This window comes from Sulfitobacter albidus, from assembly GCF_018200035.1.
Taxonomy (GTDB): domain Bacteria; phylum Pseudomonadota; class Alphaproteobacteria; order Rhodobacterales; family Rhodobacteraceae; genus Sulfitobacter; species Sulfitobacter albidus.
This window is the reverse complement of the sequence record NZ_CP073581.1, coordinates 2382244-2832347: the sequence shown is the minus strand read 5'-3', so window position 1 is coordinate 2832347 and position 450104 is coordinate 2382244. Positions and strand designations below refer to the sequence as shown.

General features: G+C 64.0%; 432 protein-coding genes, 5 tRNA genes, 1 other RNA gene and 22 pseudogenes (2 of these 460 only partly in view). 280 read left to right on the top strand and 180 right to left on the bottom strand.

What is annotated here, in order from left to right; genetic code table 11:
* The 5 genes from KDD17_RS13920 to KDD17_RS13900 form a co-directional block, all read right to left on the bottom strand.
* On the bottom strand, positions 1–319 hold the beginning of the coding sequence (locus tag KDD17_RS13920) for an O-linked N-acetylglucosamine transferase family protein (RefSeq protein WP_212704209.1). Its footprint begins 602 nt before the window's first position; the window shows 319 of its 921 coding nt (coding positions 1–319); the start codon lies at positions 317–319; its stop codon lies off the left edge, out of view.
* Positions 229–5181 carry a glycosyltransferase 61 family protein gene (locus tag KDD17_RS13915; protein WP_212704208.1) on the bottom strand — a complete coding sequence of 1651 codons (4953 nt, stop codon included), beginning with the start codon at positions 5179–5181 and terminating at the stop codon, positions 229–231. The genes KDD17_RS13920 and KDD17_RS13915 overlap by 91 nt, the downstream gene beginning before the upstream one ends.
* A gap of 20 nt (positions 5182–5201) precedes the next feature.
* Positions 5202–6311 carry a DegT/DnrJ/EryC1/StrS family aminotransferase gene (locus tag KDD17_RS13910; RefSeq protein WP_212704207.1) on the bottom strand — a complete coding sequence of 370 codons (1110 nt, stop codon included), beginning with the start codon at positions 6309–6311 and terminating at the stop codon, positions 5202–5204.
* Complete coding sequence (locus KDD17_RS13905) at positions 6308–6826, bottom strand: sugar 3,4-ketoisomerase (RefSeq protein WP_212704206.1); 519 nt, start codon at positions 6824–6826, stop codon at positions 6308–6310. Before KDD17_RS13905 ends, KDD17_RS13910 begins: the two co-directional genes overlap by 4 nt.
* 81 nt (positions 6827–6907) lie before the next feature.
* Positions 6908–7678: a hypothetical protein gene (locus KDD17_RS13900; RefSeq protein WP_212704205.1), complete on the bottom strand. Its 771-nt coding sequence runs from the start codon at positions 7676–7678 to the stop codon at positions 6908–6910.
* 155 nt (positions 7679–7833) lie between these two features.
* Here KDD17_RS13900 and KDD17_RS13895 point away from each other — a divergent pair, with 155 nt between their 5' ends.
* Positions 7834–13749, top strand: a complete 5916-nt coding sequence (locus tag KDD17_RS13895) for a glycosyltransferase (protein ID WP_212704204.1) — start codon at positions 7834–7836, stop codon at positions 13747–13749.
* On the opposite strand, the gene KDD17_RS13890 is transcribed toward KDD17_RS13895, so the two are convergent.
* The 4 genes from KDD17_RS13890 to KDD17_RS13875 all read right to left on the bottom strand — a co-directional run bounded on the left by KDD17_RS13890 (position 13746) and on the right by KDD17_RS13875 (position 17897).
* Entirely contained in the window at positions 13746–15239 is a 1494-nt protein-coding gene (locus KDD17_RS13890) for a glycosyltransferase (protein WP_212704203.1), read from the bottom strand. The genes KDD17_RS13895 and KDD17_RS13890 overlap by 4 nt on opposite strands.
* Positions 15236–15955 (bottom strand): sulfotransferase, encoded by a 720-nt coding sequence (locus KDD17_RS13885; protein ID WP_212704202.1) that lies wholly within the window; start codon positions 15953–15955, stop codon positions 15236–15238. Before KDD17_RS13885 ends, KDD17_RS13890 begins: the two co-directional genes overlap by 4 nt.
* 112 nt (positions 15956–16067) lie before the next feature.
* Positions 16068–16727: an ABC transporter ATP-binding protein gene (locus KDD17_RS13880; RefSeq protein ID WP_212704201.1), complete on the bottom strand. Its 660-nt coding sequence runs from the start codon at positions 16725–16727 to the stop codon at positions 16068–16070.
* 12 nt (positions 16728–16739) lie between these two features.
* On the bottom strand, positions 16740–17897 hold the full coding sequence (locus tag KDD17_RS13875) for a KpsE/RkpR family capsule polysaccharide export protein (protein ID WP_254796799.1): 1158 nt from the start codon (positions 17895–17897) through the stop codon (positions 16740–16742).
* Positions 17898–18113: 216 nt separating this feature from the next.
* On the opposite strand from KDD17_RS13875, the gene KDD17_RS13870 reads away from it, so the two are divergent.
* Complete coding sequence (locus KDD17_RS13870) at positions 18114–18926, top strand: ABC transporter permease (protein ID WP_212704199.1); 813 nt, start codon at positions 18114–18116, stop codon at positions 18924–18926.
* 9 nt (positions 18927–18935) lie between these two features.
* Here KDD17_RS13870 and KDD17_RS13865 read toward each other — a convergent pair whose 3' ends face one another.
* Positions 18936–19937, bottom strand: a complete 1002-nt coding sequence (locus KDD17_RS13865; RefSeq protein ID WP_212704198.1) for a glycosyltransferase — start codon at positions 19935–19937, stop codon at positions 18936–18938.
* Between the two features lie 167 nt (positions 19938–20104).
* On the opposite strand from KDD17_RS13865, the gene rfbC reads away from it, so the two are divergent.
* From rfbC to KDD17_RS13835, 6 genes are all read left to right on the top strand, one after another.
* Positions 20105–20677: a dTDP-4-dehydrorhamnose 3,5-epimerase gene (rfbC, locus tag KDD17_RS13860; RefSeq protein WP_212704197.1), complete on the top strand. Its 573-nt coding sequence runs from the start codon at positions 20105–20107 to the stop codon at positions 20675–20677.
* Complete coding sequence (rfbB, locus tag KDD17_RS13855; RefSeq protein WP_212704196.1) at positions 20674–21720, top strand: dTDP-glucose 4,6-dehydratase; 1047 nt, start codon at positions 20674–20676, stop codon at positions 21718–21720. Before rfbC ends, rfbB begins: the two co-directional genes overlap by 4 nt.
* Before the next feature lie 319 nt (positions 21721–22039).
* Positions 22040–22882 carry a dTDP-4-dehydrorhamnose reductase gene (gene rfbD, locus KDD17_RS13850; protein ID WP_212704195.1) on the top strand — a complete coding sequence of 281 codons (843 nt, stop codon included), beginning with the start codon at positions 22040–22042 and terminating at the stop codon, positions 22880–22882.
* Entirely contained in the window at positions 22879–23766 is an 888-nt protein-coding gene (gene rfbA, locus KDD17_RS13845; protein ID WP_212704194.1) for a glucose-1-phosphate thymidylyltransferase RfbA, read from the top strand. The genes rfbD and rfbA overlap by 4 nt, the downstream gene beginning before the upstream one ends.
* Positions 23767–23797: 31 nt before the next feature.
* The gene (locus KDD17_RS13840) at positions 23798–24088 is read left to right on the top strand and encodes a putative quinol monooxygenase (protein ID WP_212704193.1); all 291 of its coding nucleotides are present in this window, start codon (positions 23798–23800) and stop codon (positions 24086–24088) included.
* Positions 24085–24882, top strand: a complete 798-nt coding sequence (locus KDD17_RS13835; RefSeq protein WP_212704192.1) for an N-acyl homoserine lactonase family protein — start codon at positions 24085–24087, stop codon at positions 24880–24882. Before KDD17_RS13840 ends, KDD17_RS13835 begins: the two co-directional genes overlap by 4 nt.
* Before the next feature lie 4 nt (positions 24883–24886).
* Here KDD17_RS13835 and KDD17_RS13830 read toward each other — a convergent pair whose 3' ends face one another.
* The gene (locus tag KDD17_RS13830; RefSeq protein ID WP_212704191.1) at positions 24887–25789 is read right to left on the bottom strand and encodes a GlxA family transcriptional regulator; all 903 of its coding nucleotides are present in this window, start codon (positions 25787–25789) and stop codon (positions 24887–24889) included.
* A 95-nt stretch (positions 25790–25884) separates the two neighbouring features.
* Between KDD17_RS13830 and KDD17_RS13825 the strand changes: the two genes are divergently transcribed.
* From KDD17_RS13825 to KDD17_RS13815, 3 genes and pseudogenes are all read left to right on the top strand, one after another.
* On the top strand, positions 25885–27045 hold the full coding sequence (locus KDD17_RS13825) for an acyl-CoA dehydrogenase family protein (protein WP_212704190.1): 1161 nt from the start codon (positions 25885–25887) through the stop codon (positions 27043–27045).
* Between the two features lie 5 nt (positions 27046–27050).
* Positions 27051–29062, top strand: a pseudogene (locus KDD17_RS13820) (acetate--CoA ligase family protein).
* A 3-nt stretch (positions 29063–29065) separates the two neighbouring features.
* On the top strand, positions 29066–29845 hold the full coding sequence (locus KDD17_RS13815) for a carnitinyl-CoA dehydratase (RefSeq protein WP_212704189.1): 780 nt from the start codon (positions 29066–29068) through the stop codon (positions 29843–29845).
* On the opposite strand, the gene KDD17_RS13810 is transcribed toward KDD17_RS13815, so the two are convergent.
* The 6 genes from KDD17_RS13810 to KDD17_RS13790 form a co-directional block, all read right to left on the bottom strand.
* Positions 29842–30615: a LamB/YcsF family protein gene (locus tag KDD17_RS13810; protein ID WP_212704188.1), complete on the bottom strand. Its 774-nt coding sequence runs from the start codon at positions 30613–30615 to the stop codon at positions 29842–29844. The two genes, KDD17_RS13815 and KDD17_RS13810, sit on opposite strands and share 4 nt — an antisense overlap.
* The gene (locus KDD17_RS13805; protein WP_212704187.1) at positions 30612–31640 is read right to left on the bottom strand and encodes a 5-oxoprolinase subunit C family protein; all 1029 of its coding nucleotides are present in this window, start codon (positions 31638–31640) and stop codon (positions 30612–30614) included. Before KDD17_RS13805 ends, KDD17_RS13810 begins: the two co-directional genes overlap by 4 nt.
* Positions 31637–32362: a 5-oxoprolinase subunit B family protein gene (locus KDD17_RS13800; RefSeq protein WP_212704186.1), complete on the bottom strand. Its 726-nt coding sequence runs from the start codon at positions 32360–32362 to the stop codon at positions 31637–31639. Before KDD17_RS13800 ends, KDD17_RS13805 begins: the two co-directional genes overlap by 4 nt.
* Complete coding sequence (locus tag KDD17_RS18890) at positions 32355–32912, bottom strand: hypothetical protein (protein WP_254796798.1); 558 nt, start codon at positions 32910–32912, stop codon at positions 32355–32357. Before KDD17_RS18890 ends, KDD17_RS13800 begins: the two co-directional genes overlap by 8 nt.
* Positions 32912–33292 carry a hypothetical protein gene (locus KDD17_RS18885; protein WP_254796797.1) on the bottom strand — a complete coding sequence of 127 codons (381 nt, stop codon included), beginning with the start codon at positions 33290–33292 and terminating at the stop codon, positions 32912–32914. The genes KDD17_RS18890 and KDD17_RS18885 overlap by 1 nt, the downstream gene beginning before the upstream one ends.
* Positions 33293–33355: 63 nt before the next feature.
* The gene (locus tag KDD17_RS13790; protein ID WP_212704185.1) at positions 33356–34957 is read right to left on the bottom strand and encodes a GMC family oxidoreductase; all 1602 of its coding nucleotides are present in this window, start codon (positions 34955–34957) and stop codon (positions 33356–33358) included.
* Between the two features lie 113 nt (positions 34958–35070).
* Here KDD17_RS13790 and KDD17_RS13785 point away from each other — a divergent pair, with 113 nt between their 5' ends.
* The 4 genes from KDD17_RS13785 (at position 35071) to KDD17_RS13770 (ending at position 39314) form a co-directional block, all read left to right on the top strand.
* Positions 35071–36303 carry a TRAP transporter substrate-binding protein gene (locus KDD17_RS13785; RefSeq protein WP_212704184.1) on the top strand — a complete coding sequence of 411 codons (1233 nt, stop codon included), beginning with the start codon at positions 35071–35073 and terminating at the stop codon, positions 36301–36303.
* A 120-nt stretch (positions 36304–36423) separates the two neighbouring features.
* Positions 36424–37089 (top strand): TRAP transporter small permease, encoded by a 666-nt coding sequence (locus KDD17_RS13780; RefSeq protein ID WP_254796796.1) that lies wholly within the window; start codon positions 36424–36426, stop codon positions 37087–37089.
* Positions 37086–38474, top strand: a complete 1389-nt coding sequence (locus KDD17_RS13775; RefSeq protein ID WP_212704182.1) for a TRAP transporter large permease — start codon at positions 37086–37088, stop codon at positions 38472–38474. Before KDD17_RS13780 ends, KDD17_RS13775 begins: the two co-directional genes overlap by 4 nt.
* Before the next feature lie 66 nt (positions 38475–38540).
* Positions 38541–39314 (top strand): IclR family transcriptional regulator, encoded by a 774-nt coding sequence (locus KDD17_RS13770; protein WP_212704181.1) that lies wholly within the window; start codon positions 38541–38543, stop codon positions 39312–39314.
* On the opposite strand, the gene KDD17_RS13765 is transcribed toward KDD17_RS13770, so the two are convergent.
* From KDD17_RS13765 to KDD17_RS19280, 5 genes and pseudogenes are all read right to left on the bottom strand, one after another.
* On the bottom strand, positions 39291–40514 hold the full coding sequence (locus KDD17_RS13765; RefSeq protein ID WP_212704180.1) for a winged helix-turn-helix domain-containing protein: 1224 nt from the start codon (positions 40512–40514) through the stop codon (positions 39291–39293). The two genes, KDD17_RS13770 and KDD17_RS13765, sit on opposite strands and share 24 nt — an antisense overlap.
* The gene (locus KDD17_RS13760; protein WP_212704179.1) at positions 40511–41545 is read right to left on the bottom strand and encodes a LacI family DNA-binding transcriptional regulator; all 1035 of its coding nucleotides are present in this window, start codon (positions 41543–41545) and stop codon (positions 40511–40513) included. Before KDD17_RS13760 ends, KDD17_RS13765 begins: the two co-directional genes overlap by 4 nt.
* 86 nt (positions 41546–41631) lie before the next feature.
* A complete protein-coding gene (locus KDD17_RS13755) occupies positions 41632–42066 on the bottom strand; it encodes a hypothetical protein (protein ID WP_212704178.1) in 435 nt (144 codons plus the stop codon).
* Positions 42067–42128: 62 nt separating this feature from the next.
* Positions 42129–43445: a YadA C-terminal domain-containing protein gene (locus tag KDD17_RS13750; RefSeq protein ID WP_212704177.1), complete on the bottom strand. Its 1317-nt coding sequence runs from the start codon at positions 43443–43445 to the stop codon at positions 42129–42131.
* 152 nt (positions 43446–43597) lie between these two features.
* Positions 43598–44146: pseudogene (locus KDD17_RS19280) on the bottom strand (hypothetical protein); the annotation flags it as partial.
* A 182-nt stretch (positions 44147–44328) separates the two neighbouring features.
* Between KDD17_RS19280 and KDD17_RS13740 the strand changes: the two are divergent.
* Both KDD17_RS13740 and KDD17_RS13735 read left to right on the top strand, forming a co-directional pair.
* Positions 44329–44405: transfer RNA gene (locus KDD17_RS13740), tRNA-Arg, on the top strand.
* Between the two features lie 547 nt (positions 44406–44952).
* Positions 44953–46110: pseudogene (locus KDD17_RS13735) on the top strand (IS3 family transposase).
* A gap of 283 nt (positions 46111–46393) precedes the next feature.
* Here the strand turns inward: KDD17_RS13735 and KDD17_RS13730 are convergent.
* The gene (locus KDD17_RS13730) at positions 46394–46774 is read right to left on the bottom strand and encodes a histidine triad nucleotide-binding protein (protein ID WP_212704175.1); all 381 of its coding nucleotides are present in this window, start codon (positions 46772–46774) and stop codon (positions 46394–46396) included.
* A gap of 9 nt (positions 46775–46783) precedes the next feature.
* Positions 46784–48361: a DUF5928 domain-containing protein gene (locus KDD17_RS13725; protein WP_212704174.1), complete on the bottom strand. Its 1578-nt coding sequence runs from the start codon at positions 48359–48361 to the stop codon at positions 46784–46786.
* Between the two features lie 141 nt (positions 48362–48502).
* On the opposite strand from KDD17_RS13725, the gene KDD17_RS13720 reads away from it, so the two are divergent.
* A complete protein-coding gene (locus KDD17_RS13720; RefSeq protein ID WP_212704173.1) occupies positions 48503–49321 on the top strand; it encodes a sulfotransferase family protein in 819 nt (272 codons plus the stop codon).
* Positions 49322–49330: 9 nt separating this feature from the next.
* On the opposite strand, the gene KDD17_RS13715 is transcribed toward KDD17_RS13720, so the two are convergent.
* Entirely contained in the window at positions 49331–50047 is a 717-nt protein-coding gene (locus tag KDD17_RS13715) for a hypothetical protein (protein WP_212704172.1), read from the bottom strand.
* 200 nt (positions 50048–50247) lie between these two features.
* Here KDD17_RS13715 and KDD17_RS13710 point away from each other — a divergent pair, with 200 nt between their 5' ends.
* Complete coding sequence (locus tag KDD17_RS13710) at positions 50248–50943, top strand: fumarylacetoacetate hydrolase family protein (protein WP_212704171.1); 696 nt, start codon at positions 50248–50250, stop codon at positions 50941–50943.
* A 7-nt stretch (positions 50944–50950) separates the two neighbouring features.
* Here the strand turns inward: KDD17_RS13710 and KDD17_RS13705 are convergent, their stop codons facing one another.
* The 7 genes from KDD17_RS13705 to KDD17_RS13675 all read right to left on the bottom strand — a co-directional run bounded on the left by KDD17_RS13705 (position 50951) and on the right by KDD17_RS13675 (position 58266).
* Positions 50951–51541, bottom strand: a complete 591-nt coding sequence (locus tag KDD17_RS13705) for a DUF805 domain-containing protein (protein ID WP_212704170.1) — start codon at positions 51539–51541, stop codon at positions 50951–50953.
* 76 nt (positions 51542–51617) lie between these two features.
* Positions 51618–52988 carry a tetratricopeptide repeat protein gene (locus KDD17_RS13700; RefSeq protein WP_212704169.1) on the bottom strand — a complete coding sequence of 457 codons (1371 nt, stop codon included), beginning with the start codon at positions 52986–52988 and terminating at the stop codon, positions 51618–51620.
* Between the two features lie 11 nt (positions 52989–52999).
* Entirely contained in the window at positions 53000–53782 is a 783-nt protein-coding gene (locus KDD17_RS13695) for an alpha/beta fold hydrolase (protein WP_212704168.1), read from the bottom strand.
* Positions 53769–54764 carry a P1 family peptidase gene (locus tag KDD17_RS13690; RefSeq protein WP_212704167.1) on the bottom strand — a complete coding sequence of 332 codons (996 nt, stop codon included), beginning with the start codon at positions 54762–54764 and terminating at the stop codon, positions 53769–53771. Before KDD17_RS13690 ends, KDD17_RS13695 begins: the two co-directional genes overlap by 14 nt.
* A 117-nt stretch (positions 54765–54881) precedes the next feature.
* Positions 54882–56510 carry an ABC transporter ATP-binding protein gene (locus tag KDD17_RS13685; RefSeq protein ID WP_212704166.1) on the bottom strand — a complete coding sequence of 543 codons (1629 nt, stop codon included), beginning with the start codon at positions 56508–56510 and terminating at the stop codon, positions 54882–54884.
* A complete protein-coding gene (locus KDD17_RS13680) occupies positions 56507–57322 on the bottom strand; it encodes an ABC transporter permease (protein WP_212704165.1) in 816 nt (271 codons plus the stop codon). Before KDD17_RS13680 ends, KDD17_RS13685 begins: the two co-directional genes overlap by 4 nt.
* On the bottom strand, positions 57319–58266 hold the full coding sequence (locus tag KDD17_RS13675; RefSeq protein WP_212704164.1) for an ABC transporter permease: 948 nt from the start codon (positions 58264–58266) through the stop codon (positions 57319–57321). Before KDD17_RS13675 ends, KDD17_RS13680 begins: the two co-directional genes overlap by 4 nt.
* Positions 58267–58720: 454 nt before the next feature.
* Between KDD17_RS13675 and KDD17_RS13670 the strand changes: the two genes are divergently transcribed.
* Together KDD17_RS13670 and KDD17_RS13665 are read left to right on the top strand one after the other, a co-directional pair.
* A complete protein-coding gene (locus KDD17_RS13670) occupies positions 58721–59158 on the top strand; it encodes an HdeA/HdeB family chaperone (protein WP_212704163.1) in 438 nt (145 codons plus the stop codon).
* Positions 59159–59248: 90 nt separating this feature from the next.
* Positions 59249–60376 carry an acetoin utilization protein AcuC gene (locus tag KDD17_RS13665; RefSeq protein ID WP_212704162.1) on the top strand — a complete coding sequence of 376 codons (1128 nt, stop codon included), beginning with the start codon at positions 59249–59251 and terminating at the stop codon, positions 60374–60376.
* Here KDD17_RS13665 and KDD17_RS13660 read toward each other — a convergent pair.
* Both KDD17_RS13660 and KDD17_RS13655 read right to left on the bottom strand, forming a co-directional pair.
* Positions 60340–60594 carry a DUF1294 domain-containing protein gene (locus KDD17_RS13660; protein WP_212704161.1) on the bottom strand — a complete coding sequence of 85 codons (255 nt, stop codon included), beginning with the start codon at positions 60592–60594 and terminating at the stop codon, positions 60340–60342. The two genes, KDD17_RS13665 and KDD17_RS13660, sit on opposite strands and share 37 nt — an antisense overlap.
* A 64-nt stretch (positions 60595–60658) precedes the next feature.
* Entirely contained in the window at positions 60659–62134 is a 1476-nt protein-coding gene (locus tag KDD17_RS13655) for an ABC transporter substrate-binding protein (protein ID WP_212704160.1), read from the bottom strand.
* A gap of 127 nt (positions 62135–62261) precedes the next feature.
* Here KDD17_RS13655 and KDD17_RS13650 point away from each other — a divergent pair.
* Positions 62262–63487, top strand: a pseudogene (locus tag KDD17_RS13650) (Hsp70 family protein).
* Here KDD17_RS13650 and KDD17_RS13645 read toward each other — a convergent pair.
* Positions 63484–64764, bottom strand: a complete 1281-nt coding sequence (locus KDD17_RS13645) for an acetylornithine deacetylase/succinyl-diaminopimelate desuccinylase family protein (RefSeq protein WP_212704159.1) — start codon at positions 64762–64764, stop codon at positions 63484–63486. The pseudogene KDD17_RS13650 and the gene KDD17_RS13645 sit on opposite strands and share 4 nt — an antisense overlap.
* A 138-nt stretch (positions 64765–64902) precedes the next feature.
* Here KDD17_RS13645 and KDD17_RS13640 point away from each other — a divergent pair, with 138 nt between their 5' ends.
* Positions 64903–65745 (top strand): formate/nitrite transporter family protein, encoded by an 843-nt coding sequence (locus KDD17_RS13640; RefSeq protein ID WP_212704158.1) that lies wholly within the window; start codon positions 64903–64905, stop codon positions 65743–65745.
* Positions 65742–66692 carry a YihY/virulence factor BrkB family protein gene (locus tag KDD17_RS13635; protein WP_348541461.1) on the top strand — a complete coding sequence of 317 codons (951 nt, stop codon included), beginning with the start codon at positions 65742–65744 and terminating at the stop codon, positions 66690–66692. Before KDD17_RS13640 ends, KDD17_RS13635 begins: the two co-directional genes overlap by 4 nt.
* A 3-nt stretch (positions 66693–66695) precedes the next feature.
* Here KDD17_RS13635 and KDD17_RS13630 read toward each other — a convergent pair whose 3' ends face one another.
* Complete coding sequence (locus KDD17_RS13630) at positions 66696–67424, bottom strand: Crp/Fnr family transcriptional regulator (protein WP_212704157.1); 729 nt, start codon at positions 67422–67424, stop codon at positions 66696–66698.
* Positions 67425–67491: 67 nt separating this feature from the next.
* Here KDD17_RS13630 and KDD17_RS13625 point away from each other — a divergent pair, with 67 nt between their 5' ends.
* A complete protein-coding gene (locus KDD17_RS13625) occupies positions 67492–67878 on the top strand; it encodes an ANTAR domain-containing protein (protein WP_212704156.1) in 387 nt (128 codons plus the stop codon).
* Here KDD17_RS13625 and KDD17_RS13620 read toward each other — a convergent pair.
* From KDD17_RS13620 to KDD17_RS13610, 3 genes are all read right to left on the bottom strand, one after another.
* On the bottom strand, positions 67811–68179 hold the full coding sequence (locus KDD17_RS13620; RefSeq protein WP_212704155.1) for a phage holin family protein: 369 nt from the start codon (positions 68177–68179) through the stop codon (positions 67811–67813). The genes KDD17_RS13625 and KDD17_RS13620 overlap by 68 nt on opposite strands.
* A 1-nt stretch (position 68180) precedes the next feature.
* Positions 68181–68531 (bottom strand): DUF883 family protein, encoded by a 351-nt coding sequence (locus tag KDD17_RS13615; protein ID WP_212704154.1) that lies wholly within the window; start codon positions 68529–68531, stop codon positions 68181–68183.
* A 90-nt stretch (positions 68532–68621) separates the two neighbouring features.
* Positions 68622–69431, bottom strand: a complete 810-nt coding sequence (locus tag KDD17_RS13610) for a response regulator (protein ID WP_212704153.1) — start codon at positions 69429–69431, stop codon at positions 68622–68624.
* A gap of 108 nt (positions 69432–69539) precedes the next feature.
* On the opposite strand from KDD17_RS13610, the gene KDD17_RS13605 reads away from it, so the two are divergent.
* Genes KDD17_RS13605 through KDD17_RS13595 form a run of 3 tightly spaced genes read left to right on the top strand, consistent with a single transcriptional unit; the run spans position 69540 to position 71976 of the window.
* Entirely contained in the window at positions 69540–69698 is a 159-nt protein-coding gene (locus tag KDD17_RS13605) for a NepR family anti-sigma factor (protein ID WP_212704152.1), read from the top strand.
* On the top strand, positions 69695–70252 hold the full coding sequence (locus tag KDD17_RS13600; RefSeq protein ID WP_212704151.1) for an RNA polymerase sigma factor: 558 nt from the start codon (positions 69695–69697) through the stop codon (positions 70250–70252). The genes KDD17_RS13605 and KDD17_RS13600 overlap by 4 nt, the downstream gene beginning before the upstream one ends.
* Positions 70253–70254: 2 nt before the next feature.
* On the top strand, positions 70255–71976 hold the full coding sequence (locus KDD17_RS13595) for a sensor histidine kinase (protein ID WP_212704150.1): 1722 nt from the start codon (positions 70255–70257) through the stop codon (positions 71974–71976).
* Positions 71977–72398: 422 nt separating this feature from the next.
* Here KDD17_RS13595 and KDD17_RS13590 read toward each other — a convergent pair whose 3' ends face one another.
* Positions 72399–72950, bottom strand: a complete 552-nt coding sequence (locus KDD17_RS13590; protein ID WP_212704149.1) for a cupin domain-containing protein — start codon at positions 72948–72950, stop codon at positions 72399–72401.
* A gap of 183 nt (positions 72951–73133) precedes the next feature.
* Between KDD17_RS13590 and gabT the strand changes: the two genes are divergently transcribed.
* Complete coding sequence (gene gabT, locus KDD17_RS13585; protein ID WP_212704148.1) at positions 73134–74519, top strand: 4-aminobutyrate--2-oxoglutarate transaminase; 1386 nt, start codon at positions 73134–73136, stop codon at positions 74517–74519.
* Positions 74520–74613: 94 nt separating this feature from the next.
* Entirely contained in the window at positions 74614–75441 is an 828-nt protein-coding gene (locus tag KDD17_RS13580) for a hypothetical protein (protein ID WP_212704147.1), read from the top strand.
* On the opposite strand, the gene KDD17_RS13575 is transcribed toward KDD17_RS13580, so the two are convergent.
* Positions 75435–77060 (bottom strand): FMN-binding glutamate synthase family protein, encoded by a 1626-nt coding sequence (locus KDD17_RS13575; RefSeq protein ID WP_212704146.1) that lies wholly within the window; start codon positions 77058–77060, stop codon positions 75435–75437. The genes KDD17_RS13580 and KDD17_RS13575 overlap by 7 nt on opposite strands.
* Positions 77061–77448: 388 nt before the next feature.
* Between KDD17_RS13575 and KDD17_RS13570 the strand changes: the two genes are divergently transcribed.
* The 15 genes and pseudogenes from KDD17_RS13570 (at position 77449) to KDD17_RS13500 (ending at position 96593) form a co-directional block, all read left to right on the top strand.
* Entirely contained in the window at positions 77449–78408 is a 960-nt protein-coding gene (locus KDD17_RS13570; RefSeq protein WP_212704145.1) for a TAXI family TRAP transporter solute-binding subunit, read from the top strand.
* 133 nt (positions 78409–78541) lie between these two features.
* Entirely contained in the window at positions 78542–81301 is a 2760-nt protein-coding gene (locus tag KDD17_RS13565) for a TRAP transporter permease (RefSeq protein WP_212704144.1), read from the top strand.
* A gap of 132 nt (positions 81302–81433) precedes the next feature.
* The gene (locus tag KDD17_RS13560) at positions 81434–82555 is read left to right on the top strand and encodes a carbon-nitrogen hydrolase family protein (RefSeq protein ID WP_212704143.1); all 1122 of its coding nucleotides are present in this window, start codon (positions 81434–81436) and stop codon (positions 82553–82555) included.
* A 70-nt stretch (positions 82556–82625) separates the two neighbouring features.
* Positions 82626–85357, top strand: a pseudogene (locus KDD17_RS13555) (aminotransferase class I/II-fold pyridoxal phosphate-dependent enzyme).
* A gap of 44 nt (positions 85358–85401) precedes the next feature.
* The gene (locus KDD17_RS13550) at positions 85402–86859 is read left to right on the top strand and encodes a biotin carboxylase (protein WP_212704142.1); all 1458 of its coding nucleotides are present in this window, start codon (positions 85402–85404) and stop codon (positions 86857–86859) included.
* A gap of 25 nt (positions 86860–86884) precedes the next feature.
* Positions 86885–87855, top strand: a pseudogene (locus KDD17_RS13545) (C45 family autoproteolytic acyltransferase/hydrolase).
* The gene (locus KDD17_RS13540) at positions 87852–88934 is read left to right on the top strand and encodes a CaiB/BaiF CoA transferase family protein (protein WP_212704141.1); all 1083 of its coding nucleotides are present in this window, start codon (positions 87852–87854) and stop codon (positions 88932–88934) included. Before KDD17_RS13545 ends, KDD17_RS13540 begins: the two are co-directional and overlap by 4 nt.
* 40 nt (positions 88935–88974) lie before the next feature.
* Positions 88975–89622 carry a paraquat-inducible protein A gene (locus tag KDD17_RS13535; protein ID WP_212704140.1) on the top strand — a complete coding sequence of 216 codons (648 nt, stop codon included), beginning with the start codon at positions 88975–88977 and terminating at the stop codon, positions 89620–89622.
* Positions 89580–90260, top strand: coding sequence for a paraquat-inducible protein A (locus KDD17_RS13530; protein WP_212704139.1), 681 nt, complete (start codon positions 89580–89582; stop codon positions 90258–90260). The genes KDD17_RS13535 and KDD17_RS13530 overlap by 43 nt, the downstream gene beginning before the upstream one ends.
* Positions 90253–92685 (top strand): MlaD family protein, encoded by a 2433-nt coding sequence (locus tag KDD17_RS13525; protein WP_212704138.1) that lies wholly within the window; start codon positions 90253–90255, stop codon positions 92683–92685. The genes KDD17_RS13530 and KDD17_RS13525 overlap by 8 nt, the downstream gene beginning before the upstream one ends.
* Position 92686: 1 nt before the next feature.
* Positions 92687–93244, top strand: coding sequence for a PqiC family protein (locus KDD17_RS13520; protein WP_212704137.1), 558 nt, complete (start codon positions 92687–92689; stop codon positions 93242–93244).
* A gap of 143 nt (positions 93245–93387) precedes the next feature.
* Positions 93388–93876: an SsrA-binding protein SmpB gene (smpB, locus tag KDD17_RS13515; protein WP_212704136.1), complete on the top strand. Its 489-nt coding sequence runs from the start codon at positions 93388–93390 to the stop codon at positions 93874–93876.
* Positions 93869–94486, top strand: coding sequence for a glutathione S-transferase family protein (locus tag KDD17_RS13510; RefSeq protein WP_212704135.1), 618 nt, complete (start codon positions 93869–93871; stop codon positions 94484–94486). The genes smpB and KDD17_RS13510 overlap by 8 nt, the downstream gene beginning before the upstream one ends.
* A gap of 68 nt (positions 94487–94554) precedes the next feature.
* The gene (gene sseA / locus KDD17_RS13505) at positions 94555–95409 is read left to right on the top strand and encodes a 3-mercaptopyruvate sulfurtransferase (RefSeq protein WP_212704134.1); all 855 of its coding nucleotides are present in this window, start codon (positions 94555–94557) and stop codon (positions 95407–95409) included.
* Positions 95409–96593 (top strand): amino acid aminotransferase, encoded by a 1185-nt coding sequence (locus tag KDD17_RS13500; protein ID WP_212706244.1) that lies wholly within the window; start codon positions 95409–95411, stop codon positions 96591–96593. The genes sseA and KDD17_RS13500 overlap by 1 nt, the downstream gene beginning before the upstream one ends.
* 114 nt (positions 96594–96707) lie before the next feature.
* On the opposite strand, the gene KDD17_RS13495 is transcribed toward KDD17_RS13500, so the two are convergent.
* Together KDD17_RS13495 and KDD17_RS13490 are read right to left on the bottom strand one after the other, a co-directional pair.
* Positions 96708–98021 (bottom strand): ammonium transporter, encoded by a 1314-nt coding sequence (locus KDD17_RS13495; RefSeq protein ID WP_431358129.1) that lies wholly within the window; start codon positions 98019–98021, stop codon positions 96708–96710.
* 16 nt (positions 98022–98037) lie between these two features.
* Positions 98038–98376, bottom strand: coding sequence for a P-II family nitrogen regulator (locus KDD17_RS13490; RefSeq protein WP_067288315.1), 339 nt, complete (start codon positions 98374–98376; stop codon positions 98038–98040).
* 258 nt (positions 98377–98634) lie between these two features.
* Here KDD17_RS13490 and KDD17_RS13485 point away from each other — a divergent pair, with 258 nt between their 5' ends.
* The 8 genes from KDD17_RS13485 to KDD17_RS13450 all read left to right on the top strand — a co-directional run bounded on the left by KDD17_RS13485 (position 98635) and on the right by KDD17_RS13450 (position 107789).
* The gene (locus tag KDD17_RS13485) at positions 98635–100875 is read left to right on the top strand and encodes a transglycosylase domain-containing protein (RefSeq protein WP_212704132.1); all 2241 of its coding nucleotides are present in this window, start codon (positions 98635–98637) and stop codon (positions 100873–100875) included.
* A 184-nt stretch (positions 100876–101059) separates the two neighbouring features.
* Positions 101060–102796 (top strand): type I secretion system permease/ATPase, encoded by a 1737-nt coding sequence (locus KDD17_RS13480; RefSeq protein ID WP_212704131.1) that lies wholly within the window; start codon positions 101060–101062, stop codon positions 102794–102796.
* The gene (locus KDD17_RS13475) at positions 102793–104097 is read left to right on the top strand and encodes an HlyD family type I secretion periplasmic adaptor subunit (RefSeq protein WP_212704130.1); all 1305 of its coding nucleotides are present in this window, start codon (positions 102793–102795) and stop codon (positions 104095–104097) included. The genes KDD17_RS13480 and KDD17_RS13475 overlap by 4 nt, the downstream gene beginning before the upstream one ends.
* Before the next feature lie 66 nt (positions 104098–104163).
* Positions 104164–104622, top strand: coding sequence for a RidA family protein (locus KDD17_RS13470; RefSeq protein WP_212704129.1), 459 nt, complete (start codon positions 104164–104166; stop codon positions 104620–104622).
* Positions 104619–105377 carry a glycerophosphodiester phosphodiesterase family protein gene (locus tag KDD17_RS13465; protein ID WP_212704128.1) on the top strand — a complete coding sequence of 253 codons (759 nt, stop codon included), beginning with the start codon at positions 104619–104621 and terminating at the stop codon, positions 105375–105377. The genes KDD17_RS13470 and KDD17_RS13465 overlap by 4 nt, the downstream gene beginning before the upstream one ends.
* Before the next feature lie 51 nt (positions 105378–105428).
* Positions 105429–106616, top strand: coding sequence for a GNAT family N-acetyltransferase (locus tag KDD17_RS13460; RefSeq protein ID WP_212704127.1), 1188 nt, complete (start codon positions 105429–105431; stop codon positions 106614–106616).
* Complete coding sequence (locus KDD17_RS13455; RefSeq protein ID WP_212704126.1) at positions 106613–106903, top strand: 4a-hydroxytetrahydrobiopterin dehydratase; 291 nt, start codon at positions 106613–106615, stop codon at positions 106901–106903. Before KDD17_RS13460 ends, KDD17_RS13455 begins: the two co-directional genes overlap by 4 nt.
* A gap of 10 nt (positions 106904–106913) precedes the next feature.
* Complete coding sequence (locus KDD17_RS13450; protein ID WP_212704125.1) at positions 106914–107789, top strand: mechanosensitive ion channel family protein; 876 nt, start codon at positions 106914–106916, stop codon at positions 107787–107789.
* A gap of 114 nt (positions 107790–107903) precedes the next feature.
* On the opposite strand, the gene KDD17_RS13445 is transcribed toward KDD17_RS13450, so the two are convergent.
* Positions 107904–108392: a peroxiredoxin gene (locus KDD17_RS13445; protein ID WP_212704124.1), complete on the bottom strand. Its 489-nt coding sequence runs from the start codon at positions 108390–108392 to the stop codon at positions 107904–107906.
* An 85-nt stretch (positions 108393–108477) separates the two neighbouring features.
* On the opposite strand from KDD17_RS13445, the pseudogene KDD17_RS13440 reads away from it, so the two are divergent.
* The 3 genes and pseudogenes from KDD17_RS13440 to KDD17_RS13430 all read left to right on the top strand — a co-directional run bounded on the left by KDD17_RS13440 (position 108478) and on the right by KDD17_RS13430 (position 110500).
* Positions 108478–109682 (top strand): annotated as a pseudogene (locus KDD17_RS13440) (NAD(P)/FAD-dependent oxidoreductase).
* The gene (gene rsmD, locus KDD17_RS13435) at positions 109679–110230 is read left to right on the top strand and encodes a 16S rRNA (guanine(966)-N(2))-methyltransferase RsmD (protein ID WP_212704123.1); all 552 of its coding nucleotides are present in this window, start codon (positions 109679–109681) and stop codon (positions 110228–110230) included. The pseudogene KDD17_RS13440 and the gene rsmD overlap by 4 nt, the downstream one beginning before the upstream one ends.
* Positions 110231–110305: 75 nt before the next feature.
* The gene (locus tag KDD17_RS13430; RefSeq protein ID WP_212704122.1) at positions 110306–110500 is read left to right on the top strand and encodes a hypothetical protein; all 195 of its coding nucleotides are present in this window, start codon (positions 110306–110308) and stop codon (positions 110498–110500) included.
* 10 nt (positions 110501–110510) lie between these two features.
* Here the strand turns inward: KDD17_RS13430 and map are convergent, their stop codons facing one another.
* Complete coding sequence (gene map / locus KDD17_RS13425; protein WP_212704121.1) at positions 110511–111320, bottom strand: type I methionyl aminopeptidase; 810 nt, start codon at positions 111318–111320, stop codon at positions 110511–110513.
* A 30-nt stretch (positions 111321–111350) separates the two neighbouring features.
* Entirely contained in the window at positions 111351–112064 is a 714-nt protein-coding gene (gene sfsA, locus KDD17_RS13420; RefSeq protein ID WP_212704120.1) for a DNA/RNA nuclease SfsA, read from the bottom strand.
* Between the two features lie 45 nt (positions 112065–112109).
* Between sfsA and KDD17_RS13415 the strand changes: the two genes are divergently transcribed.
* The 4 genes from KDD17_RS13415 to KDD17_RS13400 are packed head-to-tail and all read left to right on the top strand — an operon-like array spanning position 112110 to position 115007.
* Positions 112110–112829, top strand: coding sequence for a competence/damage-inducible protein A (locus KDD17_RS13415; RefSeq protein ID WP_212704119.1), 720 nt, complete (start codon positions 112110–112112; stop codon positions 112827–112829).
* Positions 112826–113524: a GNAT family N-acetyltransferase gene (locus KDD17_RS13410; RefSeq protein ID WP_212704118.1), complete on the top strand. Its 699-nt coding sequence runs from the start codon at positions 112826–112828 to the stop codon at positions 113522–113524. The genes KDD17_RS13415 and KDD17_RS13410 overlap by 4 nt, the downstream gene beginning before the upstream one ends.
* An 11-nt stretch (positions 113525–113535) precedes the next feature.
* Positions 113536–114105 carry a peroxidase-related enzyme gene (locus KDD17_RS13405; protein ID WP_212704117.1) on the top strand — a complete coding sequence of 190 codons (570 nt, stop codon included), beginning with the start codon at positions 113536–113538 and terminating at the stop codon, positions 114103–114105.
* On the top strand, positions 114102–115007 hold the full coding sequence (locus tag KDD17_RS13400) for an OmpA family protein (RefSeq protein ID WP_212704116.1): 906 nt from the start codon (positions 114102–114104) through the stop codon (positions 115005–115007). The genes KDD17_RS13405 and KDD17_RS13400 overlap by 4 nt, the downstream gene beginning before the upstream one ends.
* 74 nt (positions 115008–115081) lie before the next feature.
* On the opposite strand, the gene KDD17_RS13395 is transcribed toward KDD17_RS13400, so the two are convergent.
* Together KDD17_RS13395 and KDD17_RS13390 are read right to left on the bottom strand one after the other, a co-directional pair.
* Positions 115082–115990 (bottom strand): LysR family transcriptional regulator, encoded by a 909-nt coding sequence (locus tag KDD17_RS13395; protein WP_212704115.1) that lies wholly within the window; start codon positions 115988–115990, stop codon positions 115082–115084.
* Positions 115991–116272: 282 nt separating this feature from the next.
* Entirely contained in the window at positions 116273–118300 is a 2028-nt protein-coding gene (locus tag KDD17_RS13390) for an NADPH-dependent 2,4-dienoyl-CoA reductase (RefSeq protein WP_212704114.1), read from the bottom strand.
* A gap of 186 nt (positions 118301–118486) precedes the next feature.
* On the opposite strand from KDD17_RS13390, the gene KDD17_RS13385 reads away from it, so the two are divergent.
* On the top strand, positions 118487–118969 hold the full coding sequence (locus tag KDD17_RS13385) for an RNA pyrophosphohydrolase (RefSeq protein WP_212704113.1): 483 nt from the start codon (positions 118487–118489) through the stop codon (positions 118967–118969).
* Positions 118970–119036: 67 nt separating this feature from the next.
* Here the strand turns inward: KDD17_RS13385 and KDD17_RS13380 are convergent, their stop codons facing one another.
* The gene (locus KDD17_RS13380) at positions 119037–121268 is read right to left on the bottom strand and encodes a P-loop NTPase family protein (protein WP_212704112.1); all 2232 of its coding nucleotides are present in this window, start codon (positions 121266–121268) and stop codon (positions 119037–119039) included.
* On the opposite strand from KDD17_RS13380, the gene KDD17_RS13375 reads away from it, so the two are divergent.
* The 3 genes from KDD17_RS13375 to KDD17_RS13365 are packed head-to-tail and all read left to right on the top strand — an operon-like array spanning position 121229 to position 127439.
* Complete coding sequence (locus tag KDD17_RS13375; protein ID WP_212704111.1) at positions 121229–125161, top strand: SIR2 family protein; 3933 nt, start codon at positions 121229–121231, stop codon at positions 125159–125161. The genes KDD17_RS13380 and KDD17_RS13375 overlap by 40 nt on opposite strands.
* On the top strand, positions 125146–127218 hold the full coding sequence (locus tag KDD17_RS13370; protein ID WP_212704110.1) for a tetratricopeptide repeat protein: 2073 nt from the start codon (positions 125146–125148) through the stop codon (positions 127216–127218). Before KDD17_RS13375 ends, KDD17_RS13370 begins: the two co-directional genes overlap by 16 nt.
* A gap of 32 nt (positions 127219–127250) precedes the next feature.
* Complete coding sequence (locus KDD17_RS13365; protein ID WP_212704109.1) at positions 127251–127439, top strand: hypothetical protein; 189 nt, start codon at positions 127251–127253, stop codon at positions 127437–127439.
* 94 nt (positions 127440–127533) lie between these two features.
* Here the strand turns inward: KDD17_RS13365 and KDD17_RS19275 are convergent, their stop codons facing one another.
* The 3 genes and pseudogenes from KDD17_RS19275 to nth form a co-directional block, all read right to left on the bottom strand.
* Positions 127534–127779, bottom strand: coding sequence for a GNAT family N-acetyltransferase (locus tag KDD17_RS19275; RefSeq protein WP_431358158.1), 246 nt, complete (start codon positions 127777–127779; stop codon positions 127534–127536).
* A 340-nt stretch (positions 127780–128119) separates the two neighbouring features.
* Positions 128120–129108 (bottom strand): annotated as a pseudogene (locus KDD17_RS13355) (adenosine kinase).
* A complete protein-coding gene (nth, locus tag KDD17_RS13350; RefSeq protein ID WP_212704108.1) occupies positions 129105–129758 on the bottom strand; it encodes an endonuclease III in 654 nt (217 codons plus the stop codon). Before nth ends, KDD17_RS13355 begins: the two are co-directional and overlap by 4 nt.
* 62 nt (positions 129759–129820) lie before the next feature.
* On the opposite strand from nth, the gene KDD17_RS13345 reads away from it, so the two are divergent.
* From KDD17_RS13345 to KDD17_RS13335, 3 genes and pseudogenes are all read left to right on the top strand, one after another.
* The gene (locus tag KDD17_RS13345) at positions 129821–130687 is read left to right on the top strand and encodes a methylated-DNA--[protein]-cysteine S-methyltransferase (protein ID WP_212704107.1); all 867 of its coding nucleotides are present in this window, start codon (positions 129821–129823) and stop codon (positions 130685–130687) included.
* 130 nt (positions 130688–130817) lie between these two features.
* The gene (locus KDD17_RS13340) at positions 130818–131492 is read left to right on the top strand and encodes a YiaD family glycine zipper/OmpA-like lipoprotein (protein ID WP_212704106.1); all 675 of its coding nucleotides are present in this window, start codon (positions 130818–130820) and stop codon (positions 131490–131492) included.
* Between the two features lie 132 nt (positions 131493–131624).
* Positions 131625–132160 (top strand): annotated as a pseudogene (locus KDD17_RS13335) (NADPH-dependent FMN reductase).
* On the opposite strand, the gene KDD17_RS13330 reads toward KDD17_RS13335, so the two are convergent.
* A complete protein-coding gene (locus KDD17_RS13330) occupies positions 132138–132533 on the bottom strand; it encodes a VOC family protein (RefSeq protein ID WP_212704105.1) in 396 nt (131 codons plus the stop codon). The pseudogene KDD17_RS13335 and the gene KDD17_RS13330 overlap by 23 nt on opposite strands.
* Positions 132530–133555 (bottom strand): NAD(P)/FAD-dependent oxidoreductase, encoded by a 1026-nt coding sequence (locus KDD17_RS13325; protein WP_212704104.1) that lies wholly within the window; start codon positions 133553–133555, stop codon positions 132530–132532. Before KDD17_RS13325 ends, KDD17_RS13330 begins: the two co-directional genes overlap by 4 nt.
* Positions 133556–133613: 58 nt before the next feature.
* Here KDD17_RS13325 and mnmC2 point away from each other — a divergent pair, with 58 nt between their 5' ends.
* Both mnmC2 and KDD17_RS13315 read left to right on the top strand, forming a co-directional pair.
* Positions 133614–134273 carry a tRNA (5-methylaminomethyl-2-thiouridine)(34)-methyltransferase MnmC2 gene (mnmC2, locus tag KDD17_RS13320; protein ID WP_212704103.1) on the top strand — a complete coding sequence of 220 codons (660 nt, stop codon included), beginning with the start codon at positions 133614–133616 and terminating at the stop codon, positions 134271–134273.
* 35 nt (positions 134274–134308) lie between these two features.
* Entirely contained in the window at positions 134309–135139 is an 831-nt protein-coding gene (locus tag KDD17_RS13315) for a DMT family transporter (RefSeq protein ID WP_212706243.1), read from the top strand.
* Here the strand turns inward: KDD17_RS13315 and KDD17_RS13310 are convergent.
* On the bottom strand, positions 135113–137071 hold the full coding sequence (locus KDD17_RS13310; protein WP_212704102.1) for a lytic transglycosylase domain-containing protein: 1959 nt from the start codon (positions 137069–137071) through the stop codon (positions 135113–135115). The genes KDD17_RS13315 and KDD17_RS13310 overlap by 27 nt on opposite strands.
* 171 nt (positions 137072–137242) lie before the next feature.
* Between KDD17_RS13310 and dapA the strand changes: the two genes are divergently transcribed.
* Together dapA and KDD17_RS13300 are read left to right on the top strand one after the other, a co-directional pair.
* A complete protein-coding gene (dapA, locus tag KDD17_RS13305; RefSeq protein WP_212704101.1) occupies positions 137243–138115 on the top strand; it encodes a 4-hydroxy-tetrahydrodipicolinate synthase in 873 nt (290 codons plus the stop codon).
* Positions 138116–138279: 164 nt separating this feature from the next.
* On the top strand, positions 138280–139443 hold the full coding sequence (locus tag KDD17_RS13300; RefSeq protein ID WP_212704100.1) for a M20 aminoacylase family protein: 1164 nt from the start codon (positions 138280–138282) through the stop codon (positions 139441–139443).
* On the opposite strand, the gene KDD17_RS13295 is transcribed toward KDD17_RS13300, so the two are convergent.
* The 10 genes from KDD17_RS13295 to KDD17_RS13250 all read right to left on the bottom strand — a co-directional run bounded on the left by KDD17_RS13295 (position 139440) and on the right by KDD17_RS13250 (position 151425).
* Positions 139440–139910, bottom strand: a complete 471-nt coding sequence (locus tag KDD17_RS13295; RefSeq protein ID WP_212704099.1) for a GNAT family N-acetyltransferase — start codon at positions 139908–139910, stop codon at positions 139440–139442. The genes KDD17_RS13300 and KDD17_RS13295 overlap by 4 nt on opposite strands.
* A complete protein-coding gene (locus tag KDD17_RS13290; RefSeq protein ID WP_212704098.1) occupies positions 139907–140779 on the bottom strand; it encodes a dimethyl sulfoxide reductase anchor subunit family protein in 873 nt (290 codons plus the stop codon). The genes KDD17_RS13295 and KDD17_RS13290 overlap by 4 nt, the downstream gene beginning before the upstream one ends.
* Complete coding sequence (locus KDD17_RS13285) at positions 140779–141537, bottom strand: 4Fe-4S dicluster domain-containing protein (RefSeq protein WP_212704097.1); 759 nt, start codon at positions 141535–141537, stop codon at positions 140779–140781. Before KDD17_RS13285 ends, KDD17_RS13290 begins: the two co-directional genes overlap by 1 nt.
* A 73-nt stretch (positions 141538–141610) precedes the next feature.
* On the bottom strand, positions 141611–144436 hold the full coding sequence (locus KDD17_RS13280; RefSeq protein ID WP_212704096.1) for a molybdopterin oxidoreductase family protein: 2826 nt from the start codon (positions 144434–144436) through the stop codon (positions 141611–141613).
* The gene (gene pta, locus KDD17_RS13275) at positions 144433–145443 is read right to left on the bottom strand and encodes a phosphate acetyltransferase (protein WP_212704095.1); all 1011 of its coding nucleotides are present in this window, start codon (positions 145441–145443) and stop codon (positions 144433–144435) included. The genes KDD17_RS13280 and pta overlap by 4 nt, the downstream gene beginning before the upstream one ends.
* Positions 145444–145475: 32 nt before the next feature.
* On the bottom strand, positions 145476–147254 hold the full coding sequence (gene xsc, locus KDD17_RS13270; protein WP_212704094.1) for a sulfoacetaldehyde acetyltransferase: 1779 nt from the start codon (positions 147252–147254) through the stop codon (positions 145476–145478).
* An 84-nt stretch (positions 147255–147338) separates the two neighbouring features.
* Positions 147339–148823 (bottom strand): MocR-like pyridoxine biosynthesis transcription factor PdxR, encoded by a 1485-nt coding sequence (pdxR, locus tag KDD17_RS13265; protein WP_212704093.1) that lies wholly within the window; start codon positions 148821–148823, stop codon positions 147339–147341.
* Between the two features lie 273 nt (positions 148824–149096).
* The gene (locus KDD17_RS13260; RefSeq protein ID WP_212704092.1) at positions 149097–149354 is read right to left on the bottom strand and encodes a YMGG-like glycine zipper-containing protein; all 258 of its coding nucleotides are present in this window, start codon (positions 149352–149354) and stop codon (positions 149097–149099) included.
* Between the two features lie 54 nt (positions 149355–149408).
* The gene (locus KDD17_RS13255; RefSeq protein WP_212704091.1) at positions 149409–150029 is read right to left on the bottom strand and encodes a class I SAM-dependent methyltransferase; all 621 of its coding nucleotides are present in this window, start codon (positions 150027–150029) and stop codon (positions 149409–149411) included.
* Between the two features lie 4 nt (positions 150030–150033).
* On the bottom strand, positions 150034–151425 hold the full coding sequence (locus tag KDD17_RS13250; RefSeq protein WP_212704090.1) for an aminotransferase family protein: 1392 nt from the start codon (positions 151423–151425) through the stop codon (positions 150034–150036).
* Positions 151426–152095: 670 nt separating this feature from the next.
* On the opposite strand from KDD17_RS13250, the gene KDD17_RS13245 reads away from it, so the two are divergent.
* From KDD17_RS13245 to KDD17_RS13235, 3 genes are all read left to right on the top strand, one after another.
* On the top strand, positions 152096–153097 hold the full coding sequence (locus KDD17_RS13245; RefSeq protein WP_431358128.1) for a taurine ABC transporter substrate-binding protein: 1002 nt from the start codon (positions 152096–152098) through the stop codon (positions 153095–153097).
* A 116-nt stretch (positions 153098–153213) separates the two neighbouring features.
* Positions 153214–154023: a taurine ABC transporter ATP-binding protein gene (locus KDD17_RS13240; protein ID WP_212704089.1), complete on the top strand. Its 810-nt coding sequence runs from the start codon at positions 153214–153216 to the stop codon at positions 154021–154023.
* Complete coding sequence (locus tag KDD17_RS13235) at positions 154020–155291, top strand: ABC transporter permease subunit (RefSeq protein WP_212704088.1); 1272 nt, start codon at positions 154020–154022, stop codon at positions 155289–155291. The genes KDD17_RS13240 and KDD17_RS13235 overlap by 4 nt, the downstream gene beginning before the upstream one ends.
* A 349-nt stretch (positions 155292–155640) precedes the next feature.
* Here the strand turns inward: KDD17_RS13235 and KDD17_RS13230 are convergent, their stop codons facing one another.
* On the bottom strand, positions 155641–157749 hold the full coding sequence (locus KDD17_RS13230) for a DEAD/DEAH box helicase (protein WP_212704087.1): 2109 nt from the start codon (positions 157747–157749) through the stop codon (positions 155641–155643).
* Positions 157750–157912: 163 nt separating this feature from the next.
* On the opposite strand from KDD17_RS13230, the gene KDD17_RS13225 reads away from it, so the two are divergent.
* The 12 genes from KDD17_RS13225 (at position 157913) to KDD17_RS13170 (ending at position 175284) form a co-directional block, all read left to right on the top strand.
* Positions 157913–158632, top strand: a complete 720-nt coding sequence (locus KDD17_RS13225) for a hypothetical protein (protein WP_212704086.1) — start codon at positions 157913–157915, stop codon at positions 158630–158632.
* Between the two features lie 15 nt (positions 158633–158647).
* On the top strand, positions 158648–160267 hold the full coding sequence (locus tag KDD17_RS13220) for a Y-family DNA polymerase (protein ID WP_348541460.1): 1620 nt from the start codon (positions 158648–158650) through the stop codon (positions 160265–160267).
* 122 nt (positions 160268–160389) lie between these two features.
* Positions 160390–163704, top strand: a complete 3315-nt coding sequence (locus KDD17_RS13215; protein ID WP_212704085.1) for an error-prone DNA polymerase — start codon at positions 160390–160392, stop codon at positions 163702–163704.
* 40 nt (positions 163705–163744) lie between these two features.
* Entirely contained in the window at positions 163745–165217 is a 1473-nt protein-coding gene (locus tag KDD17_RS13210; protein WP_212704084.1) for a malonate--CoA ligase, read from the top strand.
* Positions 165214–166467 carry a glycerate kinase type-2 family protein gene (locus KDD17_RS13205; RefSeq protein WP_212704083.1) on the top strand — a complete coding sequence of 418 codons (1254 nt, stop codon included), beginning with the start codon at positions 165214–165216 and terminating at the stop codon, positions 166465–166467. The genes KDD17_RS13210 and KDD17_RS13205 overlap by 4 nt, the downstream gene beginning before the upstream one ends.
* Positions 166464–167342, top strand: a complete 879-nt coding sequence (locus tag KDD17_RS13200; RefSeq protein ID WP_212704082.1) for a LysR family transcriptional regulator — start codon at positions 166464–166466, stop codon at positions 167340–167342. Before KDD17_RS13205 ends, KDD17_RS13200 begins: the two co-directional genes overlap by 4 nt.
* 92 nt (positions 167343–167434) lie before the next feature.
* Positions 167435–168256 (top strand): putative hydro-lyase, encoded by an 822-nt coding sequence (locus KDD17_RS13195; RefSeq protein ID WP_212704081.1) that lies wholly within the window; start codon positions 167435–167437, stop codon positions 168254–168256.
* Between the two features lie 26 nt (positions 168257–168282).
* Positions 168283–169314, top strand: a complete 1032-nt coding sequence (locus tag KDD17_RS13190; protein WP_212704080.1) for a TRAP transporter substrate-binding protein — start codon at positions 168283–168285, stop codon at positions 169312–169314.
* A gap of 23 nt (positions 169315–169337) precedes the next feature.
* Positions 169338–169889 (top strand): TRAP transporter small permease subunit, encoded by a 552-nt coding sequence (locus tag KDD17_RS13185; RefSeq protein ID WP_431358127.1) that lies wholly within the window; start codon positions 169338–169340, stop codon positions 169887–169889.
* Positions 169886–171169: a TRAP transporter large permease gene (locus KDD17_RS13180; protein WP_212704079.1), complete on the top strand. Its 1284-nt coding sequence runs from the start codon at positions 169886–169888 to the stop codon at positions 171167–171169. Before KDD17_RS13185 ends, KDD17_RS13180 begins: the two co-directional genes overlap by 4 nt.
* Before the next feature lie 72 nt (positions 171170–171241).
* Positions 171242–174808, top strand: coding sequence for a hydantoinase B/oxoprolinase family protein (locus tag KDD17_RS13175; RefSeq protein WP_212704078.1), 3567 nt, complete (start codon positions 171242–171244; stop codon positions 174806–174808).
* 86 nt (positions 174809–174894) lie between these two features.
* A complete protein-coding gene (locus KDD17_RS13170; RefSeq protein ID WP_212704077.1) occupies positions 174895–175284 on the top strand; it encodes a VOC family protein in 390 nt (129 codons plus the stop codon).
* A gap of 354 nt (positions 175285–175638) precedes the next feature.
* On the opposite strand, the gene KDD17_RS13165 is transcribed toward KDD17_RS13170, so the two are convergent.
* Positions 175639–175714 (bottom strand) — tRNA-Ala (locus KDD17_RS13165).
* Positions 175715–175818: 104 nt separating this feature from the next.
* On the bottom strand, positions 175819–176151 hold the full coding sequence (locus KDD17_RS13160; protein WP_212704076.1) for a TIGR02300 family protein: 333 nt from the start codon (positions 176149–176151) through the stop codon (positions 175819–175821).
* Between the two features lie 98 nt (positions 176152–176249).
* Between KDD17_RS13160 and KDD17_RS13155 the strand changes: the two genes are divergently transcribed.
* Both KDD17_RS13155 and KDD17_RS13150 read left to right on the top strand, forming a co-directional pair.
* Positions 176250–176942: a M48 family metallopeptidase gene (locus tag KDD17_RS13155; RefSeq protein ID WP_212704075.1), complete on the top strand. Its 693-nt coding sequence runs from the start codon at positions 176250–176252 to the stop codon at positions 176940–176942.
* 45 nt (positions 176943–176987) lie between these two features.
* Positions 176988–177320 (top strand): annotated as a pseudogene (locus KDD17_RS13150) (DUF3140 domain-containing protein); the annotation flags it as partial.
* Here KDD17_RS13150 and KDD17_RS13145 read toward each other — a convergent pair.
* Positions 177284–177640: a DMT family transporter gene (locus tag KDD17_RS13145; RefSeq protein ID WP_212704074.1), complete on the bottom strand. Its 357-nt coding sequence runs from the start codon at positions 177638–177640 to the stop codon at positions 177284–177286. The pseudogene KDD17_RS13150 and the gene KDD17_RS13145 sit on opposite strands and share 37 nt — an antisense overlap.
* A gap of 88 nt (positions 177641–177728) precedes the next feature.
* Here KDD17_RS13145 and KDD17_RS13140 point away from each other — a divergent pair, with 88 nt between their 5' ends.
* From KDD17_RS13140 to KDD17_RS13130, 3 genes are all read left to right on the top strand, one after another.
* Positions 177729–178379 carry a GntR family transcriptional regulator gene (locus KDD17_RS13140; RefSeq protein WP_212704073.1) on the top strand — a complete coding sequence of 217 codons (651 nt, stop codon included), beginning with the start codon at positions 177729–177731 and terminating at the stop codon, positions 178377–178379.
* Between the two features lie 193 nt (positions 178380–178572).
* Complete coding sequence (locus KDD17_RS13135) at positions 178573–179019, top strand: GNAT family N-acetyltransferase (protein ID WP_212704072.1); 447 nt, start codon at positions 178573–178575, stop codon at positions 179017–179019.
* A gap of 49 nt (positions 179020–179068) precedes the next feature.
* Positions 179069–180262, top strand: coding sequence for an MFS transporter (locus KDD17_RS13130; RefSeq protein ID WP_212706240.1), 1194 nt, complete (start codon positions 179069–179071; stop codon positions 180260–180262).
* On the opposite strand, the gene KDD17_RS13125 is transcribed toward KDD17_RS13130, so the two are convergent.
* Positions 180259–181221, bottom strand: a complete 963-nt coding sequence (locus KDD17_RS13125; RefSeq protein WP_212704071.1) for an acetyl-CoA carboxylase carboxyltransferase subunit alpha — start codon at positions 181219–181221, stop codon at positions 180259–180261. The genes KDD17_RS13130 and KDD17_RS13125 overlap by 4 nt on opposite strands.
* Before the next feature lie 59 nt (positions 181222–181280).
* A complete protein-coding gene (locus KDD17_RS13120; RefSeq protein WP_212704070.1) occupies positions 181281–181874 on the bottom strand; it encodes a LysE family translocator in 594 nt (197 codons plus the stop codon).
* A 72-nt stretch (positions 181875–181946) separates the two neighbouring features.
* On the opposite strand from KDD17_RS13120, the gene KDD17_RS13115 reads away from it, so the two are divergent.
* Both KDD17_RS13115 and KDD17_RS19030 read left to right on the top strand, forming a co-directional pair.
* The gene (locus tag KDD17_RS13115; protein ID WP_212704069.1) at positions 181947–182399 is read left to right on the top strand and encodes an Lrp/AsnC family transcriptional regulator; all 453 of its coding nucleotides are present in this window, start codon (positions 181947–181949) and stop codon (positions 182397–182399) included.
* A gap of 264 nt (positions 182400–182663) precedes the next feature.
* Complete coding sequence (locus KDD17_RS19030; protein WP_284438379.1) at positions 182664–182795, top strand: hypothetical protein; 132 nt, start codon at positions 182664–182666, stop codon at positions 182793–182795.
* Between the two features lie 72 nt (positions 182796–182867).
* Here the strand turns inward: KDD17_RS19030 and KDD17_RS13110 are convergent, their stop codons facing one another.
* The gene (locus KDD17_RS13110) at positions 182868–183827 is read right to left on the bottom strand and encodes an HpcH/HpaI aldolase/citrate lyase family protein (protein WP_212704068.1); all 960 of its coding nucleotides are present in this window, start codon (positions 183825–183827) and stop codon (positions 182868–182870) included.
* A 242-nt stretch (positions 183828–184069) separates the two neighbouring features.
* On the opposite strand from KDD17_RS13110, the gene dgcN reads away from it, so the two are divergent.
* The 3 genes from dgcN to KDD17_RS13095 all read left to right on the top strand — a co-directional run bounded on the left by dgcN (position 184070) and on the right by KDD17_RS13095 (position 187301).
* Positions 184070–185071, top strand: coding sequence for an N-acetyltransferase DgcN (dgcN, locus tag KDD17_RS13105; RefSeq protein ID WP_212704067.1), 1002 nt, complete (start codon positions 184070–184072; stop codon positions 185069–185071).
* A gap of 92 nt (positions 185072–185163) precedes the next feature.
* Positions 185164–186129, top strand: coding sequence for an N-acetyl-D-Glu racemase DgcA (gene dgcA / locus KDD17_RS13100; RefSeq protein WP_212704066.1), 966 nt, complete (start codon positions 185164–185166; stop codon positions 186127–186129).
* Between the two features lie 314 nt (positions 186130–186443).
* Complete coding sequence (locus KDD17_RS13095; protein WP_212704065.1) at positions 186444–187301, top strand: D-amino-acid transaminase; 858 nt, start codon at positions 186444–186446, stop codon at positions 187299–187301.
* 84 nt (positions 187302–187385) lie between these two features.
* Here KDD17_RS13095 and KDD17_RS13090 read toward each other — a convergent pair whose 3' ends face one another.
* Positions 187386–188330, bottom strand: coding sequence for a calcium-binding protein (locus KDD17_RS13090; protein ID WP_212704064.1), 945 nt, complete (start codon positions 188328–188330; stop codon positions 187386–187388).
* A 118-nt stretch (positions 188331–188448) separates the two neighbouring features.
* Positions 188449–188766 carry a DUF1244 domain-containing protein gene (locus tag KDD17_RS13085; RefSeq protein WP_212704063.1) on the bottom strand — a complete coding sequence of 106 codons (318 nt, stop codon included), beginning with the start codon at positions 188764–188766 and terminating at the stop codon, positions 188449–188451.
* 193 nt (positions 188767–188959) lie between these two features.
* Here KDD17_RS13085 and pyk point away from each other — a divergent pair, with 193 nt between their 5' ends.
* Together pyk and KDD17_RS13075 are read left to right on the top strand one after the other, a co-directional pair.
* Positions 188960–190405, top strand: a complete 1446-nt coding sequence (gene pyk, locus KDD17_RS13080; RefSeq protein ID WP_212706239.1) for a pyruvate kinase — start codon at positions 188960–188962, stop codon at positions 190403–190405.
* Positions 190406–190435: 30 nt separating this feature from the next.
* A complete protein-coding gene (locus KDD17_RS13075) occupies positions 190436–190660 on the top strand; it encodes a hypothetical protein (protein WP_212704062.1) in 225 nt (74 codons plus the stop codon).
* On the opposite strand, the gene KDD17_RS13070 is transcribed toward KDD17_RS13075, so the two are convergent.
* Positions 190648–191304, bottom strand: coding sequence for a DUF2268 domain-containing putative Zn-dependent protease (locus tag KDD17_RS13070; RefSeq protein ID WP_212704061.1), 657 nt, complete (start codon positions 191302–191304; stop codon positions 190648–190650). The two genes, KDD17_RS13075 and KDD17_RS13070, sit on opposite strands and share 13 nt — an antisense overlap.
* A gap of 147 nt (positions 191305–191451) precedes the next feature.
* Between KDD17_RS13070 and rpmI the strand changes: the two genes are divergently transcribed.
* Positions 191452–191652 carry a 50S ribosomal protein L35 gene (gene rpmI / locus KDD17_RS13065; RefSeq protein WP_212704060.1) on the top strand — a complete coding sequence of 67 codons (201 nt, stop codon included), beginning with the start codon at positions 191452–191454 and terminating at the stop codon, positions 191650–191652.
* A gap of 15 nt (positions 191653–191667) precedes the next feature.
* A complete protein-coding gene (rplT, locus tag KDD17_RS13060) occupies positions 191668–192033 on the top strand; it encodes a 50S ribosomal protein L20 (protein WP_212704059.1) in 366 nt (121 codons plus the stop codon).
* Between the two features lie 60 nt (positions 192034–192093).
* Here the strand turns inward: rplT and KDD17_RS13055 are convergent, their stop codons facing one another.
* Entirely contained in the window at positions 192094–192495 is a 402-nt protein-coding gene (locus KDD17_RS13055) for a GFA family protein (RefSeq protein WP_212704058.1), read from the bottom strand.
* Positions 192496–192655: 160 nt separating this feature from the next.
* Between KDD17_RS13055 and pheS the strand changes: the two genes are divergently transcribed.
* Genes pheS through KDD17_RS13025 form a run of 6 tightly spaced genes read left to right on the top strand, consistent with a single transcriptional unit; the run spans position 192656 to position 198201 of the window.
* Positions 192656–193729 (top strand): phenylalanine--tRNA ligase subunit alpha, encoded by a 1074-nt coding sequence (pheS, locus tag KDD17_RS13050; RefSeq protein ID WP_212704057.1) that lies wholly within the window; start codon positions 192656–192658, stop codon positions 193727–193729.
* Positions 193730–193758: 29 nt separating this feature from the next.
* Positions 193759–194040, top strand: a complete 282-nt coding sequence (locus KDD17_RS13045; protein ID WP_212704056.1) for a YrhK family protein — start codon at positions 193759–193761, stop codon at positions 194038–194040.
* Between the two features lie 51 nt (positions 194041–194091).
* Positions 194092–194883 carry a CE1 family esterase gene (locus KDD17_RS13040; protein ID WP_212704055.1) on the top strand — a complete coding sequence of 264 codons (792 nt, stop codon included), beginning with the start codon at positions 194092–194094 and terminating at the stop codon, positions 194881–194883.
* Between the two features lie 54 nt (positions 194884–194937).
* Entirely contained in the window at positions 194938–197337 is a 2400-nt protein-coding gene (gene pheT, locus KDD17_RS13035) for a phenylalanine--tRNA ligase subunit beta (RefSeq protein WP_212704054.1), read from the top strand.
* A gap of 4 nt (positions 197338–197341) precedes the next feature.
* A complete protein-coding gene (locus KDD17_RS13030) occupies positions 197342–197782 on the top strand; it encodes a YtoQ family protein (protein ID WP_212704053.1) in 441 nt (146 codons plus the stop codon).
* Complete coding sequence (locus KDD17_RS13025; protein WP_212704052.1) at positions 197779–198201, top strand: hypothetical protein; 423 nt, start codon at positions 197779–197781, stop codon at positions 198199–198201. The genes KDD17_RS13030 and KDD17_RS13025 overlap by 4 nt, the downstream gene beginning before the upstream one ends.
* 151 nt (positions 198202–198352) lie before the next feature.
* Here the strand turns inward: KDD17_RS13025 and KDD17_RS13020 are convergent, their stop codons facing one another.
* Positions 198353–199054: a glutathione S-transferase family protein gene (locus KDD17_RS13020; protein ID WP_212704051.1), complete on the bottom strand. Its 702-nt coding sequence runs from the start codon at positions 199052–199054 to the stop codon at positions 198353–198355.
* Between the two features lie 146 nt (positions 199055–199200).
* Here KDD17_RS13020 and mscL point away from each other — a divergent pair, with 146 nt between their 5' ends.
* A complete protein-coding gene (mscL, locus tag KDD17_RS13015) occupies positions 199201–199632 on the top strand; it encodes a large conductance mechanosensitive channel protein MscL (RefSeq protein WP_212704050.1) in 432 nt (143 codons plus the stop codon).
* Positions 199633–199682: 50 nt separating this feature from the next.
* Here the strand turns inward: mscL and ald are convergent, their stop codons facing one another.
* Positions 199683–200798 carry an alanine dehydrogenase gene (gene ald / locus KDD17_RS13010; RefSeq protein ID WP_212704049.1) on the bottom strand — a complete coding sequence of 372 codons (1116 nt, stop codon included), beginning with the start codon at positions 200796–200798 and terminating at the stop codon, positions 199683–199685.
* A gap of 139 nt (positions 200799–200937) precedes the next feature.
* Here ald and KDD17_RS13005 point away from each other — a divergent pair, with 139 nt between their 5' ends.
* Both KDD17_RS13005 and KDD17_RS13000 read left to right on the top strand, forming a co-directional pair.
* Entirely contained in the window at positions 200938–201396 is a 459-nt protein-coding gene (locus KDD17_RS13005; RefSeq protein WP_212704048.1) for an Lrp/AsnC family transcriptional regulator, read from the top strand.
* Between the two features lie 174 nt (positions 201397–201570).
* A complete protein-coding gene (locus KDD17_RS13000) occupies positions 201571–202020 on the top strand; it encodes a hypothetical protein (RefSeq protein WP_212704047.1) in 450 nt (149 codons plus the stop codon).
* A 65-nt stretch (positions 202021–202085) separates the two neighbouring features.
* On the opposite strand, the gene rpsU is transcribed toward KDD17_RS13000, so the two are convergent.
* Positions 202086–202292: a 30S ribosomal protein S21 gene (rpsU, locus tag KDD17_RS12995; protein WP_007118112.1), complete on the bottom strand. Its 207-nt coding sequence runs from the start codon at positions 202290–202292 to the stop codon at positions 202086–202088.
* Positions 202293–202449: 157 nt separating this feature from the next.
* Between rpsU and KDD17_RS12990 the strand changes: the two genes are divergently transcribed.
* Complete coding sequence (locus KDD17_RS12990) at positions 202450–203091, top strand: COQ9 family protein (protein WP_212704046.1); 642 nt, start codon at positions 202450–202452, stop codon at positions 203089–203091.
* On the opposite strand, the gene KDD17_RS12985 is transcribed toward KDD17_RS12990, so the two are convergent.
* A complete protein-coding gene (locus tag KDD17_RS12985) occupies positions 203088–203441 on the bottom strand; it encodes a hypothetical protein (protein ID WP_212704045.1) in 354 nt (117 codons plus the stop codon). The two genes, KDD17_RS12990 and KDD17_RS12985, sit on opposite strands and share 4 nt — an antisense overlap.
* Positions 203442–203545: 104 nt before the next feature.
* On the opposite strand from KDD17_RS12985, the gene KDD17_RS12980 reads away from it, so the two are divergent.
* The 3 genes and pseudogenes from KDD17_RS12980 to KDD17_RS12970 all read left to right on the top strand — a co-directional run bounded on the left by KDD17_RS12980 (position 203546) and on the right by KDD17_RS12970 (position 205398).
* Complete coding sequence (locus KDD17_RS12980) at positions 203546–204262, top strand: energy-coupling factor ABC transporter ATP-binding protein (RefSeq protein ID WP_212704044.1); 717 nt, start codon at positions 203546–203548, stop codon at positions 204260–204262.
* Positions 204237–204836, top strand: coding sequence for an energy-coupling factor transporter transmembrane component T family protein (locus KDD17_RS12975; RefSeq protein WP_212704043.1), 600 nt, complete (start codon positions 204237–204239; stop codon positions 204834–204836). The genes KDD17_RS12980 and KDD17_RS12975 overlap by 26 nt, the downstream gene beginning before the upstream one ends.
* Positions 204837–204853: 17 nt before the next feature.
* A pseudogene (locus tag KDD17_RS12970) lies at positions 204854–205398 on the top strand (biotin transporter BioY).
* Here KDD17_RS12970 and KDD17_RS12965 read toward each other — a convergent pair.
* The 3 genes from KDD17_RS12965 to KDD17_RS19160 are packed head-to-tail and all read right to left on the bottom strand — an operon-like array spanning position 205387 to position 207580.
* Positions 205387–206466, bottom strand: coding sequence for a thiolase family protein (locus KDD17_RS12965; RefSeq protein ID WP_212704042.1), 1080 nt, complete (start codon positions 206464–206466; stop codon positions 205387–205389). The pseudogene KDD17_RS12970 and the gene KDD17_RS12965 overlap by 12 nt on opposite strands.
* Positions 206463–206807: a class I adenylate-forming enzyme family protein gene (locus KDD17_RS19165; protein WP_348541459.1), complete on the bottom strand. Its 345-nt coding sequence runs from the start codon at positions 206805–206807 to the stop codon at positions 206463–206465. The genes KDD17_RS12965 and KDD17_RS19165 overlap by 4 nt, the downstream gene beginning before the upstream one ends.
* A gap of 2 nt (positions 206808–206809) precedes the next feature.
* A complete protein-coding gene (locus KDD17_RS19160; RefSeq protein ID WP_348541458.1) occupies positions 206810–207580 on the bottom strand; it encodes an acyl-CoA synthetase family protein in 771 nt (256 codons plus the stop codon).
* Between the two features lie 106 nt (positions 207581–207686).
* Between KDD17_RS19160 and KDD17_RS12955 the strand changes: the two are divergent.
* Positions 207687–208672 (top strand): annotated as a pseudogene (locus KDD17_RS12955) (NAD(P)H-quinone oxidoreductase).
* A 26-nt stretch (positions 208673–208698) separates the two neighbouring features.
* Here KDD17_RS12955 and KDD17_RS12950 read toward each other — a convergent pair.
* On the bottom strand, positions 208699–209337 hold the full coding sequence (locus KDD17_RS12950) for a ribonuclease T2 family protein (protein WP_212704040.1): 639 nt from the start codon (positions 209335–209337) through the stop codon (positions 208699–208701).
* Between the two features lie 131 nt (positions 209338–209468).
* Between KDD17_RS12950 and KDD17_RS12945 the strand changes: the two genes are divergently transcribed.
* From KDD17_RS12945 to KDD17_RS12935, 3 genes are all read left to right on the top strand, one after another.
* Positions 209469–210233 (top strand): DUF1013 domain-containing protein, encoded by a 765-nt coding sequence (locus KDD17_RS12945; protein ID WP_212704039.1) that lies wholly within the window; start codon positions 209469–209471, stop codon positions 210231–210233.
* 12 nt (positions 210234–210245) lie between these two features.
* A complete protein-coding gene (locus KDD17_RS12940; protein WP_212704038.1) occupies positions 210246–211340 on the top strand; it encodes an endonuclease/exonuclease/phosphatase family protein in 1095 nt (364 codons plus the stop codon).
* Between the two features lie 244 nt (positions 211341–211584).
* Positions 211585–212763, top strand: a complete 1179-nt coding sequence (locus tag KDD17_RS12935; RefSeq protein ID WP_212704037.1) for a type III PLP-dependent enzyme — start codon at positions 211585–211587, stop codon at positions 212761–212763.
* Between the two features lie 129 nt (positions 212764–212892).
* Here the strand turns inward: KDD17_RS12935 and recR are convergent, their stop codons facing one another.
* The 5 genes from recR to KDD17_RS12910 form a co-directional block, all read right to left on the bottom strand.
* Positions 212893–213486, bottom strand: a complete 594-nt coding sequence (gene recR / locus KDD17_RS12930) for a recombination mediator RecR (protein ID WP_212704036.1) — start codon at positions 213484–213486, stop codon at positions 212893–212895.
* A 110-nt stretch (positions 213487–213596) separates the two neighbouring features.
* Positions 213597–213941: a YbaB/EbfC family nucleoid-associated protein gene (locus KDD17_RS12925; RefSeq protein ID WP_212704035.1), complete on the bottom strand. Its 345-nt coding sequence runs from the start codon at positions 213939–213941 to the stop codon at positions 213597–213599.
* Positions 213942–213952: 11 nt separating this feature from the next.
* On the bottom strand, positions 213953–214336 hold the full coding sequence (locus tag KDD17_RS12920; RefSeq protein ID WP_212704034.1) for a hypothetical protein: 384 nt from the start codon (positions 214334–214336) through the stop codon (positions 213953–213955).
* Positions 214312–216051 carry a DNA polymerase III subunit gamma/tau gene (locus KDD17_RS12915; protein WP_212704033.1) on the bottom strand — a complete coding sequence of 580 codons (1740 nt, stop codon included), beginning with the start codon at positions 216049–216051 and terminating at the stop codon, positions 214312–214314. Before KDD17_RS12915 ends, KDD17_RS12920 begins: the two co-directional genes overlap by 25 nt.
* A 58-nt stretch (positions 216052–216109) precedes the next feature.
* The gene (locus tag KDD17_RS12910; protein ID WP_212704032.1) at positions 216110–216472 is read right to left on the bottom strand and encodes a YidH family protein; all 363 of its coding nucleotides are present in this window, start codon (positions 216470–216472) and stop codon (positions 216110–216112) included.
* Between the two features lie 60 nt (positions 216473–216532).
* Here KDD17_RS12910 and ypfJ point away from each other — a divergent pair, with 60 nt between their 5' ends.
* Positions 216533–217381, top strand: coding sequence for a KPN_02809 family neutral zinc metallopeptidase (ypfJ, locus tag KDD17_RS12905; RefSeq protein ID WP_212704031.1), 849 nt, complete (start codon positions 216533–216535; stop codon positions 217379–217381).
* Positions 217382–217656: 275 nt separating this feature from the next.
* Here the strand turns inward: ypfJ and ffs are convergent.
* Both ffs and KDD17_RS12895 read right to left on the bottom strand, forming a co-directional pair.
* An RNA gene (gene ffs / locus KDD17_RS12900) (signal recognition particle sRNA small type) lies at positions 217657–217754 on the bottom strand.
* Between the two features lie 37 nt (positions 217755–217791).
* On the bottom strand, positions 217792–219612 hold the full coding sequence (locus tag KDD17_RS12895; protein WP_212704030.1) for a 5'-nucleotidase C-terminal domain-containing protein: 1821 nt from the start codon (positions 219610–219612) through the stop codon (positions 217792–217794).
* A gap of 84 nt (positions 219613–219696) precedes the next feature.
* On the opposite strand from KDD17_RS12895, the pseudogene nudC reads away from it, so the two are divergent.
* Positions 219697–220664, top strand: a pseudogene (gene nudC, locus KDD17_RS12890) (NAD(+) diphosphatase).
* Between the two features lie 97 nt (positions 220665–220761).
* Positions 220762–221229: an SRPBCC family protein gene (locus tag KDD17_RS12885; RefSeq protein WP_212704029.1), complete on the top strand. Its 468-nt coding sequence runs from the start codon at positions 220762–220764 to the stop codon at positions 221227–221229.
* Between the two features lie 90 nt (positions 221230–221319).
* Here the strand turns inward: KDD17_RS12885 and KDD17_RS12880 are convergent, their stop codons facing one another.
* Positions 221320–222174, bottom strand: coding sequence for a prephenate dehydratase (locus KDD17_RS12880; RefSeq protein ID WP_212704028.1), 855 nt, complete (start codon positions 222172–222174; stop codon positions 221320–221322).
* A gap of 131 nt (positions 222175–222305) precedes the next feature.
* Here KDD17_RS12880 and KDD17_RS12875 point away from each other — a divergent pair, with 131 nt between their 5' ends.
* From KDD17_RS12875 to KDD17_RS12855, 5 genes are all read left to right on the top strand, one after another.
* On the top strand, positions 222306–222809 hold the full coding sequence (locus KDD17_RS12875) for a c-type cytochrome (RefSeq protein ID WP_254796795.1): 504 nt from the start codon (positions 222306–222308) through the stop codon (positions 222807–222809).
* A 174-nt stretch (positions 222810–222983) separates the two neighbouring features.
* Positions 222984–224903, top strand: coding sequence for an extracellular solute-binding protein (locus tag KDD17_RS12870; RefSeq protein ID WP_212704027.1), 1920 nt, complete (start codon positions 222984–222986; stop codon positions 224901–224903).
* Positions 224904–224906: 3 nt separating this feature from the next.
* Positions 224907–226052 carry a microcin C ABC transporter permease YejB gene (locus tag KDD17_RS12865; RefSeq protein ID WP_212704026.1) on the top strand — a complete coding sequence of 382 codons (1146 nt, stop codon included), beginning with the start codon at positions 224907–224909 and terminating at the stop codon, positions 226050–226052.
* 65 nt (positions 226053–226117) lie between these two features.
* Positions 226118–227224, top strand: a complete 1107-nt coding sequence (locus KDD17_RS12860; protein WP_212706237.1) for an ABC transporter permease — start codon at positions 226118–226120, stop codon at positions 227222–227224.
* The gene (locus tag KDD17_RS12855; RefSeq protein ID WP_212704025.1) at positions 227221–228804 is read left to right on the top strand and encodes an ABC transporter ATP-binding protein; all 1584 of its coding nucleotides are present in this window, start codon (positions 227221–227223) and stop codon (positions 228802–228804) included. The genes KDD17_RS12860 and KDD17_RS12855 overlap by 4 nt, the downstream gene beginning before the upstream one ends.
* 6 nt (positions 228805–228810) lie before the next feature.
* Here the strand turns inward: KDD17_RS12855 and KDD17_RS12850 are convergent, their stop codons facing one another.
* Complete coding sequence (locus KDD17_RS12850; RefSeq protein ID WP_212704024.1) at positions 228811–228957, bottom strand: hypothetical protein; 147 nt, start codon at positions 228955–228957, stop codon at positions 228811–228813.
* 93 nt (positions 228958–229050) lie between these two features.
* Between KDD17_RS12850 and KDD17_RS12845 the strand changes: the two genes are divergently transcribed.
* Positions 229051–229923 carry a LysR family transcriptional regulator gene (locus KDD17_RS12845; protein WP_212704023.1) on the top strand — a complete coding sequence of 291 codons (873 nt, stop codon included), beginning with the start codon at positions 229051–229053 and terminating at the stop codon, positions 229921–229923.
* Here KDD17_RS12845 and KDD17_RS12840 read toward each other — a convergent pair.
* Both KDD17_RS12840 and KDD17_RS12835 read right to left on the bottom strand, forming a co-directional pair.
* Positions 229920–231427 (bottom strand): annotated as a pseudogene (locus tag KDD17_RS12840) (D-alanyl-D-alanine carboxypeptidase family protein). The gene KDD17_RS12845 and the pseudogene KDD17_RS12840 sit on opposite strands and share 4 nt — an antisense overlap.
* A 221-nt stretch (positions 231428–231648) precedes the next feature.
* The gene (locus KDD17_RS12835) at positions 231649–232350 is read right to left on the bottom strand and encodes an HAD family hydrolase (RefSeq protein WP_212704022.1); all 702 of its coding nucleotides are present in this window, start codon (positions 232348–232350) and stop codon (positions 231649–231651) included.
* Positions 232351–232438: 88 nt separating this feature from the next.
* Here KDD17_RS12835 and clpS point away from each other — a divergent pair, with 88 nt between their 5' ends.
* From clpS to KDD17_RS12790, 9 genes and pseudogenes are all read left to right on the top strand, one after another.
* The gene (gene clpS / locus KDD17_RS12830) at positions 232439–232777 is read left to right on the top strand and encodes an ATP-dependent Clp protease adapter ClpS (RefSeq protein WP_212704021.1); all 339 of its coding nucleotides are present in this window, start codon (positions 232439–232441) and stop codon (positions 232775–232777) included.
* 3 nt (positions 232778–232780) lie between these two features.
* On the top strand, positions 232781–233773 hold the full coding sequence (locus tag KDD17_RS12825) for a class I SAM-dependent methyltransferase (protein WP_212704020.1): 993 nt from the start codon (positions 232781–232783) through the stop codon (positions 233771–233773).
* 28 nt (positions 233774–233801) lie between these two features.
* Positions 233802–234602, top strand: coding sequence for an SDR family NAD(P)-dependent oxidoreductase (locus KDD17_RS12820; protein ID WP_212704019.1), 801 nt, complete (start codon positions 233802–233804; stop codon positions 234600–234602).
* A gap of 33 nt (positions 234603–234635) precedes the next feature.
* The gene (hemF, locus tag KDD17_RS12815) at positions 234636–235523 is read left to right on the top strand and encodes an oxygen-dependent coproporphyrinogen oxidase (RefSeq protein WP_212704018.1); all 888 of its coding nucleotides are present in this window, start codon (positions 234636–234638) and stop codon (positions 235521–235523) included.
* 84 nt (positions 235524–235607) lie between these two features.
* A tRNA-Met gene (locus tag KDD17_RS12810) sits at positions 235608–235684 on the top strand.
* Positions 235685–236067: 383 nt separating this feature from the next.
* Complete coding sequence (locus KDD17_RS12805) at positions 236068–237096, top strand: TRAP transporter substrate-binding protein (RefSeq protein WP_212704017.1); 1029 nt, start codon at positions 236068–236070, stop codon at positions 237094–237096.
* Between the two features lie 52 nt (positions 237097–237148).
* The gene (locus tag KDD17_RS12800) at positions 237149–237658 is read left to right on the top strand and encodes a TRAP transporter small permease (protein WP_212704016.1); all 510 of its coding nucleotides are present in this window, start codon (positions 237149–237151) and stop codon (positions 237656–237658) included.
* A 3-nt stretch (positions 237659–237661) separates the two neighbouring features.
* Positions 237662–238977 (top strand): annotated as a pseudogene (locus KDD17_RS12795) (TRAP transporter large permease).
* Between the two features lie 104 nt (positions 238978–239081).
* The gene (locus KDD17_RS12790) at positions 239082–239981 is read left to right on the top strand and encodes a helix-turn-helix transcriptional regulator (RefSeq protein ID WP_254796794.1); all 900 of its coding nucleotides are present in this window, start codon (positions 239082–239084) and stop codon (positions 239979–239981) included.
* 183 nt (positions 239982–240164) lie between these two features.
* Here KDD17_RS12790 and KDD17_RS12785 read toward each other — a convergent pair whose 3' ends face one another.
* From KDD17_RS12785 to KDD17_RS12770, 4 genes are all read right to left on the bottom strand, one after another.
* On the bottom strand, positions 240165–241847 hold the full coding sequence (locus KDD17_RS12785) for an ABC transporter substrate-binding protein (protein WP_212704014.1): 1683 nt from the start codon (positions 241845–241847) through the stop codon (positions 240165–240167).
* Positions 241848–242174: 327 nt separating this feature from the next.
* A complete protein-coding gene (locus tag KDD17_RS12780; RefSeq protein WP_212704013.1) occupies positions 242175–243389 on the bottom strand; it encodes an amidohydrolase family protein in 1215 nt (404 codons plus the stop codon).
* A complete protein-coding gene (locus KDD17_RS12775; protein ID WP_212704012.1) occupies positions 243376–244185 on the bottom strand; it encodes a division plane positioning ATPase MipZ in 810 nt (269 codons plus the stop codon). Before KDD17_RS12775 ends, KDD17_RS12780 begins: the two co-directional genes overlap by 14 nt.
* Positions 244186–244313: 128 nt before the next feature.
* Positions 244314–245363 (bottom strand): sodium-dependent bicarbonate transport family permease, encoded by a 1050-nt coding sequence (locus KDD17_RS12770; protein ID WP_212704011.1) that lies wholly within the window; start codon positions 245361–245363, stop codon positions 244314–244316.
* 113 nt (positions 245364–245476) lie between these two features.
* Here KDD17_RS12770 and KDD17_RS12765 point away from each other — a divergent pair, with 113 nt between their 5' ends.
* Positions 245477–246337, top strand: coding sequence for a LysR family transcriptional regulator (locus KDD17_RS12765; protein ID WP_212704010.1), 861 nt, complete (start codon positions 245477–245479; stop codon positions 246335–246337).
* Here the strand turns inward: KDD17_RS12765 and KDD17_RS12760 are convergent.
* From KDD17_RS12760 to KDD17_RS12675, 18 genes and pseudogenes are all read right to left on the bottom strand, one after another.
* Entirely contained in the window at positions 246312–246671 is a 360-nt protein-coding gene (locus tag KDD17_RS12760; RefSeq protein ID WP_212704009.1) for a nuclear transport factor 2 family protein, read from the bottom strand. The two genes, KDD17_RS12765 and KDD17_RS12760, sit on opposite strands and share 26 nt — an antisense overlap.
* Positions 246672–246729: 58 nt before the next feature.
* Positions 246730–246951: a 50S ribosomal protein L31 gene (gene rpmE, locus KDD17_RS12755; protein WP_212704008.1), complete on the bottom strand. Its 222-nt coding sequence runs from the start codon at positions 246949–246951 to the stop codon at positions 246730–246732.
* An 11-nt stretch (positions 246952–246962) separates the two neighbouring features.
* Positions 246963–247337, bottom strand: a complete 375-nt coding sequence (gene rplS / locus KDD17_RS12750) for a 50S ribosomal protein L19 (RefSeq protein ID WP_212704007.1) — start codon at positions 247335–247337, stop codon at positions 246963–246965.
* 223 nt (positions 247338–247560) lie between these two features.
* Entirely contained in the window at positions 247561–247722 is a 162-nt protein-coding gene (locus KDD17_RS12745) for a DUF1328 family protein (RefSeq protein WP_212704006.1), read from the bottom strand.
* Positions 247723–247770: 48 nt separating this feature from the next.
* Entirely contained in the window at positions 247771–248610 is an 840-nt protein-coding gene (locus tag KDD17_RS12740) for a GNAT family N-acetyltransferase (RefSeq protein ID WP_212704005.1), read from the bottom strand.
* A complete protein-coding gene (locus tag KDD17_RS12735; protein WP_212704004.1) occupies positions 248610–249350 on the bottom strand; it encodes a polysaccharide deacetylase family protein in 741 nt (246 codons plus the stop codon). Before KDD17_RS12735 ends, KDD17_RS12740 begins: the two co-directional genes overlap by 1 nt.
* The gene (gene trmD, locus KDD17_RS12730; RefSeq protein WP_212704003.1) at positions 249343–250134 is read right to left on the bottom strand and encodes a tRNA (guanosine(37)-N1)-methyltransferase TrmD; all 792 of its coding nucleotides are present in this window, start codon (positions 250132–250134) and stop codon (positions 249343–249345) included. The genes KDD17_RS12735 and trmD overlap by 8 nt, the downstream gene beginning before the upstream one ends.
* A complete protein-coding gene (locus KDD17_RS12725) occupies positions 250131–250913 on the bottom strand; it encodes a hypothetical protein (protein WP_212704002.1) in 783 nt (260 codons plus the stop codon). Before KDD17_RS12725 ends, trmD begins: the two co-directional genes overlap by 4 nt.
* Positions 250913–251701, bottom strand: a complete 789-nt coding sequence (locus tag KDD17_RS12720) for a hypothetical protein (protein WP_212704001.1) — start codon at positions 251699–251701, stop codon at positions 250913–250915. Before KDD17_RS12720 ends, KDD17_RS12725 begins: the two co-directional genes overlap by 1 nt.
* Positions 251698–252231 carry a ribosome maturation factor RimM gene (gene rimM / locus KDD17_RS12715; RefSeq protein ID WP_212704000.1) on the bottom strand — a complete coding sequence of 178 codons (534 nt, stop codon included), beginning with the start codon at positions 252229–252231 and terminating at the stop codon, positions 251698–251700. The genes KDD17_RS12720 and rimM overlap by 4 nt, the downstream gene beginning before the upstream one ends.
* Positions 252228–252371 (bottom strand): hypothetical protein, encoded by a 144-nt coding sequence (locus KDD17_RS12710; RefSeq protein ID WP_212703999.1) that lies wholly within the window; start codon positions 252369–252371, stop codon positions 252228–252230. The genes rimM and KDD17_RS12710 overlap by 4 nt, the downstream gene beginning before the upstream one ends.
* Entirely contained in the window at positions 252371–252955 is a 585-nt protein-coding gene (gene bluB, locus KDD17_RS12705; protein ID WP_212706236.1) for a 5,6-dimethylbenzimidazole synthase, read from the bottom strand. The genes KDD17_RS12710 and bluB overlap by 1 nt, the downstream gene beginning before the upstream one ends.
* Positions 252956–253010: 55 nt before the next feature.
* A complete protein-coding gene (gene rpsP / locus KDD17_RS12700) occupies positions 253011–253400 on the bottom strand; it encodes a 30S ribosomal protein S16 (protein ID WP_212703998.1) in 390 nt (129 codons plus the stop codon).
* Between the two features lie 13 nt (positions 253401–253413).
* Complete coding sequence (locus KDD17_RS12695) at positions 253414–253716, bottom strand: chorismate mutase (RefSeq protein ID WP_212703997.1); 303 nt, start codon at positions 253714–253716, stop codon at positions 253414–253416.
* 79 nt (positions 253717–253795) lie between these two features.
* A complete protein-coding gene (locus KDD17_RS12690) occupies positions 253796–254314 on the bottom strand; it encodes a GNAT family N-acetyltransferase (RefSeq protein ID WP_212703996.1) in 519 nt (172 codons plus the stop codon).
* Between the two features lie 261 nt (positions 254315–254575).
* Positions 254576–254908 (bottom strand): NIPSNAP family protein, encoded by a 333-nt coding sequence (locus KDD17_RS12685; protein ID WP_212703995.1) that lies wholly within the window; start codon positions 254906–254908, stop codon positions 254576–254578.
* Positions 254905–256406: pseudogene (gene ffh / locus KDD17_RS12680) on the bottom strand (signal recognition particle protein). Before ffh ends, KDD17_RS12685 begins: the two are co-directional and overlap by 4 nt.
* Before the next feature lie 217 nt (positions 256407–256623).
* Entirely contained in the window at positions 256624–257190 is a 567-nt protein-coding gene (locus KDD17_RS12675; RefSeq protein WP_212703994.1) for an FMN-dependent NADH-azoreductase, read from the bottom strand.
* 129 nt (positions 257191–257319) lie between these two features.
* Here KDD17_RS12675 and KDD17_RS12670 point away from each other — a divergent pair, with 129 nt between their 5' ends.
* Together KDD17_RS12670 and KDD17_RS12665 are read left to right on the top strand one after the other, a co-directional pair.
* Positions 257320–258198 carry a LysR family transcriptional regulator gene (locus KDD17_RS12670; protein WP_212703993.1) on the top strand — a complete coding sequence of 293 codons (879 nt, stop codon included), beginning with the start codon at positions 257320–257322 and terminating at the stop codon, positions 258196–258198.
* A gap of 26 nt (positions 258199–258224) precedes the next feature.
* Positions 258225–259112 (top strand): DMT family transporter, encoded by an 888-nt coding sequence (locus tag KDD17_RS12665; RefSeq protein ID WP_431358157.1) that lies wholly within the window; start codon positions 258225–258227, stop codon positions 259110–259112.
* Positions 259113–259351: 239 nt separating this feature from the next.
* Here the strand turns inward: KDD17_RS12665 and KDD17_RS12660 are convergent, their stop codons facing one another.
* The gene (locus KDD17_RS12660) at positions 259352–259687 is read right to left on the bottom strand and encodes an ArsR/SmtB family transcription factor (RefSeq protein WP_212703992.1); all 336 of its coding nucleotides are present in this window, start codon (positions 259685–259687) and stop codon (positions 259352–259354) included.
* A 327-nt stretch (positions 259688–260014) separates the two neighbouring features.
* Here KDD17_RS12660 and KDD17_RS12655 point away from each other — a divergent pair, with 327 nt between their 5' ends.
* The 7 genes from KDD17_RS12655 to KDD17_RS12625 all read left to right on the top strand — a co-directional run bounded on the left by KDD17_RS12655 (position 260015) and on the right by KDD17_RS12625 (position 264205).
* Positions 260015–260911: a LysR substrate-binding domain-containing protein gene (locus KDD17_RS12655; protein WP_212703991.1), complete on the top strand. Its 897-nt coding sequence runs from the start codon at positions 260015–260017 to the stop codon at positions 260909–260911.
* A gap of 159 nt (positions 260912–261070) precedes the next feature.
* On the top strand, positions 261071–261424 hold the full coding sequence (locus KDD17_RS12650) for an AtpZ/AtpI family protein (RefSeq protein ID WP_212703990.1): 354 nt from the start codon (positions 261071–261073) through the stop codon (positions 261422–261424).
* 1 nt (position 261425) lies between these two features.
* On the top strand, positions 261426–262175 hold the full coding sequence (locus KDD17_RS12645) for a F0F1 ATP synthase subunit A (RefSeq protein WP_212703989.1): 750 nt from the start codon (positions 261426–261428) through the stop codon (positions 262173–262175).
* 70 nt (positions 262176–262245) lie between these two features.
* Positions 262246–262470, top strand: a complete 225-nt coding sequence (locus KDD17_RS12640) for a F0F1 ATP synthase subunit C (protein WP_011567586.1) — start codon at positions 262246–262248, stop codon at positions 262468–262470.
* Between the two features lie 86 nt (positions 262471–262556).
* Complete coding sequence (locus tag KDD17_RS12635; RefSeq protein WP_212703988.1) at positions 262557–263105, top strand: F0F1 ATP synthase subunit B'; 549 nt, start codon at positions 262557–262559, stop codon at positions 263103–263105.
* Between the two features lie 4 nt (positions 263106–263109).
* On the top strand, positions 263110–263670 hold the full coding sequence (locus KDD17_RS12630) for a F0F1 ATP synthase subunit B (RefSeq protein WP_212703987.1): 561 nt from the start codon (positions 263110–263112) through the stop codon (positions 263668–263670).
* A 67-nt stretch (positions 263671–263737) separates the two neighbouring features.
* On the top strand, positions 263738–264205 hold the full coding sequence (locus KDD17_RS12625; protein ID WP_212703986.1) for a DUF2867 domain-containing protein: 468 nt from the start codon (positions 263738–263740) through the stop codon (positions 264203–264205).
* Here KDD17_RS12625 and KDD17_RS12620 read toward each other — a convergent pair.
* On the bottom strand, positions 264202–264960 hold the full coding sequence (locus tag KDD17_RS12620) for a FadR/GntR family transcriptional regulator (RefSeq protein WP_212703985.1): 759 nt from the start codon (positions 264958–264960) through the stop codon (positions 264202–264204). The two genes, KDD17_RS12625 and KDD17_RS12620, sit on opposite strands and share 4 nt — an antisense overlap.
* A gap of 104 nt (positions 264961–265064) precedes the next feature.
* On the opposite strand from KDD17_RS12620, the gene KDD17_RS12615 reads away from it, so the two are divergent.
* From KDD17_RS12615 to KDD17_RS12605, 3 genes are all read left to right on the top strand, one after another.
* The gene (locus KDD17_RS12615) at positions 265065–265466 is read left to right on the top strand and encodes a hypothetical protein (protein WP_254796793.1); all 402 of its coding nucleotides are present in this window, start codon (positions 265065–265067) and stop codon (positions 265464–265466) included.
* Between the two features lie 116 nt (positions 265467–265582).
* Entirely contained in the window at positions 265583–269038 is a 3456-nt protein-coding gene (locus tag KDD17_RS12610; RefSeq protein ID WP_212703984.1) for a chromosome segregation SMC family protein, read from the top strand.
* A gap of 41 nt (positions 269039–269079) precedes the next feature.
* Entirely contained in the window at positions 269080–269427 is a 348-nt protein-coding gene (locus KDD17_RS12605) for a hypothetical protein (protein WP_212703983.1), read from the top strand.
* Here KDD17_RS12605 and KDD17_RS12600 read toward each other — a convergent pair.
* The 3 genes and pseudogenes from KDD17_RS12600 to cobD form a co-directional block, all read right to left on the bottom strand.
* Positions 269424–270593, bottom strand: coding sequence for a lytic murein transglycosylase (locus KDD17_RS12600; protein WP_212703982.1), 1170 nt, complete (start codon positions 270591–270593; stop codon positions 269424–269426). The genes KDD17_RS12605 and KDD17_RS12600 overlap by 4 nt on opposite strands.
* A 9-nt stretch (positions 270594–270602) precedes the next feature.
* Positions 270603–271504: pseudogene (gene cbiB, locus KDD17_RS12595) on the bottom strand (adenosylcobinamide-phosphate synthase CbiB).
* Complete coding sequence (cobD, locus tag KDD17_RS12590) at positions 271501–272451, bottom strand: threonine-phosphate decarboxylase CobD (protein ID WP_212703981.1); 951 nt, start codon at positions 272449–272451, stop codon at positions 271501–271503. Before cobD ends, cbiB begins: the two are co-directional and overlap by 4 nt.
* A 186-nt stretch (positions 272452–272637) precedes the next feature.
* Between cobD and KDD17_RS12585 the strand changes: the two genes are divergently transcribed.
* On the top strand, positions 272638–273033 hold the full coding sequence (locus KDD17_RS12585) for a response regulator (protein WP_212703980.1): 396 nt from the start codon (positions 272638–272640) through the stop codon (positions 273031–273033).
* 121 nt (positions 273034–273154) lie between these two features.
* On the opposite strand, the gene KDD17_RS12580 is transcribed toward KDD17_RS12585, so the two are convergent.
* The gene (locus tag KDD17_RS12580) at positions 273155–274129 is read right to left on the bottom strand and encodes a glutathione S-transferase family protein (RefSeq protein ID WP_212703979.1); all 975 of its coding nucleotides are present in this window, start codon (positions 274127–274129) and stop codon (positions 273155–273157) included.
* A gap of 169 nt (positions 274130–274298) precedes the next feature.
* Between KDD17_RS12580 and KDD17_RS12575 the strand changes: the two genes are divergently transcribed.
* Positions 274299–274631 (top strand): hypothetical protein, encoded by a 333-nt coding sequence (locus KDD17_RS12575; protein WP_212703978.1) that lies wholly within the window; start codon positions 274299–274301, stop codon positions 274629–274631.
* Between the two features lie 2 nt (positions 274632–274633).
* Here the strand turns inward: KDD17_RS12575 and KDD17_RS12570 are convergent, their stop codons facing one another.
* Positions 274634–275803: a MalY/PatB family protein gene (locus KDD17_RS12570; RefSeq protein WP_212703977.1), complete on the bottom strand. Its 1170-nt coding sequence runs from the start codon at positions 275801–275803 to the stop codon at positions 274634–274636.
* A 100-nt stretch (positions 275804–275903) separates the two neighbouring features.
* Here KDD17_RS12570 and def (KDD17_RS12565) point away from each other — a divergent pair, with 100 nt between their 5' ends.
* From def (KDD17_RS12565) to KDD17_RS12545, 5 genes and pseudogenes are all read left to right on the top strand, one after another.
* Complete coding sequence (def, locus tag KDD17_RS12565) at positions 275904–276422, top strand: peptide deformylase (protein WP_212703976.1); 519 nt, start codon at positions 275904–275906, stop codon at positions 276420–276422.
* Positions 276419–276913, top strand: coding sequence for a peptide deformylase (gene def / locus KDD17_RS12560; RefSeq protein WP_212703975.1), 495 nt, complete (start codon positions 276419–276421; stop codon positions 276911–276913). The genes def (KDD17_RS12565) and def (KDD17_RS12560) overlap by 4 nt, the downstream gene beginning before the upstream one ends.
* On the top strand, positions 276910–277407 hold the full coding sequence (gene def, locus KDD17_RS12555) for a peptide deformylase (RefSeq protein WP_212703974.1): 498 nt from the start codon (positions 276910–276912) through the stop codon (positions 277405–277407). The genes def (KDD17_RS12560) and def (KDD17_RS12555) overlap by 4 nt, the downstream gene beginning before the upstream one ends.
* A pseudogene (gene fmt / locus KDD17_RS12550) lies at positions 277407–278317 on the top strand (methionyl-tRNA formyltransferase). The gene def (KDD17_RS12555) and the pseudogene fmt overlap by 1 nt, the downstream one beginning before the upstream one ends.
* A 3-nt stretch (positions 278318–278320) precedes the next feature.
* Positions 278321–278557, top strand: a complete 237-nt coding sequence (locus KDD17_RS12545) for a hypothetical protein (protein WP_212703973.1) — start codon at positions 278321–278323, stop codon at positions 278555–278557.
* Between the two features lie 76 nt (positions 278558–278633).
* Here the strand turns inward: KDD17_RS12545 and KDD17_RS12540 are convergent, their stop codons facing one another.
* From KDD17_RS12540 to KDD17_RS12515, 6 genes are read right to left on the bottom strand one after another with little or no spacing between them, the layout of a single operon-like run.
* Positions 278634–279257, bottom strand: coding sequence for a trimeric intracellular cation channel family protein (locus KDD17_RS12540; RefSeq protein WP_212703972.1), 624 nt, complete (start codon positions 279255–279257; stop codon positions 278634–278636).
* Positions 279254–279604, bottom strand: coding sequence for a hypothetical protein (locus KDD17_RS12535; RefSeq protein WP_212703971.1), 351 nt, complete (start codon positions 279602–279604; stop codon positions 279254–279256). The genes KDD17_RS12540 and KDD17_RS12535 overlap by 4 nt, the downstream gene beginning before the upstream one ends.
* Positions 279601–280053, bottom strand: coding sequence for a ribonuclease HI (gene rnhA, locus KDD17_RS12530; protein ID WP_212703970.1), 453 nt, complete (start codon positions 280051–280053; stop codon positions 279601–279603). The genes KDD17_RS12535 and rnhA overlap by 4 nt, the downstream gene beginning before the upstream one ends.
* The gene (locus KDD17_RS12525) at positions 280046–280633 is read right to left on the bottom strand and encodes a class I SAM-dependent methyltransferase (RefSeq protein ID WP_212703969.1); all 588 of its coding nucleotides are present in this window, start codon (positions 280631–280633) and stop codon (positions 280046–280048) included. Before KDD17_RS12525 ends, rnhA begins: the two co-directional genes overlap by 8 nt.
* Entirely contained in the window at positions 280630–281082 is a 453-nt protein-coding gene (locus KDD17_RS12520) for a DUF3429 domain-containing protein (RefSeq protein WP_212703968.1), read from the bottom strand. Before KDD17_RS12520 ends, KDD17_RS12525 begins: the two co-directional genes overlap by 4 nt.
* A gap of 34 nt (positions 281083–281116) precedes the next feature.
* Complete coding sequence (locus KDD17_RS12515; RefSeq protein ID WP_212703967.1) at positions 281117–281731, bottom strand: LysE family translocator; 615 nt, start codon at positions 281729–281731, stop codon at positions 281117–281119.
* A gap of 163 nt (positions 281732–281894) precedes the next feature.
* Here KDD17_RS12515 and KDD17_RS12510 point away from each other — a divergent pair, with 163 nt between their 5' ends.
* Positions 281895–282704, top strand: a complete 810-nt coding sequence (locus tag KDD17_RS12510) for a crotonase/enoyl-CoA hydratase family protein (RefSeq protein WP_431358126.1) — start codon at positions 281895–281897, stop codon at positions 282702–282704.
* 3 nt (positions 282705–282707) lie between these two features.
* Here the strand turns inward: KDD17_RS12510 and KDD17_RS12505 are convergent, their stop codons facing one another.
* The 5 genes from KDD17_RS12505 to KDD17_RS12485 form a co-directional block, all read right to left on the bottom strand.
* Entirely contained in the window at positions 282708–282857 is a 150-nt protein-coding gene (locus KDD17_RS12505; protein ID WP_212703966.1) for a YdeI/OmpD-associated family protein, read from the bottom strand.
* Complete coding sequence (locus KDD17_RS12500; RefSeq protein WP_212703965.1) at positions 282824–283153, bottom strand: DUF1905 domain-containing protein; 330 nt, start codon at positions 283151–283153, stop codon at positions 282824–282826. Before KDD17_RS12500 ends, KDD17_RS12505 begins: the two co-directional genes overlap by 34 nt.
* Positions 283150–284100 carry a 4-hydroxy-3-methylbut-2-enyl diphosphate reductase gene (ispH, locus tag KDD17_RS12495; protein ID WP_212703964.1) on the bottom strand — a complete coding sequence of 317 codons (951 nt, stop codon included), beginning with the start codon at positions 284098–284100 and terminating at the stop codon, positions 283150–283152. The genes KDD17_RS12500 and ispH overlap by 4 nt, the downstream gene beginning before the upstream one ends.
* 55 nt (positions 284101–284155) lie before the next feature.
* Entirely contained in the window at positions 284156–284938 is a 783-nt protein-coding gene (locus tag KDD17_RS12490) for a helix-turn-helix transcriptional regulator (RefSeq protein ID WP_212703963.1), read from the bottom strand.
* 171 nt (positions 284939–285109) lie between these two features.
* On the bottom strand, positions 285110–285667 hold the full coding sequence (locus KDD17_RS12485; RefSeq protein ID WP_212703962.1) for a LabA-like NYN domain-containing protein: 558 nt from the start codon (positions 285665–285667) through the stop codon (positions 285110–285112).
* 129 nt (positions 285668–285796) lie between these two features.
* Between KDD17_RS12485 and folK the strand changes: the two genes are divergently transcribed.
* From folK to recO, 13 genes are all read left to right on the top strand, one after another.
* A complete protein-coding gene (gene folK, locus KDD17_RS12480) occupies positions 285797–286405 on the top strand; it encodes a 2-amino-4-hydroxy-6-hydroxymethyldihydropteridine diphosphokinase (RefSeq protein ID WP_212703961.1) in 609 nt (202 codons plus the stop codon).
* Between the two features lie 73 nt (positions 286406–286478).
* Positions 286479–286832: a DNA-directed RNA polymerase subunit omega gene (rpoZ, locus tag KDD17_RS12475; RefSeq protein WP_212703960.1), complete on the top strand. Its 354-nt coding sequence runs from the start codon at positions 286479–286481 to the stop codon at positions 286830–286832.
* A gap of 46 nt (positions 286833–286878) precedes the next feature.
* Entirely contained in the window at positions 286879–289032 is a 2154-nt protein-coding gene (locus tag KDD17_RS12470; protein ID WP_212703959.1) for a RelA/SpoT family protein, read from the top strand.
* Positions 289029–289196: a hypothetical protein gene (locus KDD17_RS19270; protein ID WP_431358125.1), complete on the top strand. Its 168-nt coding sequence runs from the start codon at positions 289029–289031 to the stop codon at positions 289194–289196. The genes KDD17_RS12470 and KDD17_RS19270 overlap by 4 nt, the downstream gene beginning before the upstream one ends.
* Positions 289193–289717: a DUF2062 domain-containing protein gene (locus KDD17_RS12465; RefSeq protein WP_431358124.1), complete on the top strand. Its 525-nt coding sequence runs from the start codon at positions 289193–289195 to the stop codon at positions 289715–289717. The genes KDD17_RS19270 and KDD17_RS12465 overlap by 4 nt, the downstream gene beginning before the upstream one ends.
* Positions 289710–290465, top strand: a complete 756-nt coding sequence (locus KDD17_RS12460) for a pyridoxine 5'-phosphate synthase (RefSeq protein ID WP_212703958.1) — start codon at positions 289710–289712, stop codon at positions 290463–290465. Before KDD17_RS12465 ends, KDD17_RS12460 begins: the two co-directional genes overlap by 8 nt.
* Positions 290466–290534: 69 nt before the next feature.
* Positions 290535–291164 carry a LysE family translocator gene (locus KDD17_RS12455; RefSeq protein ID WP_212703957.1) on the top strand — a complete coding sequence of 210 codons (630 nt, stop codon included), beginning with the start codon at positions 290535–290537 and terminating at the stop codon, positions 291162–291164.
* Positions 291161–291565, top strand: a complete 405-nt coding sequence (gene acpS / locus KDD17_RS12450) for a holo-ACP synthase (RefSeq protein WP_212703956.1) — start codon at positions 291161–291163, stop codon at positions 291563–291565. Before KDD17_RS12455 ends, acpS begins: the two co-directional genes overlap by 4 nt.
* A 55-nt stretch (positions 291566–291620) precedes the next feature.
* Positions 291621–292457: a signal peptidase I gene (gene lepB, locus KDD17_RS12445; RefSeq protein WP_212703955.1), complete on the top strand. Its 837-nt coding sequence runs from the start codon at positions 291621–291623 to the stop codon at positions 292455–292457.
* Positions 292454–293140, top strand: a complete 687-nt coding sequence (gene rnc, locus KDD17_RS12440) for a ribonuclease III (protein WP_212703954.1) — start codon at positions 292454–292456, stop codon at positions 293138–293140. Before lepB ends, rnc begins: the two co-directional genes overlap by 4 nt.
* Positions 293137–294045, top strand: a complete 909-nt coding sequence (gene era / locus KDD17_RS12435) for a GTPase Era (protein ID WP_212703953.1) — start codon at positions 293137–293139, stop codon at positions 294043–294045. Before rnc ends, era begins: the two co-directional genes overlap by 4 nt.
* Positions 294046–294114: 69 nt before the next feature.
* Positions 294115–294432, top strand: coding sequence for a DUF1491 family protein (locus KDD17_RS12430; protein ID WP_212703952.1), 318 nt, complete (start codon positions 294115–294117; stop codon positions 294430–294432).
* Positions 294432–295157, top strand: a complete 726-nt coding sequence (gene recO / locus KDD17_RS12425) for a DNA repair protein RecO (protein ID WP_212706233.1) — start codon at positions 294432–294434, stop codon at positions 295155–295157. Before KDD17_RS12430 ends, recO begins: the two co-directional genes overlap by 1 nt.
* On the opposite strand, the gene KDD17_RS12420 is transcribed toward recO, so the two are convergent.
* From KDD17_RS12420 to KDD17_RS12410, 3 genes are all read right to left on the bottom strand, one after another.
* Positions 295141–295533, bottom strand: a complete 393-nt coding sequence (locus KDD17_RS12420; protein ID WP_212703951.1) for an META domain-containing protein — start codon at positions 295531–295533, stop codon at positions 295141–295143. The genes recO and KDD17_RS12420 overlap by 17 nt on opposite strands.
* Positions 295530–296051 (bottom strand): TetR/AcrR family transcriptional regulator, encoded by a 522-nt coding sequence (locus KDD17_RS12415; protein ID WP_212703950.1) that lies wholly within the window; start codon positions 296049–296051, stop codon positions 295530–295532. Before KDD17_RS12415 ends, KDD17_RS12420 begins: the two co-directional genes overlap by 4 nt.
* A 210-nt stretch (positions 296052–296261) precedes the next feature.
* Positions 296262–297944: an acyl-CoA dehydrogenase family protein gene (locus tag KDD17_RS12410; protein ID WP_212703949.1), complete on the bottom strand. Its 1683-nt coding sequence runs from the start codon at positions 297942–297944 to the stop codon at positions 296262–296264.
* Positions 297945–298088: 144 nt separating this feature from the next.
* Here KDD17_RS12410 and KDD17_RS12405 point away from each other — a divergent pair, with 144 nt between their 5' ends.
* Positions 298089–298856, top strand: a complete 768-nt coding sequence (locus tag KDD17_RS12405; protein WP_212703948.1) for a sulfite exporter TauE/SafE family protein — start codon at positions 298089–298091, stop codon at positions 298854–298856.
* Here KDD17_RS12405 and KDD17_RS12400 read toward each other — a convergent pair whose 3' ends face one another.
* Positions 298857–299210 (bottom strand): helix-turn-helix domain-containing protein, encoded by a 354-nt coding sequence (locus KDD17_RS12400; RefSeq protein ID WP_212703947.1) that lies wholly within the window; start codon positions 299208–299210, stop codon positions 298857–298859.
* 149 nt (positions 299211–299359) lie between these two features.
* Between KDD17_RS12400 and KDD17_RS12395 the strand changes: the two genes are divergently transcribed.
* Together KDD17_RS12395 and KDD17_RS12390 are read left to right on the top strand one after the other, a co-directional pair.
* Positions 299360–300268, top strand: a complete 909-nt coding sequence (locus KDD17_RS12395) for a LysR family transcriptional regulator (RefSeq protein ID WP_212703946.1) — start codon at positions 299360–299362, stop codon at positions 300266–300268.
* A 65-nt stretch (positions 300269–300333) separates the two neighbouring features.
* A complete protein-coding gene (locus KDD17_RS12390) occupies positions 300334–301050 on the top strand; it encodes a hypothetical protein (protein WP_212703945.1) in 717 nt (238 codons plus the stop codon).
* 82 nt (positions 301051–301132) lie between these two features.
* On the opposite strand, the gene KDD17_RS12385 is transcribed toward KDD17_RS12390, so the two are convergent.
* Positions 301133–302731 carry a phosphoenolpyruvate carboxykinase gene (locus KDD17_RS12385; RefSeq protein ID WP_212703944.1) on the bottom strand — a complete coding sequence of 533 codons (1599 nt, stop codon included), beginning with the start codon at positions 302729–302731 and terminating at the stop codon, positions 301133–301135.
* 346 nt (positions 302732–303077) lie between these two features.
* On the opposite strand from KDD17_RS12385, the gene KDD17_RS12380 reads away from it, so the two are divergent.
* Genes KDD17_RS12380 through KDD17_RS12345 form a run of 8 tightly spaced genes read left to right on the top strand, consistent with a single transcriptional unit; the run spans position 303078 to position 308764 of the window.
* On the top strand, positions 303078–303779 hold the full coding sequence (locus tag KDD17_RS12380; RefSeq protein WP_212703943.1) for a response regulator transcription factor: 702 nt from the start codon (positions 303078–303080) through the stop codon (positions 303777–303779).
* A 9-nt stretch (positions 303780–303788) separates the two neighbouring features.
* The gene (locus tag KDD17_RS12375; protein ID WP_212703942.1) at positions 303789–305510 is read left to right on the top strand and encodes a sensor histidine kinase; all 1722 of its coding nucleotides are present in this window, start codon (positions 303789–303791) and stop codon (positions 305508–305510) included.
* Between the two features lie 3 nt (positions 305511–305513).
* Positions 305514–305930, top strand: a complete 417-nt coding sequence (locus tag KDD17_RS12370; RefSeq protein WP_212703941.1) for an HPr kinase/phosphorylase — start codon at positions 305514–305516, stop codon at positions 305928–305930.
* Entirely contained in the window at positions 305927–306823 is an 897-nt protein-coding gene (gene rapZ / locus KDD17_RS12365) for an RNase adapter RapZ (RefSeq protein ID WP_212703940.1), read from the top strand. Before KDD17_RS12370 ends, rapZ begins: the two co-directional genes overlap by 4 nt.
* Complete coding sequence (locus tag KDD17_RS12360; RefSeq protein WP_212703939.1) at positions 306820–307212, top strand: PTS sugar transporter subunit IIA; 393 nt, start codon at positions 306820–306822, stop codon at positions 307210–307212. Before rapZ ends, KDD17_RS12360 begins: the two co-directional genes overlap by 4 nt.
* Positions 307213–307234: 22 nt before the next feature.
* Complete coding sequence (locus KDD17_RS12355; RefSeq protein WP_212703938.1) at positions 307235–307504, top strand: HPr family phosphocarrier protein; 270 nt, start codon at positions 307235–307237, stop codon at positions 307502–307504.
* Positions 307505–307558: 54 nt separating this feature from the next.
* Complete coding sequence (locus tag KDD17_RS12350) at positions 307559–308428, top strand: lysophospholipid acyltransferase family protein (protein ID WP_254796966.1); 870 nt, start codon at positions 307559–307561, stop codon at positions 308426–308428.
* Between the two features lie 3 nt (positions 308429–308431).
* Positions 308432–308764 (top strand): VOC family protein, encoded by a 333-nt coding sequence (locus KDD17_RS12345; protein WP_212703937.1) that lies wholly within the window; start codon positions 308432–308434, stop codon positions 308762–308764.
* On the opposite strand, the gene KDD17_RS12340 is transcribed toward KDD17_RS12345, so the two are convergent.
* Positions 308761–309636, bottom strand: coding sequence for a 3-hydroxybutyryl-CoA dehydrogenase (locus KDD17_RS12340; RefSeq protein WP_212703936.1), 876 nt, complete (start codon positions 309634–309636; stop codon positions 308761–308763). The genes KDD17_RS12345 and KDD17_RS12340 overlap by 4 nt on opposite strands.
* 154 nt (positions 309637–309790) lie before the next feature.
* Between KDD17_RS12340 and KDD17_RS12335 the strand changes: the two genes are divergently transcribed.
* Entirely contained in the window at positions 309791–310618 is an 828-nt protein-coding gene (locus tag KDD17_RS12335; protein ID WP_212703935.1) for a DUF6473 family protein, read from the top strand.
* Positions 310619–310675: 57 nt separating this feature from the next.
* Here KDD17_RS12335 and KDD17_RS12330 read toward each other — a convergent pair whose 3' ends face one another.
* From KDD17_RS12330 to KDD17_RS12305, 6 genes and pseudogenes are all read right to left on the bottom strand, one after another.
* Positions 310676–311605, bottom strand: a complete 930-nt coding sequence (locus tag KDD17_RS12330; protein WP_212703934.1) for an electron transfer flavoprotein subunit alpha/FixB family protein — start codon at positions 311603–311605, stop codon at positions 310676–310678.
* A complete protein-coding gene (locus KDD17_RS12325; RefSeq protein WP_212703933.1) occupies positions 311605–312363 on the bottom strand; it encodes an electron transfer flavoprotein subunit beta/FixA family protein in 759 nt (252 codons plus the stop codon). The genes KDD17_RS12330 and KDD17_RS12325 overlap by 1 nt, the downstream gene beginning before the upstream one ends.
* A gap of 190 nt (positions 312364–312553) precedes the next feature.
* Positions 312554–313126, bottom strand: coding sequence for a cob(I)yrinic acid a,c-diamide adenosyltransferase (locus tag KDD17_RS12320; RefSeq protein ID WP_212703932.1), 573 nt, complete (start codon positions 313124–313126; stop codon positions 312554–312556).
* Between the two features lie 3 nt (positions 313127–313129).
* Positions 313130–313324, bottom strand: coding sequence for a twin transmembrane helix small protein (locus KDD17_RS12315; protein WP_212703931.1), 195 nt, complete (start codon positions 313322–313324; stop codon positions 313130–313132).
* Positions 313325–313384: 60 nt separating this feature from the next.
* A pseudogene (locus KDD17_RS12310) lies at positions 313385–314211 on the bottom strand (SDR family NAD(P)-dependent oxidoreductase).
* Between the two features lie 70 nt (positions 314212–314281).
* Positions 314282–314875, bottom strand: coding sequence for an SH3 domain-containing protein (locus KDD17_RS12305; RefSeq protein ID WP_212703930.1), 594 nt, complete (start codon positions 314873–314875; stop codon positions 314282–314284).
* Positions 314876–315074: 199 nt separating this feature from the next.
* Between KDD17_RS12305 and parC the strand changes: the two genes are divergently transcribed.
* The 8 genes from parC (at position 315075) to KDD17_RS12265 (ending at position 324935) form a co-directional block, all read left to right on the top strand.
* Complete coding sequence (parC, locus tag KDD17_RS12300) at positions 315075–317378, top strand: DNA topoisomerase IV subunit A (protein ID WP_212703929.1); 2304 nt, start codon at positions 315075–315077, stop codon at positions 317376–317378.
* 67 nt (positions 317379–317445) lie between these two features.
* Positions 317446–318678, top strand: a complete 1233-nt coding sequence (locus KDD17_RS12295; RefSeq protein WP_431358156.1) for a DUF898 family protein — start codon at positions 317446–317448, stop codon at positions 318676–318678.
* Positions 318675–319811 (top strand): M48 family metallopeptidase, encoded by a 1137-nt coding sequence (locus KDD17_RS12290; protein WP_212703928.1) that lies wholly within the window; start codon positions 318675–318677, stop codon positions 319809–319811. The genes KDD17_RS12295 and KDD17_RS12290 overlap by 4 nt, the downstream gene beginning before the upstream one ends.
* A 71-nt stretch (positions 319812–319882) precedes the next feature.
* The gene (locus KDD17_RS12285; RefSeq protein ID WP_254796791.1) at positions 319883–320470 is read left to right on the top strand and encodes a hypothetical protein; all 588 of its coding nucleotides are present in this window, start codon (positions 319883–319885) and stop codon (positions 320468–320470) included.
* Between the two features lie 129 nt (positions 320471–320599).
* Positions 320600–321775 (top strand): elongation factor Tu, encoded by a 1176-nt coding sequence (tuf, locus tag KDD17_RS12280; RefSeq protein ID WP_212703905.1) that lies wholly within the window; start codon positions 320600–320602, stop codon positions 321773–321775.
* Positions 321776–322020: 245 nt separating this feature from the next.
* A complete protein-coding gene (locus KDD17_RS12275) occupies positions 322021–322668 on the top strand; it encodes a CatB-related O-acetyltransferase (RefSeq protein WP_212703927.1) in 648 nt (215 codons plus the stop codon).
* 190 nt (positions 322669–322858) lie between these two features.
* Positions 322859–323692, top strand: coding sequence for an HTD2 family dehydratase (locus tag KDD17_RS12270; RefSeq protein ID WP_212703926.1), 834 nt, complete (start codon positions 322859–322861; stop codon positions 323690–323692).
* A gap of 1 nt (position 323693) precedes the next feature.
* Positions 323694–324935, top strand: coding sequence for a CoA transferase (locus KDD17_RS12265; RefSeq protein WP_212703925.1), 1242 nt, complete (start codon positions 323694–323696; stop codon positions 324933–324935).
* 58 nt (positions 324936–324993) lie between these two features.
* On the opposite strand, the gene KDD17_RS12260 is transcribed toward KDD17_RS12265, so the two are convergent.
* Complete coding sequence (locus tag KDD17_RS12260) at positions 324994–325491, bottom strand: DUF892 family protein (RefSeq protein ID WP_212703924.1); 498 nt, start codon at positions 325489–325491, stop codon at positions 324994–324996.
* A gap of 134 nt (positions 325492–325625) precedes the next feature.
* Between KDD17_RS12260 and KDD17_RS12255 the strand changes: the two genes are divergently transcribed.
* From KDD17_RS12255 to KDD17_RS12185, 15 genes and pseudogenes are all read left to right on the top strand, one after another.
* A tRNA-Trp gene (locus tag KDD17_RS12255) sits at positions 325626–325701 on the top strand.
* Positions 325702–325903: 202 nt separating this feature from the next.
* On the top strand, positions 325904–326710 hold the full coding sequence (locus KDD17_RS12250) for a hypothetical protein (protein WP_212703923.1): 807 nt from the start codon (positions 325904–325906) through the stop codon (positions 326708–326710).
* A gap of 77 nt (positions 326711–326787) precedes the next feature.
* Complete coding sequence (gene secE, locus KDD17_RS12245) at positions 326788–326985, top strand: preprotein translocase subunit SecE (RefSeq protein WP_212703922.1); 198 nt, start codon at positions 326788–326790, stop codon at positions 326983–326985.
* 202 nt (positions 326986–327187) lie between these two features.
* Positions 327188–327721: a transcription termination/antitermination protein NusG gene (gene nusG, locus KDD17_RS12240; RefSeq protein ID WP_212703921.1), complete on the top strand. Its 534-nt coding sequence runs from the start codon at positions 327188–327190 to the stop codon at positions 327719–327721.
* 232 nt (positions 327722–327953) lie between these two features.
* Positions 327954–328586, top strand: a complete 633-nt coding sequence (locus KDD17_RS19025; RefSeq protein ID WP_212703920.1) for a CatB-related O-acetyltransferase — start codon at positions 327954–327956, stop codon at positions 328584–328586.
* A 158-nt stretch (positions 328587–328744) separates the two neighbouring features.
* On the top strand, positions 328745–329170 hold the full coding sequence (gene rplK, locus KDD17_RS12230) for a 50S ribosomal protein L11 (protein WP_212703919.1): 426 nt from the start codon (positions 328745–328747) through the stop codon (positions 329168–329170).
* A 1-nt stretch (position 329171) separates the two neighbouring features.
* On the top strand, positions 329172–329870 hold the full coding sequence (gene rplA / locus KDD17_RS12225) for a 50S ribosomal protein L1 (RefSeq protein ID WP_212703918.1): 699 nt from the start codon (positions 329172–329174) through the stop codon (positions 329868–329870).
* A 260-nt stretch (positions 329871–330130) separates the two neighbouring features.
* Positions 330131–330976, top strand: a complete 846-nt coding sequence (locus tag KDD17_RS12220; protein ID WP_212703917.1) for a LicD family protein — start codon at positions 330131–330133, stop codon at positions 330974–330976.
* Positions 330973–331404: an adenylyltransferase/cytidyltransferase family protein gene (locus KDD17_RS12215; protein ID WP_212703916.1), complete on the top strand. Its 432-nt coding sequence runs from the start codon at positions 330973–330975 to the stop codon at positions 331402–331404. Before KDD17_RS12220 ends, KDD17_RS12215 begins: the two co-directional genes overlap by 4 nt.
* A gap of 59 nt (positions 331405–331463) precedes the next feature.
* Positions 331464–332213 (top strand): DUF1194 domain-containing protein, encoded by a 750-nt coding sequence (locus KDD17_RS12210; protein WP_212703915.1) that lies wholly within the window; start codon positions 331464–331466, stop codon positions 332211–332213.
* A gap of 234 nt (positions 332214–332447) precedes the next feature.
* Positions 332448–332960: a 50S ribosomal protein L10 gene (gene rplJ / locus KDD17_RS12205; protein ID WP_212703914.1), complete on the top strand. Its 513-nt coding sequence runs from the start codon at positions 332448–332450 to the stop codon at positions 332958–332960.
* A gap of 71 nt (positions 332961–333031) precedes the next feature.
* Positions 333032–333403 carry a 50S ribosomal protein L7/L12 gene (rplL, locus tag KDD17_RS12200; RefSeq protein ID WP_212703913.1) on the top strand — a complete coding sequence of 124 codons (372 nt, stop codon included), beginning with the start codon at positions 333032–333034 and terminating at the stop codon, positions 333401–333403.
* 585 nt (positions 333404–333988) lie between these two features.
* A pseudogene (rpoB, locus tag KDD17_RS12195) lies at positions 333989–338127 on the top strand (DNA-directed RNA polymerase subunit beta).
* A gap of 106 nt (positions 338128–338233) precedes the next feature.
* The gene (rpoC, locus tag KDD17_RS12190) at positions 338234–342487 is read left to right on the top strand and encodes a DNA-directed RNA polymerase subunit beta' (protein WP_212703912.1); all 4254 of its coding nucleotides are present in this window, start codon (positions 338234–338236) and stop codon (positions 342485–342487) included.
* Between the two features lie 168 nt (positions 342488–342655).
* Positions 342656–343522, top strand: coding sequence for a DMT family transporter (locus KDD17_RS12185; RefSeq protein ID WP_212703911.1), 867 nt, complete (start codon positions 342656–342658; stop codon positions 343520–343522).
* Here the strand turns inward: KDD17_RS12185 and KDD17_RS12180 are convergent.
* Together KDD17_RS12180 and KDD17_RS12175 are read right to left on the bottom strand one after the other, a co-directional pair.
* Positions 343511–344266 (bottom strand): glycosyltransferase, encoded by a 756-nt coding sequence (locus tag KDD17_RS12180; protein WP_254796790.1) that lies wholly within the window; start codon positions 344264–344266, stop codon positions 343511–343513. The genes KDD17_RS12185 and KDD17_RS12180 overlap by 12 nt on opposite strands.
* A gap of 56 nt (positions 344267–344322) precedes the next feature.
* Complete coding sequence (locus tag KDD17_RS12175; RefSeq protein WP_212703909.1) at positions 344323–345129, bottom strand: putative rhamnosyl transferase; 807 nt, start codon at positions 345127–345129, stop codon at positions 344323–344325.
* 378 nt (positions 345130–345507) lie between these two features.
* Here KDD17_RS12175 and rpsL point away from each other — a divergent pair, with 378 nt between their 5' ends.
* The 4 genes from rpsL (at position 345508) to tuf (KDD17_RS12155) (ending at position 349895) form a co-directional block, all read left to right on the top strand.
* On the top strand, positions 345508–345879 hold the full coding sequence (rpsL, locus tag KDD17_RS12170; protein ID WP_212703908.1) for a 30S ribosomal protein S12: 372 nt from the start codon (positions 345508–345510) through the stop codon (positions 345877–345879).
* Positions 345880–345969: 90 nt separating this feature from the next.
* Complete coding sequence (rpsG, locus tag KDD17_RS12165; protein WP_212703907.1) at positions 345970–346440, top strand: 30S ribosomal protein S7; 471 nt, start codon at positions 345970–345972, stop codon at positions 346438–346440.
* A gap of 74 nt (positions 346441–346514) precedes the next feature.
* Positions 346515–348632, top strand: a complete 2118-nt coding sequence (fusA, locus tag KDD17_RS12160; protein ID WP_212703906.1) for an elongation factor G — start codon at positions 346515–346517, stop codon at positions 348630–348632.
* An 87-nt stretch (positions 348633–348719) separates the two neighbouring features.
* Positions 348720–349895, top strand: coding sequence for an elongation factor Tu (tuf, locus tag KDD17_RS12155; RefSeq protein ID WP_212703905.1), 1176 nt, complete (start codon positions 348720–348722; stop codon positions 349893–349895).
* Positions 349896–350281: 386 nt separating this feature from the next.
* Here the strand turns inward: tuf (KDD17_RS12155) and KDD17_RS12150 are convergent, their stop codons facing one another.
* Positions 350282–350878 (bottom strand): YceI family protein, encoded by a 597-nt coding sequence (locus KDD17_RS12150; RefSeq protein ID WP_212703904.1) that lies wholly within the window; start codon positions 350876–350878, stop codon positions 350282–350284.
* A gap of 167 nt (positions 350879–351045) precedes the next feature.
* Between KDD17_RS12150 and KDD17_RS12145 the strand changes: the two genes are divergently transcribed.
* The 14 genes and pseudogenes from KDD17_RS12145 to KDD17_RS12080 all read left to right on the top strand — a co-directional run bounded on the left by KDD17_RS12145 (position 351046) and on the right by KDD17_RS12080 (position 359260).
* The gene (locus tag KDD17_RS12145; protein ID WP_254796789.1) at positions 351046–351477 is read left to right on the top strand and encodes an RNA polymerase sigma factor; all 432 of its coding nucleotides are present in this window, start codon (positions 351046–351048) and stop codon (positions 351475–351477) included.
* A gap of 1 nt (position 351478) precedes the next feature.
* Positions 351479–352207 (top strand): anti-sigma factor family protein, encoded by a 729-nt coding sequence (locus tag KDD17_RS12140; RefSeq protein ID WP_212703903.1) that lies wholly within the window; start codon positions 351479–351481, stop codon positions 352205–352207.
* A gap of 177 nt (positions 352208–352384) precedes the next feature.
* The gene (rpsJ, locus tag KDD17_RS12135; RefSeq protein ID WP_212703902.1) at positions 352385–352702 is read left to right on the top strand and encodes a 30S ribosomal protein S10; all 318 of its coding nucleotides are present in this window, start codon (positions 352385–352387) and stop codon (positions 352700–352702) included.
* A 12-nt stretch (positions 352703–352714) separates the two neighbouring features.
* The gene (gene rplC / locus KDD17_RS12130; RefSeq protein ID WP_212703901.1) at positions 352715–353581 is read left to right on the top strand and encodes a 50S ribosomal protein L3; all 867 of its coding nucleotides are present in this window, start codon (positions 352715–352717) and stop codon (positions 353579–353581) included.
* Complete coding sequence (gene rplD / locus KDD17_RS12125) at positions 353578–354195, top strand: 50S ribosomal protein L4 (protein WP_212703900.1); 618 nt, start codon at positions 353578–353580, stop codon at positions 354193–354195. The genes rplC and rplD overlap by 4 nt, the downstream gene beginning before the upstream one ends.
* Positions 354192–354488, top strand: coding sequence for a 50S ribosomal protein L23 (locus KDD17_RS12120; protein ID WP_212703899.1), 297 nt, complete (start codon positions 354192–354194; stop codon positions 354486–354488). The genes rplD and KDD17_RS12120 overlap by 4 nt, the downstream gene beginning before the upstream one ends.
* 255 nt (positions 354489–354743) lie before the next feature.
* Positions 354744–354949: pseudogene (locus KDD17_RS12115) on the top strand (cold-shock protein).
* Between the two features lie 202 nt (positions 354950–355151).
* Positions 355152–355856 carry a hypothetical protein gene (locus KDD17_RS12110; protein ID WP_212703898.1) on the top strand — a complete coding sequence of 235 codons (705 nt, stop codon included), beginning with the start codon at positions 355152–355154 and terminating at the stop codon, positions 355854–355856.
* Positions 355857–356135: 279 nt separating this feature from the next.
* Positions 356136–356978 (top strand): 50S ribosomal protein L2, encoded by an 843-nt coding sequence (rplB, locus tag KDD17_RS12105; protein ID WP_212703897.1) that lies wholly within the window; start codon positions 356136–356138, stop codon positions 356976–356978.
* Between the two features lie 2 nt (positions 356979–356980).
* Positions 356981–357259, top strand: coding sequence for a 30S ribosomal protein S19 (gene rpsS / locus KDD17_RS12100; RefSeq protein ID WP_108838857.1), 279 nt, complete (start codon positions 356981–356983; stop codon positions 357257–357259).
* Positions 357256–357636 (top strand): 50S ribosomal protein L22, encoded by a 381-nt coding sequence (rplV, locus tag KDD17_RS12095; protein ID WP_212703896.1) that lies wholly within the window; start codon positions 357256–357258, stop codon positions 357634–357636. The genes rpsS and rplV overlap by 4 nt, the downstream gene beginning before the upstream one ends.
* Positions 357636–358343 (top strand): 30S ribosomal protein S3, encoded by a 708-nt coding sequence (rpsC, locus tag KDD17_RS12090; RefSeq protein WP_212703895.1) that lies wholly within the window; start codon positions 357636–357638, stop codon positions 358341–358343. The genes rplV and rpsC overlap by 1 nt, the downstream gene beginning before the upstream one ends.
* A gap of 11 nt (positions 358344–358354) precedes the next feature.
* On the top strand, positions 358355–358768 hold the full coding sequence (rplP, locus tag KDD17_RS12085) for a 50S ribosomal protein L16 (RefSeq protein WP_212703894.1): 414 nt from the start codon (positions 358355–358357) through the stop codon (positions 358766–358768).
* Positions 358769–359050: 282 nt separating this feature from the next.
* Positions 359051–359260: a hypothetical protein gene (locus KDD17_RS12080; protein ID WP_212703893.1), complete on the top strand. Its 210-nt coding sequence runs from the start codon at positions 359051–359053 to the stop codon at positions 359258–359260.
* On the opposite strand, the gene KDD17_RS12075 is transcribed toward KDD17_RS12080, so the two are convergent.
* Complete coding sequence (locus tag KDD17_RS12075; RefSeq protein ID WP_212703892.1) at positions 359257–359952, bottom strand: DUF2848 domain-containing protein; 696 nt, start codon at positions 359950–359952, stop codon at positions 359257–359259. The genes KDD17_RS12080 and KDD17_RS12075 overlap by 4 nt on opposite strands.
* A gap of 102 nt (positions 359953–360054) precedes the next feature.
* On the opposite strand from KDD17_RS12075, the gene KDD17_RS12070 reads away from it, so the two are divergent.
* Entirely contained in the window at positions 360055–360738 is a 684-nt protein-coding gene (locus KDD17_RS12070) for a vWA domain-containing protein (RefSeq protein ID WP_254796788.1), read from the top strand.
* On the opposite strand, the gene KDD17_RS12065 is transcribed toward KDD17_RS12070, so the two are convergent.
* A complete protein-coding gene (locus KDD17_RS12065; RefSeq protein ID WP_212703891.1) occupies positions 360735–361346 on the bottom strand; it encodes a TIGR02466 family protein in 612 nt (203 codons plus the stop codon). The two genes, KDD17_RS12070 and KDD17_RS12065, sit on opposite strands and share 4 nt — an antisense overlap.
* A 175-nt stretch (positions 361347–361521) precedes the next feature.
* Here KDD17_RS12065 and rpmC point away from each other — a divergent pair, with 175 nt between their 5' ends.
* From rpmC to KDD17_RS11990, 15 genes are all read left to right on the top strand, one after another.
* Entirely contained in the window at positions 361522–361731 is a 210-nt protein-coding gene (rpmC, locus tag KDD17_RS12060) for a 50S ribosomal protein L29 (RefSeq protein WP_212703890.1), read from the top strand.
* A 3-nt stretch (positions 361732–361734) separates the two neighbouring features.
* A complete protein-coding gene (gene rpsQ / locus KDD17_RS12055; protein WP_212703889.1) occupies positions 361735–361980 on the top strand; it encodes a 30S ribosomal protein S17 in 246 nt (81 codons plus the stop codon).
* Between the two features lie 66 nt (positions 361981–362046).
* Complete coding sequence (gene rplN / locus KDD17_RS12050; RefSeq protein WP_025045929.1) at positions 362047–362415, top strand: 50S ribosomal protein L14; 369 nt, start codon at positions 362047–362049, stop codon at positions 362413–362415.
* Positions 362416–362417: 2 nt separating this feature from the next.
* Positions 362418–362723, top strand: a complete 306-nt coding sequence (gene rplX, locus KDD17_RS12045) for a 50S ribosomal protein L24 (protein WP_212703888.1) — start codon at positions 362418–362420, stop codon at positions 362721–362723.
* A complete protein-coding gene (gene rplE, locus KDD17_RS12040; protein WP_212703887.1) occupies positions 362723–363286 on the top strand; it encodes a 50S ribosomal protein L5 in 564 nt (187 codons plus the stop codon). The genes rplX and rplE overlap by 1 nt, the downstream gene beginning before the upstream one ends.
* A gap of 17 nt (positions 363287–363303) precedes the next feature.
* Positions 363304–363609, top strand: a complete 306-nt coding sequence (rpsN, locus tag KDD17_RS12035) for a 30S ribosomal protein S14 (RefSeq protein WP_212703886.1) — start codon at positions 363304–363306, stop codon at positions 363607–363609.
* Between the two features lie 13 nt (positions 363610–363622).
* Positions 363623–364015 carry a 30S ribosomal protein S8 gene (rpsH, locus tag KDD17_RS12030; RefSeq protein ID WP_212703885.1) on the top strand — a complete coding sequence of 131 codons (393 nt, stop codon included), beginning with the start codon at positions 363623–363625 and terminating at the stop codon, positions 364013–364015.
* 10 nt (positions 364016–364025) lie between these two features.
* Entirely contained in the window at positions 364026–364559 is a 534-nt protein-coding gene (rplF, locus tag KDD17_RS12025; RefSeq protein WP_212703884.1) for a 50S ribosomal protein L6, read from the top strand.
* A complete protein-coding gene (gene rplR / locus KDD17_RS12020) occupies positions 364559–364918 on the top strand; it encodes a 50S ribosomal protein L18 (RefSeq protein WP_212703883.1) in 360 nt (119 codons plus the stop codon). Before rplF ends, rplR begins: the two co-directional genes overlap by 1 nt.
* A gap of 102 nt (positions 364919–365020) precedes the next feature.
* Positions 365021–365599 (top strand): 30S ribosomal protein S5, encoded by a 579-nt coding sequence (gene rpsE, locus KDD17_RS12015; RefSeq protein ID WP_212703882.1) that lies wholly within the window; start codon positions 365021–365023, stop codon positions 365597–365599.
* A 2-nt stretch (positions 365600–365601) separates the two neighbouring features.
* Positions 365602–365790 carry a 50S ribosomal protein L30 gene (gene rpmD, locus KDD17_RS12010; RefSeq protein WP_212703881.1) on the top strand — a complete coding sequence of 63 codons (189 nt, stop codon included), beginning with the start codon at positions 365602–365604 and terminating at the stop codon, positions 365788–365790.
* 228 nt (positions 365791–366018) lie between these two features.
* Positions 366019–367011, top strand: coding sequence for an acyltransferase family protein (locus KDD17_RS12005; RefSeq protein ID WP_212703880.1), 993 nt, complete (start codon positions 366019–366021; stop codon positions 367009–367011).
* A gap of 129 nt (positions 367012–367140) precedes the next feature.
* A complete protein-coding gene (gene rplO, locus KDD17_RS12000; protein WP_212703879.1) occupies positions 367141–367623 on the top strand; it encodes a 50S ribosomal protein L15 in 483 nt (160 codons plus the stop codon).
* A 116-nt stretch (positions 367624–367739) separates the two neighbouring features.
* Positions 367740–369113, top strand: a complete 1374-nt coding sequence (secY, locus tag KDD17_RS11995; protein ID WP_212703878.1) for a preprotein translocase subunit SecY — start codon at positions 367740–367742, stop codon at positions 369111–369113.
* Positions 369110–369691, top strand: a complete 582-nt coding sequence (locus KDD17_RS11990) for an adenylate kinase (protein ID WP_212703877.1) — start codon at positions 369110–369112, stop codon at positions 369689–369691. Before secY ends, KDD17_RS11990 begins: the two co-directional genes overlap by 4 nt.
* Before the next feature lie 87 nt (positions 369692–369778).
* On the opposite strand, the gene KDD17_RS11985 is transcribed toward KDD17_RS11990, so the two are convergent.
* Positions 369779–370453 (bottom strand): DUF2461 domain-containing protein, encoded by a 675-nt coding sequence (locus tag KDD17_RS11985; RefSeq protein WP_212703876.1) that lies wholly within the window; start codon positions 370451–370453, stop codon positions 369779–369781.
* A gap of 266 nt (positions 370454–370719) precedes the next feature.
* On the opposite strand from KDD17_RS11985, the pseudogene rpsM reads away from it, so the two are divergent.
* The 4 genes and pseudogenes from rpsM to rplQ all read left to right on the top strand — a co-directional run bounded on the left by rpsM (position 370720) and on the right by rplQ (position 373264).
* Positions 370720–371087, top strand: a pseudogene (rpsM, locus tag KDD17_RS11980) (30S ribosomal protein S13).
* A gap of 12 nt (positions 371088–371099) precedes the next feature.
* Positions 371100–371492, top strand: a complete 393-nt coding sequence (gene rpsK, locus KDD17_RS11975; protein ID WP_212703874.1) for a 30S ribosomal protein S11 — start codon at positions 371100–371102, stop codon at positions 371490–371492.
* Positions 371493–371605: 113 nt separating this feature from the next.
* Positions 371606–372622 (top strand): DNA-directed RNA polymerase subunit alpha, encoded by a 1017-nt coding sequence (locus tag KDD17_RS11970; RefSeq protein ID WP_212703873.1) that lies wholly within the window; start codon positions 371606–371608, stop codon positions 372620–372622.
* A 222-nt stretch (positions 372623–372844) separates the two neighbouring features.
* On the top strand, positions 372845–373264 hold the full coding sequence (gene rplQ / locus KDD17_RS11965; RefSeq protein WP_212703872.1) for a 50S ribosomal protein L17: 420 nt from the start codon (positions 372845–372847) through the stop codon (positions 373262–373264).
* Between the two features lie 71 nt (positions 373265–373335).
* Here the strand turns inward: rplQ and KDD17_RS11960 are convergent, their stop codons facing one another.
* Positions 373336–374646: a replication-associated recombination protein A gene (locus KDD17_RS11960; RefSeq protein ID WP_212703871.1), complete on the bottom strand. Its 1311-nt coding sequence runs from the start codon at positions 374644–374646 to the stop codon at positions 373336–373338.
* Positions 374647–374727: 81 nt separating this feature from the next.
* On the opposite strand from KDD17_RS11960, the gene crcB reads away from it, so the two are divergent.
* The 8 genes from crcB (at position 374728) to KDD17_RS11920 (ending at position 382199) form a co-directional block, all read left to right on the top strand.
* A complete protein-coding gene (crcB, locus tag KDD17_RS11955) occupies positions 374728–375108 on the top strand; it encodes a fluoride efflux transporter CrcB (protein WP_212703870.1) in 381 nt (126 codons plus the stop codon).
* Positions 375105–376151 carry an RluA family pseudouridine synthase gene (locus KDD17_RS11950; RefSeq protein ID WP_212703869.1) on the top strand — a complete coding sequence of 349 codons (1047 nt, stop codon included), beginning with the start codon at positions 375105–375107 and terminating at the stop codon, positions 376149–376151. The genes crcB and KDD17_RS11950 overlap by 4 nt, the downstream gene beginning before the upstream one ends.
* On the top strand, positions 376148–376828 hold the full coding sequence (locus KDD17_RS11945) for an HAD-IA family hydrolase (RefSeq protein ID WP_212703868.1): 681 nt from the start codon (positions 376148–376150) through the stop codon (positions 376826–376828). Before KDD17_RS11950 ends, KDD17_RS11945 begins: the two co-directional genes overlap by 4 nt.
* A gap of 4 nt (positions 376829–376832) precedes the next feature.
* Positions 376833–377549 carry an ATP12 family chaperone protein gene (locus tag KDD17_RS11940; protein ID WP_212703867.1) on the top strand — a complete coding sequence of 239 codons (717 nt, stop codon included), beginning with the start codon at positions 376833–376835 and terminating at the stop codon, positions 377547–377549.
* Between the two features lie 195 nt (positions 377550–377744).
* The gene (locus tag KDD17_RS11935; RefSeq protein WP_212703866.1) at positions 377745–378761 is read left to right on the top strand and encodes an amino acid ABC transporter substrate-binding protein; all 1017 of its coding nucleotides are present in this window, start codon (positions 377745–377747) and stop codon (positions 378759–378761) included.
* Between the two features lie 120 nt (positions 378762–378881).
* Positions 378882–380120, top strand: a complete 1239-nt coding sequence (locus KDD17_RS11930) for an amino acid ABC transporter permease (RefSeq protein ID WP_212703865.1) — start codon at positions 378882–378884, stop codon at positions 380118–380120.
* 1 nt (position 380121) lies between these two features.
* Positions 380122–381420: an amino acid ABC transporter permease gene (locus tag KDD17_RS11925; RefSeq protein WP_212703864.1), complete on the top strand. Its 1299-nt coding sequence runs from the start codon at positions 380122–380124 to the stop codon at positions 381418–381420.
* An 11-nt stretch (positions 381421–381431) separates the two neighbouring features.
* Positions 381432–382199 carry an amino acid ABC transporter ATP-binding protein gene (locus tag KDD17_RS11920; RefSeq protein ID WP_212703863.1) on the top strand — a complete coding sequence of 256 codons (768 nt, stop codon included), beginning with the start codon at positions 381432–381434 and terminating at the stop codon, positions 382197–382199.
* Positions 382200–382229: 30 nt separating this feature from the next.
* Here KDD17_RS11920 and KDD17_RS11915 read toward each other — a convergent pair whose 3' ends face one another.
* The 8 genes from KDD17_RS11915 to ttcA form a co-directional block, all read right to left on the bottom strand.
* Positions 382230–382727 carry a SixA phosphatase family protein gene (locus KDD17_RS11915; RefSeq protein ID WP_212703862.1) on the bottom strand — a complete coding sequence of 166 codons (498 nt, stop codon included), beginning with the start codon at positions 382725–382727 and terminating at the stop codon, positions 382230–382232.
* Entirely contained in the window at positions 382724–383353 is a 630-nt protein-coding gene (locus tag KDD17_RS11910) for a ferredoxin (RefSeq protein WP_212703861.1), read from the bottom strand. Before KDD17_RS11910 ends, KDD17_RS11915 begins: the two co-directional genes overlap by 4 nt.
* A complete protein-coding gene (argB, locus tag KDD17_RS11905) occupies positions 383350–384213 on the bottom strand; it encodes an acetylglutamate kinase (RefSeq protein ID WP_212703860.1) in 864 nt (287 codons plus the stop codon). The genes KDD17_RS11910 and argB overlap by 4 nt, the downstream gene beginning before the upstream one ends.
* Before the next feature lie 35 nt (positions 384214–384248).
* A complete protein-coding gene (yihA, locus tag KDD17_RS11900) occupies positions 384249–384899 on the bottom strand; it encodes a ribosome biogenesis GTP-binding protein YihA/YsxC (RefSeq protein ID WP_212703859.1) in 651 nt (216 codons plus the stop codon).
* Entirely contained in the window at positions 384899–385639 is a 741-nt protein-coding gene (locus KDD17_RS11895) for an MOSC domain-containing protein (protein ID WP_212703858.1), read from the bottom strand. Before KDD17_RS11895 ends, yihA begins: the two co-directional genes overlap by 1 nt.
* A complete protein-coding gene (gene yidC, locus KDD17_RS11890) occupies positions 385636–387468 on the bottom strand; it encodes a membrane protein insertase YidC (protein WP_212703857.1) in 1833 nt (610 codons plus the stop codon). The genes KDD17_RS11895 and yidC overlap by 4 nt, the downstream gene beginning before the upstream one ends.
* A 120-nt stretch (positions 387469–387588) precedes the next feature.
* A complete protein-coding gene (locus tag KDD17_RS11885; protein ID WP_254796787.1) occupies positions 387589–389124 on the bottom strand; it encodes a GGDEF domain-containing phosphodiesterase in 1536 nt (511 codons plus the stop codon).
* A 106-nt stretch (positions 389125–389230) separates the two neighbouring features.
* Positions 389231–390073 (bottom strand): tRNA 2-thiocytidine(32) synthetase TtcA, encoded by an 843-nt coding sequence (ttcA, locus tag KDD17_RS11880; protein WP_212703855.1) that lies wholly within the window; start codon positions 390071–390073, stop codon positions 389231–389233.
* A 75-nt stretch (positions 390074–390148) separates the two neighbouring features.
* Here ttcA and KDD17_RS11875 point away from each other — a divergent pair, with 75 nt between their 5' ends.
* Positions 390149–390682 carry a DUF3833 domain-containing protein gene (locus KDD17_RS11875; RefSeq protein WP_254796786.1) on the top strand — a complete coding sequence of 178 codons (534 nt, stop codon included), beginning with the start codon at positions 390149–390151 and terminating at the stop codon, positions 390680–390682.
* On the opposite strand, the gene KDD17_RS11870 is transcribed toward KDD17_RS11875, so the two are convergent.
* The 4 genes from KDD17_RS11870 to rpmH are packed head-to-tail and all read right to left on the bottom strand — an operon-like array spanning position 390679 to position 392172.
* Positions 390679–391377 (bottom strand): hypothetical protein, encoded by a 699-nt coding sequence (locus KDD17_RS11870; RefSeq protein ID WP_212703853.1) that lies wholly within the window; start codon positions 391375–391377, stop codon positions 390679–390681. The two genes, KDD17_RS11875 and KDD17_RS11870, sit on opposite strands and share 4 nt — an antisense overlap.
* Positions 391377–391610 carry a membrane protein insertion efficiency factor YidD gene (gene yidD, locus KDD17_RS11865; protein ID WP_212703852.1) on the bottom strand — a complete coding sequence of 78 codons (234 nt, stop codon included), beginning with the start codon at positions 391608–391610 and terminating at the stop codon, positions 391377–391379. The genes KDD17_RS11870 and yidD overlap by 1 nt, the downstream gene beginning before the upstream one ends.
* A complete protein-coding gene (gene rnpA / locus KDD17_RS11860) occupies positions 391607–392014 on the bottom strand; it encodes a ribonuclease P protein component (protein WP_431358155.1) in 408 nt (135 codons plus the stop codon). Before rnpA ends, yidD begins: the two co-directional genes overlap by 4 nt.
* A 23-nt stretch (positions 392015–392037) precedes the next feature.
* Positions 392038–392172 (bottom strand): 50S ribosomal protein L34, encoded by a 135-nt coding sequence (gene rpmH, locus KDD17_RS11855; RefSeq protein WP_005980833.1) that lies wholly within the window; start codon positions 392170–392172, stop codon positions 392038–392040.
* Between the two features lie 306 nt (positions 392173–392478).
* On the opposite strand from rpmH, the gene KDD17_RS11850 reads away from it, so the two are divergent.
* The 6 genes from KDD17_RS11850 to KDD17_RS11825 all read left to right on the top strand — a co-directional run bounded on the left by KDD17_RS11850 (position 392479) and on the right by KDD17_RS11825 (position 415324).
* Positions 392479–393216, top strand: coding sequence for a TVP38/TMEM64 family protein (locus tag KDD17_RS11850; protein ID WP_431358154.1), 738 nt, complete (start codon positions 392479–392481; stop codon positions 393214–393216).
* Complete coding sequence (locus KDD17_RS11845; protein WP_212703849.1) at positions 393213–394631, top strand: dihydrolipoyl dehydrogenase family protein; 1419 nt, start codon at positions 393213–393215, stop codon at positions 394629–394631. The genes KDD17_RS11850 and KDD17_RS11845 overlap by 4 nt, the downstream gene beginning before the upstream one ends.
* A 64-nt stretch (positions 394632–394695) precedes the next feature.
* Positions 394696–396081, top strand: coding sequence for a sensor histidine kinase (locus tag KDD17_RS11840; protein ID WP_212703848.1), 1386 nt, complete (start codon positions 394696–394698; stop codon positions 396079–396081).
* Positions 396082–396157: 76 nt separating this feature from the next.
* Positions 396158–396234: transfer RNA gene (locus KDD17_RS11835), tRNA-Arg, on the top strand.
* A 1019-nt stretch (positions 396235–397253) separates the two neighbouring features.
* A complete protein-coding gene (locus tag KDD17_RS11830; protein WP_212703847.1) occupies positions 397254–414416 on the top strand; it encodes a VCBS domain-containing protein in 17163 nt (5720 codons plus the stop codon).
* Between the two features lie 239 nt (positions 414417–414655).
* Positions 414656–415324, top strand: a complete 669-nt coding sequence (locus tag KDD17_RS11825; RefSeq protein WP_431358123.1) for an EcsC family protein — start codon at positions 414656–414658, stop codon at positions 415322–415324.
* Positions 415325–415349: 25 nt separating this feature from the next.
* Here the strand turns inward: KDD17_RS11825 and modC are convergent, their stop codons facing one another.
* The 3 genes from modC to modA are packed head-to-tail and all read right to left on the bottom strand — an operon-like array spanning position 415350 to position 417825.
* The gene (modC, locus tag KDD17_RS11820; protein WP_254796785.1) at positions 415350–416426 is read right to left on the bottom strand and encodes a molybdenum ABC transporter ATP-binding protein; all 1077 of its coding nucleotides are present in this window, start codon (positions 416424–416426) and stop codon (positions 415350–415352) included.
* A complete protein-coding gene (gene modB / locus KDD17_RS11815; RefSeq protein ID WP_212703846.1) occupies positions 416423–417115 on the bottom strand; it encodes a molybdate ABC transporter permease subunit in 693 nt (230 codons plus the stop codon). The genes modC and modB overlap by 4 nt, the downstream gene beginning before the upstream one ends.
* Positions 417112–417825 (bottom strand): molybdate ABC transporter substrate-binding protein, encoded by a 714-nt coding sequence (modA, locus tag KDD17_RS11810; RefSeq protein WP_212703845.1) that lies wholly within the window; start codon positions 417823–417825, stop codon positions 417112–417114. Before modA ends, modB begins: the two co-directional genes overlap by 4 nt.
* Positions 417826–417919: 94 nt before the next feature.
* Here modA and KDD17_RS11805 point away from each other — a divergent pair, with 94 nt between their 5' ends.
* The 5 genes from KDD17_RS11805 (at position 417920) to ptsP (ending at position 423514) form a co-directional block, all read left to right on the top strand.
* Positions 417920–418393 (top strand): NUDIX hydrolase, encoded by a 474-nt coding sequence (locus KDD17_RS11805; protein WP_212703844.1) that lies wholly within the window; start codon positions 417920–417922, stop codon positions 418391–418393.
* A gap of 51 nt (positions 418394–418444) precedes the next feature.
* Complete coding sequence (locus KDD17_RS11800) at positions 418445–418840, top strand: DUF1178 family protein (RefSeq protein ID WP_212703843.1); 396 nt, start codon at positions 418445–418447, stop codon at positions 418838–418840.
* 12 nt (positions 418841–418852) lie between these two features.
* Entirely contained in the window at positions 418853–419497 is a 645-nt protein-coding gene (locus KDD17_RS11795; RefSeq protein ID WP_212703842.1) for an SDR family NAD(P)-dependent oxidoreductase, read from the top strand.
* Between the two features lie 69 nt (positions 419498–419566).
* On the top strand, positions 419567–420805 hold the full coding sequence (locus tag KDD17_RS11790; RefSeq protein ID WP_212703841.1) for an aspartate kinase: 1239 nt from the start codon (positions 419567–419569) through the stop codon (positions 420803–420805).
* A 468-nt stretch (positions 420806–421273) separates the two neighbouring features.
* Positions 421274–423514: a phosphoenolpyruvate--protein phosphotransferase gene (ptsP, locus tag KDD17_RS11785; RefSeq protein ID WP_212703840.1), complete on the top strand. Its 2241-nt coding sequence runs from the start codon at positions 421274–421276 to the stop codon at positions 423512–423514.
* Here ptsP and KDD17_RS11780 read toward each other — a convergent pair.
* Positions 423511–424650: a M24 family metallopeptidase gene (locus KDD17_RS11780; RefSeq protein WP_212703839.1), complete on the bottom strand. Its 1140-nt coding sequence runs from the start codon at positions 424648–424650 to the stop codon at positions 423511–423513. The two genes, ptsP and KDD17_RS11780, sit on opposite strands and share 4 nt — an antisense overlap.
* Positions 424651–424747: 97 nt before the next feature.
* Positions 424748–425620, bottom strand: a complete 873-nt coding sequence (locus tag KDD17_RS11775; protein ID WP_212703838.1) for a LysR family transcriptional regulator — start codon at positions 425618–425620, stop codon at positions 424748–424750.
* Positions 425621–425725: 105 nt separating this feature from the next.
* Between KDD17_RS11775 and KDD17_RS11770 the strand changes: the two genes are divergently transcribed.
* Entirely contained in the window at positions 425726–426703 is a 978-nt protein-coding gene (locus KDD17_RS11770) for a GNAT family N-acetyltransferase (protein WP_212703837.1), read from the top strand.
* Here KDD17_RS11770 and KDD17_RS11765 read toward each other — a convergent pair.
* Positions 426700–428370, bottom strand: a complete 1671-nt coding sequence (locus tag KDD17_RS11765; RefSeq protein ID WP_212703836.1) for a thiamine pyrophosphate-dependent enzyme — start codon at positions 428368–428370, stop codon at positions 426700–426702. The two genes, KDD17_RS11770 and KDD17_RS11765, sit on opposite strands and share 4 nt — an antisense overlap.
* A gap of 290 nt (positions 428371–428660) precedes the next feature.
* Here KDD17_RS11765 and KDD17_RS11760 point away from each other — a divergent pair, with 290 nt between their 5' ends.
* The gene (locus tag KDD17_RS11760; RefSeq protein WP_212703835.1) at positions 428661–428873 is read left to right on the top strand and encodes a hypothetical protein; all 213 of its coding nucleotides are present in this window, start codon (positions 428661–428663) and stop codon (positions 428871–428873) included.
* Positions 428874–428915: 42 nt separating this feature from the next.
* A complete protein-coding gene (locus KDD17_RS11755; protein ID WP_212703834.1) occupies positions 428916–429836 on the top strand; it encodes a nucleoside hydrolase in 921 nt (306 codons plus the stop codon).
* Positions 429837–429868: 32 nt separating this feature from the next.
* Here the strand turns inward: KDD17_RS11755 and KDD17_RS11750 are convergent, their stop codons facing one another.
* The 3 genes from KDD17_RS11750 to KDD17_RS11740 all read right to left on the bottom strand — a co-directional run bounded on the left by KDD17_RS11750 (position 429869) and on the right by KDD17_RS11740 (position 432027).
* Positions 429869–430369, bottom strand: a complete 501-nt coding sequence (locus KDD17_RS11750) for a copper chaperone PCu(A)C (protein WP_212703833.1) — start codon at positions 430367–430369, stop codon at positions 429869–429871.
* Between the two features lie 61 nt (positions 430370–430430).
* Positions 430431–430763, bottom strand: a complete 333-nt coding sequence (locus KDD17_RS11745) for a DUF2946 family protein (protein ID WP_212703832.1) — start codon at positions 430761–430763, stop codon at positions 430431–430433.
* 205 nt (positions 430764–430968) lie between these two features.
* A complete protein-coding gene (locus KDD17_RS11740; RefSeq protein WP_212703831.1) occupies positions 430969–432027 on the bottom strand; it encodes a trypsin-like peptidase domain-containing protein in 1059 nt (352 codons plus the stop codon).
* Positions 432028–432186: 159 nt separating this feature from the next.
* Here KDD17_RS11740 and KDD17_RS11735 point away from each other — a divergent pair, with 159 nt between their 5' ends.
* From KDD17_RS11735 to KDD17_RS11710, 6 genes are all read left to right on the top strand, one after another.
* The gene (locus KDD17_RS11735; protein ID WP_212703830.1) at positions 432187–432858 is read left to right on the top strand and encodes a winged helix-turn-helix domain-containing protein; all 672 of its coding nucleotides are present in this window, start codon (positions 432187–432189) and stop codon (positions 432856–432858) included.
* Positions 432855–434189 (top strand): sensor histidine kinase, encoded by a 1335-nt coding sequence (locus KDD17_RS11730; protein WP_212703829.1) that lies wholly within the window; start codon positions 432855–432857, stop codon positions 434187–434189. Before KDD17_RS11735 ends, KDD17_RS11730 begins: the two co-directional genes overlap by 4 nt.
* Before the next feature lie 92 nt (positions 434190–434281).
* Positions 434282–435697: a cytochrome ubiquinol oxidase subunit I gene (locus KDD17_RS11725; RefSeq protein ID WP_212703828.1), complete on the top strand. Its 1416-nt coding sequence runs from the start codon at positions 434282–434284 to the stop codon at positions 435695–435697.
* Complete coding sequence (gene cydB / locus KDD17_RS11720) at positions 435697–436704, top strand: cytochrome d ubiquinol oxidase subunit II (protein ID WP_212703827.1); 1008 nt, start codon at positions 435697–435699, stop codon at positions 436702–436704. The genes KDD17_RS11725 and cydB overlap by 1 nt, the downstream gene beginning before the upstream one ends.
* Complete coding sequence (locus tag KDD17_RS11715; RefSeq protein WP_212703826.1) at positions 436704–436814, top strand: DUF2474 domain-containing protein; 111 nt, start codon at positions 436704–436706, stop codon at positions 436812–436814. The genes cydB and KDD17_RS11715 overlap by 1 nt, the downstream gene beginning before the upstream one ends.
* A gap of 60 nt (positions 436815–436874) precedes the next feature.
* Positions 436875–437840, top strand: a complete 966-nt coding sequence (locus tag KDD17_RS11710) for an NADPH:quinone oxidoreductase family protein (RefSeq protein ID WP_212703825.1) — start codon at positions 436875–436877, stop codon at positions 437838–437840.
* Here the strand turns inward: KDD17_RS11710 and KDD17_RS11705 are convergent.
* Positions 437837–438811: a DMT family transporter gene (locus tag KDD17_RS11705; protein WP_212703824.1), complete on the bottom strand. Its 975-nt coding sequence runs from the start codon at positions 438809–438811 to the stop codon at positions 437837–437839. The genes KDD17_RS11710 and KDD17_RS11705 overlap by 4 nt on opposite strands.
* Positions 438812–438905: 94 nt before the next feature.
* On the opposite strand from KDD17_RS11705, the gene KDD17_RS11700 reads away from it, so the two are divergent.
* From KDD17_RS11700 to KDD17_RS11660, 9 genes are all read left to right on the top strand, one after another.
* The gene (locus tag KDD17_RS11700; RefSeq protein ID WP_212703823.1) at positions 438906–439838 is read left to right on the top strand and encodes an ABC transporter ATP-binding protein; all 933 of its coding nucleotides are present in this window, start codon (positions 438906–438908) and stop codon (positions 439836–439838) included.
* A complete protein-coding gene (locus KDD17_RS11695; protein ID WP_212703822.1) occupies positions 439835–440596 on the top strand; it encodes an ABC transporter permease in 762 nt (253 codons plus the stop codon). Before KDD17_RS11700 ends, KDD17_RS11695 begins: the two co-directional genes overlap by 4 nt.
* A 51-nt stretch (positions 440597–440647) precedes the next feature.
* Complete coding sequence (locus KDD17_RS11690; protein ID WP_212703821.1) at positions 440648–441445, top strand: S49 family peptidase; 798 nt, start codon at positions 440648–440650, stop codon at positions 441443–441445.
* 165 nt (positions 441446–441610) lie between these two features.
* Positions 441611–442573, top strand: coding sequence for a calcium/sodium antiporter (locus KDD17_RS11685; protein WP_212703820.1), 963 nt, complete (start codon positions 441611–441613; stop codon positions 442571–442573).
* Positions 442574–443353: an SDR family oxidoreductase gene (locus KDD17_RS11680; RefSeq protein ID WP_212703819.1), complete on the top strand. Its 780-nt coding sequence runs from the start codon at positions 442574–442576 to the stop codon at positions 443351–443353. It begins immediately after the preceding gene.
* Between the two features lie 285 nt (positions 443354–443638).
* On the top strand, positions 443639–445504 hold the full coding sequence (gene uvrC, locus KDD17_RS11675) for an excinuclease ABC subunit UvrC (RefSeq protein WP_212703818.1): 1866 nt from the start codon (positions 443639–443641) through the stop codon (positions 445502–445504).
* A 42-nt stretch (positions 445505–445546) separates the two neighbouring features.
* Positions 445547–446206 carry a CDP-diacylglycerol--glycerol-3-phosphate 3-phosphatidyltransferase gene (pgsA, locus tag KDD17_RS11670; RefSeq protein WP_212703817.1) on the top strand — a complete coding sequence of 220 codons (660 nt, stop codon included), beginning with the start codon at positions 445547–445549 and terminating at the stop codon, positions 446204–446206.
* Between the two features lie 4 nt (positions 446207–446210).
* Positions 446211–446456 (top strand): molybdopterin converting factor subunit 1, encoded by a 246-nt coding sequence (gene moaD, locus KDD17_RS11665; protein WP_212703816.1) that lies wholly within the window; start codon positions 446211–446213, stop codon positions 446454–446456.
* Between the two features lies 1 nt (position 446457).
* Positions 446458–446916 carry a molybdenum cofactor biosynthesis protein MoaE gene (locus KDD17_RS11660; protein ID WP_212703815.1) on the top strand — a complete coding sequence of 153 codons (459 nt, stop codon included), beginning with the start codon at positions 446458–446460 and terminating at the stop codon, positions 446914–446916.
* A gap of 49 nt (positions 446917–446965) precedes the next feature.
* Here KDD17_RS11660 and KDD17_RS11655 read toward each other — a convergent pair whose 3' ends face one another.
* The 3 genes from KDD17_RS11655 to ubiA form a co-directional block, all read right to left on the bottom strand.
* Positions 446966–447292, bottom strand: coding sequence for a hypothetical protein (locus tag KDD17_RS11655; protein ID WP_212703814.1), 327 nt, complete (start codon positions 447290–447292; stop codon positions 446966–446968).
* Positions 447289–449184 carry an OmpA family protein gene (locus KDD17_RS11650; protein ID WP_212703813.1) on the bottom strand — a complete coding sequence of 632 codons (1896 nt, stop codon included), beginning with the start codon at positions 449182–449184 and terminating at the stop codon, positions 447289–447291. The genes KDD17_RS11655 and KDD17_RS11650 overlap by 4 nt, the downstream gene beginning before the upstream one ends.
* 61 nt (positions 449185–449245) lie before the next feature.
* A protein-coding gene (ubiA, locus tag KDD17_RS11645) for a 4-hydroxybenzoate octaprenyltransferase (protein WP_212703812.1) crosses the window boundary here: on the bottom strand, positions 449246–450104 show its 3' portion. The gene runs 116 nt beyond the window's last position; 859 of the gene's 975 nt are visible here — the last part of the coding sequence; its start codon lies beyond the right edge, outside the window; its stop codon occupies positions 449246–449248.

Here is a 450104-nt window from a genome sequence, read left to right as displayed (position 1 = left end):
CCCCGTTCATCAGGACGACGTCATCCTCGGCAAGCCCCAGCGTCGCTCGGTTGAATCCTGCCAGTTTCTTGGGCTTGAGCGAGTGCAGGAAATTAATGACCGGCCCCTCGACGCGCAGAAGCGTTTCGGGATGATGGGCGTCATTGACCTCGGCGTTGGGATCATCGCTGCGCCCGGTCACAAAATAGTCGAACGAGGGAAAGCCGGGCGAAATCGGCAAATGCGAATTCAGCGACATCTGGATCGGGGCAACCCGGTGGTAAAGCGCGCGTTCCAGATCGTGCAGACCAAAGGTTGTGGCATTCGCGTAGAGGAACACATCAAGATCGTCCGCGAGGATCTTTTCGCGGATGTCACGGGGGCCGCCTGACAGGGTGCGCCGATGGGAAATGACGGCGTCGAATTCCTTGTCGAACTCCGCGTCATCGGTGACAACCCGGTCCCGGAACGCCATCGAGTAGGCAAAGATTTCGTATCGCGCGGCATCGAATGCCCGAAAGAATGCGACGACTGCCTCGCTGTCGGGCCCTTTTGCAAAGGTGCGGCACAGCAGGCCAATACGGATACGCCCCTTTGACAAGTCCTTGGGGCGCGGCTGTGCACGGGGGCCGGGCCGCTCCGGTCCGCGATATGTTCCAGCAGATCATTGCGCGCTTCAAGCGTCGGGCGCAGGGGCGCGTCCACCAGCAGCAGCCAGCCCATGTCGACCCGTTGCGTGGCGGCCATGATCCGCGCGCGGATATCCGTCCCCACATCCTCCTCGCAGTGCCGCGCCAGCCACTTCAGCAAACGCTCCGTATAGGCGACATAGCCCGGATCTTCGCCCTTGCGGGACAGATAGGGTGGCGTGGCGAGCCATTTGAGATAGAGGTCTTGCTGTATCGCCTCCTCGAAGACATCGAGCTTGTCGACGAGCGGCAATTTCCACACCGGGATGTAAAGAATGGCTAAAGCCAACAGCTGATTGGGGCGCGGATCGACCCCGCTGCCGGTGGGGTCCGCCAGATCGGCAAAACGTGCCTGCGTCTGCGCGAGCACCTGCAATTCCTGTTCGCTGTAGTACTCAAGCGACACGTAGCCCGAACAGATGTTCCGATCGCAGTGCTGAAAGAACGCATGACCCAATAGCTTTTCCACGTCCGCTTCGGACATGTCGCGCAGGTGTTTTTCAAGCTCCCTGCGGTTGAACAGCATCGCGGCATCGAAGGTGGACGGCGTTTGTCGTGAATGAAGGTTCCACGCGCTCGTCAGCGTGTTCGCGTCCCAAAAGGCGTCGGCGAGCCCGTCCAGCAACGCGCGCGCGTCATCAAGGGCGCTGCCGGTCTCGGGCGCTGCCGCGGGGTGCGGGAAAAACGGTGTCACCAGCGAAACCGGAACGGTGAAGGCTTCTTCGACCGGGGCGGCGGGCGGCGGCGCCGTGCCGACGATCCGCCAGCCGACGACATTGACGACATCATGCCCCAGCATCGCGCCGAGGGTGCTCAATACATAAAGGTCGGTCCCCGGTGCATTCGAGAAGAGCGCAAACACGCGCGTCCCCTTTGGCGAAAAGAGCATGTTGGCGAAATGTGCCCCGCCCTGTCCGACAATGCCGCCACCGGCCTGCGAAAAGACGCTTACCTGATCGGAGAATGTCATCCGTTCGCAAGTCACGCTGTCGAAACCGCGCTCCTTAAGCGCAGCGGAGATCTCGGGCGCGTTGTGCATGTTGCGCATCAGCCCGTTACGCTCAAGGAAAAGCCGGCCGCCGCTCGCGGTATGGTCCTGGCTGCTGCCGGGACGGGACAGCCGTTCGATGATCGCCGGGTGAAAGCGGGCAGTACCGACCGGAGGCAGGTCTTGATTGAGTGCGTCGTGAATGACGTTGGGCATGCTGCCCACGTACAATCTGCCGACCCGTACCGCCGTGTGACGGGCGAACCGCAGGACCGGATTACGCGGCAGATAGAGGCGCAGCGCCTGATAGTGCTGTTCGGGCAGGCCTGCATCGGCAAGGATCGGCGTTCCCTCGGGCGCAATTTCAGCGGCCAGCAGAACCCTTGGCAGCACCTCTAGCAGGAAGTTGAAATAGTTCCCGCTGTAGGTGCCCGTGGCCAGGATGCCCGAAGGCACTGTGCCACCGCCGTCAAATCCACGCAGCAACACCTTGCCGCCGGAGACGGCTGCGACGGCGCCGTGCTTCTTGATCTGCATCGTTTGCGGATCGAACCCGTCCAGACCGTGATCGACCCAGACACCGCTGCGCGCGACGAATCCGTCGTTGCCGGGCATCAGGCTCGCATCGCGGTAGACTGCGGCAGTCGCCGCCGGGGCCGTGTACGTGCCGATCGGCGGGGCGATATGCGCCTGTGAGACGACAGAAGGCCGGTTCACCAGAACTTGTTCTGCGGGGTGGACTTCCTGCACCTCGCAGGCTTCGGCGTCGGTAATACAAAGGGTGCGTGTGCCCGACGTCAGGGTAGGATGCGCCGCAATCGTATCCGGGTGGATGGACGCCGAAAGCATGTCTGCCGCAGCACGGTCACTGCCGACCTCGAACAGGCCCACGGCCATTTTGCCCGCCAGATGAGCCTGCCCGCTCTCCAGGTGCGGGCTGGGCAGGAACTGCCCTGCTTTGTGGGACAGGTAGTCAAGCAACGAGGAGCTGCTGTCGGTCCCGCGAAGGTATCTGTGATAATAGCCGGCACTGTCGAATGCCGGATGCGGCATCCGCCCTTCGCTTTCCCCGTTCTGGATGAAATGCTCAAGCGGGCTGATGGTCAGCGCCTTCAGATCCGGGTTGTTGTAAAGATAGTACTGTGTGGAGAACAGCGGATGCGGGTCGAGATTATGGCTGACGCTGTTTTCCATGAAGTACTGGGTAAGACTGATTTTGAGCGTCTCGGCGTAGGGCGCCTGCCGCAACAGATGCGTGCGTTGCACCAACGGGTGAGTGTCCACCAACAGCCGGTTGAGGGCCAGATCATACAGGGCCGCGCGGGCAGAAACCAATGTGCCCGGGCGTTGCTTTTCGATATGGCGAACGTTGATCAGCGTGTGCGGATCACATTCGCCGAGATTCCCTTCGATCAAATGGGCCCATAGCAGGTTCGGCGCCGCCTTGGCATAGTGGTTGAGCCGGTCCTGCGCAAACCCTGAAGGCGAAAACAGAATGTTCGGGCGCGGCTCGCTCGCAGAGGGCACCGTCTGGGTCAGGTAGCCGGGGAAAGCTTTGGCAAAGCTGCCGTGGGTGCGTTCCAGAAATGTCGGATCAATAAGCGGATGCGGGCTGAGTCCAGAAACCGCGCCGACACGCAGGAAATTGGCGAGCGCGCTTTCTCCGGTTGGAAGATCGTCGGTCGCGCGCAGGTAGTGGTCCGGATCAAAGAACATATGCGGCGCGACCCGTGCATCCAGCTCGACGTACCGCCGCAGGACGCTGTCCTCAACAGGATCACCGGTCAGTGGCGACCAGAGTCCTGCGTTTTCAAGCTGCGCCCGGCAATAGGCAGGATCAAAAAGCGGATGCGGCTTGTACCCGCATGCCTCGCCGCGCATCACATAATGCGTCAGCGGGTTGTTCTCGGCCGCCGCACGAGCCGAAGGATCGAGCTGCTGAAGGTAATACTTTGCATCGAACAGTGGGTTGACGGGACGCAGACGACGCTCCCCGTGCGAGACGAAATGATCGACCGGGTTCAATCCCGCCTCTACAACGTCGGGATTTTTACGCTCGTAGTACGCACGATCCACAAAAGTCTCTGCGACGCGCCGGCGTGACATATCCAGCGCCGTACGGCGCGGTTCTTCGACGGCGCGGACCAGCGCGTTGAGGCGGCCCTGATACCGTTTCCATGAGTGACCACGGTTGAACCATTTGCGCGCCGAGGCCGACATTTCGCGCAGCCGCTTCCTGCCGCCCTTCTGCCAGAACCCGCGCAGTGATTCTTCCAGTTCCGGCACGTTCTCCCAGACCAGAACGTCGTCGGGTGCATGGGTCAAGCCAGCGATATACCGACCGACATCGTCGCCCGCACCGCCGTAGACGGCGATGGGCATCCCGGCATAGGCGGCCTCAACCACGGTGAGCCCACCACCGGAGGGAAAGGACGTCAGAAACAGGTCCACGTCGCGCTCCACCAGCGTCTGCGCAACCGACGTTACCTCGCCAACCAGTTCCAGCCGTTCGCGGTCATCTCCGGTCTGATCGATCACCTGATAGATCTCGTCGCGCATCGCGTCGCTGATCGCGCCGATATGCACGTGGCGGCCACGGGTGGTCAGCAGGATCCGCGCGAGCACCTTTGGCAGGCTCAACTCTCCCGTACCGTGAAATTTATGCATCCCGCCGCAGGTCGCGGTTGTCAGCATGCCGGTCTGCATGAAATCGTGGTCCTCGGCGGCGATCCGTTCAAGGATTTCCGCCGGGATCTTGGGCCGAACGAGATTTGGCGCGTAGACGAGCGGCAGCATGTGCACGGCCATTTGCGGGCGCAGCGCCGCGATCTGCTGTTTCTGCTCTGCGCGAATTGCCAGATGCGTGGCCTCGGGCAGATCAACGCCCACGCTTGCGACCGTATCGGCGTGGTGCACCACATAGGCGCGCGGGCCGAATTTGTCCTTCACGCCTGCAAGGGCCACCGCGGCGATCACATCCTCAGGGTGATGCAGCACGAAGAGACGCTGGGCGGCAAAGCACGCCAGTTTTTCGCGCAGCCATAACAGCCGGTCGAAATGATCCAGCGCCGGATCTGGATAGATCGGAAAGCCGCCGGCTTCGACAATGGCCTCCATGCCAAAGCCGCGGCTGTTCTCCAGCATGCCTGTAAAGAGCACGACATGACGCTCCTTGGGGCGGGCGGCGATGATCTGCTCGACCAGCTTGCGGTGCCCGCCGGCGTGGTAGATCTCCGTGACGAGGTAGAGATTCGTGGCCCGGTCAAACCCGATCGGATCCTCCGGCAGTGGATGATCTGGGTCGATCCCTTCTGCCATGCGGGCGCACAGCGGGTCGATATCTTCCAGAAATACGCCCGCTTCATGGGCCTTCAGCACGACCTGCGCTTTTGCAAGCGTCATCAGCCGTTCGAGCGCGTGCGGCCAGTCCGCCGCGGCAAGCGCGTGCTCGACCTCTTTGATCTGTGGCGCGATCTCCAGCGATTGCGGCGTATCGGGGTGCAGGATTTCGGGGACTGAATTCATGGCTTTTGTGCCTTTGCGGCTCAAGCGAGACTGCGGGTGGCGTCTTTCACGTGTCCCGCGATCTCATGGGCCTGTTCGACACTCAGATGCGGGCCGATGGGCAGGCTGAGACAGGTGCGGCAGATCTCTTCGGTGACCGGGAAAGACATATGCCCGAACTCTTCTTCGAACGCGCCGCTTTTGTGATTGGCGATGGGATAGTGCATCGCGCTTGCGACACCCCGCTCGGCAAGCGCCGATTGCAACGCCGCGCGGTCCTCGGTGCGCACCACGTAGAGATGCCAGGCCGAGTGGACCCCATCCGCGACAACCGGCAAGGTCAGTCCCGATGTGCCGGCCAGCGCGCTTTGGTAGACGTCGGCGATTTCGCTGCGTCGGGTGCTCCATTCGTCCATCTTGGCCAGCTTTACCGACAGCAGTGCGGCCTGCAACGGATCAAGGCGGGAATTATAGCCTACATGATCGTGCTGATATTTCACCTCAGAGCCATAGTTGCCGAGGATCCGAACGGATTTTGCGAGGGCGTCGTCGTCGGTCACGATCGCCCCGCCGTCGCCAAAGGCGCCAAGGTTCTTGCCGGGGTAAAAGCTGAAACCGGCCACATCGCCCAACTGCCCCGCGCGGCGGTTGCCGTCGCGTGCCCCGTGCGCCTGTGCCGCGTCCTCGATGATCTTGAGGTCGTGGGTCCGCGCCAGCGCGCGCAGCCCCTCGCAGGCCACGGGCTGTCCGTACAGATGCACAGGCATGATCGCGCGGGTCTGGGCAGTAATCGCGTCGGGCACCAGATCAAGGTCAATGTTCATCGTCGCGGGATCAGCGTCTACCGGGACAGGCGTTGCACCGACCTGCGCGACGGCGAGCCATGTCGCGATAAAGGTGTTGGCGGGCACGATCACCTCATCACCCGCGCCGATCCCGTAGGCGCGCATTGTCAGGACTAGCGCATCCAGACCATTGCCGACGCCGATGCAGTGCTTGGCGCCGCAATACTCCGCAAACTCCGCTTCGAACCGGGCCACCGCATCGCCACCGATATACATCCCGCTGTCCATCAGGCCGTGATAGGCGGCGTCCAGATCATCCTTGAGGGTGCGGTAGGTGAAACCGACGTCCAGAAATGAATACTTCATGGGGCGGCGTCCTTCTCTTCTTTGACCCAGGTGAGAAAATCTTCGTAGGAGTACAGGTAGTCCTCTTTCTCATAGGGGTGCGAGGCAAAGACACACAACACTGAATCGGGTTTGGTGAACCGAATACTGCGCCAAAGACCCGGCGGCACAAGAATACCCTGGCTGGGGTTTTCAAGCGTGAACTTGTGCTGGGCGACGCCATCGTTGAAGGTCACCTCGCAGCTGCCGTTCATACAAATCATGAACTGCTGCAGTTTCTTGTGCCCGTGCTCACCGCGCACGGCCCCGATCGGGACGTCAAAAAGGTAATAGACACGCTTGATCTCGAAAGGGAGGCCCGCGGCTTCTACAACCCCAAGCTGGCCGCGCGCGTCGGTAAAGCGTGCAACGTCGACGAGCTCTGGTATCTGGTTTTGGGACATAATTCGGTCCTCGTTCTGGAAATAAGTACTATCACAAAATGTCGTGCTGTTGGAAAATCTTGCTGTAGCGCTCTGAAGAGCAAGCGTGGCCACTAGTCGAACGTCTGCCTACCTGTTGTCAATGGGGGTAATCCTTACTCGCTTTTTCGAACATCTGGCCGGGTTGTTTCTGCTTCATGACGACACAAAAATCTTTGGCTTTTTTGCCTCCATGGCTTGCAGACGCGCTCGGTCCTTCGCGAACCCCGGAACGGCTGTTGCAATCCGGAACGAGTTCTGGCCACGCCGCAGCAACGCATCCTCCATCAGATTTTCGTAGTCGGGATGTGCCTGCGGATCGATGCCCAGAAACGCAAGCAGGCGTTCGATCAGGGCGCGTCCGCGTTCAGGGTCGGTGTAGACATCCTCGAAGTAGATGACAAAAGGGGCAGGGTCAGCCTGGGCTGTCATCGCAGCCAACTGGGCGCGACGGGTCTGGCACAACTCCATCTGGTAGCTTGCGTGCTTCATGTTGATCGGGTCCAGCGTCACCTCGCCCGCCTCGATTGCCGGGTATAGCTTTGCCGCGGCATCGCCCCCCCATGCGCCCGTAAGCTGCGCCAGTTCGAGCGACAGGAGCCGATCTGTTTCGGACCGCCGGTCCAGGACGATGTGACGGTAGCCAAGCTCAGTCGTGACCTGCATCAACGTGCTGTTGAAGGCGTGGTTCATCAGTTCATGGCAATGTTTGATCACCGGACGGTCGGCGAGCAGGTCCAGCAGCGTGCCGCGCAGCGCCGTCGTATCCCCTGTTTCTAAAAAGGCCGGATAGACATCGCCGAATTTGCGACCTTTGTTGAAGGGCTCGTGCTGCACGCGCGGATGCTCTGAAAGCAGGCTGAGGAGCGTGGCAAGAGTGGTGCCGCCGGTGCGCCGCATGGTCCAGATGACATAGGGATCGCTCACGAGACCTACCTTTTTTGATCTGCCGTTTCTCCGCCCCGCAGGTACCACCCCGCCCGCACGGGGGCAAGCCGTCGACACCCGCTCGGCGGCCCGCAAAAGGGATGGGTGCGCCATGCGCCCTTTACCTGCTGCGCAAGTTGCGAAACAACACCGGTATGACCCGCCCCTCACGCGATCAATCTCCGGCAACGACCGATGACACACCCGGGCTGGGGCAGCCGCTCATCAGTGTGATTGTTCCGATCTACAATGTCGCGGAGCATGTCGCAGCCTGCGTCCAGAGCCTGCGCGACCAGACGTGGCAAAGCTTTGAAGTCATCATGGTCGACGACGGATCGACCGACGGCAGCGGAGAGCTTGCGGCACGGGCCGCCGAAGATGATCCGCGCTTCCGGCTCATCCGGCAACAGAACCGGGGTTTGAGCGGTGCGCGCAATACGGGGCTGGAGGCGGTTGCGGGTGAATTCATCGCCTTTGTCGACAGCGATGACCGGGTAATGCCCGATTATCTGATGCGGCTGTGGCACGCGCTGCAAGAGGTCGGCGGCGATTGGGTCGCCTGTGCCGTTCAATCGAACTTTGCCGATGGGACGGGGCACGCGCATTCAGCGATTCACGGCGCAAGTGATCTGACACAGCACATAACCGCCCGGCGGTATGCCTTCGCGGAATGGTCGGATGTCATCAAACATTTCCCCTCCGCGTGGAACAAGCTTTACCGCCGCTCCCTGATCGACGGGCTGCGGTTCGACGAAGGTACATGGTTCGAGGATCACGGATTTTTCCACCGTGCCGCCGCGCGCACCGATCATATCGTTCACCTGCCCGAGGCGCTTTATATCCAGACGCGGGGGCGGGAGGGCCAGATCACGGGCGCCGATAGCGAACGGGTGTTCGAGCAATTCGATGTGCTGGCAGAGATGCAGCGGATCTTTGAGGCCGGACCGCACACAGGCGCGCGCGAGGCGCTTGCGCGTATTGCCAGCCGTCTGGTGTTCGAGCGGAGCACAATTCTGGCCGATCCTGACCGCCGGACCCGTTTCGCGGCTGCCGCGCGGGATTTTCTGGCCGCGCGCGGCCTTGACTATTCGCCCGAATGGGACCGCGATATCGGCCGCGCTTGGGCGCTGGAGATGGCGGGCATTCTGCCCTTGAGTGTTGTGCTGGAATGGGATGGCACCGATCTGGAGGGACTGTCGCGCAGTCTTGAGGCGCTGCGCGGTCAGACAAGCCCCGCCCACGAAGTGCTCTTGATCTGTCATGACGCCGCCGCGTCCCGCGCGCTTGCACAGGCGGACATCGCGATGGCGCCGCACTGGCGCGCCCTGACGGCGCCGCATCCCGGCATCGGTCGTGCGTTCAACCACGGCCTTGAAAAAGCGCGCGGTCGCTACGTGATTTTCCACCTTGCCGGGGATGCTGCGTTGCCATGGGCGCTGCATGACAGTGTCGAGGCGATGCTGCACGCGGACGGCGATTTTGGCATGGGGCAGATGCGTCTGCACGACGCCGCGACGGGCGAGGTCAGCGGCCATAACGGCATGCACGACATGAACCTATGGCCGCAAGATACGCTTGCGTATGGTGCCATCACCGTGACCCCGATGCAGGCACTTGGGATTGAGGCGCATTGCTCGGCAAAGGTCTTTCGGCGCGGATTTCTACAGGAAGTTGGCGCAGGCTTCACGCAGGGTGCGCGGGCTGACTGGGCGCTCAGTCTCATTGCGGCGCTGCGGGCGCGGCGCTCGGTCTACATCGCGCAGGCTCTCGTAACGGTCGAAATGCGCGCTGGTGGCTTCTTGCGCTGGCACGTGCCGCAAGGTGCCGCCGACTTGCGGCAATCTCATGCGGCGTTGCTGGCGACCGTATCGACCCATCTGCGCGACATAGCCCTGCCGCCCGGCTGGCAAAGACGCCTGTTTGCCCGTGCGCTGCGCGAGCAGGTCTACTTTGGTAAACCGTCGGGGCGGTTGGCGCGCCTTTCGATGGTCGCCGGCGCTGCGGCGCTGTCGGCGCGCCTGGGCTATGGTGCGCCACAGCCTGCGGGGTTGGATCCGCTGGTCGGACCACGCCTGTCGCGGCTGATGGACCCGGCTTCGGTTCTGCTACGCCGTCCGGTGCCCGTCGGTCCGCCGGAAGTGTTTGTCCCGGCGCGCGGGCGCACTGTTCCGTTGCCGCCGCCGGACCTGCATCCCTTTGCGCCGACTGCTGCGGGAATCGTGCAATTTCAGGCGATGCTGCACACGCAACCCTTCGCAAATATCCATTTTTACGCAAAGGACAGCCACAGGGTCCTGTTTCATCTGTCACTGCGGCGGGACGAGGGGCTTGTCGTGTGCAACGACCAGATCGAGGGGGGGCATTGGCGGACGGAGCGCCGCGCGCCACTCGGTGATACGGGATCTGCCGTGACCGTGACGCTGCATTTCACCCCGCCGCGCGTTCGGGCGAAAATCAATGATCGGACGGTATTCGACTTCGGCGCCCGAAGCGTGCGGGCCCGCGATGGCTTCGCCGACCTCGCGCGGATCGCGGGTTTTACCCTCGAAGGGCACGTTGTGGCGCATCATGTCATCCCGCAGATCCCGCCGGGCGGGTCGTTGATGCTCGACCCCCGCCTGATGCTGCGTGCGGGTGCTGACGTGGGCAGGGTCGCGGCGCAGCCCGGGCAGACCGACGTACCGATGCTTGACGCTCCGGGCGATACACGGGCCGCACCGCTTCCCGCGCCGATGTGGCGGGACGTGCCTCCCGGCGGCGCGCTGACGCTGACCCATGCGGGCGGCACCCTTGCCCTGACCCGCGAGCGGCTGGCCCAGCGGATCGAGGCGCTGTTGTGCACCCCGCTTGCGGTGACCGACAGTACCATGTGCCTGAGTGTGCTGGAGCACGTGCGCCACGCGGAAATCCATACCGTCCTGAGCTCACAGGCACAGCGCCATCTGGGACGTATCGCGCAATTCTATGGGGCGCTGCCGTTTCTCGCTACCCCTCCCGAAGCGAATCCCCCGCCGCCGCCTGCGCCCGATGATCCGGTCCGCACACAGGTCGATATCGCCGTCGCACGTCTTGCGCAAAGCCAGAGCGGTCCGGCCCACACGCGTCCCGATGCGCTGACGGTGGCCGCCATGATGCAGGTTTCGCCGCTCGCCGCGCAGCCGCTGTTTCTGGCGCTGACAGAGTATTTTTGCGCTCGGGAGCGGGATTTCGCGGGGTTGCACGCGCTGGCACGCGCGCGTGATCTCTTCCCGCTCGACATTCCGCCGGATCGCTGGAGCCTTTCGGCAGCACTTCCCTTTTTGGCGGCGGAGCACGACGAAGACACGCTGATCGCGACGTTGCAAAAGCTGGAACCGGCAGGCAACGACTGGCTGGTGACGCCCGCAATTGCCTGGGCGGTGCGGCATGTTCTGACGCGCCGCGACACGCGGCTTGAGACCGCCCGTGCCGTGCTGGATAGCTTTGCCACGCTGCTGCGCGCCCGTGCGTCCGACTATTGGGACCGTGCGCAATGCCGTGAACTGACCCGCACCGCCGCTGCGGTCATCCGCGATGGCGCGCATCTGCCCGAGCCGTTGCGGGCACAGGCGGCGGCGCTGTGCGTTGAGGTTTACGGGCTGTCGCGGGTGTTCTGGGAGGATTTGGCACCGGTGTCCGATCTGCCCGACGACATGTGGCGCGCGCGCGATGCCTTCACCTGCCTGCACGATGATGCCGCGGATCCTGGCGACCGTCTGTCAGCGCTTGGGCTGTTTGAACGCGCCGGAAACGCTGATGCCCCGCGACTTCGCCGCGAATTGTACCCCCTCGACACGGAGGCCCCGGAGGAGACGCAAAGTGAGCGCGAGGTGCTGCGCGCGCTTGCGCGACCCGGAAGCCCGCCCCCCACGCCAGCGCAGGCGACGCGTGTGCGCGCCGCGCTGCCACCGCTCTACCCGGAGACGCCGCAGGCGCCGGATCTGGCCCAGCAACAGACCGCAAGCCGCTGCGCGCAGGCATGGTTGCGCGGCGGATGTGAAGGGCACGACAGTCTGACGCAGGCGCTGGCACCCCTGACAGGCGCCGACGCCCATCATCTGGGGATGGGCATGGCGCTGGCGCTGATCGACGCCGCACCGGATGAGAGCGCCGCCCGCGCGCTGTGCGACTGGTTCCAGCGCGAGGCGCGCGCGTTGGACGGACGTGAGTGGCGCTGCAGCCCTGCCGTGGTGGCCCCGCTGCGCCGACTGCGCGACCGGACGGATCCACCCGCCTGGATTGCGGAATTGCTGGACGGTTTTTTGCAGATCCCCACGGGCGAGCTTCCGGCGAGTGCGGAGGTCGAAGGCGTGGCGCAGCCGTTCGATACCATCGTCACGGTGTTTTCCTGTGCGCGCTATCTCGACACCCGTATCCCGGCCCTGCGGGCCGGCTGGTTGACCACGCTGCGCGCGCTGGGCATTCCCTATGTGATCGTCGTGGGCGACGGGGACGGGACCCGCCGCGGCGATGTCGTACACCTCGACGCGCCTGACGATTACGAAGGGTTGCCGCAAAAGACACTCGCCACCCTCGCCTGGGTCACGCAAAACACCCGCTACGGGCGTATGCTCAAGATCGACGATGATTGCTTTCTCAATGCAGCGCTTTTCTTCGGCACGCTCAGCTACGCTAAATTCGACTACTACGGTCGCCGCTTGCACCGTTTGCATGGGCAGACGGATCGTATCTGGCATCAGGGAAAATCCGCGACCGCGCGCGGTCGACTGACGCTGGATAAATCGCCGGAGCCATCGGAATACGCCGACGGCGGGTCGGGCTATACGCTCAGCCGGACTGCCATGCAGGCGGCCCTTGATGCAGCGGCGACGCCGGAAGGTCGCGCGTTGATCGACGTGTCCTTCATGGAAGACAAGATGCTTGGCGATCTGCTGGCGATGCGCGGGATACATGTGGCGTCCGAAGACTACCGTGTGTCGATCCGGCGGCGCAGCTGGAGTGATGCGCTCCCCGTGGCGTCGTGGCTCAACAGCTTCCACGCCAGCGCGTCGGCGCCGCTGCAACTGGTGCATCTTGATACCCATCACGATCAGGCAAGTGCGCAGGCCCGCCTTGATACCCCCGCGCTGTTGCCGTCGAAGATCTGGCCGGGGTTTCAGGATGTGGCGCTGGGCCATAACAGCAACGCGTTGGAGTTGGTCAGCGATACCGCACGCGTCGTGGCCGCCCAGCGCGCGCCCGTCGCCGTCGTGGCCTGCATGCGCAACGAAATGTTCATGCTGCCGCAGTTCCTGGACCACTACCGCCGCCTCGGGGTTACGGCGTTCCTGATCGCGGACAACGGCTCTGACGACGGGACGCTTGAGTATCTGGCTGGACAGGCGGATGTGGCACTTTTCTCGGTCGATACCGACTACAGCGCGTCGCACTACGGCGTGGCGTGGCAACAGGCACTGCTGGGCGCCTACCGCGCTGGCAAATGGTCACTGGTGGCGGACGCGGATGAGCTGTTGGTCTGGCAGGCCCGGCAGACGCAGACCTTGCCCGATCTGTTGGCCCGGCCTGAATTCGCGGAGGCCGATGCCGTGCGGTGTTTCATGCTGGATATGTACCCCGAAGGATCGCTCTCTCGCGCCGATTTTGTTGGCGCCAGCCCGTTTGATCAGGCGGGATTTGCCGATCGGGTGCCTTTTGTACGGGCCACCGTCGGTCAGGGGCCCAACAGCAGTCAGCCCTGCTGGACCTCGGCGCTGCGGCACCGTCTGATCCCGGGTGCACGGCCCAATCTCTTTGTGGCGCAGAAACTTGCGCTGCTACGCTACCATCCTGGCATGCGCCTCTCGGCGGGGCTGCATTTTGTGGGCGACGTGCGGCTGGCGCGGCGCGAACTGATCCTCGCGCATTTCAAATACAACGCTGATTTCCGGCGCAAGGCGCAGGCGGAGGTGCAGCGCGGCCAGCATTTCAACGACGCCGAAGAGTACCGTAAATATCTTGCGATGGCATCCGAAGGCCGCGACGTGATCTTTGACAAGGATCTGTCGCTCCCCTGGGCCGACGTGCCCTTTGTCAAACGCAGGCTGGCGCCCTAGTCGCTGCGGTAAAGATCCAGCAATTGATCCACATGCGCGGGCATCGTGACCGGAGGCATGGCGCCGTGCCAATAGCTTGCCGTATCGACATCGCCCTGCAAAAGCCGCGCAATGGCGCGTTCGAAATCCGCCGGATCCCCTGCGGTGAATATCATTTGCGTATCGCCGCCAAGCTCCTGCGCGCCGCCCATATCCGAGGTCAGCAACGGGATGTGGCGCGCGTGCATCTCGATGGCGACCTGTGGCAGGTTGTCATGCCAAAGCACCGGCACCACGCCGACATCCACGGGCGCCAATATGGTGTCAAGGTCGTTGTGGGTGTAGCCGTCGTGATGGACGACCTCGGCCAGATGATCGCCCAGCCGCATAACGCGCGCGAGCGTGGCGCGGTCCACGGTGCGCGCTGCGATGACGATGCGCAGACGCGTGGCGATTTGCGGCGGCAACGCCTCAAGCGCGTCGAGCAGGAAATAGAACCCTTTATCCCGGCGCATGTAGCCCAGATAGCCCAGCGTCAAGGTCGGTTTGCCAAGGGCCGTGTCGTCGGGCTGCGTTTGTGCAAACATCTCGGCGGCTTGGGTGCCGATATAGCTCGTCGTGGTCAGCAGCGGCGCGATGCCGTAGTTTTCCGCCAGCACCCTCACGGCGTCCGAGACACACAGCACATGATCGCAATTTTCGTTGATCAGCGCGATCATCTCGCGGCGTCGCGCGGCAAAGCTCGCGGCACTGGCGCGCGCCTGCTCCGCTGACAGCACGGGCGGTTTGGCGACATCGCGCCGCTGACCGCCCAGCCAGCGCTTGGCGCGCAACAGGCGTCCGCCGCTCCAGATGATCGCGCGAAAGGCACCATCATAGGTCCGGGTGCCGGGTTCCAGTCCGGCGCAGCGCAGCCGGTACGACACGCCATTCGCAATCCGCATCACCCGCGCGTCATGCTGGTGGGTGAGGCAACCGACACAGCGCGCACCGCCCTCGAAATCCTCGCAGGTTTCGCGCTCTGCGTACCACAGGTTCACCTGCGGACAGATCGGGTAGTAGTTGTGCAGGGCAAAGACGATCTTGGTCTCGGGGTGCCGCTGCTTGACGCTCAGCACGTCGGCGGGCAGCCCTTCGAGGTTGTTGAAATGGATCACGTCGTAGGGGCCGGTGCGGGCGACAAAGTCGAAAAACACGTCCCGTGTAGCGGGATGCGAGACCTGCGCCGGATCGCCAAAGCTGAGATGGCTATGGGCGAGAACGCCGGAATTCACGATTTCGTACCGGCGGTCCCGGTCGGCGCGGGGGCCGTGGCGCACCGGCTCCCACCGGGGGGCGCGGGCGGGCACATCGTATGACAGCCCCGCCGAGACGAACGTCGCCTCGACGGACGCATCGCCCGCCAGTGCATTCATCACGTTGCGCTGGTACAGCGTAACCCCGCCGCCGCGCCCTTCGGCATCGAGATAGTCGACCCAATTGTAATAGAGGACCCGCAGCGGGCGGCTCACAGCTCGTCTTCCAGCCAATGGGCCAGCCCGGCCTGCGTGAAATAATAGCGGATCGGATTGGGATCCTCGAACCGATCGAGGATGGCATTGCTCGATTGCTTGACCAGCGGGCTTTTCAGCCGTTTCTGGCGGGCAACGCCAAGAAAATCGCACAATCCGTCCTCGAACCCGTCGCGGAACATCTCGCGGTATTCAAACCGGACCTTGGGATTGGGCAGCCCGTCGAGCCACATGGCAATGAGGTGATCGAACGTCGCGTATTCGTGCCAGCGATGGCTGATCTGGCGCGGGGTCGCCACGATCTTGCGGGTGACGTGGTCGTCGGCCTTGGTCTGCGCCCATTTCTTGTTGTTCGCGGCCTTGATCAGCGAAGACACCTGCGCCAGCTTGTTCTCCCGCCAGATATTGATGATCGCGATCTCAGGGTCGGAGGCTATCTCCTGAAGGATCTTGATGTTGTGGCCGATCATGTACTTGAAGCCGCCGCAGGCGACACCCTTGATCTCTGCCTGATCGAAAACCGCTTTCATATGCGCGACGGGGTCTCGGTCGCGGCCCATCACAGCGTCGTGGCTGTCGTCGGGCGGACCGTCAGAGATGACGGCGTAGGGGTTGAACTGCTCGCCCGTACAGATCACGTCGCGATGGGCGTTGAGCAGGGTCATCAGATAGGTCGATCCGCTGCGCGGCAGCCCGAGAATAACAAACCGTTTCATCTTACCTGTATCCCGCGCGTATCCTCGCGCCCTCGTGTACCAATACTGTCAGCAGCGGATTGCTTTATGAAAGCAATGCGGCCCGAGTTCAAGCACCCGAAAACGGGTGGCGCTAGCGGTCGTTGACGACCTCCATATGCGCCTCGATCGCCTCTTCAACGTCCTCGAAATAGGTCAGATGGCCTCTGTGCAGCAAAATGCCGGAATCGCAAAAACTGCGCACCTGTCCCATTTCATGCGTGACGAGGATGGCGCTCGATGTCTCCATCCGTTCCTTGAAGAGCGCTTGGCTCTTGCGGCGGAAGGCGGCATCACCGACGGCGGTGACCTCATCAACCAGATAGGTGTCAAACCGGATACCGAAGGAAGCCCCGAAGGTCAGCCGCGATTTCATCCCCGATGAATAGCTGCGCACGGGCATGTTGAAATGTTTGCCCAGTTCGGCAAAATCCTCGACAAAGGCGACCAGCTCATCGGTATCCACCCCGTAGATGCGCGCGATGAACCGCACGTTCTGGGCGCCGGTCAGATCGGGGTGAAACGATCCACCAAACCCCACCGGCCATGAGATCGACCCGTCCGAGACCACGCGCCCGCTATCGGCGCGCAGGGTGCCCGCGATCAGCTGCATCAGCGTCGATTTCCCCGCCCCGTTCAACCCCAGAAGGGCGAGCGATTTGCCGGTGGGCAATTCAGTGTTCAGCCGGTCGATGACCACCTTTTGCGTGCCCTGCACCCAATAGCTCTTGCTGAGGTTTTCAAAGCGGATCATCGCGCCGATGCCTTAGCTGCGGTCACGGATCGAGTAATAGACCAGTGCCATGATCGACCAGAACAGCATCAGGAAAAGCGCCGTCATGCCCGCGATCATCGCGGAACGGGGGTATTCGCTGGTCTGTGCCAGGGTGGGCTGGATGAAGGTGGCGAGATAGCGGCTTTGACGTTGCGCGTTCGCGCGCGCGAGATCGAGCGCCGCCAGTGCCGCGCGGTAGTTTTCCTCGGCGAATTCGCGATCAACCACCAGCCCTTCGTATTCCGCGATAAGGGCGGGGTAGTCATCGCCCGTGCCGCCCAGCTCCGTGCCAGAGCTCGACAATTGCTCGCGTTCCGAGGCGATGCGCTCGCGGATCACCTCGATCAGGCGCTGGGCTTGCCGCAAACGCGGGTCATTTTCGCTGATAGTGGTGCCCAGCAGGTCCAGTTCGATCAGCGCTTCGGCGAGTTGCTGTTGCAGGTTGTTCATCACGCCCATGCGGCCCTGGATGTCGGATTCAGGATCCACGATGCGGTTCGACGACCGGAACGTCGTCAGCCCCTCGCGCGCGGTCTTGAGCCGGGCCACCGCTTCTTCGAGATCGCTGCGGGCGTAGCGCATCGCATCATCGCGCGCCTGTTCGTTGAGCGCGTTGATCATGTCCTGGCTCAGGCGGAGCACTTCCTGTGCAACGGCCTGCGCCTTTTCGGGGGTAAAGGCGAGCACGCGCATCTCGATCAACCCGGAGCTTTGATCGTAGGACACCCGCACGATGCGGCTCCAATAGCTTTCAAGGTCCTCGATACTGGCGTCGGGGCTGAGCGCGAACACCGGATCCTCGGACCAATAGGCGCCGTAGTGGTCGCGCAGTCCGATATTGGTATCAATCTGCTGAATCAGAGCCTGGCTGAGGATGAATTCATACAGGATATCGCCGTCAGAAGACCCCGAAACCCCGGTAAGACTGGCGAGTCCGCCCAAGAGTGACGAGGCGCTGCCGCCTTCCTCCTGACGCACGGTGAACCCGGTGAGCGAGCTGTATTGATCTTTTGCCACCGCCAGAAGGTAGAACACGACCACCGTCAGCGGCACCAGCACGATCAGCACGAACGACAGGCCCAGCCCCAGATGACGCCGCCGGAACCGCGCTGCCCGGACCGGCGGGCGCTGGCGCGCGGGTTTCGGCATCGGCGCAGCTTTGGGCGCCGCGGCTGGTCCGGTCGCAGCGGGCTGCGCCGGGGCCTGTGATGCGGCAGGTTTTTCCTGCTGCTGGCCGACTTGCTCCGGTGCGGGACTGGCTTTAGGGGTTATGTCATTCATTCTTTATCCAGAAGGATGATTTGAACTTCACCCGCAGCTTTTACATACTGCATCTGGAATTGCCAGCATCGGAACACTTTAGCAATGTCCATTCCCCGCGCGCAGGAGACACAGATCGCCCACGGTTCCGACCGCAGTTTTGCCACGGCCCGTTCGGTGTCGGCGTTGATCCTGCGCGAAATGGCCACGCGCTACGGCCGCTCACCGGGGGGCTATGCATGGGCCGTGCTGGAGCCTTTGGGCGGGATCATCGTGCTGGGGTTCGGCATGTCACTGCTGATCCGCACGCCGTCGCTGGGCACCAGCTTTGTTCTGTTCTTTGCGACCGCGTTCTTGCTGTTTGCGATGTATCAGCAGCTCGCAGGTGACATCGGACGCTGCATCAATTTTTCGCGCGCTCTGCTGTTCTATCCGGCCGTGACATGGGTGGACGCGGTTGTCGCCCGTTTCGTGCTGGCGGTGCTTACGCATATCGTGGTGATGACGCTGCTGTTTACGGGGTTATTGATCTTTACCGACACCCGCGCCCAATTGGAACTGGGGGCGATCACAGAGGCCGTCATGCTGACCGCCTTTCTTGGGTTGGGGATCGGTACGCTCAATTGTGTGCTGTTTGGCCTCTTCAATGTCTGGATGCAGATTTGGAGCATCATCAACCGCCCGCTTTTCTTTATTTCGGGGACGTTCTTCATCTACGAGGATATGCCGACAACGCTTCAGGATATCCTATGGTGGAACCCGTTGCTGCATCTGACAGGGCTGATGCGGCGCGGGTTCTACAGCACGTATGAAGCCAGCTACGTCAGCATTCCCTACGTCTGTGTCGTCTCGGGGCTGTGCCTGTTTTTCGGAGTGGTGCTTCTGGGTCGCTTTCACCGGATCATTCTGAACCGGTAGGGCAGGGCGCTATTTCGGCTCGGCCCATTCGAGCACCTGCGCATGATCGACCTGCGTGCGCCGGATCAGCCCGTGCCAGATCGCGCGGCCCAAAAGCGCCAGATACTGTCCGCGCTCGCCCGAGTGAAAGCGCACCTTGAGCGTCCATTTTGCGACCATCAGCGGCAGCACCAACGCAAACCAAGGCCCCGAGGCCAGCCGGTAGACCAGCAGCAGGTTGCGGTAATGATAATAGGTCTTCCACAGCGGTTTGAACCGCTGATCCGCGTCGGTCATGGTGGTGAAATCATGCTCGAACCGGATGGCGGGATCGAAAAGGATCTGGCCACCTGCCTGCCGCATCGCCAGTGAATAAAGGACGTCATCGCCGTAGATAAACAACGAGCCGTCTGGATAGCCCACCGTTTCAATCGCCGCGCGCGACACGAACAGACCCACGAAAGAGCCGCTGTCGACCGCGCGGTAGGCGCGCGCGTCATAGTCGTGCTGGGTAAGGTGAAACCCGTCCCGCCCGCGCCCGCGCAGCATCCCCAGCAGCGTGCGGGTGACCATGCCACGGTGCCAGAACGGGTTGAGCGTCGGGCGATTCATGTCGCAGATCCCGCCCGCGGGGAAATAGACCGCCGCCGCCCAGGCCATCGCGCCCGTCCGGTCGCTTGCGTGAAACGCGGTGATGGCGCCGGGCGCCGGGCGCGCGTCATCATCCATCACGAGCATCCAGTCGGGGTCAAACCACTCCGCGCTCAGGCGCATACCGGTCTCAAAGCCGGCAGCCCCTCCGCCGTTTGTCGCGCGCCGGTGTACGACCAGCGGGCCGTCCGCCGCCTGCGCGGCGGTTTGCGCGTCCAGCCAGGCCGCCGTGCCATCGGTGGAGGCATTGTCGATCACGACCACACGCTGCAAACCTTCGGTGCGTGCTGCGTCCAACAGGCGCGCGACCGTGACCTTCAACTGGTCCAGCCGGTTGAAGGTCACCACGACGGCCACGACGCGCGATGGGGGGGAGGGCATGTCAGGCGCCACGGATGTGTCCTTTGCTTGGGGTGGGCAGTTTCTGCCCTGTGCCCATAATTCCGGGGCCAAGTCAAATCCGACACGGTGGTCGGCCCTGCACGGCTTGTATTTCCTCGACTTTCTGGCAAGAAGGGGCACGCAAGATTTTACAGGGTGCGGCGGGAATGCAGATCGAACACACAGCCTTGCAGGGTGTCGTCATCCTGACGCCGCAGCGACACGGCGATGACCGGGGCTTTTTCTCGGAAAGCTGGAACCGCGCGCGCATGGAAGCCGCAGGGCTGGATTTTGATTTTGTTCAGGATAATCACTCGGTCTCCGCCGCCGTGGGCACCGTGCGCGGCCTTCATTTTCAGCGCCCGCCCTCTGCGCAGGCAAAGCTGATCCGCTGCGGGCGCGGAGCGCTTCTGGACGTGGCTGTGGACATCCGGCGCGGCAGCCCGACGTTCGGCCAGTGGATCAGTGTCGAGCTGACGGCCCATAACGGCAAGCAACTGCTGATCCCCGAAGGATTCCTGCACGGTTTTGCCACCCGTGCCCCGGATACCGAGATCATTTACAAATGCACCGATTACTATGCCCCGGAGTGCGACGCTGGAGTGCGGTTTGACGATCCCGGCATCGGGATTGACTGGCAGTTGGACGGCATTGATCCGGTACTTTCCGACAAGGACCGCAAGGCGCCTTTTCTGTCCGAGATTGAGATACCGTTTATTTTCGAAGGAACCCCAACATGAAAATTCTGGTCACCGGCGGCGCAGGCTTTATCGGGTCGGCGGTGGTGCGTCTGGCGATTGCACGCGGTCACGAGATCGTGAACCTTGATGCGCTGACCTATGCCGCCTGTCTGGACAATGTGGCCGAGGTCGCGGACAGCCCGCTGTATGCGTTCGAGCAGGCGGATATCCGCGACCGTGCCGCGCTGGACCGGGTGCTGGACACCCACAAACCCGATGCGATCATGCATCTCGCGGCTGAAAGCCACGTGGATCGCTCTATCGACGGGCCGGGTGATTTCATCGAGACGAATATCACCGGCACCTACCAGCTGCTTGAGGCCGCGCGCGCCTACTGGACCGCGCAGGGCAAGCCCGACAGCTTCCGTTTCCATCATATTTCGACCGATGAGGTTTTCGGCTCGCTTGGTCCCACGGGGATGTTCACCGAAGAGACCCCCTATGATCCGCGCAGCCCCTATTCGGCCTCAAAGGCGGCAAGTGACCATCTGGTGCGCGCCTGGGCCGAGACATACGGCCTGCCGGTGGTGCTGACCAATTGTTCCAATAACTACGGCCCCTATCACTTCCCCGAAAAGCTGATCCCGGTGGTGATCCTGAACGCGCTGGCCGACAAGGCGCTGCCGATCTACGGCGACGGCTCCAACATCCGCGACTGGCTCTATGTCGAGGATCACGCCGATGCCTTGCTGTGCGTGCTGGAAAAGGGCGCGCTCAATCGCTCCTACAATATCGGCGGAGAGAATGAGCGCACCAACCTCGAGCTGGTCAAGACGATCTGCGCGATCCTCGACGAAAAGCGCCCGCGCGCCGAAGGAAGCTATGCGGATCTGATCACCTTTGTCACCGACCGGCCGGGTCACGATGCCCGCTATGCCATCGACGCCAACCGCATCATATCGGAACTGGGTTGGAAGCCATCCGTCACCGTGGAGGAAGGGCTTGCCCGCACCGTGCAATGGTATCTCGACAACGAGGACTGGTGGCGCGCGCTTCAGGCACGCGACGGGGTGGGGCAGCGATTGGGTGTCGACAAGAAATGAGCCTGCCCGCAGGTGTCTGGACGGTCCGGATGCGGAGCGGGAAAGCTGTACCTGAATTTTCGGGATTTGCTCTCGGGGGGCAGGCGCAAGATCTGGATTTGAATTTATGCGATTGCGATGTCGATGCGCCGGGCTACTGGCTGGCGGATGCTGTTACCGGGTCGCGGAAAAATTACGGCGGCCCGCGCGCCCGACAGCTTGACCCGGCGATTGCGGCCCTGATACCGCAGGGTGAAGGTCAGCCCGTGTTGATCGCAAATTCGCACCCTGCGTCGGGCCCTGACGGCCGCCCTACGCCGCAAAGGACAAGGCAGACGCAATGAAGGTTCTGATTTTCGGCAGCACCGGGCAGGTCGCAACCGAGCTCAAGCGTCATTCGGGCGTCACGTCGCTTGCCCGCAAAGATGCCGATTTGAGCGATCCGGCTGCCTGCGCCGCGGCGATTGCGGCGCACCCAAGCGATGTGGTCATCAATGCGGCCGCCTATACCGCCGTGGATAAAGCCGAGGAAGACGAGGCCCTCGCGCACATTGTCAACGCCGATGCGCCCGGCGCCATGGCGCGTGTCTGCGCTGCGGCAGGGCGGCCGTTTTTGCACGTTTCGACCGACTATGTCTTTGATGGCAGCGGTGAGACGCCGTGGCGCGTGGACGATCCCATTGCGCCGCTGGGCGCCTACGGCCGCACCAAGGCCGCGGGAGAGGACGCCGTGCGCGCGGCGGGTGGCACGCACGCCATTCTGCGCACGTCCTGGGTGTTCTCGCCCCACAGCGCCAACTTTGTGAAAACCATGCTGCGGCTTTCTGAGACGAGCGATGCGCTCAAAGTCGTGAGGGATCAAATGGGTGGGCCAACGCCTGCGGGGTCCATTGCGGATGCGTTGATGGTCATGGCCCGCGCGCTGCACGACGGGCAGACGGGCGGCACCTATCATTTCGCCGGCGCGCCGGTGACAAGCTGGGCGGGATTGGCCCGCGCGACTTTCGCGGCCGCCGGTCGTGATGTCGCTGTGACGGAAATTCCCACCAGCGCGTACCCGACACCGGCCCAACGGCCGTTGAATTCCCGGCTCGATTGTTCGACTCTCGAAGCTGAATTCGGCATTACCCCGCCCGATTGGGAAACCGATCTGGCTCAAATTGTAAGTGAGATATTGGCATGACATCCTCCCCCACAAAGGCGCGCAAAGGCATTATTCTGGCCGGCGGCTCCGGCACGCGACTGTACCCGATCACCATTGGTGTCTCGAAACAGCTGCTGCCGATCTACGATAAACCGATGGTTTACTACCCGCTGTCGGTTCTGATGCTTGCAGGGATTCGCGAGATCGCGGTCATCACCACACCGCAGGATCAGGACCAGTTCCAGCGTACGCTGGGCGACGGCAGCCAGTGGGGGCTTGAGCTGACGTATATCCCGCAGCCGTCGCCCGACGGGCTGGCACAGGCCTATATCCTTGCCGAAGAGTTCCTTGACGGGGCTCCCAGCGCAATGGTTCTGGGCGATAACATCTTTTTCGGTCACGGCCTGCCCGAGCAACTGGCCGAGGCCGACAGACTTGCGACCGGCGGCACCGTCTTTGGCTATCGCGTGCACGACCCCGAACGCTATGGCGTGGTGGATTTTGCCGAGGATGGCACCGTGCGCTCGATCATCGAAAAGCCCGAAGTGCCGCCCTCGAATTATGCGGTCACGGGGCTTTATTTCCTCGACGGGACAGCGCCTGCGCGCGCGCGTCAGGTCAAGCCGTCGGCGCGGGGCGAGCTGGAGATCACGACGCTGCTGGAAAGCTACCTGCACGACGGCAGCCTGACGGTGCAGCAGATGGGCCGCGGCTACGCCTGGCTCGATACCGGCACCCACGGCAGCCTTCTGGATGCGGGCAACTTTGTGCGCACGTTGTCGAGCCGTCAGGGGCTTCAGGTAGGGTGCCCCGAAGAAATCGCCTTCTCGAAAGGGTGGATCAGCCGGGATGATCTGGCTGCGCTGGCCAAGAAGTTCTCGAAAAACACCTACGGTGCCTATCTGGCCGGGCTGCTGAAGTAGACGCCGCACCATCCCGGAGGAAGGACTGCCCATGTTTGCCGTTGTTGTCAGCCTTGAGGTCAAGCCGGGCACGATGGCGACGTTTCTGCCTGCGATGACCGAAAACGCCCGGCTCTCGCTTGCGTGTGAGCCGGGATGCCACCGCTTTGACGTCTGCACCGACAGCGCGCGCCCGGATGAGGTGTTTCTCTACGAACTCTACACGGACCGCGCCGCCTTTGACGCCCATCTGGAAACCGCCCATTTCCGTGCGTTTGACGCCAAGAGCGGCGCGTGGATCGTGGCCAAGGACGTGCGCACCTTCGACGGGGTCAACGCATGAGCGATTGGGAAGTCTTTGCGATCAAATACGCCGACCGCAATGCCCGGATCCGCGCGGACAGCTTTGTACCGGCGGACAATCACGATGCCCCGCACCCGATGGATTACTTCATGTGGCTGTTGCGACGGGGCGACGAGGTCATTCTTGTCGATACCGGTTACGACGTGGCCGAGGGTACGGCGCGTAGCCGTCCCATTCGCCTTGATCCCGTCGCGGCACTGGCGCCCTTCGGGATCGCGCCGGGGGATGTGGCGCATGTAATCGTCACGCATCTGCACTATGACCACGCGGGTGGGCTGCACCTCTTTCCCAATGCGACGCTACACCTGCAAGCGGCCGAGATGGCCTATGCCACCGGCCCGTGCATGTGCCATGAGCCTCTGCGCATGCCGTACACGGCGGACCACATCTGCGAGGCGGTCAGACGGCTCTATGCCGGGAGCGTCGTGTTCTACGATGGCGAAGCACAGATCGCCGATGGCGTGACGGTGCATTGCGTGGGCGGGCATACCCGTGGGCTGCAATGCGTGCGGGTGCGCACGCAGGCGGGCTGGCTGGTGCTGGCCTCCGACGCATCGCATTTCTACGAAAACGTCCTGGCCCGCAAACCCTTCCCCATCGTGGTGGATCTTCAAAATATGCTCGATGGATTCGACACGTTGCGGCGTCTCGCGTCCTCGCCCCAATTGATTGTTCCCGGTCACGATCCGCTGGTACGCGATTATTTCCCCAGCGTTCTTGCCCCGCATATTCATCGGCTTGACGTTGGTCCCACCCGCGATGTGACCGCCTGAACGCTCAGCGTTTGCGAAAGGCGCTGGGCGTCCTGCCGAATTCAGCGCGAAACGCACGGGTCATCGCGCTGGCGCTCTCGTAGCCACTGCGGCCCGCGATTTCGACGATGGAATAATCGGTCTCTTCCGCCAGCCGCCGCACGAGGGCCAGCCGTTGCCGCCGGTACAACGCCTGCGGCGTCGTCTGCAACTCGGCCCGCACGCGCGCCTCGATCCGCCGCTGCGAACAGCCGATCCGCCGGGCAATTTCGCCTATGGGAAGCGGGGTTTCCAGATTGGCCTGCATGATCCGCAGTGCCCTTGCGACGGGGCTGTCGTCGGGCCGTTCGGGCCGCGCCTGGGGCGTGCTCATCAACAGATCGGCGACGTCTTCGGCCAACAGGGCGCCGTGGTCGCGCCGGATAAGCTCTGACGCAAGGTCAAAGGCCGCGAGCGCACCCGAACAGGTGATCCGCGTGCCGTCGATGACAAAGCGTGCGCGCACCGCGTCCACATGGGCAAAGCTTTCCTCGAACCGCGACAACTCATCCCAATGAACCGTCGCGCGGTGTCCGTCGAGCAGACCCGCGCGGGCCAGAAGCCAACTCCCCATGTCGAGCCCGGCGAGCATCCGATGCCGCCGCGCGGCGCGATTGAGCGCGTGTGCCGTGGCGCGGGTGTCGAGTTCGAGAAATCCGTAGGAGGGCATTACGATCAGCATATCCGCCCGTTGATCGTGCAGGGCTCCCTCCGGCGCGACCTGCAATCCGGCGGAACTGCGCACCGGCCCGCCCGCCAATGAGCAGAAGCGCCAGTCATACAGGCATCGCCCCGACAGCGTATTCGCCGCACGCAAGGGCTCGACCATGTTGGCGAGGCAGTGATTGGAAAACCCGTCGAACAGCAGAACTGTCAGCCGTTGGCACATCTTGGCGAATCCTGCATGTTTTGGCGTAAACTCTGCACGACACCTGAATGGGCTTTGCGCTTCGCTACGTCAACATCCACGTGAGGAGATCCGCGATGCAATTCGGTCTTTCGGAAGAGCAGGAGATGATCGTCTCCACCGTGCGCAGCTTTGTCGAAAATGAGATCTACCCGCACGAGGACACGGTGGAACGGTCCGGTGAGGTACCTGCAGAGCTGGGCGAGCAGATAAAGCAAAAGTGTATCGATCTGGGTTTCTACGCTTGCAACTTTCCCGAGGAGGTGGGCGGCGCGGGCCTGTCGCATCTGGATTTTACGCTGGTAGAGCGGGAGCTGGGGCGCGGCTCGATGGCGCTGACGCATTTCTTTGGCCGCCCGCAGAATATCCTGATGGCCTGCAACGCTGAGCAGCGCGAACGCTATCTGCTGCCCGCCGTGCGCGGAGAGCGGATGGACGCGCTGGCCATGACCGAACCCGACGCAGGATCGGACGTGCGCGGCATGAAATGCACCGCCACGCGCGACGGAGGCGATTGGGTGGTCAACGGCTCCAAACACTTCATCTCGGGCGCGGAGCACGCGGATTTCTTTATCGTCTTCATCGCCACCGGTGTGGATGAAACGCCGAAAGGGCCCAAGAAACGGATCACTACATTTCTGGTGGATCGCGGCACGCCGGGGTTCGAGGTGCGCGAAGGCTATCGGTCGGTCAGCCACCGCGGATACAAGAACTGCATCCTTGATTTCGACAATTGCCGGCTGCCCGATGCGCAGGTGCTGGGCGAGGTCGACGGCGGTTTTGCCGTGATGAACGAATGGCTCTACGCCACGCGCCTGACGGTTGCCGCGTTTTCCGTGGGCCGCGCACGGCGCTGTTTCGACTATGCCCTGAGCTACGCCGCCGAGCGCAAGCAATTCGGCCAGCAGATCGGCAAGTTTCAGGGGGTGAGTTTCCAGATCGCCGACATGATTACCGAGATCGACGCCGCCGATTGGCTGACCCTCGCCGCCGCATGGCGGCTGGATGAAGGGCTTCCCGCCAACCGCGAGATCGCCTCGGCCAAGGTCTATGCGTCGGAGACATTGGCCAAGGTGACCGACACCACGCTACAGATCTTTGGCGGGATGGGGCTGATGGATGACTTCCCGATCGAGCGTTTCTGGCGTGACGCGCGGGTGGAACGGATCTGGGATGGCACCAGTGAAATCCAGCGCCACATCATCAGCCGCGACCTGTTGCGCCCCTTGGGCGCGTAACCCCCATGTCGCGTGATCTAAGCCGCCTTTTACGCCCCCGGTCCATCGCCGTGATCGGCGGCGGCGCCTGGTGCGCGCAGGTGCTGCACCAATCGCGGCGCATGGGCTACGACGGGGCGCTGTGGCGGGTGCATCCAAGCGCCGAGGCCACCGATGGCGTATCCGTCTTTCGCAACGTGGATGATTTGCCCGCGCCGCCAGATGCCGTGTTCCTTGGCATCAACCGACACGCGACCGTCGAGACCGTGCGCGCGTTGGCCGCGAGGGGGGCGGGGGGCGCGGTTTGCTTTGCCTCCGGCTTTGCAGAGGCGCTGGCCGAGGATGCCACGGGTGACGATCTGCAGCGCGCGCTCGTCGCGGCGGCGGGCGGGATGCCGATCCTCGGGCCCAACTGCTACGGCTTCATCAACGCGTTGGACGGGGCGCTGTTGTGGCCTGACCAGCACGGCTGCACGCGGGTGGATCGTGGCGTGGCGATCCTGACGCAAAGCTCCAACATCGCGATTAACCTCACCATGCAGCAGCGCGCCTTGCCCATCGCCTATACCGTCACCTGCGGGAACATGGCGCAGACCGGTCAGGCCGAAATCGCCGCAGGGCTGCTGGATGATCCGCGCGTGACGGCGATTGGTCTGCATATCGAGGGCTTCAACGACTTGCGCGCCTGGGAGGCGCTGGCCGCCAAGGCGCACGCGCGCGGCGTGCCGCTGGTGGCACTCAAGGTTGGTGCGTCCGCGCAGGCGCAGGCGGCGACCGTCTCGCACACGGCGTCGATTGCAGGCAGCGACGCCGGGGCGGCGGCATTTCTTGCGCGGTTGGGCATTCCACGGCTCACGGACCTTCCGTCGTTTCTGGAAACGCTCAAACTGCTGCATTGTACCGGCCCTCTGCCCGGCACGAACATCGCTTCGATCAGCTGTTCCGGGGCGAGGCAAGCCTGATCGCGGATATGGCCGAAGGCACGCGCGTGACCTTTCCGCCTCTGCAGGCCGGGCAGCGTACGCGCCTGCGCGCGGCGCTTGGACCCATGGTCGCGTTGAGCAATCCGCTGGATTATCACACCTACATCTGGCGTGACACGGCGGCGATGACGCAGGCGTGGGCGGGCATGACCGGCGAGGGGATCGACATGACGTTGTCCATCGTCGATTACCCCACGACGGACCCGACCGATTGGATCTGCACGACCGAGGCCGCCCTTGCGGTGCGGGCGCAGACCGGCGCGTGTTTCGGCATCGTGGCGAGCCTGCCCGAACTGTTGCCACCAGACGTCGCAGGGACACTGATGGCGGGCGGCGTCGTGCCGCTGATGGGCCTGCGCGAGGCGCTTTGCGCCATTGAGGCTGCCGCAAGCGTGACGGCCCCCGCCGCCGCGCCATTGCTGTTGCCCGGAACAGCCGAGCCTACCCAGACAGTGACGGAAGGCGCGTCCAAGCACGCCCTGGCGGCGCATGGTCTGCGGGTTCCGCAAAGCCGCACGATGGCGGCCACCGACATCGCCGATTCAGTGCGTGAGATGACCGGCCCCTTCGCGGTCAAGGGCGTGGGCCTTGCCCATAAATCCGACACAGGCGCCGTTCGGTTGCATGTTGCCGGGGCTGATGTGGCGGCTGTCGCGGCTCAGATCGGGACAGAGCGGATCCTGATCGAAGAGATGGTGACCGGTGCCGTGGCCGAGCTTTTGATCGGGGTGGTGCGTGATCCGGCGCATGGTTTCGTGCTGACCCTGGGGGCCGGTGGCGTTTTGACGGAGATCCTGGCCGACAGTGCCTCACTCCTGATCCCGAGCGACGCGGTGGAAATTCGCGCCGCGCTGATGCAGCTGAAGATCGCGCCGCTGCTTCTCGGCTACCGGGGCCAGTCCGCCGCCGATCTTGACGCGGTGATTGCCGCGGTTCTGGCGGTGCAGGACTACGTCGTGCAACATGCCGAAACGGTCGTTGAAGCAGAAATCAATCCGCTCCTCTGCCTGCCCGACGAGGCTGTGGCAGTCGATGCGCTTATCAGAAAGGCCTGAGATATGGATCCCGTGAAAACCCGCCGCGAGGGCGCAATCCTTGAGGTCACTTTGGATCGGCCCAAAGCGAACGCCATCGATCTGGCAACCAGTCGCATCATGGGCGACGTCTTTGCCGGTTTTCGCGATGATCCCGACTTGCGCGTGGCGATTTTGACGGGCGGCGGGGATAAATTCTTTTGCCCCGGTTGGGATCTCAAGGCCGCCAATGACGGCGACGCGGTCGATGGCGATTACGGGTTGGGCGGCTTTGGCGGCCTGCAAGAGCTGCGCGGGCTGAACAAACCGGTGATTGCTGCGGTCAACGGAATCGCTTGTGGTGGCGGATTGGAGCTGGCGCTGTCGGCGGACATGATCCTCGCCGCCGATCACGCGACGTTTGCGCTGCCCGAAATCCGGTCGGGCACCGTGGCGGACGCGGCGAGCGTCAAGCTGCCCAAGCGCATCGCCTACCATGTCGCGATGGAGCTGTTGCTGACCGGGCGCTGGTTTGACGTGCACGAGGCCAAGGGCTGGGGCCTCATCAACGAGATCCTGCCAGCGGACCAGCTGATGAACCGGGCGTGGGAGCTTGCGCGCCTGCTCGCCTCCGGCCCGCCACTGGTCTATGCGGCGATCAAGGAAATCGTACGCGATGCCGAGGATGCCAAGTTTCAGGACGCGATGAACCGGATCACCCAGCGGCAGCTGGCCACGGTCGATACGCTTTATTCCAGCGAGGATCAGGCCGAGGGCGCACGTGCTTTTGCCGAAAAACGCGATCCGGTCTGGAAGGGGCGCTAGACCGACGTGCGCCCGGTGAACTGGGCCAGCGTGATGCCTGCTTCTTCCAGCGTTGCGCGCACGGAAGCGGCGATTTGCACGGCCGTGGGCGTATCACCGTGCAGGCAGATCGTGTCGATGGCGGTCGGAATATGCTTCCCGCTTTCGGTAATGATCGCACCGGCTTTGACCATTTCGACCATGCGGGCACCGGCGCGCCCGGGGTCGTGGATCACGGCGCCCTCCTTGCTGCGGTCCACCAGTGTGGCGTCGTCGTTATAGGCACGGTCGGCGAATATCTCACCGGCCCATTGGCAGCCAAGTTCCAGCACCGCCTCCTGCTGCGCGGTCGACGACAGGACCATCACGATCATTTCGGGCGCGACCGACAGCGCCGCCTCGTACAGATCGCGGGCCAGGACGGGATCCTCCGACGTCATGTTGCCAAGCGCCCCGTGCAATTTGAGATGCCGCACCTCAGCACCCAGACTGCGCGCCATGCCAACGCTGGCGGCCACCTGATAGCGGATCTGGTTTTGCAGCGTGGCACGCGGCACCGACATGCGGTTGCGGCCAAATCCCGCGATATCCATGAAACCGGGATGCGCGCCAATGCCCACGCCATTCTCCAGCGCGATCCGCATGGTCGAGGCCATCACATCCGCGTCTCCCGCGTGCCCGCCACAGGCGATATTGGCCGAGGTCACGGTTTTCAACAGGGCGGCATCGTCGCCCATTTTCCACGGGCCAAAGCTTTCGCCCATATCGGCGTTCAGGTCGACTTGGATCACGGTGCGGTCTCCTCGAATGGGTTGGCGGTGGCGCTGACGGCGCCTGAGATAAGCTGATAGCCGAGCAGATCGCGGATGTCGTGCGGATCGCGCAGCAGCGGGGTACAGAGCGCGCGCAGGGCTGTGCGGTCGCGTGCGGCGCGGGCCTCGATCTCGCGGGCCTCATCCAGCGGGATGAAGGTGATGCGCAAGGGCGCGCCCGATGCCGCCTGCGCCACGCGCGGCATATCGGCGGGGATCACGCAGCCGATGCGCGGGTACCCCCCCGTCGTCTGGCAATCGGCCATCAGCACAAAGGGCGCGCCATCGCCCGCCACCTGAATATCCCCCGGCACGATCACATCCGACAGGATATTGAGCCCGCCTTCGGCCTCGAACCCTTCGCCACAGGGATCGAGCCGTACGCCCATGCGGTTGGCGCGCGGGTCGCGTTTGAACTCGGTCGCTGTGAAACGCTTGAGCGTGGCCGCATCGAAGCGGTCGGTCTGCATCGAGGTGACGGCGCGCAGCGTGCCGCCTTCGAACCGCTGATCGAGCGGCAGGGTCAACCCGGTCTCTCGCCCCTTGTCCGGGCCGATGGGCAGCGTGTCACCCGATGCCAGTAGCGCACCGATCCCTGCACTGAGATGCGCGGCCCGGGCGCCGAGGATCTCTGGCGTGTCCAGCCCGCCGCCCACGTGCAGGTAGCCGTAGCTGCCGCGCGCGGCGACCCCGATGGCGAGCGTGGCACCGGCGGGGATGAGATGCGAGGCGTTCCACGCAAGCGTCTCCCCGTCGCAGGTGGTGGGCATCGGCGCCCCGGTGAGCGCCACGCGGGTGTCGGCATCAAAGCTGAACTGCCCGCCCATGCCGCCCATCTCAAGTGCGGCGAGCGTGTCGGACTGGCGCAGCAGCGCCGCCCCTTCGGCGAGCGCCAGACGGTCGATCGCGCCGCCGCAGGTCAGACCGCGCGCAAGGTATCCGGGCCGCCCCTGATCCTGCACGCTCAGCGCGGGACCGGCGGAGAGGATGGTGAGCGTGCTCATGCAATCGCCTCCCGCTCGGCGCCGCCGGCGGCGTCATCTGCCATGGCTGCGAATTGCGTCTCGGTGACGGAGGGAAAGACGATTTCATCGCCGGGCGACAGGGCGAAGGGGGTATCGCTTGCTGGGGTGAAATTGCGGAAATGCGTCTGGCCGACGTGGCGCCAGCCGGTCGGCGTGTCGTTGGTGAACACCACGAGCTGCCGGATCGCGACGACAAGAGCTCCGCGCGGCACGGATTTGCTGAGCGCGCGCTGGCGTGGGATGTTCCAATGCGCGGGCAGCTCGGCGATATAGGGCTGGCCGGGCGCGAACCCGATGGTGATGACGCGCAGCCGCGCCGACGACAACTCTGCCACGGCGGTATCCGCATCGACACCCGCCGCCTCCGCCGCCTCTTCCAGCTGGGGGCCGTGGTCCCCGCCGTAGAGCGTGGGCACGTGCCACAGCGTCCGGTTTTCGGGCAGGGGGGCGGCGTACCAGTCGCGGCTTGCCAGCAGCGTTTCCAGACGCTCCGTCATGGCATCGCCGCCCGCCAGCGCATCGACCCTCAGAAAAGTTGAGACCAATGAGGTAGACGTCTCGAACACCTCCGGCCAGTCGGCGGAATCCACCGCCGCCCGGAATGCGAGGGCGGCGCGGTTGGCGGGCTCCGACATGCTTTCCGCGAATTGTACCAGCAGGCCCGAAAGGCCCACGGGGCGGATGCGTGGAAAGTCAGTCATGGGCAAGCGCCTTTGCGTAGAGCCGGGGCAACAGGAACGGGGTGAGGTACATTGGCAGCTGCCAGCATGCGATGAAGACCAACAGAGGGGCAAGGGTCTGCGGTGGCAAAGCCACGAGGAAAAGCGCGATATTTCGGTTCCCGGCGCCAAGGGCGAGCGGACCCGCCAGCGCGCGCAGGGCGGAGCGGCGCAGGGCGAACAGGGTCAGCAGTTGCAATCCGTAGCTGAGCGCGAATGCCAACAGCGCCCAGAGCGCCAGCGATGCGGGATCCCCACGCAAGGCCGCGTTCATCGGCGCCATCAGTGCCACCACGATCGTTGCAAAGGCGAGCGTCGACACGCCGTCGAGCGCGCGCAGCTGCGCGCCATCCGGCGCCGGAAAGAGCCACGCGCGCAAGGTGAATCCCAGAGCCGTACTGCCCAGTATGGTAAAGAGGACCGCGCCCGCGCTTTGCAGTACTTCCGACGCGGGTCCGATCTGCGGAACGGCGGCAAGCACCGGCAGCACGGTCAGCGGGAAGGCGGCGGTGCCCAGAACGAGGATCTGCATCATCCGCCCCCGTCGAGGCCGAGCATCAGCGCAATATTCGCACTGCCGGAGATCGCGGGCGCGCTTGTCGCCAGGATCATCGCAAGCGCCGCCGGCGTATCCGCGATCCCGAAGACGCGAAAAACAAGCGCTGCCAACAGTGGCACGGCAAGCTGCAGCACTGCGACCGCGCCAAGGCCCCAGCGCAGATCCCGCAGCGCGCCGAGGGCCGCGCGATGTCCGATCCGCAAGGCGGTCAGCAGCAAAAGCACACCCACCATGACGGGCAGATAAGGGGCCATCGTCTGAGCGATTTGCGGTAGGGTCACGCCCGCGACCAACCCGACCATCAGGCACAGGCGCCCGTGCACGCTCAGCGTTGCGAGCGCGCGGGCGATCACGGGAAGATCTGAAGAGACATCATGTCGGCGACCCGACCAAATCAAGGCGTGCGGGGCAAGGGGTCAGACGGGATTATCTTCGAGCATAAGATCACTGGCCTTTTCCCCGATCATGATTGCGGGGGCGTTGGTATTGCCCGATACGATCTCGGGCATGATCGAGCAATCGGCCACCCGCAGCCCGGCCACGCCATGCACGCGCAGCCGCGCGTCCACCACTGCCTGCGGTCCATCGCCCATCTTGCAGGTGCCGGTCGGGTGGTAGATCGAGGCGGTATTGTTGCGTGCCCAATCCAGCGTCGCGTCATAGTCGTCGATATCAAGATCGGCGTGCGGGCGGTATTCCTCGCTGATCTTGCTGGTCAGCGGGGCGTGGCGCGCGATGCGGCGCGCGATGTTGACGCCCTCCACTATGGTGTCGCAATCGGTCTTGGTCGACAGATAGTTCGGAATGATCTTGGGATAGGCCCGCCCGTCGGATGAGCTGAGCCGGATCTCACCCCGGCTTTCGGGGCGCAGCTGGCACACCGACATCGTGAAGGCCGAGAATTTGTCGGCGCCCTTGCCGGGATTCTCCGCTGAGAGGGGCTGGACGTGAAACTGAACGTCAGGTGTTTCCAGATCGGGGCGGGTTTTCATGAAGCCGGTCGCAAGGCTGGCGGCCATCGTCATCGGCCCCGCCCGGAACATCAGGTATTTCAGGCCGATGCGCGCCTGCCCCATGAGGCTCGACACTTCATCGTTGAGCGTAGGTTCGTTGCATTTGTAGACCAGCCGCGCCTGCAGGTGGTCTTGCATGTTCTTGCCGACGCCGGGCAGATCGCGCAGCACCTCGATCCCGTGTTCGCGCAGATGCTCTGCCTCGCCTACGCCCGATAGCATCAACAGTTGCGGAGAGTTGATTGCCCCGCCAGACAGCACGATTTCGCGGGCGGCCGAGACGGTCTGCACCTGGCCCGCGCGATCGGTATATTGCACGCCGGTCGCCCGCCCGTCCTTGATCACGATCTTTTCGACCTGCGCGTGAGTGATGACCTTGAGGTTGTTGCGGGATTTGGCCGGATTGAGGTAGGCCACCGCCGACGAGCAGCGCCGTCCGTTTCGGGCGGTCAACTGGAAAAAACCGACGCCTTCCTGATCGGCACCGTTGTAATCCGGGTTGAACTTGTATCCCGCCGCCTGCGCCGCCGCGACCCAGGCATCGGTGATCGGCCGCTGGATTCGCATATTCGACACCGAAAGAGGACCTTGATCGCCGTGATGGGCATCCGCGCCGCGCTCGTTGTTCTCGGCGCGCTTGAACAACGGCAACACGTCGTCCCACGACCAGCCCTTGTTGCCCATCTGCGCCCAGCGATCATAATCCTGGGGCTGTCCACGCACGTAAAGCAGACCGTTGAGAGATGATGAGCCGCCCAGAACCTTGCCGCGCGGCCATTCGATAGAGCGGTTGTTCAGGCCGGGATCGGGTTCTGTCTTGTAGCACCAATCGACCGAAGGGTTATGAATTGTCTTGAAATACCCCACCGGAATATGGATCCATGGGTTCCAGTCCTTACCGCCGGCTTCCAGCAGGATGACCGTGTTTCGGGGATCGGCGCTTAACCTGTTGGCCAATACGCAGCCCGCCGAGCCGGCCCCAACCACGATAAAGTCTGCATTCATCCGTACGTCCTCCAACCGATGAAGAAATTTGTATACAGATCATGAAAACCTAGCTAGTCTTTTTTGAAACAATTAGTCTCAATAATGAGACCATTCAACCGGGAGGAAAATGAATGACAGTCCAGAACAACTTGAAGGGGATTTCGCGCCGCGATCTTTTCCGTGTCGCCGGCCGCTACGGCATGAGCTCCACGCTGATGGCCGCAGGCAGCTTTGGCGGGGCGATGAGCCTTGCAAATCTGGCGTCCGCCGCTGAATCCACCTACGAAAAGCGCTTTGCCAAGGAAGCCAAGCACACGCTGAAATTCGGTGCTGCCGGTTTCAACGCACGCAACCTGCTGATCGAGCGCGCCGGCGCGCTGGAATTCGCCCGCGATCTCGAATCGCGCACCGACGGCGAGATCCGCGTCGAATTCATCGGCGACAACCAGATCTGCGGCCAGGTCTCCTGCGTTGAGAAAGCCCAGCAGGGCATCATCGACATCTATGCCGCCTCCACCCAGAACTCTGCCGGTGGCGCGCCCTATCTGAACGTGCTGGACTATGCGTATATGTTCCGCAACCGTGCGGACCAGTACCACTTCCTGTACTCGCCCGCCTCGCAGGCGCTGCTGCGCGAGCCTTATGAGCGCCGCCACGGTCTGAAATTCCTCTTCAGCCACGCGGAACTGCGCGGTATCCAGCTGGGTCTGGCGTGGGAAGACAAGGAAACGGTCACAAGCGTCGAGCAGTTGTTCGGCACCAAGAACCGCGTCACCGGCACGCAGCTGGGCCGGATCGCGATGACCGCGCTGAACCTCAACCCGGTTCCGGTCGCGTGGGAAGAAACCCTCGACGGTCTCAAGCAAGGCCTGATCGACGGCGCCGAGACATGGGCATCCGCCGTGGCCTACGCCAACATGTCGCCGGTTGTGTCGCAGTCGGTGCACCTCAACTTCTTCTGCGGGACAGAGCACACCGCGATGAACGCTTCCGTGTTCGACGGTCTCGACGGCGAATTGCAGGATGCCGTGATGGAATCCTCCTACTGGGCGCAGACCCACGTGCAGGCCGCCAACGAGGCCGCGTTGGTCAAGACGGTCGGCATGTCCGATCCGCAGCTGCCCGGCACGATCTTTGCGCAAAACAACGTGCGCAACGCCTTCCTGTCGGATGCGGAAATCAAGAAGGCCGAGGAAATGTGCTCGCCCGAGTATCAGCCGCAGCTCTGGGAAGAGTGGCGCGAGCGGATCAACGGCTGGCAGGGTGGCGCGGACACCTACCAGGAGATCTACGACGAAGTGCGCACGATCCCCGCGGATACGCTGCCCGAAAACGTCGAGCCACGCCGCTGGTGGAAAGCCTAATCACCGGCTAACCTTTGCAGGCCGGCCCCCGAGACGGGGCCGGCCGCTTTTGTCTTTGAGACTGCGAAAAGCAGCGCAAGGCAGGCCAGAATTCATAGGGAGGGGTGACGGATGTCAATCATGGCAGACGCGGCCACCATCGTCACAGCGACGTTGAGTGGTGATATCAATTTCAAGGTGACGCAAGCGTACCGCTCGCCCGCTGCGTGGCTCGTATTCGGGCCGCTCACGGTGCTGGGGGCGATCCTCGTCACGTATATCTACAAGCTGTCCCCGTGGCTGGATAGAAACCTCGAAAAGACGATTGCGGTGACCGCCTACATCATCATCGCGGTCATCATCTTTGTCGGCGTGATCCAGCGATTTGTCTTTTCCAGCCAGGTGCCCTGGTCCACGACGATCCCGCCGCTGATCTTCATGATCATGAGCTGGTACGGCTGCAGCTATAACGTCAAGCTGCGCACGCACCTGAGCTTTTCCGAATTTCGCGCCAAGATGAGCCCGCAGCGGCAATATCTTATGCTGTGCATGGACAACGTGCTGTGGTTCATCTTCTGCATTATCTGCGTGACGACGATGTCGCGCATCACCGTCAATACCTACGACAACTTTGCCATCGTGCTGGGCACGGATGGCATCATGCGCTGGTGGTTCATCGTGACGATGCCGCTGTGCTTTATCATGATGGCCGGCCGGGTGCTGAGCAACGCGCTCATCGACCGCAGCCGCTTCCGCAACAATGAGACGCTGATCGAACAGGCCGTTATCGGGGGAGATGCAGGATGACCGACGGAACACTTGTCACGCTGATCTCTATCGGGGTCACAATTCTATTCATGCTGGGCACGCCGGTGCTGCTGGTGATTTTTTACTGGTCCGTGCTGTGCAGCCTCGTGATCGGCCTGCCGCTGGACAACACGGGCAATGAATTGCTCAATGTGTTCAAGGACGGCTTTGCCCTTCTGGCGATGCCGCTGTTTATCCTCACCGGCGATCTGATCAACAAATCCGGCATTGCCAAGCGCCTGTCGGATTTTGCCTACTCGTGCCTCGGATGGCTGCGCGGAGGTCTGGCTATGGCGGCACTGGGCGCTTGCGGCCTGTTCGCTGCGATTTCGGGGTCGAATTCCGCCACGACCGCGACAATCGGTTCGATGTTGCATCCCGAGATGACCAAGGGTGGATATGACGAACGCTTTGCCGCGGCTACGGCAGCGGCGGGCGGTACGGTTGGGATCATCATCCCGCCTTCGATCATCTTCATCGTTTACGGTTTCCTGATGAACCTGCCGATCTCGGATCTGTTCATCGCGGGGATCATCCCCGGCGCCCTGATGGTGCTGGGCATGATGGCGATGTGCTTTGTCGTGTCGCTGATGAACAAATGGGGCATCCTGATCCCGCTGTCGCCCTTCCGCGTGCTCAAGACCGCGTTCGGCGCCTGGTTGGGCTTCTTTGCCATCGGCTTGGTGCTTTGGGGCATCTACACCGGTAAGTTCTCGCCCACCGAAGCGGCGGGCGTGACCGTGGGCTTTGGCATCATTGTCGGCGTGCTGAGCTATCCGCTCAACAAGATGATGCGGGTGGATCCCGATACGCCGGTGGACGAAAAGCCGTTCTATTCCATGCTGACCGTCGAAGGGTTCCGCCTGCGCGACGTGCCCGAGGTTGTCAGCCGCTCGGCACAAATCGCGGGGATCCTGACACCGCTTATCGCCGTGTCGGTGGTGATGCAGCAGGTGTTGGGCGATCTTGGCGCGGATGAGGTTATCGGGGATCTGCTGCGGTCGATGGGCGGGTATTTCCCGGTGCTTTTGATGTCGATGGCGATCGTTTTTGTCTCAGGCATGATTCTGGAATCCCTGCCGGTGACGATCATCCTGGCGCCGATTCTGGCGCCGATTGCCGCATCCGTGGGCATCGACCCGATCCATTTCTCGGTCGTGTTCCTTGTGGGGGCCTCCATCGGATTTATCACGCCGCCTTACGGTTTGAACCTTTACGTTGCCTCCGGTGTGACGGGCGTGCCTTATTTCCGCCTGCTGCGCTACTCGACGATGTATCTGGTCAGCCTGATTTCGGTCTGGTTTCTGGTCGCCCTTGTCCCATCGCTGAGCAAGACGCTGTTGCCGGGCGGTTGGCTCTATGGTTTGCTGTCCGGGGCGGGCTAGATGGCGTCCGCATAAACGCGCGGCATTCCAATGGGATGCCGCCCGCAAACGGGGTGCTGAGGTAGAATGGCCGACGGTGACGGGTCCGATAAGTCGATCCCGACAAACTTACGATTGCTCTTGTTGCTCGAAGAGGTCGCGCGCGTTGGCGTGCCATTGACCCCGACGGCTGCGAATGAGGTTCTGGGGCTGCCGAAGCCAACCGTGCACCGGTTGTTTCACACGCTGGAACAGGAAGGATTCCTGCAACGCGACATCGACGGGCGTTCTTACGCGCCGGGGGCGCGCCTGCGCCGTTTTGCCGGATCGATCCTGTCGACGTCACGGGTGCGGACGCTGCGGCAGACGATCCTGCGCACATTGGCGTACGAGCTGGAAGAGACCTGTAACATCGCCATGCCAGAGCGCCACGCGATGATCTACCTTGACCGGGTCGAGACAAAATGGCCGCTTCGTATTCAGCTGCCCGTGGGCACAGAGGTGCCGTTTCACTGTACTGCCAGCGGAAAGATGTATCTCAGCTCGCTCAAGCCGGGAATGTTTGCCAAATACCTCGCTGCGGTGACGCTGGAGGAGAAAACCGACCACACGCTGACCGACCCAGACGCCCTGCGGGCCGAGGTCGAGAGCATTCGGTCGCGCGGCCATGCCACCGATAACGAGGAATTCATGGCGGGAATGGTGGCCGTTGCGGTGCCGATCCACGATGCGCAGGGACGGCTGATGTCGACCCTGTCGGTGCACGCCCCGACCCAGCGGGTCAGCCTGCCCGACCTCGAAATACACTTGCCGCGCCTCAAGCAGGCCGCGCGGGAGCTATCCGAACTGGTGTTGGGCTAGGCCGCGCCGCCAGCCTCCCTCGAACCGGATCTGACTCACGCCCGCCAATCGCTTGATCCGCTCAAGCTCGGCTTCCAGATCCTGCACGCGGCCCTTGCCCCAGCGCACGCCGGGCTCTTCCCACAGGGCGCGCACGGTCAGGGTGTCGGCGTCGCGCTGGGCCTTCATGTCAATCCGGCCGACCAGGCGCTCCCCCTGCAACAACGGAAAAACATAATAGCCGTAGACCCGTTTGGCCTGCGGCACAAAAACCTCGATCCGGTAGTCGAACCCAAACAGCCATTTTGCCCGTTTACGGTCGCGCAGCGCGGGATCGAAGGGGCTGAGGATCCTAAGGCGGCGGGGTGGGGCAGGGGCGTCCTGCGCGTCCAGATCAGCCGATGCGAACATCCGCCGCGCACTGCCGTCGGCCCCGATGACCTCAACTTCCGCGATCTCGCCGCGTTTGAGCGCGTCCGCGCACCATGCCTTTGCTTCCGCCGCGCGGGCGTGATCCCAGAACGCGGCAAGCTCGCCCGAGGTCGCGAACCCCAGCCGCGCAAGCGCCTCGCGGCAGCACCAATCGATTGTCCTGGCCGTGTCCGGTGGCGCATTGCCGGCCCATAGGGTGGCGGGCAGGGCGCGTTCGGTCAGGTCATAGCGTTTCTGGAAACCGACCCGCCCGACGACATGCAGTGCACCACTACGCCAGAGATATTCGAGCGCGGTCTTGGAAGGATGCCAATCCCACCAGCCGCCCGATCCGCGCGCTTCCCCCTTGCCAACATCGGAGGATCCGCAGGCCCCGTGGGTGCGGATGTGCTCCAGCACCGTCTGCATCTGATCCTCGAAACCGTCCCGGCGCCAGCTGCGCCACTGACGGCGCAGCCTTTCCGCGTCGCGGGCGCGGCGCAGATGCCACCAAGGATAGAACGCCTGCGGGATGACCGCCGCGTCATGGGTCCAATGCTCGAACAATGTGTCGCCGCGGGCATAGAGCTTTTGCAGATGAGCAGGACGATAGCGTGGGCGACGGGCAAAAAGGATCAGATCATGCGCGCGCGCAACGGTGTTGATGCTGTCAAGCTGTACGAACCCGAGCCGGGTGATGAGATCCAGCAGATCATCGCCCGCCCCGCTTCCCTGCGGCGCCTCGCCAAGCGCATGGCGATTCAGAAATACCCGCCGCGCGGTGGTATTGTCGATTTGCGGCAGGCTCATCCGTGTCTGCGGCGCAGCGTATCCCCAAGCGACAGTGTCGGCTTCATCGTGACGCTGCGCGGCATATCGGGATCAGGCTCTGACCCGGTGTCGTTGATGATGATCCGCGCGGCGGCTTCGCCGATCTCACGGCGGCAGGCGTCGGTGGTGGCCAATTGGCGCGGCAGGCCCGCCAACAGCTCAACCCCGTTGAAGCCCGCAATCCCGATCTGGCCGGGAATGTCGACGCCCTGATCAAGCAGATGCAGCAACCCGCCCGCGCCGATCATGTCGTTCGAGTAATAGAGGAAGTCCAGATCCGGTGAGCGTTCCAGCATCTCTTGCGTCATCTCGCGACCTTTCAGCAGGGCAGAGCCGCCGTGGTAGAAGATGCGGTCCTCGATCTCGATCCCTTCGCGGGCGAGCCCTTCGGTAAAGCCTTCGAACCGTTTGCGCGCACGGTGATCCAGCGGCATCTTTGTTCCCAGAAACCCGATCCGCTCGTAGCCTTCGCGCAGGATCGCGCGGGCCATATCGCGCCCGGCCTGGCGGTGCGAAATCCCCACCATCGCGTCAACGGGATTGCCGTCGGTATCCATGATCTCGACCACGGGAATGCCTGCATTTGTCAGCATCGCCTGCGTCGCCTCGGAATGCTCAAGCCCCGCGATGATGACGCCCGAGGGCCGCCACGAAAGCATCTCGTAGAGTACGGTTTCTTCCTTCTCCGGCAGGTAATCCGTCACACCAACGACCGGTTGCAACGGCGTGTCGTCAAAGGCTGCGTTGATCCCGGCAAGCACTTCGGGAAAGACCATGTTGCCAAGGCTTGGGATGATGACCGCGACCAGATTGACCCGCTGCGACGCTAGCGATCCCGCGATTTGATTGGGGACGTAGCCTAGTTCCTTGGCGGCGGCGAGCACCCGTGTACGTGTCGCCTCAGAGACGTCACCGCTTTTGCGCAGGACACGGCTGACGGTCATTTCAGAGACGCCGCACGCCTCTGAGACATCGCGCAAGGTGAGCGGGCGTTTTGGGGATTGGGTCACGTATTCTCCTGCTGCCGGTTGACCGTAACGCTATCCCAGGAGAGGTTTTGCGTGCAAGGGCCAACGGGCTCTGCCAGCGGCGCAAACTACTGACCCGTCGTCGTTTCGGGCAGCGCGTCGAATTTACCAACAGATATATCAAGCAGGACCCAGCGCGCTTTTTCGAGAATATAGACCAGATCAAAACTGATGTGCTCGGGGCGGCTTGGGAAATAGCCTGTCAGCCGCATCTGCGATCCGCCCGCAGCAACCTGTTGCTGGAGGATCGTGGGTTCCTCAACCAGCACGGGCAGCATGTCCAGCCCCGCTTCACGCACCGGGGCAAAGAGCCCGGCGAGCCGCGTAGGGTCATTTGCTTCGGCAAAATCCGCCGAGGCGTAATCGCGCAGGACGGTGTAGTTGCCCGTCCAGTTACCGTGGTTCACCGCCGTGAGCGTATCGCGGATCAACGCCACCGCAAAGCTGCGTTCGACATCCGCCGATTGCTGGGCCGCGAGGGGGACGGCGCCCAGAGTTGCCACACAAAGGGTGAGGGCCGCGAACAGTGTTCGCGCCCCCCGTTTTGCCCGCCGAGGGTCGATGCTTACCACGCGTAGGTCACGCCGATGCGGCCACCGACCTGCTCGCGGTTGAAGCCATAGGTGACCCCGGCGTCGAGCTGTGTGTTGGGGTTGATGCGGAAACCCATGGAAACGGCCATTGCCTCTGTGCCCTCAAAGCTTGCGATGCCACCCGAGATCGCAAACTGCTTGTCGGCGGGCACGTAGGGCGTGTCGAGCGCCATGGCCATAGCGATCCCTTCCTTGTTGTCCGCGATTGCCGAGCGGTTGCGTGCGATGGCGCCGCTGTTGGCGGTGACAGTCTCGCCCATCGACAGGACCGCGCCCAGATCGACGCTTGATGTGGCAAGGTTACCGCTGGCATCTGACGTCACGATCGCGACGGCACCGCTTTGTGCCGCGCGGCTTTCGGCGGAGGTGATGCCGGGGGCGGTGTAGGTATTGCTGGCGTTACCGAGGGTGAATTGATTATCCCGCGTGGCCTGCGCGCCGTCCCCGATCGCGACCGAATTGGTGCCCTGCGCGCTGGCAAGATTGCCGAATGACAAGGAACGCTCCCCGGAGGCAACGGCCCCTTCGCCCACAGCGGTCGCGCGCACGCCTGAGGCGGAGGCAAGGTGGCCAAAGGCCTGCGCCCGTTCCGCCGTTGCCATCGCGCGCCAACCCACGGCTGTTGCGCCGGGGCCGGTCGCCACGGATTCGCCACCGAGTGCCGAGGTCGACGGACCGGTTGCCGCAGCGCTGTCACCAAGCGCAATCGCGTCGATCCCGTTCGCGATGGCCTCATTGCCGATGGCTGTTGCGTTGTCGCTCTGCGCGTCGGCGTTTTCACCGACGGCAAGAGAGCGGATGCCCTGTGCGGTGGCCAGATGACCAAAGGCCTGCGCGCGTTCGGCTGTTGCCTGCGACTGCCAGCCGATGGCCGTCGTGCCCGGCCCGGTGGCGACGGTTTCACCCCCGATGGCGGTCGTGGAGGGGCCTGTCGCTACCGACGTATCCCCCAGCGCGATCGCGTCGATCCCGTTCGCGATGGCCTCATTGCCGATGGCTGTTGCGTTGTCGCTCTGCGCGTCGGCGTTCTCGCCCACGGCAAGAGAACGTACGCCCTGAGCGGTGGCCAGATGACCAAAGGCCTGCGCGCGTTCGGCTGTTGCCTGCGATTGCCAGCCGATGGCCGTTGTGCCCGGCCCGGTTGCGACGGTTTCACCCCCGATGGCTGTTGTGGAAGGGCCTGTCGCTACCGACGTATCCCCCAGCGCAATCGCGTCGATCCCGTTGGCGATGGCCTCATTGCCGATGGCTGTTGCGTTGTCGCTCTGCGCGTCGGCGTTCTCGCCCACGGCAAGAGAACGTACGCCCTGTGCGGTGGCCAGATGACCAAAGGCCTGCGCGCGTTCGGCTGTTGCCTGCGATTGCCAGCCGATGGCCGTTGTGCCCGGCCCGGTTGCGACGGTTTCACCCCGATGGCTGTTGTGGAAGGGCCTGTCGCTACCGACGTATCCCCCAGCGCAATCGCGTCGATCCCGTTGGCGATGGCCTCATTGCCGATGGCTGTTGCGTTGTCGCTCTGCGCATCGGCGTTTTCGCCGACGGCAAGAGAACGTACGCCCTGTGCGGTGGCCAAATGCCCCAACGCTTGCGCCCGCTCAGCCGTGGCTTCGGCACGCCAGCCGATGGCCGATGCGCCGGGGCCGTTCGCGATGGCCTGTCCGCCGACTGCCGTTGTCGAGGGGCCGGTTGCCGTGGTCGCTTGCCCATCCGCGCCGTCCCGATTGCCGCCGATGGCGATCGCGTCTCCGCCCGCAGCGGTGGCTGCATTGCCGATTGCAATCCCGTTCGTCGCAGCAGCGTCTGTGCTGGCTGCTCCGACCACAACGGATGCGTCGCCCGCGGCTGCGGAGCCTACGCCACACTCCGTAGACCCCGTGCCGCTGCCGACGTTACAAGGTGCAGTACCGTCCGCAAACGCGAAGGAGGCCGTGCTCAAAAGCAACGCGGCGGTCGCCGTAAGGGTGCGGGAATGACAGAAAGGGTAGGACATGGGCAAAGACTCCTGAAGAAAAACAAAACTGCGGCGAGAACACGCCTGCGCGAACGTACTCCACTCACGCGAAAGTGTATGAAAAAGTTTCACCAAAGAGTTGTCAGACGCAAAATACTTCCCGGGCCTTTGCCCAGAAGAGGAGTGGCATCGATGACTAAGCCACGCTAACAACGCGGGAAGGCCCCGTGGCTCAACTGGATAGAGCAGCCCCCTCCTAAGGGGCAGGTTGCAGGTTCGAATCCTGCCGGGGTCGCCAAAAAAGCCCGAAAAATATGTGCCAGAGAAACCGGAAGTGCGCGCAAAAGAAACCAATAGTGCGCGCAAGCTGATGTGTTCGCGGTTTGGCCGCTATGCTACGTCTACCGCAAGCTCTTGAGTTATGTAATTAAATTGGGAGCGCCTCGATGCCGTCGAGGTCGCCCCAAAGTCCTCGACCGCCTCTGATTTGACAGTTCTAGCCTCGTTCGATCTAGGTAAGTCACAGGTTCCGGAACCTTTCATATCAGTCAGCCCGCCGCCTTTTGGGAGGTCGAAGCGCGCGAAGGATTATTCCGCGCCATGAAAGGAGTCCGTCATATCTCGGTCGCGTTGTACGATCGCGTTTCACGATCTCAAGTTCTTCGACGATGTCCAATCGCTTCGAAGCGCCGAGGAGCGGTACCGGAAGTTCCTGAAGAGGACCCGCAAGGCTGGTCAGGAATGGGCTGTCGCCGAGGGGAGGATGACTGAGGGCGATTGCTGACCTGCTCCCCTGAAATGTCCGGCGTTTTTGGTTAGCCTGTTCTCCAAGAAGGAGACAGACGATGAAGAGAAGCCGTTTCAGTGAAGAACAGATAATCGGGATACTGAAGGAGCATCAGGCTGGTGCGACCGCTGCTGATCTGTGCCGCAAGCATGGTGTGAGCGATGCGACGTTTTACAAATGGCGATCCAAGTATGGCGGGATGGAAGTGTCTGACGCGAAGAAGCTGAAGGCGCTTGAGGCAGAGAATGCCAAGTTGAAGAAGCTGCTGGCTGAACAGATGATGGACGTGTCGACGCTCAAGGAAATGTTGGGAAAAAACTTTTGAAGCCCGGTTCACGCAGGAAAGCTGTGACCTGGGCCATGACAGAAAGGCGATACAATCAGAAGCGGGCCTGTGCCTTGGCCGGGATCGATCCGCGTGTCTATCGGCGTGTGTCAAAGCGACCCGCGGACATTGAGTTGCGTGGGCGGCTGAAGGAACTGTCGTCCGAGCGGCGACGTTTTGAATATCGCCGCTTGCACATCCTGCTCAAGCGGGAAGGCTGGCCCCCTCTCGGCAGATTTGCCTTGCAAATCGCCTGCCGGGCAATGGGTGAACTGGAAGAAGCTGTACCGGATTTACCGCGAAGAAGGGTTAACAGTCCGTAAACGGGGCGGTCGCAAGCGCGCAGTGGGCACCAGAACGCCCATGGCGATCCCTCAGGGGCCGAACCAGCGGTGGAGCCTGGACTTCGTGTCTGACAGCCTGTCCTGTGGTCGGCGCTTCCGCATCCTGAACGTGATTGATGACTTCAGCCGCGAATGTCTGGCTGCTGTGGTCGACACATCACTCTCAGGCGACCGTGTCGCGCGGGAGCTGGACCGGATTGCCGAGATGCGTGGCTATCCCTGCATGGTGGTCTCGGACAACGGCACCGAACTGACATCAAACGCCATCCTGAAATGGCAAGAGGATCGCAAGGTTGATTGGCACTACATCGCCCCTGGCAAGCCAATGCAAAACGGCTTTGTGGAGTCTTTCAACGGACGCATGAGGGATGAGTGCCTGAGCGAAAACCTGTTCGACAGCCTCAGACATGCGCGTCATCTGATCGAGGCATGGCGTATCGATTTTAATCATCACCGCCCACACACAAGCCTCGCTGGCCTGACGCCAGCAGAATATGCTAAGCGGTCAAGTGAAGACCAAAACCTGAACAGAGCTAACCTAAATTAGCGGACTCAATGGGGAGCAGGTCAATGCGGGCTGGGATCGGCAAGTGGCTGAGCAATTACAACGCAGAACGCCCCCACTCTACACACGGCATATTGGCCCCCGATGAAGCCTATGACAGCAAAACACAACCGATGTGAACGGCAGCCTAAATCAAACCCTGATCCATCTTAACGAGGCTGCAAAACTGGTCTGAAGTGTAGGATCACCTCTGCCTTGAATTTATTGAGGCGTTTGATGCTCTCATGAGAGGCGGTTGACGCCGAACAGCGTCAAAAATCGAATGTTATTTTGCGGGTTGTACCATGCGGCCCATCGGACGACCGCCCAGAATATGCACGTGCAGGTGAGGCACCTCCTGCACGCCATGGGCACCGGCGTTTGAGATCATGCGAAATCCCTCGCCTGCGCTGAGCGTGACGCCCTCCATCTCGCAGACCTTTGCGATGGCGCGGGTAAAATCGATGATTTCCGCGTCGCTCGCCTGCGCGGCAAAGTGATCGTAGCTCACGTAAGAGCCCTTGGGGATCACCAGTACATGCGTCGGCGCCTGTGGCTCGATATCGCGGAAGGCCAGCGTATGCTCTGTCTCCAGCACGGTCTGGTTGGGGATCTCACCGCGCAGGATCTTGGCAAAGATGTTCTGGTCGTCGTAGTCGTAGGCCATATCGGCTCCTCAGTCGGCGAATAGGTAATCTGTCTGCGCGATTTCGCGCGCTTTTTCGGGTGCGATGTTCAGGAATTGCGCCAGTACGTCCGCGTTGTCCTCGGGGAGGGCCTGTTCGCGCATGCGCCCGTGGTTCTCGAACTGGGCGTCGCGGATCGCGTCGCTTTCGAACACCATGTCGTTGCGGATCGTGGGCAGCAGACGTTGCAGGGTTTCCATGCTTGTCTGATCGCCCGCGAGGCCCACGCGCATGGCGTGTCCGATCAAGTATTCATCGGTAAAGCTGCACTCGATCTCAAGGATGCGGGTGGTCGAGCGGTCCGAGGCAAAATCGTTCAACAGATCAAGGTTCGCCGGGTCCATGCAAACGATCAGCTTGTCGGTCTCGAAATAGTCGAACAGCATCCGCATCAGCGCGCGGCGATGTCGGGTGCGCTTGCCCAGCGTTTTCTCGATCCCGCCGAGGGCCGGGAGGGGCGTGTCCTCCTCGTTGAAGACGTATTCGATGGCCGGTACGTTTGTGGTCTGGCGGATACGTTCCAGCACCCGCTTGGCCACGTGCCATTTCTTGCACACGACGATCAGCAGCTCGCGCTCGCGCCCCAGCGTGCTCTCGGTCTCCCAGAAGCGGGTAGAGAACCGTCGCCCGATCCGCCCGCGCCCCGTGAGGAAGTTGAACAGGCTGCGCCCTTCGTTGCTGATCTGGAACTGCACGCCCTTGGCGGCATAGAGCAGGCCAAGTCGCCGTTTGAGGTCCTGCGCATCGGCGCTGATCTTGCGGGCGAACAGATAGTCCTGGCTCAGCAACAGATCGTAGTGATCGTTGTAGAACGTCACGGGCATGCCGTAGTCGGTGAACATCAGGAAGGTCAGGTTGCGACTGCGGATCTGCTCTTCGGGGATGAGGTGGCGCACGAGAGTTTGAAAGAATGTCTCGTCCGGGATCCATGTCGTGCGGAAAAACCGCATCACATCGCGCCGGCGCTTGCAGAAATCCAGCACCCATTCGATGGTCTGACGGCGCAGGCACCACCATTGGCTGCCAATCATCACCTGAATGTCTGCCGGGATCTCGCGTTTCAGGCCCAGCCGCTTTTGCAGCTCGAACATCGCGTAAAAGCGTTTTTTCTGCGCACGTTCGTTGAACCAGTGGCGATAGATCAGGCGCTCTTCCTTCCAGCCGGTCTTGATCCAGTCGCTTTCGAAGTAATCAAAGCTCTCGATGAAATCGGCGTCGTTGTCGTCGAGGAAACGGTGCGCGTATTCGGCGGATTTGATCGACATGCAATCGCCCGACAGCATGTAGAAATGGGTGGCCCGCGGAAAGGCATCAACCGCAGCCTGAACGGCATAGAGCGTGGCCTCCACCAGTGACCATTCCCCCCAGCCGCATTTGATGCGCTTGGTGGCAAAGGTGACGTGCGGATTGTTCTTGAGCGCGTCGCGGATGCGGGTGAAATGCGCAAGGTCTGCGGAGGCGTCAAAGTGGATCGACATATAGTCGCCCACGGCTGTGAGCCGCTCCGCCTGTTTGATAATGGCGTCCGGGTCTTTGTGGCACAGGAGGATGTAGGCGATTTTTGCCATTCGTTAACCAGTGTCCAGTCAAATGCTCGATTGTTTACCTAGATAGTCGTGAACACAGATTGAATAAACAGCAATTATTTGCTTTTGTAACGGGAAACCGCCCCCAAGAGGCGGCAAATGGCAGAGCAGGAGTGACGATCAATGGGCTTTCCCGGCACCTGGATGACCGAGAGCGAGAGCGTCGTGTACCGCGTGGTGCCGAAATGTGCCTGCTCGACCATCGGTCAGATCATGTATTATTCCGACCACGGCACGTTCTTTGACGGCGATATCCACGACGCCAAGGGAGGGATGCATAAATGGGCGCTGGACGACAGTCAGGACGCGATCAGCCGCAACGTGCAGAACCACAGTTCTTATGCGTTCACCTGCGTGCGCAATCCCTATACCCGTATTTTGTCGAGCTTTTTTGACAAGATCTGCGGCATCCAGCGCAACGGCAAACGCTATCGCGGCAATCTGGTGCCGCTTTTGGTACAGAAATACGGGATCGAGGTCGGCGGGCCGGACGGCAAGGATGACTTTGACCAGATCGCCAGCTTTCGGCGTTTCTTGCTGTTTGCGCGCGATACCATCCGCTGGCGTCGCCCGATGGATCCCGACATCCACTGGTCGGCCATGTCAGGCCATGTCAGTACCTTCATTGTCAACGGCGGCACCTACGACAAGATTTTCTGGACCGAAGCCTTCAACGACGGCATGGGGCAGGTGCTTGACGCGATCGAGACGCCGAACAAGGTCGATCTGACGACGATCCCCCGCTTTAACGAAAGCGAGGGGCACGGGCCCAAGCGGGCGCATCCGGTCGAGGATTATTTTGACGACCTGTCGATGCATTTGGTCTATGAAATCTACAAACGCGATTTCAAGCTTTTCAAATACGACTTTGAAAACCCCGCCAACAAGATGCCCATCGGCGAGATTGATCTGGATGAAGTGCACGCCAAGCTTGGCGACTGATCTGCCGGGTTAAAAATGTCTGATCATGCTGCGGGATGAGGCGATGTCGTCGGCCAGACGGCCTGTGGCGTCGATGTGCCAATCCAGCCCGCTTTGACCGCGGCTCGCCGCTTCGCTCAGATTGGCGGAAGCACGGCGCGCGTCGGCCGCGCTGATCGTCAGGGCCTCGGCCAATGCGGCACGTTCGCTCAGAATCTGACGACGGATGCGGTCGTGACGGGACTGCGTGATTTCCCCCGCAGCAAAACGTAGTGCCGCGGTGGTCATCCGCTCTTCCTGCTGCGTGAGCAGGGCGGGCAGGCTTGTGGCAACCTCGGTATGGTGCGCGCGGGCGTGGCGGAGGTGGCGCACGACATCACTCGGCGCGATGAGCGCCATGCGGCGGTCCAGTTCCTGACGGCCTTTGATATTCCCGACAATCGCGCCGCCGATACCAGACACAAGCGCGCCGTTCACGCAGCTTTTGGCCGCGCCATGCGTCACGATACCCACGCCACAGCCGATTGCGGCACCGGTGGCCGCGCCTTTGAGGGTGGAGTGGCGCACAAGGCGATCCGCCGACTGGGAGAGCGCGCGGATCTGCCCGTCCATATCGCGTTCCGGTGTTGGGGCCGGGGAAAAGGCGCGGAAGCTGGTGTCGGCGCGGCCCACATCCGGCGTCTGCGGGGGTGTCTGTGTGCACGCCGTCAATACCAGCGCCGCCAGAACCAAAAGAAGTGATTTCATTGTTAGTGTCATTGCCTGCACCCTTGTTGTTGTCTGCTCAACAATCTTTGGTCTACAGCCCGATTGTGTCCAATTTTGGACAATCCGCGCATTTCCTGCGAACGAGGCCGGCGTGACATTTGTCGGCACCGCGCCGTCTGGACATCACCGGCGCCCGGGTCTCTAGTACCGTCAACACCCATCAGCCGGAGCCGCGCCCCATGTCCTACGTTTTGCCCCCGCCGCCACAAGCGAAACTCCCGGTTGCGGGCAGTGATGCGTTTTTTCCTGTCCGTCGGATTTTCTGCGTGGGCCGCAACTACGAGGCGCACGCGCGCGAGATGGGCAATGACCCCGACCGCGAACCACCGTTCTTTTTCACCAAGCCCGCCGATGCCGCCATCGCCACGCCTTGCACGCTCCCCTATCCGTCGCTGACCGAGGACCTGCACCACGAGATTGAGCTGGTGATCGCCATCGGCAAGGGTGGCGCCGATATCCCGGCCTCACGCGTACACGAGCATATCTGGGGCGCCTCCGTCGGCATTGATTTCACCCGTCGTGACCTTCAGGCAGCGGCCAAGGACGCGCGCCGCCCGTGGGATTGGTCAAAGGCCTTTGACAACTCGGCTCCAATTGCGCCCATCGTCCCGATGGCCGATGTGGCCAGCCTGAGCGACGCGCGCATCTGGCTCGCGGTGAACGGTGAGACCCGGCAGGACGCCAATATCGCGGATCTCATCTGGTCGGTGGACGAGCATATCGCGACCCTCAGCGAAGGAATGACCCTTGCGCCGGGGGATTTGATCATGACGGGCACGCCCGCGGGCGTCGCCGCCTGTCAGACTGGTGACGTATTGACAGGCGGTGTCGACGGCATCGCGACGCTTGAGGTGACGATCGGCCCGCGCGCCTGATCGCTCCCTAATGGGCGGGCTCATTGCCCCATTGGTTGGCGTGGTCCTGGCTGCGCTGGCAGTAGAAGATGATCAGCACGATCCACCCGAGGATCGGGATGAAATATAGCAATACCCACCAACCCGTGCGCCCGATATCGTGCAGCCGCCGGATTGCGACCGCGATGGACGGCAGTAGCGTCGCCAGCGAAAACAGCCCGTTGATCGGCCCTACATCGTAGAACCCGAGCGCGGCATCCAGCCCGCCCGTCAGACCACCCAGCAAGATCATCCAAACCATCCACCACCAGAATTGCGAGCGGGTAGAGCGGGTTCTGAAATCGACGTAGCGGGCGAACCCGTCCTTGAGCGCGCCCATGAAGCTGTTGGCATCCTCGCGCGCGGGATCCTGCATGTCGCTTACCGGGCGACGCGGGGGCTGGGGCGGCGTTCGGCTGACGCTGCGCGCCTGTGCCAGCGGTATCCAGTCCTCCATGCCTTCCTGCCAGACCAATGTGTCCGACCGGATCGTGCCATTGGCGATCAGATCCTCGAATTCATCCTGATCTATCGGGCCTTTCGAGGTGCCCTCGAATGCGAAATACCATTCCTGTGCCATCTGTCTGCCGTGTCCTCACATCAAAGCATCTTGCGACAGGTTAGCGGTGACAGGCGGGCGGGGCAAACCGGTTGATCTAGCCTGCGGCGGCCAGCGTTGCCTGCGCCCGCGCGCGGGCCTCGGCGGCAAGATCGGGCAGGCCGGTTTTGGTATAGACCTCCCCCAGCATCAGGTTCAGCGGAACGCCATCGGGGTCATAGGTGCGCCGCATCTCAAGCACCTGCTGCGCGGTAGAAGCGCGGCCGTCGCGCACGAGCGCGTCCAGATGGATCTGCTCGAACAGATCGCGCTGGGCGTGACTGCCCCCGATTTCGGCCATGCGGGGCAACGCGCGGGCCAGATCGGCGATGGCAACGGGCCAGTCGCCCCGCGCGTGGGCGTCGATTCCCGTGGCGGCGGGCAGGGCCACGTCGCGCCAGGCGATATGGTCGTGCTGGCTGTCGTCTTCTGCCCGGGAACGGATTGCAGCCATCAGCGTCTCCGCCTCCGCACGCCCGGTGCGCGATAGCGCGTAGAGATATTGCAGCGTCAGGAAAGGGTTGACCGTATCGGCGCCCCGCGCGGCGACGTGGTCGGCAACATCCGCCCAGCGCTCGCCCACGTCGATGCCCGCAAACTCCATCCGGGCGAGCAGGGACGCCGCGCCGACCTGATCCTGGCTGTAGTCTTTGGCAAGGCCCCAGACATGGGTATCAAAGGCCGCGCGTACCTCGTTTTCGCGCCCCAGGCTGATGTAGAACAGGGCAAGATGCCACCAATTGTGGCTGCGCATGAAACTGTTGAGCCCGGCCCATGTCGGGGCGACCTCTTCAAGAAAGACGGCGCCTTCGGCGATGCGCCCCTCGGTCAGCATCACATGGGCGATGGCGTGATGCGCCCAGGCTTCGTCGTGGCGCAGCGACATGGCGTGGCGGGCGGCGGTCTCGGCCCGGTCCAGCAGGTGACACTGCTCATATCCAAAGGCGATCATGCCGTGGGCATAGGGGATGTCTGCGGCCTCGGGCAGCGCCTTGAGTGCGGCGCGCAGCATACCCGGCGCGTCGCCGAGGTTGAACAGATGATATTGCGCCAGCTTCAGCGTTGCCATGTCGCGCGGATGGTCATCGGTGATTGCATCGCAGATTTTGAGGAGGCCGGGGACGTCCCCCCGCGTCCAGGCGTCCACGGCGGCGATGATCTGTTGCTCGCGGGGCGTGCTGCCCTGCGCAACGGTCCTGGCCCGCGCGATGTAGGGCGCGGCCTTTTGCGGCGCGACCGGGGCTTCGAGAAACATCCACAGCATTGCGGCATAGGCATTGGCGAGCGCGCAGTCCTGGTCTGCATCCGCGGCGGCTATGATGCCCGTCGCCTTCGGCTGGTAGCTGATGAACCCGTGGATAAAATCGTCAATCGCGCGGCGGGTGCTGTCCCGGGTGCAGGTGATGGGCAAACCGTAGAGATCTTGCATCGCGATGGCTCCTATTGATCGGTGAAACGGCGGATGTGCGCGGCCACCGCTTCGGGTGCATCCCAATGGATCGAATGCCCGGCATCGGGAACGATGTGGGTCGGCGTCGCGCCAAGGGCGTTGCGCGCCAGCGCCTCCGGCAGCAACAGATCGTCCGCCGCCAGCAGCGCCTGAACCGGCATCGGCACCCCGTCGAGCCCGTCCGGGCGGTAGCCGTCGAGGCTGGCGATCTGATGCGCCATGGCCGCGGCGGTCTGCGCATAGGGATAGGCCAGAGCGGTCGTTGCAGCCTGAGCCACCGCGCCCGGAATGTCGTAGAGCGCCGGAGCAAAGAGCCACGCAAAAAGCGTGTGCAGCCAAGTCTCGGGCGCCGCGTTCGATTGCCGGATGGCCAGCAGATTTCGAAAGAGCGCCACGTTGCGCTCCAGCCGCAGTGGCGCTGCGGCAGCGAGGGTGAGCGAGCCCACCGCAGAGGGATAGCGGTGCGCCATGCGCAGCCCGATCATGCCGCCCAGCGAATGGCCCACGACATGTGCGGGCCCGATGCTGAGGCTATCGACAAGCGCTGCGCAATCGGCGGCACAGTGATCGATGCTTGCCGGCGCGTTCCACGGGGCCGTACGACCGGTGCTGCGGTTGTCGGGGCGGATCACGGTGAAATGCGGCTCCAGCAGCGGGACAAGCGGCGCCCAGCTGGCGCTGTCGCTCAACATGCCGGCGATCAGCAGCAACGGCGGCCCGTCGCCGGACGCCTCAAAGTGAAGGGAGATGCTGTCGTGTTCAAAGCTCGGCATTGGCGTCTCTCCAGCAGGGCATGATGTCACCCGGTGCGGGCGTGGCGTGGTAGATGGCGCGTGCGATGGCGCGGGTCAGGCAAAGGGCGGCGGCGTGGCCCGTCAGCGTCACATCCGCGGGTGGGCCTGCGTCTGTCGTCAGCGCAAAGACAAGATCGCCGTCGTGTGGCGTGTGGGCAGGCACGCAGGCGCGCGCGATCCCGTCGTGGGCGGCGATGGCGACCCTGTGACATTCCGCCTTGGAAAGCGATGCATCGGTTGCGACGACCGCAATCGTGGTATTGCTGCGCGGGCTTAGCCGGGACATCTTGCGGCTCTCCAGGTTGCGTCCAAGGCCGCTGGCAGGGTCCGACCCGAGGCCGCCGAATTCGCCGTCGATCTCGAAGGGGGCGGCGTAGAAATGGCGATCACCGGGCGTGGTGACTGCGCCGACGGGGTTGGCGGCCACCAGCGCCGCGACGGTACTGCCGTCCGGCAGGCGCAGCGACGCGGTGCCAAGCCCGCCCTTGAGCATCGCGCTGAGCGCGCCGGTGCCTGCACCGACTGTCCCAATATCGAAACCCGTGCCAGCACCGTCGAGGGCCGCGCGCCCAAGGGCGCGGTAGGGGTTTGTCTCCCACGACTTCTCGCCACCATTGAGCAGATCAAAGAGGATTGCCCCCGGCACCAGCGGGATCACCGCCGGGCCTACGCGAAACCCCCGCCCCGCCGCGCGCAGCCCGTCGACCACACCCGAACAGGCGTCGAGCCCGTAGGCCGATCCCCCTGCGAGGACCAGCGCATCGACCGCCGCAACCGATTTATCCGGCGCCAGAAGATCCGTCTCCCGCGTGCCCGGTGCGCCTCCCATGACCGCGACAGAAGCGGTGAACGGACGCGCTGCCGTCACGACGGTCACGCCTGATTTCAGCGCGTTGTCCTGCGCGTTGCCGACAAGCAGGTCCTCGATATCGGTCAAGCTGTTGGTGGGTCCTGGATGCATTTGCTCTCGCCTGAAAAGGGCTGCGGTTAACCGGATGTCTGAACAGCGGGCGTTGGATATGAGGCTGTCGTGGTGATGAGGTATTTGGGAAAGGGTGCAGGGGGAAAGTGCGGTGCGTCAAGGGGGCGGCGGTGCCTGTGTTTGATCGGGTGGGGCGCGCCGGGCGAAGTCGGGCAATTCGGGTGCGGCTGCAAGCAGGGCCTTTGTGTAGGGGTGTTGCGGGGTGGTGAAGACGTCGTGGGTGCCGCCTTCTTCGACGATGCGGCCGGCCTTCATGACCAACGTGCGGTCGGTCACGCTGCGCACCACGCTGAGATCGTGGGAGATGAAGAGGTAGCTGAGATCGTATTGGCCGCAGAGATCGGCGATCAGATCGAGGATCTGGGCGCGGACCGAGACGTCGAGCGCGCTGACGGCCTCATCGAAGACGATCAGCTCGGGCCGGACGATGAGGGCGCGGGCGATGGCGATACGCTGGCGCTGACCGCCCGAAAATTCATGGATGTATTTGTCGGCATCTGCGGGGGTCAATCCGACGGCAGTGAGCGCCTCGTCGATGGCGCGCTCGCGCGCCTTGCCCGTGGGAGGCGTATCCAGCAGGTGGAAGGGTTCGGTGATCTGGCGGGCGACCCGGTGGCGGGGATTGAAGCTGCCGAAGGGATCCTGAAAGACCACCTGCATTTGGCGTCGCACGGCGAGGTTTGGTTTACTGCCGCTGAAAACCGGCTGCCCGCGAAGGGTGATGCTGCCCGCCTGGATCCGATCAAGGCCGAGCAGGGCGCGGGTCAGCGTCGACTTCCCGCAACCGCTTTCGCCCACCAGGCCGAGCCGTTCGCCACGCTTGAGAGTAAAGCTGACGCCGTCGACCGCGCGGAATCGCCCCGGTTTTCCAAAGAGTGTCTTGCGCGGCGTGGGATAGCTGCGCACGACATCGCGCACTTCCAGCAACGGATCCTCCCGTTGGGTATCGGGCAGGGTGACGGTGTGGGTCGATGCAGCAAGCAGCGCCTTGGTATAGGGATGCTGCACCTCGCGCAGCAGAGCTTCGGTCGGGCCTTGTTCGACGATTTCGCCCCGCTGCATGACGAGCGTGCGGTCGGCCATATCTGCCACAACGGCAAGATCGTGGGTGATCATCAGCAGCCCCATGCCGTCCTCGCGCGCGAGCGATTTCAGCAGATCGAGGATCTGTGCTTGCGTCGTCACGTCCAGCGCCGTTGTCGGTTCATCCGCGACCAGCAGATCGGGGCGCAGGGCGATGGCCATGGCGATCACGACCCGCTGGCGCTGCCCGCCCGAAAGCTCGTGAGCAAAGCGCGTCAGTGGGAAGCGATCGGCGGGAAGGCCGACACGGGCGAGTGTTTTGGCGGCGCGGGCGCGCGCTTCAGCGCGGGTGGCGCCGGTGTGGATACGGATTGTTTCGGCCACTTGATCCCCGATGGATTTTACCGGGTTAAGGGCGGTCATCGGCTCCTGAAAGACCATGCCGACCGTGTTTCCACGGATCGCGCAGAGGGCCGGTTCGCTGAGCGACGTCAGATCGGTCCCGTTCAGATGTAGGCTGCCGGTCATGCGCGTCCCCTGCGGCAACAGTTGCATGACGGCGAGGGCTGTGAGCGATTTACCGGATCCGCTTTCTCCGGTGATCGCGACGATCTCACCGGGGGCGACGGAAAAACTCACGCCCTTGAGGATCGGCGTTCTGTGAATAGACAAAGACAGGTCGCTGACCTCAAGCAGGCTCATACGCGCGCCCTTTGCAAACGCGGATCAAGCCGGTCGCGCAGCCCGTCACCCAGAAGGTTGAGCCCCAGTACCGTCAGGATGATCGCAAATCCCGGCATCAGCGCCATATGCGGGGCGAGGACCACCAATGTCTGCGCATCCGCCAGCATGCGCCCCCACGACGGGGTCGGGGGCTGTGCGCCGAGCCCGACATAGCTCAGCGCCGCTTCGGCGAGGATGCCGAGAGAGAACTGGATTGTCGCCTGCACGATCAGCAGATTGGCGACGTTTGGCAGGATATGCTCGACCGAGATGCGGGCATCCGATTTGCCGGCCACACGGGCGGCAAGGATGAATTCACGCTCCCACAGCGAGAGGGCCGCACCCCGTGTGATGCGGGCAAACACGGGAATGTTGAAAATGCCGATGGCGATGATTGCGTTGACAGCCCCGGCGCCAAAGACCGCCGTGATCAGGATTGCGATGACCAGCGAGGGGAAAGCAAAGACAAGATCGTTGCCACGCATGATGACCTCGTCAATGAGCATGCCACGCCGCGCTGCGGCCCAGAGCCCCAGCGGGATCCCCAGCGTCATTCCGATGCCCACCGCCACCAACGCCACCGCAATCGACGTACGCGCGCCGACCATGATGAGGCTGAGAATGTCGCGGCCAAAATGATCTGTGCCCAGCAGATGCGTGGCATTGGGCGGTTGCAGCTTTGCGGGGATGTTGAGCGCGGTGTGCGAAAAGGGCGTCCACGCAAAAGAGATCAGTGCCGCGGCGACAAAGATCAGCGTCAGCGCGCCACCGATGATGAGGTTACGGCTCACGCGCGGCTCCGCAGGCGGGGATCGACTGCCGCATAGGCCAGATCGACCGCAAAATTGACAAAGATCACCGCGAATACCAGCAGCATCGTCACGCTTTCCACAACGATCAGGTCGCGGGCCGAGATCGACTGAAAGATCAGCCGCCCGAGACCGGGAAGATAAAAGACCTGTTCGATAATGATGCCCCCGGCGAGCAGAAACGAAAACTGAAGCCCGATGATCGTCAGCACCGGGATGAGCGCGTTGCGCAGCCCGTGCCGCCATAGCGCCTGACGGGCCGACAGACCCTTGGCCCGTGCGGTGCGCATGAAATCCTCGCCCAGCACGTCGAGCAGTGAGGAGCGCATGACGCGCGCGAGGATCGCGGCCTGCGGCAGCGCAAGCGCAATGGCGGGCAGGGTGAGGGATTTGAGGCCCGGCAACAGCCCGTCTTCCCAGCCCGCGAACCCGCCTGCGGAAAACCAGCGCAGATTGATCGCAAACAGCAACACCAGCATCATGGCAAACCAGAAATTAGGGATCGCGACACCCAGTTGAGTGGCCGTCATCACGCCCACATCGCCCGCCCGCCCGCGCCGGGCCGCTGCATAGACGCCGGCTGGAAAGGCGATGAGCGTTGACAGCGTCAGTGCATAGAGCGCCAGTGGCAGCGACACCCACATGCGCTGCGCCACCATATCCGCTACCGGCGTGCGGTAAGTGTATGAGGTGCCGAAATCGCCGCGCAGCATGCCTGTCACCCACGCGACATAGCGGGCGAGTTTCGATCCATCCAAGCCTAGCTCGCGGCGTAGCGCGGCCAGTGTTTCAGGCTGCGCGTTGATCCCCAGCATGAAGGACGCCGGATCACCCGGCGCGATCTCGATCACCGAAAAGATGACGACCGAGGCGACAGCGAGGCTGATCACGAGCGACAGCAGGCGTTTGAGGGTATAGCGCAGCATGGCTGCGACGTTAGGCGCGGCAAAACCGAGGGTCCAGCGAATGATTGCGAAATATGAACTTCCCGCACAGGTCGTGCGTAGAAGGTGCAAGTGCTTGTGAAAGGAGTTGCCATGATCCGATCTTTATCCGTCTGTTTGAGTGTGCTTGTCGCCGGGCCGCTCGCTGCGCAAAGCATGTCAAACCTGACCTGTGCAGACTACCGTGCGCTGTCGCCAGAGGATCGGCGTGCAGTCGAGACACAGCTTTTGCAGGATTTTGGTGTATCGCCCTCAGCGGCCGACGCGCGTCTCGCGCTTCTGTCTCGTACCTGCAGCCGAAACCCGGCGGGCAGCCTGGTGGATGCGATGTCTGGCGACTCGGGTCCGGATTAATCGCACGGCGCGAAAATAATCCGGAACTAAACCTCCGCGCGAGCAGTTTGGATGTGGAACACTTAAAGAGTTAGGAAATACAATGAACACATTCATCAAAGCCGCCGCCGCCGCGACACTTCTGTCGGCCATCTCTGCCCCCGCGTTTGCGGCAGGTCATGCCGATCTGAATTCGATGACCTGCGCGCAGTTCAACGAAATGTCGGCTGAAGATCAGAACAAGATCGCCGTGATGGCCGTCGCAGAGCTGAACAACAACTCCGACGCGACAATCGCCGACAACAACGGTGAGGCCACTGCAACGGCTCCGCTGGAAGGTGAAGCCGCTGAAGAAAGCGAGACGGGTTCGACAACCACAATCGCGGACGATAACGGCACGGCCACAGCAACAACAACCGTGCCCGCGGGCGACGACATGACACGCTTTGCCGAGGAAATCGAAATCCTCAAGCTGGAGTGTGAGCGTAGCCTCGACGCGATGGTGCTCGAAGCGGCTGCCGGTGGTAACGGCACACGCTAAGCTGCAACCCTTCGGGACAGCACAGAACCGGAAAGCGGGCGCAGCAATGCGTCCGCTTTTCTTTTTGCGTCGCGGCAATATCTTAACAGGATGCACCGCCCGCGCTTCATCGGACACGAGATCTTTCGCGGATCAAGCTACGGCGACTGGCATCCGCTGAGGGTGCCGCGCGTATCAACAGTGATGGATCTGGCGCGGGCGCTGGATTGGTTGCCGCGACAGCAATTCATCACGTCCCCGCGCGCAAAGCCGCGCGCGTTGCACCAATGGCATACGCCTGCGTATGTTGCCGCCCTGCAGCGTATCGAAAATGCGCAGGAGGCAAGCAAGCAGGATCGCGACCGCTTTGCGATCGGCACACCCACAAACCCGGTCTTTGCAGAGATTTTTCGACGACCCGCCACCGCCGCAGGCGGCAGCATTCTGGCCGGAGAGCTCTTGGCCGGTGACGGCGTAATCTATAATCCCGCTGGCGGCACGCATCACGGCATGCCCGATCGCGCCAACGGGTTTTGCTATCTCAACGATCCTGTGCTTGCGATGTTGTCGCTGCGGTATCACGGTGTGCGCCGCATCGCCTACGTGGATATCGATGCGCATCACTGTGACGGTGTGGCAGTCGGATTTGCCGGGGACCCCGATTGCCTGATGATCTCGATCCACGAAGAGGGGCTTTGGCCCCGGACCGGCGCGATTGAGGACGACGGCGGCGGTAATGCGATCAATCTGCCGGTGCCCCGCGCGTTCAACGACGATGAGATGGCGCATGTGCGCGATGCGCTGATACTCCCGGCCGTGGCGGCTTTCAAACCCGAAGCGGTCGTCTTTCTTTGCGGTGCCGATGGGGTGGAGGATGATCCGCTTGCCCATCTGGGTCTCAGCAACAACGCGCATTGGGATGTCTTGCGCGGGCTTCTTGCACTGGGCATTCCGCGCTTTCTGGCGCTGGGCGGCGGGGGCTACAATCCCTGGACCGTAGGCCGGATGTGGGCAGGGGTTTGGGGGATCCTCAACGGTCGAGATATTCCAGACCATTTGCCGCCTGAAGCAGAGGATGTCCTGCGCGCGTTGAGGTTCGATAACAACCGGCGAGGGCGCAACCCGCCGGAAGCGTGGTTCACAACCCTGCGCGATGCCCCCCGGCACGGTGCCATCCGGGAGGACGTGCGCGCGCGCGTGCGCTATCTCAACACCAGAAGGGCGGCGACACCGGCCTGAGTGGCGGCGATGAGGCGCAGGCGATGGGCAAAGGGCTGTTTGTGGGTTTTGTGGCGCAGCATCCGTTGCGCAGCAATCGCGCCCGCGCCACCGCCAAGGGCGGCGAGCGCCAAAAGTCGCCGCTCGGGGATACGCCAGCGGCCCGCGTACGCCGCGCGTTTGTCACGGGCGTAGATCGCAAACACGGCGCAATTCCAGACATCGAATGCGGCAAACACCTAAGAAGTAACAGACATTCAACAAACGCCCACGCCCCGACACGCCGCCGGGGCGCGTTCGCGCTTATTTCCAGCTGACCGCGGTCAGGTCGTTGGCCTGCGTCGGCGCATCGACCCAGAGGCCCTGAACATCCGCCTTTGCAATCGTCGGCACCGCAAGCTGGAAGAGGTAGCCATTTACGTAGTCCTCCGCGATGATCTGCTGTGCCTGACCCAGCAGCGCGCTGCGCTCACCGGGATCAGTGGTGGCGTTCAGCGTTGTCATCAACTCCTGAAAGGCGGGATTGTCGTACTGGAAATAGTAATCGGGGTTGGCGTAGATCCCGATATCCATCGGCTCTGTATGGCTGACGATGGTCAGGCCAAAATTCTTGCCCTTGAACACCGATTCCAGCCACTGCGCCCATTCGACATTGGTGATCTGCGCGGTGATCCCGACCTCGGCCAGCTGCGCCGCGATGATCTCGCCGCCGCGCCGCGCGTAGGAGGGGGGTGGCAGAAACAGTGTCGTCTCGAACCCATCGGCAAAACCGGCCTCGGCCAGCAGGCTGCGCGCCAGATCGGGGTCATAGGCGGAATTGCCGGTCAGATCGACGTAATCGGGATTGTGGGGTGCGAAATGCGTGCCGATGGGCGTGCCGTAGCCAAACATCGCACCGTCGATGATTGCCTGACGGTCAATCGCATGGGCCAGCGCCTTGCGCACCTGCACGTTGTCGAACGGCGGCATCTTGTTGTTGGTCGACAGGATCGTCTCCCCCTCGGTCGAGCCTACGAGGACCTGAAACCGCGGATCGGCTTCGAACTGCGGTACGTTCTCGGGCGCGGGGAAACCGGCAAAGACGTCGACATCCTCGGCCATCACGGCAGAGAAGGCGGCGGTGGGGTCAGAGATGAATTTGAACGTGGCCGACGCCAGCTGCGCGGGCGTACCCCAGTAGTCGTCGTTGCGCGCAAGCTCGACGCTGTCGCCCTGTGTCCAGTTCACGAATTTGAACGCGCCGGTGCCGATGGGGGTCTGTTTGATCCCCTCGATGCTTTCGGGGGCGACGATCACGGCATCGCCCCACGCGAGGTTAAACAGCATCATGCCGTTGGGCTCGCTCAGCTTGATCTCGACCGTGGCGGGATCGATCACGTTGACCTCGGAAATCGCGGCATAGAGCGCCTTTTGCGCGTTGGCGCTATCCTCGGCACCGATCCGGTCGAGGGAGAATTTCACATCCTCCGCGTCCATCGTGGTGCCGTCGTGAAACGTCACGCCTTCCTGCAGCTTGAACGTATAGGTCAGCCCGTCATCCGAGATCTCCCAGCTTTGCGCGAGACCGGGGATGATCGCCCCGTCCGAGGCAAAGCGCGTGAGCCCCTCGAACACGTTGGAATAAAGCACGCTGTCGATGGCGCCGGCGGCGGCGCTGGTGGGATCAAGGTGTGGCGGCTCCAGCTGGATGGCGATCGTCAAATCGTCCTTGGCCGCAGCGGTGGTTGCCATGAGCGCGGCAGCACTGACGCCGAGCAGGAGGGTACGAAGGTGGGTCATTGGGGTGTCTCCCTGTCTGTTGTTGCAATCAGGTTAGGCGAGGGCGCGCGCGCTGGCTAGGTTAAACCTTGCGGCAGGCGGGTCGCTGGGATAGCCCGGCGGATCTTGACGCAAGGGGAGCGGGGCAATGGCGACACTCGGGGTGGATTTTGGAACCTCCAATTCAGCGGCGGCGGTCTGGCAGGACGGCGCCGTGCGCCGCATCGCGCTGGAGCCGGGCGGTGATACGCTGCCCACGGCGGTGTTCTTTGATTTCGACGCACGGGTGATGCGGATCGGCATCGCGGCGGGCGAAGCGCTGTTGGCCGGGGACGAGGGCCGCTACATGCGCGCGCTCAAGAGCCTTTTGGGGACCCCTTGATGCGCGAACGCCGCACGCTGCTGGGCGAGCGGCTTGATTTCATCGACATCGTGGGCCGGTTTTTAGCAAGGCTCAAGGCCGCGGCAGAGGCCGAGACGGGGCAGAGATTTGATGCGGTGCTGTCGGGCCGCCCGGTGCGGTTTCACCCCGACCCCGCCCGCGACGCCCGCGCCGAGGTCGATCTGCGCGAGGCTTACGCGCGCGCGGGGTTCACCTGCGTGAATTTCATGTATGAGCCCGAGGCCGCCGCACGCGGCAGTGCGGCCAAGCTGTCGCCCGGTGATCTGGGGCTTGTCGTGGATATCGGTGGGGGCACCTCGGATTTCACGCTTTTCCGGAAGGGTGAACGGGGGCTTGAGATCGTGCACAGCCATGGCATCCGCCTTGGCGGGACCGATTTTGACCGCGCGCTCAGCCTTGATCACGCGATGCCGCTGCTGGGCCGGGGCGGGCAGGTACGCCACGCCTTTGGCGATGACACCCACGCGGCGCCCGCCACGATATTCAATGATCTGGCCACATGGGCCAAGATCCCGTTTCTCTACGCCCCCGAACATATCCGCCTGGCCCGCGACCTGACCCAACACGCGGTTGAGCCCGTCGCCATGGGTCGCCTGCTGCAGGTGCTCGAAGAGCGTTTGGGCCACGATGTCGCCTTTGCCGTCGAGGCGGGCAAGATCACCGCGAATGAAGGTGGCGGCGGATTGGTCGATTTGGCGGTGATCGAACGGGATCTGGCCGTGCGTCTGGCGCCAACCGATCTGGCCATCACGCTGGGCGCATTGGTCGCGGACATTGGGACGGCGGCGGTGCAAACGATCGAGGACGCAGGTGTGGCGCCCGGCGCGGTCACTCACGCGGTGATGGTCGGCGGCTCCAGCCTGATGGGGGTGGTCGAGCAGACCATCGCCGCGCGCCTGCCGCAGGCGCAGATGCACCGTGATGCGGCACTTACCGCCATTGTGGACGGGCTTGCGGTTGCCGCCGCCTAGTCGCGCGGCAGCAGCAGCGTCTCCAGCGCCGCTCCCATCACACAGGCACTGTCGAGCATATCGTCCACGCCGATCCATTCGTCGGGCTTATGCGCCAGCTCCAGCACACCCGGCCCGTAGGCGATACAGTTCTTGAGCTTGCCGATCCGGTCGATGTGTTTCTGATCGTAGGTGCCGGGGGAGGCGACGTATTCCGGTGCCTTTCCCATCACATCGGTGATCGCGGCGGCGACGGTCTGCACCACCGGTGCATCGCGGTCCGTCATCGAGGGCAGCACTGAATTCAGCTCGGTAATCTCATAGTCAAAATCGGCACGGGTGTCGCGCAACCCTTCGAGCAGGGCCGTCACCTCGCCCCGCACCTGATCGAGCGGTTCTTCGACCAGAAAGCGCCGGTCGATGGTGATACGGCAGCTGTCGGGTACGCAATGGGCGGGCAGACCGTCGAAATCAGGAGCGTTCTCGGGTTGGCCGCCGTGGATTGCGTTGATGTTCATTGTGCTGCTGCGCGCGCCTTCGGGGACCACGGGCATGTCGGTAGTCCGCGCCGCCATGGCCGGGAACAGCTTGTTCTCGAACTCCTGTAGCACGGCGCCCATGTGGCGCACGGCGCAATCGCCCAGGAATGGCATGGAGCCATGGGCGATCTCGCCCTTTGTCTCGATCTCGGCCCACCAGCCGCCACGGTGGCCAAGGCAGATCCGATCCTTGTTCAGTGGTTCGGGAATGATGACGTGCTGCACGCGGGCAGGATCGAACCAACCCTTTTCGGCCAGATAGGCGACACCGCCATAGCCGCCTGATTCCTCATCCGCCGTGCCCGAAATCTCGACCGCGCCGCAGAAATCGGGGTGGGTGTCGATAAACGCCTCCGCCGCGATGATCGAGGCGGCCAGCCCGCCTTTCATGTCGCAGGCCCCGCGCCCGTAGATGCGCCCGTCCTTCAGCTCGGCGCCGAAGGGATCAAACGTCCAGCCGCGCCCGACCTCGACCACGTCGGTGTGGCTGTTGAAATGCACGCAGTCCCCGCCGTGCGCGCCCTCGCGGCGGGCAACGATGTTCCAGCGGGGATATTTTTCGCTGTCGCCGGGGGTGCCATGGGCGCGCACGAGGGTTGTCTCAAACCCATGGGCCGACAGGCGCCGATCAAGATATTCGCAAATTGCGCGGTAGTCCTGCCCGGGAGGGTTCAACGTGGGAATGCGGATCAGATCCTGCGTGAGGGCGATCAGATCATCGCGACGGGCGCGGATTGCGTCAGAGAGCACAGAGTTCATGCGGTAGACCTTTGTAATTCGGACCCATGAAACGCGTTGACAGGGCAGGGCGCAAGCGGCGACGCGTCCATGGCAGGCTGATTGCTTGAAATCTGCCGCACGGGCGCTTGTTTATAGGCGGAATACAGGAGAAAGATAATGCGCATTCCGACAGGGGCAAAGGCCCAGATGAGCGAAGAGGAAATGGAAGAGAAATCCGTCGAGGATGCGGCTTCGCTTTCCCCAAAGCTGATCTATGAAATTATCCGCCGCGAGGGCGAAGAAGAACTGGCGCGCACCAAACGCTCGCTGTTCTGGTCGGGGATTGCGGCCGGGATCCTCATCAGCCTGTCGGTATTGGGTGAAGCGGTCTTTCGCACGTATCTGCCCGACAGCCCGCACCGGTATCTGATCGAAAACCTTGGCTATAGCCTTGGCTTCCTTGCGGTGATCATGGGGCGGATGCAACTGTTTACCGAGAACACCATCACCACGGTGCTGCCGTTCATGCATCGCCGCAGCTGGTATGTGTTCGGCTGCATGATGCGGCTGTGGGGGATCGTGTTGTTCGCCAATGTCATCGGCGCCTTTGGCGCGGCGGCTCTTTTCACGCTGACGCCGGCGCTGCCCGCGGATCTTTTGCCCGCGATATTTGCGCTGTCGGAGCACGCGACCGGGATGGGCATGACGGACAGCTTCTGGCGCGGCGTGCCGGCGGGGATCATCGTGGCCCTGATCGTCTGGATGTTGCCGCAAGCGAGCGAAGCGGCGTTCTTCCTGATCCTGATTTTCACCTGGCTGATCGCGGCGGGGGATTTTACGCATATCGTTGCGGGATCCGTCGAAATGGCCGTGCTGATGCTTGACGGCAGTCTTGGGCTTTGGTCCGCGTTGACGGGGTTCTTTCTGCCGGTGTTGGCGGGTAACATCGTGGGTGGAACGCTGATATTCACCCTCGTGGCCTGGGGACAGGTCCGCGATGACATTGAGGAGAGCACGTGACAGCCACCGATGCCCCGGAAAAGACATGGAGCCTGCGCCTTTTGTGGCGCGGGCTTGTCGGTGGCTTTCGCCAGATTGGGGATACGAACCTCGCGCTGATCTCGGCGGGCGTTGGATTTTTCGGAATGCTGTCGCTTTTTCCGGCGATCGCTGCGCTGATCGCTGTCATGAGCCTGATCGCCGATCCGGCAGTTGTCATTGCCCAACTGGAAGAGATGCGGGGCCTGCTGCCCGACGATGTCTACAAGATTTTCAATGCGCAGATCGTGAGCCTTGTAACAACCAGCCCGGATCGCCTCGGGTGGGCCGGGGCGGTGTCGATCTTTCTGGCGCTTTGGTCGGCGCGCGCGGGGGTCGCTGCGATGATGACAGGCCTCAACGCCGTTTACGGAGAGCAGAACCGCGCGACCGCGTCACATTATCTGCGTGCGTTGTTGCTGACACTGGCATTGGTCGGCGTGGGTGTGGTCTCATTGATCACATTGGTCGTTGCACCGATTGTGCTGGCCTTCTTTCCGCTGGGCTGGGTCGGCACCGTGCTGGCGGAACTGCTGCGCTGGACAATTGCGGTAACGGTGTTGCTGGCCGGGGTCATCGTGCTTTACCGATTTGGCCCGAACCGCGGACAGCCCGAACATCGGGCGCTGCGACCCGGAGCCGTTTTCGCCGTCATCAGCTGGGCTGCGCTCTCGGTCGCGTTTTCCTACTACGTAGCGAATTTCGGCAACTACAATCAGGTGTATGGCTCGATCGGGGCGGTGATTGCCATGCTCGTCTGGCTCTGGATCAGCAGCTTTCTGATCCTCCTGGGTGCCGTTGTGAACATTCAGGTCGAAAAAGTGGTCTACGGCGTTATCGTCGCGGAGAGCGTATCACCGTTTGAGGAAGGTCCTACTGCAGAACCGGAGGACATCGTTGATGCCACCCCCGGCAGTCCGCTGCCCTGAACCTTACAGAAATGGGCGCGGCTGATAGGGTTTGAGCTCGGTCATGGCAACTTCGGCGAGATTTTCCAAGTCGTTGATTTGCAGGGTGCGATCCGACCATGAGGCGAGCTGGCGTTCTTTCAAACGGCCCAGTGTCTTGTTGGTGTGAACCAGCGACAGACCCAATGCATCGGCCACGTCGCGCTGCGTGTAGGGCAAATCCAATGTGTTGTTGCGCACCATACCGAGCGCCTCGCCACGCTGAAAGATCTTGACCATCGCCCAAGCAATCGCCTGAAGCGCGCTGCGCTGGCCCACCGTCGCCAATGTCTCTCCAAGGAAATGCTCTTCCATGGCGGCAAGCCACGTCAGATCGAAGGCGCGTTCGGGGTGGTTGCGAAAGAAGCTGAAGAATTCGGACCGATTGAAAACGCACAGCCGCATCTGCGTGCGCGCTTCTACCGAATGCCCCATTTCCCCCAGCAAACCCGCCTGAAGGCCGATGAAATCCCCGGGAAAGACAAAGTTAATGACCTGTTTCGCCCCGGTTTTGAGATGTCTTTCGCGGATACCCATCCCCGAAAGCACTGTAAACAATTGTGGCGCCATGGACCCTTGCATCAGGATCGGAGTGCCCGGGTCAACGGCCAACTCTCCAACCTTGAATTTCTGCATGTATTCAAGCTCTTCCTTCTTGAGAGTTTGAAATGCATCCTTCTGATTAAGGGGGCAGTACTTGCACAATGTCGTCATGAAAGAACAACGCCTCCGTATGTCGTAGTTTATAGATCGTTGTCTGGGCGCTTGTTACAGAGTGTCAATGAGCACTCAGACCCAAACCGCGACCTTCTTGATTTTCGAGGCAGATCCTGTTGTCCGCATGGACATTCAGGAAATGCTTTTGCGTAGCTATAAGGGGTGGACCGTCGTTATCGTGGGCGCCCTTGAAGACCTTTCGCAAGCGCTTGAGGCAACGCGGGGGCCGCGGATCATCATCGTCTCGACCGATCCTGACAGCTTTAGGCCGTTGGTGCCCATGGTTAAGCAGGCAGAGATTGCCGGTGCCGTACTGATCACGGAGCGCCCGACCGAGAATGCGACATTCCCGGAACTACCGCTGCGCGTTGTGAGCAAACCATTCAAGAGCGCTCAGTTGCTGGATGCCGTGCGCTCCGCGCTTGAGCACCTGCGTTCATCCCCGTCATGAATGCCCCAAGAAGCCCGTCGAAACTGGGCGGTGGGGGCGATGCGACAGGCGCGGGCTCCGTTGTGCCCTTGCCTCGCGTCAGCAGAATAGCCAGCACGATGCAGGCAATTCCGACGTAGACGGCACCGATGATGGCGGCAACCTGGAACAGCGGCATCAGCGTGGCAAGCACCAGCCACGCTGCAACGGTCAGAAATGCCAGACCGACCGTGAAGGTCAGTCCGGCGATCAGGCCGAGCGCAGCATTCCGCGCGGCGGATTTGGCTGACGCCGACGCTTTGTCCAGTGCCCGGTCAAACATCTCAGCGGCGCTGCGTCATCAACAGTCCGACGAGAAAGCCCGCGCCCGCAGCAAGGCCCAAGGCAGTCGCCGGCTGCGTACGGACGAAATCCTGCGCCTGACTTTGCGCGTCGGCAAATTTCTCAGCGCTGCTATCCCGCAAGTGCTCTGCGGTGGCGTAGGCCTGGTCACGCAGCTCTGCTGCCTTGGCTTGCGCGGCGTTCTGCGCTTGCGCGGTCTTTGCTGTTCCAAGCTCCCCCATCACGCGGGTAAGTTCGGACAGATCGGTTTTCACCCGTTCCAGCTGGGCGGAGAGGTCGTCGACAGTCACGTCACTGCCACGGCCGTTCTTAGCGGAAGTATTCGTCGCCATTGGTGCCTCGCACATGTTGTTTCGATTGCTGTCAAACGCATCGACCGACGTGGTTGTTCCACATCGGTCGCATTCAACCCTAAAGATTTCTCAGGCGTGCAGTGTCTCGGTCGAGGAAAAGAACATCGCCTGCGATACGGCAGAGATAACCTGATCTTCGGTGTAGGGTTTCGAGATCAGGAAGGCTGGTTCGGGCTTGTCGCCGGTCAACAGCCGCTCCGGGAAGGCGGTGATAAAGATCACGGGACGTACACCATGCGCGCCAAGGATGTCATTGACCGCATCAATGCCGGACGAGTTGTCCGCCAGTTGAATATCCGCAAGGATCAGATCAGGCAGATCGTCTCCGGCCAGTTGCACGGCCTCGTCGCGGGTGCGGGCAATACCGGTGATGCGGTGACCCATATCGGCGACGATGCTTTCGATATCCATCGCGATGATCGCTTCATCCTCGATGATCATGACCGAACCGCGAACGCCGTCCGCCATCTCACGCCGCGCGATATCGACAAGCTCTTCAGCCTCTTTCGCCTCGACCCCGATGATGGCGCCAATGTCGGAATAGCTGAACCCTTCGATGGTAAACAGCAACAGTGCCTCGCGGCTGTCATTCGTCAACTTCGCCAGATGCCGCTGCGCCTTGGCGCGGGCACCGTGCTCCGCTTCTTCGACGGGTGCGCCCGCACTGGCCCAGATCCCGTAAAGAACCCGGAACAGCCCGGTTTTCACGTCAACGCCGTCAAGAACCGAGCGATCCGTCAGAATGGCCTCAAGTGCCGCAGCCGCGAAGTTGTCGCCGCTTGCCTGACTGCCCGTCAGCGCCCGCGCGAAGCGGCGCAGGTAGGGCAGATGTGTCGCCAACTGATCGCTGATTGGGGTGGCGGTGGATTCGTCGTTCATGGCCTTAAGCCCTTTTTTCTAACTTTACCGGAACCAAACGTAGGATCGCTGCGTTCGGTTCCGAATGGTGGGCGATAAATCGTAACTTTTTTCTAGGCAGAATACCAAATGGTCGATCAGGACGAGAAAAAGCCGAGCGAGGGGATCATCGACGAGAACCTTCGCCGCGTGTACAATGAGACTGTCGAGGAGGGCATTCCCGACAGGTTCAAGGATCTGCTTGACCAATTGCGCGAGCAAGACAGCGGTAAGGGATCCGAGGGATGAGCGCCGGGGATCCGCGCGACGAACTCGTCGAACACCTGCCCGCAATGCGGGCGTTTGCAATATCATTGACCCGAAACGGCTCTGTCGCCGACGACATGGTGCAGGATACGCTGGTCAAAGCATGGACAAATATCGAAAAATTTGAAGTCGGCACAAACATGCGGGCGTGGTTGTTCACGATCCTGCGCAATACCTACTATTCGTCGCGTCGCAAAACCAACCGCGAAGTTGCGGATGTTGACGGGGTGTTCACCGATAATCTGGCGGAGAAACCGGCGCATGATGGTCACCTGCAAATGCAGGATTTCCGCAGGGCGCTGGCCAAGCTGAAGGACGAGCAACGAGAGGCATTGTTGCTGATCGGTGCATCCGGTTTCAGCTACGAAGAGGCGGCTGAGATGTGCGGCGTTGCTGTCGGCACGATCAAAAGCCGTACCAATCGCGCCCGTGCACAGCTGGCGGAACTGATGGGGCTCAGCGAGGATGAAGCGATGGAAATGACCGACGACGCGACCATGTCGGTGATCTCTGCCTCGAAAGTCTCCAGCTTCTAATCATGACCTCCGGCTTTTTGAGTACAAAGCTGTTTGGTGGCCTGGCGTTTCGGGTTTTGCTCTTCCTGTCGCTCGCGCTTTTGCCGATCGGCCTGATTGCCGTGATGCAAAATCGCGAAATCGCTGATCAAAGCCAGACAACCGCCGAGCTTTCGCTGATCGGCGCGACCGAACAGGCCGTGCAAGGCGAACGGGGTGCCATACAGGAGGCGATTGGCGCGGCGCAGGCGCTCGCAACCATCGTCGATCTGGTGCGCGCTGACGCGGAAGAGTGTTCGAAATTCCTGCGCAGCTACCAAAAGGACAATCCGCTGTACCGCACTGTCGGTCTTGTTGAGATGAACGGGATCATGCAGTGCTCTTCTCTTGAGGGCAGCTTTGACTTCTCCAGCTCCCCCGGCTTTGAAAGGGCCGTCGCCGAGGATGGGCTGACAGTGACCTTCTCCGAACGCGGGCCCGTCTCGAATGTGGCGGTCGTTCTGGTAAATGTCCCGGTCCGCAAGGACGGTGAGATCACCGGCTTTCTTACCATCTCGATCGACAAGCAGATGCTCAAGGAGATGGTGTCTTCGGAATTGGCGAACAAGCCACGGGCGATCGTCACCTATAATGCGAGCGGACAGGTTCTGATCACCCATCAGGAACCGGAGGTGTCGCAGGCGGAACTGCCCGCGAACTACAGCCTTGCGCAGCTTACGGGGACCGAGAGGCAGGTATTTGAAGGCAGTAACGTGCAGGGCGCCCCCCGCGTCTTTGCCGTCACACCTATCGTGCCGCAAAAAGTCTTTTCAATGACGGTCTGGGATACCGACACCCCGCTATTGCAGACGGACTTTACCGGCAGGCTCTCGGCGATCCTGCCTTTCGTGATGTGGGGCGCCAGTCTGGTGGTGGCGTTTTGGGCGCTGAACCGGCTCGCGATCCGGCACATCCGTGCGTTGGGCCGCCAGATGCGCCACTTTGCCCTTAACCGGACCCTGCCGCGCAAGACCATGGCCGAGAATGTGCCGCAGGAAATTCTGGCGATGGAGAACGCCTTTTTGTCGATGGCGGATTCCATCATGCGTGACGAGGCACGGCTTGAAGACAGCCTGCGCGAGAAGAACATTCTGCTCAAGGAGGTGCACCACCGGGTCAAGAATAACCTCCAGCTGATCTCGTCGATCATGAACATGCAGATCCGACAGGCCCCCACCGAGGCGAACCGCCTGGTTCTGCAGCGATTGCAGGACCGTATTCTGAGCCTCGCCACCGTGCACAAGAGCCTCTATCAGGGCGATGAAATGACCCGCGTTGACGGCAGCGTCCTGCTGAAGGAGATCGTGGCGCGCAACCTCGCGGTCGGCCTGTCACAGGGTTCGGGCGTCGAGGTGAGCGAGACTTACGATAGCGTGATGATCGGCCCCGACGACGCCGCGCCGCTCACCCTTTTGGTCTCCGAGGCAATGACGAACGCGCTCAAGCACGTCCCGCAGGGCGCCCCCGAAGGTGCGCGGATCAAAGTGTCGCTTGAGAAGGTCGAGGCCGAGCGCGCCGTGCTGAGTATCAGCAATACCTCGGGCGGAACCCCTCCCGATGGTGGCACCGGTCTGGGCTCGCGCCTTATCCAGGCTTTTGCCCGTCAGCTAAATGGTGAATTGGAGGTTGATGAGGGCGGAGAGGACTATACCCTCAGATTGTCCTTCCCGGTGCCCCTGGCCGATAAAGAGACCTACGACTACTGATTTTCTAAATTTTTTGCGAGAAAAACGCGAATTTTTGGGCATCCCCAAGCCGCTGAGACTCCAGAAAAATACCGGCAGGGTTGCAGGCAGTTTTGCAACATATCGCCTGTTTTCAAGCATTTCGCACGATATCCGGCATTTCGCGCGGGAACGAAGCGGCCTCCGGCGGTGTTCTATTCACGAACGCTCAGGAAAGGAGGGCACCATGACGAATGAAATGTTTATTGGCGGCCTCATGATCCTGACGCTGGTGGCAGGTCTGGTAATTGCGATGACATCAACACGGTCATCGGGATCATCGGAGCGAGACAGCAACAAGTGGTCCAGTAAGGACCGAGACGACCGTAGCCCGTCTTCCCGCTGACGTCACTGACATGAGGCACAGGCCCCCGCACCATTCATGGGCGGGGGCCTTTTTCGTGTCAGAATACCGGCGGTGTGAGCGCACTGACGATCCGGCAGACCTTGTCCGACAGATTGCGGAAACGGTGCGGCTGGCGACTGTCGAACAGATACCCGTCGCCGGTCTGCAAGATCTTTACCGCATCACCCACCGTCACCTCGATCTCACCCTCGGTGATGATTCCGGCCTCCTCGCCCTCGTGGGACAGAAGTTCGGGCCCAGTATCTGCGCCGGGCGGGTAGGTCTCGTGCAGCACCTGCAACAGATGCGCCCGGGCGTTGCCCAATTGCCGCAACGACACATCGCCCGGCCCGCCCGGGGCGACTTCGGTAAACTCCTCTGCGGTGTAGAACACCTTGGGGCTGTCATCCTCTTCGAGAGTGGCGAAAAATTCCGCCATCGAGATGGGAATCGCGTCTAGAAGGCTCTTGAGTGAGGCGACGGAGGGAGAGGTTTTATCGGTCTCGATCAAGGAGATCGTGCCATTCGTCAGCCCCGCGCGCGCCGCAAGTTCGCGCTGCGACAGGCCGCGCTCGGTTCGGATGTGTTTGAGCCTTTGGCCGATGTTCACCTGATGGATCCCCGGAGGTTTCTGCGCGGTCTGCAACGCCGCGTTGAGCGGCAGATCACCACCGGTCGGCCAAAATTACAAGCGTCGAAATAATCCCGATTGACAATTAATTTAAACAGGCAGAATGATTTTCTAAACGCGTCTGAAAGCCGCGTTTCCTTCCTTTAGAATCAGGAGACGGCCATGGCCAACACCGCCAAGCGTGCGCCCCGCAAAAGCGCAAAGAAAAAGCCCAAGATCGCTGTTGTGACACCGGTCGAACCAACGACATACACCAACGCCGATCTGGTCGCGCGCCGCGATGCGGCTGTGCCCCGCGGCGTGGCCTCTGCTGCGTCGGGTGTCTATGCCGCCTACGCCGAAAACGCCGAGCTGTGGGACGTCGAGGGCAACCGCTACATCGACTTTGTCGGCGGGATCGGCGTGCTGAACACGGGCCACCGTCACCCCTCGGTGATTGCTGCTGCCAAGGCGCAAGAGGATGCGTATACCCACACGTCCTTTCAGGTCGTCCCCTACGCGCCCTACATCGAGCTGGCCGAGCGGCTGAACGCGCTGGCCCCCGGTGACACGCCTAAAAAGACGCTGCTGGTGACCACCGGCGCCGAAGCGGTCGAGAACGCGGTCAAGATCGCGCGCGCTGCAACCGGTCGCCCCGGTGTGATCGCCTTTACCGGAGGCTATCATGGCCGCACGCTGCTGACGCTGGGCATGACCGGCAAGATCTCTCCCTACAAGAAAGACGTCGGGCCCTTCCCGTCGGACATCTTCCGTGCGCCCTTCCCATCGGTGCGCGACGGCATCACCGTCGAGGATGCGCTTACTGGGCTCAAAAATCTGTTCCTCACCGACGCGCAGCCCGAGCGGGTCGCCGCCATCATCATCGAGCCCGTTCTGGGCGAAGGTGGCTATATCCCCGTCCCGACCGAAATGCTGGTGGCCCTGCGCGAGATCTGTGACCAGCACGGCATCCTGCTGATTGCCGACGAAGTGCAGGCAGGCTTTGGCCGCACCGGCACGTGGTTCGCGATCGAGCATTCGGGCGTCGAGCCTGACCTGATCACCGTGGCGAAGTCCATGGCCGGTGGCTATCCGCTCGCGGGTGTGATCGGCCGCTCAGACGTGATGGACGCGATGGAGCCCGGCGGGCTTGGCGGCACCTACGGCGGCAACCCCGTTGCCTGCGCCGCAGCACTTGCAGCCATCGACGCGATTGCGCACGAAAACCTGTTGGGCCGTTCCACCGCGATGGGCGACAAGCTCAAGGCACGCTTTGCCGAGATCGGCGCGCGGGCGGCGCCCTACCGCATGTGGGACATTCGCGGTCTGGGGGCGATGGTTGCCGTGGAATTCGTCACCGATTTCGACAGCGCCACGCCCGACACGGCGCTGGTCAAACGCCTGATCGCCCACGCACAGGAGCGTGGTCTGCTGCTGCTGAGCTGTGGCATGCAGGGCAACGCCGTGCGGGTGATGGTGCCGCTGACGGCTTCCGACGAGATCCTCGACGAAGGGCTCGCGATCTTCGAAGAGGCGCTTGCCGCCGCCTACGCCGAGGGTGTGCTGTAACACGCCTCCGTCGAGACGAGATAAAGCGCACGCGGGGGTCCTTCGCGTGCGCTTTTTGCTTTTCGCAGGGCGGGCATTGCCGGATAGTGGCGCCATGAAATCCACGGTCCTTGCCCTGTGCTGCTGCGTCTCCCCGGCTTTGGCCGATGAGGCTGTTGTGGGTATTTTCGGCGCGGTGGACCGGCTGGATCCGCTGACGGTGGCCGGTGTGGTGGTCCTGCGTCCCGAAGGCGTGCCCGTCATCAGCGCGCTTGGCCCCGATCAAACGCTCGCGCCGGGCGATACCCTCGCCATCCGCGCACGCGTGACGCCGCAGGGCGTCACCGCGCTGCGCCTGCTGGAGGTGTACCCTATTGCGGGACCAATCTCGGCCAGTGCGGACGGGGAGGCGCGGGTCATGGGCACGCCGGTGCATTTGCCGTCAAACAGTGATTTCAAGGCCGGTGATTGGGTCGCTTTCAGCGGATTCTGGAGCGGAACGAAGGTCATCACCACCGCCACCCGCCGGATCGAAGGAGGCGGTATTGCGCAGCTCACCGGGACGCTCACGCTGGAGGATGCCGCGCCGCTGCCGCGCATCGGAGAAAGCGCGGCGTCGGGCGTCCAGATCCCGGAAGGCGATTTTGACGACCACGTCTGGACGCTCACCGGTACACCAACGGATACCGGGTTGCGGGCCTTTCTGACGGCGCGCGGGCTGTTCGGCGGGGACGTGGATCTTGAGGTTTGGGAAGGTTACGCCTCCGGCCCGGTCGCGTCAGAAACGTGGCGGGTCTTCGGCACGGGCGTCTACGGCTATGACCGCGAGCGGGACATGCCGCAGGCGGGTAGCGCGGTGCGGGTCTGTGCGGCCGCCGGTCGCGTGCTGCGCCGCGCGCCCGGAGAGGGGGCCGCGTGGGCCGCTCTGGGCTGCGATCAATAGGTTACCTCTGGCGGATCGAAGGTCTGTGGGCTTGCCCGGGCCCACCTCTCCTTGTAGCCGCGATGGTCGGCGGCAATGTCATCAAGCAAGAAGCCTTCGGGCAGATAGGCAAAGGCCCGGTTGCCCTGCACCATCGCCAGATCGGATTGCCGCTGCATCAGGTGGTGCGGCAGGAAATCACAGGGCGCGTCCAGACCGGCGGCCCCCGTCATCTCACCCAGGGCGTCCATGGTTTCGCGGTGAAACCGTGCCACGCGCTGCGATTTGCTTTCCGGGTCCAGCGCGCGGGCGCGCAGCGGATCCTGCGTCGCCACGCCCACAGGGCAGTGATTGGTGTGGCAGGCCTGCGCCTGAATGCACCCGATCGAAAACATGAATCCGCGCGCCGAATTGCACCAATCCGCGCCCAGCGCCAGCGCCCGCGCGATGTCAAAGGCCGATACGATCTTGCCCGCCGCGCCGACCTTGATGCGGTCGCGCAGGCCCGCGCCGCGCAGAGTGTTATGAACAAATGTCAGCCCCTCGACCATCGGCATGCCGACGTGGTTGGAAAACTCCAGCGGTGCGGCCCCGGTGCCGCCCTCCGCGCCGTCAACGACGATAAAATCGGGCACGATCCCCGTTTCGATCATGGCCTTGACCATGCACATGAATTCGCGCTGGTGACCGATGCACAGCTTGAACCCAACGGGCTTGCCGCCCGACAACTCGCGCAGCCTGGCCAGAAACTGCATCATTTCAATCGGAGTCGAGAATGCGGAATGCGCCGCCGGCGACACACAGTCCTGCCCCATTGGGATGCCGCGCGCCTCGGCAATCTCTTCGTTGATCTTTGAGGCGGGCAACAGGCCGCCGTGGCCCGGTTTGGCACCCTGCGACAGCTTGAGTTCGATCATCTTGATCTGGGGCAGCGCGGCTGTTTCGCGAAATTTCTCCGGGTCAAAGCTGCCATCGGCGGCCCGCGCGCCGAAATAGCCCGAGGCCACCTGATAGATCAGATCGCCGCCGCCTTCGCGGTGATAGCGGCTGACAGACCCTTCGCCGGTGTCATGGGCGAATTTACCCGCGGCTGCCCCCTTGTTCAACGCCAGGATCGCGTTGCCCGACAGGGAGCCAAAGCTCATCGCTGAGATATTGTAGATCGACGCGCTGTAGGGCTGGGTGCAGGCGTCGTTGCCGATGGTGATGCGGAAATCGGTATTGTCGATATGTTTGGGTTGCACCGAATGGGTGACCCAGCTGTAGCCCGCATCGTAGACCCGCATGCGGGTGCCGAAGGGTCGCGCATCCTCCTGACCCTTGGCACGCTGGTAGACAAGGCTGCGTGCATCGCGGCTGAACGGCTCCTCGTCCTGATCGTTCTCGATCAGATACTGGCGGATCTCGGGGCGGATGCCCTCAAACAGGAACCGCATGTGGCCCAGCACAGGGTAGTTTCGCAGGATCGAATGATGCTCCTGCCGGACGTCGTGCAGGCCCAGCAGCGACAGCGCCCCGAACGCGGCAAAGGGAATCCAGAACCACGCCGACCACACTGCCACAAGGATCAGGCTGAGCAGGCACAGCACGATCACCCCGATGAATGTGGTGTAGCGAGTGAGATTCGATAGCTCTGTCATGGCATCCCTCGACTGGTCTTTTTCGCACTTAGAAATCCTGTAGAGCGCATTCCTCCCCATCTTGGCAAGCGTATCGGTATGAGGCGCCATTTCCGCGATTCAACTCAAAGGCGTGCGTAAATCGCTGTAATATTGTGCAAAAGTCAAAGAAAATTGAGGTATCAACGAAATTCAGGCCTATCTGATAGATCGCTTGCCCATCATCTTAAAGGCGAATAGGCTCAACTCAGTTTTGACGCCGAAGCGCATCACCTTGCGCGTTTACGGTACCAAACGCGGGCCAGCATAGGCCAGACGCCGGCCAATCGGCGTGGGTCTGCCGAGGTTCCGCAGACAAAGGCGCACTCCGGTGAGCGGGGTGCAGCAATAACAATGGGAGAGATATCATATGAAGATGCTCAAAGGTTTGGCATTTGCCGGCGCATTGGTGGCGGGCACCGCAGCCACCGCGCAAGAAAAATTCATCACCATCGGCACGGGTGGTCAGACGGGCGTGTACTTCGTCGTCGGTCAGTCGATTGCACGTCTCGTGAACCGCGGCTCCGCCGAGCATGGCCTGAAGGTCACGGCGCCGTCGACAGGTGGCTCCATCGCGAACATCAACGCGATTAAGGCCGGCGATATGGACATGGGCGTGGCCCAGTCCGACTGGCAGTTCCACGCCTACAACGGCTCCTCGCAGTTCGAGGGGGACAAGTTCGACAAGCTGCGCGCGGTTTTCTCCGTGCACGGTGAGCCGTTCAATGTCATCGCACGCGCCGACTCCGGGATCACGTCGTTCGACGATCTCAAGGGCAAGCGCGTGAACATCGGCAACCCCGGTTCCGGTCAGCGCGCCACGATGGAAGTCGTGATGGACGCAAAGGGCTGGACACTGGATGACTTCGCCCTCGCTTCCGAGCTCAAGCCGGCCGAGCAGGCCGCCGCATTGGGTGACAACAAGGTTGATGCGATCATCTATACCGTGGGCCACCCCAACGGCTCGATTCAGGAAGCGGTCAGCACGATCGACGCGACGCTGATCCCCGTCGAGGGCGATGCGATCCAGGGTCTGATCGACGACAACCCCTACTATGCCGCGGCGACAATCCCCGGTGGCATGTACAAAGGTACTGACAGCGACGTGAACACCTTTGGTGTGAAGGCGACGTTCGTGACCTCCGCCGATGTGGACGATGAAGTCGTCTATCAGGTGGTCAAGGCAGTCTTCGACAACTTCGACCGCTTCAAGCGTCTGCACCCCGCGTTCGAGAACCTGACCGAAGATGAGATGATCTCCGGCGGTCTGTCCGCGCCTCTGCACGATGGTGCGGTCAAGTACTACAAAGAGCGTGGTTGGATGGAATAAGCCGACCGGCTTTCCGCAAAACGCCCGTGGGCGGCCCCGAATAGGTCGCCCACGGACCACGTGACCGCACAAAGCGGCACGTTCAGCAGCCTGCACCACAAAAAGCGGGCGCTGCGCAACGGGGGACATTGCGATGACGGACAACGAAAAGTATCAGCAGCAAGCTGCGCGGGTCGAGACGGAAGCCACGGGCGACCGCGGTGGTCTGAGCCAGAGCGAGCTTGATGAACTGGTCGCCTCCTCTGATACCGGTGGACGGTCCGTAGGAGGGTCCGTCGGGATCCTGCTCATGCTGACCGCGCTGGCGTGGTCCTTGTTCCAACTTTATATCGCGTCACCCTTCGGTCTTTTCAACGACACGCTGGCCCGCTCCATCCACCTTGGATTTGCGGTTTTCCTCGGCATCCTCGTCTTTCCCGCCGCCCGCACGAAATTCCAGACGGTGCTGGGCATTGTCGTCCCGCTTGCGCTTGCGGCGCTGTTCATGGTCGCGGCCAAAGAGGGCGTGGCCACGTGGTGGATCCCGCTGCCCGCGATCTTTGTCGCCGCAACCGTTGTTTTGGGTTCGCCCAAAACGTCGATCCCCGTGTGGGAGTGGCTTTTGGCCATCGCGGGCGCCGCTGCGGCGCTATATCTGTTCATGTTCTACCGCGACATCTCGGGCCGTGTGGGCGCGCCGATCACGCAGGATTTTGTCGTCGCCGTTATCGGCCTGATGATCCTGCTTGAGGCCACGCGCCGCGCGCTTGGCCCCGCGTTGATGATCGTGGCGAGCGTGTTCCTGCTCTATACCGTGCTTGGCCCGCAGATGCCGTCGATGATCGCGCATAAGGGCAATTCCCTGTCCGAGATCGTGAACCACCAGTGGATCACCACCGAAGGCGTCTTTGGCATCGCGCTGGGTGTCTCGACCTCGTTTGTGTTCCTGTTTGTGCTGTTCGGCTCGCTGCTCGACCGGGCCGGGGCGGGCAATTATTTCATTCAGGTGGCGTTCAGCCTTATGGGTCACATGAAAGGCGGGCCTGCGAAGGCTGCCGTTGTGTCCTCTGCCATGACAGGCCTGATCTCCGGCTCCTCGATCGCCAATGTGGTGACGACGGGCACCTTCACCATTCCGCTGATGAAAAAGGTGGGCTTCAGCTCGGAAAAGGCCGGCGCGGTCGAAGTCGCCTCCTCCGTCAACGGGCAGATCATGCCGCCGGTCATGGGCGCTGCGGCGTTCCTGATGGTGGAATACGTGGGCATCGCCTATTTCGACGTGGTCAAACACGCGTTCCTGCCGGCCGTCATCTCCTACATCGCGCTGGTCTACATCGTGCACCTCGAAGCGCTGAAAGCCGGGATGGAAGGCCTGCCCCGCCCGGTAGAGCCCAAACCCTGGGTCGCGTGGCTCATGAGCCTCGCATTCACCATCGCCGTTGTCTGCGGGCTCAGCTTTGCCGTCTACTACGGCATGGGCTGGATTCGCCCCGCCTTCCCCGAAACGGCGGGCTACATCATCTTCGCCTTCCTCACGCTGGTCTATGTGCTGCTGTTGCGCGTCGCGTCGAAAGAGGCACCGCTGAAGCTGGATGATCCCGATGCGCCGGTGACGAAACTGCCGATGCCGGGGCCAACGATCCGCTCGGGTCTCTACTACATCCTGCCGGTCGTAGTGCTGGTCTGGGCGCTGATGGTGGACCGCCTGTCGCCGGGCCTCTCGGCCTTCTGGGCAACCTGCTACATGGTGTTCATCCTGCTCACGCAGCGGCCGCTCATGGCGATGTTCCGCGGCGAAAGCCAGTTCGCCGCGGACGTCAAGAACGGCTTTCTGGATCTGATCGACGGTCTGGTGACCGGCGCGCGCAACATGATCGGTATCGGCATCGCCACCGCGACCGCCGGGATCATCGTGGGCGCCGTCAGCCAGACGGGCGTGGGCGCGGCCCTTGCCGATGTGGTCGAGGCGCTTTCGGGCGGCTATATCCTTGCCATGCTGGCGCTAACGGCGGTGCTGTCGCTGATCCTCGGGATGGGTCTGCCGACAACGGCAAACTACATCGTGGTCTCTGCGCTGCTGGCGCCGGTGATCGTGACGCTGGGCCAGCAGAACGGGCTCATTGTGCCGCTGATCGCTGTGCACCTGTTCGTGTTCTACTTCGGCATCATGGCGGACGTGACCCCGCCCGTGGGGCTGGCAAGCTTTGCCGCCGCCGCCGTGTCGGGGGGTGATCCGATCAAGACCGGCTTTGTCGCGTTCTTCTACAGCCTGCGCACCGCGGCGCTGCCGTTCCTCTTCATCTTCAACACCGAGCTGTTGTTGATCGATGTCACCTGGGCGCAGGGCATATTCGTCTTCATTGTCGCGACCATCGCGATGCTTTTGTTCGCGGCGGCCACGCAGGGTTGGTTCCTTGCCAAAAACCGCTTTTACGAGACGATTGCGCTGTTGCTCATCGCCTTTACGCTCTTCCGTCCGGGCTTCTGGATGGACATGGTCGCCCCGCCCTATACCGAAGCGGAGCCGACCGAGATCGCACAGGCCGCCGCCGATACGCCGGTGGGGGAATACCTGCGCGTGCGGGTGTCGGGGCAGGACAGCTTTGGTGATCCGATCGAATTCGTGGCGCTTGTCGATATGGTCGAAGGGGCGACGGGTGAAGAGAGGCTCGAGAATGCGGGCCTTGCCTTCCGTCAGGAGGGTGACCGGATGATCATCGACGACGTCGCCTTTGGCTCTCCTGCTGCGGACGCGGGGCTGGATTGGGATCAGGAAGTGCTGCGCGTGCTCAAGCCGCAACCGCAGCCCAGCAAATACCTGATGTTCATTCCCGCACTGCTGCTATTGGCGGGCGTCGTGATGTTGCAACGCGGGCGTAACGCGCGCGCGCCCCGCCGTGAGGCGGCAGCGTAAGATCGCCCGCGCAGCCATGGCATACTCCGTTACGGCAAAGCCTCGCTTGACCGGTTCCATCGCCCCGATAAAGGGCGTATGGGATGGATCAAACGGGCGCGGCCCGTCAACAAATCCACGGAGTGATGAGCAATGACCCCCTTCGCAATTGCGGGCGTACAGATGTACGTCAACGCACTGCAACCCAACGTCGATGGCATGATCCAGCGCCTCGATATCCTGATGGCCCGCTTTCCCTGGACGCAGATGGTGCTGTTCTCGGAACTGGCGCCGTTCGGTCCGCTCGACCGCTATTCGCTGCCTCCGCAAAATGAGGCGCTTGAGCAGTTTCAGGCCGCGGCGGCCAAGCATCGCGTGTGGCTGATCCCCGGCTCGATGTTCATCACCGACCCGGAAGACGGGCGGATCTACAACACCTCCGTCGTGATCAACCCCGAGGGGGAGATCATCCGCCGCTACGCCAAGATGTTTCCGTTCCGCCCCTACGAGAGCGGGATCGCGGCGGGCACTGATTTCTGCGTGTTCGACGTGCCGGAGGTTGGCCGTTTCGGCCTGTCGATCTGCTATGACATGTGGTTCCCCGAAACCACGCGCCAGCTGACGTCGCAGGGCGTCGAGGTGCTGTTGCACCCGGTGCTGACCGGCACGACCGACCGCGACGCGGAGCTTGCTATCGCGCGCGCCACGGCGGCGCAATTCCAGTGCTACGTCATTGACGTGAACGGGCTGGGTGCTGGCGGTGTGGGCAAATCCTGCGTCGTCGATCCGACCTCGATGGTGCTGCACCAATCGGCGGGGCAGGAGGACATGTTCCCGATCGAGGTCGACCTTGATCTGGTACGCCGTCAGCGCGAGACGGGCATGAAGGGGCTGGGCCAGGTGCTCAAGAGCTTCCGCGACCGCTCCACCGATTTCAGCGTCTACGACCGTGCCAGCGGCACCGATGCCTACCTCAACACGCTGGGTCCGCTTGCGATTCCGCAGCAGGGGACGACCGCCGGTCTGTCCACCGATACGCCCGCGATGCGGGTGCCGGTGACGCCCGATTTCCCCGGCCAGGACAGCCTGCCGGGCTTTCCCCACAAGGTGCCGCCTGCCTTCCCGGTAGAGCCGCTTCCAAACCCATCCGCGGGCACCGCAACGCCCCCGACCGAGCCGACACCAACAGGGGCACCCACAGCGGGCATGCCCAACCCACCCGTCAAACCCGGTGTTCTGACCGGCACGACGCCCAAAGAGACCTCCGGCGGCTGAACCGGCGCGTGCGGGCGGTTGCCCGCGCCAGCGCATCGGTCAGGCTGCCGCTTCATGCGGAGAACGACCGATGCACTCGATGAAAGACTACTCCTCTGCGATTCAATTGCGGTCTGACCGCTGGAGCGCGCTGCGCGAAGCCTGCAGCGCGCTCTTGCGCAGCCCCAGCGCCGGCGAGGCGGCGCAGCTGAAACAGGGCATAACCGATCTGTTTGACGCGCTCGCCATGATGGAGCCCTATTGGGCCTTCCCCGGCATGCACGCCTTCAACCAGATGCGGCGCCATTTCGATCTGGGCAAGCTGGACGATCTGAGCTTTGCCGTGAACCGTGTCACGCGGGCGCTGACGACGGGTGCCTATCGCCGCCGTTCGATCCCGCTGGAGCGGGATAGCGTCGACGACGAAGAGCACGACGACGAGGCCCACCACAGCCCCGAGATGCGCGCGCTGTCCAAGCCCTATTTCGAGGTGCTGATCGTCGACAGCGTAAACGAGCATCAGGAACGCTGGCTCAAACAAAACGTCACCTCGATGCGCCGCCCCGAAGATCCGTTCATCTATGAGGCTGTGGTTGTTCCGTCGATCGAGGACGCGTTGATCGCGGTGCTGTTCAACCACAACATTCAGGCAATCGTGGTGCGTCCGGGGCTGACGCTCGAATCCGAAATGGTCGAGGAAATCCTGACGCGCTATCTCGCCCGCGCGGGGGGACGCGAAGAGATCGACGCGATCAGCCCCGAAAACTACGGGCCAGAGCTGTGCCGCATGATCGCCAAGGTCCGGCCAGAGCTTGACGCCTATCTTGTGACGGAGCGCTCGGTCGAAGAGATCGCGGGCCTTGATCTTGGGATCTGCCGCCGGGTCTTCTACAATTCCGAAGATTTCATGGAGCTGCACCTGAACATCCTGCGGGGCGTTCAGGCGCGCAACAAATCGCCCTTCTTCACCGCCTTGGTCGAATACTCAAAACAGCCCACCGGCGTGTTCCACGCCATGCCCATCAGCCGCGGGAAATCCATCACCCGCAGCCACTGGATTCAGGACATGGGCGCGTTCTATGGCCCCAATATCTTCCTTGCCGAAACCTCCGCCACCTCCGGCGGCCTCGACAGCCTGCTGGAGCCGCATGGTCCCATCAAGGAAGCGCAGGAGCTGGCCGCGCGGGCCTTTGGGGCCAAGCAGACGTTCTTTGCCACCAATGGGACTTCGACCTGCAACAAGATCGTCGTGCAGGCGCTGATCAAACCCGGTGACATCGTGCTGGTCGACCGCGATTGCCACAAATCGCACCACTACGGCATGGTGCTGGCGGGCGCGCAGGTCAGCTATCTCGACAGCTATCCGCTGAGCAAATACTCGATGTACGGCGCCGTGCCCCTGCACGAGATGAAACACCGCCTGCTCGAGCTCAAGGAACAGGGCAAGCTGGACCGCGTGCGCATGTTGCTGCTGACCAATTGCACCTTTGACGGGTTGGTCTACAACGTCAAACGCGTGATGGAGGAATGTCTGGCGATCAAGCCCGATCTGATCTTCCTGTGGGACGAGGCGTGGTTCGCCTTTGGCCGGTTCAACCCGACCTACCGTCAGCGCACGGCAATGGATGCGGCCAACACCCTGCGCGCCAAATTCCGCAGCGACAAACACCGCGCCGCCTATGAGGCGCAACAGGCCGAGCTGGAAGGCGCGGATACGCAAAAACTGCTCAACACCCGCCTGATCCCGCCGCCCGAAGCGCGCGTGCGGGTCTATTCCACGCAATCCACGCACAAGACGCTGACCTCCCTGCGTCAGGGCAGCATGATCCACGTGCACGATCAGGACTTCCGCGGCGAGGTGGAGCAATCGTTCCACGAAGCCTACATGACCCACACCTCGACCTCGCCGAACTACCAGATCATCGCGTCGCTCGACGTGGGTCGCCGTCAGGTCGAGCTGGAAGGCTTTGAATTCGTGCAGCGCCAGATCGAGGCCGCGATGTCGATGCGACGCGCGATTTCCGATCACCCGCTGCTGGACAAGTATTTCAAGGTTCTGACCGCCGGCGATATGATCCCCGAAGAGCACCGCGAAAGCGGCGTCACCAGCTATTACGACACCGAACAGGGCTGGACCGATCTTTGGGATTGCTGGGAGCGGGACGAATTCGTGCTAGATGCAAGCCGCGTGACCCTTCAGGTCGGCGGCACGGGCTGGGACGGGGATACGTTCAAGAACAAGGTGTTGATGGATAAATACGGCATCCAGATCAACAAAACCTCGCGCAATACCGTCCTGTTCATGACCAACATCGGCACGACGCGCTCTTCGGTCGCCTACCTGATTGAGGTTCTGGTCGAGATCGCCAAATCCCTTGATGAGCTGAACGATGATGCGTCGGGCATGGAAAAGCTGGCGTTCGACCGTCGGGTCAAGAACCTGATGGAAGACTGCCCGCCGCTGCCTGATTTCAGCCGCTTCCACCGGGCGTTCCTGTCTTCGGGCAACAGCCGCGAGGGGATATCCGCAAGGCGTTCTTCCTCGCCTATGACGATGACAACTGCGACTATCTCGAACTGGACGGCTCGCTGAAAGAGGCGATGGAGCGTGGCGACGAGGTCGTGTCGGCGGGGTTCATCATCCCCTACCCACCCGGCTTTCCGATCCTGGTGCCCGGACAGGTCATCAGCAAGGAAATCCTCAGCTTCATGCGCGCGCTTGATGTGAGCGAGATCCATGGTTACCGGCCCGATCTGGGCCTGAGGGTATTTACCCAAGAGGCGCTGGAAGGGGCGAAACCCGCCCTGAAGGCCGCCGAATAACGGGCGTTGAAAAGCCCACGAATACTGACGAGGAGACCACCAATATGGCCACCGTTCTACGCAACATTTCCGAAATCCGCCGGTTCTTTCACCGCAACGAAGAGCCCGTGTATTTTGTATCGGCGACCAACTTCAACCTGCTCGGCATCGACGAATGGGTGAAGAACTTCAAATACATCTGCTACATCGACACCTATGGCGGCAAGCACCCCAATGTGTTCTGCCCGTCCGAGGCGCCGCACGCTGAGTTCCAGTCCATCGAGGACATCAACAACTACCTGTTGCAGCACAAGGAAGTCGTCGATTTCATCAAAAAGCGCGGTGGCAAGCCCAAGTTCGTGTTCCTGATGTTCGACGAAGAGACCGAGCGTCTGGCGAAAGAGCTGGGCGGCGAGGTCTGGTTCCCCAAGGCCAAGCTGCGCACGAGCATGGACAACAAGATCGAAACCGTGCGCATCGGCAACAAGGCCGGCGTGCCGTCTGTGCCCAACACGCTGGCCGAGGTGACCTCCTACGAGAACCTGCGCGAGACCTGCGAGAAGGCGGGCATCGGTCACGATCTGGTGCTGCAATCGGCCTTTGGCGACAGCGGGCACACCACGTTCTTCATCAAGAACGAGGCTGACTTCCGCCGCCACGAATCCGAGATCATCGGTGAGGGCGAGATCAAGATCATGAAGCGGATCAACTGCCGCGGTGCTGCGATCGAGGCTTGTGCCACCAAGGAAGGCACCATCGTCGGCCCGCTGATGACCGAGTTGGTGGGGTTCAAGGAACTCACGCCCTATCGCGGCGGCTGGTGCGGGAACGAGATCCTCTCCACGGCCTTCCCGCCGAAGGTACGCCAGCAGGCCCGCGATCTGACGTTCAAATTCGGGGAGCAACTGCGCAAGGAAGGCTACCGGGGCTATTTCGAGCTCGATTTCCTGATCGACAAGAAAACCGGCGATCTGTGGCTGGGCGAGCTGAACCCCCGCATCACGGGGGCGTCGTCAATGACCAACCACGCGGCGTTTGCCCACGCGGATGCGCCGTTGTTCCTGTTTCACTTGCTTGAATTCTCGAAAAAGAAATTCAACCTCGACGTGGATGAGCTCAACGCGCGCTGGGCCGATCCGGCCAATATCGACGGTTGGAGCCAGATGGTCATCAAGCACACGCAGGACAGCGTGGATATCTGTTCGGATTCGCCCGAAACCGGCATCTACAAGATGCGGGAGGACGGCACGGTCGTCTTCGACCGTTTCGACTATCACCGCCGCGCGGTGGAGAGCGAGAACGAGGCGTTCTTTTTGCGGATCCTGCAGCCGGGCGATTACCGCTATGAAGGGGCGGATATCGGCATCCTCGTGACGCGGGGCCGGTCGATGACCAAAAGCTTCATGCTCAACGAGCGCGCGAAAAAGTGGATCCACGGCATCCAGTCAAAGGTCTCCGGTCAGCCGCTGCCGGTCGCACAGGCCGCACCTGAACTGGCTGATCCGGCGTTCAAGATCCTCTAACCCAAGACCCTTGGAAAGGCGCCTCATGTACTGGCGTGCAATCTCAGAGGATACGCCCGGCCCGAAATGGGCCGGGCTTTTCCGCGAATACTGGCCCGATTACCGGGCCTGGTGGCTCAAGGAGGGGGAGACGTCCCGCCCCACCTACGCCACCTCTGCGCGCGCGCTCAAAACCCATATGCCGGAAATGGTGCCGCTCTACGATCAGCTGTGCGAACTGGCGGGGGGACCGACCACGCCGCGCGCTTTCTCAGCTTTTACACACCACCGCCGTATCTTGCGGGATGCAGTCAGGCAATCTGGGCCGGCAAGCAGCCGGTGATGGTGCGCAACTACGACTACGACCCGCGCGCATTCGACAGCCTCGTGCTGCGCACGCGCTGGCAGGGGCGGCGGGTGATGGGGACGTCCGACGGCCTGTGGGGGCTGGTCGACGGGGTCAACGACAAGGGGCTGTCGATCTCGCTGACGTTCGGCGGGCGGCGCGTCGTGGGTGAAGGGTTTGGCGTGCCGCTGATCCTGCGGTATGTCCTGCAAATCTGCGAAACGGCGGCCGAGGCGGCAGAGGTGCTGGCCCGTGTGCCAACCCACATGAGCTATAACGTGACGGTGTTGGACCGCAAACGCGACTACCTCACCGTGATGATGGCGCCCGACCGCGAGGCGGTCGTCACCCACGCGCCCGTGGCGACGAACCATCAGGCGGATGTCGAATGGATCAGCCACGCGCGGTTCACCGCCACCGTTGAGCGGGAGCGTTTCCTGCTGCAACGTCTGCGCCTGCACCGTGACCCTGAGGATAAGTTCATCAACGCCTTCCTGAAACCACCGCTTTATTCGACGGCGTTCAATCAGGGTTTCGGCACGCTCTATACCGCGATTTACCGTCCGCGAAAACGCGAGATGGAGCTGCGCTGGCCGGGCGTGACGTGGCCCTTGTCGCTGAAGGATTTTGAGGAGGGCGCGCGCGAGGTGACGCTGCCTGGTGCGGCATGAGCGGGCCGCTGTCGTCGCTGCGGGTTGTCGAATTCTCGGGGTTGGGCCCTGCGCCGCTGGCCGGGCAGTTGCTGGCGGATTTGGGCGCCGATGTCATCACGGTCGACCGCGCCGCAGCCCCCGCCGATCCGACGGATATCAACCGGCGCGGCAAACGCTCGGTGGTGCTCGATCTCAAGTCGGTGGAGGGGCTCGTCGCCGCGCGCGCGCTCATCGCTTCTGCCGATGTGCTGATCGAAGGGTTCCGCCCCGGCGTGATGGAGCGTCTGGGGCTTGGTCCCGAAAGCTGCGCCGACAGTCTGATCTACGCCCGGATGACCGGCTGGGGGCAGGAGGGGCCACTGAGCCACACCGCCGGGCACGACATCAACTACCTTGCGCTGACCGGCGCACTGCATGCCATGGGTGACGCTGACCGTGCACCCGTGCCGCCGCTGAACCTTGTCGCGGATTACGGCGGGGGCACGATGTTTTTGCTGCTGGGCATCCTGTCGGCAGTGATCGAACGCGGGGTTTCGGGGCGCGGGCAGGTGGTGGATGCGGCCATGGTCGACGGGGTGCCCGCAATGATGGGGCTGATCCACGCGATGCGCGCGCGTGGCACGTGGCGCGAGACGCGCGGTGCGAACTGGCTCGACGGCGGCGCGCCGTTCTACCGCTGCTACACCTGCAAATGCGGCGGCTACATCAGCGTTGGCGCACTGGAGCCGCAGTTCCACGCGCTGCTGCTGGAAAAGGCTGGGCTGCCGCCGGAGGAGGATCAGAACGATCCTGCCCAGTGGCCCGCCCGTCGCGACATCTACGCCCGCGCCTTTGCCGCGCGCAGCCGTGATGATTGGGCCGCGATCTTTGACGGGACCGACGCCTGCGTGGCGCCGGTACTTACCTTTGCGGAGGCGCCGGGGCACCCGCACATGGCGGCGCGGGGCACGTTTGCGCGCGTGGATGGTGTCCTGCAAGCCGCTCCGGCACCGCGATTCAGCCGCACGGCACCTGTTGCTCCGAGGGCACCGCGCGCAATCGGTGCGGATACGGATGAAATACTTTCTGCGTTAGGAATTGATAACGCAGAGAAATAAGCCGCTACACCTTGCTTGCGGAACCGCGTAGACTGCAGCCATGAGCCTTGCAGAACCCCCTTTTGAGAACGCCCCGCTGGACGAGTTGATCGTCTGCCCGGTCTGCGATGCGACCTATGTTCTGCAACGGCCCGCACACGGGGAACGGGCGGTCTGTACACGCTGCCATAAAGTGTTGATCGCTCCCCGTCGCAAGGCCGGCATGCAGATCATCGCGGTCTCCATCGCCGTGGTCATCCTGATTGTTGCCGCCGGCGTCTTTCCGTTTCTCTCGATCTCGGCGGCCGGCAAGAGCAACGCGGTGTCGATCCTCGATGCCGCGCTGACCTTCACCGAAGGGCCGATGCTGGTGCTGGCGCTGCTGACGGCGGGGTTTATCTTTTTTGTGCCGCTCTTGCGGATGTTGCTTACGCTTTACGTGCTGGTGCCGCTCGTGCGCGACCGACCGCCCGCGCGTCACGCGATCCCCGCGTTCCGCCTGTCCGAGGCGCTTCGCCCCTGGTCCATGGCCGAAATCTTTGCGCTGGGGTGCGCGGTGGCACTGGTCAAGGTCGCGGATCTGGCAACGGTAAATTTTGGCCCTGCTTTCTGGATGTTCGGTATCCTCGTGGTGCTGGTGATGGCGCAGGATGGTTTTATGTGTAAATGGTCGGTATGGAACGCGCTGGAAAATCCCAAGAAACGGTAACCGCGCGGCAGGCGGGTCTGGTGGCCTGCACCCGCTGCACCCGAGCGTGGCCGCTGGGCACCGAAAGCTGTGGCCGTTGCGGCGCCGTGTTGGTGTCGCGCGATACCAAAAGCCTGCAACGGGTCTGGGCATTCTGGATCGTCGGGCTGATGTGCTATATCCCCGCCAATACCTATTCGATGCTGCGCACCCGGCAGTTGTTCGATGTTCAGGAAAGTACGATCATCGGTGGCGCGGTCGAGCTGGCGGAGTACGGCTCGATCGGGGTGGCAGCGATCATCCTGATCGCGTCTGTGTTGATTCCGATCGGGAAATTCTGGGCCGTCGCCTTTCTGGCGCTCAGTGTGCAGCGCGGCAGCATCGCCGGGGGGCATCACCGCAAGCTGTGGCTTTACGAGGTGGTCGAATACATCGGGCGTTGGTCGATGATCGACATATTTGTTGTTGCCATCCTGTCGGCCCTCGTGCAACTCCAAGGCCTGGTGTCCATCACACCCGGGCCGGCCGCGTTTTTCTTTGCCCTCTCCGTTATATTCACCATGCTGTCTGCGCAGGCGTTTGATCCCAGGATGATCTGGGACACGCAATCGGAAGACCCGCAGCCCGAAGAAGATGAAAAGGCGCCCGCCAATGTCTGATACCCCGCCAAAGGTGGCCATCACACCGGCAAAAAAGGCCGGCGGTCGCGCGGTTTCCCTCATCTGGATCATTCCTGTCCTTGCGCTGGTTGTGGCGTTCTATATCGCCTGGCAATCCTACGCCTCGCGCGGGCCGGTGATCGTTGTGGCTTTTGACAGCGGCGCGGGCATCTCAGAGGGCGAGACCGAACTGCGCTACCGCGAGATCACTGTCGGCAAGGTGGAAAAGATCAGCTTCAGCGAAGGGTTGGGGCAGGTCGAGGCGCATATCCGCATCTCAAAGGACGTAGCGCCCTATATCGACGCCAGCTCGGTCTTCTGGATTGTTGAACCCGAGGTTTCCGCCCAAGGCGTGAGCGGCCTGTCGACCGTGCTGAGCGGTGTGTATATCGAAGGTTCCTGGGACACCGAAATCGGCGCGCCGGAAAGCCGGTTTTCAGGTGCAGACGAATCCCCGCTGATCCGCCCGGGGGAACAGGGGCTCCAGATCGCCTTTCGCACCACCTCGCAGGGTAACCTGACCGACAACGCACCGATCATGTTCCGTGGGATCGAAGTGGGCCAGCTGGGCCGCGCCCAGATCGCGCAAAGCGGCGCCTTTGCCATCGTCGAAGGCCTTATCTTTGAGGAGCACCGCAGCCTCGTGAACTCCTCGACCCGCTTCTGGGATACTTCGGGGTTCAGCGTCTCGATTGGACCCTCCGGCGCCGAGATCGATTTTTCCTCGCTCGCGACGCTGGTTGGCGGCGGGATCACCTTTGACACATTCGTGTCCGGGGGCGATCCGGTGCAGGACGGCGATGTATTCGAGGTCTATGTCGACCGTGAAACCGCCCGCAACAGCCTTTTCTCGGCTTCCGAGGTCGATCCGCTTCAGGTTTCGGTCCTGTTCGAAGAGAACGTGTCGGGCCTGACCGTTGGCGCCCCGGTCGAGCTGAGCGGGCTCAAGATTGGCGTCGTTGACAGCCTGTCGGGCGTCGTCAACCGGGATCAGTTCGGCGACAACCGCGTGCGGCTGAACGTAATCCTGTCGTTACAGCCAGCGCGCCTTGGGCTGCCGGGCGACGTGACTGCCGACGCGGCACTGTCGTTCCTGCAAGAGCGTGTGCGCAACGGTCTGCGGGCCCGCCTTGCCTCGGCCAGCCTGCTGACCGGCGGGTTGAAAGTTGAGCTGGTCAATGTGCCAGATGCGGGATCGGGTGAGATGATTGCCGACGGGCTGGATCTGCCGATCATGCCGACGACGCAAAGCAATACCTCAGAGACCGCCGCGACCGTCGAGGGCGTGTTTAACCGCATCAACGGTCTGCCGATCGAAGAGCTGCTCAATTCCGCCATCAACGTGATGAACTCGGCCGATGCGTTGATCTCGAACCGCGATCTGCAGGAAACGCCCGGCGATATCCGGGATCTGCTGACGAGCGTGACCGGGCTGGTGCAATCCGACGATGTGCGCAACATTCCCGTGTCGCTGAACGCCACGCTGACCCGGATCGAGGCGCTCGTGGGCGAGCTCGAAGAGCAGCAGATCGCGACCACCCTGCGCGATACGCTGCAATCGGCATCGGATGCGGCGGATGCGGTTATCACCTCGGTTGACGGTGTGCCGGAACTGGTCAGTGATCTTCAATCCGTCGCGGCCAAGGCCGATGCGCTTGACCTCGAAGGGCTGCTGGCAGAGGTGACCCGCCTGACGCAATCCGCCGAGGCACTGGTTGCAAGCGACGCCGTCGCGGCCCTGCCTGCCGACATCAGCCAACTGTTCACGGATCTGTCGGATCTGATCACCTCGCCGGATGTGCAGGCCGTACCCGCCACCCTCAATGCGACCCTGTCGCAGGCTGGCAATGCACTGACACAGCTCGAAGAGCAGCGTGTCTTCGAAAGCCTCAGCAACGCGCTCAACGGCGCGGCAGAAGCGGCGCAAAGCGTGACCTCCTCTGTCGAGGGTGTGCCGGAACTGGTCGCGCAGATCGAAGCGGTGGCCGCCAAGGCCGAGCAGCTTGAGCTTAACACCCTCTTTGACGAGCTGACGGCGCTGACGCGCTCGGCCGATGCGCTGGTCAGCAGCCCCGACACCGCCCAGCTGCCCGCCGCCCTTGCGGGCGCGCTGGATGAGCTGAACGCGACGCTCGCCGAGCTGCGCGCGGGCGGGGCGGTGGCGAACGTTAACCAGACCCTTGCCTCCGCGCGCTCCGCCGCCGACAGCATCGCGACCTCGGCGCAGGACGTGCCGCGCCTGATTACGCGCCTCAACGCGCTTCTGGTTCGTGCAGGTACCACCATCGAGGGCTACAACAGAGGCGATCAGGTGACCCGCGAGGTCGAAGCGACCCTGCGCGACATCCAACAGGCCGCCTCCGCGCTTGAAAAACTGGCGCGCACCATCGAACGCAATCCGAACTCTCTGCTGCTGGGACGCTGACATGACCTTTCTGAAACCACTCACTCTCTGCTTCGGGCTGGCGCTGCTGGCGGCCTGCGGTGCCTCTGACCGGATCGCGGTTCAATCGCCTCCGGTCGCGGAAAAGATCCGCATCGGTTTTGCCTCGGTCGAGGTCAAGGATGTGTCACTGCCAAGCTACGCCGCCGCCGACGAGATCGCGCAACAGGCGGCGGATGGCACGATCGTGTCGTCCGGCGTGCAATGGGGCGACGCGCCCGAGCGCGCAATCGGCCTTGAGATCAGCCGCAACCTTGCGCGGATGAGCGGCCGCCGCGTCGCGCCGGAGCCATGGCCGTTCGAGGAGGAAGCCTCCGCCGCCCTCGACGTGCGCTTTATCGAGCTGATCGCCGGGATGGACGGGATCTTCCGCGCGAACGGGCAGTATTTTGTCGGCGTCTTCAACGGGCGCGAACGCTCGGGTCTGTTTGATCTGACCGTGGCCTACGATCCCAAGGGCGGGCCCGCCGCCATTGCCCGCGCGCGCGGACAGATCGTACTTGACCTGACCGCCTTCATTGCGCGCAACGGCCTGCGATAGCGCCCGCCAGCAGCCGCGGGGATCGGAATTTTCGAAAATTCCGGTCCGATTTTTTCAAAAAATCGGCGCCGCGAGCGAAGGCGCACACGCCCGGATATGGCCCGTCCCTTGCGGGCGGGGCGTGCAGGCTCTATCTGCGTGACATGGCTCAGGTAAAATCATCCTCCAAATCGGACCCCAACTATAAGGTCATCGCCGAAAACCGCCGCGCGCGGTTCGACTACGCGATCGAGGAGGATATCGAGTGCGGCATCATGCTCGAAGGATCCGAGGTGAAATCGCTGCGCCAGGGCGGCGCCAACATCGCCGAAAGCTATGCTGCGGTCGAGGATGGTGAGCTGTGGCTCGTCAACGGCTACATCGCCCCCTACAAACAGGCGAAAACCTTTGGCCACGAAGAGCGACGGCGCCGTAAATTGCTGGTCTCGCGCAAGCAACTGGCGGATTTATGGAACGCGACCCAGCGCAAGGGCATGACCCTGGTCCCCATCGTGATGTATTTCAACCACCGGGGCATGGCCAAGATCAAACTGGGCATCGCCAAGGGCAAGAAAAACCACGACAAGCGTGAAACCGCGGCCAAGCGGGACTGGAACCGCCAGAAGGCGCGGCTTCTCAAGGATCATGGCTGAGCCACTTACGCTGCTGGGCTACGGCCCGTCCGTCTATACCCGCATCGCGCGCATGGCTTTGGCAGCGTCCGGGCAGGGCGCGCAATACGTCGAGGTCGATCCTTTCGCAGCCCCGCCTGATCCCCGGCTTGCAGCCGTCAGCCCCTTCGGGCGCGTTCCGGTTCTGGTGCAGGGGGATTTCATCCTGACGGAAACATCCGCGATCACCCGCCATCTGATGGGCCATGACGCGGGTAAGGACAGACAGGCCGCCGCCCGGCGCGAGCAGGTTATCGCCGTGCTCGATGCCTACGGCTACTGGCCGCTTGTGCGCCAGATCTTTGTGCACGGGTATTTTGCCACGCGCGAGGGCGCGCCGTCCGATCCGCAGGTCCTGGCTGCGGGTCTGCGGGCGGCGCAGCCGGTTCTGAACTGGTTGGACGGCATCGTCCGTGAACCTGGCGCGCTTACCGGTCCGCCCGCGCGGGCCGATCTGCATCTGCTCGCAATGCTCGACTATCTGACACGTGCGCCCGAAGGAGCGCAGCTGCTGGCGACATTTGCCGATCTCTCAACCTATTGGGCGATCCACCGGACCCACCCGTTGCTGCGCGCCACCGATCCGCTCTGACCCCGCCCCTTGCGTCAACCGGGCGGCGGGAGTAGGGCTACGACATCTTCTTTAGCGGAGGGACTGCCTTGACCGACGATCCAAAAACACTTGTCTCGACCGACTGGCTGGCAAAACATCTCAAGGATCCCGATCTGCGTATTCTCGACGCTTCGTGGTATCTGCCCGACGCGGGGCGCGATGCGCGCGCCGAATACGATGCCGCTCACATCCCCGGTGCCCGTTTCTTTGACATTGACGAGATTTCGGATGCCCGGTCGGATCTGCCGCATATGGCCCCCCCGATCGAGAAATTCATGTCCCGCATGCGCGCGATGGGCGTTGGCGACGGGCATCAGGTGGTAGTCTACGACGGGGCGGGGGTGCTTTCAGCGCCGCGCGTCTGGTGGCTGTTTCGCCTGATGGGGCAGGACAACGTCGCCGTGCTGGACGGTGGCCTGCCCAAATGGCTGGCCGAGGATCGTGCGACCGAAGATATGCCGCCCATCCCGCGCGACCGTCACATGACCGTGCGCTTTCAGAACCAGCTGGTGCGCGATGTCACGCAGGTGGCGCATGCGTCCAAGCTTGGCTCGCCGCAAATCGTCGACGCCCGCGCCGCCGCGCGCTTTCGCGGGGAGGCGCCCGAGCCGCGCGAGGGTCTGCGCGCAGGCCACATCCCCAAATCACGCAGCGTGCCCTACGACAGCCTGCTCAACGACGACGCCACGCTGAAATCCCCCGAGGAGACACGCGCGATTTTCGAGGCGGCGGGCGTTGATCTGGCCAAGCCGGTCATCACCTCCTGCGGGTCGGGAATCACGGCGGCCGTGCTCGCCCTCGCGCTTGAGCGGATGGGCCACCGCGACTGGGCGCTGTACGATGGATCCTGGGCCGAGTGGGGAATGTTCCCCACCGTGCCCGTCGCAACCGGAGACGCATGATGCTCGAAACCCTGCAACCGCAACCCGCCGATAAAATCCTCGCTCTGGTGCAAGCCTACCGCGAGGATCCGCGCGAGACCAAGATTGACCTTGGCGTCGGCGTCTACAAGGACGCGACCGGCCTCACGCCGGTGATGCGCGCCGTCAAAGCGGCCGAGCACAAGTTGTGGGAAGAGCAGGACACAAAGGTCTATACCGGCCTTGCGGGCGATCCCGCGTTCGCGGACGCGATGATTAATCTTGTGCTGGGCGACGCCGTGGCGCGCGACAGCGTTGCCGCCGCAGCCACCCCCGGCGGCACCGGGGCCGTGCGTCAGGCGTTCGAGCTGATCCAGATGGCGCGCCCCGACGCACGGATCTTTGTCTCTGACCCGACGTGGCCGAACCATCTGTCGATCCTGAAATACCTCGGGATGCAGGTCGTGCCCTACCGCTATTTCGACAATGACAGCCGCGGCGTCGATGCGCAGGGCATGCTCGATGATCTGGCGCAGGCGAAAGAGGGCGACGTGATCCTGCTGCACGGCTGCTGTCACAACCCGACGGGTGCCAACCTCAGCGCGCCGGAATGGGACGCGGTGATAGCACTTTTGCAAAAGACCGGTGCAACCCCGATGATCGACATCGCCTATCAGGGGTTCGGCGACGGGCTGGAGGCAGACGCCGCCGCCACGCGCAAGGTGGCGTTCAGCGTGCCGGAATGTCTGATCGCGGCGAGCTGTTCCAAGAACTTTGGCATCTACCGCGAACGCACCGGCCTGCTGATGGCCGTCAGCGCGGATCAGAGCGCGCGCGGGCTCAATCAGGGCACGCTTGCCTATCTCAACCGCCAGAACTTCAGCTTTCCGCCCGATCACGGTGCGCGGCTGGTGACGATGATCCTGACCGACCCCACCCTGCGCGCCGACTGGCAGGCAGAGCTTGAGGAGGTCCGCCAGACCATGCTCGGCCTGCGCACACAGCTCGCGACCGAGCTGCAACAGCGTGCGGGCTCGGACCGTTTCGGGTTTCTGGCACAGCACCGCGGTATGTTCTCGCGCCTTGGCACAACGCCAGAGATGGTTGAGAAACTGCGCGCCGATCACGCGGTCTATATGGTGGGCGACAGCCGGATGAACATCGCCGGGCTGAACGCGCAGACGGTGCCGATCCTTGCGCAGGCGATTGTCGAAGTCGGCATTTGACACGACGCTACCTGAGTGAAACGGAAAAAGCCCCGCCAAATTGGCGGGGCTTTCTTTTGTCTGCCAAGGTCTTCCCCGGCCCGTGGGGAGGAGGTCACGGGCCGGAAAAAATGATCAGCGGACGAAGTCAGGGTAGGCTTCCATGCCCAGCTCGCTGGTGTCGAGCCCGGTCACTTCGGCTTCTTCGCTCACCCGGATGCCCATGACGGCCTTGAGGATGAACCACAGGACGGCGGCGGCAACGAAGGTGAACACACCGTAGGCCACGATACCTGTCAGCTGGGTCACGAGGCTCGCGTCGGTATTGTAGAACACGACGGCAATGGTGCCCCAGATCCCGGCGAAGAGGTGCACGGGGATGGCGCCCACAACGTCGTCGATCTTCAGCTTGTCGAGGAACGGCACGGTAAAGACCACGATCGCACCACCGACGGCACCAATCCAAAGCGACCCGAACAGCGAGGGCGCCAGAGGCTCGGCCGTGATGGACACGAGGCCCGCCAGACAGCCGTTGAGGACCATCGTCAGGTCGACTTTCTTGTACAGCACCTGCGTCAGGATCAACGCACAGACAGCACCCGAAGCCGCAGCCATGTTCGTGTTGGCAAAGATGCGGCCCACGTCGGTGATGTCACCTACGGTACCGGCTGCCAGCTGCGAGCCACCGTTGAAGCCGAACCAACCCAGCCACAGGATGAACGTGCCCAATGTGGCCAGCGCAAGGTTGCTGCCGGGCATCGGGTTGACTTTGCCATCCTTGTATTTGCCCAGACGTGGCCCGAGGATCAGCGCGCCTGCCAGAGCAGCCCAGCCGCCGACGGAGTGCACGATGGTGGAGCCCGCAAAATCGCTGAAGCCCATCTCGGACAGCCAGCCGCCGCCCCACTGCCAGGAACCGGAAATCGGGTACAGGATACCTGTCAGCACGACCACGAATATCAGGAAGGGCCACAGCTTGATCCGCTCCGCCAGCGCGCCCGACACGATCGACGCAGTCGCCGCAACAAACATCAGCTGGAAGAAGAAGTCGGAAGCTACAGAGGCGTAATCAAGCGAGGCATCCGCCGCCGCGAGGCCCACGGGCTCCAGCACGGTTGGGACGAAGTTGAATGCAAAATAGCCGTTGAAATCGCCCGGATACATCAGGTTGAAGCCAACCAGCCAATACATGATCGACGCGATGGAAAAGAGCGCGATGTTCTTTGTCAGCTGCATCGTGACGTTCTTGGACCGCACGAGGCCCGCCTCAAGCATGGCAAAACCGGCTGCCATCCAGAAAACCAGAAAGCCGCCCACAAGGAACAGCAGCGTGGTCATGATATAGGGACCGATTTCATCGAAACCGGGGGCGGCGGCATCCTGCGCCAGCGCGAGGCCGGGCAGCAGTGCCAGACCGGCCGTCAAAGGAAGTAGGTGTTTGTTTTTCATCATTCCGTCCTTGCGTTTAGATGGCGTCTTCGCCGGTTTCGCCGGTGCGCACACGCACGGCCTGTTCGACGTCGAGCACAAAGATCTTGCCGTCACCGATTTTGCCCGTCTGGGCGGTTTTCGAGATCACTTCGACCATCTGGTCGGCAACACTGTCGGCCACGACCAGCTCAAGTTTGACCTTGGGCACAAAATTCACGACGTATTCGGCGCCGCGGTAGATCTCTGTGTGGCCCGACTGCGCGCCAAAGCCCTTGATTTCCGTTACCATCAAGCCGCGCACGCCCGCTTCGGTCAGCGCTTCGCGGACCTCTTCGAGCTTGAACGGTTTGATCGTCGCTATGATGAGTTTCACCTGTCAGTCCCCTTTCGTGAGTGCAGCCACTGCCTGCACGGTACGCCCAGAGCAAAAGGGAAGGAGGGCGCCGTTGGGAAGTTGGCCGGGGCGATTCACGGCGCCCAACACAGCTCGGTTGTCCAAAAAATAGGCGGAAAATTAGTTTTGCCTAAAATGCAGGCATAAATTAGAAGCTGCTGCGCGGATCAATCGCTAAACAATTCCGCCGCGACGCAGTATTGTCCGAAAAACATCAGCCCGAGCAGGCAAAGATCCATGAGTGATTCATCCAAGAGAAAGCGGCCACTGGTCGCCGAGAACCGCTATCGCGGGAAATCCGGCGCGGCCAAATCCACGGCCAAGCCGACAGCGTCCCGGCGCAAGAAGCCCGCCGCGAAAAAGCGCGCCGCGCGCAAGCCCCGGCGCGGCGGGATCATCGGTTTCTTTGCCGCCATCGTGCGGTGGATCCTTCGGCTGATCTGGGTGATTTTTTCGCGCACCGCGCTGGTCGGCATCGCCGTTCTGGCGCTGATCGTTGGCTATTTCTACACAACGCTGCCCCCGGTCGAAGAGTTGCTGGACGGGCGGGCCAGTGGATCGGTCACGATGATGGACCGCGAGGGCGAGGTTTTCGCTTGGCGCGGCGATCAATTCGGCGGGGCGGTGACGGCGCAGAATGTCTCGCCACACCTCAAGAACGCGGTCATCGCGACCGAGGACAAGCGGTTCTACCGCCACATAGGCCTCAGCCCGCGCGGCATCGCGTCGGCCATTCGCATCAACCTCAGCGAGGGGCGTGGGCCGCTGTCGGGCCACGGCGGCTCGACCATCACGCAGCAGACGGCCAAGCTGTTGTGCCTGGGGGAGCCGTTCGATCCATCCTCGGGCATGACAGAGGCCGAGTACGAGGCCGATTGCCGCCGCGGCTCGATCAAGCGCAAGGCGCGTGAGGCGGTCTATGCGCTGGCGATGGAGGCGAAGTACGACAAGGACGAGATCCTCTCGATCTACCTCAACCGCGCCTACATGGGCGGTGGCGCCTACGGGGCAGAGGCGGCGGCGCAGCGGTTTTTCGGCAAGAACGCGGCAACGCTGAACCCGGCGGAGGCCGCGATGATCGCGGGTCTGCTGACGGCGCCCTCGACGCTTTCGCCCACGTCAAACCTTGAGCGGTCGCGCAACCGCGCCGCCACCGTGATCCGCCTGATGAACGAGCAGGGCTATCTCAGCGCCGAAGAGGCCGCCGTCGCGCAGGCCAATCCGGCAGAGCTGTCGGATGCCGCACAGGCGCGGGCGGGCGGCTATTTCGCCGACTGGGTCATGTCGACGGGGCCGGAGTTCTTTACCCGCAACACGACCGAGGATGTCATCATCCGCACAACGCTGGATCAGCGTATGCAAAAGGCCGCCGAGGACGGGCTGAAATGGGTGTTCGACAACAAGGTGCGCCCCGGCTCCGAGGCGCAGGCCGCCATTGTGGTGATGAGCGCCGACGGCGCCGTGCGCGCCATGGTCGGCGGGCGCAAAACCAAAGTCTCCGGCGCGTTCAACCGCGCCACGCAGGCGCTGCGCCAGACCGGATCGGCGTTCAAACCGTTCATCTATGCCGCCGCGCTTGATCTGGGCTATTCCCCCAATGATCTGGTGACGGACGAGGCCTATTGCCTGAACATCCCCGGTTCGGGCCAATGGTGTCCCAAGAATTACACCAATCGTTTCATCGGCCAGACCACGATGACCAATTCGCTGGCGCAGTCGCTCAATATCCCGGCGGTGAAGATTTCCGAATCCGTGGGCCGCGAGACCGTCAGCACCGTGGCCGAACAGTTCGGGATCAAGAGCGATCTGGCCGCCGGTCCGGCGTTGGCACTCGGTGCGTCCGAAAGCACCCTGATCGAGATGACGGGTGCCTTTGCGGGCATCCTCAACGGCGGCTCTTCGGTGACGCCCTACGGTCTGATCGATCTCAGCCTGCGCGGCGATAACGAGCCATTGATGGGCACTGGCGGCGGGATCGGGGAACGGGTCATTCAGGAAGATGCCGCGCGGCAGTTGATCTATATGATGGAGAAAGTCGTCAGTGAGGGGACCGGACAGCGTGCGCAATTCGGGGGCCGTCAATTGGCGGGCAAGACCGGCACGACGAGCGCTGCCAAAGATGCGTGGTTCATCGGCTTTTCGGCCGACTACGTCGCCGGCGTCTGGATGGGCTACGACGACAACACCCCGCTCAAGGGCGTGACCGGCGGCGGATTGCCCGCCGAGATCTGGCGCGAGACGATGCAGCGGGTGCACGAGGGGGTACCGCCCAAACCCCTGCCATTGATGCCGCCTGCGCCCGCGCAGGTCATCTTTGAGGGCGACAGCATCGCAACCGCCCCCGAACCCGCCGCCCCGCCCCGCGCGGCGCAGGGCGGACAGGGTGGGCTGATCGATCAGGTCCTGCGGGACATCTTTGGGGGCGGTGGGGGCTCCGGCGGTGCGGCAGCGCCCGCGCCGAATGCGGGCGATCGGTAGCGCGCCCGCCGTAGTGTGGGCCGCACACCACCGAAAAAGACGAAATCGCCCGGGTCGCTGAAATGGCTTGTTAACCAAACATCGGCTTGGATAGCCTAGGCAGGATTTAAGACAGACCGGCATATTGGGCCGGAACAGGCGGTGCGGCCCTATTCCGGCTCGCCGCACCTCTGGAGGGGGAGCCATGCAATCAGAACTCGCCAAGCGCGGCCGGGAAGAGCTTTTGCAGGTGCGCAAGCGCAGCCGGTCGCTGTACTGGACTGTGGGGCTGTTTTCCGCCTTTGCCAATCTGTTGATGCTGACGGGCCCGATGTACATGCTTCAGGTCTATGACCGGGTGCTGGGATCGGGTAGTGAGGCGACGCTGGTGGCCCTGTCGCTTCTGGTGCTGTTTTTGTACGGGGTGATGGGCATCCTCGACTACACACGCGGGCGGATCATGGCCCGTGTGGGCGCCCGGTTTCAGGATGATCTGGATCGCCGGGTGTTTGATGCCGTGGTGCGCAAATCCGCCGTGGCCCCGGACGTCAAGACAAACGCGAGCCTCGCCGATCTGGAATCGGTGCAGCGGCTGATCACCTCTCCGGTGCTGATGGCGGCCTTCGATTTGCCGTGGACGCCAATCTTTTTCGCGGGGATTTTCCTCTTTCATCCGTGGCTCGGCTATCTGGGTCTGGCCGGGGCGGCGGTGCTGGTTCTGCTGGCGGTGGCAAATCAGCTCTTGTCCAAGGCGGCACAGGCGCGCGCCAGCATGGCCGGGCAGCAGGCGTCGGCCATGTCTGACCAGATCCGTACCGAGGCCGAGATGGTGCAGGCCATGGGCATGCGCAACGCCGCCTTTACCCGCTGGCAAAAGGCCCGCAGTCAGGCATTGGCCGATCACGTGACCGCCACTGACGTGGGCGGCACCTTTACCTCGATGACAAAGACGATCCGCCTGTTCCTGCAATCTGCGATGTTGGGTCTGGGCGCCTATCTGGTGCTACGCAATGAGATGTCACCGGGGGCGATGATCGCGGGGTCGATCCTGCTGGGCCGCGCGCTGGCACCTGTCGAGATGGGGCTGAACCAATGGCCCATCGCGCAGCGCGCGATGACCGCATGGGACAACCTCGCGCAGCTTTTGGGTGCTGTGCCACCTGAGCCACCGCATACGGAACTGCCCAAGCCCAAGGCCCGCCTTGTCGCAAAGAACCTGACCGTCGTACCGCCCGGCGAAAGCCAGGCCTCGCTGAAATCCATCAGTTTTGCGGTTGAGCCGGGTCAGGCCGTGGGTGTGATCGGCCCCTCTGGCGCGGGCAAGACGACGCTGGCGCGCACGCTCACCGGCGTGTGGCGCCCTGCGGGCGGGTCGGTGCGGCTCGACGGGGCGGCGCTTGAGCATTATGGGACCGAAACACTGGGCCGCCATATCGGCTATCTGCCGCAGCGCGTGGCGCTGTTTGACGGCACCATCGCGCAAAACATCGCGCGGCTGGCGGATGTGCCCGACGACGGCAAGGTCATCGCCGCCGCCAAGATGGCCGCCGCGCATGAGATGATCCTTGAGCTGCCCAACGGCTACGACACCATCGTGCAATCCGGGCAGGTCCGCCTGTCGGGTGGTCAGATGCAACGCATCGGGCTGGCGCGCGCCGTCTACGACGAACCGGTGATCCTTGTGCTGGATGAGCCGAACTCGAACCTCGACAACACCGGCAGTCAGGCGCTCAATCACGCGATCCGCGAGATGAAGGCGGCGGGGCGTTCGGTGCTGATCATGGCCCACCGTCCGGCGGCGATCCAGGAATGCGATACGCTGCTGGTGCTGGATGCGGGCATGCGCATGGCCTTTGGCCCGAAGGACGAAGTGCTCAAGGGCATGGTGTCGAACCACCGCGAAATCGCCAACGCACCGACCAACTCAGGAGGGGTGACATGAGCACCGACAAGAAATGGAGCGCCGGGCGTCCGGTGCTGATTGGCATGATCGGCCTGCTGGTTCTCTTCGGCGGCTTTGGCTACTGGTCGGTGACCAGCAACATCGCGGGCGCGGTGGTTGCCTCTGGCCGCATCGAGGTCGAAAGCAATCGTCAGATCATTCAGCACGATACCGGCGGCACCGTAGCCGAAATTCTGGTGAGCGAGGGTGACATGGTCGAAGCGGGCGCGCCCGTGATCCGGCTCGACCCGGCGCAGCCTGAATCCGAACTCGCCCTGATCGAGGGGCAGCTTTACGAACTGATGGCCCGCCGTGGACGGCTCGAGGCGCAGCGCGACGAGCGCGAGACGGTGACATTTGACGATGAACTGCTGCAGGCCGCCGCCGCCAACGAAGACCCACGCGAATTGATGGAAGGCCAGCGCAACCTCTTTGACGCGCGTCGTACGAGCATCGCGCGAGAAATCGAACAGCTGGGCAAACGTCGCAATCAGACCGAGGATCAGATCGTCGGGATCGAGGCGCAGGAACGCTCGCTCGCCACCCAGCTGGACCTCATCGAACAACAGCTGACCTCGCAGCAGACCCTGCTGGATCAGGGGCTGAGCCAAGCGGCCACCGTACTGGGCCTGCAACGCGAACAGGCCCGCCTGATCGGCGAGATCGGCGAATTGGCGGCGACCAAGGCGCGCGCCGAGGGCCAGATCACCGAGATCGAGATCGAAGTGCTCAAACTCGGCTCACGTGCCCGCGAAGAGGCGATTTCCGAGTTGCGCGAAATCCGCTACCGGGAGCTGTCGCTGGTCGAGCAGCGCCGCGCCCTGCGCGCGCAGATCGGGCGGCTTGAAATCCGGGCACCGGTCTCGGGCATCGTCTACGCCATGCAGGTCACGACCCCGCGGTCGGTCATCCGCGCGGCAGAGCCGGTGATGTACCTTGTCCCGCAGGACCGCCCCCTTGTGATCGCCGCGCGTGTGATGCCCACAAACGTGGATGAGATCACCGTCGGCCAGGAGGTCAACCTGCGCCTGTCCTCGCTTGACCAGCGCACGACGCCCGAACTGGTGGGCCGCGTGCTGTTGATCTCTGCCGATGCGCTGGACGACGAGGCCACGGGGCTCAGCTATTTCCGGGCCGAAATCACACTTGCCCCCGGCGAGATGGAGCGGCTGCCAGAGGGGACGCAACTGGTGCCCGGCATGCCCGTCGACGCCTTCATCAAGACCGGTGATCGCAGTCCGTTGGCCTATCTGGTCAAACCGATGGCGGATTACTTCGCGGGCGCTTGGCGCGAAAGTTGAGCGTCCCCCTTTCAACGGGCGTGGCCGGACGGTACCGTGTCGTAAATGCAAAGACAGGAGCACAAGATGAGCCACGCACAACGCCTTGAAGAAATGGGCATCACCCTGCCGGACGCTTCCGCGCCCGCCGCCAACTACGTGCCCTTCGTGCAGGTGGGCAGCACGCTCTACGTCTCTGGCCAGATCTCGCGCGATGACAGCGGACTGATTACCGGCGTTCTGGGCGATACAATGACCGTCGAAGAGGGGGCCGCGGCGGCCCGGACCTGCGCGCTGCAATTGCTGGCGCAGGTACGCATGGCCTGTGGCGGCGATCTGGATCAGCTCAAGCGGGTGGTCAAGCTGACGGGGTTCGTGAATTCGACCAAGGAGTTTGCCGATCAACCCAAGGTCATTAACGGCTGCTCCGACTTTCTTGTCGAAGCGCTGGGTGATGCGGGCGCCCATGCCCGCTCGGCGGTCTCCGCAGGCGCGCTGCCGCTGGGCGTCGCGGTGGAAATCGAAGGCATCTTTGAGCTGAAATGACCGTAACGCCGCTGCCCGACGGCTTTGCCGACCGCCCGTTCGCGCACCGTGCCCTGCACGATGTCACGGACGGGCGGCCGGAGAATTCGCGCGCCGCAATCCGCGCGGCGATTGCTGCGGGCTACGGCATCGAGATCGACGTGCAACTCAGCGGCGATGGCGCGGCGATGGTGTTTCACGACTACCATCTCGAGCGGCTCACCGACATGCAGGGCGCGGTCCAGCTGCACGATTCCGTGGCGCTGCGCGCCATTCCCCTGCGCGGCGGAACCGAAGGAATACCCGATCTGGCCGAGGTGCTGACCATTATCGCTGGGGCGGTGCCCCTGCTGATCGAGCTCAAGGATCAGGATGGCGGCATGGGCCCGCGCATCGGCAGGCTTGAGGCGGCGGTCGCCGCGGCGTTGGAGGGCTACGCGGGCGATGTGGCACTGATGTCGTTCAACCCACACTCTGTCGCGGAAATGCAGTCGTTGTGTCCCCATCTGCCGCGCGGTCTGACGACCTCGGCCTACCGCCCCGCCGACTGGCCGCTCAGTACCGCCACCTGTGACACGCTGCGCGAGATCCCGGATTACGACCGCACCGGATCGGTTTTCATCAGCCATGAGGTCGATGATCTGGACCGTCCCCGCGTCGCCGAGCTTAAGGCGCAGGGCGCGATGATCAGCTGCTGGACCGTGCGCAGCCCCGAACAGGACGCGCGCGCCCGCCGCATCGCCGATACCGTGACATTCGAGGGCTACGTCGCTTGATAAGCGCGTCATGCGGGCCAAATTCTGGTGCAGGAACAAAGGGGCCGCGCCATGAGCGAACGTGAAGTCGCCATCAGCATCATCGGATCACTGGAGGAGATCGACGCCGACGACTGGGACGCCTGCGCCTGCCCGGAGGCGACGGATGGCGCGCGCCCGAACGACCCCTTTACCACCTACCGATTCCTTAAAGCGCTGGAGGACAGTGGCAGCGTGGGCACTGGCACCGGCTGGCAACCGCAATACCTCGTGGCAAAGATCGCGGATGAGGTGATCGGCACCGCCCCGCTCTACGTCAAATCGCACAGCCAGGGCGAATACATCTTCGATCACAGCTGGGCGCATGCCTATGAGCGCGCGGGCGGGCGCTATTACCCCAAGCTTCAGATTGCCGTGCCGCACACGCCCGCGACCGGCCGCCGCTTTCTGGTGCGTCCGGGATTCGAGGAGACGGGATTCGCGGCACTGGTGCAGGGCGCGATCCAGCTGACGGAAAACAACGGCCTCAGCTCGCTCAACGCGACGTTCTGCACGGCAGAGGAGGCCACCCGCGCCGAGGCTTTCGGCATGATGACCCGCATGACGCAGCAGTTTCACTGGCGCAACGACGGCTACGCCGATTTCGACGCCTTCCTTGCCAGCCTCAGCTCGCGCAAGCGCAAGACGCTGCGCAAGGAGCGGCAAACCGCGAACGGGTTTGGCGGGACGATCCACACTTTCACAGGTGACGACCTGCAACCCGAGCATTGGGACGCCTTTTGGGAATTCTATCAGGACACCGGGGCGCGCAAATGGGGCACGCCCTATCTTACGCGCCGGTTCTTTGACATCGCCCAGGAGACCCTGCGCGACGAGATGGCGCTGGTCATGGCTGAACGGAACGGCCAATGGATTGCGGGAGCGCTGAACTTTATCGGGGCGGATGCGTTGTACGGGCGATACTGGGGGTGTCGCGAGCATCACTCCTGCCTGCATTTCGAGCTGTGCTACTACCGCGCCATCGACTTTGCCATTGCGCAAGGGCTTGGCACGGTCGAGGCGGGGGCACAGGGCGAACACAAGCTGGCGCGCGGCTATCTGCCGACGCCGACATGGTCGCTGCACTGGATGCGCGATCCGGGCTTTGGCCGGGCAGTGGGTGAGTATCTGGAGGCCGAACGCGCCGCCGTTGACGAGGAAATTGATGTGCTGACGGAATACGGCCCCTTCCGCAAGGCACAGGTAGAGGAACAGGAATGACCGAGAAACTGAGCAACGAAACCCGCGGGCCCCTTCTGGATCCGCTGTTGGAAAACGGCTGGGAACTGACAGACGGGCGCGACGCGATCACGAAAACCTTCAAGTTCGGCGATTTTGCCGAAGCCTTCAGCTGGATGACCCGCGCCGCAATCTGGGCCGAGAAATGGGATCACCATCCTGAATGGTTCAACGTCTACAACCGGGTCGAGGTGACCTTGACCACGCATGATGTGGATGGCCTAAGCACGCTGGACGCAAAACTCGCCCGTAAATTCGACGGGCTTTGAAGGAAGACTGATGGAACAAGTGCTCAATTTCGAAATCTGGCAGGGCAAGACTGTCGGAGACATCCTGACGCTGGAATTTCTGACCTCGCTGGTCGGATCGGTGCTGGCCGTGATCGGTATCCTGCTGGCCGGTTGGATCATTTCCAAATGGGTGCAAAACCGTATTCAGGCACTCAGCCGCAAGCACAAGCAGCTCGACGACATGCTGTTCGACTTCCTTGCCTCGATTGCGCGCTACGTCATCCTCGGCTTTACCTTTCTGTTCGTGCTCAACACCTTCGGGGTGCAGACGACCTCTGTCGTCGCATTGCTGGGTGCGGCGGGCCTGGCCATCGGTCTGGCGTTGCAGGGCACGCTGTCGAACATCGCGGCGGGCGTGATGCTGATCTTTTTCCGGCCCATCAAGACCGGCGATTTTGTCGAGATCAACGGCAAGATGGGCACGGTCAAGAACGTCAGCCTGAACTTCACCGAACTGGCCGATTTGTCGAATGTGCAGGTGATCATTCCCAATTCGGAAGTCTGGGGCAACACGATCACCAACTATTCCAGCAACGGGACGCGGCGCGTCGAGTGGGTTTTTGGTGTGGGCTACGGTGCAAATCTCAAGGACGCCGAAGAGGTTATTCGGGAGACGATCATGGCCGATCCGCGCGCGCACACGGATCCGGAGCCGTTCGTGCAGGTGACGAACCTCGGTGGAAGCTCGGTCGATTTCACGACGCGGGTGTGGTGCGATGCCGGGGATTACTTTGTCTTCAAGGCGGATATGACCCGCGCGGTCAAGGAAGCGCTGGACGCCCGCGGCGTCGACATCCCGTTCCCCACGCGCACCGTCATCGTTTCGCGGGACGAGGACGAGGAAGCCGCGGTCGCCTCCGCCTGAGCGGTGCGCGCCCTCGCCACGGGGATCGGAATTTTGCGAAAATTCCGGTCGGAAAATTCGAAATTTTCCGGACACGGTCGAGAGGGGGTCGCACCGCGGCCCCCTCCGCTTGTCTTACATGTTGTCGAGCAGGCCTTCACCACCGGACACTTCGCAAACGCCGGGGTTCTCCTCTTCCTGCAGCAGCGTCACTGTGCCGTCATCGACCAGCATCGCGTAGCGTTTTGACCGCGCGACCAGCCCTGCCGGAGCGGCATCGAAATCCATGCCGATCGCCTTGGTGAATTCCGAACTCGCGTCCCCCAGCATGGTGATCCCAGCCTCGGTGGCGCCGGTTGCCTCGCCCCAAGCCTTCATCACGAAGGGATCATTACAGGATACGCAGATTATCTCGTCCACGCCCTTGGCGTCAAACTGATCCTTGGTGCGGATAAAGCTGGGCACGTGCGCGGAGTGGCAGGTCGGCGTGAAGGCGCCCGGCACGGCAAAGATCACGACCTTGCGGCCCTTGACCTTATCGCTGATCTTGACCGGGGCGGGGCCATCGGCGCCCATCTCGACCAGTGTTGCATCGGGGAGCGTATCGCCTTGGGAAATCGGCATGGGATGACCTTCCGTGTCATTGTGTTTCAACTCACCCCGGATATAGGGTTTGCCCCAGCGAACGCCAGTGCGGGGGGAAGTTTCCATGCGTCATATCGTGGTAGTCGGGGCCGGACAGGCCGGATCGTCCTGTGTGGTCAAGCTGCGCAATCTGGGCTTTGACGGCAAGGTGACGCTGATCGGGGAGGAGGCCGAGCCACCCTACCAGCGCCCGCCACTGTCCAAGGCCTATCTGATGGGGGAGATGGCGCGCGAGCGGCTCTACCTGCGGCCGGAACGGTTCTACGACGAGAACGGGATCGAGCTGCGGCTGGGCAGCCGGGTGGACGCGATTGACGTGGCCGATCGCAAGATCGCCGTGGGCGGCGCGATGCTGGGCTACGACGATCTGGTGCTGGCGACGGGGTCGGTGCCGCACCGGTTGCCTGCGGCGATCGGCGGCGATCTGGACGGCGTTTTCACCGTGCGCAGCCTCGCGGATGTGGACGCGCAGGCGCCGCAATTTCAAGCCGGTGCGCGGGTGCTGATCGTGGGCGGCGGCTATATTGGGTTGGAGGCCGCGTCGGTGGCGGCCAAAATGGGATTGCAGGTCACGCTGGTCGAGATGGCGGAGCGGATTTTGCAGCGCGTCGCCTCTCCGCAAACCTCTGATTTCTTTCGTGAACTGCACCGAAGCCACGGCGTCGACCTGCGCGAAGGTGTGGGGCTGGAGCGTCTGACCGGCGAGGGCGCGGTAAGCGGCGCCACCCTCACTGATGGCACCACGCTGGACGTGGATTTTGTGATCGTGGGCGTGGGCGTGGCACCCGGTGCGGCCCTGGCCGAAGCGGCGGGGATCACTCTTGATAACGGGATCAAGGTGGACGCGCTGGGGCGCACCTCGGCGCCGGGGATCTGGGCGGCGGGGGATTGCACCTCGTTTCCCTATCGCGGCGGGCGCATCCGGTTGGAGAGTGTGCCCAACGCTATCGATCAGGCGGAGGTGGTGGCCGAGAACCTGATGGGCGCGGAAAAGGATTATATCGCGACGCCGTGGTTCTGGTCGGATCAATACGATGTGAAGCTTCAGATTGCGGGGTTGAACGCGGGCTATACTTCGGTTGTGACGCGCGACGGGGGGCGGCAAAATCGTTCTGGTATTACCGCGATAAGATGCTGCTGGCCGTGGATGCGGCCAATGATCCGCGCGGATACATGATCGGTAAGCGTTTGATTGAAAGCGGAAAATCCCCCGCGCCGGAGATGGTGGCGGATGCCGGATCGGATCTGAAGACGCTGTTGAAGGCGTGAGGATTATCGCGGGAAAACACCGGGGCGTGCCGCTCACGCCGCTGGGCAAGGGGGACGCGGGCGCGCATCTGCGCCCCACCTCGGACCGGGTCCGCGAGAGCCTGTTTTCCATGCTGACCTCGCGCGATGTCATCGACGGCGCGCGGGTGCTGGATCTCTTTGCGGGCACCGGCGCGCTGGGGCTTGAGGCGCTGTCGCGCGGGGCGGAGAGGGCCGTGTTCATCGAGAACGGGCGCGTGGGGCAGCGGTTGATCGCAAGCAATATCAGTAAGTTGCGCGAAGACACGGCGGCCCGCCTGATGCGCATGGATGCGACCCGGCTGGCGCCTTGCGGGGAGGTGCCGTTCGATCTGGTGTTCCTTGATCCGCCCTATGGCAAAGGGATGGGGCAGCTTGCGCTGGCGGGCGCCCTGGCCGGGAATTGGCTGGCCGAAGGCGCGCTGATCGTCTGGGAAGAGAGCGCCCGGATGGAGGCGCCCGAAGGGTTTGAGCGGCTCGATACCCGGCGGTTTGGCGACACCCATGTGACCCTGTTGGCGCGTGTCTGACGGCGTACACAGCGCGTACACAGGATGTGCACCGCGCGTGCATACAAATTGCGCGGGCTGTGTTAGGCTGCTGCCATGACCGATGCCACCGCTTCCCACATCCCGAAGGTTGCCCGCGCGGACACCCCATCGGTGCCGCTGCCCAAACCGGTGCCGTTCGGCGCGCCGGTGCTCATCACCGATTGCGTCACCCCGCTGGCGGGGGAGACGGTGCTGAGCCTGCTGATGAAACGGATGATGCGCGATGACGACGCGGGCGGCCCGCCCTAGTATCCTGACCCTAATACGTCGGGTGGAAGGTGCCGCCGGGCGAGAGGGTGAAAATCTCGTACCCCGTTTCGGTCACGCCGATGGAATGTTCGAACTGCGCGGAGAGTGATTTGTCGCGGGTCACGGCGGTCCAGTCATCGGCGAGTGTCTTTGTCTCCGCCCGGCCGAGGTTCACCATCGGTTCGATCGTGAAGAACATGCCGGGCTCAAGCACGGCCATGGTGCCGGGGCGGCCGTAGTGCAGCACGTTGGGCGGGGCGTGGAACACGCGGCCCAGACCGTGACCGCAGAAATCGGTGACGACCGACATGCGGTGCCCTTCGACAAAGCTTTGGATGGTGTGGCCGATATCGCCGAAGGTGTTGCCGGGTTTGACAACCTCGATCCCGCGCATCAGCGCCTCGTGGGTGACGTCGATCAGGCGCTCGGCCTTGCGGGGCAGTTTGCCCGCCACATACATGCGCGAGGTATCGCCAAACCAGCCGTCGACGATCACCGTCACGTCGATGTTGAGGATATCGCCATCCTTGAGCTTCTTGTCGCCCGGGATGCCGTGGCAGACCACGTGGTTGATCGAAATACAGCTGGCGTGCTGGTAGCCCTTGTAGCCGATGGTCGCGGATTTGGCGCCAGCGGCGGTGACCTTTTCTTCTATGATGCGGTCAAGCTCGGCGGTGGTCTGGCCGACGGTCACATGTTCGGCTATCTCGTCGAGGATCGTCGCGGCGAGCTTGCCCGCGGCATGCATGCCCGCAAAATCAGCGGGATCGTGAATGCGGATGCCGTCCTTGGTCGTGCGGCCTGTGTGCTGTTGGTTCACGCGGGGCTCCTGTCGTCGCTTGGGGAGGTTCTAGCGCGCCGGGGCGCCAAGGGCCAGAGGGGCGGCAACCGTGATGCCCTGAGGGGTTATGTGGGTGCCAAGGCAGAGCGTTTCCACCCCCGCCGCCGTGGCATCCGCGTGCGCGCGGGCGTAGGCGGGATCAATGTCGCGGGCCAGATTGACGCGGCCGCAGTCGGTGCGCTGCACCAGATAGAGCAGCACGGCGCGGTGGCCCTGTGCCGCGACCTCCGCCAGATCGGCCATGTGTTTGGCCCCGCGCGCGGTGACACTGTCGGGAAATTCGGCAAGGCCCGGCGTGCGCGAAAGCGTCACCGATTTCACCTCGATATAGGCGTCGGGCAGGCCGGGCCGGGTCAACAGGAAATCCACGCGGGAGTTGGCGCCGTATTTCACCTCGGCGCGCAGGGTCTCGTAGGCGGCGAGCGAGGCGATGGCGCGGGCGGTGAGCGCCTCGCGCACGATGGCATTGGCGCGCCCGGTGTCGACACCGGTGAAATGCCCGTTTTCGTGATCGACAAGGCGCCAGCCGTATTTGAGCTTTTTCTTCGGGTCGTCGTTGGGCTCCAGCCAGATCCTTGTGCCCTCGGCGGCCAGACCCATCATCGAGCCGGGATTTGCGCAATGGGCCGTGACCTCGCGCCCGTCGTCCAGCGTGCAATCGGCGAGGAAGCGTTTGTAGCGGCGGATCAGCCGGGCGGGGATAAGATCGGTTTGAAAGCGCATGGTGGGGGCTATACCCATCCACAGGCAGGCTCAAGGAGAGGCGAGATGACACACCCCACGGCGGCAATGCTGGTGATCGGCGACGAGATCCTGTCGGGACGCACCCGCGACGCGAATATGCACCATCTGGCGGGCGAGCTGACGGCGGTGGGGATTGCCCTGTCGGAGGTGCGGATCGTGGGCGATGAGGCGCCCGTGATCGTCGAGGCGGTGCGCGCGCTGGCCGCGCGCTACGACACGGTGTTCACCTCGGGCGGGATCGGGCCCACGCATGACGACATCACCGCCGATTGCATGGCGGAGGCGTTTGGGCAATCGATTGATGTGCGCGACGATGCGCGCGCGATCCTGCAGGAACACTACGACAAGGCGGGCACTGACCTGAACGCCGCGCGCCTGCGCATGGCGCGGATCCCCGCGCGAGCGGCGTTGATCGACAATCCGGTGTCGGCGGCGCCCGGTTTCACGATTGAAAACGTGCATGTGATGGCCGGGGTACCCTCGGTCTTCCGCGCCATGGTGGAAAGCGTGATCCCCACGCTGACGGGCGGCGCGCCGCTGATCTCGAAAACACTGACGGTGTTCCGGGGGGAGGGCGACATCGCCGGGCCGCTGGGCGCCTTGGCGCAGGCGCATCCCGAGCTGTCGATGGGCAGCTACCCGTTCCAGCGCGATGGGCGCTATGGGGCGAATATCGTGGTGCGCGGGGTGGTGGAGGCGCAGGTCGACATGGCGATCCGCGCGCTGGAGGCGGAGTTCGGATGACGCCCGATCTGGCGCGACTGATGGCGGTGGTGGAGGGCACGTGGCCCCCCGCGGCGCGCGAGGCGCAGGGGCCGTGGGTGTTGCGCGACGGGGACGGCGGCGGCAAGCGGGTATCGGCAACCTCGGCCACCGCGCCGGTGACGGACGCGGATATTGACGCGGCAGAGGCGCACGGGCGGCTTTTCCAGACGCAGCCGGGCGATGATCTGGACCGCGCGCTGGCGGCGCGGGGCTATACCGCGTTCGATGAGGTCGTGCTTTATGCCGCGCCGATTGATCTGCTGACGGATGTGCCGATCCCGCGGGTGACGTGTTTTACCATCTGGGAGCCGTTGGCGATCATGGCAGAGATCTGGGCCAAGGGCGGCATCGGCCCCGCGCGCCTGCGCGTGATGGGGCGCGCGGCGGTCAAGACGGGGATCCTTGCCCGGTGGAACGAAAAGCCTGCGGGCGTGGCGTTTGTGGGCGTGCACGACCGCGTGGCGATGGTGCATGCGGTCGAAGTGCTGGAGCACCAGCGGCGTCAGGGCGTGGCGGAATGGATCATGCGCGCGGCGGCGTTCTGGGGGCGGGACGCGGGCGCTGCGCATCTCAGCGTTCTGTGCGTGGCGCAAAACGCACCCGCAAACGCGCTGTATCAAAAGCTTGGGTTTGCGGAGGTCGGGCGATACCATTACCGTCAACCCCCTGAATAGAGGAGACGCCGATGGCCCCCAAGACACCGACCGCGCTGGATCTGCCGATGGTCGACCCGCTGCCCGCGCCCACGCAAAAATACTTCGATGTCTGCACGGACAAGCTGGGGATGATCCCCAATGTATTGCAGGCCTATGCGTTCGACATCGACAAGCTGAACGCGTTCACGGCGATGTACAACGATCTGATGCTGGGCGACTCGGCGCTGAGCAAGCTGGAGCGGGAAATGATCGCGGTTGTCGTCTCGGCGGTGAACCGGTGTTTCTACTGCCTCACGGCCCATGGCGCGGCGGTGCGCGCGCTGTCGGGCGATCCGATTTTGGGCGAGACGCTGGTGATGAACTACCGCGTGGCGGATCTGGACGACCGCACCCGCGCGATGCTGGATTTTGCCCACAAGCTGACCGAGGCGCCCGAGAGTATCCTTGAGGCCGACCGCGACGCGCTGCGGGCGGTGGGTTTCACCGACCGGGATATCTGGGACATCGCGAGCGTGGCGGGGTTTTTCAACATGACCAACCGGGTGGCGGCGGCGTCCGACATGCGGCCCAACGATGAATATCACGCGCAATCGCGATGATCCGCACACTGGTGCTGATGCTGGGGCTGGCGGCGGGGGCGCTGGGCGCGCAGGAGCTGCCGTTGCCCGCCAGCGCCCGCCCTACGGCGGAGCGGGTGTCAGAGCTGGCGCGCGTGGCGATTCCGGTGGATGTCTGGAATGGCACCACCGTGCCGCTGGTGCGTGTCGAGGGTGCGGTGCGCAGGCGCGCGTGGCGGGTGGCGCAGGGCGCGGGCAGCCCGCTGCAACTGGCAGCCCCGTTGCGCGCGGCGCTTGAGGCGCAGGGATTTACGACGGTGCTCGATTGTGCCGATGCGGCCTGCGGCGGCTATGATTTCCGCTTTGCGGTCGAGGTACTGCCCGCACCTGCCATGGCCATCGACCTGCGCGCCTTTCACGCGCTCAGCATGATCCGCGGGCCGCGCGACGCGCCCGAGGCGGCGGTCTTCGTGCTGGCGAGCCGTCGCGGTGGAGCGGCGTTCTTGCAGATCATCGAAGTGGGCACGGCGCAGGAGACCGTCGCGCAGCCTCTCGCCACCGTTCCGGAAGGTCCGCTGGCCGCGCGGCTGGACGCGCAGGGATTTGCGGTGCTGGACGATCTGGATTTCGACAGCGGCACGGCAACCTTGGGCGCGGGGCCGTTCGCCGCGCTGGAGGCGCTGGCCGGGGTGTTGCAGGCCACGCCCGCGCTGCGCGTTGCGCTTGTCGGGCATACCGATACCGTTGGCGGGCTGGAGACCAACATCGCCCTGTCGCGCGACCGCGCCCGCGCTGTGCGCGCCCGGCTGATCGAGGCCTACGGCATCGCGGCGGCGCGGCTGGACGCGGAGGGCATGGGATACCTTGCGCCCCTGACCACCAACGCCACGCCCGAGGGCCGTGAGGCCAATCGCCGGGTGGAGGTGGTGATTTTGCAGGACTGACACCGGCAAAGAAAAAACCCCGATCAGGCGCAAGGCGCTGACCGGGGGAGTTCACCGAGGGGAGATGGTGTGGGTTATGTCCAGTCGCTGGGGCCTTTTTCGGCAAAGGCGTGGACCAGAAAATCAATGAACGCGCGGACCTTGGGCTGGGTAAAGCGGCCCGGCGGGTAGACGGCGTAGATGCCTTGGGTTTCCATCGGCAGATCGGGGATCGCGTCCTCGATCAGGCCCTGCGCCATGGCATCGGCGTACAGAAAGCTGGGCAGATAGGCGATACCAAGCCCGGAGATCGCGGCGTTGAGCAGCGACTGCCCGTCGTTGACCGACAGCCAGCCCGCCGTGCGTACCTGGCGTTTCTCGCCCGAGGGCGCGGTCAGTTTCCACACGTTGCCGGACGATTGGTTCGAATAATGCAGCAGCTTGTGTTCGTTCAGATCGTCGATCTTTTCGGGGCGGCCGTATTTCTCGAAATAGGAGGGCGAGGCGATCATGCGTTTGGTCGTCTCGGTCAGTTTGCGGGCGCGCAGGGTGCTGTCCTCCAGCTCCCCGATGCGCACGGCCATGTCGAACCCTTCGGAGATCAGTTCAACGTAGCGGTTGTTGAGGACCATGTTGACGGTGATGTCCGGGAAATCGGCCAGAAACTCTGACAGGCAGGGCGACAGGTGATTGACCCCGAAATCCGTCGCCACCGAGATGCGCAGCAGCCCCGAGGGCGCCGATTGCATGGAAGTAACCAGCGCGTCGGCCTCCCCTGCGTCATTGAGAACACGGCGGGCGCGGTCGTAATAGGCCAGCCCGATTTCCGTGGGCGACACGCGACGCGTGGTGCGGTTGAGCAGGCGCGCGCCGAGCCGGGCCTCCAGCGAGGAGACGTGTTTACTGACGGCGGATTTGGAGATCCCCATCTTTTTCGCGGCGTCGGTAAACCCGCCTTGGTCCACCACGGTGGCGAACGCTTCCATCTCTGTCAGGCGGTCCATGTGCCGTCCCCTTCATTCCTGTTTCGAGGGTTAGCTATGACGGCGGATTGGGGCGCAATCTGGGCGCCTGTGGGACAGTAGCAAGGTAATTGGCGCATCGTTGAAGACGCGGAAACAGGGGAACGCTGTGTTTCCTGTTGTGTGGGGAGGGGCATGTGAGGTCTCTTCCGTTTGGTGGAAAAGACACGGGCGCGCGGCGGGCGGAGTTGCGCGTGGGCGGATCACATCCGCTGGAATGAATGTGACGGGCCGCGGGTGAATATTCCGCGGCCCGAAGGTGTTTCAGAGCGTGGCGGCCAGCCGGGTGCCCTGGTCGATGGCGCGTTTGGCGTCGAGTTCCGCCGCCACATCCGCGCCGCCGATGACGTGGCACGTCTTGCCCTTGGCCTCCAGCGCGTCGGCGAGGCTGCGATCACTGAGCTGCCCTGCACACAGCACGACCGTGTCTGCCGGGATCACCTGCGCATTCTCGCGGGCTTCGCCAAAGGAGATGTGCACGCCGTCGTCGTCGATCCGCTCGTAGTTGACGCCGGCGATCATCTTGACCTCTTTCATGGTCAGCGACGCGCGGTGGATCCAGCCGGTTGTCTTGCCCAGCCCCTTGCCGGGTTTTGAGGGCTTGCGCTGCATCATGGTGACCTGACGCGCGGGGGCGGGGGGCTGCGGCCCTTCGGGGGCAAGGCCCGCGCGATGCTCGGCCGTGTCGGCCACACCCCATTCGCGCATCCATGCGGGCAAATCGAGCGTGGTGGATGTGCCCGCATGCACCAGATGTTCGGACACGTCAAAGCCGATGCCGCCCGCACCGATCACGGCGACACGGTCGCCGGGTGTCACCGTGCCATCCAGCACGTCGATATAGCTGACGACGGACGGGTGATTCTGGCCGGGGATCTGCGGATCGCGCGGCACGACACCGGTGGCGACGATCACTTCGTCAAACCCGTCGAGATCGTTGGCGGAGACTTCGGTGTTCAATTTCACCTCGATGCCGTGGTGGGCGACCATTGTGCGATACCAGTCAACGAAGCCAAAGAATTCCTCCTTGCCCGCGACCTGTTTGGCGAGGTTGAGCTGGCCGCCGATCTCTGACGCGCGGTCGAATACGGTGACCTTGTGCCCGCGCTCGGCGGCGGTGATGGCCGACGACAGGCCCGCGGGGCCGGCACCCACCACGGCGATGCTCTTGGGCGTGTCGGCGGGGGCGACAATCAGCTCTGTCTCGTAGCAGGCGCGGGGGTTGACCAGACAGCTGGAGATCTTGCCGCCGAAGGTATGATCGAGGCAGGCCTGATTGCAGCCGATGCAGGGCGCGATCTGCGCGGACGTGCCCGCCGCCGCCTTGGCCACGAAATCGGGATCCGCCAGCATGGGACGGGCGAGCGAAACCATATCGGCGCAGCCGGTCGCCAGCACCTCCTCGGCCACGTCGGGGGTGTTGATACGGTTGGAGGTGATGAGCGGGATACCGACCTTGCCCATCAGTTTCTTGGTCACCCAGGCAAAGGCCGCGCGCGGCACGGAGGTCGCGATGGTGGGGATGCGCGCCTCGTGCCAGCCGATGCCGGTGTTGATGATCGTCGCACCCGCCCGTTCGATTTCCTGCGCCAGCTGCACGACCTCGTCGTAGGTGGAGCCATTGGGCACCAGATCGATCATCGACAGACGGTAGATCACGATGAAATCGGGCCCGACGGTTTCGCGCACGCGGCGCACGACCTCGATGGGCAGGCGCATGCGGTTCTCATAAGAGCCGCCCCAGCGGTCCTCGCGTTTGTTGGTATGGGTGACGAGGAACTGGTTGAGGAAATACCCCTCGCTGCCCATCACCTCGACCCCGTCGTAGCCCGCCTGTTGCGCGAGCCCGGCGCAGCGCGCGATGTCCGCGATCTGTTTCTCGATCCCGTCCTCGTCCAGCTCCGCTGGCGGGAAGGGGGAAATCGGGGATTTGATGGCGGAAGGCGCCACGCATTTCGGCCCGTAGGCGTAGCGGCCCGCGTGCAGGATCTGCATCGCGATCTTGCCACCATCACGGTGCACGGCGTCGGTGACGACGCGGTGGTTTTTCACGTCCTCGTCGCTGGCCATCATCGCGGCACCCGGCAGAACCGACCCTTCGAGGTTTGGGCCAATGCCGCCCGTGACCATCAGCGCCACGCCACCGCGCGCGCGCGCGGCGTAGAATTCGGCGACGCGGTCCCAATCCTTGGTCTCCTCCAGCCCGGTGTGCATGGAGCCCATGAGCACGCGGTTCTTCAGCGTGGTAAAGCCGAGATCGAGGGGTTCGAGCATGTGGGGATAGCTGGACATGGGGCGCGTCTCCTGTTGGCGGTTTTGCGGAGTTTGAGGCGCGGGCGGGGGGAAGTCACGCAAAACGCGGCGTCAGGGGGCGCGGGCGGGATTGAGGTATTTTTGAAAGGGTGCAGGGGAGGGCGTGCGCCCGGAGTGGCGGGGACGGTGTGCGGGTGGTATGGCAGAGCAAATGGAGGATATCTGATGACACCGGAAGAGATCGAGGCGCTGCCCTACCGGCCCTGTGTGGGCGTGATGGTGGCGAATGCGCAGGGCGCGGTTTTTGTGGGCCAGCGGCTGGACCGGAATTACGACGCCTGGCAGATGCCGCAGGGCGGGGTGGATCCGGGCGAGGATCCGCGCGCGGCGGCGCTGCGCGAGCTGGAGGAGGAGACGGGGATCACCCGCGACCTGGTCGAGGTGGTGGCGCAGACCGATGATTGGCTGCCCTACGAGCTGCCGCATGATCTGGTGCCGAAGCTGTGGAAGGGGCGGTTTCGGGGGCAGGAGCAGAAGTGGTTTTTGCTGCGGTTCAGGGGCACGGATGCGGATGTGAATATCGCCACTGCGGACCCGGAGTTTGCCGCGTGGAAGTGGATTGACGTGGACGCGATGCTGGAGGGGATCGTGCCGTTCAAGCGCGAGACCTATGAAGCGGTTGTGGCGCGGTTTCGGCCCTATTTGTGAGGGCGCGCGCGGGCGATTGTCGGTGCCGAGGTATTTTTGAAAGGGTGCAGGGGTGAATGGGCCCGGCTCAGCTCCAGATGTGAAGCTTTGATTGGTCCTGGGATGTGAGATCGGACAGGCCGGGGGAAAGGGTGCCCTTGTGGGCTGACATCATGCGGATCGTCGTCTCGATCGATCGGGCGCCGTGCAGGTATCTGTCCACCCCGGTCAGCAGATGGTCGAGCAGTTGTTGCTGAATGGTGAGCAGATCCTGCGCATCGACGCTCGACGGGAAGGCCTGTTGCAGCATGACCCGCAGAAGGATGGCGCGGCGCAGGATATAGGCGTGATCTGAGCCGCCTTTCTGGGCCGGGTTTGGGCCTTTGACGTCGATGTATCCCGACAGGCGTGACAGGAAATCGGGTTTCTTGATCTCCCGTGCGTGCGCGTCGAAGGTGCCGTTTACCCCGATATCGGCAAACTCCCCGTAGGTTTCGGCCGTCCCGCCGGCAAAGACGAAGAGCCCGCGGCCGGTGGGATGCACGGTATGCCCGTCGCGGAAGGTCCCGTCCTGCATGGGGGCGAGAAAGCTTTTCAGAAGGGTCAGTCTGTTCGAATCGAACTCATCGAAAAAGCACAGGGGTGTTCTGCCCCTGAGGGTTTCGTCCCGGATGAGGTGAAAGAAGGCGGGCAGGTCGGCTTCGCTCGCTTCGGAGAGGTTGAATTCAAGGATCGGGGTGGTTTTTTCGTCGACCAGCTGTTTCACCCCGAAGGATTTGCCCGATCCGGGGGGGCCGAAAACCGCGATTGAGATCGGTTTGGACCGGGACGGATCGTCGAGGTAGCCATCGAAGAGATGCCGCACGGCGCGCAGACCTTCGATTTCGTTGCGGCTGATCGTCGTCAGCTTGCCGAAGGTGGCGTGGGGGACCTCGTGCGCTTTCAGGGCGTTCTTTGCGCCCTTGCAAACGATATCGTGGGCGATCTGAAGCAGCGGGGAGGAGATGCCGTCGAGAAGGCTGCCAGCAGTGCTGCCGATCCGATCGCGGATGATGAACCCGTGCGCGTCGGGGGCGCCGAGGGGCGTCGCGGCCGGAGAATTGATGCGCCACGCCGGGGCACCGTCCACGCGATCTGCCGTCGCAAAGCCTGACTGAAACGTTATCGCGTTTCTGAGGGCCCAGCCCACTGCATGGTTCAGGGGTGTTTCGCGGGTCAGCTCCGCGATCAGGCGGCTGAAAAAGCTGTTGAAGGCGCCGACAAGGGTGCCGGGCAGTTGGCGGGCGATTTCGCCTTCGATCCGGGCCCCGTCGAAGATCAGGGAGATGTCGGGGATGTCGCTGCCCTCGGCGCGGTGCAGGACTGCCGCGCCTTCGTCCGCAAAAAAGATCACGAGCCGGTCGGAGCCCTGTACAAGATCGTGCAGGATGCCCGAGGGATCCGAGGCGGCGCGGTGCAGATCCTCGGCGATCGTGTCCCAAGACAGCCCGCGTGTGAGCTTGACACCGGACAGGCGCAGATCTTCGGCGTGCACCAGCAGGATGCCTTTGCGGTCCTGATCGCTGAAGGCGTTCCAGACCTGCCCGTTGGCGAGGGGCAGATGCATTTTGAGCACCCTTTGGTTGCTCGCGGCCAGCGCCATTTCGAGGGTCTTGGCGGAGGCAAAACCGGTATCGCGCAATTCATTGCCGGCATCGTTGATCGCGACCAGGGCGATATCGCTGACATCGGCATCGGTCAGCTTGAGCGTTCCGGTATCGCAATCGGTTTTTTCGTATCCGTTCAGCTTTTCGATCCTGAATTTGTAGTCGGAGAAATCATCCCGGGCGCGCTGACGCTTGAAAGCAAATTTATCGGGATGATCCTTGAGCGGCTCGCAAACGCCCAGAACCGCGTAGGCGGTGAGTTGCGGAGCGCCGTCTGTGGTGGGTTCAACCACATCCAGACCATGTTCGCGGAGCATGGATGCGGCCATCGCCACGCCGCCGGGTTGCGCGAAACGGCACCAACGGTCGCGATTTTCCCAATCGTGTTTGACCGGCATGACGCCATCCGCCGCAATTGCGTATCCGCCCTTTGGCAGCATTGGCAGGATGAATTCATCGGTTACCCGATCGCCCAGCAGAAGGATGCGTTTCATGTCGCGGCTCATAAAAAAGGTTGTTTTTGAATTAAAAGAATAGTCGTATTTCTTAACGAAGATATTTTTTTGCGCATATTTCAAGGAATAATTTTTTGTCGAACGAAACATCGCGTTACGCAAAGACGCGTAATGAACTGTTGGCCTGGCCCTACACGGTTCATCAAATTCAAGATACACTCGACGTCGAGTTGATCGAGGCGCGCGGTAAGCAGCTTTTGTTTCAGGCGATCAATTCGGAAAACCTCACCGCGTTTCTGGGATCCGGGGCCGCTGCTGCCTACGGGCGGCACAGTTGGACGAGTTGGCGCGAGACGCAGATCGGGGTGGTCAGAGACCATGCAGAGCATTTTCTGAAAGTGGCAAAGGCATCGCGTGACCTGATCGGGGAGCAGGCGCGTATTTGTGATCCGAAAATTGCGTATTGGAAGCCCGGCGATCCGGTCGACAAGTTTACATGTCCGCTGAAACGGCTGGCGGTTGCTGCGGGAATGCCGGATGTATTTGACCTTCCCGCTGGCGATGGCGCCCAGACGGCGGGGCTGGGCATGGCCGGCAAGCGGAATCTGCACCGCTGGTTCAAAAACCGAATGGAAGTTTTGACCTACGCCATCAATGAGGTGGAGGACCTGTTCAAAACGTTCAAACTGGGCAATTCAAAGGGGGATTTCCCCGGCGGAGAGAGCTTGCCGGTGCAATTCGAAATCGCGCAACAATTGCATGGGATGTTGCGCAGTCACGCGGGCCTTTATCTGCCGAGCGACCTGCATGACGCCGGTTTGGGATTTCGCAAGGCGAAGGAGATTTCAAAGGAGAGATGTGGCATCGGTCTGTGGGCCGATGAGCAGAGTTCGACCGCGCCCAATAGGATCATCGAAGCCTTCATACCTGCCAGAGATGCACCAAGCGTTGGGGCCGTGCCTGAATTCAATGGACTTGTGAGCCTTGTTGAAAAATTCAGATCCGCGCATGAGGCCTATCTCGACGTGGCGACGAAGCCGCAATCGCACGCCTCGTTCGAGGATCTGACCAAGCTGTTGCTGCTGGATGAGGCCGCGCTTGCCGAAAAGCAGGTGGATGATGCGCTGGGCTACGGAAAGAAAGAAGGCCGGGCCGACGAGAGCGCCGCGCCTGCGGACGCTGAGGCCTTCTGGGATCGTCGGAAGTCTGATTTCGAGGCGCGGCGGCGTAATCTGCGGCGGGATATTCTGGGGATCCGGCAGGATTCGGAGCTGTACCATTGCATGGTGCCCTACAAGGTTTCGAATGTCCGCAAGATCGTCGAATTGGCCCGCGACGCAGGCATTGCCGGATGGGATGACGCATTGAGCGCCATTGACAATCATTGCAGGCGGATCGGGGAGGACCAGGGCCGGATTTTTCTGACGCCTTCCATTCGGTTTCTGGTGGGGGTCCTTTTGCGGCTATTGCCGGATCCTTTCGGGAATTCCGAACTTCGCACGCTCCTGAAAGAGCAGGTCACGCCCGCTGATTTCACTTCGCGGGATTCGATACTGGCGCCGCATCTGGACCCGGTACGCAAATTGGCGCTGGATATGAATATCCGGCGCTTCCTGACGACCAATTACGATTTTGAGATCGAGCGGTTTTTCCAGGACATAGGGTATCATCGGGAGATCAGGACGAGCGACCGCGCGGCGCACCAATTGGACAACCGCCCGCCGCCGATGGCGCCGGATGATCCGCGCACCAGCGGTCTGGGTCGGGTGATGCGCGATATGACCTTCCGGCGCGAGGCGGCGTCGGATCTGTTCCGCTTTGCCGCCGGGGCAGATGGGGCCAATGTTTCGGTCTTTCACCTGCACGGGCGCGCGACGGCGGAGGACGGCGTTGTCGTGACCGAGCGCGACTACATGGATCTGTATCTGCGCGAGGATGCGGAGCGGGACCTGGTGGACGAGGGCATCCGGCTGGCGTTCTCGGCCAATCCGATCTTGTTTCTGGGGCTGGGCATGACCGAGGCGGATGTGCTGCGCCCGCTGCGGCAGTTCATGAGCAATCACGACAGGGCGATCCCGCACCGGTCGATCGTGTTGATGCCCGCCGAAAAGGGGGCGGACGACCGCGCAAAGACCTCAGCCGGGCTTTTCCTGCGCTATGGCACGCACACGGTGTTTTACGGCATGGCGGCGATATCGATGGACGGAGAGGAGAAACCGCGCACGGTGGACTGGATGCACCGAATGCTCAGCGTTGTCTCCGAGCTTTGGGAGATCAACAATGGCTCGCTTGAGAAAGCGCAGAAGGGGGTGTCCCCGATCAGCGGGAGGATCGCGAAGCCCCGGATCACAAAAGCCTGTGGAGATCTGAAGCAGGATCAGCTTTTCGATCCCACGACGCTGGTGCCCTATCATGTCGATCTGGTCATCGGGCAGGAAATTGCCGGGCGCGACCGGGTGTCGGTGAACACGAAAGACTATTTTGCGGTGACGTTCGAGCTGTTCGGTCAGGTGATGCGCCAGACGATGACCCAGCCGGTGACCACGTCCGGCCCCGAGTTGATCCGCGATTTGCAGGCCCGTCTGGCGCTGCTTGACGGGTTGCGCAGCGCGATCTTCACCTCGTGTTTCAATGCCGCGCTCGAAGGGCTGCGCAAGGAATGGGGATCGTGGTGGAAGCAATGGCAGCAAAGCCCGCCGCACAGGCTCGCCCGGTTTGAAGAGGTTCGACCGCCGTTGCGGGGGCGCCGCGACCTCACCCCTGGCTGCTATCTGCCGTTCCCCCGCCGCTTTGTGCGTCATTCGGTGCTGACGCCGATGTCGGACCGCCCGTGGCTCTCGCAGAGTGCGAATTTCCCGGACAAAACTTCTATAACGCGGGTTCCGACCCGGTATCACGCCTTTGACCAGTTCATCGAGGCGATCGCGGAGAGTTTCAAGACGGCGGGCACGTCCGGGCTGCTTGCCGGTTCGCCCGGTAAATACGGACCGCCGAAACCGAAATTCGCAAAGGGGCGGCGCCTGTATACGGTGGCGGCGGGGCGCGGGCTGGGCAAGGGCGCGTTCATGGCTGCGTTCACCTCCGATCTGGGGCTGGCGAACTATCTGCACGCGGCCTGGCCGGCTGGATTGACGCCGCAGCCGTTGTTTGTGAACGCCTGCTTTGTCAATCTGAGCTTCGGGACCGAGATCGCATCGGTCTATGACATGCTGCTCGACGTGTTTTTCCAGTCGACGATCACGCTGCGCGCGTCGGTCGCGCATGACAGCAAGACAAGCCGGGACCGTTTTGCGCGCTGCGCGTATGTTCTGTCGCGTGAAACGACGCCGACTTACGTCAATATCGTTCACGCCCGTGCCAACCTGTTCGATGCGCCCGCAGATGAGGTCCGAAAGGATCTGACCGCGGCGGCGGCAGCGCTTGCCGGGGAGGTGCGGGATCTGTCGCGCACATTTGCGCTGCGCCATATCATGGACGCGTTCCGCAAAGCTTCAGAAGCCTATACGCGCAAGACCGATATGCAGCCGCGGGGCTTGTTGGTGCTCCAGTCTGCCGAGCTCTTGTTCTACCGCGGGGGGCTGTCGAAAAACCGTGAGATCGACCAGATCATCCGCTATCTGATCACCAGCCCCAAGGGGGCGCATCTGCCGCTTGATCTCATCGTGGTGGGCAATGAAAACGTACTGGGAGAGCCCTGGCGCAGCGGTCCGCGCAAGCGGGCGATCAACAAGGTCAAGAAAGAGCTGTCCAAGGGGGATGCCCCCGCGACGCGCAGACATTGGGCGACACCACCCGCCAGGATCATCGGCGCGCGGGGCCAGCAGGAAGATCGCCCCGACGCCGCCCGCCATGAAGGCGAACAGGCCCGCGCGATCCAGAGCGGCATGGCGGATCTGACGGATATTCCGGCGACCGGCGGGCCTGCCTCGACCCATCAGATCCACTTTGCCCAGCCTATGCGCCCCGAGCGTTTCCTGATCGACAATTTCCCGACCCTCGCCCTCGCGCTTTTTGCCAATGAGGCGCAGGCGTTTTTTGAGAGCCACAACAGGGGGCCGGCGGTGCGCCCGATCTGCTGGATGCGCGGATTGAGAGCTTGCGGCAGGAAATGATTGCGGCGGATCATGCGTTTGAGGCGGCAAAGACAGAACAATGGTACGCGGATGAGCCCCCGCTGGCGGGCTACGACACCGCAAGCCAAATCTATGGTCACGCGATTGAGCGGGCGCTGGACGTATTTGTTGGGCACGTGCGCGACGAGATCAACGCGCTGGGCCCCGCAAGGCGTCAGAAATTGCGTGACGACGGCAGGTCGGCCGAGCTTGATGAGCTGGAGGGATGGCTCGTGCCGGGGCTGTCGTTTTCCGAGCGCCTTGAAAGACGGTACAAATCCACCCTTTCGGTCGCCACGCGGGAGTGGACCGCGATCCAGAACGCGCTGCGCGGCAACAGATTCGGATTTACCATTCTTCTGGCGGCGGCGGAGCAGAAGGTATTTGCCGCCCTGAGGCGCCGGGGCACCGCGGCCGATTATCTTGGCGCGCGGCACGCGGAGCGGTTGATCCGGGGGATTGGCCAGCAGGTTGCCAGCGCCAGCGCCGACCAGCGCGAACGCTACGTGCTGCGCGAGGTTCTGGACGAGGAGGCGGCCAATGCGGTGATTGGCGATCCGGACCGCGATCACCGCCTGCACATGCTGCTGATCAAGCATCTGGCCGTGATTGGCGCGCCGGTAAGCTGCAACGTGCTGGTGCGGGCGCCCGACATCCGCGACTACCTTGACCAGACGGTGCGCGATGGCGCGATCAGCCGCCGCCGTCATGTGGCGCGCGCGGCCTATGCCCTCGCCGAGCGTGGTCTGGTCTTCCGGCTCAGTCCGCATCCCCGGTTGATGACGATGAACCAACCGCCGGAAAGCCAGAGGTTGTGGCGGCGCGAGGCCGAATATCGCTATGCGGTGCACCGGTCCGTACAGGCGCTGGTGATCGGCAATCTGGGAAATGAACAGGCCGAACCCGGATCGGTCAATTCCTTTGCGCCGTCGCTGTATGCCTCGATGCCGTCAAACCTGCCGCGGTTTCGGGCCGATGGCTATGTATTCCTGAACCGGCTGGTGCAATCGCTTAGCCAATATCCCGATCAGCCGCACCGCCGCCGTGTCGCCAATCCGATCGCGATGAACGCCGATGATCCGACAACCCCCGTGCAGGCGCTGCGCGCGGCGTTATCGACGGTACGCACGACATTCTCGATCTCGGTTGTGTCGCGTCTGGAGCAGGAGATTTCGCCCTCGACCGACCTGCAGGAAGGGGCGGGATATTTCGAGACCTACAAGATCAACCTGCGGTGGCTGATCCGCAAGGCCTGGGAATTTCTGGAGGATGGTGAGAAGGGGGGCGAGCAGTTCGACCGGCCACCGGAGCGCAAGCTGGACCAGCTCAACGCGCTTTACCGCGACGAGATCGTGTGGCTCTACAACGAGACGGGGCTGACCTGCCTTGTGCAGGGGAATCTGAGCGACGCCGTCGCCCTGCTGCGGCAGGGCATCCACCTCAATCGCGGGATCGAGGGGCAGGTCGACGGGCAACCCCAGCACAACCGGATTTCGCTCAACCTCGCGATCTGCCAGATCGAGCGGGGGCGGATCGACGCCGCGCAGGGGCGGCTTGCGAACATCATCCACAGCGAAGCGACGAACCATTCAACCGAACGGGTGCACGCGCTGGCGCGGGTCTATAGGGGGCTGGTCAACCACCTGACCGGAGATCGCGAGTACGCCAACCGCGACTATGTCTATGCCGAGAGTTGCCTGCGCGCGCTGGAGGACCGGCGGGGCACGGCGATCGCGTTGTATCACCACGCCAACCTGCTGCGGGACATGAAAAAGCCCAAGGAAGGCGCGCGGGCGATGACCGAAGCGATGGGATTTGCGGAGGCGGGCGGCCACGAGGACGTGCGGCGGCGGTTGCAGTTGACCGACTGCTATCACCGGCTGTTCCCGGCGAATCCTGCGGATAACTTTCAGGACCTCGATGCGCTGCGCCGTCTGGGCAACATCGAGGAATACGCGCGCCGCTTTGGCTGCGCAAACCTGATGGCGGACGCGCTTTTGGTGCGCGCGCAGGTGCTGATCGGGCAGGGGAGACATCCTCGGCCGGCAAGCTGCTGACCAGTGCGGCGGGACTGGCAAAGCGCTATTCGATGAATTTGCGTCTGAACCGGGCGATGACCGAATATGCGCGTTGCCTCTACCACCGTGAGCGCACGGACGCGGCGATCACATTGGCCAAGTCGAGCCTCGCGATGGCTAAGCGCACAACCTACCGGCTGGAGATGGAGCGCATCCAGCGGTTGCTCGACAAGATCGAGGTGGGCACGCAGACGTCCTAGGATTTTGGGGATGTGCGGGCGTATCGCGGGCCGCAGTGAGTGCAGCGGGCCGGGGGGTTTAGGTATTTTTGAAAGGGTGCAGGGGGGAGGCGCGCTAGATCAACGGGATCTGCGGGGCGGATGTGTCGGGGTGCAGGCCGGTGATGCGGGGGTCGTCGGCGATTTCGACCTGGCGCCTGGTGGGGATGAAGCCGCTGCGGATGTAGAAGGCGACAGCCTGCGGGCTGTCGAGGGTGCAGGTGTGCACGTGAAAGCGGGCGATCGGGCGGGCGAAGGCGTGTGTGATGGCCGTGTTCATGAGAGCCCGGCCGGCGCCGGTGCCGATGAGGCTTTCTGTCAGGCCAAAATAGGCGAGTTCGCAAGCGCCGGCTTCGCGGTGGTCAAGCTCCAGCAGCGCTTCGTCCGTGCCGTTGCGGCTGAGGGTGTAGAAGCTGACATTTGGGTCGGTGAGGATCGCGGTGAGAGCCGCGTCGTCGAGGGCGAGGCGGCCGAACCAGAGCCAGTCGCGCCCGACGCGGGCAAAGATGTCGCGATACCAGTCCAGCGTCGGGGTGACGCGGCGCAGCGTGACGCCCTGCGGCAGGGGGCATCGCGCAGGGAGGGCGGGCTGCGCATTTCCAGATGGGTGACGACCATCGCGAGCTTGCCCGCGGGCACGTCGTGATACCCGTCGCCCAGCATCAGATCAGCCCATGGGCGCGGAACTCCGCCAGCATGTCCCGCTCGGGCCGGGGGCCCACGTGGGAGATGACTTCGGCGGCGCAGAGGTTGCCCATGCGCGCGCAGGTGTCGAGGCTGGCGCCCGTGGCCATGCCGTAAAGAAAGCCTGCCGCGAATTGATCGCCGGCCCCCGTGGCATCGACGGGGGTGATGCGGGTGACGGGGGCATCGGTACGTTCGAACCCCCGAATGGCCGTGACACCGTCGCCGCCGCGCGTGCAGACGACCGTGGCGCAGATGTCGGCGGTGCGCGACAGCGCCTCTTCGATATCCTTGGTTTCCCACAGGGCGGTCAGTTCGGCCTCGTTGCCGATGACGAAATCCAGATCGTGCTCGATCATGTGCAGGAAGTCGGCGCGGTGGCGTTCGACGCAGAAGGGATCGGAGATGGCGATGCCCGCTTTGCCGCCCCGGCCTTGGCGCTGCGGGCGGCCTCGCGAAAGGCGGTCTTGCCCGCGTCGCGGTCGAACAGATACCCTTCGAGGAACATCAGCTTGGCGCCGCCGGTGACCTCTGCCGGCACATCCGCCGAGCTGAGGCCGGTGGAGACACCGAGATACGTGTTCATCGACCGCTCCCCGTCGGGGGTGACAAAGATCATGCTGCGCGAGGTCGGCTCCTCCGCGTCCCTGACGGGCGCGTTGACGAAATCAATCCCGATGTCGGTCATGGCGGCGGCGTAGAAACGGCCCAGCCCGTCGTCCTTGACCCGTCCGATAAAGGCCGCCGAGAGGCCCAGCGCGCCCGCGCCCGCGATCGTATTGGCCGCAGCGCCGCCGGGTGTTTGCAGCCGGTCGTTCATCGCGCCGTAAAGCTGTTCGGCGCGGGGTTGATCGACCAGTTGCATGATGCCCTTGTCGATGCCCATGTTATCGAGAAAGGCGTCATCGGCGTGGGTGATGACGTCAACGACGGCGTTGCCGATGCCGACGATGTCGTAGTGTTTCATTCGGTCTTTTCCTTGAATTGGCACAGGTCATTGATCAGGCAGGTCTTGCACTGCGGTTTGCGCGCCTTGCAGTGATAGCGCCCGTGCAGGATCAGCCAGTGATGCGCGTGCAATTGGTAGTCGGCGGGAATGTTGTCTTCGATCGCGCGCTCGACCGCATCGACGGTGCGGCCGGGTGCGATGCCGGTGCGGTTGCCGACGCGAAAAATGTGGGTATCGACCGCCTGTGCGGGCTGCTGCCACCACATGTTGAGCACGACATTCGCGGTCTTGCGGCCCACGCCCGGCAGCGATTGCAGGGCGGCGCGAGAATTGGGCACCTCGCCGCCGTAGTCGTCGACGAGGATCTGGCTGAGCTTCATCACGTTCTTGGCCTTTTGGCGGAAGAGGCCGATCGTCTTGATATGGTCGGTCAGCCCGTCGAGGCCGAGGTCGAGCATTTTCTGCGGGGTGTCGGCGACCTTGAAAAGCGCGCGCGTGGCCTTGTTGACGCCGGCATCCGTCGCCTGTGCCGACAGCGCCACGGCGACGACGAGGGTGTAGACATTCACGTGTTCCAGCTCGCCCTTGGGCTCGGGCTCGGCCGCGTGAAAGCGCTGCATGATGGCGCGGATCGTGTGGTAATCGAGCTGTTTTGTGGGTTTTGTCATGGTCGAAGGGTATGCGCAGGTTTCGGGTCGCGTGCAAGGCGGCGGGCGCATATTCTGGGGGCATGAACGAGATTACCGCTCCCTCCGCTGCGTCTTCGGACGCCTATCATTTTGGCGTCATCCGCCGCGCGATTGATGCCATTGATGCGGCCGAGGCGCCGCTGAGCCTTGAGGCGCTGGCCGGCGAAATGGGGATGAGTGCGGCGCATTTCCAGCGGGTGTTCAGTGCCTGGGCCGGTGTCAGCCCAAAGCGGTTTCAGCAGTATCTGACGCTGGGCCACGCGAAGTCCCTGCTGGCCGAGCGGTTCACCACGCTGGAGGCGGCGCAGTCGGTCGGGCTTTCGGGCACGGGGCGGCTGCACGATCTGTTTCTGCGCTGGGAGGCGATGAGCCCCGGTGCGTTCGCGCAGGGGGGCGCGGGGCTTGAGATCTTCTGGGGGTGGTTCGACAGCCCCTTTGGCCCGGCGCTGGTGATGGGGACGCAGCGGGGCATCTGTGGTCTGTCCTTTGCCGCCGAGATGGGGGAGCAGGCCGCGATGGCGGGGTTGCGCGCCCGTTGGCCGCGCGCGACCTTTGCCGAGGATCCGGCGCGCCTGCGCGGCTGGGTGCTGACGGCGTTCGGGATGCGCGCGGCGCGGGACAAGGCGCCGCTGTATCTGATGGGCGCGCCGTTCCAGATCAAGGTGTGGGAAGCGCTGTTGCGGCTGCCGGAGGGCACGGTGACGACCTACGGTGAAATCGCGCGCAGCATCGGCGCACCGGGGGCCGCACGCGCCGTGGGCACGGCGGTGGGGCGCAATCCGGTGGGCTATCTGATCCCGTGCCACCGCGTCATCCGCGGGACGGGCGGTTTGGGCGGCTATCATTGGGGGCTGCCGGTGAAACGGGCCATGCTGGCGTTCGAGGGGGCACGGGCGGATGCACGCTGACGCGTTTGACGTGCGCGGGATGCCGCCGATTCCCCCTGTGGCGGCATTTTGTCCGGGGCGCGAAAGGGCTATATTGTCTGCGTGAAAGATGCTTCGCCCGAACGGAGCCCAAACAGCAAGGCAGTAAACTATGACATTTTCGAAATTCTCCCTCGCCGCCGCACTGGCGGGCGTTTTTGCGTTGGGTGCGTGTACTAATCCGAACGGCTCGATCCTCGCGCAGGATGGTGATCCGAACCAGAACGCCAAGAACGGTGCGCTGATCGGCGCGGCCTCGGGGGCCGTGATCGGCGCGCTGAGCCGGGGCGATGGCAACCGCGATCAGGGCGCGCTGAAGGGCGCGATCATCGGTGGCGCGCTGGGCGCGGGTGGCGGCGTGCTGCTGGACCGGCAGGAGGCCGAGCTGCGTCGCCAGCTCGACAGCCGTGTGGTCATTCAGAACACCGGCGACCGTCTGATCGTGACCCTGCCGCAGGACATCACCTTCGACAGCGGCTCCAGCGCGGTGAGCGCGGGTATTCAGGGCGATTTGCAGGCGCTGGCGCAAAACGTGCAGGTCTACCAGAATTCGACGCTGCAGATCATCGGCCACACCGACAGCGACGGGGATGCGGCGTTCAACCAGCAGCTGTCAGAGGATCGCGCGCGGGCGGTGGCGAATGTGCTGACGGGCAACGGCGTACCCGGTGCGCGGATCCAGACGTTCGGTCGGGGCGAGGCGCAGCCGGTTGCCTCCAACCTGACGCCTGAGGGCAAGCGCCAGAACCGTCGGGTCGAAATCGTGATCCTGCCGAACCCGGCCTGATCCCGTCCCGAAGGATGCAAGGGCCGCCGTGTGGGGACGCACGGCGGCCTTTTTCGTGCGCACCATGGCCTTGAGAATTCGCACCTCCGCCTCACTTTACGCGTAACGCAATTTATCCAAGGACCAAACGCCATGCACACACTTCTGGGCATCTCCGGCTCGCTTCGCAAGGGCAGCCACAATTCGCTTTTGTTGCGCGAGGCGGCGAGCCTGTACGATGGCGGGCAGCTGATCGAGGCGGATATCGACCTGCCGCTCTATAACGGGGATGACGAGCAGGAAAGCGGCGTGCCCGCCGCCGTGGACGCGCTGGCGCAGCAGATCGCGGACGCCGATGCGGTGCTGATTTCCACGCCTGAGTACAACAAGGGCCCGTCGGGCGCGTTGAAGAACGCGCTGGACTGGATCAGCCGGTCGAGTGTGAAGCCCTGGGGGGCAAGCCCGTGGCGGTGATGTCGGCGGCGGCGGGCCGTGCGGGCGGCGAGCGCGCGCAGATGATCCTGCGCGGGTTCATGGTGCCCTTCCGCCCGCGTATCCTGCAAGGGCCGGAAATCCATGTGGCCGCCAGCCACGAAGCCTTTGACGATCAGGGGCAATTGACCGGTGAGATCTACATCAAGGAGCTGACCGAGCTGATGAAATCGCTCAAGGCTGAAGTGGGGCGCTGATCTCGATCAAATTACCGTCCGGATCCCGGACGTAGAGTGAGATGAGAGGCCCGGTGGCCCCCGAACGGGGCACCGGGCCTTCTTCGATGCGTGTGCCGTGGGCGGCGAGGTGGCGCTGCCAGTCGGCCAGAGGGCGATCGGTGAGAAAGCATAGATCGGCGCTGCCTGCCGTGGGGTTTTGCGCTTTGGGTTCAAACTCCGCGCCGCTGACGTGCAGATTGATCTTGGACTCGCCAAAGCGCAGGGCGTGCCGGGTGCTGCCGTCGGCGACCGTGAAGGGCGCGTGGGTCATGCCCAGCGCTTGGGTATAGAACGCAATCGTGGCGTCGATGTCGGCGACGGTCAGCACCAGATGGTCAAGCGATGTGATCACAGGTTGTCCTCCAGGCGGAAGCCTTCGGGGATGGTGTCGCGCCCCTCAAGGATGAGATCGACCATGGTGGTCGCGACCTTGGGCGCCATGCCAAAGCCGATCTTGAACCCGCCGTTGGCGATGAAATGACCCGGGCGGAACGGATCGGGGCCAAGCATCGGCGCGCGGGTGCGGGCGCGGGGGCGGATGCCGGCCCAGCGGTCAATGATCTGTGCCTCGCGCAGGGCAGGCACGGCGGCGCGGGCGGTGGCGATGACGCCGTCCAGCTGCGCATCCGTTTCCAGATCGGTGAACTCCCGCTCTGAGGTGGAGCCGATGGCGACGGTGCCGTCGAGATGCGGGATGATGTGCACGGCGTTGGCGAACAGCTGCGGCAGGCCGCGGGCGTCATGTGCGAGCAGGGCGGCCTGCCCCTTGACGCCCGCGCCCATTGACCGGCTGTGTGCGGCGGCCAGACGGTGAAGCCCCGCGGCCCCGGTGGCATCGATCACGATGCCGCGTTCGGGACCATCGGGCGTGACGCGCACCCCCTTTGTCGCGAGGGCTGCGACCAGCGCGTCGCAGGCGCGGCGCGGGTGCAGATGGGCGCTGAGCGTGTCAAAGATGGTGTACCCGGTGGCAGAGACCGGTGCCCAGTCGGGCGTGTCCGATGTGACCTCCCACCGGGCGTGATCGCCCCACAGATCGCGCGCGGTCTGCGCCCTGCGCCGGGCAAGGACAAGCCCCGCATCATCGGCGATGGCTTGCAGCCGCCCCGTGCGGGCGTAGCCGGGATCGGCGCCGCCGGCCTCTGCCACGGCGGCCCAGAACCCTTCGGCCATCAGCAGACTGTCGAGTTGGAACGCCTTTTTCGGGTTCCAGTTTTCCGGCACATGGGGCGCCAGCGCGCCGACGATCCCGCCAGAGCTGCCCGCGCCCGGACCGTGCGGATCAATCAGCGTCACCTGCGCGCCGCGCAGGGTGGCCTCCCACGCGATGGAAAGGCCAAAGATGCCCGCGCCGCGGATGGTCAGATCGGTCATTGCGGCCCTTTCGGTTTGGGCGCAGATTGCGCGTGTGAAGCGGATACAGGATGCGGACGTGCACGACCAGAGCGCAGGATTGGAATGGCGGGACGGGGGCGTGCCGGTCTCGACCCGCTTTGACGATCCGTATTTCAGCCTTGAAAACGGCGTGGCCGAGACGCGGCACGTGTTTCTGGGGGGCAATGACCTGCCCGCGCGGTTCCGCGACGGGTTTCACGTGGCCGAATTGGGGTTCGGCACGGGGCTGAATTTTCTGGTGTGCCTCGCGGCGTTTCGCGCGGCAGACGTGTCGGGGCGGCTGCGGTTCACCAGTTTTGAGGCCTATCCGATGGCGATGCAGGATCTGCGCCGCGCGCTGTCGGTCTGGCCGGATCTGCCGGCGTCGGTGCTGACCGCGCTTGAGGCGTTTCCGGCGCGGCTGGAGGGCGATGATTTCACGCTGGAGGTAATCCACGGCGACGCGCGCACGGCGCTGCCCGCGTGGGAAGGGGTGGCGGATGCGTGGTTTTTGGATGGGTTTTCACCTGCGAAGAACCCGGAGCTGTGGGCGCCTGAGTTGATGGCGCAGGTGGCCGCGCATACCGCGCCCTGTGGCACGGCGGCGACCTACACGGCGGCAGGATTCGTGCGGCGGGGGCTGGAGGAGGCGGGATTTGCGGTGACCCGCAGCGCCGGCTTTGGTCGCAAGCGGCATATGACGCGGGCGGTGCTGTGAGCCAATCCAACAACGTCGCCCTTGGCATCGCGCTGATGATCGCCACAACGGCGGTATTCGCCGTGCAGGACGCGCTGAGCCGCCATTTGGCGGGCGAATACAACGTGCTGATGGTGGTGATGATCCGCTATTGGTTTTTTGCCGCCTTTGTCATCACCGTCGCCCGCCGCAAGGCCGGGGGCATCCGTGCGGCGGCGCGCACCACGCAGCCGCTGGTGCAGATCCTGCGCGGGCTGCTGTTGTCGCTTGAGATCTGCGTGATGGTCGCGGGGTTCACCCTGTTGGGGCTGGTCGAGAGCCACGCGGTGTTTGCCGTCACGCCGCTGATCGTGGCGGCGCTGAGCGGTCCGGTGCTGGGCGAGCGGGTAGGCTGGCGGCGCTGGGCGGCGATTGGCGTGGGGTTTGTGGGGATGCTGATCATCCTGCGGCCCGGAACGGGCGTGTTCGATGTGCGCGCGCTGATCCCGCTGCTGGCGGCGGGGATGTTCGCGCTTTACGGCTTGCTCACGCGGTTTGTGGCGCGGCGCGACACCACGGCGACCAGCTTTTTCTGGACGGGCACGGTGGGGGCGCTGACGACCACCGCGCTGGGCATGTGGTTCTGGGAGCCTATGAGCGGGCGCGACTGGATCTGGATGGGCGCGCTGTGCGTCGCGGGGGCAAGCGGGCACTGGCTGCTGATCCGCTGCTACGAGGTGGCGGAGGCGAGTGCGGTGCAGCCGTTCGCGTACCTGCAACTGGTGTTCGCCAGCACGCTGGGCATCGTGATCTTTGGCGAAACGGTCAGCCCCGCGCTGGCCATCGGCGCCACGGTGATCGTGGGCGCGGGGCTGTTCACGCTATGGCGCGAACGCTTGCAGGGTTGAGCCGATCAACTCTTCGTAGAAGGGGATCGGCAGTGGATCCTTACCCAGCCGAGCGCGGTAGATCGGCAGGCTTTCGGTGACGCGCATGACGTAGTTCTGGGTCTCGCGGAAGGGGATCATCTCGATCCAGTCGACGATGTAGATGTCGCCGCTGCGCGGATCGCCGTAATCGCGCATCCAGCGGATCGGGCGGCTTGGCCCCGCGTTATAGCCCGCCGACATCATCACCACATTGCCGTCGAACTGGCCCGCAAGCTCGCTCAGGTACTGCGAGCCGAGCCGCGCGTTATAGACCGGATCGGCGGTGAGCCTTTCGGTGCTGTGCTGGGGCGCTATCCCGAGTTTCGAGGCGACCTCCCGCGCGGTGGCGGGCATCAGCTGCATCAGCCCGCGCGCGCCGACGGAGGATTGCACGACCGGATCAAATTCGCTTTCGCGCCGCGCGATGGCGAGGTTCATCTCCGGCGCCATGGGCAGATCGGCCTCGGCCAGCGGGTGCAGCGCGTAGTAGGGGGCGGCGATCTCGAGCCCGCGCTGCGCGGCGCGCTTGCCGATCATCACGGCGATATGCGGCTGGTCCAAGTCGATGGCGGCTTGCCCCAGCAGCCTCAGGTCTTCTTCGACGAGTTGCTCGGCGAGGTGGGTCCAGAACCGCTCCGCCAGGTTCAGCTCGCCCGAGGCTTGCAGCAGCAGACCCGCCTCGAACAGGGGTGCGCGGGCGAGGGCGCTGTCGCGCCAGTCTTGTTCGGGTGGGGCGCCGCGGAGTTTTTCGGGGAAAGGGACGCCCGCACGCTCCGCCGCGAGCAACCCGTAGAACGACGTCTGGTAGTTGGCGCCGGCGCGGTAGGCCGCCATCGCGCCTTCCTCGTCGCCAGCGGCCTCCAGCGCGCGGCCTTGCCAATAGCCCGCGCGGCCCTGGCTGATGGGGGATTCAACGGCGTTGTCGTGGTTGAGGAAATGCTGGTGCGCGCGCATCGGATCGTCAAGAAAGCGCAGCGCGATATAGCCTGACAGCCATTCGAGATCGGCGTAGTCCGACCCTTCGGTCAGGAAGTGCTGCGAAGCCATGGCATAGGCGCGTTGCCTGTCGCCCGAGCGCATCTCGCCGCGCGCCAGGGCGCGGCGACGGTTGCCCCAGGCGGCGGGATCGCCCAGCGCCTCGACAGAGGTGGAGGCGGCGATGAGCAAATCCTTGGCATCGTTCACGCGGCCCTCGCGCACGCGCCATTCGAAACGCGCGTGGTTCAGCCCGCCGGTGTTCTTGATCGCGTCCGGCAGCGCCTCGAACTGCGAGGCGGCGTTACCGGTGCGGCGGTAGAGGGCGATGCGCACCTCGGCGGCCTGACGCGCGGGCGCGGAGGCGAGCGGGTACATCTGGCGCGCCTCGTCATATTCGCGCTGGAACACCATCGCGTCGAGCCGGGCGTCGTGATGCGGTTTGATCAGATCGGCGTGCGCGGCGACAAAGGCCGCCTGACTGTTGGCGTTCATCGGCATGGTCCGCCATGCGAGGACGACTGACGCCTGCGCCAGCCCTTCCTCCCCAGCGCGGGTCAGCGCGGCGGCGTGGGCCAGCACACCGCGCGGGGTCTGCGCGGGGCTGTCGGCAAAGAAATCAAGGATGGCAGCGTCGTCCTGCGCGATCACCACCGGCTCGGATCGGCGGCGCAGATAGTCCTCGCCCGGCCAATCGGGGCGTCGGGTGAGGAAATCGACCACCTCGGCGTAGCTGCCGCGCTGGGCGCGCAGTTTGTGCCACAGGATCACGTCGCGCGCGGCGGTGCCGTCGCGTTCGGCGATGCGCAGCGCGCCGTCGAAATCGCCCCCGCGCATGGCGTCCATCGCCCAGCCCAGCGGGCGGGGGCGCTCGGTTTGCGCGAACGTGGCAGAGACGCTCAGCATCAGCAGCAGGGCCGCCAGTAGACGTGTCATGACTTGCAATTCCTATCTCTCAGGCGGTAGAGCCATGCAGCATAGCCCGGAACGGGCGGGGTTCAATCGACCTTGCCTGTCGGGGTGCAAATATTCACGGGGCTTTGATCGGGGTGATCGGGGTCTTTCACCGGTGGCCTCGGCCTCCAGCACAATACAAGGAGCGTGCATATGTTCACAGGATCCCTTCCTGCTCTCGTCACGCCGTTTCAGGGCGGCGAGCTGGATATCGAGACGCTGAAAAAGCTGGTGGAGTGGCATATCGGTGAAGGATCGAACGGGTTTGTGCCGGTGGGCACGACGGGCGAATCCCCCACGTTGACCCACGCAGAGCACGACCGCGTGGTCGTCGAAGTGGTCAAGGCCGTGGCAGGCCGGGTGCCGGTGATCGCGGGTGCCGGCAGCAACAACACGCTGGAGGCGATCCGCCTCGCCCAGCACGCCGAGAAGGCGGGCGCGGACGGGATCCTCGTGGTCACGCCCTATTACAACAAGCCGACGCAGCGCGGGCTGATCGCGCATTTCACCGCCGTGCACGACAGCTGCGGCTTGCCGATCATCATCTACAATATCCCCGGTCGGTCGGTCGTCGACATGACGCCCGAGACGATGGGCGCGCTGGCCAAGCTGGAGCGGATCGTGGGCGTCAAGGATGCCACAGGTGATCTGGCGCGGGTCTGCGACCAGCGGATGCACTGCGGGCGCGATTTCATCCAGCTGTCTGGTGAGGATGCCACGGCGCACGGGTTCAACGCGCAGGGTGGCGTCGGCTGTATCTCGGTCACGGCGAATGTGGCGCCCAAGCTGTTGGCAGAGATGCAGGCGGCCTGCGCGGCGGGTGAGTACGCCACTGCGCTGAATATTCAGGATCTGTTGATGCCGCTGCACAAGGCGATTTTCACAGAGCCGGGGCTGGTCGGCGCAAAATACGCGATGAGCAAGCTCGATCTGTGCAGCGAGGAAGTGCGCCTGCCGCTGACGGGGCTGAGCGATGGCACCAAATCGCTGATCGACGCAGGCATGCGGCACGCGGGGCTGATCTAGGCCGCGCGCCCTGCTGCTGGCGGTGGCAGAATTTCGAGGAAATTCTGGGCCCAAAATTTCGCCGAAATTTTGCCCGCGCGCGTGATTGCTGGCGGTGTGCGTTGCAGGCCCGGGGCGCGCGCGGTTAGGGTAGGAAAACTGCCCTGATGCGAGAGCCACAGCCCATGAACATCCTGCCCACCATCGCCCAAAGCGACGCCGAGTTGCGCGCGATCTTCCGCGATCTGCACGCCCACCCCGAGATCGGGTTCACCGAGCACCGCACCGCCGGTGTCGTGGCCGAGCACCTGCGCGCCTACGGCGTCGACGAGGTGCACGAGGGGCTTGGTGGCACCGGTGTCGTCGCCCTGATCCACGGGCAGCGGCAGGGGAACCGCCGCGTGGGCCTGCGCGCGGATATGGACGCGCTGCCGATCCACGAGATCACCGGGCTGGATCATGCCTCGACCACCCCGGGCGTGATGCACGCCTGCGGCCACGACGGGCACACCACCATGTTGCTGGGCGCGGCCAAGCACCTTGCCGCCACGCGCGATTTCGACGGCACTGCCGTGCTGGTGTTCCAGCCCGCCGAGGAAGGGCTGGGCGGCGCGCGCCGCATGATCGCGGAAGGGTTGTTCGAGCAGTTCCCCTGCGACGAGATCTACGGGATGCACAACATGCCCAACGGCACGCCGGGTAAGGTCGGCATCTGCAAGGGTGTCGCCATGGCGGGGGCTGCCTTTTTCGACATCACGGTGACGGGCAAGGGTAGCCATGCCGCGCGTCCTAGTGACGGGCGCGATGCGCTGATCATCGCGGCCTCGCTGGCGAGTGAGCTTCAGACCATCCTCAGTCGCAATGTGCCGGCCCTCGATGCTTGCGTGCTGTCGGTGACGCAGATCCACGCGGGCGCTGCCTATAACGTGGTGCCGGAGGTGGCGACGCTGGCGGGCACGGTGCGCTATTTCAAGGACGAGATCTATGACCTTGCGACCAGCCGGATGCAGGCGATCTGCGACGGGTTTGCGCTGGCGCATGGGGTCGAGATCACGCTGGATCTGCGCAATGTCTTTGACGTGTTGATCAACGATGCGGCGCTGTCGGATGCCTATCTGGAGGCGGCCGCCGACATCGTCGGCCCCGACAACGTCTTTGACAAGGATCAGCCGGCTACCGGGTCCGAAGATTTCGCCGATATGCTCAAGGTCGTGCCCGGGGCCTATTGTGTGCTGGGCCACGCGGGCACCGTGCCGCTGCACAATCCGGCCTTCGTGATGGACGAGGAGATGCTGGGCGTCGGCGCCTCGGTCATGGCGCGGATCGTGGAGCGGCGGCTGGCGCTTTAGGGTAGTGGGCGGGTCATCTGCGGGAGCGTGCGGCCGGGGATCGAGCCTGAGGGCACGTCGCGCCGCCAGCGAAAGCCTAAGTCTTCGTAGAACGGTACAGCGGCGGGATCGGCATCGAGTATGAGGCTTGCAAAGCCCTGGCCCATCGCGGTCCGGTGCAGGCGGCGCCACAGAAGGCGCCCGATGCCCTGCCGCTTGTGATCGGGGTCGATGAAGAACGCGTGCACTTCGCCCACGGTGTCAGTGTGGGGCCGCAGCGCGGCACACCCCAGTGGCGTCCCGCCACGTTCGGCCAGCCAGTAGGTGCTGGCGATGAGGCGCGCGGGGGTCACGCGCAGCTCGTGCGCGCAGGCGGCCATGAAGGCGTCGTCGTAGCCGTTGGAGTGCTTGGAGCGGTAGATCAGATCGCTCAGCCCCGGCGCGTCGGGCGCGCGCGCGGGGCGGAGGATCAGATCGGGCAGGCTCACCGCTTGCCGTAGTAGAGGCCGACGACATGCTCGGCCTCGGCAAAGAAGAGCCAGCGCGCGCAGAGCACGCCTGCCAGATGTGCAAGCACGGCGGCAAAGCCCCAGATGTGATGGAACGGCAGTAGCATCAGCACAATCGGCACGCCGGCCATGAGCGCCAGCGCAATGAGGCGCAGCTTTTGCGCGTGTTTGCGGCCCACCACATGCACGAATTCGCGGAGCAGGTAGTTTGTGCCGGTATGGGGCGGCTCGAACGCGCGCACGGTGCCGATGGTGCCGAGGCCCGTGGCCGTCGCCATGTCGGTGCCGCTGTGCGCCAGCGCGTCGTCGCCGCGTTTCCACGTGATGACCTGAATGGCCGCCGCCGCGACCAGCAGCACCAGCGCGATCTGCACCTGACCGGCCAGAAGCGCGCCGCCCGCCAGACATAAAGACAGGAAATTCGCGGGCGTGAGCGGGGTGTTCCAGCGCGGCACGGTCTTGAGCTGGCCGTAGATCATTGAGGTGGTGAACACGGTGGCGAGCGAGAAAACGGCGCCAAGCACGCCGAGAAGGGCCCAACGCTGCGCAAAGAAGATCATGCCGATGGCGTAGAGCCCCATCAGCAGCAGGGCGGCCACGGCGCACCATGCCTCTCGCGACAGCCAGCTGGTTTTCCACTGGGTAAACGCCTTTAACGCGCGTTCGGGGTGGCCCAGGTGGAAGGTGGAGGAGATCAGACCGCCCACCGCCAGCGCAAAGGCGATGGCAAAGAAGATGAAGGCATTCAGCCCGGTCATCGCGGGCATGCCCAGGCCCAGCCAGAACAGCAGGCCGAACCCCAGACCGGAGAAGGACGAGAAGATGATGACGGAAGGTGCGGGATGCATCAGAGTTTCTCCAGCGTCTTGTCGAGCCAGCCGAGAAAGCCCTGCGGCTCTGACGCGACAGGCTCAAGGAAGGGGGCGAGGATGTCGATCTGTTCGTCTGACGCGCCCAGCTGGTCCTTGGGGCGGGGCGGCAGGTATTGGTTGACGGGTTTTGTGCCCTGTTCGGGCATCAGGTCGACGCCGCCCCGCTCGGCCACCAGCTGGCTGACGTCGGAATCGGGATCCCCCAGATCGCCGAAGTGCCGTGCGCCTGAGGGGCAGGTGCGCACGCAGGCGGGCTGGCGGTCTTCTTCGGGGAGGTTTTCGTTGTAGATGCGATCGACGCAGAGCGTGCATTTCTTCATCACGCCTTCGGCGGCGTCCATCTCGCGCGCGCCGTAGGGGCAGGCCCAGGCGCACAGGCCGCAGCCGATGCAATCACTTTCGTTGACCAGCACGATGCCGTCCTCGACCCGTTTGTAGCTGGCGCCGGTGGGGCAGACGGTGACGCAGGGCGCGTCCTCGCAGTGCAGGCAGGATTTGGGGAAGTGGATCAGCTGCGCCTCGCCCCCTTGCGGCTGAACCTCGTAGCTGTGCACGCGGTTGAGGAAGGTGCCCGAGGGGTTCGCGCCGTAGGGATCCTGATCCGACAGGGGCGCGCCGTAGTTCTCGGTGTTCCATCCCTTGCAGGAGATGACGCAGGCATGACAGCCGACGCAGGTATCCAGATCGATGACAAGGCCGAGCTTTTTATCGGTGTGGGTGGGCAGTTGGGTCATGTCGTGTCCTTTGCCGCCGGAGCCGGAATTTTCGAAAATTCCGGGCAAAATTTTTCGAAAAATTTTATCGCGCTCATTTGCCGACCTTCCATTTCAACTCTTCCGGGCCGGTGCCCACGGGCGAGGCGATGGGCGGCATCGCCGGCCGGCTTTGCGCATCACTGGGCGCGGCGACCTTTTTCAGCGCGACCTTGAGGTCGAACCACGCCGCCTGCCCGGTGATCGGGTCGGAATTGGCCCAGCGCAGCCCGTCGCCCTTGGGGGGCATCAGCTCGTGAATGAGGTGGTTGAGCAGAAAGCCCTTGGTCGCCTCCGGCGCGTCCGGCTCCAGCGCCCAGGCGCCCTTGCGTTTGCCGATGGCGTTCCACGTCCAGATTGTATTGTCGTTGAGCGCGGCCATCTCCATCACCGGCACCGTGATCGCGCCGTGGGGGGAGGTGATCTCGGCCCAGTCGCCGTCTTGCAGGTCATGCGCGCGCATCAGCTTGGTCGGCAGATACATCGGGTTGCGCCCGTGCAGTTGGCGCAGCCAGGCGTTCTGGCTGCCCCAGCTGTGATACATCGCCATCGGGCGCTGGGTGAGTGCGGTGATGGTGAAGCCCTCGTTGCCCTCCTGATCGGTCTCGTACCAGATCGGCAGGGGCGACATCTTTTCCTTGAGGCGCGCGCGCAAGTGCTCGGGGGGCTGCCGCTCCCCGTGGCCTTCGGCAGCGCGCTGGAATTTGCGCATCGGCTCCGAATAGAGGGTGAACAGATAGGGCTGCGGCGCATCGAACAGGCCCATCTTCACGGCCCACTCCTGATAGGCCATGTTCCACGGTTTGTAGTAGTTGGCCCCGTCGGGGATATGCTCAACAAAGAACCCACCGTTTTCGATGTAATTGTCGAGCTGGCTTTCGTTCACGCCGCCGCGCCCGGACTGCAGCCCGTTCTCGCCCATGCGCCAGCCGGCCAGCGGCCCGACACCGGGGCGGCGTTCGTGGTTGACGATGTAGTCGGCGTAATCGGCGTATTTCTGGCTTCCGTCCGCGTTGGTAAAGGCGGGCAGGCCCAGCCGGGCGCCCAGATCGCAAAGCGCGGATTGGAAGCCTTTGACGTTGCGGTCAGGCTCCACCACCGGCCAGCGGATCGCATCCGCCGCCGCGTCCGCCTCGCAGATCGGGCGGTCGAGCAGGGAGATACAGTCGTGCCGTTCCAGATAGGTCGTATCGGGCAGAATCAGATCGGCGTAGGCGACCATTTCGGAGCTGTAGGCATCCGAGTAGATGATGCGCGGGATCACGTATTCGCCGCTTTCATCGCGGTCGGTGAGCATCTGCTGCACGCCGGTCGTGTTCATCGACGAATTCCACGACATGTTGGCCATATACATGAACAGCGTGTCGATCTTGTAGGGATCGCCCGCGTAGGCGTTCGAGATCACCATATGCATCAGCCCGTGGGCGGACATGGGGTTTTCCCAGGTATAAGCCTTGTCGATACGGGCGGGCGTGCCGTCGTCCTTGAGTGCCAGATCCTCCGGCCCGTGCACAAAGCCCAGGTGCGGCCCGTCGAGCGGGGCGCCCGGCGTGACCTTGCAATGCGGTTTGGGGTGGGCCGTCGCGGGTTTGGGGTAGGGCGGTTTGAAGCGGAAGCCGCCGGGCACCTCGACGGTGCCAAGCAGGATTTGCAGCGTGTGCAGCGCGCGGCAGGTCTGGAACCCGTTGGCGTGGGCCGAAATGCCGCGCATGGCGTGGAAGGACACCGGGCGGCCGGTCATGGTCTGGTGCGTCTCGCCTCGGAAATCGGTCCATTCATGGGCCAGTTCGAACGCCTCGTCAAAGGCCACGCGCGCCAATTCGGCTGCGAGCGCACGGATGCGGGCGGCGGGCAAGCCAACTGTTTCGGCCACGGCCTCGGGCGCGTATTTGTCGTCGAGATACATCTCGACCATCTGGTGGAACACGGGCTTATGCGTCACGTCGGCGACGCGGTGCGTGGCGGTCAGATCGGGGCGCACGCCTTTCTTGTCAAAGGCGGTCGGCTTGCCGGTCGCGCGGTCGATGACCAGCTCTTTGCCGTCCTCGTCGCGCAGTTTCATCCCGAAATCGGGCGATTTTTCGTCGCCGTTCAGCAGCACGGCGGCGTCGGTATATTGCGCGAGGTAGTGGAAATCGATCTTCCCGGCCTTCATCAGGCAATGGATCATCGAGAGGATGAACAGACCGTCGGTGCCCGGCGTGATGCCCACCCAATCGTCGGCCACGGCGTTGTAGCCGGTGCGGATCGGGTTCACGCCGATCACGCGGGCGCCGCGTTTCTTGATCTTGCCGATGCCCATCTTGATCGGGTTGCTGTCGTGATCCTCGGCCACGCCGAACAGCATGAAAAGCTTGGTATGGTCCCAATCGGGCTGGCCGAATTCCCAGAACGCCCCGCCCATGGTGTAGATGCCCGCCGCCGCCATGTTGACCGAGCAGAACCCGCCGTGGGCTGCGTAGTTGGGCGTGCCAAAGCTTTGTGCCCACATCGAGGTGAACGACTGCGACTGGTCGCGCCCGGTGAAGAACGCGAGCTTTGAAGGGTCCGTTTCGCGGATGGGTCTGAGCCAGCCTTCGGCGATGCCGTAGGCCTCTTCCCAGGAGATTTCCTCGAATTTGCCCTCGCCGCGGTTGCCAACGCGTTTCATCGGGGCGCGCAGGCGCGAGGGCGCGTTGTGCTGCATGATCCCGGCAGAGCCCTTGGCACAGAGCACGCCCTGATTGACCGGGTGATCGCGGTTGCCCTCGATATAGGCGACCTTGCCTTCCTTCATGTGCACGTTGATGCCGCAGCGGCAGGCGCACATGTAGCAGGTCGTCTTGCGCACCTCGTCAGAGACCTTGGGGCTGAGATCCAGTGTCGGCTGTTTATGGGTCATGATGGCTCCTGAGGGGTGGCCTGAAGGGTGGTCACGGCGATGATGTTTGTCACATCCTGCGCGGTGCAGCCCCGTGACAAATCGTTCGCGGGGCGCGCGAGGCCCTGCAGCACGGGGCCGATGGCGTCGCAGCCGCCGATGCGCTGGGCGATCTTGTAGCCGATGTTGCCCGCGTCCAGGTTGGGAAAGATCAGCACGTTGGCGTGGCCTGCCACATCCGATCCCGGTGCCTTGGACGCGCCGACGTCGGGCACGAACGCCGCGTCGAATTGCAGCTCGCCGTCGGCGGGCAGGTGGGGATGATCGCGCTGCAGGATCGCCAGCGCATCGGTGACCTTGGTCACGCGCTCGTGCCGGGCCGATCCCTTGGTGGAAAAGCTGAGCATGCCGATTTTCGGCGCGTCGCCCAGTAGCTGCGCGCAGGAGGCGGCGGATTGCGCGGCGATGGCGGCGAGTTCGCCCGCATCGGGGTCGATGACAAGCCCACAATCGCCAAAGACCATGGCGCTGCGCCCCGAAGGATGCCCATCGGGCAGCGCCATGAGGAAAAAAGACGACACAAGGGCCGCATCGGGCGCCTTGCCGATCATCTGCAGGGCCGCGCGCACGGTGTCAGAGGTGGTGGCGACCGCGCCGCCGACGGTGCCATCGGCATCGCCGTTGCGCACCATGAGGGCCGCAAAATTCAGCGGATCGCGGGCGGCCCGCGCCGCGACATCCTCGCTCACGCCCTTATGCTTGCGCAGCTCGAAATACAGCGCGGCGTAAGCCTCGGTCAGCGGCGATGTTTCGGGATCCTGAATCGTCAGCGCCTTGGCGCCGGTGGCATCCGCGCGCGCCAGCTGTGCGTTGATTTCGGCGGCGGGACCGACAAGGGTGATCGGCCCCATTCCCGCGTCAAGGGCGGCCAGCGCACCGGCCACGACCCGGGGGTCGTGGCCTTCGCTCAGGACGATATGGGCAGGCCGGGCGGCGGCGCGGGTTTGTAGATCGCGCAGCACGCTCATGGCCTGATCCCTTTATGTGTGGCGGTCTGCACTCAGACCGTTTGTTCGCGCATGTCGGCGGGGTCGATCCCGGCCACGGCGACGGGTTTTTTCATCGCGTCGCGGCGGAAGGGCTCACCCAGTTCCTGGTTGATCATGGCCTCGATGAGCGTGGTCTTGCCGTGCTTCATCTGATCCTCGATCGCCTTGGCCAGTGCGGCGGTCAGCTCTTCCTGGGTGCGGGCAACCACACCTTCGAGGCCGCACGCCTTGGCGATGCCCGCGTAGGAGACTTCCTCGTCCAGCTCGGTGCCGACAAAGTTATCCTCGAACCACAGGGTCGAGTTCCGCTTTTCCGCGCCCCACTGGTAGTTGCGGAAAACGATTTGCGTGACCGCAGGCCATTCGCCGCGGCCGATGGCCGTCAGCTCATTCACCGCGATGCCGAACGCGCCGTCCCCGGCAAAGCCCACGACGGGCACGTCGGGTTGGCCGATCTTGGCGCCGACGATGGCGGGCAGGCCGTAGCCGCAGGGGCCGAACAGACCGGGCGCCAGATATTTGCGGCCCTCGTTGAACGCCGGATAGGCGTTACCGATGGCGCAGTTGTTGCCGATGTCGGAACTGATGATCGCCTCGACGGGCAGCGCCTGCTGGATCGCGCGCCACGCCATGCGGGGGCTCATCCAGTCAGGCTTGGCCGCGCGGGCACGTTCGTTCCAGGTGGTGCCGGGATCGTCCTGCTCCTCGTTCATCGAGGTCAGCTCCTGCGCCCATGCCGATTTTGTCTGTGCGATCATTGCCTTGCGCGCGTCGCGGTCGGTGTCGCCGGCCGTATCGGCAAGCTTTTCGGTCAGGGATTTGGCGACCTTCGCCGCGTCGCCCACGATGCCCACGGTCACTTTCTTGGTCAGGCCGATGCGGTCGGGGTTGATGTCGACCTGAATGATCTTGGCGTCCTGCGGCCAGTAGTCGATGCCGTACCCCGGCAGGGTCGAGAACGGGTTGAGACGGGTGCCAAGGCACAGCACAACATCCGCTTTCGAAATCAGCTCCATCCCGGCTTTCGAGCCGTTGTAGCCCAGCGGCCCGGCAAACAGGGGGTGGTTCCCGGGGAAGGCGTCATTGTGCTGGTAGCCCACGCAAACGGGTGCGTCGAGCTTTTCGGCCAGCACCTTGGAGGCCTCAATCCCGCCCTTGGCCAGCACCACACCGGCGCCGTTGAGGATGACGGGAAATTTGGCCGAGGACAGCAGTTCGGCGGCCTTGGCAATCGCTTCTTCGCCACCGTTGGGGCGCTCGAATTCCACGATCTCGGGGATCTCGATGTCGATCACCTGCGTCCAGAAATCACGCGGCACGTTGATCTGGGCGGGGGCAGAGGCGCGCTTGGCCTGGATGATCACGCGGTTCAGCGTCTCCGCGATGCGGGACGGGTCGCGGACCTCTTCCTGATAGGCGACACAGTCGGCGAACAGGTTCATCTGCTCCATCTCCTGGAAGCCGCCCTGACCGATCGTCTTGTTCGCGGCCTGTGGGGTAACCAAAAGCAAAGGGGTGTGATTCCAGTATGCGGTTTTCACGGCGGTGACGAAGTTGGTGATGCCGGGGCCGTTCTGCGCGATCATCATCGACATCTTGCCGGTCGCACGGGTGTAGCCATCGGCCATGAAGCCGCCGGAGCCTTCGTGCGCGCAGTCCCAGAAGGTGATCCCCGCCTTGGGGAAGATATCCGAGATCGGCATCATGGCCGAGCCGATAATACCAAAGGCATGCTGGATGCCGTGGCGCTGGAGCGTTTTTACAAAGGCTTCTTCGGTCGTCATTTTCATGGGGGGTTCCTTGTCAGATTACAGGGCGATTCTTGCGTTGCACGCAGGATACCGGGGTGGGCGGTTGAGTGTTAGGGCCAGTTTCTATGCCCGGATATGGCCAATGCCGGAGGTCTGCGCGATGCCGCGCGCAAGCTCTGCGAGCCCGTCGGCGATGCGGGTTGCGGGGATCGAGCTGTAGCCCAGCCGGTAGAAGTTGCGCGGTCTTTCCGCGCCGCCGAAGAACGATTGCCCCGGCTCGATCAGCACGCCGCGCTGACGCAGACGTGCGGCCAGCGCATGGGTGTCGATGTGATCGGGCGCGCGCATCCAGAAAGATGAACCACCGTGCGCCCCTTGGCCCGCCACTTGCAGCCCGTGGGCGCGGATGCCTTCCTCCATACGCGCGCGGCGGTCATGCAGCGCGTTGCCCATGCGGCGCACCAGCGCATCGTAATGGCCCAGCGACAGGAAATAGGCCGCCGTGCGCTGGGTGTGGCCCGGCGGGTGGCGCAGCACGCTGGCGCGCAGGGCGCGGGCCTCGCGGATAAACGGCTCGGACCCCACCAGATAGCCCAGGCGCAGACCGGGAAACAGCGATTTGGAAAAGCTCCCGACATAGATCACCCGCCCGTCGGTATCGAGCGATTTGAGCGCGGGCGATGGCGCGCGCAGGAACGATGTCTCGAACTCGTAATCGTCCTCGACGATCAGCGCGTCCATCTGGCGGGCACGTTCCAGAAGGGCGCGGCGGCGCGCCAGTGGCATGGTGGCGTTGGTCGGGCACTGGTGGCTGGGGGTGGTGAAGATGACGTCCGTATCGGGTGGAATCGCCTCGGGCGGGAGGCCGTCGGCGTCCACGCGCACGGGGTTCACATGGCAACGCGACTGGATCAGGATATCGCGCAGCGCGTGGTAGCAGGGATCCTCCAGCGCCGCGCGGCGGCGTTGCGTCAGCAGTACCTGCGCCGTCATCCACAGCGCATTCTGCGCGCCCATGGTGATCAGGATCTGTTCGGGCTTTGCGGTGATGCCGCGACGCGGCAGGGTGTGGCGGGCGATGAATTCGATGAGGTTCGGATCGTCCTGATCGTAGTAATCCGACGTCATGGATTCAAAGTCGCGCTGGCCCAGGGCCTGCAAGGCGCAGAGCCGCCAATTGGCGTGGTCAAACAGCGACTGATCGGCCTGGCCGTAGACAAAGGGATAGCGGTATTTTGACCAATCCTGCGGCTTGCTGGGCGTCACGCCACCGCTAAAGCGCTGGCCGAGCGCGCGTGCCCAATCCACGGCATCTTCCGCGTCGGGCGTGGGTGAAAAGCTCGGCGGCGTTGGCGCGTTTTCGGACACAAAATAGCCCGACCGCCCCTTGGACGTGAGGTAGTCGTTGGCCAACAATTCGGTGTAGGCAATCGTGACGGTGATGCGGCTGACGCCGAGATGCGTGGCGAGTTTGCGGGTCGAGGGCAGCTTTTCTCCGGGCTGGAAACGTCCCGACAGTATGCCCTGTGCAATCATCTGCTGGATCTGCGATTGCAGCGTGCCCTGTGCGTCGGGTTGCAGAAAGAATGTCTCGACCGGAAGCGCCATAACACCTTTCTAGACTGGCCTTATGTGGATTGCAAATTGGACCTATCGGAGAGTGATTTTGGCTTTCAATGTCATTATCATACGCTACCTGATCTGATAATGGAAGCGCTTATTGAGACTTAAGGTTTCACTCAGTATCGATTTCGAGATGGTTTGACGATGCACGGACCGTGCACAACCCGTGCACAGAAAGTATGCCAATACACGGGGCCCGCAGGCACAAAAAAAGGGCTCCCGCGTGGGAGCCCTTGGGGACGATGTATGGCTGCGCGATCAGGGGCAGGCAGCGGTATAGCGTTGGCCCGCGCTGTTTTGATAGACGCACTGCCCGTTGTTGGCGCGCCCGATGTAGTTGCCTGCGGCGGCACCTGCGGCGCCGCCGACCAGGGCGCCGACAACCTTGTCGTCGTCGCCCGAAACCGCGACACCGGTCGCAGCCCCCAGAGCGGCGCCTGTCAGCGCGGCCTGGTTCGGGGTGTCACAGGCGGCGAGTGCGGCCATCATGGGCAGGGCGATCAGAATCTTTTTCATGAGTTTGTCTCCAGTTATTCCACCGCATCAACAGTCGGTCCGCGCATTGGTTCCCTAAAATTCGCGGGCTGTGCGTAAAACCGCCCATCGCCAGCGTGCGCCGCTCGCCTGTTGCGCCCGTGCGGGCATCAGATCGGTTATGCGCAGGCCCGCGCCGATGGCTTGCCTGCGCAGGCGCATGGGGTCGACGCCGTAGCCCGGTCGGTCGGGTGCGGTGGGGCCGTCACGCAGCGAGATCCAGATCTGGCCACCGGGGCCAAGCAGCCCGCGCAGACGGCGCAGGGCGGGGGCGCGGTCGGCGGTGGGCAGGTGGTGCCAGACCGCGCTGATCAGCACCAGATCGAACGGCCCGCGCACCCCATGCAGATGTGGCAGCCGCGCGGGGGACCACGCCAGATGGGGGTGGGCGCAAAGCGCGGTCACCGGCTCTACCGCCGTGACTCTATGCCCGGTACGGGTAAGCCAAGCCGCATCGCGCCCGGTGCCCGCACCGATGTCGGCGATGCGCAGACGGCGCCGGCAAAGCGCGGCGCGCAGCGGCCAGAGCAGGGCGGCGCTGTCGAGGTGATCGAAACGGGGGATCAGGGTGGCGCGGGCGCGGGCGTAGGCGGCATCAAGCGCGCGGGCGCGGAATCCCCCCGCGCCCGGAGGGGGCGCGAGGGGTATGAGTGTCACGGTATCAGCCGAAAACGCGGCCAATCGCGCCGTCGACGGCGGCAACGATCTGGTCGATGTCGTCCTTTGTGGCGATCAGCGCGGGCGAGAAGCACAGCGTGTTGTTCTTTCCCGGCAGCGAGCGGTTGGTCGCACCGATCACGACGCCTTGCTGCATGCAGTCGGCCACCACGGCGCCGACCATCTTTTCCACCGCAGGCTCGCGGGTCGTGCGATCCGCAACCAGTTCGGCCCCGAGGAACAGACCCTTGCCGCGCACCTGACCGATGGCCGCGTGCTTGTCCTGAAGCGCGCTCAGCTGATCGAGCATGTAGGCGCCCATGGCATTGGTATTGTCGAGCAGGTTCTCGCGTTCGATGATCGCCATATTCTCGATCGCCGCCGCGGGCCCTGCCGTGCATCCGCCGAAGGTCGAGATGTCGCGGAAGTAGTTGAGCGGGTCGGAGGCGTCGTCCTTGAACATCTCGAACACCGCTTCGGTGGTGACGGTGCAGGAAATCGCGGCGTAGCCCGACGCCACCCCTTTGGCCATGGTCACGATATCGGGTTTGATGCCATAGTGCTGATAGCCGAACCAGGTGCCGGTGCGGCCCACGCCACAGACGACCTCGTCAATGTGCAGCAGAATGTTGTACTGGGTGCAGATCTCCTGCACGCGCTCCCAATAGCCGTCTGGGGGCGTGATGACGCCGCCGCCTGCGGTCACCGGCTCAAGGCACAGTGCGCCGACGGTATCGGGACCCTCTTCGAGGATGACCTTTTCGATCTGGTTGGCGGCCCACACGCCGTAGTTTTCATCCGGTGCGCCGTCCTGCTCATGCTTGCGGTACTCAAGGCAGTGCGGGACCATGACGAACCCGTCGGGGAAGGGGCCGTAATGGGCGTTGCGCTCTTCCTGGCCGCCGGCGGCCATCGTGGCGATGGTGCCGCCGTGGTAGTCGCGCTCGCGGTAGAGGATCTTGTATTTCTTGCCGCCATAGCGCTTTTGCGCGATCTGGCGGACCATCTTGAAGCCCTTTTCGTTGGCCTCGGAGCCGGAGGAGGCGAAATAGACGCGGCTCATCCCCGGCATTTTGGCGATCAGCTGCTCGGAGAAGATCGAGCCGGGGATCGAACCCGCAGTGCCGCCAAAGAAGTTCAGTTTGATCAGCTGGTCGCGCACGGCATTGGCGATTGATTCGCGGCCGTAGCCGACGTTGACGGTCCAGACACCGCCCGCAACGGCGTCGATATGCTCCTTGCCGTGCTGGTCCCAGACGCGCATGCCCTTGCCTTCGACAATGATGCGCGGATCCGTTGTTTCATAGGGTTTGTGCTGGCTCAGGTGATGCCAGACGTGGGCGCGGTCCGCCTCGACGATGCGGGAGATATCGTTTTCGTTGAATGTACCGTCCATTGGACTGACCTTTCAATTGCGCTGTGCGTGTGAATTCGGGGGGTCATATTTTGACCGATACCATAGCAGACAGGCAAACGTCGCCGAAAAATAGGGCCAGACGGTTTGATTGAATATATCCAGCCCCGGACGGGCGAAGGTTTGCCGAAATTTTGGGCTTGGCCCGGAAAAAATCTTTCGGACGTCGGCATCGGTGCGCGGGGTCCAAATCGCGAGCTTGCCGAGGGTGCTGCGCGAGGCAAACCTTATATACGTATAATTTCCAGATGCTTAGACAGAGTCCATCGCTGCATGAGACCCGGCCTCGGGATAGAGTCGATCGGTGATGGGCGTCATTGGACTTAAATCGACGGCGCAACTGGTCCTATGTGTTTCGTGTTTTCGGCGCAGAGTGACCGTGCGGGGCCATGGCACTGTTCCATGATCCCGCACACGCCACATCGGGTCACTCTAATGGCCTGATAATACATGATCTCTTGCCTAGGGTTTCAAAGAATCCGCAATGCTCAACCGGCGCGATATTGGGTCAGAATGTCTCAATTTCAGCCGAATCATTGTTGCAAGTGCACAGGGCATCCCGCACGATGCCGATCGTCGGTCGCCTCGGGCGGCCACAGACCTCCAGCATCGCCAAGGTGCGGGGGACAAAGTAACTGGGAGTTATATTACCATGATGAAGAAAACAGTAAGCGCATTCGTCGCCGGCGCCGTGATGTCGATGACGGGGGCCGCCGCATTCGCTGACGGTCACGAGGAAATCACCGTCGCCTACTTCCTGGAATGGCCGATGCCGTTTCAGTTCGCGAAAGTGAACGGCACCTATGAGGAAGCGCTGGGCAAGAAGATCAACTGGGTCAGCTTTGACAGCGGCGTGGCAATGTCCGCGGCAATGGCATCGGGTGACGTGCAGATCGCCGTGAGCCAGGGTGTGCCACCCTTCGTGGTTGCCGCGTCCGGTGGTCAGGATCTTCAGATCGTTGACGTCGCCGTGTCCTATTCCGAGAACGACAACTGCGTCGTCGCCTCCGCACTGGAGATCGACAAGGAAAGCGCGGGCGAGCTGGCGGGCAAGAAAGTCGCCGTGCCACTGGGCACCGCCGCGCACTATGGCTTCCTCAAGCAGATGGACCACTTTGGCGTGGACGTCGCGTCCCTGTCGGTCGTTGACATGGCGCCTGCCGAAGGCGCCGCGGCCCTGAGCCAGGGCGCGGTCGACATGGCCTGTGGTTGGGGTGGTGCGCTGCGCCGCATGAAGGAATCGGGCAACATCCTGCTGACCGGTGCCGAAAAGGAAGAGCTGGGCATTCTGGTGTTCGACGTGACATCCGCGCCTGCGTCCTACGTGGCCGAGAACGGTGACGAACTCGCCGCATTCCTCAAAGTGACGGCGGAAGCCAACGCGATGTGGAACTCCGGTGAGAACACCGAGGAAATGCTGCCCGTGATCGCCAAGGACGCCGGCATGGACGAGGACGCGACAGCCGAGACGCTGGCGGGTTTTGCCTTCCCATCGGTCGAAGAGCAGCTGAGCGAGAAGTGGCTGGGCGGCGGTAGCGCCACCTTCATGGGCGGTGTGGCGGACGTATTCGTCCAATCCGGTTCCATCGACAGCAAGCTCGACAGCTACGAGGGCACCGTGAACACCGGCCCACTGGCGTCGATCGCCAACTAAGCACGACACTGTCGGGGCCCGGTGCGTTCTGCGTGCCGGGCCTTGCACATAAAGGCCAACCGCGACCCGGCACACCGGGTCCACCGACTGCGGCCACGCGGTCAGAAAGCAGGGACATGTCCGGACTTTCCATTTCAAACCTTTCCATGCGTTTCGATCTGCCCGGCGGCGGGCATGTGCAGGCGCTTCAGGATGTGACGCTGGACCTCAAGGCCGGTGAATTGCTGAGTGTGCTGGGCCCGTCGGGCTGCGGCAAGACCACGCTTTTGAACATTGTTGCGGGCTTTCTGGCGCCCACGGACGGGGTGATGACCCTCAACGGGCACAAGATCAAAGGCCCCGACGCAGAGCGCGGCATGGTGTTCCAGCAAGGCGCCCTGTTCGAGTGGATGAGCGTGCGCGAGAACGTCGGCTTTGGCCCCTCGATGAAGGGGATGCCCAAGAACGACAAACGCGAGATCGTGGATCATCTGCTGAATGTCGTCGGCCTGCAGGATTTCAAGGAAAAGGCCGTCTATGAGCTGTCGGGCGGGATGCAGCAGCGTGTGGCGCTTGCCCGCTGTCTGGCCAACGACCCCGATGTGATCCTGATGGACGAGCCGTTGGGAGCACTTGACGCGCTGACGCGCGAGAAAATGCAGAGCCTCGTGCTCAAGCTGTGGAAAGAGACCGGCAAGACGATCATCCTGATCACCCACTCCGTCGAGGAGGCGTTGCTGCTCGGAGAGCGTCTGATCGTGATGGCGCCGCGTCCGGGGCGTATCCACAAGGAATACCGCCTGCCGTTTGCCGAGGCCGGCGTGAACGCGGACCTGCGCGAGGTCAAGAAACATCCCGAATTCGGGCCGCGACGTGAAGAGATCCTGTCGATGATCTGGGACATGGAAGAAGAGATTATGGGCCGCACAGAGGAGACAGGGGCATGACCGGTTTTGTCGTCCTTGCCGTTTATATCGGCATATTTGTGGGTTCTGCCTTTGTCGTCACCCGGCTGATCGGGGGCGGGATCCGCGACTATACCGCGCTCAAGACCGTGACATTCGGCGATGAGAGTGCCGTGCGCCCGAACCGGGCGGCGGGCATCATTTCGATCCTGACGCTGTTTCTGCTGTGGGGGATGTTCACCGGGTCCGCGTGGCTGCCCGGGTTCCTGCACGCGCCCGCACCCTACGCGGGGCAGACGTCGTTTGAATATACCGTCGAGGCCAACGGCCAGACGGATACCGCAGAGGTCACCGTTCTGGTGCACAACCGCGAGGAAAACCCCGATCCGATCGAGGTTGAACCCGGCGAGGGTATGGCCAAGAACGACAGCATCACGGTGGCCCAGTACCGCAGCCAGCTGGTGCAGTTCGACCGCAATGATGACGTGTCCAAGAGCGATGGCGCGACGGTCGTGGCGATCAACGGGACACGTGTCACGCCCGGCGACCGGGTCGAGATTCCGGGCGGGTCCGTGACGATCTCGGACAAGGGGACGCCGAATTTCGAGCCGGACAACGGATGGCAGATGGAGCCGCTCTATCTGCCCTCGCCCGAAGCGGTGGTGGAGCGGACCTTTACCGTGCTGGACGAAGGGTTCCGCGGCACGTCGCTGCTGGGCCATTTGGCCTGGTCGCTGTTCCGGGTTGTTGCGGGTTTCATCTGCGGGGCGATTGTCGGGATTCCGCTGGGCTATGCCATGGGGCTTTCCAACTGGTTCCGGGGCTGGTTCGACCCGATCGTGGAATTCATGCGGCCCGTGCCGCCCTTGGCGCTGATCCCGCTGGTGATCATCTGGGCGGGCATCGGGGAGACGGGAAAGATCATCCTGCTGTTCCTTGCGGCGCTCTGGATCATGGCGATTGCGGCGCGGTCGGGGGTGTCGGGGGTCAAGATCTCGAAGGTGCACGCGGCCTATTCGCTGGGGGCCAGCAAGTGGCAGATCATGCGCTACGTGATCATCCCCAACTCGCTGCCGGAGATCTTTACCGGCGCGCGGGTGGCGATGGGTGTGTGCTGGGGCACTGTTGTGGCGGCGGAGCTGGTCGCGGCGGAGAAAGGGGCGGGCATGATGATCATGGTCGCGTCGAAATTCCAGAACACCGACATCGTCATTCTGGGCATCATTCTTATCGGCATCATCGGTTTCGGCATCGACATGCTGATGCGCGCGGTCGAGCGATTCCTCGTACCGTGGAAGGGCAAAGGCTGATCCGCAGCTTCGCTGCGGCAAACTCTCCAGTGGAGAGTTTGAAGCCTTTGCGGGCGGAGCCCCGGGGGTCCTGTGAGAGATCGCGCGGCCCGAGCCCCGGGGGACGGGCCAGGGCTCGGGCAGACGGAGCTCCGGGGGGCTGGTAAGCATCCAGACGCTAGCAGAAAGGCCGGAGCTGACGCTCCGGCCTTTTGTGTTCTCAAGGCCCGCTGCGGGGATCGATTTTTTGAAAAAATCGGGCCGGAATTTTTGAAAAATTCCGATACGCCGTCGGTTGCCGTTGTAGGGGACGCCGACGGCGGGATTCAGGTATTTGTAAAAGGGTGCAGGGGCGGGAGGCGCGTGCAGATCAGCCTTTGCGTTTTGGCGGTTTGGTGCCGCCGGGTTTGCCGGATTTGCCCGGAGGGGTGAACCGTTTGGACGTATCAGCGGCGCGGTTTGGTTTGCGCGCGCTGGTCTCTGCCGGTTTGCCCTTGTCTTTCCACACCGGTTTGGCGCCGGATTTTGGTTTGCCCGCGCTGCGGGGTTTGGTGCTCTCGGGACGATCCCCGGATTTGGGGCCGTCTTTTTTCCAGACAGGTTTGGCGCCGGATTTTGTGCGGGGGCTGGGTTTTTCGCCGGTCTTCGGGCGCTCGGCGCTTTTGGGTTTTGAGGCGGCGGCCGGGGCGGGGCTGCGGTCGGTTTTGTGGGATTTTGGCGGGCGTTTGGGGTCGCGTTTGGCGTGCGCGGGGGCCGCGCGGGGCGCGTCGCGGTCGGGGCGCTGGGGGCGCTCGGGCCGCTCTTGTTTGGGCGCGCGCTCGGGGCGCGGTCCGTCATTCTTGCGGTGGGCGGGTTTTGGGCCGCGTGGTGCGTCGCGGTCACGCTCGGGGCGGGGGCCGAAATCGGGTTTGCCCGCCACGCGTTCCAGCGTCACGCCGTCTTCGGCCTGCATGTCGGCGCCCAAGGCTTTGGTCAGCCGGTCGACGGCGCCTTCGGCCACCTCGACGAAGGAGTGGCGCGGCATGGAGCGGATGGCGCCCAGATCGTCGCGGGTGAGATCGCCCTTGCGGCAGAGCATCGGCAGAAGCGTGCGCGGGCCCGCGCCGTCGTCGCGGCCCACCGAGACGCGAAACCACACCGAGGGGCCAAATTCGCGACGGTCGCGGACTTCGCGTTCGGGCTGGGCGCTTGCATCGGCCAGCTCTTCGGGGGCCGAGCCGCGCGCGCGGAAAAGCGCGACGAAAGCGCTAGCCAGCTGTTCGGCGGAGTAGCGGTTGGCGAGGGTGGCGACCATATCCACCGCATCGTCGGGTGTAGGGGTGTCCCAGGCGGGATCGTTGAGCAGGCGCTCTTCGTCGGCCTTGTTCACGTCCTCCACCGACGGGGCCGGGCCCCATTCGGCCTCAAGCTTGGCCCATTTGAGCAGGCGCTTGGCCTTGCCCGCGGCCTTGCCCGGCACGATCAGCGCCGAAACCCCCTTGCGTCCGGCGCGGCCCGTGCGGCCCGAGCGGTGCAGCAGCGTGTCGGAGTTGGTAGGCAGATCGGCGTGAATGACCAGTTCGAGGTTGGGCAGGTCGATGCCGCGCGCGGCCACATCGGTGGCCACGCAGACCCGCGCGCGCCCGTCGCGCAGCGCTTGCAGGGCGTTCGTGCGCTCAGATTGCGTCAGCTCCCCCGAGAGGGCGACGACCGAGAAGTTGCGGTTGGTCAGCCGCGTGGTCAGCCGTGCCACGGCGGCGCGGGTGTTGCAGAACACGATGGCGTTTTTCGCCTCGTAAAAGCGCAGCACGTTGAGGATCGCGTTTTCGGTGTCGCGCGGGTGCACGTTGAGCGCGCGGTAGGTGATGTCGGCGTGCTGCTTGGTCTCGGACAGGACCGACACGCGTTCGGCGTCGTTTTGGTATTTCTGCGCCAGCTTGGCGATCGCCGGGGGCACGGTGGCGGAAAACAGCAGGGTGCGGCGTTCGGCGGGGGTTTCGGTCAGGATGAATTCGAGATCTTCGGAAAAGCCCAGATCGAGCATTTCGTCGGCTTCATCCAAGACCACGGCGCGCACGTTCGACAGATCGATATTGCCACGTTTGATGTGGTCGCACAGGCGGCCCGGCGTGGCCACGACCACATGCGCGCCGCGATCCAGCGCGCGGCGTTCGGTGCGCGTGTCCATGCCGCCCACGCAGGTCGTCACCACCGCGCCCGCAGGCCCGTAGAGCCAGCCGAATTCGCGCGCCACCTGCATCGCCAGCTCGCGCGTGGGGGCGATCACCAGCGCGAGGGGTGCATCGGCAGGGCCGAATTTCGGCGCATCCAGCAGCGTGGGGGCGATGGCGAGGCCAAAGGCCACCGTCTTGCCCGATCCGGTCTGGGCGGAGACCAGCAAATCGCGGTCGGTGAGGTCGGGGTTGGTGACGGCTTCCTGCACGGGGGTCAGCGTGTCGTAGCCCTGTGCGGCAAGCGCGTCGGCAATCGTCTGGATCAAGGGATGTTCCTGGGAATCATGTAGGGGTTGGCCCGGCCCTAAAGGCTTTGGCGGCGATTGTATACGGATCATTTTGCCCGGCGGCGCCGGGGAAGGGGCAAAAGGGACTCGTCAGAATCGGGATTTACATGTAGAACAAAAGTAGAACAAAAAGGAGGAATGAATGAGAGACGATTCTTCTTTGACCCTGGATGGGGCCGGGTTGTCGCCTGGCCAGCTGGTGGATTTGCGCGCCAAACGGGCGGTCACGGCGGTGGACAGCCCCGCGGTGGATCAGCCGGTGCTGCGCGATGTCTTTGCCGCGCGACCCTTCGACGGCGCGGCGACGGGGTTTGTGCTGGCCTGTCTGCCACGCTCGAAACGGCCGGTGTTATGGGTGTCGGATCGCGCCTCGCGGCAGGAGAACGGGCGGCTCTACGGGGCGGCGGTGCCCGATGTGACCTTTCTGCGGGTCGAGGTGAGCCACCCGCGCGACGTGCTGTGGGCGATGGAAGAGGGCGCACGCTGTGCCGGGCTGTCGGCGGTGGTGGGCGAGGTGTACGGCGCGCCGCCGGTGCTGGATTTCACGGCGACCAAGCGGCTTGCCATGCGGGCGGAGGCGTCGGGCCTGCCGATCTGGCTGCTGCGCTCGGGGCAGGCCGAGGGGCTGTCGGCGGCGCGCGAGCGCTGGCGCGTGGGGTCGGCCCCCTCGCAGGTGCATCGCGACAATCCCGCAGCCCCCGGTGCGCCGTTGTGGGAGGCGGAGCTGTTTCGCGCGCGGGGACGTGCGCCGGGCATCTGGCTGGCGGCTCATGACCCGCGTGCGCGTGACGATGCGGACCGGTTGCGGTTCATGGCGCCCGATACGGCCACGCCCGTCGTGGCGGATGCGGTGGCGATGTGAGGCGCCCTATGGGGCATGAGCGAGGGTGCGCGCATCGTTTCGGCCTATTTCCCGGATCTGGCGATGGATCGCTGGCGGCGCCTGACCGCGGCGCAGCGCACCCTGCCGGGGGCGGAGGTGCCGGTGGTGCTGTCATGCGACGGCAGTCACGGCCCGGTGGTGCACGCGGTGAGTGCACCGGCGGCGGCGCGAGGGATTGCCCCGGGCGCGCGGGTGGTCGACGTGCAGGCGATCCACCCCGATCTGCACGTAGAGCGGGCCGACCCGCGCGGCGATGCGGCGATGCTGGAGCGTCTGGCACTCTGGGCGCGGCGCTGGTGCCCGTGGACGGTGGCGGAGGCCGACGGGATCCTGCTGGATGTGCGCGGGGCGGCGCATCTGTTCGGCGGCGAGCGGAAACTGCTGCGCGACATGGGCGCGCGGTTTGCCATGCAGGGGCTGCGCGCGCGGCTGGCCTGTGCGCCCACGCGCGGGGCGGCGCAGATGCTGGCGCGCTTTGGCCCCGGCGGGGCGATCTGTGGCGCGCAGGACTTGCAGGACATGCTGGCGCCGCTGCCTGTGGTGGCGCTGCGGCTGGAGGCGGTGACGGTCCGGCTGCTCGACCGGTTGGGGCTCAAAACGCTGGGCGCGCTGGAGGCGGTGCCGCGCGTGGGGCTGATGCGCCGGTTTGCGCGCGCCGATGCGGGGCAGAACCCGCTGGTGCTGCTGGACCGGGCCATGGGTCGCGCGGCGGACCCGTTGCAGGCGCCGGGAGAGGCGCGGATCTGGCTGGCGCGGGCGCGCAGCCCCGAGCCGGTGATCGACCCCGAGCCGTGGCTGACCGGGCTGGCGGAGGATCTCTGCGCGCAGCTGGCGGGCGCGGAGCAGGGCGCGCGGCGGTTGCGGCTGACGATCTACCGCGTGGACGGCGAATGGCGCGCGCGCGAGGTGGCGACGGCGGCGGCCACGCGCGACCCCGCGCATCTGGTGCGGCTGCTGGCGGGCAAGCTCGACGGGATCGATCCGGGCTTCGGCTTCGATCTGATGACGCTGGAGGCGGTGCGCGCGGAGCCCCTGTCGCTGCATCAGGACCGGTTGGACGGCGCGCGGGATGCGGGCGCGGATGTGGCGGCGTTGCTGGACCGGCTGGTGGCAAAGCTGGGCCCGGCAAAGGTGAGCTGGTCGGCCTGGGTGCACAGCCACAAGCCCGAGCGGGCGGAGGCGCGGGTGCCCGCCCTGAGCGGCGTGGCGGAGGCGCCGCCCGCGCGGCGGGCCACAGCGCGGCCCCTGCGCCTGTTCGAGCCGGCAGAGGAGATTGCCGTGCTCTACGCCGTGCCGGAAGGGCCGCCCGCGCGGTTTCGCTGGCGGCGGGTGCGCTACCGCGTGGTGCGGTTCGAGGGGCCAGAGCGGATCGCGCCCGAGTGGTGGCGCGACCGGCCCGAGACCCGGCTGCGTGATTACTACTGCGTCGAAGTCGAGGAGGGGCGGCGCTTTTGGATGTATCGCGAGGGCGTGCCGGACGACCGGCGTGGGGGGCACCGCAGTGGTTTCTGCACGGGGTGTTCGGCTGACGGGAGACATGCGGCTGCGCCGACATCCCCCCCGCCAGACCGCAGGGGTCCTCCACGGCGCGCGGGTTTTGCGTGGCGGCGTTGACAGGTATTTTTGAAAGGGTGCAGGGGGCGGGGGCGCTTTGTGCCGAGAGGATTTTTCGGGGCGCGGCATGTCCGGGGGACAGGGACGCACCCCTGTGACCCAAGCGCAGGGGCTGCCACCTTATGCCACAACAGGAAGGACACAAACGCCGGGAGGTTGATCCACCGGAGCCGTTTTGCCGGAACCCGCCCGCGGCGTATGTGGAGCTGGGGGTGGCTACGTGTTTTTCGTTTCTGCGCGCGTCGTCGGAGGCGATCGATCTGGCGGCGGTCGCCAATGGCTTGGGCTATGACCGGATTGGCGTGGCCGATCACAACACGCTGGCGGGTGTTGTGCGGATGCATACCGCGGCTGCGGCGGCCTGTGTCACGCCGTTGATCGGCGCGCGGCTGGAGCTGCTGTGCGGGGCCGAGTTTCTGGCCTATCCGCGGGATCGCGAGGGCTATGCGCGGCTGTCGACGCTCTTGTCGCGGGGCAAGATGGTGGATGCCGACGGCGGCTGGCAGGAGAAGGGGGAGACCCATCTGACGCTGGAGATGCTGGCCGAGCACGCGCGTGGGCTGGTGCTGATCGCGATGCCGCCGGAAAATCTGGATGTGTTCGAGGCGGGTCTGGGGCGGCTGAAGCGCGCCTTGCCGGGGATGCGGCATATCGGTGCGGCGTACCTCTATCGCGGGGACGATGTGGCGCGGATCAACCGGTTGGACCGGATCGCGCGGGCGCAGGGCATGGGAATTCTGGCGACGAATGACGTGCTGTATCACGACCCCAGTCGGCGGCCCTTGCAGGATGTGATGACCTGTATCCGTCATGGCACCACCATCGACGCGGCGGGCTATCTGCTGGAGCCCAATGCCGAGCGGTATCTGAAATCGCCCGAGGAGATGTGCCGCCTGTTCGCACCCTGGCCGCACGCGATCCGCGCCACGCGCGAGGTGGCCGACAGCATCGCCTTCTCGCTTGATGATCTGGCCTATGAGTACCCGCATGAGATCGTGCCCGAGGGGCGCACGGCCATGCAGGAGCTGGAGCGGCTGACCTGGGAGGGGGCGGCCTGGCGCTATCCGGGCGGCGTGGCCCCGGAGATCCGGGCGATCATCGAAAAGGAGTTCGACCTGATCCGCCGCAAGAAGATCGCGCGGTATTTCCTGACCATCCACGACATCGTGCGCTTTGCCCGCCACGAGGCGCAGCCGCCGATCCTGTGTCAGGGGCGCGGATCGGCCGCCAATTCGGTCGTGTGTTTCTGTCTTGGCGTGACCAGTGTGGACCCGGCCGAGCATGACGTGTTGTTCGAGCGGTTCCTGAGCGAGGAGCGTGACGAGCCGCCCGACATCGACGTGGATTTCGAGCACGAGCGGCGCGAGGAGGTGATCCAGTATATGTACGCCAAATACGGGCGTGCGCGCGCCGGGCTGTGCGCGACCGTGATCCACTACCGTCCGCGCAGCGCCATTCGTGAGGTGGGAAAGGCGATGGGGCTGAGCGAGGATGTGACGAGCAAGCTCGCCTCGACCGTCTGGGGCAGTTTCGAGGCGCAGATGGGTGATGAGCGGGTACGCGACGCGGGCATGGACCTGTCCGACCCGTACCTGCGCCGGGTCATCGCCGTGGCGCGCCAGATGATCGGGATGCCGCGCCATCTGGCCCAGCATGTGGGTGGTTTCATCCTGACGGAGCGTCCGCTGACCGAGATGGTGCCCATCGGCAATGGCGCCATGCCGGAGCGGTCTTTCATCGAGTGGGACAAGGATGACATCGACGCGCTGGGGATCTTCAAGGTGGATATTCTGGCGCTGGGGATGCTGACCTGCATCGCCAAGGGGTTCGATCTGATGCGCGCGCATTACGGGATCGACCACCAGCTGGCGAGCATCCCGCCCGACGATCCCGAGACCTATGACATGCTGTGCGCAGGCGACAGCCTGGGCGTGTTCCAGGTGGAAAGCCGCGCACAGATGGCGATGCTGCCAAAACTGCGCCCGCGCCGGTTCTACGATCTGGTGATCGAGGTGGCGATCGTGCGGCCCGGCCCTATTCAGGGCGACATGGTGCATCCCTATCTGCGCCGCCGTCAGGGGATCGAGGGGGTGAGCTATCCTGCGCCGGGGCCGGAGCATCCGCAGGATGAGCTTTTGAAGATCCTTGGCCGCACGCTGGGGGTGCCGATTTTTCAGGAACAGGCGATGAAGATCGCCATTGATGCCGCGCGGTTCAGCCCCAAGGAAGCCAATGAGCTGCGCAAGGCGATGGCGACGTTCCGCTCGCGCGGGACGATCGAGCTTTTGCAGCAAAAGATGGTCGGGCGGATGACCGACCGGGGCTATGACAAGGATTTTGCGCAGCGCTGTTTTGACCAGATCAAGGGGTTCGGGGAGTACGGATTTCCCGAGAGCCATGCCGCGAGCTTTGCCAAGCTGGTCTATGTGTCGAGCTGGATGAAGTGTCACTACCCGGCGGTCTTTGCCTGCGCGCTGCTCAACAGCCAGCCGATGGGGTTCTACGCGCCCGCGCAGATCGTGCGGGACGCGCGCGAGCATGAGGTGGAGGTGCGCGGCGTGGATGTGAATTACTCCGACTGGGATTGCACGCTGGAGCCTTGTGCGGGCGGCTTTGCCCTGCGGCTGGGGCTGCGGCAGATCGACGGGATGCGGCAGGACGCGGCCCTGCGGATCATGGCCGCGCGGGCGGAGCCGTTCGCCGATGTGGGCGATCTGAAGAAACGCGCGCGGCTGGATCGCGGGCAGATCGGTAAGCTGGCGGCGGCGGATGCGTTCCGGTCGGTGGGCATCGACCGGCGGCAGGCGCTGTGGCAGGCCGAGGGGCTGCGCGATGCGCCGGCCCTTGCGCTGTTTGATCACGCGGAGGCGGCGGCGGAGGGGGACGAGCCCGCCGTCGCCCTGCCCGCCATGCCGCAGGCGGAGCATGTGGTGGCTGATTACCAGACCCTGCGGTTGAGCCTGAAGGCGCATCCGATGAGCTTTTTCCGCAGTTCCTTGCGCAAGCAGGGCTACGGCAGCAGTCACGATCTGATCTACATGGCGCATGGGGCGCGGGTGAAACTGGCCGGGCTGGTGCTGGTGCGCCAGAAACCGGGCAGCGCCAAGGGGGTGTGTTTCATCACGCTGGAGGATGAGGCGGGTGTGGCCAATCTGGTGATCTGGCCCAAGCTGTTCGAGGCGTGGCGCGCCACGATCATGCAGGCGCGGCTGTTGGTGGTGCACGGGCGGGTGCAGACCGACGGGCGCGTGATCCATGTGGTGGCCGACCATCTGGAGGACCGGACCGAGCGGCTTGATACCCTTGCGCACGAGCGCTTGCCGGGCACGGACGCGCGCGGCGATCATCCCAATCATCCGATCCCGGGGCAGGTGGCCCCGGTGCGCGCGCATCCGCGCGACGTGCGGGTGATCCCGAAATCTCGTGATTTTCACTGAGGCGGGGCTGGGGTAGGGTACCTCTGAAGGAGGCCCCGCCATGAACAACCCGCTTTACGACACGATGTTTGCGCTCCATGCCGGACGGGATACGCCGTTCCTGCTGCTGCCCGAGGGCGGCACGATCACCCACGCGGCGTTTGTGGCGAGGGCCGCGCAGTTGGCGCACGCGCTGGTGGGGTTTGGCGTGCAAACGGGCGACCGGGTGGCGGTGCAGGTGGAAAAATGCCCCGACATGCTGGCGCTTTATGCGGCTTGCGCACAGATGGGCGCGATTTTCCTGCCGCTCAACACCGCCTACACGGGGGCGGAGCTGCGCTATTTTGTCGAGGACAGTGGGGCCGCGTTGCTGGTGGGCGATCCGGGCCGGGACGATTTGCCGGACATCACGCGGATCGAGACGTTGAGCGCGCGGGGCGGCACGCTGGCAGACGCGGCGGATGCGGCGCCCAAGGTGTTCGAGACCGTGGCACGGGACGCCGATGATCTGGCGGCCTTCCTTTATACCTCCGGCACGACGGGGCGTTCGAAAGGTGCGATGTTGAGCCAGCGGAACCTTATTTCCAATGCGCAGACGCTCACCGATCTGTGGCAGTTCACGGCCGACGATACACTGCTGCACGCGCTGCCGATTTTCCACACGCACGGGCTCTTTGTGGCGACAAACGTGATGCTGATCGCGGGCGGGCCGATGGTTTTTATGCCGCGGCTCGACGTGGATCAGCTGATCGACTGGATGCCGCGCGCCACCGCGCTGATGGGGGTGCCGACGTTCTACACGCGGCTGCTGGACGACGCGCGCCTTGACCGGGAGCGGGTGGCGAACATGCGGCTTTTCATCTCCGGCTCGGCGCCGTTGCTGGCCGAGACCCACCGCGCGTTCGAGGCGCGCACGGGCCACCGGATCCTCGAACGCTATGGCATGACGGAGACGAACATGAACACTTCCAACCCCTACGACGGCGACCGGCGTGCGGGCACCGTGGGGCTGCCCCTGCCGGATGTGGAACTGCGCGTGTGCGATGCGGCGGGCACCGAGCTTTCGCGCGGGGAGACCGGGACCGTCGAGGTGCGCGGCCCGAACGTCTTTCAGGGCTACTGGAACATGCCGGAAAAGACCGCCGAAGAGCTGCGGCAGAACGGTTTTTTCATCACCGGCGATCTGGGCGCGCAGGATGATGAGGGCTATGTCACCATCGTGGGGCGGGGCAAGGACCTGATCATCTCGGGCGGGTACAACATCTATCCCAAGGAGATCGAGACGGTACTGGACGCACAGCCCGGCGTGCTGGAATCGGCGGTGATCGGGGTGCCTGACGCCGATCTGGGCGAGGTGCCGCTGGCGGTGCTGGTGGCGTCGGGAGATCTGGATATGGCGGCGCTGCGCGGGGCGGTCGAGGGGGCGCTGGCCCGGTTCAAACAGCCGCGCCGTTATGTTGTGGTGGACGCGCTGCCGCGCAACACCATGGGCAAGGTGCAAAAGGTCGCGCTGCGCGCGGAGTACGGCGCATGAGCCGGGCGTTCCTGACCGCGCTGTTCGACGCCGCCGTCACCGCCGCCGACGCACGCGCGGCGCTGGCGCCCAACCTGCCCGAGCGCCCGCGCGGGCGCACCGTGGTGGTGGGCGCAGGCAAGGGGGCCGCACAGCTGGCCGCCGCGTTCGAGGATCTGTGGGAGGGGCCGGTGGAGGGGGTGGTCGTCACGCGCTACGGCTACGCCTGTGCGACACAGTCCATCCGCGTGATGGAGGCCGCGCATCCGGTGCCCGACGCCGCCGGGATGGCCGCCACGCAGGCGCTGTTCGAGGCGGTCGCTGACCTCACGCCCGATGATCTGGTGGTCGCACTTGTCTGCGGGGGCGGCTCGGCTTTGCTGCCCTGCCCGCCCGACGGGCTGACGCTGGAGGATGAGGTTGCGCTGAACGAGGCTTTGCTGGCTTCTGGCGCGCCGATTGGCGTGATGAACGCGATCCGCAAACACGCCAGCGGGATCAAGGGCGGGCGTCTGGCCGCTGCCGCGCACCCTGCGCGGGTGGTGAGCCTTGTGGTCTCGGACGTGCCGGGGGACGATCCGGCGCAGGTCGCCTCTGGCCCCACGGTGCCGGACGCGGTGTCGCTGGACGACGCGCGCGGCATGATCGCGGCGCGCGGGATTGACGTGCCAGAGCGTGTGCTGGCGCGGATGCAGGACGCACCCGCGCCCGAGGATCCGTGCTTTGCCCGCAACGAGGTGCGCGTGATCGCCTCGGCCCGCCTGTCGCTGGAAGCGGCGGCGGAGGCGGCTCAGGCGCGGGGCATCGTGGCGGTGATCCTGTCCGACGCGATCGAGGGGGAGGCGCAGGACATCGGCCAGATGCACGCCGCCATCGCCCGCGAGGTCGCCGCGCGGGGGCGTCCGTTCGCGGCGCCGGTGGTGATCCTGTCGGGGGGCGAGACGACCGTGACCCTGCGCCACAAGGACGGGCGCGGGGGGCGGAACACGGCGTTCCTTCTGGCCTTTGCGCTGGCGATCGAGGGGGTGGCGGGCATCAGCGCGCTGGCCGCCGATACCGACGGCATCGACGGCTCCGAGGATAACGCGGGCGCGTTCGCGGATGGCGATACGGCGGCAATGATCCGCGCGGGCGGGGTGGATCCGGCCACGGCACTGGCGCGAAACGATGCCTGGGGGGCGTTCGACGCGGGCGGGGCGCTGTTCGTGCCGGGCCCCACGGGCACCAACGTGAATGATTTTCGCGCGATCCTCATCGGCGATCTGCCGTGACCTTTGACCAGATCCGCACCTTCCTGTGGGTCGCGCGGCTGGGTGGATTTCGACGTGCCGCCGAGCGGCTGAACCTGTCGCAACCCGCCGTCTCGACCCGCATCGCCACGCTGGAGGACGAGCTGCGCGTGCCGCTGATCGAGCGCGGACCGGGGGATCTGGTGCTGACGCGGCACGGCACATTGCTGCTGACCTACGCCGAGCAGATGCTGTTCGTCGAGGAGGAGATCAAGCAGCGCGTTGCCAATCCGGCGGAGGCCGAAGGCCTGTTTCGTGTGGGCGCGTCGGAGACAATCGCGCAGGCCTGGCTGCCGGACTTCCTCAAGGCGTTTTCGCAGGCCTATCCGCGGGTGAATGTGGATCTGACGGTGGATATCTCGCTCAACCTGCGTGCGGCCCTGTTGGAGCGGCGGCTGGATCTGGTGTTTCTGATGGGGCCGGTGTCGGAGTTTTCGGTGCAGAACGTGGCGCTGCCGTCGTTCGATCTGCATTGGTATCGCTCTGCCGACAACCCGCAGACCGATCTGGGAGAGATCCCGGTGATCTCGTATTCCTCGCAGACCCGCCCCTACCGCGAGCTGATGTCGGAACTGACGCGCCGGGTGGGGCCGCAGCTGCGGGTGTTTGCCTCGGCTTCATTATCGGCGAGCCTGCGCATGATCGCGGCGGGGATCGCCGTGGGGCCCTATCCGCGTGCGTTGGCGGAGCCCTACCTTCAGGCCGGGCAGATCGTTGAATTCGATCCCGGATTCCGCCCCGCGCCGCTGGCATTCACGGCATCCTACCTGTCAGAGCCGCGCAGTTTTCTGGTGGAGAGCAGTGCGCAAGTGGCCGAGCAGACGGCGCTGAAGTGGGATCACTCGCACCCAAGGTGATAGTTTAGATTTATAGACACTGATTAGAAATGATAATTTGATTTGATTTGAGCGAATATGTGACGCTGGGGCGACTAAACGGGAGTGGTCGCATGTCTGTTCAACCTGCGCTTTATGCCGATCTGAAAAAGCAATCCGCGCGTGATGTGCGGGCGGCAATCCGTGCGGGCGCTTACGCGGGCCACACGGCAGGGCTGGCGCCGGGCAAGCTGCAATGCAATCTTGCGATCCTGCCGGAGCGCTATGCGCTCGACTTCCTGCGGTTTTGCCAGCGCAATCCCAAACCTTGCCCGGTAGTGGGGGTTTCTGACACCGGCGACGCGATGCTGCCAACACTGGGCGACGATATCGACATCCGCACCGATGTGCCGCGCTACCGCGTGTTTCGCGACGGCCAGCTTGCCGATGAGGTGACCGATATCAGCGATCTTTGGGCCGATGATCTGGTTACGGTCGCGCTGGGCTGTTCGTTCACCTTCGAGAACGCGCTGGTGCGCAGCGGCATTCCCGTGCGTCACCTGGAAGCCGGGCGCAATGTGCCGATGTACCGCTCAAACATCGCGCTGAACCCGGCGGGGCCGTTCGGGGGCGAGATGGTCATCACCATGCGCCCCGTCGCCGAGGACCGGGTGCGCGACGCCTACGCGATCAGCGCGAAATACCCGCAGGCGCATGGCGCGCCCATCGGGCAGGGCGATCCCGCCACTGTCGGCATCCGCGATCTGGACGCGCCCGAATGGGGTGAACCGGTCGAGGTGCGCGACGGTGAGGTGCCGCTTTACTGGGCGTGCGGGGTGACGCCGCAGAACGTGTTGCTGGCGGCCAAGCTGCCCTTTGTCATTACCCATTCGCCCGGCCACATGCTGATCGCAGATGTGGCCGAGGATGCCGAAACGACGATTTACAAACCATAAAACCCACCAACAAGGAGAAGACCCAAATGAAAAAGACACTTTCCCTGCTTGCCGCCACCACCGCGCTGGCCACCCCGCTGAGCGCCGAGACGCTGTCGGTTGTCGGCAGCTGGTCCGGCCTGCCGCTGCACATGCAGTATGAGGCTCCCTTCTGGAGCGAGACGCTGCCCGCCGCGTCCGACGGCAAGATCGAGGTGGAGCTGACGACGCACAACCAGATGAGCCTTGGGCTGGGCGATATTTACCCGCTGCTGGGGCAGGGCGTCTATGACGTGGCGATGACCGTGGCCGATTACGCCGTTGCCGACGCGCCCGAGCTGGAAGGCCTCGACGTGCCGCTGGTCGCGCTGACCGCGGATGAGGCGCGCGCGATGGTCGATGCGGCGCGGCCCATGGTCGATGACATCTACGCCGATCGTTTCAACGCCAAAGTGCTGGCGATTGCGCCCTACCCGCCGCAGGTCGTGTTCTGCAACGAAGAGGTGGCGACGCTGGCCGACCTTGAGGGTCTGAAAATCCGCGCCTCGGGCCGCATGACGGCCAAGCTGCTTGAGGCGCTGGGCGCGGAGGGCGTGAACGTGTCGTTCTCCGAAGTCCCCGGCGCGCTACAGAAAGGCGTTGTTGACTGCGCCGTGACCGGTGCCGGTTCGGGCTATTCGGCGGGCTGGTGGGAAGTCTCCACCCATCTGATGCCGATCCCGCTGGGCGGCTGGGACAGCGTCGTCACCGCGATGAACATGGACCGCTGGAACGGTCTGGACGCGGCCACGCAAGAGCTGATCGCGGGCCAGCTGAAATCCGAATTCGAGGACGCGGCATGGGCGAGCGCGCAGGACGCACTTGTCAATGATATCGCCTGCCTCACGGGCAATGGCGAGTGCACCGCCGGTGACGCGCGCGGCATGACATTGGTCGAGGTCAGCGATGAAGATTTCGCCAAGGCGCGCGAGATCCTCGTCAGCGACGTGTTGCCCGAATGGGCGGAGCGTGCGGGCGACGACTGGGCCGCGCGCTGGAACGACAGCGTGGGCAAGACCGTCGGCGTGACGATCGAATAAGCAACTGACCGGGGGATGAGCCGATGTTGGAGTTGAGAATAATCGAGGCCTTGCGCCGTCTGAACCGGGGCGTTGCCCTGCTGGTCGGCGCGGGGTTGCTGATCTGTGCGGCCTTTGTGCTGACGGATATTCTCATGCGCCGCTTTGGCACATCCCTCGGCGGGACCGAAGAAATCGCGGGCTATGCCATGGCTTTGGCAACCGCATGGGGCATGGCCTTTACCCTGTTGGAATTGGGCCATGTCCGCATTGATCTGCTGCGCAGCCGGGTACAGAGCTTTGGCCGCGCGTTGTTTGATGTCTTTTCGATGATTGTGATGTCGGGGGTGATCGTGACCATCGCGATCAAGGCATGGCCGGTGCTGGAACGCTCGATCAAGAATGGATCGACGGCCAACACCCCGCTTGAGACGCCGCTGGTCTGGGTGCACGCGCCGTGGTTCGCGGGCTGGGTGTGGTTTGCGCTCATGTCCTGCGTGGTGACGCTCTGTGCGCTGAGCCTTGTGGTCCGTGGCCGCTATGACGAGACCGAAACCGTGGCCGGCGCCTTTGCCGAGCAGGAGATGCTGCAATGATCGGCTATGTATCCGTGGCCCTTCTGGGGCTCCTTGCGCTGTCGATCCCGGTGGGGATCGTGTTGTTCCTGCTGGGATTCGGCATCGACATCTTCGGATCAAGCTTTCCGCTGACGCGGGGGCTGGGCAACATGGTTTGGTCGTCGTCGAATTCGGCCACGCTGATCGCCATCCCGTTCTTTGTGCTGTTGGGTGAAATCCTTGTACGCTCTGGCGTGGCCACCCGCACCTACGCCGCGCTTGACCGCTGGGTCAGCTGGCTGCCCGGCGGGCTGGTGCACGCCAATGTGGCGACGGCGACGATGTTTTCGGCCACTTCCGGGTCGTCCGTGGCGACGGCGGCGACCGTGGCGACGGTCGCCATGCCGCAGGCGGAAAAGCTGGGCTATGACCCCAAGCTGTTCTCTGGCGCGATCGCGGCGGGCGGCACGCTGGGCATCATGATCCCGCCATCGATCAATCTGATCGTCTACGGGTTCCTCACGCAATCCTCGATCCCGCAGCTGTTTCTGGCGGGGCTGATCCCCGGTCTGGCGCTGGCGCTGGCATTCATGGTCATCACGGTCATCATCTGCCTGATCCGGCCCGAGCTGGGCGGCACGCGGCGCACGTTCCCCCTCGCGCAGATGCTGCGCGCGCTGATTGATCTGGTGCCGATCCTGCTGCTGTTCGGGTTGATCGTCGGTGCGATCTATCAGGGCTGGGCCACCCCGACCGAAGCCGCCGCCGTGGGTGTCGCCGGTGCCTTCATCATCGCGCTGATGTTCGGGGGCGTGTCGTGGGACATGCTGACGCAAAGCCTGACCGGCACGGTCAAGGTCACCTCGATGATCATGCTGATCGTCATCGGCGCGTCGTTCCTGAACTTCACACTGGCCTCCGCCGGGCTGGGCCGCGAGCTGACGACGTTCATGGAAAGCCTCGGGCTGTCGCCCTTCGGTCTGATTCTCGTGGTGGTGCTGCTCTACATCGTGCTGGGCTTCTTTATTGAAACGCTGTCGCTGATGGTCGTCACGATCCCGATCATCGTGCCGATGGTCGTGGGCGCCGGCTATGACGTGGTGTGGTTCGGCATCCTGATGATCGTGCTGATCGAGATGGCGCTGATTACGCCGCCGGTGGGTCTGAACCTCTACGTGGTGCAGGGGGCGCGGAAATCAGGATCGCTCAACGAGGTGATGCTGGGCGCGCTGCCCTATTGCCTGACGATGCTGGCGATGGCCTTTGCCCTGATCGCATTTCCGTCCATCGCGCTGTGGCTGCCGAACGCGCTTCAGTAACGCGCTTAATCCAAGACATTTTTACATGAATGCGGGCCACGCTCTGGCCCGCAAACAGAGGAGAACTATGCAATGTGGCAATTCTGGGTCGACCGTGGCGGCACCTTTACCGACATCGTGGCGAAGACACCGCAGGGGGATCTGCGCACGCACAAGCTGCTGAGCGAGAACCCCGAGGTCTATCCCGACGCCGCCGTGCATGGCATCCGGCAATTGCTGGATCTGAGCGCCGAGGATCCCATCCCCGAGGGCGCGATTGCGGCGGTCAAGATGGGCACGACCGTGGCCACCAACGCGCTGCTGGAGCGCAAGGGCGCGCGCACGGTGCTGGTCATCACCAAGGGCATGCGCGATCTGCTGCGCATCGGCTACCAGAACCGCCCGCGTCTGTTCGATCTCAACATCCAGTTACCGGAGCTGCTGTACGGCGATGTGATCGAGGTGGACGCGCGGGTGAGCGCGGAGGGCGAGGTGCTGCAAGCGCCGGACCCGGAGGCCGTGGCAGAGGCGCTGGCGCAGGCGCACGCGGCGGGCTACGGCTCGGTCGCGGTGGCGCTGATGCACAGCTACCGCTACCCCGATCACGAACGGCTGGTGGGTAAGCTGGCGGCGGAGGCGGGGTTCGCGCAGATCTCGCTCAGCCACGAGGCCAGCCCGCTGATCAAGCTGGTGTCGCGCGGTGATACGGCGGTGGTCGATGCCTATCTCTCGCCGATCCTGCGGCGCTATGTGGATCAGGTGGCGGGCGCGCTGGGCACCGATGGCACGGCCACGCGGCTGATGTTCATGCGCTCCAGCGGCGGGCTGACGGATGCCACGCTGTTCGAGGGGCGCGATGCGATCCTGTCGGGGCCTGCGGGGGGTGTCGTGGGCATGGCGCGCACGGCGGCGGCGCATGGGTACGACCGCCTGATCGGGTTCGACATGGGCGGTACGTCCACCGATGTGTGCCACTACGCCGGCGAGTTCGAGCGGGATTTCGAGACCGAAGTCGCAGGCGTGCGGATGCGCGCGCCGATGATGTCGATCCACACGGTTGCGGCGGGGGGCGGATCGATCCTCAGCTACCGCGACGGGCGCATGCAGGTCGGCCCCGAGAGCGCGGGCGCCAACCCCGGCCCCTGCGCCTACCGGCGCGGCGGCCCGCTGACCGTGACCGATTGCAACGTGCTGTTGGGCAAGCTTCAGCCCGATCTCTTCCCGGCGGTCTTTGGCCCCGGTGCGGACGAACGGCTGGACCGCGCCGCCGTGGAGGCGAAATTTGCGCAGCTGGGCGCAGAGATCGACGCCGACCGCCCGGTGGAGGAGATCGCCGAAGGCTTCCTGCGCATCGCGGTCGAAAACATGGCCAACGCGATCAAGAAGATCAGCGTGCAGCGCGGATATGACGTGACAAAATACACGATGAACTGCTTTGGCGGGGCGGGCGGGCAGCACGCCTGTCTGGTGGCCGACGCGCTGGGGATGCGGCAGGTCTATATCCATCCATTCGCTGGCGTATTGTCCGCGTTCGGCATGGGGCTCGCCGACGTGCGGGCGCTGCGCGAGGCGCAGTTTGGCGGCGGGCTTGACCAGCTGGCCGAGGCCGAGCGGGCGCTCGATGCGCTGGCCGCCGACGCGCGCGCCGAGGTGGCGGGCCAAGGCATCGACGCCGCGCAGATCACGCTGGTGCGCGAGGCGCATATCCGCCCCGATGGCGCACAGCAGACGCTTGCCGTGCCCTTTGGTAGCGCGGCCGAGATGCAGGCCGCGTTTGAAGAGGCGCACCAGCAACGCTTCGGCTTTGTCCCCGAGGGTGCCGCGCTGATCCTCGATATGCTCACGGCGGAGGCGATTGGCGCCACCGGCGAGGCCGCCGATCTGCCCGACCCCGACGCGCCCGCAGGCCCCGAGCGCACAGCGCGCATGTACAGCGAGGGCGCCTGGCGCGACGTGCCGGTGATGGCGCGTGACACGCTGCGCCCCGGTCAGGCCCTGCACGGCCCCGCGATCCTGACGGAGCCCACCGGCACCAATATCGTCGAGGCAGGCTGGCACGCGGAATGCCTCAGCGGGGGTGATCTGATCCTGAAGCGCGCCGAGGCGGTCACCCGTGCCGAGGCCGTCGGCACCTCGGTCGATCCGGTCATGCTGGAGGTGTTCAACAACCTCTTCATGTCCATCGCCGATCAGATGGGCGCGACGCTGGCCAACACCGCCTATTCGGTCAACATCAAGGAACGCTATGATTTCTCCTGCGCGATCTTTGATGCGAACGGCGATCTGGTGGCCAACGCACCGCATGTGCCCGTGCATCTGGGATCCATGTCGGAAAGCGTGCGCACCGTGTTGCGCGAGAATGCCGGACGTATTGATCCCGGTGACGTGTTCATGATGAACAACCCCTTCAACGGCGGCACGCATCTGCCCGATGTGACCGTTATCACGCCGGTGTTCGAGGGCGGCGAGATCGTCTATACCGTCGCCTCGCGCGGGCACCACGCCGATATCGGCGGCAAGACCCCCGGCTCCGCCCCGCCCGACAGCCGGGTGATCGAGGATGAGGGCGTGGTCATCGACAACTTCACGCTGGTGAAGGCGGGCAAGCTGCGCGAGGAGGCGACGCGCGCGCTGCTTGCCTCGGGCAAATACCCGTGTCGCAACATTGATCAGAACATGGCCGATCTGTCGGCGCAGATCGCGGCCAACGCCACCGGCGCGGGCGAGCTGCACAAGATCACCCAGCAGTTCGGGCTGGAAACCGTGCATGCCTATATGTCCCACGTGCAGGACAACGCCGAGGAATCGGTGCGCCGGGTGCTGGATGTGCTGAAAGACGGGGCGTTTACCTATCCGCTCGACAATGGTGACGCGATCAAGGTGCGGATCACGGTGGACCGTGCCGCGCGCGAGGCGACGGTGGATTTCACCGGCACGGCGGATCAGAACCCGCTGAACTACAACGCGCCCTTGGCGATCTGCCGGGCGGTGGTGCTGTATGTGTTCCGCACGTTGGTGGGCAGTGACATCCCGATGAACGAGGGCTGTCTGAAACCGCTCAACCTGATCGTGCCCGAAGGGTCGATGATCAACCCGCGCGCGCCCGCCGCCGTGATCTCGGGCAACACCGAGGTCAGTCAGGCGATTGCCGATACGCTGTACGGCGCGCTGGGCGTGATCGCGGGCAGCCAGGGCACGATGAACAACTTTGTCTACGGTAACGACACGCATCAGAACTATGAAACCATCTGCGGCGGGACCGGCGCGGGCGATGGCTTTCACGGCACGGATGCGGTGCACAGCCACATGACCAACACCCGCATGACCGATCCGGAGGTGCTGGAGACGCGGTTTCCCGTGCGGGTCGATCAATTCTCGATCCGGCAAGGATCGGGCGGGGAAGGGCGCTGGCGCGGCGGTGAAGGGATCGAGCGGCATCTGCAATTTCTTGAGCCGATGACCGTGACGGTGCTGACCTCGCACCGGGTGGTGCCGCCGCACGGCGCTGCGGGCGGTGGTCCGGGCGGCGTGGGCGAGAACGCCGTGCGGCGCGCGGATGGCACGATCGAGCGCTTGCAGGGCAACGATCAGGCGGAACTGGCGGCGGGCGATGTATTCATCATGCGCACGCCGGGCGGCGGCGGCTACGGCCCCGCCTAGCGGCAGCCTGCGGAAAGTACATTCTGCTTTACCTCAAGTGGGGTTGAGGGCGCATTCTTTGGGCGAATCGCCAAAAGGATGCGCCCGTGGACCTCAATCAAATCACCCTCGACGTTGCCGATTTCGGGCAAAGCGTTGCGTTCTACCGACGTCTGGGATTTCGCCTGATCGTGTCAGAGCGGGATGTCTACGCGCGGTTTGAACTGCCGTCGGGGGCCACGACGTTTTCGGTGCATCGGGCGGTGGCGCCGCGCGTTGGTGGCGCCGTGCTATACCTCGAAGTCGATGATGTGGATGCGACCCACGCGCGGCTCACGGCTCAAGGGGTGGAATTTGAATCCTGCCCGGTGGATCGGAACTGGCGCTGGCGCGAGGCGCGGTTCTACGACCCGACGGGCCATGCGTGGTGCCTGTTTCACGCGGGCGCCGATCGACGCTTTCCGCCGTGGCGCTTGGCGGCTGACGGGACGGGATAGGGGTTTTGGCGACGTGCGGGATTGGATGTCAGCGGAGCAGTCGTTCTTCATTAGCTAGGACCGCGCGGAGGCTCGATCTGCGGGGCGTGCCCCCTCTCCTCACGTGAACGCGCGATTGCCGCTCCCAAGATCTTCACGGTGTGAACACACTTCCGGGCGACGGTCTTTTTCATTCCATGAAAAAGGCCTTGGTGGAGCATAGCGGGATCGAACCGCTGTCTCAGCGTAGCCGCGCAGCGGATGCGCGTCAGTCAGCGGCGGTGTGATTGGTTCGCGTGATTGCCCCTCTCGTGATCTTCACGGTGTGAAGACACTGTCGGAGCGACCGCCTTTTTCATTTCATGAAAAAAGCCTTGGTGGAGCATAGCGGGATCGAACCGCTGACCTCCTGCATGCCATGCAGGCGCTCTCCCAGCTGAGCTAATGCCCCATTTGGCCAAGGCCGAAACGGTGACCCGAAAGGGCCGGTGCGCCGTGTCCTAAGCGCAAGCCGGGGCGGGATCAAGCGAAAAACGCATCCCGCCCGCAAGCCATTTAGCTGTCGTCGTCATCCTTGGCGACATCGGCGATTTCTTCGAGGGGGACGGTATCCTCGTCGTCCTCGTCGTCGTCCAGCAGATCATCGTCCAGATCCACATCGACGTCGTCGTCATCAACCACATCGTCGGTATCCGCGACTGCTGTTTCCTTCTTGGCCTTGGCCGTGGCAGCATCCTCGGCGTCGGCGGCGATCATGCGGGATTTCGACTGATCGACCTCGACCACTTCGCCGGTGTAGGGGCTGACGATAGGATCCTTGTTCAGATCATAGAAACGCTTGCCCGTGGTGGGGCACAGGCGCTTGGTTCCCCATTCTTCGTTGGGCATGGAATTCCCCTTTGTCGGATTGGTGTTGCATCTAGATAATTCAGGGCAATTGCCATAAGCAGGGGATACTGTCCACCCCTCGCCCCGTCAGGCCCGCCATGTCCGCTCCCGCTTCTCACAGCCTTGGTGATCCGCCGATCCCGCTGACCCTGCGCCGCTCGTCGCGGGCGCGGCGCATCAGCCTGCGAATTTCGCAGTTGGACGGGCGGGTGACGCTGACGCTGCCCAGCCGTCTGCCGGAGGCGGAGGCGCTGGCCTTTGCCCGCGAAAAGGAGGGCTGGATCCGCCGGCATCTGGACGCGCGCGATGAGGATGTGATCGTCGCACCGGGGGCAGAGATCCCGCTGGGCGGTCGCATGATCCCGGTGGTCGCGGCATCGGGCAAGCGGGTGCGCATCACCGATGCGGCGATCGAGGTGCCCCCGCCCGGCGGCCCGCGCCTGATAGCGCATCTCAAGCAGGTGGCACGCGACCGGCTGGCGGGCGCCTGCGATGACTATGCCGCAGCGCTGGGGCGCTCCTATACCCGGTTGACGCTGCGCGATACGCGCTCGCGCTGGGGGTCGTGCACGGCGGACGGGGGGCTGATGTTTTCGTGGCGGCTGATCATGGCCCCGCCGGAGGTGCTGGATTACGTGGCCGCGCATGAGGTCGGGCATCTGGCGCAGATGAACCACTCCGCCGCATTCTGGGCGGGGGTGGAGGCGATCTATGGCGACTATCGCGCCCCGCGCAAATGGCTGCGCGACCACGGCAGCGGGCTGCACCGGTACAAATTCGACGCAACCTGAGCGCCGCCCGCCGCGTTGTCCCGCAGACAGCGCAAGGAGGGCACGATGTCATCATCGAAATCATACGAGCAGATCTGGGACGAGTGGCGCGATCTGGTCAACATGGCGCCGCAGGAGCTGGAGGATTGGCTGGAAACGGAGGAGTCCAGATCCGTCGGCGACACCGAGGACGGCGAATCGACCGGCCACAAATCCGGCCGCCGCATCGTGACGATCAAGCGCACCAACAAGGACGATATCAGCGACGATCAATGGGACCACATGGCCACCGTCGTGGGCTATATCAAGCGGCATCTTTCACAGGGTGGCCCGGATGAGGACGTCGAAACTTCGGCCTGGCGCTATTCGCTGATGAACTGGGGCCATGATCCGCTGAAGGACGACTGGGCGAGCTTGAGGCAGGCAATCCCGGCGGCGATCAGGGCAATACCCGCAAGGCGCAGGGGCGTCGCCGCCTCACCGAACATCGCGATGCCAAGCACTGCGGCGCCAAGCGCGCCGATGCCGACCCAGACCGCATAGGCCGTGCCCAGCGGCAGGGACTTCATGGCGAGCCCGAGGAGCCAGAAACTTAGGAAGGCGGCGACGCCGGTCAGAACGCTCGGCCCGATTTTCGTGAAGCCGTCGGAGGCTTTCATCGACGCGGCCCAGACGATTTCAAGAAGCCCCGCGAGGGCAAGAATGAGCCATGGGTTCATAGGGTTGCTCCGATCCGGGGCAGGGTGCGGCGCGGCGGGGTCGTCGTCAAGGGCTTGACCGGCGGCGCCTATGTGATCACAAAACAGAATGAGCTTTACCCCCCGCCCCGTCGACCCCGCGCCGCTGGCGCATGACCGTGTGTACCGGCAGTTACGATTGCAGATCATGCACGGGATGCTTGCGCCCGGTCAGGCGTTGACCCTGCGCGGGATCGGGAAGGATTTTGATGTGTCGATGACGCCCGCGCGCGAGGCGGTACGCCGCCTTGCCGCCGAGGGGGCGGTGACCATGTCGAACTCGGGCCGGATCAGCACGCCCGAGCTGACGGGCGAGCGGATCGAGGAGCTGGCGGCGCTGCGTGCGCTCATTGAGGTGGAGCTGGCGAGCCGTGCGCTGCCCCGCGCGCATCTGGCGCTGATCGAGCGGTTGACCAACATCAACGGAAAGGTCGGCGAGGCGGTCGCGCAGCGCGATGCGGTGGCCTATATCCGGCTTAATCTCGAATTCCACCGCACGCTGTATCTGCGGGCGCAGGCCCCCGCAATGCTGGCCATGGCTGAGACGGTCTGGCTGCAGATGGGGCCGACGATGCGCGCGCTTTACGGGCGGCTGAGGCGGACGGAGCCGCCGCAGTTTCACCGGCTGATCATCGCTGCGCTCAAGGCCGGGGATGAGCCGGGGTTGCGGCTTGCCGTGCGATCGGACGTGACGCAGGGGCTACGGATGCTGGCGCGCTGAGCGGCGGGGATTGACGGCGCGCGCGGACTGTCACACTCTGTGCACCATGCGTACACAGACCGTACATACGATGTGTTATTGCCGCCGCTGATCAGCGCGGTGGCTTTTCCTGTTCATTCTATTGCCTTCCCGCGCCGTCCCTCCGGACTGTGCGTGGTCCGTGGCGGGCGGTGCCCGTTCCCGGAGACCGACCATGACGACCGTCCGACCGATCCTCGATACCGACCTCGACCCGGTGCTAAAGATGATCCACGCGCTGGCCGCGCACCACGGCGACGCGGCTGTGATCACAAAAGACACGCTCGCCCGCGACGCGCTGGGCGCCGTCCCGTGGTTGCACGTGCTGGTGGCCGAAGGCGCGCGTGGATTGGTGGGCTATGCCGCGCTTTGCCCCTTGGCGCAGCTGCAATTCGGGGTGCGCGGGATGGACATGCATCATCTGTTCGTTGCCCCCGACATGCGGGGCCGGGGTTTGGGGCGCAGGCTGACGCAGGCGAGCGTGGCGCACGCCCGCGATCTGGGCTGTCGCTACCTCACTGTCGGCACCCATCCCGACAACCACGGGGCCGCAGCCGCCTACCGCGCCATGGGCTTTGCTGCGCGCCCGGCGCCCGGCCCCCGGTTCAGCCTGCGATGGTGAGTTGGAATTGCCGCTTGCCAAACGGGCGGCGCGGGTATCGGGTGGCGGGATGAAGATCACCGGCCCCTTTCTGTTCATCCTCGCCACGCTGGTCGTGGATGCGATTGGCGTGGGCATCGTCTTTCCCATCATCCCCGATCTGATGGACCGGGTGGGGGCCAGCAGCACGGCGCAGGGCGCGCTGTGGGGCGGGATCATGATGTCGGCCTATGCGGGGGCGATGTTCCTGTTTGGCCCGGTAATCGGCAGCCTGTCGGATACCTTTGGCCGCCGCCCGATCCTGATCGCGGCGCTGGTGACGCTGACCATCGACTACGTCATCATGGCCATGGCGCAGACCTATTGGGTGTTGCTGGTGGGCCGGGTCGTGGCGGGCATGGCCGGGGCCACCTATATCACCGCGACCGCCTATATCGCCGACATCGCCAAACCCGAAGAGCGCAGCGCCGCCTTTGGCATGATCGGGGCCGCATTCGGCATCGGTTTTGTCTTTGGCCCCGCGCTGGGCGGGCTGGCGTCGGGGATCCATATCACCGCGCCGTTCTGGATCGCCGCCGTGCTGTCGGGGCTGAATGTGGTGTTCGGGCTGCTGGTGTTGCCGGAATCGCTCAAGCCCGAGAACAGGCGCCCGTTCGGGCGGCGCGATCTGAACCCCTTTGGATCAATCCTGCGGGCGTTCGCGATACCGGGGCTGGCGATCCCACTGATCTGCATCTTTGTGCTGGAGGTCGCCAATATGGTCTATCCGACGCTTTGGGCGTTCTGGGGGCGGGAAGTATTCGGCTGGGACGGGGTGGCGATCGGGCTGACGCTGTCGGCCTACGGGATCATGATCGCGGGGGTGCAGGCCGGCGTGCTGCCGGTGCTCACGCGGCGGCTGGGCGATTACCGCACGTTGCTGATCGCATTGGGCGCGGGGGTGATCGGGCTGGTGGGGTTTGGCCTTGCCGGGGCGGTGTGGGTCGTGGCGGTGGTGCTGCCGATCGCCACGCTGGCGGATATGGCGCCGCCGCTGATGACGGCCTTTGCCGCCAACCGCGTGGGCGAGGATGTGCAGGGGCTGGTGCAGGGGGTCATCGCCTCGCTCGCGTCGGTGGCGGCAGTGCTGGCACCGCTGGCGCTGACCGGCGTGTTCGAGGCGTTCGTGGACGGCGAGGGGATCTATCTGCCCGGCGCGCCGTTTCTGGTGGGCGCCGTGCTGGTGCTGGCGATCGTGCCGCTGGTGTGGCGGTTGAAGCCCTAGGCCGCCAGCCCGCGATCCCCGAGGTCGAGGTATTTCTCGCGGCGGTCCCTGATGAGCGCCTTGGCGTCCTTGCCATTGAGCGAGGCGAGCATGTCTTCGATGGCGGCGGCGACGGCAGAGATGGCCGCCTGCCGGTCGCGGTGCGCGCCGCCGCGCGGTTCCGGAATGATGCGATCATTCACGCCGAGTTTCTTGAGATCCTGCGCGGTGAGGCGCAGCGCCTCGGCGGCCTCGCGCATCTTCTCGGCGTCTTTCCACAGGATCGAGGCGCAGCCCTCGGGGGAGATCACCGAATAGACCGAGTGTTCGAGCATCGCCACGCGGTTGGCGGTGGCAAAGGCCACGGCGCCGCCCGATCCGCCCTCGCCGATGATGACACTGACCAGCGGCACGCCGATTTGCAGGCATTTCTCGGTCGCGCGGGCGATGGCCTCGGACTGGCCACGCTCTTCGGCGCCCTTGCCGGGGTAGGCGCCGGGGGTGTCGACCAGCGTGATGACGGGCAGGCCAAAGCGGTCGGCCAGGTCCATCAGGCGCACGGCCTTGCGGTAGCCTTCGGGGCGGGCCATGCCAAAGTTCCGCTCGATCCGGGATTTGGTGTCATTGCCCTTCTCGTGGCCGATGACGACCACGGGGCGGTCGTTGAACCGTGCAAGCCCGCCCATCACCGCGTGATCGTCGGCAAAGTTCCGATCCCCCGCGAGCGGGGTGTACTCGGAGAACAGCGCCTCGATATAATCGCGGCAGTGGGGCCGGTCGGGGTGGCGCGCGACCTGGCATTTGCGCCAGGGCGTGAGGTTTTTGTAGAGGTCGGTCAGCATCTTGTCGGCCTTGGCGTCCAGCTGTGCCGCCTGTTCACTGACATCGGTGTCGGGGTCGCGTTTGGCCATGGCGCGCAGCTCTTCCGCCTTGCCCTCGATTTCGGCGAGGGGTTTTTCAAAGTCGAGATACTGGGTCATGCACGCCTCCGGAGTTTGGTCCTATATGGCGCGGGGCGCGGTGGTTTGCAACGCGCAGCTTACGCCGCGAGAACCGGGTAGAGCGAGGCTATGAGCAGGATCGCCATCGTCCAGTTGTAGGCCCGCAGGCGGCGCGGATTGGTGAGGATGCGTTGCAGCTGCTGGCCCGCGACGGTCCAGATCGAGACCGACGGCAGATTGACGGTGGCAAAGAGCAGCGCGCCCAGGATCAGCCATCCCGCCCCGCTGTCGCCGACGTAGGCGGTAATCGCGGTGAGTGCCATCGCCCAGGCCTTGGGGTTGACCCATTGGAAGGCGGCGGCTTGCAGGAAGGTCATAGGGCGCCCGGCCTCTGCCGTGCGGGTGACTGGGGCGGCGTTGGCGATCTTCCACGCGAGCCAGAGCATGTAGAGCACCGAGACGATTTTCAGCACATCGTAGATCACGGGCACGCGGTCGAAGAGCTGCACCAGCCCCAGCCCGACGCCGATCATCATCACGGCAAAGCCCACCGAGATCCCCGCCATATGCGGGATCGTGCGGGAGAAGCCGAAATTGGCGCCGGAGGCCATGAGCATCAGGTTGTTCGGCCCCGGCGTGGCGGAGCTGACAAAGGCGAAGACCGCGAGGGCGGTGAGAAGATCGAGTGTCATGGCGCAAGGATCGGTTGTTTTTGGCGGGGAGAGATTGCAAAATGTCGATCAGACAGGGAGATTTTGCAATCAATGGCAGATATTGACGAGAAATCCGAAGAGATATTGCGCGTGCTGGCCTCTGACGGGCGCATCAGCAATCTGGAGCTGGCGGAGCGTGTGGGGCTGTCGCCCTCGGCCTGCCTGCGCAGGGTGCAGGTGCTGGAGCGGTGCGGGGTGATCCGGGGCTACCGCGCGGTGCTGGACCGCGGTGCGATGGGGCGCGGTTTCGTGGCCTATATCGGCGTGGGTCTGCGCGATCATTCCAAGGCCAGCCAGGAAGCATTTGAGCGCGCGATCGCGCGGGCGCCGGAGGTGGTGGAGTGCCACAACATCACGGGCACGATCGAATACCTCCTGCGCGTCGAATGTGCGGATCTGCCCAGCTACAAGGTGTTTCATACCGACCGGTTGGGCGCGCTGCCGCAGGTGTCGGCAATTACGTCCTATGTGGTGATGGGATCGCCCAAGGATGCGCGCGGGTAGCGTCATCGCGGCGGCGGCGCATCTGGCGGGCGTCGGGATATAGGTATTTTTGAAAGGGTGCAGGGAGGAGGCGGTGTGCTCCCATTGGGCCTGGTGTGCGGGGATCGGGGGGCGATGCCGCGACAATCTTGGGAATGTGGCGGGATTGGGGCCGGTTCGAGCGGTGAAACAGTGTGTTTCGCGCGGATTTGTTGAAATCACGGTGAAACTTGTCGATGGTCCGGGCATCAAATGTGTCGGGAATTTGTCGAAAGGAAGGTTGCAATGGGTCTGGTGAACTACGCGCTTGCGGGGATGCTGGGGACCGTGACGGCGCTGGCCTTCTTTATCGCTGAAACCGATATGTCGACCGGCCCGCTACAGCCGGAACTGGATGGGGGCATCCAGGTGAGATGAGCGACCCCCTTTGGGGAGGGGTGTTGCCCTTGCGCGTGCGGCCCGTCGGTGATCCGGCGGGCCGCTTTGCATTTACTGGCTTGCGATCATTTCGGACTGGCGCACGATGACCTCGGCCTGTTTGATCGAGGCGATATCGACGAGACGGCCCTTGTAGACAGTGGCCCCTTCGCCGTTCTTCTTGGCCTCTTCCATGGCGGCGAGGATTTCGCGCGCCTCGGCAACGGCCTCGTCGGAGGGGGTGAAGACCTCGTTGCTGATGGCGATCTGTTTGGGGTGGATGGCCCATTTGCCGACCATGCCCAGCGTGGCGGAGCGGCGCGCCTGCGCGCGGCAGCCTTCGTCGTCGGAGAAATCGCCGAACGGCCCGTCGACCGGCAGGATGCCATGGGTGCGGCAGGCGGCGACGATGGCCGTCTGCGCCCAGTGCCATGGATCGGACCAGTGTTTCTGGCCTTCGTGCAGCATGTAGTAGTTTTCCTGCGTGCCGCCGATGCCCGTGGTCTGCATCCCCATGGAAGCCGCGAAATCGGCGGCGCCGAGGCTCATCGCCTCAAGACGGGGGGAGGCGGCGGCGATTTCCTCGACGTGGGCAATGCCCGCGGCGGATTCGATGATGACCTCGAGGGCGATGCGTTTGCTGCGGCCCTTGGCGGCCTCGACGGCCGTTACCAGCGCGTCGACGGCGTAGACGTCTGCGGCGCAGCCGACCTTGGGGATCATGATCTGGTCGAGCCGTTCGGAGGCTTGTTCCAGCAGATCGACCACGTCGCGGTACCAGTAGGGGGTGTCGAGGCTGTTGATGCGTACCGAAAGCGTCTTCTTGCCCCAGTCGACGGTATTGATCGCCTCGATCACATTGGCGCGGGCCATGTCCTTGTCGGTGGGGGCGACGCTGTCTTCGAGATCGAGGTTGATGACGTCGGCGGCGGAGGCGGCCATTTTGGCGAAGAGTTTGGTGTTGGAGCCCGGGCCGAAGAGTTGGCAGCGGTTGGGGCGGGCGGGCGGCGTGGGTTGCAGGCGGAAGCTCATGGTGGGATCCTTGGGGTCATTTTGTTTCGTTTAGCTGCGCGCAGCGATACTAAAATTGCGCTGGGGGCTGCAAGCGGCTTTTGCAGTTGCAGCATTTTTCCGGCGCGCAGAAAATGGGCGGGCGTAGGTCCAGTTTTCAGCAATTCGTGCGCCCAGATGGGGCCAGACGGGGGGCGACGATTGCTTTTGCTGCGCATTGGCGCAATCTGCCCGGAATTGACCCCAGTGCGGAGATTCGGACCATGATCCAGACACCTTACCTGCTTTTCCTCGGCGATGCGCCGGATCAATTGGCGGCCAAGGTCGCGCAGGGCATCAAGGACTGGCGCCCCGACAACGCGGTGGGTCAGCTGCGCATGGAAGGCTGCAAGGCCGACGTGGGGCTAGCCGACATGACGCTGGCGGAGGCGAAATCCAAGGGCGCCAAGACGCTGGTGATCGGTGTGGCGAACCGGGGCGGGGTCATTTCCAAGGCGTGGAAAGAGGTCCTGCTTGCCGCGCTGGAGATGGGGTATGACATCGCGTCGGGGCTGCATAACCTGTTGGAGGACGAGGCGGATCTGGTCGAGAAGGCCGAAGAGCGCGGCTGTGCGCTGCACGATGTGCGGATCCCCAGCGTCGCGTATCCGATCGCCAGCGGTGTCAAGCGCAGCGGCAAGCGGGTGCTTGCGGTGGGGACCGATTGCTCGGTCGGCAAGATGTACACGGCGCTGGCGCTGGATGAGGCGATGCGCAAGCGCGGGATGAAATCGACCTTTCGGGCGACGGGGCAGACGGGGATCCTGATCACCGGGGAAGGCGTGCCGCTGGACGCGGTTGTGGCCGATTTCATGGCGGGCGCGGTGGAGTATCTGACGCCCGACAATGACGCGGATCATTGGGATGTGATCGAGGGGCAGGGCTCGCTTTTCCACGTGAGCTATTCCGGGGTGACGATGGCGCTGGTGCACGGCGGGCAGCCGGACGCGCTGATCGTGTGTCATGAGCCGACGCGCCCGCATATGCGGGGGTTGCCCGATTACGCGGTGCCGGAGATGGCGGATATCCGCGACGTGGCGCTGACGCTGGCGCGGGTGGCGAACCCCGGCTGTCAGGTGGTGGGCATTGCGGTGAACACGCAGCATCTGAGCGATGCGGAGGCCACGGCCTATCTGAAGAAGGTCGAGGCGGAGATGGGGCTGCCCGCGGTGGATCCGTTCCGGCACGGGGCGGATCGCCTGGCGCAGGCGCTGGAGGCGCTTTGATCGCAGGCGTCTTGTGGTTTTGCCGCTGTCGGATTCAGGTATTTTTGAAAGGGTGCAGGAGCGGGGCTTTGTGTACTTTTGCGGGGTGAGCGATGCAGGTTGAGGTGACGCGGGATGTGTTCCGGCTGGCGCAGGTGTTCACGATCTCGCGCGGGTCGCGCACGCAGGCGGAAGTGTTGACCGTGCGTCTGCGCGACGGGGATGCCGCAGGGTGGGGTGAATGTGTGCCCTACGCGCGCTACGGCGAGACGTTGGACAGTGTGACCGCGCAGATCGAGGGACTGCCGGGGTCGTTCGATCGGGCGGGCCTGTATGATTTGTTGCCTGCCGGAGCGGCGCGGAACGCGGTGGATTGTGCGCTGTGGGATCTGGAAGCCAAGCGCGCGGGCAAGCGGGTGTGGGAATTGGCCGGATTGGCGCAGCCCGGGCCGGAAGTGACGGCCTATACGCTGTCGCTCGATACGCCGGAGGCGATGCGGGCGCAGGCGGCGGTGCATGCGGCGCGTCCGTTGTTGAAGATCAAGCTTGGCACGCCGGACGATATGCCCCGGCTAGAGGCCGTGCGGGCGGGGGCGCCCGATGCGGTGATCATCGTGGATGCCAATGAGGGATGGTCGGCGGAGGTCTACGCGGATCTGGCGCCGCATCTGGTGCGTCTGGGCGTGGCTCTGGTCGAGCAGCCCTTGCCCGCCGGGGAGGATGAGGCGCTGATCGGGATGGCGCGTCCGGTGCCGGTCTGCGCGGATGAGAGCTGTCACGACCGGGGGAGTTTGGCGTCGTTGCGGGGCAAGTACGATGTGGTGAACATCAAGCTCGACAAGACCGGGGGGCTGACGGAAGCTCTGGCGTTGCGTTCGGCGGCTTTGGCCGAGGGCTACGATGTGATGGTGGGGTGCATGGTCGGCTCATCGCTGGCGATGGCGCCCGCGACGTTGGTGGCGCAGGGGGCGAAGGTGGTGGATCTAGATGGCCCGTTGTTGCTCGCCGAGGATCGCGACCCGCCGTTGCTGTTTGACGGGGCCGGCGTGCACCCCCCCGAAGTGGGTCTTTGGGGGTGAACGGCGTCTCGGAAACCCTCCGGGGGAGAGTTTCAGCCGTTCACGGGCGGGAGCCCCGGCAGGCGTCTCGGAAACCCTCCGGGGGAGGGTTTCAGCCGTTCACGGCTGCTCTCGCGCTTTGCGGGGCAAAGCGCTGCCGCAGTGACGCGCGCGCCCGTTGGGCGGACGCTGAGCGGACCCTGAAGGGCAAGCGTTGGTGGGTTGGCCTGCGCTTGTCGGAGTCTTCAGGCGGGACACTGTGCCACTGGCCGGACCGGTGGTGGGCGAATAGACAAGGATAACGCCCCGACGGGGCTGCACTGACGGAGTTTGACATGCGCACTGTATACGTGAACGGCGAGTATATGCCCGAGACGGAAGCCACTGTTTCGATCTTTGATCGCGGCTTTTTGATGGCTGATGGTGTCTATGAGGTGACCAGTGTTCTGGGCGGCAAGCTGATCGATTTCGAGGGCCATGCGGTGCGCCTTGCGCGATCGCTTGCGGAGCTCGAGATTGCGCATCCGATCAGCAAGGAGGATCTGCTGGAGGTGCACCGCGAACTGGTGCGCGCCAATGAGATCGACGAGGGGTTGGTGTATCTGCAGATCACCCGCGGCTCTGACGGGGACCGTGATTTTGCATTCCCCGATCCCGACACGCCGCCGACGGTTGTCCTGTTCACACAAAACAAACCGGGGCTTGCCGATAGCCCCGCGGCCAAGCGCGGCGCGAAGGTGATCAGCATCGAGGATATCCGCTGGGGCCGTCGGGACATCAAGACCGTGCAGCTGCTGTATCCGTCGATGGGCAAGATGATGGCCAAGAAAGCAGGCTGTGACGACGCCTGGATGGTCGAGGATGGCTTTGTCACCGAAGGGACATCGAACAACGCCTATATCGTGAAGGGCAACCGGATCATCACGCGGCACCTGGGCAACGAGATCCTGCACGGGATCACCCGCGCGGCGGTGCTGCGCTTTGCCCGTGAGGCGCAGATGGAGGTCGAGGAGCGGTCGTTCACCATCGACGAGGCGAAGGCGGCGGATGAGGCGTTTACCACATCCGCCAGTGCGTTCGTGATGCCGGTCGTGGAGATCGACGGGGTGGCGCTGGGCGACGGCACGCCGGGGCGCGTGGCGTCGCGGCTGCGCGAGATCTACCTAGACGAAATGCGCCGCGCCGCCGTTTGATCTCTGCGGCCGCGGCTGCAAAATTTCGTAGAAATTTTGGGTGCAAAGTCTCGCCGAGACTTTGTTTGCACGCGGCCGCGGCGCTCACGCCAACTGGCTGTCGAGCGCGCCCAACTCGATCAGACTGGTCACGATAGCGGGCAGCGCGTCGCCGTCCAGACCTTCGAGGAAGGCCACGGCGCGCCCGTCGAAGGACACCCGGACACCGCCCTGTACCACATCGTAGGTCAGGGCGGCTCCGTCCGTGTCACCGTCGAGCTGAACGATCACCAGTGCGTCCTCTCCGGGCAAGAAGTCGGTGATGCGGACCTCGGCGAGGTCGGTCTGCGCCGTGTCGGTCACGAAAAAGACATCGCTGCCCGCGCCGCCGGTCAGCAGATCGCCCGCATCGCCCGCGAGCCGGTCGTCGCCAAAGCCGCCTGACACCGTATCGGTCGTGCCGACTTCGTCCGGGGTGTCGTAGCGGCCCACTTCGCTGAGTGCATCGAAGGCTACCAGCGTGTCGCGCCCCAGTTCGCCACGCAGATCGTTTGCGCCTTGCTGATCGACGATGAAATCGCGACCCGCGCCACCGCGCACGGTATCGTTGCCCGCGAATTCGGACAGATCGCTTTCGGCCAGGTAGGCGTCATCGCCCGCTTCCAGCAGCACGCGGTCGTCGCCTGCGCCGCCCGAGACCTCATCGTCGCCGTCGCCCGCGCGCAGCGTATCGTCGCCCGCGTCCCCGGCGATGGTGTCGTCGCCCGCGCGCCCGTCGATGTCGTCGCCGCCATCGCCGCCGCGGATGTCATTGCCTAGATCGTTGCCGATGATGCGGTCGGCGCCTTGCGTGCCTGTGATCGTCGTCGCGTCATCGTTTGCGATGAGCGCGGTCAGGGGATCGCGGGCCGGATTTTGTGAATCGTCGGGAGTATCTTCGGTGTCTTCGGCATCCGAAGTCAGGTCGTTCTGGTCCCCGTCAGCGCCGTCGAAGGCGCCGATCAGGAGGGCCACCGCCAGCAAGGCCGGCAGAAGCGCGAGTGAGAGCATGATGGAATCACCACAGCAAAAGGTTACGTCACTGCGCTCGCTCTACGCCTTTTGCAGAATCTGTCAAAGGATATATTCGGGCGGGATGGGGCGTTCATCGGAGCCCGCCTCCGGGCGCCTAGTCCTTGCCGACGTTTTCAGCGAATGCGGTCTTGAACGCTTCTTGCTGGGCGCCGGTGGCGTCGGTCTGGTGGGTGGATTTCCACGCGTCCATGGTCATCCCGTAGAACAGCTCGCGCGCCTCCTCTTTGCCCATTTCGATGCCGCGCTCGGCGGCGGCTTCCTGATACCAGCGGCTCAGGCAATTCCGGCAAAAACCGGTAAGGTTCATCATGTCGATGTTCTGCACGTCCGGGCGATCCTGCATGAGATGCTTTTGCAGGCGGCGGAAGGCGGCGGCCTGGAGTTCGATTTCGGTTTGCGTGGGGGTGGACATGGGGCGGGCTCCTTATGCGGGTCTGCCTCTTAGATGGGCGGGAGGTGCCGCTCGGTCAAGCGACACTTGGAACTGTTACACTTCGTCGGTAGTCAGGGGGAAAGCCGTGGCGCTTGGCGTCGGCTTGCGGTATGTTATCGCTATCATCGACGGAAACCCCGTCAAACACGCGGATGAGCAGGAGAGTGCAGAGATGAAACGGCAACGGAACGTAAAGATCGTGGCGACGCTGGGACCGGCTTCGGAGACGGTCGAGATGATCGAGAGCCTGCACCGGACCGGCGCGGATGTGTTCCGGCTCAACATGAGCCACGGCAGCCACGAAGAGATCGCGGCCAAACACGCCGCCATTCGCGATGTCGAGGCACGCACCGGGTCGACGATTGCCATTCTTGCGGATTTGCAGGGGCCAAAGCTGCGCGTGGGCGTGTTCGCCAATGGATCCGAGGAACTGGCGCCGGGGGCCGCGTTCCGGCTGGATCTGGACCGGGCGGAGGGGGATGCGACGCGCGTGTGCCTGCCACACCCAGAGATTTTTGCGGCGCTCAAGCCCGGCGCGCATCTGTTGGTCAACGACGGCAAGATCGAGCTGGTCGTGAAGGACTGCGCCGGGGATTTTGCGGAGTGTGAGGTCGTCACCGGGGGGACGATTTCCAACCGCAAGGGCGTGAACGTGCCCGATGTGGTGCTGCCGCTGGCAGCCCTCAGCGACAAGGACCGCGCCGATCTGGAGTTCGTCTGTGAACTGGGCGTGGATTGGCTGGCGCTGAGCTTTGTGCAGCGGCCCGAGGATGTGACGGAGGCCCGGGAACTGGCCAAGGGCCGGGCGGCGATCCTGTCGAAGATCGAGAAGCCTACGGCGCTGGAGCATTTTGACGATATCCTTGAGGTCAGCGATGGCATCATGGTGGCGCGCGGCGATCTTGGGGTCGAATTGCCGGTGTCCTCGGTGCCGCCTATCCAGAAGCGTCTGGTGCGCAAGTGTCGCAGCGTGGGCAAACCCGTGATCGTGGCCACGCAGATGCTGGAAAGCATGATCGAAAGCCCGATGCCCACGCGGGCCGAGGTGTCGGACGTGGCGACGGCGATTTACGAGGGCGCGGATGCGGTGATGCTGTCGGCGGAATCGGCGGCGGGCAGCTATCCGCTGGAGGCCGTGAGCACGATGGACAGTGTCGCGCGCGAGGTCGAGGTTGACCCGACCTATACGCAGATCATCGAATCCTCGCGCACGCCCGCACGGTCGAGCATTGCGGACGCCATCGTGTCGGCGGCGCGGGAAATTGCGGAGACGACGGACGTCAAGGCGATCTGCTGTTTCACGCAATCGGGCACCACGGCGCTGTTGATTGCGCGCGAACGCCCGCGGGTGCCGATCATCGCGCTGACGCCGCTGGAGGGCACTGCGCGCCGTCTGGCGCTGAGCTGGGGTGTGAATTGCGTGCAGACCGGTGCGCTGGATCGGTTCAAGAAAGCGGTGGTCAGTGCGGCGCGGGCCGCGCGGGAGGAAGGATTCGCCACTGAGGCGGATTTTGTCGTCGTCACCGCCGGGGTGCCCTTCAACGTGCCGGGCAGTACCAACATCCTGCGCGTCGCCCCCTGTGATGAACGTTTGATTTTCGCCTCCGATCCTGAGTAGACTCGGCTCACGCAAGCGAGAGGGCTGAATATGGATACGGATCTGGCGTTGGTTCTGGGGATCATTATCGCCGCGTTTTCTGTTCCGTCGATCCTGTCGGCAATCAGTGACAGACGCGCACCGCGCGCCTCGGCGATCACGATCCTGATTGCGGGCGGGCTGATCGTCTTTGCCATGCAAGGCAAGGCGGGCGGCTATAGCTTGCAGGAAATCCCGGATGTATTCGTCAACGTGATCGCGCGCTACATGCCCTGAACGGCCAGCACGTCGGCGGCGGGCGTGTGGATCAGCGCGTCCAGTGCCCGCGTCGGGTGCTGCGCCCACCAATCCGCCACCAGCGCAAACCCCAATCGGTAGCCCGCCCAATGCGGCAGATCGCCGGTGCCGAAGAACCACGCGGCGTGATCGTATCCCGGTGCGTTCAGTGTGGCTGCATCGGGCAGGAGGGCGGCACGCTCTTCCGGGGGGAAAGGCTGCTCCCACCTTTCGGGCGCGCTCTGCATCAGGTGGATCACGAAATGCCCGGCCAATCCTTCGCTGACCATGGCCTCGCCCAGCGTGCGGCCATAGCCCGGCCCGGTCATGCGCAGGCAATGGTTGACCTCGTGCAGCACCTGCCGGGAAAAGGCGCCCGTCTCGCAGCTGCGCAGCAGATCGGGGCTGGTGGGGTCACAGTTCATCGCCATCAGCTTGTCGAGGTAGGCCATGCCCGAAAGGCCCATCCCGTCGATCACCCAATCGGGGCTGCGCGCGGCGATCAGCATGTCGAGCCGGGGCGGGGGCATTTGCGCGGCAAGGCTCGCATGGGCGGCATCCACCGCCCGGCTGATCGCGGATTGCTGATCGGTGCTGAAGGGGCGCAGTGCCTCAAGCCAGTGCAGGGTCCAGTCGGTTTGCATGGGGGCAACGTGGCAAGCGGGCCACGCGCGGTCAAGATCGGGCTTGTACTGCGGCGGGGCATGGCCTATAGCCCGCTCTCATCCTGCACGGCCGGCCGGAAGTGGCATGCCGAGTCGTGCGTAAACCGTAGACGATAGGAGACGGAAATGCCCAAGATGAAGACGAAGTCGAGCGCCAAGAAGCGCTTCAAGATCTCGGCGACCGGGAAGGTCATCGGGGGTCAGGCCGGCAAGCGCCACGGCATGATCAAGCGGAGCAAGAAGTTCATCCGCGACGCACGCGGCACGACAGTTCTGTCGGAGCCGGATGCAAAGATCATCAAGGGCTTCATGCCCTACGACCGCTGATAAGGAGTTCCTGATATGTCCCGTACCAAAGGTGGAACAGTCGCCCACGCGCGCCACAAGAAGATCGTCAAGGCCGCAAAGGGCTATTACGGTCGTCGCAAGAATACCTTCAAGGTCGCCACGCAGGCGGTCGACAAGGCCAACCAATACGCCACACGTGACCGCAAGAACCGCAAGCGCAACTTCCGCGCGCTGTGGATCCAGCGGATCAACGCCGCCGTGCGCGCCCATGACGAAACGCTGACATACAGCCGTTTCATCAACGGTCTGACGCTGGCGGGCATTGAAGTGGATCGCAAGGTTCTGGCCGATCTCGCCGTGAACGAGCCCGAGGCATTTGCTGCCATCGTGCGTCAGGCGCAGGACAAGCTGGCCGCGTAAGCGCGCCTCTTGCCGAGACATCTGGCCGCTCCCTGTCCGGGGGGCGGCTTTTTTCGTGGGTCAGGGGCGTTTGTCGGCGACGGGCATGCCCTCGGCCAGCGCGTGAAAGGGCTGGCGGTCGCAGGCATAGATCGCCATCTGCGGCCCGTCGTAGACCGATGGGTCGTCAAGCGTGCCGACCTTGACCACAACGGCGCCGCGCTCCTTGATCCTTGTGTTCAGATGGGTACCGCAGGTGGGGCAGAAATCGCGGGTGCGCGGGTTCTCGATGTCGCTGCGGGTGAACTGGCTGGGCGTACCTTTTGTGATGGCATAGTCGGTCTCATTCACCAGCATGAAGAAATTCGGGCCCCCGCCCGAGATATACTGACATTCGCGGCACAGGCATTGCGCCTGCCACTGGATGTCGCCGGTGACTTCGTAGGTGCATGCGCCGCAGTAGCAGCGTCCGGTGATGGCCATGGGGTGTCCTTTTCGGTGGGGATCTGACATCTGCGACTGTAGCCGGAATTTTCCAAAAATTCCGACCGTTTTCTTTTAAAGAAAACGACACGCGCCGCGGCTGCCTTGCGTTTGGCGTCCGTTCTGCTAGCAGAAGTCGCATCGTATCAAGGGGCCCGTCATGGATGATCTGAAGCAAAAGTACCTGAGCCAAATTGCCGGTGCCGCCGATGAGGCCGCACTGGAAGACATCCGTCTGGCCGCCGTCGGCAAGAAGGGCGAGGTAGCGCTGAAGATGCGCGAGCTGGGCCGCATGACCCCCGAAGAGCGGCAGACCGCAGGCCCCGCGCTCAACGCGCTCAAGGACGAGATCAATTCGGCGCTGGCGGCGAAGAAGTCAGCACTGGCCGATGCGGCACTCGACGAGCGGTTGCGCGCGGAATGGCTCGACGTGACCCTGCCCGCGCGGGAGCGGCCCATGGGCAGCATCCATCCCGTCAGCCAGGTGACCGAAGAGCTGACGGCGATTTTCGCCGAGATGGGATTTTCGGTGGCCGAAGGGCCGCGCATCGACACGGATTGGTACAATTTCGACGCGCTCAACATCCCCGGCCACCACCCCGCGCGGGCCGAGATGGACACGTTCTACATGGCGCGCGCCGAGGGCGACAATCGCCCGCCCCACGTGCTGCGCACCCACACCTCCCCCGTGCAGATCCGCACGATGGAGGCGCAGGGCGCGCCGTTGCGCATCATCTGCCCCGGCGGTGTCTACCGCGCCGACTATGACCAGACGCACACGCCGATGTTCCATCAGGTCGAGGGGCTGTGTCTGGACCGCGATATTTCGATGGCGAACCTCAAGTGGACGCTGGAGGAATTCTTCTCTGCGTTCTTTGAGATCGACGGGATCAAGACACGCTTCCGCGCCTCGCACTTCCCCTTTACCGAGCCATCGGCGGAGGTGGATATCCAGTGCTCTTGGGTCGATGGGCAATTGCGCATCGGCGAGGGCGACGGCTGGATGGAGGTGCTGGGCAGCGGCATGGTGCACCCCAAGGTGCTGGCGGCCGGCGGGATCGATCCGGAGGTCTATCAGGGCTTTGCCTTTGGCATGGGGATCGACCGGATTGCGATGCTGAAATACGGCATCCCCGATCTGCGCGCGTTCTTTGACAGCGATCTGCGCTGGCTGCGGCACTACGGCTTTGCCTCGCTGGATCAGCCGAATTTGCACGGCGGGTTGAGCCGCTAAGCCACGGGGTGCGGAAGAAGGAAGCACAGATGACCCTCTTTCACCGCAGCCGCCGGCACGATTCAGACGCGCACCGCAAGCTCTACGCTCGGTTCGAGCTGGCCTATACGGTCGTCGATTTCACTGCCGCGCTGCTGTTCGTGGTGGGCTCGGTGATGTTTTTCTCCGAGGCGTGGCAGACCACGGGCACGTGGCTTTTCCTCATCGGGTCGCTCTGTTTTGCGGCCAAGCCGACGTTGCGGCTGTTGCGCGAGGTCCGGCTGTACCGGATGGGCGACGCGCAGGATCTGGCGGAGCGGTTTGAGGACTGACCGACGGTTTTGTGACGTGACAGGCGCGCGCGGCCGCGCGAAGGTGCGGGCATGAGAATTCTGTTTGTTCTGATTGCCCTGATCCTGCCCGCCATGGGCCCGTGGAAAGACGCCTGCGAGGGGCGGGACGCCTGTGTGTTGGGGGATCGTTCGTATCATGTGCGCGCGCCCGATGATTGGGACGGCGCCACGCCGATGCCGGTGCTGCTGCATTTTCATGGCTGGGGGCGGCAGGGGGATCTGATCGTCAATCACGACCGGATTTCGGGGCATACGCGCAATCGCGGTGTGTTGCTGCTGGCGCCCAACGGGCGGGGCAAGACGTGGGATTTCTGGGGGCCGGGCAGCGATGACAGCGCCTTTGCCGCCGCCGTGATCGCGGATGCGGCAAAGCGGTATCCGATTGATCCCGCACGCATCTATGTTTCGGGCTATTCCTACGGTGGCGCGATGGCGTGGCGGTTTGCCTGCGAAAGCCCGCTGCCCATCGCCGCCCTGCTGGCGATCAGCGGCACGATCCCGCAGGACAGCGGTTGTGCGACCCACCCGGCGGACGTGCGTCATGTGCACGGGCTGGGCGATCCGGTGTTGCGCTATCCATTTGGGCCGGGCGGGGACGAAACCCATGCGGTCAAGCTGTGGCGCGAGACGATGGGCTGCGACGCGGCCGAGCCGCGCCCGGCGTATAGCATTCGCGACTTCCTGACGATCTCGCGCAGCGTGTGGGACTGTGCGGAGGGGCGCGTCACGCTCGACACCCATCCGGGCGGGCATTTCATCCCCCATGGCTGGATCGGCTGGCAGCTGGATCAACTGGCCGGCCGGGCGCCGCGCTATCCTTGAACACGCGGGGCTTTGGGGGTAGGCAATCGCCACACCCACGCAAGGACGCCCGCGATGAAATTCACACTCTCCTGGCTCAAGGATCATCTTGAGACGACCGCCTCGCTCGACGAGATTACCTATGCGCTGACCGATCTTGGCCTTGAGGTCGAGGGGGTCGAGGATCGCGGCGCGCGGCTGGCCGAGTTTACGCTGGGCTATGTGGAAAGCGCCGAAAAGCACCCCGATGCGGACCGCTTGCGCGTCTGTCAGGTGCAGACCGACGAAGGCGTGCAGCAGATCATCTGCGGTGCGCCCAACGCGCGCGAGGGCATCACCGTGGTGGTCGCGAAGCCCGGCGTCTATGTGCCCGGTATCGACACGACCATCGGCGTGGGCAAGATCCGGGGGATCGAGAGTTTCGGCATGATGGCCTCCGAGCGGGAGCTGGAGCTGTCGGACGAGCATGATGGCATTATCGAGCTGCCCTCGGGCAAGGTCGGGGACAGTTTCGTGGACTGGCTGGCGGAGAACGATCCGGCCAAGGTCGATCCGGTGATCGAGATCGCGATCACGCCCAACCGCCCCGATGCGCTGGGCGTGCGCGGCATCGCGCGCGATCTGGCGGCACGGGGGCTGGGCAAGCTGAAAAAGCGTGAGTGCGATGCGGTGGAGGGGGCGTTCCCCTGTCCCGTCAGCGTGACGATCGACGACGATACGCTGGATCAGTGCCCGGTGTTCTACGGGCGGGTGATCCGGGGCGTCAAGAACGGGCCGAGCCCCGCGTGGCTTCAGGACCGGCTGCGCGCGATTGGCCTGCGGCCGATCAGCTTTCTGGTGGATGTGACCAACTTCTTCACCTTCGACCGCAACCGGCCGCTGCACGTGTTCGACGCGGACAAAATTGCCGGGAATGCCTTGCGGGTGCACCGCGCGGCGGGCGGTGAGACCCTCGTGGGGCTGGATGAGAAGGAATATACCTTCAGCGCGGGGATGGCGCTGATCTCGGACGCGAACGGGCCGGAGAGTATCGGTGGCGTGATGGGGGGGCTTGCCTCCGGCGTGACGGATGAGACGGTGAATGTCTTTGTCGAGGCCGCGTATTTTGATCCGGTGCGCACGGCGTACACGGGCCGCGCGCTCAAGATCAATTCGGACGCGCGCTATCGGTTCGAGCGGGGGATCGACCCCGCGTGGACACCCTACGGGATCGAGCACGCGACGCGGATGATTTTGGATCACGCGGGCGGCGAGGCCTCCGAGGTGGTGATCGCGGGGACGGTGCCGGATACATCGCGCGCCTACCGGCTGGATACCAAACGGGTCGTTTCCCTTGTCGGGATGGAGATTGCCGAGAGCGCGCAGCGGCAGACGCTGACCGCACTGGGCTTTCAGCTCGAGGGCGACATGGCGCAGGTGCCCAGCTGGCGCCCGGATGTGCAGGGAGAGGCCGATCTGGTGGAAGAGGTCGCGCGGGTGGCCTCGCTGACCAAGCTCAAGGGCGTGCCGTTGCCGCGGCTGGGCGACGGCGTACCGCGCCCGGTGCTGTCGGCGGCACAGCGGCGCGAGACCACGGCACGGCGCACGGCGGCGGCGCTGGGCTATCATGAATGCGTGACCTACAGCTTTATCGACCGCGCTGCGGCGGCGCTGTTCGGCGGGGGAACGGAGGCTGCGCAGCTGGAAAACCCGATCAGCGCGGATATGAGCCACATGCGCCCCGATCTGCTGCCCGGCCTGTTGCAGGCGGCGGCGCGCAATCAGGCGCGCGGCGCGGCGCATATCGCCCTGTTCGAGGTCGGCCCGGCGTTCAGCGGTGGTGAGCCCGGTGAGCAGCATACGCAGGTGACGGGCCTTTTGGTCGGGCGCACCGGACCCAAGGACGTGCTGGGGGCCGCGCGCGATGTGGATGTGTTCGACGTGAAGGCGGATGCCGAGGCGATCCTGAGCGCCATGGGCGCGCCCGCCAAGGTGCAGATCCTGCGCGGCGGGGACGCATGGTGGCACCCCGGTCGCCACGGCAAGATCTGCCTTGGCCCCAAGAAGGTGCTGGGCGTCTTTGGGGAGCTGCACCCGAAAGTGCTGCGCGACATGGGAGTGAAGGGGCCTGCGATGGCCTTCACCCTCTGGCCCGCCGAGGTGCCGCTGCCGCGCAAATCTGGGGCGACGCGCCCGGCGCTACGGCTGAGCGATCTGCAGGCGGTCGAGCGTGACTTTGCCTTTGTCGTGGATGCCGAGGTGGAGGCGCTGACGCTGGTGAATGCCGCCATGGGCGCCGATAAGGCGCTGATCGCGGATGTGCGGGTATTTGACGAATTCATCGGCGGCGCCTTGGGCGAGGGCAAGAAATCGCTGGCGCTGACGGTGCGGTTGCAGCCCATGGAGACAACGCTGAAGGACAAGGACATCGAAGCGGTGAGCGCCAAGGTCGTCGAGAAGGTGACCAAGGCCACCGGTGGCACGTTGAGGGGATAAAGTGATGAAAGTGTATCTGTCGGGAGAGATCCATACGGACTGGCGCGAGCGGATCGTGGCGGGGGCACAGGGGCTTGACGTGACGTTCAGCGCGCCGGTGACGGACCACGCGGCGAGCGACGATTGCGGTGTGGCGATCCTGGGCGCGGAGGACGACAAATTCTGGCACGACCGTAAGGGCGCGCAGATGAACGCGATCCGGACCCGCAAGGGCATCGCCGAGGCCGATGTGGTCGTCGTGCGCTTTGGCGATCAGTACAAGCAGTGGAATGCCGCGTTTGATGCGGGATATGCCGCCGCCCTGGGCAAGTCGCTGATTATCCTGCACGGACCCGATCACGCGCACGCGCTCAAGGAAGTGGATGCGGCGGCGTTGGCCGTGGCGCGCGAGCCCGAGCAGGTGGTGCAGATCCTGCGCTACGTGCTGGAGGGGACGCTGCCGTGAAGGCGCTGGTGGCCGGGCTTTTGGCCGCCACTATTCTGGCGGGACCGGCGCAAGCGCAGAGCGCTTCCAAGGCGGCGCGGTACCTGATGGCGCAGGAGATCAAGCAGGGCTGTGCGGGCGGAGGAAAGTTTACCGCCGCCGACGCGGTGGAGCGGGATCTGGACGGGGACGGGCGCAAGGATCTGCTGCTGTCGCATGACCAGCTGCGGTGCCGTGGTGAACAGCCCATCAGCAAGCGCTGCGGGATGCAGGTCTGCACGGTGAAAATCTTTTTGCGGCGGGGCGATCTGTTGCAGCCGGTTGCGGATTTTCTGGGCGGCGGCGTGACCGTTGGCCCGACGAATGTGCCGGTGATCTCGGGCTATGCGCATGGGGGTGACCCCTGGGCCATTCGCTGGAACGGGCGGGCGTTTCGGTAACGGGGACGACGTGCGCGGGCTACGCCCGCGACACCCCGCCCACCGTCCCACAGCGGCGCTGCTATTTTGGCTGGTGGTGCGCGGGGCGAGGGGCGCGCAGAGGTATTTTTGAAAGGGTGCAGGGAGGGGCCGCGTGCGGGGCCTCCTCCGGTCAGCTCCGGGGCGGGGTGACGAGGCCCTTTTGCACTGCCGGGCGATCCATGAAACGCGCGAGGTAGTCCACCAGATTGGTGTGATCGCTCCAGCCCAGTTCCTCTTTGGCGCCGTAGAAGTCGAGCGCGCGCAGCCAGGGCGCGATGGCGATATCGGCGATGGAGTAGTTTGCGCCGGTGATCCAGTCCTTGCCCGCCAGTTCCAGATTGAGCACGCCCATGAGGCGGCGGGCCTCGTCGAGATAGCGTTGCTGCGGGCGTTTATCTTCCCATTCGGATCCGGCGAATTTGTAGAAAAACCCCATCTGGCCGAACATCGGGCCGAGCCCGCCCATCTGGAACATCAGCCATTGGATCGTCTGTGCGCGCTCGGATGCCGTATTGCCCAGAAGCGTGCCGGATTTTTCCGCCAGATAAATCAGGATCGCGCCGCTTTCGAACAGGCCGATGGGCGCGCCGTCGGGGCCATCGGGATCGATGATGGCGGGGATCTTGTTGTTGGGGTTGAGCGAGAGGAATTCGGCGCTTTTGACGTCTGCATCCGAGAGGGTCACGGTGTGGGCCTCATAGGGCAGGCCCATTTCCTCGAGTGCGATGGAGACTTTCACCCCGTTTGGCGTGGGGAAGGAATAAAGCTGGATCACGTCTGGATTGGCGGCGGGCCATTTTTTGGTGATCGGGAAGGCGGATAGATCGGTCATTGGGCGCTCCTGCATTGCTTGCTGAAAGATAGGCGGTTTTCCCCCGTAAAACAGGGTCGGATTTGTGCGCGAATGTGTTAACAGATGTGCGCAGGCGGGGTGGGGACATATCCCTGTCGGTAGAAAATGACAGTAAGGGACAAGACATGATTAACGAATTCAAGGACTTCATCGCCAAGGGCAATGTGATGGACATGGCCGTCGGCATTATCATCGGGGCGGCGTTTACGGCGATCGTCACCTCGCTGGTGGGCGATCTGATCAATCCGATTATCGCGCTGTTTACCGGTGGCATCGATTTCTCGGGGTGGTTCTACGTTCTGGGGGACGGTGAATTCGCGTCCGTGGAAGCGGCGACGGAAGCCGGCGTGGCGGTGTTTGCCATCGGGAAATTCATCATGGCCGTGATCAATTTTCTGATCGTCGCCTTTGTGGTGTTCATGTTGGTGAAGATGGTCAACCGGGTGAAGGCGGCAGCGGAAAAGCCCGACGATGCGGCCCCGGAAGTGGAAACCGGCCCGAGCGAGTTGGATGTCCTGCTGGAGATCCGCGACCAGTTGGCGCGCCAGAACGGCTGATCCGCGGGTGGAATTGTGGAGAGGGGCGCCTGATGTGGCGCCCCTTTTTGTTACTTGATGGCAAGCGCGGGGGCGATGACGTCGATACCCAAGGCCTTGCCGACCGCGTAGTAGGTGAGCTGGCCCGCGTGCACGTTCAGCCCCGCGAGCAGGTGCGGATCGTCGGCGCAGGCCTGTTTCCAGCCCTTGTCGGCCAGCGCCAACATAAAGGGCATGGTCGCGTTGCCAAGCGCGATGGTCGACGTGCGCGCGACAGCGCCCGGCATGTTGGCCACGCAGTAGTGCATGATGCCGTCGACGTCATAGATTGGGTCCTCGTGGGTGGTGGCGCGCGATGTCTCGAAACAGCCGCCCTGATCGATGGCCACATCTACCAGTGCTGCGCCGGGCTTCAGGGTTGAGAGCTGTTCGCGTGAAATCAGCTTGGGCGCGGCGGCGCCGGGGATCAGCACGGCCCCCACGATCATGTCGGCCTGTGCGGCCAGTTCGGCGGTGTTCCCGGCGCTGGCAAAGCTGGTTTTGAACACGCCCGCGAAGGCATCGTCGAGGTAGCGCATGCGCGGCAGCGACCGGTCGAGCACGGTGACATCGGCGCCCATGCCGGCCGCCACGCGGGCGGCGTGGGTGCCCACGACGCCGCCGCCGATGACCACCACGCGGGCGGGGCCGACACCGGGCACGCCCCCCATGAGCACGCCGCGCCCGCCGTTGGCCTTTTGCAGGGTCCATGCACCGACCTGCGGCGCAAGACGGCCCGCGACCTCTGACATCGGCGCCAGCAGGGGCAGCCCGCCCGCTGCATCGGTCACGGTTTCATAGGCGATGGCGGTGCAGCCGCTGTCGAGCAGATCGCGGGTCTGCTCCGGATCGGGGGCGAGGTGCAGATAGGTGAACAGCAGCTGGCCCTCGCGCAGCATCTTGCGCTCACCGGGTTGGGGTTCCTTGACCTTCACGATCATGTCGGCGGTGGCGAAGATTTCCTCCGCCGAAGAGATGATCCGCGCGCCTGCGTCCGTGTAGGCGGCATCGTCAAAGCCGGCACCCGTGCCCGCGCCGGACTGGATCAGAACGGTATGGCCGTGGGCCACGGCCTCGCGTGCGGCGTTGGGCGTCAGGCCCACCCGAAATTCCTGTGGTTTGATTTCTGTAGGGCAACCGATCTTCATGTCATTCTCCGAAGCGGGGTGGTTTTCGCAACGCTAACCCGGCCAGCGCAGAATTTTCAGGCGGAAAGTGACGATAAAGATCGCCGCCATTGAAAGAATCTGCGATCAAGGCGCATAATCATGAAAGGAAATTGCGCAAATGTCCCTTGATGCGATTGATCGACGACTGTTGGGCGCCTTGCAACGCACGGGTCGTGTGTCCAACGCGGATCTGGCAGAAAGCGTGGGCCTGTCGCCCTCGGCCTGTCACCGGCGGGTGCAGCGGCTGGAGCAGGAAGGGTATATCCGGGGATACGTCGCGCTGCTGGATCCGCGCAAACTGGCCAAGCCGACGACCGTCTTTGTCGAGATCACGCTGCAGGGGCAGGCGGACGAGGTGCTGGAGGCCTTTGAGCGGGCGGTCGCGCGGATCCCGGATGTGCTGGAGTGTCATCTGATGGCGGGGCAGGCGGATTATCTGCTTAAGGTGGTCGCCGCAGGCACGGAAGATTTTGCGCGCATCCATCGGCGCCATCTGGCGCGCTTGCCCGGCGTCGGCCAGATGCAATCAAGCTTTGCGCTCAGAACGGTCTTTGAATCGACAGCGCTGCCCCTCTAGGGTGAATCCATGGCAAAAATTCTGCAATCCCGGGGCGCCGGTGTGGTCGGGGTGGGGTGATTTCGGGGCCATCCGGCCTGCGCCCTTGCGTGGCTTGGCAGGGTGGTTAGGTCTTTGATACGCGGCCCGTCTGCTTGGGCCTGCCCTGTAATGCTTGAAGATTGAGAGCCTGTTATGCCGAAGAAAGAAATGGCAGCCGACATTGCTGCCAACCTTATGACCCGAACCCGCGACGCGCTGATGGCGCGGGATTTTGATGCCTTTATCGCGTGTTTCCATCTGCCCGTGACGGTCGAAACCGTCGATGGCAGGCAGGAAGTACGCAACCGCGCCGAGGCTCGCACCGTGTTCGATGGGCTGGTCTCCGCATTCGATGCGCAAAACCTGACGTGGAGCGACCGGCGGCTGGCCCAAACGGATGTGATCAGCGACGCGCGGATTGAGTTCGTCTACCTCGCGCAGAATTTTCGCGGTCGCGACCCGGTGGGGGAGCGGTATCCGAATTTCTGCCAGACCCGCCGGATCGGAGAGGAGTGGCGCATCACCTATTCGATGCACGCCGTGCCGGTCGCTTTCAAACATCGCGATGCGCTGCTCGGCGCGGGCACGCCCCTTCCGGCATAAAAAAATCCCCCGCAGTGCGGATGCGCTGCGGGGGATAAATTCTGATACACGTGTGGGGGAGTGACTTACATCATCCCTTCGCGCTGTGCTTTCTTGCGTGCCAGTTTACGGGCACGGCGGATCGCTTCGGCTTTCTCGCGTGCTTTCTTTTCGGACGGTTTCTCGAAATGTTGCTTGAGCTTCATTTCACGAAACACACCCTCGCGCTGAAGTTTTTTCTTCAGGGCGCGCAGCGCTTGATCGACGTTGTTATCGCGAACACTAACCTGCATGTGGTTTTCACCACCTTTCTAAGTTGAGTTGCAAGGATTTGCAGGAAGTGGCCGTCTAGCAAAGATATGCTATGTTGTCCAGTATCCTGCAGCTTTCACGGAGAAAACGCATGACGGACGCCCCCGTTCCCCAAAAGACCGCCTGCTTGAGGCCGCGATGATGCATGTGCCCTTTGACGGGTGGACGCAGGTGACGTTCGATGCGGCGGTGGCTGATTCGGGTGTGGATGCGACCGTCGCCACCGCCGTCTGCCCGCGCGGGGCGGTCGATCTGGCGGTGCATTACCACCGCAAAGGCGATGCCGCGATGCTGGACCGGTTGGCCGACGCGGATTTGAGCGAGATGCGGTTTCGCGACCGCGTCGCCGCCGCCGTGCGCTTCCGGCTGGAGGCGGTCGACGACAAAGAGGCCGTGCGGCGCGGCACCACGCTGTTTGCGCTACCGATGTATGCGGCGGATGGGGCCAAGCTGATCTGGGGCACGGCGGACGCGATTTGGGACGCGCTGGGCGATACGGCGGACGACGTGAACTGGTACACCAAGCGCGCGACGCTGAGCGGGGTGTATTCGGCGACCGTGCTGTATTGGTTGGGCGATCAAAGTGAGGATCACGCGGAGACCTGGGCCTTTCTGGATCGGCGCATCGACGGGGTGATGCAGATCGAAAAGCTCAAGGCGCGGGTGAACGAGAACCCGGTGCTGGGCAAGCTGATGGCGGGGCCGAACTGGCTGGCCAAGCAGATCAAACCACCGCAGAAGATGACGCGCGGCGGGATGCCGGGCAGCTGGCGGACCTAGGCGCGCATCGCCAGCGTGGCGAGTGTTATGCTATGCACCACGACCACGACGAGGTTCGTAATCACTACTGGATTGTCGATCCCCACGGCAAAGGCGGTCGCCGTCTTGTAGAGGATCTGCATCGGGAAGAGAACGAGTCCGATCGTGAGCGCCATGCCGTAGTGCCCCATACCGGCAAGGATGAGTGCGACAACGCTGGTCAGCAGGATTGCCAGATAGACACACATCAGGATGCGCCGGGCGGGGGTGTCGGGGCCGAAGGCTTCTGCCGTGCCGGGCGCGTCGCGCCACAGCGCGGGGACCACGGCGATCAGGATCAGCACATTGAGGGCGTGGGAGACAATAACCATGCCCTCGAAATAGCCGCGCAGGGTGCTGCGTCCAGTTAGGCTTTGCCGCCGGGGCAGGGGGCTGGTATGCGCGGCCCATCCCGACGACGTGAGCCCGCCGCCCCGTGCCAGACCCTTTGATCGATCTTGATGCCGTGCGTGTGTCCCGCGAGGGGCGCGTGACGCTCGACGACGTGAGCCTGCGCAGCGACGCGCGGCGCATCGGCGTGCTGGGGCGTAACGGATCAGGCAAGACCACGCTGGCGCGGGTGATCGCCGGGCTGCAGGAGGTCGAGGACGGCCGCGTGCGCATCGCCGGTATCGATGTGGCCCGCGACAGGCGCGGCGCGCTGGGCGCCGTTGGCATCCTGTTTCAGAACCCCGACAGCCAGATCATTTTTCCCGCCGTGGGCGAAGAGCTGGCCTTTGGCCTGACGCAGCTGGGCGCGGGCGATGTGCCGAACCGGGTGGCGGAGATCCTTGCGCAATTTGGCCGCAGCGATTGGCACGATGCGGCGATCCACCGCCTGTCGCAGGGGCAAAAGCAGTTGGTGTGCCTGATGGCGGTGCTGGCGATGGCGCCACGGGTGATCGTGCTGGACGAACCCTTTGCCGGGCTCGACATCCCCACGGCGATGCACCTGCGCCGGGTGCTGGAGGGGATCGACGCCACGCTGGTGCAGATCACCCATGATCCGGCGAGCGTTGCTGATTACGAGGCGCTGATCTGGCTCGACGGGGGGCGGGTACAGGCGCAGGGCGGCGCCGAGGTGGCGCGCGCCTACGCGGAGCGGATGGCGCAGATCGGGGCGGGCGATGATCTCACTCACCTCTCCGGTTAGAACGCGGGCGCACGACTGGCCTGCGGGGGCCAAGCTGTTGGCGCTGTGTGTGGCGACGATTGCGTTGTTTGCGGTGAAGGACCCTTGGGTGCTGGCACTGGCGGCGGCGGGGGTGGCGGCGCTGTATGCTGTGCCGGGGCGTGTGTTTCTGCGCCACGGGGCCGCGCGGCTGCGCCCGCTGTGGCCGTTCGTGGCGCTGGTGCTGGCGTGGCACGGGCTGACCGGCGATCTGCCCGGCGGGCTGGCGATTGTGCTGCGCATGGGGGCGGCGGTGGCGCTGGCCAATCTGGTGACGATGACCACCTCGCTGACCGAGATGCGGGCGCTGCTGGCGCGCGGGCTGGCGCCGCTGGCGCGCCTTGGCGTCAACACGCGTGCGGTAGAGCTTGCGGTCGTGATGGTGATCCGCTTTACCCCCGTCATGGCGCAGCACGGAGCGACGTTGGCCGAAGGCTGGCGCGCGCGGTCGCGCCGCCGACCGGGCTGGCGGATCATCGTGCCGCTGATGGTGCGGGCGCTGGACGATGCCGATGATGTGGCCGAGGCGCTGCGCGCGCGCGGTGGCGCGGACTGAAGAAGATAGGACTGATCATGGAACGGACCCTCACACAGATTGCCCTTTTTGCGGCGCTGATCGCAGCGTTGGGGCTAATCCCGCAGCTGACGCTGGCCTTTGGCGTGCCGATCACGGCGCAGAGCCTTGGGGTGATGCTGTGCGGCACGGTTCTGGGCGCGCGGCGGGGGGGCTATGCGGCGCTGTTGTTCGTGGGGCTCGTGGCGGCGGGCCTGCCGTTGCTCGCAGGCGGGCGCGGGGGGCTGGGGCTGTTTACCTCGCCGACCGTCGGGTTCCTTGTGGGCTTTCCGGTGGCGGCGTTTGTCACCGGCTGGGTGACGGAGCGGCTGTCGGGCATGGCTGTCGGCTGGGCCGCGGGGATCGGTGCGGTCGTGGGGGGATCATCGTGCTGTATGCGCTGGGGATCACCGGGCTGTCGATCGTGCTGGAGCGGAGCTGGGTCGAGGCCGCGCTGCTGGTCACGGCGTTTTTGCCCGGCGACGCGATCAAGGCGGTCCTGGCGGGGGTGATTACCGCCGCGCTTTACCGCGCGCGACCGCTGAGCGTGCCGTCACGCGCGTAGGATCAGCGACGTCGCGATGCCGCCCGCCGCCGCGATGGTGGCAAGACCGGTCTGCCCCGGCGCCAGATCGTGAAACAGCCGCACGGCATTGATCGCCCCCGAGGCGCCGATGGGATGCCCGCGTGCGAGCGCCCCGCCGTGGCGGTTCACCCCTGCGGGATCAAGGCCCAGACCCTGCACGCAGGCGATGGCCTGCACGGCGTAGGCCTCCATCACCTCGGCGATGTCGATGTCGGTGATGCGCAGGGTGCAGGCGGTCAGGGCCGCGCGGGTGGCGGCGATGGGCGCAAGACCGGGCAGCATCGGCGTATCGCCCCTGCTCGCACCGCCAAGGATGCGGGGCGCTTGCGGGGCCAGATCTTCGGCCACGACCACGCAAAAGGCGGCGGCATCGGCGGCAACGGCGGTGTTGGCGGCGGTGATGCTGCCGGTCAGGACGGGGGCGCGCGCGGCGGTGCGCTGGCTGAGTGCGCGGGTGAAGGGATCGCGGTCGAGACCGGCCAGCGGCACGATCTCGGCGCGCGGCAGGGTCGCGGCGGTTGCGTGGCTGTGCACGGCCCAGGCGTCCTGTGCGGCGCGGTCGATCATTGCGTGCCGTGCGAGCGCCTCGGCGGCCTCGGTCATGTCGGGATCGCGGTCGGGCCAGGGGGTGAACGGGGGTTGGTCGTAGGGCACGGGCGGGCTGTCGTCGGCAAAAGTGCGCAACCGCTGGGGACGGCGGGAATAGCTTTCAACACCGCCCGCCACGACCACCCGCGCGTCGCCCGCCAGCACCATTTGCCGCGCCAGCAGGAGCGCGTCCAGCCCGCCCGCGCACTGCCTGTCGATGCTGAGCCCCGCGACACGCTCCGGCAGGCCCGCAGCCAAGGCCACCAGCCGCGCCGGATTGCCGCCACCGCCGAGCGCGTTGGACACGATCACCTCATCCACATCCCCCGGCGCGAGCCCCGCGTCGGCGAGGGCGGCCCGCAGCACCGGCGCGCCCAGCTGGTCGAGCGACAGCGCGGCAAAGGCACCGCCGCGCGGGGCCACCGCCGTGCGGCGGGCGGAGGCGAGGCGCGCGGTCATGGCGCCTCAAGCGCGGCGAGGTCGGGTTTGCCCGAGGGGCGCAGCGGGAAATCGGGGTGGAAGGTGACGGCGGCGCGCAGACCGAACGCGTGCGCGCAGGCATCCGCGAGCGTGGCGCCGAGGGTGGCATCGGGCGGACCGCTGACAACCACCGAGGCCCGTGCGCCGCGCAGCGGATCGGGACGGGCGATCACGGCAAGGTGGCGCGGGTGGGCCAGCGGCGCGAGCGTGTCGGTGACCGCATCGAGGAAGATGTTGCGATCGGCCACGGTAATCATCCGCCCCGCGCGGCCCTGCAGATAGAGGTTGCCGTCGGCGTCCTGCCAGCCGCGCTCGCCCAAAGTCAGCCAATCGCCGTCCCGGCGGGTGTGCGGGCTGCCCGCGCCGAGATAGCCGTTAAAGGCATAGGGGCTGCGGGTGGCGATGGTGCCATCGGTGAGGCGAATCTTGACCCCCGGATAGGGCTTGCCGACGGAGCCGTCGGGGGTGTCGGCGTCGGTGAGGGTGATAAAGCTGGTCTCTGCCGCGCCGTAGAACACGTGGATCGCGGCATTGGGAAAGAGCGTGCGGGCGGCGGCGCGGGTGGGGGCGTCAAGCGTGCCGCCCCGCACAACAGCAGGCGCAGGCGCGGGCAGGGCGGTGCGTCGCCCAGCAGGCGCAGCTGCGTGGGCGTGGCATAGAGCACGCTGGCCCGCGCCAGATCCGCATGGGCGCGCCCGCTGAGCGGCAGCAGCGCAGCACCAAGGTTCAGCGCCTCGACCGCCGCGTAAAGCGCCAGCGAGTGATCCAGCGTGCCGAGAATGGCGACGGTATCGGCAGGGCCAAGGTCAAAGATCTCGGCGTGCACGGCAAAACTGGCGGTCCAGCTGGCGTCGCGGCGCAGAATGACTTTGGGCGCGGCGGAGGTACCGCCGGTGAGGGTGGCGAACTGCCCGTCGGCCAGCGTCTCAAGGCCCGGCGGGGCGGTGGGGGCGACGCAAAACGGCGAGCGGGCCTCCAGCGCGCCCATCAACTGCGCCAGGGCGGCGGGCGTCGGCGTCGCCGGGATGTGGCGTGGACCGGGCCGGGGCGTGATGCCGGGCACGCGGGCCTGAGGATGCAGGGTGAAGCGCATGGCGACCGCTTTAACAGGTCGGGCAAAGCGGGGCCAGATCCGGGGTCTCGCGCATCGCCTTCCGCTGGCCTATGCTGGCGCAAACCGAATGCAAAGGACCGCCCCCATGACCCAGACGATGCGCGCCGTTGAAATTTCCGCCCCCGGTGGCCCCGATGTGCTGCAGGTGACCGAACGCCCGGTGCCGCAGCCCGCGCCGGGACAGGTGGTGATCAAGGTGGCCTATGCCGGCGTCAACCGCCCCGACGCGTTGCAGCGCGCGGGCGCCTACAACCCGCCCCCGGTGCGAGCGATCTGCCCGGACTGGAAGCGGCGGGCGAGGTGGTGGCAATTGGCGCGGGCGTGGCCGGGCTGGCGCTGGGCGATGAGGTCTGCGCGCTGCTGCCCGGCGGCGGCTACGCCGAATACGTGGCCACGCCCGCCGCCCACTGCCTTCCCGTCCCGGCGGGCATGGGTTTGAAAGAGGCGGCCTGCCTGCCGGAGACGTTCTTTACCGTGTGGTCAAACGTGTTCATGCGTGGGCGATTGCAGGCTGGGGAGCGGTTCCTCGTGCACGGAGGATCCAGCGGGATCGGCACGACGGCGATCCAGCTGGCGCACGCCTTTGGCGCACGGGTGTTCGCGACCGCAGGATCGGCAGAGAAATGCGCGGCCTGCACCAATCTGGGCGCGGCACGGGCGATCAACTACCGCGAGGAGGATTTTGTCGCGGTGATGAAAGAGGCGGGCGGCGCCGATCTGATTCTCGACATGGTTGGCGGCGACTATATTGCCCGCAACCTCAAGGCGCTGGATCTGGACGGGCGGCTGGTGCAGATCGCGTTTCTGGGCGGGCCAAAGGCCGAAATCAACTTTGCCCCGCTGATGACGCGGCGGCTGACGATCACCGGCTCGACCCTGCGCCCGCAGTCCGATCAGGCCAAAGCCGCCATTGCAACCGAGCTGCGCGAGGCGGTCTGGCCGCTGCTGGCCTCGGGACGGGTGGCGCCGGTGATGGACAGCGAATTCGCGCTGGCGGACGCCAAGGACGCGCACGCCCGCATGGAAAGCAGCGGGCACATCGGGAAGATCGTGCTGAACGTCGGCGGTTAGCGCGCGACGATGCGCCGGGCTGGACCCTACCGCATCGGCGTGAACAGCGCCCCGTCGAGCGTGCAGTCGCGGATCACATCGGCGCCGCAGGGCACGGGCTCAAGGTCGAGCGACAGGCAGATGCGGGCCTCCTGGATATAGCCCTGGCGGCAGGTGATCGTCACGCTGTCGGCGGTGAAATCGGGATTGGCCTCGAGGAACGCTTCCTCGACCACGCGGGCGGGCAGGCGCAGGGTTTCGTCGATCTGGCGAAAGATCGGTGGGCGGGTGACGCGGGCGTAGGCCGCGCGCGACAGGGCGTAGTAGTCGGCGGCCTCAAGATCGGTGCAGGTGCCGTGTTTCTTCCACTGATGCCACGCCAGCCCCGACGTTCCCATGATATCGCTCATCTGCGCGGTCATCCCGCGCGAAGGCGCGCGTTTGGCCGTCTGGCAGTACGACGGGTAGCCGCGGTGGAACTGCGGCCACAGCCCGTGCAGGATCCAGCCGTGATCCTCAGACGCGTCGCACTGCGGGGAATTGCGCGCATCCCCTTCCAGCGCGCACCAGTTTGCCGACCAGCTGAGTGCCATGACGAAATAGTCGAATTCGCCCGCGCGCTCGCCCTCGGCGTGGGCGGCGGGGGTGGCGAGGATCAGGGCAAAAAGGGCGGCAAGGCGGCGCATGAAGGGGTCTTTCCTTATCTCGGACGGCTCGTTATATACTGCACAAGTTCCCCCCAAATGGAAACGGTTCCGGCCCCCGGGACAGCCTGTTTCAGGCGACGGGGAAGCCTTGCCTAGAATGGAGAGATCACATGGCCAAACTGCTGCACCCCAAGGCCACCGCCGTCTGGCTGGTGGACAACACCACGCTGAGCTTCAAGCAGATCGCGGATTTCACCGACATGCACGAGCTGGAAATTCAGGGCATCGCCGACGGTGACGTGGCGATGGGTGTGAAGGGATTTGATCCGATTGCCAACAACCAGCTGGAGCAGGCGCAGATCGATGCCGCAGAGGCCGATCCGATGGTCAAGCTGAAGGTCAAGCCGAACAAGGCCGCCGAGGGCGAGGATACCCGGCGCGGGCCACGCTATACCCCGCTGAGCAAACGTCAGGACCGGCCCGCGTCGATCCTGTGGCTGGTGAAATTCCACCCCGAGCTGGCGGATGCGCAGATCAGCAAGCTGGTCGGCACGACCAAGCCGACGATTCAGGCGATCCGCGAGCGCACGCATTGGAACATCTCGAACATCCAGCCGATCGATCCCGTGGCCCTTGGCCTGTGCAAACAGTCTGAACTGGACGCCGCCGTGCAAAAGGCCGCCGCCAAGAAGGCCGCCGCAGGCGAGGTGATGACAGACGACGAGCGCCGCAAGCTGGTCAGCACCGAGCAAAGCCTCGGCATGGATCCCGAACCCAAGATCCCCAGCCAGATCGAAGGGCTGGAGACGTTCACACTGTCCGGTGAAGACAGCGATGACGAGGACGAGAAGAGCGACAGCGACTACGCCGACGCGGAGAGCTTTTTCAAGCAGCCCGCAGGCGGCGGGGACGACGACGACTCCTCCCGCGACTAAGCGCGCGGCGGCGTGATCGTGGAGTGGATCCTGCGCGGGCTGGCGGTGCTTACGGCAACCGTCAGCCTGCTGCCCTTGATCAAGGTGCCCCATGGCGCGATCCGCGGGCTTGCCTTCCCGCGCCAGCAGATTTTCTGGCTGTGTCTGTTCTTGCTTGTGGCGGCGCTCTGGGCGGGGGCGCCGGTGTGGGTGACTGCCGTCTTCGGCGGCTGCATGTGCCTTCAGTCAATCTATATCGCCAAGTTCACACCGCTTTGGCGCCGCCAGTCGGTGCGCGCGGACGACGCGCTGCAGGCCGACAACCGGCGCCACATCAGCGTGCTGACAGCCAATGTGAAGATGTCCAATCGCGATTACCCCCGGCTCATTCATCTGACGCAGAGGGTTTCGCCCGACCTGCTGATCGCGATCGAGACGGATCAGCCGTGGTGCGCGGCGCTGAGCGAGGCGCTGGCCGATGATTACCCCCACCGGATCGATCTGCCACAGGACAACGGCTATGGCATGCAGGTGTTTTCGCGTCTGACGCTGGGCGAGGTCGAGACGCGCTGCCTGCTGACCGACGGTGTGCCGTCGATTCGCTGCACGGTGACGCTGCGGTCGGGCGCGCTGGTCCGGCTCTACGTGCTGCACCCCGAGCCGCCGGTGGCCTTCCATGACACCAAGGGTCGCGACGGAGAGATCGCGCTGACGGGTATGCAGGTGGCGCAGGACCCGCTGCCTTGTATCGTCACGGGGGATTTGAACGATGTGGCCTGGTCGACGACGACGCGGCGGTTCCAGCGCCTGTCGGGTCTGGCCGATCCGCGTGTGGGGCGCGGATTCTACAACACGTTCAACGCGTTTCATTGGTGGGCGCGCTGGCCGCTGGATCATCTGTTTCACGATCCGCTGTTCCAGCTGCTGACCATGCAACGCCTGCCCAAGATCGGATCGGACCACTTTCCGCTGCTGTTCGCGCTGGCGCTGGGCCACGCGCCGCAGCGGGTCGATCAGCTGGAAGAAGCTTGCCCCGATGAGACAGCGGAAGCCGTCGAGATGATCCGCGAGGAGCGCGACCGTGACCGCCGGCCCATCGGGGACGACTGGGAAGAGAAAGCCGAGTGAGTGGCTGTGCTTTTTCGGACGCAGTTTTTGGCCGTGGCGGAAAAATCATCAAGCGGTGAATTTCCACAACTTGCGCGGTTTTGAAAAAGGCGTAAATCGCCGATCACAGACGCCAACGCACGCGCCTCTGGCCGGTCGGCCTTTCCCTGCTCGGAAGGCCCTACTGACCCCCGCGTTTATGCAGCGACGGTAACGTCTCTTGAAACGACTTTCTGGGCAACGACGCCCATTCTGCTCTTTGGAGATGACCATGAACGCACCCCTCACCGGCGCCCTCGGCGCTGCCCGTCCCGTTTTCGCCGATGCCGCGACTGCCTATATTGCGGCCAATGATTTCGACCGTCCCACGCTGGTCGTGGATCGTGCGCGGGTTGTGCAGAACTACGACGCGCTGGCGGCCGGTCTGGGGCGTGCGTTCATCCACTACGCGGTCAAGGCGAACCCCGAGCCGCAGATCATCCGGGCGCTGGTGCGGCGTGGTTCCGGCTTTGACTGCGCATCGCGCGGGGAGATTGAGCTGTGCCTGAGCCAGGGCGCGCCGGTGGCGAAGATCTCCTTCGGTAACACCATCAAACGCGGATCGGACATCGCGTTCGCCTACGGTGTGGGCGTGCGCCTGTTTGCCGCTGACAGCGTGGGCGAGCTGGACAAGATCGCGCGCCACGCGCCGGGTGCGCGGGTGTATCTGCGGGTGATCGTCGAGAATTCACTGGCCGACTGGCCGCTGTCGCGCAAATTCGGTTGCGCGCCCTCGTCGCTGCCGGATCTGCTGGATCACGCGGTTGCGGTGGGTCTGGTGCCCTACGGCCTGTCGTTCCACGTCGGCTCGCAAACCCGCGAGGCGGCGTTCTGGAACCCGGTGCTGGACGATGTGGCGGAGCTGTGGCACGCGGCGCGCGCGGCGGGACACGATCTGCAACTGCTCAACATCGGCGGCGGGTTTCCGGCGTTCTATGGCCAGCCCGTGCAGGCGCCCCGCGCCTATGCGGCGGCGGTGATGGCGGCGATTGCCGCGCGCTTCGGCGACGTGCCGCAGGTCATGGCGGAGCCCGGTCGCGGGCTGGTGGCCGATGCCGGTCACATCGTGGCGGAAGTGATGCTGGTGAGCCGCAAGGCCGAGGACGATCTGCACCGCTGGGTGTATCTGGATATCGGTCGCTTTTCGGGGCTGGCCGAGACCGAGGGCGAGGCGATCCGCTACCGCATCACCACGCCGCACGATGGTGGCCCCACCGGCCCTTGCGTGATGGCAGGCCCCAGCTGTGACAGCGCCGACATCCTGTACGAGCGGGTGCCTGTGCAGCTGCCGCTGGCGCTGCGCGACGGTGACCGGGTCTTGATCCGCAACTGCGGAGCCTATACGAGTGCGTATAGTTCCGTGGGGTTCAACGGGTTTCCACCGCTGGATGTGGTCGTCCTCTGAGAGGGACTTGCGTCGCGGTCGGAGGGGCCGTCCGTCTGGGAGGAACGGGCGGCCCATTTTGAGTCTCGCGGCTAGCATAGGGGACCGGAATTTTTGAAAATTCCGGTCCGATTTTTTCGAAAAAATCGGCTACAGCGTCTTGCGGGCGCGCATCGCCGCGCTGATCGTGCCATCGTCGAGGTAGTCAAGCTCGCCGCCGATGGGCACGCCCTGCGCCAGCGACGTCAGGCGCACGCGTCCCTCCAGCTGGTCGGCGATGTAATGCGCCGTGGTTTGCCCGTCGATAGTGGCATTGAGGGCGAGAATGACCTCGGTCACACCCTCGCTTTCGACCCGGTTCAGCAGCTTGGGGATGCGCAATTCCTGCGGGCCGATGGCGTCCAGCGCCGAAAGCGTGCCGCCGAGCACATGATAGCGCCCCTTGAACACGCCCGAGCGTTCCATCGCCCAGAGATCGGCCACATCCTCGACCACGCAAAGCTCCCCCGTGGCGCGTTTTTCGCTGTCGCAGATGTCGCAGATGTCGGCGGTGCCGACGTTGCCGCAATTCAGACATTCGCGCGCGGTCGCCGCGACCTGCTGCATGGTGTCGGCCAGCGGGCTGAGCAGCAGCGCGCGTTTGCGGATGAGATGCAGCACCGCGCGCCGGGCCGAGCGGGGGCCGAGGCCGGGCAGTTTCGCCATCAGCTCGATCAGCGCATCGATGTCGCGGGTGCTGCTCATTGGGGTGCCTTATGGGGCGCGGCGCGCGCGCCTGAATAGAGAGGGAATGCGAACGTGCATGCAAGCATGCACTGCCTCGCACGCGCCGTCTTTTGCTGTGCAAAAGACGGCTAGAACGGCAGTTTCATGCCTGCGGGCAGGCCCAGACCTTCGGTCAGCTTGCTCATTTCTTCCTGCGCGCGGTCGCTTGCCTTGCCCTGCGCGTCCTTGATCGCGGCGAGGATCAGATCCTCGACGACTTCCTTGTCGTCGCCGTTGAAGATCGAGGGGTCGATGTCGAGGCCCTTGAGCTCGCCCTTGGCGGTGCAGGTGGCTTTTACAAGGCCCGCGCCCGCTTCGCCCTCGACCATGATGTTGTGCATCTCTTCCTGCATCTCGGCCATTTTACCCTGCATTTCCTGGGCTTTCTTCATCATCCCGGCCATATCGCCGAGCCCGCCAAGTCCTTTGAACATACCAACTCTCCTCAGTCAGACGGGCGCGGTTTGCCGCCCGTGGTGTAAATAATCATCCCCGTACATATTGCAGCGACGAGGGCGATGAACAAGGTGGGGCTGCCGATACATCCCTCGGCGGCGGCCTGCGTGGGGCCCGCCATCGCGATGAACGAGGCCCAGAAGGACCACAGCACGGTGACGATCAGCGCGCCCCACTGGTGGCGCAACCGCAGCACCAGCGCCGAGGCCAGCAGCAGCACCAGCGAGGCGGGTGTGCCGGAGAGCGCGATCAGCTCGGTCCACGCGGTCGCTTCGGCGCCCGCTGTCCAGCCGGGGCGCATGTCGGCGCAGGATTGCGCCAGCGCGGGGCCGGGCAGCAGGGCGAGGATTACTCCTCTTCGAAGGGATCCCATTCGTCCTCCACCTCCGGCAGCGCGTCCTCGGTCGCCTGTTGCGCCAGCTCTTGCGCGGTGCGGATGCCGGTGATGCGCGCGCGCGGGAATTGCGCCATGACCGCCTGCATCAGCGGATGCGCCTCGGCTTCGGCCTTGAGCGCGGTGTCGCGGGCGTCCCGCACCGATGCGATGGTGGGCGCGCCGCCCTCGTTGACGACGGTGACGGCCCAGCGATTGCCGGTCCACAGTTGCAGCTTGGCGCCCAGCCGCTGCGCCAGATCGCGCGGGGCGTCGTCGGTGGGCACGAATTCGATACGTCCGGGCTGATAGGCGGCGAGTTGCAGGCCGCCTTCGATCTCGACCAACAGCTTTACGTCGCGGTTGGAGCGGATCAGCTCAAGCACATGCTCGAACGTGGCGTAATGGGCCAGTGCCGAGACCGCTTGCGGAGCGAGGGCCGTTGCGACCCCGCCACCGGAGGAAACCGGCGCCGCGCGGCCTGACGCCTGTGCAGGGGTTCCGCCGCCCGAAGGCGCGGGCGCCACGCCACCGCCAGCGCCGGGGCCTGACGGGGGCGTGTCTTGCAGCTTGCGCACCAGCTCGTCCGGGGTAGGCAGATCGGCCACATGGGTCAGGCGGATGATCGCCATTTCGGCGGCCATCATGGCGTTGGGGGCGGCGGCGACTTCATCGAGCGCCTTGAGCAGCATCTGCCACAGACGGCTGAGGACCCGCATCGCCAGCGCGTCGGCCATGGCGCGCCCGCGGTCGCGCTCCTCGGGTGAGACGGTGGGATCCTCGGCGGCGTCGGGCGTGATTTTCACCACCGACACCCAATGGGTGATCTCGGCCAGATCGCGCAGAACGGCCAGCGGATCGGCCCCTTCGGCATATTGTGCGCCCAGTTCCGTCAGCGCAGCCGCCGCATCGCCGCGCAGGATCATGTCGAGCAGATCGAGCACCCGCGCGCGGTCCGCCAGACCCAGCATCGCGCGCACCTGATCCGCCGTCGTCTCGCCCGCGCCGTGGCTGATCGCCTGATCCAGCAGGGAGGTCGCATCGCGCGCCGACCCTTCGGCGGCGCGGGTAATCAGCGCCAGCGCGTCATCGGCGATTTGCGCGCCTTCGGCCTCGGCAATGCGCCGCAGCAGGGCGATCATCACCTCCGGCTCGATCCGGCGCAGATCAAAGCGCTGGCAGCGCGACAGCACGGTGACGGGCACCTTGCGGATCTCGGTGGTGGCGAAGATGAATTTGACGTGGCTTGGCGGCTCTTCGAGCGTTTTGAGCAAGGCGTTGAAGGCGTTGTTGGACAACATGTGCACTTCGTCGATGATGTAGACCTTGTAGCGGGCCGAGGCCGCGCGGTAGTGCACGCTGTCGATGATCTCGCGGACGTCGCCTACGCCGGTGTTGGAGGCCGCGTCCATCTCGATCACGTCGACGTGGCGGCCCTGCATGATGGCCGTGCAATGCTCGCACACGCCGCAGGGTTCGGTTGTGGGGCCGCCGGTGCCGTCTGGCCCGATGCAATTCATGCCCTTGGCGATGATCCGCGCGGTCGTCGTCTTCCCCGTCCCGCGGATGCCGGTCATGATGAAGGCCTGCGCGATGCGGTCCGCCTCGAACGCGTTTTTCAGGGTGCGCACCATGGCATCCTGGCCGACCAGATCGACAAAGGTTTCGGGGCGATACTTGCGCGCAAGCACGCGGTAGGAGGTGGTTTCTGACATGGGGATCCTGAGATTCGGCGTATGCGTCAGGGTAGGCGCTGTGCCGGGGCGCGGCAACCTAGAGCATCCACAGAACACCCCCGACACAGACCGCACCAAGCCCCAGCAGAATGGCGATCAAGCGCATGCGCCCGCTGGGCTGGGCGTGCGCCTCGTTATCCTGCAGGCGCTTGAGCGTGCGCGCGGCAGACCGCTCCGCTGCCCAGAAAATGAACAGCGACAGTGTGATGAACAGGCTCGCCACCGCCTTGGGCAGCCACGTGGGCTCTGCCTCGGCAAACACGGCGTTGAGGCCCACGGCAAGCGCCGTCGCGGCCATGCCGGTGCGCATCCAGCCCGCAAACGTGCGCTCGTTGGCGAGGATCGTGCGATCCTCGGCCCAGTCGGTGCGGTCCTGCGCGAGCTTATTTTTCTGTGCCATTGAACCAAAGGTGGGCTTTGCGGTTAAACTGGCAAGGGCAATTCAGCGGAGTGGATGGTTATGCGGCTAAGAGGGATCCGGCGGAGCAGCAATGTCGAGCGGCGCGGGCGCGGGGGCGGCGGCGGCAGGCGCGTGGGTGGCAAGGGTGGTCTTGGCATCGTTGGCGTGCTTGCGGTCCTGGCGATTGGATATTTCACCGGCATCGACGTCTCGCCGCTGTTGCAGGGTGGCAGCGTGCAGACCGAACAGCGCAGCACCGCGCAGGTCGAGAACCCCGAAATGGCCGATTTCAGCGCCCGCGTGCTGGCCACGACCGAAGACGTCTGGGGCAAGATCTTTCCCGAGCAGGTGGGCCGCCCCTACACGCCGCCGACGCTCGTGATCTTTGACGGGGTGACGCGCAGCCCTTGCGGCAATGCCAACGGGGCGACCGGCCCTTTCTATTGCCCGGCGGATGGCAAGGCGTATCTGGATACCGAATTCTTTACCGCGCTGGACCGCCAGATGGGGGCGGGGGGCGATTTTGCCGCCGCCTACGTCATCGCGCATGAGGTCGCGCACCACGTGCAGAACGAATTGGGAATCCTTTCGCAGGTTTACGCCGCGCGGCAGTCCTCCAGCCAGGTGGAAGCGAACAGACTGACCGTACGGCTGGAACTGATGGCTGACTGCCTGTCAGGAATCTGGGCCGCGAATGTGCAGGGATTGATGGAGCGCGGCGATCTGGAAGAGGCGCTGAATGCGGCGCGCAAGATCGGGGACGACCATCTGCAACGGCAGGCCGGCCGCGTGCCGCAGCCGCATACTTTCACCCATGGCACATCGGAGCAGCGGGCAAGCTGGTTTCAGCGCGGCTTTGACAGCGGGCAGGTGCGGTCCTGCGACACGTTTGCGGCGGCACAGCTTTAGGGCTTGAGGAGCGCGCGCGGCGCGACTGGTCGGCGGGTGGTGCACCGCGGTAAGGGCAGGAAGGCGCTCCAGACGGGCTGTGCGTGCGTTTTGGGGCAGGCGGCGGGTGTGACTGACTTGCGATGCGAAGGGCAGGAGGTGTTTGCCCGTGCGTTTGGGGAAACAAGCGCAGGGCGAATCTTGAGGTGGATTTATTTGCAGGGGTTGACCCTTTCGGGAGCATCCTTTGGATGCCCCTGTCGGGTTACGCGCTTTTTGCTTCGCAAAAAGCGCTTAGGTGAGAGATTGATAACGACCCAAGCGGGACTCGTTGTGGCTGCTTCCTTCCGGACCTGACCAGGTTGGCGAGGCGCCTGCCCGCACCAACCTCTCGACGCCCGATATAGGCCAAGCGGTGCGCGCCTGCAAGGTTACAGGGTCAGGGAAAGTTCGAGGAAACCGTCGGCGTTTCGACCGTGCACCTGCGGCGCCAGATGGGCGATCTCGGTCAGATGGGCGGTGGCGTCTGGATCGGTATGCAGGACCACCCGCACCCCGGATCCTGTCGCAAAGGACCACGGCACCTCGGATGCGGGGAGCGGTTCGCGCAGTTCACGCACGATGGCCTGCTCAAGCCCGGGGCGCGGGGGGACGAGCATCCGCGCGGCCTCGATCGGGGCATAACCGCCCCCGCCCGCAAGTCGGAACTGGCTCGCAATCAGCACGAATTCATCGCTGTCCTGAATCGGGCCGCCCGGCCCCGTCAGATCGCGCACACGGCTGTAGGGCGGCGCGGTGATGTCAAATCGGCAGGAGACGCCGAAAACCGCATCGAACTGGAAGCCCGGCACCGCGGCGTTTATCAGCGGGCAGGGCGCGCCCTCCTGCCCGGCGGTGTTGAAGATCGCGCCCGCGTGTTCGAGCCGGGCCCGCAGATCGGCACCTGTAATCAGCCCCGCTCCGGTCTGGTTTGCAAAAGGGTCGAGCCCCATCACATGACGCCGCAACACTGGCCCGGCAGGGATGTTGAGGAAATTTGCAGGCCCGTCGCGTCCACCCGAGGCATGCGCCGCCACGGCGGTGAGCACGGGCAGATGGGCATGGGCGGTGGCGTCGATATGCTTTTGCAGCAGCCGCCGCTTGGCCCGCGCGACAAGCGCTTGCGTGCGGGCGGGGGCGGCGTGGGTGAAGAAGCTGTGCAGCGGCGTTTCCGTCCGGGCAACCTCGGTCCGCAGATAGCGTCGCAAACGCTGGTGCGCCGGGTTGGTGTCGGCCCCGATCGCCGCGGCGTCGGATGGGGCGGGCGGATGCGGGTGCAGCGCGCAGCTGTGGCCCTCGATCCGCCAGCGGCCGGTGCTGTCGCGCACAAGATCGAGATCGATCACGCCCAGATCGGATCCCGCGTGGCCGGGCATGACCGCAGGCACCCCTGCGATGAGGCCGCGCGCGCCGTCGATTTCGGGGTGCGAGCAATAGGTCTGCGACGGCAGGCGGTTGTGTACGTGCCCCAGCACCAGAGCATCCGCAATGCCCTGCCGAGCGAGCGCCAGCGCGCCGCTCTCCTGCCGGTCGGTGTGATCGCCGGGACCCACACCCATATGCGCCAGCAGCAAGATCAGATCGGCGCCCGCCGCACGCAGGGTTGCGGCCATGCCCCGCACCTGATCGGCCTTGCTTTCGACCATGCGGCGCGACCCCAGCACATGCGCGTGCCACTGCGCCGTCTGCCCGGGCAGCAGGGCCAGCACGCCCACGCGCAGCGTGCATCCCGATGTGCCGGGCAGGGGCGTGTCGATAAGGGTGTGGGGCACCAGTGGGGCCAGTCCGGGACCGGCAAGATTGCTGCACACCATCGGCATGTTCAGCGCGCCCGCGACCTTGCGCAGGTAGCTCAGACCAAAATCCAGATCGTGATTGCCCAGCCCCACGACGTCATATTCAAGCGCGTTCAGCGCCGCCACGATCCCGTGCTCTGCCGTGACCGGACGCCGCGCCAGATGCCGCGCGAGGGGCGTGCCCTGGAAGGTATCGCCATTGTCGACAAGCAGGCTTGCGCGTTTCTGCGCGGCCGCCTCGCCGCGTGCCGTGCGGATCACAGGAGCCAGTCCGGCGAGCCCGGTGCCTTGTGTCGGCCGATCCTTGATGTAGTCATGGGCGCGCAGATGCCCGTGCGTGTCGGTTGTCGCAAGAATGCGCAGGCCCGCCCGCAGGACCGGGTGGGTATCGTCGGTGAGGGGATCGGTCGGGCTCATGCCGGATAAATACCAGCATGGCGGGAATACAACAATCGCGATCGCGGGCTTGACGCGACGTATCAACGGGAGAGGCCGCAGCGCATGAAAGACGCAGAACGGGTGACATTCGGAGGCTCCGGGCTGGACCGGGCGGGTGAGATTCGCAGCGATGCCAATGCCTTGGCCGCTGCAGCTGCCGATACCCGCGCGCGGGCGGTCGTGTTTTGGCGCGGTAAGCCGCTGATCGCACCCGAGCGGCCCGCAGGCGTCGTGCGTCTGCCGCTGGATCACGCGGCCCTGGCGGGAGCGACAATGGCGCCGATCCTCCTGGGGCGCGAGGACGGCGCGCCGGTGTTTGCGGTGGATCTGTCGGGATGGACACCGCCCGATCTGGATGAGGGCAGCCTTGGCGGGTTTCTGGACCCCAGCGAGCAGCGGCACCCTGATTTGCCCGACTGGATGGTCTTTGCCGAGCTGCGCCGCGTGATGACCTGGCTCAGCCCGCGTGATGCGGAACTTGCGGCGTCGGGGAAGGCGATCCTTGCATGGCACGAAAGCCACGGCTTTTGCGCGCGCTGCGGGGCCGCCAGCGCTCCGTCGCAGGGCGGTTGGCAGCGGCGCTGCGACAGGTGCAACACATCACACTTTCCGCGCACCGATCCGGTTGTCATCATGCTGATCACGCACGGTAATTCGGTTCTGGTGGGCCGCTCACCGGGCTGGCCCGCGGGGATGTATTCCCTGCTGGCAGGCTTTGTCGAACCGGGCGAGACACTGGAGGCTGCCGTGCGCCGCGAAGTATTCGAGGAGGCGGGCGTGCGCGTGGGGGAGGTCGGCTATCTCGCGAGCCAACCGTGGCCCTTCCCGGCCTCGTTGATGATGGGCTGCTGGGGGCAGGCCGTGAGCGACGAGATCACGATCGACCCGGTAGAGATCGAGGACGCGCGCTGGATCAGCCGCGAAGAGATGATGGAGATCTCGCAGGGGCTGAACCCGGCGATAAAGCCCGCACGCAAGGGGCTATCGCCCATTTCCTGATTGAGCGTTGGCTGTCAGACACACTCGATTAACTTTTTCGTCGAATGATTTGTTGCGCGGGCGCGGGCGTGCCATAGTTTTGCTCACATGCCGGTCGATCGTGGCCGGAGTGTACCAGCCGAGGCTCCTATGAAATTTTCGACCAAGGAAGATATCGAAGCGCCGATCGACGCCGTCTTCGACATGCTGTGCGATTTCGAGATGTTCGAGCGTGCGGCCATGCGGCGGGGCGCGGAAGTGCAGCGTACCGACACGCGCACGCAGCCCGGTGTCGGCATGGGATGGCGCGCCGCATTTGCCCTGCGCGGAAAGCAGCGGGAGGTCGATATCGAGCTGGTCACCTTCGAGCGGCCAAGCGAGATGATCTATGAATGCCGCTCGCAGGGGTTGATGACCTTTATGACGCTTGAATTGGTGGCGCTGTCGCGCAATCGTACGCGCGTTCTGGTGGCGCTGGACATCAAGCCGCTGAACCTGTCGGCGCGTTTGCTGGTGCAATCGCTGAAACTGGCCAAGACCTCACTGACCAAGAAGTACAAGATGCGTGTGGCGGAGTTCGCCAAGACGCTGGAAGAGCGCCACGCCCGCGTCGCGTGAGCGCTCCGCGGCCGGGCGCAGAATTTCTCGCGAAATTCTGGACCCAAAAATTAGTCCTAATTTTTGCGGCGCACGCGGGTGCGACGGGCGCTAGCCATCAAGGCTGGCACGATCGGGGCTGGCAGGATAGACGCCGAGGATTTCGAGCATGTTCGTGAAATATTCCAGCTCTTCGAGCGCGCGGGCCACTTCCGGGTCGTCGGGGTGCCCGTCGATATCCGCGTAGAACTGCGTCGCCGTGAAGGAGCCTGCGACCATGTAGCTTTCGAGCTTGGTCATGTTCACGCCATTTGTCGCGAAACCGCCCATCGCCTTGTAAAGCGCGGCGGGGATGTTGCGCACCTCGAACACAAAGGTGGTCATCATCTTGTCCGCGCGCCGCGTGCGGTCAAGCTCGGGCGCCATCAGCAGGAAACGCGTGGTATTGTGGTCAAGATCCTCGATCCCGTCGGCCAGCACGTCCAGCCCGTGGATCCCTGCGGCGACAGAGCTCGCCAGCACGCCCTCATGCGCCGGTCCATCGGCGGCAAGTTCTTCGGCGGCGCCGGCGCTGTCGGCGGCTGGTTCCGACGTGATGCCATGCGCGTCGAGGAAACCGGTTGCCTGCGGCAGCAGGACCAGATGCGCGCGCACGTGTTTGACCTGATCCAGTGTCGTGCCGGGTCGCGCCATCAGCGCGATGCGCACCCGTACAAAGGCCTCACCGATGATGCGCAGCCCGCTTTGCGGCAAGAGGCGGTGAATGTCGGCGACGCGCCCGTAGGTCGAATTCTCGACCGGCAGCATCGCCAGATCGGCGGCACCGGCGCGCACGGCGTGCAGCACGTCCTCGAACGTGGTGCAGGGTACGGGCGTGGCGTCGGGGCGCGCGCTCAGGCACGCCTCGTGGCTATAGGCGCCCAGGGCCCCCTGAAACGCGATGCGGAGCGGCGCGGCGTCTGTCATCGTTCAATTCCTCGGTGAAAATCCGACCTGCGGTCGTTTGGTCGCGGTAACTACACCTTGCCTGCGGGGAGGGAAAGCAATAGATACCGCGCGAACGCATGAACAAAATTCTAAAGATGATGGGCTGATCCATGGACTCAATGTTGATTACCAAACTCGGTGCGGGTGTGATCGGGGCGTGGCTGGTTCTGCTGCTGGGCGGTTGGGCTGCCGAAGAGCTGTATCACGCAGAGCTGCACGGCGAGCCGTCCTATTCGATCGAAGTGGCCAGCGACGCGCCCGAAGAGGAGGTCGAAGAGGTCCCCTTTGAGGAGCTGATGGCCTCGGCGGATGCAGGCGCGGGTGAGCGGGTCTTCCGCAAATGCACCGCCTGCCACAAGATTGGCGAAGGCGAGAACGCGACCGGACCCTACATGCACGGTGTCGTTGGACGCGAAGTCGGCTCCGCCGATGGCTATAACTCCTATTCCGGTGCGCTGTCCGAACAGGCAGATGTCTGGGATGTTGCCGCACTTAACGGTTTCCTCGAAGCGCCCGCCGCCTGGGCGCCTGGCACGTCGATGGGTTTTGCCGGTATCAAGGATCCCGAGGAGCGGGCAAACCTGATCGCCTACCTCGACAGCCTCGACGACTGATCGCACCGCACGTGCGACACGATACTTAAGGCCGCCCGGATCCGGGTGGCCTTTTTGCTGTTTGGATGGGCCTCACCGGCAGATAACAGCTTTGCAACTTGTCACTTGGCGCCGCCTGTCGTTAGCCTACATGACGCACCAGCATGTGACGCCCACAGTCCGAGGAGCCTTTTGATGTTTGCCGCCCTGTCCCGATCCGGTTTGACCCTGCGCGCCCTGACCGGCGCCGCCCTGAGCGCGCTGGCCCTTGGCCTGCCCGCGCCCGCGTTTGCCGACGGGCACGCCAAGATGATCAAGAGCCACGGCTATTCCTTCTACGGCGATCTGACTTATCCGGCAGACTACCCGCATTTCGACTACGTGAATCCCGACGCGCCGAAGGGCGGCGAGATTTCGATCTCGGCGCTTGGCACGTTCGATTCGATGAACCCCTACAGCCGCAAGGGCCGGGGCGGCGCGCTGAGCACGATCATGTTTGAGAGCCTGCTGGGTGACGGGAACGGAGAAGCCTCGGCACCGGCGGATGTCTACGGCGAAAGCTATTGCCTGCTGTGCGAAAGTATCGAATACCCCGAGACGAAGGATTGGGTGATCTTCAACATGCGCCGGGACGCCAAATTCTCGACCGGGGATCCGGTGACGGCGCATGACATCGCATTTTCGCATAACCTTTTGCTGGACCAGGGGCTGCAATCCTACGCCGACGCGGTGCGCAAGCGGATCCCGCGGGTCGAGGTGATCGACGACTACACGATCAAGTTCTACTTTACCGAAGGCATCTCGCGGCGCTCTCTGATCGATCAGGTGGGGTTCGTGCCCGCGTGGTCGAAGAAATGGTACGAGGAAAGCGGTGCGCGGCTGGATGAAAGCCGACTTGAAACCTCGCCCGGCTCTGGCCCCTACATGATCGAGAAAGTCGATGTGAACCGTTCCATCGTCTACAAACGCAACCCCGACTACTGGGGGAAGGATCTGCCGATCAACGTGGGGCGGCACAACTTTGACCGGATCCGGGTGGAGTATTTCGGGGACGAAAACTCCGCCTTTGAGGCCTTCAAATCGGGCGCCTACACCTTCCGCTCCGAAGGGAATTCAAAACAGTGGGCGACCGCCTATGACTTTCCCAAGGTAACGGCGGGCCACGTCGTCAAGGAAGAGATCCCCGACGGCTCGCCCCCGTCGCCCACGGGCTTCGTGTTCAATCTTGGCCGCGAGACGATGCAGGATGTCCGCGTGCGCGAGGCGATCTCGCTGGCGTTCAATTTCGAGTGGACCAATGAATCCCTGCAATACGGGCTGTTCAAGCCGCGCGCGTCCTTCACGCAGGATACGCCGCTGATGGCGATGGGCACGCCCGAGGGGGCGGAGTTGGAGCTGCTGCAATCGCTTGGCGACGTGATCGACCCGGCGGTGCTGACCGAAGAGGTGCGCGTGCCGCATACCTCGGGCGCCGAGCGGTTGTTTGACCGGCGCAACGCGCGCCGTGCGATGCGGCTGCTGGACGAGGCCGGCTGGGCCGTGGGCGACGACGGGCGCCGCCGCAATGCCGAGGGAGAGCCGCTGCGGCTTACGTTCCTGCTGAACTCCTCCGGCTCTGCCACGCTGGCGGCGGTGGTGGAGAATTTCATGTCGAACGTCGACAACCTTGGCATCGAGGCGGTGCTGGAGAAGGTCGACGCCTCTCAATACACCCTGCGCGAGCGGGATCGCGACTATGACATGGTGTTCGACGCCTATGCGGCGTTTCTGGGCACCGGCACCGGGCTGATGCAGCGCTATGGCTCTGAGGCTGCGGCGTTTTCGCTGTTCAACCCGGCGGGGCTGGCCAGCCCCATGGTTGACGCGATTATCGAGGCATCGTTGCAGGCGCAAACCAGCGAGGAGGAGGCCGCCTCGCTCATGGCGCTGGACCGCGCGCTGCGCCATGAATTCATCATGATCCCCCTGTGGTACAATGACGTCTACTGGACCGCCTACTACAACCAATACGCCCACCCGGCAGAGCAGCCCGCCTACGCGCTGGGCTATCTCGATTTCTGGTGGTACGACGCGGAGAAAGCGGACGCATTGCGCGCGGCAGGCGCGCTGAGGTAACCCATGGGCGCCTATATTCTCAGACGGCTGTTGCTGATCATTCCGACGTTGTTCGGGATCATGCTGGTGAATTTCGCGCTGGTGCAATTCGTGCCCGGCGGCCCGGTAGAGCAGGCGATTGCCCGCATCCAGGGCGGCGGCGACGTGTTCGGCGGCTTTGCCGGATCGGGCAATGACGCGGGCAACGAGGCGACGGGTGCCACAGAGAATTACGTGGGCGCGCGCGGCCTGCCGCCCGAATTCATCGAAGAGCTGGAGCGTGAGTTCGGTTTCGACAAGCCGCCCGTTCAGCGGTTCTTCTCGATGATGGGCAACTACCTCATGTTCGATTTCGGGGAGAGTTACTTCCGCTCGATCTCGGTCATCGAGTTGATCAAGGAAAAGCTGCCGGTGTCGATCACGCTGGGGCTATGGTCGACGCTGATCGCCTATCTCATTTCGATCCCCCTGGGGATCAAGAAGGCCGTGCGCGACGGATCGCGTTTCGACACTTGGACCTCCGGCGCGATCATCGCGGCCTACGCGATCCCCGGTTTCCTGTTTGCGATCCTGCTGTTGGTGCTGTTCGTGCCCGCCAACTGCTTCCGTATTCCCGGCCTTGCCGACGTGTGGGAAAACGGCGCGGCCTTCAACCCGACGTGTTACGAGCTTTTCCCGCTGCGGGGCCTCACGTCCGACAATTTTGAGGAACTCAGCGCCTGGGGCAAGGTAAAGGACTACTTCTGGCATATCACGCTGCCGGTGCTGGCCTCGACCATCTCTGCCTTTGCCACGCTGACGCTGCTGACGAAAAACAGCTTTCTCGACGAGATCAAGAAACACTATGTCATGACCGCCCGCGCCAAGGGGCTGAGCGAGGGGCGCGTGCTCTACGGGCACGTGTTCCGCAACGCGATGCTGATCGTGATCGCGGGCTTCCCGGCGGTGTTCATCGGTGTGTTCTTCGGCTCCAGCCTGATTATCGAGACGATCTTTTCGCTCGACGGTCTGGGGCGTCTGGGGTTCGAGGCTGCGGTGGCGCGGGATTATCCGATCGTGTTCGGCACGCTGTTCATCTTTGGCCTGATCGGTCTGCTGGTCGGCATCATCTCTGATCTGATGTACGTGCTGGTCGATCCGCGCATCGACTTCGAGAAGAGGGAAGGCTGATGCACGCGCCCAATCCCACACCGGCACAAGAGGCACCCGCCCCCGTCCCGGCCAAGCCCCGGCGCATGGCACTCAGCCCGCTGAACCAGCGCCGCTGGCGCAATTTCAAGCGCAACCGCCGCGCGTTCTGGTCGCTGTGGATCTTTGCGGTGATCTTTACCCTGTCGCTGTTCGCGGAGTTTCTGGCCAACGACAAGCCGATCCTCGTGAACTTCCGCGGCGAATACTACATGCCGATTTTCAATTTCTACCCGGAGACGGCGTTCGGCGGCGATTTCCAGACCGAGGCCGCCTATCGCGACCCCGAGGTGAAATGCCTGATCGCGACCGGCGGGTCGGAGTTCTGTTTCGACGATCCCGAAGCCTATATCGAGGATGCGCAGGATGGGATGATCGAGGGCGAAGAAATCATGCAGGGCTGGTCGATCTGGCCGCCGATCCCCTACAGCTATGACACCGCCGTGGACCGCCCGGGTGCAGCGCCTCTCCCACCGGGCGACGGCAATCTGCTGGGCACGGATGGGACAAAGCGCGACGTGATGGCGCGGGTGATCCACGGCTTCCGCCTCAGCATCGTATTCACGCTACTGGTGACGGGGCTGAGTACGATCATCGGCATCGCCGCCGGGGCGGTGCAGGGGTTCTTTGGCGGCTGGCTCGACCTGATATTCCAGCGAATCATCGAGATCTGGACATCCACGCCCAGCCTCTACGTCATCATCATCATGTTCGCGATACTGGGGCGAAGTTTCTGGCTATTGGTGTTCCTGCTGGTGCTGTTCAGTTGGACTGCGCTGGTCGGTGTGGTGCGCGCGGAATTCCTGCGCGCGCGCAATCTGGAATACGTACGCGCCGCCCGCGCGCTGGGGGTCAGCAATACGACGATCATGTTCCGCCACATGCTGCCCAACGCCATGGTCGCCACGCTGACGATGCTGCCGTTCATCATCACCGGCACGATCAGCTCGCTCGCCGTGCTCGATTTTCTGGGCTTTGGCCTGCCGTCCTCGGCGCCCAGCCTTGGCGAGCTGACGTTGCAGGCGAAACAGAACCTGCAGGCGCCGTGGCTCGCCTTCACTGCGTTCTTTACCTTTGCGATCATGCTGTCGCTGCTGGTGTTCATTTTCGAAGGGATCCGTGATGCGTTCGATCCCAGAAAGACGTTTTCGTGAGTACCCCGCTTCTGGATGTCAAAGACCTGCGCGTGTCGTTCCGTCAGGATGGCAAGCTGTCTGCCGCCGTCAAAGGCATCTCGTTCCACGTCGAGCGGGGCGAGACCGTTGCACTGGTGGGCGAGAGCGGCTCGGGTAAATCTGTCTCGGCGCTCAGCACGGTGAGCCTGCTGGGGGAGACGGCGCAGGTCGAGGGGTCGGTCACCTATGACGGGCAACAGATGATCGGCGCGTCGGACGCGCTGCTGCGCAAGGTGCGCGGCAATGATATCTCGTTCATTTTCCAAGAGCCGATGACCTCGCTCAACCCGCTGCACACTATCGAAAAACAGCTCGCGGAATCGCTGGGGCTGCATCAGGGGCTGACGGGGGCTGCGGCGCGCGGCCGGATCATCGAACTGCTCGACAAGGTGGGGATCAATGACGCGGAAAGCCGGCTGTCCTCCTACCCTCACCAGCTGTCGGGCGGGCAACGGCAGCGGGTGATGATCGCCATGGCCTTGGCCAACAAACCCGACGTACTGATCGCGGATGAGCCGACGACGGCACTGGACGTGACCATCCAGGCGCAGATCCTCGATCTGCTGGCCGAGTTGAAGCGGAGCGAGGGCATGGGCCTGCTGTTCATCACCCATGATCTGGGCGTGGTGCGGCGCATCGCGGACCGCGTTTGCGTGATGCAGCATGGCGAGATCGTGGAGCAAGGGCCAACGGCGGCGATTTTCGACAGCCCGCAACATCCCTACACCCAAAAGCTGCTGGGCGCGGAGCCGTCGGGCAGCCCCGCGCCCGTGCCCGAGGGCGCGGAGGTGGTCGCCGAGGCGCAAAACCTCAAGATCTGGTTCCCGATCCAGCAAGGGCTGCTGCGCCGCACGGTGGGCCATGTGAAGGCCGTCAACGACGCCAGCTTCAGCGTCCGGGCGGGAGAGACCATCGGCATCGTGGGCGAAAGCGGTTCGGGCAAGACCACGCTCGCGCTGGCGGTGATGCGGCTGATCAAATCCGAAGGCGGGATCCATTTTGCCGGTCAGGACGTGCGCAAATGGTCCACGAAAGAGCTGCGGCGCCTGCGCAAGGACATGCAGATCGTGTTTCAGGATCCCTTCGGCAGCCTTAGCCCGCGCATGACCTGCATGCAGATCATCGCCGAAGGGCTCAGCATTCACAACGTCGACCCGGACCGCGACAAGCGCGAACTGGTGCACGATGTGATGATCGAGGTCGGGCTCGACCCCGCCACGATGGACCGCTACCCCCACGAATTCTCCGGCGGGCAGCGCCAGCGAATCGCGATTGCCCGCGCAATGGTGCTGCGTCCGCGCCTGCTGGTGCTCGACGAGCCGACGAGTGCGCTGGATATGACCGTACAGGTGCAGATCGTCGATCTGTTGCGGGCGCTTCAGGTGAAATACGGGCTGGCCTACCTGTTCATCAGCCACGATCTGCGGGTCGTGCGCGCGATGTCGCACAAGGTCATGGTGATGAAGCGCGGCGATGTGATCGAGGCGGGGGATGTCGATACGCTGTATGACACCCCCAGCACCGAATACACCCGGACGCTGCTGCAAGCCGCACAGTAGCGCAGCTTACAGTTTGTCCAGATCGACAGTCACCTGCGGGCGCAAGGAAAACCAGCGGCTGCGGGTGCCGACAAGCGGGCCGGGCAGCTCCTCGCGGCGGGGATGACGGGTGCGAGTGGCTGTCATAAAGCTTTGTGCGTAGATGTTGATCATGTCGTCTCTCCTTGGGTTGATGAGACAGTAGTTGATCATCGGCGCGCAAAATGCGACTCATGCATTCTTTGGTCATGTAAGCTGAGATGACATATGGATTGGCGCGCGCTTCCCCCCCTGTCGGCCCTGCGGGCCTTTGCCGCCTTTGCGCAGACGGGCAATGTGACGGCGGCAGGGGACGCATTGGGCGTCTCACACGCGGCGATCAGCCAGCAGTTGCGCACGCTTGAGACGCATCTTGACGCCGCTCTGCTGGACCGCTCAGGCCGCGCGCTGCGACTGACCGCGCGCGGTGAGCAATTGGCGCAAAGCCTGCGCGGCGGGTTTGCCCTGATGGCCGAGGGGGTCGCGCAGATCTCGGCGGCGCGGGACGACCGGCCTTTGCATATCTCGGTCACGCCGACGCTGGCGTCATCCTGGCTGATGCCGCGCCTGTCGCGATTTCGCGCGGCGCATCCAGAGGTGCGTTTGATGATCGATCCCAGCCCCGAGGTCGTCACGCTGAGCCCCGACGGGATCGACATGGCAATTCGCTACGGGCGCGGGGGGTGGCCCGGGGTCGATAGCGTGCTTTTGTGGCAAAGCCCGATGGTGGTGGTGGGCGCGCCGGATCTGGCGGCACAAGTGCCGCAGGGGGATCTGCCCGCGTTGGCGGGTCTGCCGTGGATCGAGGAATTCGGCCTGTCGGAAACATCGCGCTGGCGCTACCGCACGCTGGGCGACAAACAACCCGTCGCCACGTTGGAGGTGCCGGGCAATCTGCTGCTGGACGGCGCACGTGACGGGCAGGGGATCACTGCCACCGCGCGCCGCTTTGTCGAGCGGGACATCGCGGCGGGGCGTCTGGTGGTGCTGCACGAGGAAGCGCGCCATGAAAGCGGGTATCACATCGTGACCCGCCCCGGTGTGCTGCGCCCGCCGCTCAAGGCCTTCGTTGCGTGGCTGCGGCGCGAGGCGGCGGCTTAGCCCGGCCCGATCATGAAGCAGCTGACGTTGCGCGCCTTCAGGCGGCGGCAGGCCAGATCCGCCGTCTCGCGCGTCATGCCAAGGAAATTCGCGTCGAACCCCTGCGGTTTGCGGATGACCTTGCGCAGCGAGCCGTCGAGCGTGGCCATTTCCGCAAGCGCGGTTTTCAGCAGCACCTTTTCCGCGGCATAGCGGCTGCCGTAGCGGCCGACGTTCACGCCCCAGTGCCGCCCGCCAGACGTCGAAACGCGGGTCACGACCTCTTGCGGTGCGGCGCTAGCGGCGGGTTTCGGGGCCGCGCCGATCACCACCAACCCTTTTGGCCGCAGGGCGGGGCGCACGGATTTCGCAGCCCCGGCAAGGATCACGGCCCCCTCCGCGGGCGCCTCCGCGCGCGGCTCTGGCCGGGGGCGGGTGCTGTGGGCGCTTCGACCACTGACGCGACGGCGGCGTTGATGGCCGAGCTCAGCACGTCGCTTGTGGCATCGGGCTGCTCTGCCGTGGCGACCACGACGGTCGTGCCAGTGCCAGGGCGCAGATTGGGCCGGATCGAGCGGACCACAGCGCCGCTCAGGCGGATCGTCTTGCCTCGCGCGCCGGGGGCGGGCGTGACGCGGGACGCTTCAGGCGCGGCTTCGGCGATATAGGCGGGCGGTGTGGGTTTTTCCAGGCGGGTGCGTGAGGGTGCGCGGCGGAACCCCAGATCCATCAACTCGGCGACCTTCGCGTTGCGCGAGGTCGTGGATTTGCCGCCAAAGACGGTCACGATGATCCGCTCCTGCCCGCGCTCGGCGGAGGCGGTCAGATTGAAGCCGGCCGCACGGGTATAGCCCGTCTTGATCCCGTCTGCCCCTTTGTAGGCTTGCAGGAAGCGACGGTTGGTGTGGGCGACCTTGCGCACGCCCGCATCGGCGGTGATGCGCGAGAACAGGTTGTAGTACTGTGGGAAATCATACAGCAGATGACGCCCCATCACGGTCATGTCCCGCGCGGTGGACTGGTGGCCGCTTTCGGTCAGACCGTGGGCGTTTTTGAACGTCGTGCGCGTCATGCCCAGCTGTTTGGCGGTGCGGTTCATGCGCCGGGCGAATTTCGCCTCGGAGCCCGAGATAGCCTCGCCAATCGCGGTAGCCGCGTCATTGGCGGACTTCACGGCGGCGGCGCGGATGAGATAGCGCAGCGCGATGCGCTGACCGGGTTTCAGCCCCAGTTTGCTGGGTGGCTCGGAGGCTGCGTGTTTGGACACGCGCACTTGGGTGTCGAGAGAGATCTCCCCGTTTTGCACCGCCTGAAACGCGATGTAGAGCGTCATCATCTTGGTCAGGGAAGCCGGATGCAGCCGGGTGTCGGCGTTGCGCGCGTGCAGCACCTTGCCCGATCGCGCGTCGATCACATAGGCCGCGTAAGGGGCCGCGATCGCGCTCATCGGGACGAGCACCAAAAGCCAGAATGCTGCGAGAACGAATAGCCCGTAACGGGCCGGCTGCCTGCGCCGATCCTTCATGGAAACCTGCCTAATTTATCTGCCTCTGGCCCCCGATTTTTCGGGTGGCCTTATTGTTATGCAGATAAAATTAGCACGAAATTCCCCCTCTGAGAACCCATGTTTTCAATGGTTTCGCCGCAATTTCTGCGGCGCGGCAAGGCACATCTAGACATGGTTGATCGACCAAACACCAAACCCGCCATTGTGGCGGGAATGTGGCACGATCTGGGCGGTGCGCCTTAATTCTGGAGAGTCGCGATCAGCGCGGGCAATTCCGACAAATCCGCGATTTGTGCAAAACGTGGATGGACGGGCGGCGGGGCGTCCTCGATTGCCCATGTGATTTCATGCGGGCAAAAGACACCCCAGCCACCGGCCTCGATCATCGGCACCACATCCGAGGCCATCGCGTTGCCGACCATCAGCCCCTGATCCGCGCCCGTGCCGTGGCGTGCGAAGATCGCCGAATAAACCTCCGCGGTCTTGGCCGAGACGATTTCGACCCCGTCGAAGGCGTCGCGCAGGCCGGACTGGATCAGTTTACGCTCCTGATCCAGCAGATCGCCCTTGGTGATGACGATCACCTTGTAATCACGGGATAAAACCTCGACCGTCTCGCGCGCGTGGGGGAGCAGTTCGACCGCGTGGGAAAGCATGTCGCGACCGGCGTCGAGAATCTGGGTGATGACGTCTGCGTGCACCCGCCCATCGGTGACCTCAACGGCGGTTTCGATCATCGACAGGGTGAACCCCTTGATCCCGAATCCGTAGTGCGGCAGGTTGCGTCGCTCTGCGGCCAACAGACGCGCCATGAGGGTATCGGTGTCCGTATACTCCCCCAAAAGCTGCGCAAAATGCACCTGTGTCAGGGCAAAATAGCGCTCGTTGTGCCAAAGCGTGTCATCGGCGTCGAAGCCTACGGTGGTGACGGGAAGGGTCATTCGGGCGCGCGCCTCTTTTCAGATGGGGCAGAGACGTTATATAGACACCTCGACAGACAGCACAAAACCCATTTGAGCAGGAGCAGCAATGCACCTTGATCCGATCACCATGGCCGGCCCTGACGACGGTGACGACACCGAACTGCTGACCAAGGTCAAGCCAAAGACCAAGCGCCCGCCGCTCTACAAAGTGATGCTGCTCAACGATGATTTCACGCCGATGGAATTTGTGGTGCATGTGCTTGAGCGGTTCTTTGGTCTCAATCACGCGCAGGCGTTCGAGATCATGCTGACGGTGCACAAGAAGGGGTTGGCGGTTGTCGGTGTCTTCAGCCACGAGATCGCCGAGACGAAGGTGGCGCAGGTGATGGATTTTGCCCGCCGTCACCAGCACCCCCTGCAATGCACCATGGAAAAAGAAGAGTAACCAATGCTCGATAGACGCTTGCCGCTCGCGCTGGACGGCGGTGGGCTGGATGTGCCCGGTGAGGGTCGCATTGCGGTCTTTGGCCCGCCCGTGGATGCCGATCTGGACGGTCTCGACCCCGAGCGGATACAGATCATCGACGGCTTCCGCCCCCATGTAGATGCCTGGGCTGCGCGCGGATTTGATACCGTGCAGGTGGGCGAGGGGCCCTATGCCGCTGCGCTTGTCTGCCTGCCGCGCGCCAAGGCAGAGGCGCGCGCGCTGATCGCTGAGGCCTGCGCACAAAGCGCGGGACCGGTGGTGGTCGACGGACAAAAGACCGACGGTGTCGACAGTATTCTCAAGGCGATGAAGGACCGTGTGACAGTGCACGGCCCCATCACCAAGGCGCACGGAAAGCTGTTCTGGATCGACGCCCCCGCTGCCGACTGCTTTGACGATTGGGTGCAGGGCCCGGCGATGACCGAAGGTGGATTCTGGACCGCACCGGGGGTTTTCTCTGCCGACGCGGTCGATCTGGCCTCAGCCCTGCTGGTGGATGCGCTGCCCGACACGCTTGGCGCGCAGGTGGCCGATCTGGGCGCGGGCTGGGGGTTTTTGTCGGCGCATATCCTCACGCGCGAGGCGGTCGAGGCCGTGCATCTGGTCGAGGCTCAGCATATCGCGCTGGAATGCGCCAAGCGTAACGTCACCGATCCGCGCGCCACATTTCACTGGGCCGATGCCACCGATTGGACGCTGGCGCACAGGCTCGACACGGTGGTGATGAACCCCCCGTTTCATCAGGGGCGCGCCGCTGAGCCGCAGATCGGGCAGGCGTTTGTCGCCGCCGCCGCACGGCTGCTGGCGCCGCAGGGCCATCTTTGGATGGTGGCGAATCGCCATTTGCCGTATGAGGCGGAACTGGCCACGCTTTTTGCGCAGGTCGACGAGATTGGCGGTGACGCCCGTTTCAAACTGTTCCACGCATCGCGGCCCCTGCGCAAACGCCGCTGACCCCTTTCCCCAGACGCATAGGTTTCCCATGTCCTTTTCCATCGCCGGCAAAACGGCAATCGTGACCGGAGCCGCCAACGGCATTGGCCTGTCCATCGCGCGCGGCTTTGCCGACAAGGGCGCGAATGTGATGTGCGCCGACATCGACGAGGCGCGGCTAAAGGAAGAGTTGGGCGATCAGCGTGACGAGGGCAACATCCGCTTTTTCGCGGGGGATCTGCGCCAGCGGCTGACGATTGCCAATCTGGTGTCGGCCACCATCGACGCCTTCGATCAGGTCGATATTCTGGTGAACGCCTCGCGGCAGGTGATGGCCACCGATGCGATGGATGTCGAGGATACCTCGGTCGAGACGCTGTTGGACCAGAACCTGATGACCGCCCTGCGCCTGTCGCAGCAGGTCGCGCGGCGCATGATCAAGCAGGCCGACAATGAGGGCGAGGGGCAGATCGGCGCGATCATCAACCTCAGCTCGACCACGGCACACCATACCCAGCCAGAGCTGATGGCCTATTCCATCGCCGCCGCCGCGCAGGATCAGATGACGCGCTCTCTGGCGCTGGCGCTCGCGCCGCACCGCATCCGCGTGAACGCGGTGGCGTTCGGCTCGGTCATGTCCGCATCGCTCAAGGCGAGCGTGGCCGAGAACCGTGAGTGGCGCGACGACATTCGCGCCCACACTCCCCTTGGCCGCATCGCCGCCCCCGGGGAGCTGGTCGAGGCGGTGCAATTCCTCGCCGCCGAAAGCTCCAGCTTTATGACCGGAGAGATTATGGTGGTGGACGGCGGGCGCTCTTTGTTGGATGCTGTCAGCGCGCCCGCACACTGACGGGTGATCGCGTAGCCTGACAGAGACGACCCTATGACCGCTTTTGAGACCGAAAAGTCCCGCGCCGCCGCGTGGTTCCGCCAGCTGCGCGACGATATCGTCGCGGCTTTCGAGGCGCTGGAGGACAGCCACGACGCGGGTCCGCTGACCGACATGGCGCCAGGCCGGTTCGAGGTGACGGATACCAAACGCACCTCGGACGACGGATCGGACGCGGGCGGTGGCCTCATGAGCGTGATGCGCGGGGGCCGCGTGTTCGAAAAGGTGGGCGTGAATGTCTCACAGGTCTACGGCACGCTGGGCGAACGTGCGCAAAAAGCCATGGCCGCGCGGGGCGTGCCCGGCATGGCGGACGATCCGCGCTTCTGGGCGTCGGGCATCAGCCTTGTGGCGCATATGCAAAACCCCCATTGCCCCGCCGTGCACATGAACACCCGCATGTTCTGGACCCCCGGCGCGTGGTGGTTCGGCGGCGGCTCCGATCTGAACCCCTGTCTGGAGTACGACGAGGACACCGCGCATTTTCACGCCACGCAAAAGGCCCATCTCGACCCCCACGGGGAAGAGATCTATCCCAAGCTGAAGGCATGGGCGGACGAGTATTTCTACATCCCGCACCGCCACCGTGCGCGCGGTGTCGGCGGGATTTTCATGGATGACCGCAACACCGGCGATTGGGAGGCGGATTTTGCCCTGACCCAAGACATCGGTCGTGCTTTCCTGCCCGCCTACGTGCCACTGGTGGAAAAGCGCCGCGCCGATCCGTGGGGCGAGGCCGAAAAGGACGCGCAGCTGGTGCACCGCGGGCTGTATGCCGAATACAACCTTGTCTACGACCGCGGGACCAAATTCGGACTTGAGACCGGGCATGACGCGAATGCAGTGCTGATGAGCCTTCCCCCGCTGGCAAAGTGGATCTGAGCGGGAAAAACCGGGGCCAGCCGTCGCGAATGCGCCAAAAGGCGGTTGACCCCGGCGCAGACCTGCCCTAATGCACCGAGCGTTGGCGTTATAGCTCAGTTGGTTAGAGCGAACGACTCATAATCGTTAGGTCCCTGGTTCAAATCCAGGTAACGCCACCACATTTCCCTGTTGTTTCGCTCTAGTTATGTGAGCGCTTTTTGCGCGCAGCTGACTGACGCGCGTCTGCTTCGCAGCCACGCTGAGTCCCTGGTTCAAATCCAGGTAACGCCACCACATTTCCCTGTTGTTTCGCTCTAGTTATGTGAGCGCTTTTTGCGCGCAGCTGACTGACGCGCGTCTGTTTCGCAGCCACGCTGAGTCCCTGGTTCAAATCCAGGTAACGCCACCACACATCTCCCCCGCAAACCACCTTGTAAAGTGTGCGCATACCCGGCGCATGTCGGCTTGGCGGCCCCGTTTTGCCCCGTGACAACAGGTCCGTGTGGGCCTAACCTCGGGCCTGTTCGTCGGCGCGAAAGACGTCGCACTAAGGGAGAATACCATGAATTTCACACGTAAATCCGTGCTGGGCCTGATCGCCGCCACGCTGCTTGCACCGCTGCCTGCGGCCGCGCAGGACGTCACGCTGCGCTTGCACCAGTTCCTGCCCGATCAGGCAAATGTACCCAACCTGATCCTCTACCCCTGGGCCGACCGGGTCGAAGAATCCTCCGGCGGCGCGATCAAGATCGAACGCTACGGCGCCATGCAGCTGGGTGGCCGCCCGCCCGAGCTGATGGATCAGGCCATTGACGGCGTTGCCGATATCGTCTGGACCGTGGTCGGTTATACGCCGGGTCGCTACCCCTCGACCGAAGTGTTCGAATTGCCGTTCATGATGTCCGACGCGCGTGCGATGTCCTCGGCCTATTGGCAGATGTTCGAAAAGCACATGAAGGATACCGAGTTCAAGGACGTGAAAATCCTCGGCACATGGGTGCACGGCCCCGGCCTGATCCACGTCGACAAAGAGGTGCAGACCCCCGCCGACATGAACGGCCTCAAGATGCGCGGCGGCTCGCGGCTGGCGAATGCCTTGCTGGAAAAGGTCGGATCCTCCCCGGTGGGCATGCCCGTGCCGGCGATCCCCGAAGCGTTGAGCAAGGGCGTCATCAACGGCACCACGATCCCGTGGGAAGTGACCGGCGCGCTCAAGATCCCGGAGCTGGTGGATTATCACACCGAATTCGAAGGCAACGCGCTCTATACGCTGACGTTTGTTCTGGCGATGAACAAGGACCGCTACGACAGCCTTACGCCCGAGCAGCAAAAGGCGCTGGATGACAACTCCGGCCTCGACTTCTCGATCCTTGCGGGCGGCACCATGCAGGACGCCGATGCGCCCGCGCGTCAGGCCGCCGTTGATGCGGGCAACACCATCACCACCGTATCGGGCGATGCGGTCGAGGCGTGGCGCACCGCAGCCCAACCCGTCTATGACGAATGGCTCGCGGATATGGAAAGCAAGGGTATCGACGGTCAGGCCTTGATCGACGAGGCGAAATCGCTGATGGACGCCTACGAGAACTAAGCCCACAGTCCCGCGTCGCATGTCCGGCGCGGGACCTTTCAGAGGCCACGCCATGCACCGTTTCATTCGTTTTCTCGCGCACGCCAGCGCGCTTGTCGGCGGGGCGGTTCTGATCGTGCTTGTGGCGATGACGACCCTATCGATCCTTGGCCGCTCGACCGGGATCGGAGAGATCACCGGCAATTACGAAGTGCTGGAGGCCGGGGTCGCCTTTGCCATCTTTGCCTTCCTGCCGATCTGCCAATTCTACGGGGCGCATGCGACGGTCGATGTGTTCACGATGCAGCTGCCCGACCGCGCCACCCGCGTGATCGCGGCCTTTTGGGAGATCGTGCTGGCGGCGGTCATCATCCTTCTGATCTGGCGCCTCTACGGCGGGTTGGAGCGGGTCTATGGCAACGGGCAGACCACACTTTTCCTGCAATTCCCGGTTTGGTGGGGATACGCGGCGGCCTTTGTCGCGGGCGTCATCGCCTGCATCGTCGCGGTTTATTGCGCGGCCGCGCGCGTCATCGAGGCCGCGCAGGATCGCGCGATCCTGCCGTCCGAGCATGAGGTCTGAGCGATGAGCAATCTTGAGCTTGGGTTCTGGTCGTTCCCCGTGCTGCTGCTGATGATCTTCCTGCGCGCGCCGATCGGTCTGGCGATGATGCTGTGCGGATTTGGCGGCTGGTACATGGCGATGGGCGGCAATCCGACCCCGTTGCTGGCGAAGCTGAAGTCAGAGACCTACACGACCTTCTCCAGCTATTCGCTGTCGATCATCCCGCTGTTTTTGCTGATGGGCCAGTTCGCCACCCTCTCGGGGATGAGCCAGGCACTGTTCCGCGCCGCCGAAAGCTTCCTGGGTCACCGGCGCGGCGGGGTGGCGATGGCCGCCGTGGGCGCCTGTGCGGGGTTCGGGGCGATTTGCGGCTCGTCGCTGGCGACGGCGGCGACAATGTCGAAAGTCGCGCTGCCCGAGCTGAAACGCTACGGCTATTCGGGCGGGTTCTCGACCGCGACGCTGGCGGCGGGGGGCACGCTGGGCATCCTGATCCCGCCCTCGGTCATTCTGGTGATCTATGCCATCCTGACCGAGCAGAACATCGCAAAGCTGTTCCTTGCCGCCTTCATTCCCGGCATCCTCGCCGCTTTGGGATATGTGCTGACAATCTCGGTCTACGTGCGGCTGAACCCCGATGCGGCGGGCACGCGGCCGCCCGTTCCGATGGCAGAGCGGTTCGCTGCCCTCGGGCGCACCTGGCCCGTGGTCGTGATCTTTCTGGTCGTCGTCGGGGGATCTACGCCGGTTGGTTCACCCCGACCGAAGGCGCGGCAGTTGGTGCGGCGGGGACGGGGCTGGCCGCACTGTTGTCGGGCAGTCTGGGCTGGGCCAAGCTGCGCGAAAGCCTGATGGGCACCGCGCGGACCACGGCGATGATCTTTTTCATCGTTCTGGGGGCTGCGTTCTACAACGGGTTTCTGGCGCTGTCCGGCGTGCCACAATTCATGGCCGATTGGGTCGTCGGCCAGGGGCTCAGCCCGTGGCTCGTGCTGGTCATCATTCTTACGTTCTACCTGATCTTCGGCTGCCTCATGGACAGCCTGTCGATGATCCTGCTGACAGTGCCGATCTTCTTTCCCGTCATCTCGGCGATGGATTTTGGCATGTCGGCGGAGCATGTGGCGATCTGGTTTGGCATTCTGGTGCTGATCGTCGTGGAGGTAGGGCTGATCACTCCACCGGTCGGAATGAACCTGTTCATCATCAATTCGATGGACCGCGAAACGCCGATGACCCAGACCTACCGTGCGGTGCTGTACTTTATCGGCTCCGACATCCTGCGGGTAATTATTCTTGTGGCCTTTCCGTCCATTACCCTGTTCCTGCTGCGGTAAGCGCGCTGTATCCCACGCGGGCCGGGCTGCGACAAAACGCAACTTTTGCGGTACTTTGCGCGAAAAGCCTTTGGCGTTGGGCTTTGCTGGACTAGGTTATGGGTATGGATAATTCTGACGCCAAATCGCAGACAGACCTGACCAAGCAGGCGCTTATCGAGCGGCTGGCAAGGCGCGTGCGCGATGTGCGCCGCCAAAAGGGTCTGCCCCGCCGCGTCCTGTCGGAGCGCTCGGGCGTTTCACCGCGCTATCTGGCACAGCTCGAAGCGGGGGAGGGGAATATCTCCATCGCGCTTCTGGAGCGGGTGGCCCGCGCGCTGGACGTCGAGATCGAGACCCTTATCGCCAAACACGTGCCTGCCGAGCCGCAGGCGCAGCGGATCGCGCGGCTGTATCAACGGGCCGGCGCGGATGTGCAGGCGCAGGTGCAAAAGCTGTTGGGCGCGAACGCCCCCGCCGGGGTGAAGGCCGGGCGGATCTGCCTTCTGGGCCTGCGCGGCTCGGGCAAGACCACACTCGGCCGTATGGCGGCGGAGGCGCTGGATATCCCCTTTGTCGAACTCAATCGCCTGATCGAGGAGGAAACGGGGATCCCGCTGGCCGAGGTGCTGTCGCTTTACGGGCAGGAAGGCTACCGCCGCCTTGAGACCGAAGCGCTTGATCGTGTTGCACGGCGTACCGCGCCGATGGTGATCGCGGTCTCCGGCGGTTTCGTCGAGGAAGAGGCGCCGTTTGCCCGCCTTCTTGAACGGTTTCACACCGTCTGGCTGCGCACCACCCCGTCAGAGCATGTCGAGCGGGTGCGCAACCAGAGCGATCTGCGCCCCCTGCGGGACGAACCCGATGCAACGGCGCGCATCAAGATGCTGATGCAGACCCGCGCGCCGCTCTACGCCCGTGCGGAGGCAGAGCTGGACACGTCCAACCAGACACCGGAAGCGACGCTGAAAAAGCTGATTGGCCTGATCCGCGCGCGTGATTTCATGGGCGGCGGGCTGGACTGATCCCGTCTGGAACATCGCGCGGGCGACAGTCGGGGGCAGGCGCCACGTCAGCAGGACAATTCGTATCATCTGAACGGTGGCAAGCCCCGTAAGTAGTCCCTCGGTTTCCAGATCACGGGGCACCCGCCACAAAAAAGGGCCGCGCGTTGCGCGGCCCTTTCGTGTTTCACACCCGAAGCGGGATCAGGCGTCGCCTGTCCACGCCATCCGTGCGGGATGGTATTCAAAGCTGATGTGATGCTCCGCACCGGTCAGCCCCTCTTTGGTGTGGTTGTAGAGGGAGCGCCAGTAAGGCTGGATCGTCACACCTTCCTCGAGGATCATCGCTTCGCCCTTGGCCATCAGCTCGCGGCGCTTATCCACGTCGGCAGTTGCCAAGGCTTCGGCAAGAAGGGCGTCGAATTCCGCATTCGACCAGCCGAATTCGTTCCACGCTTCGCCGGAGCGATACGCCAGTGCCCAGATCTGGACGCCCAGCGGGCGGTGGTTCCAGTTGGTCGAGGAGAACGGGTATTTCGACCAGTCGTTCCAGAAGGTCGAACCGGGCAGGATCGTCCGTTTCACCTTGATGCCCGCGTCGCGCAGCTGGGCTGCCACGGCGTCGGTGGTGTCCTTGCGCCATGCGTCGTCGATCGACATCAGCTCATGCTCGAAATCAGCCATGCCGGCTTCTTCCATCAGCGCCTTGGCGCCCGCAGGATCGTGCGGGATGCGGGGCACATCGGCGTATTCGGGGTGCATCGGGCCAACGTGGTGGTTGTTGGCGACGATACCGCGCCCGGACATGCCAAGCTCCAGCAGCACTTCGTTGTCGACGGCCATGGCGATAGCCTTGCGCACGCGCGCGTCCTCATAGGGGCGCTTGCCGTCCACTTCGGCCAGCTGGTTGGGACGGATCACGATGGTCGCAGCCGTTGCGATCTCGTGCTCGACCCAGCCGTCGAGGCCGGACATGATGTCGATGAACTCACCTTCCATGGAGTAGAACGCGTCGACTTCCTCGGCCTCGGCTGCAGCGATCCAGGCGGCGGGGTCGGTGCCGTAGTCGATGTATTCCAGACGGTCGATGTACGGCCCGCCGTAGACCTCGGTGCCCCACCAGGTGTGCTCTTCGTTCTTCACGAGCACACCCTTCACGCCCACTTCGAGCGTTTCTGGCAGGTAGGGGCCGGTGCCCACAGGGTTGTCGACCATATTGTCGGCATCGAACGAGCTGTGCACGATTGCCGCCGGATAGTCTGCCATGCCCGCAATCAGCGTGATGTCGGAGACGGGCAGGTTCAGCTTGACCGTGTGGCTGTCGACGACTTCGATCGCGCCTTCAATGGCCTGTTCTGTGTCGGCATCGATCAGCGAGGCAAAACGGCCGGCCATCGAGTTACCTTCAAGCGACTTGTCGCACCAGCCGGTGATGTTGCGCGCCACGTCCTCGGCGGTGAAATCATCGCCGTTGTTCCACTTCACCCCCTTGCGGACGTTCAGCGTATAGACCGTCGCATCGTCATTCAGCTCCCAGCTTTCCAGCAGGGCGGGAGAGAAGGTGCCGTCATTTTCGTAGATCGCCAGATATTCCAGCCACCCGCGCGAGAAGTTCGCGATCTGCGACCAGTCATAGGTGCGTGGGTCTTTCAGTGCGCGCACTTCTTGCTGCATGCGCACTGTGCCGCCCATTTTCTTGTTGGCGTGGGCCGCGGCGTTGGCGGGGGCGGGCATGCCCATCATCGCATAGGCCGTGGCGGCGGTGGCGCCGAACGAGCTGGCGGTCGCCAGGAATTCGCGGCGGGAAACTGCGTCGGTCTTGGCCGATTTGGCGCTGTCGATAACAGCTTGCGGCAACGGTGTGCCGGTGCGTGTGGTGAACGTCATGTTCTTCCTCTCTGTTGTACGAACGAAGCCCCTGCGCGGGGCGTCGCTTACATGCCGGAATTTTCCGGTTGGTGACTGCGGGTTATGGCTCCCGCCTGTTAATGCGATTGCGTGGAAAGGTCTCCCCGCGCAGGCACTGCGCAAAGATCAAACGATAAGCACGCGTCCGTCAAGCTTAACGTATTGGGCCGGATGTTACAAATCACGGGGACGCGGGGGAGGGTTTCTCCCTGAGGTTGCGCGGCATGATGCGCCCCGCCAACGAGCGACACGGCAGGGGCGCAAAATGTCGGATGCAGGCAACTCCCGCCGGAGTTGCGGCGCGCGTCAGCTCCGCGATTCTTTTGCACCTGTCAGGCGCCACAGCCGCGCGCGTCCCGAGACAAGCGTGGCGCAGTCGGCCGCGTCGCTCAGCAGCAGCTCTGACAGGGGCAGCGTCTCGACATAGCCGGGATCAAGGCCCAGTGCTTCGCGCGCGTGGGTGGTGATCATCGGTAGCCAGCGGCCCATCGGGGGATCAAGATGCGCGGCAAGGGCAGCCAGATGCAGCGCCGCCATCGGATCGAATTGCCCCATCGGGCAGAAGGCATCGTTCACGTTGTCGGACCCGGTCAGCACCCGCACCCCCGCCGCGCGCAGCTCGCGCAGGCGCGTGAGGCCGCGCCGGTCCGGCGTGCCATCGCGACGGTCTTGCAGATAGAGGTTCGTGGTTGGCAGCGCACAGACCGCAATGCCCGCGCGCGCCAGCTTATCCGCGATGCGCGCGAAGGCATCTGCGTCGCGGTCCATCAGGCTACAGGCATGACCGCACAGCACCGGACCCGCAAACCCGCAGGCCAGCGCCGCATCCGCGACCATCTCTAGCCCGTTGACGTCCCCCAGCCCTTCGTCGACGTGGAAATCCAATGCGATGCCGTGGCGTTCGGCCACGCGGAACATCTGTGCGATGCCTTCCGCGCGGGCGGGCTGATCCATCAGAAAGGCACCGAGTGCGCCGCCCACCGCCGCCACCTTCCGCGCGATCGCATCGGCGGTGGCCGGGTCGCACATCCTTTCGATATTGGTCAGCGGTGCGAGGGTCAGAGTGATATCGTCTGCGTCCTGCGCCAGATCGCGCAGCACATGCCACGACAGGGGCGGCGCAGTCTGGTCCCCCCAATCCACATGGCTGCGCAGGGTGCCAACACCGGCCGCGCGCGCCTCGGTCAGCCCTTGGGTCGCGCGGGTGCGGATGTCGTGCTCGGTCCAGTGCTGCTTGTCGGCCAGTTGCGCCTCGATCGCGGTGGCCAGATCGCCCGCGACCGGACCCATGCGCGGCAGTGTGTGGCATTTGTCGAGGTGGCAATGCGGGTCTGTCAGACGTGGGATCACCAGCGGCGCGGGGCCGTCGGCGGCGGTCAGCCCCGCAATCCGCCCGCCCCGCAGCACGGGCGCGCCGCGCTGGCAGTCGCCGTCGCGCGTGCCGCCAAAGCTGTCAGGGGCGCGCAAAAGACTGCGGGGGACCGCGATGACCCCCGGCAGGTCGCGCTCAGAAATCGGCATCGACCCCGGGCAGATCGAGCGCCTTTATCAGATCGCGCAGCTCCTGCCGTGCGGCCACGTTCGAGATGTTGAGCTGTTTGACCCCGATATCCTTGAGGTCCAGCAGGGTCAGGCCGCGCGGGAACAGCTCGCGGAAAATCACCCGTTCGTTGAAGCCGGGCGCGATGCGAAAGCCGATCCGCTTGCTGAGGTTCTGGATCGCGCGCTCCATCTTTTCCTTGTTGACCATGCGCTGCGCGCCCATGCGGTTGCGCACCACAACCCAGTCGATGGGCGGCAACCCGGCCTGCGCGCGCAGCTGCCGCGCGTTCCACACCATTTCGGAATAGACAGAGGGGCCGGTGATCTTCTCCCCGCTGGCGTCCGTGTGGGCCAGCAGGTCAAAATCGATGAAACTGTCGTTGAGCGGGGTGATGAGCGTGTCGGCAAGGCTGTGCGCGACCTGGCTCAGCCGGGTGTGCGAGCCCGGGCAATCGATGAGGATGAAATCATTGGTCGGCTCCAGCGCTGCGACAGCTGCTGACAGGCGCTGGTCATAGATGTTTTCACCGGGGCCAAGGGTGCTGGCATCCACCTCGGGCAGGTCGTGGCAGCGTGGGCTCGGCAGATCCAATCCCGCCTCCCGCAGGAAGTTGATCCGGTTCTCGGTATAGCGGCCAAAGGTGCGCTGGCGCAGATCCAGATCCAGCGCGCTGACTGTGCGGCCCATGCGCGCCAGTGCGGTCGCCACATGCATCGAAACGGTGGATTTCCCCGCGCCGCCCTTTTCGTTGCCCACGACAATGATATGCGCCATGCCTGTCGTCCCTCATGCCTACCCGCTGTTCCGCAGGATCTTGTTTGGGGCACTATATGTGGGGTTTGCGCCGTTGGAAAGCGTCAAGGTGGGCGTCGCGGCAGGGAAACCGCGACGCTGGGCTGCCCTTAAAGACCGATGGTCCGTTCGACCAGCGCAATCCACAGCGGGATCGACAGGATCGCCACAGGTGTCCCAAGCCCGGTGGAGGCACCGACATAGGAGGCCGAGTTCGCCTCTGGCAGCGCCGCCCGCATCGTCGGTGGGCCCGAAATGTCGGAGCTGGACGCTGCCATCACCGCCAGCAGCACCACGCCACCGCCCGAAAAGCCCGTCAGCTGGTGGGCGATCAGCCCCGCACCAAAGCCGATCAGCCCGTGGATCAGCGGCGCCGTCAGCCCGTAGAGGACGTAGGCGTGGGCGACCTTGCGCAGCTCTGACAGCCGCGCCCAGGCTTCCATCCCCATCACCAGCATCAGGATCGACAGAAGGCCCCGGAAGAGGGGTTCGTAAAAGCTTTGGTAGACGCTTTCGGGTCTTCCCAGCACGCCGATGGCGATGCCAAGCAGCAGGGCCGAGATTGCCGGGCTGCGCAGCGTGTCCACAAGGATGTCGCGCGCCATGCCGCCCGCGCCGCTCATGCCACCAGAACCGCCGCCGCCCACGGTGACGGTGCCGCCGCTGGTCGTCGCACTGCGCGCCGCCGACAGCCGCGCCAGCAGGATCGCGGTGACCAGCGCCGCCACATCCATGAAGGGGTAAAGCGCGCCGATGAACCCTTCGTAGCTAATGTTTTCCGCGTCCAGCATGGCCATCGCCGCAGCAAGGGTCGAGGCGGAGACCGCGCCGAACACACCCGCCGTGGCCATCCCGTCCATCGGCGCCACGCCGCGCCAGCGCGCCAGCGTCGCTCCACCCAGCAGCACGATCGCCACGCCGGCGGCCGCCGCCAGCAGGGCGGGCACCACCAGCGTCGCCAGATCGGCAGAGCGGATCGCGATGCCCGCGCTCAGCCCCACCTTGAGCAGAAGCACCATGACCACGAACTTGTAGACCGGCTGCGGCACTTCCAATCGGCTGCCAAGGGCGGCCAGCATCATGCCGCCCAGCAAAAAGGCGAGCGTGGGTTTCTGCATCTGGCTCAGGATCGTCGTCGCGATGTCGGTAAAAAAGTCCATGGCGTGCTCCATCGGGTTCAGGTCATAGGGAGGGATATGGCGCAGGTATGGATGCAAGAAAAATATAACATTTCACTCGTTTCATTCTATTTAAGTGAACGAAGGGGGGCGTCATGCTGAATTTCCATCACCTCAGATACTTTCACGCGGTCGCCCACGAGGGGCATCTGACCCGCGCCGCGGAGCGGATGAACCTCTCGCAATCCGCGCTTTCCGCCCAGATCCGAGCGTTAGAGGATCGTCTGGGCCATGCGCTGTTTGACCGTGTCGGGCGGCGCTTGCAGCTGACAGAGGTGGGGCGGATCGTGCTGGATCATGCTGACCGGATTTTTGATACGGGCGCTGAATTGGAAGCGGTGCTGGCCCAAACCGGCGATGCGGTGCCGCCGTTGCGGGTGGGAGCGCTGTCGACGCTGTCGCGGAACTTCCAGCTGCAATTCCTGCGGCCCGCGCTGGGCCGCTGCGAGGTGATCCTGAAATCCGGCGGGGCGGGGATGCTGCTGGAGATGCTGGAGGCGCTGGGCCTCGACGTTGTGCTCTCCACCGCGCCGCCCGATGTGGCAACCGCCGGGCGCTTTACCACCCACGCCATCGCGGCACAGCCGGTGGGGCTGCACGGGGCGCCCGCGCGGCTGGCGCACGACAGCCTGCGCGACCTGCTGAGCACCGAGCCGTTGATCCTGCCGACCGGTGCGATCCGCATTGGCTTCGACAGCCTGCTCGCCCGGCTGGGCGTCACACCCACCATCGCGGCAGAGGTCGACGATATGGCCATGGTGCGCCTGCTGGCGCGCGAGGATGCGGGCGTGGCGCTCGCCCCCGACGTGGTGCTGGCCGATGAGATCGCAAGCGGACGCATCGCCACCGCACCCTTTGATCTGGACCTGACCGAACGGTTCTACGCTATCACCGTGCCGCGCGGTTTTCCCCACCCATTGCTCGCGGAGCTTACGACGCCGGCGTATCCTGACTGAAGATATTGACCCATCCCACGCCCGCCCGCTGCCAGAGGGAGCTGACGTACATCTCTTCAGGCGTACTGCGGCCCGCGCGCGTGAACGTCGCGCGGTAACTTATCAGGGCGTGATCGGGGCCGAGCGCGCGCACGGTCACATCCTCAAGCGTGTAGGCGGCGACCGTTGGCCCGGCTTTCAGCTGGTTCACGTGATCGGCTTTGCCCGCAAAGCCGTCGGGATAGACACCCAAAAAACTACCGTCCAGCGCCGCCGCATCGGCGGCGGCATCGCCCTGCACAAGCGCGTCCCAGACCGCGCGCTCGCGGGCGATGATATCGGCGCGCAGGGTCATAACGCAAAAAGGCGCGCCGTTGCGGGCGCGCCTTTCCAAATCGTCAGACCGTAAGGGATCAGAAGCCCAGACCGGCGTATTTGTTCTTGAACTTCGACACGCGGCCGCCGGTGTCCATCAAACGGCTGGAGCCGCCTGTCCACGCGGGGTGCACCGTGGGATCGATGTCGAGCGACAGCTGGTCGCCTTCCTTGCCCCATGTCGATTTCATTTCGAGGATCGTGCCATCGGTCATCTTGACGTTGATGGTGTGATATTCGGGATGTGTATCGGCTTTCATCAATCTGACCCTTACGCTTTGAGTGGCTTGTAGTTGGCGTTTTCGGTGATACGCGCGGATTTACCACGGCGCGACCGCAGATAGTAGAGCTTCGCACGACGCACACGGCCACGGCGGACCACGGTGATGCTGTCGATGTTGGTCGAGTGCAGGGGGAACACACGCTCCACGCCCTCGCCAAAGGAAATCTTGCGAACGGTGAAGGACCCGGCAATGCCCTTGCCGTTCTTGCGGCTGATGCAGACGCCTTCGTAGTTCTGCACACGGGTGCGTGTGCCTTCTGTCACGCGGAAGCCCACGCGAATGGTGTCACCGGCGCGGAAATCGGGGATCTCCTTGGCCAGCTCGGCGATTTGTTCCGCCTCAATCTGTGCGATCAGGTTCATGACCTGTCTCCTATGATGCTCGTGGTATGCCACGAAGGTTTGTGTTCGGTCCCAGAGCTTCGGCCCGTGCTGTCGGGCTGCACCGCAGTGGCCCGCCGAAGGTAGCATCCTCGTTTGCTTGATATCGCGGCATACGCCGCACGCCCGGAATCGCCATGCGGTCCAGACAGGGCAGCGTATAGGGGGGATGGCGGGGGCGATCAAGCCCCTTGGCGCAGGTCTGTCAGGCGATGGCAATCACGCCCAGCAGCACCAGCAGGAACAACACCAGCACGACGCCAATCAGCAATTTCGCACCCGCCAGCGCGACCCCCGAAATACGGCCAAAGCCGAGCAACGCCGCGACCGCGGCAACGACGAGCAGAATGAGGATGATTTCCAGCATGAATGTCTCCCTTTCCGCGCTAACGCCCGAACGGGATGCCGGGTTCCGTCAATAAAGCTTCATCCCCATCAGCACGACTTCGGAATACATATGGTCGATCTCGGCGGGGGCGAGGGTGGTGCCCTTGTAGAAACGCGGCACCGCGATGGGCTCTGCCACGGGGGGCTGCGCGCCGGGGGCGAGGCGGCTGTCGACGCTGAAAACCGCAGGCGTGTCGGGCAGGACCGTATCAGCGATGGCCTGCGCGTGACGGGCGAGCAGATCGGGCTGGCCGGCATAGACGACCTCATGCGTGACGTGATCGTCGCTCTTTTGCTTGACGCTCAGCACCAGCGTGCAGGGGCCGTCGGGCGTCTCGATCTGGAAGGGCGCAAGCCCCATATCCGCGTGATCGCGCAGCACCCGTGCGTCCACCGCGCCCAGCGTGCCGTCCGCCAACGGGTCGCGCGTGTGCGCAAGGCCGCTCCCCTCCCGGCGCCACACGAACCGCGTGTCATCGAGCACCCGAAACCCGATGCGGTCCACCAGCGGCAGCGCCGCCTTGGCGCTGGTGAGGTTGGTCGATGTCACCTCCGGGTCGGCCATTGCGTTGTGCATCAGCGTCTCCCCCAGCCCCAGCCCCCGGTGCGATTTCAGCACGTACCACGACGTGAGGTTGCGGTAGCGCTGCCAGCCCCGCGCGGTGTGGCGCAGGCTGTCGTTCATGCCCATGACGCCCACCAGCGCGCCGCCGTCGCGCGCCTGCACGGCGAATTCCCCGCCCTCCAGCCAGCGCGAGGCCAACAGCCGGGTCCAGCCGTCGCGGCCCCATTTTGCGCGCGGGAAGGCCGCGTGCATGAATTCCTCGATCTCGTGGCGTTGGTCGGGGGTGGCGAATGTGACGTCCATCAGTCCTCCAGATCCGGCAGGGCGTGCCACAGGCCGGGGGTCGCGGCAAAGAGCCGGTCGCTAAAATCCCACACCGCGTCCTCGGTCTGCAAATGATGCGTCACGTAGCCGATGGGCGCGCGCGGGTCGCCCGCGCGGCGGGTGCGCAGGTGATCCAGCAGCATCGCCAGCATCTTGCCCTCGCCGCGAAAGACGCGGTCGCATTTCCAGCGGATCGGATCAAGATGCGCGTCGATTTGGCCAAGCCCGGGCACCGGGCTGGCCTCCCCGCGTCCCTCGTAGTTCGACAGGTAGCGGTAGCCCCAGTCGGGCAGCCGTGCGCGGGTGGCATCACCGATGCGGTTCCACGGCGGGACCAACGCGGGCAGCAAGCGGTCAAACCCCGCAGCCGACAGGATCGCCCACCCCTCGGCCAGATCGGCGCGTTGCGCGTCCAGCGGCCGGGTTGCGCCGACTTCCGAGGCAGGCGCGCCCTTGGGTTCATGGTTCACGTGGCGCAGCCCGTGTTGCAGGACCAGCGCTTGCGGGCAGGCGTTGAGCCTGGGTGCCAGATCGGCGGCGAGCCCTTCGGGAATGACAGAGATATGGGCGGGCACGTGATGCGTCTGCGCGAGGCTCAACAGGCGCTCCAACGCGGGTGTCACGGTTTGCGCGTCGTCGTCGCGCCACCACAGGCGCGGCGCCAGCCCCGCGTCGCGCCACAGCGCCAGTTCAGCCGCCAGCGCACCCCAGTCAGCCATCCTCGCGCGCCGCCCACAGATCGGGGCGCCTGGTGCGGGTCAGCTTTTCCGACATCTCGCGCCGCCATTTGGCGATTTCGGCGTGATTGCCCGATTGCAGCACGGGCGGGATCGGGCGGCCCTGCCATTCGGCGGGTTTGGTGTATTGCGGATGCTCCAGCAGCCCGGCGGAATGGCTTTCCTCCACCGTGCTTTCGGCGTTGCCCAGCACGCCGGGGATCAGCCGCACGGTGGCGTCGATCATCGCCTGCGCCGCCAGCTCGCCGCCGGTCATGACAAAATCCCCCAGCGAGACTTCGGTGATGCCGTAGTGTTCGATCACGCGCTCGTCCACGCCCTCGAACCGGCCGCACAGCATCGTCACGCCGGAACACGTGGCCAGATCCCGCGCCATCGCCTGATCGAAACGCCGCCCACGCGGCGACATGTAGAGGATCGGCCAGCGGCCCCGCGCGCCGTGCATCACGGCTTCGATCGCGGGGCCCACCACATCGGCGCGCAGCACCATGCCCGCGCCGCCGCCTGCGGGCGTGTCATCGACGTTGCGGTGTTTGGTCAGCCCGTGCTGGCGCAGATCATGGGCGTGCAGCTGCCAACGCCCCTCCTGCAGGGCGCGGCCTGTGAGGCTTGCCCCCAGCACACCGGGGAACAGTTCCGGAAACAGGGTAATCACATGCGCCTGAAACGCGCCCGCGTAATCGGGCGTCGCCTGCAACAGCTCGCGCGGCTTGAGCGTCGGCGCCACACGGCGCGTCCCGTGGGAGCGGGCAGGGGCATCGCTCATCGCGCGTCCTCCAGTATGGCGCGCTTGGCCGCGCTGCGGGCCTCGGGCGCGCGGTGGGTGCGGTTGGCCTCCAGCAGGGCGGCGAGCGTGTCGTCGGACAGCCGGGCGTTCTGCACCGGCTGCGGGGTGAGTGTCGCGCGCAAAGCGTCCGGCAGATCGCAGTGATCCAGCACCGCATCGGCGGGGCCGAGCCTGCGCGCGGCGGCGTCCTCCAGCGCAAAGCTGTGCACCGGGGCGGGCACGCGGCTGGTTACATCGCGCACGACGCCCGCCAGATCGGGGGCGTGCGGGTAGCGGTCACAGAACTCCGCCAGCGACAGCGTCATCGACGAGGACGTCACATGCTCCGCCCAGGCAGAGCGTTGCCAGTCCGCCGGGTCGCGCAGGCCAAAGACCATGGCGAACGGCGTGGCCGGGAAGGCGTCACGCGCGCGTTCCCAAAACAGATACATCAGCACGGGGGCGGCGGCGTAGCTTGTCAGATCACCCCGTCCGGGCATATGGCCCGACAGCTCTTCGGCGCTCAGCAGCAGGGTGCGGCGCGGCATCCCCGGCAGACCCGCCAGCAGCGCGTCAAAGCGGCGGCGCACCTTGTCCAGCGCGTCCGGCGTGCCAACGGTCGAATAGCCCCGCGTGGCCGACATCAGCTCAGACATCTGGCCCTTGAGGCGGATCGCGCAGGCGGGCATCAGCGTCTTGCGGTTGGCACGCAGAGTGGCCTGCACCGAGGATGTCCCGGTCTTGTGAAACCCCGCGTGCAGCACGATCCGGCGCGGCATCAGCTCTCCCCCCGCATGAGCGCAAGGCGCGCGGCCTTGGCCTGCGCGTTACTCAGATCCGAGCGGTTGATCGCCAGCAGCTTCGCGCGGGTGTCTGCATCGGGGGCGGGCCGCAGACCTTCGGGGGCTGGGCGCAGTCGCGTGCGCACGGTGGGGGTGACGCGCATCAGGTCCAGCACCGCCTCTGCCAGCCCCAGCGGTCGGTCGGCAAAATCCTCCAGCGCAAAGACCTCCATGGGATGATCCGGGATCTCTGCGGCAATCGCTGCCAGCACCTTGGCGTGATCCGCGCTGGGCGCGTAGCGTTTGACATACTCCGCCTCGTCCCAGTCGAGCCGGGTGGCGCGCAGATGCTGCGCGTAGCAGCTGCGCAGCCACACAGGCCCCGCGCGCGTGGTAAAGACAAAGCGCAGATCGTCGCCCGGACAGGCCGCGCGAAAGGCAATCGCCAGCGCCCGCATCAGATCGGGAGCAGCGGCAGCGTAGGATTTGATCTTGTAACGGCCGGGCATATGGCCGCTGAGGTCTTCGGAGGTGATGAAGATCGTATCGGCGACCTCACTCTCCAACCGTTCGGCGAGGGCGGCGGCCTCGTATTTCACCAGCCCCAGATCCAACGCATCGCGGCTGCGGCTGTAGCCGCGCGCGGCCTCGCACAGCGCCTGCATACCGGGGCGCAGCACAAGCCGGATGTGGGGGCGCAGCGCCTGGCGGTTGGCGCGCAGGGTTTGCTGCAGGCTGGTGGTGCCCGTCTTGTGAAATCCGGCGTGGAAGATGATCCGCCTCATTCGGCCTCGGCATCCCGGCGGTCAGGCAGCAGCCCCTCGGGCGGATCGGCGACGATGCGCCCTGCGGTCAGATCCACGGTGGGCACGGCGGCCTTGGTAAACGGCAGGAACACCGTGGCCGAGCCGCCGACCAATTGCAGCTCCAGCAGATCGTCGGCACCGTGGTTCTGCACGGTTTTCACGCGGCCCAGCAGGGTGCCGCCGGTATCCGTCACCTCGAGCCCGATCAGATCGGCGTGGTAGAATTCATCGTCGGGCAACGAGGGCAGTTGATCGCGGCTGGCGTAGAGCTGTGTGCCGCGCAGAGCGTCGGCATCTTCCTTGGTGGTGATCTCGGCGATGCGCGCGGAAAAGCCGTTCTTGATCGGGCGGATCAGCGCGAGGGAGAACTGGCGGCTGCCGTCCTCGGTCGTCAGCGGTTTGTAGGTTTCCAGATCCTCTGGCACGGCGCAAAAGCTTTTCACCCGCAGCTCGCCGCGCACGCCGTAGGCGCCCGCGATGGCGCCGACGCAGATCCGCTCCGCGCTCATTGGCCTGCCCCGAAACAGACGGTGCCGGACCAGTCTCCGCCCGCGTTGCTGCATTCGGCACGCATCAGCATCAGGTTGCCCTGAAAGCCAAGATAGATGCCGATCACCAGCACAAAGAGGAATTTCAACAGGCGGAACATCAACGGTCCTCTACGTGCAGACGGGCGGCGCGTGCCTCCCAGCCCTTGGTTTCAAGCTCTGGTGTCAGGGATACATCCTTGGGCCAGCCAAGGCAAAGATAAGCGACCAGATGCCAGCCTTCGGGCACATCCAGATCGCGCGTCAACTGGTCGGGGTCGAGGATCGACACCCAGCCCAGCCCGAGCCCGTGGGTGCGCGCGTGCAGCCACATCAGGGTGATCGCCCCCACGACGGAATAGCGGCGCATCTCGGGCATGGTGGCCGCGCCAAGGCCCGCGCCCTTGTCGGTGGCATCGTCGCAAAAGATTGCCAGATGTTCGGGCGCGTCGTGCATGCCCGAGAGTTTCAGTTTGGCGTAGGTCGCAGCGCGCTCACCGGCGTAGCCTTGCAGGGCGCGGGCGTTGGCGGCCTCGAAATTCTCGATTGCTTTCAATCGCATCGCATCCGTACGCACGCGGATGACCCGCCACGGCTCTGACAGGCCGACGGAGGGGGCAAGAGAGAGGGTGGAGAGGCACTCGGTCACGAGCGCCTCGTCCACGGTATCGGTGCGAAACTGGCGCACGTCGCGGCGCCAGCGCATGAGGTCGGTCAGACCGGCGCGAAAATCCTGGCTGAACTCCACGCCGGAAAACCCTTTATTCCTCGGAGGTTGCTTCTTCGGCAGGGGCGTTGGCGGCTTCTTCGGCTGCGGCGGCTTTGGCTGCTTTTTCCTCGGCGCGATCCTGAGCTTTCTTGCCCGGTGTGCCCTTCTTGAGGTTGGCGCGCTCGGTCTTTTCACGCACGCCTGCGGCTTCGAGCATACGCGCGATCCGGTCGGTGGGCTGGGCGCCTTGGTCGAGCCAGTACTGCACGCGCTCCATGTCCATTTTCACACGCTCTTCGCTGTCTTTGGGCAGCAGGGGCGCGTATGTGCCGAGCTTTTCGATGTAGCGGCCGTCGCGGGGCATGCGGCTGTCGGCGGCGACGATGCGGTAGAAGGGGCGTTTCTTGGAGCCACCGCGGGCGAGGCGAATTTTCATAGCCATGGGTTTGGTATCCTTACGATTTCTGTTGATGTGTTTGGTGATGCTGAATGACTTCAGCGATGATGAAGTTCAGAAACTTCTTGGCAAACTCGGGATCGAGATCCGCTTGTTTTGCCAAATCTTCGAGCCGCGCGATCTGGGCCGCTTCGCGGGTAGGATCGGACGGGGGAAGGTCGTGCGTGGCCTTGAGTTTCCCCACGGCCTGGGTGTGTTTGAACCGCTCGCCCAGCGTGTAGACGAGGATCGCATCGAGGCGGTCGATGGAGGCGCGGTGCTCGGAGAGCACGTGTGCGGCGCGGGTGGTTGCGTCGGTCATCGGAGGCTCCTTTGCACGCAAACGGGGGTGGCACCGCGCGTACACCGCGCGTGCACAGGGTGTATGGCAAAGGGTGCGCTCATGCCGCCACCTGCGGGTGGCGGTAGACGTGGCAGGGCGCGCCCATGAGGGTGCCCGGGCGCTCGAACGTGGCGCCGAGGCGGGTGGCAAGTGCGATGGAGCGGGCGTTGTCCGGCGCGGGATAGCTTGCGACCCTGTCAAGGCGGAGGTGGCGGGCGGCATACGCCCGCGCGGCGGTGACGGCCTCGGAGGCGATGCCGCGGCCTTCGGCCTCTTCGGTGACATACCATGCGAGTTCGGGTTCGTCCCAGCCGGGGGCGAAGAGGATGCCGGTGGCGCCCAGAAACGCATCGCTGGCGCGTTCAGCGATATACCACATGCCAAAGCCGTGCAGGGCCCAGCTGCCAAAGATGGCCATCATGCCGCGGCTGGCGGCAAAGGCATCGCGTGGGCCGCCGACAAAACGGCTGCGCTCGGAGGCGAAGAACTCCGTGAGCGCGGGCAGATCGGCGAGCGCGGGGGCGCGCAGGATCAGGCGGTCGGTTTCGACCGTGGGGATATTGTGTGCGGCGGTCATGGTGTGACCTGCCGGACGCGCTGACGCGCGACGATATTCTTGGCGCGGGCTGGGCTGTGCTCGCAAAACGCGGGCCGGGTGGATGCGGTGGGGGGACCCCATTGGCTGAGAGGTGCTTGAGGGCGCGTTGCGTCCTCAAGGCAGCTGCCCGAGGGTGGGGGGCGATTCCGCCCCGCGTCAAGGACAGGCCGCGCGGGGCGCGGTCGCTTGCGCGATCCTTGACCCGCGGCAGAATCACCCGAAGAGAAGAGTGCGGGTCGGTCATAGGCCGAGGGCCTCCACGGAGACGCCTGCAAGCAGCGGTTTGGTGAAGGAGCGATCGTAGCGGCGGATGCATTTGGTCGCCCGCGCATGGGCGTAGGCGCGCTGGCAGTCGGGGTCCTCGTGCATGCGGGTGCGGTAGTCTTCGTAATCTGCCAGGGAGGCAAAGGAGAAGTGGCAATAGGCGATGTCGTTGGGCCCCTCGTGGGGCATGTGATAGCCGTGATGCGTCCCGCCGAGTTTCTCGACGAGGTGAATCCACGCTTTTGCGTAGATTTCGAACGCCGGAAGCTGGTCCGGGTCGATTTCGTATCGCACGGTGCAGCTGATCATTTCTTTTTCCCGAAGCCAGAGAGGCCACCGGGCAGGCCCATGCCGCCGGGCATGCCGCCCATGCCGGGCATCCGCCCGCCCATCTGTTTGGCCGCGGCCTCCAGCGCTTTGGGGTCCATGCCTTGCGCCATGGCCGCCGGGTCCATCCCGCCTTTGCCCATCATCGCCTTCATGGCCTGTTTCATCATGCCGCCTTTGCCCTTGCCGAGCTTTTTCATCATGTCGGACATCTGGCGCTGCATCTTCATCAGCTTGTTGAGGTCGGAGACCTCCATGCCGGCCCCTTTGGCGATGCGTTTCTTGCGGCTCGCTTGCAGGAGCGCGGGATTGGCGCGCTCTTTCTTGGTCATGGAGTTTATGAGGGCGATCTGTTGCTTGAGGATGCGGTCGTCGAGGCCAGCATCGTCCATCTGTTTGGCCATCTTGCCCATGCCGGGCATCATGCCCATCATGCCCTGCATGCCGCCCATCTTCATCATCTGTTCAAGCTGCATTTTGAGGTCGTTCATGTTGAACTGACCCTTGGCCATGCGCTTCATCATGCGTTCGGCCTGCTCGGCCTCGATGGTTTCCTGCGCGCGTTCCACGAGGGCCACGATGTCGCCCATGCCGAGGATGCGGCCGGCGATGCGCTCGGGCTCGAACGTCTCGAGCGCGTCCATCTTTTCGCCCAGGCCCACGAATTTGATGGGCTTGCCCGTGACCGCGCGCATCGAGAGCGCCGCACCGCCGCGCCCGTCGCCGTCCATCCGGGTGAGCACGACGCCGGTGATGCCGATGCGGTCGTTGAAGTTCTGCGCGGTCTGCACGGCGTCCTGACCGGTGAGCCCGTCGACCACCAGCAGCGTTTCGCGCGGGGTGGTGATGTCGCGCACGGCTTCGACCTGGGCCATCAGCTCTTCGTCGATCGAGAGCCGCCCGGCGGTGTCGAGCATGTAGACGTCGTAGCCGCCAAGGCTCGCCTGCGTTTTGGTGCGTTTGGCGATGGCGACGGGGTCTTCGCCCTTGACGATGGGCAGGGTGTCGACGCCGATCTGGAGCCCAAGGATCGCCAGCTGCTCCATCGCGGCGGGGCGGTTGACGTCGAGGGACGCCATGAGCACGCGCTTGCCCTCTTTTTCCTTGAGGCGTTTGGCGAGTTTGGCGGTGGTGGTGGTTTTACCGCCGCCCTGGAGGCCCACCATCAGGATCGGGGCGGGGGGCTGTCGATTTTCAGCGCGCCCGGCTCGCCCTCGCCCTTGAGGGTGTCGATGAGCGCGTCGTGCACGATCTTGACGACCTGCTGGCCCGGCGTGATGGATTTGGTGACGGCCTGACCTGTGGCCTGATCCTGCACGGCCTTGACGAAATCGCGCGCCACGGGCAGCGACACGTCCGCCTCGAGCAAGGCGACGCGCACTTCGCGCAGGGCGGTTTTCACGTCCTCCTCGGACAGGGCGCCCTGTTTGGTCAGACGGTCAAAGACACCGGAGAGGCGTTCGCTGAGATTCTCAAACATGGGCGGTAGGCCCTTTCGTTAACGGTTGCGGACCTTCCGAATGTAGGAAGCGCCGCGATCATGCGCAAATGCCCCATGCAGTTGCGCCCCCGTGGGCGTATGACGCTGACGGGGGGCGATCCGGGAACGGGGCCAGGACCGGAAGGCGGGCTTCCGGGGGTTTGCGGCCGAGATACGCGGGCGGCCGGGGGAGTCAAGCCGCCCGCGCGGGGCAGGGTCAGAGGGCTGCGATGCGTGCGCGCGCGTCTTCCATGGCGCGGTCGGCGTCGGCCATGAGGCGGTCGGCGGCGATACATGTCACATCGGTGATGCCGATGAAGGTCATGATCTGGCGCAGATAGGGGGTCGCGAAATCGAGCGGGCCTTCCGCCGGGGTGCCACCGGTGGCGACGATGATGACGGCGCGCTTGCCGTGCAGGAGCCCTTGTGGTCCTGCGTCGGTGTAGCGGAAGGTCTGGCCCGCGCGGCAGATCAGGTCGATCCAGTTCTTCAGCGCGGCGGTGACGCCAAAATTGTAGAGAGGCGTGGACAGGATCAGCGTGTCGTGCGCCTGCAGCTCCGCCACGAGGGCATCGGATTGGGCCAGCAGCGCGCGCGCGGCGGGATCGCGGTCGGTCTCGGGCGTGACATTGGCCGCGATCCATGCCGCGTCGATGGGGCGCAGGCCGTGGGTCACGTCACGGGTGGTGACGGGCCCGCCGATTTTTGCCGCCGCTTCGGCGCCCAGCAGGGTCGATGTCGAGACGCCGGGATTGGCGGAGGAGGTGATGTGCAGAATGCTCATGGGGAAAGTCCTTTGTGGGGGTTCGAGAAAGAGATGCCACCCTGCGGTGACGAACAAAACTGCCGGTATTGACTAGGCGCTGTGCGTGGATGAACATACTCTCATATCGGCGGGGAGACGGAGGCGCAGATGCAGAACTGGGATGAGATCCGGACGGCCTATCAGGTGGCGCGGGCGGGCACCGTCAGCGGCGCGGCGGAACAGCTGGGCGTGCACCACGCCACCGTGATCCGCCATATCGACGCGCTGGAGGGGCGGCTGGGCGTCAAGCTGTTTCAGCGCCACGCGCGCGGCTATACGGCGACAGAGGCGGGGGAGGATCTGCTGAGGGTCGCGCAGGTGACCGAGGATCAGTTCAACCAATTGCTGAGCCGGATGAAGGGGCGCGGCACCGAGGTGTCGGGCGAGTTGGTCGTCACCTCGCTGGTTGCCGTCGGGCCGCTGATCACGCCCGTTCTGGCCGCGTTTCAGGCGCGCTATCCGGATGTGTTGCTGCGCTATCTGACCGGTGACCGGCTGTACCGGCTGGAATACGGCGAGGCGCATGTGGCGATCCGTGCGGGATCCCCGCCCGATCAGCCCGACAATGTGGTGCAACCGCTCGCGACGGAGGAGATGGGGCTTTATGCCAGTCGCGGCTACGTCGACACCTACGGGCAGCCGCTGAACGACGCCGAGTTCGCCGCCCACCGGTTCGTGGGGGCGGATGACCCCGACAGCCGTGCGCCGTTCTATCGCTGGATGGCGGGGGCAATCCCGCGCGAGCGGGTGGTCTGGCGGGGCAACGACAACCGCTCGCTGGAGGCGGCGGTGCGCTGCGGGGTGGGCATCGGATTTCTGCCCGTTCGGGAGGCGACTCAAGAGGGCGATCTGATCGAGATCGCAGGCCCGCGCCCGGAATGGACATCGTCGCTGTGGCTGGTGACCCATGTCGACCTGCACCGCACCAGCAAGGTGCAGGCGCTTGTGCAGTTTTTCAAGGAGCAGGCAAGGGCGGGGGCGTTTTGAGCCGCGCCGCGCGCCCGTCGCGCGCGCTGAGCCCATCGGCGCAGGGTCACGCTGCGATGCTGTTGTTTTCGGCGCTGGTGGCGGGGTCGTTTTCGCTGGGCGGGCTGGTCGCCAATGAGATCGCGCCGCTGGCGCTGAACGTGGTGCGGTTCATCGTGGCGGGTGTGGCCGTGGGGGCGGTGGCCTGGGCCAGCGGCGGGATGCGCCGCGCGGCGCTGCGCGCGCCCTGGCGGTATCTGGTGCTGGGCGGGCTGTTCTCAGTCTATTTCGTGTTGATGTTCGAGGGGCTCAAGACCGCGCCGCCGGTCAGCTCGGCCGCTGTTTTCACGCTTGTGCCCGCGATGGCCGCGCTGGTGGCCTGGCCGCTGCTGGGGCAGGTCACCACGCCGCGCATGGCGCTGGCGCTGGTGATCGGCGGCGTTGGCGCGCTTTGGGTGATTTTTCGCGCCGATCTGGGCGCGCTGATGGCGTTCGAGATCGGGCGGGGGGAGGCGATTTTCCTGATCGGCTGTGCCGCGCACGCGATCTATACGCCGATGGTGCGCAAGCTGAACCGGGGCGAAAGCGCGGTGGTGTTTTCCTTCGGCACGCTGGTGGCGGGCGCGCTGTTGATGAGCCTTGTGGGCTGGCGCGCGATTGCGCAGACGGAGTGGGCCGCGCTGCGCCCGCTGGTCTGGGTCACGATATTCTATGTCTCGCTCTGCGCGAGTGCGATCACCTTTGTGCTGGTGCAATTCGCCACCATGCGCCTGCCGTCGGCCAAGGTGATGGCTTATACCTATCTGGTGCCGACGTGGGTGATCTGTTGGGAGGTTGCGCTGGGCAACCCGGCACCGCCTGCGCTGCTGGGCGTGGGGGTAGGTTTGACGGTGCTGGCGCTGGTGCTCTTGTTGCGCGAGGACGCGCCCAATTAAAATTCGACATATTCGCCGGAACGGAATCCCGCAATCGCGCGTTGAGTGCGACAATATGTCAAAAGGAGCCTTCCCATGCGGAGCATCATCTACCTCGTCGGCCTTGTGGTCGTGGTCATCGTCATTCTGCGCCTTCTTGGCATCGCGTAAGATACCCCATGCGGAATCTCATTTATCTGATCGGGCTTGTGGTGATCGTCGTCGCGATCGTGCGCATTTTTTTCTACGGCTGATCGCGGCTAGGGCGCGTCGTCGCGCGGAAACTCCGATTTCAAGAACCGTTCGAACGCGTCAAGATTGACGGGTTCGAACAACCCAAACCCCTGCATCCAGACGGAGGCGGCGCGCATGGCGTCGGGCTCCAGCTTGCACCATTTCACCCGGCCACGCTTTTCCTGCGTGATGAGCCCGGCGGCGGTGAGCACGCCAAGGTGTTTCGAGATCGCGGCAAGCGACATCTCGAAGGGTTCGGCCACATCGGTGACGGCCATGTCATCCTCCAGCAACATCGCAAGGATCGCCCGGCGGGTCGGATCGGCAAGCGCCGCAAAGGTGGTGTCGAGGGATTGGCTCATGCCCGCTACATAGGCGCTGGGCGGGCCGAGGGGAAGCGTTCAGAGATAGGGGTGGCGCGGTTGGGGCAGCGTCGGATCCGTCGGGTCCAGGTCGGCGTCGCGGCGCAAATGCGCGCTGAGGTTCAGGGTGTCCGGATGGCGGCGTGGCCGAAGCCTGCGCAGAATACGCACAATTTGACTGAGTTTAGGGGGCGGTATCCGGTGGGGCATGGCGGGCAGGCCTGTGATCTGAGATCTATAAAACATGGGTTTTTTATGCGCCATCGGGCTGTGCCGCACAAAAGCCTTTCCTTGACATGACTTGTGCATAAAATGCACAAATTGGGGATGCGCCGCTCCCTCCCACCGCTCAACGCCCTGCGCGCCTTTGAGGCTGCCGGGCGGCATCAATCGTTCAGCCGCGCGGCGGATGAGCTGGGGGTGAGCCATTCGTCCATCAGCCGCCACGTGCGCGGGCTGGAGGATCGGCTGGGCGTGCAATTGTTCCAGGAGGCGTCGCGCGGGGTGCGCCTGTCGCCCGACGGGGCGGCCTATCTGGCGCAGGTCAGCCCGGCGTTCGATCTGATTGGCGAGGCGACCGAGGGGCTGGCGGAGGCGCCCGCGGGTACGGTGAGCGTCAACAGCGAGCCGCTGTTCGCGACCAAATGGCTGGTGCCTAGGCTGGCGGGTTTCAGTGCTTTGCATCCCGGCATCGACGTGCGACTGGAGGCGTCGCGCCATCTGGCGGATGTGGCGCGCTACGAGGCGGATGTGGCGATCCGCTTCATTCCGCCCAATGCGTCCTATCCGGGGGCGGCGTTGCTGAGCGATGCGATGCTCTATCCTTTCGCCGCGCCCACGGTGGCACCGGGTCCGGTGGCGCCCGAAGCCTTGCTGGACCTGCCGCTGATGCGGGACCGCACGAATGGCACCTGGCGCGCGTGGTTTGCCCGGGCTGGCGTGCCGCTGCCGCAGGATTTTGCCGAGGAGGTCTGGCGCATGTCCTCGGCGCTGGCGGTGGAGGCGGCGATTGCCGGGCAGGGGGTGCTGCTGGTCTCAGAAGAGGTGGTATCGCATGAGGTGGCGCTGGGGCGGCTTGTGCGTCTGTCCGACGTGGGATTTCGCGAGGGCGGGTATCACATGCTGTTGGCCGAGGGGGCCGCGCGGCGGAAGCCGGTGCGGCTATTTCGCGATTGGCTTCGGGCGCGCACGGCGCGGTGGCGCCACGATCAACCGGATGGTTGAATGTGGATTTGGGCCCGATTGCGCGGGGTGCCGTGGGGCGTTCAGTGTGCGTCGCCCGAAATACCTATGTATTTCAGTGCTTTGATCTGCCGGGCTGCCGCGTTGACTCCGATGCCGCAGCGCAGTAGCTAAGGCCCGAACATCCGGGGGATCCCGCGCGTGGAAGATCAGGACCGCAAAGCACACTTGCAGCAGATCGAGGCGCGGATCGCGGCGGCCAAGGGGCTTCAGGCACCTAAACCGCGGGTGGATGAGCATTATTCACAGGCGCAACTGGCCTGGCGGATGGTGATTGAGTTGGTGGCCGGATTGGGCATCGGCTTTGGCATGGGGTACGGGCTGGACCTGTGGTTGGGGACGCTCCCGATTTTCCTGGTGCTGTTTACAATGCTGGGCCTTGCGGCGGGGGTAAAGACGATGCTCCGCTCCGCGCAGGAGATCCAGGACAAGAAGCTGGCAGAGCTGGCTGAAGAGACAACGCCCGACGCGGGCAGAGATGATAAGGGGCCCTGAGATGGCGACAGAATCCAAAGAAGGCGGTCTGGTGTTTCACCCGATGGACCAGTTCATCGTCTCGCCTCTGGGCGGCGATGGTCCCGTCGCGTGGTACACCTTCACGAACGCAGCACTTTGGACGGGCCTTGCCGTTCTGGCCGTGTTCGCGATCCTCGTACTGGGCACGTCCAAGCGCGCGGTTGTGCCGGGTCGAATGCAGTCGGTCGCCGAGCTGGCCTATGGTTTCATCTACAAGATGGTCGAGGATATTTGCGGCAAGGAGGGCGTCAAGTTCTTCCCCTACATCATGACGCTGTTCATGTTTATCGTCTGTGCCAACTTCCTTGGCCTGATCCCCACGGCGTTCACGCCGACGTCGCATTTTGCCGTGACGGTTGTGCTGGCCTTTGCGGTGTTCATCACCGTGACCGTGCTGGGCTTTGTCAAGAACGGCACCGCGTTCCTGAGCCTCTTCTGGGTCTCGTCGGCGCCGTTGGCGCTGCGCCCGGTGCTGGCCGTGATCGAGATCATCTCGTATTTCGTGCGCCCCGTGAGCCACTCCATTCGTCTGGCGGGCAACGTCATGGCGGGCCACGCGGTGATCAAGGTTTTTGCGGGCTTCGCGGCGCTGCTGGCGGTATCGCCCATCGCGATCCTCGGCATCACGGCGATGTACGGGCTGGAGGTGCTGGTGAGCTTTATCCAGGCCTACGTCTTTACCATCCTCACATGCGTGTACCTCAAGGACGCGCTGCACCCACACCACTAACGACGCGGGACATGGGCCTCGGCCCGTCCGCACCACTACACCTCAACTTCCAATCGTAAGGAGAATTCACATGGAAGGCGAACTCGCACACATCGGCGCAGGTCTGGCAGCAATCGGGTCCGGCGCAGCCGCGATCGGGGTTGGCAACGTGGCCGGCAACTACCTCGCAGGCGCTCTGCGCAACCCATCGGCTGCTGCGTCGCAGACAGCCACCCTGTTCATCGGCATCGCGTTCGCGGAAGCCCTGGGGATCTTCGCGTTCCTCGTGGCCCTTCTGCTGATGTTCGCCGTCTAAGAACACCGCAGACGATCCTTACGCATTGGGCGGTGCGGGACACCTGCATCGCCCATCGTACACACCCGTTTTGACAGGAGGCCGGAATGGCAACTGAAACAAGCGCCGCAGTCGCAGGAACATGCGTCGGCCCGGATGGCTCGGCCATCGGGATGCCGCAGTTGTGTTTTGACTGGTGGGGCAACCAGATCTTCTGGTTGGTGGTCGCCCTTGTTGCGATCTATTTCATCCTGTCGCGCATTGCATTGCCCCGGATCGCCGCCGTTCTGGCAGAGCGTCAGGGCACCATTTCGAATGACATTGCCGCCGCCGAGGATCTCAAGGCGAAGGCAGAGGCCGCCGAGGCCGCCTATGACAAGGCGCTGATCGACGCGCGGGCCGAGGCGCAGCGCATCATCGGCGAGGCCAAGGCAGAGATGCAGGCCGATCTGGACGCCGCCATCGCCAAGGCGGACGAAGAGATTGCCGCCAAATCCGCCCAATCCGAGAAAGCCATTGCGGAGATCCGCGAAGGCGCGCTGGAAAGCGTGAAGGAAGTGGCCAAGGATACGGCCAAGGAAATCGTCGCCGCCATGGGTGGCACGGCGGATGCCAAGACCGTCACCGCGGCGGTCAACGCCCGGATGAAAGGATAACGCCATGCGTCTGACACTCACATCCGTTCTGGCCCTGCTGGGCGCGACCCCTGCCTTTGCGGCGAAGGGTCCGTTTTTCTCCATGGCCAACACCGATTTCATCGTGCTGCTGGGTCTGCTCGTGTTCCTTGGCATCCTTGTGTATTTCAAGGTGCCGGGCCTCTTGGGCGGGATGCTGGACGCACGCGCCGAGGGCATCAAGTCCGAGATCGAGGAAGCCCGCAAGCTGCGCGAGGACGCGCAGGCGCTGCTGGCCTCTTACGAGCGCAAGCAGAAAGAAGTGCAGGAACAGGCCGACCGCATCGTCGCTGATGCGAAGTCCGAGGCGACAGCGGCGGGCGAGCAGGCGAAGCTGGATCTGCAAAAATCCGTTGAGCGCCGTCTGGCCAACGCGGGCGAACAGATCGCCAGTGCTGAGGCCGCCGCCGTCAAGGAAGTGCGCGATCAGGCGATTGCCATCGCCGTCATGGCCTCGCGCGATGTTATCGCCAAGCAGATGAGCGCGGCCGAGGCCAACAAGCTGATCGACGCGGGCATCGACGAAGTCGACGCCAAGCTGCACTGAACGTGGCTTACAGGAATTGCAGAGGCCCCGCCGGATCCGGTGGGGCCTTTTGCGTTGGGGGGATGGGATGAAGATCGAGACCGCGCAGGTAGAGATTATCGCCCCGCGCGATCAGCTGAACTTCCTGCACCAGCATACGGTCGAGATGGCGCGCCCCCTGACGCCGCTGGAGGCGTGGTTTGCCATGACCCGCGATCCGCTGCCGCTGTTGCAGACGGCGTTTCGCATTCGTGATGCGGTTTCGGCCCGGTTCGGGGTGGCGCGCATTGGCGGGCTTTCGGGGCGGGAGCCGGGATTTGTGCAGGCGGGCGACCGGCTGGATTTCTTTACCGTCGAGACGATCGACGACACGCGGCTGAGCCTCACCGCGCGGGACCGGCATCTGGACACGATGAGCTGTCTGACGGTGCGGGGCCGCACGCTGACGCTGACCTCGTCTGTAAAGGTGCATAATTGGTTTGGACGGCTGTACATGCTGCCCGTCGCGCCCGCGCATCGGGTGATCGTGCGGCGCATGATGGCGCGGCTGACCTAGCGTTCGCGCGCGTGGTCAAGGCGTTGGCGCGCGATGTCCTCGTGCCGGGCGGCGCGTTGTTGGTCGAGCAGGGCGCGTTCGACAAAGCTGAGATGCGCCTCGACCGCCGTGCGGGCGGCGGGGGCGTCGCGCGCCATCAGCGCGGCGTGGATCGCGCGGTGTTGTTCCAGCAGCGCCTCGCGGGTGGTCTGCTGGCTGAACATGACCTGACGGTTATAGAACACGCCCCCGCGCAGCAGATCGTACATCGACCGCATCATATGCAGCATGACAACATTATGGCTCGCCTCGACGATGGCCATGTGGAATTGCGCGTCGAGGCTCGCCTCTGACTCAGCGTCCTGCGGTTGGGTCATTTTGGTGAATATCGTGTCGATCACCGCCAGATCGGTGTCGGAGCCCAGCCGCGCGGCGCGCTCTGCCGCGAGCCCCTCCATGTCACGCCGGAACGACAGGTAGTCCATCGCGGCTTCGTCGTGGCGCGCAAACAGCGCCAGTAGCGCGGGCGAGAAGGCGGAGCCAAGCACATCGGCCACATAGACGCCCGCGCCCGGCTTGGCGCTGAGCAGCCCGGTGTCCTGCAACTGCGCAATCGCGTCGCGCAGCGAGGGGCGGGAGACGCCGAGGCGCTCGGACAGCTCCCGCTCGGACGGGAGGCGTTCGCCGGGGCGCAGGATGCCACGCAGAATCAACTCTTCGACCTGGCGGACCACGGCGGTGGAGAGTTTTTCCGGGGCAACGGGACGGAATGGCATGGGGCAGGCTCCTCCAATTGGTCAGATAATATGACCACCTGCGCAGGGCGGCAAGGGTGGGCGTGGTTAGCGTTTCGTTAACCATTTGCGCGCAGCGTGGCGGGATGAGGGTTTTGCTGATTTTCCTGTGTCTGGCCGCGTGCAATACGGCCGGGCCGCATTTCCGCGGGCTGCCCGCCACGCAGGTCACGGTTGAGGGATCAGTCTTTGACGTGCGGGTGCGCGACGAGCTGGCGGAGGCGATCCGCACCAATCCGCAGTACGCGCCGCGATTTGGCCCGATCAAGGGGCGCATGGCGGTGGCGATGGCGCAGGTCAGCGGGTGCGAGGTGCGCGAGGTGCGCGGCGATCAGGCGCAGGCGATCGGCATCCTGAAATGCGGGAAGGGCCCGGCAAAGCCGATCCCGCGCACGCCCGTCGATCTTGACTGTGTACCGGTGCGCGGCACCGGGGTGAAAGTGCTGGGCGGACTGCAAGTTGAGATTGAGTGTACCCCGGTTTTGTGAAGTGAACCGCAATATCTTGTGGATAACTGGCCGATTGCCGCCCTCCCTTGTGGGGAGAGGTTGACTCGGAGGGGGCAGGATCGGCAGGTTAGCGTCTCAATCGGAATCAGGACGCGATGCGCTTTTCCAAACTCAGGCTGACGGGCTTCAAAAGCTTTGTGGACCCCACCGATCTGATCATCGCCGATGGTCTGACGGGTGTTGTGGGGCCGAACGGCTGTGGGAAATCCAACCTGCTCGAAGCGCTGCGCTGGGTGATGGGTGAAAACCGCCCCACGGCGATGCGCGGCGGCGGGATGGAGGATGTGATCTTTGCCGGGGCGGCGACGCGGCCCGCCCGCAACTTTGCCGAGGTGGCGCTGAGCATCGACAATTCGGAGCGGCTTGCGCCCGCGGGGTTCAATGAGGCCGACACGCTGGAGATCACGCGGCGGATCACGCGGGACGTGGGCAGCGCCTATAAGGCGGCGGGCAAGGACGTGCGCGCGCGCGACGTGCAGATGCTGTTCGCCGATGCCTCGACCGGCGCGCATAGCCCCGCGCTGGTGCGGCAGGGACAGATCAGCGAGCTGATCAACGCGAAGCCTAAGAACCGGCGGCGCATCCTTGAAGAGGCGGCGGGGATTTCGGGGCTCTACGCGCGGCGGCATGAGGCGGAGCTGAAGCTGAACGGGGCGGAGGCGAACCTTGCCCGCGTGGATGATGTGATCGAGCAACTGGCCGCACAGCTGGCACAGCTTGCGCGGCAGGCACGGCAGGCGGCGCGGTATCGCGATATCGGCGACCAGCTGCGCAATACCGAAGGGCTGTTGCTGTACCGCCGCTGGCGCGAAGCGGATGACGCGCGGGCGGGCGCGGAGGCGGAGTTGCGCAGCCGGGTGACTGCCGCGGCGCAGGCGGAGGCGCTGGTGCGTGCCGCCGTGAAGGCCCGTGAGGTGGCGGAGGATGCGCTGCCCGCCCTGCGCGAGGAGGACGCGATTGCCGCCGCCGTGGTGCAGCGGCTGGTGGTGCAGCGCGATACGCTGAGCGATCAGGAGGCGCGCGCCCGCCAGTTGATCGAGACGCTCACGGGGCGCATCGCCCAGCTGACCCGCGATCTGGACCGCGAGGCCGGGCTGAACCGCGACGCGGGCGAGACGATCGAGCGGTTGGAGTGGGAGGCCCGCGAGCTTGCCAAGGCGGGCGAGGGGCACGATGGCGCGCTGGCGGGTGCTGCGGAGGCGGCGCGCGAGGCGGCGGCGGTGTTGCAGGCGCGCGAGGACGCGCTGAGCCAGCAGACCGAGGATGTGGCCCGGCTGGCCGCGCGCTATGGCTCTGCCGAACGGTTGCTGAGCGACAGCCGCAAGACGGAAAGCCGCGCGCAGTCAGAGGCGGAGCGCTCCCGCGAAGCGGTGGCGCAATCTGAGGCGGCGCTGGCCCGCGCAGGTGCGGAGTATGGGGCCGCGCAGGCGGCGGAGAGTACGGCCACGCAGGCGGCCGAGGCGGCAGATGCGGCCCTGATCGCGGCTGAGGAACAGCGCGCGCAGACCCAGACGCGCGAGGCGGGCGCACGGGCCGAACGCTCCGAAGCCGAAGGCGAGATGAACGCCCTGCGCGCCGAGACCACGGCGCTGGCGAAATTGCTTGAGCGGGATACGGCGGAGGGGGGGCAGATCCTCGACCGGTTGCAGGTGGAGCATGGTTTCGAAAAGGCGCTGGGGGCGGCGTTGGCCGATGATCTGCGCGCGCCGGAGGTCGAGGCCGATGGCCCGTCGGGCTGGTCGGCGCTGCCCGGTTATGACTCGCCGCAGCCGCTGCCTGCCGGGGTCACGCCGCTGACGCAGCATGTCTCCTGCCCGGATGTTCTGGCGCGGCGCATGGCGCAGATCGGGTTGGTGGAAGCGGACGATGGCCCGCGTTTGCAGGCCGCGTTGCAGCCCGGACAGCGGCTGGTCTCGCCCGAGGGGGATTTGTGGCGTTGGGACGGGTATCGGGCCTGGGCCGAGGATGCACCCTCGGCGGCGGCGCTGCGGTTGCAACAGCTCAACCGGTTGGAAACGCTGAAGCAATCGCTGGAGCAGGCGAGCCAGCGGGCCGAAGGCGCGCGCGCGGCGCATGAGACGCTGACGCGGGAGCTGGCGGCGCAGACCGAGGCCGACAAGCGCGCGCGCGAAGCCCGCCGCGACGCCGACCGCGCGGTGGCCGACGCGGGCCGCGCGCTGAGCCGGGCCGAGGCGGAGCGCAATCTGGCGGCAGGGCGGCTCGAATCGCTGGGCCTTGCCGTGAGCCGTCACGAGGAAGAGGCGATGGGCGCGCGCGCCCGCGTGCTGGAGGCGGAGCGCGCGCTGGCCGATCTGGGCGATCTGGAGGCCGCGCGCGCGGGCGTCGAGGACGTGCGCATGACCGTCGAGGCCGCGCGCATCACGATGATGTCGCGCCGATCCGCCCACGACGAGCTGCGCCGCGAGGGCGAGGCGCGCACCAAGCGCAGCCAGGAAGTCACCAAGGAATTGAGCGGCTGGCGGCACCGGCTGGAGACGGCGGAAAAGCGCAGCGCCGAGTTGGAAGAGCGCCGGGCGGCGTCAGAGGCGGAACTGGCAACGGCGTCGGCGGCACCGGAAGAGATCACCGCCAAGCGCGACGCGCTGGCCGAGGAGATCACCCGCGCGGAAAGCCGCCGGGCGGAGGCGGCGGACAGGCTGAGCACGGGCGAGGCCGCGCTGCGCGAGGCGACGGTGGCGGAGCGGGATGCGGAGCGGCTGGCCTCTGAGGCGCGCGAGGCGCGGGCACGCTCGGACGCGCGGGCCGAGGCCGCGCGCGAGACGGTCGCCGCCGCCGCCGAGCGCATCGCGGAGGAGATGCAGCAGACGCCGGAGCAATTACTGACGCAACTGGATGTGTCGCCCGACCGGATGCCGGGGGCGGAGGCGCTGGAGGCGGACGTGAACCGTCTGAAACGTCAGCGCGACGCGCTGGGCGCGGTGAACCTGCGGGCTGAGGAGGACGCCCGCGAGGTGCAGGAGGAGCATGATTTGCTCGTCTCGGAAAAGGCGGATCTGGAAAGTGCTATCAAGACGCTCCGCCACGGGATTGCCAGCCTCAACCGCGAGGGGCGCGAGCGGCTTCTGACGGCGTTCGAGCAGGTGAACAGCAATTTCTCGATGCTTTTCACGCATCTCTTTGGCGGGGGCGAGGCCAATCTGGTGATGGTGGAGAGTGACGATCCGCTGGAGGCGGGGCTTGAGATCATGTGCCAGCCGCCGGGCAAGAAGCTGAGCACGCTGAGCCTGTTGAGCGGGGGGGAGCAGACGCTGACGGCGATGGCGCTGATCTTTGCCGTGTTTCTGGCGAACCCGGCGCCGATCTGTGTGCTGGATGAGGTCGACGCGCCCCTGGACGATGCGAATGTGACGCGGTTCTGCGATCTGCTGGACGAGATGTGCCGCCAGACCGACACGCGATTCCTGATCATCACGCACCACGCGGTGACGATGGCGCGCATGGACCGGCTGTTTGGTGTGACGATGGCCGAGCAGGGGGTGAGCCAGCTTGTCTCCGTCGATCTGAAAAAGGCGGAAACGCTGGTCGCGTAAACGTGCGTGGTCGTGCGGGTGGGGAGCGGGTAGGCTGACCCATGCGCTTTGCCCTGATCCTCTGCCTGCTTCCGTCGATTGGTTTTGCCGATGGCTTTGCCACGCTTGCGGGCGACACACCGCTGAGCCGTGCGGAGGTCGTCGCGATGACGCGCGGCGGCGACGTGCTGTTCTACGAGGGCGGCCGGTCGCGCTATTCGGTGGGCGGCGCGTACAGCTATACCTACGCCAGCGGCGAATCGGCGTTCGGCACGTTTCAAGTGGGCGCGGATGGCACGGTTTGCATCGCCTACCGCAACGGGCGCGCGCGCTGCGACCGTTTCGTACGCAGTCACGGGCGGTTGGTGATGCTGACCGCGGACGGTCAGCGGTTCCCGATCAGGCCCTAAAGCGCGTTCAGAAGCGCGGGCGTGGGCCAGGCGTCGGCGGGCAGGCCAAGCCGTTCCTGTTCCGCGCGCACGGCGGCGCGGGTGCCGGCGCCGAGGATGCCGTCGATCTTGCCCACATCGTAGCCGCGCGCCTGAAGTTTGGATTGCAGCGCCTTCATCTGATCGCCGCTCAGCCCCGGTTCGGGGCTGCCCGCGTCATAGACCTGCGCGCCGCCCAGCCGGGTGGCGAAATAGGCGGCAGTCAGCACGTAGGTAAAGCTTTGGTTCCATTCGAAATAGACGTTGAAATTTGGATAGGTGAGGAAGGCAGGCCCGCCGCGCCCCTGCGGCACGATCAGCGAAGCGGGCAGATCCGCGATACGCCCGTCACGCGCGGTGACGCCAAGGGCGGCCCATTCGGCGCCCGGTTTCACGGTGTCCAGACCGCTGAGGCCCCAGTCGAACCCCTGCGGTACGGTGACTTCGTCGATCCACGGCTCATTCGCGCGCCAGCCCAGTTCCGACAGCATCTTGCCGCCCGATACCAGCGCGTCGGGGGCCGAGGTTTTCAGCGACACGCGCCCGTCGCCGTCGCCGTCGGTGCCGTTCTCAAGGATGTCGCGGGGCAGCATTTGTACCATGCCAATCTCCCCGGCCCAGGCGCCGGTGGTGGTGGCGGGATCGAATTCACCGCGCGCGAAAAGCTCTATCGCGGCGATGACCTGCGGGCGGAAGAGGTCGGGGCGACGGCAATCGTGGGCGAGGGTGACGAGGGCGTTGGCGGTGTTGAAATCCCCCTGGAACGAGCCGTAGTCCGTCTCGAACGCCCAGAAGGCCAGCAGCACGTTGCGGTCGACGCCGTAGTCGGCCTCGATCCGGTTGAACACGCTGTTGTAGCGCTGGGCGTTGCTGCGGCCGGCGGCGATACGGTCGTTTGAGATCAGGCGGCGGGAAAAGTCGATGAAGGGGCGCTGGAAGACGCCCTGCGCGCGGTCGGCGCGTAGCACGGCGGGATCCTGACGCACGGAGCGGAAAAAGCGATTGGCCGTCTCGGGGGCGATGCCTTCGGCGATCGCCTCGGCCTTGAGCCCGTCGATGAAGGTGCTGAAGCTTCCGCCGCAGGGAGTGTTGGCAAGGGCGGTGAGCGGAAGGGCGGCGAGGGCCGCGGCAAGGAAAACGGAACGCATGAAAAGACCTCAATCAATCAGTATTACAATGGCCGCAAAGGCCAGCAGAACACCCCAGGCGTGCCACAGCCGCCGGATAGCGGCGTCGATGTCGGGGGCGCCGATGTCGCGCGCGCCCTCGGGGTTCACAAAGGGGAACGTCTGCATCCGCCCATCATAGGCGCGCGGCCCGGCGAGGGCCACCGAGATTGCGCGCGCCATGGCGGCCTCGGGCCAGCCGGCGTTGGGGGAGCGGTGCATACCAGCGTCGGCGGCGATGGCGCGCCACTGTCCCAGAACGCCCCCGGCAGGGCGATCAGCACCGCCGTGAGCCGCGCGGGTATAAAGTTGAGCAGATCGTCGAGACGCGCGGCGGCTTTGCCAAAGGCGTCGTATTGCGGGGTGCGGTAGCCGATCATGCTGTCGGCGGTGTTGACGATCTTGTAGATGAGCAGACCGGGCAGGCCCGCCACGGCGAACCAGAAGGCAGGCGCGATCACGCCGTCCGAGAGGTTTTCGGCGGCGCTCTCAATGGCGGCGCGGGCCGTCGCGGGCGTGTCCATAGCGGCGGTATCGCGGCTGACGATCATCGCGACCGCGCGGCGTCCGTCGCCCAAGGATACGCGCAAACCATCTGCCACGGCCTGCACATGCTGCACCAGCGAGCGTTGGGCGAGCAGGATCGCGGCGATCACGATTTCCACGACGGGGCCGCCGAAGCTGAGACCGTGGCCGAGGATCCCCGCGCCAAGGACCAGCAGCACAAGCGCGGCGGCGCCTTTGGCGATGCGCTGTGATCCATGGTTGAGCGCGCGGTCGAGCGCGCCGACCGCGCGTCCCATCAGCACGGCAGGGTGCGGCAGGCGCTGCCAGAGCCAGCGCGGCTCTCCCAAGGCGGCGTCGAGCAGGAGGGCGGCGAGCAGGGCGGTCATGTCAGCGCGCGGGCCAGACGGCCCCAGCCGGAGGCGGGCGGCAGGCCAAGGCGGAGCCAGCGGGGATTGTAGGGGAACACGCGGCTCCAGATGTGATGCCGGGCGAGACGGTCCTGCCAGGCGGCGGCGTCGTGCACCTCGTAGAGGCGAAACAATGTCGTGCCGCCCAGCGATAGGGCGCCCGCGGTTTGCATCAGCGCGTCGAGGCGGGCGGCGTCGGCGTGCAGGCGGGCGCGGGTGCGCGCGGCCCAGTCGGGATCGTTGAGCGCTGCCGCACCGATGCGCAGCGCGGGGCCTGCCACGGGCCAGGGGCCGAGCCGCTCGCGCAGCTGTGCCACCAGCTCCGGATCCCCGATGACGAAGCCGAGCCGCAGACCGGCGAGGCCCCAGAACTTGCCAAAACTCTTGAGGATTAGCGTGCCGGGCTGCGCGCTGTGCGCGATCAGCGAAGCGTCAGGCCGGACGTCGCAAAAGCTTTCGTCGATGATGCGCAGCGGGGCGGTGAGATCGCTTGCTCCTGTCAGCTTCCCGTCTGGGTTGTTCGGATGCACGGCGACCTGTGCCTGTGCGCCGACGGTGGGCGTGTCGTGAATGTGCCAGCCCGCAGCGCGAAAGGCGGCGGCGTGTTCGTTGTAGGTCGGAGCCGGGATCGCGACGGTGCCGGGGGGACGCAGGTGGGGAATCATCGCGATCGGTGCAGAGGCGCCGGACGTGGCAAGCAGGTCCGCCGTCTGCGGTACGGCCCAGAAACGCCGTGCAGCCGCAGCAAGCGCGTCCTGCGCGCCCGTATCGGGCAGGGCGGCCCAATCCTGCGCGCTCAACTCTGGCAGATCGTAGGGTAGCGGATTGATTCCAGTTGATAAATCTATCCAGTCGGCACGATCGCCACCGTAGGTTTGCGCGGCGGCATCGATACCGCCACCGTGATCGCGATGCTGCGCGTGCATGATGACCTCCCGAAAGGTTGAACGCGCGAGGCGTCAAATGCGCTAAATTCAGCCGAAACCTCCCCTGTCACAAAGCGGAGTTTCGCGTATATGACTGAGCAAGTTAAGCAGTTACAAGAGTAGCGCTTTTGGTTAGTAATTTGTTAACCAAATCGGACCGACGCTCAGTCAGGTAAAGGAGTGCCGATGCAGTGTGCCAGCAATCAACCGCCACGTGTCTTGATCGTTGAAAGCGTGTCAGAATTGGCGGGCATCTGGGCGCGGCACCTTGAGCGTCAGGGGATGAGCGTGACGGTCTCGGGCACGCAGGACGAAGCGATTGCGCATCTTGCGGAGCAGACGATCGACATCATCATCCTTGATCTGGTGATCGACAAGGGTTCGGCGCTGGCGATTTCGGATTACGCCAATTACCGCCAACCCGAAGCGCGGGTGATCTTTGTCACCAACACCAGCTTTTTCTCGGATGGGTCGATCTTTGCCCATTCGGCGAACGCGCGCGCCTTTGTGCAAAGCGACACACCGCCCGAGGATTTGGCGGCCATGGTCGCGCATTACAGTGACGAGCGGCGCGCCAGTTAGCTGCACCGGCCCGACGACCCATTCGAAGAGCCTCAGACGGTGCCAGATGCGCCGATACCGGCGCCCCCCTCTCCGGCAGGGCAGCGTTCCAATTCGCGCACGCCCGCAGACGTTGACGAAGCTACCCGCGCCGGTGCGGTTCGAGCCAGTCAATCACCGGATTTATCGGAAGGATTCGGTGCGGATTGATGCTTTCGTGGCTGTAGTGGTAGTGGCGCACGATATGATCGAAATGCACCGTATTGGCCACACCGTCCCACTGGAACAGCTCGCGGGTATAGGCCCAGAGGTTGGGATAATCCACGATCCGGGCGCGGTTGCATTTGAAATGCTGGTGATAGACCAGATCAAAGCGCACGAGGGTGGTGAACAGCCGCCAATCCGCTTCGGTGATCCGGTCACCCATGAGGTAGCGGTTTGTGGCCAGCCGGTCCTCCAGCCAGTCGAGCGTGTCAAACAGCGGGTGCACGGCGGCGTCATAGGCCTCTTGCGTGGTCGCGAAACCGGATTTGTAGACGCCGTTGTTGAGCGTGTCGTAGATGCGGTCGTTGACCGGCGCGATATCGCCATGCAGATCCGCAGGGTAATAGTCATCGGTGTTGCCGGTCAGCCCGTCGAAGGCTGAATTGAACATGCGGATGATCTCGGAGGATTCGTTGGAAACGATGGTATCGCGGTCGCGGTCCCAGAGGATGGGCACGGTGACGCGGCCCGTAAAATCAGCCTGCGCGCGGGTGTAGAGGTCGCGCGCGAAGGGGAGGCCGAACTGCCGATCCCCGGTGGCGCCGTCAAAGCTGTCGTCAAAGCTCCACCCGTCGCCCAGCATGTCGGGATGCACCACGGAAACGTCGATCAAATCCTCAAGGCCCTTGAGCGTGCGGAAGATCAGCGCGCGGTGGGCCCATGGGCAGGCGTGGCTGACGTAGAGGTGATAGCGCCCCGCCTTGGCCGGAAAGCCCCCGTCGCCCGTGGGGCCCGCGCTGCCGTCGGGGGTGATCCAATTGCGAAACTGCGATTCCTGCCGTTTGAACGCACCGCCACTTTTCTTGGTGTCGTACCAGCTGTCGTGCCACTCGCCGTCGATCAACAGTCCCATATCTCTCTCCTTTTTCGCTGTGGATCAGATAGGCGTGGCCTGTCGCAGGGAAATCCCCGATCCCGGCGCATCTGCTCTGCGCAGATGCACAGCGGGGAATTTTTGACGAATCGGGTTGCCTTAACGAAAGATCGACACAACTTTGAGCAGAGTACTGGGAGGAGGTTTCATGGATATTTTTCTGCCGCAGGGATTCACGCCCGACAAGGCACGCCCAAGGGTGTCTGCCGCGAACCGTCACCGCCAGTTGCATGTGGATGCGGGCGGCATTCTGCTCGCCGTGCTGCGCAGCTGGTCACGCGGGTTTGTCACCGCATCCGAGGGCACGCCGGCGCTGACCGGGCTTGTCAGCGTATTCGATGGCTCGGAGCTTTTGTACAGCGGTGTGATTACCGGATCGCACGCGGTGGGCGACGAGCGGCACTATGCCGTGCGCCGCGCGGGACGACCCGATTTGGCCGCCCGCGAGGCGATGGATCCCGTCCAGCACGCCAGCCGCTAGGCTTACTGCAGGTCGCCGAACGCGTCTGCCAGACGGGCGCAGGCTTCCTCGACCCGCGCGCGCGGTGTGGCGATGTTGAACCGCAGGAAGCTTTCGCCGCCGGTGCCGAAGGTCGGTCCGTGGTTGGCGGCAATTCCCGCCTTCTGCTCGACCCGGTTGGTGAATTCCTCGCGGGTCATTCCGGTGCCGTCAAAATCTACCCAGGCGAGATAGGTCGCCTCGAGCGGCATGGATTTCAGGCCCGGGATCGCGTTGACCGCATCGTCGAACAGGCGCCGGTTGCCATCGAGATAGCCCACAAGATCGTCGACCCATGCCGCGCCCTCCGGCGAATAGGCAGCGGTCGCCATGAACAGACCAAAGCTGTTGGGCGACAGGCCAAGGGCGGCCATGCGCGCGCCGAATTTGGCGCGCAGGTCCGGATCGGCGATGATGACGTTGCCGGAATGGCTGCCCGCGATGTTGAACGTCTTGGTCGTGGCGGTCATCATCACCAGCCGGTCGGCAATACCGTCGATATTGGCCATGGGGATGTGGGTGTGGCCGGGCATCACCAGATCGTGGTGGATCTCGTCCGAGACAAGCACCAGATCGTGACGCCTGGCGAAATCGGCGACGGCTTGCAGCTCGTCGCGGGTCCAGACGGTGCCGCCGGGATTGTGCGGGGAGCAGAGCACGACCATCGTCTCAGAGCCGTCCATCTGCGCGTCATAGGCGTCGAAATCCATGGTGTAGCGGCCATCGGTCTGGTGCATCTCGCATTCGACCACGCGGCGCCCGGCGGCGTTAATCACCTTGGCAAAGGCGTGATAGACGGGGGTGAACAGCACCACACCGTCACCCGGCGCGGTGAAGGCATCGACGCACATGGCCGTGCCGTTCACGAGGCCATGGGTGGTAAAGATATGCGCGGGATCGAGATCCCAGCCGTGACGCTGCCGCATCCACCACTGGATCGCGGCGCGGTATTTGCTGTCGTCGCCAAAATAGCCATAGACGCCGTGATCGACCATGTCCTGCACGGCCTGTTGCACCACGGGGGCGGTTTTGAAATCCATGTCGGCCACCCACATGGAAATCCCGGTATCGGCGGGCACGCCATACAGGCTTTCCATCGCGTCCCATTTCACGCAGTGGGTGCCGCGGCGGTCGATCGGGGTGTCAAAACTCATGGGGGTACTCTCCTGTCCGGGTTTGGCGCGAGGGTAGCGTGCGGGGGGCTGGGCGCAAGCCCCGCTTGCGGGATCGGCGGGGGTGCCCTACATCAGCCGCATGAAACGCCCGATCCTTTATCACCCCGACCCGCGTCTGAAGAAATCCTGCCCGCCGGTGCAGGAGATCACGGATGATCTGCGCAGCCTTGCCGACGACATGCTGGCCACGATGTACGACGCCCCCGGTGTCGGGCTCGCCGCGCCGCAGGTGGGCGTGCTGCACCGTCTGGTCGTGCTTGACTGCGTCAAGGAAGAGGGCGAGGCGCCGCGCCCGCTGGTGATGTTCAACCCCGAGATCACAGCGTCGTCGGACGCGCTGAACACCTACGAGGAAGGCTGTCTGAGCCTGCCGGAGCAATTCGCGGACGTGACCCGCCCGGCGGAGGTTGAGGTGCGTTGGCTGGATGCCGACGGCAAGGAGCACCGCGAAGGGATGGACGGGCTGTGGGCGACCTGCGTGCAGCACGAGATCGACCATCTGGATGGCAAGCTGTTCATCGACCACCTCAAGCCGCTGCGCCGTCAGATGATCACCCGCAAGATGGTGAAGTTCAAACGTGAGCTGGCGCGCGGATGAGCGTGCTGGAGATCCGCCGCTGGCCTGACCCGGTGCTGCGGGAGACCTGCGTGCCGGTCGCGGCGGTCTCGCCCGAGATCGAGACGCTGGCGCGCGATATGCTCGAGACGATGTATGCCGCTCCCGGCCGCGGTCTGGCCGCGCCGCAGGTGGGCCACCTGCACCGGATGTTCGTGATGGATGTCGGCTGGAAAGAGGGCAAGCCCGATCCGCTGGTCTGCATCAACCCGATGCTGACGGAAGTAGGCGAGGAAAGCGCGGTGGGCCCCGAGGGCTGTTTGAGCATTCCGGGCGTGAGCGCCGATGTGCGCCGCGCCACCGAGGTGCAGATGGTGTGGACCGGCTTGAACGGCGCGCGCTATGTGCAGCGCTTTACCGGGTTTGCCGCCGTTTGCGCGCAGCATGAGCTGGATCACCTCGACGGGGTGGTGACGTTTGACCATCTGGATGCCGACACCCGCGCCGCGCTCGAAGCGGAGTTTGTGGCATGAGCGTGCGGCCCATCCTGCGCTGGCCGGACAAGCGGTTGCGCACGGCCTGCACGCCCATCGCCGAGGTGACGGACGAGATCCGCGCGATCTGGGACGATATGATCGATACGATGGATGCGATGCCCGGCGTGGGCCTTGGCGCGCCGCAGATCGGCGTGCTGCAGGCGCTGGCCGTGGTGGATACCTCTGAGGCGCGCAACAAGCGGATCCGGCTGGCGAACCCGGAGATCATTGATGCCTCGGCCATCCTGAACGCCCATGAGGAGGCAAGCCCGTGTCTGCCCGGCGTGTCGGCCACGGTGAAGCGGCCGCGCGGTGTGCGGGTGCGGTTCATGGAGGAGAGCGGCGAGACGGTGGAGCGCGACTTTGTCGGCCTTGACGCCACGAGCGTGCAGCACCAGATCGACCATCTGGCCGGGCGGATGTATTTTGACCGCTTGAGCAAGGTCAAACGCGACATGCTCTTGCGGCGCGCAAAAAAGGCGGGCGGCTGATGCGGGTGGTGTTCATGGGCACGCCGGAGTTCTCGGTGCCGGTGCTCGACGCGCTGGTCGAGGCCGGGCACGAGGTCGCGGCGGTCTATTCGCAGCCCCCCCGCCCGGCGGGGCGCGGCAAGCGGGACCGGCCCAGCCCGGTGCACGCGCGCGCCGAGGAGATGGGCATCGAGGTGCGCACGCCGGTGAGCCTGCGGGAGCCAGCGGTGCAGGCGGATCTGGCCGCGTTGGATGCAGAGATCGGGGTGGTCGTCGCCTACGGTCTGATCCTGCCGCAGGCCGTGCTGGACGCGCCCGCACGCGGCTGTCTGAACATCCACGCAAGCCTGTTGCCGCGCTGGCGCGGGGCGGCCCCGATCCACCGTGCGATCATGGCGGGTGATACGGAAACCGGGGTGTGCATCATGCAGATGGAGGCGGGGCTCGACACCGGCCCGGTCTTGTTGCGCCACACGGTCGAGATCGGCGCGGAGGAGACCACCGCCGCCCTGCACGACCGGCTGAGCGCGCTGGGCGCGCGGGCGATTGTCGCGGCGTTGGCCGATCTGGACGGGCTCACCCCGAGGCGCAGCCCGACGCGGGCGTCACCTACGCCGAAAAGATCGACAAGGCCGAGGCCCGCATTGACTGGACCCGCCCTGCGGTCGAGGTGGATCGCCTGATCCGCGGGCTGTCGCCCTTTCCCGGTGCGTGGTTCCAGCACGAGGGCACGCGCATCAAGGTGCTGGCCTCGCGGGTGGTTGCGGCGGCCGGCGGGCCGGGCGAGGTACTGGACGACGCGCTGACGATTGCCTGCGGTGACGGTGCCGTGCAGTTGATCCGCTTGCAAAGGGCGGGCAAGGGCGCGCAGGATGCGGCAGAGTTTCAGCGCGGCAAGGCAATTGCCGCGGGCACCGTATTGGAAGGTTGATCCATGCTTCCCACCATCATCGGCACGGTCGTGATCGCTGGCATCATCGGCTATGTCTCGGAAAAGACGGGATGGACCCATAACGGGATCCTTCAATCGATCATCATCTGCGTGGGCGGGGCGTTCTTGTTCTATTTCGTGCGGTTGATGTTCGGGTTTGGCTTTGGATCGGCGGGGATGAATGCGATCGTCTCGTCCATCGGGGCGCTGGTGATCGTGCCGTTTCACTGGCGGCGCTGAAAACGGACCGGGTGCCTGCGGCAGGTGTCGGATTTAGGTATTTTTGAAAGGGTGCAGGTTGGGGAGCGCCTTTGCGCTAGCGTTTTGCGCGCGGTGGGCGGCTTTTGTAGACGGGCAGATGCCAGCCGAAGGCGAGCGAGCCTGCGCGCAAGGCCCAGGTGACGGTCGCGCCGATCAGAAGCGGGGAGGGGAGGGCGAGCGTTGCGAGTGTGGCAGCCGTGGCAGCACCCGCGAAGGCGGCGGTGACGTAGAGCTCGCCCTGTTTGAGCACGAGAGGGACTTCGCCCACGACCACGTCGCGCATCAGCCCGCCCATGCAGCCGGTAATCATGCCCATCAGGATGATGATGGGGATGGAGTGACCAAGGCCGATGGCGACACCCGCCCCTGCGGCCACGGCGATGGCAAGCGCGATGCTGTCGAGCCAGACGAGGGTGCGCAGGCGGCTTTCGATCAGGTGGGCCGTCAGAAAGATCGTGAGCGCGGCGGCGCAGGCGGTGGCGATGTAGCCCGGGGCGGCGATCCAGAAGATCGGGTTGCGGTCGAGCAGCACGTCGCGGATCGTGCCGCCGCCCACCGCCGTTAGGCAGGCGATGAAGGCAAAGCCCACCAGATCAAGCTGCGCGCGGGAGGCCACCAGTGCACCGGTGATCGCAAAGACGAGGACCGAGGCGTAATCGAGCACGCAGAGCAGGGTCATAGCGTGGCGCGGATCCAGTCGAGGGCGGGGTGGTTGCCCGCGTCGCTCAAGGGGATCCAGCGGCCTGTCACCAAGGTGCCGTCGGGGGTGAGATGGCGCCAGGTTTCGCGCACGGGCGGTTTGATGCGGCACAGGATGAAGTGCCATTCGGCGCCTTTGGTGATGTCCGTCGAGGTGCCGAGCGGCAGGGCGCTGCGCGTCTCGAGCCCGAGGGCATCAAAGAGCAGATGAGCGGCGGCGGGGGCGGGGGGCTGCGTGGTTTCGGCAAAGAGCAGCGCGTCGGCCCTCGCGATCCGCAGCGGTGCGCCGTCGGGGTGCAGGGCGACGGGGCAGGTGACGGTGATCATTTCTTGAACGGCGCCATACCCGCGCGGGCCAGCGCATCGGCGCGCTCGTTCTCGGGGTGGCCTGCGTGGCCCTTGACCCATTCCCACGTCACGCGGTGGCGCGCGTTGGCGGCGTCGAGGCGCTGCCAGAGCTCGGCATTCTTGACGGGTTTTTTGGCTGCGTTTTTCCAGCCGTTTTTCTTCCAGCCGAAGATCCAGCCGGTGATCCCGTTTTTGACGTAGTTGCTGTCGGTGACGATGGTGATTTCGGTATCGCGGGCGAGCGCTTCGAGCGCCGAGATGGCGGCCATGAGCTCCATACGGTTGTTGGTGGTCGCCGCTTCGCCGCCCTTGAGTTCGCGTTCCTTGACGACTGTGTCGCCGTCGCGGGCGATCATCAGGGCGCCCCAGCCACCGGGGCCGGGGTTTCCGCTGCAGGCGCCGTCGGTGTATGCGTAGAGTTTAGCCATATGCCGCGAGGGTTATCCAATCGGCATAGGTGCCGTCCAGCCCTTTATCGCGCCCGGTGGTGGCGGCGGTCACGGTAAAGCCTGCGTCCGCGAGCAGGCCGCGCAGTTCCGCCTCGGTGACGTAGGTGTAGCGGCGGCCGATGGCGTCGCGCTGCGTGCCGGTGCCGGTCTTCATGCCGATGTGGAAGGCGCCGCCGGGGCGCAGGGCACGGTGCAGCGCGCTCAGGTGGCGGGGCAGGTCGGCGCGCGCCGCGTGCAGCAGGCTGAAGTTGGCCCAGATCCCGTCGTAGAGGTCTTCTCCGGCGATTTGGTCGAACGTCATCTGCCGCGCCGTCACACCCGGATGCCGGGCGGCGAGGGCGACCATTTCGGCCACGGCGTCGGTGGCGGCGGGGTGCAGACCCGCATCTGCCATGGCGGCGGCGGCGTGGCCCGGGCCGCAGCCGAGGTCGAGCACCTGCGCGCCCGGTTTCAGCCGCGCGATGAACGTGGCGAGATGCGGATCCTCGATCTGCGCGAATTTGGCGTAGTCGGCGGTGCGGGTGGCGTAGACGCGCAGGGTTTCGTCATCGTGGCTCATAGGAAGGCCGTCACCGCAAGGCAGGCGAGTACGATGACCGTCAGAAGGACCCGCAGCGACAGCCACCAGCGCGGGGCGAGGCCCCATTGCCAGAACGCAAAATCCAGCAGCAGCAGGCCGGCAAAGCCGATCATCAGGTTCAGGCTGGCGCTGGTCGGGCCGTCGCCCGTCATCAGGAACGCCCAGAGCGCGGGGATGACCGACAGGGCGTAGCCGGTGGCCGCGCGGGCGCCCTCGGCCTTGGTTGCGAACCCCCACAGCACGCCGGACATGAACGACAGGATCACCGCGCCGTAGAACAGCTGCACATAGGGGCCGATGAAGCGGGGGCCGAACCATGCAAGCCCCTGTTGCGCGAGGCTGTCGGAGAGCACGGTGGCGGCGCCCCAGACAAAGGGGATGAGGCCGGCGAGGCCAAGGATCAGCGGGGCGCGGGGGATGGGGTGCATGGGGCTCTCCGGTTAGGCGTGTTCGGGATGTAGCTCAGGCACGCTCCAGCGCCAACCGGCCCGCGAGTGCGGCGAAGATCGCCGCAAAGGAGCGCGAGAGCCACGCCATCGCCCGCTCGGACCCCAAAAGCCACCGGCGCGCGGCGGCGGCAAAGACGCCGTAGGCCACGAACACGCCGAACGTCATCGCCATGAACACCGCGCCCAGCAGGGCCATTTCCGCCGTGGCGGTGGCCGGATTGCCCGACAGGAAAGGCGGCAGCAGCGCGAGAAAGAAGATCGACAGTTTCGGGTTGAGGATGTTGATGAGCGCGCCGCGCCGGGCGATCACCCAACCGGGCTGGCGCGTCTGCGCCGCCGAAACGTTGAGCGCGCCGCCCGCGCGCAGGCTGCTCCATGCGAGATACAGCAGGTAGGCGACGCCGGCCCATTTTACGGCTGTGAACAGCAGTGCCGAGGTGTGCAGCACGGCGGCCAGCCCCAGCGTGGCGGCGGCGAGGTGCGGCACGATCCCGAAGGTGCAGCCAAGGGCGGCCCAGAGTGCGGCGCGCCTGCCGCGTCCGAGGCCAAGCGCCAGCGTGTAGATGACGCCGGTGCCCGGCGCGATGACGACGACAAGAGCGGTGAGCAGGAATTGAAGGGAGATCATGGGGCGGCCTTTCGGGATGCGGATGTGGGCAGGCTACGCCCCGGTGCCGTGCTTGTGAAGGCATGGCGGTAACGCTACGTCACGGGCGCGGGCGGCGATGGGGCTTGCTTTTCGCGGGCGCAGGGATGTCATTGGGGGGATATTCTTCCGAAAGGACATTGCCATGGCGCTGACCATTGATCCCGCCCGTTTCACCAACCTCAAGCTTGACGAGGACCCCAGCGGCGTCTGGACGGTGACGCTGAACCGTCCGGCCAAGCGCAACGCGCTGGACATCGACACCATCGAAGAGCTGATCGCGTTCTTCGCCGACGCCCCGCGGGCGGGGGTCAAGGCGGTGGTGCTGGCCGGCGCGGGGGATCACTTCTGCGCGGGGCTGGACCTGATCGAGCATCACGACGCCGACCGCAGCCCGGCGGATTTCATGCACGTCTGCCTGCGCTGGCACGAGGCGTTCAACAAGATGGAATACGGCGGCGTGCCGGTGATCGCCGCGCTCAAGGGCGCCGTGGTGGGCGGCGGGCTGGAGCTGGCAAGTGCGGCCCACGTGCGGGTGATGGATGCCACGACCTATTTCGCGCTGCCCGAGGGGCAGAGGGGGCTGTTTACCGGTGGCGGCGCCACGATCCGCGTGACCGATCTGGTGGGCAAGGCGCGGATGATCGATATGATGCTGACGGGCCGCGTCTATCAGGGGCAGGAGGCGGTCGATATCGGCATGGCACAGTACCGCGTGGAAGGGTCGAGCATGGATCTGGCGATGGAGCTGGCACGCAAGGCCGCCGCCAACCTGCCGCTGACGAATTTCGCCATCTGCTCGGCCGTGAGCCACATGCAGAACATGTCGGCGCTGGATGCGGCCTATGCCGAGGCGGTCGTCGCAGGCGTGGTCAACACCCAGCCCGATGCGCGCGCGCGCTTGGCGGCATTTGCGGATAAATCGGCGGCCCGTGTGCGGCCCAACGCGGAATAGCGGCTACAGCGCGCGCAGCAGGGCCGCGATGCGTTTGGCGCGGGTTTCGGGGCGGGCGGCGGCCTCGATCGGGGCGATGAGGCCGCGGCGTTTGCCGGGGGTGAGGGCGTTCCACGCGGTCAGACGTTCGGATTGGCGCAGGGCCAGCAGCACATCCTCGGGGTGTCGACGTGGTTCGGATCGGCGGCGCGAAGGCGGATGGTGATTTCGTCCCCCGGCGCGATGTCGGCGGCCTTCAGCAGCGCCTTGCCGGTGTAGAGAAACGCATCGTCAAGGACCGGCGCGCGTGTGACGGCAAGATTGACGGGATGATCGGCGATCTCCCCCTCCACCCGCTTGGGGTGGCCAAGCCGGGCGAGGATGGCCTCTGGCAGGCGCACCACGGTATAGGTGTTGCGCCCCCATTCCATCGGCTCGATCCGGCCGTCGAAGTCGACGGGTTCGCTCACGCGGGTTCGCGCAGGACGCGGGGCACCTTGAATTCGACATTCTCGACCGCCGTCTCGACCAATTCGGTCGTCACGTCATAGCGGGCGCGGAAGGCATCGATGACCTCGTTGATGAGCACTTCGGGCGCCGAGGCCCCGGCGGTGATGCCGACCGAGGTGATCCCGTCGAGCGCGCGCCAGTCGATGTCATCGGCGCGCTGGACCAGCTGGGCGTAGGCGCAGCCGGCGCGGGCGCCGACCTCGACCAGACGTTTGGAATTCGACGAGTTGGGCGCGCCGACCACCAGCATCGCGTCGCATTTGGGGGCCATCGCCTTGACCGCTTCCTGACGGTTGGTGGTGGCGTAGCAGATGTCTTCCTTGTGCGGGCCGACGATGGCCGGGAAGCGCGCCTGAAGGGCCGCGACGATATCGGCGGTATCGTCAACGCTGAGCGTGGTCTGCGTGACGTAGGCCAGCCGCGCGGGGTCGCGCACGTCGAGCGTGGCCACGTCATCCGGCGTCTCGACCAGCAGCACCTCGCCCTCGGGCAACTGGCCCATCGTGCCGACGGTTTCGGGATGGCCCGCGTGGCCGATCATCACCATTTGCAGGCCGTTGTCGGCGTGGCGCTGTGCTTCGATATGGACCTTGCTGACCAGCGGGCAGGTGGCATCGACATAGACCATGTTGCGCGCCTGCGCGGCGCTGGGCACGGATTTGGGCACGCCGTGGGCGGAAAAGATGACCGGGCGGTCGTCGGGACATTCCGACAGCTCTTCGACAAATACGGCGCCCTTGTCGCGCAGCCCGTCGACGACGAATTTGTTATGCACGATCTCGTGGCGCACGTAGACGGGCGCGCCCCATTTTTCCAGCGCCATCTCGACGATCTTGATCGCGCGGTCCACGCCCGCGCAGAACCCGCGCGGGGCGGCGAGATACAGGGTCAGGGGGGCATTGGACATGGGCGGGCTCCGGTCTGTGTCGTGCACCAGACATAAGGGGTGCGGGCGCGAAGGTCTACGGGCTGCGGCGGCCGGAGGGTGCGACACCGGGAAGCCCACCGGCCTCTTCCAGCAGCAGGGCTGCCGCCGCCGCCGCGCTGGTCACGCCCAGTTTGCGATAGCCCTGTTTGGCGTAATCCGACAGCGTGTGGATAGAGATGCCGCAGATCCTGGCGCTTTGGGCGCGGGTTTTGCCCTGGGCGAGCATCAGGATCACCTCGGTTTCGCGCGGGGTGAGCTGATCGAACGCCGCGGGCAGGGCGCGGGCCACCAGCGCGGGACGCTCGGTGCGGGCGGGCCGGTCCGCGCGGGGGATCAATTCTTCGAGGCGGCGGTGGACGATCATGCAAAACAGCCGCAGCTCTTCGGTGCGCGGCACGATGGTGCGCTGGAAATCGACAGCTGATTGTCCGTTGCCGATGATAAAGCCGCCAAATCGGTCGGCCCCCATCAGGCGCATCGGTATGGCGAGTGCGGCGTTGAACCCGAAGGTCGCGGCGCGTTCGATGAACGCACGTTCTTCGGGCGAGATATAGGGATGGCGGTCGACAAAGGCCGCGCCGGCGAGAATCACTTCGTAACTTTCGCAGCAGTAGCGCAGGAACGGATCCTCCCGCGGTGGACGCTCGTGATACAACTCCTTGACGGTGGTGCGCACGAAGAGGTCCGAGAAATCATTGCCGACGGTGATATAGACCATGTGGTCAATGCCCGCCGTCCCAAGACCCTCGCGCGCGGCCTGCCAGAGGCAGTCCGGATCGGTTTCATTCTCGATTTTCGCGGCGGTATCGAGGAGCACTGGCACTTTCCTGACATATCCCCCCGAACAGGGGGGACCAACGGGGTCCCGGTCAGGTTATGTTAAGGAGTGGGCAGCGTGCAACGCACGTCGCATATTCGCCTGTCGTTTTCATGACGCCAATGCTCCGGCTGCCTCACTTGGGGGGCCGGGGCATTTTTTTGCGCGCTGTCAGTCGTCGTCGCGGGCGGGCGCGGGATCGCGGGGCGGGCGGCCGATCACGTCGCGCAGATCGTCAAGGTCGATGAAATTGTCCGCCTGGCGGCGCAATTCGTCCGAGATCATCGGGGGCTGGCTGCGGATGGTCGAGACGACCGAGACGCGCACGCCCTGACGTTGCAATGATTCGACCAGCGGGCGGAAATCACCGTCGCCCGAAAAGATGACGATGTGATCGACGCGCGGCGCCAGTTCCATCGCGTCAACCGCCAGCTCGATATCCATGTTCCCCTTCACCTTCCGGCGCCCCATGCTGTCGGTGTATTCCTTGGCCGGTTTTGTCACCATGGAAAAACCGTTGTAGTGCAGCCAATCGACCAGGGGGCGAATGGGAGAATATTCGTCGTTTTCCAGAAGGGCGGTATAGTAAAAAGCGCGCAGCAGTTTGCCGCGCCGCATGAATTCCTGCCGCAACAGTTTGTAATCTATGTCGAAACCGAGAGCCTTGGCCGCTGCGTAGAGATTCGAGCCGTCAATAAAGAGCGCAAGCCGCTCGTCCTTATAAAACATGTAAATTCCTTTTTGGGCCAATCTTTCGGATGCGTCTGCCGCACCCTGCGCCAAAGATGTGTTTTGTAAAATTCAACTCGTATCACATCCACGGTACGCTACGCGGTGAACACATAGGGAAATTTGCAGATGTCGCAATATGCAACAACGGGGAAAAGCGGCGGAAAATCGCCCTCCGTCAGGTCAACAATACTCGTCGCGCTGGGATCCAACGCACCTTATGAAGATGCCAGCCCGCGCGCAATAATTCAATCAGCGATTGAAGTGCTGGCGGATTTGAGCGGTGCGGCGCCGCGGGTGAGCCGCTTTTTCGCGACACCGGCCTTTCCGCCGGGCAGCGGGCCTGCGTTCGTGAACGCGGCGCTGGCGGTCGAGGTCGGCTGGTCGCCGCAGGAGGCCCTCGCCCATCTGCACAGCATCGAAAGCACGCAGGGGCGGGTGCGTGCCGTGCGCTGGGGCCAGCGCACGCTGGATCTGGATCTGATCGCGTGCGGCGCCACGGTGCTGCCCGACGCGCGCACCCATGCGCAGTGGCGCGATCTGGATCCGCAGGCCCAGCGGTTGCGCGCCCCACAAGAGCTGATCCTGCCACACCCGCGCGTGCAGGACCGTGCCTTTGTTCTCGTGCCCTTGATGGACGTCGCGCCCGAGTGGGTCCACCCGCTGTTGGGGCGCAGCGTGCGCGAGATGTACGATGCCCTGCCGCCTGAGGCATTGGCAGAGGTGAAGCCCCTGTAATACCTGCTTGTAAATCTGCACGATCCGCCCTAGATAGCGCATTCTTACCCAAGCTTGAGATTGGAGCATCCCCATGGCCCGCGTGACCGTCGAAGACTGCGTTGATAAGGTACCCAACCGTTTCGAACTGGTGATGCTTGCTGCGCACCGCGCCCGCGAAATCTCGGCCGGGTCGCCCGCCACAGTGGACCGCGACAACGACAAGAACCCCGTCGTCTCGCTGCGCGAGATCGCGGAAGAGACACAATCGGCGCAGGATCTGCGCGAGCGTCTGATCGAATCGAACCAGACCCAGATCGAGGTCGACGAGCCCGAAGAGGACGCGATGGCGCTTTTGATGGGTGCCGAGCAGGACAAGCCCGAAGAGGATAGCATGTCCGAAGAGATGTTGCTGCGTCAGCTGATGGCGGCACAGGGTCAGGGATAAGCGCGGCGGGAACGCTCCCGCCCCCCAAGGTTGGTAAAGGCGGACGATGACGCAGACTGCCGACGACCTGCTGGCCCTCGTAAAAGGGTTCAACCCCAGAACAAACGAGCGGCTGATCCGGGCCGCCTATGCCTACGGTGATCTGATGCACACCGGGCAGACCCGTCATTCGGGCGAGCCCTATTTCACACATCCCGTGGCCGTGGCCGCCATTCTGGCGGAGCAGCAGCTGGATGACGCCACGCTCATCACCGCCCTGCTGCACGACACCATCGAGGACACGCCGGCCAGCTACGCGGAAGTTGCCGAGCTTTTCAGTGAAGAGGTGGCAGAGCTTGTCGATGGGGTGACCAAGCTTACCAATCTGCAGCTCAATTCGACCGAGACCAAGCAGGCGGAGAATTTCCGCAAGCTCTTCATGGCGATGAGCAAGGATCTGCGAGTTATCCTGGTCAAACTTGCCGACCGTCTGCACAACATGCGCACGATCAAGGCGATGCGCCCGGCCAAGCAGGTGCAAAAGGCCCGCGAGACCATGGACATCTTTGCCCCGCTGGCGGGCCGCATGGGGATGCAGTGGATGCGCGAAGAGCTGGAGGATCTGGCGTTTCAGGTGCTCAACCCCGAGGCGCGCAAATCCATCATCCGGCGGTTCATTACCCTGCAACGTGAAACCGGCGACGTGATCCAGCGCATCACCACCGATATGCGCGCCGAGATGGACCGCGCGGGCATCGAGGCGGATGTGTTCGGCCGCGCCAAGAAACCCTATTCGATCTGGCGCAAGATGGAGGAGAAAGAGCAATCCTTCTCCCGCCTGTCGGACATCTACGGCTTTCGCGTCATCACCGACAGCGAAGAGGATTGTTATCGCGCGCTGGGCGCCATTCACCAGCGCTGGCGCGCGGTGCCGGGGCGGTTCAAGGATTACATCAGCCAGCCCAAATCCAACGGCTACCGCTCGATCCACACAACGGTGTCGGGGCGCGACGGCAAGCGGGTCGAGGTACAGATCCGCACGCGTCCCATGCATGACGTGGCCGAGACGGGGGTGGCGGCGCATTGGTCCTATCGCGACGGGGTGCGGTCGAAAAACCCGTTTGCGGTGGATCCGGTGAAATGGATCAGCCAACTCACCGAACAGTTCGACGCCGAGGAGGATCACGAGAGCTTTCTCGAAGCGGTCAAGCTGGAGATGTATACCGACAAGGTGTTCTGCTTTACCCCCAAGGGGGAGGTCATCAAGCTGCCCAAGGGCGCGACACCGATTGATTTTGCCTACGCCATCCACACGCGAATCGGCGCGGCCTGTGTGGGGGCAAAGGTGGACGGCATTCGCGTGCCACTTTGGACGCGGGTCAAGAACGGCCAATCGGTCGAGATCATCACCGCCGAGGGGCAGACACCGCAGGCCACATGGCTTGATATCGCGACGACCGGCAAGGCCAAGACAGCGATCCGGCGGTCCTTGCGTGAGATGGACCGAGAACGCTTTGTCAAACTGGGGCGCGAGCTGGCGCGGTCTGCGTTCGAACAGGTCGGCAAGCGGGTCACCGACAAGGTGCTGGAAACCGCGGCGCGGCATCTGCGCCACAAGGACGCGGAGACCGTGCTGGAACTGCTTGGCAGTGCCGAGATCACCGGGCGCGAGGTGGTCGAGGCCGTCTATCCCAACCTCGAGGTGCCTCAGGGCGAGCAGATCGAGCGCAAGCGCGCCATTATCGGTCTTGAGCCGGGGCAATCGTTCGACCGCGCGCCCTGTTGTGAGCCGTTGCCCGGCGAGCGGATCATCGGCATCACCTTTCGCGGCAAGGGCGTGACGCTGCACGCCATCGATTGCGACCGGCTGAGCGCCTATGAGGACCAGCCCGAGCGCTGGCTGGATCTGCGCTGGCACGACGGCAGCCATCCGGCGGTCTACAGTGCCACGCTGGATGCGACCATCGGCAACGACCGCGGCGTTCTGGGCCGGATCTGCACCTTGATTGGGGAGGCGGGGGCCAATATCTCGGATCTGAATTTCACCGAACGAAAGCCAGATTTTTTCCGCGTTCTGATGCATATTGAATTTCGCGATGCTGCGCATCTGCATTCGCTGATGCTGACCCTGCAAGCCGAAGGAAACGTTGCCGCCTTGACCCGTTACCGCAATCCCAAAGCTGGCCTGCCGGACGCGCAAGCGGACGGGCCGCGCGCGTGATCTTCAAGCGGCGAGATCCCAAGCCGTGGCTGCGGTCGGTGGCGGAGTTCCTGTGGCCGCGCGGCGGCTGGACGCGGGCGTTTCACTACGTCAAACACCGCATGCGGCGCCTGCCGGACAGTCCCGAGCGGATCGCGCGGGGATCTGGGCCGGGGTGTTCGTGACGTTCTCACCGCTGTTCGGGCTACATTTCGTGGCGGCAATCGTGCTCGCCAAGCTGATGAAGGGCAACATGGTCGCAGCCCTCATGGCGACCTTTGTGGGCAATCCGCTGACGTTCGTGTTCATCGCGCTCGCCTCGCTGAAATCGGGGCACTGGATCCTTGGCACCGAGCTGCAACAGGGTGAGTTGCGCGCGCTCAGCCGCAAGTTCGGCGATGCGGGCAGCGATCTTTGGCACAACTTCGTTGCGGTTTTTACCGATGACAGGATGGATTGGTCCGGTCTTGCGATCTTTTCGCGCGACATCTTCTATCCCTACCTGATCGGCGGCATTTTGCCCGGTATCTTCTTTGCCACGCTCAGCTATTACCTGATGGTGCCGGTGCTGCGCGCCTATCAGCAGCGCCGCCGGGGCATGATCAAGGCGAAGTTCGAGGCGCTCAAGGCCAAGACGGCGGCCAAGGCGGAAGAGAAAAAGCGGCTCGCCGCCCGGAAGGACAAGGAAGGGAAGGCCAATGGCTGAAAAAGGCAAGCTGAGACTGGGTGTGAACATCGACCACGTGGCAACCGTGCGCAACGCGCGTGGTGGGGCGACCCCCGATCCGCTGCGCGCGGCGCGTATCGCGCAGGAGGCCGGGGCGGACGGCATCACCGCACATTTGCGAGAGGATCGTCGCCATATCTCGGACGCGGACATCGACGGGCTGATGGAGGTTCTGACGGTGCCGCTGAATTTCGAGATGGCGGCAACCGATGAGATGCAGAAGATCGCCCTGCGCCACAAGCCACACGCCGTGTGCATCGTGCCCGAAAAGCGCGAGGAGCGCACGACCGAGGGCGGGCTGGAGGTGGCACGCGAGGAAAACCGGCTGGCGCATTTCATCGCACCGCTGCGCGAGGCGGGCAGCCGTGTGTCGATCTTCATCGCGGCAGAGCAGCGCCAGATCGAGGCCGCGCACCGCATCGGCGCGGAGGTGATCGAGCTGCACACCGGCGCCTATTGCGACGCCCACGCGGAGGGCCGCATGGAGGACGCCGCAGAGGAGCTGCGCAAGCTCGGCGAGATGGCGACATTTGCCGACGCTCTGGGCCTTGAGGTCCACGCGGGCCACGGGCTGACCTACGACACGGTCCAGCCGGTCGCGGCGTTCCCGGAGGTGATGGAGCTCAACATCGGGCATTTCCTGATCGGGGAAGCGATTTTTCGCGGGCTGCAACCGGCCATCGCCGAGATGCGCGATCTGATGGATGCGGCGCGCGCGGATGCGTAACGAGCCGAATTTTACAAAAATTCGGACCGGAATTTTCGAAAATTCCGATGCCCGGTCGAGGGCGCGCGCGTGAGTGGCTATGAGCTTGCTCTGCTGTGGTTTGCGTGGGTTCTGGCGGGGGCGAGCCCCGGGCCGGCCACGTTGGGCATCGCGGGCACGTCGATGACACAGGGGCGGCGTGCGGGCGTGATCTTTGCCCTAGGTATCCTGTGCGGTGGGGCATTCTGGGGGATCGCCGCTGCGCTGGGGATGAGCGCGGTGATGGTCGCCAACGTCTGGGTGTTCGAGATCTTGCGCTATGCCGGGGCGGCCTATCTTTTGTATCTCGCCGTCAAATCGCTGCGATCTGCACTGCGGCGCCGCGCGCCCCTGGCGCCGCTATCGAAGGGTGCCGTCGCGGCGGGCCGCATCTTTGCCAAGGGTGCGCTGATCCACCTCACCAATCCCAAGGCGATCATCAGCTGGGGCGCCGTTTATGCGATTGCGCTGCCTGCGGGGTCAGCCCCCGCCGATCTGCTGTGGCTTTTCGGATTTCTGTACTCGGGCGGGATCGTCGTTTTTCTCGGCTATGCCGTGGCCTTTTCATCGGCCCGCGTCGTTGCTGCCTACACCCGTCTGCGGCGCTGGTTCGAGGGTGGCTTTGCGCTGCTGTTCGGGGCGGCGGGGATCAAGATCCTGACGGCGCGGATTGTCCCATGATTTTGGGCGTCGGCACGGATCTGGCCAATATCGAGCGCATCGCGGGCACGCTGGAGCGGTTCGGCGACCGGTTTCGCAACCGGGTGTTCACCGACATCGAACAGGCCAAGGCCGAGCGGCGGCGCGATGTGGCGGGCACCTACGCGAAACGCTGGGCAGCGAAGGAGGCGTGCTCCAAGGCGCTGGGCACCGGGCTGCGCATGGGCATCAGCTGGCGCGACATGGCGGTGAGCAACCTGCCCACCGGCCAACCGGTGATGGCCGTGACCGGCTGGGCCGCCGAGCGGTTGGCGCAGATGACGCCCGCGGGGCACGAGGCGATCATTCACGTGACATTGACAGATGATCACCCCTGGGCGCAGGCCTTTGTCGTGATTGAAGCGCGGCCGCTGGCGCCTTGACACCGCCCCGCCCCCTGCGCATGTAACCCCGAGCTAATCCAAGAGGACCGCCCAGATGGCAAAGACCGAAAAGAAGGGCAATGCGATTGTCGAAACCGTAAAAACGGTCGTCTACGCGTTGCTGATCGCCGGGGTGTTCCGAACGCTGTTTTTCCAGCCGTTCTGGATTCCCTCCGGGTCGATGAAGCAGACATTGCTGATCGGGGATTTCCTTTTCGTGAATAAGATGGCCTATGGCTATTCCTACGCCTCGTGTCCCAGCGTGATCCTGCCACGGTTTGGTATCAATCTGGACGCAAAAACACTGTGCGGCTGGGCCGATGGTGACAATACGCGCCTGTTCGGCGGGGAGCCCGAGCGCGGCGATGTCGTGGTGTTCCGCCATCCCGTCTCGGGGCGCGACTATATCAAGCGGCTCATCGGCCTGCCCGGCGACCGGGTGCAGATCACCAACGGTGTCATCACGCTGAACGGTGAGGTCGTCACCCAGACCCCCGACGGGCAATTCGACGAGCTGATGGAACTGCAGGGCCCGCAGGGCCTGCGCCCGCGCTGCGCCAATGGTGCGGTGGGGCAGGGCGGTACGTGCAGCAAGGAACGCGTGATCGAGACGTTGCCGAACGGGGTCAGCTATGCCGTGCTCAACATCGGGCCGCAGGCGTCGGACCGCACGGGCGTCTATACCGTGCCCGAGGGGCAGTATTTCTTCATGGGGGATAACCGCGACAACTCCGCCGACAGCCGTCTGGCGCAGACGGCGGGGGGCGTTGGGTTTGTGCCTTACGAAAATCTGATCGGGCGCGCGGACCGGATCATGTTCAGCTCGGCCGGGCGGTCGATGCTGTTCTTCTGGACGTGGCGCGGCGATCGTTTCTTCAAAGCGGTCAAGTGAAGCTGTCGGCGGAGCTTCGGGCGTTCGAGGGCCGACTGGGCCACCGGTTTGCCGCGCCGCATCTGCTGAGCGAAGCCGTGACCCACGCGTCTATGTCGACGCCCAACCGCGACGACAACCAGCGGCTGGAATTCCTGGGCGACCGGGTGCTGGGGCTGGTGATGGCCGAGGCGCTGCTGGACAAGGACCGCGCGGCAAGCGAGGGGCAGCTGGCGCCGCGCTTCAATGCGCTGGTGCGCAAGGAGACCTGCGCCGATGTGGCGCGGGAGATCGACATTGGTGCGGTGCTGCGGCTGGGGCGTTCGGAGATGTTGTCCGGCGGGCGGCGCAAGCAGGCGCTGCTGGGCGACGCGATGGAGGCGGTGATTGCCGCGGTCTATCTGGATGCGGGCTTTGACACGGCGCGCGAGATGATCCTGCGTCTATGGGGGGTGCGTATCGGATCGGTTGACGCGGACGCGCGCGACGCCAAGACGGCGTTGCAGGAATGGGCGCAGGCGCGCGGGCAGCAACCGCCCAGCTACGCGCTGGTCAAACGCAGCGGGCCGGATCACGCGCCGGTCTTCACGATTGCGGTCACGCTCGACAGCGGTGAGACGGCGCAGGCCAGCGGCAGCGCAAAGCGACAGGCGGAACAGGAAGCGGCCAAGGATCTCCTGGCCCGGATGGAGCAGGATACATGAGCACACGCGCGGGTTTTGTCGCCCTCATCGGAGAGCCCAACGCGGGCAAATCCACCCTGCTGAATCGCATGGTCGGCGCCAAGGTGTCGATCGTCACGCACAAGGTGCAGACCACCCGCGCGCGCATCCGGGGCGTGGCGATGGAGGGCGACAGCCAGATCGTGTTCGTCGACACGCCGGGCCTGTTCCAGCCGCGCCGCAGGCTCGACCGGGCGATGGTCGCGGCCGCCTGGGGCGGGGCGTCGGACGCGGATGTGATCGTTCTGCTGATCGAGGCGCATCGCGGGGTCACCGAAGGGGTCGAGCGCATCCTCGAAGGGCTGGCTGACGTGGGGCAGGGGCGCCGCGTGGCGCTGGCGATCAACAAGATCGACCGGGTCGAGGCGCCGCGCCTGCTGGCGTTGGTCCAGAAGATGAATGAACGGTTCACCTTTGCCGAGACCTTCATGATCTCCGCCGAGCGCGGCCACGGCTGCGATGATCTGCGCCGCTGGCTGGCGGCGGAGGTGCCCGAGGGCCCGTGGCTCTATCCCGAAGATCAGATCGCAGATCTGCCGATGCGCATGATAGCCGCAGAGATGACGCGCGAAAAGCTGACGCTGCGCCTGCATCAGGAGCTGCCCTACCAGATGACGGTAGAGACGGAGAACTGGGAGGAGCGCAAGGATGGCTCCGCCCGGATCGATCAGGTGATCTATGTCATGCGCGACGGGCACAAGGGCATCGTGCTGGGCCACAAGGGCGAGACGATCAAGGCGGTGAGCAAGGCCTCGCGCGAGGAGTTGACCGAATTTCTGGGGCGCAGGGTGCATCTGTTCTTGCAGGTGAAGGTGCGGCCCGGCTGGCTGGAAGAGAAAGAGCGCTATTCCGAGATGGGGTTGGAGTTTCGGGATGGGGATGGCTGAACCCTCTGGCGGGCGTACCAAGCCGAGAGGTTGGATAGGTATTTTTGAAAGGGTGCAGGGGGGCGCGGCGTGAGCCGTCTGACCGCGCGGTTCTGGGTGGATGCCTATCTGACGCGCTTGCGGCTCGCGGATATCCCCGCTTTTGTCGTGGCGCATGGGGATGACACGGCGGGGGCCGTTCTGGTGAAGCTCTCGACACTGGACGGGCGGGCGCGGCTGTTTCAGCGCGGGTTTGATCAGGGTGCCTGGGTTGTGTTGAGCGAGGGCGCGGAGCCGGAGGTGGATGCGGCAATCGCCCGGCAGCGTGGGTTTGATCCGGATCTGTGGGTCATCGAGGTCGAGGACCGCGCGGGGCGGCATTTGCTGGATGAGGACGGGCTTGCGTGATTGAGTGGCGCGATCAGGGGATCGTGCTGAGCGTGCGTCGGCACGGGGAGACGTCGGCCATTCTGGAGGTCTTTACGCCCGGGCACGGACGGCATGCGGGGATCGTCCGGGGAGGAACGTCGCGCAAGATTGCGCCTATCCTGCAGCCAGGTGCGCAGCTGGATCTGGCGTGGCGGGCGCGGTTGGAGGATCACATCGGGGCGTTCACCGTGGAGCCTGTGCGCAGCCGCGCGGCGCAGGCGATGGGGGACCGGCTGGCGCTGGCCGGGCTGAATGCGGTGACCGCGCTTGTGTCGTTTGCGTTGCCGGAGCGGGAGGCGCATGCGCCGCTTTACGCGCGCACCGAGGCGTTGCTGGATTTGCTGGGGCAGGGGGATCTGTGGCCGCTGGCCTACCTGCGTTGGGAGGTCGCACTGCTGGAAGAGCTGGGCTATGCGTTGGATCTGTCAGCCTGTGCTGTGACGGGGGCCGTCGACGGGCTGCGCTATGTCTCTCCCAAGTCGGGGCGCGCGGTGTCGGAGGCGGGCGCTGGGGAGTGGGCCGCCCGGCTGCTGCCCTTGCCAGATGTGCTGCGCGGGGTGGGCGATGCGCCTGATGCCGAGATCGCGCAGGCGTTTCGGACAACGGGCTATTTTCTGGAGGCGCATCTGGCCGCTGATCTGGGGGGCAAGACATTGCCCGAGGCGCGCGCGCGGTTTGTGGAGCGGTTCAGTCGCGGGCTTTGAAAAGCATGTTCAGCCCGTCGGTATTGGACAGGATTAGCGTGTCGTTTGCGATCTCAGAGAGGGTGGCGGCATCCAAGCCTTCGAAAAACGCGGCTTCTGACGCGAGATTGGGGCAGGCGCGTTTGGTGGCGGCGATCGGGCCTGCGTCAAACCACGGATAGGGTACGGTCATCGCACCCGAGTAGCTATTGCAGGGCGCGCTGCCTGCGATTTGCCCTTCCTCGGGAAAGGTGAGGGTCGCGGTTGCCGCGAAGGGCGCGCCATTTATTGCCTCCAGCACCCAGACGCGATCTGCACCGCCGTAGGCGCGCACGGTTTCATCCCCCTGACAGCCCCAAAGCGCCAGCAACAGGGCGGCGGCAGCGCCGGATTTCATGCAAGCGCCACAATCGTGTCGACAAGCGCGTCGAGGGCCGCGTGGGGGTCGCTGGTTGTGTGCAACTGCGGCAGGCCGATCAGGCTGGCAAGCAGCGCGTTGGCAAAGGCGGGATTGCGCAGGTCGAGCTGTTTGAGCAGATGGGCGAGATAGGTCAGCCGCTGCGCTTCAACCTCGCGCAGGGTCGCGGCGACGGCGGCGTCGCTGTGGGCCCAGACGCGCAACGCGGATTCGGTCGGATCGTCGAGGATGCTGCGCCCGAAGGCACGCAGGCGGGCATCGGGCGGTCCGTCGGCTTGCAGCATGTCCATCACCTCGGCCAGTGCTTTGGCGTGCCATTCGCGCAGGAGGGCGGCGTGAAAGGCCGGTACATCCTTGAAGTGCCAGTAGAATGACCCCTTTGTCGTGCCCAGGTGGCGCGCCAGGGGTTCGGCGGCAAGCGCCTTGGGCCCGGATTGCGCGAGCGCAAGAAATCCGGCGTCGATCCATTTTTCGGGAGAGAGACGTTGCGTTGCCATGGCTGTGAGGTAGCCACGGGCGGCATCGCTCACAAGGGGATTGCGTGCGTTTGGCGTATTTCAGCGCAGGGGAGACACAAAAAGGCGCCTGAAGGCGCCTTTTTGTGCGTTTAGCGCGAGATTACCCATGGATCCGGCGGGCGATGACCCGTTCGTGAATCTCGGTGTGCCGCCGGTCCGAAACGCTCCACTGGAGCGTTTCGCGCGGGGCTATCCAAGGATGCGGCGGGCGATGACTTGGGCCTGAATCTCGGCGGCACCCTCAAAGATGTTGAGGATGCGGGCGTCGCAGAGCACGCGGGAAATCTTGTATTCCAGCGCAAAGCCGTTGCCGCCGTGGATTTGCAGGCCGTTGTCGGCCGCCGCCCAGGCGACGCGGGCGCCCAGAAGTTTGGCCATCCCGGCCTCCACGTCACAGCGGCGACCCTGATCCTTCTCGAACGCCGAGAAATACGTCAGCTGGCGCGCCACCATGATCTCGACCGCCATCATTGCAAGTTTGGACGACACGCGCGGAAAGTTGATCAGCGCCTTGCCGAATTGCTTGCGGTCCTGCGCGTATTGCATCGAGATATCGAGCGCGGATTGTGCGACGCCCACGGCGCGCGCGGCGGTCTGGATACGCGCGCTCTCAAACGTCTCCATCAGCTGTTTGAAGCCTTTGCCCTCTTCCCCGCCGAGCAGGTTCTCCTCTTTGACTTCAAAGCCGTCAAAGCCCAGCTCGTATTCCTTCATGCCGCGGTAGCCAAGCACTTCGATCTCGCCGCCGGTCATGCCGGGGGTGGGGAAGGGATCTTCCTCGGTGCCGGGGGTTTTCTCGGCAAGGAACATCGACAGACCCTTGTAGTTGTCGGTGGCCGGATCGGTGCGCGCCAGCAGGGTCATGACCTGCGTGCGCGTGGCGTGGGTGATCCACGTCTTGTTTCCGGTGATCTTGTAGGTATCGCCGTCCTTGACCGCGCGGGTGCGCAAGCTGCCAAGATCGGAGCCGGTGTTCGGCTCTGTAAACACAGCCGTGGGCAGGGTTTCGGCGCTTGCCAGACGGGGCAGCCATTTCTGTTTTTGCTCTTCGGTGCCGCCGGCGATGATCAGTTCTGCCGCGATTTCGGATCGGGTGCCGAGCGAGCCGACACCGATGTAGCCGCGCGAGAGTTCTTCGGAGACGACGCACATGGACGCTTTGCTGAGGCCGAAACCGCCGTATTCTTCGGGGATGGTCAGGCCAAACACGCCCATTTCGGCCAGCTCCTCGATGACCTCCATGGGGATCAGTTCATCCTTGAGGTGCCAGTCGTGGGCAAAGGGTTCGACCTTTTCGACGGCGTAGCGGCGGAACTGGTCGCGGATCATCTCAAGCTCTTCGTCGAGGCCAGAGGCGCCGACGGTCGCGTTTGCCGCCTGTTCCTGCATCAGCGCGACAAGGCGGGTGCGGGCGGCTTGCGTGTTGCCTTGCTGCGTCAGCTTTTGGATCGCGGGTTCCATCAGGCCGCGCTGGTCTTCCTGGCTGAGGCCCAGATCCTGAAGGCGCACGATTTCGCCCTGGTTCATCTGGATGCCGCCATAGATCTGCCAGAGGTATTCGCCGAAGGCAATCTGGTGGATCAATGCTTCGGTCTCGCCGAATTTACCGTCGGCTTGAAGCGCTTCGGCCCAGTTTTGCATTTTGCGCAGCGATTGTTCGTAGGTGGCGAGCCACGCCAGCCCGTGGGCGGCGGTTTGATGCGCCTCGACAAGCCCGTTCGAGATGCGGCCATCTTCGGTGACCATCGCGCCGACGGTCTCTTTCGCGCGCGCGAGCAGCGCGGTGACGGGATCGACAGCGGCGCCGGTGAGCGCCAACAAGTCATCCAGCAGGACCGGTGCGTCGATATTCAGCTGTCCATCGTGTGCCATAGATTTGTATCCTTGTTCCGTTACCGCCCGCATAATCCCTTTGCAGGTGCAGCGCAACAAAGATACGTTTTGCTGCGGCAATTTGGACGAAAGTTTCGCGCTCGATTTTTCGTGCGGTCGCGTCTGCCCGTGGTACGTAGGGGCATGGAGAGTTTTTTCCCGCTATTTTCTCTAGCACAGCTCGGCTTTGCCGTCACGGTCGCCGTGGTCGCAGGGGTGGTGAAGGGGGTTGTCGGATTCGCCATGCCGCTTGTCTTGCTGTCGGGCCTGACGATCTTTGCCACGCCCGAGACCGCGTTGGCGGGGCTGATTCTGCCGACGCTGGTGACGAATGGCCAGCAGGCGCTGCGGCAGGGGCCGCGTGCGGCGCTGGCGTCGACAGCGCGGTTCTGGGTGTTTCTGCTGTGCGGCGGTGCGGCGTTGATCATCACGGCGCAGCTGGTGCGATCGATTCCCGCGACCACGATGATGGCGGTGATCGGCGTGCTGGTGACGCTGCTGACGGTGCTGCAACTGAGCGGCTGGCGCCCGCGACTCCCGCAGCGCTCGGTCCCGGTCGAGGCGACGGTGGGCACGGTGGCCGGTGCGATGGGCGGTGTGTCTGGGGTGTGGGGGCCACCGACGGTGCTGTATCTGACGGCAATCGGCACGGCGAAACACGACCAGATGCGGGTGCAGGGCGTGATCTATGGCCTGGGGGCGGTGGCGCTCTTGGGGGCGCATATCGCCTCGGGGGTTCTGCGCGCCGAGACGGTCTGGTTTTCCGCACTTTTGGTGCTGCCTGCCATGGCGGGATTGTGGTTGGGAGGGCAGGTGCTGGACCGGATCAATCAGGCGGTCTTTCGGCAGCTCACCCTTCTAGTGTTGCTGCTCGCCGGTCTCAACCTCGTCCGGCGCGGGTTTTTCGGCTGATCAGTTCTGCCGCGCGACGGTGATGCCAGAGACATCTTCGATGAAGGTTACGATTCGGCTCTTGATGCTGTCGTCCTTGATGGCGGCGAGGGCGCTGACGATCTGCATATTGGCATCGCGCGGCACTGAGGTTTCTTCCTGAAGCCCTTCGAAGAAATACGCCGGGCTGATGTCGAACATCTGCGCCAATTCGAAGAGGCGACTTGCCGCGATGCGATTCGATCCGATCTCGTACTTCTGGATCTGCTGGAACGACAGGCCAAGCCGGTTCGCTACATCGGTTTGCGACATCCGGCGCAGTGTCCGGATCTGTTTCAATTTCTGGCCGACGTGCGTGTCAACGGGATGAACCATCATAATAACCCTTGGTTGTGTCTGGCACGGTTGTCGGAAAATTCCGTTGACCGATCAATTGGATAGAAATTTTAATTTTTGGGAAAATTATTTACACGTAATGGGTGATATTTGTTGCATTAATGAGTGATTGATATAACAACCAATGCGTGAACCAGCAAAACGATATCCCCCTGCCGTCGGTCGACCGTGCCGCAACACCGGCCTTGCTGTACGAGATGATGCGGTCGTTCACCGTGTTGGCCCGCACGCTCAATCTGACGCAGGCCGTCGAGGCATTGGGCAGCACGCGGCAGACGGTCCGCCGCCATATCACGCAGCTTGAGACTGCGATGGGTGGCAAGCTTTTCGAGATTGAACACCGCCGCTACGGGCTGACCGAAGCGGGCACGCGCGCCCTGGCGCCGGCGCAGCGGCTGCTGGATCAGGGCGAGGTCTGGTATTCCGGCAACTTTGACGACGTTGGCGGCATGATGCGGTTCACCTACGACAGTGGCGCGGGCATGCAATATCTGCAGCAGGAAGTGCCGATGTCCGCCGTATGGTCCGGTCGATCCGATTTGCTGCGCACCGCCGTCAAGGCATGGACTCAGGCCGAAGGCATGCTGGAGGCGCCCGCGATGGATATCGTGCGCCCCTATGTGATGGGCTACCGTGAGATTTCGGACGGCTGGATTTGTGTCGAAGTGGGCGAGCGGTCGTTTTATTCGTCGTTCTTTGGATGGGCGCAGGCCCGCAGCAGCCTGGGGCGCAACCTCAATCAGTTTCCCGGCGGCGAGGCGATCGCGACGCTGGCGAACGCGCCGTTTCGGGAGATTACCGCGAATGCGGCGGTGCGGTTGGATCAGGTGATGACGCGCACGCGCTTTTCCCCTGAGGCTCCGCTGGAAACTGTGATTTTTGATCGTTTATTATTTGGGGTCAGGCTGCCGGACCAATCACCGGCAATCATATCGGTGGTGGACCGGCCCTGTGAGGTGAGGATCGAGGGCGTTCCCCAGAGCGCTCTCAAGGAGGTGCCAGACAAGGCCAGGGTGGATTTCGAAGTACCCGTATAAATTGTGGCAATTCTGTGGCTGTTTTCGTACTCTGTCCGAGTAACGGAAACAAAAGGCGATTCCAGATGACACTTTTGACCATGGAAACGGGCGACAGGTTTGTTGCCTCAAGTTCGGAAATCTTCAATCGCTACGGCATCCATCTCGAGATCGGCTATGATTTCGAAGAATATCGCAGCCTTCTGGCCGAGGCACGCCCCGATCATACCTTGGGCCTGCCCTTTGATCCGCGTCATCAGCCGATCACCACGGAAAACGCATTCTGGATCATCGGCCGGTCGATTGACCGGCGCATCGTGCACACGCAGGCGATGCGGCTGGTTGATCTGCAAGGGCTCAGCATGGGGGAGTATTTTTCCCGCAATTTCCGTGACTTCCCACCGTCCGTGCCCGGCTTGAATCTCGCGCATTCTCGCTGCCGGGTGGCACCCGCGCTGCGCCGGATCTACGGGACCTGCTGTTACGACGGGGAGTTCTGGATCGCGCCCGGTGAGGAATCCCTGCGCGGTCGCGGGGTCTCCTGCGTGCTGGGGCGCTATGGTTTCTACCAGGCGATGCAGCACTTTGACCCCGACATGATCATGGCGTTCATGGCCAATCCCGTTGCGATGAAGGGTCTGGCGGAGCGCACCGGCTGGATGCACACGATCCCCGGTGCCGTGCGCTGGGCCATCGACGGTATGCCCGAGCCAGTGGAGGGATTTATGGCCTACATGGAGCGTGACGATCTGCACTACGTGCTGGACCTGCCGCTCAAGGATCTGGTGGCTTTGGCGGCCTAGACCGTTAAAATTTTAACCTTTGCCCAAAAAAGTGGCCGCCGCCCGTGAGGGCAGCGGCCTTTTGCATGTGGTATTGTGTCGCTCAGCGAATAGCGGCGGCCTTCACGTCGTCGTCGATGAAGGGCATGTATTGCTCGAAATTCTCGGCGAACATGGTGACAAGCTTGCGCACCTGAGCATCGTATTCCTCGGCATCCGACCACGTGCGGCGCGGGTCGAGCAGGATATCGGCGACCCCTTCAACGGATACCGGCACATCAAAGCCGAAGTTCTCGTCGCGGCGGAACTTCCCCTTGAGCAGGGAGCCGTCCAGCGCCGCGGTCAGCAGCGCGCGGGTGGCACGGATCGGCATGCGCGAGCCGGTGCCGTAGGCGCCACCGGTCCAGCCGGTGTTGACCAGCCAGCAGGTCGCGCCATGCTCGGCGATCTTGTCGCGCAGCAGGTTGCCGTAGACCTCGGGCCTGCGCGGCATGAAGGGCGCGCCAAAACAGGTGGAGAACGTGGGCTCAGGCTCGGTCACGCCACGCTCTGTGCCCGCCACCTTGGAGGTGAAGCCCGACAGGAAATGATACATCGCCTGCGCCGGTGTCAGCTTGGCGATGGGGGGTAGGGTGCCGAAGGCATCGCAGGTCAGCATGATGATGTTCTTGGGGTGCCCGCCGGTCGCCTTGGCGCTGGCGTTCGAGATATAGTGCAGCGGATAGGCGCAGCGCATGTTGGCCGTCAGGCTGTCGTCGTCGAAATCCAGATCCTTCGTCTCGGGGTCGTAGATCATGTTTTCGATGACGGTGCCGAATTTCTCGGTCGTGGCGTAGATTTCGGGCTCCGCTTCGGGGCTCAGATTGATCGTCTTGGCATAGCAGCCGCCCTCGAAGTTGAAGGTGCCGTTGTTCGCCCAACCGTGCTCATCATCGCCGATCAGGATACGGCCCGGATCGGCCGAGAGCGTCGTCTTGCCCGTGCCCGACAGGCCAAAGAAGATCGCCGTGTCGACCGGATTGCCCGGCGCGTGGTTGGCCGAGCAGTGCATCGGCATGATGCCTTTTTCCGGCAGCATGTAGTTGAGCAGCGTAAAGATCGATTTCTTGTTCTCGCCCGCGTATTCGGTGCCGCCGATCAGGATCATCTTGCGCTCGAAATTCATCGCGATGACCGTGTCCGAGCGGCAGTCATGCTTGGCCGGGTCGGCCTTGAACGAGGGGCAGTTGATGACCGTGAAATCGGCGATGAAATCGTCGAGTTGGTCGCGCTCGGGGCGCCGCATCATGTGGCGGATGAACAGGCCATGCCACGCCAGTTCGGTCACGAAGCGTACGTTGATCGCGTGTTTGGGGTCCGCCCCGCCGACGAGGTCCTGCACGAAATACTCGCGGTCCTTCATGTGGGCAGTCATATCGGTGTAGAGCGCGTCAAAGCCTTGCGCGCTCATGGCGGCGTTGTTTTCCCACCAGATCGTGTCTTCGACATCCGCCGTGCGCACGACGTGCTTGTCCTTGGGGGAGCGGCCGGTGAATTTGCCGGTCGTGACCAGGAATGCGCCGCCCTTGCCCAGCGTCCCTTCGCCGCGCTTCAGGGCGGTTTCGATGATCGCGGGCTCTATCAGGTTGTAATGCACATCGCCGAGGCCCGTGATCCCCTGATCTTCCAGGCTGAATTTGGGATTTACCCGTCCGGTTTGCATGCAGTGTCTCCTGTAAGGTCCGCGTCGGATGCGTCGCGGTGTCGAGGCGGGCCAAAGCGGAACGCTCCGCGCGGCACGAATGCGCGCCTCATAGCATGACCATTTGGAAGATGAACACCCGGCTTGAGACTGTTTGCGCCACCAGCAGCAGCCTTTGGCGCGGGGGGCACAGCGCGCGGCACGCACGGCGCGCCATGTGAGGCAATTTAGCCATTCTGAAAGAAATTATGGCTGAAATGTGGCTACCGACCCGACCGATTCGCACTTTTATGTTGATTCGGGTCCGAAAGGAGTGATCAATGCCCAGAAAAACAACAAAACATTGAGCAGCACAAGGAAACAGGCAATGTCAAAAATTGCATTGGTCGACGACGACAGGAATATCCTGACGTCCGTCTCGATGACTCTTGAAGCCGAAGGTTTCGAGGTGGAAACCTATAACGATGGACAGGCAGCGCTGGACGCTTTCAACAAGCGTCTGCCCGACATGGCCGTTCTGGACATCAAGATGCCGCGCATGGACGGCATGGATCTGTTGCAGCGTCTGCGCCAGAAAACCGCGATGCCGGTGATCTTCCTGACGTCCAAGGACGACGAGATCGACGAGGTTCTGGGCCTGCGCATGGGCGCGGACGACTACGTCAAAAAACCTTTCTCCCAGCGTTTGCTGGTCGAACGCATCCGCGCGCTTCTGCGCCGTCAGGATGCCGTCGCCTCCGACGAGGTTGGCGAGACCGAAGAAACCAAGGTGATGGAGCGGGGCGATCTGCGCATGGATCCGCTGCGTCACGCGGTGTCGTGGAAGGGCAAGGATGTCTCGCTCACCGTGACGGAATTCCTGCTGTTGCAGGCGTTGGCCCAACGCCCCGGTTTCGTAAAATCCCGCGATCAGCTGATGGATGTGGCCTATGACGATCAGGTCTATGTCGACGACCGCACCATCGACAGCCACATCAAGCGCCTGCGCAAGAAGATGCGTTCCGCCGATGAGGAATTCTCCGCGATTGAGACGCTCTACGGCATCGGTTACAGATACAACGAAGAATAGACCGGTCCGATGGCACTGGCCGAAAGGAGTTTCGTGCGCGATCTGCCCCCCGCCAAAAGGGATGCCGATGTAGTTCTGGGCGACGATTGGGTCGCCCCGGACAATGCCGCACCGAATGAGATCCGGGCCCGCCGTGAGCGGCGCGGCCTGTTTTCCCTGCGCGCCTCTCCGCTCACGCGCAAGATCATCACGTTCAATCTGATCGCTTTGAATGTGCTGGTGGCGGGGATCCTCTATCTCAATTCCTCGCGCGACAGCCTCGCGGTGCAACGCGCCACATCGCTGGTGAGCGAAGCCGAGCTGATCGCCGATGTGATCGAGGCGCAACTGCCTCAGACGGGGCAGACCGATCTGGCCTCCGGTGCGGATGTGGATGTCGACCGCACTCTGGCCGGGCTTGATTTGCGGTCGGGCATTCAGGTGCTTGTCTACGATCCCGAGGGCGCCCTGATTACCAAATATGAGGCGCAGGTCGATCCGGCGGCGCTGGCGCGTCAGGCCGAAGAGGGCAACAAGACGATCCTGACCGACGGGTTGAGCTGGCTGTGGAATACAATCTCGGCTCCGTTCAGCTGGGCAGACGACGCGCCGCAAACCATTCAGGATCGCCTCAAGCCGGTAATCGCGGCGACATTCGCCAATGGTCCGCAGATCAAGGAAGAGCGGGACGATAACGGCGCAACGCTGATCGCCGTGGCCACCCCGATCGAGCAGGCAGGCACCGCCGTGGGCGCCATCGCCATCGCCTCCGCCAGTGGCGAGATCGACCGCCTTGTGCGCACCGAGCGTGAGCGCGTGTTGCAGATGTTCATTATCGCGACGCTCGTGTCCATCGGTCTGAGCCTTGTGCTCGCCTCGACCATCGCAAATCCGCTGGCCGATCTGGCCGCCGCCGCCGAGCTGGGCCGCGACAAGAACGCGCGCAAGATGAACCCCGGACGCATCCGCATCCCCGATCTGACCGGCCGCCCGGACGAGATTGGCCGCCTGTCCGGCGCGCTGCGGGGCATGATCTCGGCGCTCTACAACCGGATCGACGGGAACGAACAATTTGCCGCCGATGTGGCGCATGAAATCAAGAATCCGCTGGCCTCGCTCCGCTCTGCCGTGGGCACGCTGCGCATGGTCAAACGTGACGATCAGCGCGAAAAGCTGCTGGATGTGATCGACCATGACGTGCGTCGGCTGGACCGGCTGGTCAGCGACATCTCCAACGCCTCGCGCCTCGACAGTGAGCTGGTCAAGGAGGAGGAAGAACCGTTCGATCTGATGGTCATGCTGGGCAATCTGGGTCAGTATCTGGGCGAGGATGCCAAGGGCAAAGGCATTGATTTCATCGTCGATCTGCCGCGCAACCCGATCACCGTGCACGGGCTTGAGGCGCGGCTGGCGCAGGTGTTCGTGAACCTCATCACCAACGCGATTTCCTTTTGTGAGGACGGCGATGCGATCCGCGTCTGGGCGCGCAAGCGCGACAATCGCGTGTTGGTCGTGGTCGAGGATACCGGCCCCGGTATCCCCGATCAGGCGCTCTCGAAGATCTTCAAACGGTTCTACAGCCAGCGTCCCGAAGAGCATTTTGGCAATAACTCCGGCCTTGGCCTCGCGATCTCGAAACAGATCGTCGAGGCGCACGGCGGGGTAATCTGGGCCGAGAATATCCGCCCCACCGACGCCGATCCGATTTCAGAGCCGCTGGGCGCGCGGTTTGTCGTCGGCCTGCCGATCTAGGCTGTGACCCCGCACGCCACCTGTGTCGCCGTGGATGGGGCAGGGGTGTTGATCCTGGGTCCGTCGGGCAGTGGCAAATCCGCGCTGGCCCTTTCACTGATGGCGATGGGGGCAACCCTCGTGGCTGACGACCGCACGACGCTGAGCGCCAGTGAGGGCACACTCTGGGCCGAACCACCCGCAACCATCGCCGGGCTGATCGAGGCGCGCGGCGTGGGGCTTTTGCGGGTGCTGCATTTGCCGCGGGCACCACTGCACCTAGCGGTGGATCTGTCACAGACCGAAACCGACCGGCTGCCGCCGCAGCGCAGCGTGAAATTCATGGACATCACGCTGCCGTGTCTGCACAAGGTTGACGCACCCCATTTTGCGGCGGCCATTCATGCCTATCTAAGGGGCAGCAGAGCAGAGGAGCCATGAGCGAACACGCGGCAGGACAAAAGCGCATCGTCTTTGTGACCGGGCCGTCGGGCGCCGGGCGCTCCTCTGCGCTCAATGTGCTGGAGGATGCGGGATTCGAGGTGATCGACAACCTGCCGCTGCGCCTGCTGCCGACCTTGCTGCAAGAGGCGGATCAGGCGCGCCCGATGGCGCTGGGGATCGACGCGCGCAACCGCGATTTCTCGACCAATTCGGTGATTGACCTGCTGGGCCGTCTTGCCACCCGCGAAGGGGTCGTGGCGGAGCTGTTGTTCCTCGATTGTAGCACGGACGTGCTGCTGCGCCGGTTCTCCGAGACGCGGCGCCGTCATCCCATGGCCCCCGCCGACCGCCCCGCCGAAGGGATTGAGGCAGAGCAGGATCTGCTTGCCCCCCTGCGCGCGCGTGCCGATGTGCTGATCGACACCACGGACCTGAACGTGCACGAATTGCGCGCCGAGGTGGAGCAATGGTTCGCCCCGGGTGGCAAGCGGCACCTCGCGGTCACGGTGCAGTCGTTTTCCTACAAACGCGGCCTGCCGCGCTCGGTCGATATGGTCTACGACTGCCGCTTTCTGAAAAACCCCTATTGGGTGCCGTCGCTGCGCGCGCTGAACGGCACGGATGACGCTGTGGCAGCCCATGTCGCCAGCGATCCGCGCTACGCCGATTTTGCGCAACAGGTGCTGGATCTGAGCCTGCTGATCCTGCCCGCCTGTCGCGAAGAGGGTAAAAGCCATTTCTCAATCGCCTTTGGGTGTACCGGCGGGCAGCATCGCTCGGTCACACTGGCCGAAGCGCACGCTTTGCGCCTTGCGCAGGCGGGCTGGCAGGTGTCAATTAGACACCGTGAGATTGCTGCACGGCAGCGTGAGGGAGGGAGCACAGCGTGATCGGGATCGTGATCGTGGCCCATGGCGGATTGGCGCGGGAATATCTCGCGGCGATCGAGCATGTGGTGGGATCCCAGAACGGTGTGCGCGCGATCGAAATCCGCGCGGACCATGACCGCAGCGCCAAGGAACGTGAGATTTGCGAGGCCGCCGATGCCGTGGATACCGGCGCGGGCGTGGTTGTCGTGACCGACCTTTACGGCGGCTCCCCCTCCAACCTCAGCCTGCTGGCGTGCAAGCCTGCCGGGCGGCGCATCCTCTACGGAGCGAACCTGCCGATGTTGATCAAACTGGCGAAAAGCCGCCACAAGCCCCTTGCGGATGCGGTGCGCGCGGCGCTCGAGGCCGGCAAGAAATACATCGACGCGCAGAACGTCTCAGCCGAATAGACCCCCCGAAAAAGAGGCCGCCATGCCGCGTATCACGCTGGAAATCGTCAACGAAAAGGGGCTGCACGCCCGTGCCTCTGCCAAACTGGTTGAGGTCGTCGAGGGATTCGATGCCTCCGCCGAGGTCAGCAAGGACGGCGAGAGCGCATCGGGCGACAGTATCATGGGGCTTTTGATGTTGGCAGCGGCCAAGGGAAGCTTTATTGACATTGAGACGTCTGGTCCCGATGCCGAGGCCCTGGCGGATGCGCTCACCGCGTTGGTGGCCGACAAATTCGGGGAAGGCATGTGACCCGCGCACGGTAACGAGAACGAGGACGCTCAAGTGGTCGATAAGACGCAGCACATAAGTGCCCGCGAGGCGCGCGCCCCGGCGGACGAGACGATCTCATTTACAAAATACGACCGCCGCAGCCTTTCCTATGCCTCGACCTTTGAGGATCCGGTCAAGCAGCGGATCATTTCCGGGATCGAATGGGTTAGCGGAAAAGTCAGCGTGCTGCGCATGATCCGCAAATTCGAACGTCGGGGCGCGCCCAAGGGGCAGGCGTTCTGGCGGGCGGCGCTCGACACCATGGGCATTGAACTGCAAACCCCGCAGGCGCAATTGGATCTGATCCCCCGCGACGGGCCTGTCATTGTGGTCGCAAACCATCCGCACGGCATGGTCGACGGCATGATCTTTGCCGATCTGATCGGACGGGTGCGCCCGGACTACCGTATCCTCACGCGCTCGCTTCTGACGTCGATTGATGAGGTCGCGGGCAGCTACATGATCCCGGTGCCGTTTCCCCATGACCCCGACGCGCAGCGCAAAGGCGTCGAGATGCGGGCCAAGGCGATGGCCCATCTGAAGGAAGGCGGCGTCGTGGCGCTGTTCCCCTCCGGCGTGGTTGCCGCGTCCGAGACGTGGTGGGGCCCGGCGGTTGAGGCGGAATGGAACGTCTTTACCGCCAAGATGATCCGCCGTTCGGGGGCGACGGTCGTGCCGATCCGCTTTCCGGGGCAGAATTCACGCGCCTACCAGATCGCCAACAAACTCTCCCCGATGCTGCGCCAGGGCCTTTTGCTGCACGAGATCGTGCACAGCTGCAACAAGCCGCAGGCGCCCGTCGTGGGCGCGCCCATCGACCCGGCCGAGATTGACGCGCGCGCCGACGATCCGCGCGGTTTCATGGCGTGGCTGCGCGCGCATACGCTGGCGCTCAAGGGCTGATCATTGGCCGTTACGGCGATCCTGGCCAATCTGTCATGCACCGACATTGACGTGAGTGCCGCATGGTACGCCCATCTTTTTGGCCGCGAGGCGGATGCCAGCCCGATGGAGGGGCTGCGCGAATGGTATCTGGGGCCAGAGGCGGGATTTCAGCTTTTTGCCGGCGGTGCCGGTGTGGGAAGCGGCACGCTGACCCTGCGGGTCACGCTGCTGGATGCCGAACTGTTGCGGCTGGGAATTGCCAGCGCGGAAGAGATCGAGCAGGGCGCGCACACGCGGTTTCTGCGGCTCAAGGATCCTGACGGCAATCTGGTGGTGCTGGTCGAGAGCGCCTAGCGCGTCGGCACCGGCACATCGCCGCGGTAGTCGTAGAATCCGCGCTTGGACTTGCGGCCCAGCCACCCGGCCTCGACATATTTGGTGAGCAGGGGGCAGGGGCGGTATTTGGTGTCTGCCAGCCCGTCGTGCAGCACGTTCATGATCGCCAGACAGGTATCGAGGCCGATGAAATCCGCAAGCTCTAGCGGGCCCATCGGATGATTGGCGCCGAGCTTCATCGAGCTGTCGATGGATTCGACCGACCCGACCCCTTCATACAGCGTATACACCGCCTCGTTGATCATCGGCATCAGGATGCGGTTGACGATGAAGGCCGGGAAATCCTCCGCGCTGGCGGCGGTCTTGTTCAGGCGCGCGACCACCTCGCGGCAGGCGTTGAACGTCGGCTCATCCGTGGCGATCCCGCGAATAAGCTCGACCAGCTGCATCACCGGCACGGGGTTCATGAAATGGAACCCCATGAATTTCTCGGGCCGGTCCGTGCGGCTGGCCAGACGGGTGATCGAGATCGACGAGGTATTCGAGGTCAGGATCGTCTCTGGCTTGAGCGCGGGCAACAGGTCTTCGAATATCGCCTGTTTGACAGTTTCGCGCTCGGTCGCCGCCTCGATGATCAGATCAGAGCTGCCGAGATCGGTCAGCGTTGTCGTGGTCTTGATCCGGGCGAGGGCCGCTTCCATGTCGTCCTCGGCGATTTTGCCACGCCCGACCTGACGGGACATATTGGCGCGCATCGCCTCCATCGCGCGAGAAAGAGCATCGTCACTGATGTCATTGAGCATGACGTCATAGCCCGCAAGGGACATCACATGCGCGATCCCGTTACCCATCTGGCCCGCGCCCACGATCCCGACTGTCTGGATTTCCATGCTCTGCCCTTTCACGTTTGCGCCACCTTACGGCGCACCCGCAACGCGCCGCAAGGCCCCATGATTGTATCAAGCTTTCGCAAAACCCGCCGTTTAAGCGAATCGTAAGGGCCCCTCGGTGAGAGTGAGGATGGGTGAAAATGAGGTGGGTGTAATGACCTGTGATGTACTGGGGCCGCAGGCCCTTGACTATATGCCGTGCGCGTATGGCGCGTCGCGGCTGCGGTTCCGGGGGCCTGCGCGCCCGACGGATGGGCGGTTTACGGCGTTCATGGGCGGGGCGCTGACCTACGGCAGCTTTATCGAACGTCCCTTTCCGATGTGCGTGGAACACGGCAACGGGGTGGTGTCGGTCAATCTGGGTCAGCCGACGATGGGGGTTGATATGCTGCTGCGCGATCCAGCGATCCCTCAGCTGGCCGGGGCGGCGGCAGTGACCGTGATCGAGGTGCCCGGCGCCATCAATCTAAGCAACAACTACTACCGTGTGCATCCGCGTCGCAACGACCGCTTCGTGCAGGCCGCGCCGGTGCTGCGCAGGCTCTACCCGGACGTGGATTTTGCGCGGTTTCATTTCACGCAGCATCTGACGCAGTTCCTCAGGCGGCATGATCCGGAAAGGTTCGAATTGGTGGCAAAATCGCTGCAACGCGCGTGGCAGCGCCGGATGTCCACGCTGCTGGACGCCGTGGCGGGGCCTGCGGTCCTGCTCTGGCTGGGGGAGGGGGCGCCGCCCGCGCGTGGCGGGCTGAGCGGATCGGGGATGCCGCCACTGGTCAGCGCCGCCATGCTCGACGCGCTCACGCCTGCCTGCGCGGCGCAGGTGCAGATAACCTATGATGCGCCTGACGGGCAGACGGACGGAAAGCTGTTTGATGCGACGCAGGAAAGGGCGGCGGGGCGTCTGCCTGGGCCGCAGGTGCATGAGCACATCGCGCGCACCCTTGTTCCGGTGATTGACGATCTGATGATCCGCGCATGAAAAAAGCCCCACCCGACGTGTGTCGGATGGGGCCTGATATCCGCCGTCTTGAGGCGATCAGCCGAGCTTTTCTGTCAGCTCGGGCACGGCTTCGAACAGATCGGCAACGAGGCCGTAGTCGGCAACTTGAAAGATTGGCGCCTCTTCGTCCTTGTTGATCGCGACGATGATCTTGCTGTCTTTCATACCGGCAAGGTGCTGGATCGCACCGGAGATGCCGACAGCGACATAGAGATCGGGGGCGACGACCTTGCCGGTCTGGCCGACCTGCCAGTCGTTGGGCGCGTAGCCCGAATCGACCGCCGCGCGCGATGCACCGACGGCGGCGCCCAGCTTGTCCGCCAGTTTTTCGATCATGGCAAAGTCTTCTTCGGAGCCGACACCGCGACCGCCGGAGACAACGACACCAGCCGATGTGAGCTCGGGGCGATCGCTTTCGGCGACCTTGTCCTCGACCCAGCTCGACAGACCGGGATCGGCTGCCGCGCTCACCGTCTCGACCGAAGCGGAGCCGCCTTCACCCGCCGCGTCAAAGGAGGCGCCACGGAAGGTGACGACCTTTTTCGCGTCGGAGGATTTCACGGTCTGGATCGCGTTGCCCGCGTAGATCGGACGCTCGAATGTGCTGCCATCAACCACGCCGGAGGCGTCGGAGATGATCATCACGTCCAGCAGGGCTGCCACGCGGGGCATGACGTTCTTGGCATCGGTCGTCGCCGGGGCGACGATGTGCTCATAGTCATCCGCCAGCGACACGATCAGCGCCGCCGTGGATTCCGCCAGGCGGTGGCCAAGGCTTGCATCCTCGGCGACGAGCACTTTTGCCACGCCGTCGATCTTTGCGGCCGCGTCACCCGCTGCCGCGGCAGAGCCACCGGCGCACAGCACGGTCACTTCGCCCAGTTGCACGGCCGCTGTCACGGCCTTGGCGGTGGCGTCCATCGCCAGTTCGCCGTCGTTCACTTCTGCAAGGAGGAGTACAGCCATTACACGGCCCCCGCTTCTTTGAGTTTCGAGACAAGTTCATCGACCGAGCCAACCTTGATACCGGCGGCACGCGCGGCGGGTTCTTCGGTTTTCAGGATTTCGAGCCGGGGCGCGATTTCCACGCCGTAGTCGCTGGGTGTTTTTTCATCCAACGGCTTTTTCTTGGCCTTCATGATGTTGGGCAGCGAGGCATAGCGCGGCTCGTTCAGACGCAGATCGACTGTCACAACTGTGGGCATCGCCACTTCGATCGTCTGCAAACCGCCGTCCACTTCCCGTGTGACCTTGGCCTTGTCGCCCGCAATCTCGACTTCGGAGGCGAAGGTTGCCTGGCTCCAGCCCATGAGGGCGGCGAGCATCTGGCCGGTCGCGTTCATGTCATTGTCGATCGCCTGCTTGCCGCAGAGCACGAGGCCGGGCTGCTCTTCGTCCACGACGCCCTTGAGGATCTTGGCGACGGTCAGCGGCTCAATGTCCTGGTGCACGTCATCGGTGGCCACGATCAGGATCGCGCGGTCGGCACCCATGGCGAGGGCGGTGCGCAGGGTTTCCTGGCTTTGCTTGACGCCGATGGAGACGACGACGACCTCATCGGCCTGGCCCGCTTCCTTGAGGCGGATGGCCTGCTCGACGGAAATCTCGTCGAAGGGGTTCATCGACATTTTGACGTTGGCAAGATCGACGCCGGAACCGTCCGCTTTGACGCGAACCTTCACGTTGTAGTCGATCACGCGTTTGACAGGTACAAGCACCTTCATGAGCGGGTCTCTCCTTGGGTTGCGACGCGGCCCGTGCGGGCGCGTTCTCGTTAATCTAGCCCTGTTTAACGAAGCGGCGCGCCGCAAAATAGGGCAAAACCGCCATCTGCGACACTGCGCACGTCACGTAACGGTCGTTTCGGCGGGGTTTGCGCCCGCGATTGCATGCGCGCTGACCGCTTAAAAACCCCTAGCGGTTGGCGCCCGGAATCCACAGGACATCATCCTTGCCGCCGTTGTTGGCGACGCGGGCGGCGACAAAAAACCAGTCGCTGAGGCGGTTGAGGTAGGTGACCGCGGCCGCGTTCACGCTCTCGCGGGTGCCAAGGGCCGTTGCCAACCGCTCCGCGCGCCGTGCCACGGTACGGCAGACGTGCAGATGTGCGGCCAGTTCGGCCCCGCCCGGCAGGATGAAACTGCGCAGCGGCTCAAGATTGGCGTTCATCACGTCGATCTCGGCTTCCAGCCGGTCAACCTGCGCGTCCGCCATGCGCAGCGGCGGGTATTCAGCCTCGGCGTCTTTTTCCATGTCGGGGCGGCACAAATCGGCGCCCAGATCGAACAGATCATTCTGGATGCGTGACAGGGCCTCGTCGGTCTCTCCCTCCGCGTGCAGGCGCGCGACGCCGACAAAGCAGTTCAGTTCATCCGCCGTGCCATAGGCTTCGACCCGCGTGTCGTGCTTGGCGATTCGCTCCCCGTTGCCGAGTGCGGTATCGCCCTTGTCGCCGGTGCGGGTGTAAATCTTGTTGAGAACGACCATGATCTAGCTCCGCGTAAAGACGTAGATCGCGATCAGCACGACCGCGAGGAACTGCAAACCGATCCGCCAGCGCATCAACTTGTTGGAATTCTGGGCGTTGAATTTGCCGCCTTTGGCAAATCCGCCAAGCCCCATCATCAGTACCACGACAACCGCCAGCACGGCGATGACGATGAGAATGAAAAACGGATCTGACATGGGGTCTCCTTGGGGTTGGCTGGATGGGGATGTAGCGGGGCGCGCAGGCTCGGCAACCCCCTAGCGGCTCATCACGCGGTCCAGCGCGCGGGTGCTGAGCAACCGGCGCAGCGTGCCTGCGATATGCGTCGGGGTCGTGACATAGTAGCGCGCGCGCGGGCGGCGGCTCTCGACGGCGTGGATCAGCTTTTTGACGACCGCCTCGGGGGCAGTTCGAATTTGTCGGGGCCCGTATCGGCATAAAGCCGGGGGCCAAGCTCGGCCTCGTATTGCGCGGCGCGAGGAGAGTTTTCCCAATCGATCCAGCGCTCGAAATGCGCGATCGAATTATGCCGGATGCGCGAGGTGATCGGCCCGGGCTCGATCAGGATGGGGTGGACGCCCGTGCCGCGCATCTCAAGGCGCAGCGTGTCGGTCAGCCCTTCGAGCGCGAATTTCGTGGCGTTATAGGCCCCGCGCCATGGCAGCGCGACCAGACCCAGCACGGACGAGCATTGCACGATCCGACCCGATCCTTGCGCGCGCATCACCGGGATCACGGCATTGGTCAGCGTGTGCCAGCCAAAGAAATTCGCCTCGAAAATCTCGCGCAGCGCCTGCGTCGGCAGATCCTCCACCGCACCGGGGGTGCCATGGGCGCCGTTGTTGAACAGCGCGTCCAGCGTGCCGCCCGTTGCCTCCAGCACGTCCGCGAGCGCGGTGATGATGCTGTCGGCATCGGTGTAATCCAGTTGCGGGCTCTCAAACCCCTCGTCGCGCAGGCGCGCACAATCCAGTTCCTGTCGGCAGGCCGCAAACACCCGCCAGCCGCGCGCGCGCAGACCGTGCGCTGCCGCATAGCCGATGCCCGAAGAGCAGCCGGTGATCAATATGCTAGGTGTCGACATGAAAAAGGCCCCGCATTGTGCGAGGCCTCACTGGCGCGTTTTCGGGGCGTTTGCAATCGCTGCGCGCGAATCAGCCGGAGGTGAGCAGGAATTCGGCCATCCAGCCTTCGGTGCCACCGTTCACGGCTTCCATCAGGACCCAGCCGTTGCCGTTGTCCTCGAGCACACGCACCGCGTCGCCGCGCGTCAGCTTGCCAACAACGCCGTAATCCGTGCTGGGACCGCCGCGCACGTTCACGCGGTTGCCGGAGACCTCGCGAATGTCGCCGCGTGGCGCCTCGGGCGTGGTGGCGATCAGGCTCGGAAGGATGATCTGCGGCGACTCTTCAGTGGCATTTGCATCACCCTGATCAAGGGCAACCGGCGTGATCTGAACATCGTTATTTCCCGGCGTGGCCGTGATTTTTGAAGCGTCGGGGGCGGTAGCGGCTTCTGTCGCGTCCTGAAGGTTGGTCAGGTTGAGGGCGACACGGGTTACTTGCGGCTCAGGCGCAACCGCTGCGGTCCGGGTGATCCCGATCTTGGGGGCGGGGGCCGCCTCTGCCGTCGCGACAGGTGCTTGCGCCTCGATCCGTGCGCTTGCGGGCTCGAACTCGGAGCCGCCGCTCATCTCGTAGAAAGCGAATGCCAGAAAGGCAAAGGTCAAACCGATAAACGTTTTCATAATTGATCTCCCGCAGACATCTCAGAAACGGAACGCGCCGCTTCCCCCAAAAGTTCAATAAACCAGGAATTGATATTTTTTGAGGGGAAAAACCAAGAAAGTTGACTCGTCACTGAATCGCCACGCTTTCGCGTTCGCGGCGAGGCAGGAGCGCAAACACCCGCTTGTCGCCGCAAAGGCCCGGCGCTAGACAAGGGCCATGTCAGATATTTCCGATCCCGAGGACACCGGCGCCGCCCAGATGTCCGAACCGCTGCGCCGTGCGCTGGGTGATCGCTATCTGACGTATGCGCTCAGCACGATCATGCACCGCGCGCTGCCCGACGCGCGTGACGGGCTCAAACCCGTGCATCGCCGGATCCTCTATGCGATGAGCCGCTTGCGGCTGGGATCGACGGGCGGTTTCCTGAAATCGGCCAAGATCAGCGGCGACACGATGGGCGATTTCCACCCCCACGGGGACGCCGCGATTTACGATGCGATGGCGCGTCTGGCGCAGGATTTCAACGTGCGCTACCCGCTGGTCGACGGGCAGGGCAATTTCGGCAACATCGACGGGGATAACCCGGCCGCCAGCCGCTATACCGAAGCGCGCATGACCGCCGTGGCAGAGGCGCTGCTGGAAGGGCTGGGCGAGGATGTCGTGGATTTCCGCGACAACTACGACGGCCGCCTGACGGAGCCTGCCGTGCTGCCTGCGCAGTTTCCCAATCTGCTGGCCAATGGCGCGTCGGGCATTGCCGTGGGCATGGCCACCAACATCCCGCCGCACAACATTGCCGAGCTGTGCGATGCCTGTATCCACCTGATCCGCACGCCCGATTGCTACGACGATACGCTGCTGAAATACGTTCCCGGCCCGGATTTCCCCACAGGCGGCATCATTGTCGAGCCTGCGGACCAGATCGCGCAGGCCTACCGCACCGGCAAGGGGGGCTTTCGCCTGCGCTGCCGCTACGAGGTGGAGGATCTGGGCCGAGGCCAGTGGCAGGTCGTCGTCACCGAGATCCCCTATCAGGTCCAGAAATCCAAGCTGATCGAAAAGATCGCCGAGGTGATCCAGACCAAGAAGGCGCCGCTGCTGGCCGACGTGCGCGACGAAAGCGCCGAAGACATCCGCCTGATTCTTGAGCCACGCTCGAAAAACGTGGATCCGGAAGTGCTGATGGGCACGCTTTACCGCGTCACTGACCTTGAGGTGCGGTTTTCGCTGAACATGAACGTGCTGATCGACGGGGTCACGCCCAAGGTCTGCTCGATGAAGGAAGTGCTGCGCGCCTTCCTCGATCACCGCCGCGAGGTGTTGGAGCGCCGCTCACGGCACCGGCTGTCCAAGATCGACCACCGGCTTGAAGTGCTCGAAGGGTTCATCGTCGCCTTTCTGAACCTGGACCGGGTGATCGACATCATCCGCTACGACGAGGAGCCGAAGGCCGCGTTGATGCGCGAGGATTGGGGCCGCGACCACGTGCGCGCCATGGACGAAAAGGATTACGTCACCCCACCGCCCGGCGAGGGTGAGCTGTCGGAAGTGCAGGCCGAGGCGATCCTGAACATGCGTCTGCGCAGCCTGCGCCGCCTCGAAGAGCTGGAACTGTTGCGCGAGCAGTCCGAGCTGATGGAGGAACGCGCGGGGCTGGAGGATCTGCTCGAAAGCGTCGATCTGCAATGGCAGACGATCACCGAGCAGCTGCGGGCGACCAAAAAGCAATTCGGCAAGGACTACGAAGGCGGCGCGCGCCGCTCGACCTTTGCCGAGGCGGGCGAGGTCGAGGATGTGCCGCTAGAGGCGCTCATCGACCGGGAGCCGATCACCGTCGTGTGCTCCGAAATGGGGTGGATCCGCGCGATGAACGGCCATATCGATCTTGAACGCGAGCTGAAGTTCAAGGACGGCGACGGCCCGCGCTTTATCTTCCACGCGCAGACCACCGACCGGCTGCTGGTGTTCGGCAGCAACGGGCGGTTCTACACCATCGGCGCCACGGCCCTGCCCGGCGGGCGCGGCATGGGGGAGCCTGTCCGCCTGATGGTCGATCTGCCCAATGAGGCGCAGATCGTGGCGCTGTTCATCCACGACCCCGAGGGCAAGCTGATCGTCGCCTCCACCGCCGGGGACGGTTTTGTCGTGCCCGAGGCGGAGGTTGTCGCCCAGACCCGCTCGGGTAAACAAGTTCTCAACGTGCGCGGCGACACCCGCGCGCTGGTCTGCAAACCCGTGAGCGGCGACAGTGTCGCCACCGTGGGCGAAAATCGCAAGGTGCTGGTGTTCGGCCTTGATGAGCTGCCCGAGATGGGGCGTGGTAAGGGCGTGCGCCTGCAAAAATTCAAGGACGGCGGCCTGTCGGATCTGACGACCTTCAGCCGCGAAGAGGGGCTCAGCTGGAAAGACCCCGCCGGGCGCACCCGTACCGAGACGGCGCTGGCCGAATGGACCGGCAAACGTGCCAGTGCCGGCCGCATGGCGCCCCGAGGCTTCCCGCGTGACAACCGGTTCACCTGAGGCGGGCGCGCCGCCCCCGGTGCCTGCCGCCGGTTTAAGCGTCTATTTCACCGGCAACCGCTCGGCGCTGTTCTGGCTGGCGTTGAAAACCGGCTTTTGGTCGATCCTGACGCTGGGCTTTTACCGCTTTTGGATGAAAACCCGCCTGCGCCGCTGGTACTGGTCGGCGATCCGCCCCGGTGGTCATCCGCTGGAATACGTGGGCGATCCTTGGGAGAAGCTGTTGGGCTTTTTCATCGCCGTGGTGATCCTGACGTTCTACATCGGCATCGTGAACCTTGCGCTGATGTTCGTCAGCTTCTCGGTCTTTCAAAGCGCGTTCATCGGCTACGCGGGCAGCTTCATCGGCGTGGTGCCGCTGTGGTTCTATGCGCAATACCGCGCGCGGCGCTACGTGCTGGGGCGCACCCGCTGGCGCAGCGTGCGTTTCGGGCTGGAGCCGGGGGCCTGGGGCTATGCCTGGCGTGCGCTGGTGCATTGGGTGCTGACGCTCTGCACGCTGGGCGTCCTGTGGCCGCGCATGACGTTCTGGCTGGAGAAATACAAGACCGACCGCACGTTCTTCGGCTCCGCCCATTTGCGGCAGGAGGGGCGCTGGCAAATGCTGATCCCCGCCACATGGCCCTTTGTCGCCGCCCTACTGGCGACGGGTCTGTGGGCGCTGTGGGTGATCTATTTCGCGCCGGTCTATCCGGGCGGTGACGCCTCGCTCGATACCCTGCTGGAGCAGTTTGATCCGCTGACCGCCGATCCCGCGTTTTTTGTCGCACTCAACGCGCCGGGGCGGCTGTTTCTGGCGCTGCCGCTGCTGGCGGCGCTGATCTATGGCGCGGTGCACTACCGCTTTGTCAGCAAGCGCATCCTCGCCAATCACAAGTCGGCGCTGGGCGTGCGCCTGCGCTCGACCCTCAAGGGGCTGCGGGTATCGATGATCTATACGCTGGGCACGACGCTGGCCTATCTGAGCCTTGTCTTCGGGCTGATCCTTGTGGTGTTTCTGGGGCTTGGCCTGATCGGCTTTGACACATTCCTTGAATCACAGGTGAACGGCGCCGACCCGTTGGCGGCCCTGCCGCGCTGGCTCTCGATTGCCGTGGTGGCGGTCCTGTATCTGGGGGTATTCCTGTTGTGGAACGTGCTGCACCACACCTTTGTCACCTACCCGCTGATGCGCCACATGGCCGTCACGCTCAGCCTTGAGAATGTCGCGGGTCTGGCGGGCGTGAGTCAGGTCGCGCGCGATGAATTCGCCGAGGCCGAAGGCTTTGCCGAAGCGTTGGATCTGGGGGCCGCGATATGACCGATCTGCCCTCCCGTCCGCCCCCCGCGGCCTACCGCTTTGATTCGCGCTCCAGCGCCTATTTCGACGGTGATGTGCCGCTGCCCCGCGACGTGGCGCTGCGCGTGGATCAGGCGGCAGGCACGCTCGAGATCGCCTTTCCCGGCGGTGAGGGGGATACGGTTCTGTGGCCGCTGCGCGACATCCGTCGCCTCGACGATATCGCGGGCAACGACAGCATGGTGCTGCGCTGGACGAACGATCCGATGGCGCGCCTGCATTTGCGCAACCCGGATGTGGCGCGCGCCATGCCGCATCTGACCCGCCGTGCGCCGCCAAAGGGGCGCCTGCGGCTCGCGGCCTGGGCCGGGGCGGCGGTGCTGGCGGTGGCGCTGCAAATCGGCGTGCTGATCCCGCTGCTTGCCGACCGGCTTGCGGTGTTCGTACCCCCCGCGGGCGAACGCGCGCTGGGCGAGGCGACATTCGCGCAAATCCGCCAGGCGCTTGCGGGCACCGGCCTGCCGCCGCTGGCGACCTGCGACTATGATCCCGGTCTTGCCGCGCTCGACAAGATGGTGCGCGCGCTGGGCGCGGACCCGGATGCCGAAGACGGGCCGACGGTCTTTGTGCTCGATCACGAGATGGTCAATGCCTTTGCCCTGCCGGGGGGATTCGTCGTGTTCTTCGACGGGCTGATCGACGCCGCCGAAAGCCCCAATGAGGTCGCCGCCGTGATGGCGCATGAGTTGGGCCATGTGGTCAACCGCGACCCCACCCGCCACGCGCTGCGCTCGGCGGGTTCTATCGGGATCCTTGGCCTGATGTTCGGGGATTTTGCCGGGGGCGCGGTGGTCTTGTTCCTCACCGAACAGCTGATATCGGCCCGCTACGCGCAGGACGCCGAGACGGGCGCCGATACCTACGCCTACGGCGCGTTGGAAGAGGCCGGGATCTCTCCGGCCGCCCTTGGCGACATGTTCGCGCGGCTGCGCGATGAATACGGCGACACCGAAGGGGTGGTGTCGCATTTTGTGAGCCACCCCACGCTGGGCAGTCGCATCGACGCCGCCCGTGCCGCCGCCGACCCCGACGCGTCCTACGGCGACATCCTGACCGATGCGGAATGGGCCAACCTCAAGGCCGTGTGCGACTAGACCGCGCCGCATTGCGCCGGGCGCGGCCCTGCGCTATCCCAAGGCGGTCGAGTGCTGAGGGGGCCGCCCAGATGATCCGTCTATCCGCTGTTTTGCTGCTTTGCGCCGTTCTCGCCGCCTGTAACGGCGCGCGCGATCTGGCAGGCCCCGCCGTGCCGCTGGGCGATTTCAAGCTGGGCCATAACATCGTCGTGACCCCCAAAACGCAGAAAGTGCCGCTGAGCCGGGAGCTCGACAAGGAAGTGATGCAGACAATGCTACAAGAGGCCGTGGCCGAGCGGTTCGCCCGCTACGAGGGCACGGGGCTCTACCACTTTGGCATCTCGATCGAGAGCTATTTCCTCGCCCCGCCGGGCGTGCCCGTGGTTGCCGCGCCCAAATCCGCGATGATCATCCGCCTCAGTGTCTGGGACGATGCGCGCAACGAAAAGCTTACGCCGAAGGCGCATCAGATCACGGTGCTGGAATCGCTCGATCAGGGGCCGCTGGTTGGCTCGGGCTATACCAAATCCGCTGAAGAGCAGTTCAAGAACCTCAGCCAGAACGCGGTCAAACAGATCGAGAACTACCTTGTTGCGCGCAACAAGGAAGAGCGCTGGTTTGATCGTGGCTTCCCGGCGGCAGAGGCCCCGGCGGAAGCTGAGGCCACCGAAGGCTAGGGCCGCGCCGCGCAAATCGCCGCCCCACGCGCAAGACCCGCTTGATTTTGCCTCCCAGACCAAATATGCCGCGCGCCATACGGAATTCGGGGCCAGTTGGGGCCCCCTGCAATTTGGAAGGGCGCCACCATGGCAAAGGAAAAGTTTGAACGTAACAAGCCGCACGTGAACATCGGAACGATTGGTCACGTGGATCACGGCAAGACGACGCTGACGGCGGCGATCACGAAGTACTTCGGCGACTTCAAGGCGTACGACCAGATTGACGGCGCGCCCGAGGAGAAAGCGCGCGGGATCACGATTTCGACGGCGCACGTCGAGTATGAGACCGACACGCGCCACTACGCGCACGTCGACTGCCCCGGCCACGCGGACTACGTCAAGAACATGATCACCGGTGCGGCGCAGATGGACGGCGCGATCCTGGTGGTGAACGCGGCCGACGGCCCGATGCCCCAGACGCGTGAGCACATCCTGCTGGGTCGCCAGGTTGGCATCCCCTACATGGTTGTTTTCATGAACAAAGTCGACCAGGTCGACGATGAGGAGCTGCTCGAGCTCGTCGAAATGGAAATCCGTGAGCTGCTGTCCTCCTACGAGTACCCCGGCGACGACATCCCGATCATCCCCGGCTCCGCGCTGGCGGCGATGAACGGCGACAACCCCGAGATCGGCGAAGAGGCGATCCGCAAGCTGATGGCGGCCGTGGACGAGTACATCCCGACGCCCGAGCGCGCGGTGGACATGCCGTTCCTGATGCCGGTCGAGGACGTGTTCTCGATCTCCGGCCGCGGGACCGTTGTGACGGGTCGCGTCGAGCGTGGCGTGATCAACGTGGGCGACGAGATCGAAATCGTCGGCATCCGCGACACCAAGAAGACGACCTGCACGGGCGTGGAAATGTTCCGCAAGCTGCTGGACCGCGGTGAAGCGGGCGACAACATCGGCGCGCTGCTGCGCGGCATCGACCGTGAAGGCGTCGAGCGTGGCCAGGTTCTGTGCAAGCCGGCTTCCGTGAAGCCCCACACCAAGTTCGAAGCCGAAGCCTACATCCTCACCAAAGAGGAAGGCGGCCGTCACACGCCGTTCTTCGCGAACTACCGCCCGCAGTTCTACTTCCGCACGACGGACGTGACCGGCACGGTTCAGCTGCCCGAGGGCACCGAGATGGTGATGCCGGGCGACAACCTGAAGTTCGACGTCGAGCTGATCGCGCCGATCGCGATGGAGCAGGGCCTGCGCTTCGCCATCCGTGAAGGTGGCCGGACAGTGGGTGCGGGGGTCGTCTCGAAGATTACAGAGTAAGCGTAGCGGCCCATAGGGCCGGTGCGCGAACCCGACAGTGCAAAGGCCGCCTCAATGAGGCGGCCTTTGTCACGAGAGGGCAACCGCGCAAACACATCGCATGGCCGCCTCCCATCCCCCCGCGCCGCCAAATCTTCACAGAAGATTTGCGCCCAAAGTTTGCAGGCAAACTTTGAGGCCCCGTTTGCTTCCGCGCGTGCCTTGCGTCAAAAACGACAGCAGCCATCTATACCGGAGCCGCCCCGATGCACGCACAGACCCTCTCAGATGCCGCGCTGCGCCCCGGGACAGTTTTTCTCGCGGATGTCATCGACCATCCGCGCGTCACCGTGGGGCGCTGCAGCTACGCCAGCGCGCACCAGCCGCCCGGCGATTGGGCCGCGCATCTTGCACCCTATCTGTATGATTTCAGTCCCGAGCAGCTCATCTTGGGGCAGTTCTGCCAGATCGCGGACGGGGTGCAGTTCATCACTGCGTCGGCGAACCACCGCTTTGACGGCATCTCCAGTTTTCCCTTCGCGATCTTCGACGATGCACCGATGGAGAACCGCCCCTCGCTGCCTGCCGCCGGTCAGGATACCACCGTGGGGCATGATGTCTGGATCGGGCAGGGGGCGCGGATCCTGCCGGGGACACGCATTGGAAACGGCGTGATCGTCGGGGCCGGAGCGGTCGTCGCCGGTGATATCCCCGACTATGCCATCGTCGCGGGAAACCCGGCCCGGATCCTGCGCATGCGGTTCACGTCTGAGGAGATCGCGACGCTGAACCGCATCGCCTGGTGGGACTGGCCGATCGAGATGATCCTCGCGCATGAAGCGCTCATCTGCGGCGGCGATGTTGCCGGGCTCGCCTCTGTTGCGCGTACCCCGCCGGGAAGCGCCCAAAAATAAGTCATCTCGTTGCTGCATCGCAGCGTTCCCCCTGCGATGCGCAAAAGCGTGAGCAAATTCAACGTATGATTGACGCTGCACGCGCGGCAAGACGCGCCATTGTATACCGCTGTCTACCGTTAACGCATTAAAAACGCTTGATTTTTTGTATATTCCCCCACCATCTGACTGGATAAGGGGAGGACGTCACATGGATCAGATCAACCTGTCAGCATGGATCGACCGTCGTGAAATCACGACCGGCGGCGTGGATTTCGCCACGGCGCAGACGGCGCGCGCCACACTTGGCGGGGGTCCGCTGCGCGAGGGGGACCGCCTGCCTGCGCTGTGGCATTGGTGCGCCTTCAGGCCGACGGCTGAGATGGCTGATCTGGGGCCGGACGGGCACCCGCGGCCCGGGGATTTCCTGCCGCCCGTGCGTCTGAACCGACGGATGTGGGCCGGCGGTGCCCTGGAGTTTTTGCGCCCTCTGCACGTGGGCGAGCGGCTCACCCGTGAAACCCGCATTGCCGGTGTGTCGGAGAAATCCGGCGCGGCGGGCGACATGGTTTTTGTGACGCTCGAGCATGAGATCGCGGGCGAGGCAGGGCTGGCCATCCGCGAACGTCAGGATATCGTCTATCTCCAGATCCCGGAGCGGTTTCGCGCCCCCAAACCAACTGCGCCCTTTGACGCAGACGCGACCGAGCCTGTGATGATCAGCCCCCCGCTGCTTTTCCGCTACTCTGCGATCACCTTTAATGCACACCGGATCCACTACGATCTGCCCTACACGCAAGAGGTCGAACACTATCCCGACCTGGTGGTGCACGGACCGCTTCAGGCGACGTTGCTGATGGATCTGGCAACCCGCCACCGCGGCCGCGCGCCGTCGATGTTCTCGTTTCGGGGTCTGCACCCGGTCTTTGCCTCCGACACGGTTGCGCTGGCGCTGCAAAAGGCATCCGACGCGGAATGGTCGCTGAGCACGGTCGCCAACGACACACATCAGGGCATGCACGCCCGCGCAATCTGGGAGATTTGAGATGACACATATTCTGAAAGGCATGCGGGTCGTCGAAGGATCGGCCTTTGTGGCGGTCCCGCTTGCGGGGATGACGCTGGCGCAGATGGGGGCGGATGTGATCCGCTTTGACCGGATCGAAGGCGGCCTTGATGCAGGGCGCTGGCCGCTGGCACCCTCGGGGCAAAGCCTGTTCTGGGCCGGGCTCAACAAGGGTAAACGCTCGGTCGCTGTGGATATGAAATCTGACGAGGGGCGCGAATTGGTGACGCGGATCGTCACCGCACCGGGCGAGGACGCGGGGCTGTTCCTGACCAATCTGCGGGTGCGCGGCTGGATGGATTACGACACGCTGCGCACCTTCCGTGAGGATCTGATCACTGTCACCCTGACCGGTGACCGCCACGGGCGCCCGCAGGTTGATTACACCGTGAACCCGGCGCTTGGCGTGCCGGACATCACCGGCCCCGAGGGCCATGCGGACCCTGTCGCGAATGCGATACCCGCATGGGATTTGATCGCGGGCAACCTTTGCGTCACCTCGCTGCTGGCAGCCGAACGGCACCGCCTGCGCCATGGCAAGGGGCAGGAGGTCGAGCTGGCGCTCAAGGATGTCGCGGCGGCGGCCATGGGCCATCTGGGTATGATCGGCGATGCGGTTCTGGGCGACGCGGCGCGCGGCAAATCGGGCAACGCGCTCTACGGTGCGTACGGTCAGGATTTTCTCTGCGCCGATGGCGAGCGGGTGATGGTGATCGGTCTGACCGGGCGGCAGTGGACGGGGTTGGTCAAAGTGACCGAAACGGCAGACGCCATGGCCCATCTGGAAAGCCGCACGGGTGCCAGCCTGCGCGACGAGGGCACCCGTTGGCGGCTGCGCCATGAGATCACCGAGATCCTCAAGCCGTGGTTCGCCCTGCGCGCGATCACCGAAATCGCGCCGCTGTTCGACAAGATGGGGTTGACGTGGTCGCGGTTTCGCACCCTCAAACGGGCCGTCGCCGAAGATGCGGACCTGTCTCCCGCAAACCCGATGTTCCGCGAGATTGATCAGCCCGGTGCGGGTCGCTTCCCGGTGCCGGGCGCGCCGATGACCTTTTCGAGCGGCCCGCGCAAGGCGCCGCAACCCGCGCCCGCGCTTGGCGCGCATACCGAAGAGGTGCTTGGGGATGTGGTCGGCATGACCGACACCGAAATCGCGCAGCTTTTTGACAAGGGCATCGTGCAATCACCGGATTTTGTCCGACCGCGCACCGCCGCCTGAGCGCCGCACACAAAAAAAGCCCCCGCGCGATGGCGGGGGCTTTTTTCAAGCGTAAAGCTTAAGCGGCTTTCTTGTTGATGCCGCCCTTGGTCGCAATCTCGGTCATGCGGCGATCTCCGTCGTAGGTTTCGTCCAGCAGGCCCTGAAGCACCGCTGCGTCGCCATCCAGATCCAGCCGGTTGGCAAAGGCAGCCGCGCTGCCGTACCCTGCCAGCGCATAGTGCACCATGCGCTGATACTGCGTGATGATGACCGCATCGCGCAGCTCCGCATCGGCAAATTCGGGGTCAAGCGCGTGGGCATGCGCTTCGGTCACCAAACCTTGCATGCCTTTGCATTTCTCGCCCTCCGGGTCGATGTCATGCTCGGCACAGAGCGATTTCAGCTTGTCCATCCCGTCACTAATGCCATTGGCACCGGCGATCAGCGCCTCGCTGAGGTGCTTGTCCTCGGCGGCGCGGCCCAGGGCGGTCGTTGCCTCCAGCGACTGTTTGCACGCGCTGTAGAGGTCTTGAAGTTGGTCATGGTAGACGTCGTGAAGTGTATCGAAAGCCATTGTGAAATTCCTTTCGGTTATGCGTTTCCGTTATCGACACAACGGCGCGCGGTCGCCTTCGGTTCCGTCCCGCACGAAAAGAGGCGGGCGGGTCTTGATCCCGCGCGCGAATGGCTCTAGTCACATCCCGGCGTAGGGGTTTAGCTCAGTTGGTAGAGCATCGGTCTCCAAAACCGAGGGTCGTGGGTTCGAGTCCCTCAGCCCCTGCCAGTCACCGGACTGGCGCACGCCACATTCCTCACATTTGCGAAACGACGGTATTTGTCGCTTCAGGGTGAACAATCCTGACGTGCTGATCCGACTGTGTCGCGCTGCGAAAAAGCGGCGCATTCTTGCCGCGTTTCGTCCATGGCCGCGCCGCATTTCCATCGCACCAGAAAATCTGATTTTCAGCGAAATGGACGCCCCACCCATGACCCAAGCCAAAGCCGCTTCGCCGCACGACACCGAGATCGACGCGATCGAACTCGATTCCGATGCCCTCGCCGCGATCCGCACGATGATCGACAATCAGCCAACCATGGAGGAGGCCCGCGCACCACAGGCCGCGACCGCCCCCGCCTCTGCGCCAGCTCCCGCCGGCATCGCGCCGCAAAAACCCACGCGCAAGTTCCGCAAAGCGCAGGTTCTGCCACGTCTGACGGCCCCGGCGCAGGAGGATATGCTCCCGCCCGAGCCGGATGCCGCACCCGTACGCACCAAGCGGCGGTTTTCCCTGCCGCGCCTGTCTTTGCCAAGTCGCAAGCCCGCCGCCCTTTCCGCCGCGCCGCAGGCGGGGCCGCCCCCGGCCGCGACAAAGTCCGTGCAATCCGACGCCGCTCAAAGCCGTCTGCTGTCCTATCGCCCCACACCGCGCCACATCGCCCTTGCGGCGCTGGTATTGCTGGTCGTGATGCGCCCCTGGCTTGTGGTCGGGATCGTCTTCCTGACGCTGTTTGTCATGACCGGCGTGTTTCTGATCATGGGCTTTGACGGTTTCTGGCAGGGAATCTCGAAACTGCTGCGCTGGTACGGTCGGCACCGTCCCGCACGGGCGGCGGTCCTGCACGCGCGTCTCGATGCCTTTGCCGTGCGCTGGGACGGCTTTCTCGACCGCTTTCCAGAGGGCACAGTCGACGGCCTCTACCTTCCCGATCTGGGCGAGCTCGCCGCAGCAGAGGCCCGCCACGACGAGGCCATGGCGCGGCGGCTGTCGGGCCTGCGCGAGGATGCCGCCTGAGGGCCGCATACAGCAGCCTTGAAACGCGCGCGCCCAGCGGATAGATGCTGATGAACGCAAGCGACGGGATATTGCACATGGCCACCACAAACCCCCTTCAGTTCATCCAGCAGGTCCGTGCGGAGGTTGCCAAGGTCGTATGGCCCACGCGGCGCGAGGTCATGCTGACGACGGTGATGGTATTCATCCTTGCGGCGCTGACGGCGGTGTTCTTTGCGCTGGTCGACATCGTGATCCGCGGCGGCCTGCAATACGTGCTCAACACCTTCGGCTGATCCTTCGGGCGCGGGCGTTTTTCCCCGGCAAAGACTTGATTCCCCCGGACGTGTGGGCTACCCCGCAGCGCAACGAGGGCAGGGCGTGCGGCGAATCGAGTTGCGCGCCGATTTTTTGTCTCTGGCGGGTGGCGCGACGGGTTCCGCGCCGAAACAGATTTCGCGGGCGGGCCCCGCACAGATAAAAGGGCGGTGAGTTCAGATGGCAAAACGGTGGTATTCGGTCAGCGTCCTGTCGAACTTCGAGAAAAAGATCGCAGAGCAGATCCGCACATCCGTGGCCGAGCACGCGCTTGAGGATCAGATCGACGAGGTCTTGGTCCCTACCGAAGAGGTGATCGAGGTCCGTCGCGGCAAGAAAGTCACGACCGAGCGACGCTTTATGCCGGGCTACGTGCTGGTGCATATGGAAATGTCCGATCAGGGCTATCACCTGATCAACTCGATCAACCGCGTCACCGGGTTTCTTGGCCCGCAGGGCCGTCCGATGCCCATGCGCGACGCTGAGGTCGAGGCGATCCTGGGCCGCGTTCAGGAGGGCGAGGAAGCCCCCCGCACGCTCATCCACTTCGAAATCGGCGAAAAAGTCAAAGTGGCCGATGGCCCGTTCGAGGATTTCGACGGAACGGTCGAGGGCGTGGACGACGACAACCAGAAGCTCAAGGTCATGGTGTCGATCTTTGGCCGCGAAACCCCGGTCGAACTCGACTTCACCCAGGTGAACAAACAGGGGTGAAACACGGTCCGGGCCATCGGCCCGGCAAACGCTCTGGCCTGTCACAAAAGAACTGAGGAAGGCGCCCCTTGCTGAAAGGCGGCGCCTTTTCTTATCCGCCCGCCGCCTGCGCAGATCCATGCCCCTCACCGTTTCCGATCATCAAACAATCGCCTTAATATCGGCTGAATGATTTTGCACCATTCTCGTACGGGGACGCGTTCAGGCGCCCCGCGATAGTGCGAGACCAGTGATGAAAAGTTACATCCCCAAGCGAGCGACCGTGGAGCCATGCGCCCGGATCGAAGCACCCGTACGCTTTTTCGGCGCCGTCCGCGTGCGCGAGGCGTGCCGGATCGGGCAGTTCACCATGGTCAATGACCGCACAACGCTGTTTCCGCAGACCGCCGTGGGCCGCTACTGCTCCATCGGAAAGGGCTGCGAGATCGGGGCGCCGATGCATCCTGTCGGCTGGCTCACGAGCAACCCCGCGTTCTTTGCGGTAGAACAGCATTTCCCCGAACAAAGCGACCTTTTCCCGCAAACCGCGTTTGAGCAATACGCCCCCACCACCATCGGGTCCGACGTCTGGATCGGGTCGCTGGCAATCATCAACGCGGGTGTCAGCATCGGCCACGGCGCGATTGTGGGCGGCGGATCGGTGGTGACAAAAGACGTGCCACCCTACGCGATCGTCGGCGGATCGCCCGCCCGCCTCATCCGCTACCGCTTTGACGAGGAGACGGTGCAGCGATTGCTGGCCACGCAGTGGTGGAAGTTGCCGCCGGAAGAGCTTGCAACGCTCGACGTGACACATGTGCACGAGGCGCTTGAGACGCTTGAAGCGCGCTATGATGCGCCCGCGCCGGTGCGTCTGCGCGCCTGACACCTCTTGCAAAACGCGCACGGGCTCGGTATCCAGCCCCAATCGTCTCTCGGGGCGATTCACATCGTGGGAGGCGAGGGGGCCGCGGCGCCCGGACCGGACCACGCAACACATATCCCGAAGGGTCGCGACCCGAGGGTGTTGAAAGGAGAAGGCCAATGGCCAAGAAACTCGTCGGTACGATGAAGTTGCAGATCAAGGCGGGGCAGGCAAACCCCTCCCCCCCGGTCGGCCCAGCACTGGGTCAGCGCGGCATCAACATCATGGAATTCTGCAAGGCGTTCAACGCCAAGACGGCCGATATGGAGCCAGGCGCCCCATGCCCGACCGTCATCAGCTATTATCAGGACAAGTCCTTCCAGATGGACATCAAGACGCCGCCGGCGTCCTACTACCTGAAAAAAGCCGCCAAGGTGAACTCGGGTGCGAAAACGCCCAGCCGTGAAACCGTCGGCACCGTGACAACCAAGCAGCTGCGCGAAATCGCCGAGGCGAAAGCCGCCGATCTGAGCGCGAATGACGTGGAAGCGGCAATGAAGATTATCCTTGGCTCGGCCAAGTCCATGGGCATCGAGGTGAAGTAAGATGGCAAAACTCGGAAAACGCACCCGCGCCGCACGCGAAGCCTTTGGCGCACAGGAAAACCTGTCCGTTGAAGAAGCTGTCGCGCTGATCAAGGCCAACGCCACCGCGAAATTCGACGAGACCGTCGAAATTGCGATGAACCTCGGGATCGACCCGCGCCACGCCGACCAGATGGTCCGCGGCGTCGTCGGTCTGCCCAACGGCACCGGCAAGGACGTGCGCGTCGCCGTCTTCGCCCGTGGCCCCAAGGCCGAGGAAGCACAAGCCGCAGGGGCCGACATCGTCGGCGCCGAAGACCTGATGGAAACCGTGCAGTCCGGCAAGATCGACTTTGACCGCTGCATCGCCACCCCCGACATGATGCCCATCGTGGGCCGTCTGGGTAAGGTGCTGGGCCCGCGCAACCTGATGCCGAACCCCAAGGTCGGCACCGTGACCATGGACGTCGAGGCCGCCGTGAAGGCAGCCAAGGGCGGTGAGGTCCAGTTCAAGGCGGAAAAAGGCGGTGTCGTGCACGCAGGCGTCGGCAAAGCGTCGTTTGACGAGGCCAAGCTGGTCGAAAACATCCGCGCTTTCGTCGGCGCGGTGGCCAAGGCCAAGCCAACGGGCGCCAAAGGCTCCTACATGCAGAAAATCGCGCTGAGCTCCACCATGGGCCCCGGCGTGACAGTGGCCATCGACAACGCCGTCACTGAGTAAATACACAGCACAAACTGTGTCCTGCGGGCATCCCTTCGGGGGTGCCCGCTTGCGTTTTGGCCTTCAATCTTCCGCAAATTGCGAAAAAAATTGCGGGAATAGGCCAATTGTGTAATCCTCAGGCCCAATAAACGCCGCAAAGGCGCATAAGATACATAGCAGTTCAGGCAGGACTTTTGATGAATACCATGACGGATGATAGGCCGTCCGCGGATCTTTCGACCGCGGAGCACAGGCGTAGTGTGGAAGAAATCCGGCGCTTGGCGATTGGCGCTCTGGAAGCCAACGACGCGACGTTCGACGCCATTCACTACCAGAACAAATTGCGCGCCCTGGGACACCGCCGCAAGCGCGCGCTGTTCTACGAGGCGATGATCGCGCTTTGCGTGCTGCGACGGACGCAACCCTCCAAGACCGTGCGCCGCCTCGCCAACCTGCGCGAGATCCGCGAAACGCGCGGGGAGATGGCGCAATTCGAAAGCTTTACGACGCTGATCGAAGATCATCTGGCGCCGCTTCAACTGACCAATCACGGCTACCGCCGCCATACCCTTGCCGATCTGGATCACGGGCCGATCTGGGAGCGCGTGCACGCCCATATCTCCGTGCTCGCAGACCTCGGATACGAGGTCTTTCTCAACTCCGGCACCTTGCTGGGGGTGACCCGCGACAAGCGGCTGATCGACCACGACGATGACGTCGATTTTGCGCTGATCCTGCGCGCCCGCTCGCCAAAAGGGGCCGCGCGCGAATGGCGGGACCTGCGCGAGAAGTTGCGCATCGCGGGGATCTTTGACGAAGAGAACTACAAGGGCGCGTCGATCTACAAGCTGACGCCGGTCGAGGGCATCCAGATCGATCTGTTCCCGGCGTGGTTCGAGAACGGGCGCGCTTTCATCTACCCGCACAGTTTCGGCGATCTGGCGCGCGAGGACGTGCTGCCGCTGCAACCCTGCGCCGTCACCGGACAACCCATTCCCGCAAATCCCGAAAAGATGCTTGTCGGCAACTACGGCGAGAACTGGCAAACACCCGATCCGCTGTTCAAGTTTCCATGGCGCCGCGCGCATCAGCAATTCGCCGATTTTCTGGAGGAGTTCGAATGAGCCGTCCCCGTACCGTCATCACCTACGGCACCTATGATCTGTTCCACGTCGGCCACGTGCGCCTGTTCGAGAGGCTCGCCGCCCTTGGCGACCGCCTGATCGTGGCCTGCTCCACCGATGAATTCAATGCGGGCAAGGGCAAGGTCACGGCCGTCCCCTTCGCCGACCGCGTCGAGATGCTGCGCAGCTGCCGTTTCGTGGATGAGGTTATTGCCGAGGAAAACTGGGCGCAAAAGCGCACCGATATCGTCGCCCATGACGTCGATCTGTTTGCCATGGGGGATGATTGGGCGGGCAAATTCGACGACCTGCGCGATTTGTGCGACGTGATCTACCTGCCGCGTACGCAGAATATCTCGACCACGGAACTCAAGGCGCTGATCCAGCAGATGCGCGGGCCAGAACCGCGGCTCAAATCCGTGTCCTGAGGGGGAGGGCGGGCCGCGAAACTCTTGCCAGACGGGGCAAAATCGTCAAACCTCGCGGGATGGTCCTCAGACTGATCCTTTTTTTGATGCTCGCCACACCGCTGGGCGCGCAATCTCCGCGTGAGGCAGGGCTTGAGCTGGTGCTGCTCGCCGATGGCTCCGGCTCCATCGACGCCGAAGAGCTGGCGTTTCAACGGCAGGGCTACGCGGCGGCGATCACCGACCCTTCGGTGCTGTCGGCCATCGGCAATTCGATCTACGGCAATGTGGCGATCACCTATGTGGAATGGGCCAGCAATACCGCCGTTGTGGTGCCGTGGACATTGGTCAGCGACGCCGCCAGCGCGCAGGCCTTTGCCGACGCGCTCGCCGGGCCGCCCCGGCAGGTCTATGGCGGCAATGCCATCGGTGGCGCCTTGCTGGCCGCGCTTGACCTGATCCAGGGCAACGACATTCGCGCCCCGCGCGCGGTCATTGATTTCTCCGGGGACAGTATCGGCAATTCCTCCGGCCCCTCGATTTCCTCGGCGCGCACGCAGGTTCTGGCCGCAGGGGTGACGATCAACGCGCTGCCGATCCTGCGTCCCGAGGACGGGCGCCGCGCGGGTGCGAACCTTGAACAGGAATACGCAGAACGGATCATCGGCGGCCCCGGTGCCTTCATGGTCACGGCCGAAGGGCGCGACAGCTTTGCCGCGACGGTCCGGCGCAAGCTGGTGCTTGAGATTTCCGGCCTCACCCCCGAGACGGAAACCGCGTCCCTCGGACGTGCGGCAAACCCTCTTTCCTTTGGCGCGCAAACGCCCTAGACACCGTGCGTGTACCGAAAGCCGATTCGTCGGCACTCGGTGCGTTTCGTCCGAGACGGCCGGTGAGGGGGCAACCTTTCATAATTCCAGCCTGAGACGGGAAGGTAGAATTCTGATGTTGAGCCTTCGGGCTCTCCGCAGGCCACTCACCCCACCCGTAAGGACCCGAAATGTCGGGGACACCCCCGGCAAAACTGAGCCGGAGGGGCAACCCTCCCTTACTGGAGTGAAACTGTGGATAGAGCACAAAAAGAACAGCTGGTCGAAGAGCTCGGCCAGATCTTTGAAAGCTCTGGCGTCGTTGTGGTTAGCCACTACGTCGGTCTGACAGTTGCTGAAATGCAGGACCTTCGCGCGCGTGCCCGTGCCGCAGGCGGGGCCGTGCGTGTTGCCAAGAACAGGCTCGCCAAGATCGCCCTTGAGGGAAAGCCATGCGCAAGCATCGCCGACCTTCTGACGGGCATGACCGTTCTGACCTATTCCGAGGATCCCGTGGCAGCTGCCAAGGTTGCTCAGGAATTCTCCAAGGATAACCCAAAGCTGGTGATCCTTGGTGGTGCAATGGGTGAGAACGCGTTGGACACCGCTGGTGTCGAAGCCGTATCCAAGATGCCTTCGCGCGAGGAGCTTATTGCTACCATCGCCGGCATGCTGGGTGCCCCCGCTTCGAACATCGCCGGTGCCATTGGCGCGCCCGCAAGCAATATCGCATCCATCCTGTCCACGATCGAGGACAAGGCTGCGTAAGCAATCGTCAAACCGATGTGGTGCCGATGCACTGCGCTGGAAAACACACATCTTAACGGAAAGAGCTTAAAATGGCTGATCTGAAAAAACTGGCAGAAGAGATCGTTGGTCTGACCCTGCTTGAAGCACAAGAACTGAAAACCATCCTCAAGGACGAGTACGGCATCGAGCCCGCCGCAGGCGGCGCAGTGATGATGGCCGGCCCCGCAGACGCAGGTGCTGCCGAAGAAGAGAAGACAGAATTCGACGTCGTTCTCAAGAACGCAGGCGCTTCCAAGATCAACGTGATCAAGGAAGTCCGCGGCATCACAGGCCTGGGCCTGAAAGAAGCCAAAGACCTGGTCGAAGCCGGTGGCAAGATCAAAGAAGGCGTCGACAAAGCCGAAGCCGAAGACATCAAAGGCAAGCTGGAAGCAGCTGGCGCGGAAGTCGAACTGGCCTAAGCTGGTTGGAGGTGGGGTAACTCACCTTTTGAAATTGAGAGCGGCGGTCCTGAGAGGGGCCGCCGTTTTTCTATGCTTGTGTCGCGCATTGCTGACCGCGTGGCGTTGACAAAAGGCATAGCATACCCGGAACAAGGCCATTGAGACCGCCGGGTGACCGCCCGCCCTGCATCACCCCTTGACGTGTCGCCCGCTTTTGGGAGACACTCGGTCGCAGCATTGGCAAACCCCCGACAGCTTCTGTCCGGGTGTGCCCCCCTTGCGTTCCTCCTGTTCACCGCCTATTTAGCTTTTTCACACGGGTTCGATTGATTCGAAGCCGTTTTTCCGTCGTACAGCCAGGAGCCTTCCACCCACGTCTGACAATCTCCAGTCACACGCGGCGAAAAAGGCATGTTGTACGATTTCTGACTTGGTAAGCCCCTTGGATTACAGGGGTTTTCCAAGGCAGAACAGGGGATCGAGTGCCGCGCTTTGGGTCGTGTGGCGAGAATGGATCCCCGATATTGCCGTCTCGTATGGCCGCCCGCGCAGTCGCCCAACTGCGTCGTGGGGCCGGTGAGAATTTGAAAGGTGTCCAGACACATGGCGCAAAGTTTCCTCGGTCAGAAACGTCTCCGCAAGTATTACGGCAAAATCCGTGAAGTCCTCGACATGCCGAACCTCATCGAGGTTCAGAAATCTTCCTACGATCTCTTCCTGAACTCCGGCGATGCAGAGACGCCCACGGATGGCGATGGCATCCAGGGCGTGTTCCAGTCGGTCTTCCCGATCAAGGATTTCAACGAGACCTCCGTGCTCGAATACGTCAAATACGAGCTGGAAAAGCCCAAGTACGACGTTGAGGAATGCCAGCAGCGCGACATGACGTATTCCGCGCCGCTCAAGGTGACGCTGCGCCTGATCGTGTTCGATGTCGATGAAGACACCGGCGCCAAATCCGTCAAGGATATCAAGGAACAAGACGTGTTCATGGGCGACATGCCCCTGATGACGCCGAACGGCACGTTCATCGTGAACGGCACCGAGCGGGTGATCGTCTCCCAGATGCACCGCTCCCCCGGTGTGTTCTTTGACCACGACAAGGGCAAGACGCACAGCTCGGGCAAGCTGCTGTTCGCCTGCCGGATCATTCCCTACCGCGGCTCCTGGCTCGATTTCGAATTCGACGCCAAGGACATCGTGTTCGCGCGCATCGACCGTCGTCGCAAACTGCCGGTGACCACCCTGCTGTACTCTCTGGGCCTCGACCAGGAAGACATCATGGATGCCTATTACGACACCGTGACCTACAAGCTGGAAAAGAACAAAGGCTGGATCGCCCCGTTCTTCCCCGAGCGTGTGCGCGGCACCCGCCCCACCTACGACATCGTAGACGCCGCCTCCGGCGAGGTGCTGTTCGAGGCCGGTAAAAAAGTCACCCCGCGTGCGGTCAAGAAACTGATCGACGAAGGGGCGGTGACCGAGCTGCTGCTGCCCTACGATCACATTCAGGGCAAATTCGTCGCCAAGGACATCATCAACGAAGAAACCGGCGCGATCTACGTCGAGGCTGGCGATGAACTGACGCTTGAGTACGACAAGGGCGGCGATCTGATCGGCGGCACCGCGAAAGAGCTGATCGACGCGGGCATCACCGAGATCCCGCTGCTCGACATCGACAACATCAACGTCGGCCCCTACATGCGCAATACCATGGCGGCGGACAAGAACATGAACCGCGACACCGCGCTCATGGATATCTACCGCGTGATGCGTCCGGGCGAGCCGCCCACCGTGGAGGCCGCCTCCGCGCTGTTCGACACACTGTTCTTTGACGGCGAGCGTTACGATCTCTCGGCCGTTGGCCGCGTGAAGATGAACATGCGTCTTGCCCTCGACAAGGAAGACACGCAGCGCACGCTCGACCGCGAAGACATCGTGAAATGCGTCAAGGCGCTCGTGGACCTGCGCGACGGGCGCGGCGACATCGACGACATCGACCACCTCGGCAACCGCCGCGTGCGGTCCGTCGGTGAGCTGATGGAAAACCAGTACCGCGTGGGCCTGCTGCGCATGGAGCGCGCGATCAAGGAGCGTATGTCATCGGTCGAGATCGACACGGTCATGCCGCAGGATCTGATCAACGCGAAACCTGCCGCGGCTGCGGTGCGTGAATTCTTCGGCTCCTCGCAGCTGAGCCAATTCATGGACCAGACGAACCCGCTGTCCGAGGTCACGCACAAGCGTCGCCTCTCCGCGCTTGGGCCAGGGGGCCTGACACGCGAGCGTGCGGGTTTCGAGGTGCGCGACGTGCACCCCACCCACTACGGCCGCATGTGCCCGATTGAAACGCCCGAAGGCCCGAACATCGGTCTGATCAACAGCCTCGCGACCTTTGCCCGCGTGAACAAATACGGATTCATCGAAACGCCTTACCGCGTCGTGAAAGACGCCAAGGTGACGGATGAAGTGCACTATATGTCCGCGACCGAGGAAATGCGTCACACCGTGGCGCAGGCCAACGCGTCGCTGGATGCAGACGGCAAGTTCACGCAGGAAATGGTCAACACCCGCCAGTCGGGTGACTATACCCTCGCACCCATCGAAAACGTCGATCTGATCGACGTCTCGCCCAAGCAGTTGGTCTCCGTCGCCGCCTCGCTGATCCCGTTCCTTGAGAACGACGACGCGAACCGCGCCCTGATGGGATCGAACATGCAACGTCAGGCGGTTCCGCTTCTGCAGGCCGAGGCGCCGCTGGTCGGCACCGGCATCGAGGAAGTCGTGGCACGCGATTCCGGCGCGGCCTACATGGCCAAACGCGCCGGCGTGATCGACCAGGTGGACGCCACCCGGATCGTGATCCGCGCCACCGAAGATCTTGAGCTGGGCGATGCGGGCGTCGACATCTACCGCATGCGCAAATTCCAGCGCTCCAACCAGAACACCTGCATCAACCAGCGTCCGCTGGTGCGTGTGGGCGAACGGGTGAGCAAAGGTCAGGTCATCGCCGATGGTCCGTCGACCGACATGGGGGAACTGGCGCTCGGCAAGAACGTCGTCGTCGCCTTCATGCCGTGGAATGGCTACAACTACGAAGACTCCATCCTGATCTCCGAGCGTGTCAGCCGTGACGACGTCTTTACCTCGATCCACATTGAGGAATTCGAAGTCGCCGCCCGTGACACCAAACTGGGGCCGGAAGAGATCACCCGCGACATCCCCAACGTCGGCGAGGAAGCGCTGCGCAACCTCGACGAGGCGGGCATCGTCTACATCGGTGCGGACGTTGAGCCGGGCGACATTCTCGTGGGCAAGATCACCCCAAAGGGCGAAAGCCCGATGACGCCGGAAGAGAAGCTCCTGCGCGCCATCTTTGGTGAGAAAGCGTCCGACGTGCGCGACACCTCGCTGCGCGTGAAGCCCGGTGATTTCGGCACGGTCGTCGAAGTGCGCGTGTTCAACCGCCACGGCGTGGAGAAAGACGAGCGTGCCCTGCAGATCGAGCGCGAAGAGGTCGAACGTCTGGCACGTGACCGCGACGACGAAATGGCAATTCTGGACCGCAACATCTACGCCCGTCTGCGCGAGATGATTCTGGGCAAGACCGCCGTCAAAGGCCCCAAAGGTGTGAAGGCAAACAGCCCCATCACCGAAGAGCTGCTGGACGACCAGCTGACCCGCGGCCAGTGGTGGCAGCTCGCCCTCGAGGACGAGGATGACGCCAAGATCGTCGAGGCGCTCAACGAGCAATACGAGATCCAGAAGCGCGCGCTCGACGCCCGTTTCGACGACAAGGTCGAAAAGGTCCGTCGCGGCGATGATCTGCCCCGGGCGTGATGAAAATGGTCAAAGTGTTCGTGGCGGTGAAGCGCAAGCTGCAACCGGGCGACAAAATGGCCGGGCGTCACGGCAACAAGGGTGTGATTTCCAAGGTTGTGCCGATGGAGGACATGCCGTTCCTCGCCGATGGCACGCCGGTCGATTTCTGCCTCAACCCGCTGGGCGTGCCGTCGCGCATGAACGTCGGTCAGATCCTCGAGACGCACATGGGCTGGGCCGCACGCGGTCTGGGTCTCAACATCGACGAGGCCCTGCAGGACTACCGCCGCTCCGGCGATCTGACGCCCGTGCGCGAAGCGATGAAGCTGGCCTACGGGGACGACGTCTATGCCGAAGGTATCGAAGGCATGGACGAAGAGCATCTGATCGAGGCGGCGGGCAACGTCACCCGCGGTGTGCCCATCGCCACGCCCGTCTTTGACGGCGCGAAAGAGGCGGATGTGAACGATGCACTGGTGCGCGCGGGCTTCAGCTCGTCGGGTCAGTCGGTGCTGTTCGATGGTCGCACGGGCGAGCAATTCGCGCGCCCCGTGACCGTCGGCATCAAGTACCTGCTGAAACTGCACCACCTTGTCGACGACAAGATCCACGCACGCTCAACCGGGCCCTACAGCCTCGTCACCCAGCAACCGCTGGGCGGTAAGGCGCAGTTCGGGGGTCAGCGCTTCGGGGAAATGGAGGTCTGGGCTCTTGAAGCCTACGGCGCTGCCTACACCTTGCAGGAAATGCTGACGGTGAAATCGGACGACGTGGCGGGCCGGACCAAGGTCTATGAAAGCATCGTCAAGGGCGAGGACAACTTCGAGGCCGGTATCCCGGAATCGTTCAACGTGCTGGTCAAGGAGGTCCGCGGTCTGGGCCTCAACATGGAACTCCTGGATGCGGAGGAGGAAGAGTAAGCGCCGCGTCAAAGTTTGCCAGCAAACTTTGTGCCCAAACTTTCGCAAGAAAGTTTGGGTCGCGCTCAAACCCTCCCCCGCACCCTCTGACACTTGAGGAAAAAGAATGAACCAGGAACTGACAAACAACCCGTTTAACCCGCTGACACCGCAAAAGGTTTTCGACGAGATCAAGGTCTCGCTCGCCTCGCCAGAGCGCATCCTTAGCTGGTCCTTCGGCGAGATCAAAAAGCCCGAGACCATCAACTACCGCACGTTCAAGCCAGAGCGTGACGGCCTGTTCTGCGCGCGGATCTTCGGGCCCATCAAGGACTACGAATGCCTCTGCGGCAAATACAAGCGCATGAAATATCGTGGCGTTGTCTGCGAGAAATGCGGCGTCGAAGTCACGCTGCAAAAGGTCCGTCGTGAGCGCATGGGCCATATCGAGCTGGCCTCACCCGTCGCGCACATCTGGTTCCTGAAATCCCTGCCATCCCGCATCGGCCTCATGCTCGACATGACCCTGCGCGATCTGGAGCGGGTGCTCTATTTCGAGAACTACGTCGTGATCGAACCGGGCCTGACCGACCTCACCTACGGTCAGATGATGACCGAAGAGGAGTACATGGACGCGCAGGACGCCTTTGGCATGGACGCCTTCACCGCCAACATCGGCGCCGAAGCCATCCGCGAGATGCTGAGCCAGATCGACCTCGAAGCCGAGGCCGACCAGCTGCGCGAAGAGCTCAAGGAAGCCACTGGTGAGCTGAAGCCCAAGAAGATCATCAAGCGCCTCAAGGTCGTGGAATCCTTCCTGGAATCCGGCAACCGACCGGAGTGGATGGTCATGACCGTGATCCCCGTGATCCCGCCGGAACTGCGCCCGCTGGTGCCGCTCGACGGGGGCCGCTTCGCGACATCCGATCTCAACGATCTCTACCGCCGCGTCATCAACCGCAACAACCGCCTCAAGCGCCTGATCGAGCTGCGCGCGCCCGACATCATCGTGCGCAACGAAAAGCGGATGTTGCAGGAATCCGTCGACGCGCTGTTCGACAACGGCCGCCGTGGCCGCGTGATCACCGGTGCCAACAAGCGCCCGCTGAAATCGCTGTCTGACATGCTCAAGGGCAAGCAGGGCCGTTTCCGTCAGAACCTTCTGGGTAAACGCGTCGACTTCTCCGGCCGTTCGGTCATCGTGACCGGCCCCGAGCTGAAGCTGCACCAGTGCGGCCTGCCCAAGAAGATGGCGCTCGAGCTGTTCAAACCGTTCATCTATTCGCGCCTTGAAGCAAAGGGCCTCAGCTCCACCGTCAAGCAAGCCAAAAAGCTGGTTGAAAAAGAGCGTCCCGAGGTCTGGGATATCCTGGATGAGGTCATCCGCGAACACCCCGTCATGCTCAACCGTGCGCCCACGCTGCACCGTCTTGGCATTCAGGCGTTCGAGCCCGTTCTGATCGAAGGGAAAGCGATCCAGCTGCACCCGCTCGTCTGCTCGGCGTTCAACGCCGACTTCGACGGTGACCAGATGGCCGTGCACGTGCCGCTTTCGCTCGAAGCGCAACTCGAAGCGCGCGTTCTGATGATGTCCACGAACAACGTGCTGTCGCCCGCCAACGGCGCGCCGATCATCGTGCCCTCGCAGGATATGATCCTCGGCCTCTACTACACCACGCTTGAGCGTGAGGGCATGAAGGGCGAAGGCAAGATCTTTGGCACCGTCGACGAGGTGCAGCACGCGCTCGACGCGGGCGAAGTGCACCTGCACACCAAGATCAAGGCCCGGATCAAGCAGATCGACAACGAAGGCAACGAAGTGCTCGTGCGCTTCGACACGACCCCCGGTCGCGTCCGCCTCGGTGCGATGCTGCCGCTGAACGCCAAGGCGCCGTTCGATCTGGTCAACCGTCTGCTGCGCAAGAAGGAAGTGCAGCAGGTCATCGACACCGTCTACCGCTACTGCGGTCAGAAGGAATCGGTCATCTTCTGCGATCAGATCATGACCATGGGTTTCCGCGAAGCCTTCCGCGCCGGGATTTCCTTCGGCAAGGACGACATGCTGATCCCCGACACCAAATGGCCGCTGGTCGAAGAGACCCGCGAGCAGGTGAAGGATTTTGAACAGCAGTACATGGACGGCCTGATCACCCAGGGTGAAAAGTACAACAAGGTCGTCGATGCCTGGTCGAAGTGTAACGACAAGGTGACCGAGGCCATGATGGGCTCGATCTCTGCCGAGAAGCGGGATGAGAACGGCGCCGAGATGGAGCCGAATTCGGTCTACATGATGGCCCACTCCGGTGCGCGTGGCTCTGTCACGCAGATGAAACAGCTGGGCGGGATGCGCGGCCTGATGGCCAAGCCGAACGGCGACATCATCGAGACGCCGATCATCTCGAACTTCAAGGAAGGTCTGACCGTTCTTGAATACTTCAACTCAACCCACGGCGCCCGCAAGGGTCTGTCGGATACGGCTCTGAAAACGGCGAACTCGGGCTACCTGACCCGCCGTCTGGTGGACGTCGCACAGGACTGCATCGTGCGCATGCACGATTGCGGCACCGAAACCGCGATCACCGCAACCGCCGCTGTCAACGACGGTGAGGTTGTCGCCTCGCTCTCCGAGCGTCTGCTGGGCCGTGTCGTGGCCGAGGACATCCTGCGTCCCGGCACCGACGAGGTGCTTGCCGCCCACGGCACACTGATCGACGAACGCCTGTCGGATCTGATCGACGAGGCGGGCGTGCAATCCGCGCGCATCCGCAGCCCGCTGACCTGCGACGCCGAAGAAGGCGTGTGCGCACAGTGCTACGGTCGCGACCTCGCGCGCGGTACGCTGGTCAACCAAGGTGAGGCCGTCGGCATCATCGCGGCCCAGTCCATCGGTGAGCCGGGCACACAGCTGACCATGCGGACCTTCCACATCGGCGGGGTTGCCCAGGGTGGCCAGCAGTCGTTCCAGGAAGCTGGCCAGGCGGGCAAGATCACGTTCGAGAACACCTCGACGCTGGAGAACTCCGCGGGCGAGACAATGGTCATGGGCCGCAACATGAAGATGTTCATCATGGATGAGCACGGCGAAGAACGCGCCAACTTCAAGGTCGGCTACGGCACCAAACTGCACGTCAAGGAAGGCCAGCAGGTCTCCCGCGGCGACAAGCTGTTCGAATGGGATCCCTACACCCTGCCGATCATCGCCGAAGCGGCCGGTACGGCCAAACACGTCGATCTTGTCTCAGGCCTCGCCGTCAGGGACGAGACCGACGATGCGACCGGCATGACCCAGAAGATCGTGATCGACTGGCGCGCGGCGCCCAAGGGCAACGAGCTCAAGCCAGAGATCATCCTGCTGGACAAGGACGGCGAGCCTGTGCGCAACGATGCGGGCAACCCGATCACCTATCCGATGTCCGTGGACGCGGTCCTGTCCGTCGAGGATCAGGCCGAGGTGCAGGCCGGCGACATCATCGCGCGCATCCCGCGCGAAGGCGCCAAAACCAAGGACATTACCGGTGGTCTGCCCCGTGTGGCCGAACTCTTTGAGGCACGCCGCCCCAAGGATCACGCCATCATCGCGGAAATCGACGGCTACGTGCGCTACGGCAAGGACTACAAGAACAAGCGCCGCATCGCGATCGAATCCGCGGAGGATCCGGAGCACAAGGTCGAATACATGGTGCCCAAGGGGAAACACATCCCCGTGGCCGAAGGCGACTTCGTGCAGAAGGGTGACTACATCATGGACGGCAACCCCGCGCCGCACGACATCCTCGCCATCATGGGCGTCGAGGCGCTGGCCGATTACATGATCGCCGAGGTGCAGGATGTGTACCGACTGCAGGGTGTGAAGATCAACGACAAGCACATCGAAGTCATCGTGCGCCAGATGCTGCAAAAGTGGGAAATCCAGGAGAGCGGCGATACGACGCTTCTCAAGGGGGAACACGTGGACAAGCAGGAATTCGACACGGCCAACGAAAAGGCGCTGTCGAAGGGCGGCCGCCCGGCCAAGGGCGAACCGATCCTGCTGGGCATCACCAAGGCGTCACTGCAAACCCGCAGCTTCATCTCGGCCGCATCCTTCCAGGAAACGACCCGCGTGCTGACCGAAGCCTCCGTGCAGGGCAAGCGTGACAAGCTGGTCGGCCTCAAGGAAAACGTCATCGTGGGCCGTTTGATCCCCGCGGGCACCGGCGGGGCGACCCAGCAGATGCGCCGCGTGGCGTCGGACCGCGACAACGTGGTCATCGAAGCGCGCCGGATCGAGGCCGAAAAGGCCGCGGCGCTGGCCGCCCCGGTCGAACAGCCGAGCGACGATATCGTCGGGGGCGACGTGTTCGATCAGGCACCGATCATCGACGAAGACAGCCGCGATTGATCCCGCGACCGGCGAAAAAATCCAAACCCCCGCGTTCACACGCGGGGGTTTTTTTCGTGTTGCGCCCCCAGACTTTCCCCGAAAGTCTGACACCAAACTTTCGTCCGAAAGTTTGTGCCCAAGAATTTTCTCAAATTCTTGCCCCCGCGTGAGGCTGAAGGAGCTTTCATGTCCGCGAATGTCAAAGGCGCGTTGCTGATGATGGGCTCGATGGTGGCCTTCGTCATCAACGACAGTTTCCTGCGTCTGACCGAAGGGTCGATCCCGCTTTTCCAGCTGATCTTCGTGCGCGGGCTCGCCGCCACGGCCCTGATCTTTGCGCTGGCCACCTGGATGGGTGCCCTGCGCACACGGCTCTCACCGATGGACCGCACGCTCGTCGGCCTGCGCGCGCTGGCCGAAATCACGACCTCGTACTTCTTTCTCAACGCGCTGTTCAACATGCCGCTGGGCAACCTCAACGCGATTATGCAGGTGGTGCCGCTAACGGTGACATTGGGCACCGCGCTCGTCTACCGCGAGGCGGTGGGCTGGCGGCGGATGCTGGCGATTGTCGTGGGGCTTTGCGGTGTGCTGCTGATCATCCGGCCGGGTGCGGAGGGGTTCAACCAATGGTCTCTCTACGCGCTGGCTGCCGTGCTGGGCGTCACCGCGCGCGATCTGATCACCCGCAGGCTTTCGCCCGCCGCACCGGGGCTTTCGGTGACGCTGGGCACCTCGTTCGCGGTCACCGCGGCCGCTGGACTCGCCTCACTGACAGAGGCTTGGGCCCCTATCGGCGCGCAGAACGCGGGTTTCATAGCGGGCTCCGCGGTGTTCATCTTTGCGGGCTATTTCCTTAGCATTCAGGTCATGCGCGTGGGCGAGGTCGGCTTTGTCGCGCCGTTTCGCTATACCGGTCTGGTGGTGGCGATGATCGTGGGCTTTGCCGTCTTTGACGAGATCCCGACGCTGCTGACGCTCTTGGGGGCGGTCATCGTCATCGCCACGGGGCTCTTTACCTTCTACCGCGAGCGGCAGCTGTCACGGGCGTGAGAACACCGCGCGCACGGTCGCATCGTCCACCCCAAACCGCGCGCGGATATGCGCCGCCTGATCCGCGTCCATGGGTTGGTAATCAAACACGTTCTTCTTGCCCTTGAGCCGGCTGTCGTTGAAATCATTATGCCCGCGCAGCATCATGTCGCTGTGCGTAAAGGTGACGGTGGGCATCTCCTGCCACAGGTTCTGATGGCCTTGTCCCATGATGGTGATGTCGCTGCCCGGCTGCACCACGATCCCCAGCGCAATCGCCGAGTAGGCGTAGGTATAGGGCCAAAGCTTCATCCCCTCGGCGCCCGCCGTATAGACATAGCCGCGGTTGAAATCCACGGCCACCGCCGGGTGGCGCGTGCGGATGGGGGCGATGTCATGCGCCGTCTGGCGGAACGCCGCGACAAAATCCAGCGCCATCGCATCGTCGTCGTCGAGCCGGAACTGCAGATGCGCCGCGTCCGTCTCGCCGCGCCAGTCCAGCAGCGCCTTGCGCATGATGCGCCGGTGCGGGCGCGGCGGATACTGGCGGATCTCGCATTGCGGGATGCCCGCCGTCAGCGCACGCAGCCGCGCGAGATAGGGTTCCGGCAGGCTGTTGCCCGTCACGATCAGAAAGGTGAAATCGGGATCGGTCTGTCCGGCGACCGAGGGCAGCGTGACCGCCTCGAACAGGCGCAGCCGCTCCTCCATCCGCGCCGGATCATACAGATACGCCTTTTGCGCCTCCATATCATCAAAGCCCACGCTGAATCCCCCGCGCCCGGCGTAGGAGAACCGACAGATCCCGACACAGCGCATCGCTAGGCCCGCCCGAACACGCGCGCGACCGTCTCAAGATCCACGGCAAAGCGGTCGCGAAAGATCTCGGCGTGCTCGAATCCGATGGGATCAAGGTCGATCTTGCGGGGGGTCTTCTGGCGGCTGTCGTTCCAGCCGTTGTGCCCGCGGATGAACATGCGCGGATCGTCGAAACTGATCGACGGCATGAAGCGGTTGATCTTGTTGTGGGCGAAATTCATGATCGTGAGCTTGCAGCCCCCGCGCACCCACATCCCCAGACCGGCCACGTCAAAGGGGCGGAAGGTTTCGGCCATCTGGATGCCGTGGGGCCCGTATTCGGCGATGTAGCCCTTGTTCCAGTCGAACGCGACGGCCTTGTGCTGACGGATCAGCGCATCGCTGTCGCGCGCGGCGCGGCGCAACCGCGCGATGTAGTCGATGGCCACCGCGTCGTCGTCATCGCTGCGAAACTGGATGCAGGGCGCGTCCGGGTCGCGGCGCGCGCGGTTGAGGATCTCTTTCATCACCTCGCGTTGCGGGCGCGGCGGCTCTGCGTGGATGCGCGCCTGCGGCAGATCGGCGATCAGATCGTGCAGCCGGTCCAGATGCCGCCGGGGCAGCTGGTCGCCCACCACGATGATCAGCTCGAAATCGGGGTCTGTCTGGGCGCGCAGACAGGGCAGGGCCACGGCCTCGAACAGGCGAAACCGTTCTTCGAGGCGGTCATCCCCGTAGAGGTAGGCAATGCGCTGATCGATCGTGTCGTGATCGACCTGAAAGCCCCCGATGGCCGGGTAGGAAAACCGGCACAGCCCGATGATCTGCATGTCTGCCCCCTTGCCGTGATGCGCCTGCGACGGCTAGCACCGCAATGCGACGACTATGCGGCGGCGCGGTGGTTTTTGGCAAGCGGGGCAGGGCGGTTGACACTCAGCCGGGCGGCGCGTATACGCCCGCCATATGCCGGATGGGGGTCGCCCCGGTCGGTGCACATCATACCGCAGTGGTCACGATCCAGGCCGCCTTTCCAGGCCCGATCCTCTGAAGCCGCGCCGCCTCGCTTACCCCGGAACGGAAGCGTCGCGGCCAATTTGCTTTGGACCATCTGCCCCAGACGACGCCACCGCGGACGCGTGGGGCACCGATATTCACCGCAGGGGCGCGCCCCTCGCATCCATGACGAGCAACACGGGGATTAAACCGGAATGCCAACGATTCAGCAGCTGATCCGCAAACCGCGCCAGCCAAAACGCAAAACTTCGAAATCCATGCACCTGCAGCAGTGCCCACAGAAACGTGGCGTCTGCACACGGGTCTATACAACCACACCGAAAAAGCCGAACTCGGCGATGCGTAAGGTCGCCAAGGTCCGTCTGACCAATGGCTTCGAAGTCATCTCCTACATTCCCGGCGAATCGCACAACCTTCAGGAACACTCCGTCGTCCTGATCCGCGGCGGCCGTGTGAAAGACCTTCCCGGTGTGCGCTACCACATCCTGCGCGGCGTGCTTGATACGCAAGGCGTCAAGGACCGCAAGCAGCGCCGTTCGAAATACGGTGCCAAGCGTCCGAAGTAAGATCGCCTTGGACGGGGCCCGGCCCCGTCTGCCACCATTACAATCGGGCAGGGCTTTGCCCCGTGCCCCCCGCCAAGAGGAAGACAACAGATGTCACGCCGCCACGCCGCTGAAAAACGCGAAGTTCTGCCAGACGCCAAATACGGCGATCTGATCCTGACAAAATTCATGAACAACCTGATGATCGACGGCAAGAAATCTGTCGCCGAAACCATCGTCTACAACGCGATGGACCGGGTCGAGAGCAAGATCAAACGCGCCCCCATCGAGGTGTTCCACGAAGCGCTCGACAACATCCAGCCCGCCGTCGAGGTCCGCTCGCGCCGTGTGGGTGGTGCGACCTATCAGGTTCCCGTCGAAGTGCGCCCCGAGCGCCGTCAGGCCCTCGCGATCCGCTGGCTGATCAAAGCCGCCCGCGCGCGCAACGAAAACACCATGGAAGAGCGCCTCGCAGGTGAGCTTCTGGACGCTGTGCAGTCCCGCGGTTCGGCCGTGAAAAAGCGCGAAGATACCCACAAGATGGCCGACGCCAACAAGGCGTTCAGCCACTACCGCTGGTAACACCGATACGATCAGGGCCGCGAGCCGCGCGGCCCTTGACCTTTTTTTAGCATTCTCTTGAGGAAGCACTGAAAATGGCACGCGACTATCCGCTAGACCGCTACCGCAACTTCGGCATCATGGCCCACATCGATGCCGGCAAAACCACATGCTCCGAACGCATCCTGTACTACACGGGCAAATCCCACAACATCGGTGAGGTGCACGATGGTGCGGCCACCATGGACTGGATGGAGCAGGAGCAGGAACGCGGCATCACCATCACCTCCGCTGCGACGACCACCTTCTGGGAGCGCACCGAGAACGGCACAGAGCCCGACAGCCCCAAGCATCGCCTGAACATCATCGACACCCCCGGCCACGTTGACTTCACCATCGAAGTCGAGCGTTCGCTCGCGGTTCTCGACGGTGCCGTCTGCGTGCTGGACGCCAACGCCGGTGTCGAGCCCCAGACAGAAACCGTCTGGCGCCAGGCCGACCGCTACAAAGTGCCGCGCATGGTGTTCGTCAACAAGATGGACAAGATCGGCGCCGACTTCTTCAACTGCGTGCGCATGATCGAAGACCGCACCGGCGCGGTTGCCGTGCCCGTCGGTATCCCGATCGGTGCCGAGACCGAGCTGGAAGGTCTGATCGACCTCGTCACCATGGAAGAGTGGCTGTGGCAGGGTGAAGATCTGGGCGCGTCCTGGGTCAAAGCCCCCATCCGCGATAGCCTCAAGGACATGGCCGACGAATGGCGCGCCAAGATGATCGAGAATGCCGTCGAGCAGGACGATGACGCCATGGAAGCCTACCTCGAAGGCGAGGAGCCCGACGTCCCAACCCTGCGCAAACTGCTGCGCAAGGGCACGCTGGCGATGGCATTCGTGCCCGTGCTCGGTGGTTCTGCCTTCAAGAACAAGGGCGTGCAGCCGCTGCTCAACGCCGTGGTTGACTACCTGCCCAGCCCGCTGGACGTGGTCGACTACATGGGCTTCAAACCCGGCGATGAGGACGAAGTCCGCAACATCCCGCGCCGCGCCGACGACGACATGGCGTTCTCGGGCCTCGCGTTCAAAATCATGAACGACCCCTTCGTGGGCTCGCTGACCTTCACCCGCGTCTACTCGGGCAAGCTCAACAAGGGTGATACCCTGTTGAACTCGACCAAGGGCAAGAAAGAGCGCGTTGGCCGCATGATGATGATGCACTCCAACGACCGTGAGGAAATCACCGAAGCCTTCGCGGGCGACATCATCGCGCTGGCGGGTCTGAAAGACACCACCACCGGTGACACGCTGTGCTCCGAAAAAGAGCCGGTCGTGCTGGAGACGATGACCTTCCCCGATCCGGTCATCGAGATCGCCGTCGAGCCAAAGACAAAGGCCGACCAGGAAAAGATGTCCGCAGGTCTGCAGCGTCTCGCAGCCGAGGATCCTTCTTTCCGCGTCGAGACTGATCTCGAATCCGGTCAGACCATCATGAAGGGCATGGGCGAACTTCACCTCGACATTCTGGTGGATCGCCTCAAGCGTGAATTCAAGGTCGAGGCGAACATCGGTGCCCCCCAGGTGGCCTACCGCGAGACCATCGGTCACGAGGTCGAGCATACCTACACCCACAAGAAACAGTCGGGTGGTTCGGGTCAGTTCGGTGAAGTCAAACTGCTCATCTCCCCCACGGAGCCGGGCGAAGGCTACTCTTTCGAGTCCAAGATCGTCGGTGGCGCGGTGCCAAAGGAATACATTCCGGGCGTCGAAAAGGGCATCAACTCGGTCATGGACAGCGGTCCGCTCGCGGGCTTCCCCGTGATCGACTTCAAGGTGCAGCTGCTGGACGGCAAGTTCCACGATGTGGACAGCTCGGTCCTCGCGTTCGAGATCGCGGCACGCATGTGCATGCGTGAAGGGATGCGCAAGGCCGGCGCGAAACTGCTCGAGCCGATCATGAAGGTCGAGGTGATCACACCCGAAGAATATACCGGCGGCATCATCGGTGACCTGACGTCGCGTCGCGGCCAAGTGCAGGGTCAGGACACCCGCGGCAACGCGATTGCGATCGACGCTTTCGTGCCGCTGGCCAACATGTTCGGCTACATCAACACGCTGCGCTCGATGTCTTCGGGTCGTGCGAACTTCACCATGCAGTTCGACCACTACGAAGCCGTGCCAAGCAACATCTCCGACGAGATCCAGGCGAAATTCGCCTGATCCCCGGTGCGCCCGCAAGGGCGCACCGACCCCACGTAGGGTGCGCCTCACCGGGCCACCTCCCGCACACATAAAGGAGCCAACACCATGGCAAAGGAAAAGTTTGAACGTAACAAGCCGCACGTGAACATCGGAACGATTGGTCACGTGGATCACGGCAAGACGACGCTGACGGCGGCGATCACGAAGTACTTCGGCGACTTCAAGGCGTACGACCAGATTGACGGCGCGCCCGAGGAGAAAGCGCGCGGGATCACGATTTCGACGGCGCACGTTGAGTATGAGACCGACACGCGCCACTACGCGCATGTCGACTGCCCCGGCCACGCGGACTACGTCAAGAACATGATCACCGGTGCGGCGCAGATGGACGGCGCGATCCTGGTGGTGAACGCGGCCGACGGCCCGATGCCCCAGACGCGTGAGCACATCCTGCTGGGCCGCCAGGTTGGCATCCCCTACATGGTTGTTTTCATGAACAAAGTCGACCAGGTCGACGATGAGGAGCTGCTCGAGCTCGTCGAGATGGAAATCCGTGAGCTGCTGTCCTCCTACGAGTACCCCGGCGACGACATCCCGATCATCCCCGGCTCCGCGCTGGCGGCGATGAACGGTGACAACCCCGAGATCGGCGAAGAGGCGATCCGCAAGCTGATGGCGGCCGTGGACGAGTACATCCCGACGCCCGAGCGCGCGGTGGACATGCCGTTCCTGATGCCGGTCGAGGACGTGTTCTCGATCTCCGGTCGCGGGACCGTTGTGACGGGTCGTGTCGAGCGGGGCGTGATCAACGTGGGCGACGAGATCGAGATCGTCGGCATCCGCGACACCAAGAAGACGACCTGCACGGGCGTTGAAATGTTCCGCAAGCTGCTGGACCGCGGTGAAGCGGGCGACAACATCGGCGCGCTGCTGCGCGGCATCGACCGTGAAGGCGTCGAGCGCGGCCAGGTTCTGTGCAAGCCGGCTTCCGTGAAGCCCCACACCAAGTTCGAAGCCGAAGCCTACATCCTCACCAAAGAGGAAGGCGGCCGTCACACGCCGTTCTTCGCGAACTACCGCCCGCAGTTCTACTTCCGCACGACGGACGTGACCGGCACGGTTCAGCTGCCCGAGGGCACCGAGATGGTGATGCCGGGTGACAACCTGAAGTTCGACGTCGAGCTGATCGCGCCGATCGCAATGGAGCAGGGCCTGCGCTTCGCCATCCGTGAAGGTGGCCGGACAGTGGGTGCGGGCGTTGTTTCAAAAATTACTGAATAATTTTTGAACAACGCACGCCGTGGGCGTCACCTGCGTGGCAGTGACGGCGACTTTGCCTTTGGCAAAGTCTGCCGCGTGTACCTCACCTGCGGCAGTGCCTTCCTGAAAAGAAGGTCACGAGAGCAGAGAGGTGCACCCGGTAGCCGTCCTGGGACCACCGTTGCCGCGGGCCTCATCCGGGGTCACGAGAACGCAGAGACGCAGCACCCGGTGCTGATAAAACGCAAAGGCCGCCTCGACGAGGCGGCCTTTGTCACGAGAGGGCACCCGCGCAAACACACCGCATGGCCGCCTCCCATCCCCCACGCGCCGCCAAATCTTCGCAGAAGATTTGCGCCCAAAGTTTGCCGGCAAACTTTGAGGTCGCCCGCGGGAACGGTCCGCGATCAATCGGCGTCGAACACCAGTCGCAGGGTCACCGGGCTCACCCGTGTGATGCTGTCGAGGCTTGCAAGCTCCTGCAGCTTGTCGATGCCTGCGTCGATCTGAGCGTCTTCCGTGCTCAGCATCACCATGCCATTGGTGCTGACCAGTACCCGGTCCTCGCTCAGCCGCATGACGAACAGGTTCGCGTCCAACTCGTTCTCGACCCCCAGCAGGGCAAGGGTGCCGTATGTCTCAAGGGTGGTGGCCTCGCCGACGGCCAGCCCGTTCACTTCGCTCATGTCGATCTCGGCCGTGATCGTGGCTTCGGGTGCGTTGCGGAACACGAACTCCGCCATACGCGCGTTGCGGATGTCGATCAGCGTCTCGACCGATCCGAGGTTCAGTGTCACAGTGGCCATCCCTTCGGCGGAAACGGCGCCGGAGATCTTGGTGAAGGTGTGGGATTCACCGGTGTAGTCGTTCTTGATCGAGCCGAACGAGACGTTCGAGAGCGTCGGCTCCAGCGTCCAGCCCTGTGCGTGCCCGTCGGCAAGTACCGACGTGGCGGCACAGAGGGACAGAACCGCAAGACCGGCGAGGGGATTGAATTTGCGCATGGGGGTTTCCTTTCGTAAGGGTAGGGGACACCGCTTCATTTCGTCGCGGTCATAGGGAAAACACCGGGAGGAACGGGATTATTCGCTGGCTGTCCAAAAATACTGCACAGCGGGAAGTAGAGGCCGGGCTTGGCCCGCTTTATCCGCGCCTTTGGCGGTTCTGCCTTGTGTTGACCCGCAACCGCGCCGATGCCGCCGATCTGGCCCAGACCACCTGCGAACGGGCGCTGCGCGCCGCGGACAGCTATACGCCGGGCACGGCGCTGGATCGGTGGATCATGACGATCGCCCGGCGGACCTGGCTCAACGACATCCGCGCGGGCAAGGTGCGCCGCGGCGCGGGCCTTGTCGCCGTGGAGGACATCGCGCTTGCCGACGAAAAACCTCACGCGGATGTGAATATTTTTGCGGCTCAGGTGTTGAACATGGTAGAGGCCTTGCCCGAAGGCCAGCGCGAGGTCATCTATCTGGTCTCGGTCGAAGGATACAGCTACCGCGAAACGGCGGATCTGCTGGACATCCCGATCGGCACCGTGATGAGCCGCCTTTCCACCGCGCGCGCCAAACTGGCCGCGCAACTCACCGACGAAGGACAGTGACATGACCGACTCAGACCGCGCCTTCACCGACGAAGAACTTGGCGCCTACATCGACGGGGAGGCAGATGCAGATCTGCGCGCCGCGATCGAGGCCGCCCGCCTGTCCGATCCCGCGCTCGATGCGCGGCTCGCCCAACTCGAGGGCGTCGGCAACGCGCTGCGCGGCGCGTATGATTTCGACGCGCTCGACCCGCCCGCCTATATCGCCGCGACGCAGGCGCCCACCGCCCTGCCGCTGCGCCGCCTCGCGGTGCCCGTCGGGCTGGCGGCGGCATTCGTGCTGGGCATGTTCGTGTCGCCACAGCCCGTGACCAAACCCGGCTGGATCGATCAGGTCGCCTCCTACCAGGCGCTTTACGTGACCCAGACGCTGGCGCAGACCCCGGCGGACAACACGCAATCCATCGCGACACTGGCGGGCGCCACGCAAAGCCTCGGCGTCGATCTTTCCCCGGCGACCACGCTTGCCGAGCTTGACTTCAAGCGGGCGCAAATGCTCGGGATCGGGGAAAGCCCGCTTGTTCAGATGGCCTATCTTGACGATGCGGGCGTGCCGTTTGCGTTTTGCATCACGCGGGTCGATGGCGCTGATCGCGGTGTCGCGACCTCGACCTCCCACGCGCTGGCGACGGCCAGCTGGGTGCGCGACGGCATCGGCTACGTGATCGTAGGCGGCGACGATGAGGCCCGCGCGCAGCAACTCGCCGAGAGCCTGCAAACCCTGCTGTGATTTTCGCGCGGGGCGGGGCAAATCCGCCTTGCCCCCGCGCGCCCCACCGCCTATAGCAGCCCCAGACGAGTCGGGGCGCATCAGGCGCCCCGTTCCCGTTACATTCAGACGCGATGAGGGGGCGGGATGAGCCTGTTTCCTCCAATCCGTTGACACCCCAATCTCAAGGGGAATGACATGGCTGCAAGCCAGAACATCCGCATCCGCCTGAAGGCGTTTGATTACCGGGTGCTTGATGCCTCCACCCAGGAAATCGTCAACACCGCCAAACGCACCGGCGCCTCCGTTCGCGGGCCCATCCCGCTGCCCAACAAGATCGAGCGTTTCACCGTTCTGCGTGGTCCCCACGTTGACAAGAAATCCCGCGACCAGTGGGAAATCCGTACGCACAAACGTATGCTCGACATCGTTGATCCGACACCGCAAACCGTGGACGCGCTGATGAAGCTCGACCTGGCCGCCGGTGTGGACGTCGAAATCAAACTGCAATCGTAAGGGGGCTCAGACATGTTGCGCTCAGGCGTTATTGCGAAAAAAGTCGGCATGACCCGACTGTTCATGGAAGATGGTCGTCAGATCCCTGTGACCGTTCTTCAACTCGATAAACTTCAGGTCGTCGATCAACGCACGATGGACCGGGACGGCTATACCGCCGTTCAGCTGGGTGCCGGGTCGGCCAAGGCCAAGCGGACCAGCCAGGCGATGCGCGGCCACTTTGCCGCCGCCAAGGTTGAGCCAAAGCGGAAAGTCGCGGAATTCCGCGTCGATGCCGACAACCTCATCCCCGTGGGCGAGGAAATCATCGCCGACCATTACTTTGCCGGTCAGTTCGTCGACGTGGCGGGCACCTCCATCGGTAAGGGTTTTGCGGGTGCTATGAAGCGTCACAACTTCGGCGGTCTGCGCGCCTCGCACGGTGTGTCGATCTCCCACCGTTCGCACGGCTCCACCGGCCAGTGTCAGGATCCCGGCAAGGTTTTCAAAGGCAAGAAGATGGCCGGCCACATGGGCGCTGCCCGCGTGACCACGCAGAACCTTCAGGTGGTGAAAACCGACGCCTCCCGCGGCCTCATCATGGTCAAAGGCGCCGTTCCCGGCTCCAAAGGGGGCTGGGTCACGGTCAAGGACGCGGTGAAAAAGCCGTTCCCCGAAGAAGCGATCCTGCCCGCCGCGCTGAAATCCGCCGCTGAGGAAGCCGCCAAAGCCGCCGAAGAGGCCGCCGCAGCCGCCGCCGCAGAGGCCGAAGCCGAAGCCAAGCGCCTTGCCGAAGAGCAGGCAGCGCAGGAAGCCGAAGCGCTGAAAGAAGCCGAAGCCGAGATCGAAGCCGATAAGGCCGAAGAAGGCGACGCAGACAAGAAAGAAGGTGACGCATGAAACTCGATGTCATCAAACTCGACGGCGGCAAGGCCGGGTCGGTTGATCTGGACGAGGCCCTGTTCGGTCTCGAGCCACGCGCCGACATCCTGCACCGCGTCGTGCGCTGGCAGCGTAACAACGCCCAGCAAGGCACGCACAAGGTCAAGACGCGCTCCGAAGTCAGCTACTCGACCAAGAAGATCTATCGCCAGAAGGGCACCGGCGGCGCACGCCACGGCGCACGCTCTGCTCCGATCTTCCGCAAGGGTGGTATCTACAAAGGCCCCACGCCCCGCAGCCACGGCCACGAGCTGACCAAGAAATTCCGCAAACTTGGCCTGCGCCACGCGCTCTCCGCCAAGATGAAGGAAGGTCGCGTGGTCATCCTCGACGAGGCCGCAGGCGCGTCCAAAACCGCCGCCCTGGCCAAGCAGATCAAGGATCTGGGCTGGAAGCGGGCACTGGTCATCGACGGTGCGTCGGTGAACGAAGACTTCGCCCAGGCCGCCCGCAACATCGAAGGTCTGGATATCCTGCCGTCGATGGGCGCAAACGTATATGACATCCTCAAGCGTGACACGCTCGTGATCACCAAGGCAGGTGTCGAAGCACTGGAGGCCCGTTTGAAATGAGCGCGAAACCAGAACACTACGACGTGATCCGCAAGCCGATCATCACCGAAAAAGCGACAATGGCGTCCGAGAACAACGCCGTCGTTTTCGAAGTGTCGATGGACAGCAACAAACCCCAGATCAAAGAGGCCGTCGAAGCGCTGTTTGGTGTGAAGGTGAAGGGCGTCAACACGACCATCACCAAGGGTAAGGTCAAGCGTTTCCGGGGCCAGCTCGGCACCCGCCGCGACGTGAAAAAGGCCTATGTGACCCTCGAAGAGGGTAATACCATCGACGTCAGCACCGGCCTCTAAGCGCCGCGTGTCCCTGACAGCAAAGGCCCCACGCGACCCGCGGGGGCCTTTTGCGTTCCCCCGTCCGGGGATTCCCGCCGATCCGGCCTGCGTCACCGAATCCACTTGCTAAAGTTGTGCCGATGCCTCATTGCAGGGGTGCGACGTTACAAATCCATCGAATTTCTGCTCCCGATACGGCTCAGTTTTGCGATCTTTCACTGACGAGCCACCGCTGCCGCATCCTGCGGGCAGCATCAATCAGGAGTAAAGACTATGGCCACAGGCACAGTCAAATGGTTCAACGCAACTAAAGGCTTCGGCTTTATCGCCCCGATGGCGGCAGCAAAGACGTGTTCGTGCACATCTCCGCCGTCGAGCGCGCGGGCCTCACAGGTCTGGCAGACGATCAGAAGGTGACCTTCGACATCGAAGCCGGCCGCGACGGCCGCGAATCCGCGACGAACCTCGCGCTGGCGTAAGCTGGTCGACTTTTGTCAGGTTTTTGGAAGGCTCCCTTTGAATGCAGGGGGCCTTTCGCTTATTCAGTAGCGTTATGTTGCGGTCAGCATTGCTAGCCAGATTTCAAAATCGCAGCCACCATTTCTTTTTCCTATCGAACGTTTCGAAATCATGCAAAAGTTCTCTCAACGACAATAGATATGAAATCGTAGGATTTGAGATATGCCATTATTTGCGCTCGCAATTCCAGTAATCCACTCATCTGGTGCTTGGATTGCTTATGCAGGTTCTGGCTATCTCGCAGGAACACTTTCTAGCACTTGGATTGGCGCTTTTATCCTTGGCAACTCGGGATTTCTTGCGAGTGTCGGGCTGGTATCCGCGGGCGGAGTGGCGGCCGCCACTGGGGCACTCTCAGCAGTGGGAGCGACAACGGCAGCCGCCGCAGGTGTCGTTCTGACGAAGGTAGGGCTTGGTGGCCTAGCTTCTTGGCTTGGAATTGCTCCAGTGATGACGTTTTTAGGCGTAACACCAGTTGGCTGGGCTATCGGAGGCACAGTGGCCGTAGGCGCAACCATTGCAACTGTATTTACCAAAAGAAATATGCGCCGAATAAATGAGGAGCGCGAAAAAGGCGATCTCCCACCAACGACCATGAGAAAAATTCTCAAGGAAGTAAAAGACTACGAAGAAGCCGCTATGGTGAGCATTCTTGAGAGAATTTCAGTTGAGGATGATTCCGTGTTCGTCGAAGAGAACCGTAAGTTTGCTTCGATCAACGGCGTCAGTTACGAGATCAAACGTCTTAAATATCGAATCCTAAAAGATGGCAGAGAAGTGATAGTTTCGCGTTCTTTGTTTGGAAAATGCACTATAATTTATGTCGTTCACGGCGGCGGAGCGGAACCGAATCTGTCCACGGCATAACATTGTTCTATTTAGGACGGCTTTTGTTCATTCCCCAAAAAACCGAAGAAAGTTCGACTTGCTAATTGCCAAGGCCCCCACACCCTTGACCCCACCCCCATCCCCCTAACAGACCCCATCGGCACCGGCCCCGGATTCGTCCGGGGCTTTGCCTTTGTTTGTATGCACACGCGGTGCATACCCGGTGCACGCCTCGTGTACCTCGATACTCGGGCACCTTCGGGGGCCTATAACCACGCCGCCTTCGGGGGGCGCACAAGCAAACGGAAGACAGACAACATGGCACTCAAGTCGTATAAGCCGACGACGCCGGGCCAGCGTGGGCTGGTACTGATCGACCGTTCGGAGCTTTGGAAAGGCCGTCCGGTCAAATCCCTCACAGAGGGTTTGACCAAGAACGGTGGCCGGAACAATACCGGGCGGATCACGATGCGTCGCAAGGGTGGGGGCGCCAAGCGCCTTTACCGGATCGTCGATTTCAAGCGCAACAAGATGGACGTCCCCGCGGCGATCATGCGCATCGAATATGACCCCAACCGCACAGCCTTTATCGCGCTGGTGAAATACACCGACGGCGAGCAGGCGTATATCCTCGCCCCGCAGCGGATCGCCGTCGGCGACACCGTCGTGGCGTCCCAGAAGGCCGATATCAAACCCGGCAACGCGATGCCTTTCTCGGGCATGCCCATCGGGACAATCGTACACAACATCGAGCTCAAGCCCGGCAAGGGTGGCCAGATCGCACGCGCCGCGGGCACCTACGCCCAGTTCGTCGGCCGTGACGGTGGCTACGCCCAGATCCGTCTGAGCTCGGGCGAGCTGCGTCTGGTGCGTCAGGAATGCATGGCCACCGTCGGTGCCGTGTCCAACCCCGACAACTCGAACCAGAACTTTGGTAAGGCCGGCCGCATGCGCCACAAGGGCATCCGCCCGAGTGTGCGTGGTGTCGTTATGAACCCCATCGACCACCCGCACGGTGGTGGTGAGGGCCGTACCTCCGGGGGTCGTCACCCCGTCACGCCTTGGGGCAAGCCGACCAAAGGCGCCAAGACACGTAACAAGAAAAAAGCGTCCAGCCAGCTGATCATCCGCTCGCGGCACGCCAAGAAGAAGGGGCGTTAAGAATGTCTCGTTCAGTATGGAAAGGTCCTTTTGTCGACAGCTATGTCCTCAAGAAGGCCGAAGCAGCGCGTGAGAGTGGCCGCAACGAAGTGATCAAGATCTGGTCGCGCCGTTCCACCATCCTGCCGCAGTTTGTGGGTCTGACGTTCGGCGTCTACAACGGCCACAAGCATATCCCGGTCAACGTCTCGGAAGAGATGATTGGCCAGAAATTCGGTGAATACTCACCGACGCGGACCTACTACGGTCACGCGGCCGACAAGAAGGCGAAACGCAAATGAGCAAGGATAAGAATCCCCGCCGCGTCGCCGACAATGAGGCACGCGCCAAGCTGCGGATGCTGAAAACCAGCCCGCAAAAACTGAACCTCGTCGCCGCGATGATCCGTGGCAAGAAGGTGGACAAGGCCCTCACGGACCTGACCTTCTCGAAAAAGCGGATCGCTGTGGACGTGAAGAAATGCCTTCAGTCCGCGATTGCGAACGGCGAAAACAACCACAACCTCGACGTGGATGAGCTGATCGTGGCCGAGGCCTATGTCGGCAAGAACATGACGCTCAAGCGGGGCCGCCCCCGTGCGCGTGGCCGTTTTGGCAAGATCATGAAGCCATTCGCCGAAATCACCATCGTCGTGCGCCAGGTTGAGGAGCAAGCATAATGGGTAACAAAGTAAACCCGATCGGCATGCGTCTGCAGGTCAACCGCACCTGGGACAGCCGCTGGTACGCCGATACCAAGGACTACGGCAACCTTCTGCTCGAAGACATCGCGATCCGTGAGTTCATCAAGGAAGAGTGCAAGCAGGCCGGCATCAGCCGTGTGATCATCGAGCGTCCGCACAAGAAGTGCCGCGTCACGATCCACACAGCGCGTCCCGGCGTGATCATCGGCAAGAAAGGCGCGGACATCGAAGGTCTGCGCAAGAAGCTGGCACAATTCACCGACTCAGAGCTGCACCTCAACATCGTTGAAGTGCGCAAGCCCGAGCTCGATGCCGCCCTCGTGGGCGAATCCATCGCGCAGCAGCTTGAGCGTCGCGTGTCCTTCCGCCGCGCGATGAAACGGGCGGTGCAGAATGCCATGCGTATGGGTGCCCAGGGCATCCGTGTGAACCTTGCCGGCCGTCTGGGCGGTGCTGAAATCGCGCGTACCGAATGGTACCGTGAGGGCCGCGTGCCCCTGCACACCCTGCGCGCCGACATCGATTACGCGCACGTCGAAGCGATGACCGCCTATGGCATCATCGGGATCAAGACCTGGATCTTCAAAGGCGAGATCATGGAACACGATCCCGCCGCGCGCGACCGCAAGGCTCAGGAAATGCAAGACGGCCCGGCACCTCGCGGTGCAGGCGGTCGGCGTTAAGGAGTAGATAGATGCTACAGCCAAAACGTACGAAGTTCCGCAAGCAGTTCAAAGGCTCGATCAAGGGCATGGCAAAGGGCGGGTCCGACCTGAACTTTGGCACCTACGGCCTGAAGGCACTGCAGCCGGAGCGTGTGACAGCACGCCAGATCGAAGCCGCACGCCGTGCCATGACGCGCCACATGAAGCGTCAGGGCCGCGTCTGGATCCGCATCTTCCCCGATGTGCCCGTGACCTCCAAACCCGTCGAAGTGCGTATGGGTAAGGGTAAAGGCTCCGTGGACTTCTGGGCGGCCAAGGTGAAGCCCGGCCGTGTGATGTTCGAAATCGACGGCGTCGGCGAAGACGTCGCGCGTGAGGCCCTGCGCCTCGCCGCGATGAAACTGCCGATCAAAACCCGCGTCGTCGTCCGCGAGGATTGGTGACGGACGAAAACGCGTAAGCGTTTTCTGTCCAGCCAGTGGCAGGGTATTCTGAAAGAATACCCGTTCCGGCCCCGCTAGAAATGATGAGCCCCCGCTGTGATGAACGGCGGGGGCTTTCCCATTCATAACTCCCCAAATGCCTTTGGCCCCGCCAAAGGCAGCGCCCGAACCGCCCCCACGGGGCGGGCGCGGTGCTTTCTAGCCACGCGAAACGCCGAAACGCTGGCCAAGCCGCCGTGCAGCCCCTACCGTCCTCCTCAGCATTCCGCGAAAGGAGCTGCGATGAAACACGTCCCCAAGCCCAATACCGACGCAGACCTCATTCAAGCGTTTCTCGACAAGGGCGGCGCTGTGAAAAAGGGCAAAACAAAGCCGATGCCGCAGGATCTGGGGCTGAGCAACAACCAGTGGGGCAACAAGCTGACCCGCGAGGAGAAAGCCGCCGTCAAAGCGCAGGAAGACGCCCGCGCCGCGCAAAAGCCCAAGCGCTAGCCGACGTTGTCGAGAACCTCGATGGTGTAGGCGGCGTCGAGCCGGGCACCGCTGCGCGGATCCTCCAGCGAGAACGCAAACCGCGATCCGGGGCGCACGCCGCCGATGGCGGGCAGGGTGCCGCCCATCATCACGTCGCCGGGGCCGAAGGGCGTGCCGGTCTGCGCCTCCAACGCGGCCATCAGATCTTCCGCCGACAGCATCTTGGCCAGCGTGCCTTGTTGATACAGCACCTCCGCCCCGTCGATCACCGCGTGGCTTTCCACCCGCAGATCGTCCCAGACGGCGCGCAAATCCGCGTAGCGCCACAGCTGGCGGCCAACCGGCTTGTCGCACATCTGCTTTGACACGGTGATGTTGTAGGCTTCCACATCGCGGTCGGTGTGGTCCGATCCGACGCCGACCCAGATCTCGCCCTCGATGTTGAACAGCACGTATTCCACCTCCCCCGACGATCCGGGGCCGGGGGTTTGCAGCGTATCCACCTGCACCAGCCGCGTGACCGAATTGCGGTAGAACACCGGCGTGCTGTCGGGCCGCTTGATCCCCAGCGCCTCCAGCTCGTCCATGTGGTGCTCCATCGCGGCGCGGTCGCGCCCCGTCCAACCCGCCACGATAAAGCGCTGCGGTACAAAGGAAACGGGCGTCACCCGATCGCCCTCCACCAGCTCAAGTTCCAGGTAATGTGCCATCGCGCCCTCCGTTTCGCGCAGGCTAACGGGCGCGCGGCAAATTGACCAGCCAAGCCCATGGTCGCGCTCGACAGGGCAGGGGGCGCGTGGCAGGCTAGCGGGATGCGCCTCACACCCCTTGTCCTCGCGGCCACCCTCGCCACGCCCGGCCTTGCCAGCCAGACCTGCACCGATGACGCGATGATCGTGTTTGACGGATCGGGGTCGATGTCGGAGATGGGGTTCAACGATCTGGATGAGCCGCGGATCTTCGAGGCGCGCGAGGCCCTGCGCACAGCCCTTCCGCAGATCGCGCAGAGCCGCAAGCTGGGGTTGGTGACCTACGGGCCCGGCGGCGACGATCTGTGCACCGGGATCACCCTGCATTTTCCGCCCCGCGCGGATGCGGCGGGCGCGATCATCGCCACCACCGATGCGCTGACGCCCGAGGGCAGCACCGCGCTGACGGCCGCCGTCGCGCTCGCGGCACAGGCGCTCGCGCACGAGACGCGCCCGGCGACCATTGTGCTGGTCACCGACGGGAAGGAAACCTGCGGCGGCACGCCCTGCCAGCTCGCCGCTGAGCTGGAGGCGACAGGCATCGACACCACCGTGCATGTGATCGGCTTCAAGGTGCGGGGCGATTACTTCTCGTGGCAAAGCCAGGGCGCGGCGGAGTACCGCGAGGCAGACGCCCCCGCCCGCTGCCTGGCCGACACGACCGGCGGGAAATACGTGCGCGCCGAAACCCTCGATGAGCTGATCGGCGCGCTGCGCGTCACGCTGGGCTGCACGATCCTGTTCTAGCCCCAGCTATAGTTGAATGAGACCGAGATCCGGTCGTCCTCTGACTGGTTCATCGGCACCTCGTGGCGCAGGAAACTCTCCCACAGCAGCACGTCGCCGACGGCGGGGGCGGCGTAGACAAAGGGGCGCAGCGTCTCGTCCGCGTCCTTGCGGCGGGCGGGGGCGGCCATCATCATCGGCAGGCGCGGATCCTCGAATTTGATCGCACTCGCGCCGTCTGGCATGGCCACATAGGTGGTGCCGGAGATGACGGAATGGGGGTGGATGTGGCCCGAATGGCTGCCGCCCTCGGGCAGGATGTTGATCCAGATGTCCTCCAGCTTCAGCTCCCGCCCGTCCAGATCCAGGGCCAGTTCTTCGGCAAAGGCAGCGACATGGGCATCCAGCGCGCGGATCACATCGGCAAAGATCGGAAACCGCCAGCCCAGATCGGTCAGCGACGCGTAGGAAGTATAGCCCGGATAGCCGTTTTCCTCGCACCATGCCTGCCCGGCCTCGTCATCCTCTGCGATGGCATAGCACGACGCCTCAAGCTCGGATTGGTCAACCGTATCGCCCAACGCGGCGTGGTAGAGACGGGTGACGAAAAGGGATTTCAGCGTTGCCATGACGGGCCTTTCTGCTAGCCGGGATGCCCCCCAGCCATAGGCGCAATCGCCGGTGCGGGAAAGAGGGGTTGCGCCAGTGCGGGATCCCTCCTATACGGCGCACTTCACCCACTCCACCGGGAATCGGGGTCACGCGCAAGCGGCCCCCCGGTGATGTTGAAAAAGGAATATCGGCATGAGTGCCAATGAACTGCGTGACAAGACGCCAGACCAGCTGCGCGATCAGCTCGTCACCCTCAAGAAAGAAGCGTTCAACCTGCGTTTCCAGCAAGCCACCGGCCAGCTGGAAAACCCCGCGCGCCTGCGTGCGGTCAAACGCGACGTTGCCCGCGTCAAAACCATTCTGAACGAAAAAGCGGCCGGCGCCGCCAATGCGGAGGCCTGATCCATGCCCAAGCGTATCCTTCAAGGAACCGTGACATCGGACGCCAACGCCCAGACGGTGACTGTTTCGGTCGAACGCCGCTTCACGCACCCCGTTCTGAAAAAGACCATCCGTAAGTCCAAGAAGTACCGGGCCCACGATGAGAACAACACCTACAAGGTAGGTGACACGGTCCGCATCATCGAATGCGCGCCAAAGTCCAAGACGAAACGTTGGGAAGTCTACGCAGGCGCGAAAGCCGAAGCGTAAACGATCCGTTAATCGAAACCCTGGGGATCAGGCACGCATCGCCCCCCAAAGGTCGGGAGAAACCAAATGATCCAGATGCAGACCAACCTGGATGTTGCTGACAACAGCGGCGCGCGCCGTGTTCAGTGCATCAAGGTCCTGGGTGGTTCCAAGCGTAAATACGCATCCGTCGGCGACATCATTGTCGTCTCGGTCAAGGAAGCCATCCCCCGCGGTCGTGTGAAAAAAGGTGACGTCCGCAAGGCCGTCGTCGTTCGCACCGCCAAGGAAGTTCGCCGCGACGATGGCACCGCCATCCGCTTTGACCGCAACGCAGCCGTTATTCTCAACAATAACAACGAGCCCGTCGGCACCCGTATCTTTGGGCCCGTCGTGCGCGAACTGCGCGGCAAGAACTTCATGAAAATCATCTCGCTCGCTCCGGAGGTGCTGTAATCATGGCTGCCAAGCTGAAGAAAGGTGACACGGTCATCGTGCTTGCCGGTAAGGACAAGGGCAAAGAGGGCACGATTTCCTCGGTTGATCCCAAGTCGAACAAGGCCGTGGTCGATGGCATCAACATCGCCATCCGCGCCACCCGCCAGACCCAGACATCGCAGGGCGGCCGTCTGCCCAAGGCGATGCCGATCGATCTGAGCAATCTCGCGATCAAGGATGCCAACGGCAAGCCTTCGCGCGTTGGTTTCAAGATGGACGGCGACAAGAAAGTGCGCTTTGCCAAGACAACAGGGGACGTGATCTGATGCTCGACGATGCAACCTACATCCCCCGCCTGCGTGCCGATTACAACGACCGCATCCGCGCCGCTCTGAAAGAAGAGTTCGGCTATAAGAACGACATGCAGATCCCGCGTCTGGACAAGATCGTTCTGAACATCGGCTGCGGTGCCGAAGCCGTGCGTGACAGCAAGAAAGCCAAATCCGCTCAGGAAGACCTGACCGCGATTGCGGGCCAGAAGGCGCTGACCACCAAGGCCAAGAAATCCATCGCCGGTTTCCGTGTACGCGAAGACATGCCGCTGGGCGCGAAAGTGACCCTGCGCGGTGCGCGTATGTACGAATTCCTCGACCGTCTGATCACGATCGCAATGCCCCGTATCCGCGACTTCCGCGGCATTCCGGGCAAATCTTTCGACGGCCGTGGCAACTATGCCATGGGCATGAAAGAGCACATCGTGTTCCCCGAAATCGACTTTGATAAAGTCGACGAAACCTGGGGCATGGACATCGTGATCGCCACCACGGCGAAAACCGACGCTGAAGCCAAGGCGCTGTTGAAAGCTTTCAACATGCCCTTCAACAGCTGATCGGGAAGGATAGAGATATGGCTAAGAAATCCATGATCGCACGCGAAAAGAAGCGTGAAGCACTGGTCAAGAAATACGCCGAAAAGCGTGCCGCGTTGAAAGAGATCATCAACGACGAAAGCAAGCCGATGGAAGAGCGTTTCCGCGCCTCCCTGAAGCTGGCAAAGCTGCCCCGCAACTCTTCGGCTGTGCGCCTGCACAACCGGTGCCAGCTGACGGGTCGTCCGCACGCCTACTACCGTAAACTCAAAATCTCGCGCATCGCGCTGCGGGATCTCGGCTCCATGGGCCAGATCCCCGGCCTGGTGAAGTCGAGCTGGTAAGGGAGCGCATCAGATGAACGATCCTATCGCAGATATGCTGACCCGTATGCGCAACAGCCAGTTGCGCGGCAAGTCGACTGTCATCACCCCCGCCTCCAAGCTGCGCGAGCGTGTGCTCGAAGTGCTGGCGGACGAAGGGTATATCCGTGGGTTTGAGAAAACCACCGGTGCCGACGGCCACCCCGCTATCGAGATCAGCCTGAAGTACTACGAAGGCGAGCCCGTCATTCGCGAGCTCAAGCGCGTGTCGAAACCAGGTCGCCGCGTCTACATGGGCGCACAGGATGTCCCACAGGTCCGTCAGGGCCTCGGGGTGTCGATTGTCTCCACCTCAAAAGGTGTGATGTCGGACGCAAGCGCGCGCAGCCACAACGTCGGCGGCGAAGTGCTCTGCACCGTATTCTAAGGAGGGGCTGATGTCTCGTATTGGTAAAAAACCGGTCGATCTGCCCGACGGCGTCACGGCGTCCGTTTCCGGTCAGACGATCGAAGTCAAAGGCCCCAAGGGCACGCGCAGCTTTCACGCCACCGACGACGTGGATCTGAAAGTCGAAGACGGTTCCGTCTCGGTCGTGCCCCGTGGCAAATCCAAGCGCGCGCGCCAGCAGTGGGGCATGTCCCGCACGATGGTCGCCAACCTTGTCACCGGTGTTACCACCGGCTTCAAGAAAGAGCTTGAGATCCAGGGTGTTGGTTACCGTGCCCAGATGCAGGGCAACACGCTGAAACTGAACCTCGGCCTGTCGCACGACGTCGATTACACCGCGCCCGAGGGCGTGACCGTGACGGCGCCCAAGCAGACCGAAATCATTGTGGAAGGCACCGACGAACAGCTCGTTGGTCAGGTTGCCGCGAACATCCGCGCCTGGCGCAAGCCCGAGCCCTACAAGGGCAAGGGCATCCGCTACAAGGGTGAGTTCATCTTCCGCAAAGAAGGGAAGAAGAAGTAATGGCAAACACAAAACGTCAGCTGTTCATCAAACGCCGCCTGCGCGTTCGGAACAAACTGCGCCGCACCAACGCGGGCCGCATGCGCCTGTCGGTGCACCGCTCCAACAAGAACATCAGCGTTCAGCTGATCGACGACGTGAACGGCAAGACCGTCGCGGCCGCCTCGACCCTCGAAAAGGATCTGGGCGTCGTCGGCAAGAACAACATCGAAGCGGCTACGAAAGTGGGCGCCGCGATTGCCGAGCGTGCCAAGAAGGCCGGGGTCGAGACCGCGTATTTCGACCGTGGTGGCTTCCTCTTTCACGGGAAGGTTAAGGCGCTTGCTGATGCCGCCCGCGAAGGTGGTCTGAAAATCTAAACCCGCAGGGGGCCGTTCGCGGCCCCCTCGATGGTCAGGGGGCATCCGCCCACCGGGACCGACATGAACCGGGCGCCAGCCCACCATGAACAGGAGGCCAAGATGGCCAGAGATGACAACCGGGGCGGTCGCCGCAATCAGCGCGACGAAGCTCCAGAATTCGCGGACCGTCTGGTCGCGATCAACCGCGTATCAAAGACCGTCAAGGGTGGTAAGCGCTTTGGTTTCGCCGCCCTCGTGGTGGTCGGTGACCAGAAGGGCCGCGTCGGTTTCGGCAAAGGCAAGGCCAAAGAGGTGCCCGAGGCGATCCGCAAGGCGACCGAGCAGGCCAAACGTCAGATGATCCGCGTGCAGCTGCGCGAAGGCCGCACGCTGCACCACGACATGGCCGGGCGCCACGGTGCCGGCAAGGTCGTGATGCGCACCGCGCCGGAAGGGACCGGGATCATCGCCGGTGGTCCAATGCGTGCCGTGTTCGAAATGCTCGGCGTCAAGGACGTCGTGGCCAAATCGATCGGCTCCCAGAACCCCTACAACATGATCCGCGCGACCCTCGACGGTCTGCGCAAGGAACAGTCGCCCCGCTCCGTCGCCCAGCGTCGCGGCAAGAAGGTGGCCGACATTCTGCCAAAACGCGATGACGCCGCTGAATCGTCCTCGCAAGTGGCTGAGGAGGCATAAGCATGGCCAAGACACTCGTGATCAAGCAGGTGGGCTCGCCCATCCGCCGCCCCGCCAAACAGCGTGCAACGCTGGTCGGTCTGGGCCTCAACAAGATGCACCGCGTGCGCGAGCTGGAAGACACCCCAGCCGTGCGTGGCATGATCAACAAGGTCAGCCACATGGTGGAAATCATCGAAGAAAAAGGCTGACACCCGCCAAGGGTTTCGATTTTTTCGAAAAAATCGGCCGGAATTTTCGAAAATTCCGCGCCTGTCAGACGCCCTGCGCCCAGCCGCGGGGCGTTTTGCGTTTTAGCGGGGAAGCGCGCTGCGGAAATCTCATTGCCGCGTTGCCCAATTTTCAGCTAATTCTGCTGCTAATGCGGACAGATGACCGATCTTTCCACCCCTTTTGTATCCAGTGCAAAGACGCCTTTGATGACCGATGCCAACGCCCGTCTGCACGCGCTCGACAGTGCCAAAGGGATCGGGATCATTCTGGTTGTGTTCGGCCATGCCTGGCGCGGGGCCTTCGGGGCCGGGCTGATCCCCGAGACCGGTCTGTTCGCGGCGGTGGATACGGCGATCTATGCGTTTCACATGCCGCTGTTTTTCTTCCTGTCCGGTCTGCTGTTCCTCGACACGCTGGAAAAATACCGCGCGGACACGCTGCTGAAAAGCCGCGTCAGCCGCCTGCTGTGGCCGATGGCCCTGTGGACGTGGCTGTTTTTCGGGATGAAGCTGGTCGGTGGTGCTGCGGTAAATGCGCCGGTCGACCTTGCGGACGTGCCGCTGATTCCATTGCCGCCCTATGAGCATCTGTGGTTCCTGTGGGCGCTGTTTCTGTGTCAAAGTCTGGTGATCCTCCTTTATGCCGCCTGGCCGCGGGCCCCGTCGCGCGGGGTTGCGGAATACTGCGCCCTTGGCCTCGCCATCGCACTGACAGTCGGGCAGGCATTTATCGGTACGCCCTCGCTGATCTGGGGGCCGATGATCGCGCATCTGCCGTTCTTCCTGTTGGGCATCGGGCTGGGAACCGGCCGCATCAACCGCCCCTCGGCGCTCTTGATGATCCTCGCAGCGGCGGCATTTGGCTTTCAGCTCCTTGCCGTCGTGCAAAGCGGGGTGGACCGGGCCTCGATCCCCACATCGGCGGCGCTTTTGATTTTCTTCTGGATCGTCTGGCTTGGCGTGGATCGGGACGGCGATGCGCGGGTGTTGAAACTCCTGCGGTCTCTCGGTGCTGCGACGATGGTGATCTACCTCACCCATACGATCTTTTCCGCCGCGCTGCGCATCGCGCTGGTCAAGCTGGGGATCGACGCGCTGCCGGTCCTCCTTCTCGCCACGACCGCGATCGGCCTTGCGGCGCCCTTCGCCGTTCTGGGGGCCGCGCGCAAACTTCGCCTCGTAAAGGTACTTGGGTTCTGAGGGCCTCTTGCCTCAGCCCGCGTCACCCCCTATACGCGCGCAGTGAGCGCAAAACGCTCATGAGAATCGTAACGCCGTGTGTGCCCGCTCCCGTCGCTGGGGGGCAGCTCCGGCAAGAGGAGAAGCGACATGAAACTGAATGAACTTTCCGACAACCCAGGTGCCGCCAAGAAACGCACGCGCGTCGCGCGTGGTCCCGGCTCCGGCAAGGGTAAGATGGGTGGCCGTGGTATCAAGGGTCAGAAATCCCGCTCCGGTGTGGCCATCAAAGGCTACGAAGGCGGCCAGATGCCGCTCTACCAGCGTCTGCCCAAGCGTGGCTTCAACAAGCCCAACCGCCGCGAATTCGCCGTTATCAACCTTGGCCTGATCCAAAAATTCATCGACGACGGCAAGATCGACGCAAAAGCCGCCATCGACGAGGATGCGCTGATCGCCTCCGGTCTGGTGCGTCGCAAGCGTGACGGCATCCGCGTTCTCGCGAAGGGCGATGTGACGGCCAAGATGAACATCACCGTCACAGGCGCCTCCAAATCCGCGATCGAAGCGGTCGAGAAAGCCGGCGGCAGCCTCACCGTTGCGGCGCCAAAGGCGGAAGCATCCGCCGAATAAGCCCTTCGGACTTGTGAGCCGGGCGCGACCCGCTTAGATAGTCGAGGTAAGTTTTCCCAAACGCCGCCCCGCCGGAAAACGGTGCGGGCGGCGTTTTAGTCATAAGGACACCTCTCATGGTTTCAGCCGTCGAGAATATGGCCGCCAATTCAAGCTGGTCCGCCTTTGGCAAGGCGACCGACCTGCGCCACCGCATCCTGTTCACGCTGGGCCTGCTGATCGTCTACCGTCTGGGGACATTCATCCCCGTGCCGGGCATCGACGGCGGCGCGCTGCGTGACTTCATGGAGCAAGCGGGCCAGGGCATCGGCGGCATGGTGTCGATGTTCACCGGCGGTGCGCTGGGGCGCATGGGGATCTTTGCGCTGGGAATCATGCCGTATATCTCGGCCTCGATCATCGTGCAGCTTCTGACCTCGATGGTGCCCAGCCTCGAGCAGCTCAAGAAAGAGGGCGAGCAGGGGCGCAAGAAGATCAACCAATACACCCGCTGGGGCACGGTTGCGCTGGCCACGGTGCAGTCCTACGGCCTCGCCGTTTCGCTTGAGGCGGGCGATATCGCCGCCGATCCGGGCATGTTCTTCCGCCTGTCGTGCATGATCACGCTGGTGGGCGGCACGATGTTCCTGATGTGGCTGGGCGAACAGATCACCGCGCGCGGCATCGGCAACGGCATCTCGCTCATCATCTTTGTGGGCATCATCGCCGAGGTTCCCGCCGCCATCGCGCAGTTCTTCGCCTCCGGTCGGTCGGGTGCTATCAGCCCCGCCGTCATCGTCGGCGTGCTGGTTATGGTGGTTGCCACCATCATGTTCGTGGTGTTCATGGAGCGCGCGCTGCGCAAGATCCACATTCAATACCCGCGCCGTCAGGTCGGCATGAAGGTCTACGACGGCGGCTCCTCGCACCTGCCGGTCAAGGTCAACCCATCGGGCGTGATCCCCGCGATCTTTGCCTCCTCGCTGCTGCTGCTGCCGGTGACGATCAGCACCTTCTCGGGCAACTCCACGAACCCGGTGATGAGCTGGCTTCTGGCCAACTTCGGCCCCGGTCAGCCGCTCTATCTGCTGTTCTTCGTCGTGATGATCGTGTTCTTTGCGTATTTCTACACGTTCAACGTGGCGTTCAAACCCGATGACGTGGCCGACAATCTCAAGAACCAGAACGGCTTTGTCCCCGGTATCCGCCCCGGTAAACGCACGGCGGAATACCTGGAATACGTGGTCAACCGCGTGCTGGTGCTGGGGTCTGCCTATCTCGCGGCGGTCTGTATCCTGCCGGAAATCCTGCGCGGCCAGTTCGCCATTCCGTTCTACTTCGGCGGGACATCCGTGCTGATTGTCGTCTCGGTCACGATGGATACGATCCAGCAGGTGCAATCCCATCTGCTTGCCCACCAATACGAAGGTCTGCTTGAGAAATCACAGCTGCGCGGTAAGGGTGGCGGCAAAGGTAAGCCACGCAAGAAACGGAGCCCGGTGCGTCGATGAACATTATTCTTCTTGGACCGCCCGGCGCGGGCAAAGGCACACAGGCACGGCATCTGGTCGAGGGGCGCGGCATGGTCCAGCTCTCAACCGGTGACATGCTGCGCGAAGCGAAAGACAGCGGCACCGAAATGGGCCAGATCGTCGCCGACGTCATGGCCCGCGGCGCGCTTGTCACCGATGAGATCGTGATCGGCCTGATCCGCGAAAAGCTGACCAACAAGTCCGAGCACGGCGGCTTCATCTTCGACGGCTTCCCCCGCACGCTGGCGCAGGCAGACGCGCTCGAAGAGCTGATGACTGAAACGGGGCAGAAGATCGACTACGTCATCGAGTTGCAGGTCAACGACGAAGTGCTTGTCGATCGGATCGTGGGCCGCGCGGAAGAGGCCCGCAAGGCGGGCCAACCGGTGCGCGCCGACGATAATCCCGAAAGCCTTAAGGTGCGGCTGCTGGCCTATTACAAACAGACCTCGCCGCTGATCGGCTATTACTACGCCAAGGGCATGCTGGGCGGTGTGGACGGTCTCGCTGACATCGAGGACGTCAGCGCGCAGATTGCAAAGACACTCGACAGCTGAACGGCGCCCGACGTCTGCACCGGGTATCGGAATTTTTCGAAAATTCCGGTCCGAATTTTTCCAAAAAATTCGGCTCCGACCGAGAGGTCAGTCCCCATACGTGAGGGCCGCGCGGATCCAGGCGTTCAGCGGGCCCATGGCTTCGGCCAGATGCACCAACTCTTCGACGATGTCCCCGCTGATCCAGACGTCCTGCGGCTGCGGTTTGCTCACCGTATAGCCCTTGAGCTTCAGCAGATCGGCGAGCGGGTGATCCTCGTGCTGCTTCATCCCGCGCGGCATCGTCTTGAGGCTGTTGTCGCGCGACAGCGGATAGCCCTTGTCCTGCAGTGCCTCGACCAAATCGCCAAAGGTGCCCGCATCCGCGATCATCCGGTCCCGCACCTTGTTCAGCTCCGCGGTCGCCAGCTGGTAGAACCCGGCCGCCATCATCCCGCCCGCGGGGTCGATCTGCGCATAGACCACGCCGCCCATCTCGGCCTTGGTCCCGTCAGGCGTCAACAGCCCCGACACCGTCGGCTTGTAGGGGGTCTTGTCCTTGGAAAAACGCACGTCGCGGTGCTGGCGAAACATCGTCTTTTCGCCCCCGATCAACGGGTATCGGCTCCCCGCCAGCAGGGCGGTCGTGACTTCCAGCATCCCCGCAAAGGGCACCCGTGCCGCACGCTTGATCTCCGCCTTGTTTGCCTCGTACCAGTCGCGGTTATTATTCTCGGCAAGCGCACCCAGAACCGCAAAGCTCTGCTTGGTAAATCCGGTCATGGCACCCCCTTGCGATCCCCGTTTCCACCCCCGATATATAGGGCGCGGGTCCGCGGGGAAAACCGCGCGCAGAGGGCGGGTTGACGCCCCGCGCAAAACCCCATACTCACCCGAAATCTCGTATGAGAATCGACCGTGCGAGGCGGGGGAACCCGTCCGCAAGAGTACCTGATCAGCGATAGCCCGCAGGCAATCCGTGCCTCGGGCTGTATGTTGTGAAAAAAGGGTCTGGCACTACGGACCCGCAACGCAAAGGAAGAAGCCAGATGGCACGTATTGCCGGGGTCAACATCCCCACCGCCAAACGCGTTCCGATCGCCCTGACCTATGTCACCGGCATCGGCAACACCTCCGCCAAGAATATCTGCGAGGCCGTGGGCATCGACCCCACCCGCCGCGTGAATGAGCTCAGCGACGCCGAAGTCCTGAAAATCCGTGAGCATATCGACGAGAACTATACCGTCGAAGGTGACCTGCGTCGTGACACGCAGATGAACATCAAGCGCCTGATGGATCTGGGCTGCTACCGGGGCCTTCGCCACCGCCGCAACCTGCCCGTTCGCGGTCAGCGCACACACACCAACGCTCGCACCCGCAAAGGCCCGCAAAGGCCATTGCCGGTAAGAAGAAATAAGGAGACGCATCAATGGCACGCGATACACGCCGCTCGACCAAGCGTAAGGTCTCCAAGAACATCGCGGCTGGGGTGGCTCACGTCAATTCCAGCTTCAACAACACCAAGATCCTGATCTCCGATGTGCAGGGCAACGCGATCAGCTGGTCGTCCGCCGGTACAATGGGTTTCAAAGGGTCGCGGAAATCCACGCCCTACGCCGCCCAGATGGCTGCCGAGGACGCGGGCAAGAAAGCACAAGAGCACGGCGTGAAAACGCTTGAAGTCGAAGTGCAGGGCCCCGGTTCGGGCCGTGAAAGCGCCCTGCGCGCGCTGGCCGCCGCCGGTTTCAACATCACCTCGATCCGTGATGTGACGCCCATGGCACACAACGGCTGCCGCCCGCCAAAGCGCCGCCGCGTCTAAGCGATACAACCTTACTGGGGTCCGTGCACACGCGCGGACCCCGCACGCCTTTTGAAACCTCGGGAGTCCCATGTCGATAGGACATGCAGCATGGGACAGGAATGGAGGGACGCATGATCCATAAGAATTGGGCAGAGCTGATCAAGCCCCAGCAACTGGACGTAAAACCCGGCAACGACCCGGCCCGTCAGGCCACCGTCGTCGCCGAACCGCTCGAGCGCGGCTTTGGTCTGACCATGGGCAACGCCCTGCGCCGCGTGCTGATGAGCTCGCTTCAGGGTGCGGCCATCACATCGGTGCAGATCGACAACGTGCTGCACGAATTCTCTTCCGTGGCCGGCGTGCGCGAGGATGTGACCGACATCATCCTCAACCTCAAAGGCGTCAGCATCCGCATGGAAGTCGAAGGGCCCAAGCGCCTGTCGATTTCGGCCAAAGGTCCGGGCGTTGTCACCGCTGGCGACATCTCCGAATCCGCGGGCATCGAGATCCTGAACCGCGACCACGTGATCTGCCACCTCGACGATGGGGCGGACATCTACATGGAGCTGATGGTCAACACCGGCAAAGGGTACGTCTCGGCCGACAAGAACAAGCCAGAAGACGCGCCCATCGGCCTCATCCCGATCGACGCGATCTACTCGCCGGTCAAGAAAGTCAGCTACGACGTACAGCCGACCCGCGAGGGGCAGGTGCTGGACTATGACAAACTGACGATGAAGATCGAAACAGATGGCTCGATCACGCCGGATGACGCCGTGGCTTTCGCCGCACGCATCCTGCAGGACCAGCTGAGCATCTTTGTGAACTTCGACGAGCCCGAATCCGCGTCCCGTCAGGACGACGACGACGGTCTGGAGTTCAATCCGCTGCTGCTCAAGAAAGTCGACGAGCTGGAGCTGTCGGTACGTTCCGCCAACTGCCTCAAGAACGACAACATCGTCTACATCGGGGATCTGATCCAGAAAACCGAAGCGGAGATGCTGCGCACGCCGAACTTCGGCCGCAAATCCTTGAACGAGATCAAGGAAGTGCTGTCGGGCATGGGTCTGCACCTTGGCATGGATGTCGAGGATTGGCCGCCGGACAACATCGAAGATCTGGCCAAGAAGTTCGAAGACAACTTCTAAGCCATGCGCATCGCCCGGTGTACGGGCGGTGCACACCCTGTGCACAAGATGTGACACAGGGAAATCGGGTCAACCGACCCTTTCTTCGCCCGCCCTAGGGCGGACAACTACCGGGTTACGCGAATCCCTGCGGGAGACGCTGACCCCAAGGAGAGCTGCCGCTACGCACGTCAGCCAGACAAAGTAAAACAGCCCGTAGAGGGCACATCTAGGAGAACAGAAATGCGTCACGCACGTGGATACCGCCGCCTCAACCGCACACATGAGCACCGCAAGGCGCTCTTTGCGAACATGGCCGGCTCGCTCATCGAACATGAGCAGATCAAGACAACCCTGCCCAAGGCAAAAGAACTGCGCCCGATCATCGAAAAGATGATCACGCTGGCAAAACGCGGCGACATTCACGCTCGTCGTCAGGCCCGCGCGCGCCTGAAGGAAGACCAGTACGTCGCCAAACTTTTCGACATCCTCGGGCCCCGCTACAAGGACCGTCAGGGTGGCTACGTGCGCGTGCTCAAGGCGGGCTTCCGCTACGGTGACATGGCGCCCATGGCGATCATCGAATTCGTCGACCGCGACCGCGATGCGAAGGGTGCAGGCGACAAGGCGCGTCTGGCCGCAGAAGAGGCCGCAGAAGAGTAAACCTCTCTCAGCGTTCAAGAATTTCGAAAGGCCTCACCAAGCGGTGGGGCCTTTTTCACGTGCGGCGCGGCTCAGCTTTGGCGTTTTGCCCGCAGCTTGGCAAAGTAGTCCACCCGCTTGCGCATATCCCGCTCGAACCCGCGTTCGGGCGGGTCATAGAACGCCTCGCGTTCCATATCGTCGGGGAAATAATGCTGCCCCGAAAACCCGTCCTCGGCATCGTGATCGTAGGCATAACCGTCGCCGTATCCCTCGTCTTTCATCAGCGCCGTGGGCGCGTTGAGGATATGTTTGGGCGGCGGGGCGGAGCCTGTTTTCTTGGCCAGCCGCATCGCCGCCTTATAGGCGACGTAGCCCGCATTGGATTTCGGCGCGAGGGCGAGATAGATCACCGCCTGACCCAGTGCCAGCTCGCCCTCGGGCGAGCCGAGCCGTTCGTAGGTGGCCCAGGCATCCAGACATTGCCGCATCGCGCCGGGATCGGCGAGGCCGATATCCTCGACCGCCATCCGGGTTATGCGGCGGGCCAGAAACCGCGGATCCTCCCCCGCGCTCAGCATCCGGGCAAGCCAGTACATCGCCGCATCCGGGTCCGACCCGCGCACGGATTTATGCAGCGCTGATATGAGGTTATAGTGCCCATCGCCGGATTTATCGTAGGTCGCCGCGCGCCGTTGCAGACGCGCGCCAAGGGTCGCGGCATCCATCGGTTCCGCGATCTTCATCGCCGCTATCTGCTCAATCAGATTGAGCAGCGCGCGCCCGTCGCCATCCGCCATCTCGATCAGCGCCGCCCGCGCGTCGTCCTTGAGCGGCAGCGCGCGCGCCAGCATGGCCTCGGCCCGCGCGATCAGCTCGGCCAGCGCGCGCGCGTCCAGCCGCCGCAGCACCAGCACCTGCGCGCGCGACAGCAGGGCAGAATTCAGCTCGAACGAGGGGTTTTCGGTGGTGGCGCCGACCAGCACGATGGTGCCGTCCTCCATATGCGGCAGGAAACCGTCCTGCTGCGCCTTGTTGAAACGGTGGATTTCATCGACGAAAAGCAATGTGCCCTGACCGTTCCGCGCGCGGGTCTTGGCGGCGTCGAATACCTTGCGCAACTCGGCCACGCCCGAGAAAATCGCGCTGATCTGCACGAAAGTCCGGTCTGACGCATCCGCCAGCAGCCGCGCGATCGTCGTCTTGCCCACTCCCGGCGGCCCCCAGAAGATCAAAGAGGGCAGGGCGCCCGCATCCAGCATCAGGCCCAGCGGCGCGTCAGCGCCCAGCACGTGTTCCTGCCCAATCACCTCGTCCAGCGCGGCGGGGCGCAGGCGGTCGGCAAGGGGGCGGTCGCGGGCCGCGGGCTCGGGGGAGGGCGTATCGCCAAAAAGGTCGCTCATCCCTTTGCTTTACCGCAGTTACGCGGCGTTGAAAATGCGCGCTCGCTTGACATTTTGCGCCCCAGCCGTGATGGGAGGCGCATGTTTTCCACGGCTGCCCTTGTCGCGTTGGGCGGTGCCATCGGCGCCGCGGCCCGCTTTTTCCTGGGCGTGGGCGTGCTGCGCCTGACAGGCGCCGGTGGCTTTCCGCTGGGGGTGCTGACGGTCAATGTGATCGGCTCGTTTCTGATGGGGGTCTTTGTGGTCGCCGCCGCGCATCGCGGGCTGACGCATCTGAGCCCCTTTGTGATGACGGGGCTTTTGGGCGGGTTCACGACATTCTCGGCCTTCTCGCTCGAGACGGTGACACTTTTCGAGCGGGGCCAGATCGGGGCGGCGGCGGCCTATGTGGCGCTTAGCGTGGGGCTGAGCATTTTTGGATTGGTGGCGGGCCTGTGGCTCGCCAGAGGAGTATTTGCATGAGCCGGGTTCAGACCATCACGGTGGCGGCGGGCGACGGGGATCAGCGGCTGGATCGCTGGTTCAAACGCCAGTTCCCGCATATCCCGCAGGGCCGCATCGACAAGATGTGCCGCAAGGGTGAGATCCGCGTCGACGGGGGCCGCGTCAAGGGCGCCACCCGTGTCGAAGAGGGGCAGGAGATCCGCATCCCGCCGCTCCCCGACAGTGCCGCGCCCAAGCCCACCAGCAAGGGCATCAGCGAGGCGGATGCCAAGATGATCCGGGGCTGCGTGATCTACCGCGACGACGACGTGATCGCGCTCAACAAACCGCCCGGCCTGGCGGTGCAGGGTGGCTCCGGTATGGGTGAGCGGCATGTGGATGCGCTGAGCGAGGCGCTGATGTTCGATTATGACGAGCGCCCGCGTCTGGTGCACCGCATCGACAAGGATACCTCGGGCGTGTTGCTGCTGGCGCGCACCCGCGCGGCGGCCAAGACGCTGACCGCGAATTTCCGGCACCGCGAGACGCGCAAGATCTACTGGGCCGCGGTCGCGGGCGTGCCGCATCCGCGCGATGGCACGATCAAATTCGGGCTGGTCAAGGCCGGCGGTCACGGTGCGCGCGGGGAGGGCGAAAAGATGGTCGCCGTGCACCCCCGCGACATCGACGACACACCGGGCGCCAAGCGGGCGACGACCGACTACGCGACGCTGGAGGTCGCGGGCAGCCGCACTGCGTGGATGGCGCTGATCCCGGTGACGGGGCGCACCCACCAGCTGCGCGCGCATATGGCCGAGATCGGGCATCCCATTGTCGGGGATGGGAAATACGGCGGCTCAAGCCAGGAAAACCTTGGCGACGGTTGGGGCGCGCAATTGGGGGGCGAGATCAGCAAAAAGCTGCACCTGCACGCCCGCTCGCTCAAGATCGAGCATCCGGTGACACGCGCGATCCTGAACCTCACCGCGCCCTTGCCCGATCACATGGCCCGCACGTGGGACACCTTCCAATGGCAGCCCTCCGACGTGCCCGCCGATCCGTTCGAGGAAGAATGGGGATGAGCGACGCGCCCCTGCGGTTGGTGATCTTTGATGTCGACGGCACGCTGGTCGACAGTCAGGCCGACATCATCGGCGCGATGACGCTTGCCTTTGCGGCCGAGGATCTGGCGATGCCGGACCGCGCGACCGTACTGGCGCAGGTGGGGCTGTCGCTGCACGTGATGATGCCCCGGCTGGTGCCACAGGCAGATGCGGCGACGCACGGGCGGCTCGTCGAGGGGTACAAGGCCGCCTATATGCAGCTGCGCGCCACGCGCGGGGCGGCGGAGTCCTCCCCGATGTATCCCGGTGCGCTTCAGACCTTGCAGCGGCTGCACGCACAGCCCGAGGTGCTGCTGGGCGTGGCGACGGGCAAATCCCGCCGGGGCCTCGATAAACTGATCGAGGGGCACGCGCTGGAGGGGCTGTTCGTGACCCAGCAGGTGGCCGATACGCACCCCTCCAAACCGCACCCCGCCATGCTGGAGGCCGCGCTGAGCGAGACCGGCGTGGAGGCGGTCCATGCCGTCATGGTCGGTGACACAAGCTATGACATGGAAATGGCGGCAAGCGCGGGGATCACCGGGATCGCGGTAAGCTGGGGCTACCATGACCGCACGCAGCTGGGCGCCGCCACCCATCTGATCGAGGATTTTGCGGCCCTGCCGCCGCTGCTGGAAGATATCTGGAAGGAATGACGACATGAGCGACTGGAAAGCCAAACGCTTCTGGACCTCCTCCGCCGTGCTGCCCCGCGACGGCGGCTTTGGCATCGAACTGGACGGGCGGGCGGTGAAAACCCCGGCCAAGCGGGCGCTGCTGGTGCCGACAAGGAAGATGGCCGAGGCGATTGCCGCCGAGTGGGACGCGCAGGAAGATATCATCAATCCCAACACGATGCCGGTGACAAAAACGGCGAATTCAGCGATCGACAAGGTGGCGACGCAGCACGACGAAGTGGCCGATCTGCTCGCGGCCTACGGTGACAGCGATCTTCTGTGCTACCGTGCCGACAGCCCCGAGGGGCTGGTCGCGCGGCAGGCGGCGCAGTGGGATCCGATGCTCGATTGGGCGGCGGACACGCTTGGGGCACGGCTGCACCCCCGTGTCGGCATCATGCACGTCCCGCAGGACCCCGACACGCTCGCCAGACTGCGCGCACGCACCCATGCGTTGGACGACTTTGAACTTGCGGCGTTTCATGACCTCGTGAGCCTGTCCGGCTCGCTTGTGCTGGGATTTGCCGCAGCACTTGACGCGCGGGATGCGGACGCGCTCTGGACGCTGTCGCGTCTGGACGAGATCTGGCAGGAAGAACAATGGGGTGAGGACGAAGAGGCGACCGAGATGGCCGCCGTCAAACGCGACGCCTTTTTGCACGCAAAACGCATGTTTGATCTGGCGCGCGCGCGCCAGTGACCATTCCGTGTGCTTTACCCAGGGTCAAACCGTCCCGAGTGCCGGTTTTTCGGGCAGCGGCCCTTGACCTCTTTGCGGGAATCCGCCCAAGGTAAGCGCCACTATGCGGGGTGACCCGCACGGTATCGCCGCCGGTGCGCAAAGCATCGGCTACCCTCCACCTCAAACATGGTGGAAAATCAGGAAGAGGTAACAATGAAAAAATCATATATTCTTGGCGCACTGACCGTCGCAGGTCTGTCCGCCAGTGCAGCAGCAGCTGCCACGCTTGACGACGTTAAAGCGCGCGGCACACTGAACTGCGGCGTGACCACCGGTCTGGTCGGTTTTGCCGCGCCTGACGCAAACGGTGAATGGAAAGGCTTCGACGTCGCAGTCTGCCGCGCGGTCGCCGCTGCGGTTCTGGGCGACCCGAACGCCGTTGAATTCGTGCCCACAACCGGCAAGACACGCTTTACCGCGCTGGCGTCCGGCGAAATCGACATGCTGGCCCGTAACACCACATGGACATTCTCGCGCGACAACGATCTGAAGTTCGAATTTACCGGCGTGAACTACTACGACGGTCAGGGCTTCATGGTTCCCAAAGAGCTGGGCGTGTCCTCGGCCAAGGATCTGGATGGTGCGACCGTCTGCATCCAGACCGGCACAACGACCGAGCTGAACCTCGCGGACTTCTTCCGCGCCAACAACATCAGCTATGAGCCCGTCCCGATCGAGACAAACGCCGAAGCGCAGCAGCAGTACCTTGCCGGTGCCTGCGACGTCTACACGACGGATGCCTCCGGTCTGGCCGCGACACGCGCGACCTTCGAGAACCCCGGCGATCACACGCTGCTGCCCGAAATCGTATCCAAAGAGCCGCTGGGCCCACTGGTCCGTCACGGTGACAACGAGTGGGGCGACATCGTGCGCTGGACACTCAACGCGCTGATCACAGCCGAAGAGCTGGGCGTGTCCTCCGTCAACGTCGGCGAGATGGCCACCAACACCAACAACCCCGAAGTCGCCCGCCTGCTGGGCACCGAAGGCGATCTGGGTGCAATGCTGGGTCTGGACGCGGATTGGGCCAAGCGCGCAATCGAAACCCAAGGCAACTACGGCGAAATCTTTGCCCAGAACATCGGCGAAGAAACCCCAATCGGTCTGGCGCGTGGTCTGAACGCGCAGTGGACCGACGGCGGCCTGCTCTACAGCCCACCGTTCCGCTAAGAACTCTGCCGGAGGGCGCGGATCGTTCCGCGCCCTTCGCGCATCTGACGATCAGACAATCGACCCGGCACCAGACGCGAAAACGCGCATTTCAAGGGCCGGGCACACGGGGAACATTTCATGTCGACAACAACGGACCCTCAACAGGGCGCGTTCCGGCTGTCCATGCTGTTGAACGATACGCGCTACCGGTCGGCGACCTTGCAGGTCATTGCCGCGATCGTACTCGCGTTGACGCTGTTTTACCTTTATTCCAACCTCGCTGCGAACCTGCGCCAGGCAGGTCTGAACATTGCGTTCGACTTTCTGGGCGCCCCGGCGGGGTATGACATCAACCAGACGCTCATCGACTACAACAGCCAGTCCACGAACTTTCGCGCGGCGATCGTCGGGATCCTGAACACGCTGCTGGTCGCCTTCCTTGCCTGTATCACCGCGACCGTTTTTGGCGTGATCGCGGGGGTGCTGCGCCTGTCGAACAACTGGCTCGTGCGCAAGCTTATGGCCTTCTACGTCGAGATTTTTCGCAACATTCCGGTCCTGATCTGGATCATCATCATCTTTACCATCATGATCGCCGTGATGCCGGGCCCGAGGGCCTTCCGTGGCGATGATCCCGACGCACGCATGATCCTCGACCTCTTTGCTTTCACCAATCGCGGGGTCTACGTCCCCGGTCCGTTCTTTACGCGCGGTATTGGCGGTGCGGACGGCAGCTGGGTCAACTGGGCGCTGGTGATTGCCACCCTGATTGGCTCGTTCTTTGCCACACGCGCCGTCACCGCACGCGCCAATGCCACGCAAGCGGCCACGGGAATCCGGCCCAACACGCTTTGGATAAACCTCGCGCTGTGGTTCGTGCCGGTGATCGTGGTGCTTTTCATCCTTGGCCTGTCGTGGGACATCCCTGCGCTCAAGGGCTTCAACTTTGCCGGTGGGCTCAAGATCGGTGGCCCGCTGATTGCACTGTGGTTCGCGCTGTCGATCTACACCGGCGCCTTTATCGCCGAGAACGTGCGCGCGGGCATCCTCGCTGTGTCCAAGGGCCAGACAGAGGCCGCGTCGGCGCTGGGCCTGCGCCCCGGCCGGGTGATGAACCTGGTGGTGCTGCCGCAAGCGATGCGAGTCATCATCCCGCCGCTGATCTCGCAGTATCTCAACATAACCAAGAACTCGTCGCTGGCGATTGCCGTGGGATACGCGGATATCACCGCGACACTGGGCGGGATCACCCTGAACCAGACGGGCCGCGCGATTGAATGCGTGCTGCTGCTGATGGCCTTCTACCTGATCATCTCGCTGCTGATCTCGGCCTTCATGAACGTCTACAACAACGCCGTTAAGCTGAAGGAGCGCTGAGATGAGCGATACACACGCACAATCCGTCGCCTTCGTCCGCAAGACATCCATCCCTCCCGCGCCCGCCCCTTCAAACGCGGCAGGGCCGGTAAAATGGATGCGCGAGAACCTGTTTGCCACAGTACCGAACGCGATCCTGACCATCGTGTCGATCTACGTGATCTACCTGATCCTCGCGGCCACGCTGCCGTGGATCCTGAACGGCGTCTGGACCACGTCGAGCCTCGCTGAATGCCGCGAGGTGTTGCAGGGAACAACGGGCGCCTGTTTCTCGGTTCTGACGGAACGCTGGAACCAGCTTCTTTTTGGCTTCACCTATCCATCGGATCAATACTGGCGCGTACTGGTCGCCTTTGTACTGATGCTGGTGGCGCTGGCACCGGTCCTGTTCTTTGATTTGCCGCGCAAGCTGCTGATCATCACCGGGCTGTTTCCCTTTGCCGCCTATTGGTTGATCTGGGGCGGCACGATCTTTGTACCGATCGTGGCCCTGCTTGGCGTGTTGGTCGGCTATCTTGTCTACGCCCGGTTTGTCGCGCAGAACTTTGCGCTGGGATTTTTCGGCGGGATCGCGGCGGCGCTGGTGTTTTGGTATCTCGCCGGGTTCGTGCTGCCGTACATCACGCCCGAGGATCCGTTCCTGTTGGCGATCCCCTCGCGGGATCTGGGCGGCTACATGCTCAACATGATGCTGGGGCTGACCTGTGTATCGCTGTCGCTGCCCATCGGGATTGCGCTGGCGTTGGGGCGGCAAAGCTCGATGCCGCTGATCAAATGGATCTGCATCATCTTCATCGAATTCATCCGTGGCGTGCCGCTGATCACGCTGCTGTTCGTAGCGAACGTGATGCTGGCCTATTTCTTCCCGCCCGGCTCCGGCGTGGATCTGTTCCTGCGGGTGGTGATCATGATCACCATGTTCTCTTCGGCCTATATCGCCGAGGTGATCCGCGGCGGGCTGGCCGCGCTGCCAAAGGGGCAGTACGAGGCCGCCGACAGCCTTGGCCTTGATTACCCGCAGGCGATGCGGCTGATCATCCTGCCGCAGGCGTTGAAGATCTCAATTCCCGGTATCGTCAACATCGCCGTGGGGCTCTTCAAGGATACCACGCTGGTCTCGGTCATCTCGATGTTCGACATCCTCGGCATGATCCGGGGTCCGATCCTCGCCTCAACCGAATGGAACGGCGTCTACTGGGAGCTTTTGGGCTTTGCCTGCGTCGTCTTCTTTGTCGTTTGCTACGGCATCTCACAATATTCGCAGTGGCTTGAACGCCGCCTTGCGACAGATCACAGATAGGAGGCCGCGCAATGGCTGAAACCGCACAAATGAAAGTCTCCGACGAAGTCGCGATCGACATCACTAAGATGAACAAATGGTACGGCGCGTTCCACGTGCTGCGCGACATTGATCTGACCGTCTACCGGGGCGAACGCATCGTGATCTGTGGGCCGTCGGGCTCGGGTAAATCGACGCTGATCCGCTGCATCAACGCGCTCGAAGAGCATCAGCAAGGCTCGATCACCGTGGATGGCACGCTGCTGTCGTCGGATCTGAAAAACATCGACAAGATCCGATCCGAAGTCGGCATGTGCTTTCAGCACTTCAACCTCTTCCCGCATCTGTCGATCCTTGAGAACCTGACGCTGGCGCCGATCTGGGTGCGCAAGACGCCCAAGAAGGAAGCCGAAGAGGTGGCGATGCACTACCTCGAAAAGGTCAAGATCCCCGATCAGGCCAACAAATACCCCGGCCAGCTCTCAGGCGGCCAGCAGCAGCGTGTGGCGATTGCGCGCTCACTGTGCATGAAGCCGCGCATCATGCTGTTCGATGAGCCGACGTCGGCGCTTGACCCCGAGATGATCAAGGAAGTGCTCGACACGATGATCGAGCTGGCCGAGGAAGGCATGACCATGCTCTGCGTCACCCACGAGATGGGCTTTGCCCGTCAGGTCGCCAACCGTGTGATTTTCATGGATGAGGGCCAGATCGTCGAGCAGAATGAGCCCGAGGCGTTCTTCAACAACCCGCAGAGCCCGCGCACGCAGTTGTTCCTCAGCCAGATCCTGGGTCACTGAATTGGCAAGGGCGGAGGGAAACCTCCGCCCTTAGTCCGTCAGCTCGCGTGGCACGATGAACTGTTGTGGCGTGCCGGTGCCGGGCGTCAGCACCGCCCATTCTGTGATATCAAAGCGCGCCACCAGCGTGGCACAGGTCGGAAAGCGATGAAAATCGGGATGTTGCGGGGCCGTTTCCAGCAGCGTCTCGGCAAAAGCGGCGCTGCCGGGATTGTGGCCCAGCATCAGCACGCTGTCGCCTTCGGCTGCCTGAAGCATCGCGAGCATAACCATCGGTTCCGCGAGGTAGAGATCGCGGGTCACGGTGATCTGCGGCTTGCCGGGCAGGGAAAGCCGCTCCAGCGTCTCCTGCGTGCGCGTTGCCGCCGAACACAGAACCGCATCCGGGGTAAAGCCCCCTTCGCGAAGCCATGCGCCAACCGCCGCCGCACTTTTGCGGCCCCGCGCGTTCAGCGGTCTTGCGATGTCGCTACCCGACCCGGCGGACCAGTCGGATTTTGCGTGCCGCATCAGGATCAGCTGTTTCACGACATCTCTCCGATGAAATAGCGCATGTGATGCGCGGATTGGGCCTGCGGCCTGTCAAACGATTGCGAAATGGGGCAGGCGCGGCGCACGAGGCAGCCATTGAGGCATTCGGCCCCTTCTGGCGTCGCCAGATGCGCCTTGCAGCGCGGAACGTCGTAGAAATGATCGGGCGAGAGCGCGCCGACGGGGCAGGCGGTTTCACACGGTCTGGCGCAGGGATCGCAGGGTGAGGGGGACGCGGGCGGGGCGAGCGGCAGTTCCCGATCCCAGATCAACGCGCCGCGGTAGGAAATCATCAGCCCCGCGCGGGTGTGTACGAGCATGCCGGTGGGGCTTGAGAACGCCTCACGCGTGGCCTTGGCCCATGAGATGTATGGCGCAAAGGGCGGGCCACCGAAGGGAAATTCGTGGCCATCTGCCCCGGCACCGCGCGCGAGTTCCGGAATTACGCGCGTGGACCAGCGGTCGATGGGGTCTGGCCCGCCATCCAGCGCCTCTGCGCTGTCTGAAAAGGCCTCCCAAAACCCTGTATCTGCGCCGATCAGCGCAATCGTGCGCCCATTCTCGTGCAGCGCGCCCATGGGCATCAACCCATGCGGCGCACACAGGGGGGCAAGGTCGATCATGCCGACCGGATGATGGAACCGGCTCCGTGTTCGGTAAACAGCTCCAGCAGGCAGGCGTGCGGCGCGCGACCATCGAGGATGACGCTGGCGCGCACCCCGGCCTCCAGCGCATCAAGCGCGGTCTGCGTCTTGGGGATCATCCCGCCCGCGATCACGCCCTCGGCGGTCATCTGCTGGATTTGCGCCGCCGTCAGATCGGTCAGTAGCGCGCCGCCGGCGTCCTTGACCCCCGACACATCCGTGAGCAGCAGCAGCCTGTCGGCCTTGAGCGCGGACGCAATCGCCCCTGCCGCCGTATCGCCGTTGATGTTGTAGGTCTCGCCACCGCGCCCCATGCCGAGGGGCGCGATCACAGGGATCAGCTCCTTATCCGCAAGATCGAGCAGCAGGCGGGGGTTCACCGTTGTGGGCTTGCCCACCAGACCCAGCGCCGGATCCTCGGCCTCGCACATGATCAGGCCGCTGTCCTTGCCCGAGACACCAACGGCGCGCCCGCCCTGGGCGGTGATCGCCTGCACGATGCGCGCGTTTACCAGCCCCGACAGCACCATTTCGACCACTTCCATGGTCGCGGCATCCGTCACGCGTTTGCCGTTCACAAAATCCGATTTGATATCCAGCCGGTCGAGCATCTTGTTGATCATCGGCCCGCCGCCGTGCACGATCACCGGGTTAACGCCCACCTGCCGCATCAGCACCACGTCGCTGGCGAATTCGGCCATCGCCTCGTCGCTGCCCATGGCGTGACCGCCCAGCTTGATCACCACCGTCGCGTCGTTGTAGCGCTGCATGAAGGGGAGCGCCTGCGCAAGCGTGGTCGCCGTGGATGCCCAATCGCGGTTCATGTCCTGATGTCTCATTGTCTGTTTCCCGAAGCTCGCGCGATCATAGGCGCTTATTCGAGGGTGGCAATGATGGCGCGCAGCGTGGGGATGCCCCACCCTTTTTCCGAGGAGGTCACGATCAGCTCGGGGTAGGCGGCGGGGTGTTTGCTGAGCGCGCCGCGGATCTGGTCGAGGATCTTCTCGCGGTCCTTTTCCTTGACCTTGTCGGCCTTGGTCACGACCACCTGAAATGTCACCGCCGCGCTGTCGAGCAGGCTGAGGATCTCGTCGTCGACCTTTTTCACGCCGTGGCGCGCGTCGATCAGAACAAAGGCGCGGCGCAGGGTCTGGCGACCTTGCAGGAATTGCTTGAGCAGGCGCTGCCATTTTTCGACCACGGGCAGCGGCGCGTTGGCGTAGCCATAGCCGGGCAGGTCCACGAGATACAGATCGTCGCCGGCGGTGAAATAGTTGATCTCCTGGGTGCGGCCGGGCGTGTTGGACGCGCGTGCCAGACCCTTGCGACCCGTCAGCGCGTTGATCAGCGAGGATTTCCCGACGTTCGACCGCCCGGCAAAGCACACTTCGAGCCGGTCAGCATCGGGCAGGCCCGACATGGCGACAACGCCTTTGACAAACTCGGTCTCGCCCGCGAACAACAGGCGGCCCTGTTCGGCGGTCTGCGCGTCGGGTTCATCGGCAACGGGGAAGGGTAGGTGCATCAGATCAGCTCCAATCGGTCGCCAAGGACGATATCACCGCCTTCGACCACGGTGGCGTAGATGCCGAAATCCTGATGGTCGAGCATTCGCAAGGCCGCAAGCGTATCGACGTCGCGCGCGCCGGTCTGCGTGTTGACCGTGGTTGCCTTGCAGCGCGTGATCCGTTCTTCGATCCGCAGGCGCGCGGTACCCAGCCGGGCGTCACGACCGATCCAATCGAATTCTTCCCACGCGGCGGGCCCCTCGATCCAGATGTTGCCGCGCCAGCGTTCGGGCTGAAGGGGCGCCATGGCGAGGGATTCCACCGCCGCGTGCGAGGCCGTGTTGCAGATCGAGATCGAGGCGAAAGGCGTATCGGTATAGCCGCGCCCCTCCAACCGCATGACGCGGTCAGGTCGCCCGCGCTGCGGATCGCACAGGGGCCTCACCCAGTCGAGCAGGGCCGCGCTGTCCCGTTCGGGGTGCAGGGTGATGTCCGGCAGATCGGGGTGTCGCAGGGTGATCTCTTCCGATGCCGGGTCAAGTGTGGCGTCGATTGCCATCAGGCCGGCCGTCCTGGCGCCGCGATTGAAATTGGCGCAGGGCGCCCATTCCCCCGATTGCGCCTTTGCGGAGTCGTGTGCCACGGCCCAGAGCCTGTCGAAGGGCATCGCCTGCCCCTTGATCAGCGTCACGCGGTCCAGCGCCTCGCGCCCGTGCGCCTTGATCGGGTGGCGCCAGAGGGCGGTGACATGGCTCACTTTTTGGCTTCCGCCTTTTCCCCGGTCTTCTTGCGTTTGAAGCTGCTGGTGATGTTGCCCAACAGGTCCGGTTTATAGCCTTGGCTGCGCATGATCAGGTACTGCTGCGTGAAGGTGATCGTGTTGTTGGCGATCCAGTAGACGACCAGCCCGCTGGCAAAGCTGCCGAGCATGAACATGAACACCCAGGGCATCCAGGCAAAGATCATCTGCTGCGTCGGATCGGTGGGCGCCGGGTTCAGCTTTTGCTGCAGCCACATCGAAATGCCCAGCAACAGCGGCAGGATCCCGATAAAGATCAGCGCCATGATCGTGCCCGGTTCTGGCGAGGCGAAGGGCAGCAGCCCGTAGAGGTTGAAGATCGACGTTGGGTCGGGCGCGCTGAGGTCCTGGAAGGGGCCAAAGAACGGCGCGTGGCGCAGCTCAATCGTGACAAAGATCACCTTGTAGAGCGAGAAGAAGATCGGGATCTGCAGCAGGATCGGCAAACAGCCCGCGGCGGGATTCACCTTTTCCTTCTTGTAGAGCTCCATCATGCCTTGTTGCATCTTCTGGCGATCGTCGCCGGCCTGCTCCTTGAGCTTCTCCATCTTGGGCTGAAGCTCTTTCATCTTGGCCATCGAGACGTAGGATTTATAGGCCAGCGGGAACAAAAGCGCCTTGATGAACAGCGTCAGCGCGATGATCGCTATCCCCATGTTGCCGATCAGGATGTTGAACTGGTGCAGCAGCCAGAAAATCGGTTTGGTCAGGAAGGCGAACCACCCCCAGTCAATCGCGTCGATGAAGTTATAAACGCCCTGATCTTCGTACTGACGCAGCACTTCCCATTCCTTTGCCCCGGCAAAGAACTGCGTCTGCGCCGTGATCGTCTCGCCTGCGGCGACGGTCTGCACGGGCATGACGGCTTCGGTCTGGTAGATATCGCGCCGCTCGTCGTATTTGGCGACGGATTTGAAGGGCGATCCTTGCGTGGGGATCAGAACGCTCATCCAATAGTGGTCGGTAAATCCGATCCAGCCATTTTCGGTGATGTTGTTCTCTTCGGTGCGGGCGCCGGCGCGTTGGTTGAACGCAAATTCCGGCATATCATCCCAATTGGTCTCCGAATACTCGCCGTCGGCCATGGCCACGACGCCCTCGTGCAGGATGAAGAAATTCTTGAGATCCGTTGGTTCGCCGTGGCGGGCCAGAATGCTGTAGGGCGCGATGGAGGCCGCGGCCTCGCCGGTATTCTTGACCGTCTGGATGATCGTGAACATATACGCATCATCAACCGAGATTTCCTTGCTGAACAGCAAGCCCGCCCCGTTGTCCCACGACAGGGTGATCGGGCTGTCGACGCCAAGGGTTTCGCCGCTGCTCAGGGTCCATTCGGTGTTGGGCCCGGGGACCGCGTCGGCGGCCACGCCGGACGCGGCGGCCCAGCCGTGCAGCGCGTATTGTGCGTCGGGCTGCCCAACGGGCGCGAGCACCTCGACGATTGGCGCGTCGTCCTCAAGGCTTTCGCGGTAGTCTTTCAGGAACAATTCGTCGATCCGTCCGCCCAGCAATGAGATCGAACCGGTCAGCAGATCGGTTTCAATGGCGACACGGGGCGCGGTTTCGATGGCTGCGGGGGCCGCGTCGGCGGCTTGCGTTGTGGCGGGCGTGCCCGCGGGCGGGGTGGCTGTGGGCGGGGCGAGCGTGTCGCCCTGCGGCGTCAACTCGGTGCTTGTCGCATCCAGCGGCGTGTCGGGTTCGGGGGGAGGGAACAGCACGAACCACACGAGAATGACCACAAAGCTGAGCGCCGTTGCGATGATGAGATTCTTGTTTTGATCGTCCATTGCGCGCCGTCACCTGCTGACTGAAACATGTCCGCCGGGTACACAACCTAGACACGGAAAGGTCAAGCGGATTCGGGCCGCTGGGAACCTGCGGCACCTGTGAAATAGCCGGTTTCGCGCCTATTTCTGCTGGCGTTGCACGATCTGCGGCACGTCGTGCAGCTTCGCCGTATGCTGCGCGATCCAGGCGGCGGTCTGGTCAAAAGGCATCGGGCGGGCGATGCCGAAACCCTGCACATGGTGGCAGCCAAGCTGGGCGAGCAGCGCGTGCTCACCTGCGGTCTCCACCCCTTCGGCGAGGGTTTCGAGATCCAGCCGCTCGGCCATTGTCAGCATCGCGCCGATGAGACGTTGCTGTTCGGGGTCACGATCTGCCCGGCTGACAAAGCTGCGGTCGATCTTGAGGCGCCGGATTTTGAAGCGTCGCACTGCAAGGAAAGACGCATTGCCGGTGCCAAAGTCATCCAGATCGATGCCGCATCCCATCTCTTCGAGCTTTTTTATGTTGCGCGCGACCATATCGTCAGGCGCGCTCGCCACGACTGTTTCCAGCACCTCGACGGTAAGCCTTTCCGGTGTGAGCTCGAACCGGTCGAGATCCCACTCGATCTTTTCGAGAAGTTGCGGATTGCCAAGGTCGCTGCCCGAAAAGTTCACCCCGACGCTTGGCACATCGAGGCCTGATCTATCCCATGATTTCAGCGATTTGAGGCTGTGATGCATCATGACTTCGGCAAGGCGGTCCAGCAGATTGTTCTCCTCCAGTAACGGAAGGAACTCCGCCGGGCTCAGCACGCCGCGGGTCGGATGTACCCAGCGCGCCAGCGCTTCAAAGCCGGAGATGCGGCCGGTTTCCGTCGAGAGCTGTGGCTGGAACCAGGGCAGGATTTCCCCATTGCCAAGCGCGGCCTCCACCTCGTCCTTCAGTTCGGTTTTCGGGCTGGCCTGCCGCGTCCGTTGACCGGTAAAGGCGCGCATGGCCGAGCCGCCACGCTCGCGCGCCTGCTGCAGCGCGTCCTGGGTGGCGTTCAGCCAGGCGGTGCCGTCCGTGCCGGGCGCACGGCTCGCCTGACACAGACCGACGCTTGCACCGGGATAGATCACGGTTCCGTCGACGGCAATCGCATCCTCCGCCGCAGCCTGAAGGCGCACGGCCATCTGGATACACATCTCAAGCGAATGCTGTGCCAGCGGGGCGGCGCAGATCGCAAAGGTTCCCTTGTCCAGCCGTCCGACAAGGTCACCGGCGCGCACCGCGCCGATCAGGCGGTCCGACACCCGGTCGATCACGTGATCGCAGGCCGCGGCACCATGCTGGCTGATCAGGTCCTGCAGCTGATCAATCTCGATCAGATAGAGACATCCGGATTGACCGGACTCCGTGATCTGCTTGCGCCGCTCTGCGACGCCGTCCTCGAATTGTGCGCGGCCCAGCGGAACCTGTATCGCGCCTCGCCGCGCGCCATCCTTCCGGCCGGTAGCGGTGAGCAGATAGAATACCGGCAGCAGCGCCGCCACGACGAGCAACGCGCCCTCGCCCCCGAACCAGAAGGCCGCAAGCGACAATGCCGGCACAAAGGCAAGCGCCGGCGGACCTGTCAGAACCTCGAAAATGCGTTTGCGCAACGCGCGCGGCTTGTAACCCGTGAAATTCACAGCGCCCCTCCAGACCGGGGCATCCCCACGTGCGCCGGTCATGCTACTCTACGGGGAACATCCGTCCCAGAGGTTAACAGTTCACGAATTTTGGGGCGTATTTTACCTAATTTTTAGGATCCAGCGAAAGTCCGGCAAAATCAAAGAGGTCTGGGTCCAGCAAATGCGAGGGCCGGGCGTTCGTCAAAGCCTTGAACATTACCTGGCGCCGTCCGGGACTGTTGGCTTCCCACCCGTCCAGAATTGCCTTGACCTGCTGGCGTTGCAGCCCGTCCTGGCTGCCGCACAGATCGCACGGGATGATGGGATATTTCATCGCGGTGGCGAATCTTTCGCAATCGGCCTCTGCGACATGGGCGAGCGGGCGGTACACGAACAAATCGCCTTCTTCGTTGACCAGCTTGGGCGGCATCGTCGCCAACCGTCCTCCGTGAAAGAGATTCATGAAGAATGTCTCGAGGATGTCATCGCGGTGATGGCCGAGCACGACAGCCGAACATCCCTCCTCGCGCGCGATCCGGTACAGATTGCCGCGCCGCAGTCGCGAGCACAGCGCGCAAAAGGTGCGCCCGGCGGGTATTTTGTCCATCACGATGGAATAGGTGTCCTGATATTCGATCCGGTGCGGCACGCCCATACGCTCCAGAAATTCCGGCAGCACGGTTGCCGGAAACCCCGGCTGGCCCTGATCGAGATTGCAGGCCAGCAGATCGACGGGCAGCAACCCGCGCCATTGCAACTCGTGCAGAACGGCGAGCAGGGTATAGCTGTCCTTGCCGCCCGACAGGCACACCAGCCAACGCGGTTTGGGTCCGCCATCGGGCACCATGCCGTATTGCTCGATCGCCTCGCGGGTCTGGCGCACGAGGCGCTTGCGCAGCTTTTTGAATTCAGTCGTCTGGGGGGCGCCCTTAAACAGGGCGTGGATCTCATCGGGCTGGTCGAGCATGTCGGATCTCCGGGCAACGGTTGATTTTCCCTAGCGCAGCTTAGCTTTGGGGGGAAGCCTTTGGGAGTGATGAGTATGCGGGTCTGGTTGGGTGTGGCGATACTGGCGTTGGCGGGGTGCGTAGGCAAACCCGCGCTCGACGACGCCAAGCTGTCGGAACGGGATTTCGATCTGGAGCGGTATTTTGACGGCCACATCGCCGCCAAGGGGCAGTTTCAGGATGTGTTCGGCACTGTGCGTCGCCGGTTTGATGTGGATATTCAGGGCCGCTGGGACGGGGAGACGCTGACGCTCATCGAGGATTTCGCCTACGCCGATGGCTCCACCGAGCAGCGGATCTGGCGGCTGAAAAAGACCGGACCGATCACCGCGGATCAGGCGTGGGAAGGCACCGCAGCCGGTGTGATCGGCACCGCCCGCGGGCAGGAGCGGGGCGATACCTTCAACTGGACCTACCGCATCGACCTTCCGGTGCCAGACGGCACGCTGCGCGTCGATTTCAACGACTGGATGTGGGATCTGGGCGGCGGCACCGTGCTGAATCGTGCCTACATGAAGAAATACGGCGTCGATATCGGTGAGGTCATCATCACCTTCGAAAAGCCCTAGTCGAGGGGGATCGGTATTTCGCTCAGGATCTCTCCGGTATCCGGGGCGATGATAAGGGCGGTGTAGCTCCCCCGCTCTTTCACGATTGCGCGCATTTCGGTGGGCGTCGCGTCCAGCGCGGTGATCGCGCTGAGGCCGCCACGGACGCGCACAGGCGCGGTCCAGTCGCGCGTAGTGATGTAGAGCGCCTGCGTGTCAGACGCCGACAGGCGACCGTCGCCGGAGCTGTCGGTTTCAACCACGCTCAACACGATCCCGAGGGGTCGGTTGCGGCTGTCCGGGGCATAGATCTGCCGCGTATCGAGGATCAGCCGGGCGCCAGCGCCAAAGAGGGCGCGGCTTTGCCCGGTTTGCGTATCCAGGATGCGGTAATCGACGGTATTGCCACTGCTGCCTTTCGAGATGCCGCGGTGCGCAAGGGTCTGCGAGACGATGATCGGCACCGCGATGTGGCGCTGGCCGGTGGGGCCAAAGGGGGCACCGATGCGGCGCGTCTCCGGCGGTGTCTCGGCCACGGTCTCGCCGGCGGGCAGTGCCGGATCAACGGCCAGAGTGTTCGTCACATTGCGCGGAAAGAAGGCGCGGCGCAGATCCCGCAGCACCTCGTCCGCAAGCAACGCGAGGATCAGCGTGACCCCTGCGGCGATGGCCAAGCCATTAAAGCGCCAGAGCCATTTGAAAAACCCACGTTCCATCAGCGCTCCTTGCGTTCGGGGACGGGATCGTATCCGTCCGCGCCCCAGGGATGGCACCGCCCGATGCGCCGCGCGGCAAGCAGGCTGCCACGCAGAGCGCCGTGTTTCGCCAGCGCTTCCATCGCGTAGGCAGAACAGGTGGGCTGGTAGCGACAGTGAAATCCGACCCAGGGGCTGAAGATAAGCCGGTAGGCGCGGATCGGGAGGGCCAGAAGATGGGCCAGCGGGCTCACCCCTTGCGCCCGTGCAGCGTGTCGAGCGCCCGGTCGAGATCGGCAAGCATCTGGTGCATGGGGCGCGCCGCCGTTTCGTCGCGCCGCCCGATAAAGATGTAATCGTGGCCGGGCAGGGCGCGCAGGGGCAGCCGCATCCGCGCGATCTCGCGCAAGCGCCGCTTGGCCCGGTTGCGGGCGACGGCGTTGCCGACTTTTTTGGAGCATGTAAACCCGACGCGGGCCGGGCCCTCCGGCGCCGTGGGAGACATTTGCAGCACGAATGCGGGTGTCGACACGCGCGGGGCGCGGTTGGCGCGCTGAAAATCGCGCCGCTGCGTCACAGTCGGCAGCGGACACGCGGAAACCGCCGCAGGCGCTGCGCTCTCCGATCTGTCGGGGGCGGGCGTCTGCGGCGGTTTCAGCATGTCGGGACAATCGGCGGCGCTTAAGCGCTCAGCGATTTCCGGCCACGGGCGCGGCGCGCGTTCAGGATCTTGCGACCTGCTTTTGTCGCCATACGGGCACGAAAGCCGTGGCGGCGCTTGCGAACAAGGTTCGAGGGTTGGTAGGTGCGTTTCATCGCTCCGTCTCCGTCAATGCTGGGTCGGGGCCGCGGATTCGCGGGCCTTTGGGTCAATTCAGACCTGCCCTCTAAAGAGGATATGGGGGCAAGTCAAACCCCCGCCCGGCCAATTTGACCCATTCCTGCAATAAAATCCGCGCGGCAGGGCTGGGTTATGTTTCAATCCGTGACATATTCAGCCGAAAGGCGGCGATGGCGCACACTTCCGATCAAGCGCCCGTGAGGCGCCTGTCGCCGCAGGGCCAAAGGCGTCATCTAGGGGTTAACACACCGCACCCTGAAGGAGCGCCGGAAATGACGGATATGACAGAAGCCAACGAGCAACCCAAAAGCGCCGTGGCCCGCTATGGCCCGATTGCCCTGATCGCCACCGTGGCGCTGGTGGGAGCGTTTTTCCTGCGCGACTACCTCAGCTTTGATGCGCTGCGCGACAACCGTGAGGCGCTGATCGCGTTTCGCGACAGCAATTATGCGCTGACCGTGCTGGCCTTCATCGCGGCCTACGTGGTGATCGTGGCGTTCTCCCTGCCGGGGGCGGCGATTGCGACCCTGACGGGCGGGTTTCTGTTCGGCACGGCACTGGGCGCCACGTTTAACGTGATCGGGGCGACCATCGGCGCGGTTCTGATCTTTCAGGCCGCGCGCATGGGGCTGGGCAAACAGCTCAAGGAGCGGATGGATGCCTCCGAAGGGATGGTGTCGAAGATCAAGAAGGGCATCGACGAGAACCAATGGTCGATGCTGTTCTTTATCCGGCTGGTACCGGCGGTGCCGTTCTTTGTCGCCAACCTGATCCCGGCGTTTCTGGGTGTGCCCCTGTGGAAATTCGCCGTCTCGACGTTTCTGGGCATCATCCCCGGCAGCCTTGTCTATACATCGGTCGGCGCGGGCCTGGGCGAAGTTTTCGCCCGTGGCGAGACGCCAAACCTTGGCATTATCTTTGAGCCGCATATCCTGCTGCCCATCCTCGGGCTCTGCGCGCTGTCGCTGCTGCCCGTGATCATCAAGGCCGTGACCGGCAAGAAGGATTTGTTGAAATGAAGCGGATCAAGACGGATATCCTGATCATCGGCGCAGGCTCGGGCGGATTGTCCGTAGCGGCTGGGGCTGCACAGATGGGCGCGGATGTGACCCTGCTGGAAGGTCACAAGATGGGGGGCGATTGCCTGAACTACGGCTGTGTGCCCTCCAAGGCGCTGATCGCAAGCGGGAAGGCGGCTTACGGCCAGCGCCACGCACAGGCCTACGGGGTCGAGAATGTTGCGGGCGCCGTGGATTACGCTGCCGCCAAGGATCACGTGGCCGACGTGATCGCCACCATCGCGCCGGTGGACAGCCAGGAACGGTTCGAGGGCTTTGGCGTGCGGGTCATCCGTGAATACGGCCACTTCATCAGCCACGACGAGGTGCAGGCAGGCGATACGGTCATCAAGGCGCGGCGCATCGTGATCGCGACGGGCTCGTCACCGCTGGTGCCGCCGATCCCCGGCCTCGATAGCGTGCCCTATGAGACAAACGAGACGTTGTTCGATCTGCGCGAGCGGCCCGAGCATCTGCTGATCATTGGCGGTGGTCCCATCGGGATGGAAATGGCGCAGGCCCACATCCGGCTGGGCAGCAAGGTCACTGTGATCGAGGGCGATAAGGCGCTGGGCAAGGACGATCCGGAACTGGCGAAGGTGGTGCTCGATTCCCTGCGCGACGAGGGCGTCGAGATCGCCGAAGACGCGCTGGCTGCGGAAATCCGGGGCAAGGCCGGTGCCATCGAGGTAGAGGCGAAGGACGGGCGCGTCTTCAAGGGGTCGCATCTGCTGATGGCGGTGGGGCGCAAGGCGAATGTGGACAAGCTGGATCTGGCGGCCGGTGGCGTGAAGCCCTCCAGGAATGGAATCATGGTTGACGACAGTCTGCGCACCTCCAATCGCAAGGTCTATGCCATCGGGGATGTTGCGGGCGGTCTGCAGTTTACCCATGTTGCGGGGTATCATGCGGGCGTCATCATCCGGTCCATGCTCTTTGGCCTGCCGTCCAAGGCAAAGACCGCGCATATTCCCTGGGCGACCTACACCGATCCCGAGCTGGCGCAGGTTGGGCTGACGGAGGCGCAGGCGCGCAAGAAACACGGATCCGCGCTGGAAGTGGTGCGGTTCGACTACGCCCACAACGATCGCGCGATCGCGGAGCGCAAGACCAAGGGGTTCATCAAGGTTATGGTGGTCAAAGGACGCCCGGTCGGGGTGTCCATCGTCGGCTATCAGGCGGGCGAGTTGATCAACCTGTGGGCGCTGGCGCTGGCCAACAACATGAAGATGAGCCAGATCGCCGCCATGGTCGCGCCCTACCCAACCATCGGTGAGGTCAACAAACGCGCGGCCGGTGCCTATTTCAGCCCGCGCCTGTTCGAGAGCGCGATGGTCAAGCGGGTGGTTGGTTTCGTACAACGGTTCGTGCCGTGAGGCCGGGGAGACGCGCGCCTGCGGCGACGCCCCTCCCGCCCTCCCGCAGGGGATCTGGCGCCGCATGATCAATTCACTTTCGGGCCGGCTGCTGATCCTGACGACGATCTTTGTGATGATCGCCGAGATCATGATCTTTGTGCCTTCCATCGCGCGCTTCCGCGAAGACTATATGCTCAACCGGCTGGAGCGCGCGCAGATCGCGTCGCTGGCGCTGCTGGCCGATGACATGCTCGACGATGCGCTGGAGGCAGAGCTGCTGCGCAACGCAGAGGTTTTCAACGTAGTGCTGCGCCGCGATGAGGTGCGGCAGCTGGTGCTGGCCTCGCCCATGCCGCAGGTGATCTCGGGCACCGTCGATTTGCGGGAAAACGATGCGTTGACGCTGATCGGGGATGCCATCCGGCGTATGGCGCGGTCGGAGAATGAAGTCATCCGGGTGATCGGCGCACCGGTGCGCGATGCGGGCCTGCTGATCGAGGTCACGATGGAGACGGAGCCAATGCGCCGTGCCATGATCGACTACGGTCTGCGCATTCTGGTGCTGTCCGCGGTCATTTCCGTGGTCACGGCGGTCCTGCTTTTTGTCGCCATGCGCTTTCTGCTCGTGGTGCCGATCAAGCGGCTGGTGCGGCATATGCAGCGCTACGCCGCCGCCCCCGAGGACGCGCGCCGCAAGATCGTTCCATCGGCCGGCATCACCGAGGTGCGCGAAGCGGAGGAGGCGCTGAAATCGCTGCAGACCGAGCTGACCGGTGCGCTGCGCCAGAAGGAACGCCTGGCCCAGCTCGGCGGCGCCGTCAGCAAGATCAGCCACGATTTGCGCAACATCCTCACCTCCGCGCAACTCTTTACCGACCGGATCGAGATGTCCGAAGACCCTGTCGTTGCGCGTATGGCGCCGAAGCTTGTCGGCTCGATAACCCGTGCGGTGCATCTGTGCGAATCCACCCTGGCCTTTGGCAAGGCGGAAGAGCCTACACCGACGCTGACGGTATTCCCGCTGGCGGACATCGTCGAGGAGGTGATGGAAGGCGAACGTCTGGCCGTCGGCACCTCCGAGGTCGCGCTGATCAACGAGGTGCCTGCCGGGCTGAAACTGCGCGCCGATCCCGAGCAGATGCACCGCGTTCTGGGCAATCTTTTGCGCAACGCCCGTCAGGCGCTGGTTGCAGCGGGCGAGGGGGGGACGATCACGGTCACCGCGCGTGAGAGCGAGCGGAACTGGCAGATCACCATGCGGGATACCGGACCGGGCATTCCCGGCAAGGCACAGGAAGTGCTTTTCGCGCCATTCCAGGGGTCCTTGCGCAAGGGGGGGTCCGGTCTGGGTCTCGCGATTTCGGCAGAGCTGATCAAGGGGCATGGCGGCACGATCCGGCTGGTCTCTACCGGCGCCGCCGGGACCGAGTTCGAAATCACCCTTCCCAAAGGGGACGGCATGCTGTGAAAATTTGCGCTCAGCGCGGATTTCCCGGCAAGAAGGGCTTGCAAGTCGCAGGCAGCACGCATAATCACACCCACGTGGACCGATAGCTCAGCTGGATAGAGTACCTGACTACGAATCAGGGGGTCGGGGGTTCGAATCCTCCTCGGTCCGCCACCTTCATACAAATCGTAAAGTATCGGGGCGCTCTCGCCCATTCTAAGCCTGCACTGTTGGCGTTGATCGCTGAACCTGCGGGGGCGATGTCAGGGTTCCGCCGGGCCCGCCGATTGCCGCGGATCGATCAGCGAGTCTCATCTGAGTTGCCTGCGCTTTTTGGGCGGGCGCTCGGAAGCAGAAAACAGGTTGCGGGGTTCATCTTTTCCCGGCTGTTTGAATTCGTGTTATTCACAGTGTTCGAATTGGCGCATATCCGCCTAATTTCAAAAAGCGCGAATGCGTCATTTTGCAAAACTTAATCGCCCAATAACCATGGTCTTTTGGTGATTCCGCGCCTCATATATTTTTTGAATGATGTAACTACCCATGGTAGCAGCAATGGAAAATGAACGCCCTGAAGACCCGGGAATGCTCGAGACGAGCACCGCGAAGACTGCTTAAAGATTAATCACGAAATTTTTCTGAGAATGGTTGCCCCACTTGTGAAGAAGCGCGCTTCGGGTGGCTGAAATCGACTGCGCAACGGGCGTAAAGCCGCGTGCGTATGTCATAGATTTATTCAGTATGCTTGAATTTACGCGAAAATTTGCCGTTGGGTGCCGATGTTCCCTTTCGGCGAAGTCGCGCGATTTGGGCCGGCCGCAAGCAAATCCAATCGTATACACGCAATCCGAGAAGTGACTAATTTGTAGGCGTTCTGGCGGTAACGATTTGTTAACTTTTTCTTGACGGCTCAAGGACGTTGCCGCACGGTCACCGCAACGGCGGCTTTTCACGGTCGGTTTTTTTATCCGATTGGCTGTCTAGTGTTTTATCAGTTCGCATCCCTTTTGCCGCTAAGTTGAGGTAAGGAGCAGATCCTTTTTCGGCAATTTTGCCGATTAATCGCCGGATAGACGTGCGGAACAATCCGAATTACCGGATGCGCGGCTTTCAACGGTCCTCAGAAATCATCCTTCGCAACGCGCATCAGCCATGGTGCGTGATCCCTGAGTTTTGTCCTGAAAGATCTCCCCATGCCCACAGTGTTTTCTACGCCCGTCACCGAAGTCGCCCTCGCAACGGCTCCTTTTGTCGTCACATTCACCTTCGCGCAGGACATGAACCAGACGATCCTCCCGACGGTGTCGTCGCCCAATGGCGCAACATTTTTCGACTTTTCGGGCGGCATGTGGATTTCGGCGACGGAGTTTCAAATCACGGTTGCCGTCGACGGCACGACGGGCACGCAGACGGACGTTGATCTGCGGATCGAAGGGGCCGTCACAGCCGACGTGGGCATGACCCCCGGGACGACGCTCGCGGCAGAGGACTTCACTGCGTTCACGCTGGTCGATCTGGACGCGCCCACGGCCGCACCGACGGTGGCGCTGGACGACGATACCGGCGTGGACGGAGATGGTATCACAAGCGACGCGACCCTGAGCATCACGCCGGGCGATGCCTCGAATACCTTTGAATATTCTCTCGACAACGGAGCGACGTGGAGCGCGACCTACGCGCCCGCTCAAGGGTCCAACATGCTTCTGGTGCGCGAGGTTGACAGTGTGGGCAACACGGGCCCGGCAAGTGCGCCGTTGGCTTTCACCCTCGATACCGAAGGCGATGAAGGTGATGATCTGACGGTTTCTTTCACCGGGGCGGGCGACGACACGACCTTTAACGCGAATGAGCCGATCCAGGTGCAATTTGCGGGGATCGATACCGGATCCAGCGGCACAATCACCGTCACGTCGGGCGAATCACTCGTGACAATCCTGGTCGACGATACGTCGTCATCGCCGATCACGCTCGACACTGCGCAGATGTCTGATCTGCTTGATGGAACATTGAGCGTTGCGATTTCGGTGACGGATGTGGCGGGCAATGAGGGCACGGCCATGTCCAATGGGTTTGACCTGGAACGCACGCCGCCGATGGTCAGCGGCGCGACCTTCACGGGCGAAGCGACCGATGGCACGATCAACGCGGACGATACGACCGTGACGCTTGAGGTGACCTTCAACGAGGCGATGGACGACACCGTCGATCCGACCATCACGCTCAACGGTGACGCGGCGGGCAACCTGACCGAGGTCGCGATGACGCGCGTCTGGTCCGAGGGCAATACCAAGCTCAGCGTCAGCTACACCGTCACCGGCACGACCGCCGACATCGCCGCGGTCACCATCGACGTGAGCGGTGCGCGGGACGCGGCGGGCAACACGCTTGTCGCCGCGATGGGCGTCACGACGATGACCGCGCTCGACACGCAGGCGCCTGCGGATGAGACCAACACCCTCACCCTGGCCGAGATCACCGACCAGAATGCCGCGCCAACGGGGATGGCAACACCGCTCGACACCCTGTCGGGCGCAGATGGCACGACCTATGTCTTTGGCGGGATGGGGGGCGTGTACGACGCGCTTGATATCGTGGCGTCCGGTGGTGGTTTTGATATTGTTATCAAGGATATGGAAGCGGCGCGCGCCTATTTTGATTTCGAGGCGCGTGGCGGGGAGACCGATGCCGCCGGTACGGTCACAACGGCGCCAACCCCGATCGAGATTGTTGTCACCGGGACCGATAACGCGGGCAACGCCACGACCTCGACCATTACGGTGAACCTCACCGATCTCAACGACGCGCCCGTGCTGGGGGCGGGCACGACAAGCGTCATCGTGACCGAGCGGGCAGACACGAATGACACAGCCGAGAACGCCGTCGAATTCGGCGATGGCGGCACATTCGTCGTCACGGATGACGAGCTTAACGACACCCACACAATCACCGTCACCAACGTCAGCAGCACGAATCCGGGCGGATTCCTGGGCGTGATGACCGCAGGTTTCGATGCGCCGATCACCGGCGACGGCACCGGCATCGTGGGCTGGAACTTCAACGTGGGCGCGCCATTGCCTGCTGGTATCTCCGCCGCGCAGATGCTGACGATCGACGCGTTGGCCGCCGATGAAACCATCGTGCAGACCTATACCATCACGATCCGCGACAACGCGGGCGGGGAGACGGTGCAACCGATCACCGTCACCATTCAGGGTACCAACGACCGGCCCATCGTCTCGGGCGGGCCGGCGAGCGCCCCTGTGACCGAACCTGCGGACATCGAAGTCTTTCAGGGGATCAGCGCAAACGGCTCCCTGACGGTGGCCGATACGGATGCGACCGACACGGTCACTGTTTCGGTAAATTCCGTTGAGGTGGACACGGAAAACAGCGCCTTCTCCGGCACCGCGCCCGATGCCATGGCCTTGCTTGCCATGATGCAGGTCGCCGCCGGTGGCAGCGAAAGCTTTGCAAGCGTCACGCCAGCGCTTGCGGCAGACGGGGCGGGCAGCACGTTTGACTGGGCGTTCACAGCCGGGGATGCCACATCGCAGCCGTTCGATTTCCTGCGCGCGGGCGACACGCTTGTGCTCACCTATACGCTGCGGGCCGACGACGGCTCTGGCACGGCAACGGCCACAGCGGATGAAACGGTGACGATCACCATCACCGGCACCAACGATGTGCCCGAGATCGTGGCCGCCACCACCAACGTGACCACGGTCGTCGAAGCGGGCGGGACGCTCAACGGCACGGCCGGCACGAACGAGGTCAGCGGCAATCTGTCAGCGGGCGACAACTGGACCGACGCGGACGCCACCGAGGCGGCAGCGCTGTCCGTTCGCACGGCCTTCATCGACGGGGGCATCGCCAGCACGCTCGTGTTTGATGCAATGACGGGTGAGGCCGCGGTGAACGGTATCTACGGCACGCTCTACATCGCGACCGATGGCGCCTATCGCTACGTGCTGGACGACGCGCGCGCAGCGACGCAGGCGCTTGATGCGGCAGACAGCGGCATCGAGGAGGTGTTCAACTACACCATCGGCAACAATGATAATGGCAGCAGCAACTCGGCCCGCTCTACGCTGACGATCACCATCGACGGCGCCAACGACGCCCCCGTCATCAGCTTTGTCGAGACCAACAACGCAGGCGCCCCGGTCGAGGCCGGTGTTGACGCCAACAACGACGCCTTCGCCGGGACCGCCGTGGTATCCGGCACCCTCATCGTCACCGATGTCGATGCGGACGATACGGCCTTCACCCTCACCGTCGATGTGCCGATGGGCGCAACGCTAAACCCTGATGGCAGTGTTACGACCGATTTCGGCACATTCTCTGTCACCAATGCCGGGGTTTGGGAATTCACGCTCAATAACACCTCCACGGCGGTGAACAGCCTCGCTCAGGGCGAGACCAGCGTACAGACCTTTACCGTGCGCGCCGCCGATACTGCCGGTGCGGACGATACGCAGGTGGTGACGCTGACGATCACGGGCACCAACGACGCGCCCGTCATCGCCGTGGATACAGGGGTCGCCGTTGATAACGACGTCACCGAGGCGGGCGCGACTGTCATCGGGGATACCGTGGCGTCGGGTGCCTTTATCGCGCCCGACATCGACGATGCCGTGCCGACACAGACCTGGTCGATCGTGACAGTGAACGAAGGGGTAAGCACGCTCGCCTCCGCCGATCCTGTCAACAATGCCCTGGTGACCGGCACCTATGGCACGCTGAGCCTGAACGATACCGGCGGCTGGACCTACACGCTCAACGACGCGGACCCCGACACGCAGGCGCTGGCCGCCGATGCGACTGTAACGGATGTCTTTACCGTGCGGGTGACGGATGCCTTTGGCGGTTTTTCCGAACTGCCCGTGACCGTGACCGTAACCGGCAGCAACGACGCCCCGGTCATCACCGTTGAAACGGATGCCGAGGATTCCCAGGCGGAATCCGTCCTAGAAACCGATGCGGCCAACCTCACCACCTCCGGCACGCTGACCATCGCGGACGTGGACATGAACGACACCGTCACGGTGAGTGTCGCCTCCGTCGCGGCCTCGGGGACGCTCAACGGCATCGCCCCCGATGCCGCCGTTTTTGAGGATATGCTCGAAATCACCGCCGGTGAGACGCTCGAAACAGGCACGGGCAACGCCAGTGCCTCCGCCACCTGGACCTTTGACAGCAACGCGGAAACCTTCGATTACCTTGCAAAAGGCGAAAGCGCGACGCTGGTCTACACGGTCGAGGCGACCGATGGCGATCAGACCGTTTCCGTGCCCGTCACCATCACCGTGAACGGCACCAACGACCGCCCCGAAATCACGCAGGGCGTGGGCGACACCTTCCTGGGCGACGTGACAGAAACCACGGACGCGGTGGCCGGCGTGCTGACCACCTCCGATACGCTCAACATCACGGATGTTGATGTGTCCGATACCCATACGGTGACGGCGACGCGCACCTTTATCATCTGGACAGACACCAACGGAGCGAACAACGGCGGTACCGCCTCCGCCGTCACAACGCCGCTGCCCGCCGGGCTTGAGGCGCTGCTTGACGTCGACGCGGCCTTCACGGTCAGCATCAACGAAAGCGATGCAACCCAGATCGACTGGTCCTTCACGCTTGACGATACTGCCGCTGATTTCCTCGGCGCGGGCGAGACGCTGACAGTGGTCTACGATCTTACGGTCGACGACCAGAACCTCATCACCGAGGCAGGCGATGACGAGCTGTCGGTCTCCGCTCCACGGCAGGTCACGATCACGATCATCGGCACGAACGACACCCCGACAATCACCGCCGATGCGGTCACCGTCTTTGACGAAGGCGACTCGCTCGTCCTGAACGAAACCCGGACCGTCGTCACCGACGAAGTCACCGGCGATCCGGTCGAAACACCCGCCGCCACCGCCACGATCAATCTGCTGGGCACCGGCACGGATACCGCAAATAAAACCGCCTATGTCACCAATGTGACCGAGCTCGACCTCAACGATACCCGTGCCATCGTTGGCACGACGACGCTGCTCGTCTCTGGCGAACCGTTCGGCCCCAGCACAGTGGGCGGGACCATCCCGACAGGTTTCACCGCTGCCGACGTGCGGGCCGCGTTCGACCTGACAACCGACACCGAGGTAGTGACCTTCGACCGCAACGCGCCCGTCTTTGACGCGCTCGATACGGGCGAAACGCTCGACGTGGTGATCTCCTACCGGGTCGAGACGACGTCGCCCGACGGCAGCACCGAATTTGTCGATCTCACGACCACCGTGCGGATCACCGGTGCGAATGACGCACCCTATATCCTCGACGGCGCAGACAGCGCGCGCACAATCGTTGAATTCACGGACGCCGATATTGCGACCGAAAACCAGCCGCGCCCAACCGAGACCGGCACAATCACCTTCAACGACATCGAGCCTGGCGATATCGGAAATCTGTCGGTCAATATCACAACCATCGCGGGCAGTGGTCCCGATGCGGCGGCCCTTGCGGATTACGTCGGTACCTTTGCGGCCGGCTTCCTCGCGCCCACAGGCACGGAGCCCGCAGAGGCGGGAACAGTTTTCTACGAATTCGATGTGGATGACGCGGAGCTCGACTATCTCGCGATCGACGAAGTGTTCACCCAATCCTACGAGGTTGCAATCTCGGACGGCACGACAACGACCGCCCGTAACATCGTCCTGACGTTCCAGGGGACGAACGACGCGCCGACCATCACGGCGGCAGAGCCCGAGGATGCCGAAGCCGGCCTGACCGAGAACGCGGCGGCGCCGCTGGTGGCGTCTGGCACGCTGACGCTGGCGGATGTGGACGTGAGCGACGTGGTGAGCCTGTCGGTGAGCGACGCGAACGCGGTCAGCTCGGATGCGGGCGCGGTGGATGTGTCTGGCATGCTGAGCGTCGCGGTGGACGACGGTCTGGACGGCACGCAGGTCTCTGACACGGTGACCTGGACCTTCGATGCGGGCACGCAGGCGTTCGACTTCCTGACGGCGGGCGAGGATCTCGCGCTGGTCTACACCATCACCGCCACCGACGATAACGGGGCCACGGCCACGCAGGACGTGACCATCACGATCACCGGCATCAACGACACGGCCGTGATCACCGAGGCGAGCGCGGGCTCGGCCAGCGGTGCGGTCACCGAGGAGAGCGCCCTGACGACGAGCGGCGATCTGGATGTCACGGATGCGGACGACGGGGAATCCGTCTTTACGCCGGTGACGGCGCAGGCGGCGATGTACGGCAGCTTCACGATGGATGCGACGGGGGCGTGGAGCTACGCGCTCGACAACGACAACGGCGCGGTTCAGGCGCTGGGCGTGGACGACACGCTGACCGACACGATCATGGTGCAATCGACCGATGGCTCGGCGATGCAGGCGCTGACGGTGACGATCAACGGCACGAATGACACGCCGACCATCGGCGCGGTGGCGCAGACGGACAGCGTCGCGGCCGGCCTGACCGAGAACGCGGCGGCGCCGCTGGTGGTGTCTGGCACGCTGACGCTGGCGGATGTGGATGTGAGCGACGTGGTGAGCCTGTCGGTGAGCGACACGAATGCGGTCAGCTCGGATGCGGGCGCGGTGGATGTGTCCGGCATGCTGAGCGTCGCGGTGGACGACGGTCTGGACGGCACGCAGGTCTCTGACACGGTGACCTGGACCTTCGATGCGGGCACGCAGGCGTTCGACTTCCTGACGGCGGGCGAGGATCTCGCGCTGGTCTACACCATCACCGCCACCGACGATAACGGGGCCACGGCCACCCAGGACGTGACCATCACGATCACCGGCATCAACGATGTCGCCGTGATCACCGAGGCGAGCGCGGGCTCGGCCAGCGGTGCGGTCACCGAGGAGAGCGCCCTGACGACGAGCGGCGATCTGGACGTCACGGATGCGGACGACGGGGAATCCGTCTTTACGCCGGTGACGGCGCAGGCGGCGATGTACGGCAGCTTCACGATGGATGCGACGGGGGCGTGGAGCTACGCGCTCGACAACGCCAACGGCGCCGTTCAGGCGCTGGGCGTGGACGACACGCTGACCGACACGATCATGGTGCAATCGACCGATGGCTCGGCGATGCAGGCGCTGACGGTGACGATCAACGGCACGAATGACACGCCGACCATCGGCGCGGTGGCGCAGACGGACAGCGTCGCGGCCGGCCTGACCGAGAACGCGGCGGCGCCGCTGGTGGCGTCTGGCACGCTGACGCTGGCGGATGTGGATGTGAGCGACGTGGTGAGCCTGTCGGTGAGCGACACGAACGCGGTCAGCTCGGATGCGGGCGCGGTGGATGTGTCAGGCATGCTGAGCGTCGCGGCGGGCGACGGTCTGGACGGCACGCAGGTCTCCGACACGGTGACGTGGACGTTTGATGCGGGCGCGCAGGCGTTCGACTTCCTGACGGCGGGCGAGGCTCTTGCGCTGGTCTACACCATCACCGCCACCGACGATAACGGGGCCACGGCCACGCAGGACGTGACCATCACCATCACCGGCATCAACGACACGGCCGTGATCACCGAGGCGAGCGCGGGCTCGGCCAGCGGTGCGGTCACCGAGGAGAGCGCCCTGACGACGAGCGGCGATCTGGACGTCACGGATGCGGACGACGGGGAATCCGTCTTTACGCCGGTGACGGCGCAGGCGGCGATGTACGGCAGCTTCACGATGGATGCGACGGGGGCGTGGAGCTACGCGCTCGACAACGCCAACGGCGCCGTTCAGGCGCTGGGCGTGGACGACACGCTGACCGACACGATCATGGTGCAATCGACCGATGGCTCGGCGATGCAGGCGCTGACGGTGACGATCAACGGCACGAATGACACGCCGACCATCGGCGCGGTGGCGCAGACGGACAGCGTCGCGGCCGGCCTGACCGAGAACGCGGCGGCGCCGCTGGTGGCGTCTGGCACGCTGACGCTGGCGGATGTGGATGTGAGCGACGTGGTGAGCCTGTCGGTGAGCGACACGAACGCGGTCAGCTCGGATGCGGGCGCGGTGGATGTGTCAGGCATGCTGAGCGTCGCGGCGGGCGACGGTCTGGACGGCACGCAGGTCTCCGACACGGTGACGTGGACGTTTGATGCGGGCGCGCAGGCGTTCGACTTCCTGACGGCGGGCGAGGCTCTTGCGCTGGTCTACACCATCACCGCCACCGACGATAACGGGGCCACGGCCACGCAGGACGTGACCATCACCATCACCGGCATCAACGACACGGCCGTGATCACCGAGGCGAGCGCGGGCTCGGCCAGCGGTGAGGTCACCGAGGAGAGCGCCCTGACGACGAGCGGCGATCTGGACGTCACGGATGCGGACGACGGGGAATCCGTCTTTACGCCGGTGACGGCGCAGGCGGCGATGTACGGCAGCTTCACGATGGATGCGACGGGGGCGTGGAGCTACGCGCTCGACAACGACAACGGCGCGGTTCAGGCGCTGGGCGTGGACGACACGCTGACCGACACGATCATGGTGCAATCGACCGATGGCTCGGCGATGCAGGCGCTGACGGTGACGATCAACGGCACGAATGACACGCCGACCATCGGCGCGGTGGCGCAGACGGACAGCGTCGCGGCCGGCCTGACCGAGAACGCGGCGGCGCCGTTGGTGGCGTCGGGCACGCTGACGCTGGCGGATGTGGATGTGAGCGACGTGGTGAGCCTGTCGGTGAGCGACACGAATGCGGTCAGCTCGGATGCGGGCGCGGTGGATGTGTCCGGCATGCTGAGCGTCGCGGCGGGCGACGGTCTGGACGGCACGCAGGTCTCCGACACAGTGACGTGGACGTTTGATGCGGGCGCGCAGGCGTTCGACTTCCTGACGGCGGGCGAGGCTCTTGCGCTGGTCTACACCATCACCGCCACCGACGATAACGGGGCCACGGCCACCCAGGACGTGACCATCACGATCACCGGCACGAATGACACCCCGGTCCTTGCGGATGTGAGAAGCGCGCCCGCGATCCTCGACACAGCGGCCGACGACACCTTCGATCCGGTTCTGGGCACGCTTGTCGGGACCGATGCGGACGATGGTGCCGTGCTGAGCTACCGTCTGGATGACGAGAGCGCGGTGGACGACGGGACAGGCACCACGACACTGGCGGGGAAATACGGCACGCTCGCGCTGAGCGCCGATGGCACCTACACCTATACGGTCGATCCGATGGCGTTGCAGGCCCTGCTGCCCACCGACACCCCTGACGAGACGTTCGAGGTGACGGTTGCCGATACGCTCGGGGCGTCCTCGACGGGGACCCTGACCATCGACATTACCCCCGCAAACGACACGCCCGAGCTTGCCGACGTCGTCGCAGGCACCGTTACCGATACGGAAGAGGCCGACAGCTTTGCGTCGGTGGCGGGCACGTTGGCGGCAACCGACCGGGACGCGGGCGATGAGGCTGCGCTTGTCTATACTGTCTCCGGCATGGAGGCGGGTGAGAGCGGGACGCAGCAGACGTTCTACTTTGACCGCGCGGCGACCGATCCGATGCTGGCAGTGCTGGCCGATCCCGAGGAAACGGATGGGCTGATCGCGTTGGGGACACTGCTGGTTGAAAGCGATGGCACCTATACCTTTACCCCCGATGATGCGGGCATCGATGCGCTGAAGGCGGGGGAAAATCCTGTCATCGCAGCGATGGTGCGCGCGACCGATCCGCAAGAGGCCTTTGTCGAGGCGACGCTCACGATCAACGTGACGGGTGCCAACGACAAGCCGGTGATCATCGGCACTGTCCCGGCCGCGACCGATGGCGTCGTATTCGAAGAGGCCAAGGAACTGGCAGAGGGCGATACCGGGACGAATGTGACGGCAAGCGGGTCGATCTCCTTTACCGATCCGGACAGCACGACCATTCCTTCGTTCGGTTTCGTGGCGCAGGAATCGGGCTATGCGGGTACGATTTCCTTTACGCCTTCGGGCGGTACGGTGGCTGCGGGCACCGTCGGCTGGAGCTTTGTCATCCCCGATGCCGAGCTGAACACCCTTTCAGAGGGCGAGGCGCTCGACACCAGCCCACAGGTCTACGACATCGCGATCAACGATGGCGAGGGCGGTATCACGACCCAGCGTGTCGAGATTTCGATTGTGGGGACAAATGACACGCCCGTCATCTCGGGCGCCTTGGCGGGCGGCGCGCTGGCGGACAGCGGCAGCGTCACCGAGGCGGCACCCGACGGTGTTGTGATGGCCTCGGGGACATTGTCGGTCGCGGATGTCGATCTGTCCGATACCGTGACGATGAGCGTGACAAGCGCGACCGTCTCCGAAAGCGGGACTTTCGCCGAAGCGCTGCCGCTCACGACCGCGGAATTGCGCGCGATGATGCAATTCGCGACCGAGGGCGGATTGAGCGATACGCTCACCCTGTCGGCGGATGACGCGGGGTCCGATTTCACGTGGCAGTTCACAAGTGGCGCAATGGGCGACGCTGCGTTCAACTTCCTTGCGGCGGGAGAGACGCTGGTCGTCGATTATGTGCTGACCGCGCAGGATGCATTCATGGGGGTGAGCCGCGCGAGCGACACACAGACCGTGACCATCACCATCACTGGCAGCAACGACGTGCCGACAGCCGAAGCGATTTCCGCGACGGTCGCGGAGGATATTGATGCGGCCAGCACGATAGCCACGGCGTCTGCCGACGATCTGGATCTCAGCGATACCTTCACATTCGAGATCACCGGCGGCAATGACGCGGATCTTTTCGAGATCGACGCGGCGGGTGTCATCACCCTGCGCGACGGTGTCGATGGCGCGCCTGATGCGGCGCTCGATGCGGAAACCACGCAAAGCCATACGCTTTCCGTGACCATCTCGGACGGGAACGGCGGCACTGTCGTGCAGACCGTGTCGGTAACCGTGACGGATGTGGACGACAACCCGACACTTGCGCCCGTCGATGTGGCGGCGGACCTGCTGGGCACGCCGATTGCCAACGCGGTGGACGAAAACGCCCTTGGTGGTACGCAAGTCGGCGTGACGGCCTTCTCGACAGACGCGGACGTGACCGCCGATCCGATCAGCTATGCGATCACCGGCGGGGATGGTGCGGCCTTCTTCGATATCGACAGCGAAACCGGCGTGGTGACCGTCAAGGACGACGCGGATCTGAACCGCGAAGTGGCGGCCAGCTACGACATCGAAGTCACCGCGATGGATGCCTTCGGCACGCCAAGCGCGGCCTCGACCTTCACCATCGTGCTCAACGACCTCGATGAATTCGACGTGACGGCGGATGGCGATGGCAACGTTGCCCTGAACCAGGTGGCTGAAAATGCCGCCGCCGGTGCCCTTGTGGGTGTGACGGCCACGGCGTCGGACGATGACGCGACCAATAGCGGCATCACCTTCACGCTGGACGATGACGCGGGCGGGCTGTTCGAAATCGACGCGATGACGGGTGTTGTCACTTTGTCGACCGCCGATGGCGCGCCCCGTCCCGATTTCGAGGCGGCGACCAGCCATTCGATCACCGTTCTGGCAACCAGTGAAGACGGATCGACCGCGACCGAGGATTTCATCATCGAGGTTCTCGATGTGGACGATACGGCGCCGCAGATCCTGACGCTTGCCGCCCTGACTGCGGCCGAGAACGACACGGATGTGGTATCGCTCCGGGCCTCCGACGCGGATACGGATTCTTCCGACATTACCTTCACCATTGTGGGCGGCGACGATGCGGCGCTCTTCACGGTGGGGGCGGAGAATACGCTTCAGTTTGTCGAGGCACCGGATTTTGAGGATCCGCAGTCGGTCGCCGGTGGCAATGACTACGCCGTGACGGTGCAGGCCGCCGATCCGGCGGGCAACCTTACGACGCAGTCGCTGACGGTAACGGTCACGGATGTGAACGAGGCGCCTACAGCCGTCGTGCTCAGCAATCAGATCACCAGTGTTGACGAGAACTCCGTCAGCGGGCCGGACGGCCTGAAGGTGGCCGACATCGCAGTTGTCGACGATGCGCTTGGCCTGAACGCGCTGTCGCTCAGCGGGGCGGACGCGTCTCTTTTCGAGATCGCGATTGCCGAGACCGGCGGATTTGAGCTGCGGTTTGTCGGGATCGCGGGCGATTTCGAAATGCCCGACGACGCCGATGCCAACGGGACGTTCGAGGTCACCGTGGACGTGGACGACGCCGATGTCGGTGCGACTCCCGATGCCTCGGCCCTCTTCACGCTCACCCTTGCGGACGTGAACGAAGCGCCGGTCATCGACGAAGCCGCCTCCGATACGGCTCCCTTCACCGACGAAGATAACGCGGTCACCGGCAGCATTGTCGCCGATGACGTCGATGCGGATGCGGTGCTGAGCTACACCATCCTGACGGGGCCGACCGATGGAATGGTATCGATCGACGCGCTGGGTGCGTACACCTACACGCCGGGAACCGACTTCTTTGGCACTGACACCTTCACCGTTCAGGTTTCGGACGGAGTCCTGACCGACACGGTCGAGGTGGAGGTCTCGGTCGCGCCGGTCAACGACGCGCCGGTAAATGGGCTGCCCGAAGGCTATGCGGCGACGGAAGACACGGCACTTGTGCTGTCGGGGCTTTCGGTGACGGATGTCGACGCCGGCGACAGCGCGATCAGCGTGACGCTCACCGTTACGAGCGGCACGCTTGCGGCGACTGGCACGGCATCGGTTGCGGTGACGCAGACCATGTCAAACAGCCTGACGCTGGCGGGGACCGTGGCCGCGCTCAACACCTTCCTTGCGGAGACAGCGCCAAGCTTCACTCCGGCGCTGAACGCAACGGACGATGTCACACTGACAATCCTGTCGGACGATATTTCCGCGCAGGATACCGACACTGTGATCATCACCGTAGCAGCGCAGGACGATGCTCCGGTCGCGGCGAGCGCGGTCGTCATTGGCACCGAGGATGTGAGCGCCGTCTTTGACGTGGCCGGGCTCATCACCGAGGTTGACGGCGACGACGTGATCGTTACCGCCAGCGTCGATGAGGCCCTCGGCACCGTCATGGTGGACGGCACCCAGATCACCTTCACGCCGGCAGAGAATGTGAACGGCAATGTGGAAATTTCCTACACGGTGACCGACGATACCGGCGCCATGCTGGCCGCAAGCGCCACGGTCACTGTCAACCTTGATCCGGTTGACGATGCACCGGTCGCCGCTGACACCACGGCAATGACCGACGAGGACGTGACGACAACCATCGACGTGAGCGATCTGATCACCGAAGTTGACGGTGATCCATTCACCATCACCGCGGAGGTTCCCGAAACACAGGGCACGGTTACGGTCGACGGGACGGTAATCACCTTTGACCCGGCGGCGGACTTCAACGGCGACGCGACCATCACCTATACGGTGACAGACGCAAACGGGGTGATGATGCCCTTGTCCGACGACGGGCAGATCGTCGTCTCAGTAGCCCCGGTCAACGACGCGTCCGAACTGGCGGTCGATGCGCAGATGCGCAGCACCCATGTGGAAGCCGTGGACGACGCGTCCCCCGTGCCGACACTTGTTGCGGCGGATGTGGCGCTGCTGGATGTGGATGGGCTCGACTACGCGACAGGCGTGTTCACCGCTTCGGTCACGGATGGCGACGGCAGCGATCTGCTTGACCTCGATACGGGCGGCGGATTGTCGGTCAGCGGCGGAGACATTTCGCTGGGCGGGGTCGTCATCGGCAGCATCAGCGGGCAGGGCACCGCGACACTGGCCGTGACCTTCACCGCCGCGGCAAACGTGCCGGAAGTGGCGACAGTCATCAACGCGCTGACCTACGCCACCACCGACGACACGCCGGCGGTGTCCCGCGACATCACGCTGGATCTCAGCGATGGTGACGGTCTGTCGGCGATGCAACAGACGGTCTTCGTGGACATCACTGCGTCCAATGACAGCCCGACACCGGTTGACGATGCTTTTGCGATTTCCGAAGGAGCGTTCTCCTCGACGATCAACCTGATCACCCGCACGCCGGGCGATACCGATCCGGATATGGACACGCTTTCCGTCTCTCGGGTCTCGGACATCATCGACACCGATGTGGAAGCCGCTGAAACCTCCGAAGTCTCCCTTGGATCGGCGGGCACGATCACCACGGACTTCGGAGCCGAGGTCACGCTGCAGTCCAACGGTCAGCTGTTCTATAACCTGACCTCCGCCACGGGCCGGTTCAACGAGCTGGCACTGGGAGAGCAGGCCGAGGATACCTTCAGTTATACCGTGCGCGACAGCGCGGGGGCCGAAACCACGGCCACCGTCACGGCGACGATCACGGGGACAAACGACGCGATCATCGCCACCGCCGACGTTGTGTCGACAAGCGAGGATGCGGCGGGCGAGGTGACCGGGAACGTCCTGGACAACGACACGGATATCGATGTCAACGACACCCGCGAAATCGTCACGGTCACAGGCTCCGTCACCGCCACGGCCATCGGCACGGTCGACGGCTTCCGGATCACGACCAACGACGGGGTGATCCTCGATCTGGCCAGCGACGGCGCCTACAGCCTGACAGCGCCAGACAGCCTTGCGGCGGGCGAGACCTACGAGGCGACGTTCCAATATACCGTGCAGGACGGCGGCTCGGCGACGTCGACCACGTCGGTCCGGATCAGCGTGACCGGCGACAATGACGCGCCCCTCGCCGCTGCCGTGACGCTGACGGCGGTGGACGAGGACACGCCACGCATCATCACCGAGAGCGAGATCATCGCTCTTGGCGCGACGGATCCCGATGAGATGAGCGCGTTGACGATCACGTCGCTGACGCTCACTTCCGGCGAAGGGACGCTTGTCGATCAGGGAGGCGGCTCGTGGCTCTTCACGCCGGGTCTGAACGACACCGAAAGCGTGACCTTTACCTACGTCGTCTCTGACGGCACGCTGGAAGCGACGGCAACCGCCGGTCTGGATCTGCTGCCCGTGGACGACGCGCCAACGGCGGCGGATGCCACGGCGGAGACCGACGAGGACACGGCCACCGTGATCGACGTGGCCAGCCTGATCGGTGAGGTCGACGGCGACGCAACCATCGTGACGGCGAGCGTTGATCCGGCACAGGGTGCGGTTGAGGTTGAAGGCACCGAGATCACCTTTACCCCGGCGGCGGACTTCAACGGGGCGGCGACGATCAGCTACACGGTGACCGACGACACCGGCGCAGCCCTTGCGGACAGCGGCACTATCGCGGTGACCGTGACGCCCGTGGACGACGCGCCAACGGCGGCGGATGCCACGGCGGAGACCGACGAGGACACGGCCACCACGATCGATGTGGCCAGCCTGATCGGCGAGGTCGACGGCGACGCAACCATCGTGACGGCGAGCGTTGATCCGGTGCAGGGGTCGGTTGAGGTTGAAGGCACCGAGATCACCTTCACCCCGGCGGCGGACTTCAACGGGGCGGCGACGATCAGCTACACGGTGACCGACGACACCGGCGCGGCCCTTGCGGACAGCGGCACCATCGCGGTGACCGTGACGCCCGTGGACGACGCGCCGGTGCTGACGGTGCCGGTTGCGGAGGTCACGCTGACCGACACGGCCGCCGATGACAGCTTTGTCGCCACCACGGGAACGCTGACGGCAACGGATGCGGATGCGGGCGATACTGTTACCTTTGGTCTGACCGGGGCCGGCCTCTCTGCCGAGGACGGATTTGATCTGGAGCTGGCCGGCGATACCGGGACGCTGCTTCTCAACAGTGTGACGGGGGCCTACGAATTCCGGCCCGACGACGCGGCTGTCGAAGCAGCGCTGGCGACAGTAACAGAAACGTTCGAGTTCACGGCGACAGACGGGACGCTTTCGGCAATCGCGCAATCCTTCACGGTCACCGTGGAAGGTGTCGACGACACCGGGGAGGCGGCGGACGACAGTTTTGCCATCACCGAGGTCGAGACCCTCGTCGGGGCGAGCCTGTTTGCCGATACCGGGAATGGCGTGGACAGTGACCGGGATACATCTCCACTGTCGATTGCGTCGGTCAACGGTGACGCGGCCTCTGTCGGGGCGGCGATCACGCTGGCCTCCGGTGCGCTGCTGAGTGTCGCGGCGGACGGGACGTTTGACTATGATCCAAACGGCGCGTTCGAGGCGTTGGCCGCAGCGGGGTCCGGTTCTGCCACGACCACGGCGGTCGATACCTTTACCTACACGCTTGAGGGGGGAGATACCGCCACGGTGTCCGTCACGGTTTCGGGCATCGACAACAACGATGTGCTGACCGGTACGGCGGCGGGCGAAGTGCTGAACGCGGGCGTCGGTGACGATACGGTCGACGGCCTGGGCGGCGCGGATGCGATCTTTGGCGGGGCGGGCAACGATGCGCTCTCCGGCTCTGATGGCAACGATGTGCTGTCGGGCGGGGCGGGCAACGACACCCTCGACGGCGGCAGCGGCTTTGACACCGCGTCCTACGCCGAGGTCACGGAAAATCTCGTGGTCAACATCAACTTCGCCGGGGCGCAGACGGTCTCTGCCGCGGCGGGCACGGATACCTTTGTCTCGATCGAGGGGATCCGGGGGGGCACCGGGAACGACCTGCTTGTCGGCTCTGCTGCGGGCAACGTTATCACCGGCGGCACCGGGAACGACCGCATCTTTGGTCTGGGCGGCAGCGACAGCATCCTCGGGGGTGCGGGCAATGACCTGATCGAAGGCTCGGGCGGGAACGATACGCTCGACGGTGGAGCCGGGGACGCGGACATCCTGAGCTACTTCAACTCCGCCGGCGGGGTGCGGGTGAACCTGCGCTTCCAGGGGACCGAGCAGAACGTGCTGGGCGGTTCGGGTCTGGATACCTTCACCGGGTTCGAAGACCTCTACGGCTCGAACAACGGTGCGGATATCCTCGTCGGGAACGGCGCAGGCAACGCGCTGTTCGGTTTTGCCGGCGGTGACCGTCTGTTCGGCTTCAACGGGGACGATGAGCTGTTCGGGATGCAGGGTTCCGACAGCCTGTCGGGTGGTCTGGGGTCCGATACGCTGCAAGGGGGGGCAGGGGCGGATAGCTTCATCTTCTCCACCGCAGCGGAAAGCGGCCCCGTCGGTGGCGATGTCATCACCGACTTCGGAACGGGTGGCGCGGATCTGATCGATCTGTCGGCCATCGACGCCGACGGGGTGCTGGCGGGGGATCAGGCGTTCAGCTTTATCGGCACAGACGCCTACAGCGGCGCCGGTCAGCTGCGGTTTGAAACCGACGGGACCGATGGCCGCGTGGCCGCCGATATCGATGGCGATGGCAACGATGATCTCAGCATTACGCTGCGCGGGATCACGGCGATCGACGCGGATGACTTCCTGCTTTAGGGCCATGCGCCGAACCATGAAATGCAAGGAGGCGGACCGCATGGTCCGCCTCCTTCGCCGTTTTCGGGGCAGGGCGCGCGGCCTGCGGAATTGTAAATCCGCGCGTCTGCGCCCATCTTGAGGGATAAAGGAGCCGCTATGACCGATACCCTTCCGCCACCACCTGCCCCCTCAACCTCGAGGAGGAGCTTGACCGGATCGCGCGGCGCTACAAGGCGGCGGGCGGTGTCGGGATCAGCGTGCTCAATGTCATCGGTGGGCAGGCCGAAAGCCTGTTGGACCGGTTGCCCACCGCCGTGCGCGGCCAGCTTGAGGGCGCCACACTGCGCGCGCTTGAACATGCCATGACCGCCGCCCACGCCAGCCGCGGGCGGGTGCCGGATCAGCCCTCGTGGCTCAACACCGCCGTCGCGTCGGCGATGGGGGCGGCGGGCGGTGTCGGCGGGTTGCCAAGTGCGCTGGCCGAGTTGCCGGTGACCACCACGCTGCTGTTGCGCGTGATTGAAGGGGTCGCCGAGGAATACGGATTTGACACCGACAGCGAAAGCGTACGCTTCGACTGTCTCAAGGTGTTTTCGGCCGCCGGGCCGCTGTCCGATGACGATGGATCGGACCTTGCGTTCCTGACCGCGCGTCTGGCGCTGTCGGGCAAGGCGGTTCAGGCGATCCTGCACCGTGTCGCGCCCCGACTGGCGGTGGTGATGGGCCAGAAACTGGCGGCGCAGACGGTGCCGGTACTGGGTGCCGTCGCGGGGGCGGCGACGAATTATGCCTACACCAGCTATTACGAGGACATGGCGCATGTGCATTTCGGCCTGCGCCGTCTTTCGATCGAGGGGGACGTGCCGCCGGAAGAGCTCACCACCCGCCTCGCCGCCCGGATGCGCGAACTGAAACTGGAGAAATAGGCGCAGCGCGATTGAGGCGCTGCGTTCAGTGCCCGATGCTTACCGGATCCATCGCGGTGGATTTCAGGATGGCAAAGCAGGACTGGCCTTTGGCCAGCCCCATTTCGGTGACGGCCCGCCCGGTCACCCGCGCCAAAAGCGTGTCATTCCCGGCGGCCAGTACCACCGCAGCGCCCGGGCCGTCGCCCCTGCGGATGCCGGTTATCGTGACCGGCAGAACGTTGAGCGCTGAAATTCCCTCCGGCCGGTGGCGTGCTAGCATCACATCCTGCGCTTTGATCCGCAGCCGCACCCGCGCGCCGACAGGGGCGGCGACACCGGGCAGCGTCAGCGTGCCCGCGTCAATGCGCAGCATGCTCAGACCGTCGGCGTCATGCGCCTGCACCGTGGCGGTCAGCACCGCCCCCGCCTCACGCACGCCCAGCAGCGGCACGGCGGCGGGGTCTGCCAGCACGTCGCGCAGCGCGCCCTGCGCGGTGATCCGGCCCGCCTCCATCAACACCAGGCGATCCGCCAGACGCGCGATCTCCTCAATCGCGTGGCTGACATAGAGGATCGGCAGGCCCAGTGGTCCGTCGCGCAACCGCTCCAGATAGGGCAGGATTTCGGCCCGGCGCGGCGCGTCGAGGCTTGCCAGCGGCTCGTCCATCAACAGCATGCGCGGCCCGCTCAGCAGCGCGCGCCCCAGCGCCACGCGCTGTCGCTCCCCGCCCGACAGATGATGCGGCAGCCGCGCCATCAGCTCTGCGATGCCCAGCAGATCGACCACATCGTCGCGCGCCACAACCGGCCCGCGTGCATAGCGGGTGCCGAAATCGAGGTTCTGCGCCACGGTAAGGTGCGGAAACAGCCGCGCGTCCTGAAACACAGTGCCAAAGCGACGCTTGTGCGGTGGCACATGCAGGCCCGCCGCCGTGTCCATCAGCGTCTCGCCGCCGATCTGCAGCAGCCCCCTGTCGGGCCGCAGCAGGCCCGCCACCGCCTTCACCACGGTGGATTTGCCCGCGCCCGAGCGCCCGAACAGCGCGGTCACACCCGGCCCGGCTTCCAAAGCGAGGTCGAGCGTGAAGCCCTCGAAGCGATGGGTCAGCGCCAGCTTCACCGTGCCGCCCCGATGCGCGCGGCAACGCGGGTCGACAGTTTTTCCGACACGAACACTGCCGCCAGCGCCACGGCGCAGGAGAGGACGGCAAGCGCAATCGCCTGCGGCTCCCCGCCCGGGATCTGAAGCGCCGTCCAGATGGCGAGGGGCAGCGTCTGCGTCTCCCCGGGGATGTTGGCGACAAAGGTGATGGTAGCGCCGAATTCACCCATCGCCTTGGCAAATCCCAGAACCGCCCCGGCAAGGATCCCCGGCGCGATCAGCGGCAGCGTCACCCGGCCAAAGACCGCCAGCCGCGAGGCGCCGAGGGTGGCGGCGGCTTCCTCAAGGCGCGGGTCGACCGCTTCGAACGCGAGCCGCATCGCGCGCACCATCAACGGAAACCCCATCACCACGGCCGCCAGCACCGCACCCGTCCACCGAAACGCAAGCCCCAGGCCGACTGCTTCGAGAGCGCCTCCCACCGGGGCGGCAGGTGAGAACACCACCAGCAGCAGATAGCCCGTGACCACCGGGGGCAGCACGAGCGGCAGATGTACCAGCGCGCTGACGAGCGTTTTGCCGCGAAATTCCCGCCGGGCAAGCAACCATGCGACGGCCAGCGCCAGCGGCACCGCAAGCAGAGTTGCGCAGACGGCCACGCGCAGCGACAGCGCCAGCGCCTCCCACGCGGCGGCGTCAAAGCTCATTGCGTGAATCCGTGGCGGGCAAAGATATCCTGCGCGGCGTCGCTCTCAAGGTAGTCGACAAAGGCGATCCCCGCCTCTGTAAGGGCTGCGGCGGGATAGCGGATCGGGCTGTGTTCACCGGCAGGCACGCGGTAGAGCACGCGCACGCGCGGTTCGGCCACGGCATCGGCGGCATAGACAATGCCCAGCGGTGCCGCCCCTTGCGCCACCAGCGCGAGCGCGGCGCGCACGTTGTCGGTTTCGGCCAGCCGTGGCGCGAGGCTGTCCCACGCGCCGATACTGCGCAACCATTCGCGGGCGTATGTTCCGGCGGGCACTCCGTCGCGCTGGCCCATCGCCAGCCGCCCCCTGGCCAAGGCGCTCAAAAGCGCCTGCGCGTTCGGTGACTCTAGCGGATCCGCATCAACGCGCCCGATCACCACCAGCGTGCCGCCCGCCACATCGCGCGCAGGGGCCGCCAGCGCGCCGCGCCCGTCCAGCCAGGCCATCCAGTCGCGGTGCGCCAATATCACCGCATCTGCCGGCACCCCGGCGGCGATCTGCCGTGCCAGTGTGCCCGAACCCGCGAACGACAGCGTCACGTCACCCGGCCATTGCTCCGCAATCTCGCCCATCGCGTCGCGCAGGCTGGCGGCGGCCAGCACACGCAGATCCTGCGCCAGAACCGGCTGGGCAAAAACGAGAAAAAGAAGACACAAAAGACGCAGCATGGGGCGACTATCCGTTAAGCATCCGGGCGCGGCAAGGGGCCAAAAAGGCGCAAACCGCTGGCCCTGCCGGGGCAAAGCCGCTACGTCATGCATCATGGTACGACAGCAGCCCCTCACGCTTCATGGTGCCGCCAAGGGGGCGGTGCGTACGCAGTTCGCGGCGCTGTGCTACCGTATGAAGGCGGGCAAGGTCGAGGTGCTGCTGATCACCTCACGCCGCCGCAAGCGCTGGATCGTGCCCAAGGGCTGGCCGATGGAGGGCAAGACGCCCGCCGCCTGTGCCGCCCGCGAAGCCTGGGAAGAGGCCGGCGTGCGTGGACAGGCGAGCGACACCAGTGTCGGCGTCTACTCCTACATCAAGATCGGTCGCAAGAACCGCCCCGACGTGCCCGTGCTTGCGGTCCTCTATCCCATCCGCGTCACGGCGTTGAAAAAACGCTACCCCGAGGCGCGCGAACGCCGCCGGATGTGGGTTTCGCGCAAGAAGGCGGCGAAACTGCTCGACAGCAAGGCGCTGGGCAAGCTGATCGTCGGCTTCGTGCCGCCAGAGGGGCGCGGCCCCGCTTGACCGGGGCGGGCATGCGCCCCATCTTCAGCCCGAGGGAAAGGGTTTCGCAGGATGATCCGCTACGCATTGACATGTGACAAGGGCCACGCCTTTGACAGCTGGTTTCAGTCCGCCGCCGCTTTCGACACGCTGGCGCGCGCGGGGCATCTGAGCTGTGCGGTTTGCGGCGGGGGCGGTGTGCGCAAGGCTTTGATGGCCCCGCCGGTCGCCGCCAAGGCGCAGGAAACCGCGCCGGAAGACCCCGTCGCGCGGATGCGGCGCGAGGTCGAGGAAAACGCAACCTACGTGGGCGGCGCTTTTGCCCAGCGGGCGCGGGAGATGCACGAGGGGATCGCCGAGGAGACCTCGATCTACGGGGAGGCGAGCGGCGCAGAGGCGCGCAAGCTGATCGACGACGGTATCCCGATCCTGCCGCTCCCGTTCAAACCAAAACGCAAGATGCAATAAGGATAGCCCGCCATGACGACCGTGATTACAGGAACGAGCCGCGGAATCGGCGCGGGGCTGGCCGATGCCTACCGCGCCCGGGGCGAGGATGTGTTCGGCACCAGCCGGGGGACCGGGGCCGAAATCCAGCTCGATGTGACGCAACCTTCGGGGCACAGCGCCATGGCCGCCACACTGGGCGATCGCGCGGTTGATCTGCTGATCTGCAACGCGGGCGTCTACCTCGACAAGGGGCACGATCTGGAGACCGGGTTTGGCGCGGATCTGTGGGCGCAGACCTTTGCCGCGAATGTCACGGGCGTGTTTCTGAGCGTTCAGGCGCTGCTGCCCCATCTGCGCCGTGCTGCGGCCCCGCGCATCGCGATCATCTCCTCGCAGATGGGGTCAAGCACGCGAGCGGGCGGGAAAAGCTATATCTATCGGTCCAGCAAAGCGGCGGCGCTCAACCTCGGGCGCAACCTCGCCGTCGATCTGAAACCCGAAGGCATCGCCGTGGGTATCTATCATCCCGGCTGGGTGCAGACCGATATGGGCAGCATGGACGCGGATATTGACGTCGCCACCTCGGTGGCGGGGCTGGTCGCACGCTTTGACGCACTCGATCTCGCGACGACGGGCTGTTTCGAAATGTGGAACGGGGATCCGATGCCCATGTAGCGCGCCGCACTCTTGCGTGCCCGGCCCGCTTGGCGTACCCCGGCGGCGAAATTGCAACAAGAGGGTGTGATGCCTGTTCTGGTGATGAAATTCGGCGGCACGTCCGTGGCCACGCTTGACCGGATCCGCCGCGCGGCCAAACGGGTCGGCGTCGAGGTGGCCAAGGGCTATGATGTGATCGTCATCGTCTCGGCCATGTCGGGCAAGACGAACGAACTGGTCGGCTGGGTCAACGAGACCTCCGCGATGTATGACGCGCGCGAATACGACGCCGTCGTGTCGTCGGGCGAAAACGTGACCGCCGGTCTGATGGCGCTGACCCTGCAGGAAATGGATATTCCCGCGCGCAGCTGGCAGGGCTGGCAGGTACCGGTGAAAACCACCTCCGCCCATTCCGCCGCCCGCATCGAGGAAATCCCGCCCGAAAACCTGCGCGCGAAATTCGCGGATGGGATGCGGGTGGCCGTGGTGGCGGGCTTTCAGGGCGTCAGTCCCGAGGGGCGCATCACCACGTTGGGCCGGGGCGGATCCGACACGACCGCCGTCGCCTTTGCCGCCGCTTTCGAGGCGGAGCGTTGTGACATCTACACCGACGTCGATGGCGTTTACACCACCGATCCACGTGTGGAATCCAAGGCGCGCAAGCTCGACAAGATCTCTTTCGAGGAGATGCTGGAGCTGGCGTCGCTGGGCGCCAAGGTGCTGCAAACCCGTTCGGTCGAGTTGGCGATGCGCTACAAGGTCAAACTGCGGGTGCTGTCGAGTTTTGAGGAACAAAGCGACGAGGCTGGAACGCTCGTCTGCGATGAGGAGGAAATCATGGAAAGCAATGTTGTCGCCGGGGTCGCGTTCAGCCGCGATGAGGCCAAGATGACGCTGGTGTCGGTCGCCGACCGCCCCGGCATCGCCGCCACGATCTTTACCGCGCTCAGCGAGGCGGGCGTCAACGTTGACATGATCGTGCAGAACATCGCGGAGGAAGGGCGCACCGACATGACGTGGTCCTGCCCCGTCGATCAGGTGAAACACGCCGATGCGGCGATGGCCAAGGCGGCGCAAGCCGGCGTGATCAACTACGCCGAGCTGATCGCGGACGAGGGGGTCGCCAAGGTGTCGGTCGTAGGTATCGGCATGCGCAGCCACACAGGGGTGGCCGCCAAGATGTTCAAGGTGCTCTCTGACGAGGGGATCAACATCAAGGTCATCACCACCTCCGAGATCAAGATCAGCGTGCTGATCGACCGCAAATACATGGAACTGGCCGTGCAGGCACTGCACGACGCCTTTGGCCTCGACAAGGCGGCCTGAGGCCGCGACAGCCCGGTACTCACCCTTTTTGTGAACGCAGACCGCCCACGACCGCAAGGTTGACGCGGGCGGTTTTCGTTTAATAGATTTTTGGGGCTCCTCAATTTTTTCCGGGGAGAATGCCAATTATGAAAAAGGATTTTACCTATGGCTGATACGACCCAAACGCCTTCCTGGTCCTCCGAAACGGTTTGCGGTGTTTTGCACTTCTGGTCCGAAGCGGACCGGAAAGCCGACGCCGATGGCGAGGCGCACTGCGATTCGCGCTGTGTGCTTGATTTCGGACATTCGGGACAGCACCAATGCGGCAAGGGTCATTCCTTCGGATCGGGGTGATCCGACCGCAAGCATGAATGTGCGAAGACACTGAAAGGTCACACTGATCCCCAATTGAGGCATTTCGTCTTTGGGATCGGTGTGGTCTATGCTGTCATTCGACAACGCAATTCATGTGAGATCTTGAGCACCATGCCCGAACGCAAAGATACCGACAGCCGCAAGCTGCTGGGGCGCCTGCGCGATGCGATGGCGGCGGATGCGGCCGGGCAGGAGCGGCTTGATAACATTACCCATCTCATCGCCACTTCGATGGGGTGTGAGGTGTGCTCGATCTATCTGTTCCGCGACGAGGACACGCTTGAGCTGTGCGCGACCGAAGGTCTGAACAAGGACGCTGTTCACCAGACACGGATGCGCATGGGCGAGGGGCTGGTCGGCCGGGTGGCAAAACGCCGCCGGGTGGTCAACACGCCCGATGCGCCGCAGGCCAAGGGCTTTCGCTACATGCCCGAGACGGGGGAGGAGATCTATTCCAGCTTCCTCGGTGTCCCGATCCAGCGGTTGGGAGAGACATTGGGCGTGTTGGTCGTGCAATCCAAGACCGCGCGCGAATTCTCCGCCGATGAGGTCTATGCCCTCGAAGTCGTCGCCATGGTGCTGGCGGAGATGACCGAGCTGGGCGCGTTCGTGGGCGAGGGGGCGGCGATGTCCGCGCGCCATTCCCAGCCGGTGATGCTGCGCGGCACCGTCGCACAGGAAGGCGTGGCCGAGGGGCATGTCTGGCTGCACGAGCCGCGGGTGGTGGTCTCGAACCTCATCGCTGACGATCCCGAAACCGAAAGCGCGCGCCTGACCGATGCCGTCGATACCCTGCGCCTGAGCGTGGATCAGATGATGACGATGGCGGTCGAGGACAACGACCAGCAGCAGGTGATCGAAACCTACCGCATGTTCGCCAATTCCAAAAGCTGGATGAAGCGGATGCAGGCCGACATCGCCCAGGGCCTCAGCGCCGAGGCGGCGGTGGAGAAAGAGCAATCGCTCGCCCGCTCTCGTATCGGGCAGTCCACCGATGCCTATCTGCGCGAACGGCTCAGCGATCTGGACGATCTGTCGAATCGTCTGCTGCGCATCCTGACCGGGCAGGGCAGTGACACGGGGGCAGAGCTGCCCTCTGATCCGATCCTCGTGGCCCGCAACATCGGTCCGGCGGAATTGCTGGAATACGGGCGCAGCCTGCGCGGCATCATCCTGGAGAACGGATCGGTCGGCAGCCATGCGGCGATTGTCGCGCGTGCGCTGGCGATCCCGCTGATCGTACACGCGGGCCGCGTGACGCTTGAGGCGCTCAACGGCGATCACGTCATGGTCGACGGTGAACAGGGCATCGTGCACCTGCGCCCCGAGGATAGCGTTGCCACCGCCTTTCGCGACAAGATCGCGATGCAGGCCGAGGCGCAGGAACGCTACCGTTCGATCCGTGACAAACCTGCGGTGACCAAATGCGGCACCCGGATCGGGCTGCAGATGAACGCGGGGCTGATGGCGGATCTGCCATCGCTTGAGAATTCCGGCGCCGAGGGTGTGGGCCTGTTCCGCACCGAGCTACAGTTTCTGGTGCGCAACCAGATGCCCCGCCGGTCCGAGCTGAGCGCGCTCTATAGCCGGGTGCTGGAGGCCGCGCAGGGCAAACGGGTGGTGTTTCGCACGCTCGACATCGGGTCGGACAAGGTGCTGCCCTATATGAAGCCCAACGACGAGCCGAACCCGGCAATGGGCTGGCGCGCGATCCGCGTGGGGCTGGACAAGCCGGGCATCATGCGGATGCAGTTGCAGGCGCTGATGCGCGCCGCCAACGGCGGGCCGCTCACGGTGATGTTTCCCTTTGTCGCGCAGCTGGAGGAGTACCGCGCCGCGCGCGCCGAGGTCGACCGAACGCTGGAGCGCGAGGCGCGGCTGGGCCACACGCTGCCCTCCTCGATCGAGGTGGGCGCGATGCTCGAAACCCCAAGCTTGGGATTTGCGCCGCCGAAATTCTTTGAAGAGGTCGATTTCCTGTCCATCGGGGGTAACGACCTGAAACAGTTTTTCTTTGCCGCCGACCGCGAAAACGAGCGTGTGCGCCGCCGCTACGACACGCTCAACGTCAGCTTTCTGACGTTCTTGCAGGATATCGTCGCACGTTGCGACGCAAGCAACACGCCGGTATCGTTCTGCGGGGAGGACGCGGGCCGTCCGGTCGAGGCGCTGTGTTTTGCCGCCATCGGGTTCCGGCATCTCAGCATGCGCCCCGCCTCGATCGGACCGGTCAAAAGCCTGCTGCGCCGGTGTGATCTGAACGACGTGGCACGGGTGATCGCGGACGCACGCACGCGCGGCGAGATGTCAGTACGCGAAAGCGTGATGACCTATCTGCGCGAACAATACTAACCGATCACGGGTAACTCCGGCTCCGCGCGCGGGGTGAGCAGCGCGGCGGGCCCGTCCTGCACGACGATGTTCTCTTCGTGCACCATCATCAGGCCGTCCCCGTAGGGCAGCGACGGCTCGATCGTCAGCACCATACCGGCGGCAAGCGGCGTCTCGTCAAAGGCGGCGAGGGAGGGCTGTTCGGTCAGTTGCATCCCCAACCCGTGGCCCAGCCGACCGACATTGCCGCCACTGGTGCCCAGCGACCGCGCCATGGCGTCGTAAAGATCACGGCAGGTGGCACCGGGGCGCGCCGCGTCGATCCCCGCCTGTGTAGCCGTCCAAAGCGTATCGTATGCACGCCGCGCGGCGTCGGTCGGGGGGCCAATCGCCCAGTTGCGGTCAAAATCGCAGAAATAGCCGTCCCAACTGCATCCGGAATCGAGCATCAGGATATCGCCCGTGGCCAACGGCTGTGCATCCGGGGGAGAGATCACATCGGCGTAGCCACCCTGCGCCGCCGCGCCGACCAGATAGGGCACCTCATCGGCGCCTTCCGTCAGTGCCGCGCGGCGAAAGGCGCGAAAGACACCGTCAAGCGGCGCGCCCGTCAGCGCAAATTCAGGCACCTGCGAAAAGGCGCGCGCGCCAATCGCACAGATATGCGCAATCTTGGCGATTTCGGCCTCCGATTTGATCGCGCGCAGCCCTTGGGTGATTTCTGTCGCATCCTCGATCTCAAGGCCCGGCAGTGCCGCGCGCATTCGCGTCCAATCGGCCAGCGGCATGCGCAGGTGGGTCTCGTGACCCATTGGCAGGCCGAGGCGGCTCAGCGGGGACAGCAATTCGATCAGCAGCGAAACCCCGTCGTCGTCAGGATCGGGTGCGGGCCAACTGCGGATATCGTCGACCCAGGTGGTGCGCATCAGCGGGACGCCGATCTCGGGAATGACGGCGACCGGTTTACCCGCCGCAGGGAGCAACACGAACCACGGGCGTGTCGGGCTTTGCCAGAAAGCGGTGTGAAACCCGGTGAAATAGCGGACGTCGGCCTCGGTACTCAGAAGCATCCCTTCAAGCCCGCGCTCGGCCATGCGTTCCTGCGCGCGGGCGGTGCGGGCCTCGTATTCGGCGGTGGGAAAGCCACGGGTCGGCATGGGGCGCTCCTCTCTGCGGTTTGTCGCAGGCTGTCGCCTGTGCTCCGCGGGTGTCAAGAGGGGGTCAGGGTGCAGAGCGCGCGCCAAGCCCCCCCGCTCACGTTCTGGCAAAGGCGTCTTGCAGCCAATCGATGACCGGCGCCATGTCGCGCTGGGCAGACGGGTCGCGCGACCACGAGACATAAAGCCACCGGGTCGGTGGCGCATCCGCCGCGGTCCACAGATGTACGAGCCGCCCTTGGCGCAGATCATCCGCCACCAGATAATCGGCGGCGATGCAGACCCCGTGCCCCCCGATCGCAGCCGCGATGGCAAGGGCTGCGCGGTCGAAATTCAGGATCGGCCGCGCTGCCGCCCGTCCGCTGCCTGCAATCAGCCGGTCCCAGCGGCGGTGCGCATCCTGCAAAAGCGGCAGATCCAACACCGCTTCAAGCGTCACGGGCGTGTCGGAAGGCACCAGATCGGGCTGGCAAACGGCAATGGGCCGCAGCTCGGTCAGCGCCCGGCTCTGATGGGCAGGATTTGGGTCAGGCGCCGCGCCGGGCCAAAGCGCGCATTCATGCCGCCCAAGGGTGCGGGCCAGCATCGCGTCATGGGTTTCGGTGCATAGCCTGCGCGCGGGAAAGGCCGCCGCAAACTCCGCCATGCGGGGCATCAGCCATTTGCTCGCCGTCGACGCGCCGAGGTGGACCGTGATCTCCGCCCCGTCCCCCTGCACGTCGGCCAGTGCGGTGTCGATGCGGGCAAGCGCGTCCTCCACGGCCCGGGCGCAGATCTCCCCCGCCGGGGTCGGTGTCACGCCACGCGCCTCGCGCGTCAGAAGGGTGACGCCCAGATCGGCCTCAAGCTGTTTGACCCGCTGGGAAACCGCGCCGCGCGACAATCCCAGTGCATCCGCGGCCCCTTGCAGCGTGCCGTGGCGCACCACAAGGGCAAAGACGCGCAGGGCGTTGAGGTTGATTCGGTGCACGTGGCCCTCCAGCCGATAGTTTTTCTAATGGTTCGGCCATGCCTTCTGCGGTGTCAATCGCGCCCGCCCGCGCGCTATGCAAAGGTAAGCCGACAGGAGCCCGCCATGCCGCAGATCATTCGCCCCGCCACCCATGAGGACATCGCGCAGATGAGTGCGCTTCTGGAGGACGCGGCCCGTGCGCGTGCGGCCGGCGATCCGGCGCTCTGGCGCCTCTCTCCCGATCTGCGCGCAGAGATTTCGGACGCGGTCCACGCGGCACTGACCCGGCCGGACCAGCCCTTTCGCCAATTCTGGCTTGTGGCCGAGCAGTCGGGGCGGCTGACGGGCGTCATTCACGCGATGCTTTTGCCCGTCCCGCCGATCTACGCAGGCCCGCAGGGAGATCCCGGTTTGATCCTGCCTGACCATGCCGTCGCGGATGATGCCGCGCCGGGAACCCACGCGGCGCTGCTGGCTGCAGCCGAAAGCGCGTTGCGGGCCGCCGGTGCGCAGATCCTGCTGACCAGTTTTGTGCGGGGCGACGACTGGCGCGCGGCGTTTGTGGCGGCGGGCTACGATCCGCTGACGCTGTATCTGTCGCGCGAGGGGCCGCAGGGCGATGCGCAGGCTGCGCGGCCCGCGACGGCACAGGATATTCCCGGCATCGTCGCGCGCAGCGCCGAAAACCGGGAAATCCTGTTCGAGATCGATCCGTTCTGGGCGATCCACCCCGAGGCCGATGCACGGTTCGGCGCGTGGATGCAGCGCAGCCTGACCCTTACCGATCGCGACATGCTGGTGCACGGGCCGGCTGCGGATGTGGAGGGATATCTTATCGCGCAACCGGCGTCACGGCTGCATTTCCCGGTCGGCCACGATATTTCCGCCGTCGGTGTAATCGACGATTTCTACCACCGCGACCTTGCGGCGGGTGGGACAGGGGCCGCGGCATTGTTGCAGGCGGGCGAGGCCGCTTTTGCCGCGCGGGGAACGCAGGCGGTATTTGTCGTCTGCCCGGCGGGCTGGGCCGCAAAGATTGCCCTGCTTGAGCAGGCCGGATACGCCACCGCCATGGTCTGGTCGATAAAGCGAATGGGCTAGCCCTGTTGCGCGCGCTGTCCGCTGGCGCGGATCTCGCTGAGCGTGCTGCGCGGTGTGAGCGCCTCTGCCGCGATGTCGAGATCCAGCACCGCGCCGGTGGGAGAGGCCAGCGCACGGTCGAACGCCTCGGCAAAATCCTCGGTCCGGGCGACCCGCTCCCCGTGAAATCCGTAGGCGCGGGCGAGGGCGGCGAAATCGGGATTGACCATATCGGTGCCGGAGACGCGCGTGGGATAGTGACGCTCCTGATGGGCGCGGATCGTGCCGTAGATGCCGTTGTTCAGGATCAGCACGATGGGCTGCGCACCCGCCTGCGCGGCGGTGGCAAGTTCCTGGCAATTCATCTGGAAATCCCCGTCGCCCGCAAAGCAGATGACGCAGCGGTCGGGATGGGCGATCTTGGCCGCGATGGCGGCGGGCAGGCCGTATCCCATCGCCCCGGCCTGTGGCGCCAGCAGACGCGCCTCCGGGCCGAAGGGAAAGAATTTATTGGGCCAGGCAGTGAAATTGCCCGCGCCATTGGTCAGGATCACGTCACCCGGCAACACCTCACGCAGGTGCGCGGTGACTTTGCCCATGTCTACCGGCGAGGGCAGATCGGGCAGCTCCATCCCATCAAGATACGCCTGCCGCCCTGTCGCGCGCCATTGCGCCCAATCTCCGCGCACGCGGTGCTCGGCCAGCGCTTTGGCAAAGGCGTTGGGGCCTGCGTGAATACCCACCTCTGCGCGGTAGACCTTGCCCAGTTCCAGATCGGAGCCGTGTACATGGATCAGCCGCTGCGCGGGCGTAGGCACATCGAGCAGCGTGTAGCCATCGGTCGAATTCTCGCCAAAGCGGTTGTTGACGGCCAGGATCACATCCGCCTGCGCCATCAACGCGCGCACCGACGGGATCATGCCCACCCCGGCCTCGCCACAAAAGCAATCGGAATGATTGTCGAACTGATCCTGATAGCGAAAGACCGACACGACGGGGATATCGGCACTCTCGGCAAAGCGCTGGAGCGCGGCGCTGCCTTCGGCTGTCCAGTTGCAACCGCCATAGAGGATCAGCGGACGCTTTGCCTGACCCAGCAGATCAGCGGCGCGAGCGAGGGCCCCGGCGTCCGGGGCTGCCTCGGCGTAGGGGGCAGGTGCCGTCAGCGGCGCGGCGTCGCTCATCGCGGTCAGCATGTCCTCTGGCAGGGCGATGACCACGGGGCCGGGGCGCCCGGTGGTCGCGGTTTTCCAAGCGCGGGCGAGGATTTCGGGGATGCGGTCGACTGCGTCGATTTCCACCGCCCATTTGGCGACGGTGCCGAACATCGCGCGATAGTCTATCTCCTGAAAAGCCTCGCGCCCGCGCATGTGCGTGGCGACCTGCCCCACAAAGACAATCATCGGCGCGCTGTCCTGCATGGCGGTGTGAATCCCGATGGAGGCGTTGGTGGCCCCCGGTCCGCGCGTCACGAGACAGATGCCGGGGTTCCCCGTCAGCTTGCCATAGGCCGCGGCCATGAAGGCTGCCCCGCCTTCATTTCGGCACAGCACGAAATCCAGCGCGCCAGGCGTATCGTGCAGCGCATCCAGCACGGCAAGGTAGCTCTCCCCCGGTACGCCAAAGCTTTTGCGGGCGCCCAGCCCAATGAGCGATTGTACCAAAAGCTGGCCACCGTTGCGCGTCATGCTCAGATCCTTTGTTCAAATGTCTTGGTCCAGTGATGCCAGTCTTCGCGGGCGGCCCCAAGCGGTTTTGCCCGGTTTGCGTCGACAACTTTGGGCGGGATCGCGGATCCTGCCGTTCCGGACGCACCCCAGGGGGATCGGGCCATTCGCCTTAAGGGTGAGCAAGCCTCTGGGCGGGTGAAGTGAAAAGCCCGCGCAGCTCCGAGCCTGTGGATAAGTCATTTTCGCCTTTACTGAATGGATTTGGCACGCTAGCGGTATCGCCATCCACCAGTTGCGGAGCCTGTTTCATGACCCAGTCGGCAACGATCCCGTTTGATTCGGGTGAATCGATACTCTCGCTCAGCGAGAGTGATATCGCGACGTTCATCAGCGAACACCGTTTTGCCAAGACGCTCGGCACTGTGGTTGGGCATCTCAACTACGGCCTGCTTTTCGGCTCACCCGAGCAGCAAAGCATGGCGCGGCGCGCTTTGGAAAAGCTCGGCTTTACCGACGTCTGATCCCCGCTGCGGCGCCTTGACCTGACCCCTGACGGAGCGCCTATGCAGCTTGTCCTTGATACCGATCCCGGCGTCGACGACGCCATGACGTTTTACTACGCGCATGCGAATCCCGGTATCACCTTTGCCGCGATGACCACGATCTTTGGCAATGTCACCGTGGACGATGCAACCCGCAACGCGGCGTGGCTTGTGCAGCAGGTCGGCGGTGCGACCCAAGTGCACGCGGGGGCCGCCGCGCCCCTTGCGATCACGCCAAACGAACCCAGCGCCTATGTGCACGGCGCGCGCGGCTTGGGCGATGTGGATATCGGCGATTTTCACGCAACCCCCGATAGCGAGGATGCCGCCGCCTGGCTCGTGCGGGCCGCCGCCGCCGCGCCGGGCACGCTGACGCTCTGCGCTGTGGGGCCGCTGACGAATATCGCGCGGGCGGTCGAGATCGATCCCGGCTTTGTCGGGAACCTTGCGCAGCTTGTCATCATGGGGGGTGCGCTGGACGCGCCCGGCAATGTCACCCCGCACGCGGAGGCGAATTTCTGGAACGATCCGCACGCCGCGCAGATCGTGCTGAACGCGCCCGGCGGCGGGCGGGTTGTGGTGATCGGGCTGGACGTGACGACCCGCATCGCCTTTCACGCCGCCGATTTCGACGCGCTGGCGCTGGAGGCGCCCGAGGCGGGCGGTTTCCTGCGCGAGATCGGCCAATTCTACATGCGGTTTTACGAGACCGTGACGGGCAGCTATCAATGCTATCTGCACGACCCCGCCGCTCTGATCGCGGCAGAGATGCCGGAGCTTTTCACCTTTGAGGAAACGCCGCTGACCGTCACCTGCGAGGGGGATCGGATCGGCGGCATGTCCCGGCGCGGTGGCGACGGTCGGCGGTGTGCGGTGGCGATGGATGTGGATGTGGACGCGGTTCTCGCCCGCTACAAAGAGATTGTCGCGCTCAACGACTAGGGCCCACCGTTGTCGGCGGGCCCTGCCGGTGGTTAGCTGTCGTGGTCGTGGCCCATCTCGCCGTGATCCATCGCCTTGTGGTCGTCCGCATCGCGGGCCTCCACGTTGAAGGTCACGTCCAGCGCGCCCGCGTCCTCGAACACCAGCGTCGCGTCGATCTTGTCGCCCGCGACGAGCGGTTCACCGTCGAGCCCCATGAACATCACATGCAGGCCGCCCGGTTGCAGCGTCACGCTCTCACCTGCGGGGATTGCGATGCCGCCTTCTTGCTTGGTCATGCGGGCGACGCCCAGGTCATCGGTTTCCGACAGGTGCAGCTCGATCCGGGGGGCAAAGTCGGCGCTGACGGCGATCAGCGTATCGGCGGTAGGGCCCGTGTTTGTGAGCCTCAGATAGCCGCCCGCGACCTTGGCGGATTTGGCGGTCTCGAAGATCATCGGGTGATCGACGGTAATGTCTTTGACCTTGTATTCATGGGCAAAGACGGCGGTGGCAGCGCAGAACGCCGCCGCGGTAAGGAAGGTAAGTTTCATCGGAAATCTCTCCGTCTGGTGGCGCGCGTGGCGCCGGTGTCATGGGTGTCGGGAAGAACGCTCAGACAGACGGGGGCGCGCGGGCAGGGGGCCGCGCCGTGGCAGGCGCCCGGATTGGCGACAGGTGAGTGGATGCCACGCTGGCCGGAACCCGCGCAAGAGGCGCACGCAGGATGCGCGTCGCGGACGGCAGATCCATGGCGCTGACGATACGGCAGGCGTCACAATCGCCGCCTACGTGGTGGGGAGTGTCGCCGCACAGATCGTCTGGCGTGCCACCCATCGCGATGAAATCCGCAAGCGCCGACGATGGCTGCGTCGCCCCGACGCCGCGATGACCAAAGGGCAGGCTCAAAAGCGCAAGCACAATGGCAAGGCATGCAAGGCCACGCATGGGGGAGAGCATCCGTTTCATCACGCAGCGGACTTATCGCAAGAAACAGGCAAGGACCAGATCACAGGGTCGCCCGGACCTGCGTCAAAAAAACCGCCCCGGTGCGAATGGGGGAAAGCACCGGGGCGGTGGTCCCTTCGAGGTAAGCCGAAGGACCGATCCCGCCGCCCTATGGCAAAGCGGCGGGAAACACGTGGCGGGGCGCTCAGGCCTCGCTGTCGGCCAGCGTGCCGATCGTGACGTCGAGCGTCTGCTCTGCCCCGCGCCGCAACACCGTCATCTGCGCCACGGTGTCGGGGTCGGTCAGGGCAACGGCCCGCGTCAGATCACGCAGCTCGCTCACATCCTTGCCCGCGAAGGTGAGAATGATGTCGCCGTTTTTCAAGCCCGCGCGCTGGGCCGGGCTGTCGGCGCTCACCGCCTCGACCACGGCGCCGCGCGGCCCGTCAAAGCCCAGAACTTCGGCGACCTCATCGCTCATCGGGCGGATCTGCACGCCAAGCCAGCCGCGCGTCACGGTGCCGTCCTCGGTCAGATCGGCGACAATGTCCTGAACCAGATCCGACGGCACCGCAAAGCCGATGCCGACCGATCCGCCACCGGGCGACAGGATCGCGGTGTTCACGCCGATCACATCGCCTTCGTTGTTGAACAGTGGCCCGCCCGAATTGCCGCGATTGATGGCCGCATCGGTTTGCAGAAACTCATCGTAGGGGCCCGCGTTGATGTTGCGCGACTTGCCCGAGATGATGCCGCTGGTGACGGTCGAGCTGAGGCCGAAGGGGTTGCCGACGGCCACGACCTCATCGCCCACGCGCATCTCGTCCGAGGGGCCGAAGCTGACATAGGGCAGATCCACATCGGCAGTGATCTTGAGCACGGCAATGTCCGTCGCCGGATCGGAGCCTACGACTTCGGCGACAAACGCGCGCCCGTCGGGAAGGGTCACGTCCACGACCTGCGCACCGGCAACGACATGGTGGTTGGTCACGATCTGCCCTTCGTCGGAAATGATGAAGCCCGATCCCAGCCCCTGACGCGGTGTGGCCTCGGGCATCTGGCGGCGGAATTGCTCGCGCAGGCCGCGCGGCAGGTTCTCCGGCAGCTGTCCTGCGGCGGGTTCCGCGCCGGTAACCTCGATGAAAACGACGGCGGGGCCGACCTCTTCGACCAGATCGCCGTAACCGCCGGGCGGCACGGCCAGGGCCGCGGTGGGCAGTGCGAGGGCTGCGGCGGAAAGGGTAAGCTTGTGCAGGGATTTCATGATGTCTCTCCGATCTGCGGTGTTGGATGAGACGGAAATGGAGGGCGCAGATTACGCAAGAACCGGCCTGTGCTATACAAATCTTTAATGCCGCCGGGCGCTGTGGGTCCGGTCGAAACAGGCTATATCGCCTGCAATGACGAAAAGATGTGACACGCCATGAAGATACTTGTCATCGAGGACGACGCCACCACCGGCGGCTATATCGCGCGCGGTTTGCGCGAGGAGGGGCATGCCGTGGATCTGATCGCGCAGGGCGACGACGGATTGGTGACGGCCACGGCTGGCAGCTATGACGTGATGATCGTCGATCGCATGTTGCCCGGTGTCGACGGTCTGACGCTGGTCAAGACGCTGCGCGGGGCGGGCAATACCACGCCGATCCTGTTCCTTACGGCCATGGGATCGGTCGAGGATCGCATAGCAGGGCTGAATGCCGGGGCGGATGATTATCTGGTCAAACCCTTCGCCTTTGGCGAGCTGTCGGCGCGGGTGGCAGCCTTGGGCCGTCGTCCGCAGACCGCCGAGCTTGAAACCCAGTTGACCGCCGCCGACCTGACGCTGGATCTGCTAACCCGCAAGGTCACGCGCGGCGGGCAGGAGATTGACCTGCTGCCGCGCGAATTTGCGCTGCTGGAGTTCCTGTTGCGCCGCAAGGGACGGGTGCAGACCCGGACGATGCTGCTCGAAGGGGTGTGGGATCTGTCGTTCGATCCGATGACGAATGTGGTCGAGACGCATATCAGCCGTCTGCGCGCCAAGGTCGACAAACCCTTCGACACGGACATCATCAAGACAGTGCGCGGTGCGGGCTACAGGATCGACGGGTGAGGCGCCTCTGGCGCTCGACCCCGCTGCGGCTGGCGCTGGCGCTGGTGGTCCTGTTTACCACCGTCAGCCTGCTGAGCCTCGCCGCCAGCTACGCCGTCACCCGCGCGGCGTTCGAGGAAGCAATCCGCGATGATCTGGCGCAGGATCTGGCCGGTTTCCGGGCTGCCCCCTCGGCGCGGGCGGTGGCGCTGCTGGTGCAGGCCGAAAGCCGCGATACCGATCCGGGGCGGTTGGTGCTGAGCTATGTCACCCCCAACGGTCAGATCTATGGCAACGGGGCAGTGGCACGCGACGATGAGGGGTTTCACATCGTCTCGCTTGGCGAAGGGGCAGCGGCGCTCGACAGTGAGTATCTGGCGCTGAGCGCCAAGCTCTACGGCGGGCGTCTGACCATCGCGCGCAGCCGGGTCGAGATCGAGGCGCTGCGCCCGGTGTTCCTCAATATCCTGTGGATCAGCCTGTTGCCGACGGGTCTGGTGGCACTGTCGGGCGGGGTGATGCTGGCGCGGCGGTCGCGCAGGCATGTCGAGGTGATCCGCGCCACGCTTGAGCGGTTGACCGGCGGCGATCTGTCCGCACGGGTGACGCCGGGTCGGCGCTGGGCAGACGATCTGACGCGTATCGGCGCGGCGGTCAATGACATGGCGCAGGCGCAGGAACATTCGGTCACGGCCCTGCGGCAGGTATCCTCAGACATCGCACATGATCTCAAGACGCCGGTGCAGCGCGTTTCGGTACAGCTTGAGGAATTGGCGGGGCAGGTTGACGGCCCGGCCACCGCGCTGGTCGAGGACGCGCAGCGCGAAGTCGATGGCATCTCGCGCGTCTTCCGCGCCCTGCTGCAACTTGCACAGGTCGAAAACAGCGCCCTGCGCGAGCGGTTCGAGCCGGTCGACCTCGCAGCACTCGCCCGCACGATGGTCGATGTCTACGAACCCGCGGCCCTCGCAGAAGATCGCCGCATCGTGGTGGATTTGCCCGACGGCCCGCTGGAGGTCGCGGGCGAGCGTACGCTTTTGGGGCAGTTGCTGGCCAATCTGCTGGAGAACGCGCTGCGCCACACGCCGCAGGGCAGCACGGTGCAGGTGTCGCTCTCACGTGCGCATGACGGGGTCGTATTGCAGGTGTGCGACGATGGTCCTGGCATCCCCGAGAGCGAACGAGAGGCGGTGTTGCAACGGCTCTACCGTCTGGACCGCAGCCGCAACACCCCCGGCAACGGGCTGGGGCTGAGCCTTGTGGAAGGGGTGGCGCGGCTGCACGGCGCACGCCTGCTGCTGAGTGACGCGCAGCCGGGTCTGTGCGTCGCGCTTCGGTTCGCATCGGGCTGAACGGGCCGTCCGCGCAGGATCTGCGGCACCTTGGCCGCTTTGCCAAACAGAACGGGCGGGCTAAGTATGGGACGACTCAGAAAGGGTGCGCCATGTTCGACGGTTTCTCGGCAGAGCTGCTTGCGCGGTTCCAATTCGCCTTCACGGTGTCGTTTCACATCATCTTTCCCGCGTTTTCCATCGGTCTGGCGAGCTATCTCGCCGTCCTGAATGCGCTGTGGCTCAAGACTGGAAACGAGACCTACAAGGTCCTGTTCGAATACTGGAAAAAGATCTTTGCCGTGGCCTTTGCCATGGGCGTCGTGTCGGGCATCGTGATGTCGTACCAGTTCGGCACGAATTGGTCGGTTTTCTCTGACCTCGCCGGACCGGTGATCGGTCCGCTGATGGCCTATGAGGTGCTGTCGGCGTTCTTTCTTGAGGCCGGTTTCCTTGGGATCATGCTGTTCGGGCGCGAGCGTGTGGGGCCGGGGCTGCACATGCTGGCCACGGCCGTCGTGGCCTTTGGCACATTGCTGTCGGCCACCTGGATCCTTTCGGTCAACAGCTGGATGCACACGCCTGCGGGTTTCTCGATCAACGAGGTCGGCCAATTCGTGCCAGAGGACTGGTGGGCCATCGTATTCAACCCCTCCTTCCCCTACCGTCTGGTGCATATGGTGCTGGCAGCGTATCTGACCACCGCACTGGTTGTGGGGGCGGTGGGCGCGCTGCATTTGCTGCGCGATCGCTACGACATGGCCAGCCGCAAGATGTTCTCGATGGCGATGTGGATGCTGATTGTCACCACGCCATTGCAGATCGTGGCGGGGGATTTTCATGGGATCAACACGCTGGAGCATCAACCGGCCAAGATCATGGCGATGGAAGGCCACTACAAAAGTTACGAGGATGGCGCGCCGCTGTACCTCTTTGGCATCCCGAACGCCGAGGAAAAGCGGCTGGATTACGCAGTAGCGATCCCCAAGCTGGGCTCGTTCATCCTGAAGCATGATTTCAACGCGCCGATGCCCGGCCTTGACACCATCCCCGACGACGAAGAGCCGCCGGTGGCGATCGTTTTCTTCTCGTTCCGCATCATGGTGGGGTTGGGATTTGCGATGCTGGGTCTGGCAGGCTGGGCGCTGGTGCAGCGCTTGCGTGGCCGGATCTACGAGGCGACCTGGCTGCACCGCGCCGCCGTCGTGATGGGGCCGACCGGTTTCATCGCCGTCCTCGCCGGGTGGGTGACGACCGAGGTGGGGCGGCAGCCCTACACCGTCTACGGGCTGATGCGCACTTCTGACAGCCTGTCGCCGATCGAGGCGCCGGCGGTTGCGGCCTCGCTCACGGCATTCATCATCGTTTATTTCTTCGTGTTCGGGGCGGGCACCTATTATCTGCTGCGCATGATGTACAAGCCCGTGAAGGAAATCAGCAAAAAGGCGTTCCGCGACGAGGGGCCGATCCGCACGTCGGGCATCACGCCGATCGCCCAGCGCCTGCCGCGCGATGAGGAGACTGCCTGATGTTTGGGTTTGAGCTTTCGTTCATCTGGGCGGGCATCATCGCTTTCGCCGTTCTCACCTATGTCGTGCTCGACGGCTTCGATCTGGGCATCGGGCTGCTGTTCCCGCTCACCGACGACGAGGAAGAGCGCAGCGTGATGATGAACTCCGTCTCGCCGGTCTGGGACGGGAACGAGACATGGCTTGTGCTGGGCGGTGGCGGGCTGTTTGCCGTGTTCCCGCTGGCCTATGCTATCGTGATGCCCGCGCTTTACATGCCGATCATCCTGATGCTGCTGGCACTGGTGTTTCGCGGCGTTGCCTTTGAATACCGCTGGCGCACCGAACGGTGGAAGCCGCTGTGGGACATGGCGTTCTTTGGCGGCTCGCTGACGGCGGCGATGTGTCAGGGCATCGCGCTGGGCGCGCTGGTGCAGGGGATCGAGATTGAGGGCCGCGCCTATGCGGGCGGCTGGTGGGACTGGCTCACGCCGTTCTCGGTGCTCTGCGGCGTTGCGGTGACCATCGGCTACGCCATGCTGGGGGCAACATGGCTCAACATGAAGCTTGAGGGGCGGATCCAGCGCCACATGCACAGCCTTGCGTGGCCATTTGCCATCGGCACCGTGATCTGCATGGGCGCGGTCAGCATCTGGACACCCTTCCTCGACAGTGTCTATTTCTCGCGCTGGTTCAGCTGGCCGCAGGCCGCGTGGAGCGCGGTTGTGCCTGTGCTGCTGGCGGGCGCGGTCGCGGGCCTGTTCTTTGGCCTGCGCAAAAAGCAGGAAGTGCGCCCGTTTCTCTGCGCGCAGGCGCTGTTCGTGCTGGGCTTCATCGGGATCGGCATCAGCTTTTATCCGATGATGGTGCCGCCGAGCCTCAGCATCGTGGACGCCGCAGCCCCCGACGAATCGCTGCGCTTTGCGCTGGTGGGCACGGTGGTGCTGGTGCCGATGATCCTGATCTATACTGCCTACGCCTACTGGGTGTTCCGCGGGAAGGTCGATCCGGCGGAGGGCTATCACTGATGGCCAAGCCTTGGGGCCGCCGCATCGGGTGGTTCGTGCTGATCTGGATCGCGAGTGTTGCCGCTCTGGGTGTTGTCGCCTACGCGATCCGCCTCGCGATCATGCCCTGAGCAGTTGCACCGCCGCGCGTGCCGGGGCAACGTGCCCATCAGTCAGACAGGAGCCCCCCGATGCGTGCGATGCAGCTGATAACCCACGGTAGCCCGCTTGAACTGCGCGATCTCCCGACACCTGCGCCGGACGCGGGCGAGGTGCTGGTCAGGGTTGCGACCTGCGGTCTGAATTTTGGCGATCTGCTCATCATCAAGGGCACCTATCAGGAAAAGCCCGCGCTGCCCGCGACGCTGGGGATGGAGCTTGCCGGCACGGTCGAGGCCGTGGGCGAGGGGGTCACCCACCTGCAACCGGGCCAGCGCATCGCGGCCTATACCGGATTTCACGGGCTGGCCGAATACGCCGCCATCCCTGCGAATGTCTGCGTGCCGATCCCCGATGCCATGGGGTTCGAGGACGCGGCGGCCTTTCTGATCACGTACGGCACCAGCCACGTGGCGCTTGATTACAAGGCGCATCTGCGTGCGGGGGAGCGGCTCTTGGTGCTGGGCGCCTCAGGTGGGGTCGGCCTCACAGCGGTCGAGCTGGGGAAGGTCATGGGCGCCGAGGTCATCGCCTGCGCGCGGGGCCCCGAAAAGCTGGAGATCTGTCGCGAGATGGGCGCCGATCACCTGATCGATTCCGAGACGGACGATATTCGCGAGATCGTGAAATCGCTGGGCGGCGCCGATGTCATCTATGATCCCATCGGCGGCGATCAATTCACCGCCGCCCTGCGCGCGTGCAACCGCGAGGCGCGGATCCTGCCGCTGGGGTTCGCCAGCGGGGACGTCCCCCAGATCCCCGCCAACATCCTGCTGGTCAAGAATCTCAGCGTGCTGGGCCTTTATTGGGGCGGCTACGCAAAATTGCGGCCTCAAGTGCTGACCGACAGTTTCGCCGCGCTGATCGACTGGTACGTGCAGGGTAAGATCAAACCGCATGTGTCCAATGTACTGCCACTGGGGCAGGCAAACGATGCGCTGGCGCTGCTTCGGACCCGTCAGGCCACGGGCAAGGTCGTGGTGGATTGCACCGCCTAGTGACGCCGCGCGACGGGGCGGGGCGTGACGCGCTGCGCCTTCATGCGCTCGCGGAAGAACACGAACAGCCCCGAGGCCACGATCAGCGCGATGCCCACCCAGACTTCCCAGCTGGGCAGATCGCCAAAGATGGCGAAGCCCCAGATCACCGCCAGCGGCAGGCCGACGTATTCGAACGGTGCCACGGTGGCGGCGTCCGCGATGCGGTAGGCCTGGCTCAGCGCATAGCCGATGAGCGCGCCGTTCACCCCCATGCCGATCAGCACCCACAGATCCTGCGCGGGCGGCCAGACCCAGGCGCGTAGCAAAAACACCATCGAGGCATTCTCGACCCCTTCGGCAAATTTCCCGTCGCCTGCCACGATAAAGAACCCGACAGACACCAGTGTGAACGTGCCCTGAATATAGATCGCCAGCACCGACGCAGGGGCCTTGACCCCCAGCCTGCGCGTCATCAACTGGTTGAGCGCGTAGGTCAGCGCCGCAAGTACCGGCAGCAACAGCACGATGCGCGACACCTCAAGGCTGCTCTCCCACGGGCGCTGCATGATCACCACACCGATAAAGCCGACCAGTACGGCACCGATGCGCAGGGGGCCCACGCGTTCGCCCAGAATGGGGATCGACAGCAGCGTGATGAACAGCGGTGCCACGAAGAACAGTGCGGTGGCATCCGCCAATGGCAGCACCGCAAGGGCCGCGAAATACGACATGTTGGCGATCACGACCAGCAGCCCGCGCATCACATGCAGCCCCACCGCATCGGTGCGCAGCGCGATAAAACCGCCCTCGAACTGCAGAAACACCAGCGTGATCACCAGCGCGATGGCGCTGCGGAAAAACACGATCTGATGCAGGGGATAGCCCGAGGAGAGCTGTTTGATCAGCATGTCGTTGAGAGAGATGCACAGCACGCCAAACAGCACAAAGCCGATCGCCGCACCCGCACGGTTTTGCGCGCCAGTGTTCATCCGTGCAGGTTTGATCAAAGATACGCGCACTGTCCAGCGCCCTTGTTGCCGCCCGCGCGTTCTGGTTTAGAAAAGGTCGATATCCGGAGGGCGCATGGCACCAATTCTCAAAGTCACCGATCTGTGCAAGGCCTACGCAGGCGGGTTCGAGGCGCTCAAGGGCGTGAGCCTTGAGATTGACGAGGGCGAGATCCTCGCGCTTCTCGGCCCCAACGGGGCGGGCAAGACGACGTTGATCTCGACCGTCTGCGGCATCACGACCGCGACCGCCGGAAGCGTCAGCGTGGGCGGCCACGACACGATCACCGATTTCCGCGCCGCACGCGCGATGATCGGGCTGGTCCCGCAAGAGATCAACCTTGAGCCGTTCGAGCGGGTGCAGAACACCGTGCGCTTCTCGCGCGGGCTGTTCGGCAAACCGGCCAATCCCGCCCTGATCGAGAAAATCCTCAAACAGCTGAGCCTGTGGGACAAGCGCGACAACCAGATCCGCGAGCTTTCGGGCGGCATGAAACGCCGGGTGCTCATCGCCAAGGCGCTCAGCCACGAGCCGCGCGTGCTGTTTCTGGATGAGCCAACCGCCGGCGTCGATGTCGAACTGCGCCGCGACATGTGGGAAATCGTGGCCGAGCTGAAGCGCGACGGCGTGACGATCATCCTGACCACCCACTACATCGAAGAGGCCGAAGCCATTGCCGACCGCGTCGGCGTCATCTCGGACGGGGAGATCCTGCTGGTCGAGGACAAGGACACGCTGATGGCGCGTCTGGGCAAGAAAGAGCTTGAGGTGCAACTGACAGAGCCGCTCAGCGAGGTCCCCGCAAGCCTGCAATCGGAGGCTCTGCGCCTGTCTGACGACGGCGGCGCGCTGATCTACACCTACGACACCCGCGCAGAGCGCACGGGCATCACCAAATTGCTGGCCGCCGTGGCCGATGCGGGCCTCACGCTGCGCGACGTCGTCACCCGGCAATCGAGCCTTGAGGATATCTTTGTCGATATGGTGCACAAGGAGGACGGCGCATGAACTGGACCGCGATCAAATCCATCTACGTCTTTGAGATGGCGCGTTTTTTCCGCACCATTACGCAAAGCTTCATCTCGCCCGTCGTCTCGACCTCGCTGTATTTCGTGGTGTTCGGCGCCGCCATCGGCAGCCGCATCGACGAGATCGAGGGCGTCAGCTACGGCGCGTTCATCGTGCCGGGGCTGATCATGCTCAGCGTCATCACGCAGTCGATCAGCAACGCCAGTTTCGGGATCTATTTCCCGAAGTTCATCGGCACGATATTCGAACTTCTCTCCGCCCCCGTGAATTTCCTTGAAATCGTGATGGGCTATGTCGGGGCGGCGGCGACCAAGGCGCTGTTCATCGGGGTGGTGATCCTGATTACCGCGTATTTCTTTGTCGATTTCCAGATCCAGCACCCGCTGGCCATGGTCGGGTTTCTGGTGCTGACCTGTATCAGCTTTGCGCTGATGGGCTTCATCATCGGCATCTGGGCGGGTAATTTCGAGCAGTTGCAACTGGTGCCGCTGCTGATCATCACGCCGCTGATCTTCCTTGGAGGCTCGTTCTATTCGATCTCGATGCTGCCGCCGGTCTGGCAGTTGATTTCGCACTTCAATCCGGTGGTCTATCTGATCTCGGGCTTCCGCTGGTCGTTCTACGGCAGTGCGGATGTGCCCATCGGGCTGAGCCTGCTGGCCATCGCTGGGTTTACCGCGCTGTGCCTCGGCATCATCTGGTGGATCTTCAAGACGGGCTGGCGCATCCGGCAATAAAGGCGGGCGCGCGCCTTGTTGCGGCGGCGCGCGCGCTCTACATACGTGAGCATGATTGAATGGCTCGGTATCCGCAAAAAAGAACCCACCGTCGCGGTGATCCGCCTGTCAGGCGTAATCGGCAGTACGGGGCGCGGCGCGCTGAACGACGCGACCATGGGGCCGGTGATTGAAAAGGCGTTCAGCAAGGGCAAGCCGGCCGCAGTCGCTTTGCAGATCAACTCCCCAGGGGGCAGCCCCGTGCAATCCTCGCTGATCGGTGCGCGCATCCGGCGGCTGGCCGAGGAGAAAGAGATCCCCGTGATCGCCTTTGTCGAGGATGTCGCGGCCTCGGGTGGCTACTGGCTGGCGGCAGCGGCGGATGAGATTTACGGTGATGCCTCGTCGATCGTCGGGTCCATCGGGGTCATCTCGGCAGGGTTCGGGGTGCATGAGCTTATGGCCCGCAACGGGATCGAGCGGCGCGTCTATACCGCCGGGCAGTCGAAATCCATGCTCGACCCTTTCCGCCCCGAGCGGGAGGAGGACGTCGCCCGCCTTAAGGAACTGCTCGAAGACATCCACGGGAATTTCAAGGATTACGTCGCCGCCCGCCGTGCGGGTAAGCTTCCGACCGACCGCGATCTGTTCACCGGAGAGATCTGGGTGTCGCGCAAGGCGGTCGAGCTTGGGTTGATCGATGGCATTGATCACATCACGCCACATCTCAAGAAACGCTTTGGCAAGAAGGTCAAATTCCGCCGCTACGGTATCAAGAAGGGCCTGTTGTCGCGGTTTGGCGCGCAGATCACCACCGACGCGCTTGCCGCCGTCGAAGAGCGCGCGCACTACGCGCGTTTTGGGCTGTAGCATGATCCTCAAGATTGTTGCCCTTTTCCTTGTGTTCATCGGTGTGCTTGGCTGGTTTGGGAAAATGCACTGGATCGGGGGCAAGGCGCTGACGCAAAAGAAATGCCGGGCCTGCGGACGCTACCGCATCGGCAAGGGATCCTGTCCCTGTACGGGGAGACGTGGATGATTACGGCGTGGCTGCTTTCCGGACTTGGTCTGCTGATCCTGCTGCTGGCGGGGGATGCGCTGGTCAAAGGGGCGGTAAACCTCAGCCTGCGGGTCGGCATCCCCGCGCTGATCGTATCGCTGACAATCGTAGCCTTCGGCACCTCCGCGCCCGAGCTTTTGATTTCGATCAAGGCGGTACTGGACGATGTGCCCGGTATCGCGTTGGGCAATGTCGTGGGATCGAACACGGCGAATATCCTGTTGGTTCTGGGCATCCCCGCGCTGCTGGCGACGATGCATACGGCCGAATGCAATACGCGCAAATCCTTCAATCACATGATCGCCGCTACCGCGCTGTTCATCCTGCTGGCCTTTCGCGGTGTGTTCGACTGGATCGCGGGGCTGATCCTGTTGGCAGCCCTTGCCGCGATGCTGTTCGACGCCGCCCGTGACGCGCGGGCGCATCGCAAGGCCGAAAACGCCTGTGCTGCACCCGAGGAAGAAGACCTTGAAGGGCTGGATCCGGATATGCCGGGCTGGCGCATCGGCTTGTTTCTGGTGCTTGGGCTCGTTGGCCTGCCGCTGGGCGCGTCGCTGCTGGTGGATAACGCCACGATCATCGCGCGCACCTTTGGGGTGAGCGATACGGTCATCGGGTTGACCCTTGTGGCCATCGGCACCTCGCTGCCGGAGCTTGCGACAACCGTGGTGGCCGCGCTGCGGCGTCAGGCGGATGTGGCGCTGGGCAATGTCATCGGCTCCAACATGTTCAACCTGTTGGCGATCATCGGTGTGGCGTCGCTGGTCGGTCCGATCAGCGTGGATCCCGCGTTTTTGCGGTTCGACCTGTGGGTGATGCTCGCCGCATCCCTGCTGCTCATCCCCTTCGTCTATTTCAGGTTCAACATCACCCGTCTTTGGGGATTTGCGTTGAGCGCCCTATATGCGCTGTATCTCTTTGTGGTATTGGCGGGCTGAATGACACGGGCATTGGTGACAGGGGCAGGGCACCGGCTGGGTCGTGCTATGGCGATCTATCTCGGCGCGCGCGGCTATGATGTGGCCGTACACTATGCGTCCTCAGCGCAAGGCGCGCAGGAAACGGTCGCCGCTGTGGAAAAGACCGGCGCGCGGGCTGTGGCCATTCAGGCCGATCTTCTGGATCTCGACGCGATGGAGGGGCTGCTGCCCCGCGCGGCGGAGGCCCTGGGCGGACCGATCACCTGCCTGATCAACAACGCCTCGATATTCGAGTACGATACGCTGCACAGCGCCACACGCGACAGCTGGGAGCGGCACGTCAATTCCAACCTGCGCGCCCCCTTTGCGCTGACGCAGGCCATGGCCGCGCAGGGGCTCAAGGCGGCACAGGACGACGCGGGGGAGCCACTGGCCGCCGGTCTGATCGTCAACATGATCGACCAGCGTGTGCGCAAGCTGACGCCGGAATTCATGACCTATACCTTGGCGAAGGCGGGGCTGTGGACCCTGACGCAAACCACCGCGCAAGCGCTTGCCCCCGCGATCCGGGTGAACGCCATCGGTCCGGGCCCGACCCTGCAGGGCGCGCGCCAATCGCCCGCGCATTTTGCCGCGCAACGCGCCGCGACGGTTTTGCACAGGGGGGCGAATCCGCGGGACATCACGGGCGCTCTTGGCTATTTTCTGGAGGCGCCGGGGGTTACGGGGCAACTGCTGTGCGTGGATGGGGGCCAACACCTTGGCTGGCAAACACCGGACGTGATCGGGGTGGAATAGGGGCGCGAGACCGCAAAAGTTGTGCACCGCTACCGGACGACCTGAAAGGGTTGCGGCAAAATACACGTAAAAAGCGAGAATTAACAGCGGTTAATAAATAAACTATTTGATTTCAAAGCCTTAATATCCTGCCGTATTTTTAGGCGCTTCGGGGAAGCCTTTAATTTGCAAGGGAAAATCCGGAACGCCGAAAAGTTATACGCGGAGTTATCCACAGAAATGGTGGACAGGTTTTCCATTGAAGCTCCCCAAGGGATGTGAAGCGAAAAGAAGAATCGGGCAGACATGACCGGAACAGATGAGAACGTAAAAACCGGCTACGACGTCATTCAAGGCTATCTGAAAACCCTCGACGGCTCGCCGGGCGTGTACCGGATGCTCGATAGCGAAAGTCGGGTGCTCTATGTCGGCAAGGCGCGCAATCTCAAGGCGCGGGTCAGCAACTACGCGCGACCCTCGGGCCACAGCGGGCGCATCGCGCGCATGATCGCCAATACCGCCTCGATGATGTTCCTCACGACGCGCACGGAAACCGAGGCGCTGCTGCTTGAGCAGAACCTGATCAAGCAGCTCAAGCCCAAGTTCAACGTGCTGCTGCGCGACGACAAGAGCTTTCCCAACATACTGGTCACCACCGGCCACGACTACCCGCAGATCAAGAAGCACCGCGGCGCAAAGAAGGAAAAAGGCGCCTACTACGGTCCCTTCGCCAGTGCGGGCGCGGTGAACCGCACGCTCAACCAGCTGCAGCGTGTGTTCCTGCTGCGCGATTGCTCAAACAGCCAGTTCGAGGCGCGCACGCGGCCCTGCCTGCAATACCAGATCAAACGCTGCTCGGCCCCTTGTGTGGGGAAAATCAGCGCCGAGGACTACGCGCAAACCGTGCAGGACGCGCAGAAATTCCTGTCGGGCAAGACGACGGGCATCCAGCAACGCCTTGCGGCGGAGATGGGCAAAGCCAGCGAAGAGATGGAATTCGAGCGCGCCGCCGCCCTGCGGGACCGGATCAAGGCGCTCACGCAGGTGCAGACCGCGCAGGGCATCAATCCCAAGGGTGTGAGCGAGGCGGACATCATCGCGCTGCACATGGCCGATGGGCAGGCCTGCGTGCAGGTGTTTTTCATCCGTTCGGGCCAAAACTGGGGCAATCACGATTACTACCCCCGTGTCGGCGATGACGTGGACGCGGCCGAAGTGCTGGAGGCGTTCATCGGCCAATTCTACGATACGCGGGAGCCACCCCGCCAGCTGATCCTCAGCAACCAGATCGAAAACCCCGATCTGATGGCCGAGGCGTTGGGCAGCAAGATCGACCGCAAGGTCGAGATCCTCGTGCCCCAGCGCGGCGAAAAGGCAGAGCTGGTGGATGGCGCCCTGCGCAACGCCCGCGAAAGCCTTGCGCGCAAGATGGCCGAAAGCGCGACACAGACCAAACTGCTCAAAGGGCTGGCCGACGCGTTCGAGCTGCCGAAGGCTCCCGAACGGATCGAGGTCTACGACAACTCGCATATTCAAGGTGCCTTTGCCGTGGGGGCGATGATTGTCGCGGGCCCAGAGGGCATGATGAAAAACCAGTACCGCAAGTTCAACATCCGCGGCGATGACCTCACGCCCGGCGACGATTTCGGCATGATGAAGGAAGTGCTGACCCGCCGTTTCAAACGCCTGCTCAAGGAAGACCCCGACCGCAAGGAAGGTCATTGGCCCGATCTGCTGCTGATCGACGGCGGGGCCGGGCAGGTCAGCGCCGTGCGCGAAATCATGGTTGAATACGGGGTCGAGGATATTCCGATGGTCGGCGTTGCCAAGGGGGAGGACCGGGATGCGGGCAAGGAAGAATTCTACCGCACCGGCAAGCCCGTAAAGGCGCTGCGCCACAATGATCCGGTGCTCTATTTCATCCAGCGTCTGCGGGATGAGGCGCACCGCTTTGCCATCGGGACCCACCGCGCGAAACGCGCCAAATCCGTCGGGGCCACCCCGCTGGACGATGTGCCGGGCGTGGGGGCCACGCGCAAACGCGCGCTTCTGGCGCACTTCGGCTCGGCCAAGGCCGTGGGGCGCGCGAACCTCAACGATCTCAAGGCGGTCGAGGGGGTGTCGGACGCGCTGGCCGAAACGATCTATGCCTATTTCCACGAGCGGGGCTGACCCGTGCTTTCCCCCGGCGCGGGGCGCGTATAGGGTGCGGCCATGACTTGGAACCTGCCCAATATCCTTACCGTGCTGCGCCTGCTAGCGGCGCCCGCCGTGGCGGTGATGTTTCTATATTTCACGCGGCCCTACGCGGATTGGTTTGCGCTGCTGCTGTTCGTCTCGGCGGCGGTGACCGATTGGTTCGACGGCTATCTCGCGCGCCTGTGGAAGCAGGAGACCAAGCTGGGCACGATGCTCGATCCGATCGCGGACAAGGCGATGGTGGTGATTGCGCTGATGGTGATCGTGGGCTTTTCCAGCTGGTCGCCGTGGCTCATCCTGCCCGCGACCGTGATCCTGTTTCGCGAAGTATTCGTCTCGGGGCTGCGCGAATATCTCGGGGATACGGCCGGCACGCTCAAGGTCACCAAACTGGCGAAATGGAAAACCAGCTTTCAGATGACCGCGATTGCCGTGCTGTTCAGCCAGGGCGTGTTCGAGCATTATCTGGGCATGAGCGTTTACGGCATGGACGAGGGGCTGGTGCAGGCGATCCTCACGGGTGCCGAAGAAGACACGCTTGGCCTGCGGTGGAAGCTGTGGGCGATGGAATGGTCCGGGATCATCGGCCTTGCGCTGTTGTGGATTGCGGCGGCGTTGACGGCGATCACGGGCTGGGATTATTTCAGCAAGGCCCGCCCGTTTCTGAAGGATTAATGTGATGGATATTGTCTATTTTGCGTGGGTGCGTGAACGCATTGGCTTGCCGCGTGAGCGGGTAGAGACTTCCGCCGCGACGGTCGCGGATCTGGTGGCGGAGCTCAGCGCGCGCGAGGACCGCTATGCCGCCGCCTTTGCGGATGTGAGCGCATTGCGGGTCGCGCTGGATCAGGAACTGTCGGATTTTGACGCCCCCCTCGAAGGGGTGCGCGAGGTTGCGTTCTTTCCGCCGATGACGGGGGGCTGAGATGCCCGTGCGCGTGCAGGAGGCGCCCTTTGATCTGGGGCTTGAAACGGCTGCCTTTGCGGCGGGCGATGCCACGATGGGCGCGGTTGTGACCTTTACAGGCGTGGTGCGCGATTTGCCGGATACCCCCCTGATCGCCATGGAGATCGAGCATTATCCCGGCATGACAGAACGCGCGCTGACGACCATCGCGCAGGAGGCGATCACCCGCTTCCGCCTCGGCGATGCGCTGGTCATCCACCGCTACGGGCGCCTGACCCCCGGAGAGATGATCATGATGGTCGCCACCTCTGCCCCGCACCGAGTCGACGCCTTTGCCGCGGCGGAATTCCTGATGGACTATCTGAAAAGCCGCGCACCGTTCTGGAAGCGCGAGATCACCGCCAAAGGGGCGGCGTGGGTGGCGGCGAAAGACGCCGATGAGGCGGCGCTGGAGCGTTGGGTTGGGGATCGGAAGTAAGGGGCGACTGAACCGTCGCGGGCGGTTTTGCCGGGGCCAGCGGACAGTATCAGCTGCGGTTCTGCTCGATCCAGGCGCGCAGCTCTTCGGTCTCATGGCGCGCGTCGCGCAGCCCGTCCATCGCCGCGCGCAGCTCTGCTTCGGTCTGTGACAGCTGGTTGGTCAGTTCCGCCTCGCGCTGTTGCAGATAGGTGATCGCCTGATCGCGTGTTTCCTCGGCCTCGTGCAGTTCCTGGCTCATCCGGTCGAGTTGCGCGACATCATCGGCGGCCACACGGGTGAAACGGTGCAGCAGCCAGTTGGCAAACCACCCCATGCAGAACGCCACAAACAAAATCGCGGCGGTCGCGAGGACGAATTGGAAACGTGGGCTCATTCGGTGGGGCTTTCACTGTCATCTTGCGGAGCAGCGTCGACCGCACCTGCCGCACTTTCTAGCGTCGTTTCCTCGGGAGTGTCCACCGTATCGGGGCGGATCAGACGGAATTCGATCCGCCGGTTCGCCTCGCGTCCGGCTTCGGTGCCGTTGTCTGCGATGGGGCTTTCCTCGCCATAGCCCGTTGCCGTGAATGAGCCTGTCAGAACGCGGCGTGCGCGCAGCTCGTTGAGCACCGATTCCGCGCGGCTCTGGCTGAGGGCAAGGTTCATGGTCTCGCGGCCCTGACTATCGGTGTAGCCCTGAATTTCCAGCGGGATATCGCCGCATTTCTTCAGAATTTCGGCGATATCATCCATCGTGTCGAGCGCCGAGGCGTCGATGGTGGCGGAGCCGGGCTCGAAGTTGATCTTGTTGCTGGCGATGATCGCACCGATCTCGGCCTCGCATTCCTCCGGGGAGGGCAGGCCCAGCACGGGATCGAGTTTCTCTTGGTAAGTTACATTGACATCGAATTGCGCGCCTTCGCCCAGCTTGTCGGCCAGCAGGGCGGAAATCTCGGTCGAGGCTTCGGGATTGCCGGTGTTGCCGGTCAGTTGCAGCCGATCCGGCGTAACCACCACCGCGCCGTTGCTCAGCGCACCCAGACCTTCCAGTCCCGCCAGCACGCGGGTTGTCCAATCGGCGGGCAGGTCATCGACGATCCGCACCGCGTTATAGACCGCATCCGAGCCGAACTGCGCCTTGGCATAACTCAGCGCCAGCTCGCGCAGCGCCTCGTCGGAGACGCGGCCGCGCAGTTGCACCTGCCCCTCGGGGCTGAGCGTCGCGGTGAATTCCTTGGGGCCCGCGTTGGCGTCGGGGGCTTCTTCGAGCGTGGACTGCAGGGCAAATACCTCGGGCAGGCTGTTCTCCAACTCCCCCACGACGGTGTCAAAGGTATCCTGTGGCGTACCCTCTGCGGCGACGAGGGTGATGTCGGCATCCACGATGGTGACCGATCCACGCCCCAGCTTTGTCAGCGCAAAAATCGACGAGGTGACGGCGTCGGCCCACGCAGGGCTGGGCACGCCTAGCCCCACGGTGCAGCGCGGCGCCTCGGCCCCGGCGGCGATCGCGGTCACGACGATCCGCTCGGCCGCCGCGTCGGAATCGGCGGAACAGGCGTCAAAGCCCGCGCCGTCCTCGGTGATCTCGAACCGGGTGGTAAAGGGTGTGATGACAGGGCGCGGCGCGGTGATGGTCATCTCAAGCTTCAGCCCATCGGGCGCCACGCGCTGCAAATCGCGCTCCAGCTTGGCCTTGGCGGCGGCGCTGTCGGTGATGGCGGTGATGGCCACCCGTTCTGCGGTGACAGACACCTTGGCGCGCGGCAACTGGCTCATCGCGCCGAGCGCAAAATCAAGCGCGCGGTCCCAGCCGGGTGGGGCCGGGTAGTCAGCGGTTTCCAGCAGATCGGTTACGCCTTCCGCCCCGCGCAGGCTGTTGAAGCGCGCGATCACATAGTCGCGGTCGGTTTCTGCGGGGATCAGGCCGATGACGGAAAGACCGCTGTCATTGCGCAGGATCTCGGCGGAGAATTTCGGCGGGGCGATGGCCTCCTGCGCGGTGACGGACATATCGTCGACGACGCGCGCCGCATCGACCACCGTGCCCGCCGTCGTCAGCGCGGCAAACCGGATTGCCTCGGTCGGGGCAGTGCCCGACAGCGCGACCTCAAGCCCGCGTGCTTCAACCTCGGCCCAGGTCATGCCCTTGTCGTCAAGCGCGTCACGCACGCTGATTTCCGAGGATTCCTCGATCAGTTTGACAGAGTAATTGGCGGCGACCAACGACAAGACCGCCGCGGCGGCAAATGTCAGAAAGATCATGAGAACGGAGGACAGGCGCATCGGTACTTTCTGTGATCGTGGAACGTGCGGTGGTGATACGCTGCCCGGGCGCCCCGTGCAATCACAGCAGCAGCGCCGCGCCGAAAAACAGCAGCGGGATCATGCCGGTGTCGCGGTTGGCGCGAAACAATTGCAGCATCTTCTGCGGATTGTGGATGTCGAGCCCGCGCAGCTGCCAGGCCATGTGCCAGCCCATCGCCCAAGGGCCCGCAAGGGCCACCACCAGCGCAAGCGCCGACGCCTGCGGCAGCCCGGCGTAGACCACGGCGATGCCCATCAGGCCCACGGTCGCCATCAAAAACCGCCGCAGCCACTGTGGTGAGCGGTCACCGAACAGGCGGGCAGTGGATTTCACCCCGATCAGCGCGTCATCCTCGGTGTCTTGATGGGCGTAGATCGTATCGTAAAAAAGTGTCCAGGCGATGCCCGCCAGATACAGCACCACGGCAGGCGCATCGAGCCGCCCGGTATGCGCGGTCCACGCCAGCAGCGCGCCCCAGTTGAACGCAAGACCCAGAAAAACCTGCGGCCACCAGGTGAACCGCTTGGCGAATGGATAGATCGCGACCGGGATCAACGAAAGCACGCCGAGCCGGATCGCGGCTGCATTGAACGAAATCAGGATCAGGAAGGCGATCAGCGCCTGCACGATCATCCAGACTGCCGCCCCGCGTACGCTGACCTGCCCCGACGGTATGGGCCGCGAGCGCGTGCGCGCGACGCCTGCGTCTATCTCGCGGTCGGTGATGTCGTTCCACGTACAGCCCGCCCCACGCATCAGGAACGCGCCCAGCGCACAGCCGACAAAGATCCATAGATCGAACCAGCGGGCTTGCCCATCGTAGAGCATTGCCAGCGCCAGACCCCACCAGCACGGCAGCAGCAACAGCCAAGTTCCAATGGGCCGGTCCGCCCGGCTG

What these genes read in the sequence shown, in the direction of transcription:
- KDD17_RS13085 (WP_212704063.1), bottom strand. Translation starts at nt 188,766, where the DNA reads ATGTCCACCCCCACGCAAACCGAAATCGAACTCCAGGCCGCCGCCTTC.
- KDD17_RS12645 (WP_212703989.1), top strand. Translation starts at nt 261,426, where the DNA reads ATGGCGACAGAATCCAAAGAAGGCGGTCTGGTGTTTCACCCGATGGAC.
- KDD17_RS12410 (WP_212703949.1), bottom strand. Translation starts at nt 297,944, where the DNA reads ATGGCACACGATGGACAGCTGAATATCGACGCACCGGTCCTGCTGGAT.
- KDD17_RS13240 (WP_212704089.1), top strand. Translation starts at nt 153,214, where the DNA reads ATGTCCGGACTTTCCATTTCAAACCTTTCCATGCGTTTCGATCTGCCC.
- rplV (WP_212703896.1), top strand. Translation starts at nt 357,256, where the DNA reads ATGAGCAAGGATAAGAATCCCCGCCGCGTCGCCGACAATGAGGCACGC.
- KDD17_RS12175 (WP_212703909.1), bottom strand. Translation starts at nt 345,129, where the DNA reads ATGCAGATCATCGGGCTGTGCCGGTTTTCCTACCCGGCCATCGGGGGC.
- KDD17_RS13535 (WP_212704140.1), top strand. Translation starts at nt 88,975, where the DNA reads ATGAGCCTTGCAGAACCCCCTTTTGAGAACGCCCCGCTGGACGAGTTG.
- secY (WP_212703878.1), top strand. Translation starts at nt 367,740, where the DNA reads ATGGTTTCAGCCGTCGAGAATATGGCCGCCAATTCAAGCTGGTCCGCC.
- KDD17_RS11970 (WP_212703873.1), top strand. Translation starts at nt 371,606, where the DNA reads ATGATCCATAAGAATTGGGCAGAGCTGATCAAGCCCCAGCAACTGGAC.
- KDD17_RS13210 (WP_212704084.1), top strand. Translation starts at nt 163,745, where the DNA reads ATGAACAACCCGCTTTACGACACGATGTTTGCGCTCCATGCCGGACGG.
- KDD17_RS12725 (WP_212704002.1), bottom strand. Translation starts at nt 250,913, where the DNA reads ATGCCGCGCCGGATCGTGCTGCACGCGGGGTTTCACAAGACCGGGACA.
- KDD17_RS11940 (WP_212703867.1), top strand. Translation starts at nt 376,833, where the DNA reads ATGAGCGACTGGAAAGCCAAACGCTTCTGGACCTCCTCCGCCGTGCTG.
- KDD17_RS13605 (WP_212704152.1), top strand. Translation starts at nt 69,540, where the DNA reads ATGGTCGATCAGGACGAGAAAAAGCCGAGCGAGGGGATCATCGACGAG.
- KDD17_RS12880 (WP_212704028.1), bottom strand. Translation starts at nt 222,174, where the DNA reads ATGACAGACGCCGCGCCGCTCCGCATCGCGTTTCAGGGGGCCCTGGGC.
- rpmH (WP_005980833.1), bottom strand. Translation starts at nt 392,172, where the DNA reads ATGAAACGCACCTACCAACCCTCGAACCTTGTTCGCAAGCGCCGCCAC.
- KDD17_RS12120 (WP_212703899.1), top strand. Translation starts at nt 354,192, where the DNA reads ATGAGCGCGAAACCAGAACACTACGACGTGATCCGCAAGCCGATCATC.
- rnhA (WP_212703970.1), bottom strand. Translation starts at nt 280,053, where the DNA reads ATGGCTAAACTCTACGCATACACCGACGGCGCCTGCAGCGGAAACCCC.
- KDD17_RS13445 (WP_212704124.1), bottom strand. Translation starts at nt 108,392, where the DNA reads ATGCCGATTTCCCAAGGCGATACGCTCCCCGATGCAACACTGGTCGAG.
- KDD17_RS12720 (WP_212704001.1), bottom strand. Translation starts at nt 251,701, where the DNA reads ATGAGGCGGATCATCTTCCACGCCGGATTTCACAAGACGGGCACCACC.
- KDD17_RS13250 (WP_212704090.1), bottom strand. Translation starts at nt 151,425, where the DNA reads ATGGACGGTACATTCAACGAAAACGATATCTCCCGCATCGTCGAGGCG.
- KDD17_RS11715 (WP_212703826.1), top strand. Translation starts at nt 436,704, where the DNA reads ATGGCCAAGCCTTGGGGCCGCCGCATCGGGTGGTTCGTGCTGATCTGG.
- KDD17_RS11700 (WP_212703823.1), top strand. Translation starts at nt 438,906, where the DNA reads ATGGCACCAATTCTCAAAGTCACCGATCTGTGCAAGGCCTACGCAGGC.
- KDD17_RS12655 (WP_212703991.1), top strand. Translation starts at nt 260,015, where the DNA reads ATGCGCCGCTCCCTCCCACCGCTCAACGCCCTGCGCGCCTTTGAGGCT.
- pgsA (WP_212703817.1), top strand. Translation starts at nt 445,547, where the DNA reads ATGACTTGGAACCTGCCCAATATCCTTACCGTGCTGCGCCTGCTAGCG.
- pyk (WP_212706239.1), top strand. Translation starts at nt 188,960, where the DNA reads ATGAAACGGCAACGGAACGTAAAGATCGTGGCGACGCTGGGACCGGCT.
- KDD17_RS12335 (WP_212703935.1), top strand. Translation starts at nt 309,791, where the DNA reads ATGACCTGTGATGTACTGGGGCCGCAGGCCCTTGACTATATGCCGTGC.
- acpS (WP_212703956.1), top strand. Translation starts at nt 291,161, where the DNA reads ATGATTTTGGGCGTCGGCACGGATCTGGCCAATATCGAGCGCATCGCG.
- argB (WP_212703860.1), bottom strand. Translation starts at nt 384,213, where the DNA reads ATGAGACATCAGGACATGAACCGCGATTGGGCATCCACGGCGACCACG.
- ttcA (WP_212703855.1), bottom strand. Translation starts at nt 390,073, where the DNA reads ATGCTCGACCAGCCCGATGAGATCCACGCCCTGTTTAAGGGCGCCCCC.
- KDD17_RS12600 (WP_212703982.1), bottom strand. Translation starts at nt 270,593, where the DNA reads ATGCGTTCCGTTTTCCTTGCCGCGGCCCTCGCCGCCCTTCCGCTCACC.
- KDD17_RS12630 (WP_212703987.1), top strand. Translation starts at nt 263,110, where the DNA reads ATGCGTCTGACACTCACATCCGTTCTGGCCCTGCTGGGCGCGACCCCT.
- KDD17_RS12915 (WP_212704033.1), bottom strand. Translation starts at nt 216,051, where the DNA reads ATGTCAGAAACCACCTCCTACCGCGTGCTTGCGCGCAAGTATCGCCCC.
- ald (WP_212704049.1), bottom strand. Translation starts at nt 200,798, where the DNA reads ATGAAGATCGGTTGCCCTACAGAAATCAAACCACAGGAATTTCGGGTG.
- rfbA (WP_212704194.1), top strand. Translation starts at nt 22,879, where the DNA reads ATGACATCCTCCCCCACAAAGGCGCGCAAAGGCATTATTCTGGCCGGC.
- KDD17_RS13705 (WP_212704170.1), bottom strand. Translation starts at nt 51,541, where the DNA reads ATGGCACAGGAATGGTATTTCGCATTCGAGGGCACCTCGAAAGGCCCG.
- KDD17_RS12110 (WP_212703898.1), top strand. Translation starts at nt 355,152, where the DNA reads ATGCCATTATTTGCGCTCGCAATTCCAGTAATCCACTCATCTGGTGCT.
- KDD17_RS13290 (WP_212704098.1), bottom strand. Translation starts at nt 140,779, where the DNA reads ATGCATCCCGCACCTTCCGTCATCATCTTCTCGTCCTTCTCCGGTCTG.
- KDD17_RS12770 (WP_212704011.1), bottom strand. Translation starts at nt 245,363, where the DNA reads ATGGACTTTTTTACCGACATCGCGACGACGATCCTGAGCCAGATGCAG.
- KDD17_RS13550 (WP_212704142.1), top strand. Translation starts at nt 85,402, where the DNA reads ATGGCCACCGTTCTACGCAACATTTCCGAAATCCGCCGGTTCTTTCAC.
- KDD17_RS13560 (WP_212704143.1), top strand. Translation starts at nt 81,434, where the DNA reads ATGACCCCCTTCGCAATTGCGGGCGTACAGATGTACGTCAACGCACTG.
- KDD17_RS13610 (WP_212704153.1), bottom strand. Translation starts at nt 69,431, where the DNA reads ATGAACGACGAATCCACCGCCACCCCAATCAGCGATCAGTTGGCGACA.
- rfbB (WP_212704196.1), top strand. Translation starts at nt 20,674, where the DNA reads ATGAAAATTCTGGTCACCGGCGGCGCAGGCTTTATCGGGTCGGCGGTG.
- KDD17_RS13135 (WP_212704072.1), top strand. Translation starts at nt 178,573, where the DNA reads ATGACGACCGTCCGACCGATCCTCGATACCGACCTCGACCCGGTGCTA.
- KDD17_RS12615 (WP_254796793.1), top strand. Translation starts at nt 265,065, where the DNA reads ATGAGGGTTTTGCTGATTTTCCTGTGTCTGGCCGCGTGCAATACGGCC.
- rplC (WP_212703901.1), top strand. Translation starts at nt 352,715, where the DNA reads ATGTTGCGCTCAGGCGTTATTGCGAAAAAAGTCGGCATGACCCGACTG.
- def (WP_212703974.1), top strand. Translation starts at nt 276,910, where the DNA reads ATGAGCGTGCGGCCCATCCTGCGCTGGCCGGACAAGCGGTTGCGCACG.
- KDD17_RS13495 (WP_431358129.1), bottom strand. Translation starts at nt 98,021, where the DNA reads ATGAAAAACAAACACCTACTTCCTTTGACGGCCGGTCTGGCACTGCTG.
- KDD17_RS13485 (WP_212704132.1), top strand. Translation starts at nt 98,635, where the DNA reads ATGAGTGATTCATCCAAGAGAAAGCGGCCACTGGTCGCCGAGAACCGC.
- KDD17_RS13075 (WP_212704062.1), top strand. Translation starts at nt 190,436, where the DNA reads ATGGATACGGATCTGGCGTTGGTTCTGGGGATCATTATCGCCGCGTTT.
- KDD17_RS13665 (WP_212704162.1), top strand. Translation starts at nt 59,249, where the DNA reads ATGCACCGCCCGCGCTTCATCGGACACGAGATCTTTCGCGGATCAAGC.
- KDD17_RS13895 (WP_212704204.1), top strand. Translation starts at nt 7,834, where the DNA reads ATGACCCGCCCCTCACGCGATCAATCTCCGGCAACGACCGATGACACA.
- KDD17_RS13475 (WP_212704130.1), top strand. Translation starts at nt 102,793, where the DNA reads ATGAGCACCGACAAGAAATGGAGCGCCGGGCGTCCGGTGCTGATTGGC.
- KDD17_RS12510 (WP_431358126.1), top strand. Translation starts at nt 281,895, where the DNA reads ATGGCGCTGACCATTGATCCCGCCCGTTTCACCAACCTCAAGCTTGAC.
- KDD17_RS13185 (WP_431358127.1), top strand. Translation starts at nt 169,338, where the DNA reads ATGTTGGAGTTGAGAATAATCGAGGCCTTGCGCCGTCTGAACCGGGGC.
- secE (WP_212703922.1), top strand. Translation starts at nt 326,788, where the DNA reads ATGGCCACCACAAACCCCCTTCAGTTCATCCAGCAGGTCCGTGCGGAG.
- KDD17_RS12620 (WP_212703985.1), bottom strand. Translation starts at nt 264,960, where the DNA reads ATGCCATTCCGTCCCGTTGCCCCGGAAAAACTCTCCACCGCCGTGGTC.
- KDD17_RS13720 (WP_212704173.1), top strand. Translation starts at nt 48,503, where the DNA reads ATGGGCTTTCCCGGCACCTGGATGACCGAGAGCGAGAGCGTCGTGTAC.
- KDD17_RS12330 (WP_212703934.1), bottom strand. Translation starts at nt 311,605, where the DNA reads ATGGCTGTACTCCTCCTTGCAGAAGTGAACGACGGCGAACTGGCGATG.
- KDD17_RS13815 (WP_212704189.1), top strand. Translation starts at nt 29,066, where the DNA reads ATGGATCCCGTGAAAACCCGCCGCGAGGGCGCAATCCTTGAGGTCACT.
- KDD17_RS13175 (WP_212704078.1), top strand. Translation starts at nt 171,242, where the DNA reads ATGTGGCAATTCTGGGTCGACCGTGGCGGCACCTTTACCGACATCGTG.
- KDD17_RS12975 (WP_212704043.1), top strand. Translation starts at nt 204,237, where the DNA reads ATGATCTCACTCACCTCTCCGGTTAGAACGCGGGCGCACGACTGGCCT.
- yihA (WP_212703859.1), bottom strand. Translation starts at nt 384,899, where the DNA reads ATGCACCTACCCTTCCCCGTTGCCGATGAACCCGACGCGCAGACCGCC.
- KDD17_RS11985 (WP_212703876.1), bottom strand. Translation starts at nt 370,453, where the DNA reads ATGACCGGATTTACCAAGCAGAGCTTTGCGGTTCTGGGTGCGCTTGCC.
- KDD17_RS12470 (WP_212703959.1), top strand. Translation starts at nt 286,879, where the DNA reads ATGACGCAGACTGCCGACGACCTGCTGGCCCTCGTAAAAGGGTTCAAC.
- smpB (WP_212704136.1), top strand. Translation starts at nt 93,388, where the DNA reads ATGGCTCAGGTAAAATCATCCTCCAAATCGGACCCCAACTATAAGGTC.
- KDD17_RS13205 (WP_212704083.1), top strand. Translation starts at nt 165,214, where the DNA reads ATGAGCCGGGCGTTCCTGACCGCGCTGTTCGACGCCGCCGTCACCGCC.
- KDD17_RS13450 (WP_212704125.1), top strand. Translation starts at nt 106,914, where the DNA reads ATGGAACAAGTGCTCAATTTCGAAATCTGGCAGGGCAAGACTGTCGGA.
- KDD17_RS13095 (WP_212704065.1), top strand. Translation starts at nt 186,444, where the DNA reads ATGCGCACTGTATACGTGAACGGCGAGTATATGCCCGAGACGGAAGCC.
- rplD (WP_212703900.1), top strand. Translation starts at nt 353,578, where the DNA reads ATGAAACTCGATGTCATCAAACTCGACGGCGGCAAGGCCGGGTCGGTT.
- KDD17_RS13785 (WP_212704184.1), top strand. Translation starts at nt 35,071, where the DNA reads ATGACAGTCCAGAACAACTTGAAGGGGATTTCGCGCCGCGATCTTTTC.
- rplB (WP_212703897.1), top strand. Translation starts at nt 356,136, where the DNA reads ATGGCACTCAAGTCGTATAAGCCGACGACGCCGGGCCAGCGTGGGCTG.
- KDD17_RS12895 (WP_212704030.1), bottom strand. Translation starts at nt 219,612, where the DNA reads ATGAGCCCGACCGATCCCCTCACCGACGATACCCACCCGGTCCTGCGG.
- KDD17_RS13470 (WP_212704129.1), top strand. Translation starts at nt 104,164, where the DNA reads ATGAGCCACGCACAACGCCTTGAAGAAATGGGCATCACCCTGCCGGAC.
- KDD17_RS12385 (WP_212703944.1), bottom strand. Translation starts at nt 302,731, where the DNA reads ATGCAAACCGGACGGGTAAATCCCAAATTCAGCCTGGAAGATCAGGGG.
- KDD17_RS13500 (WP_212706244.1), top strand. Translation starts at nt 95,409, where the DNA reads ATGCTCGAAACCCTGCAACCGCAACCCGCCGATAAAATCCTCGCTCTG.
- KDD17_RS12870 (WP_212704027.1), top strand. Translation starts at nt 222,984, where the DNA reads ATGTTTGCCGCCCTGTCCCGATCCGGTTTGACCCTGCGCGCCCTGACC.
- uvrC (WP_212703818.1), top strand. Translation starts at nt 443,639, where the DNA reads ATGACCGGAACAGATGAGAACGTAAAAACCGGCTACGACGTCATTCAA.
- KDD17_RS12075 (WP_212703892.1), bottom strand. Translation starts at nt 359,952, where the DNA reads ATGGCACATTACCTGGAACTTGAGCTGGTGGAGGGCGATCGGGTGACG.
- rplR (WP_212703883.1), top strand. Translation starts at nt 364,559, where the DNA reads ATGGCAAACACAAAACGTCAGCTGTTCATCAAACGCCGCCTGCGCGTT.
- KDD17_RS13805 (WP_212704187.1), bottom strand. Translation starts at nt 31,640, where the DNA reads ATGAGCACGCTCACCATCCTCTCCGCCGGTCCCGCGCTGAGCGTGCAG.
- KDD17_RS13830 (WP_212704191.1), bottom strand. Translation starts at nt 25,789, where the DNA reads ATGTGCCAACGGCTGACAGTTCTGCTGTTCGACGGGTTTTCCAATCAC.
- KDD17_RS13780 (WP_254796796.1), top strand. Translation starts at nt 36,424, where the DNA reads ATGGCAGACGCGGCCACCATCGTCACAGCGACGTTGAGTGGTGATATC.
- tuf (WP_212703905.1), top strand. Translation starts at nt 320,600, where the DNA reads ATGGCAAAGGAAAAGTTTGAACGTAACAAGCCGCACGTGAACATCGGA.
- KDD17_RS13885 (WP_212704202.1), bottom strand. Translation starts at nt 15,955, where the DNA reads ATGAAACGGTTTGTTATTCTCGGGCTGCCGCGCAGCGGATCGACCTAT.
- gabT (WP_212704148.1), top strand. Translation starts at nt 73,134, where the DNA reads ATGGCCAACACCGCCAAGCGTGCGCCCCGCAAAAGCGCAAAGAAAAAG.
- KDD17_RS11800 (WP_212703843.1), top strand. Translation starts at nt 418,445, where the DNA reads ATGATCCGCTACGCATTGACATGTGACAAGGGCCACGCCTTTGACAGC.
- KDD17_RS11870 (WP_212703853.1), bottom strand. Translation starts at nt 391,377, where the DNA reads ATGGAACGTGGGTTTTTCAAATGGCTCTGGCGCTTTAATGGCTTGGCC.
- KDD17_RS13910 (WP_212704207.1), bottom strand. Translation starts at nt 6,311, where the DNA reads ATGAAGTATTCATTTCTGGACGTCGGTTTCACCTACCGCACCCTCAAG.
- KDD17_RS12540 (WP_212703972.1), bottom strand. Translation starts at nt 279,257, where the DNA reads ATGACCCTGCTCTGCGTGCTCGATTACGCCTCGGTCCTCGTCTTTGCG.
- KDD17_RS13865 (WP_212704198.1), bottom strand. Translation starts at nt 19,937, where the DNA reads ATGCCCTCCCCCCCATCGCGCGTCGTGGCCGTCGTGGTGACCTTCAAC.
- rpsE (WP_212703882.1), top strand. Translation starts at nt 365,021, where the DNA reads ATGGCCAGAGATGACAACCGGGGCGGTCGCCGCAATCAGCGCGACGAA.
- rpsP (WP_212703998.1), bottom strand. Translation starts at nt 253,400, where the DNA reads ATGGCTATGAAAATTCGCCTCGCCCGCGGTGGCTCCAAGAAACGCCCC.
- KDD17_RS13520 (WP_212704137.1), top strand. Translation starts at nt 92,687, where the DNA reads ATGACCTTTCTGAAACCACTCACTCTCTGCTTCGGGCTGGCGCTGCTG.
- KDD17_RS12570 (WP_212703977.1), bottom strand. Translation starts at nt 275,803, where the DNA reads ATGAGTTTTGACACCCCGATCGACCGCCGCGGCACCCACTGCGTGAAA.
- KDD17_RS12315 (WP_212703931.1), bottom strand. Translation starts at nt 313,324, where the DNA reads ATGTCAGATCCGTTTTTCATTCTCATCGTCATCGCCGTGCTGGCGGTT.
- KDD17_RS12780 (WP_212704013.1), bottom strand. Translation starts at nt 243,389, where the DNA reads ATGCCGATTTCTGAGCGCGACCTGCCGGGGGTCATCGCGGTCCCCCGC.
- KDD17_RS11795 (WP_212703842.1), top strand. Translation starts at nt 418,853, where the DNA reads ATGACGACCGTGATTACAGGAACGAGCCGCGGAATCGGCGCGGGGCTG.
- KDD17_RS13540 (WP_212704141.1), top strand. Translation starts at nt 87,852, where the DNA reads ATGAGCGGGCCGCTGTCGTCGCTGCGGGTTGTCGAATTCTCGGGGTTG.
- KDD17_RS11765 (WP_212703836.1), bottom strand. Translation starts at nt 428,370, where the DNA reads ATGACGCGCAACGGTGGCCAGCTTTTGGTACAATCGCTCATTGGGCTG.
- rpsK (WP_212703874.1), top strand. Translation starts at nt 371,100, where the DNA reads ATGGCACGCGATACACGCCGCTCGACCAAGCGTAAGGTCTCCAAGAAC.
- KDD17_RS13575 (WP_212704146.1), bottom strand. Translation starts at nt 77,060, where the DNA reads ATGACAGAGCTATCGAATCTCACTCGCTACACCACATTCATCGGGGTG.
- def (WP_212703976.1), top strand. Translation starts at nt 275,904, where the DNA reads ATGAAACGCCCGATCCTTTATCACCCCGACCCGCGTCTGAAGAAATCC.
- KDD17_RS12835 (WP_212704022.1), bottom strand. Translation starts at nt 232,350, where the DNA reads ATGACCCTTCCCGTCACCACCGTAGGCTTCGACGCCGATGACACGCTT.
- KDD17_RS13385 (WP_212704113.1), top strand. Translation starts at nt 118,487, where the DNA reads ATGACACCGGAAGAGATCGAGGCGCTGCCCTACCGGCCCTGTGTGGGC.
- KDD17_RS13710 (WP_212704171.1), top strand. Translation starts at nt 50,248, where the DNA reads ATGTCCTACGTTTTGCCCCCGCCGCCACAAGCGAAACTCCCGGTTGCG.
- KDD17_RS12250 (WP_212703923.1), top strand. Translation starts at nt 325,904, where the DNA reads ATGACCCAAGCCAAAGCCGCTTCGCCGCACGACACCGAGATCGACGCG.
- KDD17_RS12935 (WP_212704037.1), top strand. Translation starts at nt 211,585, where the DNA reads ATGACCATGAACGCACCCCTCACCGGCGCCCTCGGCGCTGCCCGTCCC.
- KDD17_RS12875 (WP_254796795.1), top strand. Translation starts at nt 222,306, where the DNA reads ATGGACTCAATGTTGATTACCAAACTCGGTGCGGGTGTGATCGGGGCG.
- KDD17_RS13055 (WP_212704058.1), bottom strand. Translation starts at nt 192,495, where the DNA reads ATGGCCATCACCGGACGCTGCTACTGCGGCGCATGCACCTACGAAGTC.
- KDD17_RS11770 (WP_212703837.1), top strand. Translation starts at nt 425,726, where the DNA reads ATGCCGCAGATCATTCGCCCCGCCACCCATGAGGACATCGCGCAGATG.
- KDD17_RS13285 (WP_212704097.1), bottom strand. Translation starts at nt 141,537, where the DNA reads ATGACCCAACTGCCCACCCACACCGATAAAAAGCTCGGCCTTGTCATC.
- KDD17_RS12080 (WP_212703893.1), top strand. Translation starts at nt 359,051, where the DNA reads ATGAAACACGTCCCCAAGCCCAATACCGACGCAGACCTCATTCAAGCG.
- KDD17_RS12800 (WP_212704016.1), top strand. Translation starts at nt 237,149, where the DNA reads ATGCACCGTTTCATTCGTTTTCTCGCGCACGCCAGCGCGCTTGTCGGC.
- ypfJ (WP_212704031.1), top strand. Translation starts at nt 216,533, where the DNA reads ATGCGGCTAAGAGGGATCCGGCGGAGCAGCAATGTCGAGCGGCGCGGG.
- def (WP_212703975.1), top strand. Translation starts at nt 276,419, where the DNA reads ATGAGCGTGCTGGAGATCCGCCGCTGGCCTGACCCGGTGCTGCGGGAG.
- rplN (WP_025045929.1), top strand. Translation starts at nt 362,047, where the DNA reads ATGATCCAGATGCAGACCAACCTGGATGTTGCTGACAACAGCGGCGCG.
- sfsA (WP_212704120.1), bottom strand. Translation starts at nt 112,064, where the DNA reads ATGCGCTTTCAAACCGATCTTATCCCCGCCCGGCTGATCCGCCGCTAC.
- rfbC (WP_212704197.1), top strand. Translation starts at nt 20,105, where the DNA reads ATGCAGATCGAACACACAGCCTTGCAGGGTGTCGTCATCCTGACGCCG.
- KDD17_RS13460 (WP_212704127.1), top strand. Translation starts at nt 105,429, where the DNA reads ATGAGCGAACGTGAAGTCGCCATCAGCATCATCGGATCACTGGAGGAG.
- rpsC (WP_212703895.1), top strand. Translation starts at nt 357,636, where the DNA reads ATGGGTAACAAAGTAAACCCGATCGGCATGCGTCTGCAGGTCAACCGC.
- KDD17_RS11850 (WP_431358154.1), top strand. Translation starts at nt 392,479, where the DNA reads ATGACAGAAGCCAACGAGCAACCCAAAAGCGCCGTGGCCCGCTATGGC.
- KDD17_RS13915 (WP_212704208.1), bottom strand. Translation starts at nt 5,181, where the DNA reads ATGAATTCAGTCCCCGAAATCCTGCACCCCGATACGCCGCAATCGCTG.
- KDD17_RS12185 (WP_212703911.1), top strand. Translation starts at nt 342,656, where the DNA reads ATGTCCGCGAATGTCAAAGGCGCGTTGCTGATGATGGGCTCGATGGTG.
- rplF (WP_212703884.1), top strand. Translation starts at nt 364,026, where the DNA reads ATGTCTCGTATTGGTAAAAAACCGGTCGATCTGCCCGACGGCGTCACG.
- rplA (WP_212703918.1), top strand. Translation starts at nt 329,172, where the DNA reads ATGGCAAAACTCGGAAAACGCACCCGCGCCGCACGCGAAGCCTTTGGC.
- rapZ (WP_212703940.1), top strand. Translation starts at nt 305,927, where the DNA reads ATGAGCGAACACGCGGCAGGACAAAAGCGCATCGTCTTTGTGACCGGG.
- KDD17_RS13730 (WP_212704175.1), bottom strand. Translation starts at nt 46,774, where the DNA reads ATGGCCTACGACTACGACGACCAGAACATCTTTGCCAAGATCCTGCGC.
- rpmC (WP_212703890.1), top strand. Translation starts at nt 361,522, where the DNA reads ATGAGTGCCAATGAACTGCGTGACAAGACGCCAGACCAGCTGCGCGAT.
- xsc (WP_212704094.1), bottom strand. Translation starts at nt 147,254, where the DNA reads ATGAAAATGACGACCGAAGAAGCCTTTGTAAAAACGCTCCAGCGCCAC.
- rimM (WP_212704000.1), bottom strand. Translation starts at nt 252,231, where the DNA reads ATGAGCGCGGAGCGGATCTGCGTCGGCGCCATCGCGGGCGCCTACGGC.
- ispH (WP_212703964.1), bottom strand. Translation starts at nt 284,100, where the DNA reads ATGTCCAATGCCCCCCTGACCCTGTATCTCGCCGCCCCGCGCGGGTTC.
- KDD17_RS12885 (WP_212704029.1), top strand. Translation starts at nt 220,762, where the DNA reads ATGAAATTTTCGACCAAGGAAGATATCGAAGCGCCGATCGACGCCGTC.
- KDD17_RS13455 (WP_212704126.1), top strand. Translation starts at nt 106,613, where the DNA reads ATGACCGAGAAACTGAGCAACGAAACCCGCGGGCCCCTTCTGGATCCG.
- KDD17_RS12695 (WP_212703997.1), bottom strand. Translation starts at nt 253,716, where the DNA reads ATGACCGACGCAACCACCCGCGCCGCACACGTGCTCTCCGAGCACCGC.
- yidC (WP_212703857.1), bottom strand. Translation starts at nt 387,468, where the DNA reads ATGGACGATCAAAACAAGAATCTCATCATCGCAACGGCGCTCAGCTTT.
- KDD17_RS13160 (WP_212704076.1), bottom strand. Translation starts at nt 176,151, where the DNA reads ATGCCCAACGAAGAATGGGGAACCAAGCGCCTGTGCCCCACCACGGGC.
- cydB (WP_212703827.1), top strand. Translation starts at nt 435,697, where the DNA reads ATGTTTGGGTTTGAGCTTTCGTTCATCTGGGCGGGCATCATCGCTTTC.
- rplT (WP_212704059.1), top strand. Translation starts at nt 191,668, where the DNA reads ATGTCCCGTACCAAAGGTGGAACAGTCGCCCACGCGCGCCACAAGAAG.
- KDD17_RS12215 (WP_212703916.1), top strand. Translation starts at nt 330,973, where the DNA reads ATGAGCCGTCCCCGTACCGTCATCACCTACGGCACCTATGATCTGTTC.
- KDD17_RS12865 (WP_212704026.1), top strand. Translation starts at nt 224,907, where the DNA reads ATGGGCGCCTATATTCTCAGACGGCTGTTGCTGATCATTCCGACGTTG.
- KDD17_RS13825 (WP_212704190.1), top strand. Translation starts at nt 25,885, where the DNA reads ATGCAATTCGGTCTTTCGGAAGAGCAGGAGATGATCGTCTCCACCGTG.
- KDD17_RS13430 (WP_212704122.1), top strand. Translation starts at nt 110,306, where the DNA reads ATGACCGATGCCACCGCTTCCCACATCCCGAAGGTTGCCCGCGCGGAC.
- KDD17_RS11655 (WP_212703814.1), bottom strand. Translation starts at nt 447,292, where the DNA reads ATGAGCCCACGTTTCCAATTCGTCCTCGCGACCGCCGCGATTTTGTTT.
- bluB (WP_212706236.1), bottom strand. Translation starts at nt 252,955, where the DNA reads ATGCGCTGGCGCCGCGACGTGCGCCAGTTTCGCACCGATACCGTGGAC.
- KDD17_RS12775 (WP_212704012.1), bottom strand. Translation starts at nt 244,185, where the DNA reads ATGGCGCATATCATTGTCGTGGGCAACGAAAAGGGCGGCGCGGGGAAA.
- KDD17_RS12290 (WP_212703928.1), top strand. Translation starts at nt 318,675, where the DNA reads ATGACCGATCTGCCCTCCCGTCCGCCCCCCGCGGCCTACCGCTTTGAT.
- KDD17_RS12850 (WP_212704024.1), bottom strand. Translation starts at nt 228,957, where the DNA reads ATGATCAACATCTACGCACAAAGCTTTATGACAGCCACTCGCACCCGT.
- KDD17_RS13695 (WP_212704168.1), bottom strand. Translation starts at nt 53,782, where the DNA reads ATGCCGAGCTTTGAACACGACAGCATCTCCCTTCACTTTGAGGCGTCC.
- KDD17_RS12525 (WP_212703969.1), bottom strand. Translation starts at nt 280,633, where the DNA reads ATGAGCCACGATGACGAAACCCTGCGCGTCTACGCCACCCGCACCGCC.
- KDD17_RS12515 (WP_212703967.1), bottom strand. Translation starts at nt 281,731, where the DNA reads ATGATCTCCCTTCAATTCCTGCTCACCGCTCTTGTCGTCGTCATCGCG.
- rpsH (WP_212703885.1), top strand. Translation starts at nt 363,623, where the DNA reads ATGAACGATCCTATCGCAGATATGCTGACCCGTATGCGCAACAGCCAG.
- dgcN (WP_212704067.1), top strand. Translation starts at nt 184,070, where the DNA reads ATGATCCAGACACCTTACCTGCTTTTCCTCGGCGATGCGCCGGATCAA.
- KDD17_RS13000 (WP_212704047.1), top strand. Translation starts at nt 201,571, where the DNA reads ATGCCGAAGAAAGAAATGGCAGCCGACATTGCTGCCAACCTTATGACC.
- KDD17_RS13630 (WP_212704157.1), bottom strand. Translation starts at nt 67,424, where the DNA reads ATGACGACATTGTGCAAGTACTGCCCCCTTAATCAGAAGGATGCATTT.
- rpsG (WP_212703907.1), top strand. Translation starts at nt 345,970, where the DNA reads ATGTCACGCCGCCACGCCGCTGAAAAACGCGAAGTTCTGCCAGACGCC.
- KDD17_RS12945 (WP_212704039.1), top strand. Translation starts at nt 209,469, where the DNA reads ATGGCCAAACTGCTGCACCCCAAGGCCACCGCCGTCTGGCTGGTGGAC.
- KDD17_RS13875 (WP_254796799.1), bottom strand. Translation starts at nt 17,897, where the DNA reads ATGCCGAAACCCGCGCGCCAGCGCCCGCCGGTCCGGGCAGCGCGGTTC.
- KDD17_RS12765 (WP_212704010.1), top strand. Translation starts at nt 245,477, where the DNA reads ATGCTGAATTTCCATCACCTCAGATACTTTCACGCGGTCGCCCACGAG.
- KDD17_RS19025 (WP_212703920.1), top strand. Translation starts at nt 327,954, where the DNA reads ATGAAAAGTTACATCCCCAAGCGAGCGACCGTGGAGCCATGCGCCCGG.
- KDD17_RS11695 (WP_212703822.1), top strand. Translation starts at nt 439,835, where the DNA reads ATGAACTGGACCGCGATCAAATCCATCTACGTCTTTGAGATGGCGCGT.
- KDD17_RS13530 (WP_212704139.1), top strand. Translation starts at nt 89,580, where the DNA reads ATGGTCGGTATGGAACGCGCTGGAAAATCCCAAGAAACGGTAACCGCG.
- rplK (WP_212703919.1), top strand. Translation starts at nt 328,745, where the DNA reads ATGGCCAAGAAACTCGTCGGTACGATGAAGTTGCAGATCAAGGCGGGG.
- KDD17_RS13615 (WP_212704154.1), bottom strand. Translation starts at nt 68,531, where the DNA reads ATGGCGACGAATACTTCCGCTAAGAACGGCCGTGGCAGTGACGTGACT.
- KDD17_RS12825 (WP_212704020.1), top strand. Translation starts at nt 232,781, where the DNA reads ATGCTCGATAGACGCTTGCCGCTCGCGCTGGACGGCGGTGGGCTGGAT.
- KDD17_RS13700 (WP_212704169.1), bottom strand. Translation starts at nt 52,988, where the DNA reads ATGCAAGATCTCTACGGTTTGCCCATCACCTGCACCCGGGACAGCACC.
- KDD17_RS13480 (WP_212704131.1), top strand. Translation starts at nt 101,060, where the DNA reads ATGCAATCAGAACTCGCCAAGCGCGGCCGGGAAGAGCTTTTGCAGGTG.
- KDD17_RS13020 (WP_212704051.1), bottom strand. Translation starts at nt 199,054, where the DNA reads ATGACCGATCTATCCGCCTTCCCGATCACCAAAAAATGGCCCGCCGCC.
- modB (WP_212703846.1), bottom strand. Translation starts at nt 417,115, where the DNA reads ATGAGCTTTGACGCCGCCGCGTGGGAGGCGCTGGCGCTGTCGCTGCGC.
- KDD17_RS13155 (WP_212704075.1), top strand. Translation starts at nt 176,250, where the DNA reads ATGTCCGCTCCCGCTTCTCACAGCCTTGGTGATCCGCCGATCCCGCTG.
- KDD17_RS12325 (WP_212703933.1), bottom strand. Translation starts at nt 312,363, where the DNA reads ATGAAGGTGCTTGTACCTGTCAAACGCGTGATCGACTACAACGTGAAG.
- KDD17_RS13800 (WP_212704186.1), bottom strand. Translation starts at nt 32,362, where the DNA reads ATGACTGACTTTCCACGCATCCGCCCCGTGGGCCTTTCGGGCCTGCTG.
- KDD17_RS13580 (WP_212704147.1), top strand. Translation starts at nt 74,614, where the DNA reads ATGAAATCCACGGTCCTTGCCCTGTGCTGCTGCGTCTCCCCGGCTTTG.
- KDD17_RS11945 (WP_212703868.1), top strand. Translation starts at nt 376,148, where the DNA reads ATGAGCGACGCGCCCCTGCGGTTGGTGATCTTTGATGTCGACGGCACG.
- KDD17_RS12210 (WP_212703915.1), top strand. Translation starts at nt 331,464, where the DNA reads ATGGTCCTCAGACTGATCCTTTTTTTGATGCTCGCCACACCGCTGGGC.
- KDD17_RS13310 (WP_212704102.1), bottom strand. Translation starts at nt 137,071, where the DNA reads ATGACACGTCTACTGGCGGCCCTGCTGCTGATGCTGAGCGTCTCTGCC.
- KDD17_RS11660 (WP_212703815.1), top strand. Translation starts at nt 446,458, where the DNA reads ATGCCCGTGCGCGTGCAGGAGGCGCCCTTTGATCTGGGGCTTGAAACG.
- KDD17_RS12610 (WP_212703984.1), top strand. Translation starts at nt 265,583, where the DNA reads ATGCGCTTTTCCAAACTCAGGCTGACGGGCTTCAAAAGCTTTGTGGAC.
- KDD17_RS13770 (WP_212704181.1), top strand. Translation starts at nt 38,541, where the DNA reads ATGGCCGACGGTGACGGGTCCGATAAGTCGATCCCGACAAACTTACGA.
- KDD17_RS12535 (WP_212703971.1), bottom strand. Translation starts at nt 279,604, where the DNA reads ATGATCACCGTCACCTGCCCCGTCGCCCTGCACCCCGACGGCGCACCG.
- KDD17_RS13835 (WP_212704192.1), top strand. Translation starts at nt 24,085, where the DNA reads ATGAGCGATTGGGAAGTCTTTGCGATCAAATACGCCGACCGCAATGCC.
- KDD17_RS12640 (WP_011567586.1), top strand. Translation starts at nt 262,246, where the DNA reads ATGGAAGGCGAACTCGCACACATCGGCGCAGGTCTGGCAGCAATCGGG.
- trmD (WP_212704003.1), bottom strand. Translation starts at nt 250,134, where the DNA reads ATGAGCGATGCCCCTGCCCGCTCCCACGGGACGCGCCGTGTGGCGCCG.
- rpmI (WP_212704060.1), top strand. Translation starts at nt 191,452, where the DNA reads ATGCCCAAGATGAAGACGAAGTCGAGCGCCAAGAAGCGCTTCAAGATC.
- KDD17_RS12925 (WP_212704035.1), bottom strand. Translation starts at nt 213,941, where the DNA reads ATGTTCAAAGGACTTGGCGGGCTCGGCGATATGGCCGGGATGATGAAG.
- KDD17_RS13365 (WP_212704109.1), top strand. Translation starts at nt 127,251, where the DNA reads ATGAATTTGCGTCTGAACCGGGCGATGACCGAATATGCGCGTTGCCTC.
- crcB (WP_212703870.1), top strand. Translation starts at nt 374,728, where the DNA reads ATGTTTTCCACGGCTGCCCTTGTCGCGTTGGGCGGTGCCATCGGCGCC.
- KDD17_RS13620 (WP_212704155.1), bottom strand. Translation starts at nt 68,179, where the DNA reads ATGTTTGACCGGGCACTGGACAAAGCGTCGGCGTCAGCCAAATCCGCC.
- KDD17_RS13655 (WP_212704160.1), bottom strand. Translation starts at nt 62,134, where the DNA reads ATGACCCACCTTCGTACCCTCCTGCTCGGCGTCAGTGCTGCCGCGCTC.
- pdxR (WP_212704093.1), bottom strand. Translation starts at nt 148,823, where the DNA reads ATGGCGCTTCCGGTCGAGACATTCTTTCTGCAACCCGACGCACAGGGC.
- KDD17_RS13670 (WP_212704163.1), top strand. Translation starts at nt 58,721, where the DNA reads ATGAACACATTCATCAAAGCCGCCGCCGCCGCGACACTTCTGTCGGCC.
- KDD17_RS13595 (WP_212704150.1), top strand. Translation starts at nt 70,255, where the DNA reads ATGACCTCCGGCTTTTTGAGTACAAAGCTGTTTGGTGGCCTGGCGTTT.
- KDD17_RS13130 (WP_212706240.1), top strand. Translation starts at nt 179,069, where the DNA reads ATGAAGATCACCGGCCCCTTTCTGTTCATCCTCGCCACGCTGGTCGTG.
- KDD17_RS13110 (WP_212704068.1), bottom strand. Translation starts at nt 183,827, where the DNA reads ATGAGCTTCCGCCTGCAACCCACGCCGCCCGCCCGCCCCAACCGCTGC.
- KDD17_RS13465 (WP_212704128.1), top strand. Translation starts at nt 104,619, where the DNA reads ATGACCGTAACGCCGCTGCCCGACGGCTTTGCCGACCGCCCGTTCGCG.
- KDD17_RS13870 (WP_212704199.1), top strand. Translation starts at nt 18,114, where the DNA reads ATGTCCATTCCCCGCGCGCAGGAGACACAGATCGCCCACGGTTCCGAC.
- KDD17_RS12735 (WP_212704004.1), bottom strand. Translation starts at nt 249,350, where the DNA reads ATGGCTGACTGGGGTGCGCTGGCGGCTGAACTGGCGCTGTGGCGCGAC.
- KDD17_RS18890 (WP_254796798.1), bottom strand. Translation starts at nt 32,912, where the DNA reads ATGCAGATCCTCGTTCTGGGCACCGCCGCCTTCCCGCTGACCGTGCTG.
- clpS (WP_212704021.1), top strand. Translation starts at nt 232,439, where the DNA reads ATGCACCTTGATCCGATCACCATGGCCGGCCCTGACGACGGTGACGAC.
- KDD17_RS12710 (WP_212703999.1), bottom strand. Translation starts at nt 252,371, where the DNA reads ATGTTCCGCCTGTTGAAATTCCTCTTTGTGCTGGTGATCGGCATCTAT.
- rplE (WP_212703887.1), top strand. Translation starts at nt 362,723, where the DNA reads ATGCTCGACGATGCAACCTACATCCCCCGCCTGCGTGCCGATTACAAC.
- KDD17_RS12605 (WP_212703983.1), top strand. Translation starts at nt 269,080, where the DNA reads ATGCGCTTTGCCCTGATCCTCTGCCTGCTTCCGTCGATTGGTTTTGCC.
- KDD17_RS13040 (WP_212704055.1), top strand. Translation starts at nt 194,092, where the DNA reads ATGAGAATTCTGTTTGTTCTGATTGCCCTGATCCTGCCCGCCATGGGC.
- parC (WP_212703929.1), top strand. Translation starts at nt 315,075, where the DNA reads ATGTCAGATATTTCCGATCCCGAGGACACCGGCGCCGCCCAGATGTCC.
- KDD17_RS12965 (WP_212704042.1), bottom strand. Translation starts at nt 206,466, where the DNA reads ATGACCGCGCGCCTCGCCTCCGCCCGCCGCACGGCGGTGGCCCCGCGC.
- KDD17_RS12485 (WP_212703962.1), bottom strand. Translation starts at nt 285,667, where the DNA reads ATGTTTTATAAGGACGAGCGGCTTGCGCTCTTTATTGACGGCTCGAAT.
- KDD17_RS11830 (WP_212703847.1), top strand. Translation starts at nt 397,254, where the DNA reads ATGCCCACAGTGTTTTCTACGCCCGTCACCGAAGTCGCCCTCGCAACG.
- KDD17_RS13880 (WP_212704201.1), bottom strand. Translation starts at nt 16,727, where the DNA reads ATGATCCGCTTTGAAAACCTCAGCAAGAGCTATTGGGTGCAGGGCACG.
- KDD17_RS12400 (WP_212703947.1), bottom strand. Translation starts at nt 299,210, where the DNA reads ATGGTTCATCCCGTTGACACGCACGTCGGCCAGAAATTGAAACAGATC.
- KDD17_RS12270 (WP_212703926.1), top strand. Translation starts at nt 322,859, where the DNA reads ATGGATCAGATCAACCTGTCAGCATGGATCGACCGTCGTGAAATCACG.
- KDD17_RS12305 (WP_212703930.1), bottom strand. Translation starts at nt 314,875, where the DNA reads ATGAAAACGTTTATCGGTTTGACCTTTGCCTTTCTGGCATTCGCTTTC.
- KDD17_RS12660 (WP_212703992.1), bottom strand. Translation starts at nt 259,687, where the DNA reads ATGAGCCAATCCCTCGACACCACCTTTGCGGCGCTTGCCGATCCGACC.
- ptsP (WP_212703840.1), top strand. Translation starts at nt 421,274, where the DNA reads ATGCCCGAACGCAAAGATACCGACAGCCGCAAGCTGCTGGGGCGCCTG.
- KDD17_RS12005 (WP_212703880.1), top strand. Translation starts at nt 366,019, where the DNA reads ATGACCGATGCCAACGCCCGTCTGCACGCGCTCGACAGTGCCAAAGGG.
- KDD17_RS13145 (WP_212704074.1), bottom strand. Translation starts at nt 177,640, where the DNA reads ATGAACCCATGGCTCATTCTTGCCCTCGCGGGGCTTCTTGAAATCGTC.
- KDD17_RS13765 (WP_212704180.1), bottom strand. Translation starts at nt 40,514, where the DNA reads ATGAGCCTGCCGCAAATCGACAATACCACCGCGCGGCGGGTATTTCTG.
- pheS (WP_212704057.1), top strand. Translation starts at nt 192,656, where the DNA reads ATGGATGATCTGAAGCAAAAGTACCTGAGCCAAATTGCCGGTGCCGCC.
- KDD17_RS12415 (WP_212703950.1), bottom strand. Translation starts at nt 296,051, where the DNA reads ATGGCAACGCAACGTCTCTCTCCCGAAAAATGGATCGACGCCGGATTT.
- KDD17_RS11875 (WP_254796786.1), top strand. Translation starts at nt 390,149, where the DNA reads ATGCGGGTCTGGTTGGGTGTGGCGATACTGGCGTTGGCGGGGTGCGTA.
- KDD17_RS11745 (WP_212703832.1), bottom strand. Translation starts at nt 430,763, where the DNA reads ATGCGTGGCCTTGCATGCCTTGCCATTGTGCTTGCGCTTTTGAGCCTG.
- KDD17_RS13525 (WP_212704138.1), top strand. Translation starts at nt 90,253, where the DNA reads ATGTCTGATACCCCGCCAAAGGTGGCCATCACACCGGCAAAAAAGGCC.
- KDD17_RS13030 (WP_212704053.1), top strand. Translation starts at nt 197,342, where the DNA reads ATGAAAGTGTATCTGTCGGGAGAGATCCATACGGACTGGCGCGAGCGG.
- KDD17_RS13300 (WP_212704100.1), top strand. Translation starts at nt 138,280, where the DNA reads ATGAACATCCTGCCCACCATCGCCCAAAGCGACGCCGAGTTGCGCGCG.
- KDD17_RS11920 (WP_212703863.1), top strand. Translation starts at nt 381,432, where the DNA reads ATGGCTGAAACCGCACAAATGAAAGTCTCCGACGAAGTCGCGATCGAC.
- KDD17_RS11735 (WP_212703830.1), top strand. Translation starts at nt 432,187, where the DNA reads ATGAAGATACTTGTCATCGAGGACGACGCCACCACCGGCGGCTATATC.
- KDD17_RS13410 (WP_212704118.1), top strand. Translation starts at nt 112,826, where the DNA reads ATGACGCCCGATCTGGCGCGACTGATGGCGGTGGTGGAGGGCACGTGG.
- nth (WP_212704108.1), bottom strand. Translation starts at nt 129,758, where the DNA reads ATGACAAAACCCACAAAACAGCTCGATTACCACACGATCCGCGCCATC.
- KDD17_RS13325 (WP_212704104.1), bottom strand. Translation starts at nt 133,555, where the DNA reads ATGACCGATCTGACCATCCGCGGCGCGGGCATCTTTGGCCTTTCCATC.
- KDD17_RS12355 (WP_212703938.1), top strand. Translation starts at nt 307,235, where the DNA reads ATGCCGCGTATCACGCTGGAAATCGTCAACGAAAAGGGGCTGCACGCC.
- KDD17_RS11725 (WP_212703828.1), top strand. Translation starts at nt 434,282, where the DNA reads ATGTTCGACGGTTTCTCGGCAGAGCTGCTTGCGCGGTTCCAATTCGCC.
- KDD17_RS11910 (WP_212703861.1), bottom strand. Translation starts at nt 383,353, where the DNA reads ATGATCGACCTTGCCCCCCTGTGTGCGCCGCATGGGTTGATGCCCATG.
- KDD17_RS13675 (WP_212704164.1), bottom strand. Translation starts at nt 58,266, where the DNA reads ATGCTGCGCTATACCCTCAAACGCCTGCTGTCGCTCGTGATCAGCCTC.
- KDD17_RS13390 (WP_212704114.1), bottom strand. Translation starts at nt 118,300, where the DNA reads ATGTCCAGCTATCCCCACATGCTCGAACCCCTCGATCTCGGCTTTACC.
- KDD17_RS12635 (WP_212703988.1), top strand. Translation starts at nt 262,557, where the DNA reads ATGGCAACTGAAACAAGCGCCGCAGTCGCAGGAACATGCGTCGGCCCG.
- lepB (WP_212703955.1), top strand. Translation starts at nt 291,621, where the DNA reads ATGGCAAAGACCGAAAAGAAGGGCAATGCGATTGTCGAAACCGTAAAA.
- KDD17_RS13510 (WP_212704135.1), top strand. Translation starts at nt 93,869, where the DNA reads ATGGCTGAGCCACTTACGCTGCTGGGCTACGGCCCGTCCGTCTATACC.
- dapA (WP_212704101.1), top strand. Translation starts at nt 137,243, where the DNA reads ATGTTCACAGGATCCCTTCCTGCTCTCGTCACGCCGTTTCAGGGCGGC.
- KDD17_RS13180 (WP_212704079.1), top strand. Translation starts at nt 169,886, where the DNA reads ATGATCGGCTATGTATCCGTGGCCCTTCTGGGGCTCCTTGCGCTGTCG.
- KDD17_RS13115 (WP_212704069.1), top strand. Translation starts at nt 181,947, where the DNA reads ATGGCAGATATTGACGAGAAATCCGAAGAGATATTGCGCGTGCTGGCC.
- moaD (WP_212703816.1), top strand. Translation starts at nt 446,211, where the DNA reads ATGGATATTGTCTATTTTGCGTGGGTGCGTGAACGCATTGGCTTGCCG.
- KDD17_RS12275 (WP_212703927.1), top strand. Translation starts at nt 322,021, where the DNA reads ATGCACGCACAGACCCTCTCAGATGCCGCGCTGCGCCCCGGGACAGTT.
- rpsU (WP_007118112.1), bottom strand. Translation starts at nt 202,292, where the DNA reads ATGCAGGTTAGTGTTCGCGATAACAACGTCGATCAAGCGCTGCGCGCC.
- mscL (WP_212704050.1), top strand. Translation starts at nt 199,201, where the DNA reads ATGATTAACGAATTCAAGGACTTCATCGCCAAGGGCAATGTGATGGAC.
- modA (WP_212703845.1), bottom strand. Translation starts at nt 417,825, where the DNA reads ATGCTGCGTCTTTTGTGTCTTCTTTTTCTCGTTTTTGCCCAGCCGGTT.
- rpsN (WP_212703886.1), top strand. Translation starts at nt 363,304, where the DNA reads ATGGCTAAGAAATCCATGATCGCACGCGAAAAGAAGCGTGAAGCACTG.
- KDD17_RS11650 (WP_212703813.1), bottom strand. Translation starts at nt 449,184, where the DNA reads ATGCGCCTGTCCTCCGTTCTCATGATCTTTCTGACATTTGCCGCCGCG.
- KDD17_RS11740 (WP_212703831.1), bottom strand. Translation starts at nt 432,027, where the DNA reads ATGAAATCCCTGCACAAGCTTACCCTTTCCGCCGCAGCCCTCGCACTG.
- KDD17_RS12340 (WP_212703936.1), bottom strand. Translation starts at nt 309,636, where the DNA reads ATGGAAATCCAGACAGTCGGGATCGTGGGCGCGGGCCAGATGGGTAAC.
- KDD17_RS12670 (WP_212703993.1), top strand. Translation starts at nt 257,320, where the DNA reads ATGCAGAACTGGGATGAGATCCGGACGGCCTATCAGGTGGCGCGGGCG.
- KDD17_RS13565 (WP_212704144.1), top strand. Translation starts at nt 78,542, where the DNA reads ATGACGGACAACGAAAAGTATCAGCAGCAAGCTGCGCGGGTCGAGACG.
- KDD17_RS12545 (WP_212703973.1), top strand. Translation starts at nt 278,321, where the DNA reads ATGCTTCCCACCATCATCGGCACGGTCGTGATCGCTGGCATCATCGGC.
- KDD17_RS11680 (WP_212703819.1), top strand. Translation starts at nt 442,574, where the DNA reads ATGACACGGGCATTGGTGACAGGGGCAGGGCACCGGCTGGGTCGTGCT.
- KDD17_RS13645 (WP_212704159.1), bottom strand. Translation starts at nt 64,764, where the DNA reads ATGAACTCTGTGCTCTCTGACGCAATCCGCGCCCGTCGCGATGATCTG.
- nusG (WP_212703921.1), top strand. Translation starts at nt 327,188, where the DNA reads ATGGCAAAACGGTGGTATTCGGTCAGCGTCCTGTCGAACTTCGAGAAA.
- hemF (WP_212704018.1), top strand. Translation starts at nt 234,636, where the DNA reads ATGACCGCTTTTGAGACCGAAAAGTCCCGCGCCGCCGCGTGGTTCCGC.
- KDD17_RS12760 (WP_212704009.1), bottom strand. Translation starts at nt 246,671, where the DNA reads ATGACCCTGCGCGCCGATATCATCGCCCGCGAGCGCGCGGTCTGGGAC.
- era (WP_212703953.1), top strand. Translation starts at nt 293,137, where the DNA reads ATGAGCACACGCGCGGGTTTTGTCGCCCTCATCGGAGAGCCCAACGCG.
- KDD17_RS12375 (WP_212703942.1), top strand. Translation starts at nt 303,789, where the DNA reads ATGGCACTGGCCGAAAGGAGTTTCGTGCGCGATCTGCCCCCCGCCAAA.
- rplS (WP_212704007.1), bottom strand. Translation starts at nt 247,337, where the DNA reads ATGAACCTGATCGCACAGATTGAGGCGGAACAAATCGCCGAGCTGGCC.
- KDD17_RS13195 (WP_212704081.1), top strand. Translation starts at nt 167,435, where the DNA reads ATGTCTGTTCAACCTGCGCTTTATGCCGATCTGAAAAAGCAATCCGCG.
- KDD17_RS13220 (WP_348541460.1), top strand. Translation starts at nt 158,648, where the DNA reads ATGAGCGAGGGTGCGCGCATCGTTTCGGCCTATTTCCCGGATCTGGCG.
- KDD17_RS12845 (WP_212704023.1), top strand. Translation starts at nt 229,051, where the DNA reads ATGGATTGGCGCGCGCTTCCCCCCCTGTCGGCCCTGCGGGCCTTTGCC.
- KDD17_RS13280 (WP_212704096.1), bottom strand. Translation starts at nt 144,436, where the DNA reads ATGACCCATAAACAGCCGACACTGGATCTCAGCCCCAAGGTCTCTGAC.
- KDD17_RS11710 (WP_212703825.1), top strand. Translation starts at nt 436,875, where the DNA reads ATGCGTGCGATGCAGCTGATAACCCACGGTAGCCCGCTTGAACTGCGC.
- KDD17_RS12575 (WP_212703978.1), top strand. Translation starts at nt 274,299, where the DNA reads ATGGATATTTTTCTGCCGCAGGGATTCACGCCCGACAAGGCACGCCCA.
- KDD17_RS19030 (WP_284438379.1), top strand. Translation starts at nt 182,664, where the DNA reads ATGGGTCTGGTGAACTACGCGCTTGCGGGGATGCTGGGGACCGTGACG.
- KDD17_RS12685 (WP_212703995.1), bottom strand. Translation starts at nt 254,908, where the DNA reads ATGATCAGCTGCACCGTGCGATACGAAATCGACCCGGACCAGCTTCCG.
- rpoC (WP_212703912.1), top strand. Translation starts at nt 338,234, where the DNA reads ATGAACCAGGAACTGACAAACAACCCGTTTAACCCGCTGACACCGCAA.
- KDD17_RS12910 (WP_212704032.1), bottom strand. Translation starts at nt 216,472, where the DNA reads ATGGCACAGAAAAATAAGCTCGCGCAGGACCGCACCGACTGGGCCGAG.
- tuf (WP_212703905.1), top strand. Translation starts at nt 348,720, where the DNA reads ATGGCAAAGGAAAAGTTTGAACGTAACAAGCCGCACGTGAACATCGGA.
- KDD17_RS12625 (WP_212703986.1), top strand. Translation starts at nt 263,738, where the DNA reads ATGAAGATCGAGACCGCGCAGGTAGAGATTATCGCCCCGCGCGATCAG.
- rpsQ (WP_212703889.1), top strand. Translation starts at nt 361,735, where the DNA reads ATGCCCAAGCGTATCCTTCAAGGAACCGTGACATCGGACGCCAACGCC.
- KDD17_RS12390 (WP_212703945.1), top strand. Translation starts at nt 300,334, where the DNA reads ATGACACTTTTGACCATGGAAACGGGCGACAGGTTTGTTGCCTCAAGT.
- KDD17_RS13005 (WP_212704048.1), top strand. Translation starts at nt 200,938, where the DNA reads ATGTCCCTTGATGCGATTGATCGACGACTGTTGGGCGCCTTGCAACGC.
- KDD17_RS12140 (WP_212703903.1), top strand. Translation starts at nt 351,479, where the DNA reads ATGACCGACTCAGACCGCGCCTTCACCGACGAAGAACTTGGCGCCTAC.
- KDD17_RS12460 (WP_212703958.1), top strand. Translation starts at nt 289,710, where the DNA reads ATGGCTGAAAAAGGCAAGCTGAGACTGGGTGTGAACATCGACCACGTG.
- fusA (WP_212703906.1), top strand. Translation starts at nt 346,515, where the DNA reads ATGGCACGCGACTATCCGCTAGACCGCTACCGCAACTTCGGCATCATG.
- KDD17_RS11780 (WP_212703839.1), bottom strand. Translation starts at nt 424,650, where the DNA reads ATGCCGACCCGTGGCTTTCCCACCGCCGAATACGAGGCCCGCACCGCC.
- folK (WP_212703961.1), top strand. Translation starts at nt 285,797, where the DNA reads ATGTCGCAATATGCAACAACGGGGAAAAGCGGCGGAAAATCGCCCTCC.
- KDD17_RS13215 (WP_212704085.1), top strand. Translation starts at nt 160,390, where the DNA reads ATGCCACAACAGGAAGGACACAAACGCCGGGAGGTTGATCCACCGGAG.
- KDD17_RS12985 (WP_212704045.1), bottom strand. Translation starts at nt 203,441, where the DNA reads ATGGTTATTGTCTCCCACGCCCTCAATGTGCTGATCCTGATCGCCGTG.
- KDD17_RS11950 (WP_212703869.1), top strand. Translation starts at nt 375,105, where the DNA reads ATGAGCCGGGTTCAGACCATCACGGTGGCGGCGGGCGACGGGGATCAG.
- KDD17_RS13190 (WP_212704080.1), top strand. Translation starts at nt 168,283, where the DNA reads ATGAAAAAGACACTTTCCCTGCTTGCCGCCACCACCGCGCTGGCCACC.
- KDD17_RS12920 (WP_212704034.1), bottom strand. Translation starts at nt 214,336, where the DNA reads ATGGGATCCCTTCGAAGAGGAGTAATCCTCGCCCTGCTGCCCGGCCCC.
- KDD17_RS12320 (WP_212703932.1), bottom strand. Translation starts at nt 313,126, where the DNA reads ATGGTCGTTCTCAACAAGATTTACACCCGCACCGGCGACAAGGGCGAT.
- KDD17_RS12405 (WP_212703948.1), top strand. Translation starts at nt 298,089, where the DNA reads ATGGAGAGTTTTTTCCCGCTATTTTCTCTAGCACAGCTCGGCTTTGCC.
- KDD17_RS12520 (WP_212703968.1), bottom strand. Translation starts at nt 281,082, where the DNA reads ATGCACCCCATCCCCCGCGCCCCGCTGATCCTTGGCCTCGCCGGCCTC.
- KDD17_RS11990 (WP_212703877.1), top strand. Translation starts at nt 369,110, where the DNA reads ATGAACATTATTCTTCTTGGACCGCCCGGCGCGGGCAAAGGCACACAG.
- rpsS (WP_108838857.1), top strand. Translation starts at nt 356,981, where the DNA reads ATGTCTCGTTCAGTATGGAAAGGTCCTTTTGTCGACAGCTATGTCCTC.
- KDD17_RS11690 (WP_212703821.1), top strand. Translation starts at nt 440,648, where the DNA reads ATGATTGAATGGCTCGGTATCCGCAAAAAAGAACCCACCGTCGCGGTG.
- KDD17_RS12990 (WP_212704046.1), top strand. Translation starts at nt 202,450, where the DNA reads ATGATGCATGTGCCCTTTGACGGGTGGACGCAGGTGACGTTCGATGCG.
- KDD17_RS13685 (WP_212704166.1), bottom strand. Translation starts at nt 56,510, where the DNA reads ATGAGCCTGCTTGAGGTCAGCGACCTGTCTTTGTCTATTCACAGAACG.
- KDD17_RS12585 (WP_212703980.1), top strand. Translation starts at nt 272,638, where the DNA reads ATGCAGTGTGCCAGCAATCAACCGCCACGTGTCTTGATCGTTGAAAGC.
- KDD17_RS12380 (WP_212703943.1), top strand. Translation starts at nt 303,078, where the DNA reads ATGTCAAAAATTGCATTGGTCGACGACGACAGGAATATCCTGACGTCC.
- KDD17_RS19160 (WP_348541458.1), bottom strand. Translation starts at nt 207,580, where the DNA reads ATGCGCTTCACCCTGCATCCTCAGGCCCGCGTGCCCGGCATCACGCCC.
- KDD17_RS11935 (WP_212703866.1), top strand. Translation starts at nt 377,745, where the DNA reads ATGAAAAAATCATATATTCTTGGCGCACTGACCGTCGCAGGTCTGTCC.
- recR (WP_212704036.1), bottom strand. Translation starts at nt 213,486, where the DNA reads ATGAGCAGCACCCGCGACATCGATGCGCTGATCGAGCTGATGGCGAAA.
- dgcA (WP_212704066.1), top strand. Translation starts at nt 185,164, where the DNA reads ATGCAGGTTGAGGTGACGCGGGATGTGTTCCGGCTGGCGCAGGTGTTC.
- KDD17_RS13120 (WP_212704070.1), bottom strand. Translation starts at nt 181,874, where the DNA reads ATGACACTCGATCTTCTCACCGCCCTCGCGGTCTTCGCCTTTGTCAGC.
- KDD17_RS11840 (WP_212703848.1), top strand. Translation starts at nt 394,696, where the DNA reads ATGATCAATTCACTTTCGGGCCGGCTGCTGATCCTGACGACGATCTTT.
- rplQ (WP_212703872.1), top strand. Translation starts at nt 372,845, where the DNA reads ATGCGTCACGCACGTGGATACCGCCGCCTCAACCGCACACATGAGCAC.
- KDD17_RS11805 (WP_212703844.1), top strand. Translation starts at nt 417,920, where the DNA reads ATGGTACGACAGCAGCCCCTCACGCTTCATGGTGCCGCCAAGGGGGCG.
- rplO (WP_212703879.1), top strand. Translation starts at nt 367,141, where the DNA reads ATGAAACTGAATGAACTTTCCGACAACCCAGGTGCCGCCAAGAAACGC.
- rpsL (WP_212703908.1), top strand. Translation starts at nt 345,508, where the DNA reads ATGCCAACGATTCAGCAGCTGATCCGCAAACCGCGCCAGCCAAAACGC.
- KDD17_RS11925 (WP_212703864.1), top strand. Translation starts at nt 380,122, where the DNA reads ATGAGCGATACACACGCACAATCCGTCGCCTTCGTCCGCAAGACATCC.
- KDD17_RS13600 (WP_212704151.1), top strand. Translation starts at nt 69,695, where the DNA reads ATGAGCGCCGGGGATCCGCGCGACGAACTCGTCGAACACCTGCCCGCA.
- KDD17_RS12065 (WP_212703891.1), bottom strand. Translation starts at nt 361,346, where the DNA reads ATGGCAACGCTGAAATCCCTTTTCGTCACCCGTCTCTACCACGCCGCG.
- KDD17_RS11845 (WP_212703849.1), top strand. Translation starts at nt 393,213, where the DNA reads ATGAAGCGGATCAAGACGGATATCCTGATCATCGGCGCAGGCTCGGGC.
- KDD17_RS11960 (WP_212703871.1), bottom strand. Translation starts at nt 374,646, where the DNA reads ATGAGCGACCTTTTTGGCGATACGCCCTCCCCCGAGCCCGCGGCCCGC.
- KDD17_RS13090 (WP_212704064.1), bottom strand. Translation starts at nt 188,330, where the DNA reads ATGCTCTCACTCGCGCTTCTGCCGGCCTTGCTGGCGGTGGCCCTCCTG.
- KDD17_RS13140 (WP_212704073.1), top strand. Translation starts at nt 177,729, where the DNA reads ATGAGCTTTACCCCCCGCCCCGTCGACCCCGCGCCGCTGGCGCATGAC.
- rplX (WP_212703888.1), top strand. Translation starts at nt 362,418, where the DNA reads ATGGCTGCCAAGCTGAAGAAAGGTGACACGGTCATCGTGCTTGCCGGT.
- KDD17_RS13625 (WP_212704156.1), top strand. Translation starts at nt 67,492, where the DNA reads ATGAGCACTCAGACCCAAACCGCGACCTTCTTGATTTTCGAGGCAGAT.
- KDD17_RS13775 (WP_212704182.1), top strand. Translation starts at nt 37,086, where the DNA reads ATGACCGACGGAACACTTGTCACGCTGATCTCTATCGGGGTCACAATT.
- pheT (WP_212704054.1), top strand. Translation starts at nt 194,938, where the DNA reads ATGAAATTCACACTCTCCTGGCTCAAGGATCATCTTGAGACGACCGCC.
- KDD17_RS11705 (WP_212703824.1), bottom strand. Translation starts at nt 438,811, where the DNA reads ATGAACACTGGCGCGCAAAACCGTGCGGGTGCGGCGATCGGCTTTGTG.
- KDD17_RS12150 (WP_212703904.1), bottom strand. Translation starts at nt 350,878, where the DNA reads ATGCGCAAATTCAATCCCCTCGCCGGTCTTGCGGTTCTGTCCCTCTGT.
- KDD17_RS13345 (WP_212704107.1), top strand. Translation starts at nt 129,821, where the DNA reads ATGAACGAGATTACCGCTCCCTCCGCTGCGTCTTCGGACGCCTATCAT.
- KDD17_RS13640 (WP_212704158.1), top strand. Translation starts at nt 64,903, where the DNA reads ATGCGCATTCCGACAGGGGCAAAGGCCCAGATGAGCGAAGAGGAAATG.
- KDD17_RS13400 (WP_212704116.1), top strand. Translation starts at nt 114,102, where the DNA reads ATGATCCGCACACTGGTGCTGATGCTGGGGCTGGCGGCGGGGGCGCTG.
- KDD17_RS11685 (WP_212703820.1), top strand. Translation starts at nt 441,611, where the DNA reads ATGATTACGGCGTGGCTGCTTTCCGGACTTGGTCTGCTGATCCTGCTG.
- KDD17_RS13315 (WP_212706243.1), top strand. Translation starts at nt 134,309, where the DNA reads ATGATCGCCACAACGGCGGTATTCGCCGTGCAGGACGCGCTGAGCCGC.
- rfbD (WP_212704195.1), top strand. Translation starts at nt 22,040, where the DNA reads ATGAAGGTTCTGATTTTCGGCAGCACCGGGCAGGTCGCAACCGAGCTC.
- KDD17_RS13340 (WP_212704106.1), top strand. Translation starts at nt 130,818, where the DNA reads ATGACATTTTCGAAATTCTCCCTCGCCGCCGCACTGGCGGGCGTTTTT.
- KDD17_RS13570 (WP_212704145.1), top strand. Translation starts at nt 77,449, where the DNA reads ATGAAGATGCTCAAAGGTTTGGCATTTGCCGGCGCATTGGTGGCGGGC.
- KDD17_RS13225 (WP_212704086.1), top strand. Translation starts at nt 157,913, where the DNA reads ATGAGAGACGATTCTTCTTTGACCCTGGATGGGGCCGGGTTGTCGCCT.
- KDD17_RS12740 (WP_212704005.1), bottom strand. Translation starts at nt 248,610, where the DNA reads ATGGACGTCACATTCGCCACCCCCGACCAACGCCACGAGATCGAGGAA.
- KDD17_RS12785 (WP_212704014.1), bottom strand. Translation starts at nt 241,847, where the DNA reads ATGACGTTCACCACACGCACCGGCACACCGTTGCCGCAAGCTGTTATC.
- KDD17_RS12420 (WP_212703951.1), bottom strand. Translation starts at nt 295,533, where the DNA reads ATGAAATCCGGCGCTGCCGCCGCCCTGTTGCTGGCGCTTTGGGGCTGT.
- KDD17_RS12805 (WP_212704017.1), top strand. Translation starts at nt 236,068, where the DNA reads ATGAATTTCACACGTAAATCCGTGCTGGGCCTGATCGCCGCCACGCTG.
- KDD17_RS11755 (WP_212703834.1), top strand. Translation starts at nt 428,916, where the DNA reads ATGCAGCTTGTCCTTGATACCGATCCCGGCGTCGACGACGCCATGACG.
- rplP (WP_212703894.1), top strand. Translation starts at nt 358,355, where the DNA reads ATGCTACAGCCAAAACGTACGAAGTTCCGCAAGCAGTTCAAAGGCTCG.
- rpoZ (WP_212703960.1), top strand. Translation starts at nt 286,479, where the DNA reads ATGGCCCGCGTGACCGTCGAAGACTGCGTTGATAAGGTACCCAACCGT.
- KDD17_RS12675 (WP_212703994.1), bottom strand. Translation starts at nt 257,190, where the DNA reads ATGAGCATTCTGCACATCACCTCCTCCGCCAATCCCGGCGTCTCGACA.
- KDD17_RS13260 (WP_212704092.1), bottom strand. Translation starts at nt 149,354, where the DNA reads ATGAAAAAGATTCTGATCGCCCTGCCCATGATGGCCGCACTCGCCGCC.
- KDD17_RS13070 (WP_212704061.1), bottom strand. Translation starts at nt 191,304, where the DNA reads ATGCAAACCGACTGGACCCTGCACTGGCTTGAGGCACTGCGCCCCTTC.
- KDD17_RS13840 (WP_212704193.1), top strand. Translation starts at nt 23,798, where the DNA reads ATGTTTGCCGTTGTTGTCAGCCTTGAGGTCAAGCCGGGCACGATGGCG.
- KDD17_RS12950 (WP_212704040.1), bottom strand. Translation starts at nt 209,337, where the DNA reads ATGCGCCGCCTTGCCGCCCTTTTTGCCCTGATCCTCGCCACCCCCGCC.
- KDD17_RS13045 (WP_212704056.1), top strand. Translation starts at nt 193,759, where the DNA reads ATGACCCTCTTTCACCGCAGCCGCCGGCACGATTCAGACGCGCACCGC.
- KDD17_RS13725 (WP_212704174.1), bottom strand. Translation starts at nt 48,361, where the DNA reads ATGGCAAAAATCGCCTACATCCTCCTGTGCCACAAAGACCCGGACGCC.
- KDD17_RS12745 (WP_212704006.1), bottom strand. Translation starts at nt 247,722, where the DNA reads ATGCTGGAAATCATCCTCATTCTGCTCGTCGTTGCCGCGGTCGCGGCG.
- KDD17_RS13395 (WP_212704115.1), bottom strand. Translation starts at nt 115,990, where the DNA reads ATGGACCGCCTGACAGAGATGGAAGCGTTCGCCACCGTGGTGGACCAA.
- KDD17_RS13125 (WP_212704071.1), bottom strand. Translation starts at nt 181,221, where the DNA reads ATGACCCAGTATCTCGACTTTGAAAAACCCCTCGCCGAAATCGAGGGC.
- KDD17_RS12580 (WP_212703979.1), bottom strand. Translation starts at nt 274,129, where the DNA reads ATGGGACTGTTGATCGACGGCGAGTGGCACGACAGCTGGTACGACACC.
- KDD17_RS11750 (WP_212703833.1), bottom strand. Translation starts at nt 430,369, where the DNA reads ATGAAACTTACCTTCCTTACCGCGGCGGCGTTCTGCGCTGCCACCGCC.
- KDD17_RS11760 (WP_212703835.1), top strand. Translation starts at nt 428,661, where the DNA reads ATGACCCAGTCGGCAACGATCCCGTTTGATTCGGGTGAATCGATACTC.
- KDD17_RS13235 (WP_212704088.1), top strand. Translation starts at nt 154,020, where the DNA reads ATGACCGGTTTTGTCGTCCTTGCCGTTTATATCGGCATATTTGTGGGT.
- KDD17_RS12860 (WP_212706237.1), top strand. Translation starts at nt 226,118, where the DNA reads ATGGCACTCAGCCCGCTGAACCAGCGCCGCTGGCGCAATTTCAAGCGC.
- KDD17_RS13415 (WP_212704119.1), top strand. Translation starts at nt 112,110, where the DNA reads ATGACACACCCCACGGCGGCAATGCTGGTGATCGGCGACGAGATCCTG.
- KDD17_RS13715 (WP_212704172.1), bottom strand. Translation starts at nt 50,047, where the DNA reads ATGAAATCACTTCTTTTGGTTCTGGCGGCGCTGGTATTGACGGCGTGC.
- KDD17_RS13245 (WP_431358128.1), top strand. Translation starts at nt 152,096, where the DNA reads ATGATGAAGAAAACAGTAAGCGCATTCGTCGCCGGCGCCGTGATGTCG.
- KDD17_RS13790 (WP_212704185.1), bottom strand. Translation starts at nt 34,957, where the DNA reads ATGAATGCAGACTTTATCGTGGTTGGGGCCGGCTCGGCGGGCTGCGTA.
- KDD17_RS12265 (WP_212703925.1), top strand. Translation starts at nt 323,694, where the DNA reads ATGACACATATTCTGAAAGGCATGCGGGTCGTCGAAGGATCGGCCTTT.
- rpsJ (WP_212703902.1), top strand. Translation starts at nt 352,385, where the DNA reads ATGGCTGCAAGCCAGAACATCCGCATCCGCCTGAAGGCGTTTGATTAC.
- KDD17_RS13405 (WP_212704117.1), top strand. Translation starts at nt 113,536, where the DNA reads ATGGCCCCCAAGACACCGACCGCGCTGGATCTGCCGATGGTCGACCCG.
- KDD17_RS12285 (WP_254796791.1), top strand. Translation starts at nt 319,883, where the DNA reads ATGATCCGTCTATCCGCTGTTTTGCTGCTTTGCGCCGTTCTCGCCGCC.
- KDD17_RS12260 (WP_212703924.1), bottom strand. Translation starts at nt 325,491, where the DNA reads ATGGCTTTCGATACACTTCACGACGTCTACCATGACCAACTTCAAGAC.
- rplL (WP_212703913.1), top strand. Translation starts at nt 333,032, where the DNA reads ATGGCTGATCTGAAAAAACTGGCAGAAGAGATCGTTGGTCTGACCCTG.
- KDD17_RS11930 (WP_212703865.1), top strand. Translation starts at nt 378,882, where the DNA reads ATGTCGACAACAACGGACCCTCAACAGGGCGCGTTCCGGCTGTCCATG.
- KDD17_RS12820 (WP_212704019.1), top strand. Translation starts at nt 233,802, where the DNA reads ATGTCCTTTTCCATCGCCGGCAAAACGGCAATCGTGACCGGAGCCGCC.
- cobD (WP_212703981.1), bottom strand. Translation starts at nt 272,451, where the DNA reads ATGCACGCGCAGCATCGCGATCACGGTGGCGGTATCGATGCCGCCGCG.
- KDD17_RS12690 (WP_212703996.1), bottom strand. Translation starts at nt 254,314, where the DNA reads ATGACCGCCGCACACAATATCCCCACGGTCGAAACCGACCGCCTGATC.
- KDD17_RS12790 (WP_254796794.1), top strand. Translation starts at nt 239,082, where the DNA reads ATGGATAATTCTGACGCCAAATCGCAGACAGACCTGACCAAGCAGGCG.
- KDD17_RS13690 (WP_212704167.1), bottom strand. Translation starts at nt 54,764, where the DNA reads ATGCATCCAGGACCCACCAACAGCTTGACCGATATCGAGGACCTGCTT.
- KDD17_RS11790 (WP_212703841.1), top strand. Translation starts at nt 419,567, where the DNA reads ATGCCTGTTCTGGTGATGAAATTCGGCGGCACGTCCGTGGCCACGCTT.
- KDD17_RS12070 (WP_254796788.1), top strand. Translation starts at nt 360,055, where the DNA reads ATGCGCCTCACACCCCTTGTCCTCGCGGCCACCCTCGCCACGCCCGGC.
- pta (WP_212704095.1), bottom strand. Translation starts at nt 145,443, where the DNA reads ATGAGCGTGCTGCGCGATCTACAAACCCGCGCCGCCGCCCGGCCTGCC.
- rpmE (WP_212704008.1), bottom strand. Translation starts at nt 246,951, where the DNA reads ATGAAAGCCGATACACATCCCGAATATCACACCATCAACGTCAAGATG.
- rpmD (WP_212703881.1), top strand. Translation starts at nt 365,602, where the DNA reads ATGGCCAAGACACTCGTGATCAAGCAGGTGGGCTCGCCCATCCGCCGC.